At 71.4% G+C, this 461,373-nt stretch carries 313 protein-coding genes, 2 tRNA genes and 3 pseudogenes (2 of these 318 only partly in view); 160 read left to right on the top strand and 158 right to left on the bottom strand.

Going from position 1 to position 461,373, the window contains the following annotated elements; genetic code table 11:
* Positions 1-1,453 carry the 3' portion of a response regulator gene (locus WME95_RS23930; protein ID WP_437910741.1) on the top strand. The gene continues 404 nt to the left of window position 1, outside the view, so only the last 1,453 of its 1,857 coding nucleotides appear in the window; the start codon falls outside the window, past its left edge; its stop codon occupies positions 1,451-1,453.
* Between the two features lie 17 nt (positions 1,454-1,470).
* Here the strand turns inward: WME95_RS23930 and WME95_RS23925 are convergent, their stop codons facing one another.
* Together WME95_RS23925 and WME95_RS23920 are read right to left on the bottom strand one after the other, a co-directional pair.
* Positions 1,471-2,331: an SDR family NAD(P)-dependent oxidoreductase gene (locus tag WME95_RS23925; protein WP_437910740.1), complete on the bottom strand. Its 861-nt coding sequence runs from the start codon at positions 2,329-2,331 to the stop codon at positions 1,471-1,473.
* 299 nt (positions 2,332-2,630) lie between these two features.
* A complete protein-coding gene (locus tag WME95_RS23920) occupies positions 2,631-2,945 on the bottom strand; it encodes an Mpo1-like protein (protein WP_437555011.1) in 315 nt (104 codons plus the stop codon).
* A 129-nt stretch (positions 2,946-3,074) separates the two neighbouring features.
* Here WME95_RS23920 and WME95_RS23915 point away from each other — a divergent pair, with 129 nt between their 5' ends.
* A complete protein-coding gene (locus WME95_RS23915; protein ID WP_437910739.1) occupies positions 3,075-5,063 on the top strand; it encodes a sigma 54-interacting transcriptional regulator in 1,989 nt (662 codons plus the stop codon).
* A gap of 75 nt (positions 5,064-5,138) precedes the next feature.
* Here the strand turns inward: WME95_RS23915 and WME95_RS23910 are convergent, their stop codons facing one another.
* A complete protein-coding gene (locus WME95_RS23910; RefSeq protein ID WP_437910738.1) occupies positions 5,139-6,680 on the bottom strand; it encodes a Glu/Leu/Phe/Val family dehydrogenase in 1,542 nt (513 codons plus the stop codon).
* Between the two features lie 212 nt (positions 6,681-6,892).
* Positions 6,893-7,798: a hypothetical protein gene (locus WME95_RS23905; protein ID WP_437910737.1), complete on the bottom strand. Its 906-nt coding sequence runs from the start codon at positions 7,796-7,798 to the stop codon at positions 6,893-6,895.
* Positions 7,799-8,898: 1,100 nt separating this feature from the next.
* Between WME95_RS23905 and WME95_RS23900 the strand changes: the two genes are divergently transcribed.
* The 7 genes from WME95_RS23900 to WME95_RS23870 all read left to right on the top strand — a co-directional run bounded on the left by WME95_RS23900 (position 8,899) and on the right by WME95_RS23870 (position 19,390).
* Complete coding sequence (locus WME95_RS23900) at positions 8,899-11,310, top strand: right-handed parallel beta-helix repeat-containing protein (RefSeq protein ID WP_437910736.1); 2,412 nt, start codon at positions 8,899-8,901, stop codon at positions 11,308-11,310.
* Between the two features lie 771 nt (positions 11,311-12,081).
* Positions 12,082-13,803 carry an ABC transporter substrate-binding protein gene (locus tag WME95_RS23895; RefSeq protein ID WP_437555006.1) on the top strand — a complete coding sequence of 574 codons (1,722 nt, stop codon included), beginning with the start codon at positions 12,082-12,084 and terminating at the stop codon, positions 13,801-13,803.
* A 48-nt stretch (positions 13,804-13,851) separates the two neighbouring features.
* A complete protein-coding gene (locus tag WME95_RS23890; RefSeq protein ID WP_437555005.1) occupies positions 13,852-14,829 on the top strand; it encodes an ABC transporter permease in 978 nt (325 codons plus the stop codon).
* Between the two features lie 21 nt (positions 14,830-14,850).
* Positions 14,851-15,807 (top strand): ABC transporter permease, encoded by a 957-nt coding sequence (locus tag WME95_RS23885; protein ID WP_437555004.1) that lies wholly within the window; start codon positions 14,851-14,853, stop codon positions 15,805-15,807.
* A complete protein-coding gene (locus WME95_RS23880) occupies positions 15,797-16,756 on the top strand; it encodes an ABC transporter ATP-binding protein (protein WP_437910735.1) in 960 nt (319 codons plus the stop codon). Before WME95_RS23885 ends, WME95_RS23880 begins: the two co-directional genes overlap by 11 nt.
* 2 nt (positions 16,757-16,758) lie before the next feature.
* Entirely contained in the window at positions 16,759-17,817 is a 1,059-nt protein-coding gene (locus WME95_RS23875; protein ID WP_437910734.1) for an ABC transporter ATP-binding protein, read from the top strand.
* Between the two features lie 181 nt (positions 17,818-17,998).
* Positions 17,999-19,390, top strand: coding sequence for a GH1 family beta-glucosidase (locus WME95_RS23870; RefSeq protein WP_437555001.1), 1,392 nt, complete (start codon positions 17,999-18,001; stop codon positions 19,388-19,390).
* Between the two features lie 84 nt (positions 19,391-19,474).
* Here the strand turns inward: WME95_RS23870 and WME95_RS23865 are convergent, their stop codons facing one another.
* Both WME95_RS23865 and WME95_RS23860 read right to left on the bottom strand, forming a co-directional pair.
* On the bottom strand, positions 19,475-20,659 hold the full coding sequence (locus tag WME95_RS23865; RefSeq protein ID WP_437910733.1) for a GspE/PulE family protein: 1,185 nt from the start codon (positions 20,657-20,659) through the stop codon (positions 19,475-19,477).
* On the bottom strand, positions 20,656-21,729 hold the full coding sequence (locus tag WME95_RS23860) for a CAP domain-containing protein (RefSeq protein WP_437910732.1): 1,074 nt from the start codon (positions 21,727-21,729) through the stop codon (positions 20,656-20,658). The genes WME95_RS23865 and WME95_RS23860 overlap by 4 nt, the downstream gene beginning before the upstream one ends.
* Before the next feature lie 146 nt (positions 21,730-21,875).
* On the opposite strand from WME95_RS23860, the gene WME95_RS23855 reads away from it, so the two are divergent.
* The 5 genes from WME95_RS23855 to WME95_RS23835 all read left to right on the top strand — a co-directional run bounded on the left by WME95_RS23855 (position 21,876) and on the right by WME95_RS23835 (position 28,897).
* Entirely contained in the window at positions 21,876-22,859 is a 984-nt protein-coding gene (locus WME95_RS23855; protein ID WP_437910731.1) for a DMT family transporter, read from the top strand.
* A 51-nt stretch (positions 22,860-22,910) separates the two neighbouring features.
* Positions 22,911-23,924 carry a zinc-dependent alcohol dehydrogenase family protein gene (locus tag WME95_RS23850; RefSeq protein WP_437554997.1) on the top strand — a complete coding sequence of 338 codons (1,014 nt, stop codon included), beginning with the start codon at positions 22,911-22,913 and terminating at the stop codon, positions 23,922-23,924.
* 164 nt (positions 23,925-24,088) lie between these two features.
* Positions 24,089-25,195, top strand: coding sequence for a beta-N-acetylhexosaminidase (gene nagZ / locus WME95_RS23845; RefSeq protein ID WP_437910730.1), 1,107 nt, complete (start codon positions 24,089-24,091; stop codon positions 25,193-25,195).
* Entirely contained in the window at positions 25,192-26,475 is a 1,284-nt protein-coding gene (hutI, locus tag WME95_RS23840) for an imidazolonepropionase (RefSeq protein ID WP_437910729.1), read from the top strand. The genes nagZ and hutI overlap by 4 nt, the downstream gene beginning before the upstream one ends.
* A gap of 55 nt (positions 26,476-26,530) precedes the next feature.
* On the top strand, positions 26,531-28,897 hold the full coding sequence (locus WME95_RS23835; RefSeq protein WP_437910728.1) for a Tex family protein: 2,367 nt from the start codon (positions 26,531-26,533) through the stop codon (positions 28,895-28,897).
* A gap of 40 nt (positions 28,898-28,937) precedes the next feature.
* On the opposite strand, the gene WME95_RS23830 is transcribed toward WME95_RS23835, so the two are convergent.
* Entirely contained in the window at positions 28,938-29,813 is an 876-nt protein-coding gene (locus WME95_RS23830) for an alpha/beta fold hydrolase (RefSeq protein ID WP_437910727.1), read from the bottom strand.
* 837 nt (positions 29,814-30,650) lie between these two features.
* On the opposite strand from WME95_RS23830, the gene WME95_RS23825 reads away from it, so the two are divergent.
* Entirely contained in the window at positions 30,651-31,700 is a 1,050-nt protein-coding gene (locus tag WME95_RS23825; RefSeq protein ID WP_437910726.1) for a formin, read from the top strand.
* A gap of 250 nt (positions 31,701-31,950) precedes the next feature.
* Here the strand turns inward: WME95_RS23825 and WME95_RS23820 are convergent, their stop codons facing one another.
* The 7 genes from WME95_RS23820 to gatC all read right to left on the bottom strand — a co-directional run bounded on the left by WME95_RS23820 (position 31,951) and on the right by gatC (position 39,638).
* The gene (locus WME95_RS23820) at positions 31,951-33,243 is read right to left on the bottom strand and encodes a hemolysin family protein (protein ID WP_437910725.1); all 1,293 of its coding nucleotides are present in this window, start codon (positions 33,241-33,243) and stop codon (positions 31,951-31,953) included.
* A gap of 215 nt (positions 33,244-33,458) precedes the next feature.
* The gene (locus tag WME95_RS23815) at positions 33,459-34,595 is read right to left on the bottom strand and encodes a tRNA pseudouridine synthase B (protein ID WP_437910724.1); all 1,137 of its coding nucleotides are present in this window, start codon (positions 34,593-34,595) and stop codon (positions 33,459-33,461) included.
* 29 nt (positions 34,596-34,624) lie between these two features.
* Positions 34,625-35,890 (bottom strand): lysophospholipid acyltransferase family protein, encoded by a 1,266-nt coding sequence (locus tag WME95_RS23810; protein WP_437910723.1) that lies wholly within the window; start codon positions 35,888-35,890, stop codon positions 34,625-34,627.
* Between the two features lie 20 nt (positions 35,891-35,910).
* Positions 35,911-37,083, bottom strand: a complete 1,173-nt coding sequence (locus tag WME95_RS23805; protein WP_437910722.1) for an NAD-dependent epimerase/dehydratase family protein — start codon at positions 37,081-37,083, stop codon at positions 35,911-35,913.
* A 77-nt stretch (positions 37,084-37,160) separates the two neighbouring features.
* Positions 37,161-37,757, bottom strand: coding sequence for a GNAT family N-acetyltransferase (locus WME95_RS23800; RefSeq protein WP_437910721.1), 597 nt, complete (start codon positions 37,755-37,757; stop codon positions 37,161-37,163).
* 16 nt (positions 37,758-37,773) lie between these two features.
* Positions 37,774-39,321 carry an Asp-tRNA(Asn)/Glu-tRNA(Gln) amidotransferase subunit GatA gene (gatA, locus tag WME95_RS23795; protein WP_437910720.1) on the bottom strand — a complete coding sequence of 516 codons (1,548 nt, stop codon included), beginning with the start codon at positions 39,319-39,321 and terminating at the stop codon, positions 37,774-37,776.
* Positions 39,322-39,326: 5 nt separating this feature from the next.
* Positions 39,327-39,638 carry an Asp-tRNA(Asn)/Glu-tRNA(Gln) amidotransferase subunit GatC gene (gatC, locus tag WME95_RS23790; protein WP_012236913.1) on the bottom strand — a complete coding sequence of 104 codons (312 nt, stop codon included), beginning with the start codon at positions 39,636-39,638 and terminating at the stop codon, positions 39,327-39,329.
* A gap of 160 nt (positions 39,639-39,798) precedes the next feature.
* Here gatC and WME95_RS23785 point away from each other — a divergent pair, with 160 nt between their 5' ends.
* Together WME95_RS23785 and WME95_RS23780 are read left to right on the top strand one after the other, a co-directional pair.
* The gene (locus tag WME95_RS23785; RefSeq protein WP_437910719.1) at positions 39,799-42,624 is read left to right on the top strand and encodes a hypothetical protein; all 2,826 of its coding nucleotides are present in this window, start codon (positions 39,799-39,801) and stop codon (positions 42,622-42,624) included.
* A 329-nt stretch (positions 42,625-42,953) separates the two neighbouring features.
* Positions 42,954-45,299 (top strand): PEGA domain-containing protein, encoded by a 2,346-nt coding sequence (locus tag WME95_RS23780; RefSeq protein WP_437910718.1) that lies wholly within the window; start codon positions 42,954-42,956, stop codon positions 45,297-45,299.
* Positions 45,300-45,488: 189 nt separating this feature from the next.
* On the opposite strand, the gene WME95_RS23775 is transcribed toward WME95_RS23780, so the two are convergent.
* The 9 genes from WME95_RS23775 to WME95_RS23735 form a co-directional block, all read right to left on the bottom strand.
* Positions 45,489-46,478, bottom strand: a complete 990-nt coding sequence (locus WME95_RS23775; protein ID WP_437910717.1) for a hypothetical protein — start codon at positions 46,476-46,478, stop codon at positions 45,489-45,491.
* Positions 46,475-46,972 carry a hypothetical protein gene (locus WME95_RS23770; protein WP_272093088.1) on the bottom strand — a complete coding sequence of 166 codons (498 nt, stop codon included), beginning with the start codon at positions 46,970-46,972 and terminating at the stop codon, positions 46,475-46,477. The genes WME95_RS23775 and WME95_RS23770 overlap by 4 nt, the downstream gene beginning before the upstream one ends.
* 59 nt (positions 46,973-47,031) lie before the next feature.
* Positions 47,032-47,643, bottom strand: a complete 612-nt coding sequence (locus WME95_RS23765; protein WP_437910716.1) for a type IV pilin protein — start codon at positions 47,641-47,643, stop codon at positions 47,032-47,034.
* 76 nt (positions 47,644-47,719) lie between these two features.
* Entirely contained in the window at positions 47,720-48,322 is a 603-nt protein-coding gene (locus WME95_RS23760; RefSeq protein WP_437554981.1) for a type IV pilin protein, read from the bottom strand.
* Between the two features lie 149 nt (positions 48,323-48,471).
* Positions 48,472-49,128: a type IV pilin protein gene (locus tag WME95_RS23755; protein WP_437910715.1), complete on the bottom strand. Its 657-nt coding sequence runs from the start codon at positions 49,126-49,128 to the stop codon at positions 48,472-48,474.
* Between the two features lie 85 nt (positions 49,129-49,213).
* Positions 49,214-50,695, bottom strand: a complete 1,482-nt coding sequence (locus WME95_RS23750; protein ID WP_437555478.1) for a sigma-54-dependent transcriptional regulator — start codon at positions 50,693-50,695, stop codon at positions 49,214-49,216.
* 142 nt (positions 50,696-50,837) lie between these two features.
* Positions 50,838-51,230 carry a hypothetical protein gene (locus tag WME95_RS23745; RefSeq protein WP_437911014.1) on the bottom strand — a complete coding sequence of 131 codons (393 nt, stop codon included), beginning with the start codon at positions 51,228-51,230 and terminating at the stop codon, positions 50,838-50,840.
* Between the two features lie 109 nt (positions 51,231-51,339).
* Positions 51,340-52,806 (bottom strand): 30S ribosomal protein S12 methylthiotransferase RimO, encoded by a 1,467-nt coding sequence (gene rimO / locus WME95_RS23740; RefSeq protein ID WP_437910714.1) that lies wholly within the window; start codon positions 52,804-52,806, stop codon positions 51,340-51,342.
* On the bottom strand, positions 52,803-54,134 hold the full coding sequence (locus tag WME95_RS23735; protein WP_437910713.1) for a dihydroorotase: 1,332 nt from the start codon (positions 54,132-54,134) through the stop codon (positions 52,803-52,805). Before WME95_RS23735 ends, rimO begins: the two co-directional genes overlap by 4 nt.
* Before the next feature lie 162 nt (positions 54,135-54,296).
* Between WME95_RS23735 and WME95_RS23730 the strand changes: the two genes are divergently transcribed.
* From WME95_RS23730 to WME95_RS23690, 9 genes are all read left to right on the top strand, one after another.
* A tRNA-Leu gene (locus tag WME95_RS23730) sits at positions 54,297-54,383 on the top strand.
* A 200-nt stretch (positions 54,384-54,583) separates the two neighbouring features.
* Entirely contained in the window at positions 54,584-55,762 is a 1,179-nt protein-coding gene (locus WME95_RS23725; protein WP_437554977.1) for a hypothetical protein, read from the top strand.
* 66 nt (positions 55,763-55,828) lie between these two features.
* The gene (locus tag WME95_RS23720) at positions 55,829-56,905 is read left to right on the top strand and encodes a DUF4190 domain-containing protein (protein WP_437910712.1); all 1,077 of its coding nucleotides are present in this window, start codon (positions 55,829-55,831) and stop codon (positions 56,903-56,905) included.
* A 56-nt stretch (positions 56,906-56,961) separates the two neighbouring features.
* On the top strand, positions 56,962-57,270 hold the full coding sequence (locus tag WME95_RS23715) for a hypothetical protein (RefSeq protein WP_437910711.1): 309 nt from the start codon (positions 56,962-56,964) through the stop codon (positions 57,268-57,270).
* A 78-nt stretch (positions 57,271-57,348) separates the two neighbouring features.
* Positions 57,349-58,446, top strand: coding sequence for a tetratricopeptide repeat protein (locus WME95_RS23710; protein WP_437910710.1), 1,098 nt, complete (start codon positions 57,349-57,351; stop codon positions 58,444-58,446).
* Positions 58,446-59,462 (top strand): hypothetical protein, encoded by a 1,017-nt coding sequence (locus WME95_RS23705; RefSeq protein WP_437910709.1) that lies wholly within the window; start codon positions 58,446-58,448, stop codon positions 59,460-59,462. The genes WME95_RS23710 and WME95_RS23705 overlap by 1 nt, the downstream gene beginning before the upstream one ends.
* Before the next feature lie 248 nt (positions 59,463-59,710).
* On the top strand, positions 59,711-61,252 hold the full coding sequence (locus WME95_RS23700; protein WP_437910708.1) for a serine/threonine-protein kinase: 1,542 nt from the start codon (positions 59,711-59,713) through the stop codon (positions 61,250-61,252).
* A gap of 178 nt (positions 61,253-61,430) precedes the next feature.
* Positions 61,431-66,800 (top strand): hypothetical protein, encoded by a 5,370-nt coding sequence (locus tag WME95_RS23695; protein ID WP_437910707.1) that lies wholly within the window; start codon positions 61,431-61,433, stop codon positions 66,798-66,800.
* Positions 66,790-67,788 (top strand): S66 peptidase family protein, encoded by a 999-nt coding sequence (locus WME95_RS23690; RefSeq protein ID WP_437910706.1) that lies wholly within the window; start codon positions 66,790-66,792, stop codon positions 67,786-67,788. Before WME95_RS23695 ends, WME95_RS23690 begins: the two co-directional genes overlap by 11 nt.
* Before the next feature lie 52 nt (positions 67,789-67,840).
* Here WME95_RS23690 and WME95_RS23685 read toward each other — a convergent pair whose 3' ends face one another.
* Positions 67,841-68,767, bottom strand: a complete 927-nt coding sequence (locus WME95_RS23685; RefSeq protein WP_437554969.1) for a lysophospholipid acyltransferase family protein — start codon at positions 68,765-68,767, stop codon at positions 67,841-67,843.
* Between the two features lie 99 nt (positions 68,768-68,866).
* Here WME95_RS23685 and WME95_RS23680 point away from each other — a divergent pair, with 99 nt between their 5' ends.
* The 3 genes from WME95_RS23680 (at position 68,867) to WME95_RS23670 (ending at position 71,894) form a co-directional block, all read left to right on the top strand.
* Entirely contained in the window at positions 68,867-69,832 is a 966-nt protein-coding gene (locus WME95_RS23680) for an NAD-dependent epimerase/dehydratase family protein (RefSeq protein WP_012236892.1), read from the top strand.
* Between the two features lie 8 nt (positions 69,833-69,840).
* Positions 69,841-70,506, top strand: coding sequence for a class I SAM-dependent DNA methyltransferase (locus WME95_RS23675; protein ID WP_437910705.1), 666 nt, complete (start codon positions 69,841-69,843; stop codon positions 70,504-70,506).
* An 86-nt stretch (positions 70,507-70,592) separates the two neighbouring features.
* Entirely contained in the window at positions 70,593-71,894 is a 1,302-nt protein-coding gene (locus tag WME95_RS23670) for a hypothetical protein (RefSeq protein WP_437910704.1), read from the top strand.
* 255 nt (positions 71,895-72,149) lie between these two features.
* Here WME95_RS23670 and WME95_RS23665 read toward each other — a convergent pair whose 3' ends face one another.
* Entirely contained in the window at positions 72,150-73,166 is a 1,017-nt protein-coding gene (locus WME95_RS23665; protein ID WP_437910703.1) for a hypothetical protein, read from the bottom strand.
* Positions 73,167-73,196: 30 nt separating this feature from the next.
* On the bottom strand, positions 73,197-76,391 hold the full coding sequence (locus tag WME95_RS23660; protein ID WP_437910702.1) for a TonB-dependent receptor: 3,195 nt from the start codon (positions 76,389-76,391) through the stop codon (positions 73,197-73,199).
* Positions 76,392-76,657: 266 nt separating this feature from the next.
* Between WME95_RS23660 and WME95_RS23655 the strand changes: the two genes are divergently transcribed.
* From WME95_RS23655 to bioB, 8 genes are all read left to right on the top strand, one after another.
* A complete protein-coding gene (locus tag WME95_RS23655; protein WP_437910701.1) occupies positions 76,658-77,446 on the top strand; it encodes an energy transducer TonB in 789 nt (262 codons plus the stop codon).
* Between the two features lie 167 nt (positions 77,447-77,613).
* A complete protein-coding gene (locus WME95_RS23650) occupies positions 77,614-78,330 on the top strand; it encodes a MotA/TolQ/ExbB proton channel family protein (RefSeq protein ID WP_437910700.1) in 717 nt (238 codons plus the stop codon).
* A gap of 111 nt (positions 78,331-78,441) precedes the next feature.
* Positions 78,442-78,858 carry an ExbD/TolR family protein gene (locus WME95_RS23645; RefSeq protein WP_437554962.1) on the top strand — a complete coding sequence of 139 codons (417 nt, stop codon included), beginning with the start codon at positions 78,442-78,444 and terminating at the stop codon, positions 78,856-78,858.
* 5 nt (positions 78,859-78,863) lie between these two features.
* The gene (locus tag WME95_RS23640) at positions 78,864-79,310 is read left to right on the top strand and encodes an ExbD/TolR family protein (protein WP_437910699.1); all 447 of its coding nucleotides are present in this window, start codon (positions 78,864-78,866) and stop codon (positions 79,308-79,310) included.
* A 197-nt stretch (positions 79,311-79,507) separates the two neighbouring features.
* Entirely contained in the window at positions 79,508-80,893 is a 1,386-nt protein-coding gene (thiC, locus tag WME95_RS23635; protein WP_437911013.1) for a phosphomethylpyrimidine synthase ThiC, read from the top strand.
* Positions 80,890-81,588: a thiamine biosynthesis protein gene (locus WME95_RS23630; RefSeq protein ID WP_437910698.1), complete on the top strand. Its 699-nt coding sequence runs from the start codon at positions 80,890-80,892 to the stop codon at positions 81,586-81,588. Before thiC ends, WME95_RS23630 begins: the two co-directional genes overlap by 4 nt.
* 122 nt (positions 81,589-81,710) lie before the next feature.
* Entirely contained in the window at positions 81,711-82,763 is a 1,053-nt protein-coding gene (locus tag WME95_RS23625; RefSeq protein ID WP_437910697.1) for a type IV pilus twitching motility protein PilT, read from the top strand.
* A 131-nt stretch (positions 82,764-82,894) separates the two neighbouring features.
* Positions 82,895-83,938 carry a biotin synthase BioB gene (gene bioB / locus WME95_RS23620; protein WP_437910696.1) on the top strand — a complete coding sequence of 348 codons (1,044 nt, stop codon included), beginning with the start codon at positions 82,895-82,897 and terminating at the stop codon, positions 83,936-83,938.
* Here the strand turns inward: bioB and WME95_RS23615 are convergent.
* The 4 genes from WME95_RS23615 to WME95_RS23600 form a co-directional block, all read right to left on the bottom strand.
* Positions 83,880-85,634 (bottom strand): mechanosensitive ion channel family protein, encoded by a 1,755-nt coding sequence (locus WME95_RS23615; protein WP_437910695.1) that lies wholly within the window; start codon positions 85,632-85,634, stop codon positions 83,880-83,882. The genes bioB and WME95_RS23615 overlap by 59 nt on opposite strands.
* 203 nt (positions 85,635-85,837) lie before the next feature.
* On the bottom strand, positions 85,838-87,028 hold the full coding sequence (locus WME95_RS23610) for an HRDC domain-containing protein (protein WP_437911012.1): 1,191 nt from the start codon (positions 87,026-87,028) through the stop codon (positions 85,838-85,840).
* Between the two features lie 17 nt (positions 87,029-87,045).
* On the bottom strand, positions 87,046-88,035 hold the full coding sequence (locus WME95_RS23605) for a matrixin family metalloprotease (RefSeq protein ID WP_437910694.1): 990 nt from the start codon (positions 88,033-88,035) through the stop codon (positions 87,046-87,048).
* Entirely contained in the window at positions 88,022-88,720 is a 699-nt protein-coding gene (locus tag WME95_RS23600; protein ID WP_437910693.1) for a hypothetical protein, read from the bottom strand. Before WME95_RS23600 ends, WME95_RS23605 begins: the two co-directional genes overlap by 14 nt.
* A gap of 123 nt (positions 88,721-88,843) precedes the next feature.
* On the opposite strand from WME95_RS23600, the gene WME95_RS23595 reads away from it, so the two are divergent.
* The 5 genes from WME95_RS23595 (at position 88,844) to WME95_RS23575 (ending at position 93,802) form a co-directional block, all read left to right on the top strand.
* The gene (locus WME95_RS23595; RefSeq protein WP_437554954.1) at positions 88,844-89,626 is read left to right on the top strand and encodes a thiazole synthase; all 783 of its coding nucleotides are present in this window, start codon (positions 88,844-88,846) and stop codon (positions 89,624-89,626) included.
* Positions 89,627-89,927: 301 nt separating this feature from the next.
* A complete protein-coding gene (locus WME95_RS23590; protein WP_437910692.1) occupies positions 89,928-91,193 on the top strand; it encodes a glycosyltransferase in 1,266 nt (421 codons plus the stop codon).
* A gap of 262 nt (positions 91,194-91,455) precedes the next feature.
* Entirely contained in the window at positions 91,456-92,727 is a 1,272-nt protein-coding gene (locus WME95_RS23585; protein WP_437910691.1) for a glycosyltransferase family 4 protein, read from the top strand.
* Between the two features lie 107 nt (positions 92,728-92,834).
* Positions 92,835-93,140: a tetratricopeptide repeat protein gene (locus WME95_RS23580; protein WP_437910690.1), complete on the top strand. Its 306-nt coding sequence runs from the start codon at positions 92,835-92,837 to the stop codon at positions 93,138-93,140.
* Entirely contained in the window at positions 93,137-93,802 is a 666-nt protein-coding gene (locus tag WME95_RS23575) for a thiamine phosphate synthase (protein WP_437910689.1), read from the top strand. Before WME95_RS23580 ends, WME95_RS23575 begins: the two co-directional genes overlap by 4 nt.
* A gap of 32 nt (positions 93,803-93,834) precedes the next feature.
* Here the strand turns inward: WME95_RS23575 and WME95_RS23570 are convergent, their stop codons facing one another.
* Positions 93,835-94,428: a Uma2 family endonuclease gene (locus WME95_RS23570; protein ID WP_437910688.1), complete on the bottom strand. Its 594-nt coding sequence runs from the start codon at positions 94,426-94,428 to the stop codon at positions 93,835-93,837.
* Positions 94,429-94,523: 95 nt separating this feature from the next.
* Between WME95_RS23570 and WME95_RS23565 the strand changes: the two genes are divergently transcribed.
* Positions 94,524-98,435 carry a class I tRNA ligase family protein gene (locus WME95_RS23565; RefSeq protein ID WP_437910687.1) on the top strand — a complete coding sequence of 1,304 codons (3,912 nt, stop codon included), beginning with the start codon at positions 94,524-94,526 and terminating at the stop codon, positions 98,433-98,435.
* A gap of 66 nt (positions 98,436-98,501) precedes the next feature.
* Here WME95_RS23565 and WME95_RS23560 read toward each other — a convergent pair whose 3' ends face one another.
* A complete protein-coding gene (locus WME95_RS23560) occupies positions 98,502-99,587 on the bottom strand; it encodes an aldo/keto reductase (protein WP_437910686.1) in 1,086 nt (361 codons plus the stop codon).
* Between the two features lie 109 nt (positions 99,588-99,696).
* Here WME95_RS23560 and WME95_RS23555 point away from each other — a divergent pair, with 109 nt between their 5' ends.
* Both WME95_RS23555 and WME95_RS23550 read left to right on the top strand, forming a co-directional pair.
* Complete coding sequence (locus tag WME95_RS23555; RefSeq protein WP_437910685.1) at positions 99,697-100,566, top strand: helix-turn-helix domain-containing protein; 870 nt, start codon at positions 99,697-99,699, stop codon at positions 100,564-100,566.
* 323 nt (positions 100,567-100,889) lie between these two features.
* Positions 100,890-102,116 carry an AAA family ATPase gene (locus WME95_RS23550; RefSeq protein ID WP_437910684.1) on the top strand — a complete coding sequence of 409 codons (1,227 nt, stop codon included), beginning with the start codon at positions 100,890-100,892 and terminating at the stop codon, positions 102,114-102,116.
* A 16-nt stretch (positions 102,117-102,132) separates the two neighbouring features.
* On the opposite strand, the gene WME95_RS23545 is transcribed toward WME95_RS23550, so the two are convergent.
* On the bottom strand, positions 102,133-102,825 hold the full coding sequence (locus tag WME95_RS23545) for an HAD family hydrolase (RefSeq protein WP_437554943.1): 693 nt from the start codon (positions 102,823-102,825) through the stop codon (positions 102,133-102,135).
* 136 nt (positions 102,826-102,961) lie between these two features.
* Between WME95_RS23545 and WME95_RS23540 the strand changes: the two genes are divergently transcribed.
* Together WME95_RS23540 and WME95_RS23535 are read left to right on the top strand one after the other, a co-directional pair.
* A complete protein-coding gene (locus WME95_RS23540) occupies positions 102,962-104,971 on the top strand; it encodes an ImmA/IrrE family metallo-endopeptidase (RefSeq protein WP_437910683.1) in 2,010 nt (669 codons plus the stop codon).
* 33 nt (positions 104,972-105,004) lie between these two features.
* Complete coding sequence (locus tag WME95_RS23535; protein ID WP_437910682.1) at positions 105,005-107,488, top strand: hypothetical protein; 2,484 nt, start codon at positions 105,005-105,007, stop codon at positions 107,486-107,488.
* Positions 107,489-107,507: 19 nt separating this feature from the next.
* Here WME95_RS23535 and WME95_RS23530 read toward each other — a convergent pair whose 3' ends face one another.
* The gene (locus WME95_RS23530; RefSeq protein WP_437910681.1) at positions 107,508-108,062 is read right to left on the bottom strand and encodes an exonuclease domain-containing protein; all 555 of its coding nucleotides are present in this window, start codon (positions 108,060-108,062) and stop codon (positions 107,508-107,510) included.
* Positions 108,063-108,433: 371 nt separating this feature from the next.
* Here WME95_RS23530 and WME95_RS23525 point away from each other — a divergent pair, with 371 nt between their 5' ends.
* Complete coding sequence (locus WME95_RS23525; protein WP_437910680.1) at positions 108,434-109,438, top strand: serine/threonine-protein kinase; 1,005 nt, start codon at positions 108,434-108,436, stop codon at positions 109,436-109,438.
* A gap of 153 nt (positions 109,439-109,591) precedes the next feature.
* On the top strand, positions 109,592-110,158 hold the full coding sequence (locus WME95_RS23520; RefSeq protein ID WP_012236860.1) for a hemerythrin domain-containing protein: 567 nt from the start codon (positions 109,592-109,594) through the stop codon (positions 110,156-110,158).
* A gap of 10 nt (positions 110,159-110,168) precedes the next feature.
* On the opposite strand, the gene WME95_RS23515 is transcribed toward WME95_RS23520, so the two are convergent.
* Positions 110,169-110,552 carry a DUF2752 domain-containing protein gene (locus WME95_RS23515; protein WP_437910679.1) on the bottom strand — a complete coding sequence of 128 codons (384 nt, stop codon included), beginning with the start codon at positions 110,550-110,552 and terminating at the stop codon, positions 110,169-110,171.
* A 93-nt stretch (positions 110,553-110,645) separates the two neighbouring features.
* Positions 110,646-112,055, bottom strand: a complete 1,410-nt coding sequence (locus tag WME95_RS23510) for a zinc ribbon domain-containing protein (RefSeq protein ID WP_437910678.1) — start codon at positions 112,053-112,055, stop codon at positions 110,646-110,648.
* A 641-nt stretch (positions 112,056-112,696) separates the two neighbouring features.
* Between WME95_RS23510 and nuoE the strand changes: the two genes are divergently transcribed.
* The 8 genes from nuoE to WME95_RS23470 all read left to right on the top strand — a co-directional run bounded on the left by nuoE (position 112,697) and on the right by WME95_RS23470 (position 122,780).
* Positions 112,697-113,179, top strand: coding sequence for an NADH-quinone oxidoreductase subunit NuoE (nuoE, locus tag WME95_RS23505; protein ID WP_044965469.1), 483 nt, complete (start codon positions 112,697-112,699; stop codon positions 113,177-113,179).
* Between the two features lie 4 nt (positions 113,180-113,183).
* Complete coding sequence (gene nuoF / locus WME95_RS23500) at positions 113,184-114,536, top strand: NADH-quinone oxidoreductase subunit NuoF (protein WP_437554936.1); 1,353 nt, start codon at positions 113,184-113,186, stop codon at positions 114,534-114,536.
* Positions 114,533-115,171 carry an NADH-quinone oxidoreductase subunit J family protein gene (locus WME95_RS23495; RefSeq protein WP_437910677.1) on the top strand — a complete coding sequence of 213 codons (639 nt, stop codon included), beginning with the start codon at positions 114,533-114,535 and terminating at the stop codon, positions 115,169-115,171. Before nuoF ends, WME95_RS23495 begins: the two co-directional genes overlap by 4 nt.
* Positions 115,171-115,482 (top strand): NADH-quinone oxidoreductase subunit NuoK, encoded by a 312-nt coding sequence (nuoK, locus tag WME95_RS23490; RefSeq protein ID WP_437873556.1) that lies wholly within the window; start codon positions 115,171-115,173, stop codon positions 115,480-115,482. Before WME95_RS23495 ends, nuoK begins: the two co-directional genes overlap by 1 nt.
* Before the next feature lies 1 nt (position 115,483).
* The gene (gene nuoL, locus WME95_RS23485; RefSeq protein ID WP_437910676.1) at positions 115,484-118,048 is read left to right on the top strand and encodes an NADH-quinone oxidoreductase subunit L; all 2,565 of its coding nucleotides are present in this window, start codon (positions 115,484-115,486) and stop codon (positions 118,046-118,048) included.
* Entirely contained in the window at positions 118,045-120,057 is a 2,013-nt protein-coding gene (locus tag WME95_RS23480; RefSeq protein WP_437910675.1) for a complex I subunit 4 family protein, read from the top strand. The genes nuoL and WME95_RS23480 overlap by 4 nt, the downstream gene beginning before the upstream one ends.
* Positions 120,054-121,580: an NADH-quinone oxidoreductase subunit N gene (locus WME95_RS23475; protein WP_437910674.1), complete on the top strand. Its 1,527-nt coding sequence runs from the start codon at positions 120,054-120,056 to the stop codon at positions 121,578-121,580. The genes WME95_RS23480 and WME95_RS23475 overlap by 4 nt, the downstream gene beginning before the upstream one ends.
* 240 nt (positions 121,581-121,820) lie before the next feature.
* Positions 121,821-122,780 carry a hypothetical protein gene (locus WME95_RS23470; protein WP_437910673.1) on the top strand — a complete coding sequence of 320 codons (960 nt, stop codon included), beginning with the start codon at positions 121,821-121,823 and terminating at the stop codon, positions 122,778-122,780.
* Between the two features lie 36 nt (positions 122,781-122,816).
* Here the strand turns inward: WME95_RS23470 and WME95_RS23465 are convergent, their stop codons facing one another.
* Both WME95_RS23465 and hisC read right to left on the bottom strand, forming a co-directional pair.
* Positions 122,817-124,025 (bottom strand): tetratricopeptide repeat protein, encoded by a 1,209-nt coding sequence (locus WME95_RS23465; RefSeq protein ID WP_437910672.1) that lies wholly within the window; start codon positions 124,023-124,025, stop codon positions 122,817-122,819.
* On the bottom strand, positions 124,016-125,107 hold the full coding sequence (hisC, locus tag WME95_RS23460) for a histidinol-phosphate transaminase (protein ID WP_437910671.1): 1,092 nt from the start codon (positions 125,105-125,107) through the stop codon (positions 124,016-124,018). The genes WME95_RS23465 and hisC overlap by 10 nt, the downstream gene beginning before the upstream one ends.
* 316 nt (positions 125,108-125,423) lie before the next feature.
* Here hisC and WME95_RS23455 point away from each other — a divergent pair, with 316 nt between their 5' ends.
* Positions 125,424-126,362, top strand: coding sequence for a hypothetical protein (locus tag WME95_RS23455; protein WP_437910670.1), 939 nt, complete (start codon positions 125,424-125,426; stop codon positions 126,360-126,362).
* A gap of 15 nt (positions 126,363-126,377) precedes the next feature.
* Here WME95_RS23455 and WME95_RS23450 read toward each other — a convergent pair whose 3' ends face one another.
* From WME95_RS23450 to WME95_RS23410, 9 genes are all read right to left on the bottom strand, one after another.
* Complete coding sequence (locus WME95_RS23450) at positions 126,378-130,529, bottom strand: PAAR-like domain-containing protein (protein ID WP_437910669.1); 4,152 nt, start codon at positions 130,527-130,529, stop codon at positions 126,378-126,380.
* Between the two features lie 138 nt (positions 130,530-130,667).
* Entirely contained in the window at positions 130,668-131,432 is a 765-nt protein-coding gene (locus tag WME95_RS23445; protein ID WP_437910668.1) for a phosphoenolpyruvate--protein phosphotransferase, read from the bottom strand.
* Between the two features lie 243 nt (positions 131,433-131,675).
* Complete coding sequence (locus tag WME95_RS23440; protein WP_437910667.1) at positions 131,676-132,473, bottom strand: hypothetical protein; 798 nt, start codon at positions 132,471-132,473, stop codon at positions 131,676-131,678.
* Positions 132,470-133,726: an AAA family ATPase gene (locus WME95_RS23435; RefSeq protein ID WP_437910666.1), complete on the bottom strand. Its 1,257-nt coding sequence runs from the start codon at positions 133,724-133,726 to the stop codon at positions 132,470-132,472. Before WME95_RS23435 ends, WME95_RS23440 begins: the two co-directional genes overlap by 4 nt.
* Before the next feature lie 119 nt (positions 133,727-133,845).
* Positions 133,846-134,766, bottom strand: a complete 921-nt coding sequence (locus WME95_RS23430) for a hypothetical protein (protein ID WP_437911011.1) — start codon at positions 134,764-134,766, stop codon at positions 133,846-133,848.
* Positions 134,767-135,261: 495 nt separating this feature from the next.
* Complete coding sequence (locus WME95_RS23425) at positions 135,262-136,254, bottom strand: hypothetical protein (protein ID WP_437910665.1); 993 nt, start codon at positions 136,252-136,254, stop codon at positions 135,262-135,264.
* Entirely contained in the window at positions 136,251-137,264 is a 1,014-nt protein-coding gene (gene mvaD, locus WME95_RS23420) for a diphosphomevalonate decarboxylase (protein ID WP_437910664.1), read from the bottom strand. Before mvaD ends, WME95_RS23425 begins: the two co-directional genes overlap by 4 nt.
* Entirely contained in the window at positions 137,261-138,271 is a 1,011-nt protein-coding gene (gene mvk, locus WME95_RS23415; protein ID WP_437910663.1) for a mevalonate kinase, read from the bottom strand. Before mvk ends, mvaD begins: the two co-directional genes overlap by 4 nt.
* Positions 138,268-139,380, bottom strand: a complete 1,113-nt coding sequence (locus WME95_RS23410) for a polyprenyl synthetase family protein (protein WP_437910662.1) — start codon at positions 139,378-139,380, stop codon at positions 138,268-138,270. Before WME95_RS23410 ends, mvk begins: the two co-directional genes overlap by 4 nt.
* A 229-nt stretch (positions 139,381-139,609) precedes the next feature.
* On the opposite strand from WME95_RS23410, the gene WME95_RS23405 reads away from it, so the two are divergent.
* Positions 139,610-141,562 (top strand): DUF6345 domain-containing protein, encoded by a 1,953-nt coding sequence (locus WME95_RS23405; protein ID WP_437910661.1) that lies wholly within the window; start codon positions 139,610-139,612, stop codon positions 141,560-141,562.
* A gap of 180 nt (positions 141,563-141,742) precedes the next feature.
* Here the strand turns inward: WME95_RS23405 and WME95_RS23400 are convergent, their stop codons facing one another.
* The gene (locus tag WME95_RS23400; protein WP_437910660.1) at positions 141,743-144,475 is read right to left on the bottom strand and encodes a protein kinase domain-containing protein; all 2,733 of its coding nucleotides are present in this window, start codon (positions 144,473-144,475) and stop codon (positions 141,743-141,745) included.
* A gap of 146 nt (positions 144,476-144,621) precedes the next feature.
* Between WME95_RS23400 and WME95_RS23395 the strand changes: the two genes are divergently transcribed.
* The 3 genes from WME95_RS23395 to WME95_RS23385 all read left to right on the top strand — a co-directional run bounded on the left by WME95_RS23395 (position 144,622) and on the right by WME95_RS23385 (position 153,373).
* The gene (locus tag WME95_RS23395) at positions 144,622-145,176 is read left to right on the top strand and encodes a GNAT family N-acetyltransferase (RefSeq protein ID WP_437910659.1); all 555 of its coding nucleotides are present in this window, start codon (positions 144,622-144,624) and stop codon (positions 145,174-145,176) included.
* A 361-nt stretch (positions 145,177-145,537) separates the two neighbouring features.
* Positions 145,538-147,430 carry a phosphoenolpyruvate carboxykinase (GTP) gene (locus WME95_RS23390; protein ID WP_437911010.1) on the top strand — a complete coding sequence of 631 codons (1,893 nt, stop codon included), beginning with the start codon at positions 145,538-145,540 and terminating at the stop codon, positions 147,428-147,430.
* Between the two features lie 228 nt (positions 147,431-147,658).
* On the top strand, positions 147,659-153,373 hold the full coding sequence (locus WME95_RS23385) for a sensor histidine kinase (protein ID WP_437910658.1): 5,715 nt from the start codon (positions 147,659-147,661) through the stop codon (positions 153,371-153,373).
* Positions 153,374-153,392: 19 nt separating this feature from the next.
* On the opposite strand, the gene WME95_RS23380 is transcribed toward WME95_RS23385, so the two are convergent.
* The gene (locus WME95_RS23380) at positions 153,393-154,427 is read right to left on the bottom strand and encodes a cation diffusion facilitator family transporter (protein WP_437910657.1); all 1,035 of its coding nucleotides are present in this window, start codon (positions 154,425-154,427) and stop codon (positions 153,393-153,395) included.
* 325 nt (positions 154,428-154,752) lie between these two features.
* On the opposite strand from WME95_RS23380, the gene WME95_RS23375 reads away from it, so the two are divergent.
* The 3 genes from WME95_RS23375 (at position 154,753) to WME95_RS23365 (ending at position 162,192) form a co-directional block, all read left to right on the top strand.
* On the top strand, positions 154,753-155,262 hold the full coding sequence (locus WME95_RS23375; RefSeq protein ID WP_437910656.1) for a hypothetical protein: 510 nt from the start codon (positions 154,753-154,755) through the stop codon (positions 155,260-155,262).
* 28 nt (positions 155,263-155,290) lie between these two features.
* Positions 155,291-156,190: an STAS domain-containing protein gene (locus tag WME95_RS23370; protein ID WP_437910655.1), complete on the top strand. Its 900-nt coding sequence runs from the start codon at positions 155,291-155,293 to the stop codon at positions 156,188-156,190.
* Between the two features lie 308 nt (positions 156,191-156,498).
* Positions 156,499-162,192, top strand: coding sequence for a sensor histidine kinase (locus WME95_RS23365; protein WP_437910654.1), 5,694 nt, complete (start codon positions 156,499-156,501; stop codon positions 162,190-162,192).
* Positions 162,193-162,244: 52 nt separating this feature from the next.
* Here the strand turns inward: WME95_RS23365 and WME95_RS23360 are convergent, their stop codons facing one another.
* Positions 162,245-163,495 carry a zinc-dependent alcohol dehydrogenase gene (locus WME95_RS23360; RefSeq protein WP_437554912.1) on the bottom strand — a complete coding sequence of 417 codons (1,251 nt, stop codon included), beginning with the start codon at positions 163,493-163,495 and terminating at the stop codon, positions 162,245-162,247.
* Between the two features lie 417 nt (positions 163,496-163,912).
* Positions 163,913-164,689, bottom strand: a complete 777-nt coding sequence (locus WME95_RS23355) for a tetratricopeptide repeat protein (RefSeq protein ID WP_437910653.1) — start codon at positions 164,687-164,689, stop codon at positions 163,913-163,915.
* A 58-nt stretch (positions 164,690-164,747) separates the two neighbouring features.
* Between WME95_RS23355 and WME95_RS23350 the strand changes: the two genes are divergently transcribed.
* From WME95_RS23350 to WME95_RS23335, 4 genes are all read left to right on the top strand, one after another.
* Positions 164,748-166,031 carry a glycoside hydrolase family 1 protein gene (locus tag WME95_RS23350; RefSeq protein ID WP_437910652.1) on the top strand — a complete coding sequence of 428 codons (1,284 nt, stop codon included), beginning with the start codon at positions 164,748-164,750 and terminating at the stop codon, positions 166,029-166,031.
* A gap of 26 nt (positions 166,032-166,057) precedes the next feature.
* Complete coding sequence (locus WME95_RS23345; protein WP_437910651.1) at positions 166,058-167,887, top strand: radical SAM protein; 1,830 nt, start codon at positions 166,058-166,060, stop codon at positions 167,885-167,887.
* Between the two features lie 59 nt (positions 167,888-167,946).
* On the top strand, positions 167,947-168,765 hold the full coding sequence (locus WME95_RS23340) for a HugZ family protein (RefSeq protein WP_437910650.1): 819 nt from the start codon (positions 167,947-167,949) through the stop codon (positions 168,763-168,765).
* Between the two features lie 155 nt (positions 168,766-168,920).
* Entirely contained in the window at positions 168,921-169,865 is a 945-nt protein-coding gene (locus WME95_RS23335) for a hypothetical protein (RefSeq protein ID WP_437910649.1), read from the top strand.
* A gap of 53 nt (positions 169,866-169,918) precedes the next feature.
* On the opposite strand, the gene WME95_RS23330 is transcribed toward WME95_RS23335, so the two are convergent.
* Positions 169,919-171,211 (bottom strand): PAS domain S-box protein, encoded by a 1,293-nt coding sequence (locus WME95_RS23330; RefSeq protein WP_437910648.1) that lies wholly within the window; start codon positions 171,209-171,211, stop codon positions 169,919-169,921.
* Positions 171,212-171,528: 317 nt separating this feature from the next.
* On the opposite strand from WME95_RS23330, the gene WME95_RS23325 reads away from it, so the two are divergent.
* Both WME95_RS23325 and WME95_RS23320 read left to right on the top strand, forming a co-directional pair.
* Complete coding sequence (locus WME95_RS23325) at positions 171,529-172,689, top strand: lysylphosphatidylglycerol synthase domain-containing protein (protein WP_437910647.1); 1,161 nt, start codon at positions 171,529-171,531, stop codon at positions 172,687-172,689.
* A gap of 189 nt (positions 172,690-172,878) precedes the next feature.
* Positions 172,879-176,961, top strand: a complete 4,083-nt coding sequence (locus tag WME95_RS23320) for a chemotaxis protein CheB (protein ID WP_437910646.1) — start codon at positions 172,879-172,881, stop codon at positions 176,959-176,961.
* 50 nt (positions 176,962-177,011) lie between these two features.
* Here WME95_RS23320 and WME95_RS23315 read toward each other — a convergent pair whose 3' ends face one another.
* Positions 177,012-177,542 (bottom strand): hypothetical protein, encoded by a 531-nt coding sequence (locus WME95_RS23315; protein ID WP_437910645.1) that lies wholly within the window; start codon positions 177,540-177,542, stop codon positions 177,012-177,014.
* Between the two features lie 277 nt (positions 177,543-177,819).
* Positions 177,820-178,839, bottom strand: coding sequence for a lactonase family protein (locus tag WME95_RS23310; protein WP_437910644.1), 1,020 nt, complete (start codon positions 178,837-178,839; stop codon positions 177,820-177,822).
* Positions 178,840-179,148: 309 nt separating this feature from the next.
* Here WME95_RS23310 and WME95_RS23305 point away from each other — a divergent pair, with 309 nt between their 5' ends.
* Positions 179,149-179,709, top strand: a complete 561-nt coding sequence (locus tag WME95_RS23305) for a hypothetical protein (RefSeq protein WP_437910643.1) — start codon at positions 179,149-179,151, stop codon at positions 179,707-179,709.
* Between the two features lie 35 nt (positions 179,710-179,744).
* On the opposite strand, the gene WME95_RS23300 is transcribed toward WME95_RS23305, so the two are convergent.
* Positions 179,745-180,509 (bottom strand): CAP domain-containing protein, encoded by a 765-nt coding sequence (locus WME95_RS23300; protein ID WP_437910642.1) that lies wholly within the window; start codon positions 180,507-180,509, stop codon positions 179,745-179,747.
* A gap of 421 nt (positions 180,510-180,930) precedes the next feature.
* Here WME95_RS23300 and WME95_RS23295 point away from each other — a divergent pair.
* Positions 180,931-180,981 (top strand): annotated as a pseudogene (locus WME95_RS23295) (hypothetical protein); the annotation flags it as partial.
* A 30-nt stretch (positions 180,982-181,011) separates the two neighbouring features.
* Here the strand turns inward: WME95_RS23295 and WME95_RS23290 are convergent.
* Complete coding sequence (locus WME95_RS23290; RefSeq protein ID WP_437910641.1) at positions 181,012-182,193, bottom strand: extracellular catalytic domain type 1 short-chain-length polyhydroxyalkanoate depolymerase; 1,182 nt, start codon at positions 182,191-182,193, stop codon at positions 181,012-181,014.
* Positions 182,194-182,760: 567 nt separating this feature from the next.
* Between WME95_RS23290 and WME95_RS23285 the strand changes: the two genes are divergently transcribed.
* From WME95_RS23285 to WME95_RS23275, 3 genes are read left to right on the top strand one after another with little or no spacing between them, the layout of a single operon-like run.
* On the top strand, positions 182,761-184,287 hold the full coding sequence (locus WME95_RS23285) for a protein kinase domain-containing protein (RefSeq protein ID WP_437910640.1): 1,527 nt from the start codon (positions 182,761-182,763) through the stop codon (positions 184,285-184,287).
* Positions 184,277-185,287, top strand: a complete 1,011-nt coding sequence (locus WME95_RS23280; protein WP_437910639.1) for a hypothetical protein — start codon at positions 184,277-184,279, stop codon at positions 185,285-185,287. The genes WME95_RS23285 and WME95_RS23280 overlap by 11 nt, the downstream gene beginning before the upstream one ends.
* Positions 185,287-186,078 carry a hypothetical protein gene (locus WME95_RS23275; RefSeq protein WP_437910638.1) on the top strand — a complete coding sequence of 264 codons (792 nt, stop codon included), beginning with the start codon at positions 185,287-185,289 and terminating at the stop codon, positions 186,076-186,078. The genes WME95_RS23280 and WME95_RS23275 overlap by 1 nt, the downstream gene beginning before the upstream one ends.
* A gap of 115 nt (positions 186,079-186,193) precedes the next feature.
* Here WME95_RS23275 and WME95_RS23270 read toward each other — a convergent pair whose 3' ends face one another.
* The 4 genes from WME95_RS23270 to rph all read right to left on the bottom strand — a co-directional run bounded on the left by WME95_RS23270 (position 186,194) and on the right by rph (position 194,577).
* Positions 186,194-187,333: a hypothetical protein gene (locus WME95_RS23270; protein ID WP_437910637.1), complete on the bottom strand. Its 1,140-nt coding sequence runs from the start codon at positions 187,331-187,333 to the stop codon at positions 186,194-186,196.
* Between the two features lie 328 nt (positions 187,334-187,661).
* Positions 187,662-189,452, bottom strand: a complete 1,791-nt coding sequence (locus tag WME95_RS23265; protein WP_437910636.1) for a trypsin-like serine peptidase — start codon at positions 189,450-189,452, stop codon at positions 187,662-187,664.
* Between the two features lie 773 nt (positions 189,453-190,225).
* Positions 190,226-191,299, bottom strand: coding sequence for an alpha/beta hydrolase (locus WME95_RS23260; RefSeq protein ID WP_437910635.1), 1,074 nt, complete (start codon positions 191,297-191,299; stop codon positions 190,226-190,228).
* Positions 191,300-191,964: 665 nt separating this feature from the next.
* A complete protein-coding gene (rph, locus tag WME95_RS23255) occupies positions 191,965-194,577 on the bottom strand; it encodes a rifamycin-inactivating phosphotransferase (RefSeq protein ID WP_437910634.1) in 2,613 nt (870 codons plus the stop codon).
* 210 nt (positions 194,578-194,787) lie between these two features.
* On the opposite strand from rph, the gene WME95_RS23250 reads away from it, so the two are divergent.
* From WME95_RS23250 to WME95_RS23240, 3 genes are all read left to right on the top strand, one after another.
* On the top strand, positions 194,788-198,921 hold the full coding sequence (locus WME95_RS23250; protein ID WP_437910633.1) for a serine/threonine-protein kinase: 4,134 nt from the start codon (positions 194,788-194,790) through the stop codon (positions 198,919-198,921).
* A 231-nt stretch (positions 198,922-199,152) separates the two neighbouring features.
* A complete protein-coding gene (locus WME95_RS23245) occupies positions 199,153-200,502 on the top strand; it encodes a hypothetical protein (RefSeq protein ID WP_437910632.1) in 1,350 nt (449 codons plus the stop codon).
* 253 nt (positions 200,503-200,755) lie between these two features.
* Positions 200,756-202,141, top strand: a complete 1,386-nt coding sequence (locus tag WME95_RS23240; RefSeq protein WP_437910631.1) for a serine/threonine-protein kinase — start codon at positions 200,756-200,758, stop codon at positions 202,139-202,141.
* Positions 202,142-202,196: 55 nt separating this feature from the next.
* Here WME95_RS23240 and WME95_RS23235 read toward each other — a convergent pair whose 3' ends face one another.
* The 3 genes and pseudogenes from WME95_RS23235 to WME95_RS23225 form a co-directional block, all read right to left on the bottom strand.
* Entirely contained in the window at positions 202,197-202,994 is a 798-nt protein-coding gene (locus WME95_RS23235; RefSeq protein ID WP_437910630.1) for a hypothetical protein, read from the bottom strand.
* Between the two features lie 247 nt (positions 202,995-203,241).
* Positions 203,242-203,907: a dihydrofolate reductase family protein gene (locus WME95_RS23230; protein ID WP_437910629.1), complete on the bottom strand. Its 666-nt coding sequence runs from the start codon at positions 203,905-203,907 to the stop codon at positions 203,242-203,244.
* A gap of 144 nt (positions 203,908-204,051) precedes the next feature.
* Positions 204,052-204,189 (bottom strand): annotated as a pseudogene (locus tag WME95_RS23225) (hypothetical protein); the annotation flags it as partial.
* A gap of 304 nt (positions 204,190-204,493) precedes the next feature.
* Here WME95_RS23225 and WME95_RS23220 point away from each other — a divergent pair.
* The 3 genes from WME95_RS23220 to WME95_RS23210 all read left to right on the top strand — a co-directional run bounded on the left by WME95_RS23220 (position 204,494) and on the right by WME95_RS23210 (position 206,819).
* On the top strand, positions 204,494-205,792 hold the full coding sequence (locus tag WME95_RS23220) for a hypothetical protein (protein ID WP_437910628.1): 1,299 nt from the start codon (positions 204,494-204,496) through the stop codon (positions 205,790-205,792).
* A gap of 167 nt (positions 205,793-205,959) precedes the next feature.
* Positions 205,960-206,325, top strand: a complete 366-nt coding sequence (locus WME95_RS23215) for an ArsR/SmtB family transcription factor (RefSeq protein ID WP_437910627.1) — start codon at positions 205,960-205,962, stop codon at positions 206,323-206,325.
* Entirely contained in the window at positions 206,322-206,819 is a 498-nt protein-coding gene (locus tag WME95_RS23210; protein ID WP_437910626.1) for an SRPBCC family protein, read from the top strand. Before WME95_RS23215 ends, WME95_RS23210 begins: the two co-directional genes overlap by 4 nt.
* A gap of 33 nt (positions 206,820-206,852) precedes the next feature.
* On the opposite strand, the gene WME95_RS23205 is transcribed toward WME95_RS23210, so the two are convergent.
* Both WME95_RS23205 and WME95_RS23200 read right to left on the bottom strand, forming a co-directional pair.
* On the bottom strand, positions 206,853-207,665 hold the full coding sequence (locus WME95_RS23205; protein ID WP_437910625.1) for a phytanoyl-CoA dioxygenase family protein: 813 nt from the start codon (positions 207,663-207,665) through the stop codon (positions 206,853-206,855).
* A 271-nt stretch (positions 207,666-207,936) separates the two neighbouring features.
* A complete protein-coding gene (locus WME95_RS23200; protein WP_437910624.1) occupies positions 207,937-208,515 on the bottom strand; it encodes a superoxide dismutase in 579 nt (192 codons plus the stop codon).
* A 476-nt stretch (positions 208,516-208,991) separates the two neighbouring features.
* Between WME95_RS23200 and WME95_RS23195 the strand changes: the two genes are divergently transcribed.
* Positions 208,992-210,398, top strand: coding sequence for an MBL fold metallo-hydrolase RNA specificity domain-containing protein (locus WME95_RS23195; protein WP_437910623.1), 1,407 nt, complete (start codon positions 208,992-208,994; stop codon positions 210,396-210,398).
* 178 nt (positions 210,399-210,576) lie between these two features.
* On the opposite strand, the gene WME95_RS23190 is transcribed toward WME95_RS23195, so the two are convergent.
* Positions 210,577-211,830: an acyl-CoA dehydrogenase family protein gene (locus WME95_RS23190; protein ID WP_437910622.1), complete on the bottom strand. Its 1,254-nt coding sequence runs from the start codon at positions 211,828-211,830 to the stop codon at positions 210,577-210,579.
* Positions 211,831-212,117: 287 nt separating this feature from the next.
* On the opposite strand from WME95_RS23190, the gene WME95_RS23185 reads away from it, so the two are divergent.
* Positions 212,118-212,981, top strand: a complete 864-nt coding sequence (locus WME95_RS23185; protein ID WP_437910621.1) for a LysR family transcriptional regulator — start codon at positions 212,118-212,120, stop codon at positions 212,979-212,981.
* A gap of 99 nt (positions 212,982-213,080) precedes the next feature.
* On the opposite strand, the gene WME95_RS23180 is transcribed toward WME95_RS23185, so the two are convergent.
* Positions 213,081-214,313, bottom strand: a complete 1,233-nt coding sequence (locus tag WME95_RS23180) for a GNAT family N-acetyltransferase (RefSeq protein WP_437910620.1) — start codon at positions 214,311-214,313, stop codon at positions 213,081-213,083.
* Positions 214,314-214,405: 92 nt separating this feature from the next.
* Positions 214,406-215,776: a sigma 54-interacting transcriptional regulator gene (locus tag WME95_RS23175; RefSeq protein WP_437910619.1), complete on the bottom strand. Its 1,371-nt coding sequence runs from the start codon at positions 215,774-215,776 to the stop codon at positions 214,406-214,408.
* Positions 215,777-216,094: 318 nt separating this feature from the next.
* Between WME95_RS23175 and WME95_RS23170 the strand changes: the two genes are divergently transcribed.
* Together WME95_RS23170 and WME95_RS23165 are read left to right on the top strand one after the other, a co-directional pair.
* Complete coding sequence (locus WME95_RS23170) at positions 216,095-216,577, top strand: hypothetical protein (protein ID WP_437910618.1); 483 nt, start codon at positions 216,095-216,097, stop codon at positions 216,575-216,577.
* Positions 216,578-216,673: 96 nt separating this feature from the next.
* Complete coding sequence (locus WME95_RS23165) at positions 216,674-217,333, top strand: hypothetical protein (protein WP_437910617.1); 660 nt, start codon at positions 216,674-216,676, stop codon at positions 217,331-217,333.
* 210 nt (positions 217,334-217,543) lie between these two features.
* On the opposite strand, the gene WME95_RS23160 is transcribed toward WME95_RS23165, so the two are convergent.
* The gene (locus tag WME95_RS23160) at positions 217,544-219,331 is read right to left on the bottom strand and encodes a hypothetical protein (protein WP_437910616.1); all 1,788 of its coding nucleotides are present in this window, start codon (positions 219,329-219,331) and stop codon (positions 217,544-217,546) included.
* A gap of 666 nt (positions 219,332-219,997) precedes the next feature.
* Here WME95_RS23160 and WME95_RS23155 point away from each other — a divergent pair.
* Positions 219,998-220,318, top strand: coding sequence for a hypothetical protein (locus WME95_RS23155; protein WP_437910615.1), 321 nt, complete (start codon positions 219,998-220,000; stop codon positions 220,316-220,318).
* Between the two features lie 430 nt (positions 220,319-220,748).
* Here the strand turns inward: WME95_RS23155 and WME95_RS23150 are convergent, their stop codons facing one another.
* Positions 220,749-221,570 (bottom strand): alpha/beta hydrolase, encoded by an 822-nt coding sequence (locus tag WME95_RS23150; RefSeq protein WP_437910614.1) that lies wholly within the window; start codon positions 221,568-221,570, stop codon positions 220,749-220,751.
* Between the two features lie 535 nt (positions 221,571-222,105).
* Between WME95_RS23150 and WME95_RS23145 the strand changes: the two genes are divergently transcribed.
* Complete coding sequence (locus WME95_RS23145; protein ID WP_437910613.1) at positions 222,106-223,806, top strand: DUF1592 domain-containing protein; 1,701 nt, start codon at positions 222,106-222,108, stop codon at positions 223,804-223,806.
* Positions 223,803-225,179 carry a DUF1552 domain-containing protein gene (locus WME95_RS23140; RefSeq protein ID WP_437910612.1) on the top strand — a complete coding sequence of 459 codons (1,377 nt, stop codon included), beginning with the start codon at positions 223,803-223,805 and terminating at the stop codon, positions 225,177-225,179. Before WME95_RS23145 ends, WME95_RS23140 begins: the two co-directional genes overlap by 4 nt.
* Positions 225,180-225,253: 74 nt before the next feature.
* Here the strand turns inward: WME95_RS23140 and WME95_RS23135 are convergent, their stop codons facing one another.
* Positions 225,254-226,420, bottom strand: a complete 1,167-nt coding sequence (locus WME95_RS23135; RefSeq protein ID WP_437554863.1) for a S1C family serine protease — start codon at positions 226,418-226,420, stop codon at positions 225,254-225,256.
* 229 nt (positions 226,421-226,649) lie between these two features.
* Between WME95_RS23135 and serA the strand changes: the two genes are divergently transcribed.
* A complete protein-coding gene (gene serA, locus WME95_RS23130; RefSeq protein ID WP_437910611.1) occupies positions 226,650-227,909 on the top strand; it encodes a phosphoglycerate dehydrogenase in 1,260 nt (419 codons plus the stop codon).
* Positions 227,910-227,975: 66 nt separating this feature from the next.
* Positions 227,976-229,001 carry a LacI family DNA-binding transcriptional regulator gene (locus WME95_RS23125; protein WP_437910610.1) on the top strand — a complete coding sequence of 342 codons (1,026 nt, stop codon included), beginning with the start codon at positions 227,976-227,978 and terminating at the stop codon, positions 228,999-229,001.
* 207 nt (positions 229,002-229,208) lie between these two features.
* Here WME95_RS23125 and WME95_RS23120 read toward each other — a convergent pair whose 3' ends face one another.
* The 5 genes from WME95_RS23120 to WME95_RS23100 all read right to left on the bottom strand — a co-directional run bounded on the left by WME95_RS23120 (position 229,209) and on the right by WME95_RS23100 (position 236,810).
* Positions 229,209-230,444 carry an MFS transporter gene (locus tag WME95_RS23120; RefSeq protein ID WP_437554860.1) on the bottom strand — a complete coding sequence of 412 codons (1,236 nt, stop codon included), beginning with the start codon at positions 230,442-230,444 and terminating at the stop codon, positions 229,209-229,211.
* Between the two features lie 132 nt (positions 230,445-230,576).
* Positions 230,577-231,449 carry an alpha/beta fold hydrolase gene (locus WME95_RS23115; RefSeq protein WP_437910609.1) on the bottom strand — a complete coding sequence of 291 codons (873 nt, stop codon included), beginning with the start codon at positions 231,447-231,449 and terminating at the stop codon, positions 230,577-230,579.
* Between the two features lie 189 nt (positions 231,450-231,638).
* Positions 231,639-233,513, bottom strand: coding sequence for a protein kinase (locus WME95_RS23110; protein WP_437910608.1), 1,875 nt, complete (start codon positions 233,511-233,513; stop codon positions 231,639-231,641).
* Positions 233,514-233,571: 58 nt separating this feature from the next.
* Positions 233,572-235,146 (bottom strand): serine/threonine-protein kinase, encoded by a 1,575-nt coding sequence (locus WME95_RS23105; protein WP_437910607.1) that lies wholly within the window; start codon positions 235,144-235,146, stop codon positions 233,572-233,574.
* 257 nt (positions 235,147-235,403) lie between these two features.
* On the bottom strand, positions 235,404-236,810 hold the full coding sequence (locus WME95_RS23100; protein ID WP_437554856.1) for an FAD-binding oxidoreductase: 1,407 nt from the start codon (positions 236,808-236,810) through the stop codon (positions 235,404-235,406).
* A 179-nt stretch (positions 236,811-236,989) separates the two neighbouring features.
* On the opposite strand from WME95_RS23100, the gene WME95_RS23095 reads away from it, so the two are divergent.
* The 3 genes from WME95_RS23095 to WME95_RS23085 all read left to right on the top strand — a co-directional run bounded on the left by WME95_RS23095 (position 236,990) and on the right by WME95_RS23085 (position 240,242).
* Positions 236,990-237,931 carry an alpha/beta hydrolase gene (locus WME95_RS23095; RefSeq protein ID WP_437910606.1) on the top strand — a complete coding sequence of 314 codons (942 nt, stop codon included), beginning with the start codon at positions 236,990-236,992 and terminating at the stop codon, positions 237,929-237,931.
* Positions 237,932-238,506: 575 nt separating this feature from the next.
* Complete coding sequence (locus WME95_RS23090; RefSeq protein ID WP_437910605.1) at positions 238,507-238,944, top strand: hypothetical protein; 438 nt, start codon at positions 238,507-238,509, stop codon at positions 238,942-238,944.
* A gap of 473 nt (positions 238,945-239,417) precedes the next feature.
* The gene (locus WME95_RS23085; protein WP_437910604.1) at positions 239,418-240,242 is read left to right on the top strand and encodes a CBS domain-containing protein; all 825 of its coding nucleotides are present in this window, start codon (positions 239,418-239,420) and stop codon (positions 240,240-240,242) included.
* 23 nt (positions 240,243-240,265) lie between these two features.
* Here WME95_RS23085 and WME95_RS23080 read toward each other — a convergent pair whose 3' ends face one another.
* The 3 genes from WME95_RS23080 to WME95_RS23070 all read right to left on the bottom strand — a co-directional run bounded on the left by WME95_RS23080 (position 240,266) and on the right by WME95_RS23070 (position 245,211).
* Positions 240,266-242,086 (bottom strand): hypothetical protein, encoded by a 1,821-nt coding sequence (locus WME95_RS23080; protein WP_437910603.1) that lies wholly within the window; start codon positions 242,084-242,086, stop codon positions 240,266-240,268.
* Positions 242,087-242,212: 126 nt separating this feature from the next.
* Positions 242,213-243,316: an HmuY family protein gene (locus WME95_RS23075; RefSeq protein WP_437910602.1), complete on the bottom strand. Its 1,104-nt coding sequence runs from the start codon at positions 243,314-243,316 to the stop codon at positions 242,213-242,215.
* Positions 243,313-245,211, bottom strand: coding sequence for a TonB-dependent receptor plug domain-containing protein (locus tag WME95_RS23070; RefSeq protein ID WP_437910601.1), 1,899 nt, complete (start codon positions 245,209-245,211; stop codon positions 243,313-243,315). Before WME95_RS23070 ends, WME95_RS23075 begins: the two co-directional genes overlap by 4 nt.
* A 559-nt stretch (positions 245,212-245,770) precedes the next feature.
* Between WME95_RS23070 and WME95_RS23065 the strand changes: the two genes are divergently transcribed.
* Positions 245,771-245,845, top strand: a tRNA-Glu gene (locus WME95_RS23065).
* A gap of 84 nt (positions 245,846-245,929) precedes the next feature.
* Here the strand turns inward: WME95_RS23065 and WME95_RS23060 are convergent.
* Positions 245,930-246,565: a Uma2 family endonuclease gene (locus WME95_RS23060; RefSeq protein ID WP_437910600.1), complete on the bottom strand. Its 636-nt coding sequence runs from the start codon at positions 246,563-246,565 to the stop codon at positions 245,930-245,932.
* A gap of 445 nt (positions 246,566-247,010) precedes the next feature.
* Positions 247,011-247,151: a hypothetical protein gene (locus WME95_RS23055; RefSeq protein WP_437910599.1), complete on the bottom strand. Its 141-nt coding sequence runs from the start codon at positions 247,149-247,151 to the stop codon at positions 247,011-247,013.
* Positions 247,152-247,793: 642 nt separating this feature from the next.
* Here WME95_RS23055 and WME95_RS23050 point away from each other — a divergent pair.
* Positions 247,794-248,426, top strand: a complete 633-nt coding sequence (locus WME95_RS23050) for a hypothetical protein (RefSeq protein WP_437910598.1) — start codon at positions 247,794-247,796, stop codon at positions 248,424-248,426.
* Between the two features lie 14 nt (positions 248,427-248,440).
* On the opposite strand, the gene WME95_RS23045 is transcribed toward WME95_RS23050, so the two are convergent.
* The 3 genes from WME95_RS23045 to WME95_RS23035 form a co-directional block, all read right to left on the bottom strand.
* Complete coding sequence (locus tag WME95_RS23045; protein WP_437910597.1) at positions 248,441-248,743, bottom strand: hypothetical protein; 303 nt, start codon at positions 248,741-248,743, stop codon at positions 248,441-248,443.
* Between the two features lie 35 nt (positions 248,744-248,778).
* The gene (locus WME95_RS23040) at positions 248,779-249,627 is read right to left on the bottom strand and encodes a helix-turn-helix domain-containing protein (protein ID WP_437910596.1); all 849 of its coding nucleotides are present in this window, start codon (positions 249,625-249,627) and stop codon (positions 248,779-248,781) included.
* A gap of 426 nt (positions 249,628-250,053) precedes the next feature.
* Positions 250,054-250,329, bottom strand: a complete 276-nt coding sequence (locus WME95_RS23035) for a hypothetical protein (RefSeq protein ID WP_437910595.1) — start codon at positions 250,327-250,329, stop codon at positions 250,054-250,056.
* Between the two features lie 712 nt (positions 250,330-251,041).
* Between WME95_RS23035 and WME95_RS23030 the strand changes: the two genes are divergently transcribed.
* Entirely contained in the window at positions 251,042-251,533 is a 492-nt protein-coding gene (locus WME95_RS23030) for a nucleoside deaminase (RefSeq protein ID WP_437554846.1), read from the top strand.
* A gap of 81 nt (positions 251,534-251,614) precedes the next feature.
* On the opposite strand, the gene WME95_RS23025 is transcribed toward WME95_RS23030, so the two are convergent.
* The gene (locus WME95_RS23025) at positions 251,615-252,682 is read right to left on the bottom strand and encodes a hypothetical protein (RefSeq protein ID WP_437910594.1); all 1,068 of its coding nucleotides are present in this window, start codon (positions 252,680-252,682) and stop codon (positions 251,615-251,617) included.
* A gap of 198 nt (positions 252,683-252,880) precedes the next feature.
* On the opposite strand from WME95_RS23025, the gene WME95_RS23020 reads away from it, so the two are divergent.
* Positions 252,881-253,957 (top strand): ABC transporter substrate-binding protein, encoded by a 1,077-nt coding sequence (locus tag WME95_RS23020; protein WP_437554844.1) that lies wholly within the window; start codon positions 252,881-252,883, stop codon positions 253,955-253,957.
* Between the two features lie 27 nt (positions 253,958-253,984).
* Here WME95_RS23020 and WME95_RS23015 read toward each other — a convergent pair whose 3' ends face one another.
* Together WME95_RS23015 and WME95_RS23010 are read right to left on the bottom strand one after the other, a co-directional pair.
* Complete coding sequence (locus tag WME95_RS23015) at positions 253,985-254,236, bottom strand: hypothetical protein (RefSeq protein ID WP_437910593.1); 252 nt, start codon at positions 254,234-254,236, stop codon at positions 253,985-253,987.
* Between the two features lie 12 nt (positions 254,237-254,248).
* Positions 254,249-255,070, bottom strand: coding sequence for a polysaccharide deacetylase family protein (locus WME95_RS23010; protein ID WP_437910592.1), 822 nt, complete (start codon positions 255,068-255,070; stop codon positions 254,249-254,251).
* A gap of 328 nt (positions 255,071-255,398) precedes the next feature.
* Here WME95_RS23010 and WME95_RS23005 point away from each other — a divergent pair, with 328 nt between their 5' ends.
* From WME95_RS23005 to WME95_RS22990, 4 genes are all read left to right on the top strand, one after another.
* On the top strand, positions 255,399-256,559 hold the full coding sequence (locus WME95_RS23005) for an alpha/beta hydrolase family esterase (RefSeq protein WP_437910591.1): 1,161 nt from the start codon (positions 255,399-255,401) through the stop codon (positions 256,557-256,559).
* 411 nt (positions 256,560-256,970) lie between these two features.
* Positions 256,971-257,741, top strand: coding sequence for a response regulator transcription factor (locus WME95_RS23000; protein WP_437910590.1), 771 nt, complete (start codon positions 256,971-256,973; stop codon positions 257,739-257,741).
* 377 nt (positions 257,742-258,118) lie between these two features.
* On the top strand, positions 258,119-258,526 hold the full coding sequence (locus tag WME95_RS22995; protein WP_437910589.1) for a Kazal-type serine protease inhibitor family protein: 408 nt from the start codon (positions 258,119-258,121) through the stop codon (positions 258,524-258,526).
* Positions 258,527-258,893: 367 nt separating this feature from the next.
* Positions 258,894-260,657, top strand: a complete 1,764-nt coding sequence (locus WME95_RS22990) for a CotH kinase family protein (RefSeq protein ID WP_437910588.1) — start codon at positions 258,894-258,896, stop codon at positions 260,655-260,657.
* A 607-nt stretch (positions 260,658-261,264) separates the two neighbouring features.
* On the opposite strand, the gene WME95_RS22985 is transcribed toward WME95_RS22990, so the two are convergent.
* The 3 genes from WME95_RS22985 to WME95_RS22975 form a co-directional block, all read right to left on the bottom strand.
* Entirely contained in the window at positions 261,265-262,440 is a 1,176-nt protein-coding gene (locus WME95_RS22985) for a hypothetical protein (RefSeq protein ID WP_437910587.1), read from the bottom strand.
* A 106-nt stretch (positions 262,441-262,546) separates the two neighbouring features.
* Positions 262,547-262,936, bottom strand: a complete 390-nt coding sequence (locus WME95_RS22980; RefSeq protein ID WP_437910586.1) for a hypothetical protein — start codon at positions 262,934-262,936, stop codon at positions 262,547-262,549.
* Positions 262,937-263,598: 662 nt separating this feature from the next.
* Entirely contained in the window at positions 263,599-264,054 is a 456-nt protein-coding gene (locus tag WME95_RS22975; RefSeq protein WP_437910585.1) for a hypothetical protein, read from the bottom strand.
* Positions 264,055-264,099: 45 nt separating this feature from the next.
* Here WME95_RS22975 and WME95_RS22970 point away from each other — a divergent pair, with 45 nt between their 5' ends.
* The 3 genes from WME95_RS22970 to WME95_RS22960 all read left to right on the top strand — a co-directional run bounded on the left by WME95_RS22970 (position 264,100) and on the right by WME95_RS22960 (position 266,442).
* Positions 264,100-264,459 (top strand): SLOG family protein, encoded by a 360-nt coding sequence (locus WME95_RS22970; protein WP_437910584.1) that lies wholly within the window; start codon positions 264,100-264,102, stop codon positions 264,457-264,459.
* A 342-nt stretch (positions 264,460-264,801) separates the two neighbouring features.
* Positions 264,802-265,269, top strand: coding sequence for an HD domain-containing protein (locus tag WME95_RS22965; protein ID WP_437910583.1), 468 nt, complete (start codon positions 264,802-264,804; stop codon positions 265,267-265,269).
* 132 nt (positions 265,270-265,401) lie between these two features.
* Positions 265,402-266,442, top strand: a complete 1,041-nt coding sequence (locus WME95_RS22960) for a DUF4419 domain-containing protein (RefSeq protein ID WP_437910582.1) — start codon at positions 265,402-265,404, stop codon at positions 266,440-266,442.
* 179 nt (positions 266,443-266,621) lie between these two features.
* Here the strand turns inward: WME95_RS22960 and WME95_RS22955 are convergent, their stop codons facing one another.
* Positions 266,622-267,998 (bottom strand): DUF5939 domain-containing protein, encoded by a 1,377-nt coding sequence (locus WME95_RS22955; RefSeq protein ID WP_437910581.1) that lies wholly within the window; start codon positions 267,996-267,998, stop codon positions 266,622-266,624.
* A 128-nt stretch (positions 267,999-268,126) separates the two neighbouring features.
* Positions 268,127-270,874 (bottom strand): bifunctional acetate--CoA ligase family protein/GNAT family N-acetyltransferase, encoded by a 2,748-nt coding sequence (locus WME95_RS22950; RefSeq protein ID WP_437910580.1) that lies wholly within the window; start codon positions 270,872-270,874, stop codon positions 268,127-268,129.
* A 186-nt stretch (positions 270,875-271,060) separates the two neighbouring features.
* On the opposite strand from WME95_RS22950, the gene WME95_RS22945 reads away from it, so the two are divergent.
* Both WME95_RS22945 and uxuA read left to right on the top strand, forming a co-directional pair.
* Positions 271,061-272,665, top strand: a complete 1,605-nt coding sequence (locus WME95_RS22945; protein ID WP_437910579.1) for a pectinesterase family protein — start codon at positions 271,061-271,063, stop codon at positions 272,663-272,665.
* A gap of 70 nt (positions 272,666-272,735) precedes the next feature.
* The gene (uxuA, locus tag WME95_RS22940; RefSeq protein ID WP_437910578.1) at positions 272,736-273,809 is read left to right on the top strand and encodes a mannonate dehydratase; all 1,074 of its coding nucleotides are present in this window, start codon (positions 272,736-272,738) and stop codon (positions 273,807-273,809) included.
* 52 nt (positions 273,810-273,861) lie between these two features.
* Here uxuA and WME95_RS22935 read toward each other — a convergent pair whose 3' ends face one another.
* The gene (locus WME95_RS22935; RefSeq protein ID WP_437910577.1) at positions 273,862-277,524 is read right to left on the bottom strand and encodes a hydantoinase B/oxoprolinase family protein; all 3,663 of its coding nucleotides are present in this window, start codon (positions 277,522-277,524) and stop codon (positions 273,862-273,864) included.
* A gap of 312 nt (positions 277,525-277,836) precedes the next feature.
* Here WME95_RS22935 and WME95_RS22930 point away from each other — a divergent pair, with 312 nt between their 5' ends.
* Positions 277,837-278,646, top strand: a complete 810-nt coding sequence (locus WME95_RS22930) for a hypothetical protein (RefSeq protein WP_437910576.1) — start codon at positions 277,837-277,839, stop codon at positions 278,644-278,646.
* A gap of 176 nt (positions 278,647-278,822) precedes the next feature.
* Positions 278,823-280,370 carry a protein kinase domain-containing protein gene (locus tag WME95_RS22925; protein ID WP_437910575.1) on the top strand — a complete coding sequence of 516 codons (1,548 nt, stop codon included), beginning with the start codon at positions 278,823-278,825 and terminating at the stop codon, positions 280,368-280,370.
* A 5-nt stretch (positions 280,371-280,375) separates the two neighbouring features.
* Here the strand turns inward: WME95_RS22925 and WME95_RS22920 are convergent, their stop codons facing one another.
* On the bottom strand, positions 280,376-281,320 hold the full coding sequence (locus tag WME95_RS22920; RefSeq protein WP_437910574.1) for a LysR family transcriptional regulator: 945 nt from the start codon (positions 281,318-281,320) through the stop codon (positions 280,376-280,378).
* Positions 281,321-281,487: 167 nt separating this feature from the next.
* Between WME95_RS22920 and WME95_RS22915 the strand changes: the two genes are divergently transcribed.
* The gene (locus WME95_RS22915; protein ID WP_437910573.1) at positions 281,488-282,342 is read left to right on the top strand and encodes an SDR family oxidoreductase; all 855 of its coding nucleotides are present in this window, start codon (positions 281,488-281,490) and stop codon (positions 282,340-282,342) included.
* Positions 282,343-282,407: 65 nt separating this feature from the next.
* Here the strand turns inward: WME95_RS22915 and WME95_RS22910 are convergent, their stop codons facing one another.
* Both WME95_RS22910 and WME95_RS22905 read right to left on the bottom strand, forming a co-directional pair.
* Positions 282,408-283,352 carry a bifunctional methylenetetrahydrofolate dehydrogenase/methenyltetrahydrofolate cyclohydrolase gene (locus WME95_RS22910; RefSeq protein ID WP_437910572.1) on the bottom strand — a complete coding sequence of 315 codons (945 nt, stop codon included), beginning with the start codon at positions 283,350-283,352 and terminating at the stop codon, positions 282,408-282,410.
* 122 nt (positions 283,353-283,474) lie between these two features.
* Positions 283,475-284,272, bottom strand: a complete 798-nt coding sequence (locus WME95_RS22905) for a hypothetical protein (protein WP_437554813.1) — start codon at positions 284,270-284,272, stop codon at positions 283,475-283,477.
* A 423-nt stretch (positions 284,273-284,695) separates the two neighbouring features.
* Here WME95_RS22905 and WME95_RS22900 point away from each other — a divergent pair, with 423 nt between their 5' ends.
* Positions 284,696-289,636: an MG2 domain-containing protein gene (locus tag WME95_RS22900; protein ID WP_437910571.1), complete on the top strand. Its 4,941-nt coding sequence runs from the start codon at positions 284,696-284,698 to the stop codon at positions 289,634-289,636.
* A gap of 65 nt (positions 289,637-289,701) precedes the next feature.
* Here the strand turns inward: WME95_RS22900 and WME95_RS22895 are convergent, their stop codons facing one another.
* A complete protein-coding gene (locus WME95_RS22895; protein WP_437910570.1) occupies positions 289,702-291,309 on the bottom strand; it encodes an endo alpha-1,4 polygalactosaminidase in 1,608 nt (535 codons plus the stop codon).
* A gap of 275 nt (positions 291,310-291,584) precedes the next feature.
* Between WME95_RS22895 and WME95_RS22890 the strand changes: the two genes are divergently transcribed.
* Positions 291,585-293,069 carry a sigma 54-interacting transcriptional regulator gene (locus WME95_RS22890; protein ID WP_437910569.1) on the top strand — a complete coding sequence of 495 codons (1,485 nt, stop codon included), beginning with the start codon at positions 291,585-291,587 and terminating at the stop codon, positions 293,067-293,069.
* Here the strand turns inward: WME95_RS22890 and WME95_RS22885 are convergent.
* The 4 genes from WME95_RS22885 to WME95_RS22870 all read right to left on the bottom strand — a co-directional run bounded on the left by WME95_RS22885 (position 293,059) and on the right by WME95_RS22870 (position 299,450).
* Positions 293,059-293,247, bottom strand: coding sequence for a hypothetical protein (locus tag WME95_RS22885; RefSeq protein ID WP_437910568.1), 189 nt, complete (start codon positions 293,245-293,247; stop codon positions 293,059-293,061). The genes WME95_RS22890 and WME95_RS22885 overlap by 11 nt on opposite strands.
* 230 nt (positions 293,248-293,477) lie before the next feature.
* Complete coding sequence (locus tag WME95_RS22880) at positions 293,478-295,202, bottom strand: hypothetical protein (RefSeq protein ID WP_437910567.1); 1,725 nt, start codon at positions 295,200-295,202, stop codon at positions 293,478-293,480.
* Positions 295,203-295,210: 8 nt separating this feature from the next.
* Positions 295,211-298,657 (bottom strand): RHS repeat-associated core domain-containing protein, encoded by a 3,447-nt coding sequence (locus WME95_RS22875; RefSeq protein WP_437910566.1) that lies wholly within the window; start codon positions 298,655-298,657, stop codon positions 295,211-295,213.
* A gap of 643 nt (positions 298,658-299,300) precedes the next feature.
* Positions 299,301-299,450, bottom strand: coding sequence for a hypothetical protein (locus tag WME95_RS22870; RefSeq protein ID WP_437910565.1), 150 nt, complete (start codon positions 299,448-299,450; stop codon positions 299,301-299,303).
* Positions 299,451-299,829: 379 nt separating this feature from the next.
* Here WME95_RS22870 and WME95_RS22865 point away from each other — a divergent pair, with 379 nt between their 5' ends.
* Positions 299,830-300,573 carry a nuclear transport factor 2 family protein gene (locus tag WME95_RS22865; protein WP_437910564.1) on the top strand — a complete coding sequence of 248 codons (744 nt, stop codon included), beginning with the start codon at positions 299,830-299,832 and terminating at the stop codon, positions 300,571-300,573.
* Between the two features lie 56 nt (positions 300,574-300,629).
* On the opposite strand, the gene WME95_RS22860 is transcribed toward WME95_RS22865, so the two are convergent.
* The 4 genes from WME95_RS22860 to WME95_RS22845 all read right to left on the bottom strand — a co-directional run bounded on the left by WME95_RS22860 (position 300,630) and on the right by WME95_RS22845 (position 316,218).
* Positions 300,630-304,820: an ATP-binding protein gene (locus tag WME95_RS22860; protein WP_437910563.1), complete on the bottom strand. Its 4,191-nt coding sequence runs from the start codon at positions 304,818-304,820 to the stop codon at positions 300,630-300,632.
* Positions 304,821-304,963: 143 nt separating this feature from the next.
* Positions 304,964-305,365: a nuclear transport factor 2 family protein gene (locus WME95_RS22855; protein WP_437520054.1), complete on the bottom strand. Its 402-nt coding sequence runs from the start codon at positions 305,363-305,365 to the stop codon at positions 304,964-304,966.
* 112 nt (positions 305,366-305,477) lie between these two features.
* Complete coding sequence (locus WME95_RS22850; RefSeq protein ID WP_437910562.1) at positions 305,478-310,934, bottom strand: SDR family NAD(P)-dependent oxidoreductase; 5,457 nt, start codon at positions 310,932-310,934, stop codon at positions 305,478-305,480.
* On the bottom strand, positions 310,921-316,218 hold the full coding sequence (locus tag WME95_RS22845) for an amino acid adenylation domain-containing protein (protein ID WP_437910561.1): 5,298 nt from the start codon (positions 316,216-316,218) through the stop codon (positions 310,921-310,923). The genes WME95_RS22850 and WME95_RS22845 overlap by 14 nt, the downstream gene beginning before the upstream one ends.
* An 847-nt stretch (positions 316,219-317,065) precedes the next feature.
* Here WME95_RS22845 and WME95_RS22840 point away from each other — a divergent pair.
* Genes WME95_RS22840 through WME95_RS22830 form a run of 3 tightly spaced genes read left to right on the top strand, consistent with a single transcriptional unit; the run spans position 317,066 to position 318,606 of the window.
* On the top strand, positions 317,066-317,530 hold the full coding sequence (locus WME95_RS22840; protein WP_437910560.1) for a hypothetical protein: 465 nt from the start codon (positions 317,066-317,068) through the stop codon (positions 317,528-317,530).
* Positions 317,508-317,882, top strand: coding sequence for a hypothetical protein (locus tag WME95_RS22835; protein WP_437910559.1), 375 nt, complete (start codon positions 317,508-317,510; stop codon positions 317,880-317,882). Before WME95_RS22840 ends, WME95_RS22835 begins: the two co-directional genes overlap by 23 nt.
* Positions 317,854-318,606 carry an RCC1 domain-containing protein gene (locus WME95_RS22830; RefSeq protein WP_437910558.1) on the top strand — a complete coding sequence of 251 codons (753 nt, stop codon included), beginning with the start codon at positions 317,854-317,856 and terminating at the stop codon, positions 318,604-318,606. The genes WME95_RS22835 and WME95_RS22830 overlap by 29 nt, the downstream gene beginning before the upstream one ends.
* Positions 318,607-318,728: 122 nt before the next feature.
* On the opposite strand, the gene WME95_RS22825 is transcribed toward WME95_RS22830, so the two are convergent.
* Together WME95_RS22825 and WME95_RS22820 are read right to left on the bottom strand one after the other, a co-directional pair.
* The gene (locus tag WME95_RS22825) at positions 318,729-320,168 is read right to left on the bottom strand and encodes a serine hydrolase domain-containing protein (protein ID WP_437910557.1); all 1,440 of its coding nucleotides are present in this window, start codon (positions 320,166-320,168) and stop codon (positions 318,729-318,731) included.
* A gap of 357 nt (positions 320,169-320,525) precedes the next feature.
* On the bottom strand, positions 320,526-322,130 hold the full coding sequence (locus WME95_RS22820; protein ID WP_437910556.1) for a hypothetical protein: 1,605 nt from the start codon (positions 322,128-322,130) through the stop codon (positions 320,526-320,528).
* A 278-nt stretch (positions 322,131-322,408) separates the two neighbouring features.
* On the opposite strand from WME95_RS22820, the gene WME95_RS22815 reads away from it, so the two are divergent.
* The gene (locus tag WME95_RS22815; RefSeq protein ID WP_437910555.1) at positions 322,409-322,924 is read left to right on the top strand and encodes a hypothetical protein; all 516 of its coding nucleotides are present in this window, start codon (positions 322,409-322,411) and stop codon (positions 322,922-322,924) included.
* A gap of 99 nt (positions 322,925-323,023) precedes the next feature.
* Here WME95_RS22815 and WME95_RS22810 read toward each other — a convergent pair whose 3' ends face one another.
* The 4 genes from WME95_RS22810 to WME95_RS22795 are packed head-to-tail and all read right to left on the bottom strand — an operon-like array spanning position 323,024 to position 326,964.
* Positions 323,024-323,884, bottom strand: a complete 861-nt coding sequence (locus WME95_RS22810; protein WP_437910554.1) for a formylglycine-generating enzyme family protein — start codon at positions 323,882-323,884, stop codon at positions 323,024-323,026.
* Positions 323,884-324,753 carry a hypothetical protein gene (locus tag WME95_RS22805; protein ID WP_437910553.1) on the bottom strand — a complete coding sequence of 290 codons (870 nt, stop codon included), beginning with the start codon at positions 324,751-324,753 and terminating at the stop codon, positions 323,884-323,886. The genes WME95_RS22810 and WME95_RS22805 overlap by 1 nt, the downstream gene beginning before the upstream one ends.
* Positions 324,754-324,757: 4 nt before the next feature.
* Entirely contained in the window at positions 324,758-326,509 is a 1,752-nt protein-coding gene (locus WME95_RS22800) for a protein kinase domain-containing protein (RefSeq protein WP_437910552.1), read from the bottom strand.
* A 59-nt stretch (positions 326,510-326,568) separates the two neighbouring features.
* Positions 326,569-326,964 (bottom strand): VOC family protein, encoded by a 396-nt coding sequence (locus WME95_RS22795; protein ID WP_437910551.1) that lies wholly within the window; start codon positions 326,962-326,964, stop codon positions 326,569-326,571.
* Positions 326,965-327,335: 371 nt separating this feature from the next.
* Between WME95_RS22795 and WME95_RS22790 the strand changes: the two genes are divergently transcribed.
* The 3 genes from WME95_RS22790 (at position 327,336) to WME95_RS22780 (ending at position 329,332) form a co-directional block, all read left to right on the top strand.
* The gene (locus WME95_RS22790) at positions 327,336-327,869 is read left to right on the top strand and encodes a hypothetical protein (protein ID WP_437910550.1); all 534 of its coding nucleotides are present in this window, start codon (positions 327,336-327,338) and stop codon (positions 327,867-327,869) included.
* A gap of 566 nt (positions 327,870-328,435) precedes the next feature.
* Positions 328,436-328,762, top strand: a complete 327-nt coding sequence (locus tag WME95_RS22785; protein WP_437910549.1) for a DUF6968 family protein — start codon at positions 328,436-328,438, stop codon at positions 328,760-328,762.
* 294 nt (positions 328,763-329,056) lie between these two features.
* Positions 329,057-329,332 (top strand): hypothetical protein, encoded by a 276-nt coding sequence (locus WME95_RS22780; RefSeq protein WP_437910548.1) that lies wholly within the window; start codon positions 329,057-329,059, stop codon positions 329,330-329,332.
* A 434-nt stretch (positions 329,333-329,766) separates the two neighbouring features.
* On the opposite strand, the gene WME95_RS22775 is transcribed toward WME95_RS22780, so the two are convergent.
* A complete protein-coding gene (locus WME95_RS22775) occupies positions 329,767-331,014 on the bottom strand; it encodes a hypothetical protein (RefSeq protein ID WP_437910547.1) in 1,248 nt (415 codons plus the stop codon).
* A gap of 1,218 nt (positions 331,015-332,232) precedes the next feature.
* Between WME95_RS22775 and WME95_RS22770 the strand changes: the two genes are divergently transcribed.
* Both WME95_RS22770 and WME95_RS22765 read left to right on the top strand, forming a co-directional pair.
* Complete coding sequence (locus WME95_RS22770) at positions 332,233-333,165, top strand: helix-turn-helix transcriptional regulator (RefSeq protein ID WP_437910546.1); 933 nt, start codon at positions 332,233-332,235, stop codon at positions 333,163-333,165.
* A gap of 144 nt (positions 333,166-333,309) precedes the next feature.
* Entirely contained in the window at positions 333,310-333,699 is a 390-nt protein-coding gene (locus WME95_RS22765) for a nuclear transport factor 2 family protein (protein WP_437554711.1), read from the top strand.
* 133 nt (positions 333,700-333,832) lie between these two features.
* Here WME95_RS22765 and WME95_RS22760 read toward each other — a convergent pair whose 3' ends face one another.
* A complete protein-coding gene (locus WME95_RS22760; RefSeq protein WP_437910545.1) occupies positions 333,833-334,771 on the bottom strand; it encodes a hypothetical protein in 939 nt (312 codons plus the stop codon).
* 206 nt (positions 334,772-334,977) lie between these two features.
* On the opposite strand from WME95_RS22760, the gene WME95_RS22755 reads away from it, so the two are divergent.
* Complete coding sequence (locus WME95_RS22755; protein WP_437910544.1) at positions 334,978-335,370, top strand: hypothetical protein; 393 nt, start codon at positions 334,978-334,980, stop codon at positions 335,368-335,370.
* Between the two features lie 180 nt (positions 335,371-335,550).
* On the opposite strand, the gene WME95_RS22750 is transcribed toward WME95_RS22755, so the two are convergent.
* Entirely contained in the window at positions 335,551-335,937 is a 387-nt protein-coding gene (locus WME95_RS22750; protein ID WP_437910543.1) for a hypothetical protein, read from the bottom strand.
* Positions 335,938-336,112: 175 nt separating this feature from the next.
* On the opposite strand from WME95_RS22750, the gene WME95_RS22745 reads away from it, so the two are divergent.
* Both WME95_RS22745 and WME95_RS22740 read left to right on the top strand, forming a co-directional pair.
* Positions 336,113-336,508 (top strand): hypothetical protein, encoded by a 396-nt coding sequence (locus WME95_RS22745; RefSeq protein ID WP_437910542.1) that lies wholly within the window; start codon positions 336,113-336,115, stop codon positions 336,506-336,508.
* Positions 336,509-336,857: 349 nt separating this feature from the next.
* The gene (locus tag WME95_RS22740; RefSeq protein WP_437910541.1) at positions 336,858-337,919 is read left to right on the top strand and encodes a Vgb family protein; all 1,062 of its coding nucleotides are present in this window, start codon (positions 336,858-336,860) and stop codon (positions 337,917-337,919) included.
* Here the strand turns inward: WME95_RS22740 and WME95_RS22735 are convergent.
* The 5 genes from WME95_RS22735 to WME95_RS22715 all read right to left on the bottom strand — a co-directional run bounded on the left by WME95_RS22735 (position 337,822) and on the right by WME95_RS22715 (position 343,161).
* Positions 337,822-338,766 carry a formylglycine-generating enzyme family protein gene (locus WME95_RS22735; protein WP_437910540.1) on the bottom strand — a complete coding sequence of 315 codons (945 nt, stop codon included), beginning with the start codon at positions 338,764-338,766 and terminating at the stop codon, positions 337,822-337,824. The two genes, WME95_RS22740 and WME95_RS22735, sit on opposite strands and share 98 nt — an antisense overlap.
* Before the next feature lie 6 nt (positions 338,767-338,772).
* Positions 338,773-339,315 (bottom strand): hypothetical protein, encoded by a 543-nt coding sequence (locus tag WME95_RS22730; RefSeq protein ID WP_437910539.1) that lies wholly within the window; start codon positions 339,313-339,315, stop codon positions 338,773-338,775.
* Positions 339,316-339,326: 11 nt separating this feature from the next.
* Positions 339,327-341,519 (bottom strand): hypothetical protein, encoded by a 2,193-nt coding sequence (locus tag WME95_RS22725; RefSeq protein ID WP_437910538.1) that lies wholly within the window; start codon positions 341,517-341,519, stop codon positions 339,327-339,329.
* Positions 341,520-341,556: 37 nt separating this feature from the next.
* Positions 341,557-342,174, bottom strand: coding sequence for a 50S ribosomal protein L11 methyltransferase (locus tag WME95_RS22720; RefSeq protein WP_437910537.1), 618 nt, complete (start codon positions 342,172-342,174; stop codon positions 341,557-341,559).
* 132 nt (positions 342,175-342,306) lie between these two features.
* A complete protein-coding gene (locus WME95_RS22715; protein ID WP_437554695.1) occupies positions 342,307-343,161 on the bottom strand; it encodes a fibrinogen-like YCDxxxxGGGW domain-containing protein in 855 nt (284 codons plus the stop codon).
* A gap of 602 nt (positions 343,162-343,763) precedes the next feature.
* Between WME95_RS22715 and WME95_RS22710 the strand changes: the two genes are divergently transcribed.
* The 11 genes from WME95_RS22710 (at position 343,764) to WME95_RS22660 (ending at position 363,627) form a co-directional block, all read left to right on the top strand.
* Positions 343,764-345,083: a CmpA/NrtA family ABC transporter substrate-binding protein gene (locus WME95_RS22710; protein ID WP_437910536.1), complete on the top strand. Its 1,320-nt coding sequence runs from the start codon at positions 343,764-343,766 to the stop codon at positions 345,081-345,083.
* A gap of 93 nt (positions 345,084-345,176) precedes the next feature.
* Positions 345,177-345,974 (top strand): nitrate ABC transporter permease, encoded by a 798-nt coding sequence (ntrB, locus tag WME95_RS22705; protein ID WP_437554691.1) that lies wholly within the window; start codon positions 345,177-345,179, stop codon positions 345,972-345,974.
* Between the two features lie 5 nt (positions 345,975-345,979).
* Entirely contained in the window at positions 345,980-346,810 is an 831-nt protein-coding gene (locus tag WME95_RS22700) for an ABC transporter ATP-binding protein (RefSeq protein WP_437910535.1), read from the top strand.
* Positions 346,807-347,688, top strand: a complete 882-nt coding sequence (locus WME95_RS22695; protein ID WP_437910534.1) for an ABC transporter ATP-binding protein — start codon at positions 346,807-346,809, stop codon at positions 347,686-347,688. The genes WME95_RS22700 and WME95_RS22695 overlap by 4 nt, the downstream gene beginning before the upstream one ends.
* Positions 347,689-348,076: 388 nt before the next feature.
* Positions 348,077-349,813, top strand: a complete 1,737-nt coding sequence (locus WME95_RS22690; RefSeq protein WP_437910533.1) for a hypothetical protein — start codon at positions 348,077-348,079, stop codon at positions 349,811-349,813.
* A gap of 67 nt (positions 349,814-349,880) precedes the next feature.
* Positions 349,881-351,107 (top strand): vWA domain-containing protein, encoded by a 1,227-nt coding sequence (locus tag WME95_RS22685; protein ID WP_437910532.1) that lies wholly within the window; start codon positions 349,881-349,883, stop codon positions 351,105-351,107.
* A 340-nt stretch (positions 351,108-351,447) separates the two neighbouring features.
* Entirely contained in the window at positions 351,448-356,529 is a 5,082-nt protein-coding gene (locus WME95_RS22680) for an AAA family ATPase (protein WP_437910531.1), read from the top strand.
* A gap of 188 nt (positions 356,530-356,717) precedes the next feature.
* Positions 356,718-357,740, top strand: a complete 1,023-nt coding sequence (locus WME95_RS22675) for a sugar-binding protein (RefSeq protein ID WP_437910530.1) — start codon at positions 356,718-356,720, stop codon at positions 357,738-357,740.
* A gap of 72 nt (positions 357,741-357,812) precedes the next feature.
* Positions 357,813-359,336, top strand: a complete 1,524-nt coding sequence (locus tag WME95_RS22670) for a sugar ABC transporter ATP-binding protein (protein WP_437910529.1) — start codon at positions 357,813-357,815, stop codon at positions 359,334-359,336.
* 45 nt (positions 359,337-359,381) lie between these two features.
* The gene (locus WME95_RS22665; protein WP_437910528.1) at positions 359,382-360,518 is read left to right on the top strand and encodes an ABC transporter permease; all 1,137 of its coding nucleotides are present in this window, start codon (positions 359,382-359,384) and stop codon (positions 360,516-360,518) included.
* A gap of 481 nt (positions 360,519-360,999) precedes the next feature.
* Positions 361,000-363,627 carry a glycoside hydrolase family 15 protein gene (locus WME95_RS22660; RefSeq protein ID WP_437910527.1) on the top strand — a complete coding sequence of 876 codons (2,628 nt, stop codon included), beginning with the start codon at positions 361,000-361,002 and terminating at the stop codon, positions 363,625-363,627.
* Between the two features lie 34 nt (positions 363,628-363,661).
* On the opposite strand, the gene WME95_RS22655 is transcribed toward WME95_RS22660, so the two are convergent.
* The 3 genes from WME95_RS22655 to WME95_RS22645 all read right to left on the bottom strand — a co-directional run bounded on the left by WME95_RS22655 (position 363,662) and on the right by WME95_RS22645 (position 367,831).
* Positions 363,662-364,852 carry an ATP-binding protein gene (locus WME95_RS22655; protein ID WP_437910526.1) on the bottom strand — a complete coding sequence of 397 codons (1,191 nt, stop codon included), beginning with the start codon at positions 364,850-364,852 and terminating at the stop codon, positions 363,662-363,664.
* On the bottom strand, positions 364,849-366,195 hold the full coding sequence (locus WME95_RS22650; RefSeq protein WP_437910525.1) for a sensor histidine kinase: 1,347 nt from the start codon (positions 366,193-366,195) through the stop codon (positions 364,849-364,851). The genes WME95_RS22655 and WME95_RS22650 overlap by 4 nt, the downstream gene beginning before the upstream one ends.
* A 127-nt stretch (positions 366,196-366,322) precedes the next feature.
* Positions 366,323-367,831 (bottom strand): cobalamin B12-binding domain-containing protein, encoded by a 1,509-nt coding sequence (locus WME95_RS22645; protein WP_437910524.1) that lies wholly within the window; start codon positions 367,829-367,831, stop codon positions 366,323-366,325.
* Positions 367,832-368,058: 227 nt separating this feature from the next.
* Here WME95_RS22645 and pucL point away from each other — a divergent pair, with 227 nt between their 5' ends.
* Both pucL and WME95_RS22635 read left to right on the top strand, forming a co-directional pair.
* Entirely contained in the window at positions 368,059-368,904 is an 846-nt protein-coding gene (gene pucL / locus WME95_RS22640; protein WP_437910523.1) for a factor-independent urate hydroxylase, read from the top strand.
* Positions 368,905-368,963: 59 nt separating this feature from the next.
* Entirely contained in the window at positions 368,964-370,187 is a 1,224-nt protein-coding gene (locus WME95_RS22635; protein ID WP_437910522.1) for a PAS domain S-box protein, read from the top strand.
* 5 nt (positions 370,188-370,192) lie between these two features.
* Here WME95_RS22635 and WME95_RS22630 read toward each other — a convergent pair whose 3' ends face one another.
* The 3 genes from WME95_RS22630 to WME95_RS22620 form a co-directional block, all read right to left on the bottom strand.
* A complete protein-coding gene (locus WME95_RS22630; protein ID WP_437910521.1) occupies positions 370,193-371,533 on the bottom strand; it encodes a hypothetical protein in 1,341 nt (446 codons plus the stop codon).
* A 37-nt stretch (positions 371,534-371,570) separates the two neighbouring features.
* A complete protein-coding gene (locus WME95_RS22625) occupies positions 371,571-372,608 on the bottom strand; it encodes a hypothetical protein (RefSeq protein WP_437910520.1) in 1,038 nt (345 codons plus the stop codon).
* 325 nt (positions 372,609-372,933) lie between these two features.
* The gene (locus WME95_RS22620; protein ID WP_437910519.1) at positions 372,934-374,061 is read right to left on the bottom strand and encodes a hypothetical protein; all 1,128 of its coding nucleotides are present in this window, start codon (positions 374,059-374,061) and stop codon (positions 372,934-372,936) included.
* Positions 374,062-374,970: 909 nt separating this feature from the next.
* Here WME95_RS22620 and WME95_RS22615 point away from each other — a divergent pair.
* Together WME95_RS22615 and WME95_RS22610 are read left to right on the top strand one after the other, a co-directional pair.
* A complete protein-coding gene (locus WME95_RS22615) occupies positions 374,971-376,689 on the top strand; it encodes a DUF1592 domain-containing protein (protein WP_437910518.1) in 1,719 nt (572 codons plus the stop codon).
* A gap of 1 nt (position 376,690) precedes the next feature.
* Positions 376,691-378,076 (top strand): DUF1552 domain-containing protein, encoded by a 1,386-nt coding sequence (locus WME95_RS22610; protein ID WP_437910517.1) that lies wholly within the window; start codon positions 376,691-376,693, stop codon positions 378,074-378,076.
* Positions 378,077-378,284: 208 nt separating this feature from the next.
* Here WME95_RS22610 and WME95_RS22605 read toward each other — a convergent pair whose 3' ends face one another.
* Entirely contained in the window at positions 378,285-379,082 is a 798-nt protein-coding gene (locus WME95_RS22605) for a hypothetical protein (RefSeq protein WP_437910516.1), read from the bottom strand.
* Positions 379,083-379,334: 252 nt separating this feature from the next.
* On the opposite strand from WME95_RS22605, the gene WME95_RS22600 reads away from it, so the two are divergent.
* Positions 379,335-380,342, top strand: coding sequence for an NAD-dependent epimerase/dehydratase family protein (locus WME95_RS22600; RefSeq protein ID WP_437910515.1), 1,008 nt, complete (start codon positions 379,335-379,337; stop codon positions 380,340-380,342).
* Between the two features lie 150 nt (positions 380,343-380,492).
* Positions 380,493-382,241, top strand: coding sequence for an RICIN domain-containing protein (locus WME95_RS22595; protein ID WP_437910514.1), 1,749 nt, complete (start codon positions 380,493-380,495; stop codon positions 382,239-382,241).
* A 130-nt stretch (positions 382,242-382,371) separates the two neighbouring features.
* On the opposite strand, the gene WME95_RS22590 is transcribed toward WME95_RS22595, so the two are convergent.
* Positions 382,372-384,315, bottom strand: coding sequence for an MYXO-CTERM sorting domain-containing protein (locus WME95_RS22590; protein WP_437910513.1), 1,944 nt, complete (start codon positions 384,313-384,315; stop codon positions 382,372-382,374).
* A 264-nt stretch (positions 384,316-384,579) separates the two neighbouring features.
* On the bottom strand, positions 384,580-387,042 hold the full coding sequence (locus tag WME95_RS22585) for a heavy metal translocating P-type ATPase (RefSeq protein ID WP_437910512.1): 2,463 nt from the start codon (positions 387,040-387,042) through the stop codon (positions 384,580-384,582).
* Positions 387,043-387,233: 191 nt separating this feature from the next.
* On the opposite strand from WME95_RS22585, the gene WME95_RS22580 reads away from it, so the two are divergent.
* Positions 387,234-387,878 carry a cadmium resistance transporter gene (locus WME95_RS22580; RefSeq protein ID WP_437910511.1) on the top strand — a complete coding sequence of 215 codons (645 nt, stop codon included), beginning with the start codon at positions 387,234-387,236 and terminating at the stop codon, positions 387,876-387,878.
* Between the two features lie 274 nt (positions 387,879-388,152).
* Here the strand turns inward: WME95_RS22580 and WME95_RS22575 are convergent, their stop codons facing one another.
* Positions 388,153-389,163, bottom strand: a complete 1,011-nt coding sequence (locus tag WME95_RS22575; RefSeq protein ID WP_437910510.1) for a hypothetical protein — start codon at positions 389,161-389,163, stop codon at positions 388,153-388,155.
* A 68-nt stretch (positions 389,164-389,231) separates the two neighbouring features.
* Complete coding sequence (locus WME95_RS22570) at positions 389,232-390,647, bottom strand: protein kinase domain-containing protein (protein WP_437910509.1); 1,416 nt, start codon at positions 390,645-390,647, stop codon at positions 389,232-389,234.
* A 270-nt stretch (positions 390,648-390,917) separates the two neighbouring features.
* Between WME95_RS22570 and WME95_RS22565 the strand changes: the two genes are divergently transcribed.
* Positions 390,918-391,718, top strand: coding sequence for a hypothetical protein (locus tag WME95_RS22565; RefSeq protein WP_437910508.1), 801 nt, complete (start codon positions 390,918-390,920; stop codon positions 391,716-391,718).
* 83 nt (positions 391,719-391,801) lie between these two features.
* Here WME95_RS22565 and WME95_RS22560 read toward each other — a convergent pair whose 3' ends face one another.
* Both WME95_RS22560 and WME95_RS22555 read right to left on the bottom strand, forming a co-directional pair.
* A complete protein-coding gene (locus WME95_RS22560) occupies positions 391,802-393,205 on the bottom strand; it encodes a glycosyl hydrolase family 18 protein (protein ID WP_437910507.1) in 1,404 nt (467 codons plus the stop codon).
* A gap of 478 nt (positions 393,206-393,683) precedes the next feature.
* On the bottom strand, positions 393,684-395,081 hold the full coding sequence (locus WME95_RS22555) for a sigma 54-interacting transcriptional regulator (RefSeq protein ID WP_437554624.1): 1,398 nt from the start codon (positions 395,079-395,081) through the stop codon (positions 393,684-393,686).
* 462 nt (positions 395,082-395,543) lie between these two features.
* Here WME95_RS22555 and WME95_RS22550 point away from each other — a divergent pair, with 462 nt between their 5' ends.
* Positions 395,544-397,220, top strand: a complete 1,677-nt coding sequence (locus WME95_RS22550; protein ID WP_437910506.1) for a cellulose binding domain-containing protein — start codon at positions 395,544-395,546, stop codon at positions 397,218-397,220.
* 299 nt (positions 397,221-397,519) lie between these two features.
* Positions 397,520-398,476, top strand: coding sequence for a glycoside hydrolase family 11 protein (locus WME95_RS22545; protein WP_437910505.1), 957 nt, complete (start codon positions 397,520-397,522; stop codon positions 398,474-398,476).
* Between the two features lie 88 nt (positions 398,477-398,564).
* Here the strand turns inward: WME95_RS22545 and WME95_RS22540 are convergent, their stop codons facing one another.
* Positions 398,565-399,365, bottom strand: coding sequence for a DeoR/GlpR family DNA-binding transcription regulator (locus WME95_RS22540; RefSeq protein WP_437554619.1), 801 nt, complete (start codon positions 399,363-399,365; stop codon positions 398,565-398,567).
* A gap of 190 nt (positions 399,366-399,555) precedes the next feature.
* Here WME95_RS22540 and WME95_RS22535 point away from each other — a divergent pair, with 190 nt between their 5' ends.
* Positions 399,556-400,773, top strand: coding sequence for an MFS transporter (locus WME95_RS22535; RefSeq protein ID WP_437910504.1), 1,218 nt, complete (start codon positions 399,556-399,558; stop codon positions 400,771-400,773).
* A gap of 66 nt (positions 400,774-400,839) precedes the next feature.
* On the opposite strand, the gene WME95_RS22530 is transcribed toward WME95_RS22535, so the two are convergent.
* Positions 400,840-401,469, bottom strand: a complete 630-nt coding sequence (locus WME95_RS22530; RefSeq protein ID WP_437554615.1) for a class I SAM-dependent methyltransferase — start codon at positions 401,467-401,469, stop codon at positions 400,840-400,842.
* A 181-nt stretch (positions 401,470-401,650) separates the two neighbouring features.
* Here WME95_RS22530 and WME95_RS22525 point away from each other — a divergent pair, with 181 nt between their 5' ends.
* Positions 401,651-402,871, top strand: coding sequence for a sulfotransferase family protein (locus WME95_RS22525; RefSeq protein WP_437911009.1), 1,221 nt, complete (start codon positions 401,651-401,653; stop codon positions 402,869-402,871).
* 30 nt (positions 402,872-402,901) lie between these two features.
* On the opposite strand, the gene WME95_RS22520 is transcribed toward WME95_RS22525, so the two are convergent.
* Entirely contained in the window at positions 402,902-403,735 is an 834-nt protein-coding gene (locus WME95_RS22520) for an alpha/beta fold hydrolase (RefSeq protein ID WP_437910503.1), read from the bottom strand.
* A gap of 432 nt (positions 403,736-404,167) precedes the next feature.
* The gene (locus WME95_RS22515) at positions 404,168-406,483 is read right to left on the bottom strand and encodes an adenylate/guanylate cyclase domain-containing protein (RefSeq protein ID WP_437910502.1); all 2,316 of its coding nucleotides are present in this window, start codon (positions 406,481-406,483) and stop codon (positions 404,168-404,170) included.
* Positions 406,484-407,498: 1,015 nt separating this feature from the next.
* Here WME95_RS22515 and WME95_RS22510 point away from each other — a divergent pair.
* Positions 407,499-408,968, top strand: coding sequence for a protein kinase domain-containing protein (locus tag WME95_RS22510; RefSeq protein ID WP_437910501.1), 1,470 nt, complete (start codon positions 407,499-407,501; stop codon positions 408,966-408,968).
* A gap of 101 nt (positions 408,969-409,069) precedes the next feature.
* Here the strand turns inward: WME95_RS22510 and WME95_RS22505 are convergent, their stop codons facing one another.
* Positions 409,070-409,918, bottom strand: a complete 849-nt coding sequence (locus WME95_RS22505; protein WP_437910500.1) for a helix-turn-helix domain-containing protein — start codon at positions 409,916-409,918, stop codon at positions 409,070-409,072.
* Positions 409,919-410,110: 192 nt separating this feature from the next.
* Between WME95_RS22505 and WME95_RS22500 the strand changes: the two genes are divergently transcribed.
* On the top strand, positions 410,111-410,509 hold the full coding sequence (locus WME95_RS22500) for a hypothetical protein (protein WP_437910499.1): 399 nt from the start codon (positions 410,111-410,113) through the stop codon (positions 410,507-410,509).
* A 6-nt stretch (positions 410,510-410,515) separates the two neighbouring features.
* Here the strand turns inward: WME95_RS22500 and WME95_RS22495 are convergent, their stop codons facing one another.
* The 4 genes from WME95_RS22495 to WME95_RS22480 all read right to left on the bottom strand — a co-directional run bounded on the left by WME95_RS22495 (position 410,516) and on the right by WME95_RS22480 (position 414,233).
* Positions 410,516-411,223, bottom strand: coding sequence for a DUF4336 domain-containing protein (locus WME95_RS22495; protein ID WP_437910498.1), 708 nt, complete (start codon positions 411,221-411,223; stop codon positions 410,516-410,518).
* 66 nt (positions 411,224-411,289) lie between these two features.
* Complete coding sequence (gstA, locus tag WME95_RS22490; protein ID WP_437555457.1) at positions 411,290-411,895, bottom strand: glutathione transferase GstA; 606 nt, start codon at positions 411,893-411,895, stop codon at positions 411,290-411,292.
* Positions 411,896-411,939: 44 nt separating this feature from the next.
* Positions 411,940-412,695, bottom strand: coding sequence for a Uma2 family endonuclease (locus tag WME95_RS22485; protein WP_437911008.1), 756 nt, complete (start codon positions 412,693-412,695; stop codon positions 411,940-411,942).
* 272 nt (positions 412,696-412,967) lie between these two features.
* Entirely contained in the window at positions 412,968-414,233 is a 1,266-nt protein-coding gene (locus WME95_RS22480; protein WP_437910497.1) for a formylglycine-generating enzyme family protein, read from the bottom strand.
* 1,361 nt (positions 414,234-415,594) lie between these two features.
* On the opposite strand from WME95_RS22480, the gene WME95_RS22475 reads away from it, so the two are divergent.
* From WME95_RS22475 to WME95_RS22460, 4 genes are all read left to right on the top strand, one after another.
* On the top strand, positions 415,595-417,037 hold the full coding sequence (locus WME95_RS22475) for a DUF4041 domain-containing protein (RefSeq protein WP_437910496.1): 1,443 nt from the start codon (positions 415,595-415,597) through the stop codon (positions 417,035-417,037).
* A gap of 517 nt (positions 417,038-417,554) precedes the next feature.
* Positions 417,555-419,195 carry a hypothetical protein gene (locus WME95_RS22470; protein ID WP_437910495.1) on the top strand — a complete coding sequence of 547 codons (1,641 nt, stop codon included), beginning with the start codon at positions 417,555-417,557 and terminating at the stop codon, positions 419,193-419,195.
* A 68-nt stretch (positions 419,196-419,263) separates the two neighbouring features.
* On the top strand, positions 419,264-420,385 hold the full coding sequence (locus WME95_RS22465; protein WP_437910494.1) for an acyl-CoA dehydrogenase family protein: 1,122 nt from the start codon (positions 419,264-419,266) through the stop codon (positions 420,383-420,385).
* A gap of 180 nt (positions 420,386-420,565) precedes the next feature.
* The gene (locus tag WME95_RS22460) at positions 420,566-421,432 is read left to right on the top strand and encodes a hypothetical protein (protein WP_437910493.1); all 867 of its coding nucleotides are present in this window, start codon (positions 420,566-420,568) and stop codon (positions 421,430-421,432) included.
* 100 nt (positions 421,433-421,532) lie between these two features.
* On the opposite strand, the gene WME95_RS22455 is transcribed toward WME95_RS22460, so the two are convergent.
* A complete protein-coding gene (locus WME95_RS22455) occupies positions 421,533-427,553 on the bottom strand; it encodes an AAA family ATPase (protein WP_437910492.1) in 6,021 nt (2,006 codons plus the stop codon).
* 63 nt (positions 427,554-427,616) lie between these two features.
* On the bottom strand, positions 427,617-428,603 hold the full coding sequence (locus WME95_RS22450) for a response regulator (protein ID WP_437910491.1): 987 nt from the start codon (positions 428,601-428,603) through the stop codon (positions 427,617-427,619).
* A gap of 261 nt (positions 428,604-428,864) precedes the next feature.
* Between WME95_RS22450 and WME95_RS22445 the strand changes: the two genes are divergently transcribed.
* On the top strand, positions 428,865-429,452 hold the full coding sequence (locus tag WME95_RS22445) for an SBBP repeat-containing protein (protein ID WP_437910490.1): 588 nt from the start codon (positions 428,865-428,867) through the stop codon (positions 429,450-429,452).
* Between the two features lie 33 nt (positions 429,453-429,485).
* On the opposite strand, the gene WME95_RS22440 is transcribed toward WME95_RS22445, so the two are convergent.
* The gene (locus WME95_RS22440) at positions 429,486-435,506 is read right to left on the bottom strand and encodes an AAA family ATPase (protein ID WP_437910489.1); all 6,021 of its coding nucleotides are present in this window, start codon (positions 435,504-435,506) and stop codon (positions 429,486-429,488) included.
* Between the two features lie 62 nt (positions 435,507-435,568).
* Positions 435,569-436,555, bottom strand: a complete 987-nt coding sequence (locus tag WME95_RS22435) for a response regulator (protein WP_437554585.1) — start codon at positions 436,553-436,555, stop codon at positions 435,569-435,571.
* Between the two features lie 979 nt (positions 436,556-437,534).
* On the opposite strand from WME95_RS22435, the gene tkt reads away from it, so the two are divergent.
* The 3 genes from tkt to WME95_RS22420 all read left to right on the top strand — a co-directional run bounded on the left by tkt (position 437,535) and on the right by WME95_RS22420 (position 442,154).
* On the top strand, positions 437,535-439,523 hold the full coding sequence (gene tkt, locus WME95_RS22430) for a transketolase (protein ID WP_437554583.1): 1,989 nt from the start codon (positions 437,535-437,537) through the stop codon (positions 439,521-439,523).
* Between the two features lie 143 nt (positions 439,524-439,666).
* The gene (locus WME95_RS22425; protein WP_437910488.1) at positions 439,667-440,614 is read left to right on the top strand and encodes an AEC family transporter; all 948 of its coding nucleotides are present in this window, start codon (positions 439,667-439,669) and stop codon (positions 440,612-440,614) included.
* 136 nt (positions 440,615-440,750) lie between these two features.
* The gene (locus WME95_RS22420) at positions 440,751-442,154 is read left to right on the top strand and encodes a PAS domain-containing protein (RefSeq protein WP_437910487.1); all 1,404 of its coding nucleotides are present in this window, start codon (positions 440,751-440,753) and stop codon (positions 442,152-442,154) included.
* Here the strand turns inward: WME95_RS22420 and WME95_RS22415 are convergent.
* The 5 genes and pseudogenes from WME95_RS22415 to WME95_RS22395 form a co-directional block, all read right to left on the bottom strand.
* The gene (locus tag WME95_RS22415) at positions 442,105-443,661 is read right to left on the bottom strand and encodes an Hsp70 family protein (protein WP_437910486.1); all 1,557 of its coding nucleotides are present in this window, start codon (positions 443,659-443,661) and stop codon (positions 442,105-442,107) included. The genes WME95_RS22420 and WME95_RS22415 overlap by 50 nt on opposite strands.
* Positions 443,662-443,787: 126 nt before the next feature.
* On the bottom strand, positions 443,788-444,609 hold the full coding sequence (locus WME95_RS22410) for a hypothetical protein (protein ID WP_437910485.1): 822 nt from the start codon (positions 444,607-444,609) through the stop codon (positions 443,788-443,790).
* Between the two features lie 345 nt (positions 444,610-444,954).
* Positions 444,955-445,206, bottom strand: a pseudogene (locus WME95_RS22405) (NADH:flavin oxidoreductase/NADH oxidase); the annotation flags it as partial.
* A 115-nt stretch (positions 445,207-445,321) separates the two neighbouring features.
* Positions 445,322-445,723, bottom strand: coding sequence for a PEGA domain-containing protein (locus tag WME95_RS22400; RefSeq protein ID WP_437910484.1), 402 nt, complete (start codon positions 445,721-445,723; stop codon positions 445,322-445,324).
* A 148-nt stretch (positions 445,724-445,871) separates the two neighbouring features.
* Entirely contained in the window at positions 445,872-446,258 is a 387-nt protein-coding gene (locus tag WME95_RS22395) for a VOC family protein (RefSeq protein WP_437300988.1), read from the bottom strand.
* A gap of 284 nt (positions 446,259-446,542) precedes the next feature.
* Here WME95_RS22395 and WME95_RS22390 point away from each other — a divergent pair, with 284 nt between their 5' ends.
* Positions 446,543-448,375 carry a M2 family metallopeptidase gene (locus WME95_RS22390; RefSeq protein WP_437910483.1) on the top strand — a complete coding sequence of 611 codons (1,833 nt, stop codon included), beginning with the start codon at positions 446,543-446,545 and terminating at the stop codon, positions 448,373-448,375.
* 16 nt (positions 448,376-448,391) lie between these two features.
* Here the strand turns inward: WME95_RS22390 and WME95_RS22385 are convergent, their stop codons facing one another.
* The 6 genes from WME95_RS22385 to WME95_RS22360 form a co-directional block, all read right to left on the bottom strand.
* Positions 448,392-449,213, bottom strand: a complete 822-nt coding sequence (locus WME95_RS22385; protein ID WP_437910482.1) for a GNAT family N-acetyltransferase — start codon at positions 449,211-449,213, stop codon at positions 448,392-448,394.
* 287 nt (positions 449,214-449,500) lie between these two features.
* On the bottom strand, positions 449,501-450,070 hold the full coding sequence (locus WME95_RS22380) for a hypothetical protein (RefSeq protein WP_437910481.1): 570 nt from the start codon (positions 450,068-450,070) through the stop codon (positions 449,501-449,503).
* Between the two features lie 311 nt (positions 450,071-450,381).
* The gene (locus WME95_RS22375; protein WP_437910480.1) at positions 450,382-451,587 is read right to left on the bottom strand and encodes a ferritin-like domain-containing protein; all 1,206 of its coding nucleotides are present in this window, start codon (positions 451,585-451,587) and stop codon (positions 450,382-450,384) included.
* 71 nt (positions 451,588-451,658) lie between these two features.
* On the bottom strand, positions 451,659-452,951 hold the full coding sequence (locus WME95_RS22370) for a cytochrome P450 (protein ID WP_437910479.1): 1,293 nt from the start codon (positions 452,949-452,951) through the stop codon (positions 451,659-451,661).
* Between the two features lie 253 nt (positions 452,952-453,204).
* Positions 453,205-453,558, bottom strand: a complete 354-nt coding sequence (locus WME95_RS22365) for a hypothetical protein (RefSeq protein ID WP_437554560.1) — start codon at positions 453,556-453,558, stop codon at positions 453,205-453,207.
* A gap of 436 nt (positions 453,559-453,994) precedes the next feature.
* Positions 453,995-454,669 carry a DUF1349 domain-containing protein gene (locus WME95_RS22360; RefSeq protein WP_437910478.1) on the bottom strand — a complete coding sequence of 225 codons (675 nt, stop codon included), beginning with the start codon at positions 454,667-454,669 and terminating at the stop codon, positions 453,995-453,997.
* 106 nt (positions 454,670-454,775) lie between these two features.
* Between WME95_RS22360 and WME95_RS22355 the strand changes: the two genes are divergently transcribed.
* Entirely contained in the window at positions 454,776-455,258 is a 483-nt protein-coding gene (locus tag WME95_RS22355; protein WP_437910477.1) for a hypothetical protein, read from the top strand.
* 19 nt (positions 455,259-455,277) lie between these two features.
* Here the strand turns inward: WME95_RS22355 and WME95_RS22350 are convergent, their stop codons facing one another.
* Together WME95_RS22350 and WME95_RS22345 are read right to left on the bottom strand one after the other, a co-directional pair.
* Positions 455,278-459,903, bottom strand: coding sequence for a HEAT repeat domain-containing protein (locus WME95_RS22350; protein WP_437910476.1), 4,626 nt, complete (start codon positions 459,901-459,903; stop codon positions 455,278-455,280).
* 158 nt (positions 459,904-460,061) lie between these two features.
* A protein-coding gene (locus WME95_RS22345; protein ID WP_437910475.1) for a hypothetical protein crosses the window boundary here: on the bottom strand, positions 460,062-461,373 show its 3' portion. Its footprint extends 248 nt past the window's final position; 1,312 of the gene's 1,560 nt are visible here — the last part of the coding sequence; its start codon lies beyond the right edge, outside the window; it ends in the stop codon at positions 460,062-460,064.

Raw genomic sequence — 461,373 nt, 5'->3', positions numbered from 1 at the left:
TCATGACGAGGGGACCGAGCTCGTGCTCGACGTCGAGCCGGACGTGCCGGCGGCGGTGCGCGGCGACGCCGCGCGGCTGCGGCAGATCCTGCTGAACGTCGTGGCGACCGCGATCGGCGCGGCGCCCCGAGGCGAGGTGCTGGTGCGCGCCGCGCTGGACGCGGCCCGCAACGACGAGGCGAAAGGCAGGCTCGACGGTGCGCCCGAGCGAGCGCGCGCGCGGGTGCGCTTCGATGTGCGCCTAGCGGGCGCAGGGCGGGCGGACGGCGCGGCGGCGCTGGGGGCGGCGGGCGCGCCGGGCGGGGGAGCGCGGCTCGCGTCCGGGCGAGACCTCGGCGTGGCGTCCGGCATGGCCGTCGCGAAGCGCCTGGTCGTCGCGATGGGCGGCGAGCTCTGCGAGCCCGCGGACATCGACGCGCGCCGGCATGGGATCTCGTTCGCGCTGCCGTTCGAGCGGCGCGCGCGCGGCGCGGAGCGCGCGCTCATCCCGCGCATCGACCTGCCCGGGAAGCGGGTGCTCGTTGTCGACGACAGCGGCTCGGTGCGTCAGGTGGTGCGAAAGCTGAGCGAGGAGCTCGGGCTCGCGTGCCGCACCTCGGGCAGCGGCGCCGCCGCCCTGGCCGCGCTGCGCGAGGCGGCGGACGCCGGCGCCGCCTACGACATGGTGCTGATCGACCTCGAGCTGGCCGATCTCGACGGCCTGATGCTGCTCCAGCGCATCAAGGCGGACCGGGCGATCGCGCCCGTTCGCGTCGGCCTCATGACCTACGCCGGCCGGGAGGCGCCCAGCCGCGCCGAGGTCGACTCCGTGCTCATCAAGCCGATCCGGCGCGCGCAGCTGCACTCGAGCCTGCGGCTGCTCGCAGGGCTGCCGCCGGAGCACATGTCCGCCGGGGCGCGCGCGCACCCGCCGAAGTCGGCGCGGGCGACGGCCTCATCGAAGCCGCCGAGGCAGGACGAGGCGGACCGCGGGCGGCGGCCTCCCGGCGCGGCGTCGCGGTCCGGCGCGTACGAGGCCGCCCACCCCGACGGCGCGCCGCCGAGCGTGGAGCTCGCTCCGCCGACCCTGGTCACGCCCTCGCCCCCGTCGACGTCGAGGCGCGGCCAGCCCGCCTCCTCGCGGCCGCGGGGCGGGCTGCGCGCCGTCGAGCCCGACGTCGTCACCGAGGTGATCGAGCTCTTCCTCACGGAGGCCCCGACCCGGGTGGCCTCGATGCGCGAGGCCGCGGCGCAGGGCGCGCTCGGCGAGCTCGAGCGGCTCGCCTGGGCGCTCTACGAGAGCGCCGACGCGCTCGCGGCCTCGAGCTTGAAGGAGCTCTGCGCCCGGCTCGATCGCGAGGCGCGCGCGGGGACGCTCGAGAGCGCGACGGAGGCGGTGCGGGCCATCGGCCGGGAGGTCGAGCGCGTGCAGTCGTCGCTCGCCGCGGAGCTCAAGAAGCGGGGGTTCCGGTGAGCCGGGGGCCCTTCCGTTCAGGTGAAGCCGACGAGCCTCGAGCTCATCTCCCAGAGCCGCGAGGCCGCCTCTGCGTCGGTCGCCATTCCCTTGAGAGGCCTCGCCCTGGTCCGCTCGAAGAAGGCGGGGCTCCCGGCGGGCGCCGTCTCGGCCAGGATCGCGAGGAGGTTCGCGGCCGCCTGCGCCGGCGTCGCGCCCACGACGTCGATCAGCGCCTTGAGGACGCGCGAGGTCCCCTCGAACAGCCCTGAGCGCACGAGGCCAGGGTAGTAGCAGAGCACCTGGGCTCCTGTGCCCGAGAGCCTCTCCGCGAGGCGGCGCGCCGCGAGCACGAGCGCGAGCTTCGACCGCGCGGAGGCGGAGAGGAACGAATACGAGCGCTTCGACATGAGATCATCGAAGTCGAGCCGGATGCTGTCCACCGGCGCGACCATGTTGACCACGCGCGCGTCGCGCGCGGCCTTGAGCCGGTCGAGCAGCAGGTTCGACAGCAGGAAATGCGACAGGTAGTTCACCTGGAACGTCATCTCGAGGCCGTCGGCCGACTCCGCGCGTTCGCGCAGGAACACGCCCGCGTTGTTCACGAGCAGGTGAACGACCCCGCACCGGTCGGCCACCTGGCGGGCCGCCGCGCGCACGGACGCGAGCCGGCCGAGGTCACACTCGACGAGGTTGACCTCGCCGAGCACCTTCAGCGCGGCGAGCTTCCTCGCGCCGTCGGAGCCGGTACGGCGACAGAGCACGGTCACCCGGGCGCCCTGCCGCGCCAGCGCGGATGCCGTCGCGAGCCCGATCCCCGAGGTGCCCCCCGTGATCACGGCGACCTTCCCCCTCATGCTCCCCGCACTCCCCATCCCCGTCTCCTCGTCCTCGTCCATCTCATCGCCTGCGGCGGGCCGGTCCCGAAGCTCCGGGAGCTCGTCGGGACAGAGGCACGGCGGACGGACGTCGATGCGCCGGCGGGCGCGGTGCCTGCCGAGGACCCGGAATAGGAAGAGTCATCGCCCCCGCCCGCGACACAGGTACGACCATGCGTGCATCACGTCAAGAAAGCTTTGCGCAATGCAGCACAGTGGCAAAGAAAACCATGTTCCAGGTTTTCTGATGCAGGAAGCCGATCTGTCCGCGTCACAGCCGTGCCCGTGGACGGCGCCCGGGAAGCGCCTGGCGAGGAGCGTCAGGGGGCGGGCGTCTCCTCGAAGACGCGCAGGCCGTACTTCTCGAGACACCAGAGCACGCCGATGATCAGGCTCCGCTTGTCGTCCACGAACGACGGCTTCTTCCCCTCGAAGCAGTGGCCCGCGAACTGGAAGCCCCAGCCGGTCGCGAACATCGCGGCCGCGAGCGGGAGGCCGATGAGCGTCGCGCCCACGGGGAAGCTCGCGACGATGAGCGGTATGCCGACCTGGTGACACGCCTGGTTGCGTGGATCCTGGTGGTCTTCCTTGTACCGGCGGAGCACCTGTGTCCATTCGGCGTTGAGACGCAGCATCCGACCTCCTTACCATGCGGACGCCCCGCGCGCGCTTTCGTCGAAGACCGGGGGCGCCGCCGCTTCCCGGTTGCCGTTGGGAGGAATGAGGCGTAGTTGGGCAGTGTGAGCGGTTACAGGACCGGCCCCATGGCGACGACCGCGCCGCTGTCCATCAAGACAGGGGAGCTCCTCCAGGACGCGCGCTCGGAGAAGCGGCGTGTGCTCCTGCTCGTCTATCATCATGACGGCGTCGAGATGGCCCCGATGAGCCCCGGCGTCGGCGTCGTCGTCGGCAGGGAGGCCCCGGCCGACGTGGTGATCCGGGACAGGAGCATCTCGCGGCGGCACGCGCGCTTCACGCTCGTGGGCGGCGAGGTCGTGGTGGAGGACCTCGGCTCGCGCAACGGGACGCGCATTTCAGGGCAGCGGGTCGAGAGCGGCGTGGTCAAGGCCGGGGACGAGGTGCTGCTCGGCGGCATCGTCGCGTCGGTCCATGTGCTCTCCGGGGGCGAGATGCCCCCGTTCGGCCTGGAGGGCTCCGACGCGCTCCGCTTCGCGCTCCAGGCCGAGATCGTGCGGTCCAGGTTCTTCGGCCGCAAGTTCGCGCTCGTCGTGGTCCGCTCGCTCGGCGCGCAGGCGAGCCACCTCCGCCACTGGGGGCTCCGCGTGCGCGAGGCGCTGAGGCCCGTCGATCGCGTCGCCTTCTACAGCGCCGACACCCTCGAGATCCTGCTCCCCGAGGTCACCCCCGAGCTCGCCGAGGAGCTCGCGAAGGCGATCGTCGCGCGCCGCGAGGGCGAGCCCTTGCTGGTCGCGGGGGTCGCCGTGTCCCCCGACGCCGCGACGTCCATCGACAAGCTCATCGAGGTCAGCCACGAGGCGTCGCGGAGCGCCACCCCCGCCGAGCCCGTGCGCCTCGCGTCCCCGGAGGGCGCGCTGGTCTACGTCACGCCGAAGGTCGACAGCACCCGGCCGCCCGACGAGGCGGGCCCGCCGGGCGCGCCGCCGGAGAGCCAGTGGGAGGCCGACGGCCACCTCCTCGCGACCAAGAGCCCGCTCATGCGATCGCTCGTCGAGGTGGCGCTGCGGGCCGCGCGCTCCTCCATCCCCGTGCTCCTGCGCGGCGAGACCGGGACGGGCAAAGAGGTGCTCGCGAGGTTCATCCACGACGGCAGCCCGCGCCGCGGCGAGCCGCTCATCTGCGTGAATTGCGGGGCGATCCCGGCGCTGCTGGTCGAGAGCACCCTGTTCGGCCACGAGCGCGGCGCCTTCACCGGGGCGAGCCAGCAGCACAAGGGCGTGTTCGAGGCGGCCGCGGGCGGCACGGTCCTGCTCGACGAGATCGGCGAGCTGCCCGCGGCAGCGCAGGCCGCGCTCCTGCGCGTGCTCGAGACCAAGCGGGTGACGCGCGTCGGCGCGACCAAGGAGCTGGAGGTCGACGTCCGCGTGATCGCGGCGACGCACCGCGACCTCGACGCCATGTGCGACGCGGGCACGTTCCGGCTCGATCTGCTCTACCGGCTGAACGCGATGACGCTGAACATCCCGCCGCTCCGCGCGCGCCGCGACGACATCGCGACGCTCGCGGCGGGCTTCCTGGCGCAGGCGAACTCGGCGAACCTCAGCAGGGTCCAGTCGCTCGCGCCCGAGGCGCTGGCCCTCCTGAAGTGCTACTCGTGGCCAGGCAACGTGCGTGAGCTCCGGAACGCGATCGAGCGGGCCGTGGTGATCGCGGAGGGCGACGCGATCATGGCGCGCGATCTCCCGGAGCGCATCCGCCTGGCGGTGACCTCTCCCAGCTCGCCGCCCACGCCCTCTCGCGCCGTCGACGTCTCGCGCTCGTCCGAGCCCGGCGTCGCGCCGGCCCTCTCCCTGCGCGCGTCCGAGCCGCTGCCCTCGCGCCCGTCCGAGCCGCTCCCCCCGCGCGCGTCCGATCCGGGGCAGGGGGCGGCCCCCGCGGTCGGCCTCAAGACGCGCCTGGAGCAGATCGAGGCCGAGCTCCTGCTCGAGGCGCTGCGCGCGTCCGACTGGAACCAGACGGAGGCGGCGCGTCGCCTCGAGCTGCCGCTGCGAACGCTCCAGCACAAGATCAAGGTCTACGGCATCAAGAAGCTCGGGTACGGCGTCGCTCGCTAGGTCCGCCGCCGCCCGCCCGGAACCCGGCCAGAGGGACGGCCGGACTCCGGCGCCGCGCTCGTCGTTTTGCCGAGATCACTGAGAGAACCCTTCCAGCATGTAGTGCGCCTCGATCCGCTTGAGCGCGAGCACCATCGCGGCGAGCCGCATCGGCAGGCGCTTGCCCACGGCGAGCCCGGTCGAGTCGTGATCTTCCGAGCGGCGCGGCCGGTCCTCCGCGATGTCGCAGATCAGGCGGTAGTTGCTCTTGATGGCGCGCTCCAGCCGCGCGTTCACCTCGCCCTCGGTCCAGTGCTCCATGCGCTTGTTCTGGATCCACTCGTAATAGGAGACGGTCACGCCGCCCGCGTTGCCGATGATGTCGGGGATGACGCTGATGCCGCGCTCCGCGAGCACCTTGTCGCCCTCGGTCGTGGTCGGGCGGTTGGCGCCCTCGGCCACGAGCTTCGCCTTCAGCCGCTCGGCCACCTCGCCGGTGATGGCGTCGCCGAGCGCGGCCGGGATGCAGATGTCCGCGTCCACGCTCCAGAAATCGTCCCTCGCGATCGCCTGGGCGCCGCTGTAGCCGGCGACCGACCGCCGGAGGTTCTGCGGGTTCTCGTTGACGTGCGCCATCAGCGCGCCGACGTCGACGCCGTTCGGGTCGTAGATCGCGCCGTCGGCGTCCTGCACGGCCACGCACCGCGCGCCCATCCGGCACAGGATCTCGGCGGCGGCGGAGCCGACGTTGCCGAAGCCCTGCACGATGAAGCGCGCCCCCGCGAGGGGGGCGCCGCGCTGCGCGTACCACTCCTCGATGCAGTACGCGAGCCCCTGCCCGGTCGCCTTGACGCGCCCCTCGGAGCCGCCGATGCGCACGTCCTTGCCCGTGACGACGCCGCGGTGGTTCACCCGCTCGCGCTCGCCGTCGCTGTACTGGCGCAGGAGCCACGCCATCACCTCGGCGTTCGTGCCCACGTCCGGCGCGGGGATGTCCACGTTGGGCCCGATGAGCTGCTTCAGCCGGTACATGTACCGGAGCGAGATCGCCTCGAGCTCCTCCTTGCTGTGCTCGCGCGGGTCCATGCGAATACCCCCCTTGCCGCCGCCGAACGGGACATCGGCGATGGCCGTCTTCCAGGTCATCTCGGCGGCGAGCGCGTTGAACAGGTCGAGCGACACGGCCTTGTGGAAGCGCAGCCCGCCCTTGTAAGGCCCTCGCGCCTGGTTGTGCTGGACCCGATAGGCCTTGAAGCGCACGAACGCGCCGGGCTGGATGCGGTAAAGGCCCTGATCGGCGAGGCGGATCGTCCCGTCCTGCACGTGGATCGAGCCGCTCCGGAGCGCCTCGGGGCGGAGGATGAGCTTGCCGTTGAAGAGCGGGGTGATCGCGGCCCGGTTCGGGATCACCGACGCAGGGAGCCGCTCGTAGGCCGCGGCCGCCTCTCCGCGGAAGGGGACGAGGCGGTCCTGGAGCTGCGTGGTGATGTAGAAGATGTGCTCGTAGTCGGGCTGCTCGAGCTCCAGCCGGATGCGGGGAGCCAGGCCGATGAGGTCCGCGGCGGTGTGAAACACCACCATGGATTCGCCGAAGATGTTGGTCTCCGGCTCGCGCTCTAGGAGGGGGGCGTCTTCCATCGCCGTATGCTGCCTCGACCGCGCGGCGGGGGTCCAACGTTTCGCGGGCCCCGCGCTCGACGAGGGCGGCCGCTCTCCAGAGGCCGGTCGACGGACGGGCCGCCCGCCTCGCGGAGAGCTCGGGTGACTCTCCCCGCAGGTTCGGGCGGACCCTCGTACCGATTCACCACGGCGCGCGGCGGCAGCGTGGCCGTCGCGCCCGGGGAACGACGTCAGGGAAAGAGCGATCCAGGGAAACCACCCCCGCCGCAGCACCCAGCGCCGCCGAAGCCGCCGAGCGGCACGCCGAACCCGCCGGGGAAGCCGAAGCCGCCGTACGGATAGCCGCCCATGCCGAGCGGCCACCCGAAGCCGCCCATGCCCGGCAAGCCGCCGAGGCCGGGGATCCCGCCCATCTGCCCGACCGGGCCGCCGGGCATCTGCCCGACCTGGCCGACGGGGCCGCCGGGGCCCTGGAGCGGGCCGCCGCCCTTGATGGGGCCCTGTCCGATGTCGCCGGGGCCCTGGAGCGGGCCACCGGGGCCCTGGAGCGGGCCACCGGGGCCGCCGATGCCGCCCTTGATGGGACCCTGTCCGACGCCGCCGGGGCCCTGGAGCGGGCCGCCGCCCTTGATGGGGCCCTGTCCGATGTCGCCGGGGCCCTGGAGCGGGCCACCGGGGCCGCCGATGCCGCCCTTGAAGGGGCCCTGTCCGACGCCGCCGGGGCCCTGGAGCGGGCCACCGGGGCCGCCGATGCCGCCCTTGATGGGGCCCTGTCCGATGTCGCCGGGGCCCTGGAGCGGGCCACCGGGGCCGCCGAGGCCACCCTTGAAGGGGCCCTGTCCGACGCCGCCGGGGCCCTGGAGCGGGCCACCGGGGCCGCCGAGGCCGCCCTTGAAGGGGCCCTGGCCGATATCGGTCTTGCCCGGCGCCCCGGGCGCGCCGATCAGGCCGCCGCCCCGCGTCTCCTCGTCCGTCGCTTCCTCGTCCTCCAACGCCTGCTCACTCGACGCCACGTCGACGTCAGCCTGGTCCAACTCGGCCTCTTGCGGAGCCACCGCGTCGACTGCGCACCCGGTCATCAACACAGAAAAGAGCATCGCCGCGTGCGCCATCTTCATATCGATTGAGCGAACCATCCGTCCTCCTTCCATGCCCTGCTACGGCCCTCGGGCCCGCGCCGGCATGTTGAACGGCGTGGAGAGCAGGCTGCGTGCCTGACTCCTCGTGTGCAGAGCCTGCCGCGTCGGCGACGGCGAAAGTGCATTGTCTGAATCCGCGCCGGGTGAGCGTTCTGCCCCGTTTCATCGCGCCGGGGAGCCGCCGCGCCGGCGCGCGCCGGCGCCGCCTCGCAGCGCCGATGTGGGAGCCTTTCGAGCGCTGGAGAAAGGCAAATGTCGACGTCCATCGCAGGGCGCCCCCCGCGCGTCGCGCGCGGCGGGACGGCATGAGACGGGGGAGGACGACCCGACTTGCGGCTTTATCGCGCTCGGCAAGCCGCATTTCCGAAGACCTGGTGGATCCCCGCAATCAGGGGCTGCAGCGACTCGACATCTGCGCTCGTCGGCGGCGATGTTCTCATCGCTTGCGGCCATCTGGTCACGCCGTGCGCAGCCCACTTGGGCCGACAAGGGCCCTGTGCGGCGCTCCTCCTGCGGCAACCTCGCCGTCGTCGCGTGAGTGTGCCGCGCTCTGCGCCGCGCCGCGCGTCACCCCGTCGTCCGGAACGACGGCGCGGCCGCCGGCTTCAGCCGCGGACGGCGGGCTCGCGATGCAGCGGGAGCGGCCGCCTGCGCGGGGCGTCCCCGCGCCGCGTTCGCCCGGTTCAACGTGGTTGACAGAAGACGTCTGACCCACACGCTCGGCCGCGCGCGAGCCTCGTTGTCAGCGAGGTTCGCGCGCCCACGCCCGGGAGACCCGGCGCGGCGCAGCCGTCCGTGGCGCTGCAGCGAAGGGAAAGTCGGCGCGATCACGGCTCCTTTGCCTGGCAGGAGCGCATCTCCCGTTGTAGGATTCATTACGCTAAAGGAGCTCGCGCAGCGCCGCACAGGCGCACAGGCGCACAGGCGGCGTCCTCGTCACCCTGGCGCGGGCTCCTCGACGATCTCGGGCGCTCGGAGCGCCTGTTCATGGAGGCTACGCGCGGTCTCCGCGCTGCTGCGGGAGCTCTGGAGAGCTGTTCGCCCGAGGAGCGGGAGCCCGCGGCGCGCGAGGCAGCGCTTTCCAAGGAGGGGATTGCATGCGCTTCTGCGCGACGCGCGCGGGTTCATCTTGCCTGGCCGCCTGCATCGCGGCCCTCTTGCCGCTCGTCGCGGCGTGCAGCGACGCCTCGGGGAGCTCCGGCGCCCCGCTCGTATGCGAGGGCGTCGCGCCGCGCGCGCCGAGCTGCGCGCCTGGGCACGTCCTCGGCCCCGCGGACGCGTGCATGCCGGTGGGCATCCAGGGGTGCGCCGAGCTCTTCGTGGAGGACGACGGGCTCTGCCATCCATCGATGGAGAAGTGCCCTGCGGGGACGATCCCGAAGTTCGATGAGGGCTGTATTCCCGCTGGCATCCCCCGTTGCGCTCCGGAGCTCGCGGGCGACGACGGGCTCTGCAGGCCGGCCATGGCGAGGTGCCCGACAGGCACGTTCGCGACGCCGGAAGCGGGGTGTGTGCCGGTCGACGGCCCCGCCGGCTGCGGGCGCGGGCCGTGGGGGAGCGTCCCGCGCGTGTCCGGGAACGTCTATGTGGATCCGAGCTACTCCGGCGCGGACGGCGACGGATCCGAGGCGAGGCCGGTCACCACGATCGAGGCGGCGCTGGGGCTCGTCGACGACGGCGGGACGATCGCGCTCGCGGCGGGGACCTACGACGAGCCGGTCGTCATCACGAAGCCGCTCGAGATCGCCGGCCCGTGCGCCTCGCGCGTGCGGATCCGCGGGGTCAGCTCGGCCGTGCGTCCTCCCGCGATCGTGGCCGTGCTCGACGCAGGGGAGGTGACGCTCCGGGGGATCGAGATCGGCGGAGACGGCGCCGGCGTCGTGGCGACGGGCGCGAGCGCCGTGACGCTCGAGCGCGTTCACATCAAGGACGCCATGCATGCCGGCGTCCTGTCGGGCGATGGCGCCCGCCTCTCGGTCGCGCAGAGCTGGATCGAGGGGACGCGCGACGGCAGCGCAGGAACCGGCATCGGCGCCTTTGCGGATGCCGGCGGCGCGCTCCTCGTGAAGGAGAGCGCCGTGACGGGCAACCGCGCGGCGGGCGTGGCGGCGCTCCAGGCGGGCGCCACGGCGTCTGTGGTGGGCAGCCTCGTCGAGGGAACCGTGTCTTCTGGGCGCTACCCGGCGGACGGCCAGGGGATCGTCGTGCAGGACGGCGCCGAGGCGTCGATCGAGAGCACGGCTGTCGTTGGAAACCAGCTGTCCGGGATCCTCGTGGCGGCCAGCGCGTCCGCGACCCTCTCCGGCGTGCTCGTCGAGGGGACGGGCCCCGGGACCTCCGACCCGCCTTACGGCGTCGGCGTGTATGCGGCGAGGCAAGCGCGCGTCGCCATCGACTCGAGCGTGGTCCTCGGCAACACGGAGATCGGCGTCGCCGTCATCGGCGAGGGCAGCGCGGCGACGATGACGCGGAGCCTGGTGCAGGGCACGGTGGCGGCCCCGACCGGGTCGTTGCTCGGCGGATTCGGGGTCGCCGTCGCCCGCGGCGCGGCGATGCGCCTCCACGACAGCGCGGTCGTCCGGAACCGCGGCACCGGGGTTCACGTCGGCGACTCTTCCGCCGAGCTGATCGCCGGCGGCAACCTCATCGAAGGCACCATCGCCGAAGGCAGCTGGGGGGACGGCGCCGGGCTGACCGTGGCGGAGGGCCGGGTGACGCTCGTGTCGAACGCCATTCGCAGCAACGAGGGCACCGGCCTGCTCGTGGGATATGACGGGTCCGAGGCGACCGTGACAGGCAACCTCGTCGAGGGGCATGTCGCGCCGGACCGCCGCGCGCCGGTGGGGCAGGGGATCGTCATCTACAGAGGCGCCACCGCCGTGCTCGCGGGCAATGTCGTGAGCGGCAACCGCTCCGTCGGCGTCTTCGCCGGCACCGAGGTCCTCGGCAGCAAGGTCGAGATCATCGGGAACCTGATCGACGGCACCTCGGGCGGCGAATCAGACGACGATGACGACGATGACGACGATGACGACGACGGCGGCGACGACGACAGCACGGGCATCGGCGTCGCTGCGGCGGGGTACGAGATCCGGCTCGCTTCGTCCATCGTCCGCGGGAGCCGCACGGCCGGCGTTGTGCTGTTCGGCTCGGAGGCGGAGATCTCGCAGACGGTCGTCGACGGGGTGACGGGTGATCCCCGCGCCGCACAGGGCAGGCGGCGCGACGAGCTCGTCGCCGACGGCGTCCTCGCGCTCGCCGGATCCACCGTCGCGCTCGATGACGTGCGGGTGGAAGGCTGTGCGCGCGCCGGCATCCTGTACGACCGGAGCACGGGTCGCCTCTCCCGCGTTCGCGCCCTGGACAACCGCTTCGGGCTGGTCGTGCAGGGCTCGCCCGAGCCTCAGCTGAAGCTGGGTGAGGAGAGCGCGTTCCTCGACAGCTGCACCGCCGACGAGCTCTTCGGCAGCGAGCTCCGCGTGCCAGCGTCCGCTCCCCCGCTTCCATGAAACGCGCTCGCGGCCGCTCGTCTGGACCGCGCCCGCGCCCGCGCCCGCGCCTGTGCGCGAAACATTGATGACATCGAAGGGAGCCTTTCCTGATACGTGGTACTCACGGCCACGGCGGAGAGGACCAGCCCATCAGGCGTCGAATAGCGGCCCGCACACCAACGCTGAGCGCACCCGGCGCTCCGCCCGCGTCCGCCCCTGATGCGGCCTTCCTTACTCTGCCCGCCCAGGGGGGGTGTCCGCGCTCGCCCTGGGAGCGCACCCCCCTGTCCACCGGCGCGAAGTTGGAAATTTCTGGTCTTGTAATCGCCCGCGGACGTCTGTATAGACCTGCCCCGGACGCGCGTGGACGGCGGCGTACCTCAGGTGCCCGAACCGACGCAGTCTGTGACTGCTTACTTTCTTTCTGCGACCAAAGAAAATAACAGTGCAAGTGCTTAAGCCATCATTCCTCATGACGCGTGATGACACCATGAGCACCACATGAGACGGAGTTGCTGCTGCGAGACATGACGCACCACGACATCTCCCTTGGAAACGCGCCTGAGTAAGCGGCGCGAGAACTTGACAGCGACCTCGAATCCCCGTTGACACTGCTGTGCGAAAACGGCTACAGTGCCGACGCCTGGATGCTGGTATGGCGCACTGCGTCGCGGTGTCGAATTCCGGCGAGCCGCTCTGCTGCGTGGTGGCTTCCAGGGAGATTGAGGAGTGGGAGAGGGACGGTGGGCGCTCGGGCGTATCCACGAGGGCCCCGCGAGGAGCATTCTCATGAGGAACTGGTTGTTGCCGCGTCGGACGTTCGTGTTGTCGACGTTGCTGCTTTCGGTCGGTGTCACAGCGGGGTGCGGGAAGACCGAACCGACCAAGGAGTCCGCGGGCGGCGCGAGCACCGCGCCGGGTGCGGGCAAGCCCTCTCCGGCCGCCGACACCTTCCTGACCGTCTCGATCGAGCAGCAAGCGTCATGGGTGCGGAACTTCAATCCTCTGCTCGCATCAGGCAACGTTCGCTGGCCAACCGTCGCTGGCATCTACGAGCCGCTCCTCGTTTACAACACGATGAAGGGCGAGTTCACCCCCTGGCTCGCATCCAAGTACGAGTGGGGTAACGGGAACAAGACGCTCACCGTCACGACGCGGTCCGGCGTCAAGTGGTCCGATGGCCAGCCGTTCACGGCGAAGGACGTGGCCTTCACCTTCGGGCTCCTGAAGAAGCACGTCGCCCTCGACCTGCAAGGCGTCTGGAAGTGGCTGACCTCGGTCGAGGCCAAGAGCGACTCCACGGTCGAGTTCACGCTCACGCGGCCGTACGTCCCCGGGCTCGTCTTCCTCGGCCACCAGCCGATCGTGCCGGAGCACAAGTGGAAGGACGTGGCGGATCCGGTCACGTACACGAACGAGAACCCGGTCGCAACGGGGCCCTTCACCGAGGTGAAGACCTTCCAGAACCAGATCTACGAGCTCGGCCGGAACCCGAACTACTGGCAGCCGGGCAAGCCGGCGATCAAGGGGCTCCGCTTCCCGGCGTACCCGGGCAACGACCAGGCGAACCTGGCGCTCCTGAACGGCGAGGTCGACTGGGCCGGCAACTTCGTCCCGGAGATCGAGAAGGTCTACGTCGGCAAGGACCCGGCGAATCACCACTACTGGTTCCCGCTCGTCGGCAGCACGGTGTTCGTCTACACGAACACGACGAAGAAGCCCCTCGACGACGCGCGGGTGCGCAAGGCGATCAGCATGTCGCTCGACCGCGAGCAGATCGTCAAGGTCGCCATGAACAACTACACGCGGCCGGCGGACGCGACGGCGCTGAGCGACGCGCACGAGCGCTGGCGCAGCCAGAAGACGGTCGAGGCGGGCGACTGGGTCAAGTTCAACGTGGCCAAGGCGAACCAGATCCTCGACGAGGCGGGTTATGCCAAGGGGGCCGACGGCATCCGCGTGAAGGACGGGAAGCCGCTGCGCTTCGATCTCAACGTCGTCACGGGCTGGTCCGACTGGGTACGCGCGGCGCAGATCGTCACGCAGCAGGTGAAGCAGATCGGCGTCGAGGCCACGCTGAAGACGTACGACTTCAGCGCGTTCTTCGAGGCGCTCCAGAAGGGCACGTTCGACCTGTCGATGGGCTGGTCGAACGAGGAGCCGACGCCCTACAATTTCTACCGAGACCTCCTCGGCACCGCGACCGCGAAGCCGGTCGGCGAGACGTCGGCGCGCAACTGGCACCGCTTCGGCGCCAAGCAGGCCGACAGCCTCTTCGAGGCGTTCGAGGCCGCGACCGAGCCGGCGGAGCAGAAGAAGATCATCGAGCAGCTCCAGGAGATCTTCTCCGAGGCGGCGCCCTCGATCCCGCTGTTCCCCGGGCCGTCCTGGGGCGAGTACAACACACGCCGCTTCACCGGGTTCCCCAGCAAGGAGAACCCGTACGCGAAGCTGTCGCCCAACAACCCGCCCGAGTACCTCCTGGTCCTCACCGAGCTCAAGCCGAAGTGAAGTTGGGCGTGACCTGATCCGGAGCGCAGGTTAAAAGAGAGAGCTTCTGTGCGTTACCTTCTGCGACAGCTGGGCTTGTACTTCATCGCGGCGTGGGCCTCGCTCACCCTCAACTTCCTCATTCCGCGCGCCATGCCGGGCGATCCAGCCTCGGCCATGTTCGTGCGCTTCCGGGGGCAGCTGCAGCCGGAGGCGATCGAGGCGCTGCGGAAGGCGTTCGGGTTCACGGATGAGCCGCTCTACAAGCAGTACTTCACCTACCTGAGCCACATCCTGGTCGGCGATTTCGGCACATCGATCGCGCACTTCCCGGCGAAGGTGACGGAGGTCATCGCGACGGGGCTCGGCTGGACGCTGCTCCTGTCGGGCGCCGCCGTGATCGTCAGCTTCGGCCTGGGGACGCTGCTCGGGATCGTCGCGACGTGGAAGCGGGGCGGCTGGCTCGACTCGATCATGCCGCCGGTCCTGATGTTCCTCGGCGCGTTCCCCTACTTCTGGCTCGCGATGGTGTCGCTCTACCTCCTCGGGTTCGTGCTCGGGGCCTTCCCGCTGCGGCACGCCTACAGCGACACGCTCTCGCCCGATTGGAGCCTGGAGTTCATCGGGAGCGTGCTCTCGCACATGATCCTGCCCGCCCTGTCGATCGTCATCGCCACCATCGGCGGCTGGATGCTCGGCATGCGCAGCGCGATGGTCACCGTGCTGTCCGAGGAGTACATCACGATGGCCCAGGCCAAGGGGCTCTCGCAGTGGCGGGTCATGTTCACCTACGCCGCGAGGAACGCGCTCCTGCCCAATGTCACCGGCTTCGGCATGGCGCTCGGCTTCGTCCTCGCCGGCTCGCTGCTCACCGAGATCGTCTTCTCGTATCCGGGGCAAGGCTATCTGCTCATCCAGGCGGTTCGAAACCAGGATTACCCGCTCATGCAGGGGATCTTCCTTACCATCACGTTCGCCGTGCTGGGGGCGAACTTCCTGGTCGACGTGATCTACGTGTTTCTTGATCCCCGCGCCCGCGGGCGCTGACGGCTGGGTCCAGGAGAAGCGATGGCTGCGCAACAAGGCAACAGCGGGGGCGGCGGCTCCCGTGCGGCGGGGTGGCTCCGCCTGCTCCTCTCGAATCGCAAGGCGATGGTGGGCACGCTCATCGTGCTCTTCTTCCTGCTCCTCTCGCTGCTGGGCCCCTCGATCGTGGGGCAAGATCCGCACGCGTTCGTGGGCATGCCGCACGAGGCTCCCTCCGCCGAGCACCTGTTCGGCACGAACGGCCAGGGGCAGGACGTGCTCGCGCAGACGATCGTCGGCGCGCGGACCTCGCTGGCCGTCGGCTTCGCCACGGGCTTCGCGGTGATCGCGATCGGCGCGGCGATCGGCATGGCCGGGGGCTACTTCGGCGGCTGGATCGACAGCGTCCTCTCGCTGCTCACGAACGTGTTCCTGATCATCCCTGGCCTGCCGATGGCCGTCGTCATCGCGGCCTACCTGCCGGCCGGGCCGATGACGATCCTGTTCGTCCTCGTCCTCACGGGCTGGGCGTGGAACGCGCGTGTGCTCCGCTCGCAGGTGCTCGCGCTGCGCGACAAGGACTTCGTGTCCGCGGCCCTCGTGAGCGGCGAGAGCAGCGCGCGCATCATCTTCGTGGAGATCCTGCCGAACATGACGTCGCTCCTCATGTCCGGCTTCATCGGCGCGACGGTTTACGCCATCGGCGCCCAGGTCGGCCTCGAGTTCCTCGGGCTCGGCGACCTGAGCGCCATCACCTGGGGCACGAACCTCTACTGGGCGAGCAACAACGCCGCGCTCCTCACGGGCGCCTGGTGGACCATTGTCCCCACCGGCGTGTGCGTCGCGCTGGTCGGGTTCGCGCTCACGCTCATCAATTACGCGATCGACGAGATCTCGAATCCGCGGCTCCGCTCGGAGGGAGCCTGGTCGCGTCTCCTCAGGAGCCGCAAGGTCACGGCGGGTTCGTCAACGCCGGTGGTGAGGACTCATGGCGCCTAGTCCGCTTCTCTCGGTTCAGGATCTCCGGGTCGAGTTCATCACCCCGACGGGTCCGGTGTGTGCGGTCGACAACGTCTCCTTCGACATCGCCCCGGGCGAGGTGCTCGGCCTCGCGGGCGAGTCGGGGAGCGGCAAGTCGACGGTGGCGATGGCCATCATGCGGCTTCTCCGCCCGCCGGCGGTCATCACGGGCGGGCACGTGTACTTCGCCGGGCAGGACGTGCTGGCGATGAACGAGGAGCAGCTCCGCGCCTTCCGCTGGCGGAAGATGGCGCTGGTGTTCCAGAGCGCGATGACCGCGCTCAACCCGGTGCTGACGATCGGCGAGCAGATCGCGGATCCGATCATCGCGCACGACGGCGTGACGCCCGCTCAGGCGATGGAGCGCGCGGCGGCGCTGCTCAAGCTCGTGAACATCGACTCGTCGCGCCTGAACAGCTACCCGCACCAGCTGTCGGGCGGCATGCGGCAGCGCGTGGTGATCGCGATCGCGATGGCGCTCAAGCCGCCGTTCCTCATCATGGATGAGCCGACGACGGCGCTCGACGTGGTCGTGCAGCGGGAGATCCTGCAGCAGATCGCCGAGCTCAAGGAGCGCCTCGGCTTCTCGATCCTCTTCATCACGCACGACCTCTCGCTCATCGCCGAGTTCTCGACGCGCATCGCCATCCTCTACGCGGGCAAGCTCGCGGAGACCGCCCGCGCCAAGGACCTCTTCAGCGATCCGAAGCACCCGTACACGCAGGGGCTCCTCGGGTCGTTCCCCTCGGTCCGTGGGCCGCGCCGCAAGCTGCAGGGCATCCCGGGCTCGCCGCCCGACATGCGCAACCCGCCGGCCGGCTGCCGCTTCCACCCCCGGTGTCCGCAGGCCTTCGCGACCTGCCAGAACGAGCTGCCCGTCCTTCGTGAAATCGCGCCCGAGCACCGCGGCGCTTGCCACCTCTACTGACGATGACGATGACGCAACCTTCTGTCTCGCCTGTCCTCGACGTGGTGCGCCTGGGGAAGTACTTCCCCGTCGGCGGCGGGCTGCGATCGCAGCAGCTCCGGGCGCTGCACGACGCATCGTTCTCGCTGGCGGAGCGTGAGGTCATCGCGCTGGTCGGCGAGTCGGGCAGCGGCAAGAGCACGATCGCACGGCTCCTCGCGCGGCTGATGCCGCCGAGCAGCGGGCAGATCGTGTTCAAGGGTCGCGACGTGCTGAAGGAGGAGCCGACCCGCGCCTCGCTCGCTTACCGCGGGCAGGTGCAGATGATCTTCCAGGATCCGTTCGGCTCGCTCAACCCGGTGCACACCATCGGCTACCACCTCGAGCGGCCGCTCCTGCTCCACAACAAGGCGCCCACCCCGGCGATCCTCCGGGAGAAGGTGCACGCGCTCCTCAAGACGGTCGATCTGAACCCGCCCGCGGAGGTCGCGCTCAAGTTCCCGTACCAGCTGTCGGGCGGTCAGCGGCAGCGCGTCGCGATCGCCCGCGCCCTCGCGGTGGATCCCAGCGTGATCCTCGCGGACGAGCCGATCTCGATGCTCGACGTCTCGATCCGCATGGGCGTCCTGAACCTGATGGAGAAGCTCAAGGAGGAGCGCGGCATCTCCTACCTCTACATCACGCACGACATCGCGAGCGCGCGCTACGTCGCGGATCGCACGATGGTGATGTACGCAGGCCACATCGTGGAGGGCGCGCCGAGCGAGGAGCTGATGCAGCAGCCGGCGCACCCGTACACGAAGCTCCTGCTCTCGGCGGTCCCGGATCCGAACGGCTCGATCCGCGGCGATCTCCCCGCCCGCTCCGGGGCGCCGAAGCTCATCGACCCGCCGCCGGGCTGCCCCTTCGCGGACCGCTGCCCGAGCGTGATGAACACGTGCCGGGAGCAGACGCCGGGGCCTGTCGACGTCGGATCGGGGCACTGGGTCCGCTGCCATCTCTACGCGCCCGGCTCCGTCATCGCGCCCTCCGCGCTCTACGATCGCAAGGTGCCCGCCTCCGTCGAGGCCGGACCTCTCTAGAGCGGAGGTCACCCGCTTCGGGTACGGGCCCATCTCGACGTTTTCGGTGCTCAGCGCACCGGAGTGCGCTTCCGCGCCGAAAACGCCGATCTGGACCCGTCTCCTGTGCGGGTGACCTCCGCTCTGTGACGTTCGTACCAGGCTCCGCTGAAAACCGCTCTGAGGAGAACCACAGATCGACATGCCGTCTCTGAGATTTCCCGACAATTTCGTCTGGGGGACCGCGACGTCCTCCTATCAGATCGAGGGGGCTACGAACGAGGACGGCCGCAGCGAGTCCATCTGGGATCGCTTCGCGAAGACGCCCGGTCAGATCGTCGACGGGACCAACGGCGACGTCGCGTGCGACCACTACCACCGGTGGCCCGAGGACATCGCGCTGATGAAGAGCCTGGGCATGATGGCCTACAGGTTCTCGATCGCGTGGCCGCGCATCCTCCCGAACGGCCGGGGCGCGGTGAACCAGAAGGGGCTCGACTTCTACAGCCGGCTCGTGGACGGCCTGCTCGCGGCCGGGATCGAGCCGTACGCGACGCTCTTCCACTGGGACCTGCCGCAGGTGCTCCAGGACCAGGTCGGAGGCTGGCAGCACCGCTCGACGGCGGACGCGTTCGTGGAGTTCACCGACGCCATCTCGCGGAAGCTCGGCGATCGCGTGAAGAAGTGGATCACGCACAACGAGCCGTGGTGCACGGCGTTCCTCAGCTACGAGAAGGGGATCCACGCGCCGGGCGGGCGCGATTTCAAGAAGGCGCTGGCGGTGAGCCACCACCTCTTGCTCTCGCACGGCCTCGCGGTGCCCGTGGTGCGCCAGAACTGTCCCGGCGCCGAGGTGGGCATCACGCTGAACATGAACTACGCGATGCCCGCGTCCCCCAGCGCCGCCGACTACGACGCGTGCCGCCACTACGACGGGTATTTCAACCGCTGGTTCCTCGATCCGCTGTACGGCCGGCGTTATCCGGCGGACATGATCGAGGACTACATTGCGCTGGGCTACCTCCCGCCGGAGGGGCTGACCGTGTGCAAGCCGGGCGATCTCGAGATCATCGCCACGCAGTGCGACTTCCTCGGCCTCAACTACTACTCGCGGGCGGTCCTGCGGAGCAGCAAGGTGCCCGAGGAGCAGAACCTGCCGAGGACGGTGCACGTCGCGCCCCTCTCCGAGCAGACGGAGATGAACTGGGAGGTCTACCCGGAAGGGCTGCGGCGGCTGCTCCTCCGGCTGCACGTGGAGTACGGCGTGCCGAAGCTCTACGTGACGGAGAACGGCGCGGCCTACTCGACCGAGCCCGATAAGGACGGCCGCATCCCGGACACGCGGCGGCTCGAGTTCCTGCGCGATCACTTCGTCGCCGCGCGGCGCGCGATGGACGCGGGGGCGCCGCTGGCGGGGTACTTCGTGTGGTCGCTGATGGACAACTACGAGTGGGATCGCGGCTATTCGCAGCGGTTCGGCATCGTCTGGGTGGACTACGAGACGCAGCGGCGCATCCCGAAGGACAGCGCGCTCTGGTACAAGGGCGTCATCGCCGCCAACGCGGTCGACGACGGCTCCTCGCCGGCGACCTGACCGGCGGCGCGCCGCGGATCGCAGGGCGAACCGCGGCGCGTCTGGCAGAGACGCTCGGCAAGACCTCCTCCAGAGCGGGGAGCGTCACGTCACGCGGAGCACCTCGTCGAGGGAGGTGAGCCCCTCCTTCACCTTGGCGAGCCCGGCCTCGCGGAGCGGCACGAGGCCTACCCTGCGTGCGGCGTCCCGGTACGCGCGTTTCCCCGCCCGCGCCTTCACGAGATCCCGCAGGTCGTCGTCGAGTTCCAGCATCTCGAACAGGCCCATGCGACCCCGGTAGCCCGTCAAGTGGCATGTCTGGCACCCGACGCTGCGCTTCAGCTCGGCGCCCTTCTCGATGAGGACCTTGTCCTCCTCGCCCGTCACGGCGGCCTCGAGCTCGTACGCCTCCGCGCACTCCTCGCAGAGCTTGCGGACGAGCCGCTGCGCGACCACGGCGAGCAGGGCGTTCGCCACGATCCACGACTCCGCGCCGAGGTCCACGAGGCGCGCGACCGTGTCCACCGCGTCGGAGGTGTGCAGCGTCGACAGCACGAGGTGCCCCGTGAGGCTCGCCTGCAGCGCGATCTGCGCCGTCTCGGGATCGCGCATCTCGCCCACCATGATCACGTCCGGGTCCTGCCGGAGGATCGCGCGCAGGCCCGTCGCGAACGTGAAGCCCTGCCTCGGGTTGGTCTGCCCCTGCGTGATGTCGGCGAACTCGACCTCGATCGGATCTTCCAGCGTGACGATGCTCAGCTCGCTCGTCTTCATGACCTTGATCAGCGAGTAGAGCGTCGAGGTCTTGCCGGATCCGGTCGGCCCGCACACGACGATCAGCCCCGAGGGCCGGTCGGCGAGCCGCTCGAGCCGCGGCAGGTCCCCCTCGGCGAGCCCGAGCTTGTCGAGCGGGATCAGCTGGTGGCTCAGCAGCACGCGCAGCACGAGCGTCTCGCCGTGGATCGCGGGGAACGTCGAGGCGCGCAGGTGGATGAGCGGGTGGCCGTGGAGCTCCAGGCTGAACTGGCCGTCCTGCGGCAGGCGCCGCTCGGTCATGTCCATCCGCGCGAGCACCTTCACGCGCGAGGTGAGCGACGGCGCGATCTCGATCGGGATCTGCCCTTGCGCCACCATCACGCCGTCGACGCGGTAGCGCACGCGGATGCCGTCGCGCTTCGGCTCGACGTGGATGTCGCTCGCGCCCATCGAGACCGCGCGGCGGACCAGGTGATCGAGCACCTTGACCGCGTCGAGCTCCTCGGACGCCGTGGGGGGGCGGCTCTGGCTCATCGTGCGCCTCCCTTGCCGACGACGTCGATCGTGCGGAGCGAGACCATCTTCAGCTCGTCCGAGGGGGGGAACGTCGCCCAGACGCTGACGCCGTAGAGCCCGGGCCGCCCGCGGTCGTCCAGCGGGACCTGGATGTCGAATCGATTGCCGGTCACCTGGAGAGGAATAGGCGTCTTGAAGCCCTTCGGGAAGAACGTCGCGTAGGGGGGCGGGATCGGGTATCCGCCCATCTTGAGCAGCTTCTCCGGCTTGATCGGCTTCGCCGGCTCGACCCGCGAGATCCCGACGCCCGCGATCTTCGCCGGCGCGGCGAGCTCGCCGCTCACCCGGATCCGCTCGCCGATCTTCGCCCGCCTGGGCAGCGGCTGGTACGTCCCGTAGTCGTCGACGAACTCCTGCGCCAGGCAGGCGATGTCGAACCCCTTCGCCTTGGCCAGCCCGACCCCGAGCGACGTGTGCGACGCTGTGAGCACGTTGCGCCGGTGCCCGTCGGCCGGGGGCTTCTCGTTCATGAAGGCCTGGTGCACGCGCTCGAGGCTCTCCGCGGAGAAGCGCGGATCCGGATCGAGCTCGCGGGGGGTCGCGTCGGCGAAGCAGCCGGCGTTCTCCATCGGGAACCCGTCGCCGCCCGCGGCCGTGTAGCGCTCCTCCGGGACCGAGCCGTCGCTGCCCCAGTGGCCGGTGAAGCCGATCCGGACCATGTCCTCGGCGTGCCGCCGCCCTGCGCGCGCCGCGGTCTCGTCCCACCGGACGGGAGGCAGCTTGTGCGCCGCGCGATCGCGGTTCACGAGGCCGAGCACGTACCGCGCTGCCTCCGCGCGGGTCATCTGCTGGCTCGGCGCGGGCGGGGCCTGGGTGCCCTGGGCCTCGCCGCCGGCCTCCACGCCGGCGGGCTTGCCCTCCGAGGGGCGCGCGCTCTCCTCCGCCGCTCCCTCCCAGGCCGCCTTGCCCCCGGAGGGCCCCTCCGCCGGCTCGTTCGCGGCGCTCGCGCCGCACCCGAGCGCGTGGGCGCTCGCGGCGACGAGCCCGAGCCAGAGCGCCCCGGATCGGCGCTCCCGCTGACCATCCATCGCTCCTGTCCTGCTTCTCCTCGTGACTCCGATGATCGCGCGCATCGTTGCGACCGTAGCGCTTCGATGTCGCGCACGCACCCGGGAGCGCCGACGCCTCCGGGCGCACGGCGGCGTGTACGGCGGCGAGGTCGAGGTGGTAATCGATGCGCTACGTGAGCACGTCGTCATCGTCGCAGGGCGCGGTCGCCGCGCACCCGCCCGGGGCCTCCGCGATCGTCCTCGCCGCGGAGCGCGAGGAGCGCGCGGCGCACCCGACAGCGGGCGTCCTGTGGATGCTCCTGGCCCAATCGCTCTTCGCCGCGATGAACGTCCTCGCGCGGCTCTCTTCGGAGCACGCCCCGTGGCCCGAGGTGGCCGCGTCGCGAACGCTGGTGGGCGCGGCCACCGCGCTCGGCGTCGCGCTCGTCCGCCGTGCGCCGCTCTCCGTGGGTCGAGGCGACCGGCGGCTCGCGTGGGCGCGCTCGCTCTGCGGCACCGGGGCGATGCTCTGCGGCTTCTACACGCTCGGCACGCCGCAGATCGCGCTCGGCGACGCGGTCACGCTCGGCGCGACGAGCCCGATCTTCGTCGCGCTCCTCGCGCCGCGCCTGCTCGGCGAGCGGACGAGCCCGCGCCTCTGGCTCGCGACCCTGCTCGCCTTCGCGGGCGTCGGGCTGGTCGCCGCGCCGAGGCTCGCGATCGCGGGCGAGATCGCGCTCATCGCCACGCTCGGCGCCGTCTTCTCGGCGTTCGCGATGATCTGGCTGCGCAGGATCGGCGCAGGCGGGGAGCGCGCGAGCCCCGAGGCGATCGCGCTGCATTTCTCGCTCGTGGCGAGCGCCGCGATGGTCGCGCTCTCGATCCCGGTCTGGCGGACGCCCGACGCCTTCGGCGCGCTCCTCCTGATCGGGACGGGGCTCGCCGGCGGCCTCGCGCAGCTCGCGATGACGCGCGCCTACGCGCTCGACAGCGCGGCGCGCATCGGCGCGATCGGTTACGTCGGGGTCGTCCTGTCGCACGTGCTCGCCGCCGCCTGGCTCGGCGAGAGCCCGTCGGCGGACCAGCTGCTCGGGGCGGCGCTCGTGACGGCGGCCGGCCTGTGGCTCGCTGCCCAGGCGCTCCGCGACGCGCGGCGGCCAGCGCGTTGACCGGCCTCCACCCCGCGTGGGATAGCGGATCTCCGCTCAAGGAGGATCTGCATGAAAGCGTTCGCCATCCAGGGTTCGTTCGGTCTCGACGCGCTCCGCCCGATCGATCTTCCGGATCCTGAGCCGGGGCCTGGGCAGATCGTCCTCCAGATGAAGGCGGCGTCGCTCAACTTCCGCGACCTGCTCGTGGCGAAGGGGCTCTACAACCCGAAGTTCTCGCTGCCTCTCATCCCGCTCTCCGACGGGGTAGGGGAGGTCGTTGCCGTGGGGGACGGGGTGACGCGGGTGAAGGTCGGCGATCGCGTGAGCCCCATCTTCCACCAGCGATGGATCGACGGGGAGCTCTCCGCGGACAAGGCGCGGGGGGCGCTCGGCGGGGAGCTGCCGGGCGTGGCCGCGGAGCGGGTGCTGCTCGATGAGGAGGGGGTCGTCGCGGTCCCGCAGCACCTCACGGACGAGGAGGCCGCGTCGCTGCCGTGCGCCGCCGTGACCGCCTGGAACGCGCTCTTCGTGGCGAGCCACCTCAAGGCGGGCGACACGGTCCTCGTGCAGGGCACGGGCGGCGTCTCGATCTTCGCGCTGCAGTTCGCCCGGCTCGCGGGCGCCCGCGTCATCGTCACCTCGAGCAGCGACGAGAAGCTCGAGCGCGCGAGGTCGCTCGGGGCGTCCGAGACCATCAACTACCGCGCGAACCCCGACTGGGACGCGCCCGCGCGCTCGTTCACCCGCGGCGCGGGGGTGGATCACGTGATCGAGGTGGGCGGCGCGGGCACGCTCGCCCGTTCGCTCCGCGCGGTCCGGTTCGGCGGCCGCGTGAGCCTCATCGGCGTGCTCACGGGCGGCGCGCTGGGGGATGTCGGCCTGTTCCCCATCCTGATGAAGCAGATCACCGCGCAGGGCATCTTCGTCGGGTCGCGGGCGATGTTCGAGGACATGAACCGCGCGATCGCGGCGAGCGGGCTCCGGCCTGTCGTCGACCGCGTGGTCCCCTTCGCCGAGGTGCGCCAGGCGATCGAGTCCATGGCGAGCGGCGCGCACTTCGGGAAGATCGCGATCCGGTTCTGAGGGAGCCGGCCGCGGCGCGTCGCGTCCCTCCGGCGCCGCGGCCTCCCCTCCGGCGCACCGGCATCCCTCGGAAGTGGCCTCGTCGGCCCAAGTCGTTTACGAGTCGTCTACGAACGGATTCCGCGGCCGGCCACCCGCCTGCGCCGCGCGAGAGGTGGTGGACGATGCGGCTCGATCTGGAGCTCGAGGTCCTGTGTGGTCAGCTCATCGTGGGCGGCTTCGACGGCGCGGAGCCGCCGGCCCGGTACCTGAAGGCCCTCGCCGAGGGGCGGCGGGGCGGCGCGATCCTGTTCCGGCGCAACGTCCCTGACGTGGCCGCCACGGCGCGGCTCTGCCAGGCGCTTGCCGCGGCGGGCGGCCCCGATCGGCCCCCCTTCATCGGCATCGATCAGGAGGGGGGCCGCGTCACCCGCTTGCCCGCGCCGTTCCTGACGCTGCCGTCGATGCGCTCGCTCGGCGAGCTCGCGGACCTCCCGCTGCTGCGCCGCGCGGCGCGCGCCGTCGCGTCCGAGCTCCGGGCCGTCGGCATCAACCTGAACTTCGCCCCGGTGCTCGACGTCGACTCGAACCCGGCGAACCCGATCATCGGCGATCGCGCGTTCGGCCGCGACCCCGGCGCGGTCGCGCGGGGCGCCGTCGCGTTCCTGGAGGGGCTCCAGGAGGAGGGCGTGCTCGCCTGCGGCAAGCACTTCCCGGGGCACGGCGACACGGCGCTCGACAGCCACCTCGCGCTCCCCACCCTCTCGCACGCGCGCGGCCGCCTCGACGAGATCGAGCTGCCGCCGTTCCGCGCCGCCTGCCGGGCCGGGGTCGCGTCGCTCATGACGGCGCACATCGTCGTCGAGGCGCTGGATCCCGGCGTCCCGGCGACGCTGTCGCGCGCCATTTGCACCGACCTCCTGCGCGGCGAGATCGGCTTCGAGGGGGTGCTCTTCTCGGACGATCTCGAGATGGCCGCGATCGCGGCGCACCACGCCGTCGAGGAGGCCGCCGCCGCGGCGGTCTGGGCGGGCTGCGACGCGCTGCTCGTCTGCCACAGCGAGGACCTGCAGGACCGCGTGCACGAGGCGCTCGTGCGCAAGGCCGAGCGCGAGCCCCGCTTCCGCGAGCGCTGCGTCGAGGCGGCCGCGCGGTGCCTGGGCCTGCGCCGGCGGTGCCCGCCGCGGCCGGTCTCCTCGCCCGCGGCGTTCGCCGAGATCGCCGGCGGGCCCGCGTCCCGGGCGGTGATCGAGGACATCGAGCGGGCGCGCGCCGCGGGGGCGGCGACGTGACGGCGCCGCCGGGGGCCGCGCGAGCGGAGGCCGCGCAGCACCCTGAGCGCCCGTTCGCCATCACCGCGCGCCGGCTGGTCACCTGCGACGCGTCGCGCGCCTCGGCCGGCGATCCCCTCGGCGTCATCGAGGACGCCGCGATCGTCGTGCGAGGCGGCGCGATCGACGCGGTCGGCCCGCGGCGCGAGGTCCTGCGGCCCGAGGCCGGCGTGCCGATCGCGATCGAGGCCGCGGGGGTCGTCACGCCGGGGCTCGTCGACTGCCACACGCACGCGCCCTGGATCGGCTCGCGGGACGCCGAGTACGCGATCCGCATGGCCGGCGGCGACTACGAGGCGATCGCCGCGGCCGGCGGCGGCATCGTCGCGAGCATGCGCGCGGCGCGCGCCGCGACCGCCGGCGACCTCGCGGACACGCTCCGCGCCCGCCTCCGCCGGATGGCCGCGCTCGGCGTGACCGCCGTCGAGGCCAAGAGCGGCTACGGCCTCGACGAGGCGACGGAGCGCAAGCAGCTCGAGGCGGTCTCCGAGGCGGGGAGGGACGCGCGCCTGCCCCGCGTCGTTCCGACGTACCTCGCGCTGCACGCGTTGCCCCCGGAGGCCGGCGGCGACCGCGCGGCCTACGCGGGGACCGTCGCGCGCTCCTGGCTGCCCGCGATCGCCGCGGCCGGCCTCGCGCGCTACGTCGACGCGTACATCGACCGGAGCGCGTTCTCGGTGGACGAGGCGCGGCCGGTGCTCGAGCGGGCGCGCGCGCTGGGGCTCGGCGTGCGCGTGCACGTCGGGCAGTTCGCGGACGTGGGCGGCGCCGAGCTCGCGGCCGCGCTCGGCGCCGCGTCGGCCGACCACCTCGAGCACGTCGCGCCGGCGGGCATCGCGGCGCTCGCCCAGGCGGGCGTCGCCGCCGCGCTGCTGCCCGTGGCGAGCTTCACGCTGCGGCAGGAGCCGCCGCCCGTCGCCGCGCTCCGGGCCGCAGGCGTCCCGCTGATCGTGGGCAGCGACGCGAACCCCGGAACGGCGCCGACCGAGAGCCTTCCGCTCGCGCTCGCGCTCGCGGTGCGGCTCTACGGGCTCACGGTCGCCGAGGCCATCCTGGGCGCGACGCGCGAGGCGGCGGCCGCGCTCGGCCTCGGCGGCGTGTGCGGCGCCGTCCGTCCGGGGCTGCGCGCCGATCTCGCCCTGTGGGACCTGCCCCACGAGAACGCGATCGTGCAGCCCTGGGGCGCGCCGCGCGCGCGGGCCGTGCTGCGCGACGGCGAGGTCATCGCGGCGGCGGGCTGAGGTAGACAGCAAGTCAAGCCTGGACGCGCGTGCACCCTGCGCGTATGCCGCGCCCATGACTGAGACGCAGAGCCCTGTCGCTGTCCCGAGCCGCGCGGACAGCTCGTTCGATCCGGTCCCGCTCCTGGCCGAGGAGCTGAGCCTCCCGCGCCAGGGGGTCTCGGCGGTGGCCAAGCTGCTCGCCGAGGGGGCGACGGTGCCGTTCATCGCCCGTTACCGCAAGGAAGCGACCGGCGGGCTCGACGAGGTGCAGATCCGCGCCATCGAGGAGCGCCGCGCCTACCTCATCGAGCTCGAGGAGCGCCGCGCCACGGTGCTCACGGAGATCCAGAAGCAGGGCAAGCTCACCGACGCGCTCGCCTCGAAGATCCGCGCCTGCAGCACCAAGGCCGAGCTCGAGGACCTCTACCTCCCCTTCAAGCCGAAGCGCCGCACGCGCGCCATCATCGCGAAGGAGCGGGGCCTCGAGCCGCTCGCGGATCGCATGTGGTCGCAGCCGGGCGACGGCAGCCCCGAGGAGGAGGCCCGCGCGTTCGTCAGCGCCGAGAAGGAGGTCCCCGACGCGGCGGCCGCCCTCGCCGGCGCGCGCGACATCTGCGCCGAGCGCATCGCCGAGCACGCCGACGTGCGCAAGCTCGTCCGCGAGGCCTACGCCAAGGAAGGCGTCATCAAGGTCCAGAAGAACGAGGAGCACGCGGCCAAGCAGACGAAGTTCGACATGTACGGGAGCTTCGAGGAGCCCGTCGCGAACATCCCGTCGCACCGCTACCTCGCGATCCGCCGCGGCGAGGCCGAGGGCGTGCTCCGCGCCTCGATCGAGCTCGCGCCCGAGCCGCTCGTCCCGCCGATCCACGCCGCGGTGGGGCTGAAGCCGAAATCGCCGTGGGCCGGCGAGCTCACGAAGGCCGCGGACGACGCCGTGAAGCGGCTCCTGCTCCCCGCGGTCCAGAGCGACGTGCGCGTCGACCTCAAGATGCAGGCCGATCGCGCCGCGGTCGAGGTCTTCGCCCAGAACCTCCGCGAGCTCCTCCTCGCGGCGCCCTTCGGCACGCAGGCGGTGCTCGGCATCGACCCGGGCCAGCGCACCGGCTGCAAGTGCGCTGTCGTCGACGAGACGGGCAAGCTCCTCGAGCACACGACGATCTACCTGGTCGGGAGCAGCGACTCGCTCGAGCGCGCGCGCCAGGACCTGCGCCGCATCTGCCGCAAGTACCCACTCCGCGCCGTCGCCGTGGGCAACGGCACGCACGGCCGCGAGACCGAGGCGTTCGTGAAGGACGTGCTCGCGTCGGAGGGCCTGAAGGAGCTGTTCTGCGTCCCGGTGAGCGAGGCGGGCGCGAGCGTCTACTCGGCGAGCGAGGTCGCGCGCGAGGAGTTCCCGGACCTCGACCTCACGGTGCGCGGCGCGATCAGCATCGCCCGCAGGCTGCAGGACCCGCTCGCGGAGCTCGTGAAGGTCGACCCGAAGAGCATCGGCGTCGGCCAGTACCAGCACGACGTCTACCAGGGCCTGCTCGCGAGGAAGCTCGACGAGGTGATCGAGAGCTGCGTCAACCTGGTCGGCGTCGAGCTCAACACCGCCAGCGCCCCGCTGCTCGCCCGCGTCGCCGGCATCGGCCCGAGCCTCGCGAAGAAGATCGTCGCCCACCGCGACCTGAACGGCGCGTTCAAGAGCCGCAAGGCGCTGCTCGACGTGCCCGGCGTCGGCCCGCGGACGTTCGAGCAGGCGGCGGGCTTCGTGCGGGTCCGGGGCGGGGAGCACCCGCTCGACGCGAGCGCCGTGCACCCGGAGCGCTACGGCCTCGTCGAGCGCATCGCGGCGGATCTCGGCGTGCCGGTCGGGTCGCTCATCGGCGACACGGCGGCGATCGCGCGGATCAATGCGAAGAAGTACGAGGCCGGCGACGTCGGCTCGTTCACGCTGAACGACATCCTGAGCGAGCTGAAGAAGCCGGGCCGCGACCCGCGCGCCACGTTCGAGCCGCCGAAGTTCCGCGACGACGTGCGGACCATGGAGGATCTCAAGGAGGGCATGGAGCTCGAGGGCGTTGTGACCAACGTCACGGCGTTCGGCGCCTTCGTCGACATCGGCGTCCACCAGGACGGCCTCGTGCACGTCTCGCAGCTGGCGGACAGGTTCGTTAAGGACCCGAACGAGGTCGCGAAGGTGGGCGAGAAGATCAAGGTGCGTGTCCTCGAGGTCGACCTCGTGCGCAAGCGCATCTCGCTCACCGCGAAGAAGGGCGGCGCTCCCGCCGGCGCGCGTCCCCAGGCGGGCGGCCCGTCCGCCGGCGGCGACGCGCGCGGCCGCAACGATCGCGGCGACGGCCGCCGGCCGGCCCAGGGGCAGCAAGGGAAGGGGCAGGGGAGCTCGTCGGGCGGCTTCCGCAACAACCCGTTCGCGGACCTCCTGAGGAAGTGAGCGGTGGGCGCCCGCCTGGCCCCGGGCCAGGCGGGCCGCGCTAGAACCCGTGGTCGGCGAAGAAGCGCTCGATCCGGAGCGACACGAGCTCGGGGAACTCGACCGCGGTGGTGTGCGTCCCGCCGCGGACCACGAGGATCTCCGCCATCGGGATGCGGCGCGCCATCGACTGCGCCAGCGCCCGCGGGGTGAACGCATCGCGGTCGCCGGTGATGAGCAGCGTCGGGACGTCGATCTGCTCGAGCACGTGCTCGGCGTCGTGGGCGTCCAGCGCGCGGAGGTTGCTGAAGAGCCCGTGCATGTCGAGCCGGCCGAACGGCTGCACGAGCTCGGCGAACGCCTCGCTGTCGAGCGTCTTGCCGAGCAGCCCCATTCGCTTCAGCCAGAGCACCGCGTCCGGCGGGCCGATGGTGCTGCCCGTCATCCGGGCCGCCAGCGTGTGAGCGCGCGCCGCGAACGCCACGAACGGCGGAAACAGCCGCCCGAGCCCCGGCAGCGGCCCCATCGTCTCCAGCGGCCGGCGGTAGGTGCCGTTCAGCAGGACCAGGTTCGCGGCGAACCCCGGGAGCCTGCGGAACGCCTCCAGCGCCACCTGGACGCCCATGCTCCATCCCATCAGCGCGCCGTGCCGGATCCCCTCGACGTCGAGGATCGCCTCCAGGTCGCGGACATGGTTCGCGACCGCATAGGCGCCCGGAACGTCCGGTGACGGGCGCTTCGACGCGTACATCCCGCGGTAATCCCACGTGATGAACCGGTACTGGTCGGAGAGGTACTCGACCTGCGCCCGCCAGGCGAGGTACGGCCCGCCCAGCCCGTTGACCAGGACGACCGTCTTCGCCCCCTCGAACGGGGGCGGCGTCACGCGGTAAGTGATGTCGGTTCCATCGAAGCTCGTGACCCGCCGGGTCTCCATCCGGAGCGATGGCCGCCGCGGGGGCGACCCGCGCCGGCCCCCGCTGGAGGCAGGAGGGGGCGGCGCCTGCCGCCCGCCGCTGGAAGGCGGGGGGGACGCCTGCCGCCCGTCGCCAGAGGAAGCCGCGGGCGGCGCCTGCGGTCTGTTGCCGGTGGATGAAGCTGGCGGCGCCTGCGGTCCTTTGCCGGAAGGAGAGCGGAGCCGCGGCGGCCGACCCCCGCCGAACTTGAACGAGACCATGAACCCCCTGCTTCCTACCCGGTCCCTTCGCCGAGGGCCAGGCTGCCGGCGGTCGCCCGCAGGATGGGCGGGGGACGCCGGCGCAGACCCGGCGAGGGCGCAGCTGCAGGCCGGCGGAGGCTGCCGTGGGGCCGGGTGGCCCGTGTGGCCTGGCGATCGCCTGTCGAAACACATCCTGCGCCGCGATCGCCATCGCGTTGACATTCCAGGCGGCGCGCCGCTAACGTGCCCGGCGGGTTGTCCGCTCGCCCGGCGCTCCCGTCGTGTTGCTGATCTTTCCCTCCCCGCTCCCATGTCGGTCTGTTGGAGGCCGGCCCGTGTCGTCTTCTGTTGCCGCTCGCGCAGGGGCAGCTCCGGTTCGGGCCGTGGTGGGTCGATTCCCTCGGGCGAGCTGGAGTTTTCAGCGCGAAGTGGTGCAGCGATCCCGTCCTCGAGGAGCCGATGGCTGAAGAAAAGAAGAAGAGCAAAATCGATCTGAAGGCTCGGCTTGGCAAAACGGCGATAGGCGGGGCGCCAGGAGCGGCCGTCCCCCTTCCCGTGCCTGGTTCGCAGCCCGGATCGGGGCCGCCTCCCGACATGAACGCGGGCCCGGTCGGCATGCCCTCGCCGCATCCGAGCGCGCGGCCGCCGATGCCCTCCGTGGGGGGCATCGCGCCCCCGCCCGGGATCTCGCCAGGCATCCCGCTGCCTCCGTTCGCGCCGGCGCCGCGTCCTGTGATCCAGACGCCTCCGCCCAAGCCGACGGCCGCCGCGCAGACCATCAAGGTCGAGGTCGGCGAGGAGGTCGAGCAGGAGCGGCGGAAGGCCTCGAAGAAGACGGCGCTCTACGCCGGCCTCGCGGCGATCGTCGGCATCGGCGTGGGCTTCGCCATCGGCGGCGCGAAGGAGCGCGGCGATCGCGGCAAGCTCGCGGTCGAAGGCGCCGCGGCGCTCGCGAAGGACGTGAAGGCCGCGAACGAGAAGATGGTCGAGCTGAAGGAGAAGCTCGATGCGGGCCGGACGGCGCTCGAGGGGAAGAAGTTCCCCGCGCAGCTCGTGGCCGAGCTGGGCGGCATCAACGTCCCGTTCGATGCCACCAACCTGGAGGGCAAGCAGATCGGCGGCCTCCCGGGGCGGGTGATGCGCCAGGTCCTCGCCTACACCACGGCGGTCCAGGATCTCAACAAGACCAAGGACAGCCTCAAGAACGTCCTCTCGGCCGCGCAGGCGCCCGTCGAGAAATCGTGGAAGGAGCAGGAGGAGCCGGTCGTGAACTTCTCGGTGGTCTTCCGCCGGGACGGCGACAAGACGCTGGCCGAGCTCGTTCCCAACAAGGCGCCGTTCCCGTTCGGCAAGGACTGGCCGGCGAAGTACACGGTGAACCGCCTCGAGCGCACGCAGCAGGGCATGAAGGCTGCCGAGAAGGAGGCCACCCGCTGGACGAAGGGCGACATCGCCGGCGGCGATCTGCAGGCCCTCCCGGTCGATCCTCAGTCCGTCGCTGGCCTCACGAGCGAGCAGATGGTCTTCAGGCTCGCCAGCGCGATGGCGGACATCCGCAAGCTGCTCGAGGGCAACAAGGACAACCCTGTCGAAGAGACGCCCGGCCTCATCAAAGAGGGCGACGATCTCGCGAACGAGCTCCGCAAACTCTCCCTCGCCCGCTGAGCGGCACGCGCCCGCTTCGGATACGGGCCCACCTCGACGTTTTCGGTGCTCAGCGCACCGGAGTGCGCTTGCGCGCCGAAAACGCCGATCTGGGCCCGTCTCCTGTGCGGGCGCGCGCCGCTCGGCCGGCGCAGATCTGAGGCATCGCCGGCGCTGCGGGAGGCGTGCCTGGGTTCACTGTCTATTGGGGGAGCCGAGGGGAGGGGCCGCGATGGCCGCCCTCCGGCGGGCTGGGTCGGCGCGGGGCGATTTAGGCGGCGCCGCCGGCGCCCATGGCGCGGGGGCGGACGATCTCGACCTTGCCGATGTGGCGCTCGTCGCTGTCGCGCACGATGAAGCGCAGGCCGAACTTGCTCACGGCCGTGCCGACCTCGGGCACCTTGCCCACGTGCTGCGTGAGCATCCCGCCGAGAGATTCGTACTTCCCCTCACGGTCGAGCTCGGCGCCAAGATAGGCCGAGAGATCACTCATCGATACGGCTGCGTCGGCGACCAGACGGCCGTCGCCCAGATCCTGGATGGCAGCGCCGTCGTCCGTCTCGTCGTGCTCGTCCCGGATGTCTCCGACGATCTCCTCGAGCACGTCCTCCAAGGTGACAATCCCCGACATCCCGCCAAACTCGTCGACCACGATGGCGAGGTGCTGTCTCCGGCTCTTCATCTCCCGGAGCAGCGAAGAGAGAGGCTGCGACTCGGCGACGAAATTGGCAGGGCTCCGCGTGATCTCCCGGAGCGTCGTGTTCTTGAGCCGACGCTCCTCGAGGACCTTGAACAGGTCCTTCGCGTAGAGGAGACCAGCGATGTTGTCGGTCTGATCCTTGTAGACCGGATAACGTGAGTGCCCGCTCTCGGTGACGATCTCCAGCACCTTCTCCAGCGGAGTGGAGATCTCGATGGCCTCGACCTTGGATCGCGGCACCATCACGTCCCGCGCCGTGAGATCGGCGAACTCGAGCACATTGCGGATCATCTCCGCCGGCTCTCGCCCGAAGAGACCAGAACGCTCGACCTCATCGACGAGGATCTCGACCTCCGCCTCGGCAACCCTCGGGTCCGACGGCTGCTCACCATCCCGCGGCCCCAGCTTGGAGCCGATCCAGCCGAGCGGTACGGCGAGCGGCAGCATCGCGATTTCGAGAGGGCGCAAGAAGCGGACCGCCAACGATGCGGCCCGATCGGCGTGCTTGCGGCCCAGCGTGGAGCTGACCTCGTAAAGGGCTCCGCTGAGGACGATGGTGGTCGCCAGCCCGAGATAGAGCGCAGCGCCTGGGGCAACCCGCCGGAAGAAGAGGTCGAAGCAGGCGGCTGTCAGGCTGGTCGATACGACCCAGCCGAGCAGGTAGCGGGAACGGAGCTTGGCGTCTTCCTGACGAATCCGCTCGTAGGCGGCCTTCGTGGGGCCCGTCGCCTGCTCTATCAGCGCGCCGAGCCTCGTCGCGCTCAACGTCGTCAGTGCGGTGTCGGCGCCGACGAACAGCGAGCCAAGTACAGCGGAGAGAACTGCAGCGCCGAGCGCTGGCAATGGAACGAAATCGGGACTCAAACAGAGGCTCCTAACGGACGAATCGTAACGGAACAGGCGAGGGGAGCGCAACCGGACCGGGACGCGAAATCTCAGGAGATGACGGAACCACGCGTTCTTGCCGCTCTCGCCCGAAGGCGGACTCCCCAGCTCGACCGATCCTGCCGAGCGTTGCCAAGGACATGCGCCGTAGATCTGCCGAAGTCCAGGGAATTGCCGTGTGCTGTGGGTTTCTCTTATCTAGCAGCATTCCCACGCATGTCTGGCGCTTCGGAAAAACCGCGCAGGACGGAAAACCGTATCGGCGACGGTGCTGGATGGCCCTCACCGGCGTCCACATCGGCGACCTCCGAGGCGCCGAGCGCCACGACAACCCCGTCCGGATCGAGCCATACAGCGGCGCCAGGGTGCGCAGGAGCCATGGAGAAGTCGGATTCGGTGAGCGCTTGTCCCATGCGCGCGCGCCGGGCGCCGTGCTCGGTCAGGCGGGCGACCGGGAGGCTCGCGGCGGCTGCGTCGGCGAGCGGGCGCAGCGATGCGCGCAGCGCCTCGGCGTCGGCGTCGAGGGACACGGCCTGCTCCACGGTGAAGCTGCCGCTCGCCGTGCGGCGGAGCGCGGACAGGTGCGCGGGGACGTCGAGGTGCGCGCCCAGGTCGCGCGCCAGCGAGCGCACGTAGTAGCCCTTGCTCACCCCGAGATCGAGATCGAGGGTGGCCGGCGCGGCGCCCGTGGCCGGCGCAGCGCCCGCGGCAGGTGCACCAGGCTCGCCGCGCGAGGCGCCGGTCACCTCGAGCGACCGGACCTCGACGGCCCGCGCCGACAGCTCCACCGCCTGGCCGGCGCGCGCCAGGGCGTAGCTGCGCTGCCCGGCGACCTTGATGGCCGAGTAGGCCGGCGGCGCCTGCTCCCGCCGCGCGCGCTCCGCGTCGATCGCGGCGGCGATGCGCGGCGCCGCGCGCGCGAGCGCCTCGCCGCCGGGAGGCCCGCCGGCCCCGGCGAGGGCGCCGAGCTCCGCGTCGAGCCACGGCGGCAGGGGCTGCGTCGCGGTGATCTCCCCGTCCGCGTCGAGGGTGTCCGTCCCCACACCGAGGACGACGCGCGCCGTGTAGCGCTTGTCCTGCGCGGTCAGGTACGGGGCGAGCTTGGTGGCCTCGCCGACGAGCACCACGAGGACGCCGGACGCCATCGGGTCGAGCGTCCCCGCGTGCCCGATGCGCTTCACGCCCAGGGCGCGGCGCAGGCGGGCCACGACGTCGTGGCTCGTCGGCCCGCGCGGCTTGTCGATCACCAGCACGCCCTCCGGCCGCGCGCCCCTGCTCGTCGCTCGCTCGGGCTCGGCGGGCGGATCCCCTTCGTTTCTAATTTCAGACATGGAGTGAGGATTCGCCTCGGCAGATCGCTTCATCCGAACCAGATCGACTTCCGGGTGGCCAGGGTCTCGTCGATGAGGCCCTGGATCGTCGCGCGCACGCGCTCTGCGAGGCGCCGCACCAGGATCTGATCGTCCGCCGCCTCCGGGCCGTACGCGTCGAACCGCACCGGATCGGCCAGGCGGATCTTCCACTTGGTGGGCGCCGGAATGAGGCCCAGCGGCCCGAGCGCGGGGAAGGTCGGCGTGATGGGCAGGTACGGGATGCCGAGCGCGCGCGTGAGGTGCTCGACCCGATAGAACAGCGGGTTCGTCTCCTCGGCCCCCACGATGGCGCACGGGACGAGCGGCGTGCGCGTGCGCAGGCAGAGCCGGATGAAGCCGCCGCGACCGAACCGCTGGAGCTGGTAGCGGTCCTTGTAGAGCTTCCCGCTGCCCTTGACGCCCTCCGGGAACACCGCGATGAGCCGCTCGCCCGCGAGCAGCCGCTCGGCGTTCTCCTGGCAGGCCCGCACGGCCCCGAGCCGGTTCAGGATCGTGCCGGCGAACGGCAGGTAGTACACGAAATCGTCGGCCAGCCAGCGGAGCTCCCGCCGCGCCGGGTGCTCCCGCCGCACCGCGGCCCGCAGCATGAGCCCGTCGTAGGGGATGGGCCCGCCCGAATGGTTGGAAACCACGAGGCACCGCCCCTCGGCGGGAATGCGCTCGATGCCCTCGATATCTATCCTGAAATAAACCCTGTGCAGGAAGTCGAAGAGCGACCTGTACCGGGCCTCGTACTTGGGATCGAAGCCGAACTCGTCGACCTCCTCCGAGCGGCGGCGCAGGCCGGCGCGGCCCCACTGCCGCAGGTAGAAGTCGGTCGACAGGACGTCGCGCGCCGTCCCGGGCTCGGACAGCGGCGGCTCGCTGGCGAAGCCGGCCGACACGGCGGGCGCTCCGCCCAGGCGCGGGCTCCGCTCGGTCTCGGGCATGCCTCCCACCGCGCCGCTCGCGTCGGGCGATGGCCCCCCGGCGAGCATCCGCTTGAGCCGCGCCTCGAGCTCCCTGATCTGGCGCTGGAGCTCCTCGGCCGTCACCGGCACGACCGGGGCGTGCACCTCGGACGACTGCGTCTTCCGCCCGTCCGAGGGCTCCGTCGGGCCGATCGGCGCCAGGTACCGGGTCTCCTCGTCCTCGACGTCGACGCTCGGCACGACCTGCCTGGGCCCCGTCCGATCGGGGCGCCCGCGCGTCGACGGCGGCGATCCATTCCCTGCCCCTGCTTCCTCGAGCTCTCGATCGTGCTCCGTGCCCATCGCTCACCCCCCGAACCGCATCACGCAGGCGTCTCTTGCAGCAGGCGCACGTCCCGCAGCCGCTGCGCGCTCGTGTAATCGAGCAACGCCTCGCGCGTCGTGTAGACCGGCCGGAACCCCATGACCTGCGCCGCCTTCTCGCCGTCCGCCACGCAGAGATAGCGCAGGTACCGCAGGAAGCTGGGCGGGGCGATCGCCGCATGCGCAGCCCAGAGCGCAGAGGCGAGCGGCCCGGCGGCGCTGTGCAGCACCGGGACCGCCGTCCGGCCCGCGAGGCGCACGATCGTGGAGAGCGGCAGCACGCCGTCGCCCACGATGTTGAAGGTCCCGGGGAAATCGCTGTCGATGGCCAGCTTGAAGGCGGCGATGGCGTCGACCTCGTGGATGAACTGCCACAGCGGATCGAAGCCGAGCATCGTCATGACCAGGCGCCGCGCCAGGAACCGCGTGACGTAGTTCTGGACGGTCGGGCCGAGGATCGGCGCGGTCCGCAGGATGGTGACGGTCGTGCCCTTGGCCTTCGCGCCGAAGGCGTTGAGCTCCCGCTCGGCGGCCATCTTGTCCGCGAAGAAGCGCTCGTCCGGGTCCGCCCGGAGCGGGTGCTTCTCCGTGAGGAAATTGGGGTTGGTGGGGTGCGCGCCGTAGAGGATCGTCTGGCTCCAGAGGATCAGCTTGCGCAGGCTCGCCTGGCGCGCCCCGTGGAGCAGGTGCATCGTGCCGACCGACTCGAGCTCGTGGGCCCAGGCGGTCGCCGGGGTGGGCGACGACAGGAAGCAGAGGTGGACGAGCGTGTCCACCTGCTCCGCCGCGAGCACCTCGGCGACGCGCTCCTCGGACGCGGGCTCCGTCAGGTCGACCGTGTGCATGCGCAGCTTGGAGCCGCCCGTGTCCGGCCGCTTGATGTCGATGGCCACAACGCGCGCGATGCGCGGGTCTTCCTCGAGGATCCCGATCAGGTTGCGCCCGAGGAAGGACGCGGCGCCGGTGAGCGCGATGACCCGGCCCCTTGGGCCCGACGACGCGCGCCGGCTGGTCGGCGAGGCCTCCGCCGCTGCGGACGCCGGGGGCTCGCTGGCGCTGGCCGTGGCCGCGCCCGCGGTGGAGGCAGGCGCGGCGTGATCTGCGCCGGCGGTGGAGCTCCGCTCGGCGGCGTCGCGGGCCGCGGCTTCAGGGTGCTCGGAGGTGGGAGCCATGCGCCGGGCGCGACACTACCTGGTCGGCCGGCGCGCGCAAGCGAAGCGCGACCCCGCCGGGGCTCGCCGCGGCGCTGTCACAACACCCGACGCAGGACCGGATACGGCTCGAACGTGTGCACCTCGGCGAATCCGTTCCTCGTGAACGCGGAGACCGGGCCGGTCCACAGCTCCTCGTCGCTCACCGGCTCCTTCGAGCGGCGCGGCAGGGCCTCGAGGGCGCGCGCGCCCCAGGAGGGCGCGAGCTCCACCGCGCCCGCGACGAGCGCTGTCGCGACGCCTCGCCGCCGGTGGCCCGGGTGCACGACGGCGCAGCCGATCAGGAAGACGCCGGCGCGATCGCCCGCGAAGCACGGTAGTCCGCGGTAAAGGCGGCGCTCGTACGCCTTCGCCACGGCCGCCGCGGGCGCGACCTTGAGCCACCCGACGACGTGCGGCGCCTCCGGCGCGAGCGCCACGACGCCGCGCGCCTCGTCGCTGCCCGAGGCGAGCGCCTCGGCGAACTCCCGGCGGTTCTCGCCCTGGCCGTCCGAGCACCGCGCGAGCCACTCGTTGTTGGTGCCGCCGAAGTGGTAGTACCGGCAGTAGCAGGGTGTGCCGGCGGCCTCGAAGAGCGCCTCGAGCCCCGGGAGGTGCTCGGGGCCGGCCGCCGCCACGGTGATCGCGGAGCTCATCGGCGCGCTCCGCTCGTCATGCGATCGACGCGCGCAGCCCGCGCACCGGGGAGATCTGCTCCCATGCGTAGGCCGCCTGGCAGAGCCGCGCCTCCTCCAGCGCAGGGCCGATGAGCTGCAGGCCGACCGGCAGCGGAGGCCCGCCGTCCGGCGCCTGCGCGGTCGCGCACGGGACGCTGATCGCGGGCAGCCCCGCCATGCTGGCGGGCAGCGTGTAGACGTCGGCCAGGTACATCGACAGCGGATCGTCCACCCGCTCCCCCAGCCGGAACGCGACCGTCGGCGAGACCGGCGCCGCGATCAGGTCCACCTCGCGGAAAGCCTCGTCGAAATCGCGCCGGATCAGCGTCCTGACCTTCTGCGCGCGCAGGTAGTACGCGTCGTAGTAGCCCGCGGACAGCACGTACGTGCCGAGCAGGATCCGGCGCTTCACCTCCCGGCCGAACCCCTCACCGCGCGTCCGGCCGTAGAGGGCCTGGAGGTCCGCCTTCCCGCCGCGGTCGCCCTCCACGCGCAGCCCGAAGCGCACGCCGTCGAAGCGCGCCAGGTTGGACGACGCCTCGGCCGTCGCGACGATGTAGTAGGCCGCCACGGCGTACCGCGTGTGCGGCAGGCGCACGGGCTTGATCTCGCAGCCGAGCCCGCGCAGGCCCTCGATGGCCTCCCGCACCTTCGCCTCGACCCGCGCGTCGATGCCCTTCGCGAAGTACTCCTCGGGCACCCCGATGCGCAGCCCCGCGACGTCGCGGCCGCACGCGGCCTCGCAGGCGCCCACCGGGGCGTCGAGGCTCGTCGCGTCGCGCGGATCGCGGCCCGAGATCACCTCGAGCAGGCGCGCCGCGCCCTTCACGTCGTGCGCGAACGGCCCGATCTGGTCGAGGCTCGAGGCGAACGCGATGAGGCCATAGCGAGAGACGCGGCCGTACGTCGGCTTGATGCCGACGACGCCGGTGAGGCTCGCCGGCTGGCGGATGGAGCCCCCCGTGTCCGACCCGAGCGAGCCGGGCGTCATCCCCGCCGCCACGGCGACCGCGCTGCCGCCGGACGAGCCGCCGGGGATGCGCGACGGGTCCCACGGGTTCTTCACCGGGCCGAAGGCGCTGTTCTCGTTCGACGAGCCCATCGCGAACTCGTCCATGTTGCACTTGCCCGGCAGGATCGCGCCGGCCTCGCGCAGGCGGGCGACGACCGTCGCGTCGAACTGCGGGCGGAACCCGCGCGCCGGGTCGGGCGCCTTGGACGCGCCGTCCCCGCCCGCCGACGCCCGCGTGAGGATCTTCGAGCCGGCGGTCGTCGGGGCGCCCTCGGTGCAGAGCGCGTCCTTGAGGCCGATCGGCACGCCGGCGAGCGGGCCGAGCGCTTCGCCCCGCGCGCGCCGCGCGTCGAGCGCGCGCGCCGCCGCGACGGCCTGCTCCCCCTGCACGGTGAGGAAGGCGCCCAGCGCGCCGTCGCGCTGCTCGATGCGCGAGAGCGCGGCCCTGGCCACCTCCTCTGCGCTGACCTCGCCGCGCTGCACGAGCGCCGCGAGCTCCGGGATGGATCGATCGAGGATCGCTGTGTCCATCGGCGTCACCCCTCGTCCACGAACGCCGGAACGGCGAACCCGTCGTCCTCGACCCGCGGCGCCTCCCGCAGGGCCACCTCGCGCGGCAGGCTCGGCGCCTCCTCGTCGGCGCGCAGCGGCAGCCGCTCGATCTGCACGTGCGCGGTCGGCGGCACCGCCGAGACGTCGAGCTCCTCGAGCTGCCGGACGTAGCTGAGGATGTTGCCGAGATCACCGGTAAGGCGCTCGATTTCCTCGGCGGAGAGGTCGAGGTGGGCGAGGCGCGCTATCGTCAGCGCCTCGTCGCGGCGGAGAGGGGGCGAGTCAGCGTTCGACATGGGCGCGCCCGATGTAGCACCGCCGGTTCGGCGGACGCTAGCGCCGCGCGCCCCCGAACCTGGCCGCGGTACAAAAACGGTGATAACGGCTGCCGCGCGCGCGCCCAGTCGTCCTCGACCGCCCGGGCAGGAGCCCCGCCCCTCCGCGCGTTGTCCGCGAATGCAGTCCCCGAAAACGCCCTCCCTGCGCCGCGAGCGCATCGGCATCCTCGTCCTCTGCGCGTCCGCGGCCGTGGCGATGTCGCCCGCCGTCGGCGTAGGCGCTCGCGACCGCTCGACCGCGCTCGCCGCGGAGCTCGGAGAGCGGGGCATCGCCGCGGCGGCCGGCGACGTGCTGTGGGTGGATCCGCCGCGCGGGGGCCTCCGCCCGTTCGGCGTCGACTCGCGCGCGGTCGCGCGCGGCGTGCGCGCCGGCGGCGAGCGCGGGGAGCCCACCGACCTGTACCTCGTCGACGCGAGGCTCTCGCCGGAGGGCGTCCTGCTCGACGTCTCGGCGATCCACAACCTCACCGAGACGAGCGGCGCGGACGAGTCGAAGCCCGTGCTCCGCGGCGAGGCCCTCGCCTACGTCTCGCGCCCGCTGATCGAGGCCGCGTCGCCCACGGTGCACGTGCTCGATCTGGACGGGCTGGACGGGCAAGAGCTCTCGGGCGGCGCGGACTGGTCCCTCGTCGAGCGGCTCCAGCACGCCGTCACGAGCTGGCAGGCGACAGGCCGGCTGCGCGGGATCGGCCGGCGGACCTTCGCGATCGACCTCGCCCGGAGCGAGGAGAACGGCGCCGAGGAGCCGCACCCCGAGGAGCAGGGCGCCGAAGAGCCGCGCGCCGAGGAGCCGCGGAGCCGCCGCGGCCCGGACGCGGGCGACGTCGCCGTCGCGCTGGAGGACGACAGCGCGGTCGTCGTCCGCGCGGGCGGCCGCGAGGCCCGCCTGCCGGTGCGCGGCGTGGACGACGCGGCGCTGCCCGCGTGGATTCGCGCCGAGGCGTCCGAGGTCGCGCGGCCAGGGAACCTCGTCACCTGGGCGGTCGACCGGGTGCGCCTCGTGATCGGCGACGCCGCGATGCAGACGGTCAAGGCCGTGGCGTTCACGGCGCTGGATTTCGTCCTCCGCAACAAGGAGGCGGTGACGGGCGACACCGGCGCGGAGGACATCGCCTCGGACCTCGGCAAGAGCGCGCTCGATCCGCCCGTCCGCCAGACCCCGATCGATCCCGAGATCGGCTGGCCGCCGGCGCCGCTCGATCCCTGGGTGACGCCGCCGCTGCCGGGCGAGGGGCAGTGGAACCCTCAGGGGGGCGACGCCTTCGTGCGCCAGCTCGACGGGCTCCCGCCGGCGTTCATGACCACGTTCCTCCGGACGGATCGCTCGCGCAAGGCGACGCGCGTCTACATTGCGCTCTGGGACCCGCGCCAGGTGGAGCTCCACATGATGGCGGGCACGGTGGAGCCCAAGGGCGCGACGGGCGAGGCCGGGCCGGGGCTCATCCCGCGCACGCCCGAGGTCATGAAGCGCGTGGTCGCCGCGTCGAACGCCGGCTTCCAGGCGATGCACGGCGAGTTCGGCATGATGGCCGACGGGGTGATGTACCTGCCGCCGAAGCCCTACGCCGCGACGGTGGCCGTCCGGCGCGACGGCAGCACCGTCTTCGGGAGCTGGTCGGAGGACGAGACCGTCCCCGAATGGATGCTGTCGTTCCGCCAGAACATGACGGTCATGGTCGAGGACGAGAAATGGAATCCCTTCGGCCGGACGTGGTGGGGAGGCACGCCGCCCGGGTGGGCCGACAAGACGCACACGGTCAGGACCGGCATCTGCCTGACCCGGGAGCGCTTCGTCGCCTATTTCTATGGCGCCGACGTGAGCCCCGAGGCCCTGGCCCAGGCGATGATCCAGGCCCGGTGCTCCTACGGGATCGCGCTCGACATGAACGCGGGCCACAGCGGGCTCGAGTTCTATCGTGTGGCGCCGAGCGGCGAGCTGCCGCCGCTCGGGCGCCCGCTCCAGGGGGAATGGGAGACCGAGGGCGACGTCTCGGGGCTCTCGGGTTACCGGTTCCGCGGCCGCAGGCTCATCCGTGGCATGGGCCTGATGAACTTCCCCCGCTATATCCGGCGGGAGGCGCGCGACTTTTTCTACATGACGCTGCGGCACCTGTTGCCGGGGCCGGCCTTGGCGCCCCGCGCGGCGCCGGCCGAGGCGGGGGAGGGCGCCTGGCGCACCCAGGGGCTCCCGCAGCACGGCTTCCCCTACGCGCTCGCGATCACCGAGATCCGCCCCGATCCCGCGCGGCCCGATGTCCGGCTGCGGGTGCTCAAGGTGGACCCGCGGACCGTCACGGCCGCGCCGCTGGGCGAGCCCGGGGCGTCCCCGCCGGCCGGGGCGGGAGCGACCGTGGCGGTCTTCAGCGACGGCGCCGCGACGCCCGGCGCGGGGCAGGGCGAGGGGTCGAGCATCTGGCACTCGGCCGGGTCCTTCTCCGCCTCGCCGGCCTCCCCGGTGCGCGGCGCGGTCCGGATCGCGACGGGGGCGCTCGGCAGCGCGAGGGCCGTGGCCGCGCTGGGCGTCAACGACGAGGATGGGATGCTGATCTACGTCGAACGGGCCGCGGCCGGGCCGTCCAGCGCCCCGGACGCCGCGCTGGCGCCGGACGCGTCGGCGCCGCCTCCGGCGCTCGTCGACCCGCACCCGCGCGACGCCAAGCTGCTCCAGGATTTCCTGTCGGGGCTCGGCTGCTCCTCGCGGATCTACCTCTCTCGGCCGCTCTCGGTGGCCCTCGGCGGCGATACCGATCTCTCCGGCGCCGCCGTCCATCCGCCGTCAGGCCCGCGCGCCGTCCGGCTCACGCGCGCCGAGGCGCCTGGCGCTGGCCGGATGTTCGAATCCACACCGATCGTTCCGCACAGCGTCTGGTACCCGCTGCAGCAGAAGCGCGTTCGGTACTTCAAAAAGCCGAAGAAAGAGGAAACGGCAGGCGGCGATCACTGAGCGTCACGGCGCCTTGGCCCTTCCCTGACGTGCAGTAGGCGCTTGTGCGCTGGCGGCCCGACGGACTAATACACGTCGGCCGGTGCATCGATTGCGATCCTTCGGAGCTTGCGACATCTCGGCGCGGATCTGCGTGGGCTCGCCGGGCGGGGGCGCGCGCGCGATGTGCGGGTGGTGGAACGCGCGCAGCGTCGCATTGCGGAGCGCGGCGGACGTCGCGCGCGCAGCGGACGTCGCGCGCGTCGCGCGTCGCATCGCCGGCGGTGGAGCGCTGGATCCGCGCGAGATCGCGGCGCGCGCGGCGCCTCGCTGCCGCCGAGATCCTCCCGATGGCGCTCGCGAAGTCACCGGACCAGCGGTACGCTGCAGCGGATCAGGGGATTCTAGCGCGCTCCGAGCTCGCCCGCGACGAGCGCTTGTACATCGAGCTCACGCTCGTCGCGCGGACCATGCGCGATCGTTTCCGTTTCCGGGACGCCGCGGCGAACGGCGCCGCATATCCTGAGGAGTTCTCGACCATGGCGGACAACAAGGGCGGCAGCGATCTGGACGTATTCGAGGGGCTCGCGAAGAAGAAGTCGCCCGCCACGAGCACCGCCCTCGTACCTCCCTCGCCGCCTGCGCGGTCGCGCACCCTCGTCGGCGCGGCGGTGCCGCCGCCGCCGAACCACGCGGCGACGCTCCCCAGCGGCGTGCCGTCTCCGCTTCCGCCGCCCGTGACGCAGAAGGGGGCCGGCCCGTCGTCGCTCCCGCCGCCCGTGCTGTCGAAGGGGACGAGCCCGGGGTCGCTTCCGCCGCCGGTGCCGCCGAAGGGGACCGGTCCGGTGTCGCTCCCACCGCCGTCGCTTCCGCCGCCGTCGCTCCCGCCGCCGTCGCTCCCGCCGCCGGCCGTGACGCAGAAGGGGACCGGTCCGGCGTCGCTTCCGCCGCCCCTGTTGGCGAAGGGGACGAGCCCGGGGTCGCTTCCGCCGCCGATGCCTCCTTCGGTCAAGACGGGCTCCCTGCCGCCCGTGGTGCCGCCTCGGTCGCGCCAGCCGTCCCTGCCCGCGATCAGCGCCCCGGCCCTGCCGTCGAAGAGCCCGCTGCCGCCGCCGCCGGTCAGCGGGGCCTCGGGCTCGCTGCCTCCGGTGGTCCCTCCGCCGGTGCGCCTGCCGTCGGTGAAGCCGCCGCCGAAGGCGGGCGACGACGCGAAGCCTCGCTCGGCCAAGGGCACCGCGGTCGACATGAACTGGGACGACGACGAGGAGTCGACCCACGTCTACGACAAGCAGGGGAACGACTACAATCCTGGGCGCTCGAGCGCGCTGCCGGCGGCGGGCTCGCCGTCGATCCCGAAGGCGGCCGCGGCGCTGGTCGCGAGCTCTGGCGGCGCGGCGTCGGCCTCGCGGGTGCGCACCCCTGTCCCGGCGCCGCCGCCGATCCCGAGCGCCCCGCCCGCGCCGGCGATGCCGCCGGACCTCGGGCTCCGCGCGCTGTCGCGCAAGGACGAGCCGACGGAGATCCGCCCGCGCCACGTGGTGCAGCAGGGCGCCGGCAAGGCGGGCGTGCTCCTCGGCGGGCTCGCGCTGGTCGCCGTGCTCATCCTGGCGGTGGTCATGCTGGTCCCGAAGAAGGGCGCGCTGACGATCGACCTGAAGACCCCGAGCGGCGGCGCCGTCGACCGGGCCGAGATCTTCCTCGACGGCCAGAAGCGCTGCGACACCGTGCCTTGCGTCGTGCGCGATCTCGAGCCCGGCTCGAAGGTGGTCAAGATCCTCGCCCCCGACTTCCCGCCGCGCGACGCCGTCGAGATCGTCGAGGGCGGCAAGGACAAGGTCGTCGTGATCACGCTCGACGCGGCCGGCGCCGAGCGGTCTTCCACCAGCGCGTCGACCACGACCGGCGTGAAGGCGTCGGGCGCGCCCGGCGTGAAGGTCTTCATCGACGGCGAGGAGAAGGGCGTGCTCCCCGTCGAGGTCAGCGTGCCGCCGGGGGAGCACAAGCTCCGCTTCGACGGCGGCGAGCGCTTCGAGCCCCTGGAGCAGACGGTGGAGGTCGGTCAGGGCCAGATGAAGGACCTCGGCGCGGTCGCGCTCAAGGTGCTGAAGGGGCAGGTGACGCTGGAGCTCGCCACGTCGGGCGCCTCGGTCAAGCTGGTGAGCGCCAAGGGCACGGAGAAGAAGCTGCCCGATTCGGCCTGGAAGAAGCCGCCGGTCAAGGTGGATGTCACCGCGTCCGAGCGCTGGAAGATCGTGGCGACGAAGAGGGGGCACCAGGACTTCTCTCAGGCGATCTCGTTCGAGGACGGGCAGGCCGAGAAGACGATCCGGATCGCGCTCGAGGAGGCGCGCAGGTCCGAGCCGGCCGCCGCCGCGCCAGCGCCTGCGCCCGCGCCTGCTCCGGAGCCGGCCGCACCGAGGTCGGAGCCCGTGGCCGCCGCGCCGAAGGCGGAAGCGCCGGCGGAAGCGCCGGAGCCTGCGGCTGCTGCCGGCGGTGCGACGCTGAACATCAACTCGATCCCGGTCTCGAAGGTGGTCCTCGACGGGCGGCCGCTGGGGAGCACGCCCAAGGTGGGCGTCAGCGTCCCTGCGGGGTCGCACACGGTGATGTTCATCCATCCGGATCTCGGGAAGAAGTCGGTCACCGTCACGGTGAAGGCAGGCGAGACCAAGACCGCGGCCGTCAAGTTCGAATGAACACCTAAGCCGCCAGGGACGCCTGAGGGCCCGCCAGGGACGCCTGGAGAGCGGCCAGGGACGCCTGGACGAGCTGCCAGCGAGTCCAGGCGCTGCCGGACGCTGGCCGTGCTGGCTCCGGCGGTTCACTCGGCTCGCTCCGGGGACGTGCCGGCGTCCGGCGCGCGCCGCTTCAGGGCCCGAGGCAGCTCACTGCTCGCCCTCGACCCGCTCCGCCCAGGCCCGCCAGGTGGTCGCGCAGCGCGGCTCGTCCGCGTGCGCGCCGCCGGCGCAGTACGCCGGGTCGCGCGGGGGGCCCAGCACGAGGATCGCGGTGTTGCTGACGAACGGCAGATCGCGCCGCCAGAGCTCGCGGAACCCGTCGAGGCGCCGGCGGTACTTCTCTGCGTCGCGCGCGTCGAGGAGCTTGTCGAGCTGCGCGCGGATCTTCTGCTTGAGCTCCTCGTCGTCGGTGACGGCGAGCGTGCGCTGGAGGAACCGGATCTGCGCCTCTCGCTCGCCGGCGCGCCCCAGGATGCCCGCGCCGCCGAGCGCCTGCCAGCTGATGTTCGCGTCCCCGCCGCCGAGCTCCGCGGCGCGCGCGAGCATCCTGGCCCCATCGAGGCGCCACTGCGCCTTCTCCTCGGGATCGGTCAGGTACGTGGCCGGCGCGATGAAGGCGACGAACTGGCCGAGCGCGAGCCAGATCTCGCCGTCGAGAGGGCGGTTCTGGACCCCGCGCTCCATGATCTCGCGCGCCTTGATGACCTCGTGGCGCGGCGTCGCGCTCATCTGGAACGTGATGAGCGCGTCCGCGAACAGGTAGGGGTCGCGGAAGGTCGGGTCGAGCGCGTTGATGGCGTCGAGCAGCAGGGTGAGGTTCTCGAACCGGCGGCGCTCCATGGTGTGCATGCCCTGCGAGACGAGCACGTGCGACCAGAGCAGATCGGCCAGCGCGGCGCGGTAGCCGAGCGACAGGGTGACCACCTCGTCCGGGGGCGGCAGGACGTACACGTCGGAGGTCTCGGCGACCCGCCGCTCCAGGTCCGCGGCCGGCGCGCGCACGCTCCCGATGGCGACGGCGGCGGCGGCCGAGAGCGCGACCGTGACCAGCGCGTCGCGCGCGCCAGCGAGGCGGGCGAGGCGCGAGGGGGCCGCCGGAAGGGCCCCTGGCCCGGGCGCCGGAGGGTCGCCCATCATTCCACCTCGCGGTCCACGAACATGCCCGGCAGCACGCGGGCCGGCTCCCCGGGGATCCGCTCGCCGCGCACCTCGAACGTGGACAGCACGCCGTCGCCGTCGAGGTCGCCGTGCGCGGTCGCGGTGAAGCGCATGGCCTTCGACGCGTCGAGCTCGCTCGTGAACTGGAAGGAGAACGCGTGGGGCCCCTCGAAGCGGAAGTCGAGCGACCGCCACGTGAGGTGCTCCCACGACTCCGGCGGATCGACCGCGCGCACGCCGCGCGGCACCTGGGCCGGGGTCAGCGGGGCGGACGGGGGGAAGCTGATCTCCTGCGGCCGCGACTCGGCGTAGGCGACCGCGCTCGTCACCAGCCGGTCGAGCCCCTCGATGGGCTCGCTCAGCTTGGACGCGCTGAGGTTTCGGAAGAACGCGGGGACGGCGACGGCGAGGACGCTGCCGCCGACCGCGAAGGCCGCGCTGAGCTCCAGCGCGCTCCAGGAGCGCCAGGTCATGGGCTCTCTCTACCTCACCCCTCCACGATCGAACAAGCGCGAGGGAGGCACGGTTCGCGTCAGTCGGAGTCGATGTTCGTGTAGATCGCGGTGCTGGTCACGATCTCGCCGTCGTGCACCTCGCCGGTGCGGGCGATCGTGTACGTCTGCCCGTCGCCCCTCAGGTCGCCGACCGCGCCCACCTCGAACCCCTCCCCGCTGGGGAGGGGGGCGCCAGGCAGGCCCTGGCTGACGTAGCTCCCGCCGACCTGGTACGAGTACTGGAAGTAGATGGGCTGGCTGATCGAGAAGCCGAGGCACTGCCACCCTGCGAGCGTCGAGCCCGAGTTGAAGTCGAGGCCGGGCGCGCTGCTCGGCTGGTACTTCTTCCCCTCGACGGAGGAGAAGGCGAGCGGGACCGGCGTCGCCGAGGTGCAGAGGAGGTGGGTGTTCGCCGCGAGGAGGCCCGCGCCGGACAGGATCTCCGAGATGTCGCGCTCGCGCTCGTACTGGGTGATCGCGGTGCGGGTGATGGCGCCGACGGTCTGCTTCGCTTCAGCCGTCTTCGCCGTGACGAGGTAGTTGCGTACGCCGACGATCGCCAGCACGGCGAGCACGCCGGCGATCGCGATCACGATCATGACCTCGATGAGGGTGAAGCCTCGTCCACGGACCGATGTCGTGCTCGACATAACACGCCCCTTCCGCTCGCAGACGACGCCGGTGAACCAGGGCTGCCCGGCTCACGCGAGCCGGACAGCGAGGGGCTCACTCGAACTCTTGGGTGATGTAGACCTGCGTGGCCAGCGCCAGCTCTCCGCTGTTGATGGTGCCGCCGCGCGAGAAGCCGCTGAACGTGCCGTCGCCGTCGATATCGCCCACGGCGCTCGCATCGAAGCCGGTGGCACCGACTCCGGGTGAGCCCGGGACGTCGGCATCGTTCTCGCCGCGGTGATAGTCGTACTGATAGTAGATCGGCTGCGACATCGTGAACTTGAGGCACTGCCAACCCGCGGTCGGCGTGCCGCTGTCGGCGCCGGCGGCGAAGTCAGCCGTCGGATTCGGCTGGTACTTCCTGCCCGGAGGAACCGTCGCCGGAATCTGTACCGCGTCATCGCAGAGGTCGTGGCTCGCGGCCGCCGACGTACCGGAGAGCAGGATCTGCGAGGCGGCGTTCTCCCGCTCGTACGCGGCGGCGGCCGCGCGGGAGATCGCGCCCACGGTGTTCTTGGCCTCGGAGGTCTTCGCGCTCGCGAGGTACCGGCGCACGCCGTAGATCGCCAGCGCGGCGAGGACGCCGATGATGGCGACGACGATCATCAGCTCGACGAGCGTGAAGCCTCTCCTGTCGTATCGCTTGATTGCACGCATGAGTGTCGATCCTCCGTGATGCTTTCTTTAATTGGATGCTTTGCCGAGACTGACCATGATGTCGCCTGATGCGAGCTCGGCGGGCCCGCAGCGCGAAAATCTCTCCCACGGACAGGCGCTCTCGGCGCCGCGCCGGGGCGAACACTCCTCTACTCCGCGTCGTTCTCCCAGTAGATTTCGGCCATCGTGGATGCCGTCAGGAGCAATGCCAGCGTTCCATCCGCGTCCCTGTCGCCAGCCGCCTGGACGACATACCAGGGCCCGTTGGGCAGATAACTCGGATTCACCAGCGGGTTCCCGGGGATTCCCGCCCAGCTGAAGCCCCCGCTCGGCGTCACCGTGAAGGCGTTGCCGACGCCGGCCTTCGTCGCATACCCGAAGCGGACCGCGCCGTCCGTCGAGACGTTGAGCAGACGCCAGTTGGCCTGGCCGTCACCCGCGCCGCCCCAGGCGCGCTTCCGATCGCCGAGAGTCCCTGCAGGATACCATGATTCGAGCGTGGTCGAGACGTCGAGGTACACGAGCATCTCGGCCTTGTAGGACTCCTGCGCACCGCGGATGCCTTGAATGACCGCCTTCGGCTCAGCGATGCCCGCCGCGTTCATGTACCTGCGGTATCCGACCATGGCGAGCGCCGCGAGGACACCCACCATCGCGACGACGACGAGGAGCTCGACGAGCGTGAACGCTCGGCTCGCTGCGCTTCGCTGTCGCCGCCTGCTCCGCATGCGCCCTGACGCTTCAGCAGGTGACGTGCCAAGGAGCGCGCGGCGCGGCGTCGTCTTCGAGTTGCGCGAGAAGCTCATGAGTTGCCTCGGTTTTCCTTGAGGTGAGGAGGGCAGGGTGCCGGAGGTGTGGGGTTGTGTTCTTTTGCGGCGGTGACGAAAACCGTCACTGCAGGGCGCCCGGCGGTGACGATTCTCGTCGGGATCCTCCCTCCGGGTCGTCATCGCCCTCCCCATCGGCGGCAAGGGCGTGCTTGGCGAGGCGGTAGCGCAGCGACCGGAACGAGACGCCGAGCAGCTTCGCGGCCGCCTTGCGGACGCCGCCGGTGCGCTCGAGCGCCTGCAGGATGAGCCGGCGCTCGACCTCGCCGATCACCTCGTCGAGCGCGCACCCCTCGGGCGGGAGCTGCGCGAGCAGCGGCGCCGGGCTCGCGCTGAGGCCGGCGACGGCGCTCGGGAGGTCGCCGAGGCCGATCGTGGGCCCTCCGGCGAGCGCCACCGCGCGCTCCATCATGTTCTCGAGCTCGCGCACGTTGCCGGGGAAGCTGTAGGCGTCGAGCGCGCGCACCGCGTCCGTCGTCAGGCCGCGGACGTCCTTGCCGAGCTCGGCGGCGAAGCGGCGGAGGAAGCGCTCGGCGAGCCGCGAGATGTCCCCGGGGCGCTCGCGCAGCGGCGGCAGCTCGATGCGGATGACGTTCAGCCGATAATAGAGATCCTGCCGGAACCGGCCCTGGCGGACCTCGGCCTCCACGTCGCGGTTGGTCGCGGCCAGGACCCGGACGTCCACCGAGATCTCCGCGGCGGCGCCGACCGGGCGGACCTTCCGCTCCTGGAGCACGCGGAGGAGCTTCACCTGAAGTGCGGCCGGCAGCTCCCCGATCTCGTCGAGGAGCAGCGTCCCGCCGTCCGCCTCCCGGAACAGGCCCATCGAGCGCGCGCCGGCGCCCGTGAACGAGCCCTTCTCGTGGCCGAACAGCTCGCTCTCCATGAGCGCCTCCGGGAGCGCCCCGCAGTTGACGACCATGAACGGCCTGGCCGCGCGATCGCTCTGATCGTGGATCGCGCGGGCGACCCGCTCCTTGCCGGTCCCGCTCTCGCCCGTGAGCAGCACGGTGGTGCGCGTCGGCGCGATCTTGGCGATCAGCTCGGAGATCCGCTGCATCGCGGCGCTCGTGCCGAGCGGCTCGCGCGACGGGAGATCGAGCCGCTCGAGCTGCGCGCGCAGGCGCTGGTTCTCCGCGACGATCGAGCTCTTCTCGAGCGCCTTCGCGGCGAGCGCGGTGAGCTCCGCCGGCGAGAACGGCTTGGTCACGAAGTCGTACGCGCCGTGGCGCATCGCGTCGAGCGCGCTCTCCACCGTGGAGTGCGCGGTCATCACGATCACCTCGGTCGCGTTGCTCCGCGCCTTCGCGGCCGTGAGCACCTCGATCCCCGAGCCGTCGGGCATCACGAGGTCGGTGAGGACGAGCGGGAACGGCTGCGGGTTCTGGCGGATGGCCTCGATGGCGGCGCGCGCTCCGGGCGCGACAACGACCTCGTAGCCCTGGCGGTGGAATGCAATGTGGAGCACCTGGCGGAGGCCCGGCTCGTCATCGACGACCAGCACCCGGGTGGCGTTCTGCGGGATGCTCGGCGGGATCGACGCCATCACGCCAACACCCTATCACGATGCTCCGCTCACGCGTCGAGAGCGGCCATCGGGCGCGGCGCGCCGCGTCGTCACGTCACCGCGTCGTCACGTTGTCGTGTCGTCCCTATCCCACTTGGGCGCATGGAGCTTCGTCGCGCGCTCAGGGGCAGACGTCGTGCACGACGCCGAGCGGTGTGCGCTCCTCGACGACAAACGATTGCGCCTCGCTCTCCTCACCTCCGTTGCCCTCCAGCTCCTGCCATACGAGCAGGGTGTCGCAGACCTGGGCCTCGATCTCGAGGAAGTAACGGCCGTTCCCGTCGGTGTCGTCCTCGATCACGCCCCGCTGCGTCCGCTCGTTGAAGAGGCTGACGCGCGCGCCAGGGCTGCAGTTGCCCGAGATCTGCCACACCCCCTCGCGATCTGCGGCGGGCCGCATCGTGTCGGCTGGCTCGGGCGGGGGGAGCGGCAGCGTCGGGCTCAGGCACGCCGCACCGGCGAGCAGCGAGATCGCGAGGGCTACGGCGAGGTGAAGCGCAGCGCGGCGGAGCATCGGCACGGCTCGGCGTCATAGCACACCGTGTGCCGCGCCCCCTCCGCCGCGGAGCGCCCTGATGCAGCGGGATTTTCAGCGATCGCGCCGCGACCCGATCGCCGGACCGTCAATTCTGTTGGCGCTCGCGTCCATCGGTTTGCAGCACGCGCAGGGCGACGCGCCGCTTCGCCGTGACGGCGCCGAGATCCGCGGCCGGGGGGAGCCCGGCGCCGCGCCCGCTCTCCTCGTCGTCGAGCAGCTCGCCGACGAGATCGTAGTCGCTCGCCTGCGTGATCCGGACGCGGCACATCTCGCCCGGGCGGACCTCGCCGCCGGAGAGGTAGACCTGTCCGTCGATCTCGGGCGCCTGACCGGCGTGGCGGCCCATGAGCACGTACTCGTGCTCGTCGCTCGTCCCCTCGACGAGCACCTCGAGCTCGCGGCCGATCATGGCGGCGCTCTTCTTGTGCGCGATGCGGCGCTGCAGCGTCATGAGGCGGCGGTAGCGGCTCGCGGCCGTGCGCGCGGGGACCTTGCCCTCGAGCTCGTAGCTGCGGCTCGCCTCCTCGTCGGAGTAGCGGAACACGCCGACGCGCTCGAACTCGGCCCAGCGCACGAAGTCGCAGAGCTCCTCGAACTCGGCGTCGGTCTCGCCGGGGTGGCCGACGATGAACGCGGTGCGGAACGTGAGGTCGGGGACGCGCTCGCGCAGCGTGGAGACGACCCGGCGGAGGCGATCGCCGCCGTGGCCGCGCCGCATCCGCCGCAGCATCGCGTCGGCGGCGTGCTGGAGCGGCATGTCGACGTAGGGCACGACCCGCGGGTGGCCGGCGAGCAGCTCGACGAGGTCGTCGGTCATCGTCTCGGGGTACAGGTAGAACAGCCGCACCCAGCGCACGCCGGGCACGTCGGCGACCCGCTCGACGAGCTGCGCGAGCGTCGCGCGCGCGCCGTCCTCGGCGCGGCCCGCCGCGTCGCGGCCGTAGGCGATCGTGTCCTGCGAGATGAGGTTGATCTCGCGGACGCCCGCCGCCGCGAGCTGCTCCACCTCGCGCACCACGTCCGGGATGGGCCTGGAGCGCTGCGCGCCGCGCAGGTCCGGGATCACGCAGAACGAGCAGGTGCGGTTGCAGCCCTCGGCGATCTTGACGTAAGCGCTGCCGCCGGGGGTCGAGAGGGTGCGCGGATCACCGGCCTGGATCAGCCACTCCGCCGGGTTGCCGACGAGCATCCGCTCCGCGTCGCCCGCGAGCACCCGGCCGAGCTTGAGCATGTCGCTCGACCCGAGGAAGTGATCGACCTCGGGCATCTCGCTGGCGAGCTCCTCGGGGTGGCGCTGCGACAGGCAGCCGGCCACGACCAGGCGCTTGCAGCTGCCGTGCTCCTTGTGCTGCGCCATCTCGAAGATGGCGTCGATCGACTCCTTCTTCGCCTCGCCGATGAAGCCGCAGGTGTTGACGACGATCACCTCGGCCTCGGAGGCGTCGTCGACGTGCGCGTAGCCGGCCGCGCGGGCGACGCCGAGCATCACCTCGGAGTCGACGCGGTTCTTGGGGCACCCGAGGCTGACGAAATGGACCTTGCGCGAGCTCATGTCGCCGCTCCCTCGCCGTCGACGAAGACGACCCGCCCCGAGGCGAGCGTCATCTTGACGCGGCCCGTGAGCTGCCGGCCGAGGAACGGCGTGTTCTTGCTCTTCGAGCGGAGGCGCGCCGGGTCGAGCACGAAGCTCAGGTTCGGATCGACGAGGCAGAGCTCGGCGCGGGCGCCGGCCTTGATCGTGGGCGTCTCGAGCCGCGCGATGCGGGCGGGGGCGCGGGTGAGGGCGTCGACGAGCCGCCCGAGGGGGAGGGCGCCCTGCCGGACGAGGTCGAGCAGGACCGGGACGACGAGCTCGAGGCCGATGAGGCCGGGCGACGCCTCGGCGAACTCGCAGTCCTTCTCGAGCGTCGAGTGGGGCGCGTGGTCGGTCGCGACCGCGTCGATGGTGCCGTCCGCGAGCGCCTCGCGGAGCGCGTCGACGTCCGCCTGCTCGCGCAGGGGCGGGTTGACCTTGCACGCCGTGTCGTAGCCGAGCACGGCGGCGTCGGTGAGCGTCAGGTGGTGCGGCGTCACCTCGGCGGTCACGGCGATGCCGCGGGCCTTCGCCTCGCGGAGGATGCGGACCGCCCCGAGCGACGAGATGTGCGCGACGTGGTAGCGCGCGCCGGTGGCCTCGGCGAGCAGCACGTCGCGCGCGACGATGATGTCCTCGGCCACGCGCGGCCAGCCCCGGAGGCCGAGCCGCGTCGAGATCGCCCCCTCGTGCATCTGCGCCCCGTCGGTGAGCGCGTGGTCCTCGGCGTGCTGGATGATCGTGAGATCGAAGGTCTTCGCGTACTCGAGCGCGCGGCGCATGACGGAGCTCGACGTCACGCAGCGGCCGTCGTCGGAGACCGCCACGGCGCCGGCGTCCTTGAGATCGGCCATCTCGGTGAGCTCCGTGCCCTTCTGGCCCATCGTGATCGCGCCGATGGGGTGGAGCGCGGGCCCCCCGATCGCGCGGGCTCGCGCGATCATGGCCTCGGTGATGGAGCGGGTGTCGTTGACCGGCCGCGTGTTGGGCATCGCGCACACGTGAGCGAAGCCGCCGGCCGCCGCGGCCGCCAGCCCGGAGGCGATGTCTTCCTTGTACTCCTGCCCGGGCTCGCGCAGGTGGGCGTGGAGATCGACGAACGCGGGGAGGAGCAGGAGCCCATCGCCCTGGATGATCTCGGCCCGGTCGGCGCGGCGCAGCTCGTCGGTCGCTGCGCCGCGTCCGGCCCGGGTGATGACGCCGTCTTCCACGACGACGTCGATCACGTCGTCGAGCTGTTGTGCCGGGTCGACGGCGCGCACGCCGACGAAGAGAAGGAGGGGAGGAGGTGAGCCGATGGCCGCCATGGGAGCGCGCTCCCCTAGCACAGGCGCTCCTCGCCGTGCACCGGTGCGGCGTCGGCGGGGGAACCCAACCGGACGGAACCGCAGGGAGAAGAAAAACGCTCGGGGCGTGATACAGCGCTTGACGGAACGCGAGGGGGTGAGGTAGTGATGCCGTCCCCGCTCGCGAAGCTGGCGGAATTGGCAGACGCGCTGGATTCAGGTTCCAGTGGGGTAACTCCCGTGGAGGTTCAAGTCCTCTGCTTCGCACCAAGCGCTCTTCTTATCCTGCTTCCCTAGCCACGACTCTTGCCAAGGTCGTGGCTCTGTCCCTGCTCGCCGTCTCCAGCAGTTCCTGTGATCGCCGCTCCTCCCCCTCGGCGGGAGGAGCCGCGAGTGCAGCCCCTGGTCCGAGCGCCTCGGGGGCGGTCCTCGCTGCCGCCGCTGCGTCGAGCGCCCCGACCGAGCCCGCCGTGGCCACTGCGCCGGCCGAGCCTGAGCTGCCGCGCGGGACCGGCGTCCAGGAGTTCGTGCCCGTCGGCTCCCTGGAAGGGTGCAAGGCGAAGTCGGGTGATATCGCGACCTACATCCTGCGCGAGGGGATGGGGATCGCCGGGCGCGCCGACGGCTCGTTCGGGGCCGTGTGGCTCGTGGACCTCAAGGGAGGGGACGCGCAGATCGCGTTCGCTGGCTTCGATAGCGAGGCCCGGCAGGTCGCTCGCGCGAGGGCGATCTCGAGCACGCGAGACGCAGGGCTCCGGATCTTCTCCTCGGGAGACCAATGGGTGGTCACCTGGTTCGACGCGGAGGGGCTGGCGTACGCGCGGCCCCGCTGGGAGACGAACCCGCCGGTCGAGATCCAGCGTGTCGGCGCGATCGGGAGGGAGGTCAGCGACCATGTGGCCCTCGCGCCCGCTCCAGGTGGCGCCCTGGTCGCAGCGGCGCCCTTCGGACCGGACCGCCAGCGCCTCGGGGTGTTCCAGTTCGCGCCGGTGGATCCTGCGCAGCCGCAGCTCAAGGCGGTCGGGGTCACGCGAAGCGCCAAGAAGCCGCGCTGGCCGACGGTCGCTGCCGACGCGTCCGGTGGCTACCTCGTCGCCTGGCAGGACGAGGAGGACGGGAGCATCCGGGCCTCGCGGTTCGACGCCGCGGGCAGGGAAGGGAATGCTCACGTCGTTGCGCAGCGACAGGGCGGCGACCGACCGGCTGGCGCCGCTCAGGAGACACCGGACAGGGATCAGCGGCTCGGCCTTGTGGCCACGGGCAGCGCCGGCGCGCTGCTGGTCTGGAGCGAGGGAGCCACCTTGATCGCCCGCGCGCTGGACGCCGAGGCGCGGCCGCGCGGGGCGCCCTGGGTCGTTGGCAAGGGCAAGTGGCGCGCGCTCGCGCCGAGCGGCGACGGGGCCCTCGTGGCGTGGGTCGGCCACGACGGCAAGGTGGAGGGGCAAGCCCTCCTCGCGAAGCTGGCCGCCGACGGAGCGCCCTCTGCTCGAGGGATCCGGGTGTCGGATGGGGTGTTTCCCGTAAAGGATTCTCCCAGCGTGGCGCTCGCCGGTGAGCGGGTGGGCGTCGCATGGACGGAGCCCATGAGCACCGGTGTGAGCACGAAGCGCGCAGTCTTGCGTGTGCTCGATCGCACCTGCATCCCCTGAGCGCTCACGCGACGAGAGGGCCCGTGCGGCGGGCGTAGCGCGGCCTCCGGCGCTAGGATGAAGAGCGTGAGCCACGCATTCGGCCCGACTCAGCCACCGCCGAACCGCGATGCGAACGAGCCGCCTGCAGCGCTCAGGGACGCGCAGGCGGGCGCCCTGCCCTGCGAGAGCGAGCCGCCTGCCGGAGTGCCGCCCTGCGACACGGTCGCGGCCCGCGGGCGCGTCGCGCTCGCGCCGGATGCAGCGCAGCCGAGCCGCGCGCGGGCGGCTCGGCTGATCATCCAGGATCCCTACCTCACGCCGCCGCCCCCGCCGGAGCGACGGCAGCTCTCCACGCTGGCCGTGAGCTCGCTCGTCGCGGCGCTGTTCGGGCCGCTCGGGGCGATCGCCGCGATCGCCTTCGGATGGGCGGCTCGCCGCGAGATCGAGCAGGCCCCGGCCGTGCGCAGGGGGTACGCGCTCGCCAGCGTCGGGCTCGCGCTCGGCGTCCTGCTCACCCTCTGCTGGAGCTCCGCGATCGGCTTCGGCGTGTGGATGTGGAGCACCCATCACAGCGGAGAGACGGCCTCCGCCCTCCCGGAGGGGGAGGCCTCGCCGGAGCCGGCGAGCACGGCGTCGCCGTCGATGCCGCTGCCGGAGGCGCCTCCTCCGGCGGTGCAGCCGAGCGGCAGCGTCCCTCAGCACACGACCCACCGGCGCATCGGCGGGGTCTCCATCGTCGATATCGGCGTCGACGTGTCCGTGCTCAGCGAGGAGCTCGCCAAGCAGCGGGCGGAGGCATACGCCCAGGGCGAGAAGGTCCTCGTGATGACGACGAGCGATCCCTGCGAGCCGTGCCGCGGGGTCGACCGCTCGCTCGGCGATCCGCTGATGCAAACGGCCCTCCGGAGCGTGCGGCTCGTGCGCGTGGACATCGATCTCTTCAAGGAGGATCTCGATCAGATCAAGGTGCCGCGGCGGCTCTATCCGGGCTTCTTCCTGCTCTCGCCGGATCTTTCGCCGCAGGACGGGATCAACGGCGGCGAGTGGGACGACGACATCGCGCGCAACATCGCGCCCGTGCTGGGGGCGTTCGTGCGGGGCCAGTACACGACCCGCCGGCAGCCGTGGAACCCGCTGCCCGGCTCGGGCATGCGGCTCTGAGCCGGGTCGCGCGCGGCGACGAGCCCCTCGCGCGCCGGACAGGGTAAGCTCCGGCTGTGAAGCGCTTTGGCCAGCTCGCCCTCTTCGCCCTCTGCGTCGCGTTCAGCGTCTCGGCGGTCTACAACGTCGTCTCCGACAACGCCGACGTCGAACGGAGGGCGGCGCTCGTCGCGTGCGGCGAGGACGGCGCCGCGAGCGCGCCGGAGCGGCGCCGCGCGAGCGAGGGCTGCAGAGCGCAGATGACGCGGCTGGAGCGGACGCCGTTCGGCCAGACCTTCGAGTTCACCACGGCGAAGCGCGCCGTGGGCGTCAGGTGCGAGCGGGCGCTCGTGTTCGCCGGCGAGTACAGCTGCAAGCTCAGGTGATCGCCGGGGCGGCGGCCTTCACCCCGCCCGCCGCAAGACGCCGTTATCCGCGCGGAAGTTACGCTATGGTGGGCGGCCGTGACGAGCCCCACAGCGCGCTTGCCTCGCTCGATCCGCCCCGAGGCCGGGCGCATCGTCGTGTGCTTCGCCTCCGCGGTCGCAGCCGCCGCGGCGGTCGCCCACGGCGCGCCGCCGGCGCTGGCGGCGCAGGTGCCCGCGCCGGAGCCGCTCAGCGCGCCTGCGGTCGCGCCCGCCGCCCCGCCCGCGCAGCCGCCGCAGGACGTCGGGCCGAGCTCTCTTGCCCCGCCGCCGCAGGGCGTCGGGCCGAGCCCTCCGGCCCCGCCGCCGCTCTCGCGAGACGAGGAGGAGAAGCGGCTCCGCATCGAGCGAGCGACGGCGCTGCACGACGAGGCGCAGCGGCGCTACCAGCGCGGCGAGTACCGCGCGGCCATCGCGAAGCTGGAGGCCGCCGTGGCGCTCGATCCCGAGGGCAAAGAGCTCATCTACAACCTGGCGATGATCCACGAGCGGCTTGGCGAGATCGACGAGGCCGAGCGCTACTACCGCCGCTACCTCGACATGGAGGCGCTCCCGAAGGCGCGTGAGGAGGTGCATGCGGTCCTCAAGCGGCTCAAGGGCGCGAAGCGAGAGCTCGCCAGCGCGAAGCCGCCGCCGTCCGCGCCCGCGAAGGCCGCCTCGGTCTCCACGGCGCTGCCGTATTTGCCGCGCTTGCCGCGCCATCCCGTCGCGGTCGGCATCGCGACGCCGCGCGCGACCTGGCTCGGCGTCAGCGGGGGCATCGCCGCGGGGTCGCTCGTGGTCGGCGGCGTCTTCGCCGCGCTCGCCCTGGCGCGGGATCCCGGCGCCGGCGAGCGCACCGGGGCCGGCGTCTCCATCGCCGACCTGCAGGCCGACGCGAGCGCCGCCCACCGGTGCGCCGTCGCCGCAGACGTCGCCTTGCTGGTCGCCGGGCTCTCCGGGGCAGCGGCGCTCTACCTGTACCTGGCTCCGGGGGCTCCCGCGGCGAGCCCGGCCGCTCGCGGGGCCTCGGCCGTCGGTTCGCGCTCGCTGACGCCGGGGCAGGATCGCCGTCTCCCTCGCGGCGCCGGTGCAGGGGCGCAGGGGATCCGCCTGTCGCTGGGCGCCGAGGGGGCCCGGCTCCGGGTGCAGTTCTGATGCGCCCCAGCGCCGCGCGGCGCAGGCTGCTCCGCGGGCTCGCCGCGCTCGTGTCGCTCGGCGCCGGGTGCGAGGTCCTCGTCGACGGCACGCTGGGTCCGGTGCACTGCACGGACGAGGGCGCGCTCGGGCCGCCGGCGTGCCCCGAGGGCGCCGTTTGCAGGGACGGCGCCTGCGCCGAGCAGCAGCTGGAGCGCGCGCTGGGCGCGCGCTGCGCGCGGGACGAGGACTGCGGCGCGCTCGATTTCTGCCTCGATCCCGCGCTGTTCGACGTCGAGGGGCCGCGCGTCTGCTCGCGCGCCTGCTGCAGCTCGAGCGACTGCGGTCCTGCCCGGGATGCGGTCTGCTGGATCCCCGACGGCGGGGGGAGCGGCCTCTGTCGCGTCGGCCGGGAGGTCGGGCGGCCCGACGTGGGCGCGGGGCTCTCCGGCGCGCCTTGCGCCGCGCCCGGCGACTGCCGATCGGGCATCTGCGACGACGGCGCCTGCGTCGACGCCTGCTGCTCCGACACCGGCTGCGCGACGAACGGGGCGGCGTGCCGGCTCACGACGGGCCTCGTCTCGTCCGGTCCGGCCTGGGCGTGCCAGGCCGCCGCCTTGGGGGATGGAGGCTACTTCGAGCCGTGTGCTGGGGACGAGGACTGCGCGTCCGGGCTCTGCGCCGAGGTTGAAGGGAGCGGCCGCTGCACCATCCCGTGCTGTGGCTCGGAGATGTGCCCGGACACGCCCGGCGAGGTGAGGCAGCGCGTCGGCTGCGCCGAGCTCGCGATCGACGGACGCTCGACCGTCCGCGCGTGCATCACGCTGCTGTCCGGGGACAGCCACGCGGCCGTCGGCGTTCCGTGCACCACGCCCGAGGACTGTCGGAGTGGTATGTGCATCAAGGATCCTGAACAAACGCAGCGATTCTGTAGCGACGTCTGCTGCAGCGATGCGTCCTGCGGCGACGCCGCGTTCTTCGGGTGCCACCCGCGAGCGACAGGCGAGTCGTGGGCCTTGCGATGCGAGCCCAAGTAACGGACGATCCCCCCATCGCGGTGGTAGTTCGTGCAGCTGACGGCCAGTTCCCAGCCAGCGCCCCCGGGTCGCCCGGCGAGCCCAGCAGGGCCATGGCGCTGATTTGCCCGCGCTGCCACCACCTCGGGGCCGTCGCGCTGGAGGGGAGGAGCTCGTCCAGCCAGCTTCCGTCTCCCGCCGGCGAGCGTGGCTCCCAGGACGGCCAGAGCGCGAGGCTACCTCGTTGCCCCCACGACGGGCTGGCCCTCGTGAGCCGCGAGGTGCTCGGCGAGGCCGACGGAGATCCGTTCCTGGGGATCACGATCGCGGATCGGTTCGTGATCGTGGGCAAGCTCGGCGCCGGCTCGATGGGCACGGTGTACCGCGCGCGCCAGGAGGCGATGGGCCGCGACGTGGCCATCAAGATACTGCGGTCGGACAGGGCCTTCGACGCGCAGGCGAAGGCGCGCTTCACCCGCGAAGCGCGCGCGATGAGCCTCCTCAGGTCGCCGTACACGGTCACCGTGTTCGATTTCGGCGAGGTCGTGGACGACGCGACGGACGCGGCCTTCGGCCGTGGTCGCTCCGCGGAGCAGAGCTCGCCCGGGGAGGGGACGACGTCGAGCAGCGGCTCCCTCTACCTCGCGATGGAGCTGCTCGAGGGCGAGTCGCTCGGTCAGCGGCTCAAGCGCCTGCGGCGGCTGCGCGTGGGCGACGCCGCCCGCTTCGCGCGGCACGCGCTCCTGTCGCTGGCCGAGGCGCACGACAAGGGGATCATCCACAGGGACCTCAAGCCGGACAACCTGTTCCTGGCGAGGCCCCCCGCGGGCGAGCACGAGGAGATCTGCAAGGTGCTCGATTTCGGCATCGCGAAGGTGATGACCGGGACAGAGCGGCCGGTCGACGCCCTCGAGACCCAGGCAGGCACCGTCTTCGGGACGCCGCGGTACATGTCGCCGGAACAGGCGCAGGGCAGGCCGCTCGACGCGCGGAGCGACCTCTACTCGCTCGGCGTCCTGCTCTATCAGATGCTGGTCGGGAGGCCGCCGTTCATCGACGACGATGCGGTCGTCGTGATGGCGAGGCACATCACGTCGTCGCCCGTGCCGGCGAGCGAGGCCGCGCCGGACGCCAGGATCCCGCCGTCGCTCTCGCAGCTCCTGCAGCGCGCCCTCGCCAAGCGGCCCGAGGAGCGGCCGCGGAGCGCCCAGGCGTTCATCGCCGAGCTCGATCGCGCGATGGACGAGGCCAGGCCGAGCCTCGACCGCGAGCGCCTCGGCCCGGCTCAGCCCGCCGAGGTCGGCGCCACGAGCGAGCTGCTCGCGGTCGTGGGCGACGGCGAAGGCGCCGCGCAGGCGCCGAGCACGCTGCGTCGCGCGCCGCGGAGGCGCACGTCGCGCGTGGCCGTCGGCGCCGGCGCCCTGTCCCTGATCGTCATGGCGCTCGCCGTGCGCGAGCTCCGCCGGCCTGCTGCGGACGGCAGCGCGCGCAGCCTTCAGAAAGGGGTAGCGCTGGAAGCGAGGGCACTCGCGAGCGCGGTCTCGCGCGTCGACCCGCCGCCCGCCGTGCCGACGGCGCCGCCGCCGCCCGCCGAGCCGACGGCGCCGCCGCCCGCCGACGCGCCGATGGCGCCGCCGCCCGCCGCGCCGACGGCGCTGCCGCCCGCCGCGCCGACAGCGCCGGCGCTGCCGCCCGCCGCGCCGCCCGCGGGTGTTGCCAGCGCGGCGCCCGCGCCCACGGGCGTACCATCGGCGTCGACACCGAGGCGAAAGCCAGCGCAGCAGCGCAAGCCGTATGTGAAATTCGACTGATGACGGCACGCGCGCGGCACCGCTGCGCAAGGCCGACGTGGGCCCCCGAAGGCCCGCTCTTCCATGGAGTCCCGTCGCGCGAGAGGCAGCGGCGTCCGATCGCGAAGGACGCCGAGAGTCGCTGTACGAGCCGGAGGCTAACGTGTAACTTCGCCGCGCACCGATGGATCCCCGTGAGATGGAAACGCTCGTCCAGCGGCTCGTCACGAATCCGCATGACGGGGAAGCCCTGGCGTATGCTCACCGAGCCGGGGAGCAGGACCCACGCTCGTACGCCATGCTGCTCGAGCGCGTCGGCAGCTCCACCGCAGATCCATCGTACGCGGCGCACTGGCTGAGCGAGGCCGCGAACGTGTGGTCGACCACCATCGGCGACGCGCACCACGCCGCGCGGACGCTCATGATCGCCATCGACAAGGATCCGACGCAGCGGACCGCGGCGGAGCGGCTGGCGCAGCTCTACCGCGACAAGGGCGATCAGAAGGCGCTCGTCGCGCTCCTGGAGCGGCTCGTCAAGGCGCTCACGCCGCTGCTCTTCGAGCGGCCCGAGGTGCGCGCGCAGGTCTCGACCCTGCACGAGGAGCTCGGCCGGCTGTGGAGCGAGCCGCCGCTCTCGCGGCCGGAGCGCGCCCTCGAGAACTGGCGCCGCCTGGCGGAGCTCGATCCGCACAACGTCTATGCCATCTACGCGGCCCGCGAGATGCTGAAGGCCCAGCAGCAGTACGCCGAGGCGATCCCGTACTTCGCGATGGAGCAGGCGCTCGTCGACGACCCGGATCGGCGGCTCGCCCTGCTGCGCGACGAGGCCGACATCCGGCGCCGCGCCGGCGATCTCGCGGGCTCCACCGTGGCGCTGCGGAACGCGCGCGCGTTCGTGCCGCACGACGTGGGGCTCGTCCAGGCGCTCGGCGTCGCCATCGTCGACCGCATCGAGGCGGGCGAGCCGGTGCCGCAGCCAGAGCGCGACGAGGCCGCGGAGCTCTTCGTGGCGCTCGCGGAGACGTACGACGGGGAGTACGGCTACTCGTACTCGGTGTACGCCCTCCGCGCGGCGCCGGGGCACGATCGCGCGATGCAGCTCGCCGACCATTACGGGAAGCAGCTGGGCCGCATCGCGGAGCTCCGCCCGCGCTACCTCGCCTACCTCCAGGTCAACCCGAACGGGTTCATGGCCCCCGAGGCGCGCAAGCGGGCGTCCGTGCCGCCGCCCCCGCGGCTGCCGTCGGCGCCGCCGCCGCCCCTGGGCGTGGCTGCCGCGCCAGCGCACCGGTCGTCGGTGCCGCCCAGCGCGGGTGCCGCCCATGCGCACGCGTCCGTGCCACCCTCGGGCGTCCTCTCGTCGCCGGCTGCCGCCGGCCTGGTCGAGCCGGGGGTGGCCGCGTTCGCGCCGGCGTCTTCGTTCGCTCCCGCGCCGGGGTCGACGGCGCCGGACACGCTGGCTTCGCCCGTGGATGACGCGGCGCCGGCCTCCGGGGGGGCGTACGGCCTGGCCGGCGCCGCGCCGGCGCCCGATGCCTTCGGCGGCTCGGCCCCCTCGGAGGCGCTGCAGCCGCCGAGGGAGGAGCCGGCCGAGCTCCGCAAGCCGCTGACGCTCGCCAAGCTCCGCGAGGTGCTCAAGGGCGAGCCGGCCAACCCGGACGTGCTCGCGCAGGTCGAGGAGCAGCTGCGCCAGAAGCGGATGTTCGTCGAGCTGCGGGACGTCCTGCTCGCGGCGGCGCGCGTCCCCGAGGCGCCCGTCGAGCGCAGGAAGGCGCAGCTGCGCGACGTCGCCGGGCTGTGCGAGGCGCAGCTGCGCGACGTCGACTCGGCGGTCCAGGCCTGGAAGCTGCTCTCCGAGCTCGATCCCGGGGACGCGCAGGCCCAGGCCGAGCTGAGGCGGCTGCTCGAGCAGAGCTCGCGGTGGGATGACCTCGCCGCGCTCCTCGAGCACGACGCCGCCGCGACGCCCGACGTCGCGCAGAGGGTCGAGATCGAGAAGGCGCTCGTCGTGCTCCACGAGCAGAAGCGCCGCGACCCCATCGCGGCCGCGGAGGCGTGGGTGCGGATCGCGGGCCTCACGCCCGACGACGGCGCGGCGCTCCTGTCCGCCGTCAAGCTCTTCGAGCGCGGCGAGCGCTTCGATCTCGCGGCGCGGGTCCTCGCCGACGCGACGTCCTGGTTCAAGGGGAAGCTGAACCACGGGCCGCTCCTTCAGAAGCTCGGCGAGCTCCGGATGCGGCTCGATGAGCCGGGCGCCGCGGGCGACGCCTACGGCCAGGCCGCCGAGCTGCTGCGCCAACCGAGGCTGTGGGAGCTCGCGCAGAAGGCCTACGTCGCCGCGGGGCGGCTCGCCGAGGCGGCGAGGGCGCTCTGCGAGCGCGCGCTGCTCGCGGACCGCAAGGCGCGCCCGGCGCTCCTCGTCCAGGCCGCCGAGCTGCTCCTCAGCGCCGGGGACGTCGACGGCGCGCTCGACCGCGTCGAGCGCGCCGTCGAGATCGATCCGGCGACCGACGCTGCCCCCGCGATAGAGGATCTCTACCGGCGCGCCCATCGGTGGCCCGAGCTCGTGCGGTTCCTCCTGAGCCGGGCCGAGGTGCTCGGCGACAGGGCGGAGCGCGTCGCGGCGCGGCGAGCCGCGGCGGCCCTGCAGCGCGAGCTCGGCGATCGCGACGGGGAGCGCGCGACGCTCACGCTCCTGCTCGCCGACGGCGATGACGCCGAGGCCATCGAGCGGCTGGCCCAGGACGCAGGCGAGCGTGGCGATCACCAGCAGGGCGCGGAGCTCCTCCGCAAGCTCGGCGATCTGACGGACAGCGAGCCCGGCAAGATCTCGCTCGCCCTGCGCGAGGCGCGCATGCTCGCGGAGGGCCCCGGCGACCTCGAGGCCGCGATCGCGCGCTACGAGGCGGTCGTGGCGACGCTCGATCCGCAGAACCGGATCGCGCTGCAGGGGATCGCCGACCTGGAGGAGCGGCGCGGCAACCCGAGGGGGGTCGCGGGCGCGCTCGAGCGTGAGCTCGTGCTCGTGTACGGCCACGACCAGGTCGACATCGCGCAGCGGCTCGCGGCGCTGTACGAGGGCCCGCTCGACGATCCGCGCGGCGCCGTCCGGGCGCTCGAGATCGTCCACGCCGTCGAGCCGGACGACCTCGACGCGGTCGCCCGGCTCCTGCGGCTCGCCGAGCGGCTGAACGACTGGCCGAAGGTCGCGCGCCTGATGGCGATCCTGATCGAGATGGAGGGCGACGACGACGAGGCGTCGCAGATGACCCGGCGCCTCGCCGAGATCCTCGACCAGCAGCTGGGCAAGAGCGACGAGGCGCTGGCGCTCCTGGAGCGGCTCGCCGATCAGGGCGACGAGCCGTGCCGAGAGGTGTACGTCGCGCTCGGCGATCGGCACGGGTGGAAGGGGATCGTCGCGACCAAGCTGGTCGCCTGGAACGAGTCGGTCGCGCGCGCGGGGCGCGAGGTCGCCCTGCGCGGCGCCTTCGAGCGGTTCGTGGAGGTCGGTCGCCAGAAGGACGCCGCGCGCGTGGCGATGGAGCTCGCGCGCTCCCGCACCGCCGACGCCGGTCTCGCGGAGAAGCTCGAGGCGATCGCGGTGGAGCTCCAGGATCGCGAGGCCCTCACCGTCGCGCACGAGCTCCTCGCCAGAGATCTCTCCGGCGTGGCCCGGGCGGCCGAGCTCGTGCGGCAGGCCGAGGTCCGGGTCTCCGTCGGCGCCGATCCGCTGGAGTCGATCCACCACGGCGAGGGCGCGCTCGCGAGCGTGCCGACCGCCGAGGTCGAGCCGCTGCTCCAGCGGCTCGCGGCGCTGGCCGAGGCCCCGGGCCTCATCATCGACCTCTTCGAGCGCCAGGTGAGCCGGTGCCGCACGCCGGCCGATCGCCTCGCGGCGCTCGTCCGCGCCGCCCAGATCGCCTGCGAGCGCGGCGCCACCGACCGGGCGAGGAGCTTCTTCGAGCTGGCCCTCGGCGGCGGCGTCCAGGAAGAGACGATCGCCACGCTCGAGCAGGTGGCGCGGGACGACGACGAGCGGTCGCGGTCGACGGCGCTGCGCGCGATCCTCGCCGAGGCGCTCGCGGCCGGCGGCCAGGGCTCGCGCGACGGCGGCCGCACCCGGGCGGCGCTCCTGCGCCGCGCGGCCACGATCGCCTACAAGGATCTCGGCGACGTCGACCGCGCCTTCGGCTGGCTGGGCGGCGCGGTGCTCACGCAGGTCGACGACGCTTCGCTCGACGCGCTGGAGGCCCTCGGGCGTGAGGTGGGCGACCTGCCCCGCGTCGGCGCGACGCTGGACCGCGCGCTGGACGAGGTCTTTGACGGCCCGCTCGTGCGCAAGCTCCTGCAGCGTCGCGCCAGGCTGCGGCGCGACGTGCTCGGCGACCGGCAGGGCGCCGCGGCGGATCTGAAGAAGCTTCACGATCTGTCGCCCTCGGATCAGGACGTGATGAACGACCTGTCGGGTCTCCTGCTGGAGCTCGGCGATCACCGCGGCATGATCCAGCTCTACGAGGACCAGATCCTCCGCGGCCGCGATCCGGCGCAGCGGGCGGAGCTCGCGCGCAAGGTGGCGCGCCTCTGGGAGGAGGAGCTCGGCGAAGCGCGCGAGGCGGCGGACGCCTGGCGCCGCGTCCTCCGCATGAAGGCGGGCGATCCGGACGCGACCGCGGGCCTCGAGCGGGCCAAGACCGGCAAGCTCAAGCGCACCCCGCCGCCTCCTTCGCTGCCGACGCGCGCGCCGGGCCCGCCGCTGACCGAGCCGCCGCTCGCGCCCCGGGCGCCGGCGCTCGAGACGCTCGGCCTCGAGGCCGGCGCGGTGGCGGCGGCGAGCAACGGCTACGCGGCCTCCGAGGCGCACGAGGGCTCCGAGGCGCACGAGGGCTCCGAGGCGCACGAGGGCTCCGAGGCGCAGCCGGTTGCGGAGGCGCAGCCGGCGGCGGAGGCGCAGCCGGTTGAGGCGTACCCGGTGGCAGAGGCGTACCCGGCGGCAGAGGCGTACCCGGCGGCAGAGGCGTACCCGGCGGCAGAGGCGTACCCCGCGGCAGAGGCGTACCCCGCGGCAGAGGCGTACCCGGCGGCGGAGGCGTACCCGGCGGCGGAGGCGCTGTCGGCTCCCCAGGCGCAGCCGGCGGACGCCGCCGCCTCGCAAGCGCTGCCGGTCGAGCCGGAGCAGCAGGTCTGGGCCTACGGCGTCGCTGCGCACGCCGACGCGGGCAGCGGCGCTGCCCATGGCGATGTGGTTCTGCGCGAGGGGCAGAGGCTCCCTCTGGATAGCGCCACCCAGGTCCTCCACGTCGCTCCGGCTGCGTATTCCGATGCGCCAGCCGCTCCCGCGCAGTGGTCGGAGTTCGACGCGCACGCAGGGCCCCCGACGCTCGGCGACGTCGACAACGGCGACGCCCATCGAGCGCACGATGAGGCGCCCCTCTCGGCCCCTGTGCTGCCCGTCGCGCCCGCTGCCCCCACGGCGCCAGTCGTGCCGCCCTTGCCTGGCTCCGACGCGATCGACGTCGACACGGATGCGGAAGACGTGGAGTTGATCGACGACGACCCTGGTGCTCGCTAGCTCTCGCCCGCCGATCCTGCCCCCGGCGCTCCGGCCGGGCGATACCGTCGCGGTGATCGCCCCTTCCAGCCCGTTCGAGCACGTCCTCGCGCGGGTCGGCATCGGCTGGCTCGCCCAGCGCTACCGCGTCCTCTTCGACGCGGGCGAGGGGCCTCCGCCTCCGTTCGACGGCGACGGTGATGGCCGGCGCGGCGCCCCGCCATCGCTGTCGGCGCCCTCCCATCACGGGCTGTTCGCGCGGGCCGGGTACCTGGCCGGCAGCGACGCCCGGCGCAGCGACGAGCTCGCCCGCGCGCTCTCGCACCCCGACGTCAGGGCCATCTTCGCGGCCCGCGGCGGCTACGGTGCGAACCGGTTCGTCCACCGGCTCGACTGGAGCGCCCTCGCTGCGCACCCCCGCTGGATCGTCGGCTTCTCCGACGTCACGGCCCTCCACGTCGAGGCAGCGCGCGCGGGCGTGGCGTCGCTCCATGGCATCCATGTCACCGCGCTCGGGCGCGGCGACGCCCGCGCCCGCGCCGCGCTGATCCGCGCCCTCGAAGATCCGCTGGGTGAGCGCCGCTTCGACGGCCTCACCACGCTGCGTGCCGGGGTGGCCGAGGGGCCGCTCTTCGGCGGCAACCTGGCCCTGCTCCACGCCTGCGCCGCCGCGGGGCGGCTCCGGGTCCCGGAGGGGTGCGTCCTCCTGCTCGAGGACGTCACCGAGCGGCCCTACCGCATCGATCGCATGCTCGCGACGCTCGAGGTCGGCGGCCACCTCGCCCCGGCCGCGGCGGTGGTCCTCGGCGACTTCGATCAATGCGCACCAGGCCCCGACGGCATCACGGTGGACGAGGTCCTCCGCGACAGGCTGCTCCCGCTGGGCATCCCCGTCGTCGCCGGGCTGCCGATCGGCCACGGCCATCGCAACGAGCCCGCCATCCTCGGCGGCCTCGCGCGCGTCCTCGCGCACGGCCCCGACGCCGCGGTCACGCTGGCGGGCGCCTGAGCGCCCGCGCGGTCACGCGATCACGCGGTCACGCGATCACGCGGTCACGCGATCACCAGAAGACGCTCTTCCGCTCCTTCAGGCCGCGGTTCAGCATCGACTGGATCCGACCCTTCACGAGCGCCACCTTCTCCTGGATCACCGCGTCGTCGTCGTCGGGGTCGCCGTGGAACGTCATCGGCTCGCCGAAGTAGATCCGGTATCGGGTCGGCAGCGGCATCTGGCCGCCAGGGAGCAGGAGCTGTGGGATGATCGGGAACGTCGGCATGCCGAGCGCCTTCGAGACCGACTCGAGGTTGCCGAGCGAGATGTACTGTTCCTCGCCCCCGATGACCGCGATGGGCACGATCGGCGTGTCGGTCTCGAGCGCGAGCCGCATGAACCCGAGCCCGAAGTCGAGCAGCTGATAGCGGCTGGAGAACCCCTTCGAGATCCCCTTCGTCCCCTCCGGGAACACCAGGATCGCCGCGCCCATGTCGAGCAGCCGGCGCGCGTTCTCGGGGACGCCGACCACCTGGCCCACGCGCGAGAAGAAGGTCGCCACGAACGGCAGCGTCTGCGTCCACTTCTCGACCATGCTCCGCATCACGCGCGGCGGCTCCGCGTCCAGGAACAGCGAGGCCGCGATGAGCATGCCGTCGAACGGGAGCTGGCCCGAGTGGTTCGCGATGAGGAGCACACGGCCGGGCGGGACGCGCTCGATGCCGAACACCTCGGTCCGGAAATAGAAGCGATGAAAGAACGCGGCGACCCCGACCGCGTACTTCGCCCACTCCCGGTCGAGCCCGAACGGGTCGACCCCGTCCGCCGCGTGAGGCAGCGCGACCCGGCGCAGACGGTCCTCGAAGTCCTGACCGAGCAGCCGGATGGTCGCGTCGTCGATCGTGCCGCGCAGGCTGTCGACCCCGACGCGCGCCAGCGGCAGCGCGCTGTGGGTGACGAAGTGGCTCAGCCTGGCGAGCGTCGTTCTGCTGGCCATGAGCGGCGGACGATAGCAAAACTCGCGTGGGCCTGCACCGGCACGAAGGGCTTGACCATCGGCCTCCTCGAAGCGACCGTCGCTCCGATGAGCGAACGAATGCTCGGTCGAGGCCGCCGTCCCGCCGCGGACACCGATCCGTCCCTCCGGTCCATCCTCATCACCGGCATCTGTGGTCGCCTCGGGCGGCGCCTGGCGCGGCGCCTCCACCGCGAGCGGCGCGTGATCGGCGTCGACCGGCGCAGCTTCGAGGGGCGCCCCAAGGACATCGAGCATCACCAGATCGACATCCGCCGCAAGAAGACCCAGGACATCTTCCGGCAGGAGCAGCTCGCCGCGGTGGTCCACCTCGGGGTCATGCACGATCCGCGGGTGAGCCAGATGGAGCACCACAGCTGGAACCTCGCCGGGTTCCAGCGGCTGCTCGAGTTCGTCGCGCAGTACGACGTGCCCAAGCTCATCGTGCTGTCGAGCGCGAACGCCTACGGGCCGCGCCCCGACAACCCGCAGTTCATCACCGAGGACGCCCCGCTGCTCGGCGGCGCGTCGTTCAGCGAGATCCGCGACCTCATCGAGGTCGACATGCTGGCGCAGTCGTTCTTCTGGAAGCACCCCCAGACCGAGACGGTCATCCTCAGGCCGGTCCACATCCTCGGCTCCGTGCGGAACGCGCCGTCGAACTACCTCCGGCTCAACGTGATCCCGACCCTCCTCGGCTTCGACCCGATGGTGCAGGTCATTCACCAGGACGACGTGGTCTCCGCGATCCTCGCGGCGCTCCGCCCCGGCGTGCGCGGGATCTTCAACCTCGCCGGGCCCGCGCCGCTGCCGCTCTCGCGCGTCATCGAGATGACCGGCCGGGCGCGCGCGGCGATCCCCCACTTCGTCATGCAGACGATCATCCCGCGGCTCTGGCGGTTCAGGGCGACCTCGTTCCCGGCCCCCGAGCTCGATCACATCCGCTACGTGTGCATGGTCGACGATCGGCGGGCGCGCGACATCCTCGGCTACACGCACGAGCACGACATCCAGGAGACCGTCCAGGCGGTCGACGACATCACCTGAAAGGCGTCATGAAGCGAGCGACCCGGATCGAGCGGCTCGTCGACTACTACGAGGACTTCGCGCCCGACTACGTCTCCACCTGGAAAGACATCCAGCACTACGAGAAGCCCGTGCGCGCGTTCCTGCGCGAGGTGGTCGCTGACGGCGCCCGCGTGCTCGACGCGGGCTGCGGCCCGGGCCACCTCACGCGCGATCTCCCGCCGTCCGTGGAGGTCGTGGGCTTCGACATCGCCGAGGGGATGCTCGAGATCGCGCGCAAGAAGCGGCCCCACGGCGCCTATCACCGGCACGACTACCACCTCCCGATCCCCCGCTCCTGGGGGCGGTTCGACGTCGCCCTCGCGCTCGGCACCCTCGAGTTCTGCGACGATCTCTCGCTCGTGCTCAAGAACCTGGCCGGCGCGATGCGCCCCGGCGGCCGCCTGCTGGTGAGCATCGTCGAGCGCAGGCCGAACGTCCGGCTCCACGAGCGCCACGCGCGCCCGCTCTCCGACGCCGAGCTGACCGGCGTGAAGATGTATCTTTACACCTTCGCCGAGCAGACGGACGCCATCCTGGGTTCTGGCCTCCTCCCGCGCAGCTACCGGCTCCACCCCGGCTGGCGACACACCGAGTACGACGTCGACGTGCTCTACGCGCTCTGGGACCTCGAGGTCTCACGCGGCGGCCGGTGATCACCCTGGGCAGCGCGGCGAGCCTTTCCGCGCCGGGCTGTCCAGGGTATCTCGTGGAGAGTCGTGGAGAGGAGAGCCACGGTTCGATGGACGTGAAGCTCGGCGGCACCTTCCTGACCTGCGCGATGGGGCCGCTGCACCACGCCGGCGCGTGCATGCAGGCGAGGCGGGTGCCGGAGGGGCTCCGCGAGCTGGCGCCGGAGGGGCTCCTCGGAGGCTTCCAGCGCGGCGTCGATCAGGCCGCGAAGCTCGCGGGCGTGCGCCGGGAGGACGTCGAGCGCCTCCTCCCGATGGCCGACGTGCGCGAGGCCATCGAGCGGCTCGGCGACAGCCAGTCCGAGGCGCTCGTCGCCTGGGATGTCTACGCCGGGCGCATCGGCGGGCTGCTCGAGGGCGTCGCCGAGGTGACCGACCACGGTCGGGCCCCCGACGCCGGCATGTGGCTCGAGCGGCTGGCGAACAAGGTCCGGCGCGATCGCCCGTTCGCGGAGCCGCTCCAGGTGCTCGCCGAGGACATCGCGCAATGGCAGGCGATGATCGGCCGCTGCCGCAAGCTGCTCGACGAGAGCGGCGGCGGCGCGCTGGCCAAGGCGTATCGCCGGCGGAGGCTCCGCAGGATCGCGTCGATCGTCGTGTCGGCGCTCGTCATCGTCGCGGCGCTCTCGGTGATCGTGCGGCTCCGCGCCGCCCGCGCGCGCGTCGACGCGGTCCTGGAGCGCCCGGAGGTGTGCGCGGTCCGCGACATCGCGGAGGACGATCTCGGCCGCGCGGCGAGCGAGCAGCAGCGGCGCGTGGCCGCGCGGCTCGAGCAGTGCGCCGCGGTGGAGGCCCGCGAGGCGCACGAGCGCGAGGAGCGGCTGCGCGCCGAGGAGAGGGCCCGCGAGGAGCAGCGGCTGCGCGCGGAGCGCGACGAGAAGTGCGCCGCGCTCGCCGTGCGGTTCAAGGCGGGGGCGTTCTCGGACGACGACGGCAAGATCGCCGGCGTGGAGAAGGATCTGCTCCGGCGGATCGCGGGGCGGAGGCTCCTCGCCACCGACGTCGGGCCGGTCGGTCCGGCGCTGCCGTGCGAGGGCGCGCGCGGCGGCGACGAGCTGCGCGCGGCCTTCGCGGACGCCCTGGTCGCGTCGGTCTGGACGTGGGCGCCGGCCGCCGATCCCGGCCCGAAGCTCGGTGATTTGCTCGTGGCGCGGCGCGCGGAGCTGCCCCCCCGCGCGCAGACGATGCTGGGGGTCCGGACTGGATACGAGTCCAAGCGGGCCATCGTATCGGGCGATCCGGCGGCGCTCGGGCGGGCGTCGCGCCTGTGCGCGCTCACGGTGAAGCTCGAGATCGCGAGCGGGGCCGGCTGCGCGGCGCTGGCGAGGCTGGCCGCCAAGCCCGCGCCGTGAGCCGGCGGTCCGAGGGATCGCGGCGTGAGCTTCGCTGATCTCGGGGCCGCCGGTCGGGCGCGTCGTCGCGGACGCGCATCACCGCTCGCTCGACCATCGACCATCGACGGCGCTGCGCGGAGAACGGGGGCTCTTCGAGCCCGCCGCCTTCGGACGACCAGGGATGCGCCTGGGCGATGACGTTTTACGGGAGGTGAGGGGAGAGGGGCCGGAGGAGCGCAGGCGGGGCGATGGGCGCCCCGTCCGCCAGGTTGCCTACTTCAGGGCGGGGATGGAGTCCGCGTCGAGCACGCACAGGCCCGCGCCAGCGTCGCACTTCACCTTGAGCTCCGGGGAGATGCGAGGATCCACGCAGAGAGCTTCATCGACCTTGTCCGTGGGGATCGGAGCGCCTCCGGGCTCGGGATTCGGGGCGTAGACCCGACAATCGATCGCCGGCCAGACTCCGACGACCTTGTACGTCGCCGAGCAGCTCTCCTCCGAGTAGGTGACCTCTGCCTCGAATTGATTGCCGAGGTTGGCGGCTGTCACGTACACGCGCATGTTGCGCCACTCGAGCTTGTGCGATCCCAGCGCCACCGGCGGTACGCCGCCGCCTTCCCCACCGCCGCCCTCGCCCGCACCGCCACCGTCGCCGGCACCACCGGCTCCGCCAGCGCCGCCTTCCCCGGCGCCACCAGCACCACCGGCTCCGCCAGCGCCGCCTTCCCCGGCGCCACCGGCACCGCCAGCGCCGCCCTCGCCGGCACCACCGGCTCCGCCAGCGCCGCCCTCGCCGGCACCACCGGCACCGCCCTCGCCGGCGCCGCCCTCGCCGCCGGCGCCGCCCTCGCCGCCGGGCAGCAACACCACCTCGGCGGGATCGAACGTCGGAACCGTGCAGATCTCATTGTCATCCGGTTCGCGCGCCGTGAAGGCACCGATCGCGAACGGGTTCAGATCCGGGTTCGGGTCGATCGCGGCGCCGCCGCGGTACCAAGTGCCGAATTCCAGGGTCTGGATCGCGACGCGCTTCGGGTCCGCGTCGGGGAGCTGGTCGCCATTCTCGTCCCGATCGTACACCTGCATCCCGGCCAGCTCGACAGTCCCGTCCTTCCGAGCACAGGGGCCCTCGGCATCCCCGTCGATCCGGGTGAACTTCGCTGCGAACGGGGACGCAAGGGCGCCGCCGACCGTGCACTCGGGCTTGGGCTGCGAGCAGCCCGGAGACATCGCCGCGAGCGGTGAGAGCGCCGCGAGCCCTGCCATCCAAACAAGCCATCGCTTCTTCATCGCTTGCATCCTTTCCCGCGCGCGCCGCGCCTAGAACGTCACCCGCGCGCCGAACCGGAACTGCCGCGGTGTCTGGAACTGCGTCGGCTCGCCGTAGTTCGGGTTCACGGCCTTGGGATCGAGCGGCTCGCCGGTGTTGTGGTTCTTCACGCACGTCGTGCCGCTGCTCGGGTTCAGATCTTCCTTCGTTCCACCGACGCAGGGGTCGACGGACTCGGCCGTGTAGCGCTGGTCCACCTGGACGGTCTCCTGGAAGTTGAAGAGGTTGAAGACATCCATGGTGACGGTGAGCTCGCTGTCCTTCGCGAGCTTGACCGAATAGCCGATGTGACCGTCGATGTTGTGGATCCAGGGGAGGCGGCCGCCCTCGCCTCGAGGCAGGACGAACGTCTCGTCGGGGCCATACAGGTAGTGCGCTCCCCAGGTGTCGATGGGGGCGCCGGAGCGGGACCTGTACGTGAGGCCGAGGTCGAGGACCATTCCCTTCGGGAGCTCGATCGCCTTCGCGCCGTAGATCTTGATCTCGTGCGTGTTGTCGCCGGGCAGGGCCCCATCGCGGTTGACGAGGAGCGACGCGAGATCGAACTCCGTGTTGATGTTCGGATCGAGCTGGTCGGTCTCGGGCTTGAAGAGGCCCGGATAGTTGCCTCGCAGGTACGACAGCGTATAGCTCACCTGGGCGAGCCACAGGTCGGAGAAGGTCTTGTTGAAATAGAGGGTCAGCGCGTCGTAGTCGCGCCTCGCCTCCGGGAAGTCCTTGGCGATCCCCTTCCCGGGGTTGCCGAGGAAGTAGGTGTTCGCCTCGTCTCGGCTCATGTCCTCGATGACGTTGTTCATCCAGCGCTTCGTGTACATCGCGCCGACACGCCCGTTCGGGAGGATCTCGTATTCGCCGCCGAGCACGAGCTCGTCGGACGACTGGGGCTCGATGTCCGGATCCACCGGGGACTTGCCGCCGCCGAACGTGAACCAGTTCTTGTTCGGGTCGTGGTTCAAGGCCCCCGGGGCGCCGAAGGCCTCGTCGAGCGGAACCCGGTTGTCGTCACTCCGGCACTGCCCTGCGCCATAACCCGTCGCGTCCTCGGGATTTCCAGGGTTACAGCCGCTGGCACCCCCGCGGTGGAAGGAGCGGGTGTACCGCTCGTTGCCGAACGCACGATCCAGCATGTCGAGGGGGACGCTCTCGTAATACCGCGCGTAGTTCGCGAACACCTTCGACCGGCCCTCCTGCGTGATGTCGTAGACGACGCCCACGCGCGGAGACCACTGGTTCGCGAGCGCCAGCCCGAGCGCGCCGTCGCTCGCGTACAGGTACTGCGCGTCGTAGCGCACGCCGATGTTCAACGTCACCCGGTCGAGGATGCTCCAGCTGTCCTGTGCGAAGGCGCCGATCGTCGCGCCGAGCGACGACACCGTGAGCTTGTCCTGGATCACATAGTCCCTGGCGCCCGGGCCGGTCGACAGGCCGTCCGGGCCGGTCAGGAAGCCGAATTGTCGCTCGTCATGGGAGGCTTCCCACTCTCCCTCCTCCACGTAGGTGGTGCCGCCCGCGTACGCCTTGATGTGCTTGTAGGTCGTGATCTCTCCGTCGATGCCGGCCTTGACCACGTGGTGCCCGAGCCCCTCGAAGATGCTCGTCACCATCGCCTTCAGCTGGAAGCGGTTGAGCGCGGCGTCGTCGATGAAGTCGGGGCCGCCTTGCCAGTACTGGCGCACCGCGCAGGGCACCGCGGCGATCTCGCCGGTCTGCGTCCTCAGCGGCTTGCACATGGCCCGGGCCTCGGGCGAGAGCTTCTCGAAATCGTCGATCGAGTACGGGTTCGGGGAGTACCGCTGCCAGACCATGAGGGGCACGCCCGCCAGGCCCTCGCGCGTCCCGAGCTCCGAGCCGTCCGGGGGCAGCCGCGCGCTCCGCTGGTTGTGCCAGCCGAGGGTCGCGTCGAGGAGCAGGGTCTTGTTCTTGAACGCAGACGACCACTTCAGCGCGACGTCGGTGGACGACGCCACGTACTCGTGCGCCATCGCGCCGTACTCGCCGATGATGTTGGAGAGCTCGGTCACGCCCTGCTGCGGGTCGAACCCGAACGTGCCATTGCCGCCCGAGGTGGAGGGCGAGCCGTAGACGGAGAGCGCGACGCTGTGGTCCGGATCGATCTGGTAGGTCAGCTTCCCGAGGTACTGCAGCGTCTGCTCCTCGGCGCGGTAGAAGCGCTGCGTCCCCGGCAGCCGGTCGACGACGTTGAGCCCGGTCGCGCGATCCGTCACCGGCTCGAACGTGGTGGGGTCGTAGCGCGTGGCGAACAGGTTGCGCTCCATCGAGTAGCTCTTGAACGCGAGATCCGCGCCCGCGTAGAACCAGAGCTTGTCCTTCAGGATGGGGCCGCCGACCTCGAACCCGTAGTCGCGGATCGACGACAGGGTCTCGTCCGTCTGGATGGTCTCGCCCTGGCGACGGACCGCCTTGGGCGCGCCCTCGAGGATGCCGGGCGTGATGTTGAAGAAGACCGAGCCCTGGAACGCGTTGCCGCCGCTCTTCGTGACGACATCGAGGACGCCCCCGGTCGCGCGGCCGAACTCGGGCATGTACCCGCCGGCGATCACGTTGACCTCCTTGATGAACTCCATCGTGAGCGGCGTGCCGACGATCCCGTAGGCCGGGTCGTTCACCGACAGGCCGTCGATCACGTACTGGTTCTCGGGGGAGGAGGTGCCGGCGATGGACGTGCCGAACTCGTCGGCCTGCGCCCCGGGGACGGTCGCGGCGACCGACTCGAAGGAGCGGGTCGTTGCGCCCTTCCCCGTGGGGGGCGAGACGGCGATGCGCCGGGTGAAGTCCTGGGTGATGCTCTGGCTCACGCTGCTCGAGCCGACGTCGACCGTCGGCGCGCGGCCGACAACGACGATCTCCGCCGCCTTGAGCGCCTCCGGGAGCAGCTCGACGTTGACGCGGATGGTCGTCGCGGCGCGGACCGCGATCCCGCCGCGCGCGTACGGCTTGAACGCGTCCTTTTCGAAGCGCAGTGTGTAGTCGCCCGGCGGCAGGTTCGGGATACGGTACTGGCCAGTGCCGTCCGTGACGACCAGCTGCTCCCCTTGCAGCGCTGGCGATGTCGCCGTCACGACCACATCGGCGGCCGGCGCCCTGTTCGACGCGTCGACTACCCGCCCGAGGAGCACACCGCTGCCCGTCTGCGCGAACGCAGGGTACGCCGTCAACAAAGTCATCGCGAGCAGCAGCAACGCCGCCCACGGCCCCAACGGCGCACGTGAGCGCCCTCCGTGTTCCAGCCTCTTTTCGAGAAACTTCACGGAATTCCCTCCAGAAGTGTATGCCCCTCGAGTCCTTCCTTACCCTAGACAGGAATCGCGCCAGACAATAGACTTTTTTGTAGGACTCGCTCGCTTGTACACTCCGGGTAGGCGCCGCACGCTTCCATACGTCGCGGCTTCTCTACCTCGATCGGCTCGAGTCCTAGGAGTTACGACCCCTCATGTTCGACTCGGTACTCGGTCGCGCTACCGCCACCCAGGGGCGGCTAGGGACGGGGACAGCGCTCTCCATCGTCGCCCACGTGGCGATCGCGGGCGCCATCCTCTGGCAGGCCACGCGCCCCCGAACCGAGAAGCCGAAGGACGTCGAGGTCACATTTTTCGCCCCGGCGCCGCCGCCCCCTCCGCCGCCGCCACCGCCGCCTCCGGGCGGCGGCGCGAAGCGCCCGCCGAAGGTGGAGCGCATCGAGCAGCCGAAGCCCGTCAAGACGCCTGACACCATCTACGACATGCCGCAGAAGCCCAAGGCCAAGGCGCCTGAGCCAGCGCCAAAGCCGGAGCCGGTCAAGGAGGATGCGCCGGAGCAGCCGGGCGGCGTCGAGGGTGGAGTCCAGGGCGGCGTTCAGGGGGGCACCGTCGGCGGCGAGGTCGGCGGGCAGATGGGCGGTCAGCTGGGCGGCAAAGTCGGCGGCCAGGTGGGCAGCACGGCGCCGCCGCAGAACGTGGTGCTGGCGTTCGGCGCCGGGATGACCCGCCCTTCGAAGATCGCGGGGCGCGACCCGCAGTACACGCGCGAGGCGCTCGCCGCGCGCGTCGAGGGGCTCGCGATTGTCAAGTGCATCATCAAGCTGGACGGCTCGCTGAGCGGCTGCCGGATGGCCAAGTCGCTTCCTCACATGGATCGGGCGATCCTCGATGCGCTCGCGACGCATCGCTACACCCCCGTCATGTATCAGGGGCGTCCGGTCTCGGTGGACTACGTGTTCCCCATACGGCTCAAGCTCCCTTGACGTCCGGACGCGCAGGGGTGTTATTGAACCGCTGGAGCACGTAGTAGAGAAGGGTACGGGTAGGTCCGCGCTGCGGTGCTGTCGAGTCCGCTCGGTGTCCAGCAGAGGGGCTGTTCCAGCATAGCCAGAACCATCACGCCACATGGGGCGCCGGGAGGCGCGAGACGATGCAATTCACGTTGATCGAGCTGTGGGGCCACATGGGGCTCTTCGCGAAGCTGATTGTCTTCGCGCTGGCCATCATGTCCGTTGCGTCGCTGATCGTCCTGGGCGAGCGCATCGTCGTGTCGTTCCTGTCGCGCGCCGCCTCCCGCGCGTTCGCGGCGCGGGTCGGGCCGATGCTCGCCCGAGGCGAGCTCGAGGGGGCCTGGACCGCCGCGCAGCCGGGCGGGGAGAGCGGCTATCTCGGGCGCGTCATCGGCGCCGGGCTCGCCGCTTATGCCTCGAGCACGCCGTCGCGGCTGCCGGCGCAGGGGCACGAGCGCGACGGCGTGTTCGAGTCGGTCTCGCGGGCGCTCGAGCGGCAGGCGCAGCGCGAGGTGCTCAGCCTGAAGCGAGGTTATGGCCTGCTCGCTACGGTCGGATCCACGGCGCCGTTCGTCGGGCTGCTCGGGACGGTCATGGGCATCGTGACGGCGTTCCAGCAGATGGCGGCCGCTGGCTCCGGCGGCCTCGGCACCGTCTCGGCGGGTATCGCCGAGGCGCTCATCACGACCGCCTTCGGGCTGATCGTCGCGATCCCGGCTGTCATGGGCTACAACTATCTCCAGGGTTGGATCGAAGCCCGGGCGATCGACATCGCGGAGTCGTCGAACGAGCTCCTCGACGTCGTGGCGAAGCGGCTCGACGGGCGCCTCGCGCCGGCCGCCGAAGAGGCTGCTTGACAGGGGACCCGCGCGACACCGCGCGCGCCTCTCCGCGGAGCGCGGCGCCCGGCGCCTCACGCCCGCGGCGCGGCGGGCGGTGACGCGCCCAGCAGGGAAGCGAGCGTTCCGATGGGGATGGGTGTCGGCCCGCAGAGGGGCCCCAAGAGCGAGATCAACGTCACGCCGCTCGTCGACGTCGTCCTCGTCCTGCTCATCATCTTCATGGTCGTCACGCCGATGCTCCAGCGCGGCAAGGACGTGAAGCTGCCGCAGGCCGCGAAGGTGGACGAGGAGAAGAAGGAGGTGGACCCGCTGATCCTCTCCGTGACGCTGGAGAAGACGGTGTGGGTCGAGAACGACAGATACGATGACGCCGGGCTCGCCGAGCGGCTCTCGCGCGAGTTCGCGGCGCAGCCGGGGCGCAAGGTGCTCGTCAAGGGGGACCAGCGCCTCTCGTTCGGCGACGTCCGCAGGGTGATGGAGACGGCGCGCAAGTCGGGCGCGAAGAGCGTCTCGCTGGCGGTCGAGGAGCTGAAGGGGAGATAGCGGCGATGAGCGCGAAGAGGAAGTTCGTCATCAAGCCGGCGGTGCCCCTGAACTCCGACATCAACGTGACGCCGCTCGTCGACGTCGTGCTGGTGCTGCTCATCATCTTCATGGTCGTGACGCCGCTGCTCGAGAAGGACATCGGCGTGCGCGTGCCGGACACCGAGCAGGTCAAGCAGGACACCCCGCCGCCGCCCGACCAGCTCGTCGTCCGGGTGAGCGCGCAGGGCGAGCTGCGGGTGAACGACGAGCCGGTCGAGCGCGCCGAGCTCGTGGGCAAGCTCAGGCCGCTGCTCGAGCGCTACAGCAGGCCTCAGGACAGGATCGTCTTCGTCGTCGCCGACGACGGCGCCGTCTACGGCACCGTCGTGGAGGTGCTCGACGGCGCGAAGGCCGCCGGCGCCCAGACGCTCGGCATGATGACCGAGCTCCCCGAAGCGCCGCCTCCCTGACAGCGGCGCGCGCGTGGACAGCGGCGCGCGCGTGGACAGCGGCGCGCTCGCGGCGAGCGCTGGGCGAGCGCTGGGCGAGCGCTGGTGGAGGCGCGTTCTCTCGCCGACTCTAGGTCGGGCGGCCAGGCGCGACGCGGCGCTTGCGTCGCGCGCGGTCGCGACCTAAACCGCCCACCTCGAAAGCGAGGTCGTCGATGTTGCGGTCCGAATGGGTGAGCAAGCGCGCCGGGAGCCCGAACCAGAGCCAGATGCACTTCGCGAGGAAGGGCGTCGTCACGGAGGAGATGGAGTACGTCGCCCGCCGTGAGAAGCTCTCGCCCGAGCTCATCCGCAGCGAGGTCGCGCGCGGCCGGATGATCATCCCCGCGAACAAGAACCACCTGAACCTCGAGCCGATGTGCATCGGCATCGCGTCGCTCTGCAAGGTGAACGCGAACATCGGCAACAGCCAGACCACGAGCGACGTGAGCGGCGAGCTGGAGAAGCTGCGCTACGCCGTCAAGTACGGCGCAGACACGGTGATGGACCTGTCGACCGGGGGCGACATCGACGGCATCCGCCGCGCGATCATCGCGGACTCCCCTGTGCCGATCGGGACGGTGCCGATCTACCAGGCGCTCGAGGCGTGCAAGGGCACCGCCAAGATGACGGCCGCGGACCTCATCGACATGCTCGAGCACCAGGCGAAGCAGGGGGTCGATTACTTCACGATCCACGCGGGCGTGCTGCTCGAGCACCTGCCGCTCGTGAAGGGCCGGATCACCGGCATCGTCTCGCGCGGCGGCTCGATCATGGCGCAGTGGATGATCGAGCACCACAAGCAGAACCCGTTCTACACCCATTGGGACAAGGTGCTCGAGGTCTGCGCCAAGTACGACGTCACGATCTCGGCGGGCGACGGCCTCCGCCCCGGCTGCCTCCACGACGCCAGCGACGCGGCCCAGTTCGCCGAGCTGAAGACGCTCGGCGAGCTCACGAAGCGCGCCTGGGAGAAGGACGTGCAGGTGATGATCGAGGGCCCCGGGCACGTGCCGTTCGACCAGATCGCGATGAACGTGCAGAAGGAGATGGAGCTCTGTCACGAGGCGCCGTTCTACGTGCTCGGCCCGCTCGTCACCGACTTCGCGCCTGGTTATGACCACATCACGAGCTGCATCGGCGCCACGATGGCCGGCTTCGCGGGCGCCGCGATGCTCTGCTACGTGACGCCGAAGGAGCACCTCGGCCTGCCGAACCCCGAGGACGTCAAGCAGGGCCTCATCGCCTACAAGATCGCGGCCCACGCCGCGGACGTGGCGCGGAAGCGCCCGGGCGCGCGGGATCGCGACGACGCGCTGAGCCGCGCCCGCTACGCCTTCGACTGGAAGCAGCAGTTCGCGCTCTCGCTCGATCCGGAGACGGCCCAGGCGATGCACGACGAGACGCTCCCCCAGGAGTACTTCAAGACCTCGGAGTTCTGCTCGATGTGCGGGCCGAAGTTCTGCTCGATGCACATCAACCGGGTGGTCGACGAGTACAACGCGCGGCAGGAGCCCGAGAACGCGCCCACGAAGCGGTCGCTCTCGATCCTCGATCAGCCGTGAAGCAGGGGAGGGGCCGCGAGGGCGTCCGCCGCGCGCGGCGGAGGGGGCCTGTCGCGGCGCGCCTCGCGCTCGTCGCGCGCCTCGCGCTCGTCCTGCTCGCGCCCCTCGGCTGTCGCCGCGAGCAGGGGAGCGCCCCTCGCGACGCTGCGTCGCCCGCCTCGGCCGCCGCCTCGCCCTCCGTGGCGCCGCGCCCGCCGAGCCCTCGGCTCACCGATCCCCGCTGGCGCCTCGCCGCGGGGGACGACCCGCTGGACTGCGCCCGGCTGGCCGAGGCCGAGGGCGCCTCCGGCCTCCTCGCCGCGCTCGACGACGGCGGCGACATCGCGCTCACGGCCCTGCGGGCGCTGCCGTACGCCGATGACGCCGACCTGGCGCTCGGGCCGCTCGCCGAGCGCGCCCGCGCGGCGTCCGGGCCGTCGCTCCCGCCGCTGCTCGAGGCGCTCCTCGGGATCGCCGGGCGGCCGCCGCGCCCGCGCGAGCCGCTCGACCCGGACGGGGCGCGCGGCGCGGCCGCGGCCCTGGTCGAGCTGGCGGGCCGGCGCGACCTCCCCTCGGACCAGCGCGCGCTCGCGATCTCGGCGGCGCGCGCGCTGGCCGAGCGGGGGCTCGTCGATCCTCTCCGTATTCCGGCAGATCTGGATCCCGAGGGCTCCGTCGCGGGCGCCGCGGGAGGCCCGGCGGCGCCGCGTCCCTGACGTCCCGCGCGGCGGTCCCGGGCCGCGCGGCCGTCCCGCGCGGCGGCGCGGCGCCTGTGGGCTTTCGGTTCGTGCAGCCGCGCTTTGGGCCGGTCGGGTTCCAATTTGGTACCTTGCCCCCCGTGACGACGCCGTACACCTCCGAGGCCTTCCTCCATCAGCTCCTCGGCAAGGCGCTTGCCGCCCACGCCAGCGACATCCACCTCAAGGTCGGTCAGCCGCCGGGCGCGCGGGTGCGCGGCGACATGGTCTACTTCCGCGTCGACAGGATCCGGCCCGAGGACAGCGAGGCCGCCGCGCGGGTGCTGCTCGCCGGGCGCCCTTCGCGCGAGCTGCTCGCCACGCTCCAGGAGCTCGACGCCGCGTACGTCGTCCCGGGCCTCGGCCGGTTTCGCGTGAACATCTATCGCCAGCGCGGCTCGCTCGCGATCATCCTGCGGAGCATCCCGCTCAAGATCCCGACGTTCGAGGATCTGGGCGTGCCCTCGGCGGTCCGGGCGATGGTGGAGCACGATCACGGCCTCGTCCTCGTCGCGGGCACGGCCGGCAGCGGCAAGAGCACGACCCTCGCCGCGTTCGTCGGGCACATCAACGCGACCGTGCCGCGCCACATCGTCACCCTGGAGGATCCGATCGAGCACGTGCACGAGGACAACCGCTCCAGCGTGAGCCAGCGCGAGATCGGCGTCGACACCGCGGATTTCCCGACCGCGCTGCGCTCCGCGCTGCGGCAGGACCCGGACGTCGTGCTCATCAGCGCGCTCCGCGACGGCGAGTCGCTCGATCTCGCGCTCCACGCCGCGGAGACCGGGCACCTGGTGCTCGCGGCGGTCAGCTCGGCGGACGTCACGCGCGCGCTCGGGCGGCTGATCGCGCTCGGCAAGAGCCCGAGCGAGGTGCGCGACCGGCTGGCCGACTGTCTCCAGGGCATCGTCGCGCAGCGCCTGCTCCCTCGCCGCGACGGCGCGGGGGAGGTCCTCGCCGCCGAGGTGCTCGTCGGGACGGCCGCGGTGCGCGAGGCGATCCGCCGGCCGGAGGGGAGCCCGTCGCTGCGCGAGCTGATGGAGAAGGGGGTCACGCCGTACGGCATGCAGACCTTCGACGCGCACCTCAGGCAGCTCGTCGCCCAGGGGACCATCGCCAAGGAGACGGCGAAGGCGGTGACAGCGCTCTAGAGGCGGCAATCGGGCCAAGACCGCCAGAACAGAGCAGAATCTCGGACCGCGAAGCCGCCAAGCAGCCAGGAAATCCCTTCCTATCGCGCCTTGCTTGCGGCGGCGCCTCAAGCCCGGCTATGAGCGAGCCCATGCTCGAAGGGATCGAACGAGAGGCGGCGGAGCACAGGAATGGATGCAGCGGCCCGGCCGCCCCGCCGGCGGGCGCGCCCCGCCACGACTGGACCGTCCAGCAGGCGGTCGCCCTGCACGACCTCCCGCTCTTCGAGCTGATCGACCGCGCCCGCGCGGTCCACCGCGCGTTCCACGGCGAGCACGAGGTCCAGCTCTGCACCCTGCTCAGCGTCAAGACGGGCGGCTGCCCCGAGGACTGCGCCTACTGCCCGCAGTCGAGCCACTACGAGACCGAGGTCGGGCCGGAGCGCATGCTCGACGTCGGCGCGGTCCTCGCCGCCGCGGAGCGCGCCCGCGATGGCGGCTCGACGCGGTTCTGCATGGGCGCCGCGTGGCGCGAGGTGAAGGACGGCCCCGCCTTCGAGCGCGTCCTCGACATGGTGCGCGGCGTGAAGGCCCTCGGCCTCGAGGCGTGCTGCACGCTCGGCATGCTCACCGACGACCAGGCGCGCCGCCTGAAGGAGGCCGGCCTCGACGCCTACAACCACAACCTCGACACCTCGCGGAAGGCCTACAAATCCATCATCTCGACGCGCACGTACGACGAGCGGCTCGTCACCCTGCGCAACGTCCGGCGGGCGGGCATCACCGTCTGCTCGGGCGGCATCATCGGCATGGGCGAGTCGATCGCCGACCGCTGCGAGATGCTCGTCGAGCTCGCGCGCCTCGACCCCCACCCGGAGAGCGTGCCCATCAACGCCCTCGTGCGCTCGCCGGGGACGCCGCTCGAGAGCCTCCCCCCGGTCGATCCGATCGAGTTCGTCCGGATGATCGCGGTCGCGCGGGTCATGATGCCGCGCGCGATGGTGCGCCTGTCCGCGGGGCGGACGGAGCTCTCGCGCGAGACGCAGCTGCTCTGCATGTACGCGGGGGCGAACTCGATCTTCTACGGAGACAGGCTGCTCACCACGCCGAACCCCGGTGAGGACGAGGACCGCGCGCTCATCGAGAAGGCGGGGCTTCAGCCGATGGCGCCCGCCGCGGCGCGCGCTGCCCGTTAGCCGGACCTCCCGCCGCGGCCCCCTCCGGCTGCGGGAGCTCCCCTCCGCGCGGCGCGACGTGCAGCGTGTGCGTCGGGTACGCGAGCCTCGACCCGGCCATGTCGATGATCTGAAGGAAGGTGATCAACATCGCCTGCCGGAACTCCCGGAACTCCCCGAAGTCGGTCGTCTGGAACCAGGCCATCACCTCGACGTCGAGCGACGAGGGGCCGACGCCGATGAAGCGCACAACGACGTCCTCGGTCCAGATCTTCGGGTGCTCCCGCAGCGCGCGCTCGCACTCTTCCACGATGGCGCGGAGCTGCTCGGGCGACGTGTCGCGATCGAGCCCCAGCACGCAGGCGAGGCGGATCCTGTCGCGCGCCGTGAACGACTCGATCTGGAGATCGGCCAGCTTGCCGTTCGGGATCGTGACGACGGTCCGATCGAGCGTGCGGATCCGCGTCGAGCGGAGCCCGATGCTCTCGACGGTGCCGAGGAGCGCGTCCACCTTCACGAAGTCGCCGACCTGGAACGGCCGGTCGATGCCGATCGCGACCGAGCCGAAGAGGTTCTCCACCGTCTTCTGCGCGGCGAGGGCCAGCGCGACGCCGCCGATGCCGAGGCCGGCGATGAGGCTCGCCACCGGGTAGCCGAGCTCCGAGAGCACGGCGATCACGCCGATGATCACGATCGAGACCTTCGCGATCCGCCCCATGAGCGGCACGAGCGAGCGCGCCGCGGGGTTGTCGCGCGTCGCGGGGGCGGCGAGCAGGCGGCCGCCGACGGCGTCGATCGTGCGCAGGGCGAACCAGAACACGGCGACGAAGACGCCGGCGCGCAGCACCTTGTCGAGGAACTCCTCGGCCGGCAGGTAGAGCCCGAGCCACGGGAGCGCGGCCGTGATCACGAGGAGCGCCGCCGCGAACGTGAACGGACCGCGCGCCGCGAGGAGCACCGCGTTGAGCGTGGACTCCGTCTGCGCGATGACGCGGCGGAGCACGGCGCGGACGAGGTAGCTCAGCACCGCGCCGACGAGCCAGCCGACCAGCGCGAGGACCGGCAGCGCGAGCCACTGCCACCAGAGCAGCTCGCGCGGGCCGGGGCGCAGGAGCGCCGGCGGCAGGTGATCGCGGAGCCAGCGATCTTCGAGCCGCGCGTACCACTCGTCGACGCGCTCCACCGTGGCGCGCGAGAAGATCCAGCGCACGCCGTCGGGCGTCGTGCGCCGCACGAGGCGCACCGGCTGGGACCCCGTCCGCGTCGGGATCTTGCCGAGCTGCTCCACGCTGGCCCCGAGGTTGTCCTGCGTGTCCCCCTGCGGCTGCGGCGAGAGCGTCTCCACGTCCAGCCAGAGGTGCCGATCGAGCACCGCCTTGAGCTTCTGCGCGAGCTCCGCGCCGTTCGCCCTCGGCGGCACGTCCAGGTAGCGCGCGGCCTCGGCGTAGTCGCCCGCGCGGCACAGCTCGACGAAGCTGCGCATGGAGGCTCGAGGCGAGTCGGGCGCGACCGGGGTCGCCTCCGGCTCCGGGCCGACCTCGGCGCTCGCCGCGGGCGGCGACGACGGCGGGGGCGGCGGAGGGGACAGCTCTCCGGCGCTCGCTCCCAGAAGGGCGCACCCGAACACGAGCGCGAAGGCGAACGCGGCGCGGAGCCACATCGCCGGCGGCCAGAGGCGGAGCCTCCTCGGCGCCTTGGGGTGATCGGTCGAGGGCATGGGCCCTGCTATTCCATCGCCCGGCGGCTCTGTCGACCGGGCGGCGCGCGCGCCACGTGCGCTCGCTCGCAGCGGGCTCCACGTGTCGGAGATCGCGCAGGGGATCGCGGATGCGCGGAACCGACCTACGGAACCGAGGGAACCGACGCGCGGCCGACACGCGGAGCCGACGCGCGGCCGACACGCGGAGCCGACGCGCGGCGCTACCTCGCGGCGGCTGGCGGCTCGCCCGGCCGCGCCGCGGCCACGAGCGCCGCGAGCGCGCGGCCGTAACGCGCGAGCCGTCCCGCGCCGAGCCCCGGGATGCGCGCGATCGCGGCGGCGATCGCCTCGTCCCCGGCGTGGCCCTCCGCCAGCGCGATCTCCGCGATCTCCTGCGCGCAGTGACCGGGCAGCACGACCTGCTCGTCCACCTTCCGCGCCTTCGCCTCGGCCCTGCGCCACGCCGCGATCCGGGTCTCCACCGCGCGCCGCGCTGCGAGCTCCTTCCTGGGCGGGCGGGCTTGCTGAAAGAGGGCGCGCTCGTCCTCGGGCACGTCGCCGTCGCTGCGCCCCTGCTCGACCGCGCGGAGCCACGCCGCGACGCACCCGGCCGCGCGGCCCGCCGCGGCCCCGCGGATCGCGCGCACGTCGTCTGCGCTGGCAGGCCTCCGCTGCGCGAGCTCGAGCAGCACCTCGCTGGCGACGATCTTGAAAGAGGGCACGTCGGCCCCCTCGGCGGCCGCCTCGCGCGCCGCCACGAGCCGCCGCAGGATCGCCCGGCCCTGCGGATCGAGCGCCTGGGCCCCCTTGATGCGCGCGTAGGCGGGCCGCGGATCGCGCGGCGGCCCGAGGGCGGTCGCGAGCTTGTAGGCGCACTCCTCCTGGATCTCCTCGTCGATCCCGAGGGCGCGGCTGCGCTCCGCGAGCCGCGCGCGGAGCGAGAGCAGGTGGCGCACGTCGTCGGCCAGGTAGCGCAGCTCGGCCTCCTCGATCGGCCTGCGCCCCCAGTCGTGCTGCTGGAGCTGCTTGTCGACCTTCACGTCGAGCTCCGACAGGAGCAGCGCGGCGAGCCCTGTCGCCGCGCACCCCAGCATGCGCGCGGCGACCGAAGTGTCGTGCGCGCCAGCGAGCGGCGCGCCCGCCTCGGCGAGCATGCGCGCGTCGAAGGTGAGGTCGTGCAGCACCTTGGGCGGGCCCGCGGCCCCGAGGAGCCGCGCGAGCGGCGCGACAGGCACGCGGAGCGCGTCGACGACCCCGACCGCGATGTCGTCCCCCTCGCGAAAGGCGAGCTGGACGGTGCAGAGCCGCGGCCGGTACGCGAACAGCCCGTTGGCCTCCACGTCGACCGCGAGCGCTTCGGCGCGGCCGGCGCGCTCGACCAGCCGGGCGAGCTCGCCTTCGCGCTCGACCAGGACGGGAGGGCTCTGGCTCAGCAGGCCTCCTCCCGGCCCGCCCGCGCTGCCGCGCCGCGCCTCGCCCGCACGGCCACGCCGACCAGCGCGAGCGCGGCGAGGACGAGCCCTCCGCCGCGCCCGCCCTGGCCAGCGTTGCCGCGCGGGGCCGCGGCGCAGCCGTCCGACTCGTTCACCTCGGGCTGATCCGCGGCGCACAGGGCAGAGAAGCCGTGGCGCGGCGTGGGGTCGCAGCCCTTGATCGGCTCCCCGGGCGGGTACACCGCGCAGATCCCGTCGCGGTCGTCCTGGGAAAGGTCGCGGAGCGAAGAGCGGTAGTTGGCGAACATGGTCGCGTCGTGCTCGATCGAGTGCGAGAGCCCGAGGAAATGGCCGGCCTCGTGGGTGGCGATGCTCAGGAGGTCGAACGAGACGCCGTCGGCTCCCTGGGAGAGCGACAACGAGTTGATCTCCATGTCCGCGTCGTAGATCTCGCCGGTCTTGAGGTGGTAGGTGACGGTCGTGAGCGCGAGGGTGTTCCCGCTGTCGACGTACGGCCACCCGTCGTCCCGGAACATGACGATGTTCGCGTTCGCCTTGCGCTTGTTGTACTCGTGCGCGTCGCACGCGACCGGCCCCAGGTAGGTGACCTCCATGCGCGGGGTCTGCCCGTCGCCGCAGTCGGCCTCCGTCCACGCGGCGAACGCCTGCTCGAAGATCGCCTCCGCCTCCTGGAGCGACACCTGGACCGAGGCGTCCTCCTGGAGGGAGTAGCTCACGCACGGCGAAGGCCAGGCGAGCGGGGTGCCGCAGTCGTTGCCCTGCGGCGGCGTGCAGACCGCCGCGGTCTCCGCCTTCCCCGACGCTGTCTCCTCCGGCGGACAGACGCTCGTGCGGCAGAAGGCCAGGGCGTCCCCGGGGTAGGCGAGCGCCGCGGCGACGAGCGCGCTGCAGGCTGCGGCGATGGCGTGGGCGCGCGCGGGGCGGCGCGCGCCAGCGGGGCGCGGCGCGAGGTCACTTCTGCGCATGCTTCGCCTTCCATGCCTGGTTCACCGTGTCGATCGCCGCGTCGATCGCCGCGCCGACGAGCTGCTCGCGGGCCGAGATGGCGGGGCCCGGCCGGGGCAGGACGGTCCCGCTGTCGGGGCTCGCGGCCAGCCGCCGCACGGCGATGCGCCGCGCGCCGGCCCCGCCGGCGACCCTCGGCTTGTCCTCGCCGTCGACGACGGGGTAGTGGCCCTGGGCCATCCCGGAGACGACCAGGGCCGAGCCCACCTTGGAGACGAAGACCATCGCCTGCGCGCCGATCGCGAGCTGCGCGTCGCCCGACACGTGCTGTCCGACGTCCCCGACCACGCCCCCGAGCGTCCTGACCCAGACCTCGCCGTCGGGCTGTCCGGCCACGGTCCGGTCGATCGACAGGCGGGTGTAGGTGACGATCCTCCGGGCTCCGCCGAGCTCTTCCCACTGGCTGCGCTGCTCGATCGCCGTCGCGACCACGACGTACGAGGCCGCGGCGACGAGCTCGTCCAGCGAGAGCTGAATGGCCACGGCCGCATGCGCCGCGCGCGGACCGGACAGGAGCGCGCCGCGGCTCACCCCGGCGCGTTCCTGGCCGGCCTGCGCATGGCTGTCCGCTGTCGGCAGGGGCGTGAGCGTGAGCGCTGGAGGCAACGCGACGAGGAGGGCTATGCCAAGAGCTCTGGGAGACATGGGCGCAAAGATACCATGCTGCCGAGCGAGGCGCGCCGGAAGCGCCGGTTTTCGTCGACGCGCTGGACCCTGTGTCCCGGTCCGACTAGCAGATCGTCTGGGTCGAGACCCGAGGAGCCTGCGATGACGAGCGACGCGTTGACGATCGGCAAATACACGTTCACTTCCCGCCTCTTCGTGGGGACGGGCAAGTACAAGGACCTGGATGAGACCCGTCGCGCGCTCGAAGCGTCCGGCGCGGAGGTCGTCACGGTGGCCCTCCGCCGCGTCAATCTGAAGGAGCGGGGCGAGGGGTCGATGATGTCGCTGCTCCAGCAGGGACGCGTCACGATCCTGCCGAACACGGCCGGTTGCTATACCGTCGAGGACGCGGTCCGCACCTGCCGGCTCGCGCGCGAGCTCGGTCTGTCCGAGCTCGTGAAGCTCGAAGTCATCGGCGACGAACGGACGCTGTTCCCGGACAACGAGGCGACGCTCGAGGCGGCGCGGATCCTGGTGAAGGAGGGCTTCACGGTGCTGCCCTACTGCATGGATGACCCGATCGTCTGTCGTAAGCTGGAAGACATCGGGTGCGCGGCCGTGATGCCCCTGGCGGCGCCGATCGGCAGCGGGCTCGGCATCCGCAACCCGTACAACCTGATGATCATCCGAGAGACGGCGAAGGTGCCGGTGATCGTGGACGCGGGAGTCGGGACAGCGAGCGACGCCGCGGTGGCGATGGAGCTCGGGTGTGATGGGGTATTGATGAACACGGCCATCGCGGGCGCGCGGGACCCGATCTTGATGGCGCAGGCGATGAAGGACGCGGTGAGGGCCGGTCGGATGGCGTATCTCGCGGGGCGGATGCCGAAGAAGCTCTATGCGACGGCGTCATCGCCGGAGCAGGGCAAGATCGCCGCGCTGTAGCGCGGCGCTGCGGGTGTGGCCCCGCACCTCGATCCCCGCGCGCTCGCGTTCCCGGCATATTCCACCGATGCGGGAGGCGCTCGCGGGCGCGATGAGGGATGATGAACGAGCAAGTCCGACGTCCAGCACGGCGCTGCTGCGGCGCCGCCAAGTCAAGCGAACAGCATCCGCATGTCATGATACGCTCACTTACCTGAGCCAAAATGACACGGAACGCTCATCGCACGGTCGACACGCTGTCGTGGCGCGTCACGACGCTCTGACGACGACCGCGGCGACCTGACGGTCCGCTCAGGAGAATATGAGCAAGCCCAACGTCTGCATGGTCGTGAACAACCTCGAGGTCGGCGGGCTCGAGAAGGTGGTCCTGAGCCTCCTCGATCGCCTCGGCGATCACGGCTTCGACCTCTCGCTGATCTGCCTCGACGGCGAGGGACGGCTGTTCTCGGAGGTCAAGCTCCCCCGCTCGAAGTGCCTCGTGATCACGAAGGACCTCCGGCCGGTGCTGCCGGGCCTCAAGAGCGACCCAGAGGCGCTGCTGTGGATCCGGCGCTTCTTTCACCAGCGCTCGGTCGATATCGTCCACGTCCACAACCGTGCTCCGCTCATCTTCGCTGGCTTCGCGGCGCGCCTGCTCCGGAATCGGCCGCTGGTCGTCTACTCGGAGCACAACCAGATCAACCGGGCGAAGGGCTTCGATCGGCGCAAGTTCGGCTACTACGCCTACCTCGCCGACGAGATGGTCGCGGTGTCGCACGACCTCAGGCGCATCCTTGTCGACGACGTGAAGGTCCGCGCGCCGGTCCGCGTCATCCACAACGGCATCGACGGGACGCGCTTCGCCCGCGCCCGCGAGAGCGGCGCGGGCGCGCGCGTCCGCGCGGAGCTCGGCATCGGCGAGCGGGAGTTCGTGTTCGGGTGCGCCGTTGTGCACATCGAGCAGAAGGGGCTCCGTTACCTCCTCGAGGCGGCGCCCGAGGTGCTGCGGCGCGCGCCGGAGGCGCGCTTCATCATCGCCGGCGACGGCCCGCTCCGGCCGGAGCTGGAGCAGCAAGCCAGGGACGCGGGGCTCGGCGACCGGGTGATCTTCCCCGGGTATCGCTCGGACGTGCCGGAGCTCGTCTCCGCGTTCGACGCCTACGTGCTCCCGTCGCTCTGGGAGGGGCTGCCGCTCGCGCTGCTCGAGGCGCTCGCGCTCGGCAAGCCGATCGTGGCGAGCCGCGTCGGCGGCGTCCCCGAGATCGTCGAGCACGGCGTCGACGGGTTCCTCGTCCCGTCGAAGGACCCTGGCGCGCTGGTCGAGCACCTCTCGCGGGTCGCCCGTGACGGGGAGCTCCGCGAGCGAGCGCGCGCGCGCGGCCCAGCGAAGTTCACCGAGCAGTTCAGCCTGGAAGCGATGGTCGACGGGCATGTGCGCCTGTTCGACGAGCTCATCGCCAGGCGGCGCGGGGGCGACGCCCCGTCCCGGGCGCGCGCGTGGTCGACCCCCGCGGGGGCCTCCGGGCCGGCCGCTGGACGGGACGACGGCAACGGACGGGTTGGTCATCGGGTCGGTCTGGACGTGTAACGACATACGACACCAGGTGAGACTGAATCGAACCTGACCAGGGCGAATACGATGCTGAGCGAGGCAAAATGGGACACCGAACGATGCTGAGCGAGGCAAAATGGGGCGCTGGACGGGGCTGACCGAGGTTGGCGAGACAGAGTGAGATTGGCGGGATTGACGAGACTGAGCGAGACTGGCTAGACCGAATACGAGACCGAGCGTGAACGACGTCCTCTTTCGAGGCGCTCGCCCACTCGGAGAGGAGGAGCTCTTGCGGCGGATGCGCGTTTTGCTGATCACGAAGATCTTTCCGAACGCGGTTCACCCGGACGAGGCGCCGTACAATCGGCGGCAGTTCGCCGCGCTGTCGCGCTACTGCGACGTCCGGGTGCTCGCGACGATTCCGTGGTTCCCCGGCATGGCGCGCCTCTCGAAGTGGCCTATCGGCGCCAGCGCGCCGCGCGAGGAGGTCATCGACGGGCTGGCGGTCCGGCACCCGCGGTACCTCTATGTGCCGAGGGTCGCGCCCGCGCTGAACGGCCCGCTGTATGCGGCGTCGATGCTCCCGGAGCTCATCGGGCGCGGCCCGTTGCCCGACGTGATCGTCGGGGCTTTCGCCTACCCGGACGGCTTTGCCGCGGTCTGTCTGGGGCGACTGCTCGGGGTGCCGGCCGTGATCAAGACACACGGCTCGGACATCGACGTGATCCCGCGCGACCGGCGGCTGCGACGGCCGCTCGGCTGGGGGCTCACGCGCGCCGCCCGGGTGGTCGCGGTCAGCCGCAAGCTCGCGGACGGGGTCGAGGCGCTCGGCGTGCCGCGCGATCGCATCGACATCGTGATGAACGGCGTCGACGTGAAGACGTTCCAGCCCCGCAACCGCGCCGAGGCGCGCGCCGCGCTCGGCAAGTCGCCGAGCTCGCGGCTGATCGTCTTCGTCGGCCACCTGAGCCGCGACAAGGGCGTGCTCGATCTGATCGAGGCGTTCGAGCGGCTCGCGCCGGTCCACCCGGACATCGAGCTGGCGCTCGTGGGCAGCGGCGCCGAGGAGCAGGCGTGCAGGGCCGCCGCCGCCCGTCTGGGCGGCCGGCTGACGGTGACCGGCTACTTGCCGCACGATCAGGTGTCGCTGTGGCTCGGCGCGTGCGACGCCCTCGCGCTCCCGAGCAAGCACGAGGGGACGCCCAACGTCCTGCTCGAGGCGCTCGCGTCGGGGCGCCGCGTGGTCGCGACGAGCGTGGGGGGCATCCCAGACGTCCTGCGCAGCGCCGAGCTCGGCGAGCTCATCCCGCCGGGGAACCGGGGCGTACTGATGGATGCGCTGCTCCGCGCCGCCCGGGCCGACTACGACCCGGCGCGGGTCGCGGAGCTCGCCGGCCGGCGCGACTGGGATGACAGCGCGCGCGCCCTCCACGAGTCGCTCCTGCGCGCCTGCGGCGAGCCCCTGTCGAGCACCGGCGGTCAGGACACGGGCGACGCGCCCTTCGGCGCCCCGGCCTCGAAGGGCGGGCTCGAGAACGGCGCCGCCCGGACGGGCGCGTCCCTCAACTAGCCCCGTTTCCGGCCGGCCCGGCCGAGCGGGCCCGCGCGGCTCGGCCGGAGGAGCGGCGTCGCCGGGGCCGCGGCGTCCTCTTGACGCTCGCGCTCGTTCATCGGCGAATGCCGCTCGTGTTCACCGGCTTCCGCGCGGCCTTCGGCTCCATCGCGATCCTCGCCGCCGTCGCGCAGGCGCCTTACCAGTGCGCGAGCGAGGTCGACCCGGATCGCCGCGTGTACGAGGACCCGAGCGAGGCCCTGTACGCGCTGGCCGAGCGCTTCAAGGCGAGCGGCGATCGCCGCGCCCAGGTCGACACCTTGCGTTTCCTTGTCGAGCGGTATCCTGCCAGCCGCTTCGCCCGGATGGCCCGGCAGGATCTCGAGGGGCTCGGCGAGGCGGGCGCCCCGGCAGAGCGCCCCCCGGGATGACGGAGCGCGATGACGCGCCGCCGCCGGCGCGCTGGAGGACGGCCATGCTCACCCCGAGGTTGACCCTCATCACCCAGGCGGCGGACGTCCCGGAGCCGGTCTTGCTCGCGCGGCTCTCGGCGTTCGGCGCCCTGCCCCCCGAGGCCCGCGCCCGCGTGGCGGTGCAGCTCCGCGATCCCGAGCTCTCCGGCGCGGCGCTCCACGCGTTCGGCAGGCGCCTGCGCGACGCCACCGCCGCGCTCGGCGCCTCGTTCCTCGTCAACGATCGCCTGGATCTCGCGCTCCTCCTCGGCGCGGACGGCGTCCACCTCGGCCGCCGCTCGGTCGCGGTGGCCGACGCGCGCGCCCTGCTCGGGGCCGGCGCCTTCGTCTCCGTCGCGTGCCACGGCGTCGACGACGTTCTCCGGGCGGCCGAGGCCGGCGCGGACGCCGCCGTGCTCTCGCCGATCTTCGCGACGCCCGGCAAGGGCCCGCCGCTCGGCCTCGCGGCCCTGCGCGAGGCGCGGGCTCGCCTGGCCGCGGCCTCGCGTAACGTCGCGCTCCTCGCCCTCGGCGGCATCGATGCGGCCTCGGCGCCGGCCTGCCTCGAGGCGGGCGCGGACGGGGTGGCCGCCATCCGCGCCGATTTCGGCGGCGCGCTGCCGGCGCCGCGCGCGGGGTGAGCTGCGGCTCTGCCGCCCGGCCCGGCCGGCGATCACCGCGCCCAGAGGTCGGCGAGCGGCAGTTCGATCGCGTCGAACGGCTCGGGCCGCACGATCTCGTCGCCTTCGTACGTGTCGAGCAAGGACCACCGGCCGTCGTCGATCCGGTAGACCTCGAGCGTCTGCGCGACCGGGTTGATCAGCCAGGCGTGGCGGACCCCTTCGCGCCGGTAGATCCGCATCTTCTTGCCCCGGTCGACGCGCTCGGTGCGCGGGGAGATCACCTCGCAGACCCAGTCGGGCGCGATGTCGTAGTGCGCAGGCGCGTCCTCCGGGCCGAGCGGGTCGGGCATGCGCTCCCGACGCCAGCCGGCGAGATCGGGGACGACCTTGTCGGGCCGCGGTCCGAGGTGGAGCTCGGGCTCGTCGAGGATGACCCAGCCGCCAGGTCCGCCTCTACCGCGATCGAAGGGGCCCGTGAGACTTGAGCCCAGGAGCGACGCCGTCCGCGTGTGCGGCCGCCCGGGCCGAGGGAACGTGTACAGCTCCCCGTCGAGGATCTCGGCGACCATCTCGTCCGGCACGGCCTGGAACGCGGCCTCGACCTCGGGCGCATTGCCTGGAAATAGCGGGTGCTGCGCGCTCATCGGCAGATCCTAGCACCCCTGCCGTTCATCGCGCGCTCCGCGCCGGCCAGCGCTTCCCTCGACGCTGGCAATGGGCCTTGCTACTAGGCCCGGCCATGTCCGAAGCGTCCTCGAAGAAACCGACCGACGGCCCGCCCGAGCCCCTGTTCGACAGGGTGGCGACCGAGCTGAACTTCCCCGCCGACGAGGCGAAGATCCTCGCCTTCTGGAAGCAGCGCCGCATCTTCGAGAAGACGCTCCGCGCCGAGACCCGCGCCACCGGCCCCTCGCGGGGCACGTTCGTCTTCTACGAGGGCCCGCCGACCGCCAACGGCATGCCCCACAACGGCCACGTGCTCACGCGCGCCGTGAAGGACGTCTTTCCCCGGTACAAGACCATGCGCGGCTACGACGTGCCGCGGAAGGCCGGCTGGGACACGCACGGGCTGCCGGTCGAGGTCGAGGTCGAGAAGGAGCTGCGCATCCACGGCAAGGCCGATATCGAGCGGTACGGCGTCGAGCCGTTCATCTCGCGCTGCGTCGACTCCGTCTTCCGGTACACCGAGGCGTGGGAGAACCTGACCGACAAGATCGGCTTCTGGGTCGACCTCGACAGCGCCTACGTCACCTACCACCGGAGCTACGTCGAGAGCGTCTGGTGGGCGCTCTCCCAGCTGCACAGGAAGGGGCTGCTCTACCGCGGCCACCGCGTCTGCTGGTGGTGGCCCCAGGGCGGGACGGCGCTCAGCGCGGCCGAGGTCGGCTCGAACTACAAGACGGTCGACGACCCCAGCGTGTTCGTCGCGTTCCCGCTCGTCGACGAGCCGGACACCGCGCTTTGCGCCTGGACGACGACCCCGTGGACGTTGCCGTCGAACGGCTACGCCGCGGTCCGGCCCGAGTTCGATTACGTCGTCGTGGACGCGGGCGCGCCCGCGGGGGGCGCGGCGCCCGTGGCCGGCAAGCTCATCGTGGCCGCGGCGCTGCGCGAGGAGCTCGCCAAGAAGTTCAAGCGGGACCTGCCCGTCCTCCGTGAGCTCAAGGGGAGCGAGCTCGTCGGCAAGCGCTACCGCCCGCCGTTCGACGCCTTCACGAGGTCGCTCGAGGGCGCCTCCCTGCGCAGGAAGGACGGCAAGGCGGAGCCGCTCTACTGGGTCGTCCTCGGCGCGGATTTCGTCACGCTCGACTCCGGCACCGGCATCGTCCACGTCGCGCCCGCGTTCGGCGAGGACGACTTCAACGCGCACCGGCGGCGGATCGCGGAGCTCGCCGAGCCGGGCGCCGACGTCCCGATGCTCTGCGCGGTGCGGCCGGACGGCACGTTCGAGCCGGGGCTCACGGCGTTCTCGGGCCTCTGGGTGAAGGACGCCGATCCGCTGATCATCAAGGATCTCTCGGCCCGCGGGCTGCTCGTCCACGAGGAGAAGTACCGCCACGACTACCCGTTCTGCTGGCGCGCGGACGACGACCCGCTGATCCAGCTCGCGCGGCCGGCCTGGTACATCAGGACCCGGGACAACATCGACAAGGCGATCGCCAACAACCGCGCGGTCCACTGGCACCCGTCCCACATCCAGGAGGGCCGCTTCGGCGACTTCCTCGCCAACAACGTGGACTGGGCGCTCTCGCGCGAGCGGTACTGGGGGACGCCGCTCAACGTCTGGGTCTGCGCGAACGACGAGGAGCACCAGCTCGCCCCGGCCTCGGTCGCCGAGATCGAGGCGCTGAACCCGCGCGCCTTCGACCACTTCCGCGACGCCAAGAAGGCCGACCCCGGCCTGAACGATCATCTCATCGTCCACAAGCCGTGGATCGACAAGGTGACGTTCCCCTGTCCGTTTGCGGCTGGGGGCCCGCCCGGCGAGCCGGGCTCCGCCCCCAGGCCCCCGTGCGGCGGCGAGATGCGCCGCGTGACCGAGGTCATCGACGCCTGGTTCGACAGCGGGAGCATGCCGTTCGCGCAGTGGGGCTACCCGCACGCGGAGGGCTCGAAGGAGCTGTTCGATCGCGCGTTCCCGGCGGACTTCATCAGCGAGGCGATCGATCAGACGCGGGGCTGGTTCTACTCGCTGCTGATGGTCTCGACGCTGGTCTTCGACGAGGCGACGCAGGAGAAGCTCGGGCTGTCGCGGATCCGGAGCTACCCGCACCCGTACCAGACGTGCGTCGTGCTCGGGCACGTCTGCGACCGCGAGGGCAAGAAGGAGAGCAAGTCGAAGGGCAACTACACGCCGCCCGAGGTCATCCTGGAGCGCGTCCGGATGGAGTTCGCGGCGGCCGACGGCGGAGGCGCCGGGCTCGGCGCGGCGAAGGACGGCGTCGCGATCATCGCGCGCGAGGACTATGAGGGGCTCGATCTCACGGGCGACTCGGCGAAGGTGCGGGTCTACCGCGCCGATCGCGAGGGCGCGGCGCTGACGCTGGAGCTCAGGCCGGCGACGGGCAACAAGCGCCTCCCGCGCCGCATCGTCGCGCTCTCGCGCGGAGACCTCGATCGCCTGGGCCTCTCCCCGGCCGACAAGGCGCTCTCGGTGATGCCCAACGACGTGCCCAGGCTCCCGCAGGACCAGCGCGTCTTCATCGAGGATCCGGCGACGCCCGCGCCCGGGGCCGACGCGTTCCGCTGGTTCTTCTACGCGTCCTCCCCGCCGTGGACGAACACGCGCCACTCGCTCACGAACGTGCGCGCGTACCAGAAGGAGTTCGCGGTCAAGCTCCGGAACGTCTACTCGTTCTTCACCATCTACGCGAACATCGACGGCTTCTCGCCCGCGGAGGGGAACCCGGGCGCGACGGACACGTCGCCCGCGGCGCTCGCGGCGAGCGCCGGCTACAGGCCGGCGCGGGAGCGGTCGCTCCTCGACCGGTGGATCCTGTCGGAGCTCGCGCTCTCGACGCGGGAGGTGACGGCGCACCTCGACGAGTACCGGCTCTACGAGGCGGCGCAGCGGCTGGTCGACCTCGTGGACGCGCTCTCGAACTGGTACGTCCGCCGGAGCCGCGCGCGCTTCTGGGCCCCTTCGATCGGCGATACATTGGAGGTTGCGCCGGGGACCGTGCGGGCGGCCCAGGACAAGCGCGACGCGTACTTCACGCTGTACGAGGTGCTCGTCGCGCTCGCCAAGCTGAGCGCGCCGTTCACGCCGTTCCTCGCCGAGGCCATGTACCAGAACCTGGTGCGGCGGCCGTGGCCCGCGTCGCAGCCGGAGAGCGTCCACCTCGTGGCGTTCCCGGAGGCGGACGCCGCCGCGGTCGACGAGCCGCTCGCGATCGAGATGCGCGCGGTGCGCGAGCTCGTCTCGCTGGGCCTGCAGGTGCGCACGGCGAACAAGCTCAAGGTGCGGCAGCCGCTCTCGCGGGCCGACGTCGTGCTGTCGCAGCAGGGGCTCGCGGCGGCGCTCGCCGAGCACGTGCCGCTCATCGCCGAGGAGCTCAACGTCCACGAGGTGCGCTTCCTGAAGCCCGGCGAGGAGGGGAGCGCGGTCCGCTACGTGCTCAAGCCGAACTTCCGCGCGCTCGGGCCGAAGCTCGGCAAGAAGGTGCAGCTCGCGAAGCAGGTGCTGGCGAAGGCCGACGCGGCGGCGCTCCGCGCGGCGCTCGCGACCGAGGGCAAGATCGCGATCGCGCTCGACGGCGAGCAGGTCGAGCTCGGCCCTGAGGAGATCGACGTCGCGGTCGAGGCGGGCGAGGGGTTCGCGGCGGCCGGCGGCCGCGCGGGGGTCGTCGTGCTGCACACGGCGCTCACGGACGCGCTCCGCGACGAGGGGCTCGGCCGGGAGATCCTCTCGCGGGTGCAGGGGCTGCGCAAGGAGCTCGACCTCGGCTTCACCGAGCGGATCCGGCTCGCGCTCGACGGCGGCGAGCGGGCCCGCAAGGTCGCCGAGGCGGCGCGCGAGATGCTCATGCAGGAGGCGCTCGCCGCCGAGCTCGTGCTGGGCGCGGCGCCCGCGGCGTGGGGGCAGGCCGAGCGGCGCGAGGTCAACGTCGACGGCGAGGCGCTCGCGATAACGCTCTCGCGGACGGCGTGAGGGCGCCGGGGGGCGCTGCCGCGACGGAGACTCGGACGAGCGCCCCCACGGGCGCTCGGTGCGTGCTCAGTACCGCTCGCTGTCGTTCTTCGGCGCCATCGGCCATGCCGGCGCGCTCTCGCCGTTGATCGTCGTGCCGCCGTTCATGAACGTGCCGGCCACGCGCAGGAAGCCGGCGGGGAAGTCGAGCGTCGGCGCCGAGAGCGCGTCGAGCGCGGCCACCTGATCGGGCGCGAGCTTCACCTCCAGGGAAGCGAGGTTGTCGTCGAGCTGCGCCAGCGTGCGCGCGCCGATGATGGTGGACGTGACGCCCGGCCGGGCCACCACCCAGGCGAGCGCCACGCGCGCCGGCGTGGTGTCGAGATCCCTGGCGATCTCGACGAGCTTGTCGACGATGGCGTACGCCTTGTCGGTGAGCGCGGAGAGCACGAACGGGCCGCGATCGGTCTTGTGCTTGCCGGCATTTTCCCGCGTGTACTTGCCGGAGAGCACGCCGCTCTTGAGGGGCGACCAGGGCGTGACGCCGAGGCCCAGCTCGCGCGCCATGGGGATGAGCTCCCCCTCCACCGTGCGCTCGAGGAGCGAGTGCTCGATCTGCAGCGCGATGAACTGCGCCCACCCGCGGAAGCCCGCCAGGCCGTGCGCCTGCGCCACCTTCCAGGCCGGCGTGTCGGAGACGCCGACGTAGCGGACCTTGCCGGCCGCCACCAGATCGTGGAGGGCTCGCACGGTCTCCTCGATGGGCGTGTTCCTGTCCCAGACGTGCATCCAGTAGAGGTCGATGTAGTCGGTCTGCAGGCGGCGCAGCGACTGCTCGCACTGCGCGAAGATGGCCTTCCTCCCGGCGCCACCCCCGTTGGGGTCGCCGAGGTAGAGGTTGGCGGTGAACTTGGTGGCGATCACCGCCCGGTCGCGCTTGCTCGGATGGCGGCCGATGTGATCGCCGATGATCTTCTCGGAGTGGCCCTTGGTGTAGGCGTTGGCGGTGTCGATGAAGTTGCCGCCGCGCGAGAGGAAGCGATCGAGGATCGCCTCGGACTCCTTGACGCTGGATCCGAAGCCGTGGTCTTCGCCGAAGGTCATGGCGCCGAGGCACAGGGGGCTGACGCGCAGCCCGGAGCGGCCGAGGGTGACGTAGTGGTCGAGGTTCATCGTGGTCCTCCTGGGGGTTCGGGCTGAAGCGCCCTCGCTGGACCGCACCGTGCGCCCGTGCCGGCGTGCAATCTTGGAGGAAACGGCCGAGACGGGGCCGGGTGGGTTGATGGCTGTCCGACGCGAGCCCACGATGGCGAACGTGGTGGGATCGATCGAACAGGCGATCGCGCGGCGCGCCCCGCCTCCGGAGGCCGGCGCGCCGGCGTCGCGTGTGCTCCGCAATTTCGTCGTCGCCGTCCGCGCCAGCGCGCCGCCGGTCACGAACCTCGACCTGCTGCCCGATGGCACGACGTCGCTGGTCTTTCGCCTCCTCGACGCGGATCGCGCCGACATCGTCGTCCTCGGGCCCAAGACGCGCGCCGTGTACAAGCGCGTGCCGCGCTTCCTGCTCGCGGTGCAGGTGGTCTTTCGACCTGGCGGCGCGTACCCCTTCTTCGGTGTGCCGATGGACGAGCTCGCCGATCGCATCGTTCCGGCGCGCGATCTCTGGGGCCGACGCGCCGACGCACTGCTTGAGCAGCTGGTGGCGGTCGGGGCCGGCGTCACGCGGGACCCCGCGCGGGCTCGCCTGGAGGCGATCGAACGCGCCCTCGAGGGCCGCATGCTCGGTCCCGACGTGTTCGAGCCCGCATCGGCGGCCGTCGCGCGCGCCGCGCTCCGGAAGCTCTCGCTCGGAGGGATCACCGTGGAAGAGACGGCGAGCGCGCTCCACGTCAGCCCCCGGAACCTGCGGCGCGCCTTCGTTGCGACCGTCGGCGTTTCGCCGAAGCAGTACGCGCGCATCGCCCGCTTCCAGCGCGTCGTCTCGAACGCGCAGGTCGCCCGCGGGTCGTGGTCGGAGATCGCCCTCGCGAGCGGGTACTGCGATCAGCCGCACCTGGTCAGGGAGTTCCGTGAGCTCGCGGGGCTCTCGCCGGTGGCGTTCATGAAGCGACGCTCGACCGGCGAGATCAGCGGCTCAGGTGGAGCGCCGTAGGGAACGCTCCAACGGGGCTCCAGCGCGTTCGATGCGACCGCGCGGAACGCGGGCCTCCTGCGCGATTACGTGCCGGGCCTTACGATCCTGCGGGTGTGACCGCCTCGCATCGAGGGGCGGCGCTCCTTCCGCAAGGATCTTGTTGCGGACATCGCTGGCGAGGCGTTCGATGATCCTCGTCGGGTGGGGCGCATCGGAGACTTTCAGGACGGTACCGAGACCGAGGGCCGCGTATCGCCGGCCCGTGACGGGCGATGGTCTGCCCGGACGGCAGGCTCTCTCCGTGGGGGGTGCACGTCCTCGAACCGAGGCTCCGCGCGGCGATGATCACCCACGTCTACGTCAGCAACTACGGCAGCGTCGGGGCTGGGATCGAGCTCACGCTCGGGTCGCTGACCGCGCTCGTCGGTCCGCCGGGCTCGGGCAAGGGCTGCCTGCTCGACGCGGTGCGGTTCCTCGCCGAGTGCGCCAACGGGGCGTTCGATCTGGCGGCGGCGAACCGGCGCGGCGGCGCGCTGGAGGGCGCGCGCGGCGACGGCGCGCTCACCACGCTCGGGGTCGCGGTCTCCAGGACCGAGGGCCACGGGTTCTGGCTCGTGCAGCTCGCGCCGGGAGAGCGGGAGGGCGAGGCGCGCGTCAAGAGCGAGACGGCCGCGTGGTGGCAGCGCAGCGCGCTCACGCGGCTCGTCAAGCCTGGCCTGCGCGAGGTCTTCGACGCCGGAAGCGACGCGCCCGAGGTCTCCTTCGACCGGCTGAAGGGCAGCCCGAAGGGGTTCTCGCGCAAGGACAAGGGGCGCAGCGGCACGCTCGCGTACCGCGGCGTCGCCCCCATCGCCGTGAGCGGCACGAAGCTCGTCCTGCCGCTGCTCTCCGATGGACCGCTCACCCCGATGCTCGACGAGCTGCGCCGGGCGGTCCTCTACTCCCTCGCGCCGCGCACGCTGCGCTCGCCCCAGAAGCTCAGCGCTTCCCGGCGCCTCAAGGCGAGCGGCGACAACTGGGGCTCGGTCCTCCGCGCGCTCGCGAAGGAGCGATGGCAGGACCAGTTCCTCGCGGGGCTGTCCCAGGTGATCGGCGACGTCGACGGCGCCCGCGCGTCGTCGTCCGGCGGGTTCCTCGTCCCGGAGCTGCGCCACGGCGTCGACGGCGACGGGCGCGAGCGCTGGCGGGCCGCCGCGGACGAGCCGGACGCCACGCTGCGGCTCGCCGCCATGGTCACGGCGCTCTCGCAGGAGCCCCCGCTCGTGCTCGCCGGCTTCGAGCACCCCGACGCGGGCGTCGATCGCGCCGCGCTGCCTGCGCTCCTCGAGTACCTGCGCGGCGCGTCCGCCCAGCGCCAGCTCCTGCTCACGACCGAGAGCCCCGCGCTCCTCGACCTCCTGCCGCCCGACGCCGTCTACTCGGTGGAGCGCCGCGACGGCGCGACCGCCGCGTCGTCCATCGACGAGGCGCAGCGGAGGGCGCTCCGGGAGCGGCTCGGCGCCCCGGAGAGCCAGCGCTCGGTGGCCGCGCGCGCGGCGCGCGCCGCGCGCCCGCCCGGTGCCTCCTGAGCCCGCCCGAGCGTCGCTACGACGCGAGCCGCTCCCCCGGCGGCGCGAGCGGCGACGCGCCGTAGCGCGCGAGGAGATCCTCCGGATCGAGGTAGATCGCCGCGCACCCGGCCTCGAGGAGCTCCATTTCAGGGAAGCCTCCGCAGAGGAGCCCCACCGAGAGAAGGCCGAGCTTCGCCGCGGCCTCGGCGTCGGACGGCGCGTCGCCGACGAGCACGACCTCGCGAGGATCGACGCTGCCGAGCCGGTCGAGCGCCGCCTCGAGGACGTCGGGGCGCGGCTTCGACCTGTCGGCGTCGTCAGCCGATACCGTCCACGAGACCAGATCGCCCACCCGGGCGAGCTCGACGCTGGCGTCGAGCTCGCCGCGCGGCGTCGGCGAGGCGAGGACGATCCGGCGCCCGTCGCGCGCGACGCGCTGGAGCAGCTCGCGCACGCAGGGGAACGCCCGGGCGCCCGGGAGGAGCTCGCGCCCGTAGATCTGGTCGCGCAGGGAGGAGATCCCGGCGCCGATCCAGCCGAGCTCCTCGGGCGAGAGGAACGTCTGCAGCAGCTGGTCCGCGCCCTTGCCGACCTGGCCGCGCAGCTTCTCCCGCGGGACCTCGCGGCCGAACCGCCGGAAGGCCTGCTGCCAGGCGGCCGCGTGCAGATCGACGGTGTCGAGGATCGTGCCGTCGACACCGAAAATGACGGCGCTGACGCTGACCATGGCGCGACACGTGGCGCAGGGCGGGACGCACCGCCATCGGAGGGCTCCCGACGGCCCTATCGCGCCGCGGCGGCTGCGCTCGGCCGGAGTCGCGATAGACTGGCCGGGGAGGGCGAGCGGGCAGGGCGATGACGACATGAACAGGCGGCTGTCTGCACTCGCGATCCTCCTGGGCGGGCTGCTCGGCCCGGCCGGCGCTGCGGCGGCCGAGCCGGCGCTTGTCGCGGTCGATCTGGACGACGACGACGCCGACGGCGTGCCGGACGGCGAGCAGCCCCGCGCGCCGCCTGCCCCGGAGCTCCTGGCGCTGCGCGCGCCGCGCGGCGCGAGCCAGGCGCCCGCGGCGATCCCCGCCGGCCTGCGGCTCCTCATCGACGGCAGCCCGGTCAAGCCCGGCGCGGCGATCCCCGCGGGCGCCCGCCGCGTCGAGATCCAGGCGGTCCGCGCCGGGCGCAGCGAGATCGCGCTCTTCGGCGAGGCGCGGACGATCAGCGCGTTCGAGGTGCGCGCGATCGACGGCGCCGGGCGGCGCATCGACATGGCGCGCTCCCACGCCTCGCTGCAGCGCACGCCCCCGGACCGGCTCGGCGACGATCCGTTCGCGAACCTCGACGATCCCGACGCGATCCGGCTGCTCGTCATCGGCGCGCCGGAGGATCTGCCGCTCACGCTCGACGTCCACTCCGCGGCGCCGTCCGGCGGGGTGATCGATCGCCTCTCCGACGTGCCGCTCGGCCACGTGCGGTGCCCGGAGGACGTGCCGCCGGGCCTCGTGTGCGGATCGACGCGCCCCCTCCGGGTGGTCGCGGACGATATCGATCGCAGCCACCCGATGATCGTCGATCGCTCCGTGAAGGGCGAGGTCGGCGGGGCGCTCGTCGTCGCCCTGCCCGGCGGGCCGAAGGTCCAGATGATCCGCGTCGCCGGCCCGCGCGCCTCGCCGCTCGGGCCGCTCGGGCGCACGCGCGCGCGCCTCCGGATCGTCATGGTGCGCCCCCGCGCCGGCGGCCCGCCGCCGATGGGGGGCGACGACGCGGGCGCGCTCGCCATCGCGCGCGCGGAGGTCGAGCGGGCGAACGCCCTCTGGGGCGCGTGCGGCGTGAGCTTCGGCCCGCCCGAGGCGCTCGACGTCACCTTCGTCGATCCGCCGCGCCCGCACCTGCTCGCGATCGGCTGCGACCACGGCCTGCCGGCCAGCGGCGGCGCGATCCGGGTGCGCGTCGACGGCCACGAGGTCACCGCGGCGATCGCGCCCCGCGCGCGCCCCGACGCGGCGGCCCGGGCCGTCGCCGCGGCGATCGGCGCGGCGGGGTTCTCGGTGCGCCTCTCCGACAACCCGGTCATCGGCGCGGGCGCCTACGGGACCTCCGACGTGCTCGTGCGGCGGCCGGGCGGCGCGCTCGCGACCATCGAGCCGCCGGCGGCGGGCGCGCTGAGCACCGACGCGACGCTCACGGCGTGCATCGGCGCCGTGGACCTCGACGACGGCCTCCAGCACTTCAGCGACACGGACGCCATCGCCGGCACGGTCGAGGAGCGGGCGCTGCTCAAGGCGTTCGACGACGGCGACCCCTCGACCGTCGATGTCGTGATGGTCCCAAGCTTCGCGGGCGGCGGGCGGATCGGCGAGTCGTTCATCTTCGCCGACGGCGGGGCGATCCGGAACACGATCATCGAGGATCGCGCCGGCCTGCGCGCGGATCGCGCGTCGTTCGCGCTGGCGCACGAGCTCGGCCACGTGCTGCTCGACGAGCCGGGGCACCCGGACGATTTCGGGATCGACACGCCGACCCGGCTGATGGACGCCGACGCGGCCAACGCCTCCGCGTACGGGCCGCGCCGCCTGACCGTCGATGAGTGCGCGCGCGCGATCCGACAAAGCGGCGCGGCGGCGCCGCGCCTGGGCCGACAAAGCGGCGCGGCGGCGCCGCGCCTGGGCCGACAAAGCGGCGCGGCGGCGCCGCGCCCGGGCCAACAGAGCGGCGCGGCGGCGCCGCGCCTGGGCGGGCACCCGCCGCGCGGCGCGAAGGGCGCTCCGGCGGGGGCCGAGGCGGAGGCGCAGGGCGGCGCGCCCGGGTTCCGGCCGAGCGGCCCGGTGCCGCTGCTCGCGCCGTGGCCGCTCGCCCCGCTCGGTCGAGAGAGGTGAAACGCCGCTTCGCGCTGTGGTAGGAGCGGGCCCATGCGGGTCCCCCAGCGGAGCGGCCTCTTCAGCGGCGTCGCAGCCCTCGCGTGCGCCTCGGTCCTGCTCGAGATCTCGCTCGCGCGGATCTACGCGGCGCTGTTCGGCGAGATCCACGCGTTCCTCGCGCTCTCGCTGTCGCTCGTCGGCGCGGGCGTGGGCGGCGCGCTGCTCTACGTCGTGCCGTCGCTCGCCCGCCCGCCGGCGCTCTTCGCCCGCATGGCGACCCTCGCCGCGCTCGCGTCGGGCGCGACCCTCGCCGCGGTCATCCTGCTCGCGCACCGCGAGCCCCTGTCCGTCCCCGCGCCGGGGTCGCTCCCGTGGCTCGCGCTGTGCTATGCGGCCTCCACGGTCCCGTTCGCGCTCGCGGGCCTCGCGCTCGCGGCCGCGATCCGGCACGCGGCGCCGGAGATGCCCCGGCTCTACCTGCTCGATCTCGTCGGCGGCGCGCTCGGCGGGCTCGCCGCGGCCGGCGCGCTCCGCGCGGGCGCGCCCCGCGCCGCGCTCGCGGCGGCGATCTTCTTCGCGGTGGCGGGCATCTTCTTCTACCTCGGGTCGCGCTGCTGCGAGGGCGAGGAGCGGGCGCCCGGCGGCCTCGTCGCCACGTTCGTGCTCGGCTCCTTCGTGCTGCTCGCCGGCGACGTCGGCGCCCCGTGGCTCCGGCTCGCCGGCATCCGCCGGCCGTCGCCCGACCGGACCGAGCACGAGGCCTGGACCGAGCGCTCGCTGATCTCCGTCGATCGACCGAAGGCCGGCGCGGCGCTGATGCGGCTCGGCGGCGCCGCGGCGAGCCCGATCCTCGACGCGAAGACGACGCCCCCGCCGCAGCCCGAGGACATGGCGTACGCGCTGCACAAGGACCAGGGCCCCGCGCTCGTCGTCGGCGCCGGGGGCGGGCGCGACGTGCGCGCCGCGCTCAAGGCCGGGCAGAAGGACGTGGTCGCCGTCGAGGGCGACCGCGGCGTCCTCGAGGTGATGCGCGGGAGGTACGCCGCGTTCAGCGGCAACCTGTTCGATAAGCCCGAGGTCCACCTCGTGGTGGGCGACGGGCGGAGCTTCGCCCGGCGCACGCCGCTGCTCTTCAGGAACATCGTGATCCCGTCGGCCGACACGGTCGAAGCGTCGACGACCGGCGCGCTCGCGCTCTCGGAGAGCCGGCTCCACACGCTGGAGGGCGTCGGGGACTTCCTTTCGCGCCTCCTGCCCGAAGGCACGCTCGTCCTGACCCGCGCGGACGCGGACTTCGATCGGCTGCTCTCGCTCGTGACCGCGGCGCTGCGCCGCGCGGGCGTGGCCGCGCCGAAGGACCACCTCTTCGCGTGCAGCGCCGCGCAGAGGACCGCGCTGCTCGCCCGGCGCACGCCGCTCGCGCGCGAGGACGTCGACGCGCTCCGCCGCCACTGCCGCAAGCACAGGTTCTCGGAGGTCCTCGCCCCCGACCGCCCGGCGACCCCGGTCCGCAGCCTGCTCGTCGCGGCGGCCGCGCCCACGGCCCCCGCGGCGGCCGCGCGCGTCGCCGAGGGCGCGGCCGCGGAGGCCGATCTGACGCCGCCCACCGACGACAGGCCGTTCTTCGCGTACACCGTCCCGGCGCGCCGCCTGCCCGCGGTGCTCGGCGACGTCGGGGCCCTCCGCGCCGGGCACACCGCCCTCTTCGCGCTCGCGCTGCTGCTCGCCGTCGGCGCGGTCCTCTCCGCGCTCGGCGTGCTGCTCCCGGCGCTCGCCGCGCGCCGTCGGCGCGGGCGCCTTGCGCCGCAGGACGCGCCCGCGCCGACGGCGCGCGCGTCGACCGCGTCGTCGACGCCGCCCGCCCGAGCGCTCGCGTTCTTCGCGGCGATCGGCGCGGGGTTCGCCCTCGTGGAGCTCGCCGTGTTCCGGCACGCTCTCCTCCTGCTCGACCTGCCCGCGCACGAGCTCCCGGCCGTGCTCGTGATCCTCCTTGTCTCGGCCGGCGTGGGCGGCTACCTCACCGCCCGGGTGGCCCCGGGCGCCGCGACGGCGGTCTCCGCGAGGGTGGCGGAGGCGCTCGCCGTGGCCGCGGCGCTCTCGGCGGTGGGCCTCGTGCCGCTCGCGCGGTGGGGCCTCGGGCTCGGGGCCTTCCCGCGCGCGCTCCTCGCCATCGCGATCCTCGTGCCGTTCGGCGTGCTCGCGGGCTCGCTCGTGCCGCTCGGGGTCAAGATCGTGGACTCGGTCTCGTCGGCGCTGCTGCCGTGGTGCTGGGCGCTCTGCGCCTTCGCGGGCGCGACCGCGATGGCCCTCGGCGCCCTGTGCGCGCTGAACCTCGGCTACAGCGCCCTGCTGCTCGGCGCGGGCCTCGCTTACCTCCTCGCCGCGGCGACCGTGCCGCCCGCCGCGGCCGGGGCGACCGCCGCGGGAGACGACGAGCGAGCGGTGTCGCCCGGAGGCGCCGCCGCCGGCGAACCACCGCCCCGGAACGCCGCAGGGGCGCAGCCCGAGACCCTCGAGGCGGCGCCGATCGCCTGAGCGCCCGGCGCCGCCGGCGTCACCGCCGCGCGGCCAGCAGGAGGTGCGCGAGCAGGCCCGCGATGTTGTGGGCGTCGTCGACGCCGCGGTGGTGCGTGCCCGCGAGCGGCAGGCCGGCGCGCTCCAGGGCCTCGGCCATCCCCACCTCCCGCGACAGCGCGTGCGTCACCGCGAAGAGGCTCTTCACGTTGAGGTGGCTCGGCCCGAACGGGAGCGGCACGCCGCGCGACTGGCACTGCCGCTCGAACATGCGCCGGTCGTAGTCGCCGTAGCTCGCCCAGAGGCGATCCTGCGCCTTGAGCTCGCTCCGGAGCGTCGCGCACGCCTCCCTGAACGACACGCCCGCGTCGACATCCGCCTGCGTCAGCGTCGTGAGCCCCGTACAGAACGGGCTCACGCGCGAGCGCTCAGGGCGCACCAGGATCGAGCGCCGCTCCCGGCGCCGGCACGAGGAGACCTCCAGCGGGCACACGCCGATCTCGATGATCTCGTTCTCTTCGCCCGGCGGCGGGTCGCCGTCCCAGCAGGTCGATTCCACGTCGATCACGAGAATGAGATCAAGACGCTTCGCCACGTCGTCGCCCTCGGCATGTAGTGAGGAGTGCGCCGCGAAGGTAACGGGGATCGGGACGCAATTTCCTTCAGGATTTTCCTGACCGTCCGGAAACGCCTTGGGCGGTTCGCTTCGTCCGGGCAAAAACTGAGTAGAAACGGGACATAAGCCGGAGGTGCACCCACACGTCGTTGGTCGTTTCGGCACCCAATCCGCTTGCTTGGCGGGCCTGGTCCATGGACACTCGTCAGGTAATTTCTGACGAGGTTCTCTACGTGGATCCTGGCTCCCAACTGCGTTGCTCCTCCGGTTCGGCCAGGGAGAGGTCCGTGATCGCTGAGGCGCTGCCTGACCCTGCCGACGCGGGCCGCGGTCCAGCCGAGGAGCGACAGTTGCCGCCTCGTTCCGGGATCGTCCGCCACGCGGGCCGCGAGCGGGGGGCGCCGAAGGGGCTCCCGCCGGGGCGTGGGGCCGGGGCGGTAGGCGGGATCACCACGGGGGCCTCGGCGTGTGGGCGGCTGGCCGTCGACCCGCTCGTCGGTCGTACAGAGCACGGACTGCACATCGAGCGGCTCATCGCCGAGGGGGGGATGGGCGCGGTGTACGCGGCCCGCCGCGCCGCGACGGGAGAGCCGGTCGCCCTCAAGGCGCTCCGGCGCGTGCACGCGGGGGACTCCGGGATCGAGAGCCGGTTCGCCCGCGAGGTGCGGCTCGCCCGCCGCATCGACCACCCGAACGTTTGCCCCGTGCTCGGCGAGGGGCGCCTCGAGGACGGGCGGCCGTTCTTCGTGATGCCGCTCTTCGACGGCGTGACGCTGAGCGAGGAGGTCCGGCAGCGCGGCCCCTTGCCGATCGGCCGCGCGCTCGTCCTCGCCGACCAGATCCTCGCCGGCCTCGCGGCGATGCACGCGGCGAAGGTCGTCCACCGCGACCTCCAGCCCGGCAACATCCTGCTCGTCCCCGGGGCGCGGGGCGCCGGGGCAGGGGAGGGCGCGACGACGGTCAAGCTCATCGATCTCGGCTTCGCGCACGAGCCCGGCGTCGACACGGGCGACGGCGTGACGCCGGACAGCCCCGGGTCGCTCGTCGGCACGCTGCTCTTCATGTCGCCGGAGCAGGCGCTGCGGAGCCGCGCGATCACCGAGCGGAGCGACCTGTTCGCGGCCGCGCTGCTCATCTACTACGCCCTCTCGGGCAAGCTCCCGTTCCGGGGCCGGGGCGATCTCGACGTGCTCGTCGCGATCGTGCGGTCCGCGCCCGTGCCCCTCCGGCGGGAGCGCCGTGATGTCCCGCGCGTGCTCGACGAGGTGCTCTCGCGGGCCCTGTCCAAGCACCCCGACCACCGCTTCCCCAGCGCCTCGGCGATGCGCGACGCCCTCGCCGGCGTGCCGGTGTAGCCAAGGCAGCGCTCCGCGCGCCCCGGCGCCGGCCCGCTCCTTGCCACGACGGTGCCGCCTGCACCGCGCCGCCCGGCACCGCGATCCGGGGCTGTGCACGCGCTGCTCAAGCGCGGCGGCGCGGGGCGGTGAGCTTCACGCGAGGGGAACCCCATGGACGCACTCGATCTCTTGGAGCAGCAGCATCTCGAAGTCAGCGCCCTGATGGCGCGCATCGCCGCCGAGCCCAGCCCGGGCCTCCGGACGGCGATGGTCGCGCAGCTCTCCCGGATGATCGACGCGCACGTACGCATCGAGGAGACGTACCTCTATCCGGTGTGTGCCGAGCGGATGGCCGGCGACAGGAAGCCGCTCCACGACGCGTACGAGAAGCACGGCCTCGCGCGCTTCGCGGCGGACAACCTGCTGCGCACGCGCGTGACCGATGTGCGCTTCGAGGCGCGCCTCCGGCTTCTGCGGGACATTTTCGCCCACCACGCCGACGAGGAGGAGGACATCCTGTTCCCCAAGGCGAAGCGGGGCCTGACCGACGAGCAGCTCGACGTGATCGGCAGCGATCTGGAGCGTGCTTACGAGGTGCTGCTGCGCGTCGGCGTGCCCGCGGGCGCCCCGCTCGCGCGCTCGCAGCGCGGCTGGCCCCGGCGCGGCGCCCACGCCGTGCGCGCCCTGCGTCCGGTGTCGCGCCGGAGGGGCGAAGCCCTCCGCGTCCGCGGCTGCTAGCTGCTAGCTGCTAGACCAGCACGGGGCCGCCGAACGCGCCGAGGAAGCGCGCGATCCAGACGGCGAGCATCAGGACCGCCAGCGCGATGCCGAGCCGCGTGATCCACGCGCCCTTCATCCCTTCGGCGGCCGCGATGCGGCCGTCCTTCACGTAGATCGCCGCGTTGTACGCGAGCGCGGCGATCACGAGCGGCGCCATGACCGGGGAGAGAGGGTGGAGCCGCAGCGCGTCGGCCAGGTGGCCCTGCGCGAGGGCGAGCGTCGCGCGCGTGAGGCCGCAGCCGGGGCAGGGGTGGCGGGTGACGATCGCGAACGGGCAGAGCGGGGCGCCGCACGCGACGAGGAGCCCGAGCACCGCCGCCACGGTACCAAGGCGCGCAGCGCGGCCGCGCACGTGCGCCGCGCTCCATCGGGACAGGGCCGACGGAGCGGGCGAACGGGCTTCGGTCGAGCTGGACGGCGACACGGCGGAGGACCGCGGCGCGGATCAGGCGGCGTTCGGGTCCCAGACCTCGTTGAGGTCCTTCGCGAGGGCGTAGAGCGGCAGGAAGACGTAGAGCACGATGCCCTCGGCCTGCTGGTTGCGCGAGCCGGCCATCTGCTTGGCCCGGGTCACCTGCTCCGGCACCTTCACCCAGAGGAAGTAGTAGTTGAGGAACGGGATGAAGAGGTACCAGGGCTTGAACTCGGGGTCCTTCGTCGCCTGCTGGAGCTCGTTCAGCATCGCCCACATCTGCCAGAGGGCGTAGAGGAAGCAGACCATCCCGATCACGCACACCGTGACCGGGTTGCGGATCTCACCCTTCGCGCCCGGGGCCATCGAGCCGCCGCCGCCGTACACGCCCAGGTTGCTGGCCGCCTGGCCGAACTGGCCGGGCGCCGACATCTGAGCGCCGCCGGGCGACCCGCCGTAGCCGGGATCGCTCACGCCCGGAGGGCTGCCGTAGCTGCCGCCGGGCGACCCGCCGTAGCCTCCGCCCGGAGGGCTGCCATAGCCGCCAGCCGGCGACCCGCCATAGCCGCCGCCCGGAGGGCTGCCGTAGCTGCCGCCCGGGGGGCTGCCGTAGCCGCCGCCCATCGGGTCCTGGCCCGGAGGCGGCCCGTACCCGCTGGCGCCGTGCTGCGGAGGCTGCCCGTAGCCGGGAGGCGCGCCGCCAGGCGGCTGCCCGTAGCCGGGAGGCTGCCCGTAACCAGGCGGCTGTCCGTAACCGGGCGGCTGCCCGTAGCCGGGAGGCGCGCCGCCGAGGCCGCCCATCGGGTCCTGGCCCGGGGGCGGTCCGAAAGGATTCCCACCCGGGCCGCCCTGCGGGGGCTGCCCGTAGCCGCCGGGCGGAGGAAACGCGCCGCCGGGCGGAGGAAACGCGCCGGGCGGCGCGCCTGCGGCCCCGCCCATGCCGCCGGGCGGCTGGCCCGGGGCGCCGTACCCGGGCAGCTGGTCGATCGCCATGGTGCCGCCGAGCGGGTTCACGCCCTGGGGCTGCTGGCCGAACGGCGCATAGCCGCCCGACGGGCTCGCGGCCGCGCCGCCGAAGGCCGGGCCAGACGGCTGCTGTCCGCCGGGGGACGGCGAGCCGTAACCCATCCCGGGAGGCGGCGGGGCAGGGGGAGGCCCCGCCGAAGCGCCGAGCCCCGCCGGCGGGACGCCGACCACCGTGCCGGCGAGGCCCTGCGGCGGGCTCGGGATCGCGGCCATGCCCGGCGGCGCTCCGGCAGGAGGCGCCGGAGGCGGAGGCGCCCCCGGCGCGCGCGGTCCCGCCGCGCCCGCCCCGGAGGACGGCTGACTCATCAGCATGGTGCCCTTGAACTTCGGCGCGGCGGCGCTCTTCAGGTTGTAGCCGCACTTCGTGCACGTGGACGCCGTTTCCGAGTTTTGCGTCCCACAATTCGGACAGAACACGCACCACCTCCGGCGGGGGATTCGCTGTTACGGATGTCCGCGCCCCTGCGCGTCGTAATGGGCGCCGAGGGTAGTTGAAGCGCGTTCCGGTTCTCAAGTGAAAGACGAAGAACGCTGCGGACTTCTCGGCAGGCTACGCGGTCTTCGTCAGAAAACCCAGGGAGTACCGCGTGGCCACGTGCTCCAGGCGGGGGCGGGGACGGGAGGGGGGTCCAGGCGGGGGCCCGCGTCTACGACCACGACCACGACCACGACCACGACCACGACTAACTAGGAGAACGATCGAGGGCAGGGGCACCTCGGGGGGAGAGGTCCGGTTTCTGGGCAGCGGCAGGCTTTGTGTGGTCCGCTTTATGTTTCCCCCCCGGCGCGCCTTGACAGTGACCACCGTCGCTCACTAGCGTGCCCGCGCCTCGGGACGGCTCCGTACGACGGACAACCGAATGCCCGGCCGCCGGTGCGCGGGGCTGTCCGCCTCCGGCAGGCGCCTCCAGATCGGAGGCGCACGAGGGTGCGCCCGGTCTGCCGGGCGGACCCTCGTTGAAAGGGACCCGCGTTGCGGGGTCCCGACTGCATGTGGAAGCGGGCACGCCGCGAGCGCGGCGCGCCCAGGGAGCCAGCGGACCGTGCCAACAGCCGACATGACCGAACAATTTGCTCTGACCGCCGAGCGGCGAACCGAGTTCGAGAAGATCCTCGCGCGCTACCCGAACCGCCAGGCCGCGTGCATCCCCGTGCTCCACCTCTGCCAGGAACAGGAGGGGTGGGTCTCCGAGCGGGTGCTCCGCTGGGTCGCCGAGCAGCTCGGCCTCTCGGCGGCGCACGTCCAGGGGGTCGCGACCTTCTACACGCTCTTCAACAAGGAGCCCGTCGGCAAGCACCAGGTCTGGGTGTGCCGCACGCTGAGCTGCGCGCTCAACGGCGCGGATCAGGTGCTCCACCACTGCGAGAAGCGGCTCGGGATCCACGCCGGCGAGACCACGAAGGACGGGAAGATCACCCTGCGCACTGCAGAGTGCCTCGCCTCGTGCGGCACCGCCCCGATGATGCAGGTCGATCGCGACTACCACGAGGGCCTCACGCTCGAGAAGGTGGACGCGATCCTCGATCGGTTGACGAGGTGACGAGATGCTCCGGCTGACGCGCTATCTGACCAAGAACTACGACACGCCCGACGGCCACAAGCTCGCCGTCTACGAGAAGGGCGGCGGCTACCAGCAGGCGAAGCGCGCCCTCGGGATGACGCGCGAGGCGCTCGTCGAGGAGATGAAGGCGGCGAACATCCGCGGCCGCGGCGGCGCCGGCTTCGCGATGGGCGTGAAGTGGAGCTTCATGCCGTGGCCCCCGAAGCCCGAGCGGCCGCACTACCTCGTCATCAACGCGGACGAGGGCGAGCCCGGCACCTTCAAGGACCGCACCCTGATGGAGAAGAACCCTCACGCCGTCGTCGAGGGGTGCATCATCGGGTGCTTCGGGATCGGCGCCCACGCCGCGTACATCTACGTGCGCGACGAGCTGCACCTCTCGAAGGCGCGGCTCTGGGGGGCGATCGAGGAGGCGCGCGCGAAGGGCTACCTCGGCAAGCGCCCGTTCGGGATCGACTACCCCGTCGAGGTCTACGTCCACACCGGCGCCGGCGCGTACATCTGCGGTGAGGAGACGTCGCTCCTCAACTCGCTCGAGGGCAAGCGCGGCGAGCCGCGGCTCAAGCCGCCGTTCCCGGCCCAGTTCGGCGCGTTCGGGATGCCGACGACCGTGAACAACCTGGAGACGATCGCGGCCGTGCCCACGGCGCTCGAGCTCGGGGGGGAGAACTTCTCGAAGCTCTCCTCGCTGCACCACCTGAAGGACGGCGGCTGCCGGCTCTTCGGCGTGAGCGGCCACGTGAACAACCCCGGGATCTTCGAGGCGGCCGTCGGGGTCACGCTCCGCGACCTCATCTACGAGTACGGCGGCGGTGTGAAGCACGGCAAGCTCCTCGCCGTCATCCCGGGCGGCTCGTCGTGCCCGATCCTGCGCGCCGACGAGGTCGTCAACGCGCCGAGCGACAAGTCGCCGCTCCACCCGTGGCACGGCCAGAGCGTGCTCGACGTGCCGCTCGGCGTGGACACGTTCCGCGCGCTCGGGACGATGCTCGGGACCTGCTGCGCCATCGTGCTCAGCGACAAGGCGTGCCCCGTCCTCGCGATGCACAACCTGATGCGCTTCTACCGCCACGAGTCGTGCGGCCAGTGCACGCCGTGCCGCGAGGGCAGCGCCTGGATCCACCGGATCCTCGATCGCATCGTGCACGGCGAGGGGACGATCGAGGAGCTCGATCGGCTGCACGAGATCGCCGACAACATCATGGGCAACACCATCTGCGCCTTCGGCGAGGGCACGGCGATGCCCGCGCTCGGCTTCCTCCGGAAGTTCCGCAAGGAGTTCGAGGCGTACATCCAGACCAAGGGCCGCTCGTCGACAGGGGTGCTCACGCCGTGAAAATCTTCGAGTTCGCCTTCTTCGGGCTGGCGTCGCTGCTCGTCCTGCTCGGCGGCCTGGCCACGGTCGCGGCCAGGAACCCGATCCGCGGCGCGATGGGCCTGCTCACGTCGATCGTCGGCATCGCGGGGCTCTACCTGATGCTCTCGGCGGAGTTCCTCGCCGCGATCCAGATCCTCGTGTACGCGGGCGCGGTCGTCATCCTCTTCCTCTTCGTGATCATGCTCCTCGGCCCGTCGGCGACGTCGCCGCGCGACGCCCGCACCGCGGTGCCGCGCTACGTGGGCGCCGGCGTCCTCGGGGCGAGCAGCATCGGCGCGCTCGCCCTGGTCGCGAGCGCGTCGAAGCCCGGGGTCTTGGCCGTCCCGGCCGCCCCCGAGTCGCTCGGGACCATCGAGGCGCTCGGGCACGAGCTCTTCACGAAGGGGATCGTGCCGTTCGAGCTCTCGGGCGCGCTGCTCCTCGTCGCCGTGATCGGCGCCGTCGCCGTCGCCCGCGGCAAGCAGGTCGACCCGACGCTGCTGCCCGCCGGCGAAGGCCCGGACACCGCGTCGCCGGAGCCGGGTGATCAGGGGGCCGCGCAGCCGGGCGCCCTCGCGGGACACGCCACCCTGCCGGCGAAGGAGCCGCACTGATGATCTCCGTCCCCATCGAGTACTACCTCGTCGTCGCGGCGGTGCTGTTCGTGATCGGGTCGATCGGCTTCCTGCTGCGCAGGAACCTCATCGTCCTCCTGATGAGCATCGAGCTGATGCTCAACGCCGTGAACCTCACGCTCGTCGCGTACAACCGGGTGCACCCGCACGATCACGCCGGGCAGATCTTCACCTTCTTCGTCATCGCCATCGCGGCGGCGGAAGCCGCAGTCGGTCTCGCGATCGTGCTCGCGTTCTACCGCATCCGGAAGACGATGCGCTCGGACGACGCCGATCTCCTGAGGAGTTAGCGTGGAAGCCCTGAGAGTCTTATTCCCCGCGTCCGAGTTCGCGCTGCTCGCGGTCATCCTGGGCCTGCCGGCGCTCGGCGCGTTCGTGAACGGCCTCTTCGGCAAGCGCCTCGGCAAGGACGCGGTCCGGCTGATGGCGCTCGCCGCGCTCGGCGGCGCCTTCCTGGCGGCCGTCACGACGTTCCTGATGCTGCCGCACGAGGGCGGCAAGCTCACCTGGACGGCCTGGCGCTGGTTCTCGATCACCGGCCGGATGGGCCAGTCGATCCCGATCGACGTCGCCTTCAGCGTCGACGGCCTGAGCGGGACGATGATCCTCGTCGTCACCGGCGTCGGCTTCCTCATCCACCTCTACTCGTCCGCGTACATGCGCGAGGACCCGGGGTACTACAGGTTCTTCGCGTACCTGAACCTGTTCATCTTCTCGATGCTCGTGCTGATCATGGGCGACAACCTCGCCGTCCTCTTCGTGGGATGGGAGGGCGTCGGCATGTGCAGCTACCTGCTGATCGGGTTCTGGTTCAAGGACGACAAGAACGCGAGCGCCGGCAAGAAGGCGTTCGTCGTGAACCGCATCGGCGACTTCGGCCTCCTCGTGGCGATGGCGATGCTCGCCTACTACACGGGCACGCTGAACTTCGACGGCATCGCGGCGAACGCGGGCAACCTGCTCGCCGCGGTGAAGATCTGGCCGATCGGCAACATGTCGGTCGACACCGTGCCGGGCTTCCTGAGCTTCCTCGTCCCGTCGCAGCCGGTGCTCGTGTACGCGGGGACGCTCGCCGCGCTCGCGCTGTTCCTCGGCTGCGCCGGCAAGAGCGCGCAGATCCCGCTCTACGTCTGGCTGCCCGACGCGATGGCCGGCCCGACGCCGGTCTCCGCCCTGATCCACGCCGCGACGATGGTGACCGCGGGCGTCTACCTCGTGGCCCGGCTCTCGGCGGTGTTCGTGCTGTCGCCGTTCGCGATGGCGGTCGTCGCGGTGACCGGCGTGGCCACGGCGCTGTTCGCGGCCTCGATCGGGCTCTTCCAGAACGACCTGAAGAAGGTGCTCGCCTACTCCACGGTGAGCCAGCTCGGGTTCATGTTCATCGGCGTGGGCGTCGGCGCGTTCGCCGCCGGCTTCTTCCACGTCCTCACGCACGCCTTCTTCAAGGCCTGCCTCTTCCTCGGGGCCGGCTCGGTGATCCACGCGATGCACGCCCGCATCCACGACACCGACCAGTCCCAGGACATGCGCAACATGGGCGGCCTCAAGAACCACATGCCGCTGACGCGCTGGACCTTCCTCCTCGCGTGCCTCTCGATCGCGGGCTTCCCCGGGTTCGCCGGGTTCTGGTCGAAGGACGAGATCCTGTGGCGCGCCTTCTCCGGCCGGATCGAGTCCGTCTCGACGCGCGGGCAGCCGGTGTGGCAGTGGCCCGAGTGGCTCGGCCCGGCGATCTACTGGGTCGGCATCCTGGCCGCGACGATGACCGCGTTCTACATGTTCCGCGCGTACTTCCAGACGTTCCACGGCGAGTTCCGCGGCTGGACGATCGTGCGCGGCTGGAAGGACCCGCACCCGCACGGCCACCACGACGATCACCACGGGCACGCGCACGGCGAGAAGCTCGAGGGCCCGGAGCCGCACGAGTCGCCGCTGCCGATGACGATCCCGCTGATCGTGCTCGGGGCGCTGTCGGTCTTCGCCGGCTTCCTCATGGCGGAGCCGCTCGTGCACCTCACCCACAACCACGCGTTCGCGCCGCTCGCGCACCTGCTGGAGCCGGTCTTCTCGCTGACGGAGCGGGCGGTGAAGGTGCGCGAGGGGGTGGAGGGGCTGCTCTTCCCGATGATGCTGCCCGGCGTCGCGGCCTGCTTCACCGGCATCGGCCTCGCGATGCTCGTGTACTGGAACAAGCGCGGCGAGCCCGAGCGGCGCTTCGCCGAGAGCGTCCCGGGGCTCTACCGGCTCATCTACGACAAGTGGCGGATCGACGAGCTCTACAACGCCACCGTGGTGGGCATGGTCGACGCGATCGCCGACATCTTCACGATGGCCGACAAGTGGATCATCGACGGCATCATCGCGAAGCTCTCCGCGGCGCTCGTCGGGTTCTTCGGCACGGTGCTGCGCGCGCTCCAGACGGGCCGCGTGCAGGTCTACGCCGCGTCGATGGTCGTCGGCCTCGCTGGCGTCGGCTGGTTCCTCGTCAAGCCGCACGCGGACGCGAACGTCGACGACGCGGAGCTGCGCCGGTCCGGCGAGGTGAGGCTCTCGGCGGCGCCGGGGCTCGGCTACCGGTACCGCTGGGAGGCGCCCGGCCTGCCGGCGCGCGACTTCTCCGAGGCGGCCGACGTCACGGTGAAGCTCGAGCCCGGCGAGACCAAGGACGTCGTCCTCCGCGTGCGCAACGCGTTCGACCGCGAGGCGACCGAGACCTTCTCGTTCTCCAGGCCGGCGGGCCGCAAGACCCCCGCGGGCCCGACCACCATGCTGGGCTCGGACGTGCCCGCGCTGCCCCCGGGGGCGACCCCGGCGGAGCAGATCCATGACCTGATCCAGCCGAGAGGCCTGCAATGAGCGCGCTCGACCTCGTAACGCAGTACTGGCCGGCGCTCGCTGCCGGCGTCGTGGGGGCGATCCTCCCGCCGAGCGACGTGCAGGGCGCCGACGGCGCCCACGCCGGCGACGATCACCACGGCGGCCACGGCGACGACCACCATGGCGACGACCACCACGGCGAGGCCCACGCGGCCGCGGGGTACACCCCGTGGCAGCGGGCCGGCCTCGGGCTCATCGCGGCGCTCACGGTGCTCTTCGTGCAGTGGCTCTGGCCGTCCGGCGCCGCGGCGGAGGCGGCGGGAGCGACGGGAGCGACGGACGAGTGGCCGTCGCTGCTCAACGTGCTCATCGGGCTGCCCTTCGTGGGCGCCGCCGCGGTGCTGTTCGTGCCGCGGCAGCTGCTCTCGCTGCTCCGGGGCTTCACGCTGGCCGTGCTCGGCGCGGGCTTCCTCGCCTCGCTGTGGCTGCTCACCGTGCCGATGACCGTGGGCTGGCACTTCCAGTCGATCAAGGAGTGGATCCCGACGCTGGGCATCCGGTGGCACGTCGCCATCGACGGCATCAGCCTCTGGCTCGTCCTGCTGACGACGTTCATCGCGCCCATCGCGGCGTACGCGTCGTTCGGCTCGATCAAGAGCCGGATCAAGGAGCTCTGCTTCTGCCTCCTGTTCCTGCAGGGGGCGATGCTCGGCGCGTTCGTCGCGCTCGACCTGTTCCTGTTCTTCCTCTTCTGGGAGCTGATGCTGGTGCCGATGTTCGTGATGATCGGCATCTGGGGCGGCGTCGAGAAGATCAAGGCGGCGATCAAGCTCTTCGTCTACACGATGGCGGGCTCGATGCTGATGCTCGCGGGCATCGTGTACCTCGTGTGGGCGAACCAGAAGCTCACGGGCGCCTACACGTTCGACTACCTCGCGCTGTCGCGCGTGGTGCTGCCCCGGAGCGCGCAGATGCTCTGCTTCTGGGCGTTCTCGATCGCGTTCTTCATCAAGGTGCCGATGTGGCCGGTGCACACCTGGCTGCCGGACGCCCACGTGCAGGCGCCGACCGGCGGCTCGGTGATCCTGGCCGCGGTGATGCTGAAGATCGGGACGTACGCGTACCTGCGCTTCTCGATGGGCCTCTTTCCCGGCCCGGCCTCCAGCCTCGCGGCCAACCTGGCCGGCATCGCGATCCTCGGCGGGGTGATCTACGGCGCGCTCGTCGCCTGGAAGCAGTCCGACGTGAAGCGCCTCGTGGCGTACTCGTCGGTCGCCCACCTCGGCTACGTGATGCTCGGGCTCTTCGGCGTCACGCCGAGCGGGATCCAGGGCGCGGTGATCCAGATGGTGAACCACGGCGTCTCCACCGGCGCGCTCTTCCTCCTCGTCGGCGTGATCTACGACCGCCGGCACACCCGGGAGGTCTCGGAGTTCGGCGGCCTGGCCAAGGTGATGCCGGTCTACGCGACGCTCTTCCTGATCGTGACGTTCGCCTCCGTCGGCGTGCCCGGCACGAACGGGTTCATCGGCGAGTTCATGATCATCATGGGGACCTACGCCTCCGAGCGCCTCGGGACGTTCAGCGGGATCCACACGATCGGCGCCGCGGCGGGCGTCATCCTCGCCGCCGTCTACATGCTGAGCGTGGTGCAGAAGATGTTCTTCGGGCCGCTCACGAACCCGAAGAACAAGCACCTGCCCGACGTGACGCCCCGCGAGGGCCTCGCGCTCGCGCCCCTGATCCTCATGATCTTCGTGATCGGCCTGTTCCCTGCGATCTTCCTCGATCGGATGAAGGAGTCGGTCCTGTCTACTTACAACCAGTTCAAGGTCGTCTCCGGGCAGGCGATCCTCTTCGCGGACGAACGGAACGCGAAGCTCCTGCCCGAGGACACGTTCTCCCCCGCCTTCCTGAAGGGCGCCCCCTCGCTGGGCTCCGGTGAGGGCGCGGCGGGGGCGGGTGAAGACGAGCAGGCTCGGCGCGATCGGGGCGCGCGCCGAGGAGACGGCGCGCTCGCGGCGCGCGCGGGGGAGGCGGCGCGATGATCCTCGGACCGTACATCGCGGTATCGCCGCTCATCGTCGTCTCGCTCGGCGGCGCGCTGCTGATGCTCGCGGAGGCGTTCTCGCACCGCCGCGAGGAGTCGCACGATCGCCGCTCCGGCCCCTCGTCCGACATCGCGCTCGGGACCGCGATCACGCTCCTCGCCGGGGCGGTGTTCTCGGGCGCGGTCGGGTTCGTCGGCCCCGAGACGCTGGAGGGGTTCGACTCGCTCGCCCCCTACCTGGTCATGGACCGGTTCACGCTGTTCTTCTCCTTCGTGCTCTGCCTGGGCGGCGCGCTGGCGGCGCTGCTCGCCGGGGGGTACCTCCCGGAGCACCGGCTCGATCGCGGGGAGTTCTATCCGCTGCTGACCTTCTCGACGGTCGGGGCGATCATCCTCGCCGGCGCGGGGGATCTGCTGACGCTCTTCCTCGGCCTGGAGACGATGTCGCTCGGGGCGTACGCGCTGACCGGCTTCCGCCGGACGTCGCCGCGGAGCACCGAGGCGGCGATCAAGTACTTCCTGCTCGGCTCGTTCGCGGCGGCGCTGCTGCTGTACGGCGGCGCGCTGATCTACGGGGCGACGGGGCACACCGACCTCGCGGGGATCGGCGAGGTCATCGCGGGCGCGAAGGGGGCGGCGGCGCCGAACCCGGCGCTGCTGCTCATCGGGGCGACGCTGGTGCTCGTCGGGCTCGCGTTCAAGGTGAGCGCGGTGCCGTTCCACATGTGGACGCCGGACGCGTACGAGGGCGCCCCGACGCCGGCCACGACGTTCATGGCGGTGGCGGTGAAGGGCGCGGCGTTCGCGACGCTCCTGCGGGTGCTGCTCGGGGCGTTCGGTAGCCCGGCGCTCTCGTCGTGGGCCGCGGGCTGGCCGCCGGCCGTGGCGGTGATGGCGCTGCTCACGATGACGGTCGCGAACCTCATCGCGGGCCGGCAGGAGTCGGTGAAGCGGATGCTCGCGTACTCGAGCATCGCGCACGCCGGGTACCTGCTCGTGGGCGTGGCGGCGACGGTGCGGGCGAGCGAGGACGCGCAGGCGAGCGTGATGTTCTACCTGCTCGCCTACACGGTCTCGACGGTCGGCGCCTTCGGGACGCTCATCCTCTGCGGCAGCCGTGGGGCCGAGGCGGTGAGCTACGAGGACCTCTCCGGCATCGGCAAGCGGCACCCGGTGGCGGCGCTCGCGTTCTCGCTCTTCCTGCTGTCGCTGGCCGGCGTGCCGCCGACCGCGGGCTTCTTCGGCAAGCTCTACATCGTCAAGGCGGCGATGGGCGCCGAGCTGTACACGCTGTCCGTGGCGCTGCTCCTCAACAGCGTGCTGTCGGCCTACTATTACCTGCGGGTGCTCGTGTACATGTACATGCGCGAGCCGGCCCCCGGCGCTCCGATCGCGCGGCCGATGCGCTCGGGCTACGTCAACGCGGCCCTGGTGGTGTCCGCGGTGCTCGTGATGGTCCTCGGCATCTGGCCGACGACCTCGCTCGGGATCGCGGTCCGCGCGGTCCTCGCTTCTCGCTAGACCTCCTCGACCACTCACGTCTGTCGCTGGTTCCGCCGGGGGGCTCCTCTCCGAGGGCCCGCCGCTGTCATCCGCAGGGCACCGCGTCGCCAACTGATATGGCACCGGGCGGGGCGGCGCTCGCCGTGGGGGCCCGTTTTGGGCGATGAAACCGCGATGCTGCGCGGGGCGCGCGAGTTGCTAAAGTCGGCGCCGATGCGAACCGGCGAGAAGCTGCAGAGAAGAGCGGGGGATGGAAGGATGCGAGCGGCGTGCGTCGCGCTGCTCGGGGCCCTGGGGTGTCAGGGAGGGAACGCGAGCGGCGGCGCGACCGCGGGGAGCGCGACACCGGCGGGGAGCGCGGCGCCTGTGGCCGCAGGGAGCGCAGGGCCTGTGGCCGCAGGGAGCGCAGCGCCGGCGGCCGCAGGGAGCGCGAGCGCCGGCGCGGCGGCGAGCGCGCAGGCCGGGGCGGGTCAGGTGGACGCGATCTCGCTGACCTCCGAGGACGTCGTGAAGGTGATGAACCCGAAGCGACGGGCGCCGTACAGCGGGCCCACGGGGACGCTGCGAGGACGCGTCACCATCAAGGGCGACCCGCCGCCCGATACAGGGCTCAGCTTCCCGATCGGCAAGTGCGGCGAGGCCGCCGCGACCTACGGGCGGCTGTTCCGCGTGGGACAGCAGAACGGGGTCGCCGACGCGCTCGTCACCGTCGTCAACTACAGCGGCTACGTGCCGGAGCGCGAAGAGGCGGAGAAGGTGACCATCCACGGGTGCGCATTCTCGAAGCGGACCGTGGTCATGACCTACGGCCAGCGGCTCGAGGTCGCGAACCTCGATCCCCTGGAGCCGTACATGCCGAACCTCGAGGGCGCCCCCTTCATGGCGGTCCTCGTCGCCGTGCCCCAGGGCGATCCGGTGAAGTTCTACCCGCCGCAGCCAGGCTACTACCACCTCGTGGACAAGCTGCCGAAGCCGTTCCTCAAGGCCGAGGTCTTCGTGCTCAAGTTCGCGACCCACGACGTGACCGGGCTCGACGGCAAGTACGAGATCAAGGGCATCCCCGTGGGCAAGGTGCTCACCGCCGCCCTGCTGCCGGCCATCGATCAGGACGTGAAGCGGGAGATCGAGATCAAGGAGGGCGAGAACACGCTCGATTTCGAGCTCAACTTCGACCTCAAGAAGCACAAGGAGAAGCCGCACACCAAGCCCTCGCCTTGAGGTACACGGCGGGGGCACGCGGCATTGACGCGCCCATCAGGGGGCGCCGCCCGTGAGCTCTCGGTGGACGCGCCGCTCGACCTCCTGGGACAGCGCATCCCCGGCGACGAGCGCGGGGGGCGGCGGGCCGAGCCAGGTGAGCGCGGCGTCGCGGCCGACGCGACGGAAGAGCAGCTCGGCAAAGAGGAGCCGGGCGAGCCGCGAGGGGGCCACCGCGGGGCCGCCCGCCGCCGCGGACAGGTCGAGGGCGTCGCAGGCCCGCGTCAGCGCATCGAGATCACCGCTCAGATCGGCCGCCACCGCGAGCGCCACGAGCGCCTCGGCGCTCGCCGGATCGGCCGCCGAGACGAGCTCGGCCTGCTCGCGGGCCTCGCCGAGGCGGCCCAGCGCGGCCGCGCGCACCGCGACCTCGGCGGGCGTCAGCTCCGCGTCGCGCGCCAGGCGGCGGGCGCGGCGGAGCTCGCCCAGGACGAGCGCCTCGTCGACCTCGGCCAGCTGCCTCCCTGACGGCGTCGGCCGCCCCAGGACGGCTGCCCCCGGCGCAGCCAGCTCCCGCAGCCGCCGCGCAGCCTGCTCGGCCACCGCGTGATCGCCCGCCTCGACGGCCGCCGCGTGCAGCGCGCGCCACGCCTCCGTCGACCAGGGGCGCCGCACCACGAGCGCCCGCAAGGCGAGGCGCGCGTCGTCCGTGCGGCCCAGCCGCCGCAGGATCTCGGCCCGGAGCAGGGCGCCGTCGTCACGATCCGGATCGAGCACAATCGCCCGATCGATCCGCCCGAGCGCCGTCTCGAGCCGCCCCGCCGAGAGATCGCAGCGCGCCTGCTCGCGGTAGGCCGGCTCGTAGTCGGGCTCGATCGCGCGGGCACGCTCGAAGGCGGCCCCCGCGGCCTCCCCGCGCCCGAGCCGGCAGCGCACCGACCCGATACGCGTCCAGATGTCCGCGCTGTCGGGGTCTCCGTCCTCCGCCAGCTCGTACGCCTCCAGCGCCGTCGCGAGATCGCCGCGCGCCTCGGCCTCGGCGCCGATCGCATACAGCGCATAGGCGTGCGCCGCGATGGTACGACCCTCGATGATCTGGCCGTCGATCGAGCGCGCGACCCTGGGCGCGGCGCAGCCGGCAATGGAGGTCGACGCCGTCAACGCCATCAACGCCGCCAACGCCGTCCGCACCGCGGGCTCCGCGAACGTCGCGAGGAACACGCGCGGCGCGCGCCGCGCGGCGGAGACCGCCACGGCTACGCGCACGCGGCGATCTCGGCGAGGAGGCGATCGTTCTCCTCCGGGAGGCCGACGGTGATGCGGAGCCGGTGCGCGAGGCGCCCTCCCGCCGCGTGGAAGCTGCGCACGAGGACGCCGCGCGCGGCGAGCGCCTCGAAGACCTCGCCGGCAGGGCGGCGCGTGCCGATCCAGAGGAAATTGGCGTGGCTCGGCGCGACCGAGAGGCCGAGCTCGGCGAGCCCGGCCGCGAGGCGCTCGCGCTCGGCCGTCACGGCGGCGGCGGCGCGGCGGAGCTCGCCGCCGAGCTCCCGCAGGGCGAAGGCGGCCGCGCGCTGCGACGGGGTGGGCAGGTTGTAGGGCTGGCGGACCTTGTCGAGCTCGGCCACGAGCTCCCGGGCGCCGATGAGCCAGCCGATCCGCAGCGACGCGAGGCCGATCTTCGAGAGCGTCCTCAGCACGGCGACGTTCGGGTGCTTGCGCAGGAGGGCGAGCTGGTCGCGCGGGGCAAAGTCGATGTACGCCTCGTCGACGATCACGAGGGCGTCCCGCGCCGCGGCGACGACCGCCTCGAGGCGGTCCTCCGACATGAGCGCGCCCGTCGGGTTGTTCGGCGAGGCGATGAAGACGACGTTGGGGCGCGCGAAATCGACGGCGCGCCCGAGGCCCGCGACGTCGAGATCCCAGCCGGCGTCGAGCGGGACCTCGACGACGCGCATCCCGCGCGCGCGCGCGCTCAGCTTGTACATGACGAACGTGGGGCTGACCGTGACGACGCTCGCCGCGTCCGCGCCCTGCCGCGGGCGGCTGAGCGCGGTGAGCACGATCGAGATCACCTCGTCGGAGCCGACGCCGGCCAGGATCTCGTCAGGATCGGCGCCGCAGTGGGCGGCGATGGCCTCGCGGAGATCGAGGGCGCGCGCGTCGGGGTAGCGGCCCCAGTCGTCGGGCGCCGCGGCCCGCGCGAGGGCCGCCCGCGCCTCGGCCGAGAGCAGCGGCGGGCTCTCGTTGGCGTCGAGGCGCACAGGGAAGTGCCCCGCGACCGGGGTGTAGGCGTGGAGCTCGGCGAGCTCCGGACGAAGCAGCGCAGGGAGGAAATCGGGCAGCGGCATGGCTCGGTCCACGGTCGTCGCGGGCGCGGCGATGAGGGAGGAGGAGAGCGGTATACACCCCGCGCCGGACCGGGAACACCTCGACGTGCGCGTTTCCTGGGCGGCGGGGCGGCCGTGGTCCGCCGAGCGCTCCGGCGCTGCGGTCGCGGTTCGCCGAGCGCTCCGGCGACGTGGCGGTGGGCGCGAGGTCATCTTTGCCGTCGGTGGCGCCGCAGGTATAGAGCGTCCATCTCAGCTCAGCGCGCTCCGGAGATGTGCACGAAAGCGGGGGAGCACCGCCGATGGATCTCACGCGTTATCAGGACGAGGTGACCCCATGCCCGTGGTGAGCCCTGCGACCGTGCTCGTGCCGTCGCTGTCCTCTCCCATCCCTGAAGGCCTGAACCTGATCTTCTCCCCGGACTTCCCTCTGGAGGAGCGAGGTGGCGAGGCGGTCGCCGCGCCGCACGCCGCCGAGGCGCCGTGGTCGGTCGCGCGCGTCGGCAGAGCAGATGAAGCGCTCCGGGATGTAGCGCAGGAGATCGCGCGCCGGTTCGGCCCCGTCCCTGACGGCGCGTTTCCGGAGCGCGCGCCCGGGGACGTCCTCGGAGCGTACGCGTTCTCGTTCGTGCGTCCGTCGTTCGTGTCGCCCTTCGCAAGCCAGCGTGAGGGTGTCTTCTTCGGCGAGCGTGTCGTGCCGGTCTTCGGGCTCTGGAAGGACGTCGATGACGTGACGTGGGCGAGGGCCGCGGCGCAGCTCCGGATCCATCGCTACCGGGACGTGGATGACTTCATGATCGAGATCGACGCCAGGGGCGATGAGCGTGTCGTGGTCGCCCGGTGCCCGCGACGTGAGACGCTCGGGGCCGCCGTCGCGGAGGTCGTCGCGTCTGTGCGGAAGTCGCGGAGCTGGCGCGGCCGATGGTTCGGCGCGAAGCCGTTCGACTGGAACTGTGCGCTAAGGATTCCCCCGCTCGACCTGTGCGCAGTCCGTGTCCAGGAGGAGCTCATCGGCAAGCCGCTCGCGGGCGGGGACGGTTCCCCGATCGGCGACGCCCGCCATGCCGTCCGCTTTCGCCTCGGCTGGGACGCGCTCCCGCCGAGCGAGCCCGGGCCGATCACCCTCGGGCGCGGCGATATGTACGAGCGCCCCTTCGTCTGCAACGGCCCGTTCCTCGTCGTCGTCCTGGGCGCGTCGCCGCAGGACGAGGTGCGGCTCGCCGCCTGGATCGATGCGCCGGAGGCGCTGGAGGGCGCAACCCCCGACGCATCTTGAGCGGCGAGCCGCCGGTCACTGCCCGAACGTGTACCAGCGCGGCTTGATGTCCTTGATCAGGTGCCCGCCGCCGTTGACGTGCAGGTTGCCCGGGGCGTTGCCGGATCCGAGGCCGGTGGGCATCCCGCTGACCAGGCCGGAGGCGCCCGCGTTGCCCATCTGCCCAGCGGAGGCCACGCCCGGGACGCCCTTCGCTGTCGCGCCGGACGTCGTCGCTCCGGTCCGGTCCGCGACCGCCTGGGCGACGCTGCGGCCCATGAAGTTCGGCTTCGTCCCGCCGTTGCACGTGACGACGTCCACGCGCGTTCCTGGCATTTTCCCGTTGAACCCGGCGGCGTTCAGCTTGTCCGCGAGCTGGGCCCCCGAGATCTTCTTCCCCGCCCACTCGACGCTGCCCGGCCAGCCGTGGGTGTCGACGACGACATCCGTCTCCCCCTTGAGGCTGCCAGGCACGACCTGGTTCGGCTTGAGGATCGTCGCGCCCGGGTACTTCGCCGCGTACTGCGAGTAGTACGCGTTGTGGAGCTTGGGATCGTTCGAGGCCGTGATGATCGTGAGCAGCCCGAGCGGATCGATGAAGAGCGTCGGGTTCGGGACGAAGCCGATCTCCTGCAGCGAGCCCGAGAGGCCGATGGGATCCGGCGAGATGAACACGCGCAGATCGGGCGCGTAGTAGCGGTACCGGTTGTAGTGGAGGCCGGTGAGCTCGTCGGCGCGCTGCCCGGCGAAGCGGAGCGCGCCCGGCTCGCCGCGCTTGTGGGCGACCTCGCCCCAGGTGGTGAGATCGATCTCGGTGATCTCGCCGGCCGCGTCGAGGGTGAGCCATGGCGTCCCCGCGGCGTCGGTCGCCACGAGGCGGAAGCCCGCGCCGCCCTGCGACTCGAGCAGCGGCATGTGACCTGACGCGTCGAAGACGCGGCGCGTGACCTGCCCGCCCGAGGTGCGCTCCTCGACGATGCTGTCGCCATCCCAGCCGAACCACGTGCTCCCCTGGCCGACGATCTCGGCCACGCGGCGGCCGAGCGCGTCGTAGATGTACTGGATCTTCAGCCCGTCGCCGCGCACGGCCTCGGTCAGCCGATCGTTCTCGTCGAAGGCGTACCGCCACGTGCGCCGCGGATCGGGCGCGTCCCGGCCCGAGAGCCGGCCAAGCCGGTCCCAGGTCAGGACCTGATCGCCCGCCGCGCGCGGCCGTCCGCCGGCGCCGACCGACGCTTCACCCCGCGTGATCGCCGTGCCGTGCGGCGAGTAGGAGAACGCCTCCGTCGCGCCGAGCCCGCGGACGTCCGCGGGCCGCCCGTGCGCGTCGAGCTCGTAGCGGCGCTCGCCGCGCTCGCTGTCGATCACGGCGGCCAGCGCCCCGACCGGGTGCCAGCGGTAGGCGCGGGAGCGGACGACGTCGCCCGACGCGCCCTCCACCTGGATCTCCACCGGGAAGCCCTCGGCGTTGCGCCGGGTCAGGATGGCGCCGACGCCGCCGTCGCGCCGGCGGGCGCGCTCGCCGTCCTGCTCGTCGCGCTCGAAGACGAAGCGCTCGGCGGCGTCCGGATGGCCGACGCCCATCGCGGCGACCCGCCCGTACGCGTCGTGCTCCAGCGCCACGCGCCAGCCGGACGAGTACCGGCGCGCCACGAGCTGGCCGCCCTCGTCGTAGTCGTAGCTCGTGACGAACTTGAAGCCGCCGCACGTCTGGGTGTCCCGCAGGATCGCGCCGCGCTCGTCGTACGCGAGCTCCGTCGTGCAGGCGCCGTTCGTCGCGCGCGCGACGCGCCCCAGGGCGTCGTACTCGAAGCGCTCGACGAGGCCCGACGAGTACTCCCGCGAGACGACGTTGCCCGCGCCGTCGCGCGAGAGCCGCACGATCGACTCGTCGGGGCGGAGGATCGACACGAGCCGGTCCGCGCCGTCGTACTCGTAGCGGTACTGGAGCCCCGTGAACGTCGTCTCGCGGACGAGGTTGCCGGCCGCGTCGTACTCGAACGAGCGCCGCTCGCCCGCGGCGTTCTGCATCCAGCTCAGCCGGAGGAGCGCGTCGTAGCCCATGGTCCAGCGGGAGCCGTCCGGCAGCGCCTGCTCGACGAGCGCGCTGGCCACGTAGCGGTAGTGCGCGCGGCCGCCGCCGGGGTACGACGTCGCCGTGCACAGCCCGAGCCCGTCGAAGGCGTGCTCGGTGCGCTGCCCGCTCGGCCCCACGGCGCTGACGATGTTGCCCGAGGAGTCGTATTCGAGCGTGGTCGCCGCGCCGCCGGGCGACTCGATGCGCACGGGCATGCCCAGGAGATCATACACGTAGGTCCACACGCGCTCCCCCTGGGCGTAGCGGACGAGGTTGCCGTGCGCGTCGTACTCGAGCGTGTCGACGAGGCCGCTCGGGTACGTGATCTTCGTGTTCTTGCCGCGCGCGTCGTACTCGGCCGTCGTCTTGCCGCGCGCGTCCTCGATCTCGATGACGCGCCCCCGGCTGCGCCGCTCGGTGGAGCGGTGGCCGTTCGGGGCGATGGTGGTGACGCCCTGTTGCTCCTCGTCCGTCTGGTACCGGACCGTGCCGCCGCCGTCGCTGAGGGAGATCAGCCGTCCGGCGAGATCGTGGCGGCGTCGCTGCGTGGCCCCGGCGCCGTCGGTGACGGCGATGAGGCGCCCGACCCCGTCGTACGTGAACAGCATGGAGTAGCCGCGCGGGTCGACGTAGCGCTCGACGAGGCCGAGCGCGTTGCCCTGGTAGCGATGCACGTGGCCGAGGGCGTCCGTCACCGTCGTCTGGTGAGGCTCGGGCCCGTACGCGACGCGCGTGTGGAAGATGCCGCGGGGACCGCCGGCCACGTGCGCCTCGGGGGCGCCGAGCGCGGCGAGGAGGTCGCCGCCGGGCAGCTCACCCCAGGTCTCCACGCAGCGCCGCTCGCCGCCCGCGTCCTGGTACACGAAATGGAAGACGACCCCGTCGGCCCGCGTCTCGGAGCGCAGGTAGTGCTCGTCGTCGTAGCTGAACCGGGTCTCCGCGCCGCCCACGTCGATGACCCGGACGAGGTCTCCGCGCCCGTCGAGCTCGTAGGTCACGAGGCGCCGGCGGTGCTCCTTGCCGGCCTCGTCCGCGACGGCGACGGACCAGATGCGAAGGTTCCCGTCGCGGGAGACCTCCGCGCGGCGGCCGACCGAGTCGGTGATGGCCACGACCTCGTCCTGATCCCAGTCGATCGTGGCCGCGTTGCCGAAGGCGTCGCGCAGCTCGGCGAGCGCGTACGCCCGCGGATCCGCGGTGGGCCGGAGGACCCGCACGAGGTCGTCGCCGAGGTCGACGACGATCGCGTCTCCGTCGAGGTGCACCTTCCGGCCGTGGGGGAGGAGCAGCGCTTCACCGGCCCCGGGCAGCTGCATCTCGGTGCGGCGCTGCTGGTCGTCGACGAGGACGAGGTGATCGCCGTTGCGCTCGGCGCGCCAGGCGAGGCTGTGCGACCAGCCCCACCCGAGGCCGCAGCGGTGGCGCACGGCCGAGGTGCTGTAGGTGCGGATCCACTGGACCCAGAGGAACCCGGTGAGCGTGAAGTCGGCCGCCGGGATCGTGAACAGCGTCCCGGTCACGACGTCGATCGGATGGCCCGCGGCCGCCTGGCCCTCCGCGCCCGGCGGCGCAGGCGGGCTCGGCGGCGCGGCGCCGCTGTTGCTCCCGCCGCCGCCTCCGCCGCCGTTGCCGCCGCCTTGCGGGCCGCCGCCGCCCGGGCCCCCGGCGCCGCCGCCGCCGCCCCCACCGCCGCCGCCGCCCCCGCCAGCGCCGCTCGCGCTGGCGCCGGCGCCGACGGTGATGCTCTTGTTCATCTGGCCCATGCTGCCGGTGATGCCGGCCATGCCGAGCTCGATGATGACGTTCGGCGCGCCGAGCCAGGGGAAGCAAGGCCCGCCGGTGTTGAGGCTGACGACCTCCTTGAGCGTGCCAGGCTCGTTGCCGTGGCACGCCTTCATGCAGCCGCCGACGGTGAGGATCTTCGCGCCCTCGATCTTCGTGCGCATGCACGGGTCGATGATCCCCTCCGCGACCGTGCCCATGGTGGGGTAGGGGATCGGCAGCGGGCTGGGCGCGGCCGGGGTCAGACACACGCTCACCGCCATACCGGTCATCTGGTGACCGGATTTCTCGGTGATGGTGTCCATATGGAGGGCGGTGACCTTACCCATGGTGACTGGATGGTCCCACGGTCCCGCGATCGTGTGCAATCGCGGCCATCGTGAGCCCACCGTCCGACAGCCCGGGAAAGCTACATGGCGCGGACGGCCTCGCCGCGAGCGCGGCTGACGTGCGGGAGAGGGAGATGATCAGGCGGGAACGTCGGGCTCGTGCTTCTTCCTGGCGCTGGCGGCGCGGGCCCGCTCGGCGCGCCGCTCCTCTTCGGCCGCGTCCTCGTACGGCGACAGGAGGCGGTCGCGGAGGAGCGCGTGCGTCTCGTCCTTGTCGTCGTCGTACTCGGCGTGGACCTGGACCAGGAGCGTGCCGTAGGCCTCGTGCCACGCCTCCACCGCCAGGATCGCCGGGTCCGCGCTCTTCGCCTGGGTGACGCCGAGCTTCTGGCCGTAGAGCGCCGTCCAGCGCCGGAGGCGATCGACCTCGGCTGCGAGCCCGAGGCGCTCCACCGCCGCCTTCACGTCCTTGCCGTCGAGCGCCTTGATCATCGCGCTCATGCGCACCCACTGCTGGGAGTACACGAGCTTGACGAAGCCCGTGCCCGACGACAGCACCTCCGACCGCACAAGCGCGGCGTCGGCCCGGCGCGCGGCCTCGTCATCGCTCAGCGGCAGGATGTCGTCGTGGTCGAACGAGCGCTCGATGCCGTCGAGCTGGGCGCCGAAGGCGGAGATGCACCGGTCGGCGCCGCGATCGATCTCCGTCATGGTGGCGTCGGAGCTCCCGAGCGCCTCGACGGCCTCGGTGCGCGCGATGACGGACTGGACCGCAGCGTCGACCTTGGGGGCGAGCTTGATCTTCTTCGATTTCAGCGCCTCTCGGTGAGACGCGAGCCTTGTACCTGCGACGATGCACCCGCTCGGTGTGAGCCGGCGGGCGAGAAACGCGGCTTTTCCCATGATGGCGGGGGTATCACGGTCGCGCGGGTGCGGAAGAGGCGGGCAGGATTCCGGCCATGGGAGGCAGCTTTGCGACGTGGGCGTCGGCGACGCGGGGGCGGCGATCGGGAGCGCGTCGTCGACGCGGCGGCGGTGACACGGCGGGCGTCGTCGACGCGGCGGCGGTGACCCGGAGCGCGTCACCGACGCGGCGATGCGCCTGAGGACCTCCTCGTCGTCAGCGCCCCAGGTGCAGCGGCCGCATCATTCCCAGCCGCGTGTGCGCTCGAGCGCCGCGCGCAACGCGCCGCACCGGCCCATGCGGTCCACGCTCTCGGCGAATGATTTCCTCACGTCGTAGGCGAGCTGCGTGGGAAATCCGTTGGATGCGAGCTCCCTATTGTAGGCCTTCTTCAGGCACAGCGCCTGGTCGGGCGCCGGTAGCTCGTCGAACTCCTCGCGCTTTCCCTGCCACGCCTCGATGTCCCCGGCGTGGCGGCCCCCGTGCTCGCGGCGGCAGATCTCGCTCGCGCGTCGAATGTTCTGGTACAGCCAGGCCTCGATGCTCCGGAACGGGCAGACCAGAAGGAGATGCTCGATCTGCAGTGCGGGAGCGGGCGGCTCGGCGCCATCCTTGGCTCGCTGCCTGGTCCGAGGCGCATTGGCGCGACCGCGCTCGACCACGTGCGGCAGCTGCGTGACAACCTTCCGGTCGAATTTCGCGATGTTCTCGCAGGTGCCGCGCTCCGCCCACGGCTGATCCCCGTCGATATGAAAGAACACGAACGTGTCGGGCAACGAGAGCTTGCGCGCGATGTATCTCAGCAGCCGGACGCGTCGATCGTGCTCGATCGGGTTCTTTCCATCGGACTTCCAGACGTTGCCGCGCATCGCCTCCTCCTCCCTCGGCTCGCTCGGAAGAAAGTCGACACGATGGCGTCCATACCCGGGAACGACGAGCTCGAGCATCCGGCCGACGAGCTCCTCGACGGTTGGGCGACCGTCCTCGCCGCTGTCCTCCGTGAGAATGACGATCGAGAGGCGGGTATCCTCCGGGCTCACCACAGCCCCCGCGACTGGAGGATCTCGCTCACGTGCTCGACGCCGACCTCATAGGCGGCGAAGAACTCCGCGGCGTCCTCCTCGCTCATGTTCGCCCAGCCCCAGGCCGGCCTGCCGCCGCGCCGCTCGCCGCGACAGAGGACGAAGCTATCGTGGACCTGCTCGGGCGAGGTGATGGGGATATAGTCGAGAAGGAGTGGGTTCTGGCTCGTCAAGAACGCTTGACGCTGTCCGAGGGCCTCGACGCAGGCCGCGATCCAGTGGTGATGCAGGCCGTTCACGAGCTCGTCGGCGATGACGATGTCGTCGTTGCAGGCGAGGTAATAGAAGAAGGTGAGCAGGCGCTTCTGCCCATAGCTCAGGCGCGTGTGGGTGATGAACTCGCCGCCCTCCCACCAGAACCGGAACACGAGATCTCCGAGCGTCAGATATTCGTGAAGTTCACCCCGCGCGTTCCTTTCGGTCACGTCCACCTTCAGCTCGGCGGCGTCGAACCCCATGATTCCCTTGATGGTGGCAAGGAAGTCTAAATCAGAGTGCTTGAAGGTGTAGTCAGACCTTGACGGCTCATACATCGACCCCAGTTGTCGGAGGAGGGCATTCGGTAGGAGATCGGATTTGATTCCAGCGTACAGCACCCTCTCTCGCAGAACGAAGACCCTCCTGCGAGCATCGCTCGACCCGGTGAGCCACGTAAACAGCTCCAGTGACTCGTCGAAGCGTCTCGCCGAGCTCGCGTCACGAACCCTGTTGTAGGTGGGGGTTACGATGAATTCAGGATCCAGCAGCATGTAGGCCCAAAGGAATCCTGCGTTGAGACATGAGATCTCCCAACCTCCTTCGATCGGCTCGTGGTCTCCGACCGTGAGTCCACGCTCGACGTCGTACCGGATGCGGCGGCTAGCTCCGGGTGACGAATCCTCGATCGTGACGTCCGCAACAGGAAACCAGCGCTCCGGTAGGTCAATCCGGGGGCGGTCCTTTGTCCCTACAAAGCCCGTTTTCTCTTTGTTGCTGACCGCGACGGTCACCGTCGCTTCTTCTGGAACCGCGAGCTCGTACTCGACGGCGAACTCTTCTCTGGCCAGGCTGCTGAAATCCGACCTCACAACCATCGAGATCAGCTCGAGCAGCGTCGTCTTTCCGGTCCCGTTCTGGCCGAGCAGCACGTTGAGCCCGTCCGAGAACCGGAGCTCCGTGCCCGGCGCCACGCCCCGGAACTTCTCGATCCGCAGTCGCCTGAGCTTCAGCATCGCGCGCCGACGTTAGCCTGCCGCGCTGCGCCGTCAACCGCAGCGGCCCCAGCGCAGCGCGGCGCGCTCCCCCGAGTCGCCGAGCGATCGCGCCCGCGAGCGCCGCCGACCCGCGCCCCTCAACGCGCCACGAGGCGCATCGGGGGGCGGCTGTGCTGGATGTGCTCGGTCTCGAGCTCCTCGAGCTCGAACGCCCTGTCCATGTCCATGTCGAGCTCCGCGAGCTCACGCTGCGTGCTCTCGCCGTTGTCGAGATCGTCGAGCTCGCGCATGAACCTGTCGATCTCCACGCACGTCGCGGGCGAATCCACGGGCGTCATCGACTGCTCGTGCATGAGCTGGATGAGCTCCAGGATGGTGGCGAGCTTCTGCGACACGACCTCCAGCCCGTCGCGGGTCTGGCTCCAGCACTCGGCGCGCCGGTAGGCGATCGAGAGGCGCCGCTCGGACAGCCCGCGGGTCCGCCCCGCGGACGTGCTCCGGACCGCCTCGAGCGAGCGGATCGTGTCCATGAGCTCGCCGTGGTTGGTCATCGCGAGCGACTCCTGGCCGGCCTTGTGCGCGATCGCGAGGCGGATGTAGCTCATGATGAGGCGGCTCAGGCCGAAGCCCTCGTCGAGCAGGGGCGGGATCGATCCGCCGCGGCGCCGGATGTTCTCGCGGGTGCGATCGATGAGCCGGTCGAGGCGCGCGAGCTCCTGCTGGTGCCGGATGTCCATCTGCCGGATCAACGACTCGCGCGCCCGCGACCAGGCCGCCCGATCCACCTCGTCGAGCTGCGCGTCGATGCTGCGCCGGAAGAAGCCGCGCCAGGGGACGACGCACAGGATCACGAGCTCCGCCCCGAGCCCGAGCAGCAGGAGCAGCGGGCTCCAGCCGATGAAGCTCAGGAGGAGCGCGCTCCCCACGACGAGCAGGTTGTACGGGTGGACCAGCACCCGCCCCAGGTACGTGCTCGCGGTGCGCCTCCGCAGCGGTGCGACCTGGACGCCGAACGCTGCCAGCATGGCCCTCGACTCGGCCATGCTGGCGCCAAGCACATCCTCCAATCGGCAAAGCTCTCGATCGCACGTCGTCATGGAGCCCCCCTCCTCACCTGGTCCTCTGGTCCTCGTGCCACCTCACCCCGTTCACCACCCCCCGCGCCCGAGCCGCGACCGACGGTCGGCGGTCCGGCGCGCCTGCGCGCGCCCCCGCGCCGATGCATCAGCGCGCTGTGAACGCAGGTCACGCCCGCCGAGCCCGCGCCGGCAGCCTCCTGCCCGCGGAGCCCGCCTTGGAGGACGGGGCGCCCACCGCGCTCATCGGCCGTCCAGGCGGTATCACCATGAAAACTCAAGCTTTCACGGCGGCGCTGCAGCATCGCCGGCTCCACGAAGTCCATGCTTTCCCTGCTGTTCGCGTCCCGAAGGCCTCATGAAGGACCGCGGTGCGTCGCCCGAGCGCAGCGCCGCGGTCGATCCGGGAGCGAGCAGAGCGGGCTCCGTGCCAAGCGCTCCGGCACCGCGCGGCGCACGATCGGCGAGGGGACGCGCTCAGGCAGGGAGCGGAGGGGCTGCGTCCAGCACGTGGACGCCGGGGGCGCCGAGCGACATCGGCACGCGCTCGAGGCCGGCTTCACGCGCCGCGGCAAGCCATGCCGTCGAGGGCGGCGCGCCGCCGACGAAGAGGGAGACGTCGCCTCCGCCCGCGCCGCTCGGCGCGATCGCTGCGCCTTCGGCGGCCGCGGCAGGGCGGAGGCGCCTGAGCGCGGGGGTGACGATCGGCGCGCCCGAACGGTCGCCGAGCTCGGCGAGCGCGTCGACCTGCCGATCCAGCGCGGCCACGAGCGTGCAGGCGTCCGCGGCCTCGATCGCTGCGCGCGCCCCCTCGGCGGCCGCGCCGAGCAGCGCGCGGTGCGCCTCCGGCTCGCGGGCGGCGAGCGCGCGCACGCGCTCGAGCATGGCGCTCGTGCGCGCCGAGGCGTCGCTGGCGAAGACCTCGATCACGAGCCCGCCCGGCAGGGCGTGCGGCGCCACGTCGAGCTCGCCGCCCGGCCCGAGCCGGCAGCAGAGCACGCCGCCGTAGACGCTCGCCGCGACGTCCACGCCGCTGCCTCCGCCCTGCGCGCGCCGGTGCGCCGCGAGCGCGTCGAGGAAGAGCGCGCGCGGATCCCACGCGGGCGCGCCCTGGCCGCCCGGCGCCGCCCGCGCCTCCAAGACCGCCGCGGCGCGCGCGGCGAGCGTCGCGACGAGGATGGCGGCGCTCGATCCGAGGCCCAGCTTGCGGCTCGCCTCGCGGGGCGGCGCGCCCGGCGAGGCCAGAGGCGGCTCCGGCGCCGCCGAGCGGAGCGCGGACGCGTCGAACCACGCCGCCGCGTCGAGCGCGCCGGCGTCGATCGCGGCCTGGACCTCCTCGGTGACGAGCGCGGCGGGCCGCGCCGGGTCGGCGAGGACGTACCGATCGACGGCGGCCACGAGCGCGGGCGCGCCCTCGAGCACGGCGTAGGCGCCCGAGAGGACAAGCTTGCCAGGCGCCCGGACGATCACGCGCCCCCGGAACCGGAAGAGGGCGCGAGGCGGGCTCCGCCGCCGGGGACGGCCGTGATGGTGCGGAGGACGCCAGGGACGGCGAGCAGCGCCGCGCCCACGGCGGCCTGCGCCTCGGGCGTCGTGAAGACCTTCACGTGCGGGCCGGCGTCGATGGTGAAGAACGCCGGCGTCCCCTGGGCGCGGAGCCTCCGCACCGCGGCGATCACCTCGACGGTGGCGCCGGTCCAGTAGAGCAGGCCCGGCGAGGCGGCGATGCTCGAGGCGTGCATGCACAGGGCGCTCGCCTCGGCCGCGGCGCCGAGCGCGGCGAGGTCGCGCGCGAGGACCGCTGCGCGGACCGCGTCGAAGAGCGACGGCGCCGCGTCCACCCACGCGGGGAAGTACGGGCTCGTCATCGCGGTGTGCCGCATGCCGTCGCTGGAGCCCACGTCCTTCGGGCCCTCGCGCGTCACCGCGATCACGACCGCGAGCGGCCAGTGGTCCTCGGGCGCGAGCGGCGTCGCGGCGAGCGCCTCGTCCCCGGGGCGGCCGGCGCGGAGCTCGACGAAGCCGCCGAACGCGGAGCGCGCGGCCGAGACCGAGGTCTTCCTCGCGAGATCGCTCACCAGCGCAGGCGCGGTGGGCAGGCCCGCGGCGGCGCTCGCGGCGAGCGCGAGCGCGGCGAACGCCGACGCGCTCGAGGCGAGGCCCGCCGCGGTGGGGAAGTCGTTCCGGCTGACCACGCGGGCGCGCTCGCGCCGCCCCGAGGCGGCGCGGACCCGGTCGAGGAGGCCGGCGACCCGGCGCGTCGCCTCCGCGTCCGGCGGCAAGGCCGCGCCGCCGAGGTGGAGCTCGTCGCGGTCGAGCGACGCGTCGAAGGCGACCTCGGTCGTCGTCTCCATCCCGGCGAGCGTCACCGAGAGGCTCGGGACGGCGGGCAGGTTGTGGCCATCGGCCCGCTTGCCCCAGTACTTCGCGAGGGCGATGTTCGGATGGGCGATCGCGGTCGCCCGGCTCACGACGCTCATGCTTGCTCCTGTGGCTCCGTCCTCGTCACGCCCGCCTTCACCCGGGTGACGAAGCCGCTGTACCCCGCGTCGCGCCAGGCGGCGAGCACGCGGTCCGCGGCGCTGTTCGACGCCGCCGCCCCGCCGTCGCCCGGCGGAGGCGGCGGGAGCAGCGCGATGACCGAGCCGCCGCCGCCGGCGCCGGTGAGCTTGGCGCCGAGCGCGCCGGCCTCGCGCGCCAGCTTGCACAGGGCCTCGATCGCCTCGGTCGAGACGAACATGCCGGCGAGGAGCATCTGGTTCAGGTCCATCAGCCGGCCGAGCGCGACCGCGTCGCCCGCCTCGATCGCGAGGGCGGCGTTCTCGACGAGCGCGGTGATGCCCGCGATGGACGTCGCGGCCAGCGTGGGCTTGCGCTCGAAGAGCCTCGCCACGAGCTCGACCATGCTGCGCGTGGACGACGACACCCCGGTCGAGCCCACGCAGAGCCACAGGTCGTCGCGCGGGGCGACGGGGGTGGCGCCGTGCGCCCGGGTGAAGCGGAAGCAGCCGCCGCGGGCCGCGGCTGTGGTGTCGATGCCCGACGGGTTGCCGTGGAACACGCGCTCCCAGGCGGCGGCGGCGTCGGTCACGGCGGCGGCGTCGGCCGCGGTTTCGGCCGCGGTCCGCGCCGCGGCCGCGGGCGCGCGCGCGAGCGCGGCCACCGACCTGGCGATCGCGACCCCGAGCGCGGCCGAGCTGCCCAGGCCGCCGCCGGGCGGCAGATCGCTCTCGGCCTCGACGCGCACCGGGCCGACGTCGGGCAGCGCCCCGAGGAGCGCCGCGAACGCCCGCGCGACGTCTTCCTCGGCCGGCGCCGCGCGGAGCTCGCGCCCGCCCAGCCGGAGGGCGCTCGCGCCGGAGCAGCGGGTCGCCCGCGCGCGGGCGCCGCGCTCGATGCCGGCGGCGAGCGCGGGCGCCCCGTACACGACGGCGTGCTCGCCGAGCAGGATGACCTTGCCGGACGCCTCGCCGAGCGCCTCGGTCATGCGCCGGTCCACCGGAGCGCGCTCGCGGCCCCGCACAGGATCTGCCGCGCCGACGCGCTCACGGGCAGCGAGCGCGCGAGGACCTCGGCCTCGCCGCACAGGGCGGAGAGCCGCTCCTCGACCGCGCGCCGCGCGCCGCACGCCTCGAGCGCGAGCGTCGCGGCCGCCACGGCGTCGTCGCTCGCTTCCTTGCGGCCGAGCGCGCGCTCGACGGCGCTCCGGCCCGCGGGGTCGAGGCGCCCCTCGGCCGCGGCCAGCACGGCGGTGCGCTTGCCGGCGCGCAGGTCGTTGCCGACCGGCTTGCCGGTCGCGGCGGCGCTCCCGAAGGTGCCGAGGAGGTCGTCGCGCAGCTGGAAGGCGACGCCCACGGGCGCCGCGAACCGCTCGAGCGCCGCCACGGTCTCGGCCGGCGCGCCGGCCAGCGTGGCGCCGAGCGCGAGCGGGCCGCGCACCGTGTAGCTGCCGGTCTTGAGCGCGTGCATCTGCTCGACGTCCTCGGCCCGGCCGACGACGTCGAGGTGCTGCCCGATCACGACGTCCTCGTGCATCTTGCAGAACAGCCGGACGGCCGCGAGCGTCGTCGCCGGCGGCGCGTCCGCGCCCGCGAGCGTGCTCAGCGCGAAGCTCCAGGTGAGGTCGCCCGCGAGGATCGCGGACGAGGCCCCGAGGTGCGGATCGCCGAGCGTCTCGCTCAGCGCGACGTGGACGGTGCGGTCTCCGCGCCGGACGGTGTCGCCGTCGATCCAGTCGTCCTGGATGAGCAGGTACGTCTGGAGCAGCTCGAGCGCGACGCCGGCGTCGATCGCGGGGCCGAGCGGCGCGTCCGGCGCGACGCCCTGGTAGGCGGCGACGAGCAGCCCCGCGCGGAACCGCTTGCCGCCGCGCAGGGTGAGGCTCCGCGCCTCGGAGACCATGGCCTCGACCTCGCGGCCGTAGCGCTGCACGGAGGCCGCCTTGTCGCGCCAGCGCTGATCGAGCGCGGCGTCGACGCGGGGGCGGATCGAGGAGAGAAAGTCGAGGAACAGGCGCGCGCCGGGATCCGCTGTCCCTTCGAGCGTCCGATCGCCGGCGCCGGGCGCGCTCTCTCCGTCCTTCGTGTGCGCTGTCATGGAATGCGCGGCAGCCTAGGAGCCGGACGCGAGGCGGTCAATCTCGGCCGAGAGCGGCCGGAGCCCGGAGAGTCGCGCCGCGGAGCGGCGCGGCCGAGGTGGCTTGGGTCGTGCAATGCGAGGTGCTCGCGTCGCGGGCCGCGAGCGCCGCGCGGAGGCTCCCTGCGAGATCGCTCGTGCGGAGTTGCGCGCCGAGCCTCGCCGTGGCCGCAGGGAAAGGGGGACTTTGATGAAGAGATCACCGGATGGGGTGCTGGGCGTCTTTCTCCTCGTGGCCCTCGGCGTCGCCGGGTGCGGCGGCCGCGACGCCCGCGAGGCTCTCCCGGAGAGCGCCGATCGCGGCGTGTTCCGCGCGGCGTCACCTGCCGCGGGGTCGCCTGGCAGGGAGACGCGATTGCTGCCCGCATACCGCGTGATCGGCGGCGGCGCCGACGTCGCGCGGGCGTCGGCGCTCGCCGGCGCGCTCGGGCTCGCGGAGGATCCCGCGCGGGGGGGCGCCGCCGCGCTCGTGGCCGGCGGCGCGATCCGCTACCTCGACAGCGCGCGATTCCAGCGCTTGCCCACGAGGAAGGCCGACGCGCCGCCCGCGCCCGGGTTCCGCGACGAGCGCGGCTTCGAGACGTCGGCGGGCGATGACGCCCTGGATTTCGAGGCGCTCGCGGCGCTGCGCGTCCTGCCGGAGCCGGACGCGGCGGCGCGGGCGTGGGCCGCGCTGGACGCCGCGGGCTTGCCGGTCGGGAGCGAGTTGGCCGTCGGCCACTCGCTGCTCGAGGCGGTCGACGCGGAGGGCCGAACTGTGGCGCGGGCCGAGCTCGACACGCAGGTGAGCTTTCGCGACGAGCTCGAGGGGATCCGGCTGATCGGCCCCGGGGCCAAGGTCCGGGTGACGTTCGACGGCGAGGGCGCCGTGACGCACCTGATCTACGCGCGGCGCGAGCTCGCGCGAGGGGAGGACGTCGCGATCGTCTCCGCCGCCGAGGCCCCCGCGCTGTGCGCCGGCGCGCTGGGCGGCGGCGCGGTGATCGCGGCCGAGCCGGAGCTCGTCTATTACGCGCCGCCGCTGTCCCGCGAGGTACGGCGGATCCTGCCCCATTACGTGTGCAGCGCACGGCGGACGGTCGGCGGGGAGGTGATGGACGTCCGCAAGAGGATCGTGCCGGCCGTCATAGACGCTCCGAGGGCCGAGATCTCGGTGCGTGTGGACGGCGCGACCGCGCTCGCGGAGGCGAGCGTCACCGGCGGTGCTGCGCCATACACGTACAGGTGGGTATCGTCGGCGCGCTCGCTCGACGCGGTCGACGAAGGGCGCGAAGGCGGCGCGCGGGTGAAGGTGTCTGGCGTCTCTGGTCTTCGCGGGGAGACGGAGACGCTCTCGCTCTATGTCACGGACGCCGACGGTCTGGTCGCGACGGCGGCGCAGCGGCTCTCGTTCGGCCGCGCGTCGGCGGGGCTCGGCGCGGCGCGCCCGCCGCTCCCGCCGCCGGTCGACGATGGCCGCGCGGTGGTCGGCGCCGAGTGGGTCGGGCTCTGCGGCGGCCTGGATCACTCGGCGGCGAACGTCGATGGGCTGATGAAGAGCTTCCGGGAGGGGGGAATCGACTCTCGCTTCAACTGGGGCGATCAGCGCGCGTGGGAGGTCGATTTCAAGGATCCGGCGCTGGGCGGCCAGGACGCGTCGTTCGCGGATTCGGTGGATCTCACCTTCTACACGGGGCACGCGAACGGCGTCGGGTTCATGTTCTGCAGCGCGATGAACGACCGGGTCCTTCATTTCAACGACGCCCGGTGGGGCAACGCCAACCTGGAGTGGATGGTGGTGGCCGCCTGCGGCCCGCTCCAGGACGACGGCGGCGCGTGGCGCTACCGGTGGGCGGGCGCGTTCGATGGGCTGCACCTCTTGCTCGGCTATGCGACGGAGTCGTTCGACGACACGACCGAGGGATCGATGTTCGCGCGTTACCTGCTCGACGACGCCAGCCCGGCGCCGGTGCGGCAGGCGTGGGTGACGACGGCGATCGAGGTCCAGCCGGACGACGAGGTGATCTACGCGGTGATGGGGGCATACGGGCAGGGGTGGACGGTGCCCAACTACGATGACCATTTCTGGGGGAAGGGCCCGGTCGGGCCGGATCTGGCGGGGGCCGCGAGGATCGGGTTCTGGCGGATCTCCGGGCCGACCTAAGACTATGCGAGAGGTTCGTCGCGGAAAGCGAGGAACCGCCAAGAGTCGCCATAAGACGCCAAAAAATAATGAAAAATCTTGGCGTCTTATGGCGACTCTTGGCGTCTTATGGCGTCTTATGGCGTCCTCGCGGTGCCATCATTCCGGCAGGCTAAGCCGGCAAGCCGGCGTCAGCTCCCCTCAGTACCCGAGCCACTTCGCGTCGAGCTCGATCGAGCAGTGATCGACGAACCGAAACCCGACGCCACCCCCGTCCGCGGCCCCGATCGTGTACACCGACTCGTTCGCCTGCGGCCGATGGTCCGTCGCGCTGAACGAGATCGGCCCCGCCGTCATCCCGTCGAGCACCACGTTCTGGAAGCCCTCGAGCGCGGCCTTCAGGTCCTCTCCGGTCGGGTGCGTGCGGCCGGCGTCGATGGCCCGCTCGACGGCCTTGCGCCACATGAGCGCCGCGGCGTGGCCTTGGACGTAGGGCTGGTCCTGGTACAGCTCCAGCGGGTGGCCGTCCTTCTCCCGGTAGGCCCTGTGGATCCGCAGCATCTCCGCCATCCCGCTCGAGTGCTGGGTGTCGCCGTAGACGGGCACGGGGAACAGCCCATAAAAGATCCCCGCGCAGTCGGCCCCGCAGATCGCCAGTGTCCTCTCGCCGATGCCCCAGTTGTTCGCCATCACGCGCAGCTGCCAGCGGTTCTTCTCCGGCCCCGGGAACGCCTGCTGGATGAGCTTCTGCGCCGCGGCCGCGCCCTTCCCGACGAAGGACGAGGAGAGGACGCTGTTGCCGGCCCAGAACCAGCTCGCCGGCACATACGACGGGTCCGCTCGCTTCTTCTCGATCTCCCGCTTCACATAGCCGATCACCGCGTCGACGATGCGCCCCTCATCCTCGAGGGACGACGTCTGCGGGACGATGAGATCCTGGCCGAGCAGCATCCCGGGCAGCTCCTCCACGTAGGCCTTGCCCGCGGCGAGCGGATCGACGCAGTAAAGACACTTGTCTATCGTGTCGTGCACCATCGCGATGCGCCCGGGCGCGATCTTCCAGGCCGCCTTGATGCCGATGCGGATCGCTGTCGAGTAGTCCGTGGCCGGAAAGAAGATGTAGGGATATCCAGGGCTCGTCTTGTGCTCTGTCGCGGAGGCGCTCTGGCCCAGGGCGTTGAACTCGGCGTGGGACACGTCCGCCGAGATCGGCACCGGCGTGGCGAGCGAGCCGGCGTACGAGCCGGGAATGATGAGCTTCTTCTCCTCCGTGAGCCTCGGGGCCACGCGGGTCGTCGGCCCGGTGCCGAACACGAACAGCGTGGAGACCTCGCTCCACCCGGGCTGCCGCCGCCACGCCTCGATGACCTCCTCCGTCCTGGCGGGGTCGTACTGCGCGTCCCGCATGTCGACGTCGATGGGACAGCCCCGGAGACCTCCCTGACTGTCGTTGAGGTGACGCAGGTAGTCGTAGACCCCGTAGTTGTACGGCGGCGAGATGTCGGTGGCAGTCCCCGTGTCGCCGGTCGTGATCCGGACGCGGAGCACCCCGGTGCAGCGAGGGCCGGCGTCCGGCTCGACGAGCACGGCCGCGGCGGAGCCGGCAGCGGGTGGCTGCCCACCAGGGCGGCGCGTCGAGAACGCCGCGGCCGCGACCAGCACGGCCGCGCCGAGCGCCCCGATCCAGTAGCTGCGCTGCTGAGGCGCGGCGGCCGTGCGGAGGTTCGACTTCAGGCTCGTCGAGTCCGAGGCGGAGCGCCCTGGGCCCGGCGTCCCCGAGGTCCTCTGCCCGAGCTCCTCGTCGAGGGCGATCACGGGCTGAATGCGCCTCCCTTCTGCGCCCTCGAAATGGCTCACGCGAGAGGGGCGGGGCTCGACGGGCACGCTCGGGCGGTCCACGCCCTGCGCGCTCTGATCGAGGTACGCCTTGACCTGCCGCTGCATGCTCGCCCGGCGCTCCGCGAACACCCCCAGCATGCTCGCGCCGATCTCGTCGGACCCGACGTCCTCGCCCGCCGCGCGCAGGTAGTCCTCGAGCGCCGCGCGCATCTCCTGCGCGGTCGCGAACCGCTTCGCCGGATCGCGGTCGAGCGCCCGCGTCACGATGGCGTCGAGGGCCGGGGGGACGTCCGGCCGGAGGAGCGAGGGCCGCGGGATCTCGTCCACGGCCGCCAGCTTCCAGAGCGCGCTCACGGCGTCGCCCCCGAAGAGCCGCTCCCGCGTGAGGAGCTCCCAGAGCACGATCCCCGCGACGAAGATGTCGGCCCGCCGATCGGTCGACCCGCTGCCGACGGCCTGCTCCGGCGCCATGTACGACGTCTTGCCCTTCAGCTTCCCGGTCTCGGTGAGGTCGGTGTTGATCGACGCCTTGGCGATGCCGAAATCGAGCAGCTTCACCGCGCCGTCGTACGTGACGAAGATGTTGTGCGGGGAGACGTCGCGGTGGACGATGCCGAGCGGCGCGCCGTCGTAATCGCGGAGCTCGTGCGCGTAGTGGAGGCCGCTCAGGAGGTCGGCCACGATCCTCACCCAGACGCCGCGCGTGAAGCCCGCCGCGCCCGGCTCCCCCTCGGCCACCGCCCGCATGAGCGCGCTGAGCGGCTGGCCCTCCAGGTACTCCATCACGGTGAAGTAGCCGGCGTCGTCGTGGTCGACCTCGTAGGTCTGGACGATGTTGGGATGGTTGAGGCGGGCGGACAGCTTCGCCTCGTCCAGGAACATGGCGACGACCTTCTCGCCGTCCCCGCCCGCTCCGCCCACGCCGCGATGGCGCTTGACAACGACGAGCTTGTTGAAGGATCCCGGCCCGCGCGCGATCGCCAGGAACACGTCGCCCATCCCGCCCCGGCCGAGCTTCGCGATCAGCCGGTACTTGCCCATGATCGCCGCCTGGGTCGGCTCCGCGTCCGAGGTGTCTTGACCCGTGCCCACCATGTTACCGGCCGTCCTCAGGGGCGCGCCATGCTCCGAGCGGACTGGGTATATGAGCAAAGCCGGTTATCCTTGTCAACCGTCCCCGCGGGCGGGGCCACGGCAGGCTGCCGGGGTCTTGCGCGTCTTGCGCTAGCGCCCAGAGACCCATGCAAGAAAAGCATATTTACCATCGAGACGAGCTCCCCGACGCCTTCCGGTGGCAGGCCGTGTCGTTCATGCGGGCGGCGTGGCCGTCGATATTCACGGGTCCACTCCGGCTGCTCAAGCACACGTATCCGTCTGACATCGGCACGGCGCACTTCACGATCAGCGAGGAGGAGGTGCTGCTCAGCTACGCTTCGGTGATGCGCCTCTCGCTGCCCCACGCGGGGGAGGAGCACGTCGTCTATGGCCTGGGCAACGTCTTCACGTCCCCGCCCTACCGGGGCGAAGGCCACGGGAGGCAGGTCGTGGAGATGGCGACGCGCTTCCTCCAGGACAGCGACGCCGATGTCGCCGCGCTGTTCTGCAACCCAAGCCTCGAGCGCTTCTACGCGGGATGCGGCTGGGAGGCGCCGCCTGGCGCGATCACGCGCATCGGCACGCCGGAGCGCCACTCCGAGTACAAGGAGCTCAGGATGATGCTGTTCCTCTCGGAGAAGGGGCGTCGCGCCCGGGCGGCGTTCGCGCGGGAACCGCTGTACGTGGCGTGGCCATGGTGAGCACCGGCGCGTAGGCACGCACCGGGGGCATGGGCGGGCGGCGCGGCTGCCCGCGAGGCAGCCCTCGGGGCCAACCGCTGGACGGATTTCGGTCGGATTTCGGGCGGATCGACGACCCAGCGCGCGGCGCAGGGCTCGCCCCGCGGGCGCACCTGGTGCGCGCAGCGCTGCTGTAGCGATCGGGCTCAGGGAGAATCAGGGCAGCCTTCCGGCCGCATTTCGGCCAGAATTGCCGTCGAGGGCGGGCAGGGCCTGCGCTTTGCAGAGCGCGTTCGACCCAGAGAGCCAGGAGGGTACGCAAGTGTCCGTAGCAGCCAGCCAGAACAGCCAGAGCTCGTTCCACTCGGAGCCGCCGCCGCCGGTGTCGATCCCCGGCCTGCGGGCGAAGATCACGAACGAGAAGCTCAGGCAATGGATCGCCGAGGTCGTCGCGCTGTGCCAGCCGGACAACGTGCACGTGTGCGACGGCTCGAAGGAGGAGTACGACGCGCTGTGCGACCAGATGGTCAAGGCGGGCACGCTCATCCGTCTGAACCCGGAGAAGCGCCCGGACAGCTACCTCGCGCGCTCGGACCCGAGCGACGTCGCGCGGGTCGAGGACCGCACGTTCATCTGCAGCCGGCGAAAGCAGGACGCCGGCCCCACGAACAACTGGGCCGAGCCGCAGGAGATGAAGGCCACGCTGCGCCGGCTCTTCGCCGGGTCGATGCGGGGCCGCACGCTCTACGTCATCCCGTTCAGCATGGGCCCGATCGGCTCGCCTTACGCGCACATCGGCGTGGAGCTCAGCGACTCGCCGTACGTCGCCGCGAGCATGCGCATCATGACGCGCATGGGGCGCAAGGTGCTCGAGGCGCTCGGAGACGGCGATTTCGTCCCCTGCCTGCACTCGGTCGGCATGCCCCTCGCCCCGGGACAGGCCGACGTGCCGTGGCCGTGCAACGCGGAGCACAAGTACATCGTCCACTTCCCGGGAGAGCGGCTGATCTGGTCGTACGGGAGCGGCTATGGCGGCAATGCGCTGCTCGGCAAGAAGTGCTTCGCGCTGCGCATCGCCTCGGTCCTCGGCAGGGAGCAGGGGTGGCTCGCGGAGCACATGCTGATCCTGGGGGTCGAGTCGCCGAAGGGAGAGAAGACGTATGTGGCCGCGGCCTTCCCGAGCGCCTGCGGCAAGACGAACTTCGCCATGCTCATCCCGCCGAAGGCGTTCGCGGGCTGGAAGGTCACGACGGTGGGCGACGACATCGCCTGGATGAAGCCCGGGCGGGACGGGCAGCTCTATGCGATCAACCCCGAGGCGGGCTATTTCGGCGTGGCCCCAGGGACGTCGGACAAGTCGAACGCGAACGCGATGGCGACCATCCGGAAGGGGACGATCTTCACCAACGTGGGGCTCACGCCCGACGGCGACGTCTGGTGGGAAGGGATGACCGACGAGCCGCCGCCGGAGCTCATCGACTGGCAGGGGGAGCACTGGACCCCGGACTGCGGCCGCAAGGCGGCCCACCCGAACGCGCGCTTCACGACGCCTGCGTCGCAGTGTCCGTCGATCGATCCGCGCTGGGACGACCCGAACGGGGTGCCCATCAGCGCGATCGTCTTCGGCGGGCGGCGCGCGACGACGGTGCCCCTCGTGGTCCAGTCGTTCAACTGGAGCTTCGGCGTCTACACGGCAGCGACCATCGGCTCGGAGATGACGGCGGCGGCCGCCGGCAACATCGGCCAGGTGCGCCGCGACCCGATGGCGATGCTGCCCTTCTGCGGCTACCACATGGGCGATTACTTCAACCACTGGCTGCAGATGGGGCGCCAGATCGTCAATCCGCCCCGCATCTTCTCGGTGAACTGGTTCCGCAAGGACGACCAGGGCAACTTCCTCTGGCCGGGCTTCGGGGAGAACATGCGCGTCCTCAAGTGGATCGTCGACCGCGTGCACGGCCGCGGCTTCGCGGAGGAGAGCCCGCTCGGCTGGATGCCGCGCTACGAAGACATCGAGTGGCGGGGCATGGACCGCTTCTCGAAGGAGCAATTCTACCAGCTGATGGCCGTCGACCGCGAGGCGTGGAAGGTCGAGTTCGGCTCGCACGGGGAGCTCTTCGAGCGGCTCTACGACCGGCTGCCCAAGGAGATCCTGCTGATGCGCGAGCTGCTCCTGTCGCAGCTCTGGCGCTCGCCGGAGCGGTGGGAGCTCGCGCCCGAGCGCTACCTCGAGGAGCACGAAGGCGACGACGCGGTCGACGAGCCCGGCGCGTAGAGGCCTCCCCGGGTGAGGGCGCCCGCGCGGCGCGGCACACGGCGGCGCGGGCGGCTCCCCCGCGTCGGCGCCCAACGAGCACGAGGCGGGCGGCCGCTCACGCCGCTCGGCGGCATGACGAGGCGGGTCGCGCGGACTCGACCGCGCCCGAGTCGACAGCTGCCCCCATGTCCTGCTAGACCGCCAGGATCCAGCGCTCCACGGCGGGCCTTCCGCATGGGGCTCGCCATGGACGTGAGCGCTCCCTCCTACCTGGTCACCGCGACGCTTCACGAGGGCCAGCGGACCCGCCTGCTGCGCGCGGTCCGGAGCGCCGATGGCCGCCCGGTGGTCCTGAAGGTCCTCGACCCGAGGCGCAGCCGCCCGAAGGACGTCGAGCGGCTGAAGCACGAGTACGCGATCGGCAAGCTGCTGGACCACGAGGCCGTCGTGGCGCCGCTCGCCCTCGAGACGCACGAGGGGCTGCCGGCGCTGGTCCTGGAGGACTTCGGCGGCGAGCCGCTCGACCACCTCATCGGCGCGCCGATGGCCGTCGAGAGGTTCCTCGATCTCGCGGTCCGCATCGCGGCCTGCGTGGCGGCGATCCACGAGCGGGACATCCTCCACAAGGATCTCAAGCCGCAGAACATCCTTGTCAACACGGCCACCGGCCAGGTCAAGCTCGCCGACTTCGGCCTCGCGTCCCGCTCCTCCCGCGAGCTGCCGCCGGCAGGGCCTGCGCGGCTCGTCGAGGGGTCATTGCCGTACCTGTCTCCTGAGCAGACGGGGCGAATGAACCGGGGGATCGACGGCCGCGCCGACCTCTATGCGCTCGGCGTGACGTTCCACGAGATGCTCACCGGGCGGCTGCCGTTCGAGGCGAAGGACCCGCTGGAGTGGGTGCATTGCCACGTCGCGCGCCTCCCGCCGGCGCCCTCGACGCTGGTGCCCGAGCTGCCCGAGGTGCTCTCGACGCTGGTCCTGAAGCTCCTGGCCAAGATGCCCGAGGATCGCTATCAGACCGCCCGCGGCCTCAAGCACGACCTCGAGCGGTGCCTCTCGCAGCTGCGGGCCACTGGCCAGATCGCGCCGTTTCCCCTGGGCGAGCGCGACGTCTCCGGTCGCTTCCAGATCCCCCGGAAGCTCTACGGCCGCGAGAGCGACGCGGCCGCGCTGCTCTGCGCGTTTGACCGCGTGGTGGCCACGGGCTCCCCCGAGCTCGTCGTGGTCTCCGGCTACTCCGGCATCGGCAAGTCGTCGCTGGTGCACGAGCTCTACAGGCCGATCGTCCGGGAACGAGCGCTCTTCCTCTCGGGGAAGTTCGACCAGTACAGGCGCGACATCCCCTATTCCACGCTGGTCCAGGCGTTCCGGGAGCTCGTGCTCGAGATCCTCGCCGAGAGCGAGGAGCGGATCGCGGTCTTCCGGCGGCGATTGCTCGGCGCGCTCGGGAGCAACGGGCAGCTCATCGTGGACGTGATTCCCCACGTCGAGCTCGTCATCGGCCGGCAACCGCCTGTCCCCGAGCTCCCGCCGGCCGAGGCGCAGAACCGGTTCCGGGTCGTGTTGCGGCACTTCATCGGGGTGTTCGCCCGGAAGGAGCACCCCCTCGCGATCTTCCTCGACGATCTCCAGTGGACCGATTCGGCCAGCCTCGGGCTCCTTCGCGATCTGTTGACGCACCCCGAGACGCATCATCTCCTCGTCATCGGCGCGTACCGAGACAACGAGGTGAGCCCCTCGCACCCGCTCATGGTGGCGATCGAAGAGGTCCGGAAGGAGGGCGCGCGCATCTCCGACATCGCGCTGGGCCCGCTCTCCCGGGAGCACCTCACCGCGCTCGCCAGCGACGCGCTCCACTGCAGCCGCGAGGCCGCCGCGCCGCTCTCGGACCTCGTCCACGAGAAGACGGGCGGCAACCCCTTCTTCGCGATCCAGTTCCTCTCCGCGCTGCACGAGGAGCGGCTGATCGCGTTCGACGAGGACGCCGAGGCCTTCCGGTGGGATGTGGCGAGGATCCGCGGAAAGGGCTTCACCGACAACGTCGTCGACCTGATGGTCGGCAAGCTCGCGCGGCTCTCTCCGAGCGCGCAGAGGGCGCTGCAGCAGCTCGCCTGCCTGGGGAACACCGCGGAGGTCGCCCTCCTCGCGATGGTCCGCGGCCGCACGGAGCAGGACGCGCACGCGGACCTCCGGGAGGCCGTCTCCGCGGGGCTCGTCCAGCGCCTCCCCGGCTCGTACAAGTTCATCCATGATCGGGTGCAGGAGGCGGCCTATTCGCTCATCCCCGAAGGCGAGCGGGCTGAGGCGCACCTCGCGATAGGCAGGCTGCTCGCCGCGCGTACGGCGCCGGAGGAGCTCGAGGAGAAGATCTTCGAGATCGTCAATCAGCTCGACCGCGGCGCTCCGCTGATCACGTCACGGGAGGAGCGAGAGCGAGGCGCCAGGCTCAACCTCGTCGCCGGCAGGCGCGCCATGGCGTCGGCGGCCTTCGCCTCGGCGCTCACCTACCTCGTCGCCGGCGCGGCGTTCCTGGAGCCGGAAGACGACCGCTGGGAGCGGCAGTACGAGCTCGCCTTCGCGCTCGAGCTGCGCCGCGCAGAGTGCGAGTACCTGACGGGGGAGCTCGGCGCGGCGGAGGAGCGGCTCTCGACGCTCTCGCGCCGCGCAGGGAGCCTGGTCGACGCGGCGGCGGTCGCGTGTGTGCGGGTGGACCTCTACACGACGCTGGATCGGAGCGAGCTCGCCGTCGAGATCTGCCTCGAGGTCCTGGGGCGTCTCGGCGTCGCGTGGTCGCCTCACCCGACGCAGGACGAGGTTCAAAAGGAGTACGAGCGGATGTGGGCTCAGCTCGGGAGCCGGCCGATCGAGGCGCTCGTGGGCTTGCCGCCGATGACCGATCCGGTGATTCGCGCGATCATGGACATCCTCACCTGGGGCCAGGCGCCGGCCTTGTTCACCGACCAGAGGCTGCACAGCCTCGTCGTCGGTCGCATGGTGAATCTGAGCCTCGAGCACGGCAACAGCGACGGATCGTGCTTCGGCTATGTCCATGTCGGCGTGGTCCTCGGCTCGCGCTTCGGCGACTACCGCGCGGGCTACCGCTTCGGCAAGCTCGGCCTCGATCTGGTGGACAAACACGGGCTCGGCCGCTTCAAGGCCCGCGTCTACCTGGACTTCGGAGTGCTGGTCAATCCGTGGACGAGGCACGTGCGCACCAGCATCGAGCTCCTGCGGCGCGTCTTCGACATGGCGAGCGAGACCGGCGATCTCACCTTCGCAGCCTTCGCCCGCAACGCCTCTCTCGTGCTGCTGATCGCCAAGGCGGAGCCGCTCGGGGACGTGCAGCGCGAAGCCGAGAGCGCGCTCGCTTTCGTACGGAAGGCGAGGTTCGGCCTCATCATCGATTGTGTCATCGCGCAGCTGCAGCTCATCCGGTGCCTCCGCGGTTTGACGCCCAGCTTCTCCTCCTTCAATGACGTGAGCTTCGACGAGGCCAGGTTCGAGCAGCACCTGGAGAGCGATCCGCGGCTCTCGGTGGCCGCCACCTGGTACTGGATCTGCAGGCTCCAGGCGCACTTCCACGCCGGCGATTACGCTGCTGCCCTGGCCGTGGCGACGAAGGTAGAGCGGCTCCTCTGGGCGGTGCAGTCGTTCTTCTATGTGACCGACTACCATTTCTATGGCGCGCTCGCGCGGGCGGCGCGCTGCGAGGTGGCGCCCGCGTCGCCCGAGTCGAACGACGAGCGGCGCCGGCACCTCGCGGCGCTCGCCGCCCACCACGCGCAGCTCGAGGTCTGGGCTTCGAGCTGCCCCGAGAACTTCGGCGGCCGCGCCGCGCTGATCGGCGCCGAGATCGCGCGCCTCGAGGGCCGGGCGCTCGACGCCGAGCTCCTCTACGAAGCGGCGATCCGCGCTGCGCGCGAGAACGGCTTCGTCCACGGCGAGGCGCTCGCGTACGAGGTCGCGTCGAGGTTCTACCGGGCGCGGGGGTTCGATCTGGTCGCGGACACGTACCTGCGCGAGGCCCGCGCCTGCTACACCCGCTGGGGGGCGGACGGCAAGGTCAAGCAGATCGACCAGCAGAATCCCCGCCTCTGGGATACGAGGCCGCTCGCCCAGGCCGCCACCTTCGCGGCGCGGTCCGAGGAGCTCGACCTGCTCTCGGTGATCAAGGCATCACAGACAATCTCCGGCGAAATCGTCCTCGACCAGCTCCTGCGCACGCTGCTCACGTCCGTCCTCGAGCAGGGGGGCGCGCAGCGCGCTTGCCTCCTACTGTGTCAGGACTCGCGCCTCGCCATCGAAGCGGAGGCGACGCTCGACGAGCGGGGCGCCTCGACGGCGATCCGGCCGGGTCCGGCGGAGGGCTCTTCGCCCCGCATTCCCATGTCGCTCGTCCGCTACGTCCACTGGACGAAGGAGCGCGTCATCCTCCACGACGCGGCGGCCGACGCGGGCAAGTTCTCCGGAGACGAGTACTTCGCGCGGAATCGGCCCAGATCGCTCCTCTGCGTGCCCGTCCTGAGGCAGGCCGAGGTGGCGGTTTTGCTCTACCTCGAGAACAACCTGCTCGCGGGCGCGTTCACGCAGGAGAGGCTCACCGCGCTCTCGCTCCTCGCCACACAGGCGGCGATCTCGCTGGAGAACGCGCGGCTCCTCGCCAAGGAGCAATGCGCGCGGACCGCGGCCGAGGCGGCGGAGCGGCGCGCAGCCTTCCTGGCCGAAGCCGGGGAGATCATCTCCGCGTCGCTCGATCACGGAGAGGTGCTGTCCCGCCTCGCGCGGCTGTCGGTGCGATCGTTCTGCGACTGGTGCGTCATCGACTTTGCAGAAGGCGGGGAGACCCGGCGAGCTTTCTGGGCCCACAGCGACCCCGCGAAGGAGCCTTTGCTCGAGGAGCTGCGACGGCGATACCCTGCTGACCGGCACTCGCCCCACCCGTCGGCCCGTGCCTTTCGGGACGGGGGGCCCCTCCTGCTCCCCGAGATCTCCGACGAAATCATCCGGAGGCACGCCGAGGACGACGGGCACGCGAGGCTCATCCGCGAGCTCGGGACGCGGAGCTCCGTCATCGTGCCGCTCGTGGCGCGGGGACAGACGATCGGGATGCTGACCGTCGTCTCGTCCGCGCCGGAGCGCCGCTACGGGGACGCCGATCTCGCGCTCGTGCAGGAGGTGGCGCGCCGGGCCGCGATAGCGATCGACAACGCCCGGCTCTACAGCGCCGCGCAGGAGGCGGTGCGCATGCGGGACGAGTTCCTGACCGTGGCGACGCACGAGCTCAACACGCCGATGACGTCGCTCACGCTCACGCTCGAGGCCATGGAACGGGCCCTCCGATCGGGTCGAACCTGGGATCCGCAGGCCATGGGCCGGCAGGTCGACCGCGCGCTGCGGCAGGCGGCGCGCCTGACCCGCCTGAACAGCGAGCTGCTCGACGTCTCGCGGATCAACGCGGCTCGGCTGAGGCTCGATGTGGCGGAGGTCGACCTCGGGGAGGTCGTCCGCGACGTGCTCGCGCGGTTCAAGCTGGATCTGGCGCGCGCCGGGTGCTCGGTGTCGCTGCGGGAGTGCGGCCGGGTCGTGGGCCTCTGGGATGGTTCCCGCGTGGACCAGATCGTCTCGAACCTGCTCGCCAACGCGATCAAGTTCGGGGCGGGCAACCCTGTGGAGATCTCCCTCGGCGAGGAGGCGGGGACGGCGCGGCTCTCGGTGCGGGATCACGGGATCGGGATCGACCCGGCGCGCCAGGGGCAGATCTTCGAGCGGTTCGAGCGGGCCGTATCGGACAGGCACTACGGCGGGCTGGGGCTCGGCCTGTACATCAGCCGCAGGATCGCGGAGGCGCACGGCGGCTCGATCCACGTCGAGAGCGCGCTCGGCGCGGGAGCGACGTTCGTCGTCGAGCTGCCGCGGACCGGGCCGCCGCGCGGGGCCGAGCCGCGCGGCCTGCCGGGCTGAGCGGCGCTGCCGGGGGCCCTCACGCGGGCTCGTCGCGCTCGGGGTCGATGTGCACGAGCACCTCTGCGTCCGGCTCGATGGCGAGGATGGCGTCGCGCGCGCGGTCGCTGGTCGCGTGCGCGCGCGCGAGGGGGAGGTCGCCCGGGAGCTCGATGTGCACCTCCACGAACAGCGTGCGCCCGGCGATCCGCGTGCGCAGCCTGTGGTGGCCGAGGAGCTCGCCGCGCGCGCGCATGGCGTCGAGCGTGTCCGCGATGGCGCCGACGCGCTCCTCCGGGGCGCTCGTGTCGATGAGGTCGCGCACGCCGAGCCGGAGGAGGGTCCCCGCGGACGTGAGGATGTAGACGGCGACCGCGACCGAGAGGACGCCGTCGATGCGGGAGAAGCCTGTCGCGTAGGTGAGGGCGACGCCGGCGAGGACGGCGAGGTTCGCGGCGATGTCGGTGCGGTAGTGGACGGCGTCGGCCTGGATGGCGCTCGAGCCGGTGCGCGCGGCGACCCGGCCGAGGTAGGCCACGAGCGCCGCGGTGATGAGCGCGGCGGCGGCCATCGCGCCGAGCGTGACGGCGGCGAGGCGGAGCGGCTCGGGCGCGAGCAGCCGCCGGATCCCCTCGATGAGCAGGTAGACCCCCGAGCCGCCGATGAGCAGGCCCTGACCGGCGGTCGCGAGCGTCTCGATCTTCGCGTGGCCGAACGGGTGCGAGCGGTCGGGCGCGGCGTGGGCCAGCTGGATGGCGAGGGCGTTGGCCGAGGAGGCGAACAGGTCCGTGAGCGAGTCGACGGCGCTCGCGGTCACGGCCATCGACTGGCCGAGCTGGCCGGCGATGAGCTTGCCGAGGGCGAGGCCGCCGGCGGTCAGCGCCGCGATGCGCCCGGCGCGCAGCGCGGCGCGGGCGCGGTCGGCGGGGTCGAGGCGGCGCTCGGCGGAGGGAGCGGCGCCGCGATCGACGGCGCGGGCGGCGGGCGCAACGCCGGGGTCAGGGCGGGCGGCGGGGTCGGCGCGGGCGGACGGGTTGGGGCGGGCGGCGCGGGCGGCAGGACGTGGTCCGCTCATGGCCGGGAGGCTACCCCGCGACGCCCTTGCCCGTCATGCGCGTGGTGGTCAGGATCACCCGATCGGGTACACCGCCATGTCGCACGCGTCCCGACCGCGAGATCGTCGAACGGATGGCCCCGCGGCCCTGGCCGAGACGGCGGAGTACAAGCCGCTGAACGAGCTCATCGACTGCCTCGCTCATGGGCTGTCTCACAAGGACACCGGCAGCTCGCGCGCGGGCCCGAAGGCGCTTGCGACGGAGAGGTCGCTCTCGATAGGTATGCCGAGACGCCCCCTGCGGCGCTCCGGGGGACCTGGGTGGCAGGGGGGTGGGGGAGATCCGATGACCAAGACACTCAAGAGACCCATCGAGACCCGGACCGGCATCCGCGTCGTGCAGGACGGCGACGTCGTGGAGACGTTCAACGTCGTTGGCGAGCGCATCCACCGCATCGAGAAGCCTGGCCGCATCCCCGGGGTCTTCGTGGCGCGCTGGTATGGCACGCCGCTCGACGAGGAGATGAAGGAGATCATCGGCGGTCATTTCTACGAGGTCTTCCTGGAGTGCGGGGGCCCGCTGTGCCTCATCGACATACGCGACTGCAAGGCGAGCTGGGACGGCATCAACGACTGGCAGCGAGACGAGATCATGCCGAAGGCCTACGCGGCCGGGCTGAAGCGGGTCGCGACGCTCCTGCCCACGGCAGCCGCGGAAGGCGCGGAGCAGGTCGTCGAGAACCACGAGTTCGCCGCCAGCCGGTTCGCGGAGGACGACGCGCGCATCGCCGCGTTCTTCTCCGAGGAGGAGGCGCTGGCCTGGCTGCGCAGGGCCCACCCGCCGGGGGCGGCGTGAGCGCGGAGCCCGCGCGCGAGGCTCCGGCATGACCGAGCGCGACACGCCGGGGGAGGGCGCGGCGCTCGAGGCCTTGCGGGGCGTGCTCGACGCGATCCGCGACGGCGTCCTCGTCTACAGCGGAACGGGCGATGTCGCGTTCGCGAACGCGCGGATCCGGGAGCTGCTCGGGGACGGCCTCGCCGGGCCGGAGGCGCTGGCGATGCGCGGGGGGGCGCTGGCGAGCGGGCACCCGCTCGAGCCGCTCGGGCGGGCGTGGCCGGACGTGCTCGGCGGCGCGCGCAAGCGGTTCACCTGCCGCGCCGCGCGCGAGGACGGCCGCGCGGTCGACCTCGAGGTGCTCGCGCGCAAGGTGAGCGCCGCGGGTGAGGAGCTGATCCTCGTCGAGCTGCGCGATGTGACGCGAGAGAAGCAGGCCGAGCGGGCGCTCCTCGAGAGCAAGCGGCAGGCCGAGGGCGCGGTCCTCGTGCGCACCGAGGAGCTGCAGAGGAAGATTCGCCTCGTCGAGGAGCAGGAGCGGGCGCTGCTCGAGCTCTCCACGCCGGTGATCCAGGTCTGGGAAGGCGTGCTCGTCCTGCCGCTCGTCGGCACCATCGACCACCGGCGATCGTCGCTCATCCTGGAGAGCCTGCTCGGCAGCGTCGTGGAGACCTCGTCAGACCGCGTGATCCTCGACGTGACGGGCGTGTCGGTCACGGACGAGGTCGTCTCGAGCTACCTTCTCAAGGCCGTCCGGGCGGCGCGGCTGCTCGGCGCGGCGTGCTCGTTCGTGGGCATCTCGCCGGCCATGGCGCAGGCGCTCACGCAGCTCGGGCTCGACTGGTCGGGCGTTGAGACCTTCCGGGACCTGCGGGCGGGCCTGAAGGCCGCGATCGCTGACCGGCAGCGTGCCCCGGCCGCAGCGCGGCGCGCAGCGAAGCCCGCCTGATCGCCGCGGCGAGCGCTCGCGAAGGCAGCGGCCCGCATGCAGGTCCCTGCTCGTCGGGGCCCGCGACGTGCACCGCGGAACTGCCGGGCCTGACCCGTGGTACCTATCGATAGAGGGGGTGCCGGGGTGGCACGATCGTGGGAGGCCGTGACAGAGAATGCGGTCCCCGGCGGGCGTCATGGGCTCACGCCGGTCGTGTGGCAGCGTCGTCTCGGCGAGGCGCGCGGACTCGAGCGCTCCGGCGCCGACGGCAGCCCCAAGGGGCCGCCAGGCGTCCGGGCGCCAGCGCTTCACGGAGTGCCTTCCCCATGGGGATGAGCGCCCCCTCGCCATACACGATCGTCGAGACCCTCCACGAGGGCCTGAGGACCAGCTTGCTCCGCGCGGTCCGGCGCTCCGATGGCCGCTCGGTGATCTTGAAGATCATCGACCCGAAGCGCAGCCGCCCGCAGGACGTCGAGCGCCTGAAGAACGAGTACGCGATCGGCAAGATGCTGAATCACGAGGCCATCGTGAAGCCGCTGGCCCTCGAGACCTACGAGGGGTTGCCAGCGCTCGTCCTGGAGGATTTCGGCGGTGAGTCGCTCGATCACTTCATCGGCGCGCCGATGCCAGCCGAGCGGTTCCTCGAGCTCGCGGTCCGCATCGTGGCCGGCGTGGCGGCGCTCCACGAGCGGGGCATCCTCCACAAGGATCTCAAGCCCCAGAACATCCTCGTCAACGCGGCCACCGGCCAGGTCAAGCTCGCCGACTTCGGCCTCGCGTCCCGCCTCTCCCGCGAGCCGCCGCCGGCGGGGCCTCCCCGGCTCATCGAGGGCTCGTTGCCCTACCTGTCTCCGGAGCAGACAGGGCGCATGAACCGGGCGATCGACAGCCGCGCCGACCTCTATGCGCTCGGCGTCACCTTCTACGAGATGCTCACCGGGCGCCTGCCGTTCGAGGCGCGGGACCCACCGGAGTGGGTGCACTGCCATGTCGCCCGCGAGCCGCGGCCGCCCTCCGCGTTCGTCCCGGAGCTGCCCGAGATCCTCTCCGCGATCGTCCTGAAGCTCCTGGCCAAGATGGCGGAGGATCGCTACCAGACCGCGAGCAGCCTTCAGCATGACCTCGAGCGGTGCCTGGCCGAGCTCCGGGCCAATGGCAGGCTCGATCCGTTCCCCCTGGCCGAGCGCGACGTCTCAGGCCGCTTCCAGATCCCTCAGAGGCTCTATGGCCGCGAGGACGAGGTCGCCGCGCTGCTGTCCGCGTTCGAGCGCGTGGTCGGCACCGGAGCCCCGGAGATCGTCCTGGTCTCTGGTTATTCCGGGATCGGCAAGTCTGCGCTGGTGAGCGAGCTGCACAAGCCGATCGTCCGCGAGCGGGGATTCTTCCTCTCGGGGAAGTTCGACCAGCACAAGCGCGATATCCCGTACTCGACGATCGTCCAGGCCTTCCGGGAGCTGGCGCTCGAGCTCCTCGCCGAGAGCGAGGAGCGGCTCGCGGTCGTCCGGGAGCGGCTGCTCGCCGCCCTCGGGGTCAACGGACAGCTCATCGTGGACGTGATCCCGCAGGTCGAGCTCGTCATCGGGCGGCAGCCGCCGGTCGCCGCGCTGCCGCCGGCCGAGGCGCAGAGCCGGTTCCGCGTCGTGTTCCGGCGCTTCATCGGGGTATTCACCCGGAAGGAGCACCCCCTCGCGCTCTTTCTCGACGATCTCCAGTGGGCCGATCCCGCGAGCCTCAGGCTCCTCGACGACCTCATGACGCACCCCGAGACGCGGTGTCTGCTCGTCATCGGTGCCTACCGCGACAACGAGGTGACCCGCTCCCACCCGCTGACGCTGGCGCTCGATCAGATGAGGAAGGGGGGCGCGAGCGTCCGGGAGATCGTGCTTGGCCCGCTCTCCCGCGAGCACCTCGCCGCGCTCGTCAGCGACACGCTCCACTGCCGCCGCGAGGACGCCGCGCCGCTCTCGGATCTCGTCCACGAGAAGACGGCCGGCAATCCCTTCTTTGCGATCCAGTTTCTCATGGCGCTCCATGAGGAGCGCCTGATCGAGTTCGACGTCTACGCAGAGGCCTGGCGGTGGGACGTCACGAAGATCCGCGCCAAGGGCTTCACCGACAACGTGGTGGCCCTGATGGTCGGGAAGCTCATGCGGCTCCCTGCCAGCACCCAGGAGGTATTGAAGCAGCTCGCCTGTCTGGGACACGCCGCAGAGGTCGCGCTCCTGGCGATGGTCCATGGCCGCTCGGAGGGGGTGTTGCACGCGGTCCTCCGGGAGGCCGTCCGCGCAGGGCTCGTCGTCCGCACGGACGGCGCGTACAAGTTTCTCCACGACCGTGTCCAGGAGGCGGCCTATTCGCTCATCCCGGAGGACGAGCGCGCGGTGATGCACCTCGGGATCGGCCGTCTGCTCTCGTCGCGGACGCCGCCCGAGGAGATCGAAGAAAAGATCTTCGAGATCGTGAACCAGCTCAACCGCGGCGCCGCGCTGATCACGGCGCGGGAAGAGCGCGAGCGCGTGGCCGAGCTCAACCTCGTGGCGGGCGAGCGCGCCAGGAGAGCCACGGCCTACGCCTCGGCGCTGAGCTATCTCACGGTCGCCGCCGAGCTTCTCAGAGGTGAGGGCTGGGACACGCGGTACGAGCTCGCCTTCGCGATCGAGCTCCACCTGGCCGAGTGCGAGATCGTCACCGGCGCCCCGGCGGCGGAGGAGCGGCTCTCCGCGCTCTGGCGCCGCGCGCGGGACCTCGTCGAGGCGGCCGCCGTCGCGCGCAAGCGCGTTGAGCTCTTCACGACCCTGAACTGGAGCGACCGCGCTGTCGGCGCGTGCCTTGAATACCTCCGGCGCGTCGGCGTTGCGTGGTCGCCGCACCCGACGGACGAGGAGGTCCAGCGGGAATACGAGGGGCTATGGGAGCGGCTCGGGAGCCGCTCGATCGAGGAGCTCATCGACCTGCCCCCGATGACCGATCCGGCCTCGCGGGCGACCGTGGACGTCCTCACGTCGACCATAGCGCCAGCGCTCTTCACCGATGCCAACCTGCTCGCCCTCATCCTGGGTCGCGCCGTGAACCTCGGCATCGCGTATGGCAACAGCGACGCCTCGTCCTTCGCCTACGTCTACCTCAGCACGTGCCTCGGCCCGCGCTTCGGCGACTACCAGGCGGCGTACCGCTTCGGCAAGCTGGGCTTCGATCTGGTGGAGAAGCACGGGCTGCTCCGCTTCAAGGCCCGCGTCTACGCGACCTTCGCGTTCATGGTCCTGCCCTGGACGAGGCACCTGCACGCCAGCGTCGAGCTCATGCGGCGCGCCCGCGACGTGGCGCAGGAGACCGGCGACCTCGCGTATGTGGCCTATACCGGCAGCTCCCTGGTCTCGCTGCTGCTCTCGGGCGGCGATCCGCTCGACGAGGCGCAGCGCGAAGCCGAGAGAGAGCTCGAGTTCGCGCGGAGGGCGAGGTTCCATCTCATCGTCGACATCTACACCGGAAACCGGCGGCTCATCCGGACGCTCCGGGGCCTCTCGTCGGACTTCTCCACCTTCAACGACGCGGAGTTCGACGAGGGCCGGTTCGAGCAGCACGTCATGAGCGATCCCACCCTGACGGTCGCCGCCTGCTGGTACTGGATCCGGAAGCTGCAAGCGCGCTTCTACGCGGGCGACCACGCCTCCGCCATTGAGGCGGCGTCGAGGGCAGAGCAGCTCCTCCCGTCGTCGTCGGCGTTCTTCGAGGCGGCGGAGTACCATTTCTATGGCGCGCTCGCGCGGGCGGCTCACCACGACGCGGCGACCAGCGACGAGCGGCCCCGGCACCTCAATGCCATCGTCGCCCACCACCACCAGCTCGAGCGATGGGCGACGAATTGCCCCGAGAACTTCGGGAACCGAGCGGCGCTGGTCGCCGCCGAGATCGCGCGCATCGAGGGCCGGCTCCTCGACGCCGAGCGCCTCTACGAAGAGGCCATCCGCTCGGCGCGCGATAGCGGCTTCGTCCACAACGAGGCGGTCGCCTGCGAGGTCGCGTCTCGGTTCTACCGATCACACGGGTTCGACAGGTTCGCCGACACCTACCTCGGCGACGCGCGGACCTGCTATGCCCGCTGGGGCGCCCGCGGCAAGGTGACGCAGATCGACGGGCAGAACCCGCGCCTCCGCGAGCCGGGGCCCAGCCCGTTCACGGCCACCTTCGCGGCTCGGCCCGAGCAAATCGACCTGCTCTCGGTGACCAAGGCCTCACAGGCCATCTCGGGCGAGATCATCCTCGACAGGCTCCTGCGCACGCTGCTCGAGGTCGTGCTCGAGCAGGGCGGCGCGCAGAGGGCCTGCATCCTCCTGAGTCAGGACGGAAGGCTCTCGATCGAAGCGGAGGCCGCGATCGAGGAAGGAGGGGCGGTGGTGAGCGCCCTCCAGTCGGGGCCGGTGGATTCCTCGCAGCGCCTCCCCTCGTCGCTCGTCGACTACGTGTGGCGGACCGAGGAGCGTGTCATCCTGCACGACGCGGCCGCCGATGCGGGCAGGTTCTCCGGCGACGCCTACTTCGCGCGGAATCGGCCCAAATCGCTCCTCTGCATGCCCATCCTGAGGCGGGCCGAGGTGGTGGGCCTGCTCTTCCTCGAGAACAACCTCCTCGCGGGCGCGTTCACGCCGGAACGGCTCACCGCCCTCTCGCTCCTCGCCTCGCAGGCGGCGATCTCCCTGGAGAACGCGCGGCTCCTCTCGAAGGAGCAGTCCGCGCGGACCGCGGCAGAGATGGCCGTGCGGCGCGCGGCCTTCCTGGCCGAGGCCGGGGAGATCCTCTCCGGGTCGCTCGATGATGGGGAGACGCTGTCGCGGCTCGCTCGGCTGTCGGTGCGATCGTTCTGCGACTGGTGCATCATCGACGTCGTGGAAGGTGGAGCGACCCGGCCCGCGGCCTGGGCCCACAGAGATCCCGCGAAGGAGCCTTTGCTCGCGGAGTTACGGCGGCGATACCCTCCTGGCCGGGACTCGCCCCACCCGGCGGCCAGCGTCCTGAGGAGCTGTGAGCCGCTCCTGCTCCCCGAGATCACCGACGAAGTCATCCGGCGACACGCCCCGGACGACGGGCACGCGAGGCTCCTCCGCGAGCTCGGGGCACGTAGCTCCGTCGCCGTGCCGCTCGTGGCGCGGGGACAACCGCTCGGGGTGCTGAACGTCGTCTCGTCCGCGCCGGGGCGCCGCTACGGGGACGCCGATCTCGAGTTCGTCCAGGAAGTGGCGCGCCGGGCGGCGATGGCGATCGACAATTCGCGGCTCTACCGTGCTGCCCAGGAGGCCGTCCGGATGCGGGACGAGTTCCTGACCGTGGCGACGCACGAGCTCAACACGCCGATGACGTCTCTAACGCTCACGCTCGAGGCGATGGATCGGGGCATCCGGTCGGGTCGGCTCTGCGACCCGCAGGCCATGGGCAGGCAGGTCGACCGCGCGCTGCGGCAGGGAGCGCGCCTGACCCGCCTGAACAGCGAGCTCCTCGATGTCTCGCAGATCGACGCGGCTCGGCTGAGGCTCAGCGTCGCCGAGGTCGACCTCAGGGAGGTCACCCACGACGTAGTCGCGCGATTCAGGCTGGATCTGGAGCGCGCCGGGTGCTCGGTCTGGCTCCGGGACGGCGGCCGCATCGTGGGCCGCTGGGATCGCTCTCGCGTCGATCAGATCGTGACGAACCTCCTCGCCAATGCGATCAAGTTCGGCGCGGGCAAGCCCATCGAGGTCGTCCTCGGCGAGGAGGCCGGGATAGCGTGGCTCTCGGTCAGGGATCACGGGATCGGCGTCGATCCGGCGCGCCAGGAGTGGATCTTCGAGCGCTTCGAGCGCGCCGTGTCCCACCGGCACTACGGCGGGCTGGGGCTCGGCCTGTACATCAGCCGCAGGATCGCGGAGGCGCACGGCGGCTCGATCCGCGTCCAGAGCGCGCCCGGCGCCGGCGCCACGTTCATCGTGGAGCTGCCGCGCGCTGGGCCGCCGCGCACCGTCGATCCGAGCGCTCTGCCGAGCTGAGCGCCGCGTTCAGGGGGTGGGCGCGGCGCCTCCTTGCGCAGGCGGCGCCGGGCTACGCGACGGCGCGGTCCAGGTGGGCAGGCGCCCCCGCCCGCGACGGGCGGAGCTCGACCTTCACCCACCCGGCGTCTCGCCGGTCGAAGGCCTTGTAGGCGTCGATCGCCGACTCCAGGGGCGCTTTCTTGGTGAGGATCGTGGTGGGATCCACCTGGCCGGTCTGCACGAGGTCGACGAGCTTCGGGATGTACTTCCTGTGATTGCAGTTGCCCATCTGGAGGGTGAGGTTCTTGTTCATGGCCTCTCCGATGGGGAACGTGCGCGACGTCTGCGGATAGACGCCGATGACGGCGATGGTCCCCGCCTTGGCCACGCACCGGACGGCCCACTGCAGCACCTGCGACGGCCCGTCGCCGGCGCGGAAGGCGTCGCCGGTGGTCCGCGCGTTGGGGGCGATCTGCTTGACCTCGAGGTCGAACGCCTTGGCCTGCTGCTTTGCCTCCTTGTGGGCGGGGCCTTCGTGCGGGCGCTCGGCGTCGACGCCCACGGCGTCGATCGCCCGGTCCACGCCGATGCCGCCGGTGAGGCGCAGGATGGCCTCGATCGGGTCCTCGGCGGAGAAGTCGACGGTCTCGGCGCCCTGCTCGCGCGCCATCTCAAGGCGGTCGGGCACGCGATCGACGGCGAGGATGCGCCCCGCGCCCATGAGCTTGGCGCTCGCGATCGTGAACAGGCCGACGGGGCCGCAGCCGAAGATCGCGACCGTGTCGCCTGGCTTGATCTCGGCGAGCTCGGCGCCGAAGTACGCCGTCGGGAAGATGTCGGAGAGCAGGATGGCCTGGTCGTCGCTGACCCCGTTCGGCAGCTTGACGAGGCCGACGCCCGCGAAGGGGATGCGCGCGAGCTCGGCCTGCAGCCCGTCGAACGGGCCCGACATGGCGGGGCCGCCGAAGAACGCCGTGCCCGCGTGCTTGCCGTTCGGGTTCGCGTTGTCGCACTGCGCGTAGTACGCGGCGCGACAGTACGAGCAGTAGCCGCACGCGATCGTCGAGGGCACGACGACGCGATCGCCCTTCTTCAGGTTCCGCACGTCGGCGCCGAGCTCCTCGACGACGCCGACCGCCTCGTGGCCGAGGACCGTGCCCGGCACCATCCCCGGCATCGTGCCGCGGACGAAGTGGAGATCGGTCCCGCAGATGGCGCTCGCCGTGATCCGGAGGATCGCGTCGGTCGGCTCCTTGATCTTCGGCTCCTTGACGTCGTCCATCCGGATGTCGCCGACGCCGTGAAACACTACCGCCTTCATGGGTTCTCGCTTTCTCCCTCAAGGGGCGGCGCGCCGGCCGGCCGAGAGGCACAGGCCGCCGCGCTCTGCAGAGATGTCCGAGGTTCTAAACGCCGCGTGTCCGTGCCGATCCCGTGCCAGCCTGCGCGTGCAACCGCGGCGCGGAGGGCAGCAACCGAGGTGCCAGCGGGACATCGCCCGGAGATCCGGCTCCGGCGCGCTGCTCGCATCCGCGGCGCGCTGCTCCTCGGGCAGTGGGGCGATCGTGACAATCTGCCCCGTCCGAGGCCGCCCGCCGCAGGGGAGCCCGGTTATCCGGGCTCGCTGGCGTGGAAAGAGGGTCTCAGCCGCAGGCGGCCCACCTGGAAGGAGGTCAAGCGAGCCGCGCCGCTGGCCGCGCCCCGTGGCCGAACCGGCCGCCGGGCCGCCGTCGTGGCATCACCGCCCTTCGCGCCGCCGATCCGCCGCGTTCCCCCGCGCAGGCGCCGCGGCGTGCCGCGCGAGCGCGCGCCGGACCGGGCCGCGATCGGCGCCGCCGGCGCGCACGGGATCGGCCTCGCCGACCAGCACCGACAGCGCGCGCGCCTGCGTCGTCGCCGCGGCCGCGAGGGTGCGATCGCCGTTCCGCGCGGCGAGCGCCGAGAGCCGCCGCGCGACGCCGAGCGCCGCCGGCAGCGCGCCCGCCGCCACGTACGCGGCCGCGAGCTCCTGGAGCAGCTCGCCGTCGTCGCCCCGGAGCGCCGCCGCCGCTTCCAGATCGGCGATCGCCTCCTCGCGCCGCCCCTCGCGCGACCGCAGCGCCGCCCGGGCGCGGTGGCCCTCGACGAAGCCGCTCACGTGGTCCAGCCCCACGGTGTACGCGCGCTCCGCCTCGCGCGGATCGCCCGCCCGCTCGTACAGCGCGCCCAGCCCCAGGTACGCCGGGCCGTAGGTCGCGTCGAAGCGGACCGCCTCCAGGTACCGCCGCAGCGCCACATCGGCCTCGCCGGCCGCGGCGCGTGCCTCGGCCTGGCGCGTCAGCTCGGCGGCCTGGGCCGTCGCCCAGCCGACCCCGTCCGCCCGGGCCGGCGTGGCCCCGTGCAGCAGCGCCGCGGCGAGCGAGGCGGCGGCGAGGGCGCGCGCTCGCGCGCTGTTTCGGGGGCGCGCGCCCCCCGCCTCTACGCACCGCGCCGCGCACACAGGGCCGAGCGTACCGGCGCCCGGCCCCTCGAGCAATCGGACGGCTGCTCCGGAAGGCAGCCGCCCGGCGCGAGTTCGCGTAGGATGCGCGCTCATGGGTGAGGATCTGCGCTTCCCGGACGGGTTCCTGTTCGGCACTGCCGCCTCCGCCACACAGGTCGAGGGGCACTGCGCGCAGAGCGACTGGGCCGCGTTCGCGCGCGAGCCGGGGCGCGTCCGCGGCGGCGATACGCCGGACGACGCGTGCGACCAGCTGCACCGCTTCCGCGAGGACGTCGCGCTCCAGGCGCGGCTCTGTATGGGGGCGCACCGGCTCTCCATCGAGTGGGCCCGCGTCGAGCGGGAGCCGGGCGAGTTCGATCCGGCCACGTGGGACCACTACCGGGACGTGCTCGGCGCGCACCGGGACGCCGGGATCACCCCGATGGTCACCGTCCATCACGTCACCCTGCCGCGCTGGGTCGCGCAGCGGGGCGGCCTGCTCTCGCTGGAGCTGCCGGCGCTCCTCTCGCGCTTCGCCGAGCGCGCCGTCGAGGCGCTCGGCGACCTGTGCCAGCTCTGGGTCACCATCAACGAGCCCAACATGCTCGCCCTGCAGGCCCACCTGCTCGGCGTCTGGCCGCCGGCGCGGAGCTCGCCCGTCGAGGCGGTGCGCGCCCACCAGAACCTCTTCCGCGCCCATGCCGCCATGTACCGCGCCATGCACGAGGCCGCGGGCCGGCGCGGGCATTCCATCTCGGTCGGCGTCGCGCACCACCTGCGCGTCATCGAGCCGGAGCGGTTCGGGCGGCTCGCCGACCGCATGTGGGCGGCCCTCTTCGAGCGGCTGTTCAACGACGCGTTCGCGCGCGCCGTCTGCGACAGCGGCCTGCACGACTTCTTCGGCGTGAACTACTACAGCCGCGACCTTGTCCGCTTCTCGGCGGCGCACGCGCGCGCGGGGTTCCTCCGGCGGCTCGTCCCCGAGGGGGCGGAGGTCAGCGATCTCGGCTGGGAGATCTACCCGGAGGGGCTCGGCTACGTGCTCGACGCCTGGTGGCCCCGCGCCCGGGTCCCGATCTACATCACGGAGAACGGCATCGCCGACGCCGACGACGACCAGCGCCCGCGGTTCCTCGTGCGGCACCTCGCGGAGGTCGCGCGGGCCATCGAGCGCGGCGTCGACGTGCGCGGGTACATGCACTGGTCGCTGCTCGACGGCTTCGAGTGGGCCGAGGGGTACGCCCCGCGCTTCGGGCTTGTCGAGGTCGACCGCGTGACCCAGGAGCGCAGCCCGCGGCCCAGCGCCGAGCTCTACGCCCGGATCGCGCGCGCGCGCAGCATCGAGGCAGACGGCCCGGGCGGCGCGCAGCGGGAGCGCGGCGCCGCGCCCGCGTGACGGACGGCACCGGAAAGGCAGGATCGATGCGCATCGCGCTGCTCTACCCACCGCCCTGGAAGATCCCCGCGCCTAGGGAGGCGCCCGACACGAGCGGCGACGGCCCGCCGGCCGAGTACCGCGAGGGCGATCTCGACCCGGACTTCCACCAGACCCCGTACGGGCTCTTCTCGCTGGGCGCGCAGGCCATCCGCGCGGGCCACCAGGTGAAGGTGCTGAACCTCTCGTCGTACCCGTTCTCGCAGGTCGAGCGGGTCGTGCGCGAGCTCGGCGCGGACGTGTTCGGCCTGTCGTGCTGGACCGCCAACCGGCGCGGCGTGGCGCTCACCGCCCGGTGCATCCGGCGGCTCCACCCCGGGGCGCACATCGTCGTCGGCGGGCCGCACGCGACCCCGCTCGCGGCCGAGATGCTGCGGCACCACCCCGAGATCGACACGGTGACGCTCGGCGAGAGCGAGCACTCGTTCCTCGAGCTCCTCGATCGCCTCGAGGCCGGCCGGCCCGCGCTCGGCGTCCCCGGCACGGCGTACCGCGTCGACGGCCGGGTCGAGCTCGGCCCGCCCCGGCCCGCGATCGAGGAGCTCGACGCGCTCGCGTCGCCGCACGACCACTTCGCCACGCACATCGTGATGACCTCGCGCGGCTGCGCCTGGGCGTGCACGTTCTGCGGGGCCGAGGCGACCTGGGGCCGCGGCTTCCGGGGCCAGTCGGTGCCCTACGTGCTCGACTCCATCGAGGCCGCCGTGGCGAAGCTGCCGGTGAAGATGGTCCAGATCAAGGACGACACCTTCACGACGAACCGCAAGCGCGTCATCGAGATCTGCCGCGGCATCCGCGATCGGAAGATCTCTTTCCTGTGGAGCTGCGACACGCGCGTCGACGTCCTCGGCGAGGAGCTGCTCCGCGAGATGCGCCTCGCGGGCTGCCAGCGCCTGAGCCTCGGCGTCGAGTCGGGCTCGCCGTCCATCCTGAAGAACATCGACAAGAAGATCACCGTCAAGAAGATCATCGAGTCGACCGAGCTCGCGAAGAAGTACGGGATCCAGGTCCGCTATTACATGATGCTTGGCAACCGGGGCGAGACGGCGGAGACGTTCCGGGAGACGCTCGCGTTCCTGGAGGCGGCGAGGCCGCACCAGTACATCTTCTCGTGCCTGTCCATCTACCCCGGCACGCGCGATTTCGACGACGCCGAGGCGGCCGGCTGGCTTCAGCGCGACGTCTATTTCCGCGGCGACTTCCAGGAGCTCAAGACGCCGTTCGACGCCTCGGAGGAGGACACGGCGCTGATGAGCGCCTGGTTCGAGCAGAACAAGGGGCTGCGCGAGCTCTACCGCGAGGGGGTGGGGGAGCGCAGGGCGATCCTCGAGCTCCTCGGCGATCACCACGCGGCGCACCTGGAGCTCGGCGTCGCCTACCTCGACGCGGGGCAGCTCGACCTCGCGGAGCGGCACGCCGCGCGCGCGCTGGAGCTCGGCCACCCGCTGCCGGGGCTCGCGCTCAACGCGCTCGCGTGCGTCGCGGCGGGCCGGCGCGACTGGCAGGCGATGCAGGATCACTTCACGGCGGCCGCGAAGCGCGACCCGCAGCACGCCGTGCTCATCCGCAACGTGCAGGCGGCGCGCGCGTGGTTCGCGAAGGGCGGGCCGGGCAAGGGGCTCCCGCTGGATCTCGTGGCGCGCTGCGACTTCCAGCTCCTGGAGCGGACGGCGCAGCCGGCGCTCCCGGGGCCGCTCCCGGAGGACTTCGCGGTGTGGCCGCAGGCCGTGGCGCGGCCGGCGCCGCCGCGCGCGGCCGAGGCCGCCGCCCGCGACGCAGCGGCGCAGCGCGGGCGGCTCCGGGTGCTGCCGTCGTAGCGCCAGGCGGCGCGGCGCCCCGGTTCCTCCGGCCCTCCCGGCGTGCTACCCGCCCTTTCATGTCGACGAGCACAGACCACGGCCGCCCCGGCGCCGGCCCGGATCCGGCGGCGGACCCACCTCTCCAGGGCGCGAAGGCGCCGAGCCACGCGGAGCGCTGCCGCACGCTGGCGCAGCGGGCCCGCGCCGCCACGCTGTGCACGCTCGCGCGGGATCCCGCCGGCTATCCGTACGGCTCGCTCGTCGCCGTCACCGTGGACGCGCACGGGCGCCCGCTGCTGCTGCTCTCGGCGCTCGCCGAGCACACAGGCAACCTCAAGGTCCGCGCCGAGGCGTCGCTGCTCCTCGCCGAACCGGCCGAGGGCCTGGCCGACCCGCTCGCGCTCGGCCGGATGACCCTGATCGGCCCGTGCCGCCCCCTCGAAGGCGCGGAGGCGGCCGCCGCCCGGACGAGCTTCCTCGCGACGCACCCGCGCGCGTCGTACTACGTGGATTTCACGGACTTTTCTTTCTACCGCCTCGACCCGGTGTCGATCCGCTACGTCGGCGGCTTCGGCCGCATGTCCTGGGTCGAGGCCGACGCGTACGCGGCCGCCGAGCCCGATCCGCTCGCGGCCGACGCCGCGGGCATCCTCGAGCACATGAACACCGATCACGCCGACGCGGTCCTCGCGTACGCGAAGGTCCTCGCCGGGATCAAGGACGCCACCGGCGCCACGATGACCTCGGTCGATCGTTACGGCTTCGAGCTCGATGTCATCACGCCGGCGGGGCCGAAGGCGACGCGCCTCCCGTTCGGCGCGCCGGTCTCGGCGACGGACGAGGTGCGGAAGGCGATGGTGGCGCTGGTGCGCGAGGCGCGCGGCCGCACCGCCTAGCGGCGCGCCGCGCGGGCGCGCCCTGCCGCCTCCGGCGCGGGTTAGGCCGCCGTCCGCCATGGCGGCGCCAGCCCCGGAGCGCGCTCCTCTCTGCCAAGACGACGCTGATTCCGGCGCTCCGGCCCATGGCATGCGATCTGCCGAGATCGCGCAGCATGGGAGACGCCGACATCACGTTGCGCCACATCGCCCGACGGTTTCCTGACGACCTGGCGTGCGTCTTTGTCCCCGAGGACAGGTCGGTCGAGGTTCTCGGCTGGATCGACACCCAGGTCACAAAGCTCGAGCGGCGCCTCGACAAGGCGCTGCGCCTGCGCGTCGGCGCCGAGCTGCGCGTGCTGCACGTCGAGTTTTGCTTCGCGTTGCGCGACGACGTGCCCGACCAGATGTTCGAGTACCTCGGCTTCCTCTTCTCCGCGCTTCGGCGCGAGGCTCCCGGAGCGCCGGTACCGCCGATCGAGAGCGTCGCCGTGGTCCTCTCGGGTCGCAGGCGGCGTCTGCCCGCGACAGGGAAGCGCCGTACCTCCTGGCGGGGGCGGCGGTTCAGCGGCGCGCACTTTCGTGTCGACGCGGTCTACCAGCGCACGATGGCCGAGCTCCGGGCGCGAGGCAGCGTGTTCTGGCTCGTGTTCGCCCCGCTTACCAGGGACGCCACCGCCGCGGCGATGCGTGAGGTCGTCGCGGAGATCTCCGCGCGGGCGGCGACCGTCGAGGAACGGATCGAGCTATATACAGCGCTCCTGGTCATGGCCGCCATCGACCCCTGGGGGCACAACTTGCGGAAGGAGCTCGTCATGCTGATGGAGGACAGGGAGACGGAGAAGAAGCTGCTCCGGACCATACCGATCATCGAAGAAATGCTCGCCGAGGCCGAACAGGAGGGCGCGCAGGAGGCCGCGCGGGCGGGGGCGCAGAAGGCCATCGCCGAGCTCCTCGGCCGTCTCTTCGCACGGCGAGTCGGGCGCCAGCCGACCGCCGAGGAGGAGCGCTCGATCGTCGAGCGCGCACAGGCCATCGGGCCGGGCGAGGTCGAGGATGCCCTGCTCGATCTCGATAGCGATGCGCTGGTCCGCTGGCTCGCCGAGCCGATCCGCCGCTGACCCGAGCGCGATCCTGACGGCGACGCCTCGCCGGCCAGGATCTCCGCAGCCCGTCACCCGTCGCGGCGCCGCGGGCCGCTCGCTCTCCTCCCGCCGCCGCGGCGCGAGCGCCCCAGCGCGTGGTGGAGCCCGCTCTGGAGCGAGCTCAGCGTGACGATCTCCCGGAGGTCGATGCCGATACCCACCATCGTCTGCGCCACCTCGGGGCCGACGCCGGTGAGGATGACCTCCGCGCCGAGCAGCTTGACCGCCTGGGCCGCCCTGATCAGCGAGTCCGCGATCTCGGCGTCCACCACCGGCACGCCGGTGACGTCGAGGATGACCGTGGCCGCGCGCTGCGCCACCACCCCCTGGAGCAGGCGCTCCAGCAGCTGCTCGATGCGCACCCGGTCGAGCCGCCCGACGAGGGGCATCACCAGGATCCCCGCGTCGAGCGGGATGAGCGGCGTCGAGAGCTCCCGGATGGTCGCCTCCTGCGCGTCGATCATCTGCGCTTGAAGCGCCGCGCGCTCCGCCTCGGCCCGCCGGAGCTCGGTCACGTCGTACCCCTCGGCGATCAGCAGGACGCTCTGGCCCAGCGTGTCGAGGATCGGCTTCATCTTGAGGTCGAGCGTCGCCACGCGCCCGCCGGGCCCGTGGATCTTCACCTCGCACGAGGACGGCTCGCCCGAAGCTGCCCGGCGGACGCACTCCCTGATCCGCTCCCCTGCGCTCGCTCCGCCGACCCAGAACGGCGCCTGCCAGAGCGGCCCGCCGTGCGCTTCGCCCGGCCGCGCCCCGGTGAAATCGGCCATCGTCCGGTTGCGCTCGATCAGGTCCCCCTGCGGGGTGAGCAGGCCGATGAACATCGACGTCTCGTCGAAGATCGCCCGGAATTTCTGCTCGCTCTCGCGCAGCGCCTGCTCGCGCTTCAGCTGCTCCGTGAGGGGGCGCGAGAAGGCCGAGAAGAACTGCTCATCACCGCTCTGGACGAGGTGAGAGCTCACCTCGACGTCGATCAGGTGGCCGTCCTTGTGGCGGTGCCTCGCGAGGAAGCGGAGCGACCCCCTGGCCTTGATCTCCTCGATGACCATGACGACCTCGTGCGGCGGCCGCGGGTCGATCTGGCCGATGTTCATCGTCAGGAGCTCGCTCCGGTCGTAACCCACGATGCCGGCGAAGGATGGATTGCAGTCGAGGATCTCGCCGTTCATCCCGACGACGTGGAACCCCTCGCCGGCCGCCTGCAGGATCAGCCGCGTCCGTTCCTCCTGGCGCCCCAGCTGCTCATGGAGCCTGTCGATCTCCTTGCGCAATCCGGCGTTCTCCGCCCGGAGCCGCTCGATGCTGTCCTGATCCGTCTCCACGTTCGCTCTTCCTTCCATCCTTCCGACCGCCCCCCCTCCCACCCCGCCGAGGAGCCGCTCGCCCCTCCCGCGCGTCTCCAACGAACCAGGAAGATAGCCGATCCCGGCGTCACGCCGCGCGCTCGTCGGCTGCCCGGGCGCGCCGGGCGCGCTCGACCGGAGCGGACGAGCTCGACGCACTTCCGCGCGGTTCACGGCGTGCCGCGACGTGTCGCCGCGGCGTTGCGCCCATGACATCAGCGCGGGACGCGCCTGCGCGATACGAGCACTCGCCCTCGACCTCAGGCCCTCGGCCGGCGCCGGAGCGCGAACGTGCGATGACTCTCCTTGCCCCTGACGCTGCCCCTGACGCTGCCCGTGACGCCCACGATGAGCCTCTCCGCGGGGCGCGATCCCGCCCGGGCGCCGGCGCCGTCGCGCTGAGGTGGCTCGGGGTCGCCATCGCGGCGGCGGCGCTCTGGAGCACGCTGCGCGGCGCGGATCTCCCGGGCGTCGCGGCGCTCATCGCCTCCGCGTCCGCGCCGATGATGGCGCTCGCCCTCGTCCCCAACCTCGTCGCGCGGCTCTTCCAGGCCGAAGCGAGCCGGCGCGTCTTTGGCACGCGCACGCGCAACCCCGCGTCCGGCCGCCACGCGCCGTTCTCCCGGTATCTCGCGCTCACGCTGTCGACCGAGGCGCTCACGATGAGCGTCCCCGCCGGCGCCGCCCTCTCCGAGTCGGTCACGTTCTATCTGCTGCACCGGTGGTGCGGGATCCCGGGGCCGCAGGGCGTCGCCGGCATCGCGGCGCGCAGGGCGCTGATCGTCCTCGCGAACGCGGTGTATGTCGCGATCGCCCTCGCGCTCGGCTTTGGCCACCTGGAGCGCGCCTCGCGGCCCCTGATCGGCGGGCCGTGGCTCCCGTGGCTCGTGGTCCTCTCGGGGCTCGGCCTGCTCGCCGTGGCGCTCGCGCTCGGGGGCGCGCTCCTCTCGGGCACGGTCGCGTCGCGGATCTTCGCCTGGCTGAAGCGCCTGCCCGGCCAGCGCGTGAGGGCCTATGTCGAGGCGAGAGAGGCGGCCTTCTCCGCGACCGACCGGCACGCGGCCGCGCTCGGGGAGCGTCGCTCGGCGCTCGCGGCGGCGGCGCTGCTGCTGCTGGGGATGTGGCTCGCCGAGGGGGCGGAGACGTACTTCTTCCTCCGGCTCCTCGGGGTCGACGTCTCGCTCTCCGAGGTCCTCTCGTTCGAGGTCGTCCTCGCGCTCCTCCGCGCCGCCGCCTTCATGGTGCCTGCCGGGCTCGGCGTGCAGGACGCCGGCTATGTCGCCTTCCTGACCGCGCTCGGCGTGCCCGCCGCCGCCACGGTGGGCGCCGCCTTCGTCCTCATCAAGCGCGCCAAGGAGCTCGTGTGGATAGCGCTCGGCCTGCTCGTGTTCTTCGGCGGCCGGGCGGCCTTCCGCCCGGCGCCCGCCCCCATGGGGGGAGGCGAGGCGGCGAGATGACGAGACGGTGTGGTGAGGAGATGACAAGGCCGTCGCCGCGCCACAAGACCACCACATGGGGCGCGCAGCGAGGCAATTTGTCACACATCTGACGACCGCCTATCGCCGAAATTCCGGGGGTTTTGGCCCCGGTGAAGGCGCTCGCCAGCGGCCACAGCCCGGGCACGCTTGCTGCTGTCGAGGTCGGCTATGTCGACCGAGCGCGAGGTGCGCGACGCCACAAAGACAAGAACCCGCACAGTCCGGCCAGAAGTAGCGCCATACGTTGTAGGGATCGGCGCTTCGGCGGGGGGGCTCGAGGCGCTCGAGCACTTCTTCGCGAACATCCCGAAGGAGAGCGGGATGGCCTTCGTCGTGGTCCAGCACCTGTCGCCGGACTTCAAGAGCCTGATGGACGAGATCCTCGGGCGCCGCACCGAGCTGCCCATTCACCTCGTCGAGAACGGCATGCTGGTCGAGCCCGACCACGTCTACCTGATCCCGCCGAAGAAGGAGATGATCATCTCCGGAGGCCTCCTCCTCCTCAGCGAGAGGGATCGCGACCAGGAGCTCGCGCTGCCCATCGACGTGTTCTTTCGATCCCTCGCCCAGGACTGCGGCCCGCGGGCGATCGCCGTGGTCCTCTCCGGGGGCGGCAGCGATGGGTCACGGGGGATCCGCGCGGTCCACGACGCGGGCGGGCTGGTCGTCGTGCAGGACGTCGAAAGCGCGCAGTTCGATGGGATGCCGAAGACCGCGCGAGACGCCGGTGTGGCCGACTGCGTCCTGCCTCCCCAGGACATGCCGCGCGTCCTCCTCGATCACGTGAGGTCCAAGGGGCGCCGGCCGGAGCGGGACGCGGCCAGCGTCGATCAGGGGATGAGCGCGGTCTACAGGATGCTCGAGGAGCAGTTCGGCATCGACTTCACGCACTACAAACCGAGCACCGTCACCCGGCGCATCGAGCGGCGGATCCAGCTCGCGCACACGGACGATATCGAACAGTACGTCAAGCGCCTGAGGAGCAAGTCGAGCGAGCTCGACGTGCTCTACCGTGATCTCCTCATCGGCGTGACGCGCTTCTTCCGGAACGAGGAGGCGTTCGGCATCCTCGAGCGCTCGGTGCTCCCCGATCTCCTGCGAGCGGGGCCGCGCGACGCTCCGTTCCGCGTCTGGGTCGCCGGCTGCGCGACGGGTGAAGAGGTCTACTCGCTCGCCATCCTCCTCCACGAGCTCACCTCCCGGATCGGCCACCGCCCGTTCAAGGTCTTCGCGACCGACGTGCACCATGGATCGCTCGAGGTCGCGACGCGCGGGCTCTACGAGGAAGAGGCGGTGATGAACGTCTCGCCCGAGCGGCTCGAGCGGCATTTCATCCGGCGCGGACGCAGCTATCAGGTTGTCCCGGATCTCCGCCAGGCGGTGGTCTTCGCGCACCACAACGTGATCAAGGACGCGCCGTTCACGCGCGTCGACTTCATCAGCTGCCGCAACATGCTCATCTACCTTCAGCCGCCGGTGCAGCAGAAGGTCCTGAGCCTCTTTCACTTCGCGCTCAACCGCGGGGGCGTGGTCTTCCTCGGGCCCAGCGAGACGCCGGGGCAACTCGCGCACGACTTCGAGATCGTCGACAAGCAATGGCGGATCTACCGGAAGTACAGCGACCGGCGGATGCAGGTCGAACCCCGCTTCCAGCCGGTGTCGCCGAAGGCCCGGAGCGCCCCGCGCTCGGGGATCACCGCGCCCGTCACGCGCCACCCGCCGTCGCACCTGCTCGGGACCTACGACGCGCTGCTCGACGAGTTCATGCCTCCGAGCCTCCTCGTCACTGACACCGGGGAGCTCGTCCACGCGTTCGGCGGCGCGAGCCGGTTCCTCAAGGTCAAGGACGGCAGACAGGGGCTCGACGCCTTCGAGATGCTGGACTGCGACCTCAAGATGGTGCTGACAGGGGGCCTCCGGCGCGTCATCAAGGAGCGCACGGCGATCGTGTTCAAGGGGGTGCAAGCGGAGGGCGGCACCTACAAGATCACGATGCGCCGGGTCGAGAGCCGGCGAGGCACATTGCCCCACGTCCTCATCACCTTCGAGGCGATCGACGGGGCGCCGCGGCGGGCGGCGATGCCGGAGATCGAGATCGACCTGGACGACGTGTCGCGCGAGCAGCTCGGCGCGCTCGAGGCGGAGCTCGGGCACACGAAGCAGACCTTGCAGGCGATGACCGAGCAGCTCGAGGCGAGCAACGAGGAGCTGCAGGCCGCGAACGAAGAGCTCCTCGCTTCCAACGAGGAGCTGCAGAGCACGAACGAGGAGCTCCAGAGCGTCAACGAGGAGCTCTACTCGGTGAACGCGGAGTACCAGCGGAAGATCGCCGATCTCACCGAGCTCGGAAACGACATGGAGAACCTCCTGTCGAGCACGGACATCGGCACCATCTTCCTCGACAGGGAGCTCAAGATCAGGAAGTTCACGCCGCAGATCGCGGAGAGCTTCAACCTGCTCTTGCAGGACGTCGGCAGGCCGATCGAGACGTTCACGTATGCGGTCGATCACCCGGAGCTCACCGCGGATCTCAAGCGCGTGCTCGCGACGGGGGAGCGCGTGGAGCGCGAGCTGCGCGACCGGCATGGTCGCTCGTTCTTCCTTCGCATCCTCCCCTACCGCGCCAAGGGCACCATCGCGGGGGTCGTGCTCACGCTCATCGACGTGAGCGGCCTGAAAGCGGCGGAGGACGCGCTCTTCCACGAGCGCTATCTCCTGAACAGCCTGCTCCGCAGTGTGCCCGACGCGATCTACTTCAAGGACGCGCGCGGCCGGTTCATTCGCACGAACCACGCCATGGCGGAGCGACTCGGCCTCTCCGATCCAGGCGAGGCGGCGGGGAAGACCGGCTTCGAGCTGCCTGGGTACGAGGCGGCGCTCGCCGTTCACCAGGAGGACGAGGTGGTGCTGCGGACCGGCGAGGCGCAGCACTACAAGCTGGAGCAGCGCGTGCGGCAGGACGGCTTCGTGGAGTGGGACCTCGTCACGCGGCTCCCGCTCATCGATGCGGCGCGCCACATCGTGGGTATCATCGGGATCTTCCGGAGCGTCACCGCGCAGAAGCGATCGGAGGAGCAGATCAAGGACGCTGTGCGCAGGCGCGACGAGTTCCTCGCCATGCTGTCGCACGAGCTCCGCAACCCCCTTGGCGCGATCGTCCACGCCACGGCGCTGCTCAAGGAAGACTGCTCCGCGCCGGACGGCGCGTCCGGGCTCGACGAGAAGGTCGTCCAGATCCTCGAGCGTCAGTCCGCGCAGATGGCGCGCCTGCTCGACGATCTGCTGGAGGCGAGCCGCGTCACGCAGAACAAGATCGAGCTTCGAAAGCGCGTGCTCGATCTCGGCACGGTGGTGAAGGACGCCGCCGATGCGGTCAAGAACCTCATGGACACGCGCGGCGTCGATTTCTCGGTCGTGGTCGATCCCGAGCCGATCTGGGTCGAGGGCGACCCTGCGCGGCTCCAGCAGGTCCACGTGAACCTGCTCAACAACGCCGCGAAGTACACCTCGCGAGGGGGGCATGTCACCCTGGAGGCCAAGCGCCTGGACGGGCACGCGGTGGTCCGCGTGAAGGACGATGGCGTCGGGATCCCGAAGGACATGCTCGACACGGTGTTCGAGCTCTTCGTGCAATCGAGCCGCACCCTGGACCGATCGGCGGGAGGGCTCGGCGTGGGGCTCACCCTCGTCCGAGGCCTCGTTGAAAAGCATGGCGGCACCGTGAGCGCGCGGAGCGACGGGGAGGGCAAGGGGTGCGAGTTCGAGGTGCGGCTGCCGATCTCCGAGCCGTCATCCGAGGACGAGGCGACGCGGGGTTCGCTCCTCGCGAACTCCCCCAGGAGATCGCGGGTCGTCGTCGTGGAGGACAACGACGACGGCCGCGAGGCGCTCTGCGCGCTCCTGGCGCGCGCCGGGTTCGAGTGTCATTCGGCGTCTCACGGGATCTCGGGGATCGAGCTCATGGACGAGGTGCTCCCGCACGTGGCCATCGTGGACATCGGGCTGCCGGGGATCGACGGCCTCGAGTTCGCGCGCCGCGTCCGGGAGAAACCCCAGCACAAGGACGTCTATCTGATCGCGCTCACCGGCTACGGGCAGCAGGGCGACCGAGAGAGGGCGCGTGCAGCCGGGTTCGACGAGCACCTCGTGAAGCCCGTCGATCTCGGCACGCTCAAGCGGCTGCTCGCCGAAGGCGAGCCGGCGACGGGCGAGAGCGGCGCCGGAAGCGCTCGCCCGACGGGCCGTTCCTGAGCGCCATGCCTCCTCGCCCCGCGAACAAGCTCATCGACGCCGGCGGGCTGTCAGAGGCACTCGACGAGGCCGTCGTAGAGCGATCTGTCCGTTCCGGGGAGCGCGGCGTCGATCGCCCGACCCGACGGCGCCGCGAGCGCCTCGACGAGGTCGGTCACGGCGGTCCCCGGGGCGATGGGCATCTCGCAGAGGAAGATCCTCGCGTCTACCTCCACATCCCCCGTGGAAGGCACGATCTCCTCCATGCTCGCGGCGAGGATCCACACACAGCGGCCGATCGTCCCGGCGTGCTCCTCGACGGAGCAACGGAATCGAAGCGGCTCGTAGTTGCTGAAATCGCCTTCGCAGAACGTGTCGCCGCACACGACGTCGAAGTCGTCGTTCAGCTCGCGGAGCAGCCCATACCAGGCGTCGATCTCCTCCGAGCTCGTGAAGTACGACGCGGCGTCGACGAAGCTTTTCGCGCTCGTCGAGCCGGCCGGCGCCGCTGCGCCGTCGTGCTGCGGTGGGGTGCTCTCCGGTGGCTCCGGGGCGGCGCCTTGCGCGGTGGAGCAGGCGAGCGCGAGGACAGGGAGACTCATGGACATGGCATGACGAACCGGCATGGGTGCCTCCATCCGAGCGCGGCGCGTGGCGCCGGCTCGGGCTAACACGCCGCTTCCGGGCTTCGCGCTGCCCCGCAACGGCGGGGACCAGCGCGAGGTCGGACCTCGCGGCGTTTCGGTTGGCACGTATTGCGAACGGTATGCCGCGGTCTTTTTGCGGGATATTTGGTCCCTCTCCGCGCTCCGGGACCTGGCGGCCGCCACCCGCGCCGCCAGTTTCGCCAGCTGGGGGCCGTCGCGCGCGGCGCTCGGATCAGGGGAAGCTCAGGATCTCCACCCAGTGGGGACCGCGGCCCACCGGGGTCGACGTCGAGGAGGTGAGCCGGCCGCTCTCGCGGTCGATCGCGTGCACACGCACCGCATGCGAGAGCTGCCCGGCGGCGACGAGCCAGCGGCCGCCGGGGTCGATCTGGAAGCCGCGCGGCTGCTGTTCCGTGGGCGCGTGCGAGACCAGGCGCAGGCGGCCGCTCTGCGCATCGACGCTGAACCCGGCCAGCGTGCTGGAGGTGCGCTCCGACGTGTAGAGGAAGCGGCCGTCGGGCGTGAGGTGCAGATCGGCCGCCCAGGGCTTGCCAGAGAAGCCCTCGGGCAGCGTGGAGAGGCTCTGCACCGGCGCCAGCGTCCCGCGCTCGGCGTCGAAGGCCAGGACGTCGACGCGCGCGTCCAGCTCGTTGAGCAGGTAGACGAAGCGCCCGTCGGGAGCGAACGCGAGGTGGCGCGGGCCGGCCTGCGGACGCACGGGCAGCGCCGGCGGATCGTTCGGTGTGAGCTGGCCCGTGGCCGCGTCGAAGCGCCACTGGACCACCACATCCGAGCCGAGGGCGCTGACGAAGACGTAGCGGTTCGATGGATCCACCAGCGTGGCGTGCGCGTGGCGGCCGGTGAGCAACACCGCGGCAGGCGCGCCCACCGTGCCGTCGCTTCCGAGCGGGCTGATGCTGGTCATGTGACCGCCGTAGGAGGCGCCGAAGAGATGGCGCCCGCTGCGATCGGTGATGAGGTGCGACATCCTGTCGGGCAGCGGCGCCGCCGACAGCGGCCTCAGCCGCCCGCTCGCCGCGTCGAGCGCGAAGCTCTGCACCGCGTGGGGCTCGGTGCGCAGCGCGACGTAGAGGAAGCGCCGGTCCGGCGAGACCGCCAGCGGCCCGGCCTGGCCTTCGATGCCGACGGTCTGTACGGGCGCCAGCGACCCGTCGGCGGGGTCCAGGCGCAGCACCGAGAGCTCGGAGCTCTCGGCGTTGGAGACGTAGACGTAGGTGGCGGCTTGGGTCATCGCGGCGAAGAGGCTGGAGGCCAGCGCCAGTATCCACCATCGGGCCGGCGTCGCGCCACGGATCCTGCTCCGGGCGGCGCGCCTGCCCACGTCGCAGCGACGCGCGCCATCAGGCAAGCAGAGCCACAAGGGCGTGAGGCGCCGATGCGTGAGCGGTGACGGCAGAGGTGAAACCTCATGGACGAATCGCGGAAGGACCGGCACGATGCCTCGCCATGGGACGAAAGAAGGCGCATGCTGCGGCGATGAGCCGCTCGCCGCGGGCGTGATGGTCTGTCTCGGTGGTTGGGCGCGGAGGTGCAAGGTCCGATGCTGAAATGGCTGCTCGTCGGGCTCGTGGTGTTCCTGATCTACCGGTTCGCGATGAAGCGGCCGCGTTACGCTCGGCTGTTCTCGCCGGATCACCTGATCGAGCTCTCGCGCGGGCTCGGCCGCGCCAAGGACACCGCGCTCAAGCGCCCCGGGGGGGGCCCGCCCGCGGACCCGTTCGCCGAGGGCAATGCGTTCATCACGTCCGCCGATATCGCCGTGGTGTATACCGTCGCCGAGGCCAGCGAGGCCGGACGAGAGCACCACGTCTCGCTCTCACTTCGCGGCGGCGCCCTCGCTCGCGCCGCCGCGGGGTTCCTTGCCGCGGCGCTCTGTCGATTGCTCGGCCTGGGGGAGACGCAGCGCGTGCTCGCGGCCTCGAACAGCGGCGTTTACCACCTGATCTTCCAGGTCCCCGCCGCGGACGAGGCGCGATTCGCGGCGCGATCCGTCCCGAAGCTCGACGACGCGTCTGCGCGGAGGCTCGTCGGCGTGGCCATGGAGGATCGGGGGCCGCTGCTCGCGCGCCTCGGCAAGCTCGACGTCAAGGTCCCGAAATGATGCTCTTGCCGGAGCTGAAGGGGAACGAGAATCCTCTATTCGCAGTCGACGAACACGACGTCGTACGCGATGGTCGCCGAGATTCCGGAGACGCTCACGGAGTAGGTGTTGCCGGCTTCAGGGTCCCAGCCGTTCGGCACGATGCGGATGGCGTTCGTGGAGCCGTAGCGCCCCTGGAGCGGCTCCACGTCGACGGCCAGCGGGGCTCCGCCGCTCGTGATCGTGACCTCGGCCTCCTCGAGCTCGATGTCCTCGCTCTGGATCGACCAGCCGGTGTCGCTGAGTGAGCTCCAGCGGTCGCTGTAGGCCTGAATCGGGAACACCCCGGGCGGAGGCCAGGCCGTCCACTCCTTGCCGGCGCGCCCCGTCCCTCCGATGTTCTGCATGCAGGAGGCGCCGTTCTTGCCGGTAGAGCCGAGGCCGATCGGGCCGAGATCGTTCGCGAGGATGATGCGCCGGTGGCCAAAGGTCGTCTCGTTCCCGGGGTCGATCAGATAGCCCTGAACGCTCGCGACGCCGGGGCCACTCGAGATGTTGCTCGTCCTCGCGCCGTCCGCGCCTGTTTTCGAGTAGCACTTCCAGCTCTCCGGCGGCTCGTGCGAGAGCGAATTGTTCGCGTCCATCATGAGCGCGCAGGCCTGGGCCTGCGCGTCGCGGGTGGGCTCGGTCACGACCGGGGGCAGGTCCGCAAGCCAGCGGTACAGGTTGAAGAGCCGGAGCGCGTTCGCTCGACCCTCGGCAGAGATGTCTCCCGGGTCGCACCCGGGGTCCAGCGAGCCGCTCCACGTGCCCTCGCTCATGTCGGCGGTGTCGGCGTTGAAGCGCGCGCAGGTGCCTTCCGGCGAGCGATCGCCCGTCTCGGGTGTCGACCCTCCCGACCCTCCCGATGCCGTGCCTGCCGATCCGCCGCCCCCTTCTCCTGTGCTGACGGCTGACGAACCTCCCGTAGAGGTGCCGCCAGCTCCTCCGGCGCTCGAGGCGTCCGAGCCTGAGCCCGCGCCGCCGCTGCTCGCGGTCGTGCCACCCGTCCCGCCCGACCCGGCGGCTGGCGGTGAGCCGCCCGACGAACCTGACGCGCCAGGATCGGCATCTTCGCTGCTGCAGGACGCGGCCGCGATGAGGAGCGCGGTGGATGCGACGAGTCGAAAGCGAGTCAAAGCCGTCTTCATGGTAGGGGAATGAAATCCAAACGTTTCGGAGACGTCAAGCCCCGAGGGCAACTGCGGGTTGAAGACGGATGGAACGGTGTACTGCTGGGGGGAGAGCGACTACCACGAGCTCTGGCTGCCGCTGTTACCTCGGTCACGCAGCAGATCGGCGACGGCGGCGGACCACCGCGCCAAGGCCTGCCACGAGCAATCCGACGAGCGCGCCGCCGGGCAGCTGACCGCTGGAGGCCGCGTTGAAGCTGCACCCACCGTCGTCCGACGCGCTGTCGCCGCCTGTCGTCGTCGGATCGCTGTCTCCGGAGGCGGTGCTCCCACCCGCGTTGCTCGTCGAGCCGCCCGTGGTGGCTCCGCTGGTGCCTTGCGCCGCGCCTCCGGTGGTCGCTCCGCTGCTACCCGTGCTGCCGCTCGCGTCGCCACCCGTGCCTGAAGTGGCGCCGCTTGCGCTGCCACCTCCGGTCGATGTGTCGCTGCCGCCGGTGCCATCACCGCCGCCCGCGCCGTCCCCGGGGGGCGGAGGATCCATATCGAGCCCGAAGAAGCGCACGACGTCCTTCCACAAGCCGCGCCCCGAGAGATCGTGCGGGGCACCGTCCGCGTAGTTCGCCTCCAGGAGGAGCGTGCCCGCGGCGTTCGTGTAAGAGTACCGATGCCATGTATCTTGGGAGCCCATGAAGATGCTCGTCTTGCTGTCGGAATGACCGAAACCAAAGACGTCCGTCCACTGCGCGATCTGGGCTCGAAAGTTCGGCTCGTAGTTGAGGGTGGTGTCATCCGCTCCGTGCCAGATCTGAACGCGAGGCCGTGCGCCGGTGAAGCCCGGATCCGCCTTGCGCACGATGTCACCCCACTCGGGGGCGGTCCTGTCGGGAGGGGTCATCCAGCCATAGGCGTTGCCTCCCGTCCAAGCTCCGGCGGGGACACCGGCCAGCACCGAACCCCCAGCAAACACGTCCGGGTAGGCAGCGAGGAGCGCGTTCGTCATGCAAGCGCCGGAAGACGCCCCCGCAGCGAAGACTCGGGTCGCGTCGGCGTCGTGCCGTGAGACGGCGTACTGGACCATCTTGGTGATGGCCTCTCGCTCACCGCTGCGCGCGGGCGTCGCGTCAAAGCAGTCGCCGCCTGCCTGGGGCGTGATGATGAGGAAGCCGTGCTGATCCGCCAGACCCTGGAACCAGCCGTGAGCGTTCGCCGCGTTCCCGCTGCAGTAGTGCAGCGAGACCACGACCCCCGGCGATACGTCGACCTTGTCCGGGACGTAGAGGTCCATGGGCGTGTTCCCGCCGTAGTCGACCCGGGTCTGCCACGAAGCCGCCACTGACGGCGAAATCGCGAGCAACACGGTTGCAAGGGAAGCGGCGGCGGGCGCGACGAATCGAAGGGTGGTGGTCATTGGCTACCTCGCTATCACTATGTCAATAACAGCCGATGAGTAGAGCGGAAGTCGCGACTCGCCGACGTCCGATCGGTCGCTCCTGAGTCTGATGTGCATCGCCGCGACGCGGCTTCCATGCGTGAGGATATTCGTATCATGTTTTTGCAGGCAAGCCGAGGCGCGTAGTCGAGCCAAGCCCGATCGCTGGGCGAGGAGCTGTGTCGTTTCGTAGCAACTCGTGGGGGTGTGTCGTTTCGTAACAATCGGTGGAAGGATCGGCGGAAGAAATGGAAGGGCCCGTCAGCGCCGCGGCCATCGCTGAAGATCAGGTCGTCGTCGCTCTCCTCCCGGCGGGTCGCGACGGGTCAGGTAGCAGCGGCCGCGACAGGAGACAGGATAGGCCAATCTATAGGGTAGCGCTGCCCGGCTGAGGCCGGCGCAGCGGAAAATTGCATGAGCCTCTGACCGTGACGTGGCATAGTGGATGCCCTTCTTCCGCCCTGGCCTGCCATGTCGAGCCCTGACGAGACCACGATTGCCCCCGGGGATGTCCTCCTCGGCAAGTATCGCGTGGAGAGCGTCCTCGGACGAGGCGCCATGGGGCTCGTCGTCGCCGCGCGCCACCTCGCCCTCGACGAGCGCGTCGCGATCAAGGTGCTGTTGCCGAAGTACGTGCGGGATCCGGAGATCCTCCAGCGCTTTCTGAGGGAGGGGCGCGCCGCCGTGCGCGTCCGCAGCCAGCACGTCGTGCGCGTCGCCGACGTCGGCACGCTCGAGAGCGGCGCGCCGTACATGGTGATGGATCACCTCGAGGGGAGGGACCTCGCCGCCGTGCTCGCGGAGAGCGGGCGCCTCGCGGTGCCCGTGGCCGTCGAGCTGGTGCTCCAGGTCTGCGAGGCGCTCGCGGAGGCGCACGCGCAAGGCATCGTCCACCGGGACGTGAAGCCGAGCAACCTGTTCGTCACGCGGAACGCGGACGGCTCGCCGTGCGTCAAGGTGCTCGACTTCGGGATCTCCAAGATGACGCACGCGGAGGACCACGCGTTGACGCGGGTGGGGGGAGTGCTCGGCTCGCCCCTCTACATGTCCCCCGAGCAGCTCCGCTCCTCGAGCGACGTCGACGGCCGCGCGGACATCTATTCGCTGGGCGTCGTCCTCTTCGAGCTGCTCACGGGGAGAACGCCGTTCTTCGCGCACGAGCTCGCGCAGCTCGTCTACCTGGTCACGCAGGGGGAGCCGCAGCGGCCGCGCGCCCTCCGCCCGGACCTCCCGGAGCCGCTGGAGCACGTGATCCTCGCGGCGATCGCGCGCGATCGCGATCGCCGGTTCCCGACCGTCGCGGATCTCGCGCTCGCGCTGGTGCCGTTCGCTCCGCCGCACGCGCGCGCGGCGGCCGAGCGCCTCTTCGGCGCGCTGCGCGGCGCGCTCCCGGCCGGGGCCCTGCCGCCCGGCGCCGCTCGCACCGCCACGGCGGTCACTGCGGCCGGGGCGACGCTCCCCGCGTCGACCGTGCCCCTCGGCGGGGGAGCGCTCACCATGGCGCCGCTCGGTACGACGAACCGCAAGCCAGCGTCGCGCGAGAAGCGCGCCGCCGCGATCGGGCTTGGCCTTGCGCTCCTGAGCGGCGGCCTGCTGCTCTGGCGCCTGTCGGACCGGGCCCCGCCCGGCATCGAGCGCGAGACGGCGTCGTCGGCGGGCCCTCAGGGCGCGGTCCCGGAGCCGCGCCCCGAACAGCCGAGCGCCGGGCCGGAGCCGCGCCCCGAACAGCCGAGCGCCGGGCCGGAGCCGCGCGCCGCGCAGCCCAGCGCTGCGCTGGACGCGGCCGTCGAGCCGGCCGCCAGCGCCGTGCCGCCGTCCGGCGCCGCTCCCGGCGCGTCGGCCGAGGGGCCGCCGCCCGACGCGCGCGCCCCCGCCACGGGCGCCCCCGCCGCGCAGAAGCCCGCGAGGCCGGGCGGCTCGGCGCAGCCTGCGAAGCGCGGCGCGCCGCAGGGGAAGCGGCCCTCCAGCGCCGACCCGTTCTCGCGCGATGTCTTCTGATACGTTTGATACCTTCGCCGACACGATGACGCCGCCGCAGACGAAGAGCCGACCGAAGCGCGGGCGCGCCGCGCGTCTCTGCGCGATCGGCATCGGCCTGGCCGCGGCGATCGCGGGCGGGCGCGCCGCGAGGGCCGAGGACAAGGCGGGCGCCGTGGCGCTGTTCCGGGAGGCGGGGGCGCTCGTCGACGCTGGCCAGGCGTCGCGCGCCTGCCCCAAGTACGAGGAGAGCCTGCGCCTCTACGACAGCGTCAACACCCGCTATTTCCTCGCCGATTGCTACGAGCGCATCGGCAAGATGGCCTCCGCGTGGGCGCACTTCCTCGAGGTCGCCGCGCGGGTGCACGCGAGCGGCGATCGGGTGAAGGAGGCGAAGGCGCGCGAGCGCGCGGCGGCCGTCCAGCCGAAGGTCTCGCGCCTCTCGGTGGTCGTCGAGGCCGCGAGCACGCCGGGCCTCGAGGTGAAGCGCGACGGCACGCCGGTCGGCCCTGGCCAGTGGGGCGTGCCCATGCCGGTCGACGCGGGGATCCACGTGGTCCAGGCGAGCGCGCCGGGCAAGCGGGCGTGGACGGCGCAGGTCGAGGTGAAGCCGGGCGGCGTGACCTCGACCCTCGTCGTGCGCGCGCTGGAGGACGACCCCGCGGCGAGCGACGCGGGCGGCGCGGGCGGCGGGTGGGATGGCCGCCGCACGATCGCGCTCGTCACGGCAGGCGCGGGGGTCGTCGCCGTGGGCGTCGGGGCGGGGCTCGGCTTCGCGGCGAAGTCGAGGTTCGACGAGTCGCGCCCGTTCTGCAACGGCGATCGCTGCGATCAGCGCGGCATGGACATCCGCGGCGGCGCCGTGGCGCGCGCGAACGTCGCGACCGTGGTCTTCGGCGTCGGCCTCGCGGCCATCGCCGGCGGCGGCGTGCTGTGGCTCACCGCGAAGAGCTCGACCCAGGGCGCGTCGCTGGCGATCTCGCCCGCGGTCGGCGGCGCGCTCGTGCAAGGCAGCTTCTGATGCGCTCCCAGGTGCTCACGATCGCCCTCTGCGCGTCGGTGTCGCTGAGCGGATGCGGCCTCGTCCTCGGCATCTCGCCCGGCGAATACGACCCGGATCCGTTTGACCTCGATGACGGCGCCGGGGGAGCCGGCGGCCCGGACGAGGGGGCGGGCGGCGCCGGCGGTTCGGGCGGCTCGGACGCGGAGCCCGAGCTCCCTTCCTGCACCGCGCTCCTCGACGACCTGGAGGACGGCGACGGCGCGATCCTCCGGTGCAAGGACCGTGTCGGCAGCTGGTACACGTACAACGACGGCACCCGGGGCGGCGCGCAGACCCCTCTGCCCGGCCGCCCGTTCGTACCGGTCTCGCCCGGGCACGACCCGAGCGAGTACGCCGCTCACGTCGCGGGGAGCGGCTTCGTCTCGAGGGGGGCCGGCATGGGGTTCGACCTGAACTTCGCCCCGGGGGGAGCGAAGCTCACCTACGACGCTTCTGGCTACTCGGGCCTGACCTTCTGGGCCAAGGCGGCGGCGCCGACGCACATCTACGTGAACTTCCCCGACCGCAACACCGATCGCGAGGGCGGCGTGTGTGAAGGCACCGGCTGCGGCGACCACTTCGGCGAGGGGATCGACATCACGACCGAGTGGGCGCAGTACACGGTCATGTTCGAACTCCTCAGCACGGACGGCTGGGGCGTGCCCGCGCCCCCGGCGTTCGACGCTTCGCACGCTTACTCGATCGAGTTCCACACGGCGAAGTCGACCGTGTTCGACATGCTCGTGGACGACATCGCGTTCGTCCCGTGACGAACGCCCGCCCCCACCCTCGGTCACGAGAACGTTCGTGAGCCATGGTGGGGGCCTGGTCCGAGCCCGACCGAACGAGCCTGGTGAACCCCGCTGCCCTCGAGCAGGCGGCTGCCTATTCGTAGGTGACGTGCAGGACGTGGTTGCTGTTGGTGTGGACGAGGATGGCCGTGTCCGTCGCGGGATGGGTGTCCAGTTGAAGGGACGGGTTATAGCCCGCGGCGGTGGGCGTGACCGTGCCGGTGGTGCTCCACCCGCTCGTCCCCCGCTTGGCCAGCCAGGGCGCGCTGCCCTTTCTGTAGGCGATCTGCGGTTTGAAGGCGTCATCGATCACAAGGGATAGATAGGAACCCTGAACCGCCGTGTCGACGGTGCTCACCGTCCAGTTCCCGGTCAAGAAGCTCCACGAGGCGGACTTCAAATCATTGTTGCTCGTGTACACGATCTCGCGACGGAGCGACCTGGCGTCCATCGACACGTAGCCCCCGCCGTTCGCGTCGATCAGGGTGGTCGTCCAGGTGCCGAGAGAGGGCCCGACGAACCGGCTCACCTGCACCCCGACCGAGCTCTCGGCGAAGGCGACGAGCGGCGTCGCGCCATCGAGGGCGATCGCGTCGGAGGCCAGCCTGATCGGGTTCGTGTTCGCCTTGATCGTCCCGGTGAACCACGGATTTCCGCCGGTCTTCCCTGCGTATTTCAGGCTCCGGACGCCAGCGCTCGTCTCCGTGGTGTAGACGACGTGGACGATGTAATCCTGGAGCCCCGCGTCGTACCTGACCTCGATCGAGGGGGTACGGACCACATCGACGGAGTCGACCGTCTCGCAGTCCCACTGGCTGAGGACGCCGCAGTTGCCGGCGTTTCCGCCCACCCGCCGGGCGACCTTCAGACGATGCGTGTCGACGTCGACGTACGCGATGAACTCGGTGCCGTCCTCCTTGCCGATGGTCATCGAGAGGCCGTTGAGGAAGTTCACGGATTCATCGACCGTCTCTATCACCCAGGGCAGCCATCCGGAGGGGAAGCCGACGTTGGCCTCCCGGCGGGCGACCATGACGACATCGCCGGTGGTATCGCTGTAGGCGACGCTGTGCCACTTGCTCCAGGCGCCCCCTCCCCAGTCCTTCCACGCATAGCCCTGCGCCGTGTGTCCGACCGCGCTGGTGCCGGGGATCGGCCCCGTGGACCACGCCATCGCCTCGGAGCCCACCAGCAAGACGGCCGCCGCCATCGTGAACCGAAATCCTCTGAGCATGACCCGTCAACCTCCGATTGCATCACCGTGTAAGAAAGCCAGACGGAGCGCCGCCCCGTCGACACGGGCATTCGACACAGGTATTGGCAAGCTGCATGCCAATAAAGCGAACCTCTCTCGACATCCAAGCACGAAGGGGGCCACCGGGCGGGCCGCGAGCGCGTCGTCCTCTCGTTCGCGCTCTGGCGTCCGTGCGCATCGAGCGCGCCTGCCGGATCCGTGACATGTCACGCGACATGTCACATGACATGTCACGATATCGAGCCATCGAGATGGCGCCGTGGTGCCTGAAGCCGAGGAGGTGCAGGCGGGCGACGTCGGCGCCGGCTCACATCGCGGTGATCGCGATGTTGTCGACGAGGACCGGATCGCCGGTCGAGACGCGGATCTGCAGGTTGTTGTCGTCCGACGGCGGGGTGAACGTCGCCGAGCAGGTGGTGCTCCACGCGCTCGAGGGCGAGAAGCTCGTCCACATCACCTGGGCGCCGCCGCTCACGACGCGGAGCTCGGCCTGGGAAGACCCGCTCGCGGTGGTCCTGCGCGCGTCGAAGCAGATCTGGTACGGCCGCCCCGCGGCCAGCGCGAGCTGGCGGTTGCGCACCGGGTAGCCCGTCGCGCTCTGCGTCACGCGGACCGCCCAGTTGGGCGTGCCCATCACCCGTCCGTCGGGGACCACCTGCGCCCGGCTCCCATCGACGTCGTTGCGCCAGTTCGTGCGCTTGTCGAAGGTGTCGAAGTTCATGACGGCGGTGCTCTTCACCACGCTCGGCGCGGACACGAGGATGTCGGCGGTCCCGAACACGCCGAGCCCGAGCGTGAGCCCGTCGGACGGGGCGTTCACCTCGAACGTGTGCGTCTGCCAGCCCGATCCCACGGTGTTCGCCACGTACTCGCCCCCGAGCGACGTCGTGCCGCTCTTCAGCCCCACCCACAGCGAGCTCGCGTACTGGCTCGCCTGCGTGTAGGTCATGAGCGTGATCCGGTAGCTGCCCGCGGCCAGGTTCAGCTTGCCGTGCGAGAGCGCGTCGGCGTAGCCCGCGCCGGTCGTGCGGTTGATGCGCGCCCACCGGTTCGTCACGTCGAGGGTCGCGAGCGCGGTGAGGTCCCAGAGCGCGTTGCGGCGCTGGCTGTCGAAGCCGAGGTTGTACCAGTCGCGCCGCGCCTCGCCGCGCAGCCGCTCGAGGTCGCGCTGGATGTCGAACTCCCAGTCGAGCTCCTTGTCCGCCCAGCCGTAGTAGTTGGCCGGGGTGAGGCCGAGGCTCGTGACGAGCGAGACATTGACCGTGGGGCCCTGGGCCGCGGGGTCGAAGCTCGGGTTGACGTAACCCCAGTAGAGCAGATCGCGCATGGAGAGGGCGTTGCGTCCCCAGCACCCGCCGGAGCACGCCGTGGAGAGCGGGGCGATGATCATCTTGCCGTTCGCCGCGTTGAAGTGGGGCGAGCCGCTCATGCCTCCTTCTCCCCAGACGTTCATCTCGACGCCGGTGTTCGGCGCCGAGGCCGGGGTGAACCAGTGCCCCGCGCCGGTGACGCTCGTGACCTGGCCATTGGCGTACATGCGCGTGTCGAAGGGGAGGCTGCCGTTCTGCTGGTTGTTCGCCGAGATGCTGTAGATCTGCTGTCCGACGGCGGGCGGCGACACGTCGAAATCGACGTAGCCGTACTTGTCGCCGGGATTCTCGCCGGCGGCGTTCGGCCAGCAGAAGAAGAGCACGCCGTCCGTGTCGTTGAACGTCTGCTCCATCGCGTCGCACGTGAAGGCCTCCGTGTCCGACGCGGCCGTGCTGCCGTTCCGGTACGTGCGGAAGGTGATGCTCGTCGGCCCGCCCCCGCAGTGGGCCGCGCTGAAGAAGACGTTCGGGCCGATCATCACGCCGTTGCAGTAGCCGCCCAGCGACGCCTCGGCGAACTGGCTCACCGCGACGTCCGGGTTCGTTGTGTAGAGGCTGGCGGCGTTGACGATCCGCTGGTTCGGGCCGAGCGTCATCTCGGTGGCGAGCGCGCTCTCGGCCTCTCCGACCGGCTCGTCGTCGAGCTCATCGACGCCGGCTGTCGCGGCGCAGCCGGTGGTGACAAGGATTCCGAGGAGCGGTGCGGTGCGGAAGAAGTGCTTCGACATGGTCGTCTCCGTGGGCTCCTGCGCTCTCGCGCGGCGCCGCGGCGCTGGCTGGCGGACACGCAGCGACGCGCCTGGATCGCTGTGCGTTCGACGCCCGGCCAAGCAACCGATATGCCGTCCACGAACCGCGGAATCCGCGTTGCTGTCGGCGAGTTTGTCGCGCGGCCGTCGCACCGCGCCGCGCGGGTGTGGCCTGCGCGACCACAGGCCAGAGGCGCCCCGCCTCGATGCCCCTGGGGACCGCGCTTGTCGGAACCGCGAGGACGCCATAAGACGCCATGAGGCGCCACAAGACGCCATGAAAATATTATAAGTATCTTGGCGTCTTGTGGCGCCTCATGGCGTCTTGTGGCGTCCTTTCAGTTCGAACTTCTGCGCTTTTCAGGCAGTTTCAACCGTTTGTCGCTCCAGCGATGCCCCCGCGAGGCGTGCGCCCGCTGGCTCACTGGTCGCGGCTTCGAGCATCTCGAGCCCGGTGAGGTCGCTCAGCCTCCGGTTTCCGGTGACCCACAGGGCCTTGAGGACGTGATTGTCGGGGTTGAGACCGGTAAGGCTCAGGAGATCGGCGTTGTCGGAGACGGAGCGCTCCTCGTCGATCTTGACGTTCTCGAGGCCCTCGAGGTTCGTTACGGGAGCTCGCGCTGACCCGCGCGCAGGACGGCGCGCACGGCGTCGGTCGTGTCCAAGGACGCATTGAGGAGCCGCGGCGGATCCTTCGGTTTGCTCAAGGCATCCTCGTCCCAGCCGTGGCGCGCCGCCTGACGTTCCTCGGGTTATTTCCAGTTCTTGCGCTGGGGATTCTCCCAAGGCGCCTTGCACAACACGCAATTATCGCCGAAGAAATGGTCCCGCGCGCCCATGTCGTTGTAGATCCAGTAGCGCATCCATGCGACGATCGCGGGCCGCTCTTCGCCGCCGCCGTCGCTCTCGATGTATGCATGAGGCGCGCCCGTCAGCGTTGCCAGGAATGTGGGCACTTCGGACATGTCGTAGGTGGCCTGCTGGAGGGGCATGCCGACAGTATCCCGGGTGCCAGTCGTCTGCAGCATCGTGCCGTGGAGGTCGGCCGAGGCCCTGTGGCCGTGGATCGAGACGACAGTGGCCACCGCCTCGTGACCGCCGAGTTGCACGGCCGAGGTGCCGCCGACCGAGAAGCCCATCGAGACCGCGTGATCGACGTAGAGCTTGCCCTGATATTTGCCTGGCGCGTCGTTCTGCTCCAGGATCCAGTTGAGACCATCCTCCATCTTCTTGAGATTGCCTGCGTCGCCGGGGCCGCCGCTGAGGACGGGGCACCCGACGACCACGAAACCGTGAGAAGCAAAGTTCGTCAGCATGTTCGTGTGCACCGCCACCTGCTGGCCGATGCCGGGGCCGAAAACGATCGGAGCGTGCAAGAAGCCGTCCACACCCAAGGGTTCGGGCCTGAACACCGTATAGGCTCCGTTCGGCCCCACGTTCCGCTCCACGGTCGTCGCGAACGGACCCTTGGCAGAGTAATCCGTGATGGGTGGGAGCGCCGAACCACCGGCTCCGCCGGCTCCAGCGCCGCCGTCACCTGCTCCGCCCGCGCCTGCTCCGCCCGCGCCTGCTCCGCCCGCGCCTGCTCCGCCCGCGCCTGCTCCGCCCATTCCACTGGCGCTGGTGTCGGCACCGCTACTGGCCGCGCCACCCGACCCAGCGGTTCCGCCGGTCGACGCCCCGCTGGTGGTGGCTGACACGCTGGAGCTGCCCGCACCGGCAGCTTGTGCCGCGCCGCCGTTGTCTTCGCCGCACGCCAGCAGCGCGACGCTCGAGAGCAAGCAGAAGACATTGAAGCGCCTGACGGCTTTCTTTTTGTTGTACATGAGGCCTCTCTGGTTACGTCACGCCAGCGTCAAGCGCCTGCTTCAGGCCGACGATGACGAAGTTGGCAGACAGGTGGTTGCCAGGCGTTCCGCCTTGGAACCGTTGCAACGCTCCCCTGCATGCTGCTCATCTGGAGCGAGAGCCGACCGTCAGGGTCAACGCGCATGAAGAAGAAGGGCTCGATGCGCATGACGGTCTATGCAGGGTTAAGCGGAAGAAACTCCAGAAAGCCAATGTGAACGTTCACATTGCCGGCGTCAATCAAAAACCGCCGCGCGGCGATCCTCGATGATCCGATGGGTGCGCAGCGGCGACCGGCCTCGTGAGATGCAGCGGCGCTCCGGGCCGTACGGCGGACGTGGCTTCGGTGGGTAGGCTTTCGCGCGCGGCGGCGAGCAGGGACATGCGCTGGGGTGAGTGGACGCGCGGCGGACGCGTTTTGAGAGAATCGACGCGGCCCGGTCACGGCAGCTCGAGGCCGAGGTCCAGGATCGCCGATACCGGCGACCCCTGGAAGGTATCGTGCCGTGCCGCTGCGGCGTCGTTGTAAAAATGGACGTTTTGCACGGTCGGCGCCGCGATCCCGAGCCCGACGGCCCCGAACCGCGGCACCAGGAAGCGGTGCCCAGCGCGGCCCCGTCGAGGAGCGCGAGCGCCGCGGATCTCAGGTCAGGATCTCGACATACCCGTCCGTTCCATGCACGCGGATGCGTTGCCCATCCCGGATCCGCCTTGTCGCGTTGTCCACGCCGACGACCGCCGGCAAGCCGTATTCCCGGGCGATCACCGCGCCATGCGTCATCAGGCCCCCCACCTCGGTCACAAGGCCCTTGATGGACACGAACAAGGGCGTCCAGCTGGGATCGGTGAAGGTGGTGACCAGGATATCCCCCGCCTCCAGCGCCGCGTCGGCCATGTCCAGGAGGACGCGGGCTCGCCCCTCGACGACGCCGGAGGAGACCGCCAGGCCGACGAGGGCTCCGGCGGGGAGATCGGCTCGTTTGTGCGCACCGGCCACGATTTCCCCATCGGACGTGATGACGAGCGGCGGCGACAGCTTCTTGTGGAGCTCGTGTTCGGCCCTCCGCTGGCTGACGATCCGGTCGTCCACCTGATGCGTGCGCACGACCTCGCGGAGCTCGTCGAACGTGAGGTAGTAGATGTCCTTGGCGTCGTGGATCACGCCGGCCTGCACGAGCCGCTCGGCTTCTCGCAGCAAGGCCTGCTTGTAAATGAAGTAGCGATTGACGAGGCCGTACTTCGGATACTCGCGATAGCCGATGAAGCTCCGGAGCCGGTCGATCATCCGCTGGGCCTCGCTCGCCTTCTGCTCTCCGTCCGGCAGCTGCCTCAACCGGCCTTGCAGCGCTCGCGCCCGCCGCAATGCCTCCTGACGCCCCTGCTCGAACCTCCGCTCGCCGGCGCGAGGCTCGAAGTTCTTGATGTTGCTCAGGATCAAGGGGACCAGGGTCGCCGGCTCCTCGCTCCAGCGGGCCCTCGTGATGTCGATCTCCCCCACGCATCGCATCCCGTATTTGTCGAGGTAAGCTTGGATGGCGTCCCGGGCTTCCTTGCCACCATCGAGCGCGGCCAGCTCCTCCAGGAAGCCATCGTGCTTCACGTTCTGCAGATAAGCGACCACGTCCGGATAAGGACGGATCACGTCGGCGACGTCCAGCAACGCCAGGCCCATCTCCGACGTGATGTTGTTCGACACGGACTGGGAGAGCGTATCCGCGACGCTCTTCTCGCCGAGCCACGCCAGCATCTTCTCGTTGATCCACGAGGAAGCGTTCATGCCCGCCATGATCGCGCCCATGCTCCGCGGACCGAACATGGACTTGCTCAGCGCCTGGATGTCCTCCCGGATGAAGTCGAACAGCGCCGTTCCGGTCCTTGTCCTGATGTCGCGCTTCAGCTCCGCGAGCCCGGCCTGGGTGCGCTCGATCAGCTCGGCGACGATCGCCGGGTCGTCCTCGACCTGCGCGTCGAAGCGCCCCGGCGCCTGCTTGCCCTGGCCGGGGCGCGGGGCCGCCGGATCGTCGGGCAACGGCTCGATGAAGTCTCCCCGATCGAGGATCGTCGAGAGGGCGTCCCTGAGGAGCGGATGGGAGCGCCCCAGGAGAGTCAGAAGGGCGTCCCGGCTGGCCGGTGAGGCCAGCTGCTTCGTGGGATCGACGAACAACCTGCCGCCCGCCGCGAGCATGCGGCCACCCGAGGTCAGCTGGAACAAGGACAGCCCCAGGGGCCTCATCGCGTCGGTCATCATCTGTTGATGGCCGACGGAGATGTAGACGTGGTTGCCTCGATCACCGGCTTCGGGGATGGGGTACAGGGTCGTGATCGGCCGGCTCTGGACGATGTGGAATTCCTCCTCGACAAGGCACCACTCGATGTCCTGGGGATGGCCGAAATGCCCTTCGATCTGCCGGCCCAGGCGCTCGAGCCGCACGATCTGCCCGTCGGCCAGCACCTGCCCGTCCTGCCGCTCGGGCTCGATCGCCCGCTCTTCGGTGCCGCCCTCCTCCAGGGCACGCGTGGCCAGCGTCTTTCTGGCGATCGCCTTCTCGATGACCTGGCCGTTCCGCACCTTGTAGCGATCGGCGCTCGCCAGGCCGGCGACAAGGGCCTCCCCCAGGCCGAAGCCAGCCTCGATCGACGACACCTTCCGGTTCGACGTGACGGGATCGGCCGTGAAGACGATCCCGGCGGCCTGCGGGAAGACCATCTTCTGCACCACCACGGCCATGTGGACCTTGCGGTGATCGAAGCCGTGCTGGATCCGGTAGGTCACCGCCCGCTCCGTGAAGAGCGATGCCCAGCACCGGCGGACGTGCTGCAGGATCGCCTGCGTCCCGAGGACGTTCAGGTACGTATCCTGCTGGCCCGCGAAGGAAGCCCCCGGCAGATCCTCCGCCGTCGCGCTGGACCGTACGGCGTAGGCGTCGCCCGCGCCAAGCGTGGAAAGAGCCCGGGTGAGCGCCTCTCGCAAATCCTCGGGGATGACCGTCCCTTCGATGATCCGGCGCAGCTCGGCGCTGAGCTCCCGGATCCCGTCCCGGTCCTCCGCCGCGAGCGACGACAACCGATCGAGCAACCCGCCGATCGACGGCGCTTCTCCCATGATCCGCTGGAAGGCCCCGGTCGTGACGCAGAAGCCGGCGGGCACGCGGATGCCCTCGATCCTGGAGAGCTCTCCCAGGTTCGCGCCCTTCCCCCCGACCACGTTGGCCTTCGTTCGATCGACCTCCTGGAGAGCAAGCACATAGGTCCGCATCCGTTCACCTCCATCAGGGCGTCGGCAGCTCGTTCGCGTCGACGGATCGTCACGCCCCCTTCGTCGAAGGGCGCCACGATAACGCGAACCACGGATGGGCTCTACCGAACGAAACCCCACGATGGCGACCTCTTCAGGTCGGCGGCAGGCATCCATGCTTCCGGTGGCTCGACGCGCGCAGTAGCATCGCTCCGGAGCCAACCCCCGCAGATGCGCTGCACCCTCTGTCACCGCAGGATCGGTGTCGTCACGGGTTGTCCGCTGCACGGCGGCGCGGCCCCGAGCGCCGCGAAGGAAGAGGCCGGGGCGGGGGAGGTCGCGCCCCGGGTCCCAGGGTTCGATGGGCTCCGCCTCCTCGACGAGGGCGGCTTCGCCCGCGTGTTCGCGGCCTCGCGGCGCGAGGACGGCCTCGCGGTGGCGCTCAAGATCGCGCGCCACCGAGGCGATCCGCGGTTCTCGCGCGAGGCGGCGGCGCTCCGCAGGGTCGGTCCGCCGGCGGTGCCGCGGCTGCTCGGCGAGGGCGAGAGCGACGGAGGCTTTCCGTATCTGGTCCTCGAGCTCCTCGAGGGAGAGACGCTGGCGCGATGGATGGAGGCGCTCCCCGGGGCGGGCGCCGCGGCGCCGGTCGAGGCCGCGCGGCTCCTGGACGCGCTCGGCGCCGCCGTGGACAGGGGCCACGCGGCCGGCGTCGTGCACCGGGATCTGAAGCCGGAGAACGTGATGGTGCGGCGGAAGCAGGGGCCGGCGCCGGAGGTCGCGCTCCTCGACTTCGGGCTCGCGCGGCTGGGGGAGGGGAACGGCGCGACGGAGGAGGGGCGCGAGCCCACGCACACGGGGCTCCGGCTCGGCAGCGTGGTGTACATGGCCCCGGAGCAGTGCCTCGACGCGCGCGACATCGACGCGCGCGCGGACCTCTACTCGCTCGGGGTCCTCGCGTTCGAGCTGCTCACCGGGCGGCCGCCGTTCGTGGGAGATGCGTCGGCCGTCGTTCACGCGCACGTCTCCCGGCGCCCACCGCGGCCGTCGGAGATCGCGCCCGTCCCCCGGGGCGCCGACGACGTCCTGCTGCGCGCCCTGGCCAAGGCGCGCGAGGAGCGCTTCGGGTCGGCCCGCGCCTTCTCCGAGGCGCTCAGGGCAGCGCTCGAGGGCGTCATGGCCCCGCTGCCGCCCCAGGAGGCCGGTGAACCGCCCCAGAGGCCCGGTCACCCCCCCCGCCGCGCCGCTCCCGGCAGGCCCGCCCCGCCGCGGCGGGGCCCCGTGGCGCTCCTCGCCGTCCGCAGCGGCGCGCCGGTGGACCAGGTCGTCGGCGTCGCCTCCTCCTTCGGCGGGCGGCTCTCCCGGGTGCAAGACGGGCTCTACGTCATCGCTTTTCCCGGGGCACCGCGCCCGGGCGCCCGCGCCGCCCTCCAGGCGGCCCGCCGGCTCGCCGCCGCGCTGGACGAGGCGACGTCGGCGGTGGTGCACGTCGCTGAGCTCCAGGTGCGCGAGGGCGCCGCCGGGATGGTCTTCGCGGGGCCCGCGCTCTCGCAGCCCAGGAGCTTCTGGCCCCCCGGCGCGCCGGATCCGGTCGCGATCACCCCCGAGGCCGCCGCCCTCCTCCCGGAGGCCGCCCCGCTCGACGAACGCGCCGAAGCAGCCAGCGACGACAGCGCGAGCGCAGGCGTCGCCCCGGCGGCACCCCCGGCCGCCGAGCTTCCGCTCCGCGGGCGAGACGAGCTCGTCGCCGAGATCGCCGCGGACGCGCGCGCCGCGTGGCGCGACAGCGCGCCGCTCCTGCTCACGCTGCTCGGCGACGTCGGCCACGGCAAGACGCGCCTCTGGGAAGCGGTCGCCGCGGCGCTCTCGTCCGAGCCTGGCGCGCAGGCGATCGCCGTCGCGGCGAGGCCGCCCGCCGTCGCGGAGCCGGCAGGGCTCGTCCGCGCGCTGCTCCGCGCCGCCCTCTCCCTCGGCGGCGGCGCGCGCGCCGAGGCGATCCGCGCGGCGTGCGTCGCGCGGCTCGGCCCCGAGCTCGGCCTCGCGTCGTGGCCGGCGGTCGCCTTCGCGCTCGACGCCCTGCCCGAGGCCGAGCCCGCCGTCGCCGCGGTGCTCGCCGCGCCGGGCGCGCTCCGCCAGACGCTGGCCCGGGCCGCCGGCGAGGCGCTCCGGCGCGCGTCCGAGGAGCGCCCGCTCGCGCTGGTCGTCGACGACGCGCAGTGGGGCGATCAGGCCGGCCTCGACGCGATCGAGATCGCGACCCTCTCGGGCGCCCGCGCGCCGCTCGCGATCCTCGTGGCGGCGACCCCGGCGCTGGCCGAGATGCGCCCGCTCCACGGCGAGCGGGCGGCGCGCTCCGTCCAGCGGCGCCTCCCGCCGCTCGACCCGGGCGCCGCACGCGCGGTGCTCCTCGACCGGCTGCGCCCGGTCGAGTTCGTGCCGGATCCGGTCGTCGCGGGCCTGCTCGAGGCGGCGCAGGGGGTCCCGCTCTTCCTGGTCGAGCTCGCGTCCGCGCTCCGGCAGGCGGGCGCGATCCGGCAGGTCCGCGGCGGGCCGGGGTGGTACCTCGCCGGCGACGAGATCGCGCGGGGCGAGGCGGCGCCGGTCATGGACCGCCTCGCGCGGCGCGCGCTCGCGGGCCTGCCGCCGCCGCTCGCCGAGCTCGCGGCGGTGTGCGCCGTGGCGGGCGACGAGCTCGCGATCGACGAGATCGGGAGCCTCCTCGACGAGGCGGCGCGGGAGCGCGCCGTCGGCGCGTGCGGGGACCTGGATCCCGGCGTCGGCCTGTCGCGCCTCGCGCGCCGCGGCCTGCTGCGCGTCGTGGACGGCGTCGACGACGTCGACGCGCGCCGGCTCGCCTTCGCGCACCCGCTCCTCCGCGAGGCGATCGAGGCCGAGGCGCCGCCGGCGCTGCGGCGGCGGCTGCACGGGATCGCGCTCCGGCGCCTGCTCGCGGCGCCCGCGGAGCGAGGCGCCCACCTCGCGCGGATCGCGCGGCACGCGGCGGCGGCGGGCGCGCACGCCGAGGCGGCCGCGGCCTGCTTCGAGCTCGCCGAGGACGCGCGGCGGCGGCACCTCTACGTCGATGCGGAGCGGCACTACTCCGCGGCGCTCGACGCGCTGGCCGCGACCGAGGCTGCGCCCGCGGCGACCGTGCCCGCAGCTGCGCCCGCAGCTGCGCCGGGGAGCGCGATCCGCCGGGTCGCCGTCCTCGCGGGCCGCGGCAAGGTCCGCTACCGGATCCAGCGCTTCGACGACGCGGCCGGCGACCTCCGCGCGGCGCGGGCGCTCGCCGAGGCCGAAGGCGACCTCGCCGCCGTCGCGGATCTGCTCCTCGAAGAGGCCACCGTCCTCGACTGGTGCGACGATTACGCCGGCTCGCAGGCGCTCGTCGGCCGGGCGGTGCCCCTCGTGGTGCGGCTCGGGGACGCCGCGCAGCGGGTGCGCTGCGAGGTCGCGGTGGGGCGCGGGCACTTCCGCCGCCAGGAGCTCGAGGAGGCGATCGCGCGCCTCGCGCCCGCGATCCGGGACGCTGGCGCGCTGGGCGATCACGAGAGCTGCGTCATCGCCCTGCTCCTGCTCGCCCCCGCGCTGGTCTACGCCGGCCGCCTCGACGAGGCGGAGGCGCGGTTCCGCGAGGTCATCGAGCGCTGCGAGCGCGTGGGCGATCGCCTGCACCTCGGCATCGCGCTCATGAACCGCCTGACGCTCCGCCTGGTGCGCGAGGATCCGGAGGGCGCGCAGGGCGACCTGCGGACCGCCGTCGCCCTGGCCCGCGAGCTCGGCAACGCGTACCTGGAGCGCGGCCCGGCCCACAACCTGGCCGAGCTGCTCTACTGGAGCGGCGAGCTCGCCGAGGCGCTGCCCCTCGCCGTCCGCGCCTTCGAGCTCCAGCAGCGGTTCTTCCAGGCGACCCCGGTGCCCGACTACGCGCTGCTCGTCGCGCGGATCCTCGCCGCCCGCGGCGAGCTCGCCGCGGCCGCGCGCCACCTCGACTGGGCGCGGGAGCAGTGCGACCTCGGCGCCGCGCCGCCGGTCACGCGGGTGCTGCTCCGGCTCTGCGCGCAGCTCGCGCAGGGCGGCGGAGGGCAGGGCGGCGGAGGGCAAGGCGGGGGAGGGCAAGGCGAGGCGTGGGAGGCGCTCATCGCCGAGGCGCGGAGCGCGTCGTTGCTCAGCGAGCGCATCGAGATCCTCTGCTTCGCGGCGGCCGACGCGCTCCGCCGGGGCAGGCGCGAGGAGGCCCGCCGGTGGCTCGGCGAGGCGACGCAGAGCTCGTGGGGCGAGCGCTTCTGGAAGGGGCGGCTCGCCCACCTCTCCGCGCAGCTCGATCGGCTCGATCGGCTCGAGCCGCCCGACGACGCGCCTCCGTGAGCGCCGCTCGAGGGCGCCTGGGGTCGCCGGAGCGACAGCTGCCCACCGGCTGTCGCCGCGCAGGCGACAGCGGGCCCCGGCGGAGGCCTGAAGGGCGCGGGATCCGGGCCGGGTGGCGCTGGCGCGACGCGTGCTAATGCGTTCATCGCGGCCCATCGCGTCCCTCTTGCGATGTCTCGCGCGCTGCCGCGCGACGTCGCTCCGTGATCCCTTCTCGTGAAAGGCGCAACGATGAACCTGAGATCCGCTCGCCTCGCCTTCGCTGTCTCCTCCGCCCTGTGCCTCGCGACGAGCGTCGCGTCGGCGCTCGACACGGTCGTGCCCAGCGGCTCGATCCTGACCACCTCGGCGTCTCTCAAGATGATGGTGATCGGCAATCACCTCCGGCTCGAGGTCCTGGCCGGCAACCTGCTCACCACCAACGCGGCCAACCTTCACGAGCTCACCCAGCTGCCGCTCGCGAGCGAGTCGTTCGAGGAGGGCCCGCTGCACCTGGCCCTGCTCGATCCGCACGCGCGCGACGTGATGCAGGTCCTCGTCGAGTGCGCGCTCGCGCCGGATGAGAGCGTCGTCTGGACCACGACCGCTGCCGAGCTCTCGGCCGTCGACGCGGGCGCCACGGTCAGCTCCCCCGAGAGCGACCTCTCGTGGGCGGCGCCGCTCGGCGCGAAGCCGTCGCTCGCGCCCGTGGAGGTCGAGTGGCGGGGCGCCGCCGGGCTCTGCCCGAGCTGGGCTGACGGCGCGCCGTCGCTCGAATGCCAGGAGCTCGTCTCGGCGTGCCTGCTCGCGAGGAACAACGCGCGCGGCGCGCACGTCAACCTCTCGCTCCGCTGGGAGCCGCTCCTCGGGGAGGACTCGCCCGGTCAGCTGGCGAGCTCGCAAGCGATCAACCTGGTCCAGCGCACGTATCCGGTACAGGAGGGCGCGTTCTTCGGCAATCTGCTCGACCCCGCGAAGCTGAACCCCGCCGCCGAGGTGACGCTCGTGAAGACGTTCGAGAAGGGGCTGACGCTGGGTACGACGAAGATCGTCTACCGCGTCGAGCGGCCGTCGCTCGCGGATGTGAAGATCGTCTATCAAGATGCTTTCGCCTGCTCTCCTCCCGATCCGTTGCCGGGCGTCGTGTGGAACAACCAGCGGTTGCTGATGCAGTCGCGCATCTGCGCCATGCCCGGCGACCACGGCTGGGGTTGCGTCGCGCAGCCTGCCGGCTCGTGCGCCGGGGAGCCGGCCTCGAACGAGCCGCCCCCGCCCGTGTGCGACGGCGCGACCGAGATCGGGTCTTACCCCGCCTGCAATGGCGGCGACGCCACGTGGATGCACCCCGTGACGGTGTTCTTGAACGACCCCTGTCAGCTCTACTCGTGCAGCGGGCCGCCGCCGTGGACCGAGCAAGGTCCGTACATCTACCCCCCCGAAGATCCGTTCTGGTTTCCGGCGGGCGGCATGCTGCCCTACAATCGATACGGGTACCCGATCGATGACGTGTGGAACGAGCCGGGGGTGCTCGACCCGCGGGTGCTCGGCGAGCTCGGCGCTCCGGACGCGCTCGGCGGGCAGGGCCCGCTGCCCGACCCGTAGCCGCCGTCCCCTCGGGTGATGGGGCGATCGGGCGGCTGTTCGGCTTGCGATGCGCCCGCCGGGGGGGCGCAGCAGAGCCTCAGGGCCGATGGCGTCAAGCGTCGCCGAGGCCGTCACCGTCCACGTCTTGCTGCATCGGGTTCGGGGCGTACACGACAGTTGTCGTCGTGGTTCGGCAGATGCAGGCCTCGCGTCGTCACGGCGGAGCGGCGCGCTTGCATTCCGGGGTGAGCTCGGGCGATCTCGTCCCACCATGGCGGCGACCACGAGGCCTCACGACCCCACCGGCACCGTCGCCGACGAGGAGCCGGGGGCCGCGGACGACCTCGCCCCCGGCACCCTCGCCGGCGAGTTCCTGGTCGACGAGGCGCGGAGCCGCGGCGGCTTCGCGGTGGTCTACCTCGCCACGCAGCTCGGGACAGGCCGCCCCGCCGCGCTCAAGGTCCTCCGCCGCCGTCTCGCCGCAAGTACCCGGATTCTTGAAAGATTTCAGCAAGAAGCCGCGGCCCTCCGGCGCCTCGCCCACCCGCACATCGTCGAGATCCTCGGCGCCGGGGACCTGCCCGACGGCCGGCCGTACATCGCCATGGAGTGGATCGAGGGCCGGACGCTCCGGCAGGAGCTCCGCGCCCGCGGCGCGCTCTCCGCCGCGGAGGCGCTCGCCGTGATCGAGGAGGTCGGCGCGGCGCTCTCCGCCGCGCACGCGCTCGGGATCGTCCACCGCGACGTCAAGGCGCAGAACATCATGGCGATCCCGCGGGGCGGCTGGTTCACGACGCGCCTCGTCGACTTCGGGATCGCCAAGCTCCTCGAGCCCGAGCGGCTCGGCCGCGGGCCGATCTTCACGCAGAGCAGCGTGCTCGGGACGCCGGGCAGCATGGCGCCCGAGCAGATCGCCGGCCGCCCGGTCGACGCGCGGACCGACGTGTATGCGCTCGGCCTCCTCCTGTACGAGCTGCTCACGGGGCAGCCCGCGTTCCACGCCGACAACCTCGTCGAGCTCGAGGAGCTCCAGCTCTTCGCGCCGCCGCCGCGGGCGGGCGATCTCGTGGCGGTGCCGCCGGCCTTCGACGCCGCGATCGCGCGCTGCCTCGAGAAGTCGCCGGACGCGCGCTACCCGAGCGTCGCCGAGCTGCTCGCGGATCTCCATCTCCGCGCGGCGCCGCTCGCGGCGAGGGACGAGGCGCGCGTCCGCCCGGCGGCGGCGCTGCACGCCAGCGTGCAGATCGAGGGGGAGGGCGAGATCGACGAGGCGGCGTTCGACGACGCCGAGGAGGTCCTCGCGACGGTCCGGCGCGCCGCGGCGGACGCGGGGCTCGTCACGATCGTCGACGGCGGCGGGGTGCTGGTCGGGGCGACGGCGCTCCCGGTCGATCTCGAGGGCAGCCGCGCCGCCCGGGCCCGGCTTGTCGACGTCGTGCGCGGGCTGGAGACGACGATCGCGGCGAGGCCGGGGCCGAGCCCCGCGGTCCAGGTCGTGCTGGTGCTGCACGCCGCGCCCGCGAAAGTCGAGGGCGCGCCGGGCCAGCAGCGGTTCGCGGGCGGCGCGCTCCTGCGCCTCGACGAGTGGACGACGGGGCATTCCCGGGGCGGCCTCGTGATCACGCCCGCGGCGCGCGCGGGGATCGACGAGGGCTAGCTCCCTGGGCCGAGACGGTCGACCTCGGACACCACCCGACCCCGGGAGGGCGACTTCACTTCAAGACGAGCTTCCCTGCCGGCGTGATACACGATCTGTTGGGCTCGGGCGGCGTGTCGCCAGATTCACACTCCGCCGGCACCTTGTAGTCCTTGCCGACCGTCCCCTTCGGGTACCAGCACTCCGCGTCGAGGTAGCGTGTCAGGTAATGGTCCCCGTCGCTCGACGATGCCTCGTTCGTCTTCCAGTCCGTGCCCGTGTAGAGGATGATCGCGCCCTCCCCGCACATCCTCTCGGCCTCCTTGACGAGCTCCGGCTTCCAGATGGGAGCAGGCGTCGTGCCCTTCTCCGGCACCTTGTCGCACGCCGTGAGCTCGCGCGAGCCGTCGTCCTGGGCGCGGAGGTTCACCCGCTCTACCGTATCGAAGTTCAGGGCGCCGCTCACGCTGGTGGTCCAGTCCATGCCGGGGCGCTGCTGTCCGCCTTGCACGCGGAGCGAGGCAAAGCCGCAGCCCTGTTCTCCCGAGTCCTTCTTGCGGAGCGCCGTCAGCATCTCGGCGCATTTCTCACGCGCCTGCTCCACGGACATCTTCCCATCCACGGTGTCGGCCATCCACTGGTTGGCCAGCGCCAGCTTGGTCTTGTCCGCACAGCTCGCGGCCACGACGATCGCGTTGAAATACGCCTCGTTCGTGTCGAGGCTCTTCTTCGACGCGGCGGCCGTGTCGTTGTACCTCTTCGCGAACTCGTCGAGCTGAGCCTTCTCCTCGGGGGCGAGCGACGGGATGAACGCGCCGCAGCCGAGCGGCGCCGCGCACGACAGGAGCAGGATCGCCGTCAATGCCTTTGACATGGTTCCATTCATGGGGCGGTGCGATAGCGTCCAACGGATATGACGTCAACGCGAATGCGCGCCGCGTTCGACGTCGCGCCGGCGCGCGCCTCCGCAGGTCGCGCGCTGCCCTCCTGTGCGGCGGCGCCGCATCTCCGCCCACCTGCGCGGCGATGACCTTCTCGTCGGGCATCATCCCCGCCTCGGACTCCTTCGTTGCCTTGACGAACACGATGACTTTCACGGCGCTCTCCTCCCTGGACTCAAGCTACTTCGTCAGGACGACGTGGGTGGCGTGCTCCGAGGAGGCGTGCTCCGTGCATCGGTAGCCGAGGCTCACCGTATCGATGCCGGCGAGGAGGTGCTCGCCCCGGCCGAGGAGCACGGGGGAGATCACGAGGTGGAGCTCGTCGATGAGCCCCGCGGTGAGGTACTGCCGAACGGTGGCGACGCCGCCGCCGAGCCGGATATCCTTGCCCTGGGCCGCCTCCTTCGCGCGCTCCAGCGCGGCGTGGATACCCTCGGTCACGAAGTGGAAGGTCGTTCCGCCCTCCATGGTGAAGGACTCACGAGCGTGGTGCGTGAGCACGAAGACGGGCACGTGGTAGGGCGGGTTCTTGCCCCACCATCCCTGCCAACCGTCGTCGGGCCAGGGGCCTCGCTGCGGCCCGAACATGTTGCGGCCCATGATCCAGGCGCCGAGGTTCTCGAAGCCGCGCGCGGCGAAGTCGTCGTCGACGCCTGTCCGGCCGACCGTGTCGCCGATCAGCGAGGCAGCGAAGTCGGCGGACATCCTCTGGAACGTCTTCGTGCCGAGGACCCACTTGTGCAGCGCCATCCCTCCGACGCCCATCGGATTGGCCAGATTTTGGCCGGGACCGGCGCCATGGCCGTCGATCGAGATCGAAAACGCGTTTACCCGAAGCCTCGACATGCGCGCAACTCCTTCCGACGCAGGCGTCGCCTGCGACCCGTCTGACGACCGTTCGTCCGAAGTGGCGACGAACGAGCCGGGGCCGGATCGACACGCCGACGAATTTTTTTTCTCTCGCTGGCCGATCGTCACATGAAAGCGCTGTCAATTCAAAGGTTTAGGAGGTTCCGGGCGGGCGGACCGCCCCTGGAGCCGCTTCTCGTGGCGCTCGATTCGTGGCGCTCGGTTCCGATTGTCGCCCCAGCACGCGACGCGGCGGCTCTGGAGCAGGGCACAGGAGAACTGCTACGCTATCGGCAGGTCAGATCCTCTCCGCCGGCACCTGTGGGCTCGCGGGCGGGGCGGTCGCGTCCGGCAGTACGTGGATCCGGATCAAGCGTGACGGCGTCGACGTGGGCAGCAACGACGAGGGCTCTCTCTGCCGCTATGGATCTCTGTCGCTCGCGGCCGCGACACCTGGCGTCTACGTGATTCATGCGGGATGCGTCAATAACACAGCGTGTTCTGGCACCGTGGCGTGGCAATACTGACGAGGCGAACGCGTACTGACGAGGCGAGCGAATGGCGATCTGGAGGTTCAACGCACATGAGACGCAGGCTCAAGCTCGTCGCGATCGAGGCCGTCGGTGCGGTCGCGTTCCTGGTGCCGGCGCAGGCGCAGGCGTCGTCCGAGGGGTCGTTCAACCCAGGCTTCCTGCTGTCCGCCGGCAGCGGCGAATGCCCGGTCGGGGTCGGCATGGAGATCAGCGGCATGGTCTTCCCGAAGGGAGACCCGGGCTCGATCGGTTACGGTGGTTTCTTCCAGGCGCAGACGTATGCCGGCGACTATGGGCGGCTGGCGTTCGGGTTTCAGCTCGGAAACGTCGTCGGTGGAGAGCTCGGCTTCGCGGGTCTGACCCGCAGCGATCTCCACACGTCGACGTTCGCTCTGCACACGGGCGTCTTCGCCTCGGCCGCGGTGCTGGGGACGGGTCTGCGCGTGACGATCCCGATGAGCGGCTCCGATCACGGGCTCCCGGCCCACGGCGTCGAAGTGTCGTGGGTCTTGACCCTCAAGGTTCCGATCTACAGCGGCAGGGTCTTCAACTCGTTCGGCCGGCCGCTGCGAGACGAACAGGGCCCCATCACGGCCGCGGCGCGCGAAGCGAGCGGCTGGGCGGACGTCAGCGACCCCGCGCTGGTCGCGCACCTTTCGCCCCGGGAGCGGGGAGAGCTCGCCGCCCTGTGGGTCGAGGCCGCGCTCGCCGAGCACGCCTCGATCGCGACGTTCGCCGCGCTCGCGCTGGAGCTCCTGGCGCTCGGAGCACCTGCTGACTTGCTCGCGGCTTGCCAGCAGGCGGCGCAAGACGAGCTCGAACACGCGCGCCTCTCGTTCGGTCTCGCGAGCACGTACGCGGGGCGACCGCTCGGGCCGGGCAAGCTGCCGTTGCCGGCCACCGGGCTCTCGGGCGACGCCGCCGCCGTCGCGTACCTGAGCTTCACGGACGGCTGCATCGGTGAGACCTTCGCCGCGGCGCTCGCGCGGCGAGCGCAGCGCCGCGCGATCGATCCGGCCGTCGCGCGGGCGCTCGCGCGCATCGCGGCGGACGAAGCGCGGCATGCCGCGCTCGCCTGGCGCATCGTCGCGTGGTGCCTGACGCTCGATCCCGCGCGCGTCCGCGCCGCGCTCGGCGCTGCGCTGGCGGCGCCGGAGCTCGAAGCGCCCGCCGCCCCGCTCACGGATGTCCTGGGGCTGCCGATCGTGCCGGCGGCGCGCCACGGAGCGGTGCCCGTCGACGAGCAGAAGCCCCTGCGGCGCCGCGCCGAGCGGACCGCGCGGGCGCGCCTGAAGCGCATGCTGCGGGCGCCGCGCGAAGCGCGGGCCGAGGGAGGCCCCGTGCCCTGAGCGGGGCGCCCTGCGCGAGCCCCCGCGCCTGACACACAGGTGAGCCGCCGCGGAGCTGCGCCGTGCTCAGCCGCGCTCCACGCGGGCCGCCAAGGTCCGGCCGGGCGTGCAGCCCCGCGAGCCGTGGCGCTTGACCGAAATATGCACCGTGGTGTATATACATATTCATGCAACTGGATGTCTTCCAGGCCCTGGCCGATCCCACGCGCCGCCGCATCGTCGAGGCTCTCCTTTCTGGCGAGCAACAGGTGGCCGAGGTCGTGGAGAAGGCTGGCATCCACCAGTCGGGCGTGTCGCGGCACCTGCGCATCCTCTCGGACTCAGGCTTCGTCTCGATGCGACCCGATGGGCAGCGGCGCCTCTACTCCCTCCGTCCCGAGCCGTTCCGCGAGCTCGAGGACTGGCTCGGCCGCTACCGGCAGCTCTGGGAGGAGCGCCTCGATCGTTTCGGTGCCGCGCTCGAGAAGAAGCGCGCGCAAGCTCAGAACAACCCGGCCGTTCAAGGCGGCCCAACCACGAGGAAGCGACCATGAACAGCGCAGTCAAAACCCAGGCCCGATCCAAGGTCAGAGTCGAGCGCACCTATCGCGCCACGTTGCAGGAGGTCTGGGACCTCTGGACCACGCGAGAGGGCTTCGAGTCCTGGTGGGGGCCGCGAGACTTCCGGGCCGCCGTGGCGGAGCTCGACGCGAGGCCGGGCGGCGCCCTGCGCTACGAGATGATCGCCGCCACGCCCGAGATGGTCCGCGCCATGGCGGAGGTCGGCCGGCCGCCCTCACACGCCGTCACCTCCACCTTCGCCGAGCTCACGCCCATGACACGGCTCGTGCTCCGCAACGTGATCGACTTCCTGCCCGGCGTACCGCCCTACGAGAACGACATCGATGTCGAGCTCACGGAGATCGGCGACCGCGTGAAGATGGTGGTGCTGCTCGACACCCTGCATAGCCCCGAGTTCACCGAGATGCAGAAGGAGGGCTTCACCAGCCAGCTCAGCAAGCTGGACGAGAGGTTCGGGGCGGGGTGAGAGCTCCCGCGCCTGGACGAGCGGCGTCGCGCGTCAGTAGGCGAAGGCCTGGTAGACCTCGGTCTCCTCGGTCTCCTCGCGCGCGTCGAGCGATTCGACGATGGGATTGAAGCGGAGCATGCGCTTCGCCCGCTCCGACAGGTGGGAGAGGCTCTCGCGGGGCACCCGGATCGAGACCTCCGGGCGGAAGAGCCAGCGGCGGCTGTAGCCGATGACGACCATCGGCCGCGGCTCGCGCGAGCGGTTCGGGGTCCCGCGGTGGAGGCCGCGAACGTCGCGGACCATGACGTCGCCGAGCTCCATGGCGATCGGCTCGAGCGCGACCTCGCCCTGCTCGAGGCGCCGCATCCCCTCGGCCTTGGAGAGCATGTGCGTGCCGCGGGCGATCTCGATCGGGCCGTTCTCGGCGGTGACGTCGACCAGGGGGAAGTTGACGGCGAGCTGGAACGCGGGTGTCTCTCTCCCGGTCTCGGGGAAGAGCGGCGGCGTGTCGCGGTGGACGTCCTGGTAATCGGACCCGAGGAGCGGGGTGTCGGTCGCGAGCTGGACCATGGTCATGTCGGCCCCGACGAGGCGCTCCACCACGCCAAGGATCGTCTCGTCCTCGTAGATGCGCGGCTCCGCGAAGGGGGTCTTGAACGGGAGGGTCACGTAATAGCGACCCGGCCCCCGGTTCTTGAGGTGCCCCTCACGCGCGATGTGGGCATCGAGGAGCGGCGCGAAGGCCTCACGCCACGAGCGCAGCAGGCTCTTCGGAAGGAGGTTCTTTATCAGGCAGAACCCATCGCGCTGCGCTGCGCGGGCAAGCTCATCCATCTCGGCGCTCGTGTGGCGGGCGTGGCTCATGGCTCGGGCCGAGCTTGGTGGATCGAGCGGAGTCGTCAAGCTCGGCGCTCGCTCTCCGGCGGTTCATTCGCGTCCCACCGCCGCCGGAATCATCGTCTTTGGAGGAGAGTGCGGCGCTCCAGGCGCCAGGCCCACGCGCGCGGGACGGGCGAGTGATCTCAGCCTGACGAGGCCGACGCCCGCGCGGCCCCGCTCTGCATCAGCTCAGGCTGGTCGCTCTCATGCCTGGACGCAGAGCGGCCTCGACGCCGCTCTCGCGGGAGCGCGCCGGTCACAGCTTCGAGGCGGCGTGGTCCCAGTTCACCAGGTTCCACCATGCCTCGACGTACTTCGCCCGGGCATTGCGGTAGTCGATGTAATACGCGTGCTCCCACACGTCGCACGTGAGCAGCGGCGTCTTGCCCTCCGTGAGCGGGCACCCGGCGTTGCCCGTCTGCACGATCTCGAGCTTGCCTGAGCCATTCTTCACCAGCCAGGCCCAGCCCGAGCCGAACTGACCGATGGCCGCGGCGGTGAACTTCTCCTTGAACGACGACACGCTCCCGAACGCCTCGTCGATCGCCGCACGGAGCGCGGCGGTAGGCTCACCGCCGCCCTGCGGCTTCATGCTGTGCCAGTAGAACGTGTGATTCCACACCTGAGCTGCCTGGTTGAAGACCCCGCCGGACGTCGTGCGGACGAGATCCTCGAGGCTCTTGCCCGCGAGCGCCGGGTCCGCCGCCACGAGCTCGTTCAGCTTCGTGACGTAGGCGTTGTGGTGCTTGCCGTGGTGGAAGTCGAGCGTCTCGGCCGAGATGTGGGGGACCAGCGCGTCTTTGGAGTAGGGGAGCTCGGGAAGAGTGAAGGTCATGGTTCAGTTCCTCGTGTTGCGTGTCGGCGGCTACGCGCTCGTCGCAGCCCGTTGTGAGTAGCTCGGCGAAGACCTTCGGGTGGCGCTCCGGCCACGGATCGAACGTCCGCGCTTCGCGGCCAGACGGCCGCTCCACGTCGCCGGGTCCGGCGGCAGCATAGCAACCTCGGTGGGCGCGCGTGGCGCCTTGCCAATGAGTTGGCAGTTTTCCATCCATTTGGAGAGACGGCCTCCCGGCCAGCGGGCTCAGCGGCTCCGCAAACCTGCCAGAGCGGACGGCGCGCGGCGCCGCCGATGCCGCCGCGCGTGACGCGGCTCTCACGGAGATCGAGGAAGGCATCGATGCACGTCCGGCGATGCGAAGATCCCGCGACGCCCCCGGACGGCGCCCCGGAACGGCCGCGTTCGAGGAGCGAACCGTCGAGGGAGCTCGACGATCTGTCCGGTCTGTCGGTCCGGTTGCTATCATCGAGCCCGTGCACCTCGAGTTCATCGGCGCCGCCCAGACCGTCACCGGATCCATGCACCTCCTGAGGACGCGTGATGCGACCGTCCTGCTCGACTGCGGCCTCTACCAGGGCCGCCGCGCCGAGTCGTTCGAGCGCAACCGCCACCTCCCTCTCCCCATCCACGAGATCGACGCCGTCGTCCTCTCCCACGCGCACATCGATCACTCCGGCGCCCTGCCGATCCTCGTGAAGAACGGCTATGAGGGCCCCATCTATGCGACCCCGGCGACGCGCGATCTCGCGGCCGTGATGCTGCGCGACGCCGCCGCGATCCAGGTCTCCGACGCGCGCTACCTCAACCGCCGCGCCGAGAAGCAGGGGAGCGACGAGCCGCGCGTCGAGCCGCTCTACGAAGACGACGACGCGGTCGAGGCGATCTCCCGCTTGGTCGCCGCGCCCTACCACCACCCGATCGAGATCGCGCCGGGCGTGCGGCTCACCTTCCTCGACGCGGGCCACGTGCTCGGCAGCGCCGTCTCGCTGCTCGACGTCGTGGAGGGCGATGCCCACAGGCGCGTCGCCTACACGGGCGATCTCGGCCGCTACGAGCGCCCGATCCTGCGCGATCCCGAGGTCGCCGAGCGCGCGGACGTGCTCGTCTGCGAGAGCACCTACGGCGATCGCCTGCACGAGGGGACCGACGAGCTCGACGAGGATCTCGCGCGCGTCGTCCGGCGGACCTCCGAGCGGGGCGGCAAGCTCTACATTCCCACGTTCGCGCTCGAGCGCGCGCAGGAGGTGATCTTCGCGCTCAAGAAGCTCCGCCGGCACGGCCGCATCCCGCCGCTGCCGGTCTACGTCGACTCGCCGCTCACGGTGAAGCTCACCGACGTCTTCCGGCTCCACCCCGAGTGCTTCGACGTCGAGACGCGCGCGCTCCTCCGCGGCTCAGGATCGCCCTTCGATTTCGAGGATCTTCGCTACGTCGAGGACGTCGCGGGCTCGAAGGCGATCGACGCCGAGCCCGAGCCATCGATCGTCATCGCGGCCAGCGGCATGTGCGAGGCGGGGAGGATCCTCCACCACCTGAAGGCCGGGATCGAGGACCCGAAGAACACGATCCTCATCGTCGGTTATCAGGCGCAGCACACGCTCGGCCGGCGGCTCGTGGAGGGACGATCGCGGGTGAGGATCTTCGGCGTGGAGCGGGACCGTCGGGCCGAGGTCGTGGTCCTGAACGGCTTCAGCGCGCACGCCGATCAGGGCGACCTGCTCCGCTACGCGGACCGCTGCCGCGAGCGCGGCCCGCTCGGCAAGATCGCGCTCGTCCACGGCGAGCCGCGGGCGCAGGAGGTCCTCGCGAAGATGCTCCGCGCGCGCGGGCACGGCGAGGTCGTGATCCCGGCGCCCGGTGATCTCCTGGAGATCGCCTGACCGGTCGTGGCCGGTGATCGTGGCCGTGCTGCGCCCTGCGGCGTGAGCCGCGGGCGCGCCCAGGGCCGCGGTGTCGCCGGATCGCAACAACCTCCCTGCCGCCTTGTGGTGAGAGATTCACAGGCTCACGGGGACGCGCCGCGGTGCCGTGGCCGCTCGGCGCTGCAAGCCACGTACTTCAGTAGGCCCCCTTCGGCTCGAGGCCCAGCATGTGCTGGCCTACCATCGTGGACACGGCGTCCCAGTTGAGCGTGATGTGCTGCGCGATCGCGTTGCCGTCTCGCCACATGCGCTGGATGGGTTGACCGAGCGCCAGGCTGCTGCCACCGACGCACGAGAACAACGATTGAATGGCGGCGTGCGACAGCTTCGCCGCATAGGCGTGGCCTCGCCGGTTGCGGATGCGCTTCTCGACGCTCACGGACCTCCCCTGGGCCGCTGTCAGCTCCACCTCGGTGATGTCGCGGTCGAGGACGAGCCTCGCCGCGTCCACGGCGGCGGCGGCGTCGGCCAGACGCGACTGGACATGAGCGAACTGGCTCAGGAGCGCCCCCGCGCCGCCGATGCCGCCGCGCGTGAGGCGGTTCTCACAGAGATCGATGAAGGCGTCGATGGCGCCTTGGGCCGTGCCCAGGAGCGGGGCCACGAGGCAGACGGGGATCGCCGAGAGGAAGGAGATGCTGTAGATGCGGTTGGGGTTCACCGCGGCCCCGGGAGGCGCACCGGACGCGGCCTCCGCGAAGGTGAGCTTCCGATGACCCGGGACGAAGGTCGGCTTGTCGATGACCACGGTCTTGGACCCGGTGCCAGCTTGAGCCGCGACGTACCAGTCGTCCTCGATCGACCAGTCGGAGCGGGGCGCGAGCAAGAAGCCGGCGCTGGGGGCGGCGTCGCTCTCCTTCGGGAGCTGGACGCCCAGCATGGCCCATTGTGAGTTGTCGATGTTCGAGGCGAAGCGCCACTTGCCCTGGATCAGGTACCCGCCATCCACCGCCTGCGCTGAGGTGACGGGCGAGTAGGAGCCGCACAGGATGGCCCGGGGACTTTCCCTCCACACGTCGTCCTGCGCCTGCGCCGGGAACAATCCGAGCAGCCACTGGTGGATGGCCCCGAGCGAGCACGCCCAGGCGGACGAGGTGCAGCCCCGCCCGATCTCGCTGATCACGTCGAGCAGCGCGGTGAAGCCGTACTCATAGCCGCCGTAGCGAGCCGGCTGCATCAACCGGAAGAAGCCGGCGTGATGGAAGAGCTGGTTCGTTTCCTCCGAGACGCGGCGCTCGATCTCCGTCTGCTGGGCCCGCTCGCGGAGGCGAGGGACGAGCTCGCGCGCAGTGGAGACCAGGCTCTCGAGCGGCGGCGCGTCTGCGGCGGGGCTGATCCGACCGGGGGCCTTCATGCCCGCGGTTCTGATCGACGAGTGTTCGAGATTCATAGGTTATGCCTCGCGGGGCGAAGATTGGCCGGCTGGCGCGACCCGATCGGCGCGGCCAGGGGCGCGCGCTGCGCCCTCCGGGGCCTCGGGGGAACTGGCATCGCCGACGGCGGCGCCGCGCATCGGCGCGGATCGCCGCGAGGCGGGACGCCGCGCCGGCGCCGCCACGCTTAGGATCACGTCCGGAGTATGCGAAGATGCCCACGACGGCGCCAGATGGCGCCCTGGAACGGCCGCGTTCGAGGAGTGGAACGTTGAGGGAGCCCGATGATCTGTCCGGTCTGTCGATGTTCGTGCGCATCGTCGAGGAAGGCTCGCTCAGCGCGGCCGGCCGGGCGCTCGGGCTGCCCAAGGCGACCCTCAGCCGCAACCTCGCGCTGCTGGAGAAGCGGCTCGGCGCGCCGCTGCTGATCCGCTCCACGCGCGCGCTCAGCCTGACGGATACGGGCAGGCGCTTCTTCGACAAGGTCCAGCCCATCGTTCAAGAGGCGCAGCAGGCGACCGCCGAGGTCAAGAGTCTCCATGCGGCTCCCTCCGGGCTGCTGCGCGTCACCGCGCCCGTCGCCTATGGCCAGGCGGCGATCGCGCCCCGCCTGCTCTCGTTCATGAGGCGTTATCCGGCGGTCCGCATCGACCTGCATCTCCATGACGGGCGCGTCAACCTGGTCAACGGCGGCTACGACCTCGCCATCCGGATGGGGGCGATCGAGGACAGCGAGCTGATCAGCCACAAGCTGGCCGACGTCACCATGGTCATCGTCGCCTCGCCGAACTGGCTGGAGCAGCACGGCATGCCCCGGAGGCCCGCCGACCTCGCCCAGCACGCCGCCGTCGTCACGCGGCCGGATATCGTGCAGTGGAAAGTCGGCGGGGAGACCGTGCGCGTCCCCTGGCGCATGAGCACCGGCAACATGATCGTCACGCGGGACGCCGCGAGGGCCGGGCTGGGCATCGCTTTCGTGCCCGAGTTCCTCGTATTGCGTGACCTGGAACGAGGAACGCTGGTACGCCTGCTCCCCGACGTCGAGCTGCCGGTGATTCAAGCGACAGCGCTGTACACCCGCGCCGCCAGCCAATCGGTGGCGCTGCGCACCTTGCTCGACGACCTCCTGGCCAGCCGACCCATCGAGGTCGACGCCGCGCCGTCGTGACCCTGCCCGGGCGCGGGTGGTACCCCCCTCTGCTGCGACATGCGATGTCGGTACACCGGCCTTTGGTCAGGTGGGGTGGAGACGAACGGGCCGGCGGCCTCAGAACCGATCTGCCAGCGTGAGCTGCGGGTGCTGCGCCGGGAAGAGCACCGGGACGAGCCGGGCGGCGTCTCCGGTAAGCCGGAGCTTCCCCGCGTCGCACACCTCCAGCGGCGCGTCCGAGCCGAGGAGGAGCCGCGCCACCGCCCAGCCGCCGCGGATAGCGCTGCGCGTCCCCGCGGCGCTCCGCCCGCGGGCGACCTCGACGCGGCCGCGGTCGAGGCGGAGCGTCGCCGTCTCCTCGGGGCTGGCGAGGGTGAGCGCGCCGCGGTAGCCCGCGAGCTCGGACGCGGCGAGCCGGGCCGAGAGCTCCGGCGCCATCGCCGCGAGGCATCCGGGGAGGTCGACGACCCGGACCATCGCGGCGCCGCTTTCCGCATACCGCTGCTCGTGGCGGCTGTTCAGCGTCCGGAGCCGCGCGGCGAGCGCCGAGCGGTAGGGGAGCGTGTCGAAGCGGATCTCGGGGAGCGCCTTCCGCCGGCAGAGGGCCCCGAGCGCCGAGAGCGCCGCGTCCGGCGCGCCGGTCGCCTCGGCGCACACGAGCCGGCTCCTGCCCGCCTGGACGACGACATGCCCCTCGGGGCGCTCTCGATCCGCGCCCCAGCACCAGGCCTCGACGTCCTTGCGCATGCCGCTCCACGAGCGCAGAAAGGTCGGCCGCACCGCCGTGCCGGTGAGGCCGGCGTTCCACCGGTTGTGCAGCCGCACCAGCCCCGGCGTGGGCGCCGCGGGGATCCGGCGCAGGCCGCGCAGCCGAGGCAGCGTGGCCGGGAGGTCGGCGAGCTTCAGGCGCCACCGCGACTCGGGCCAGGCCGGCACATAGCCGAACCGGTGGTAGAAGTCGTCGATCCCGAACAGGATCGAGAGGTGATAGCCGCCGGCGCGCATGCGGTCGAGGCTGTGCGGAGCCGTGCGGGCCATGAGCCCTTTCCCGCGGTGGGCCGCCTCGGTGGCCACCGCGCCGATGCCGCCGCAGCGCACCTCCGCCCGACCGATCCGCATCCGGTAACCCCACACGCCCCAGTGGGTGACCATCGCGTCACCGAGGAACCCGATGACCGAGGCGTCCCAGTCATAGTGGCTGTGGTTCACGTACCAGGCGGCGCAGTCCGCGCGGAAGCTCGCGTAATTGCCAAAGGTGCGCGCCGCGATCTCGATCACCGCCGTCGCGTCGGCGACCGGAGCGGGGGACCGGACGGTGAGGGACGGAGTCTTCAGGAGCGTATCCGCCATCGGTAGGAGTGGTTCGCCCACGGCGTGGGATCGAGCATGGTCCCTCGTATCCGGACCCCGCCGGCCCTGTCCAAGTTTCTGACGCCGCGGCGCTACCCCTCCGGCTCGCGCTCCGGCCCCAGCCCGTGCCGGTGGAGCAGGCGGTACAGGTACCGCCGATCCAGCCCCGCGGCGGCCGCGGCCCGCGAGACCTTGCCGTCGTGGGCGCGGAGCAGCGCCTCGAAGTAGCGGCGCTCGAAGTCCGAGAGGACCCGGTCGCGCGCCTCGGCGTACGGCACGCTCGCGTCGACCGGCGGCGGCGCGCTCACCGGCGCGAGCTCGCTCACCGGCGGCGGCGCGCGGAACACGAGGTACTGCTCCACGTAGTTCCTGAGCTCGCGCACGTTGCCCGGCCACGCGGCGCGCGTCATGCGGGCGATCACCCTCGGGTCCCGCAGCGTCGCCGCCTCGTCCGGCGTCGCGTGGAGCGAGGCGAGGAGATCGTCGAGCAGCGCCGGGATGTCCTCCGGGCGCTGCCGGAGGGGCGGCATCGGGATCCGCACGACCGCGATCCGGAAATAGAGATCGGCGCGGAAGCGGCCCGCGTTCACCTCGGCGCGCAGGTCCCGGTGCGTGGCCGCGATGACGCGCACGTCGACCGACCTCGGCGTGTTCGTCCCGAGGCGGCGGATCTCGCGCGCCTCGAGCGCCCGCAGGAGCTTCGGCTGGAGGTCGAGCGGCAGCTCGCCGATCTCGTCGAGGAAGATGGTCCCGCCCGACGCCTCCTCGAAGGCGCCGATCCGCTGCTCGCCCGCGCCGGTGAACGCGCCCTTCACGTGGCCGAAGAGCTCGCTCTCGATGAGGTTCCCATGGATCGCGCCGCAGTCGACGACCACGAACGGCCTGTCCCGCCGCGCGCTCTGCTCGTGGATCGAGCGGGCCGCCTGGCTCTTTCCGGTGCCGGTCTCGCCCTCGAGCAGCACGGTGACGTCGCGCTCGGCGGACCGCGAGAGGAGCGCGAACACCGCCCGCATCGCCGCCGACGCGCCCGAGAGCGCGCCGAACCGCGCCTCCTCCCAGAGCGGCAGGCGGTTGTGCTCCGTGCCGAACTCGAAGCGGGCGACCGTCTTCCCGAGCCGGATGAGGCTGCCGGTGCGCAGCAAGGCCTCGATCACGTGCACCCCGTCGACGACCGTGCCGTTGTGGCTGCGGAGATCGCGGACGCGCGCCCCGGCGTCGTCGATGCGGATCTCGCAGTGAAACCGGGAGACGGTGGCGTCGACGACCACGAGGTCGTTGCCCTCGCTCGACCCGATCGAGCACCGATCGGCGGAGGAGTCCCAGACAGCACCCTTGGCCGGGCCCTCCACGAGCTCGACGCGGAACCGGCGGACCATGCCCGCGCTGTCGTCCGGGCGGGCGCCCGGGTGGGTCAGCGTATCGCCGCCGCTCTGGGCTGCTCTCTTCGGGGGTCCGCTCGCCATGGCGCCACGATACCACGGCGCCGTCGCCCCCCGCGCGGCGGCGCTGTCGCCGCCCAGGCCACGCCGGCGCAGCGGAGTGCGACTGGCGCGCGACAACCGCGCTCCGCGACCGGGCGATCCGCGCGGGACGCGGCTGGCACGCTCGATGCTCAACGGTGAACGAACGGTGACCGGTGAACGGTGAAACGTCAGCGGACCAGCGGTCCGCAGACAACGGTCCACGGTCAACGGTCCATGGACGACAACACCTCGAACGCGCGGTGATGGGGCGCATCACCGGCAGCGCGTCCACCAACAAGCGCCCGAATGGAGAATCTCATGAAGCCCATCCTCAAGCTCTCGATGCTCGCCGTCGCCTCCGCCCTCGCCACGGTCAGCGTGGCGCCGGACGCCTCGGCCAGGAACACCGCCGCATTCATCGGCCGCGCCAGGGACGCCGCCGAGGCCAGCTGCTTCAACGAGAGCTACGGGAGCCTCATCAACGACGGCTTCGTCGGCGGGCAGCGCTGCGGCAACTCGGTCATCATCCTCCCCCTCGTGATGGATCCCGGCCCCTTCAACAACTGGGCGAGGGTCACCGTGACCGCGAAGAAGCCGACTTGGACCACCACGATGAGCTGCGCCACGTTCGTCTTCGACAAGGCCACGGGCGGCGGCTGGTCCGGCGGGGGGGTCGACCTCGCGACGACGGGGTGGCTCGAGAACATCAAGCTGCCGGACACCCCTTATTATCCCGACACCTCGCCGTTTGCCGCCTGCACTGTCGGTCCGGGCGCGCAGGTGGTCCAGCTCGTTTACTGAGAGGGTCCGCGGCCGCCGTGGGAGCGCGACGCGCGCTCTCACGGCGTCGGCCCGCCTCGCCGTTCGACGGAGGGAGTCATTTCGACGGAGGGAGTCATGAAGAGGATCTGGCAGGTTCTGATCGCGCTCACGGCGGCCGGCGCCGTCGCGACGCTCGCCGTCGAGAGGCGGCGGGACGAGGCGGAGATGGCGCGCATGCGCGAGGACATGGGCGCGCTCTCGCGCGCCATCGAGGCGACGAAGAGCGGCCCGGCCCCTGCCGGCGCCGCGCCCCGCCCTGAGCGGTGGATCGAGGCCGCCGCGCAGCCCTCCCCGGCTCCGCCGGCGGAAGCGCCCGCGGCACCCGCGCCGGAGCCCCCGGGCGACGCGAGCGAGAGCGCCCCGACGGTCGAGCAGCGCGCGGCCGCGCTGGCCGCGGTGCGCGAGCGCCTGGAGGACACGTTCACGCAGCAGGGGACCGACGCTCGGTGGAGCGCCGAGGCGCGCGAGGCGGCCCGGGAGAAGCTGAGCGCGGCGCTCCCGGACACCTCGTCGCTCCGCTCGATCGAGTGCCGGAGCTCGATGTGCCGTGTCGAGACGGTGCACCAGGACTTCGAGCAATACGAGCAGTTCGTCCGGAGCGCCTTCATGAACCCGCAGGAGGCGCTCTGGAGAGGGGGATTCTTCACCTTGCCTGTCAACGACCCGCGGGAAGGCGAGCTCGTGACCGTGGCCTACGTCGGTCGCGAGGGCGCGCCCCTCCCAATATCCCTCTAGAGCGACGGTCACCCGCTTCGGATACGGGCCCACCTCGACGTTTTCGGTGCTCAGCGCACCGGAGTGCGCTTGCGCGCCGAAAACGCCGATCTGGGCCCGTCTCCTGTGCGGGTGACCGCCGCTCTGCTGCGGCTCTGCTGCGGCTCTGCTTGGTGGAGAGGGGGGGCGGAAGCCGCTGTTCTTGGCGTCCTTGGCGCTCCCCGGAAGAGATCAGAAGAACCCGATCGGGCCCGGCGACCAGGGCAACTTTATCGTCTCGCCGGCCGCGGGCGGCGGGACGCGGCGGAGCCTCCCGTCGCGCCACGCCAGGATGACGAGCCCCGGATCCTCGAGGGGCGCGCCCAGGTCGACCTCGAGCCGCACGGGCCTCCCGTCCGCGACCTCGGCGACCCGGATCGTGGCGCCGCACTGGCCGACCTCGTAGCCCGCGGCGATCGGGGAGGACGGCGCGCGGTAGAGGGTCTCGAACGCGCCGGTCAGCATCGTCCCGTCGATGCGCCCCAGGGAGAACGAGGACGGGCCTGTGCGCGTGAGGCGGTGCGTGCCCTTGTTCATCGAGAGGATCGACCAGCAGGAGAACGAATCGGGCGACTCCAGGGCGCGGATCGCCTGAGGGTAGATGGCTGCCATGGGATCCGAGGCGGCCGCGATGAAGACCCGCTTGCGGGGCGGCGCCTCGATCTCCGCGGTGCGGGCGATGTCCTCGAGCTTGCGCGCGATATCGATGCTCGACGAGGTGGCGGCGAGGAACAGGAGCGGCGCGATCCCGAGGTGCACGGCGGCGAGGAACCCGGCGCCGGCGCGGCGGGGCCAGGACGCGGCCCCGGGCGAGGAGGCGCGGCGCAGACCGCGCAGGACGACGACGGCGAGGAGCGGCGCGATCCCGAGGCCCGGCATCAGCAGCAGGCGCGACCCGGGGAAGCCCCCGAGGCTCGTGAAGAACGCGAGGAGCGCCCCGGGGACGAGCCAGCGCAGGGCGGCCCGCTCGCGCTCGGGGACCGCAGGGAGGCATGCGCGGTAGAGGAGGGCGACGCCCGCGGCCGCCGCGAGCCCGACCGCGATGAAGGGGAGCTTGGGGAGCGGGACGGAGAGATCCGCGGGCACGGCCACGAGGGCGCCGCCGATCAGGATGGGCAGCCGCTCCGCCGCGGCGGCCACGAAGGCGAGGGGGCTGCTGAGCGGGTCGATATACCCGCCGGTGTGCGCGGCGCCGCCGCCGAACGCCTTGTACGCGGCGAAGTACCCGAGGAGGCCGAGCACCGGGAGCACGCTGGCCGCCCGGGCGCGAAAGCCGTCCGCGCGGCCCGGCGGTACGGGACCGGCGAGCTGATAGGCGATCCAGTACGCCGCCCCGCCGAGCGCCGCCTCGCCGCCGAGGAGCCCGATCCCGAGCCCGAGCGGGCCGAGGTACAGCCCGGGCCGCCACCCTTCCTCGCGGTAGCGGAGATAGGCGAGGAGCCCGAGCACCACCGGGAGCGCCGCGAGCAGCAGGTGCTGGCACGCGATCCAGCCGACCGGGTGAACGTGGTTCCCGCTGATCGCGAAGATCAGCGTGGCGAGCGCCGCGGTCGCGCCCGGGAGCACCCGCAGGAACAGCCTGCCGACGGCGGCGACCAGGGCGACGTAGAGCCCGATCGAGACAAGGTGGTACCCGAGCGGGGCGTGGCCGAAGACCGCGCGCTCCAGCGTGAACAGCGCGCTCGCCAGGGGGCGGACAAGGTGGATCCTGAGCTCCGGATCGGTCCACCACGGCAGCCCGGAGATGGAGACGGCAGCCCGTGTCTCCTCCGGAACGCCGGGGAAGAAGTTGTAGAGATCGTACCAGGGAGGCGAGCCAGGGATCAGCTTCGCGAGGTAACAGAACAGGATGTAGTCATCGGCATAGAAGGCGATCGCCACCGTGGGCAGCCCCAGGGTGAGCGCGAGGAGCAAGACAGCCGTGAAGAAGCGAGGGTGGCTGAGCCACCGCGCCAAGCGATCGGAAGGATCCGGTTTCATTCGGGCCCACAACGTAGGGTAGGTCGCGCGCGCCGTGTAGATGGCCCCGAGCGCCCCGAGCGGCGCCGCTGCACCTCCGGCGCACTCCGCCTGGAGGCGCGGGCCGGAGGGGAATGTGATTTTTCTTACGTTTATGCGATGGCGAGGTCTCCCAAGGAGCTGCGCCGAACGAGCCCTGTTGCCGAGGCGCGCAGCGTGATCCGGACACATGATCCATCCGTTCTCCGCGCAAGATGGCCAGATCGCGCCGCTCGGTGACATACGTGCTTCGTTCGCGGCGAGCGCGACAGCGCGCATCGCGGCCGATGTTCCGGCTGGACCCGGGCCGAGCCAATGAGGCTCGTCAACCTGCCTCAGCCCTTCTCAGGCTGCTGCCTGGCTCCTCTGTTTGGGAATTTGCACGACAGCCGCCCTGTGCGCTTTCAGCGAGCGGCGACCGAGACGCACGACGCCGCGGTGTCCCGCGACGCTCCGGAGCTCTCCAGTTTGCTCTGCGCGCACCATCGTTTGACGGCGTCGGAGAGAAGATGGCGGCGTCGGAGAGGAGAAAGTCAACGCTATGAAATTTGTTGATCCTCGGAGTCTCATGACTACCTTTCGTGACCGTGATAAGTCGACAACGCGCCGCGATGATGCGTGCTGCGTGTCGACAAGGGGGGTTGATTTATGAACAAGATCATCGGTTACGGTGCTTCGCTTCTCCTGCTTGCCGCTACCGGCGGCCTCTTCTTCGGTGCATCGACGGCCGAGGCCGGCAACACCACCACCCCGCCCACTACGCCCCCCGCGACGGATCCCTGCGACGAGATCTGTCAGTGCGTACAGGATGTCGTGGACAGCATCGTGTTGCCGCCCGGCCAGGGTGGCACGCCGGGCGAGGCGCCGGGGCAAGGCCCTAAATTGGCTGACGTCAAGGCCGCCCTCGAGCAGTGTCTGGAGGACTTCTGCCCCGCTGAGAAGCCGTGTCCTCCTAAGCCTACGAAGTAGCCGATCCTGAGCCAGATGCGAGCGAGCCAGGCGGGGTGTGGCCGGCTGCCTTCGGAAAGGGCCGTCCGTAGCCAGCCTGCAACGTCCGGTGCTCGCCCGCGCTCTCGGTCTCGCGGTCGAGGCGAACGCGGCGCCAGGGCAGGGTCAACGTCGTCCCATAGATGATCGTTGGCCCGCCCTGCGCCCGGAACCAGTCGAGATCCTCTCCGTCCAGCGGAGAGGCGTAGTTGTACACGGTCATCTCATGCTCGCCGGCGTCGAGCGCCGAGGCGACGCACGTGTCCCCGCGCGACGGCAGGTCGAGGACGAAGGAGACCGACAGCGCGTCAGGGTCGACCTTTCAGCGCGAGCACCATATGGGCTCAAGCCCCTGGAAGACCGCGCACCCGGGCGGGCGAGGGCGAAACCCGTGGCTGTGTCCTGACGGCCGTCAGCGCATCTCGGCGGCGGCGCCGCGGATGAGCTGCAGGAGGTCGCGCCGCATCTCGCCGCTCACCGAGTGGCCGACGCCAGGGTAGCTCACCAGCCTCGCCTTGACGCCGCGCCCGTCGAGCGCCGCGATCGCGTCGCGCGTCGGGCCGATCGGGACGCGCCGGTCGTCCTCGCCGTGCAGCGCGACGATCGCCGGAGGCGCTGGAGCCGCCGCGCCTGGGCCGGGCAGCACCGCCGGGGGGACCCAGCCGCCCATGGGGAAGGCGGCGCCGACCACGCGCGGGTGGTGAAGAGCGAGCGCGAACGTGAGCGCGCCGCCCTGGGAAAAGCCGGTCACGATGGCCTTTCCCCGCGTCGGCCGCTCGGCGGCGACCCGCTCGATCGTGGCCGCGAGCGCGGCGGCCGCGCGCAAGATGCCCTGTCCCACCTCATCGCTCGCGAGCGCCTGCTGGAGCGGAAACCACGAGTAGCCGCCGCCGTACGGCGTGAGCCCGCGCGGCACGATGAGGCGCACCTTGACGTCGGCGCCCGACAGCAGACCCGTGAACGACTCGGGCCGGTCGCCGAGCCCGTGAATCGCGACGACGAGGGGGAGCGCCTCGTTCCGGTCCGCGCCGCCCGTGATCTCTTCGAGGTACTCGACCGCGGCGGTGGGGACCATCGCGCTCGCGGCTGGCGCGGCGGGAGGCGCCTGCTTCTCGGTGCCCGCAGCGCCGCCCCCGGGCGGGGCTGCCCGTCGCTCGCACGCGGCGAGCGAGACGAGCGACGCGAGCGCCAGCGCAGACCAGGCGTAGCAGCGGCGGAGGTGAGTGGGGCGCATCGAGGAGATGCTTGCTGGACCCGCCGCTCGGCAGCAACTGCGAACTCCCCGCGGCGGCGACTCCGCGCCCGCCTCGTCAGGAGTGACCAGCCATCGAGATCTCCTGCCATGGCCGGCATGCATGCGAGATCACACACACGCGCGCGACAGGTTGCGTGCCGTTGTATTTGTCTGCTCCAGGGCGATCGCCGCGCGTCTGCCCACCGACCAAGATTTTTTTGGGTTGTTAGTAAAGTGTATTTCCTACATAACTGGATCTGGCTGCTTGGCTTAGAGCGAAGACACCTCTTGTCGCCGGGCAGCCGATGGTAGGCGCGTCGCGTCGTTGCTCCGTGTCGCCCTGTTTCAGCAGGGCGCCTCGTCGCACCTGTCGCTGCGCCCACCCTCGGCTGCCTGGCGAGGTCCCGATTGGTTCGGAGCCTTTCTTCAGGAGAGGTCGGCGACCTCACTGGCTTATCGATTGACCACCTCGTCGCGGTGGCGGACGAGGTGAGTCTCCTGCGTACACAATCGATCTGCTCATCAGGAGAGCTCGATGATCTCACTGGCTTGTCGATTGACCGCCTTCCCGCGGTGGCGGCGGCTGCTCGGCGCGCAGCTGAGCGTGGCCGCGCTCCTGCTCTCGGGGTGTACGGGCGCCGTGGGTGATCCGCGGGAGGGCGACGGGGATGGCGTCATTCCCGGTGGGCCGACTGGGCCTGAGGTCGCCGAGCGCAGCATGTTTCCGCGGCTGACCCACGCGCAGTGGGAGAACACGGTGCGCGACCTCCTGCACCTCGACGACCGGCCCGGCCTCTCGGCGTCGTTCACGAGCGACCCGCTCGGCGGCGTGTTCGACAACAACGAGGCTGCGCTCCTTGTGACGCCGGGCCTCTGGGGCGATTACCAGCGCGCCGCCGAGGAGCTCGCGGCGATGGTGACCGCCGACCAGGGCAAGCTCGGTCGGATCGCGCCCGCGGACCTGCCGGACGGGCCGGAGGCGCGGGCGCAGGCGTTCGTCGAGCGGTTCGGCGAGCGGGCGTTCCGGCGGCCGCTCACGGTCGAGGAGCGGGACGCGTATGTCGCGCTGTTCCACCGCGGAGAGGAGCTCTTCGAGGGCGAAGACCCCTTCGCCGCGGGCGTCCGCGCGGCGCTCGAGGCGTTTCTGCAGTCCCCCCATTTCATCTACCGCGTCGAGATCGGCGCCGGGCCGGCGGAGGGCGGGCTCATCCCGCTCGGCGGACACGAGATCGCGACCAGGCTCGCCTATACCCTGTGGAACACGATGCCCTCCGACGCGCTCCTCGAGGCGGCGAAGGCGGGCGAGCTCTCGACCCGCGAGGCCGTCCGCGCCTACGCCGGGGGGATGCTCGACGACCCGCACGCCCGCGAGGTCGTCGGCGCGTTCCACCGGCAGCTCTACGATTACGAGCAGTACCACGACCTCAACAAGGATCAGGCGCTCTACCCCGAGTTCGTCCCCGAGATGGGCGACGACATGCAGCGCGAGGCGGAGCTCTTCGTGGATCACGTCGTCTTCGACGAGGAGGGCGGGCTCACCGACCTGCTCACCGCGCGCACCGCGTTCGTGAACGATCACCTCGCCGCGGTCTACGGCGTGGAGGGTGACTTCTCGGACGAGTTCAAGCGCGTGGAGCTCGACGAGGGGGAGCGCTCGGGGCTGCTCACGCGCCTCGGCTTCCTCGCGGCCAAGGCGACGGCGCGGCAGCCGGACTCGATCCACCGCGGCGTCTTCGTGAACCTCAGGATCCTCTGCGCCACGCTGCCGCCGCCGCCCGACGACGCGACCTCGCTGCCGCCGGGCGAGCTCGCGACCAACCGCGAGCGCGTCGAGGCGCACACGGGCAAGGGGACGTGCGGCGCGTCGTGCCACGGGCTGCTCATCAACCCCGCCGGGTTCGCCTTCGAGCACTACGACGCGATCGGCAAGTTCCGCGCGACCGACAACGGCGCGCCCGTCGACTCCGCGGACGTCTACACGCTCGGCGGCCAGCCGAGGAGCTACGCGGATGCGGTCGAGTTCAGCCAGCTCCTCGCCGAGAGCAGCGAGGCGCACGGGTGCTACGCGGAGCGCTGGCTCGAGTTCACCCACGGCCGCGGCGCGCGCGCGGAGGACCGGGCGCTCGTCGAGGAGCTCGGCGAGGCGTCGCGCGGCGGCGCCTCGACCAAGGAGCTCATCGTCCGGATCGTCTCCTCCACTCCCTTCCTCGCTCGCGTTCCTGCGGAGGCACCATGATCACCCGACGACGTGTGCTTCGAGGCCTGTTCGGCGTCACGGTGGCGCTCCCGTTCCTGGAGACGTTCGCGCCGCGCCGCGCCGCGGCCGGCGAGGGGGACGCGCCGCCCTTCGCGATCTTCATGCGCCAGGCCAACGGCGTCGCGCAGCAGGTCGGCGATGAGCCGGAGATGTTCTGGCCCAGCGCGCCGGGCCCGCTGACCGCGGAGTCGATGGCCGCGGACGCCGATCGGGCGGTCAGCGAGCTCAAGGACTACGCGAGCCGGCTGATCCTCGTGCGCGGCGTCCGCTTCGCGTTTCCGGGCAACGGCTGCGGCCACTCCGGCGGCGGCAACCAGTGCCTGACGGCCGCGCAGGTGTCGGAGGACCCGGCGGGCAACGAGTCGCTGGCGATGGGCGAGTCGATCGACAACCGCATCGCGACCGAGCTCAACCCGGCGGGCGTCGAGCCGCTGACGCTCTACGCAGGCAGGAAGTCCGGTTACATCAACGAGGTGCTCTCGTACCGCGGGCCGAAGCAGCTGCGCGCCGCCGAGCGCGACCCGTACAAGGCGTACCAGAAGCTCTTCGGGCTCGCCGAGGTGGACGCCGCGGCCGCGAAGGCGCTGGCCGCGCGCCGCGCCAGCGTGAACGACCTGGTCCGGGAGCAGATGCAGGCGCTGATGCGCCGGACGGACCTCAGCCAGGGCGACCGCGAGCGGCTGCAGCTCCACTTCGACAGCATCCGCGACCTCGAGGTCGGGCTCGCCTGCGCGCTCCCGCCGGAGCGGGTCGCGGAGATGGAGGCGATCTCCCCGGACGTCGGCAGATCCGAGAACGTGGAGACCGTCGCCCGCATGCAGATGGACATCATCGCGCTCGCGATGGCGTGCGGCGCGACGCGCGCGGCGACCCTGCAGGTCGGCGACGGCAACGACGGGACCGAGTACACGATCCACGGCGTGCTGCAGAAGAGCTACCACAAGATCTCTCACCGCATCGACGGCGACGGCGAGGTCGGCCCGCCGATCGAGGGCGCGCAGGAGCTGCACCACCAGATCGACCGCATCCACGCGCGGATCTTCAAGCACCTGCTCGACAGGCTGTCGTCCTACGATCTCGGCTCGGGGACGCTCCTCGACCGCGGCGTGGCCGTGTGGCTCAACGACAATGCCGACAAGTACCACTCCTACTCGAGGGTCCCGTACATCCTCGCCGGCGGCGCCGCGGGTTACCTGAAGACCGGCCAGTTCATCGACCAGCGGGTCACCAACAACAAGCTGCTCAACACGATCGGCGCGGCCGTCGGCTGCACGAACGGCCAGGGCGGCCCGCTCGATAACTTCGGCGACGAGAGCCTCGAAGGCGGGCTCATCGACGCGATCGTGACCTGAGAGAGGAGCTCGCCCGTAGCGGGCGAGCTCCGCCGACGCCTGGATAACTCGGGGATGGGGCGGGGAGGGGCGGGTCAGCCGAGGAGCTCGACCGCGACCTCGATGGTGGCCTTCTCTCCGTTGGGGCCGCGGAGCACGTCGACCTTCACCTTGTCGCCCGGCTTCTTGCCGTCGAGCGCCTGGTACAGCCCGTCGTAGTCCGTGACGGGCGTGCCGTCGATCCCCACGATCACGTCGCCCAGGACGATCCCGCGGTCGCCCTCGGAGAGGCCGCGCATGCCCGCCTTGTCGGCGGGGCCGCCCGGGACGACGGTCATGATGATGAGGCCGCGGATGCCGTTGCGACGCTCGAGGCGGCGGGACTGATCGAGCTGGATGCCGAGGCCGACCTGCTCGGCCTTCCCGGTCCGGATGATCTGCGGGACGATCCGCGCGATCGTCGTCGACGGCACGGCGAAGCCGATGCCGGCGGAGCTGCCGCTCTTCGAGAAGATCATCGTGTTCATCCCGATGAGGTGCCCGCTCGAGTCGAGCAGCGGGCCGCCCGAGTTGCCAGGGTTGATCGCGGCGTCCGTCTGGATCATGTCGCGGATGGTCACCTCGCCCACGCCCTGGACCTGGCGCCCGAGCGCGCTGATGATGCCGGTCGTCAGCGTGTGATCGAGGCCGAACGGGTTGCCGATCGCGATCGCCTTCTGCCCGACCTCGAGCGGCTCGCGCAGGGGCGCGACCTGGATCGGCTTCAGCATGTCCTTGGGGGCGTCGATCTTGATGACCGCGATGTCCTTGCGCGGCTCGACGCCGACGAGCTTCGCCGGGAACGTCTTCTCCCCCTGGAGCCGGACGACGAGCGACTGCGCGCCGGCCACGACGTGGTAGTTCGTGACGATGTGCCCGTCGGCGTCCCAGACGAAGCCGGAGCCCGAGCCCGCGGGCACCTCGACGGCGGTACCCCAGAAGCGGTCCACCACCAGCCGCTGCTGCGTCACGAACACCGTCGAGGGCGCGACGTCGCGGAACACGGCGATCGAGTTGCGCTCGTCCTCGATGAGCGCGCCCTTCGAGGGCGGGACGGGCGGCGGCGTCGTGTCGATCGTCGCCGACGTCGCCGGCGCGTCGGGGACCTTGGTCGCGTCGGGCGACGGGCCGCTGGGGCCGGGCTTCCCCTTACATCCGACGGAGGCGGCGAGCGCGGCGACGACGAGGACGGCAGGGAGTCGAGCGTGGCTGCGGTGGCGCATGCGGCGCAATCTAGCTTGCGATCGGCAAGGCGTCTCCCCTGCGGCGCGCCGTCGGCCTGCGCGGCGGCGCGGCAGTCTGCCGCGCGCAATGAATGCGCGGAACCCATGCGCGGAACCGCGCGCGGAACCGATGCGCAGGACGGTCGCGCTCCGGCATCGGCGCGCGTCGGCGCCGGAGCGGATCCTGGGATGCAAAAGGGCGAAGTTGCGGTAGAGGTGGCCCTGACGGATGAAGCCCATGACGCCCTCAGCAACGAAATTCCAGACGACCCCCCCTGTCGCGAAGGAGCCCGTCAAGGTGCTCCTGCTCGAGAACATCCACCAGAGCGCGCACGAGCTGTTCCGGTCGCGATCGTTCGAGATCGAGACGCGGAGCTCCGCGCTGAAGGAAGACGAGCTCATCGCCGCGCTCGCGGGCGTGGACATGCTCGGCATCCGAAGCAAGACGCACGTCACCGCGCGCGTGCTGGAGAAGGCGGACAAGCTGCTCTCGATCGGGTGCTTCTGCATCGGCACGAACCAGGTCGACCTCGACGCGGCGAACCGGCGCGGGGTGCCGGTGTTCAACGCGCCGTTCAGCAACACGCGCAGCGTCGCCGAGATGATCATCGGCGAGTCCATCATGCTGGCCCGGCAGCTCGGGGACAGGTCGCGCGAGGTGCACGCGGGCACATGGAAGAAGGTCTCGAAGGCCTGCTACGAGATCCGCGGCAAGACCATCGGCCTCATCGGCTACGGCCACATCGGCCAGCAGCTCGGCGTGCTCGCCGAGGCGATGGGGATGCGCGTGGTCTACTACGACATCGCCCAGAAGCTCCCGATGGGCAACAACCGCGCGCTGCCGACGCTGCAGGCGCTGCTCGCCGAGTCGGATTTCGTCTCGCTCCACGTGCCGGCCACGCCGGAGACGCACAACATGATCGGCGCCGCCGAGCTCGCGCACATGCGCAAGGGCGCGTACCTGCTCAACGCGAGCCGCGGCTCGGTCGTCGTGATCCCGGCGCTGGCCGAGGCGCTGAAGAGCGGCCACCTCGCGGGCGCCGCGATCGACGTCTACCCGGAGGAGCCGGAGTCGAACTCTGACGGCTTCCTGACCGAGCTGCAGAAGCTCCCGAACGTGATCCTGACGCCGCACATCGGCGGCTCGACCGAGGAGGCGCAGGAGGCGATCGGCCGCGAGGTGTCGCGCGCGCTGACGCAGTTCGTGACCACCGGGGCGACTACGGGCGCGGTGAACTTCCCGAACGTCGAGCTCCCGCCGCTCAAGGCCACGCATCGCATCCTCAACGTCCACCGCAACGTGCCTGGCGTGCTCCGCGACGTGAACCGCATCGTGTCGGACGTGAACGCCAACATCGACAGCCAGGTCCTGTCGACGGACGCCAACATCGGTTACCTCATCATGGACCTGTCGCAGGACGTGTCCGCCGAGGTGAGCCGGCGCATCGGGGCGCTGGAGACCAGCCTCCGCACCCGCGTGCTCTACTGAACGTGCGTCGGGCCAGGGCGCTGCCGCGCCCCGGCCGGAGTCCCCGGCCCCGAGAGGTGCCCCGCCTTGTCGCCACCGTTCACGATCCAGCCGGGGCCGCGGCCGCAGATCCGGATCGAGGAGGTCGCCAAGCGCGCTCGCGTCTCGCCCGCGACCGTCAGCCGCGTGGTGAACGGCAGGGGCAAGTACAGCGCGGAGACCCGGGAGCGCGTGCTGGCGGTGATCGACGAGCTCGGCTACGTGCCGAACACCGCCGCCAGGAGCCTCGCGCAGGGGAAGACGGGTGTCCTCGGCCTGCTCCTGCCGAACATCAGCACCGAGTTCATCTCCAGCCTCGTGCGGGCCATCGCCGCCTCGGCGGCCGAGGCGGGCTACGACGTGCTGCTCTCCGTGAGGCCGGAGGCGCCGGCGCGGCGCCTCGTCGGGCGGCACAACACGGACGGGGTTCTGATCTTCGGCCACTACGTCCACGAGGCCGATCTCCGGCAGCTGATCCACCAGAAGTGCCCGGCGGTGCTCATGTACCAGTCGTCGCCCGCGGACGCCCCGCTGCCCAGCGTGATCATCAAGAACGCCTCCGGCGCGCGCGCCATCGTGGGGCACCTGATCGAGGCGCACGCCCGGCGCCGGATCGCCTTCCTCCACGGCGTCCCCGAGAGCGAGGACTCGACGACGCGCGCGGAGGGGTACCGGGAGGCGCTGGCCGAGCACGGCATCGCCGTCGATCCGCGCCTGATGCGCCGCGGCTTCGACGCGCGGGAGGCGCGGGCCGCGACGCTCGCGTGGGTGCGCGAGGGGGTCGACCTCGACGCGATCTTCGCGTGGTGCGACCACGCTGCCGCGGGCGCGATGGAGGCGCTGCGCGCCGCGGGCAAGCGCGTGCCCGTGGAGGTCTCGGTCATCGGCTTCGACGACGCGCCGTCGGCGCGACACCTCGAGCCCGCGCTCACGACGGTGCGCGCGCCGACGGACGGGGTGGGCTACCGCGCGGTGCAGGCGCTGGTGGACCTCATCCAGACGGGCAAGGCCGAGCGGAGGATCGAGCTGCCGACAGAGCTGATCGTCCGGCGGTCGTGCGGCTGCGATCTCTGAACCCGGCGAGGATCCGCGATCGGTCGATCGAATTTCCGGAGAAATTCACAGGGAGGCGGGGAGACGGGGAGACGGAGAGTAAAATCCCATTGATCTCCCCGTCTCCCCGCCTCCCTGTGAATTTCTCGCTAAAATGCCAATAAAATGAGGGGATTTGGCAGGTTTCGACGTTGAGCGCCGCGATGGACCCCGCCGTGGAGACAGCGATTATTCATTCCAGACCGGGACGCTGACGCGCTCTCCGGCGCTGCGCCGCGCGGCCGGGTCGTCGCCCGCGAAGACGACGGTGAACACGACGAACGCGGCCCACAGCGCCGCGAGGTGGTAGATCATCGCGATGCCGCCCGCGGCCTGGTAAATGGCGCTCGACGCCGGAGGGCCGAGGAGCATCCCGGCGGCATAGAAGACGTTGTAGAGCGAGTTCGCGCGGCTGTAGTCCCGCGGCGCGGTGACGACGCCCTGGAGCGCCAGGCTGAGCGGCGATATCGACGCGAGCGTCGCCCCCGCGACGAACACGGCCACGCACATCGCGTCGTAACGATCGAGGTACACGAAGCCGAGGATCATCAGCGTGCCGATCGTGCCGAGCGCGCGCATGAGCAGCAGGTGGCCGCGGCGGTCGCCGATCCGGCCAAAGACGTTGGTGAAGAGGAGCATGCCCACCGCGAAGTAGGCGGGGATCTGGATCGTCTGGTCGCGCGTGACCCCCTTGGAAGCCATCAGGTAGAGCGGGAGGAACAGCACGACCGACGCCTGGAAATAGCCGTAGGCGAAGGTCGCGAAGCACGCGGTCTTGATGCGCCAGAGGATGGAGGCGGAGGACGCCGAGGGCTCCGCCCCGCTCGCCGCGCCGGCCTTCCCGTGGGCCTCGGACATGCCCGGCAGGTCGCGATCGAGGCGCGCGAGCACGAGGACGGCCGACATCAGCGAGATCACGCACGAGAGGAGGAACGCCGCGGGCATCGAGGAGAGCGCGACGATGTGCGGCGCGCAGAGCGGCCCGAGGACGTAGCCGAGCGCCATCGAGACGGCGTAGAGGCTCGTGACGAACGCCTTGTTGTCCTTGTCCGACCGGGCGAGCAGGATCGTCTCGCAGCTCACCCAGATGCCGACCGAGCAGGCCCCGTCGAGGAAACGCACCGCGGCGATGGCGGCGAAGGTCGGCAGGAAGGGGAAGGCGCCGACCGCCGCCGCGTACCCGACGAGCGCGAGCACCAGCGTGGTCTTCGCCGAGAACCGGCGGATGAGCGTGTCCATCGGCAGCGAGAGCAGGACGATGCCGAGCGCGAAGCACGACGCGAGCAGGCCGATGTCGGTCTTGGTGAACCCGCGCGCATCGAGGAAGACCGCCGTGAGCGAGATGGCGATGCCGTACGCGAGACCGAGGAGGAAGATCGAGCCAAAGACGAGCCAGATGTTGCGATCGGGGATGCGGCGGAGCATGAGCGCCCGCCAGGTTCGATCGGTCGCTCCGCCGTGTCAAACGGGTACGTGCGTCAGGAAACGTGCCTCGCCGGCGGTCGCGCCGCGCACGCCCGCGAGCGCCCCGCGCGCGATCGCGCTTCAGCGACGGCGTCAGCGCAGGAACTCGAGGAGGAGCTGATTGACCTTCTCGGGCCTGTCGTAGTGCACGAAGTGGCTCGCGTCGGGGATGCGGGCGACTCGGGCGTTCGGGACCAGCTTCGGATCAGGCGTAGCGAGCTCGGAGCCGAGATAGCGATCGTGCTCGCCCCAGATCACCTGCACCGGGATGTCGATGCGGGGCGGCTTGCTGGCCTCGCGAAGGCTGCCCGGGCGGAAGAGGGCCCGGTAGTAGTTGATCATCGCCGTGAGCGCGCCGGGCTGCGACCACGCCTTCACGTAATGGGCGAGATCCTCGTCGCTCACCGCGCCCGGGCGTCGCGGATCGTCCTTCACCGACGCGCGCAGCTGCGCGAAATCGTCCCTCTGCGCGGCGAGCTCCGGGAGCTTCGGGAGCTGGAAGAAGAACATGTACCAGCTCTTGCGGAGCTGCCGGGCCGTGCGGAACCCGGCGAACAGCCGCTCGGGGTGAGGGCAGTTGAGGATGACCAGCCGCTCGAGGAGCGCCGGATACCGCGCCGCGAACCCCCAGGCGACGCCGCCGCCCCAGTCGTGGCCGACCACCGCGGCGGCGCGCTCCGCGCCAGAAGCCTGGATGAGCGCGGCCACGTCGGCGGTGAGCTCGGCGATCGCGTACGCGGCGACGCCCTCGGGCTTGTCCGAGAGGTTGTAGCCGCGCATGTCGGGCGCGATCACGCGGTAACCCGCCTCGACCAGCGCGGGTATCTGGTGGCGCCACGAGTACCAGATCTCGGGAAACCCGTGGAGGAGCACGACGAGCGGCCCGTCGCCCGCCTCGACGTAGTGGAGGCGCACGCCGCCGTGCTCGGTGAACCGGTGCGAGAGCTTGGATTCGTCGAAGGTCATCGTGTCTCCTTGCGCTGATTCCGTCGAACGGCCGCCGGCGCTCTGCCGCGCGGTCACGGGTTGAGTCCCGGGATCCTACACGGTGCTCCGGGCGGTTCGACGTGCCAGGCGCCGCGGCGGACGCCCCTGTCGAGCGACGCCGCGGTTCTGTCATTGCAAGAAAATTGCGACTTCCGGGCGGCGCGTGGCTCACCCGTGGTGCCGTGTCATCGCGACGAGGGTGGCGACCAGGAAGATCACCAGCCCGAGCGCCCCCGCCGCCCCGAGGAGCAGCGTTCGCTGGAGCTTCGCGACGCGCTGGGCGGAGAGGATCTCCTGCTGGATGCCGTTGCAGATCTTCTTGGTCTCGCGCAGGAGCTGCCGCGCCGCCGTCGGATCTCTGGCGATGCGGCTCGCCTTCAGGCTCTCCGGGCGGCCTCGCACCATCGCGCGCAGGATCAGCACCATCAGCTCGTCTTGCCAGAATTTCTCGGGGATGGCGTTGCGGCGCTTCACGTAATGGTCGTTCTTCGCCAGGTGGCTCGGCGTGAGGGGCAAAGGCACGTCCTCCAGGGAGCCCACGAATTTGCCGAGCGCCTCCACGTCCTGTTGCTGTTCGGTCAAGATGAAATAGAAGAGCGCGCCGACCGCGTAGAGATCGTGCGCCTCGCCGAGCCGGCGCACCAGATCGAACTGCTGGTTGTTCGGATCGAGCGGCGGCTCGCCTCGGAAGCAGGCGATGAGCTCCCCGCTCGACGGATCTCGCTCGATCCGGATGATCTCGAGATCGTGATCGTGCCTCGGGTCGCGCTCATCGGCCAGGATGTCGGTGTCCATCAGGTCCGCCGCGAGGGGCTTCGGCACCCGGAACCGATCACCGTCGAGCGTGATCCGCTGCGCGATGCGGAACTTGCGGCGGCAGGCCTCGGGCGAGAGGAAGGGGTGCTTGATGCTCCCGCCGGCGACCTCGTCTTCGTACCAGCTGCGGGTGAGCTCGTCCTTGTCGGACAGGCCGAAATCGATGACCCGCACGTGGAATCGCGGGGAGCTGATCATGTCGTCGAGCGCCTCGCGGAGGTCGCTCGCGCCCTCGCGCTGGCGCTCGGCGGTCGTGGCGCTGGCGGGGGTGATCATCAGGTTGTCGGGGGCGAGGTCCTTGTGCACGATGGTCTTCTCGCCATGCAGCCAGGCGACCGACTCGGCGAGCTCCACCATCAACCGGACCTTCTCGAGCAGGATCGCCTTGTGGAAGAGCGTGTGGGACCGGTCTTGCCGCCACACGTCCTCGATCCAGGTGAACGCCCGCCTATGCCACGGATCGCCGCGCTGGGCGCGGGTGTCGAGCTCGACCCAGGGCTGGCCGTACCGTGCCCACAGGGCCTGCAGCTCGCTGCGGCGGCGCCCGACGAACTCGACGAGGCTCACCTCGAGGAGCTCCATCACGACCGCTTCGCGATCGACGAAGTTCAGGATCCTGCCCGATCTGGCGGTGGGGCCCTGCTGGCAGCAGCGCTTCGCGGGGTACTGGAGCAGCTCGAAGAACTGCCCGTTGATGTAACGGCCCGAGAGCTCGTATCCGCACTCCTTGCAGTGAAGCGATGGGTGGCTCTCCGTCGCGATGTCCTTGCGCCGGAGCAGCGTATTGCACCCCCTCGGGCAGGCGGGGTGGTAGATGGTGCTGCAGCCGCACAGCACCATCGGCTCTAGCTGGATGATGTCGAGCGTGCAGACCACGTTCACGCCGGCGTCGGTCGTCATCTCCTTCAGCAGCTTGATCTCCTGGCTGAACAGGCGCTCCTCGGAGAGCTGCGCGAAGTCGTGGAGCACCTTGATCGCGACGAACCGCACGTTCTGGCCGGCGCTCAGCTGCATCCCCTTGTAGACCTTCGCAAACTTGCCGCGGCCGAGCTCGATCGGCGAGCAGAGCCCCGTCGCGTCGCGGGTGGTGAGGAACTGGTAGCTGACGTTGGCCTGGACGGCGTTCAGCGCCGCGCCGGGCGCGCTCCTCGGCGTGGAGGAGGCTCCGGCGCCTTGCTCGCCGGGGATCGGTTGCGTCGACTCCGGCGTCTGCACCAGTGTCAGCATGGTCATCACCTCATGAGTCCAGGGTTCGATCGCCGCGCTCGCGCGCGTGAGCGGCGGCCTAGAAGACGTTGATGCACGCGAGGTGGGCCGTCCCGGTGGCCGGGTCGACCGCCGACAGGACCACGAGCTGCTTCGCGGCGCCGTCGGCCACGATCGCCGCCGCGAGCCACGGGATGTCGACGCGGAGGCGCGCTCCGCCGGCGGCCGCCTCGGCGCTGTCGCAGTGGAGCCGCTGTACCCGGGCGCGCCGGTGCCCCACGTCGAAGCGCACGTCCCGCGCGACCTCGGGGAGGAGGAGGCCCTCGCAGCGCGTCGAGGGGTTGCTGGCATCGTGATAGATGCTCGGTCGCGGCCCGCCGGGGGAGACGGCGCGCCGCTCGACCTCGATGAAGAGCGAGCCTGCGCGCGGCGACACGAGCAGCGGCGCGGGCAGGAGGTCCGGAGCGGCCGCGAAGAGGATGGGTGTCTGGAAGCGGTCTCGCTCGTCGACGGCCACCGACTGGAGCATGAGCCTCCGGCCCTCCGTCAGCGAGCGCGCCTCGCAGGTGCCAGCCCGCGGGGCGGCGAGCTCCAGCAGCCCGGCGGCTCGCGGGGCCTCGACCCCGCCCTCGGGCTGCGCCATCGCAGCTGCAGGCGGAGCGCCGCGCCCGGCGTGGACGAACCAGGGCGCCGCGCGGAGGGGCTCGGCCGCGCGCCCAGCGAGGCTCGCCCCGAGCGCCGAGAGCTGGCGGGCAGCTGCCTCTGGATGGACGAAGCGCCCGCCCGCCTCCCAGACGATCGCCTCGAGCTCGTCGGCCACGACGGCGGCGCTCTCCGGCCGAGCCGCTGGATCGCGCGCGAGCGTGTGCAGCACCAGCTCGTCCAGCCGCCGTGGCACGTCGGCCCGCAGCGAGCGCACGGGCGGGGCGGAGGCCTCGAGGACGGCCCGGATCGTGGCGATGTCGGTGTCGCGCCGGAAGAGCGGCTGGCCGGTCAGGAGCTCGTGAAGGATGACCCCCACGGAGAACAGATCGGATCTCCGGGTCAGCGGCGACGCCGAAGCCTGCTCGGGCGACATGTACGCGAGCTTGCCCTTGACCATCAGACAGCCCGTGGACTCCACCAGCCGGTGCTTGGCCCAGACGATCCCGAAATCGATGATCTTCACCGCGCCATCCGGGCAGCACATGATGTTCTGCGGGGTCACGTCGCGGTGGACCAGGTCGCGGTGATTGCCATGCTCATCGCGCAGCTCGTGCGCCGCGTGGAGTCCCCGGCACGCCTGGGCGAGGATGGCGGCCACGAGGTCCGGCGGCAGCACCCGCGCCGCGGTGTACAGCTGAGCTCGGAGCGAGGCCAACGTCACGCCGGGCAGGTACTCCATCACCATGTGGAGCGGCTGGTGCTCGTCGCCGAAATCGAGGATACGAACGACGTTGTTGTGGTTGATGCTCGCGAGGACGCGCATCTCCTCGAGGAACATCCTGGCGGCGTCCGGTATCTTCCCGGCCAGATCGGGCAGCATCACCTTCAACGCCACGTCACGGATGAAGCCGCCAGGGCCCTTCTGCCGCGCCAGGTAGACGGCGCCCATGCCCCCGGAGCTGAGCTCTCCGATCACTTCATAGCGACCGAACATGGGACGGAACGTCATGTGCCGCGCCGCTTCTTTCGTTGATAAACCGCCCGTCGTGGCCGGAAAGGCCATGTCCGTCGTCATGGCCGACTAGGTATGATTCGAATTCTATGGCCCTGGTAGTGGTATCGAGCGCAGGCGTGAAAAATCCGGGAAACGCCTTGCGTCCGGGGCAAAGGTGCCGGTTCGTCGCGCTTTTCTGGGATCAGGCGACGGCCGCTCGATTCGTCAGGTATCGCAGCGGGGCGCCGGGGGAGGGGCGGAGCGGGAGGCGCTCAGACGTCGATGATCTTGCCCGGGTTCATGAGGTTCAGCGGATCGAGCACCCGCTTGATGGACCGCATGATCGCGAGCTCCTCTACCGAGCGCGAGTAGGGCAGGTAATCCTTCTTGAGCAGGCCGATGCCGTGCTCGGCGGAGATGCTGCCGTGGTACTTCTTCACGAGCGAGAAGATGGCGTGATCCGCCTCGTGGGTGCGCTTCAGGAACTCCTCGCGCGTGAGGTCGTCGGGCTTCATCACGTTGATGTGGAGGTTGCCGTCGCCGATGTGGCCGAAGAGCGCGATCTCCCACCCTGGATAGCGGGCCTCGAAGAGGCTCTCGAGCTCGGAGCAGAAGCCCTCGAGCTCCTGGATGGGGAGGGACACGTCGTTCTTGTGCGGGAGCCCGGTCGCCGACAGGCTCTCGCTGATCCCTTCGCGGAGCGCCCAGAGCTCGGCGGCCTGCGCGCCGTGCTGCGCGAGCGTGCCGTCGGTGACCAGCCCGCGCTCGAACAGCGAGGTGATCCACGCCTCTAGCGCCTCGGGCTCGCCGCGCTCGACCTCGATGAGCACGTAGTAGTCCGACGGCGCGGAGAGCGGCACACGCACGTTCCTGTGGCGGCGCAGGCGCGCCTGGCACTTCTCGGTGAAGAACTCGTAGGCCATCACCACGAACGGCCCCGTCCGGGCCTCGCGGAACAGCGCGAGCACGCCGGCGAGGTCGGGCACCGCGAACAGGAACACGTTGAGCGCCTCGGGCACCCGCGTGAGCTTGAGCGTCGCCTCGGTGATGATGCCGAGCGTGCCCTCGCTGCCGATGAACAGCTGGCGCAGGTCGATCCCCGTGTTGTTCTTCTCGAGCGCGCCGTTCAGCTCGAGCACGGCGCCGCTCGCGGTGACGACGGTGAGCCCGAGCACCCACTGGCGCGTCAGGCCATAGCGGATGACCTTCACGCCGCCGGCGTTCGTGGCGATGTTGCCGCCGACCTGGCTCGACCCCTTCGAGGCGAAGTCGACAGGCCAGGTGAGGCCGTGCGGCGCGACGTGCTGGTGCACCGCCTCGGTCACCGCCCCTGCCTCGACGCGCACGGTCGCGCCGAGGACGTCGACCGGGCCCATCTTGCGCATCCGATCGAGCGACACGACGAGCTCGCCCCTGGCCGCCACGGCGCCGGCGGCGAGCCCCGTGCGACCGCCGGAGGGCACGATCGGGACGCGGTGCTCGGAGCAGAGGCGGAGCAGCCGCGAGACCTCGTCGGTCGACCGCGGCAGCGCGAGGGCCGAGGGCCTGGGCTCGTGGACCTTGGTCCAGTCGCGGCCGAAGGTCGCGAGATCGGCGGCGTCCGTCGAGAGGAAATCCGCGGGGAACTCACGCTGGACGGCCTCGAGGAAGGGGCCGGGGAGGCCAGTAAGTGGGGTCATGGTCGGCTCGGTACTGCGGCATCGCCGGGAGGGCAAGGGCAGGCGGTCTTCGCCCTTACCCGGGGGGCAGGCGCGCCGAGCGGGTCGCTTCGGCGGCGGGGCGGGAGTCCTCGTGGCGCAGGCGCCGCGAGAGCGTTGCCGCGCCACGACCGACAGGGCATCTTGACCGAGGAGCGCGCATGGACAGGGCAGACCGCGCGGCAAGGGTGGCAAGCATGGCGGTGCTCGCGCTGGTCGCGTGCGAGCGCGCTGCCAGCGAGGCGCCGCGTGGATCGGGCGCCGCCGGCGGGGGCGGCGCTGCCCCGGACCCGATCGCGGCGAGCAGCGGCGCGTCGGGCGCGAGCGAGCAAGGGAACGCGGGCGAGCAAGGGAACGCGGGAGGGCAGGGCGGCGGGGGCGGCGGCGGCGGCGAGCGCGGCGCGCTGAGCTGGGAGCCGGTCGAGACGGACTGGTGCTCGGCAGGGTGGATCGGCCTGGACGACCACACCTGCTTCCATGTGCCGGAGACCGCGCTCCGCGGCGCGCCGATCCTTTATGTGCTGCACGGGGCCATGGCGCCCGACTCGCTGCCCGTGGGCCTGCAGGCAACCGCCGCGGAGGCCGCCGAGGCGCTCGGCGCCGTCGCGGTGTTTCCGCGCGGAAGACCAGGACTCTGCACCTGGGATCCGTCCGTGGAGACCTACTCCTGCTGGCCGACGCGCCGCGAGACCGTCGACGCCGCGGCGCCCGCCCTGCTCGAAGAGTGGATGCGCGCAGAGGCGTTGATGGAGCGGATCCTCGGCGGGACGTTCGGCGGGCGTTATGTCATGGGCTTCTCCAACGGCGGCTATTTCGCGAGCTACGTGGCGCTGGAAGGCCTCGTCGCCGTCGACGGCGCAGCGCTCGTCGGCGCGGGGCGCATGGTCATCGAGGAGCACCTGTTCTCCGAGGAGAGGCCGCCGATCTTCATCGCCGTCGGTGAGCTCGAGCTCGCCTCCACCATCGCGAGCGCCGAGAACCTCGCCGACGTGCTGACCCAGCACGGCTGGGAGCACGAGCTCGTTGTGCACCCGGGGCGCGGCCACGAGATCCACGCCGACGACTTCTCGAGAGCCTGGGAGACCTGGATGGCCGCGCCCTGAGCGGCCCCGCGCCGCCGCCGCGCTCGCCCGGCGGAGGATGGGGCCGACTCGACTCGATAAGACCCCTGACGCGCGCAGCGCGGGATGCCCGGAGCGTCCTTTTTGAGCACTCTTGCGTACATGAGCGCAGGGGAGATGGGCCGAGCGGGGCGGCGTTGATCGCCTGAGGACGGCGAATGCACCTGCGGTGTTATCGCCCCTTGTCTCATGTTGTCAGCGCGGAGGCTCGACATCGTCGGAGACACCTCGTCGGCGCGCGCTGCGCCGAGAAATCCGCAGCGCGCGAAAGGCGTGTTATTGCCGGAGCCGCCGCGTTGCGCGAGGCGCTCCCGGCGGGCGCCGAGCGCGCCTGGAAGCGCCTTCTCTGCGCAGTGATCCGGCGCGGGGGGACACGGAGGATCACCGCGGGGTCGTGCGCTGTTTAGGAATGTCGGTTTGTCGTTGCCTCGCGCCCGCGGCGCGCGCCCTCGGGCGGCAGGCTCTGCACACCAGCTCTCGGGCATGAGCGCTGCTCTCTCCGCAACCCGACTGGCGCGACGGTCTTGCAGACGTCGCGGGCAGGGCAAGGAGGAGAAATGGTCGAGCTGTTGAATACCAGGTTGATGTGCGTCGCGATGGCGATGGCGGCGCTGGCCACCGGGTGCGCGGTGGGCGCGGGCGAGGCGGACGTCGACGAGAGTGATGCGGACGAGGCCGTGACGGTGGAGGAGGCCTCCCAGGCGCTGTGCGGCGACGCCAGCTGGGCGCGGAGCTGCGGGGCCTCCGGGGGCTTCGCCGATCCGAGCTGGGGCTGGCCCAACGGGAACTTGGGCTTCCCCAACGGGAACTGGGGCCTCCCGGGCTGCGGCAACGGGAGCTTCGTCGGCGGGAACCCCTGGGGTAACCCGGGCTGGAACAACTGGGGCAACTTCGGGAACTACAGGCCTTGCGGCTGGAACGGCCCCTGGGGCGGCTTCAGGCCGCCGTGCGGCAGGCCCGGCTGGGGCGGCGGCGGCGGCTGCGGCAGGTTCTAGCCCGCTGGCCCGGAGTCCATCCGCGGCGACGACGGCGAGCGCGGGCCCTGGACCGGCGCACGACAGGCCCTCGGAACACGAGGGGCCCCCTGCGCGCCCGGCGCCCGAGCCGCGGCTCGTCTGACGGATCGCCCGGGCCGAGCCGGGACACTGGCCTCCGGGAGCTCGCGGCAGGCGCGAAGCTCCTGGAGGTCAGGAGCCCCGGGGGTCTCCGGATCGGCGACGGCCGTGCGCCTGGCGGCCACGTTCCGGGGCCCCCACCTGTCGCATTTTAGGACATCGCCGCCTGGCACGCGCACCTGGGTCTGGCGGCTCAGCCGCTGCCCAGCCCGTTGCACACCTCGGCGCAGATCGCGCGCCGAGGCGCGGTGCCTGCGCTTGCGCCAGGCCTGGCGGCCCTCGTCCCATGGCGGATCGCTTCTTGCTCCCTCTGGAGCGCGCCGGATCGCCGGCGTCCTCGAGGAATGCTCGCCATGATGTCTTTTGCGACACCCGTCTCGCGTTACATGACCTGTGAAGTCATCGCGGCGTCCGACATGACGCCGCTGCCAGAGGTGCACCGCACGCTGGGCGAGCGCGCGATTTCCTGCGTTCCGATCCTGGACGCGGCGTCGCGCGCGATCGGCGTGCTGTCGCGCACCGACCTGCTCCGGCTCGGCAGGTTCGAGACGAAGACGAACAGCCGAGGAATGCTGCTCACCTTGCCCGATGTCCCGTCGCGGGCCGTGCTGCGCCCGGGCATCATCACCGTCGGGCGCGCGACGCTGGTCGGGCAGGCTGCGAGCGTGCTGCTGAAGCACCGTATCCATCGCGTGTTCGTCCGCGAGGACGAAGCCTTGACGGGCGTGTTCAGCACCAAGGATCTCCTGCTCTCCCTTGTCGAGGCGCGGGACCCGACGCCGATCGGCGGGCTCATGTCGGCGCCCGCGTACACGATCCCGCTCGACGCGCCGCTCGCGCTCGCCGCCGACCGGCTGACGACGGCGCAGGTGAGCGGGCTCGTGGTGGTGGATCCCGGCGGGTGGCCGGTGGGGATGTTCACCCAGACCGAGGCGCTGCTCGCGCACGGCGTGCTGTCCGATTCACCGGTCGAGGACGTGATGAGCCCGGCCATGGTCTGCCTCGACGTCCGGACGCCGCTCCACCGCGCCGCGGCCGCCGCGCACGCGGCGCAGGCGCGGCGCGTGCTCGTCGTGCAGGGGCGGCGGCTCCGCGGCGTGCTGACGGGGCTGGACTTCGCGCGCGCCGTCGCTGGGACGGGCGTGATCTCCATGGCCGCGAGGTCCAGGGCGGGATAACGCCGGCCGCGGCGAGCGCGGCCTCACCGCGCGGCGGCGCGGGTCGCCATCCGCTCGACGACCCCGTCGGCGTCGGCGGTCAGGCGCGCGGCGAGCGCGCGGGCGGCGGCGGGCGAGGCGGCCGCGACCCCCTCGACGGCGCCGAGCCGCGCGCGGCGCGGGAGGCGCGGGTCCGCGGCGAGGGCCTGGAGCTCCGCGATCACGCGCGTCGAGGCGGAGGCGGAGGAACGCGTGGCGGCGCGGCCCGCCGCGGTGAGGGCGCGCGCCCTCACGTACGCCGGCGCCCCGGGATCGCGGCCGACCGCGAGCAGCCGATCGGCGTCGGCGCCGGCCGCGCGGAGCAGCTCGTCGAAATCCGCGCCTCGGGCAGCGCTCTGGCCGCAGAAGTGCCCCGCGAGCAGCGCCGCGGCGTGCGGCGGGAGCGCGGCGGTGGAGGCGAGGCGGTCCGGCGCAAACGAGCGAGCACCCTCGCCCGGAGTCGGCGGCGCGATGGGCGCTCCGCTCGCCGGCGTGTCCGCGTCGGCCGGGAGCGGGACGGCCGCCCCGCCGCCCTGCTCGACGATCCCGCGGTAGAGCGCGCTCGCCCGCACGACCGCCGTCTGCTGCGGCGTCATCGTGCCCGAGAAGTCGCCCCCCGTCGGGAACATGAGATTCCCGAAATCCGGGCAGCGCTCCCTCCGTGACCTCATGTTGCTGCACTGCTCGGTGTCGTCCAGCGGGTCGCCGAAGTCCGCGTCGAACTCGGTCGTATGGAACAGCCCGGCGAGATGGCCGAGCTCATGGCGCAGGATGAAGCTGTCAACCGAGGGCTCCTCGTAGAGCGTGACCACGATGCCGCTCAGGTGGGTGCCGTGCTCGACCGCGACCGAGGGCACGGCGGGCGTCACGCCGGACGCCTGCACGATGCTCCCCCCGAACGCCGTCACCGCGATCACGTTGAGGGCCGGACGGCCGGGGGCGCCGGCCGTCTGCTCGAGCAGGCCGGGGAGGAGCTCGTCGTCGATGAACTCCCACTCCGAGCCCAGGTGGCGGACGTTGATGCTGCCCACGCCGAGGCCCACGTACCCCTCGTACGCGGCGAGCAGCGCGCGCCGCATGTACTGCTCGGAGACCGCTTCTCCGGCGATGAAGGCGTTGATGTCGATCTTCCCGCCGTGAAAGCGCCCGTCGAGCGTCCGGCGGTGCCACACCGAGAGGCGCACCGGCTCTACCAAAGGGCCGACTCCGCCGTTGCCGAGCTTGATCCAGTAGACGCCCGGCGCGAGCGGCGCGGATGCGTCCGCGCCGGTCTGGGGGACGGCCGCCGCGCCGATGCCCTGGTTGAAGAAGGCGGCCATCGTGCCTGGGATGGTGTAGTCGGCCGCCAGCAGCCTGCCGTCGGGGCCGCGGATGCTCTCGATCCCGATGGGCTCGAAGCTCGGCGATGACGCCATGATCTCGGCGACGGCCGTGAAGCCCAGGGTGCCCGGCTGGATGGTCACCGGGACGGCGCCGTCGATGTCGACGTTGTCGTGCTCTTCCTTGACGAGGGGCGGAATCGGCGGGGCCCCCCCCTCTCCGATGCTGCCGCCTAGACCGGCCCCGGAGGAGCCTTGCGGCGCGGAGCTCGCCGTGTCTCCGGAGCTCCAGGAGCCGCTGGAGCCGCCGGAGCCGTCGGGCGGCGGCTCGAACCCGTCGACCACCACCCTGCCGCCGCAGGCGCCCGCGACGAGGGCCGCGAGCGCGCCCGCGGCGAGGAGAGCGCCTCCGCGAACCTGCGTTGCCCGGCGCTCGCCGCCCGGCTTCCTCCCGTCCACGCGAGACGGATCGAGTGCGCTCGATGCCGGTGCAAGCGACGTTGACATAAGCATGCTCCTGCGTCGGTAAGGGCCCTCCCTCACCGCGCGCGCAGTATGCGCGGGCCCTCGCGCGGTGTCACGCGCTGCGCACGCTCGTGACCTCGGCGGGGTGTGCGATGGCGTGAGCGGCGCTCATTCCACTTGCTTGACGCGCATTCTCACCCGACCTGGAGATGCTTCCGTCGCGCCCTCGAAGCGCTCGATGACGATCACGAAGCGCGACACGCCGTCCGCGCCCTGGACGAGCCACGCGGCGTCCTTCGCCGGCGCGGGGGGCGTCGCGCCGGGCTCGATCCACCGCCCCGTGAAGGCGGTCGCGATGTGGTCGCCGCGGTACGGGACGGCGGGATCGGAGAGGGCCGCGTGGTCGGCCGCGTCGAACCGCGCCTGCTCCGACGCGGCGGTGCGCGCCTTGACCTCGGCGAGCTCCTCGGAGCCCGACGCATCTGCCTGGAGGTCGGCGGCGCGCGTGGTCCCGGGGCCGCCGAGCTCGCCGTTGACGCTGACGAGCGACCTTCGGAAGCAGACATTCCAATCCGTCGACGCGCGCGCCTCTTCCGGCGTGAGCATCAGCTGCCGGTTGCCCGCGAGGTCGAGGCAAGCGCTCGGCTCGGTCTCGGGCGCGTCGATGCCGCCCGCGGTCGCGTCGAGATCCTGGATGTCGACGGTCGGGCCGGGGCCGTCGGGGAGCACCTCGGCGTAGCGGAGCTGATAGAGCGCCGTGACCGGCGCCCCGTCCACCTCCCCGTAAAAGGAGACGATCTGGAGCTTCCAGTACCGGCCCTCGTGCTCGATCGCGTGGACGTGGTAGCGGCTGAAGGCGACGTGCTCCTCGCCGTCGTAGGCGTACCAGCGCGAGAAGGCGCCGCCGGAGTCGTCCGTGAGCAGGAAGGGGGTGCTCGGCAGCTCACCCGCTCTGTAGTCCTCGAGGCCGATCGGCAGCGCCCCGCCGTCGCCGGGGCCGCTGAGGCCGCTGTTGGTGAAGACGTCGTAGCCGGAGAGCGCGAGATCCCAGTCGGTGGACGCCGCGCCGTCGCCTTCCGGGAGCGCGATCTCCGGCGTGGCGAGACGAAGGAAGACGCGGCCGGTGGACGGCACGTCGACCTCGAGGAGCGCGCCGTCCTGCGTAGTCCCGGGGTCTCCGCTGGAGGTCCCCGGGTCTCCGCTGGAGGTCCCGCCGCCGCCGCACGCCGGGGTGAGCAGGAGAAGCGCTGCCGCGACCGATCCTCTTGTCATGAGTCCTCCCACGGTAGATCGGCGCGGACGCCGACGTAAAACGTGCGCCCCTCGAGGGGCCGGTGATCGCCGCGGCGCTCAGGGTCCTTTTGCGCGCCAAGCAGGTTCCTTACGCCGAGATACGCCTGCGACGAAGGCCAGAGCGGCCGCGCGAGCCGCGCGTCGAGCGTCGTGAACCCGGGGGCGTGCACGTCTTCCTCGGCGCGCGGGTCTCTCTCGACGAACGCGCTGGTGATGGTCCGGAGACGGGTGACGAGCTCGAGCCGGAGCGGCAGATCGGCGCGGAGCGAGGCCTGCGCCGTGTGCGGCGGTTTGCCGGAGAGCGGCTGTCCGGGATCGGCGGTGTCATCGCGTGTCCAGAGGTAGGCGTAGCCGGCCTCGACGCGGAGCCACGGTGTGGCCTGGAGCGTGGCCGAGAGATCGAGGCCCGCGGTGCGCGCCTCGGCGATGTTCGTGTAGGTGTACGTATCGACGCCGTCGGAGGAGCTGACGGGCTTCGGGTCGACGTCGATCAGGTTGTCGACCCAGTTCGAGAAGGCGCCCGCCCGCGCCGTGATCCCCTCTCGGGGGATCCATGTGACATCGCCGTTCACGCCCCAGGACGTCTCGGGGGCGAGCTCCGGGTTGCCCTCGAGGATGTAGCCGAGGCTCGAGTGGTCGAACGAGAAGCCGAGCTCCTTCGCGCTGGGGGCGCGGAACCCCCGCCCGCCGGAGACGCGCAGCGTGAGCGACGGTGAGGGCCGGTACGCGAGGGCGAGGCGTGGGGCGACGACGCCGCCGTAGCGGACGCGGAGCTCGCCGCGAATGCCGGGCATGAGGGTGAGCTCGTCGGTGAGCTTCCACCCGAGCTGGCCGTAGAGCGCGGCGCTGCCGAGCCGGGTGCTGGGCACCTCGTCGTTCGGCGGGATCTCCTCGGTGCCGGAGGTGGTCACGGTGGTGATCTTGAGCACCTGGTCGAGCGTCTCCACCTCGGCGCGCGCCCCGGCGACCCAGGTGCGCTGCCCGTCGGCGACGGTGGCGATCGCCTCGTAGCTCTGGAGGGTGCCCGAGCGCTCGCGCAGCTCCTCGTAGGGCGAGCCGCGCTGATCGCGGCCGCTCGATCGGAAGCCCCATTGTTGGCCGGCGGCGAGGCGCAGGCTGGAGCCACCGCCGAGGTCGAGCGTCTCGGCGAGGTGCAGGGTGATGCGGTCGGTCACCTCGGGGAGGTCGTAGAGGTAGACCCCCAGGACGGGCCGTTCTTTCTGCTCGACGCCGTCCTGCTCGTCGTGGATCCAGCGCGCACGGAGCCGCAGGTCGACGCCCCTTCCGAGCGCGGCGCCGGCCCGCAGGCCCAGGAGCGTCTGGGCGCGCTCGGGAAGGGCGGTGGGGGCGTCGGCGCCGGCCTCGGGATGGGCGAGATTTTTGGCGGGCTCGACGAGGGAGAGGTTGTCCTCCCGCTGGAACGAGGCGTCGGCGCTGACCCAGGCGCGCTCGCCCCGGTAGGCGCCCGATCCCTGGAGGACGAGCCCGGCGCGGCTCCGGCCTTCGAGGCGGGCGCGGCCGCTGAAGCCGGGGTGCTCGGGGGGCGCGGAGAGCACGTTGACGACGCCGCCGATGGCGCTGGTGCCGTAGAGCGAGCTGGTCGGCCCGGTGACGAGCTCGATGCGGGAGGCGTCGCCGAGCGGGAGGGACGAGAGGTCGATGGCGCCGCCGGCGTCGCCGATGACGCGCTCGCCGTCCTCGAGGACGAGGACGCGGTCGAGGTCGAAGCCCTGGATCTGGATGGCGCTCGGGTTGCCGAGCGCGCCGTAGGCGCTCGGGTTGACCTGGACGCCGAGCTCGCCGTCGAGCGCCTCACCGACGTTGGTGGCCCCGCGGCGCTCGGCCTCGTCGCGGGTGACGACGCGCGTGCGCACGGTGGCGCGCTGGCTGCTCTCGGGGGTGCGGGTACCGGTGACGACGACCTCGAGGGGAGGCGGCGCGGCGGGCGAGGGGGGAGACGATGGCGAGGGACGAGGCGAAGCGGGAGAGGAAGGCGAAGAAGCGGGAACAGGAAGAGGAGAAGGGGAAGGGGGCGCGGCCGAGGGCTGCGCGGAAGGGAGCTGCGCGAGCGCAGGGCGCGAGGACGCGGCTGGGACGAGCGCCGGGAGCGGGCAGAAGGCGAGCAGCGCGGCGCGCGTCAGGCGCCGGCGCCGGGGCACGGTCCTCCCTGGGACATCGGAACGGCAGGCTCGAGGCGCGGGGACGGCGGCATGGGGAGAGCTCGGCCTGTGCGGCGTTCGGTGGATCGGGTGAGGTGGGGTGGGGGATGGTCGCCCGGTTCAGGGCGGTCGTCCAGCGGTTCGGGGGGCGGGCGCCGCGGCTGCGGGGGGTCGCGGGGCGGGACCGGGCCCGACGGCGGAAACCCCAACGGGCGACGCGAGTTGGGCTTGCATTGCTCGACGACGGACGGTAGGGTCCCGCGCCGAATCGCCGGTCCCCATCGTCTAGCCCGGCCCAGGACTCAGCCCTTTCAAGGCTGCTACGCGGGTTCGAATCCCGCTGGGGACGCAATTCATTCATCATTTCAAGCGCTTGCGACGCGTTGAGCGTCGGCTGGAGGTTCAGGTAGATGCCGCACGAAGCGCGGCAACGCTACTGGGCCTCCGGGTCTCCGAGCGTTCCTTCTCCGGATTCAGGACCGAGCAGCTCCACCTCGCTCCAGAGCGCGTCGAGATCGAGCGAGAGTCCCTCCAGGCCGGGGATACTGCCGACGATCCCGTCGGCCGCCGAGCGCGCGTGCACGTAGCGGCGATCGGTTCCTAGCTCGAGGAGCTCGAGCGTCCTTTCCTGCGGGTCGATGATCCAATACCAGCGCACCCCGAAAGATGCGTACTCGTGGAGCTTCTCGACACGGTCGCGTCGAGCGTCCCGCGGGGTAGGAGAGACCACCTCGACCATGATGTCGGGCGGAGCGTGGAGCGTTCCGCGCCGAGGTGGCTTGCGGCTCCGAGGCATGTACGCAGAGGCGTCGGGCTTACGGCCAGAGACAGCGCTCACCGCGTACTTCGCTTCGGAGCCCAGCACGAGCCCGCCCTGCGGAATGAGCCAGCCCCCGAGCACCCTGATCACCCAGGCCACGATCACTTCGTGAACGGCGTCCGGCGCCTCTTCCTCCACGAGCCGCCCGTCGACGAGCTCGCCCGGTTCATCTTCAGGCAGACTGGTCCACTCGGCGAACGTGACCCTCCGCTCGACCGCGACCTCGGTGCGTGCGCTCTGGCTGATCACCTCGCCACGGTAGCACAGCGTTCCGCGTGCCGTCGTGTCGGCGTCGGAGCAGGGCGCCCCGACGTCGAGCTCGGGGGAGCTCGGCGCCCCAGTCCCCAGCGCTGGCACCCCCTCGGGCCTGTCTGCTGAAGGGAAGCGGATGGGCGAGGGCTTGTCCTGGGCCGAGCGGTTCCTTGGCCGGCCAAGGGGCTCAAGTAGACAACGGACAGGAAGGACCTTGTTGTGGCTGGGTTCGTCCACGGCGTGCCGGGTGCTACCAGCAACCGCGGGTGACACATTGCTTGTCCGGCGAGTTTACGAGGTCAGCACGAGAACGGCAATCGATACCCAGGCTCGGTCACGCTCGAAACGTGGCGTCCGTGTTTTTGACAACGAGATGGACGTCTCGTTGTCAATCACCGTGCGCTAGGTCGCGGTCGACCTGCGGTGCCGCTAGCATCCTCGTCTACCTACCGCGGCGGCGACGCTCCGCCGCGAGGTCGATGACGCCGCCTGCGTCCGCGCCCGTCGCGCCGAGCAGCCGCCCGATCGCCTCGTGGGCGATGCGCGCCGCCTCGACGTCGCCCGCAGCAAGCGCCTCCCTCATGCCTTCCGCCAGCTGGCCCAGCAGCGCCGACCGCGGGTCCGCCGGTTTCGTCCGCGATTCGTCCGGTCCACGAGGTTCCGCGCACTTAGCCGCCACCGTCTGCATCGTCACCTCGCCGCCAGCATGCGGAACCCTACGTGATTCTTGCGGATCTCGACGTGCTTCCAGGGTTCGAATCCCGCTGGGGAGCCGGGTGTCGTTAGCGCTGCTCGTCGCGCACGGGGGACCCGAGATCAAATGAGGTGAGGCTCCGGGGGGAGCGCGCATGGGGGCCATGTCACTGCGGGCTCCTACTGCGCCTCCCGGTCCTCGGCCGAGCTCGCGGGGGCGGGGGGTTAACACCCGCGGCGAAACGTGACAGAGTCCACCCTGCCGAGCCACCGAACACGAACCTTCGCCCTTCCAGCAACCGCGCACATGGAACCTCATGAACATCATCGCCGATCGGTCCGCTCAGCGAGCGCCTCAGGGGGCGCCCTCCTGGTCGCGGGCCTCCTTCTGTGTGGCTGCGATGCCGCTTCGTCTACCCCGGGGGAGGGAGACACCGGACCGCGATGTGCTCCCGGCTCACTGTCGCTCGAAGGATCCATGTCCGGACAGGCTGTGCGAGAGTCCTATGCGTGGAGCTCCCTGGCTGGACGCGTGGAGAGCCTGCGCTTCGATTTCGGCGCTGGTGGTGAGCTGCATCTGTTCGGACGGGAGATGCTGCGAGAGGGCGTCGAGCTGAGCGCCGCTGGGTTGATCCGGATGCCCTCCGAGGGGTCGAGCCCTGATACGTGGTTCCATGATGCCGGCGGCTCGACTGTGATCCGGGACGAAGCTGGCTACAGGTTCTCCATGGCATCGCTGGTCAAGCTTGGCGCGTGCCCCGGTGAGCCCATCGCCGGTGAGATCGTTTACGAGTTCGAAGCGGATGTGCTCTCGGGGCCAATCGAGGGAGCGCCGAACGGCGACGGCCAGAACTCGAGCGAGTTCTCGTATGGCCCGGATGCGCATGGCGGCCATGTCTATTTCGATCTTGGTGGAGTGCTCCATGTCGAGGTCGACGGGAACGAGATCGTCAGCGGTTATCTCGTGATCCCGGGAGAGCGCCTCGGCACCCCGACGGTCTACTGTGTCGGAGGCGGCTCCTACAGCAAACGTGAAGACTCCGCTTTCCCTTTCCCCCGGGACGCAGTGTACGTGATGACGGATCTGTCCCGGCTCGGCGCGGGGGCGAGCATGGCTCCAGCCGCTGGTTCTCTGCAGGGATGCTACGACTTCACGAATCCATGAGCTGAAAGCGAGGCTCAGCGGTCGCGGCGCGTGTCCTCAGGAGATGGGGACCGCCGGCGAGCTCGGGCTCTCCGGCGACTCCTTGCACCGCGCCCATCACCCGAGCTGCACCACCGCGACCTGTCGGGCTTCGCGCGGAGGACGATCGCCCCGAGATCCTCGGGTGTCGTGAGCTGCCCCTCGGCGATGAGCGTGGCGCTGATCTGCTGCGTCGGCGGGCTCGGCAGGTCGCCGATGCGGCCCGACGCGAACTGGACGTTCTGCGCGGCGATGGCGGCCGACACGTCGGCGGGCCAGAGCGCGAGCGCCGCGTTCAACGCACCGCGACGACCTCGTGCGTGAGCGGAATCTTCTACTCCGGGAGCGCGGCGTCGGCGGTCTGTTCCATCTCCGCAGCGCTGGTGGGTCTCGCAGCTTTCACGCGCTTGAAGGGCCGGATCCCGCCGGACGAGACGAGGCTGTACTCGGCGCCCCTCGCTGTCCCGGCTCTCGCCACGCGGCCGCGAGCGACGAGCGTGCGAAGCGTGACGTACACGCTCCCGTTCGGTAGCCCGCTGCGCGCGGCGATCTCCGTCGCCGTCCCTCGCACGAGGGATCGAACGGTTTCGAGCACCACAGCCTCCCGATCGCTCGTGGAGTCTCCCGTCGCGGTCATCGTGCCAGCCGTGGTTCGCTCCGCGCCGGATGCCGGTGCTGAGGTCCTCCTCGTGGACGGTGCCGCCGTCGAGGAGCTTGACGCTGCCGAGAGCGCGCCCTGCTTCCCGCTCCTCGTGGACGGTGCCGCCGTCGAGGAGCTTGACGCTGCCGAGAGCGCGCCCTGCTTCCCGCTCCTCGTGGACGGTGCCGCCGTCGAGGAGCTTGACGTTGCCGAGAGCGCGCCCTGCTTCCCGCTCCTCGTGGACGGTGCCGCCGTCGAGGAGCTCGACGCTGTCGAGAGCGCGCCCTGCTTCCCGCTCCTCGTAGGCCTCGCCACGCTCCTTTGGGCGTGCGCGGGCCCCTTCCGGGGGGGCTTCGGCCCCTTCCGGGGCTTCGGACGGCGCTCCGAGGAGGCGTTCGCCGCTGGCCGTCCCAGATCGGCCAGCATCGTCGTCACAGTCCGGTGCGCTGCGGCGCGGTGCTCCTCCTGAACTCGTTCGACCAGGCTCAGGATGTCCTTTATAAAGCGGTCCACCCGCTCCTTGATCGCGTCAGAGGCGTTCATGGGGGGCGCCGTAATAGCACGAACGCTCCGACAGTCGAGAGCTTGCAAGCAAGCTGGGCCGGTCTGGGCAACCGGTGGCGTCGCCTACGTGCGCAAGGAGCCGGATCCCGAAGGCCATCCGCGCGCGCCGCGCCGGCAAGTCTTCGGCACCCTCGAGCGCGCTCTCGGGTCAGGCCGCGCCGAGCGGACTCTCCAGGCGCGCGGGGACAAGCGTCCGGTCGAATGCCGCTGCCGCGCGCCTCCCGGCATCCGGTCACGCCATGGAGGTGAAGGGAGCGGGGAGGGCCTTCCGGGCATCCCCGGGGTGGCGGTCAGCATCGAGCGCACGCCATCGATGCGCCTCTTCACCTCGGCCGCCGTTCAGCGGACCTGGTGGTTTCTCCCCCGGAGGCTCGCTCCCCGCTGCGGCAATCCAGCGAGGCGACGTCATGGACACGCGTTCGGCGCGGCGGTGCAGTTGCCGAGCGCCGCGCACACATAGGAGCGCGCGCACGTCCTGGCGTCATCCGGGGAGTACGCCGCGACGTGCTGGGTCGACCTCCCGAAGGGACTGGTGACGCACATCGCGTACGTCCGCGCCGCCCCCGCCGGGGCTAGCTGAACCCCCTGGAGCACGGCCCTCGCGGCGGCGCATCCCAGCGCCTCCACTTCCGAGTCCGCGAAGACCACGAGCCCCGGGCCCGCGCAGCGCGTGTCCGACAATGCGGTGTTGAACGTATAGCGATTGGCCCCACGGCAATCGGTGAAGCTCGGTTCGCGCGTCTGGGTAGCGCCGCCGCGAACCCCGCTGGCATCGCTTCGTCCGTCCTCGGCCGAGCTGCCGCCGGCCGAAGGCGATCCGCTCGCGGGGGTCATGGTGAACAGCAAAAAGGCACTCCAGGCATGTAGCGCCGCTGGAAGCAATCTCATGGATCGTCTCTTGTCGTGACCGCCCGACCGAGCTCGTTCAGAAGTTGAGTGTTGGCAGGCAGCATGTTTGTTGGCATATCCCGTGCCACGCCGCAGGGCTCGCGTTTCGACGTCTTTCCCGCGGATGGAGGTCGCAACCAGGGGGCGCGTAGCCCTGTCCTCTTTGCTGATCACCGTGAGCATGACGCGTCCTTTTGCGCATTCGAGCAAGATCTTGATGTTGGCTCCGTCTTCCTTAGTCCCTAATTTCCGAGCTCGCAATGTCGTCCGGGCCGAAGGTGCCGGCAGTGACAGCGCCTTGAACGTCGCCATGGGAGTTCGTGGCGCGACGCCGGTGTCTGGCGCGGTCGAGGAGCTACCCCAGGATGCCGCAGGCGATCGACCTCTGCCGTTGACACCGCATGCGCAGTGCGAGAGGATGAGCCGACGCAGCGACCATGAGGGCATCCACAGGCCCAGGCGTGATCCCGCGCTCGAGCTCGGTGAACGGCGAGGTCGGTTTACCATGACCCATCCAGTAGACGACCCCCTGGACGCGGGCTTCATGCAGCTCGCCGTGGACGCCTCGAGCGACGCCCTGCGCGCCGGCAACATGCCGTTCGGCGCCGTGCTCGTGCAAGGCGGCCAGGTGATCCATGTGAGCTTCAACCAGCGGCGCACGGCGAACGCAGGGCAGGGGGACTGCACCGCGCATGCAGAGGTGGTGTTGATCCGCGAAGCAACGGCGGCGCACGGCCCGGAAGCGCTCGCGGGCGGCACCGTGTACGCCAGCGGGGAGCCTTGCGCCATGTGCTCGGGGGCGTTGTTCTGGGCGGGGGTGAGCCGCATCGTCTACGCCGCCAGCACGCCGGACATCATCGCGGTGCTCGGCGGGCCAGCGCTGCCGGTGCGCTGCCACGAGGTGCTGGCGCAGGCCTCGCCCGCCGTGCGCGTGGACGGGCCGATCCTGCGAGAGGCCGCCGTGGCGCTGCTGCGGAGCGCCGTGGAGCGGTCGTAGCCCGCTCCGCGCTCGACAGGCCATCATCCTGCCCGCTGTCCGCGCGGCGCCCCTGAGCGCATGCGCCTCGAGGTCATCCGCTCAGAATGCGATCGTGGAGTACGGGCAGCGCTTCTTGATCTCGTCCACATCGCACGCCTGAGGTGGCATGCAGTTGAACGAGGGCGGGCAGCTCGGGTCCTGCTCGCAGCCGCAGCCGCACTCGTTGGAGACGTGGGTCAGGCCTCCGGTGCAGGCGAAGTCGATGAGCGCGCACTCCTCCGGGCTGGTGCTCACGTACTGGCGCCACCACTCGCTCGACGGGTCGCATCCGCAATAACGCTCGGTGCACCTCACGCCCCCGCCGGCGGTGCAGGTGCAGGTGTTGCAGCCGTCGAGGGAGGGGAAGCTGTCGCCCTGCTCGTACCCCACGCCTCCGTAGGTGCAGGCCTCCAGACAGCCCTTCTCCGTGCATGCGACGCTGCCATCCCCGCCGCACGTGCAGGTGTTGCAGCCGTCGAGGGCCGGGAAGCTGTCGCCCGGCCTGTACTCCACGCCTCCATACGTGCAGCCCTCGGGGCAAGCCACGTCCGTGCACACGATTTCGCCGTCGGCGTTGCACGTGCAGCTGTTGCAGCCGTCGTCCGGTGGGACCGGCGCCCCCGCCGCGTAACCGATGCCGTCTCGTTCGCAGCCGTGACACCCGATCTTGGTACAGCCGACGCTCCCGGAGCCCGAGGGATCGCAGGTGCAGGTGTTGCACCCGTCGGACGCCGGGAACGACTCACCGGGCAGATAGGCGAGCCCTTCGTAGATGCAGCCGTCGGTGCACTCGATCAGCGTGCAGGCGACGTTCCCGTCCTCCATGCAGAAGCAGCTGTTGCACCCGTCCCCGGCAGGGAACGACTCGCCCTGCGCGTGCGTGACCCCTCCCCACGTGCACTCGGCGATGCACGCCATATCGGTGCAGGAGACGTTCCCGTCCTCCGAGCAGAAGCAGCTGTTGCACCCTTCCTTGTCACGAAATTCGTCGCCGGGGCTGTACTCGACGCCGTCGTACTCACAGGTCGTCCAGCCGAGCGGTCCGCAGCCCGCGAGCGCGCCGGAAAGGGCGATCGCGAGCGAGAACACGGGGCCGAGATGAAGCCACGTCGGTCGAAGGTCTGTCATTGGATTCGCTCCTGTGCCAAAGAGTGCCAGGGCCGCGCGTCGGGGGATCCCTAGAAAAGCGCGCGGTTTGATGCAAGACAGCGTTCTAGAAAAACTCGTGCCAGGAACGTCGAGGGCCACGCGTTCTGGCGCATACGCGAGTCCGTCGGCAAGAAGGAGGGCTTGTATTATAGCGGATGTTCGTCTAATATAACGGATATGACTCCTCCGCGTCCCCTTCCTCCTGGCCTGCTCCGCGCCGCGTGGCCTGCGGTCCTCCTGTTCGTCGTGCTGGTGTCGTGCGCCGCGGGGGGCTGCTCGCGCGACGACGCCTCGCGCGCCTCCGCCGCCGGATCGGAGGGCGAGTTCGAGACGCTCGAGCTCCGCTATCAGGGCAACAACGGCACCGTGTCGCCGATCGAGCTCGCCGAGGATCTCGGTTACCTCGCGCCGATCCGCCTGAATTTCATCGGCAGCACGGTGAGCGGCCCGCAGAGCGTGCAGGCCGTGGTCACCGGCGACACCGACTTCGGCGGCGCCTTCAACGGCGCCATCGTCAAGCTGATCGCGGCCAAGGCGCCCATCATCGCCGTCGCCGGCTACTACGGTGTCGACGAGCAACGCCAGAGCGGCTTCTACGTGCTGAACGACAGCCCTCTGCGCACGGCGCGCGATCTCCTGGACAAGACGATCTCCATGAACACGCTCGGCGCTCACAGCGAGTTCATGATCAAGGAGTTTCTGTCGCGTGGCCAGCTCGCGCCGGAGGAGGCCCGGCGCGTCACGCTGCTCGTCGTCCCCCCGGTGAACGGCGAGCAGCTGCTCCGCGAGAAGCAGGTCGACGTGGCGACGCTCGGCGACATCTACCGCGATCGCGCGCTCGAGCGCGGCGGCATTCGATCGCTGTTCTCGGACTATGAGCTCTACGGCAAGTTCACCGCGGGCAGCTACGTGATGAAGACGAGCTTCATCAAAGAAAACCCGAAGACCGCGCGGCGCTTCGTCGAGGCGACGGCCAAGGCCATCGAGTGGGCCCGGGACACCCCGCGCGAGACGGTGGTGGCGCGCTGCATCGCGCTGATGAAGAAGCGCGGCCGGAACGAGGAGGACTCGGCCATCAAGTTCTGGCGCAGCTACGGCGTCGCCGGCAAGGGGGGCCTGATCGCGGAGCGCGATTTCCAGGTCTGGATCGACTGGATGGTCAAGAGCGGCGAGCTCAAGCCGGGCGAGATCGCCCTGAGCCGCGTCTACACGAACGAGCTCAACCCCTACGCGAACGACCAGGCCGCGAAGTAGTCGTGGTCGGTCGCCCCCCTGGATGCGTCAGGGCAGCGCGCGGGGCTTCCAGAAACCTTCGAGCTTCTCCTCTCTCAGGGCTTGATCGAGGAAGCTGCGGTCGACCCAGGGCTCGAAGTCGAACGTCGTGCGGATCAGGCCCAGGCGCCTGGCGTCGGCGATGCTCGCCTTGTAGCGAGCGACCACGTACGCGTCCACGAGCGGGCTGTCCCTGTCGCGCGCCGACTCGCCACCTCGAGTCCTCTGGATCCAGGAGGAGCATCGGGGTGCCTCGTCCACGCCACAGGCCGCCTAGCGAGGCACCTCGCCGCGGATCACCTGCCGCACGGTCAGGACGGCGACGCGGCCCGCGTCGCGCTCCTCCGCGAGCCAGTCGAGGAGGGTGGAGAAGTCCTGTCTGGAGATGCTGTACGTGCCGCAGGCGTCACAGACGTGGTGGAAGATGAGCTGTATCCATCCGCCGTCCTGCTGCGCGCTGCGGATGAGAGCCTTGATCGTGGGGACGCCCTGGCTGCGGGTGAGCGATCCGGGCGCGCGGGTGGCGGTCGGGTCGGGGGGAGGGATGGACTCCGTCCGTGGGCACGAGATGCATGAGGCGAACGCGAGCCCGCCCGCGCGCCTTCCGCTGTCGTAACCGCAGGCGCGCACCAGCGCGGTGCTGACGCTGTCGTGAGCGCCCCAGGGGTAGGCGAAGTCGCTCACGGCGAAGCCAAGCGCGAGGAGGGCGCGGCGATCATCGCAGATCTGCCGGCGCTGCTCGCTGGCGCTGAGCCCGGGCAGCCGCATGTGATTGACGGTGTGACCGCCGATCTCATGGCCGTCGGACGCGAGCGCGCGGAGCTGCGCGACCGTCAGGTAGCCGGGGCGGCCGAGCACACCGCTGTTCACGAAGAACGTGGCATGCATCCTGTGCTGGGCGAGGATGGATCGCACGGAGAGCTGATCCGCCAGCGTGTCGTCGAATTCGATGGACACGACAAGGGCGCCCGGGTGACGCCCGGTCACGTGGACCGGGGAGAGGAGGACGGCGGCAAGGCACGCCACGACGAACGCCAGCGCCGCCTGCCGTCGGCGCGTGGCGGGGCGCCGCGCACAGCCGCTCTCCGTGGGCACGATCTCCACGGAACACGTCGCCGTATCATCGACCGTGCCCGGGCCTCCGGCGCCCTTCCGGGAAGACCAGCGCGCTCTGCGCCTTCCAGGAACGCCTGGAGATGCTCCCGGGACCGCGCGCGGCGGCGAGCGGCTGCGGCGCCGAGGCATAGGCCAGTATGCCCATGCCTCGAGCCGGCGACCTCGGATATGACAGCCGCGTGCATCGGGTGATGTGACCACGGACGGCGAGCCGGGAAGACGAGGGGCGGCGCTGTCTCGCGCTTCCGAGGACGTGGCCCGAGCACCGGATGGCGGTCTTGAACCCACCGGACAGAGGTGCTGACCAATGACGTACGGACGAACGAGTTTACCGAAGCTGATTCTGGTGCTGGGAGCGCTCGGCATCTCCCTCTGGGGCTGCGGTGGTGACAGCGATGGGACCACCAGCGCCGGCGGCGACGGCGGCGGCCCCGCCGCGGGCGCCAGCACGAGCAGCAGCTCGGGCAGCGGGAGCGTGTCGGCGGGCACGACGGGCTCGACCAGCAGCAGCACCGGCAGCGATGGCGCCAGCACGAGCGGCGCCGGCGGCGACGGCGGCGGAGGCGGCCCCGCCGCGGGCGCCAGCACGAGCAGCGCGGGTGGCGGCGCCAGCACGAGCAGCGCGGGTGGCGGCGCCAGCACGAGCGGCGCGGGCGGCGGCGAGCCCATCACCTGCCCGTCGACCGCGCTGAGGGCCGGCGACACGAACAAGACGATCACGGTCGGCGGCTCGAACCGCAGCTATGTCCTGCATGTCCCTGCCGCGTACGACGGCAGCAAGCCGGTGCCTCTCGTGGTGGACCTCCACCCCCTCGGCGGCTCTGGCCCGTCGGAGCGATCGGGCTCGCCGTATCCGGCGCAGACCGACCCGGAGGGCGTGATCATGGCCTTCCCGTCAGGGCTCGCCGGCCCCTCGGGCGGCGCCTGGAACGTGGGGCCCTGCTGCGTGAAGAACACCGACGACGTGGCCTTCGTCAAGGCGATGGTGGCCCAGATCCAGGAGACCGCCTGCATCGACCCCAAGCGCATCTACGCGGTCGGCTTCTCGATGGGAGGTGGAATGTCCCACTACCTCGCTTGCCACGCGGCCGATACGTTCGCCGCCGTGGCGCCCGCCGCCTTCGATCTCCTGCAGGAGAACATCGCCGATTGCAAGCCGTCGCGCCCCATCACCGTGATCTCGTTCCGCAGCACCGGGGATCCGATCGTGCCTTACGCCGGTGGATACTCCGCGGTGGTGAGCGGCATGCCCATCACGTTCCTCGGGGCGAAATCGACCCTCGAGAAGTGGGGCCAGATCAACAAGTGCACGGGCTCGCCATCGGCCGAAGACAGCAAGGGCTGCTCGACCTTCTCGAACTGCGAGGGCGGCGTCGAAGTGGCCCTCTGCACGAAGCAGGGAGGGGGCCACGACTACGGCAACGCCGCGGTCGGCTGGCCGGTCCTGAAGCGGCACACCATGCCGTAGCCTCTTCCTGACGCGCGCTCTGCGTGCTCGACGCGGCGCGTCCCCCCACTCCCGTGCACGGCGTCCCTCGATCGTCGCCGTCCTGCCCACACCCGCCTCCACGCTCGAGCGACTCCGCTGACATCGAGGTGCGACCCGCTGTGGGATGCGATGACGCTGCGCATCCCACAGCGCGGTCTGTCGGCCTGCAGCGCCATCAGAAGAATCTGCTGCCGATGCGCGAATACCGCGTGATCGTAGCTGCGGCGTGACACGCGAACTCGCGCGTTGGTGGCCGACGCCTTGATCGTTCGACGTGGCGAGTGATACTTTGGGAGCCTGCCTCCCGAGCGGTTTCGTCGTCCAGCGGGAGGCGTCAACGAGCTTCCCATGAAGGTCAGCGGAACCACAATCCTGACGCGGAAAACCTTGGTGAGCCGGAGATTCGGCTCGGAAGCGTGGCGCGGCCTCTTTCGTGACATGGCGCTGAGCCACCCGTGGTTCAGGCAGCCGATCACGGCCAGCAGCCTGGTTCCGCTGCCCGAGTTCCTCACGTTCCACGACGAGCTCGTGCGGCGCTTCTATCCGGACCGCAAGGACGCCCTCTTCGAGCTCGGGGCCGAGTCGGCGCGCTGGGCGCTCGTCGATGGCCCGCTGAAGCGCTTCGTCCGAGATCCGGGGATGTCCTCGCTGGTCACGGCCATTCCCACCCTCTGGCATCGTTACTTTTCCGAGACCGACAGCCGCTCCGAAGCGGCGCTGCGGGACGCCGGCGTCGAATTTCGAGTTCACGACCTCCCGGCCTGGCACCCGTATTTCGAGCATTTCGTGATCGGGTACACGAAGGAGATGCTGGAGCTCTATTGCGCCAACCCGATCTGGACCCATCGCCTCGCCGGGGGGCGCGGGACGACGTACAACTACCTGCTCGCCACCGATCCCGTTCCGAGCGCTCCTCCGAGCGGAGAGCGCGCCGGCGGCGGGTGCGCTCGGCCCGTCCGAGCACGAAGGGCGCTCACGGCGCGCGAGCTGGAGGTGCTGCGGCTCGTCGGGGTCGGCAAGACCAACCGCGAGATCGCCGTCGTCCTCGACATCTCCCAGAAGACCGTGCAGCACCACATCGCCCACGCCTACGACAAGCTCGGCATCTATAGCCGCGCCGGGGCGACGCTGTGGCTGGGCGAGCGGGGGCTCCTGGGCTGAGGGGCGACGCGAGCGCGCGCCCGCGCAGGCCGCGCTGCGGGGGCAGGTCGCGCCAGCCCTCGCTCACGTTGCGCAGCTTTCGCCCGATCCGGGCGGCCCCTGACGCCGCAGCCGGGCGTGCCCGCCGTGGAAACCGCGCCGCCCGACGTGTGGCCTGACTCCTGCCAAGGGGACTGTGCCCCCGCGGCGCTGCGACCGTCGGATCGAGGTCTCATCGCACGTAGGTCGGGTCGAGTTGACTCTCATGCTCGCCGACCGATCGACAGGGGGATGACAGGGATCACGCGCCGCGCAAGGCGCCCTTTCTCTCCAGGGGAAAGGCTCGTGCACGGTCATCGCTTTGCCGGGAGCGGCGAGGCGACATTGGAGGAAACATCATGAACGTTCAGGCTTGGTTCAAGGCCAGTCGCATGGCATCCGTCGTCTGGCTCGCGCTCGCCATGGCCCCGCTCGCCGGGGGCTGTCAGGTGGAGGTGGCCGACGATGCGCCCGAATCGATCGACTCCGAGTCGAGTGAGGTGAGGGGAGGCGGCGGGCACCAGGGCGGCGTCTGCGGCGGCCTCGCCGGGATCGCGTGCGAGCGCGGCTCCTTCTGTGACTACGACATCAAGGCGCAGTGCGGCGCGGGCGATCAGACGGGCGTCTGCGCGCCCATCCCGCAGGCGTGCACCCAGGTGTACAATCCCGTTTGCGGCTGCGACGGCAAGACGTACAGCAATGCATGCTTCGCGAACGCGGCAGGCGTCTCCGTCGCGTCGCCCGGCAAGTGCGGCGCGCCCTCGTGATCGCGCGCCGCGGGGGGCCTGACGTGCCGCGTCCCCCCGCGGCGTCGACTCGATAGCTCTCGCCGTCCTCCCGCGTCGATGTCGACTTACCTCGCTCTCCCAGGGGAGCGGAGAGGCCTGCGCGATCGCCGCGGGAGGGCGCGCGGCGCGCCTGCGCCGCCCTCCTCCAACGTGGAAATCTCCGCTGCATCATGGTTGGAAGAATCCACCGCGATCGATGCGGAAAGTTCCACCTCACGCCAGCCCTGCGCCTCGGTCCGATCTGGCCGATGACGGCATGCCGCACGCTTCTGGCGCGAGGTTTCGTCACACGATCGATCCAGAATTGACATAATATCGCCCCGAAACGCGAGCTGAGGAGCGATCGATGACCTTGAGAATTCTTCGTTGCCTGTTGCCTGTCGCCACGCTGGCGGCCGCGCCTCTCGTGGGCTGCGGCTCGTCCGACGACCCCGGCGCGACCGGGGCGGGCGCCGGCGCGAGCAGCAGCACCGGGGGGCAGGGCGCGGGAGGCGACGGCGCAGGGGGCGACGGCGGGGCGGGCGGCGTCCCCACGGAGCCGCCGGACTACGCCGCCGCGTTCCCGCAGGACCGGGTTCCCCGCATCGACATCACCATCACGCCCGAGCAGTGGCAGCAGATGGTCGACGACATGACGGACTTGGCCGGCGAGTTCGGCTCGCAGGGCGGTCCCTTCGCGCCGCCTCCGGAGTGGGTCACGGCCTGCGATGGCCTCGTGGCCGGCGACGCCTGCACGATAGACCTCTTCGGGGCCGCCACCGAGGGAGCGTGCACGGAGCTCCCCGGCGGCCTGACCTGCCAGCCGCCCCCGCAGGAGCCCGGGGAATTCGTGCCGCCGCCGGACTGGATCGCCGCCTGCGAGGGGCTGGCGGCGGACGCCGACTGCACGATCGACATCTTCGGGACCGCCACCGAGGGGGCGTGCACCGACGTCGAGGGCGAGCTGACCTGCATGCCGCCCGGCCCTGGGGGCGGCGATCCGGGGCTCATCAGCAGCGTCGAGCTGCTCCCGCGCACGCCGGTCTACGTCGAGTGCGACGTCGCCACCGAAGATCGGCAGTGGAAGCACGTCGGCATCCGCTTCAAGGGCAACTCGAGCCTGCTCCTGCCCTGGAACGCGGGCAACTGGAAGCTGCCGCTGCGCCTCAACTTCGACCGATTCGAGGACGAGTATCCCGAGACCAAGAACCAGCGCTTCTACGGGTTCGACTCGATGTCGTTCGCGAGCGGGTACCTGGATCCCTCGCTCCTGCGCGAGAAGATCGGCACCGACATCTTCGCCAAGGCGGGGATCCCTGCGCCCGCGACCGCGTTCTACCGGGTCTTCGTCGATCACGGGGAAGGGCCCGTCTATTTCGGGCTGTACACCGGCATCGAGCTCCCGTCGGACGAGTCGTTCCTCGACACCCATTTCGGCGGCCACAAGGGCAACCTCTACAAGCCCGATGGCACCGGCGCGCGGTGGGAGACGTGGGACCCCGACACCATCGTCAAGGAGAACAACGAGGACGACACCGATCTCTCGGACGCGCGGGCGCTGTTCGACGCGCTGCACGCCGACAGGATCGACGCCGCCGCGTGGCGCGCGGGGCTCGAGGCGCGCCTCGACGTCGACGGCTTCCTGCACTGGTTCGCGCTGAACGCGGTGATCGAGGACTGGGACGTGTACGGCCGCCTGCCGCACAACTACTATCTCTACGCGGACCCGAACAAGGGCGGGCAGTTCACGTGGATCCCCTGGGATCACACCTTCGCGTTCTCGGACGCCGACGCGGGCGTGACCATCGGGATGACGGCGCTGTCCCTCTCGATGGCCGAGGTGACCGAGCAATGGCCGCTCGTCCGGTTCCTGCTCGACGATCCGGTCTATCTCGAGGTCTACCGCGGCTACGTGGCGCAGGCCGCCACCAAGGAGTACGAGGCGGCCGCTTCCGAGGCGTGGTTCAAGGCGGCGCACGACCTGATCGCGCCGTATGTCGTCGGGCCGGAGGGCGAGATCGAGGGGCACACGCACCTCACGACGCCCGAGGACTTCGAGAACGGACTCGCCACGCTGATCGCCCACGCCAAGGGACGGACAGCGGAGGTCGCCCTCTACCTCGAGCAGTGAGGGTCGAGCCGTCTCCGCACAGGGCGAAAGAGTCCTGTGCCACGGATAGCCGACCTGTCCCCGCGATCGCGGGCGCTGCACTTCGTGGGTCGCGTGGCCGACCCGTCGGCGTAGCGCCGCGAGGCCGCGCGTCCGGCGCGCGGGCGCGGCTCGCCCGGCGGTCGCCTCGCTCGGCGGGGCGCTCGCCTCCGCGCCCCGCCCGTCGAGCCTCCGGAACTCCCGGCCGATCAGGGGGATCACGAGCACGAAGATCGCGATGTCGATCGCGGCGTTCGCCCAGAACACCCCGCTCACCCCGGCGATCCTGGGCAAGAGCCACATCAGGGAGAGATAGAACACGAGCTGCCTCAGCAGGGCGAGCGCGCTCGCGAGCTTCGCCCGCTCCACGGAGGGGAAGAGCGCGAGCGCCATGAAGACCCACGGCATGACGGGCAGGGCGAGGACGGAGATTTGGAAGTCGAGCAGCTGCTGCGCCGCGAAGTCGAACCCCGGCAGCATGGAGCCGAGGACGACCTCAGCGGGCGTCTCTATCGCTCATGGCACGGTCGGCGCATGGTCTGAAAGAACGAACCACGCCTCGGCCGTCGCCGATTCCGGCGTCGAGGCGTCATCTCGAAGGGCTGCGCGGCTTTCGCCGACGCGCCGGGCGCCGCCGCGAGGCTGCCCCGAGGCGCTTTTGGATCGCCGCCTGCGTCTCGCGAGGCAGCGTCGCGATGTACTCCGCGGACAACGCGCGGAGCATCGCGTCCGGCAGGGCGAGCACCGCCTGCGCCTCGGTGAGCCCGGCGAGCCGCTGCTCGGGGGCGAGCCCGGCGAGCCGCTGCTCGGGGGCGAGCCCGGCGAGCCGCTGCTCGGGGGCGAGCCCGGCGAGCCGCTGCTCGGGGGCGAGCCCGGCGAGCCGCTGCTCGGGGGCGAGCCCGGCGAGCCGTTGCTCGGGGGCGAGCCCGGCGAGCCGCTGCTCGGGGGCGAGCCCGGCGAGTAGCTGCTCGGGGGCGAGCCCGGCGAGCCGCTGCTTGGGCGGCACCCGTGCGACGAGGCGCTTGAGCACCTTCTCGAAGCTCTCGACCACCCGTTTTTCGTCCTTCATGTGCCGCTTCCTCTGCCCCGGGAGCGGACGTCGAAGCTGCTCGACATGCTCCAGGAGCGCCCAGAACACCGCGATCTCCGCAGGGGAGAGCGCCGGGATCCCGCCGGGGTCGGCGACCATCCCAGGCGTCACAGTGTACAGCAGATGGTCGCCCTCGCGAGCGTTCGCCGGCACCGTCTCCACCACCCGCAGCGGAAAGACGCAGAGCCGACCCTCGTGTGTGCCCGGTCCCGTGGGCGTGAGCGCGCAGCCGAGCGATCTGAGCGCCTCGACGAAGCGCGGGGTCAGGCGGGGCGCGAGCACGCGGAGGGCGACGGAGGCGGGGTCCTCAATCTCTGCAACGACGAGGTACTGCAGCGCGTAAGCGAGGAGCATGCGGGCGTCATCGCGTTCGAGCTCGTCGGTCGGCCCCTTGAAGTGCACCAAGGTGTGCTCGGCCAGCCCGCCCACGACGCTGGTGAGAAGGCTCGGCCTGGGCGGAGCGCCGCGCCGCCGGCGCCGAAGGATGACGAGGTCGACGCGGAGCGGCTCGCGCGCGAGCTGAAACTCCGAGATGCACTGATACCAGCCCGCGGGCAGCACGTGCTCGAGGAGCGCGACGAGTACCGGGTGCCATGCCGTGTACACGCGGACGCGACGGCGCCCCTGCGGGGAGCGCGTCCCGCTCTTCGTCGCCGTTCGCGCGGCTTTCGCCATGCGGAGCAGCGTTACCACGACCGCCGTCGACAGGCGAGCTCGTGGCGTGAAGCGGTGACGCCGGCGGCACAGCGCGGTCCCCCGACATTCATGGCTAACAGCACGATTACGTGACGCCCGGAGTCGTCGTTCCGGTAAAGGCATCCCAGGCCCGAATGTAAGCGCGCGCATCGGGTCCCAGATGAGAGACGACGCGCGCAACGGCGGCAGGGGCATCGACGCCGCGGGCGCAGATGGCCTCCAGGAGCCCCGTCGCGACCGCATCTGCCTCTGGGCCACTTCCTGACAGCGAACGCTCCACGAGCCGCGAAACCTCATCAAGCGTGGTGTCATCGAGGTCGGATTCAAGCTGGACAAGCGCACGACCGATGCGGCCGAAGACGACCGTCACAGGCGCCGAATCGGGCTCCCAGTAGGCAACGACCTCAGACACCGCTTCCCGCAGCTTCGGGTGGCAGGCGGCGAAATCCTGGTACGGGTTGAGCGAGTCGGCCATCAACGTTCTCCTGCTCTGAGAGGGCTCCCCTCGACGTTCAGGCGGTACGGGGCCGGGGAGAGCCTCGGTGACGAGGTCGTTGAGATTCCGATGGAGATATGTGCGGTCGGTCTTGGACCGTGGAGAGACATGAGCCCGTCGCTCGATGAAATGGCGTTCAGGGTGGCCCCGTCCAGCACCGTCGCCGCTGGGCTGTCGAGTGCGCCGCCCGGCCGTCGCACCCCTGTCCCATGAGCCGCCCCCATGGGGACGATACTACAGGGCTATGCCGCTTCTGTAAGGGCGATCTTCGTGTCGGCCGGGCGCGGTCGAGGCCGGTCCGACTGGCGCCGAGGCGGCCTACAGCGGTTGCGCACGACGGCCTGAACGCCGCTGGCGCGCACGAGCAAAATATTGGCTTCTGGAAGGAAGCGCGCCAGCGCCGATCTCCGCATCTTCTCCCCCGTCTCCGGGGCAGGACGCCCCGCGATGCCATCGAGAGAGGAACCCCCCATGTCGAAGCTCATCCGCGCCGCCGCTTTCGCCTCGTTCACTGCCCTCGCCGCCTGCGCCTCGGAGGCCGCGGGCCCGGGCGTGCCCGTGGAGGGCCCCACCGGCGCGCCGGCCGCGCGGCTCGCCGCGTTCACGTCGGACGCCGCCGGCTTTGATACGCGCTCGTATTACTACGACACCGGGCGCGAGGTCGTCGTGTTCGACGCCCAGTTCACGGGAGCGTACTCCCGCGCGAGCGGCGTCACCGCGAAGACGTGGCAGTCGACGCGCTCCTCGCCCTGCGGGTCGCCGGAAGGCAGCGGCACCTGGGTGAGCCGCGGCGACAGGCACACTGTCCGCAGCGCGACGGGCGCCGCGGCGTGCGCGCGGTGCATGAAGTGGGCCGCGATGAACGCCGCGCGCTGCGGCGGCAGGATCCAGTGGGCGCTGCCGACCTCGAGGTGCAGGACGCCCGGGCTCGCGTAGAGCAGCTGGTGGTTGCGGTGCGCGTGCACGTCGCCGCTGAACGGCAGCACATCGTCGGCGAGCCCGAACGCGGGCAGGTCGACCGCATCGACGTCGACCTGCCCGCGCGGATGGTTCGGCGGGCGGGTGCTGCGCCGGGAGGACCAGCCGGGGGTGTGCACATCCTGATGTTCCCGCTCCGCGCGCTTCGAGGGTAGGATGGCGGAATGACGCGTGTGATCGTCGCCGGCGCTGTGGCGTGGACCAACCTGGATGCGATCCGGCGCGAGCTGGCGAAGCTCCCGGCAGGGGCGACCGTGATCCACGGCGACTCGCCGGGCGCGGACGCCCTCGCCGGGCGCGTCGCAGCCGAGCTGGGGCTCGACGTGGAGCCGATGGCGAAGAACAAGGCGGACTATGCGAAGTACAAGCGTGGTGCCTGGAAGGGGCTCAACGAGCGGATGCTTGCGAGCGGGGTAGTGCGGGTGCTGGTGTTTCATCCGGCGGTCGACAAGAGCCGCGGGTCGGGACACCTCGTCGGGCTGGCGAAGGCGGCTGGTGTCGAGGTGAGCGTGTTCGTGGAGTGAGGGGCACGGAGGGCGCGGCTGGCAGGAGCGCAACGGAGGAGAGGTTCCGGGACATGACAGCAGCTTGGCGACAGCACCCGAGGCTTGAGGGCCGCTTCCACGTCGACCACCCGGACGACCTGCAAGTCCTGGTTCACGACGGCGGGCCGCGGCTCACCGATCGCCGTCCGGAGCTTGTCTGGGTGCGCGTCACCGCATGCCACGGCGATGTCTTCACCGCCCGGTTGCTGAACCAACCGCACCAGAGGTCGTCCAGACGCGTGAAGGGCAAGACGTCTCATGTTTCCCGCCTCCCGCGATGACGCGAGGTCGCTGCTCGCGACCCAGGGCGCTCCGCCTCACTTGCTGCTGCACGTCGAGCTCGTCGGGGAAGCGGCGGATCTGCTCATCGTCCTCTTCCGCGAGCAGGGCATTCCGATCGACGAGGACTTTGTGCGGGTTGGCGTGGTGCTCCATGACGCCGGCAAGATCGAGCACCCTCGAGAGCTCACGGGGCCTGGCAACGAGCACGAACCCGCAGGCGAGCGAATGCTCCTCGCGGCTTCCGTCACGCCGGCGCTCGCGAGGGTGTGTCTGTCGCACGCGCGCTGGCAGCAGATGGCCTCTACACTGGAGGAGCTCATCATCGCCCTGGCCGACAAGCTCTGGAAGGGAGTGCGCGCGCCGGATCTGGAGGAACGAGTGCTTCTGGAAGCCACGGCGCGCGGCGGCCGTGATCGCTGGGGCCTGTTCATCCCCTTCGACTCTTGCTTCGAGAGGATCGCTGAACGAGGGCACTTGCGACTGGAACGTAGCCGGCACACGCGCTGACTCCCGGATAGATCCGCCGGCGCCTCTCGCCGCGGCTCAGCCGAGCGTTCGGAGGGCACCGCGACCTGGGGCGACCATGATGGCAGACATCAGAGATGCCGCTGGCGATTCACGAGGAAGAAGGATGACGTCATGATCACATTTGCTGTCTCGGACGTAAAGCGTTGCGAAAGCGGACGACCCTCCATCACGCTCGAAGAGTCGCTTCAAATCCGGTCGGAGCGGGGTTTCGAAGCCGCCGCGTGCAACCTGCCCGGTCTGATTCAGTCGAGAGCCCACGGGTTCGTCGAGGCAGTTTACCTGGCCTTCTATTGGCACTACCCGCTCGTCTTGTCGCCGGACGACGTCTGGCTCTGTCTCGCGCAGGGGTTCGCGACGCATGTCAAGCTCCACGCCGAGGCGCTGCGCCGCCGGTTCGTGAGCCACGACGACAGGCTCACCATCTCCGTAAGTCGCGACGATTTCGTCAAGGGCTCTCCCTCGAATGACTGGCCGGCAATGTTCTCCGAGCTGTCTGGTCGCATCGGGGAGCATGTCGGCAAGACGAGGGAGCTCGTCGTGGCGGACTTCTCGACGACCGGTGCCATCGAACGAGCCGCGTCCGAGGTCGTGCTCTTCGACGCCATGCAGCGATATTTCGATTACTTGGCCGTCTCGCTCAGCGGCATCCCAGAGATCACGCTCCTCGGGACGGTGGACGACTGGCTGTCGATCCGGAGAAGAGCCGACATGTTCAGCGAGTTCGATCTGACTGGCTGGACGGCGACGCTGTTGCCCGTGCTGGACCGGATCGTGCGGACCGCGCGCGGCGACGTGGATCGCGCCTTCTGGCAGTCCTTCTACAAGCAAAAAAACCAGTCTGGTGGACCCTATGTGAACGGCTGGATCAACGTTCTCTTCCCCTATGTCGAGGGGCAGGGTGCTGGGACAAATAGGCGCGAACCGTCCCCGAACCTGTATGCCATGCGCTGGGAAGAAGGTCTGAGCGCCGAGGTCGGCGGTGGCCCGGCCATGCACGACTTTCCGAAGGGGCTTTCTTCCGCCCCTTTCACGTGGGAATACCTGGGAGCCAAGATTCCCATGGTCTTCATGGGCGGCTTCACGGGCGTCTCGCAGGACGCGACCACCGGGGCCGTCAGGCCGGCGATCGGCTGGGCGATCGGCGAGCGATGACGATGGGTGATGGCCTGGCACCATGAGCATCTACGTCACACGCTGGATCCTGCGGTTCCCTCGCCACGGTGACGCTCATACCGGATGCGGTTGGATCGATGTTCATGGGCAAGCCATTCCCGAGCATTGCGGCCCTGTGCGCTCGCCAGCGGGTCCGGTTCGTCGGAGACGCGCGCGGGTCAGCGCGCGGCCATGCCGGGAAAACCCGCCGAATGCACGGTGCGGGTCCCCTCGATCCCCTTCAGATCGACGTGCGAGGCGCGCGGCGGCGTCCAGCCCTCATTGGTGAGCAGGCCGACGAGCTCGGCGTCGGCGGCGAGCGGCGCGGAGACGGTGAGCTCGCCGCCTGCCGAGACGCCGAGCAGGCGCGCCGCCGTGTTCACGGTGCGGCCGAAGTAGTCGAGGCGCTGGTTCAGGTTGACGAGCAGCGCCGGGCCGCGGTGCATGCCCGCCCGGAGCACGAGGCGCTCGCCCTCGGGCCGGCCGGCGTTGTGGCCGAGCATCCCGCGCATGGCGGCGCTCAGCGCCGTCACCGCGGACCGCTCGTCCAGGAACGTGGCCATGACCGCGTCGCCGATGGTCTTGACCACCGCGCCGCCCCGAGCTTCGACGGCGCCGATCACAACGTCGAAGTGATCGCGCACCAGGTTGTACGCGGGGGCGTCGCCGATCCGCTCGTACAGCCGCGTGGAACCGCACAGATCGGTGAAGACGACGAGGACCGAACGGACCGTCAGCCGCTCCCGCGCCGACAGCACCATGCCGCCGAAGTAGCGCCGGTACTCCGGCACGTGGAGCAGCTCGAGCCCGCTGAGCCGCCGCGGCAGGCTGGCCGGATCGAGCTCGTCCTTCAGGTCATCGCGATGAACGATGAAGCCGCACTGCGGCCAGCCGACGTTGGTGAGCGCGATCGCGAGCGGGCCCGGCCGCACCGCGAGCTCCGTCACGTCGTAGTGGGGTCCCGCGAGCTGCGAGATCGCGACGGCCTGCACCTCGTCCGTGGGCTCACCCTCGACCCGGAGAATGCCCTTGGCGCGGGTCAAGGGGCAGAAGTAGCGATAGCGGCCCGCGGGGAGCACCTCGGTCGCCGCCGCGGTCTCGCCGAGCGCGGCGGTGATGCCATAGCGGGGCTGGAGGGCCGACGGCGGCTGGCAAACGGGGGGGAAGCCGAGGTCCTCGATGGACCGGCCGAGCGAGAACGTCACCTCGACGCGCGCCGCCATGTCGACGTCGAAGGAGTACGCGCACATCGGGCAGAACGAGACGGCGGCGGCCATGGCGAGGTCGTCGATCGCCTCGGCCAGCATGTTGCAATGGCCGCAGTGGACGTCCCAGTGCATGTCGAAGAGGCCAGTCTGGGTGCCGTGCAGCAGGACGCGGATGACCGCGTGCGCGTCGAGCGCGGTGTCCGCCGCGACCACGTGGGGGTTGATACGGTAGCGACGGATCAGCGGCGCGTCGTGGAGCCATCGCTCGACCGCGTCGATCTCGCCTGCGTTCACGGGGTGCTGCTGCCTGAGCCGCTCGAACAGGGTCTTCAGACGGTGGGTATCCATGGCTGCTCCCCGAGCATGCGCATGTCTCGTACGCGGCGGGAAGCGCCACGTGCGTGCCCGGCCGCGCCGCTCCCCCACGTTCCCACGAGGGCTCCAGCAGCGCGGCTGTCGCACAGGACCTATCGCGCCTACAGCGTCAGCTCGGCCCTCGCGGTCGAGTCCCCGATCTCGCGCGTCACCCGGAAGCCGAGCTTCTGCGCCACGCGCTGCATCTCCACGTTCTCGGCCAGGATGTCGGCGCTGATGCGGGAGAGCCCCTCGTCGCGGCCGATCTGGACGAGGAGGGCGAGCAGCCGGGAACCGAGCCCCTGCCTCTGGTGCTCGTCGCTGATCAGCAGGGCGAACTCCGCGTCGCGCGTGCCTGGCAGCTTGCTCAGCCGGCCGACGCCGATGATCTGCCGCTGCGCGCCGCCCGCGGGCGGCTTCTCGACGACGAGCGCCATCTCGCGGTCGTAGTCCGCGAAGCAGACGCGCGTCAGCCGCTCGTGCGCGGTGCGCAGGTCGAGCTGCATCGGGTAGAAATACCGGAGCCGCACGGTCCGCTCGGACAGCTTCTTGTGGAACTCGACCATCTGCGGCTCGTCCTCGGGGCGGATGGGCCGAATCGTGAACGACGCCTGCCCGTCCTTGCTCTTGAGCTCCGTCACATACTGCGTCGGATACTCGCGGATCGCCGACCTGGGGAGCGCGGACTCCGGCGTGTCGGGCGGGTGCAGGACGACGCGAGCGTCGAGGGCGATGGCCCCCTCCGCGTTCACGGAGAGCGGGTTGATGTCGATCTCGCTTATCCATCGCTGCTCGATCACGAGCTGCGAGAACCTCACGAGCAGGTGCTCGAGCATCGTGAGGTCCACCGGCTTGCGGCCGCGCACGCCCTGGAGCGCGCGGTAGATCCTCGTCTGCTCCATCATGCGCCGCGCCAGCGTCGCGTTGAGCGGCGGCAGGCCGAGCGAGCGGTCCTTGAAGATCTCGACGAGCTGCCCGCCGGCCCCGAACAGGAGCACCGGGCCGAACTGCGGATCGACCGAGCTGCCGAGGATGATCTCGTAGGCGTCCTTCAGCGAGATCATCGGCTGGACCGTCACGCCCTGGAAGTGCTGCGCGCCGGCCAGGCGCGAGACGCTCTCCTGGATCTCCTCGAACGCCCTGCGTACGGCGTCATCGTCGCGCAGACCGAGCTTCACGCCGCCCACGTCGGTCTTGTGGGTGATCGTCGCGCTGTACAGCTTGAGGACGGCCGGATACCCCATCTCCCTGGCCATGGCGATGGCCTCGTCCGCGCTCCTCGCGACGGCCGTCGGCACCGTCGGGATGCCGTACGCCGCCATGAGCTGCTTCGACTCCACCTCATCCAGGAGCGTCCGGCCCGACGCGCGGACGCCGGCGATGAGCTCCCTGGCCCTCTCGCGATCGACGTTCAGCGCCCGCTCGTCCGTGCTCGGCGTCTCGTACAGGGCGCGGAGGGCGTACGCGTAACGGAACATCGAGCAGAACGAGCGAGCGGCGGTGTCGGGGTACTCGAACGTCGGGACCCCGGCGCGGTTCAAGATGGCTTTGCCCGCCTCCACCTCCACGCCGCCCATCCAGCTGGCGAGGACGGGCTTGCCGTCGACGTGCGCGTGCTTGCGCAGCGCCTCGGCGGTCTGGGTCGGCTCGGTCATGTCCTGCGGCGTGAGGATGACGAGCACGCCGTCGTTGTTCGGGTCCTTCGCGCAGATCTCCAGGGCCTTCGCGTAGCGGTCTTCGCCGGCGTCGCCGAGCACGTCGACCGGGTTGTTGCGGCTCCACGCGGCGGGGAGGAAGCCGCTCAGCTCGCCAAGGGTCTCCGGCGAGAGCGGCGCCAGCTCGCCGCCGTTCGCGACGAGCGCGTCCGCCGCCAGCACGCCCGGGCCGCCGGCGTTGGTGACGATGCACAGCCGGTTGCCGCGGGGCCGGGGCTGCTTGGCCAGCGTCTCGGCCATGGAGAACAGGTCCGCGATGTCGTTCACGCGCAGCACGCCCACGCGCCGGAACGCCGCGTCGAGCACCTCGTCCGAGCCGGTGAGCGAGCCGGTGTGCGAGGCGGCCGCCTTCGCCGCCGCCTCGCTGCGGCCTGGCTTGATCACGATGATCGGCTTGGTGAGCGCCACCTCGCGGGCGGCCGACAGGAACGCTCGCGCGTCGCGCGGGTCGCCGATCGACTCCATGTAGATGAGGATGCTGCTCGTCTTGGGGTCGTTGCCGAGGTGGTCGATCAGGTCGCCCCAGCCGACGTCGAGCATCGAGCCGACGCTGACGAACGCGCTGAAGCCGACCTGCTCCTTGAGGCTCCAGTCGAGCACCGCGGTGCAGAGCGCGCCGGACTGGCTGATGAACGCGACCTTGCCCGGCCGCGCCTGCCCCTTCGCGAACGTCGCGTTGAGCCCGCCGATCGGGTTCATGACGCCCAGGCAGTTCGGGCCGATGATGCGCATCTTCCCGCGGGCGCGATCCATGATCTGCCGCTCGAGCTGGACGCCCGGGGGGCCCATCTCCTTGAACCCCGCCGAGATGATGATCGCGCCGGGGACGCCGGCGTCCACGCATTCGCCGATGAGGCCCGGCACGCTCCCGGCGGGCGTGACGAGGACCGCGAGATCCACCTTCGCCGGCACGGCCGCGATGCTCGGATAGGCCTTGATGCCGAGGACGCTCTGCCGCTTCGGGTTCACCGGATAGACGGTGCCGCCGAACGGGTTGCTGATCAGGTTCCAGAGGAGCGTGCGGCCGACGGCGCCGCTGTTCTCGGTCGCGCCGATGACCGCGACGTTCCGCGGCCTGAAGATGGGGTCGAGGCTCTGAGGCTCCTGACGAAGGACATCGTGGGCACGGTCGGTCATGGGTACGGAGTCAGCCATGAAGCTCCTCGAGGGTGGATGGGGCGAACGCACCAGGGGCCGTTGCGCCGGAACGACGATGGCCGTCGTGCCACACGGCCGGCCTTGGCGCATGGGGAGTCTCTGCGAACACAGCAGGGGGCACGTTCCGTGCCCTGAACGCAGATTGCCAGGCCGCGCAGCGCCTTGATACCCTGCGCCGGCGCCATGATCCGCTCTCGACTTTTTCTCTTCGGGCTCCTCGGTCTGTGTTCGATCGCCTGCGAGGGCGCCGGGACGGCGGACGACACAAGCGCCGAGGCGTCCAGCGGCGCCTCGACGGCCGGCGCCTCGACGGCCGGCGCTTCGACCAGCGGCGGATCGACCGGCGGCGGATCGACGAGCGGCGCGGCTTCGGGCGGCGGCGGGTCGACCAGCAGCGCGGCGTCGGGCGGCGCGGGAGAGGGCGGCGCCGGCGCGGCCGGCGGCGGCGGCGAGGGCACCGGCGCGAGCCAGGGCGGCGGCGGCGCGGGCCCGGTCGACCTCCCAGCCGGCGTGAGCGCGCTGTTCCCCGCGCCGGGCGCCCGGGGGCTGTGCCCGGATCCGCCGCTCCGCATCACGTTCCCCGGCGCTCCGAAGCTGGGCAGCGCGGGCGCCGTTCGCGTGTTCAACGCCGCCCGGCCGGGCGCGGCGGTCGCGACGGTCGACATGGCCTCGATGACCGTGAGCGCCACGATCGGCGGCAGGACGTTCAACGTACCTCGCCCGGTGTACGTGGACGGCAACGATGCTGTCGTGTCCTTGCCGTCGCGCGCGCTCGACTACGGCCAGTCCTACTACGTCACGGTCGACCCCGGCGCCATCGTCCCCCCGGGGGGCGGCTCGTTCGCTATCGCGGACGCGACGGCGTGGCGCTTCGACACGGCGGACGCAGGCCCGTCGAGCGTCTCGTCGCTCGATGTTGCGCTCGACGGCTCCGGCGACTTCTGCTCGGTGCAAGGCGCGCTCGACGCGGTCCCGGCGAACAACAGGGACAGCGTGCTCATCACCGTTCAGCGCGGGACCCACCACGGGGTCGTCTACTTCGAGGGCAAACACAAGATCACGCTGCGCGGGGCCGATCGCAAAGGCACGGTCCTCTCGGGTACGAACAACAACAACCTGAACCCGAGCACCAGGGGGCGCGCGCTCGTCGGCGCCGACAAGGTGAGCGACCTCATCATCGAGAACCTCACCATCCACAACCTGACGCCGCAGGGCGGCTCCCAGGCGGAGGCGCTGCGACTCCAGGACTGTGACAGGTGCGTCGTGCGTGACGCCGACATCCTGAGCCTCCAGGACACGCTGCTCTGGTCCGGGCGCCTCTACGCGGACAACTGCACGATCTCAGGCAACGTCGACTTCGTGTGGGGCACGGGCGCGGCGTATTTCAACCGGTGCGAGATCAAGACGGTCGGTCGATCCGGCTACATCGTGCAGGCGCGCAACGGCGACGCCGGCTACGGCTATGTCTTCGTCGACTCGCGCATCACGAGCGACGCGGGCATCACGGGGAACACGCTGGCGAGGATCGACGTGAGCCAGTATCCGGCGAGCCACGTCGCGTACGTCAACTGCACGCTCGGCAGCCACATCTCGCGGGCGGGGTGGACGATCACGGGCGGGTCTCCTCCGCGCACCCTCCGCTTCTGGGAGTACCAGAGCCGGGACGCGGATGGACGCCTCATCGACACCAGCGGGCGTGTCGCCGGATCGACGCAGATCTCCGCGCAGCAAGCGGCGATGATGCGCGATCCAGCGGTCGTGCTCGGCGGCTGGGTCCCTCCGAACTGAGCCGGCCGCGCGGCGCATCGAACCCTGAGCTCTGCGCGGGATGACCCGTGACGCTGGAAGGACCGGAACGATGAAGATGACCTTTCGCTGGTACGGCGAGAACGACCCCGTGAAGCTCGAGTACATCCGTCAGATCCCGGGCATCTACGGCATCGTCTCGGCTATTTACGATGTGCCGGTGGGCGAGGTGTGGCCGGTCGAGCGGCTGCAGGCGCTCAGGGCGCGCGTCGAGGGCGTCGGCCTCCGGTTCGAGGTGGTGGAGAGCGTGCCGGTGCACGAGGACATCAAGCTCGGCAAGCCGACCCGCGAGCGGCTGATCGACAACTTCTGCCAGAACATCCGCAACTGCGCGGCCGCCGGCGTGAAGGTGATCTGCTACAACTTCATGCCGGTCTTCGACTGGACCCGCACCGAGATGGCCAGAGAGCTGCCCGACGGCTCGCTGACCCTGGCCTTCGACGCCGCGGCGGTGGCCGAGATCGATCCGGAACAAGGCATCTCGCTGCCTGGCTGGGACGCGAGCTACAAGCCGGAGCAGCTCCGCGCCGTCCTCGACGAGTACAAGAACGTCCGCGAAGAGGCCCTGTGGGCGCACCTGGAGCACTTTCTCCGGCGCGTCATCCCGGTCGCCGAGGAGGTCGGCGTCCGGATGGCCATGCATCCGGACGACCCGCCCCGGCCGATCTTCGGCCTGCCGCGCATCGTCAAGAACCGCGACGACCTGATGCGCCTGGTGAAGACCGTCGACTCTCCGGCCAACGGCATCACGCTGTGCTCCGGCTCGCTGGGCGCCGATCTGTGCAACAACATCGTATCGCTGGTGCGCGAGTTCGGCGGCATGGGCCGCATTCCCTTCGGTCACCTGCGCAACGTGGCGGTCCAGGAGGATGGCACCTTCTTCGAATCTTCCCACCTGTCCTGTGAGGGGTCGCTCGACATGGCCGCCATCGTGAAGGCGTACCATGACGTCGGCTTCAACGGCTACGTGCGCCCGGACCACGGCCGCATGATCTGGGGTGAGACCGGCAAGCCGGGATATGGGCTGTACGACCGCGCGCTGGGCCTCGTGTACCTCAATGGGCTGTGGGAGGCGACGTGCAAGCTCTCGCCCGGGCCCGCTGCCAAGGCGCCTGCCCCTGGATGAGCGGGTGAGCGGGTAGGGGAGCAGGACGCCGCGACACCAGCGGAACGCGCCCTCACGCGGGCACCGGCGCTCCGTACCCGCCGCCCCCCGGCGTCTCGATCACGAACACATCGCCGCTCCCCATCTCGACCGATCCGATGTGCCCCAGCACCTCGACCGAGCCGTCCGCGCGCACCACCAGGTTGCGCCCGGGCGCGCCTGCCTGCCCGCCCGCCAGGCCGAACGCGGCCGTCGAGCGCCCGTTCGACAGGATCGACGCCGTCATCGGCTCCAGGAAGCGCACGGCGCGTGTGCCGCCGTTCCCGCCAGGATAGCGCCCGGCCCCGCCCGAGCCCTCGCGGATCTCGTAGCGATCCAGCCGCACCGGGAAGCGGTGCTCCAGCACCTCCGGATCCGTCAGGCGCGAGTTCGTCATGTGCGTCTGCACGACGCTCGTCCCGGCGAAGCCGCGCTCGGCGCGCGTGCCACCGCCGCTCCCGCCGAGCTCGATGCCCGCCCCCGAGCCGCCCGAGATCGTCTCGTAGTACTGGAGCCGCTCGTTGCCGAACGTGAAGTTGTTCATCGTCGGCTGGCTGCTCGCGAGTACGCCGAGGGCCCCGTACAGCGCGTTCGTGACGCAGGTCGACACCTCGACGTTGCCGGCCACCACCGCGGCCGGGGGGCGCGGGCTCAGCATCGAGCCCTCGGGGATGACGACCTCGATCGGCTTCAGGCAGCCCGCGTTGAGCGGGATCTCGTCGTCCACGAGCGTGCGGAAGACGTAGAGCACGGCGGCCATCGTCACAGCGCGGGGCGCGTTGAAGTTGTTCTCCATCTGCCCGGACGTGCCGGTGAAGTCCACGACCGCGGCGCGGCGCTCCCGGTCGATCCGGAGGACCACCTCGATCGTCGCGCCGTTGTCGAGCGGCAGCGAGAAGCGCCCGTCGTGGAGGAGCGCCGGGTCGAGCCGCGCGATCGCGAGGCGCACGCTCTCCTCGGCGTTGTCCTGCACGTGCTTCATGTAGGCCTGCACCGTCGGGAGGCCGAACTGCGCCACCATCGCGGCGAGCTCCTGCGCGCCCTTCTCGTTCGCCGCGATCTGCGCGCGCAGGTCGGCCAGGTTCTGCTGCGGGTTGCGCGCCGGGTACGGCCCTGCGCCGAGCAGCGCCAGGATCTCCGCCTCGCGGAGCCGGCCGGCCTCGACCAGCTTCACGTTGTCGAGGAGCACGCCCTCCTCCTCGATCGTCCTGGAGAACGGCGGCATCGAGCCCGGCGTGATGCCGCCGATGTCCGCGTGATGGCCGCGCGACGCCACGTAGAACAGCACGTGAGCGCCCGCCTCGTCCCACACCGGCGTGACCACGGTCACGTCCGGCAGGTGGGTGCCACCGCGGTACGGATCGTTGAGCGCGTAGACGTCCCCCGGCTTCATCCCCGGGTTCCGCGCGATCACGGTCTTGATCGACTCGCCCATCGAGCCGAGGTGCACCGGCATGTGCGGCGCGTTCGCGATCAGGCTGCCCTCCGCGTCGAACAGCGCGCACGAGAAGTCGAGCCGCTCCTTGATGTTGACCGAGTGGGCGGTGTTCTGGAGCCGCAGGCCCATCTGCTCGGCGATGTTCATGAACAGGTTGTTGAACACCTCCAGCATCACCGGGTCGACCTCGGTGCCCACCGCGCGCCGCGCCGGGCGCGGCGCCACCCGGGTGAGCACCATGTGGCCGAGCGCGGTGATCTCGGCCCGCCATCCCGGCTCGACGACGGTCGTCGCGTTGGCCTCGGCCACGATGGCCGGCCCGTCGATCACCGCGCCGCGCCCGAGCCGCTCGCGCCGGTACAGCGCCGCGTCGTGGAGCGCCCCCTCGGCGTACATCCGCGCCCGGGCGTCGGCCTCGGGGTGGTGCGGGCGCGCCTCCGCGGGCCGCTCCTCGGCGGCCTCGCCCGGCCCGATCGCCTCCACGGAGACGCTCTCCAGGACGAGCGCCTTGTCCGGCATCAGGAAGGCGAACCGCCTGCGGTAGGCCGCGTCGAAGGCGGCGCGGATCGCCTCCGCGCTGCCGTCGGGCACGACGAGGGCGGTGTCGGTGCCCTCGTAGCGCACGTGGACGCGCCGGACGAGCCGCACCCGCTCCGGCGAGAACCCTTGCCCCACGAGCTCGGCCTCCGCGTCGCGGCCGATGCGCGCGAGCGCCTCGCGCGCCGCGGAGAGCCCCGCCTCGTCGAGGCGCCGCTCCACGGCGGCCTCGCGGATCGCGCTCTGGTCCGAGAGGCCCATGCCGTAGGCGGACAGGACCCCGGCGAGCGGGTGGACGAAGACGCGGCGCATGCCGAGCGCGTCGGCCACGGCGCACGCGTGCTGGCCGCCGGCGCCGCCGAAGCATTGCAGGGTGTACTGGGTGACGTCGTGCCCGCGCGCCACCGAGATCTTCTTCACCGCGTTGGCCATGTTCGCGACGGCGATCTGCAGGAAGCCCTCGGCCAGCTGCTCGGGCGTGATCGGGCGCGACGTGTCGCGCTGCACCTCGGCCGCCACGGCCCGGAAGCGCTGCTCGACGACCTCGCGGTCGAGCGGCGCGTCGGCGCCCGGGCCGAACACGTGCGGGAAGAACTCCGGCTGGATCTTGCCGAGCATCACGTTCGCGTCGGTGACGGCCAGCCGCCCGCCGCGGCGGTAGCACGCCGGCCCCGGGTTCGCGCCGGCCGACTCCGGCCCCACGCGCAGCCGCGCGCCGTCGAAGCCGAGGAGCGAGCCGCCCCCCGCGGCCACGGTGTGGATGCTCATCATCGGCGCGCGCATCCGGACGCCGGCCACCTGCGTCTCGAAGGCGCGCTCGAGCTCGCCGGCGTAGTGCGACACGTCGGTCGAGGTGCCGCCCATGTCGAAGCCGATCACCTTCTCGTGCCCGCCCGCGAGCGCGGTGCGCACCATGCCGACGATGCCGCCCGCCGGGCCGCTCAGGATCGCGTCCTTGCCCTGGAAGCGGCCGGCCAGCGTCAGCCCGCCGCTCGACTGCATGAAGTAGAGCGGCACGCCGGGCATCTGGCTGGCCACCTGCTCGACGTAGCGGCGCAGGATGGGCGACAGGTACGCGTCGACCACCGTGGTGTCGCCGCGCGAGACGAGCTTCATCAGCGGGCTCACCTCGTGCGACGCGGAGACCTGGGTGAAGCCGACCTCGCGCGCGATCTCGGCCGCCCGCCGCTCGTGCGCGGCGAACCGGTAGCCGTGCATGAAGACGATCGCGCAGGCGCGGATGCCGGCCTCGAACGCCTCCGAGAGCGGGCCGCGCAGCGCCTCGCCGTCGAGCGGCTCGGCCACCTCGCCGCGCGCGCCGACGCGCTCGCGGGCCTCGATCACGCGCTCGTAGAGCAGGTCGTGCAGCGCGATGTGGCGATCGAACAGGCGAGGGCGGTTCTGGTAGCCGATGCGCAGCGCGTCGCGGAAGCCGCGCGTGGTGACCAGCACGGTGCGGTCCCCCTTGCGCTCGAGCAGCGCGTTCGTGGCCACCGTGGTGCCCATCTTCACGCACTCGACCTCGGCGGCAGAGATGAGCTGACCGGGCGCGAGGCCGAGCAGGCGGCGGATCCCCTCGACCGCCGCGTCGGCGTACTGCTCGGGGTTCTCCGACAGGAGCTTGGCGGTGGTGAGCGAGCCGTCGGGCCGCCGGGCCACGACGTCCGTGAACGTGCCTCCGCGATCGATCCAGAACTGCCACTTGTGCGAGGTCGAGGTCATGGAACCCGCTCCTTGCCGGCCGCCTCCTCCGCCGCGCTCCGCCCCGTCCTGCCAGCCGAAGGGCGGCAAGACTAAGTTTTCATTGAACAATCTTCAACCGTCGGGAGGGTCGCCCCGCCCATGCCGATGGAAGCTCGCAGCACCCCGCCGCGCGCAAGGGGGGCGCCGCGCCGTCGCCCCGCGCGGCCTGCCGCCTCGCCACGACCCCATGGCCGCGTACGCCCGCCCGGGAACCGGCGTTCAGCGCTGTACAACCGTTCGTGCGGCGTGATAAGCGCTCCATCAGCCCTCGAAACGAGAGGATCTGCTCGAATGTCCAGCAAGCAACCTCCTCCGCACGTCACCGCCGCCCACGCGGCGGGGCTGGCCGCGCTGCTCGGCGCGACGGACGCTGCCGCGGAGAACGAGCGCGCGGGGAGCGCGGAGCGGCACTTCGAGCGGTCACGAGGGGTGCGGTCAGCGCGATCTGGGCCGCGCGCGAAGCCCGCCGCTGGCCCCCACCCGCCGGGTGGCCCCTCGAACGCGGGCGGCGCGCGGGAGTACGTGTGCGCCGCGCCGACGCGCTCGCCGGTGCTGAACGCGTTCCTGAGCGAGCTCGGCACGGAGGGCGAAGCGCTCGTGCCGGCGCACGTCCACGTCTTCGACGAGCACACCCTCGCGCCGAGGCTCGTCGAGCTCGCGCGCCAGCGGGTGGTCTCCATGCTGCTCGCCGTGGGCAGGACCGAGGTCGCCCTGACCCTGGCGCAGATGCCGTCGATCACCAACGAGCGCGCCGCGCGGCTCTTCATGCGGCAGGCGGTCCACGTCGGCGGCGATCTCGGGGCGATCACGGGCGACTACGCGCGGCACTACCGGCGCTCGGGGGCGCCGGAGCGCGACGACCAGCGCGCGGGCTGCATCATGGCCGCGTTCGCGGGACGCCTGAGCGCCATGGCGGAGAAGCTCCTCGGCCCGCACGTGCGCGCCGAGCTGCGCGCCGCCCTGGAGGCGCTGACGGCGCAGGGCAGCCCTCCCGCGCGGCGGGCGCGCGCGAGCGATCTCCGCGCGCCGCAGGGCGCCGGGCGAGGCGCCCCCGCGGCGCGCGACGCCGCGAGCTCGGCGACACGGCCGAGGCGCAAGTAGGCGGCGCGCGGCGCCGCGAGCGCGGCGATCCGGTCGAGCCGCAAGCAAGCGGCGCGCGGTCCGGGTCGGATCCCTGTTGCCGTGGGGTCGTTCGTTTGCTTCGTTGGGCGCGAGGCGCCCCGGCTGCTCGACTCTGAGCCCCTGGGGCGCGCGTTCCCAGCGAGAGGCCGAGGCTCATGAATTCGCTCGCAGAAGGCAGCGTCGTCGCCGGAAGATACCGCCTCGAGCGGATGCTCGCGCGGGGCGGGATGGGGGCGATCTGGGTGGCCCGGCACCTCCAGCTCGACGCCACGGTCGCGGTCAAGCTCATGGCGCCCGAGTACGCCGCCTCGTCCGCCGCGCGGGCGCGCTTCGAGCGGGAGGCGAGGGCCGCGGCGCAGCTCAAGATACCGAACGTCGTGCACGTGCACGATTACGGTCTCGAGGGCGACACGCCTTTCCTCGTGATGGAGCTCCTCGACGGCGAGGATCTCGAGACGCGGCTCTCGCGGGAGGGGCGCCTCTCCACCGCGACCACGCTCGGCATCGTCACGCAGGTGTGCAAGGCCCTGCGTCGCGCGCACGAGGCGGGGATCGTCCACCGCGACCTCAAGCCCGCGAACCTCTTCCTCTCGCGGCAGGACGAGGACGAGCTCGTGAAGGTCCTCGACTTCGGGATCGCCAAGGCCCAGGGCACGCTGCTGGCCGGCAACGAGACGAAGACAGGCACGCTCGTCGGCTCGCCTTACTACATGAGCCCCGAGCAGGTGCGCCGCAGCAAGACCCTCGACTGGCGCAGCGATCTCTGGTCCGTCGGCGTGATCGCCTATCGCTGCCTCACCGGCCGTCTCCCGTTCCCGGGTGAAGAGATCGGCGAGGTGTTCGTGGCGATCTGCACGGAGGATGTCCCCCCCGCGTCCAGCGTCGTGCCGGAGCTCGGGCCCTCAGTGGATGGGTTCTTCTCGCGCGCGCTCGCGCGCGACCCGGCGCATCGGTTCCAGGGCGCGAGCGAGCTCGCCGAGGCGCTCGGCGCGGCGGCCTCCGCGGCGGGGTCGGAGACCCGACCTCTCCAGCCGTCGGTTCCCGCGGAGGGCCCGCCTCCGCTGCTCGCCGTCCGCGGCGGCACGATGGCCGCGAGCCCAGATGCGATCGGGGCGCGTCCAGACGCGTCAGGGACGGGTCCAGATGCAGCGAGAATGATGGGACCGAGCCCCGGCACGATGGGCGCCGCCTCCAGCGCGTCAATGCCCACGCTGCGGAACCAAGCAGGGTCCCCCTTCCACGGCTCTCCTAGCGGTGGCGCCTCGGAAAGCGCCACGCCGGCGTTCCAGGGGGCCATCAGCACATTGACGTCGGCAGGAAACACCCTCGCCCCGCGGAAAGCCGACAGCCGCCGCGCCTGGATCTCGCTCGCCCTGGGCGCGAGCGCGCTCGCCCTGGGGCTCGTCACGTACGCGGTCCTTCGCGCCCCCGCGCCGGACGGCGAACCGGCGTCGCGGCCCGACCCGGCGGCCTCGCCTGCCTCCACGCCCGCGCTGCCCGCAGCCGCGCCGTCGACAGCGTCACCGGAGCCTCCGCCGCCCTCCCACAGCGCGATGGCCGCGCCGGGCGCGACAGCAGCCTCCGAGGCGCCGACCAGCGCGCCCGTGCGCACGCCGCCGGCGGTGTCATCGTCCGCCAGAAAACGGGCGCCGCTGCCGCCGAGGCCCCGGATCCCTCGGGACGATCCTACCGAGCACATGTGACCTCCTCATGCGCTGCTCCGAGCAGCGCCCGCTCCGTCCTCCTGCCGGTTGCGCAGCGCAGGGCTCATGCGCTCACGCACGAGGTCGAGGAACACCTTCACCTTCGGCGACAGGTGTCGCGTGCCTGGATAAACGGCGTGGAGCGGCACGTCGGCCGGGCTCCACCCGTCGAGCACGCGCGAGAGGCGCCCCTCGCGCACGTCCAGCTCGCAGCGCATGGCCGGCAGCATCCCGATGCCCACGCCCGCGAGCACGATCCGGTGGAGCACCTCGAGGTTGTTCGCCGTCGCCCGCGGCGTCACGCGCACCTCCGCGCGCCGCGCGCCGCGGTGGAGCACCCACCGCGCGCCGGGCGCCTCCCCCGCGCGCGCCCCCGCGGACACGAGGACGTCGTGGCCCGCGAGGTCCTCCGGCGCGCGCGGGGCGCCGCGCCGCGCGATGTACCCGGGGGCCGCCACGAGGCAGCGCGGGAGCGCCCCGAGGCGGCGCGCGACGAGCGAGGTGTCGCTGGGCGCGCCGATCCGCAGCGCCGCGTCGAACCCCTCCGCGACCAGGTCGACGATGCGATCCGTACAGACCACCTCCACGCTCGCGTCGGGGTGATCGCGCAGGTACTCCGCGACCACGCCGCCGATCCACCCGAAATGCAGCGGCGCCGTGATCCGCAGGAGCCCGCGCGCCCCGTCCTGCATCTGCGTCACGGTCCGGTCCGCGTCGTCGACGTCGGCCACGATGCGCGCGCAGCGCTCATAGTACACGGCGCCGACGTCCGTGAGGCTGAGCTTGCGCGTGGTCCGCCGGAGCAGCTGCGCGCCGAGCCGCGCCTCGAGCTCGGACACCTTCCGGCTCACCGTCGACTTCGGCATCCCGAGCTCGCGCGCAGCCCGCGTGAAGCTGCCCGCCTGGACGACCCTGGTGAAGACCGCGATCTCGTTGAGGTCAGGCAACATCGAATTGTTCCAGCTATCGAACTGTTCTTCCTGCAGGTCAACACTAATCAAGGCCGTGGAACAGTCGTAGGTTCTCTCCCGGACGGGCGGCTCGGCGCGATGGAGACGCGACGGCTCACGCGCGGCGCGCAGGTTGATCCGAGGTGTCCACATGGAAGGAGACACGCATGTACTTGGTCACGGGTGCCACCGGGAACGTCGGGAAGGAAGTCGTCGATCAGCTCCTCTCCGCCGGAGAGAAGGTCCGAGTCTTCACGCGCGATGAGCGCAAGGTGGCCCACTGGGGAGCCAGGGTCGAGAAGGCCGTGGGAGACCTCGGCCGACAGGACACGATCGCGCCGGCGCTCGAGGGCGTGACGGCGGCGTTCCTGCTGCCGGTCGCGGACGCCGATGGCATCGATCACGTTCGAGGCTTCCTCGCAGCAGCGCAGGCGAGCGGCGCGCCCCGCATCGTCCTCCTGTCGAGCATCAGCGCCGGCGCGCCGACGGTGCAGCTAGCTCACCGACATGCCGAGCGGGAACACCTCGTCAAGGCGTCGGGGCTCCGCTGGACGTTCGTCCGCCCTGGCACGTTCATGTCGAACACCTTCCAGTGGGCCCGGTCCATACGCGCCGAGCGCACGGTCTACAACCCGCATGGGGACGGCAAGACCGCGCCCGTCGCGCCGCGCGACATCGCCGCGGTCGCCGCGCGCGCGATGCTCACCGGAGAGCTCCTGGGACAGGCGCTGGAGGTGACGGGCCCCGAGCTCCTCAGCACGCCGGATCAGGTGGAGATCCTCGCGCGTGTCCTCGGCACGCCGCTGCGGCGCGTGGACGTCTCGGTCGACGCCGCCAGGCGGAGGATGATCGAGGCCGGGGCCCCCCCGTCGCTCGCCGCGGCCGTCGGCGAGCTCATCGAGCGCATCCGCGCGGGCAACGGCGCCGTGCGGACCGACACCGTCGAACGCGTGACGGGGCGGACACCGACGACCTTCGAGGCCTGGGCGCGCGAGCACGCGCGGGCGTGGACCGGAGGCTGACGCTGGCGAGGACAGGCGATGTCGGCCCCGAGCGCCCGAGCGCGTCCATGCCCCGCGCGCGGGGTTCACCCGCCCGGGTGGGTGTTCTTGTACAGCCGCAGGCTGTTCCGGATCGCCATCGTCACCGTCATGGGGCCGACGCGGGGCACGAACACGCTCGCCTTGCTCTGGATATCGTCGCTGAAGTTCTTGAAGGTGGAGAAGTTGATGCAGAGGGCGCCCTCGCGGATCTCGGCGCCCTGCACGACCGGGAAGCTCCGCGACGGCACGCCGGTCACCACGATGTCCGCTTGCCGCAGCGCGCTCGCCCGGTCCACCGTCGTCTCGCGCACCTCGTGCATGTCGCCCGAGGAGCTGGGCACGAAGAGCAACGGACCATCGATGTCGAACGACGTCACGTGAGCTCCGTCGTGCGCCATCATGCTCGCGAGCGGCCTCCCGACGACCTCGCTCCGGTTGAAGATGCACACGCGCCGGCCCTCGAGCGGCCGCTCCGCCTCGCCGAAGAAGCCGGCCGCCTCGACCAGCTTGAGGATGGCCAGCGGCGTACACGGCAGGATCGCCTTCCTGGTCTTCGCCTCGTCCAGGAAGCGCTGGTTCTGGTACAGGCAACGTGCCCAGAACGTGTGGAGCCCCTCGATGTCCTTCGCGGGATCGACGCTGTCCCGCAAGTACACGTCCTGCTCCGTGCCGAAGATCGGGTAATACACCATCATCCCGTGCACGCGCGCGTCCTCGTTCGCCGCGCGGATGGCGTCCTCGGCGTCGAGCCGCGTCGCGTGGCGGATCTCGAAGCGGATCCCCACGTCCTCGCACGCCTTGCGCGTGTACTCCGCGTACGTGTACGACGGCCCGTGATCCGCCGCGAGCACACCGACCAGGACGAGCGGCTCGGGCAGCGCCGCGAGCTCCGCCCGGATCTCGCTGCGGAACGTCTCCGCCACCGCGGTCGGATCGAGGACGCTGGCCGTGCGCGTGCCAGGGCTCGGCGGAATGTGGTGAGGGTCCATCCTGGGGCGGAGACGAGCACGCGCGAGCATCGGTGTCAAGTTTCCGGCGGGGCGACTCTCTCTCAACTCCACCTCTCGGAGACTCCATCCTTTCGGAGAGCCGCCGTGCCTGGCTCACGAGCTCATCGCGAGGAGGACCGCCGCTCCTGGCCCGCGTCCACCACGGGCGCCGCCACGCGGTTGCTCTCGGCCTCGGCGGGGCTGCCGGCGCCGGGCACGCGGAGGAGCATACCGCCCTTGCCGCGCAGCTCATCGACGAAGTTCGCTCCGAACACCTCTTCGGGCGTGTCGCCGTCGCGTCCGCCCATGCCCGAGAGCCCCTCGAGGCTCGCGACGTTTCCGTCCCGGCGTCTGGGCGCCGGACGAGAGCGCAAGATATCGTCCCGGGTCACCTTCAGCGCCACCACGTCCTCGCGCATCACGTCGATCCAGGATGCGGGGAAGTCGGCCTCGGCGCCCGCGGGGCCGCGCACGCGGAGCCGCGAGATGTCGTTGCCAGGATCGTTCGCGCCGATGCCAACGAGCTGCGCCTCGGCCTCGTCGGCGGTCATCACCCGCGTGTCGGGGCCGAGCTCGACCGTATCGTCCGTGACCCCGAGCGCCTCCTCCAGCTCCTGCCTCCGCTCGGGCGGCTGCGGCACGAGCGAGGTATCGACGCGCCCCGGCGGCTGCGCCGTCGTCCGCCCCTCGTAGTACCGAGGCAGCGCCAGGAGCTCGTCCCGGCCGGGCCGTAAGCGGAGGTGCCCGTCCGCCGTGCCCTGCACGAGATCCATCGAGATCAGCAGCTCCTCGCTGGCCAGCGGAGAACGGAGCACCACGTGGGTCAGCACCCCCCGCTCCCGGTCGACCAGGACGCGGTCGAGCACGCCCGCATCGAGGCCGCCGTCGGCCATCACGGGCATCTCGAAGTCGATCTGCATCGTCCCCTCCTCTGCGGCGAAACGCCTTGCGCCCGGGCGAGAACCTGAGACGGTCGGATCCCGATGTCCAGGGGAGCACGGCGCGGACCCTCGTGACCGGTCGACCCCATCCCATGGGCCGGGCACGCCGCGCGACCTCACCATCGCGGGGGCTCGGCGGTCCTCGGCTCGTCGAGCCATCGAGTTGTCGAGTCATCGAGTCATCGAGGCGTCGCTATTCCCCCATGGGAACGGACACCCGCACGCGGTGGAGGCGCGGGTGGGCTAGAACCTTGGCACAAGGTGGCGCACATCCTGCGCGCGGTCCGCGTCTATTCCCGCGGATTCGCTGCTCGATGGCGGTGGTTCGTCTTGGTACGGTGGATGCAACCTACGCGCCGGCCGCTGGGGATGTGCCAGCGCCGATCGGGAGGATTTGGACTTATGCGTGTACGCTTCGATGCTCTCCGCCGACGCTGGAGCTCTCCCCACCTGCTCGCCGCGCTGGCGCTGGCGAGCGCGTTCGCGGCGGGGTGCTCCTCCGATGAGGCCCCGCCAACGTCGCTTGGTCGCCCGGATCAGCCGCGGAACGGCACGCTCGAGGTCGACGAAGCGAGGCTGCTGGGCGTGATCGACGGGAGCGATCTGCGCCTCCAGATCCCGGTGCGCAACCTGACCGCCGGCGCGACGAGCGGCCACCTGCGCGTCACGCTCGTCGATCTCGGCGCGGACAGGGAACAAGGCACGACCGAGGTCGACCTGGAGATCGCGGGCGGGACGGCGACCACCGCGGAGGCGCGCCTTCCGGCGCCGGCCGTGAGCGCGCAGCCGGGCCTCGCGCGGTACCTCGTCCGCGTCGACGACGGGTCGGACGAGGGGCTGCTCGTCACGCGGAGCCTCCTGCGCGTCATCCCGCCCTATGACGTGCAGCTCGAGGGGCCGGCGCGCGTGGTGCGCGGGCGCACCGCGAGCTACCGCGTGCGCGCGACCGACGCTTTCTCCCATCAGCCGGTGCCCAACGTGGAGGTCGAGCTCGCGGTGGGCGAGGGGGCGCGGCCGCTCCGCGGGACGACCGACGCGCTCGGCGCCGCGGTGTTCGAGGTGGAGCCCGGCGCGCTCGGCGCGCACCCCGTCTCCGCGCAGGCGCTCGGCTTCGGCGTCAACGCGGCCCTCACCGCGAACATCACCGTCGAGGGCCCCGGCCCGAAGCTGCTCCTCACCACCGACAAGCCGCTCTACAAGCCCGGCCAGACGATCCACCTGCGCGCGCTCGCGCTCGAGCGGGGGAACAACGCGCCGCTCGTCCGCGAGGCGATCACGTTCGAGGTGGAGGACGGCAAGGGCAACAAGATCTTCAAGAAGCCCATCGAGACCGACGCCTACGGCGTCGCCGCGACGACGTTCCGGATTGGCTCCATCGTGAACACCGGCGAGTTCAAGGTGCGCCTCGTGAGCGGGGAGACGACGACGGAGAAGGTCGTGACCGTGGGGCAGTACGCGCTGCCCAAGTTCGAGGTCGCCGTGAGGACCGACAGGCCCTGGTACACCGCGGGCGACACGCTGACCGGCACCATCGACGCGCGCTATTTCTTCGGCAAGAACGTCGCCGGCGGCAGCGTGACCATCGAGGCGGCGTCGCTGGACGTCGGTCAGACGACGTTCCAGCGCATCGTGGGCGAGCTCGACGCCGAGGGCCATTACGGCTTCAGCCTGACGCTTCCGCCGAGCCTCGCGGGCCTGCCGCTGGAGCAGGGCGACGCGGCCGTGACGCTGACCGTCACCGTCGCGGACACGGCGGGGCAGGAGGTCACGAAGGCGATCCCGGTCAAGGTCGCCGCCGACGCGGCCACGATCGTGCTCGTGCCCGAGGCGCGCGAGCTCGTCCCGGGGATCCCCAACACCCTCCTTCTCTTCGTCACCGACCCGCTCGGGGCGCCGCTCGCCGACACGGCGGCGGTCATCACCGCGCCGGACCGCACGCAGCTCACCGCGCGCACCGACGCCTTCGGCCAGGCCGCGGTGAGCTTCACCCCGCCGGTCGCCACGGCGGAGGGCGCGTTCGAGGTACGGGCGACGGTAGGAGAGCGGGCGGTCACGCGGAAGTTCTCGTTCGGCACGCAGACGGGCGGCGAGCACCTGCTCGTGCGCACCGATCGGGCCGTGTACGAGACCGGCGAGACGGTCGAGGTGACCATCGAGTCGAGCGAGGAGTCCGGCAGCGTCTATGTCGACTGGCTGAACGACGGTCAGGCCGTGGACATGCGCTCTCTCGAGCTCGAGGCCGGGCGCGCCCGTTTCACCATGCCCGTCGACGCCGGCCTGCTCGGCAGCAACCGGGTCGAGGCGTACCTTGTCGACGACGATGGCAATCTGGTCCGCTCCGGCCGCACCGTGTTCGCGCGGGGCGACTCCGCGCTGAGCGTCGAGGTCGAGGCCGACAAGCCCCTGTATGCGCCGGGGGAGACCGCGACGCTGCGGCTGTCGGTCAAGGACGACGCGGGGAACCCGAAGGTCGCCGCGCTCGGCGTCCAGGTGGTCGATCAGGCCGTCTTCGCGCTGGTCGACGCCCAGCCCGGGCTGCTCCGCACCTACTTCGAGCTGGAGGACGAGTTCGCGAAGCCGAGCTACGAGATCCACGGCCCCGCCGCGAACCTCCAGGACCTGCTGTTCAACGCGACCGCGAGCGAGGATCCCGAGCAGGCCGAGGCCGCGCAGGTGAAGACCCAGGCCTCGCTCGCCGCGCTCGCGGGCACGTCGCTCACCGGTCTCCAGGCGCGCACGTGGCCCGCCGTGCTGGCGAAGGTGCCGGAGGAGCTCGCTCCGTTCAACGAGCGCCAGAAGGGCGTGATGAAGCCCTGGCTCGCGGAGGCCACCGCGGCCGCCGCGCAGGAGCTGAAGGCGCTCGGCTGCGACAGCACCCAGTTCAGCTGCAACGGGCAGGGCGTGTACGTCGAGCTGCTCGGGAGCCGGGTCGCCGAGCGCCTGCGCGCCTTCGACGTGTGGGGCAACGCGTACCGGGTGGCCTCCAGCTGGAGCGGGTTCACGCTGCAATCGTCGGGGCCCGACGAGGTGGAGCAGAGCCCGGACGACGCGACGTTCGCGTTCACGTTCGGCGATCTCGGGGTCCCGGTGCCCCCGCAAGAGTGGAATGAAGGGGGCATCCCCGGCGACGCGGACGGCGGCTGGGCCAACGGCGCCGCGTCCGCATCGAGCGGCGGGACCGGAGCGGGCGGCGGCTCGGCCGGGGATCCCACCGCGGAGCCGGGCGGCGACGGCGGGCCGCGCGTCCGGCGCGAGTTCCCGGAGACCCTCTATGTCAACCCGAGCGTGATCACGAGCCCGGACGGCACGGCCACGTTGAGCATCCCGCTCGCGGACAGCATCACCGAGTGGCGGCTCTCGGCGCTGGCGAACTCCACGGACGGCAAGCTCGGCGGCATCCAGAGCGGGTTCAAGGTGTTCCAGGACTTCTTCGTCGACGTGAGCTTCCCGGCGACGCTCACGCGCGGCGATGAGGTCGAGTTCCCGATCGCCGTCTACAACTACCTGGAGACGCCGCAGACGGTCGATCTCAGCCTCGAGCCGGGGAGCTGGTACACGCCGCTCGGCTCGACGTCGACGACGGTGTCCCTCGCGGCGGGCGAGGTGCGCGGCGTCCGGTTCCCGGTGAAGGTGAACACGGTGGGCGTCAACTCGCTCACGGTCACCGCGCGGGGCAGCGCGGGCGCCGACGCCGTGGCCCGCACCGTGCGCGTGGTCCCGGACGGGAAGCCCTTCGCGGAGAGCGCGTCTGGCATGCTCGCGCCGGGCAGCGCCGATCACGCGCTGTCGTTCCCCGCGGACGCGGTCCCGGGCTCGAACCAGCTCTATCTCGAGATCTACCCCGCGTTCCTGTCGCAGGTCGTGAGCGGCATGGACAGCATGCTCCAGGTCCCGAATGGCTGCTTCGAGCAGACCACCTCGACGACCTGGCCCAACGTGCTCGTCACGCAGTACATGAAGCAGACAGGCCAGATCACCCCGGAGATCCAGATGAAGGCCGAGTCGCTGATCTCGGCCGGGTACCAGCGATTGCTCACGTTCGAGCACTCGGGCGGCGGCTTCTCGTGGTTCGGCGAGCAGGACGGGCATCCGTACCTGTCGGTCACCGCGTTCGGCGTCATGGAGTTCGCTGACATGATCAAGGTCCACACCGTGGACGAGGCGATGCTCGCCCGGACCGTCAACTGGCTCGCCGGGCAGCAGAAGGCGGACGGCACGTGGGAAGGCGACCAGACCGAGTTCTTCAGCTTCCACACGGGCACGCTGCGCAACAGCGCCTTCGTGCTCTGGGCGCTCGCGAGCGCGGGGTACACGGGGCCCGAGATCGGGACGGGGCTCGCCTACCTGGGCCGCTCGCTGAAGCCGGCGACCGACGACCTGTACACGCTGGCGATCGCCGCCAACGCGCTCGCCGTGGCCGACCCCTCCGGCGCGCTGACCGACAGCGTGCTCGACGCGCTGGACCAGCGCAAGACCGCGGAAGGAGACGCATTTTACTGGGATGACGGCGGCACGCAGACCTCGTTCTACGAGTCCGGGAACGACGCGAAGGTCACGACCACCGCGCTCGCGGCCCACGCGCTGCTCTCCGCGGGGGCCCACCGGCCGAGCGCCGACGGCGGCGTGAAGTTCCTGACCCAGTCGAAGGATCCGAACGGCAACTTCGGCTCCACCCAGGCGACGATCTGGAGCCTGCGCACGCTGCTCCTCGCCGCGAGCAAGGGGACGGAGGGCGCCACCGGGACGGTGACCGTCGCGGTCGACGGCGCGGCGGCGGGCACGGTCTCGCTGCGCGCGGACCAGGCCGACGTCATGACGACGGTCGACCTCACGCACCTCGCGACTGCGGGCGCGCACGATGTCACGCTCTCGTTCGCGGGGGAGGGGAAGCTCAGCTACAACCTGGTGAGCCGCCACAACCTGCCGTGGAGCGCGGTCCCGAGCGACGCGGGAGGCCCGCTCGCGGTCAGCGTGACGTACGACAAGACCCAGCTGTACGTGGACGACATCGTGACGGCGTCGCTGACCATCCAGAACAAGACGGACTCGGTGCAGAGCATGGCCCTCGTGACCGTGGGGCTGCCGCCCGGCTTCCAGCTCCTGACCGAGGATCTCCAGGAGTACATCGCGGCGGGCCAGCTCTCGAAGTTCGAGATCACGGGCAAGCAGCTGATCCTCTACGTGAAGGAGATCGCCGCGGAGCGCGCGGCCACCTTCGTTTACCGGCTGCAAGCGACCATGCCTGTCAGGGCGGAGGACGGCGGCGCCGAGGTGCACCCGTACTACCAGCCGGAGCAGCAGAGCTTCTCCGGAGCGCAGACCTTCGAGGTGGCGGGGGAGTGAGGGGCTGAGCGGGCGAGGGGCGCGCCCGCGGGGGCGCGGCCGGCGCCCCTGCGCCGGCGCGTGGATCAGGGGCAGGCGACGCGCCATGCGTCGAGGTCGAGCTTCTTGATCAAGGTGGAGAGCCCGAGCGGCTTCGTGGCGGCGCAGACGGCGTTTGCCTGCGAGGCGTCGACGTACTCCGCGTGGAACACCGCCTTGCCGGCGCGGATGAACGGGGTGAGCATCTCGCACTCGTCGTATTCGTGGCACTCCTCGTTCAGGGCCCAGTCGAAGCTCCCCACCAGGTCTTTCACCTGATCGAGATCGTTCTTCAGCCCGATCGACAGCCCGCGCGCGTGCGCCTCGGCGGCGAGGAAGCGGTTGTAGTCGAGCTGCGTCGCCGCCGTCAGCGGGAAGCCGGGGCTGTTGGTGTAGCCGTCGACGTTGTCGGGCTCCACGCCGTCGCAGCGCCGCTGCACCGCCAGGTCCAGCCGGGCCTTCATGACGTCGCGCACGCCGGCGTTGCGGGTGTCGAGCCACCGCTCGCCCGGCCAGCCGTCGAGCGGGTTGCCGAGCGCCGCGGCGGGGAACTTCGACGCGTCGTCGCGCCAGTCCTCGCTGCTCCCCGCGCTGAAGTAGCAGATCACCTTCTTCCCGGCCGCGCGCAGCGTGTCGATCTTCGCCTGCGGGGCGTCGAAGAGATCGATGTCGTACATGGCGACATCGAGGCTTGTGTCGATGGTGCCCGTGAGCTGCCATTGCCACGTCGTGCCCGGCGCGGGGACCCAGATGCCGCCGGTGGAGCCGCCGGTGCCTGTGGAGCCGCCGGAGCCGCCGCTACCGCCGGAGCCGCCGCTACCGCCGGCGCCGCCCGAGCCGCCAGCGCCACCGCTGCCGCCGGCGCCACCGCTGCCACCCGCCCCGCCGGCGCCACCGCTGCCACCCGCCCCGCCGGCGCCACCGCTGCCACCCGCCCCGCCGGCGCCACCGCTGCCGCCGGCGCCACCGCTGCCGCCGGTACCACCGCTGCCGCCGGTACCACCGCTGCCGCCGGCGCCGCCGGAGCCGCCACTCGTCGTGCCTGTGAGGACGAGCTTGTCGAGCATCGAGCTGTCGGCGGAGCTGCTCGTCGCGTACCGGATCTTGAGGGTACCGCCCGCCACGAACCGCCCGAGCGACCCCGGCAGGCCAAGGCTCGCGTTCGTCCAGGACCAGTCGCGCGCGAACGCGTTGTCGCCGACCGCGACCCACGCGCGGGCGGCCGCGTCCCACGCCTCGAAGGTCCAGCGCATCTCCGATCTCGCCGGGCCGCGGTAATTCACGCTCAGCGCGAGGGACGCGAGCTGCGCCGCCGAGGTGCCCGAGGGGAGCGTGTACTCGCACGTCGCGCTCGTGTTGGGCCCGAACTCGACGTACTTGCTCCACACGTCCTGCTGGCCCGTGAGTTCCCCCGTCGCGAGCGCGGCGGCCGTCTGCCCGGCGCCGATGCTACCCCGGCTCACCGTCAGCCTGGAGCAGGTCATCGTGAGGGCGCCGGTGACAGCATCGCCGCTCGCCGCCGAGGCGATCTCCGCGTCGGAGCTCGCATCTGCGCCGCACCCCGCGGCGGCGAGCGTCGCGGCCAGGCTCACGAGGGCATGGCGCAGGGCGCCGCCGATCGCGAGAGAGGACGCCGGTCGGATGGGATAAGTCATGCTCGTCTCCTGTCGTGTTGGTCGTTGGTGAAGCCAGGCGCACGTCGGCGCGATGCGTCTCCAGACGCTCCGGTCCCCGCGATGGCTCCGGGCGATGGTGGTTCCCGCAGGTTCCCGCAGCGTCTGCGCGCGCCGTAGAGGCGCTGGTCCGTGCGCGCCGCAGAGGCATTGCAAGGCGGGGACCAGCGCGCGATCCGCGTCTTCCGCGCGGCGGCGCGCGCCGCCGTTGCCGAGGGTTGTGCAAGCGTCGTACACTTGCGCAACCTTCGAACGGCATGGCGGAGCGAGACCCTCGTCGACAGGAAGCTTCTCCGCCGAGCGCGGAGCCGCCGCGTGCCGCGGTCGAGGTCGCGACGGAGCTCGACGCCGCGGAGAGCGCGCCCGGCGAGGGGACGCCGCAGGGTCAAGCCTCCCTGATCGTTCGCGCAGGTGATGGCGCGGCGCGGGTGATCGATCTCACCGACGGCGATGTGGTCGCGGTCGGCCGCGCGCCGGAGTCCACGGTCTGCGTCGACGACGCCCGCGTCTCGCGCAACCACGCGCGCGTCGCGCGGCGGGGCCAGACCGTCGCGCTCGTCGACCTCGGGAGCCGCAATGGCACGTCGGTGAACGGCGCCGTCGTGCGCGGGGCGGAGCGGGCCCTCGCCGGCGGCGACGTGATCCGCATCGGCCCGGCCGAGATCGTCGTCGCGATCGCGGCGCCGGCGCCCGTCGAGGCGGCGCCGCCGGGGGCCGCGCCGGAGGCGCTGGAGGGCCCGCCCTCCGGCGCCGGCGCCGGGTTCGTCGTCGCGGACGAGGCCATGGTGAAGGTCTTCCAGGTGGTGCAGCGCCTCGCGCGCGCGCAGACGACGGTGCTCGTGCTCGGCGAGACGGGCTCGGGGAAAGAGGTTGTCTCCGAGCAGCTCCACCGCGCCAGCCCGCGCGCCGGGGGTCCGTTCGTGAGGCTCAGCTGCGCGGCGCTGCCCGAGGCGCTACTAGAGAGCGAGCTCTTCGGGCACGAGAAGGCCGCCTTCACCGGGGCGGATCGCCGAAAAATCGGCTACTTCGAGGCGGCGCAGGGCGGCACGCTGCTGCTCGACGAGATCGGCGAGCTGCCCCTCGCCATGCAGGCCAAGCTGCTGCGCGTGCTCGAGAGCCGGCGCGTGGCCCGGATCGGCGGCACGCAGGAGATCGAGCTCGACGTGCGCGTCGTGTGCGCGACGCACCGGGACCTCCAGGCCGAGGTGGCGGCCGGGAGGTTCCGGCAGGATCTCTACTATCGCATCAGCACGTTCGTCCTCCGCGTCCCGCCGCTGCGCGAGCGGCGCGCCGAGATCGCGCTGCTCGCGCACCGCTTCGCGCAGCAGGTCGCCGGGCGCATGGGGGAGCGGGCGCCGCGCTTCGCGCCCGCGGCGATGCAGGCGCTCGAGGCCCACGCGTGGCCCGGCAACCTGCGCGAGCTGCGCAACGCGGTGGAGCACGCCGTCGTGCTGGCCGAGGGCGGCGTCATCGAGGTCGAGCACCTTCCGGCCTCGGTGGTGGAGGGCGCCGAGGGCGCCGCGCCCCCCTCGAGCGCGGGCGCGCCCCCGGCGAGCACGGGGGCGCCGCCGCCGTCCGCCGACGGCGGGACGATGCCGGCGCGCCTCGCCGAGCTGGAGAAGAAGAGCATCGAGGACGCGCTCGCCGCCGAGGGGAACAACCAGACGCGCGCGGCGAAGCGGCTCGGCATTTCGCGGCGCGCGCTGCTCTACAAGCTGGACAAGTACGACATCAGGCGGTGAGCCCCGGGGAGCGCGCATGGGCGCCGCGCCCGGGAGCCGGCGCGCTTCGGCGAGGGGGGATGCTGGTGGAGTCGCCGGTGGCGAGCCGGCGCGCGAGCTCGGCCAGGTCTCGCTCGAACGCCTCGGCGTGCTCCTTCCCGACACGCCGGGTGATGGCGACGTGGATCGTCAGGCTCATGCGCGGGTTGCCTGGTTCCGCGTGTCAGAAATCCCGCCAGAGAAAACGGTCGATGACGAGCGGTCGCTGGAAACAGTAGCGATGTTCATAGTTTCCGCCTGTCTCCCCGTCGAGGGCAGCTCCGATGTGGCCCAACGGGGCGCCCTCCGCCGCCGCGTCGTCAACGGGGCGGCGTTCATTCCACAGTCTGCGGCGGCAGGAACAGGATGCGCCACCGTGCCGGCGCTCGATCAGCGCGTGGCCTCGCTCCGCTCGATGCTCAGCTCAGGGTGGTTCGCCTGGATCCATGCGAGCGCCTGCTCGATCACCGCAGGTTCGTCCGCGTAGAGGATACAGGGGGACACGCAGAACTCGAGGTAGGCGGGCGTCGACCAGATCACCAGGTCGTCGCTCGTCCAGAACGACTGCGTCTGGTCGCTGAGCTCGGGTGCGCGCGGGACGCCGAGAGCCCGCGCCAGCGCCTCGCCCACGTCCTCGGAGAGGCTCGCGCGATGGCGGGCCGGCCACTCCGGGATCACGTCCGGAGCCTCGTGCCCCAGGGCGAACCGCTCCAGGAAGATGCGCCACGAATCGGCGAAGACGAAGCGCTCCACCACCCCGTCGTCGGCGAGGATCGCGCCGTCGGCGGCCATGAAGTACAGGCCCCTGGAGAAGGCGCCGATCGGCACCAACCCGTTGCGGGGCAGGACGCCGCCCTCGATCTCGAGCGCGGGGCCCAGCCAGGTGTGCTCTCCGTGGTCGCGGGAGACACAGAGGCCGCCCGCGTGCTGCTCGAACGCGAACAGTGGTTCGCTGGCCGCGACGCCGTGAGGTGCGAGCAGCTCCTCGAGGCGGGCGCGCGAGGCGGCGCGCTGCGGATCCCGGAGTACCCCCCGCGCGCGCAGGGCGTTTACCGCGCGGTCGGTGAGCACGCCCCGGAACCCCTCGGCAGCGAGCATCCATCGCGTGTGCGCGAGCCGGTCGCCCACCGGCGGGAGCTCGCGGCGCTCGAGCACACGCCCGCCGAAGTCGCGCTCCTGGACGAGGGAGACGCCTGACGCGGTGCGCTCGATGCGCAGTGCTCCCCGCTCCTCGGGCCGGTCCAGGCCGACGGGCACGAGCCCGCGGCTCGCCGGCGCGGGGGCTTCGCCCGGATCGCGAAGAGCCACGGTGATCTCGTCGCAGGCGATCGCCGCGACCGCCGGCGAGCCCGCGAGCGCTTCGACTGCCCGGGCGAGCCGCTCGACCGATCTGGCGAAGACGAGCGTCCGGTCCGGAGCGGCGCCCGAGGGGTGCCCGTCGAGGATGACAAGATCCTCGGCGTCCCAGACCGTGTGGTAGGCATCGCTCGCCACCGCCACAGGCCGGGCGCCGAGCGCCTCCGCGAGCCGGGCGCCAGCGCGCGGGCGGGCTTCGAGGCGCAGGTGGTGGAGGCCGCGCTGCGCGATGTCGAGGAAGCGCGCGAGCTTCTCGACCAGGATCACGGGGGACGTTGCGTAGGGCACCAGTGCGTTCCCTATCGAGAAATCTCGCACCGAGACGGTGCCGTCCTCAGCTACCAGCACATCGACCATTCTCCGTGAACGTTCCGCGCGGTCATGTGAGACATGTAGGTACGGGTCAAGCCCCGCGAACGCCGCGAAGGGGGCGCTGATCCCGATGGGCCAAAAGCCATCTCGGACCAGAACCCTCGTTATGTTGCGTTCCAGCAGCGCACCTGGACCCAGGAGGATCTCCCACCAGTCAGACGAGGGGGGACCGAACGACCCGCCGATGGCGAGTTCCAGCGGGTCTCGCGCACGGTCCGAGCCGGCAAAACCGCCGATCGCCGCCTCGGCGGCGAACAGAGCCTCATGGGCGGAAAACCCATGGAGACGCAGCAGCTTTTCCAGCCGATCGCGGCCGGCACGATGCGCCTCGCTACGGGTAATACCGCGACTGGCGAGCGTTTCGATGGCAAACCGGGAGATCTCCATGATGGTCCTCAGCGCGGCATTTGCACCCGCAGGCTGGCCGCATTACGCGGGTTCATGAGGCTCCGCGCACTCCTCGTCGGGGCGCGCCGGTCCATGGCCTCCTGCCAACCCGTGTTAGGCTCCTCGATCCCCGGGAGCGTACGGCGGGCGAGATTGACCAGGTCGTCCGATGGTGCGCCCTGGTTGGCCTGGTTCTGAAGGTTGCGGATGAGCACGCCGCAGTTCGGGCAAGCCTTGCGCGGCCCGCCCCCCTCCTGGATCGAACTGATCTCTTCGATTTCTCCGAGCGCGTTGCGGAGGTGCTGGTTGTTGGGGTCGCTGCCCGAACCGCAGGTTCCGCGCGGCAAGTTGTTCCGTCGCTCGTAGTCATAGAGGTGCTCGCTCAGCGCCGCCGGTTCGGAGCAGTTTGCCGGGGGGCGCGTCGCCTGGGGGAATTGCCAGTTCGTCGAGCCGTTCGCGGCCTGAACCGGCACCTGCGGCGCCATGTTGTTCCAGACTGTCGGGTGGATGTCCACCGGGTTGTCGGGATCGCGCAGCCCCATGCTCACTCCGCTCGCGTTCGGCAGCGGCGTGCGGCTGCCGTCCGGGTTGATCTGGGAGCGCCGGATGGTCGTGGTCATCGGCTGCAGGCCGTCGAGGTCCACCGTGTTGAGCGGCGAGTTGTCGGCGAAGCCGTAACGGCGGACGATCTCGACGGGATCCGGGCTGATGTAGCGGCCAATGTCGGGGTCGTAATAGCGATGTCTGTTGTAACAAAGGCCGGTCTCCTCGTCCGCGTACTGGCCAGGAAACCGCAGCGGCGTGAAGGCCTCTCCCTGCACCGCGCCGAACGCGCGCGCCCGCTGCTCGGCCGCGATCTGACCCGAGGACGTCACGAGAAGATCGGGGAATCCGTTCGGTGCACTCACGTAGAACTGGAGCGTGCCGCCGTCATCGATGTGCGCCAGCGGGGCGAAGCTCCCATCCGGAAAAACGTACGTTCGCGTCTCGGTTACCGGAACCCCCGGGGACGCGACGCGCATACGCTCCTCGTGAAGCAGGCGCTGATCGTCCCAAACGAAGCGGGTAAGGGCGAGGAGCTGTCCTTGGCTCGAGCGAACCCGCTTTGCAAGCCGCCGGCAGAACGCGTCGTAAATGAACTCCACGACGTGCCCGTCGGGCGCGACGACCGAGGCCAGGCGTCCGCGTCCATCCCAGGTGTACTTCCAGCGGCTCCCGTCGGAGAGGCGTTTTTCCACGAGGCGCGCGCGCTCATCGTAGGCGTAGGCCGTCTCCCCCCGCCGCAACAGGGCACCGCCGCCATCGTACGCGTGCTCGCCGGCCTCGGTGGCGTAGAGGTTGCCGACCTCGTCGAAGCCGAAGAGCTCCGCCCTCCCGTGGGCAGGGATCTTGGCGAGGAGCTGTCCCATAGGATCGTACCGGTATCCCGCCACGCCGAGGCGCGCGTCGACCAGCTCGCCGGTGCTGCTCCGCCACTGCGTCAGCCGGCCGAACAGATCGCGCCGGAAGTCGTGCGTGCGACCGTCCATCAGCTCCTCGCGGATCACGTGCCCTGCGAGGCTCCGCACGAAGCGATGAACCTGCCCGCGCTCGTTGTGCACCTCGAGGAGGTGGCCTTCGCGGTTGTAGCGGTACCGGATGGGCCCCGCACCGTCGTGCTGCACATCGCAGAGCACGTTGAGCCCGCCCCAGGTGAGCCTGCCGACGCGCCTGGCCGCATCGACGAGCCGCGCCAGCCGTCCCTCGGCGTCAAACTCGAACGTGGTGACTCCGCCCGCTGGATCGGAAACGGTGCGCAGCAGGCCGCGCGCGTCGTACGCGTAGCGCGTCACGGCGCTGAGCGCATCCATGGTTGCCACGACGCGGCCGAGGTCGTCGTAATAGATCGTCTTCTTCGCGCCGTTCGGCTCGACCACGGCCGTGCGGTTGCCGTGCGCGTCGTGCTCGAAGCGGGTCACTCCCCCGTTCGGGAGCGTTGCCACGCTCACGAGCCCACGCTCGTCGTAATCGTACATGACGATGGCGCCGCGCCGGTCCTCGACCGCGAGAAGATTGCCCAGATCGTCGCGTGTATACCGGAGCACGCTCCCATCCGCGCGCACGAGCTCGGTCAGCGCGCCGCGATCGTCGAAGGCATACTGCGTCCGGCGGCCGAGCGGATCGACGACCGCTCTGACCCGCCCTGCCGCGTCGCGTTCGAAGCGCGTCATCGCGCCCATGGCGTCCCGAAAAGCGACGATGTTCCCGAGGGAGTCATACTCGTGCAAGAGCACGCCCGCGCCCCATGTCGACTTGTCCACCTTGCCGTGCTTGTTGCCGAAAAAGCGCCGGACACGGAGCGAGTCCGCGACTTCGGAGTAGCCGTCTCCCGAGAACTCCAGCTTGCAATGGAATATGCCACGCGCTCGCGTCACGCCGTCCGCGAGAAACATAGGCACCCCGGCCGCTAGGCTTGGGTCCTCCTGAGCGGGGTATTCACCCCAGGTCTCGATGCAGCGTCCCTCACGGTCGTACCGGTATTGGACCACGAGCCCGCTGCGGTATGCGTGGGTGACGAGGCGGTGCTCCTCGTCATAGGCGTACCGGCACACATGTCCCTCGGCGTCCGTAGCCTCGACAAGATCCCCGCGCTCGTCATAGCGGTATGTGAAGAAGGCGTGCCAGCCGGAGGGGCTCGTGGTCGTGCGCACCTCGAAGGCCGCGATTCGGCCCGAGCGCTCTCGCCGGACGCGCACGAAGCGCTGAACGCAATCGCGGATCCACGCGAGGCCGGAGACATCGTAGCCCAGCTCGATGCAGTTCCCGTTGCGGTCGAGGAGCGCGGTCAGGCGGTAGCGCGACCCCAGCTGATGGCGCTCGTTGAACAACAGCGTGAGCCCGTCCTCGGTCGTGAGCGCGAATCCCCAGGCCGCGCGACGCAGCACAATCTGCCCCACCAGCGGCCGCGTTTCGCCCTCTTCCAGCAGCGGGGCCGTCACCACGGTGCCGTCGTCCTGCGTGATCCGCACGGCGCGTCTGGAGAGCTCGATTTCCCAGGCGAGCGAGTGGCTCCACCCGAAGCCAAGGCCCATGTCGCGATCGCGCGCAGAGGACGAGTAGCCCCGCTGCACTACGAGCGGCAGCGGACCGGGCAGGCCGAGGTCGAGTGTCGGCAGCGTGAAGACGCGGCCGGTGACCACGTCGACCGGATCTCCGGCGGAGGTGCCACCGGAGCCGCCGTGGACCGGGTTGGAGCAAGCACCGGCTCCCCGTCCATTTCCGCAGCCGTTGGCCCCCTTGCCGCCGCCGTCAGGGTTGTTGCCGCCGTGGTTACCGCTCCCGCCCTGACCGTCTCCATTCCCACTGCCGCCCCTGCCGCCCTTGCCCCCACCGCCGCCTCCGCCGCCCATGATCCAGACGCCAGGGTTCATTCCAGGGATCGCAGGGATGTTCGGGACCGGAGCCGTGCGCGCCATTCAGGCATGGTCCCCAGCGATTCTCACCCCTGTCATGATGAGAACTCGGGTGCCCAGACGCGACCCGGGAAGCCCGCGCGAGACGCTGGAGCATCATCGAACGGGACTCCTGCCAGAGTGGATCCTTTCAGGTGCAGCGCGCGTTGTCACGGGAGACTCAGGCGATGACGTGCTACCCGCCCCGGCGGCGGGGGGTCGAGGTCGTGGGTGGTCGCCAGCGCCGGACCCGGGGCCGGCGGGAGCCCTCCTGCTCGGAACGTCAGCGGCACTCGCTACAAGAAGCTCGTCGGCGATGGCCCCGAAGAGCTCGTAGAACTGCTCGTCCTGGAGCCGCGACCCGCTGCGGAAGAGCCCTCGCTTGAACAGCGACCAGATGACCGCGGCCGGCAGCAGCGCGCAGCTCCCAGCGGTCGTAGCGCCCTATGACATCGACATGGTCGGCGACTACGCTCCCGGCCAGCTCGTCCGGCGAGCCCATTGCCAGCGCCATTCCCGGCCGGGTCGCCTCGCGGATGTAGTCGAGGCGGCGCGGGGGGCGGCGTAGGCGTCAGGGGTGCGGGCATGACTCGGTCATGCATGGAAGAGCTCTTCGCCGGAGACTTCACCCACGGCGCAAGATGCACCGCACCCCGTCCAGCCTAGCTCACCCCTCCGATGCCGCCGGCAGCCCGAGCAATCGACCGATCGCCTCGTGAACGACCCGGGCCGCCGCCTCGTCCCCGAGGGCGACGGCGCGGCTCAGCGTGCCGGCGAGCGAGGCGACCACGGCCGCCCGAGGCGACGGCCCGGTCACGGCGAGCTCTCCAGGCCCGAGGCTTGACGCTTGGGCCCGGGTTGAGCCCATGCCTCCCAAGGGGGCTCGATCCGTCATCACGCCCTCCCAAAATCCCGGGGCATCCGACGGATCGCGACGGTTTGCCCCCGCGGAATCGTCCCGCCAGAGACACCGGTCGATGACGAGCGATCGCCGGAAATAGTAGCGATTTTGATAGCTTCCGCTTGTTTCGCCGCCGAGGGCGGCTCCGGTGTGGCCCAACGCGGCGGTCGCGGCGGTCGCGGTGGAGCGCCGATCTCCCGCTGTTCTGCGCGGCGGTCTGCGGCGTCGGTCTGCAAGGCGCGTTCGTGCAGCAGTATCGCTTCGCGATCCTCGAGGGGCAGCCCTCCTGAAGCGGATGTCGATCGCGCAGCTGCAGGGCGTGGGGCTGCTGTTCCTGCTCGTGGGGTTTCTGGTCAGCTGGGTTCCGGGGTTCGAGCGGGCACCTGGTCGGCTGGCGCTGGTCGGGGTCGTGTGGTGTTACGTGTTCGTGACCGCGACGACCCTTGTCGCGCGCAGCCGCCCGGGCTCCGAGCGCTTTCGCGCGCAGCGCGTCGCGCGTCGCGCGTCGCCTCCGGGGTGCTGTATGCTCGGCCGAGATCAAGCTCGGATCGGTACGGGAGCAGCGGAGCGCATGGAGTCCTCGGAGAGAAAGCCGGCAAGTCCAGAAGATTCGGTTCGCCAGATGCTCGTCGAGTTCGCGCGCGCCTTCGAGCGAGGCGACGTGGACGCGTTATGCGACATGTTCGTACGTGACGATGCCCTGATCTTCTACGGCACACACGACAAGCTGCACTTCACGCGCTGGGCCGAGATCGAGGCCTCGTTCCGGCGGCAGAGCGAGATCCTGAAGGACCTCGTGTGCAGGATCACCGGCGATGTCCAGGTGCGTCTGCTGGCCGGGGGAGCGGCCGCCTGCGCCGGGACGGCCGGCTTCGGTATCCACGCCACCATGGGCGGCGTGCGCTTCGACCTGCCCGCGCTCCGACTGACCTGCACGGTGGAGCGCCACGGGGATCACTGGCGGTTCGTGCAGCTCCACCTCTCCGTGTCGGACAGGCCGTTCCTCGACAGCGTGGGCCACGTGCTCGAGAGCGCCTGAGAGCGCGTGAACGCCGCGCCGCCACACCACGCCGGTGCGGCGGCGCGGCCCGCGCCTCACGTGGGGACGTCGCTCGACTCCGCCAGATCCCGGAGCGCCCTCTCGCTCCGGCGCAGCGCCTCCTCGGTCCGCTGGACCTTCAGCGCCTCCTGCTCCAGCTCGCCGCGGAGCACGGTGTTCTGCAGCGACAGCGCGGCCAGGAACTCGAGGAGCGGCAGCCGGCGCAGGATGAACGCGCCGTGGACCAGCCGGTTCTCCAGGTAGAGGAGGCCGCCCACCTCGCCGGGGTTCTTCATGAGCGGCATGCACAGCACCGACTTCGGCCGCTCGCGCACGAGGTACTCGTCCCCGGCGAAGGCGCCGCTCGCCCCGACGTCGCTGAGCACCACCCGCTCCCGCGTCCGCTCGACATAGTTGACGATCGACGCCGGGACGCGGGTCGCGAGCGGCGCCGTGCTCCGCTCGTACACGCGGATGCTGATGCCGTCGCGGTCCACCACGGCCTCGGCGGCGAGCCGCAGGCCGTCCCCGGTGAGCAGGAGACAGCACCGCTCCGCCCCCTCGTGCTCGACGACGAGCCGCATGAGCGACTCCATCATCTCCTTCGGCGTCATGTCGCTCGAGAGCGACCGCGAGACCTTCACCGCGGTCTGCGCGTCGATGGCCTCCGCCGCCATCGTCATGACGCCGCGGCTCGTCGCGCGGCGCTGCTCCTGGTTCAGGACGAGCGCATGCCGCTGCTCGAGCTGCCTCACCTTCTCGCTCGCGCCCCAGCGCGAGTACGACGCCACCGCCTCCCGCAGGTAGAGCCCCGGCAGGCCGCTGTAGCCGCGATCCAGGTAGAACCGGGCGGCGAGCTCGCTCGCGAGCGCCTCCTGGTGGATGAACCGGGACTCGCGGAAGGCCACGATCGCCTTGTCGTAGAGCGCCGCGGCCTCGTCGTGCCTGCCGTCGACGCGCGCGCGCTCCGCCGCTACGAGCGCGTGTTTGCCGGCGAAGTTGTCGGGGCAACTCTCGGCCCAGACGCGCAGCTGCTCCTCGTGGCCGGCGAGCGACCGCCGGAGCCTGGCCTGCTCCTCGGCCGGGGCCCCGAAGAAGCGGGCCGCCCGGGCGAGGGCACAGTAATAGTGGCACTCGGCCGCGAACAGCGACCCGCTACCCCCCGCGATGTTGCGCTCCGACGCCTCCGCGGCAAGGGCCGCCCCCTCGTCGTTGCACGCAAGGAGGTGCTGCGCGGTCTTCATGATATAAAAGACGAGCCGCACGCTCGGGAAGCTCTCCTTCTCGAGGCGGGCCTCGAACGCCTGCTCGTCGAAGTCGTCCCCGCTCATCGTGCCGAGGTGGCGCGTGGCGCCCCTCAGCGCCTGGACCAGGCGCAGCATGCTCGTCACGGCGTCCACGGCGAACGTGATCTTCGCCTTCGTCGCGTAGTCGAGCGCGCTCACCGCGACCTTGTACGTCTCCTCGATCGGGTCGCCCCGCACGAGCACGTTCAAGGTGAGCTGGATGTTGCTGAAGCTCCCCCACGTCAGGTTCCCGACCTCGTTCGCGGCCTGGATGCTCGCGAGCTGGCAGGCGATCCCGGTGTCGATGTGGCGCGTCCAGACCGAGATCAGGCAGCCATAGAGGTTGGCCACCTCGGGCTTGTAGACGAGCGCGTTCATCTTCTCGGTCAGCTCGTATCCCACCCTGCCGATCCGGTCGCCGTCCTGGTACGCGTTGAGCCTCACGCACAGCGCCTTGCCGAGGCTCGTGTACCCGATGCCGGTCGACTCCGCGTTGCCGTGGAGCAGGCTGAGCCGGACCATCTGACAGACCAGGAGGTCGTTGAGGTTCGGATCGGTGTAGAACGACGAGGCGTACATCACCGCCATCACGCCCATCGCCGCGACCATCGGCGGCGCCGTCATCCTCGGCTGGCCCAGGATCTCGTCGGCCGTGCGATCGCGCAGCGCGTCGCGCAGCGCCGTGATCTCCGCGGTCACCTCCTCGTCGGCCGGCTGCCTCCGGAGCTTGATGCCGAGCAGCGCGAGGCACTCCAGCCCGACGCCGATGCACGCGTCGTGCTCCGACCGGGCCATGTGGTTCTGCATCAGGACGCGGTAGGCGGCCGCCTTGTCGAGCTGCGTGCGCGCGCGCTCGAGGAGCACCGAGCAGAGGCCGACGGACCGATCGAACTCCCCGTTCACGCTCGCGCTCTCGGCGAGATCGAGGTGCAGCGCGAAGGCGAGCAGATCGTCGGCTCCCGCCCAGTCGTCCTCCCCGATCAGCGCGCAGCCCGCGGCGAAGTAGGCCACCGCGGAGCCGTGGGCGCCGGACGCCCTCGCTTTCCTGCCGGCGCGGAGGTTCAGCTCGGCCGTCCTGCGCCGCTCGCCCGGATCGGTGATGAGGGAGGCGCCGATGTTCAGCTGGTTCGTGATCTCGAACAGCCGGTCCTCCAGCGCCTCCTCCGGCGTCTGGACGAGCAGCAGGCGCCCGATGCGCAGGTGCGTCGAGGCGTGGTTGCCCTCGCGGATGAGCAGGTACGCGGCCTGCTGCACGCGGTCGTGGAGGAACTTGTACGTGCCGCCCCGGCGCGCCACGAGCCCCTCGCGGATGGCCGGGGTGATGGCGGCGTGCGTCGCCTGCGTGGACTCGCCGTACATGGCCGAGAGGACCTCGGCGTCGAAGCGGGCGCCGAGGCAGGCGGCGAGGGAAAGGACCCGCTGCGTCTCGCCGTCGAGCCGCCTGAGGCGAGTCAGCACCAGATCGACGACGTTGTCAGTCAGGTTCTGCGCGGCGATGGCCTCGATGTTCCAGCACCAGACGGCGCTCACGGGGTCGACCCAGACCAGCTTCTGGCGATAGAGCTCCGTCAGGAACTGGCCCACGAAGAACGGGTTGCCGCCCGTCCTCTGGACGAGGAGCCTGGTGAGCTGAGCCCCCTGCTCGTCCTCGCAGCGGAAGGTGTCCATGACGAGCTCGAGGACGTTCTCGTGCGGGAGCGGGTCGAGGCTGAGCGTCGAGACGCGCGCGCCCGTGGCGTGGATCTGCCGGAGCACCTCCATGAGCGGGTGCGACGGGCTCACCTCGTTGTCGCGGTACGCCCCGATCACGAGCAGGTGCCGCTTCTCGGGCACCGCGACGATGTCGCGGATGAGCCTCAGGCTGGCGGGATCCGCCCACTGCAGGTCGTCCACGAACAGCACGAGCGGGTGCCGCTTGCGCGCGACCACGCCGAGGAACGCATGGAACACGCGGACGAAGCGGCTGCGCGCCTCGTTCGGCGCGAGCGGCGGCACCGGCGGCTGCTCGCCGAGGATCAGCGAGAGCTGCGGGATGATGTCGATGATGACCCGCCCCTCCTCGCCGAGCGCGTCGCTCAACCGGTGCTTCCACCCCGCGAGCGACTGCGGGCTCTCCGTCAGGATCTGCCGGACGAGCTCCCCGAACGCCTGGGCGATCGTGCGGTAGGGGATGTCGCGCTGGAGCTGATCGAACTTCCCGGAGATGAACGCCCCGCGCTCGCGGACGATGGGCGCCTGCACCTCCTTCACGAGCGAGGTCTTCCCGACGCCCGAGTACCCGGCGACGAGCACGAGCTCGGCCGTGCCCGTGGCGACCACACGCTCGAACGCCTCGAGCAGGATCGCGCGCTCGCGCCTCCTGCCGTAAATCTTCGTCGGGAGCTGCAGCCGGTCCGGGATGTCGGCCGTCCCGAGCGGGAACGAGTCGATCATCCCGAGCTCCTCCAGCTCGGTCTGGCACATGAGGAGATCCGACCAGAGCCCGCGGGCGGTCTGATAACGCTCCTCCGGAGACTTCGCGAGGAGCCTCATCACGATCTCGGAGACGATCCGGGGCACGTCATGCACCAGCTCCGCGAGCGGCACAGGGGCCCTCGCGATGTGGGCGTGCGCCCACGCGGGCGCGTCCTCGGCGTCGAGCGGCAGCTTGCCGGAGAGCAGCTCGTACAGCGTGACGCCGAGCGAGTAGAGATCGGCGCGCTCGTCGATCGGCCAGTCGACGCGGCCCGTCCGCTCCGGCGCGATGTAGGGCAGCGACTCCGGGTTGATCTTCGTCTCGTCGGAGAGGCCGAGATCGCCGCGCACCACGGCCAGCCCACCGTCGAGCGACACCTCCCCGCTCTCCGGGTGCACGGAGAGGTTCGCGGGGCGGATGTCCAGGTGAAGGGTGCCTGACTTATGAAATTTCGATAGCGCCGATGCGATCTGCACCGCGTATGCGAGGAACGGACGAAGATCCATGGGAGCCCTGGAGATCGTCGACAGGACGATCCTGAGTTGACGGTACTAGAAGCAAGATCCCTGTCAATCTTTCCTCCGGCCTCGCCGGCCCGACGCCGGCCGCCGGAGCGCCTCGACATCGACCCGCTCCGCGCGGACGTCGATCACGACGCGTCAGGGATCCTCGTCGTGTGGAGCACGAGCGCTCTCCACTCACCGCCCTGGAGCTCCCAGACCGCGGTGAAGGCGATGGTGTTATCGAACTTGACACCACCCTTGATCTCGGCGCGTGAGCGGTAGACTCCGGTCACGATAGCGACGTCTCCGCCGGCGATACGCACGTCGCACTGCCGGAGCTCCTGCGTGTACGTCAACATGCTGTCGACGAGCTTCAGGTACTCGTCCTTACCGCGTTGCACTCCGCTGTAATCGACGTACCTCCAGCCCTCGGCCAGGTGGCGGTCGAGGAAGCCGTAGTCCTTGACGGCCCCCCCCACCGCCTTCGTCCACGCCTTGAGGAGCGCGACGTGCTCGTCTCTCGCCTGCTCCGCGGTGATCTTCGACATTCTCCACCTCCGCCGCGCGCCCTGGCCGTGCTCGGTCCCGCGCGACCGCGCGGGGGCGTCGCCGTCGCCGCTCCACACCCATGCTAGAGAGACCGGCGGCCGGCCGTCAACATCAGCCCTGATGTCCAGCGGCCTCGAGCGCGGCGCGCAGATGATCGGCCATGATCTGCACGTTCGGCGGCAAATTCATGGTGATGTGATTGCCAGGGACCTCGTGGACAGTGAGCTGGCCCTGGATCAAATCGCGCCATCCTTGAGCCGGGTTGCTCACGGTCATCGCGTCGCGCTCGCTCGCCTGGAAGTAGAGCACGTCACCCGGGTAGGGGCGGGGGGCGTAGCGTAGCATCGCCTGCAGGTTGGCGGTGACGATCGTGCGGAACGTGGCGAGCTCCTGGAGCGCCAGCTTCGGGAACATCCGGGAGACACCCTTCTTGCGCTGGAGCACGTGGAGCAGCTGCTCGTCCGGGGAGAGGTGCCGGATCTCCTCCGCGGGGACGGGGAGACCCGCATCGCCGCTGATCAGGTAGGCGAGGCGCTCGGGGGTGTCGAGATCCTCGGGGAACACCGCCGTGGGCGCGGGCGTGTCGATCATCATGAGAAGCGCGACGCGCTCGCCCCCGGAGATGAGCTGGTGCGCCATCTCGAAGGCGACGACCCCGCCGAAGGACGACCCGCCGAGCACGTAGGGGCCCTCCGGCTGGATGTGCCGCCGTACCGCCTCGAGGTAGCGCGCGGCCATCTCCTCGACGCGGGTCAAGGGCGGCGCCTTGCCCTCGATGCCCTGCGCCTGCAGCCCGTACACGGGCTGCGCCGGGTCCAGGCAGGTGGCGAGATCGTGGTAGAAGTAAACGTGCCCTCCGACCGGGTGCATCAGGAAGAGGGGCCGCCCGGTGCCGGGCTTGATCCGCACGAGCGAGGGGGGCAAGAGGCGCGCGGGAGAGCGCCGCGACATCGAGGTGGATGAGGGCGAGTCGGACTGCGCGATGAGCTCGGCCAGGGCCGCGACGGTCGGCGCGTTGAGCAGGCTGTGGCCGGGGAGATCCATGTTCACGACGTTGCGCAGCCGGGAGATGAGCTGGACGGCGAGCAGCGAGTCGCCGCCGAGCGCGAAGAAGTCGTCGTGCACGCCGATCCGCTCGATGCCGAACAGCTTCTCCCAGGTCTCGGCGACGGCGCGCTCCAGCGGATCGCGCGGCGCCACGTAGGCCGTGCCGAGGTCGGGCCGCGGGTGGACCGACCTCGGGATGCCCTCGGAGTCGGCTTCCCGCGACGCCGGCGCGCTCGAGCTCGGCGCGCTCGAGCTGGCCGAGGCGCGCTGCCTCGCCTGCGCTTCCCGCTTCAGGACGAGGACGTGGGGCGTGGGGCTCGTGAGGATGCGCATCCAGGCGTCGAGCGCCTCGTCGCGCGAGAGACCCTCCTCCGCCGAGGCCGCGCCGCCCTCGCCCGACTCGGCCGCAGGTTCGAGCTCCTTGCCGCGCGAGGCGTCCTGCCGCTGCCACGGGTCCCACTCGATCGCGATCGTGAGCGGGCCGTCCCCGGCCGCCCGCCGCTGCGCGAAGGCGCCGAGGAAGGCGGTCGCGGCGCACTGGCCCGCGAGGCCCGGCCCGCGGGAGCCCGTGGTCCGCGCGGCGCACAGCGCGACGAAATCGGGCCGGAGCCCCCGGAGCGCCTCGTCGAGGACGAGCGCGCCGTCGACCTTCGGCGCGAGGAGCGCCTCGCCCTCCTCGCGCGTCATGCGCTGGAGGGGCACGGCGCGGCGGGCGCCCGCCGCGTGGATCACGCCGTCGATCCGCCCGAAGCGCTGGAGCGCCTCGGCCACCGCGCGCTGCATGTCGTCGAGCCGCGAGACGTCGGCCGTCACGAGGAGCACCTCGGCGCCCAGCCGCTCCATCTCGAGCACCGCGCCGATCTTGCGGCGTAACGCGTCGGAGGCGCCCGCGCCGGCGAGGTCGCCCCAGGCCTCCCGGGGCGGGAGCGCCGTCCGGCCCGTGAGCACGAGCTTCGCGCGCGCGACCTTCGCGAGGTGCTCCGCCATGGCGGAGCCGACGACCCCGAGCCCGCCGGCGATCAGGTAGACGCCGCCCTCCCGCAGGCGCGGCGGCAGGCCCTCGGCGCGGTCCATGCGCGCGGGCTCGAAGATCCGGACCCAGCGCTCCCCGCTCCGGTAGGCGATGACGGGCTCGGTCTGCTCCAGCGTGACCTCGGCGAGGAGCTGGTCGATGAGCCTCGCCTCCTGGAGCGTCCGCGGCTCCGGCAGGTCGATGTCGACGCTGATGCACGAGATGTTCGGGTACGCCCTGGGGATGGCCTCGCACGGGCCGAGCAGCGTGGCCTTCTCGGGGCAGAGCACCGCCGGGTCGGTCACCTTCTGCATGTGGCTCGTCACGACCCCGAGCCGCACGTCGTCGCGGAGCCCCGCGTCGCTGATGCCCTGGGCCAGCGCGACGAGGCTGGCGAACCCGAGCCGCTGGGCGTCCGCGAGGCGGGCGGCGTCGAGCGGCGCGCGCGCGGGCTTCGTCACGCCCCACAGGAACATGATGCGCGAGGGGGAGACGCCCGCGGCGCGGAGCGCGCGGAAGAGGGACGCGTGGTCCTCGCGGCTTGCGGGGGCGACGGTGAACTCGCCCTCGCCCGTCGCGGCGAAGCCCTCGCCCGGCCGCACGGTGATGACCTTGTAGCCGTCCCGGCGGAGCCGCATCTCCATGCGGGCGCCCAGCCCGTAGCTGTCGGCGAAGACGACGCAGCACTGGGCCCTCGGCGGCCGGGCCGACGCCTTCATCGACCCCGACAGCACCGAGCGCTTCCAGGCCTGGAGGTGGATCAGGCCGGCCGGCTCCGGCGCGCTGCGCGCCGGCCGGCGCGCGGCGGTCGTGGCGGCGGGCGCGGGCGGGTCGATCCAGTACCGCTTCCGCTCGAACGGGTAGGTCGGCAGGGACACGCGCCGGCGGGGCTCGTGGGTGTAGAAGCCCGACCAGTCGAGGCGGACGCCGGAGAGCCAGAGCTGGCCCAGCGTCTCCAGCAGGAACCCGATGTCGGACTGGCGGTGGTGGACGTGCCGGATCGACGAGAGCAGCACCCGGCGGGCGCCCCGCGCGGGGTGATGTTTGGCCAGAGTCGCGAGCACCCGGCCCGGGCCGACCTCGAGCAGGGCGCGGGTCGGATCGGCGAGCACCTCGCCGAGCCCCGCCATGAAGCGCACCGGCTCGCGCACGTGCCTCGCCCAGTACGCGGGGTCCTGCGCGTCGGCCGCGGACAGCCAGGTGCCGGTGACGTTCGACGCGATCGGGATCTTCGGGGCGCTCGGGCGCGCGCGGGCCACGATCGCGGTGAACGCGGCGAGCATCGGCTCCATCATCCGGGAGTGGAACGCGTGCGAGGTCTGGAGTCGGGTGCACTCCAGCTCGCGCTCGGCGAAGAGCCGGTCGGAGAGCGCCTCGATCGCGTCCTCGGGCCCGGCCACGACGCAGGCGGACGGCCCGTTGACGGCCGCGAGCGAGAGCGCGCCGCCGCCCTCGTCGAGCAGCTGCTGCACCTCGGCCTCGGGCAGCGGGACCGCGAGCATCGCGCCCGGCGGCATCTCCTGCATCAGCTTGCCCCGCCGGGCGACGATCCGGAGCGCGTCCTCCAGCGAGAAGACGCCCGCGAGGCAGGCCGCGACGTACTCGCCGAGGCTGTGGCCGATCATCGCCGCGGGCCGGATGCCCCACTCCATCCAGAGCGTGGCCAGCGCGTACTCGATCACGAAAATCGCGGGCTGGGCGAAGCGCGTCTGCTTGAGCATCTCCGCCGCCGCCGCCTCCCGGCCCGGGGGCGGGTAGATCACCTCGCGGAGATCGAGCCCGAGCTCCGGCTGGAGCATGGCCGCGCAGAGATCGACGCCGGCGCAGAACGTGGGCTCCAGCTCGTACAGCTCGCGCGCCATGCCGGTGTACTGCGTGCCCTGCCCCGGGAACATGAAGACGACCGGGCGGTCGACGGCCTCCTCGACGTGCGCGAGGACCCGCCGCTCCCCGAGCGTCGACAGGAGGCTCACCGCCTCCTCCGCGTCGTTGCAGACGAGCATGCGCCGGTGCGGGAACGTCTTGCGGCCGACCTGGAGCGTGAACGTGACGTCGGGCAGGCTGACGTCCGGGTGCGCCTTGAGATACCCGACGAGGTTCTCGGTGATCGTGTCGAGCGCGGTCCTCGTGCGGGCGGAGAGCAGGAGGAGCTGCCAGGACCGCCCGCCGGGCGCCGCCGCCGCGTGGGGCGCCTCCTCGAGGATGGCGTGGGCGTTGGTGCCGCCGATGCCGAACGAGCTCACGCCGGCGCGGCGGGGCCCGTCGCCGGGATCCCAGTCCGCGAGCGCCGCGTTGACGTAGAAGGGGCTGTTCGCGAAGTCGATCTCGGGGTTCGGCGTGTTGAAGTGCAAGGTGGGCGGGAGCTGCCGGTGGCGGAGCGCCTGGACGACCTTGAGCAGGCCGGTGATGCCGGACGCGACGTCGAGGTGTCCGACGTTCGGCTTGGCCGAGCCGAGCGCGCACCAGCCCTTGCGCTGGCTGCGGGAGCGGGCGTGGAACGCCCTGGTCAGGGCCGCGACCTCGATGGGATCCCCGAGGCGCGTGCCCGTGCCGTGGGCCTCCACGTACGAGATCGTCTCCGGATCCGTGTTCGCCATCGCCAGCGCCTGCGCGATGGCCTGCACCTGCCCCTCCACGCCCGGCGCGGTGAACCCGATCTTGGCCGATCCGTCGTTGTTGACGGCCGAGCCCCGGATCACCGCCTCGATGTGATCGCCGCTGTCGAGGGCGTCCTCGAGCCTGCGCAGCACGACAACGCCCGCGCCGTTCCCGGCGACCGTCCCCTGCGCCTCGGCGTCGAACGTGCGGCAGCGCCCGTCGGGCGAGAGGATCATGCCGTGCCGGTAGAGGTAACCCGACCGCGTGGGGACGTTGATCGCCACGCCGCCGGCCAGCGCGATGTCGCACTGGTACGTGAGCAGCGCCTGACAGGCCATGTGGACGGCGACGAGCGAGGTCGAACAGGCGCTCTGCACCGCGACGCTCGGCCCCCGGAGGTTCAGCTTGTAGGACGTCCGCGTGGCCAGGAAGTCCTTGTCGTTGGCGATGTACATCTGGTAGTCCATCGCCTTCCTGAGCTCGTGATTCGGGTAAAGGTTGCTCAGGAAATACGTGTCGTGGCCGCTCGCGCCCGCGTAGACGCCGATGGTGCCTTTGAACGCCTCGGGGTTGTAGCCGGCGTGCTCCAGCGCCTCCCAGACGCACTCCAGGAAGAAGCGGTGCTGGGGGTCCAGGATCTCGGCCTCTCTCGGGGTCATCCCGAAGAAGGCGGCGTCGAACCACTCCACGTCTTCGAGCACGGCCCGCGCGCGGACGTAGCTCGGGTCCGAGGCCACCTCCGGGGGCACGCCCGCCGCGGCGAGGTCCTGATCCGAGAGCGCGACGATCGACTCGACTCCATCGCGCAGGTTCTGCCAGAAGGCGTCGACGCTCCTCGCGCCCGGGAAGCGGCCCGCCATCCCGATGATCGCGATCTGGTCCTCGGGGACGGGTTGATCAAGCGGATCCATTCTGTCTGCTCTTGGCTGCTTGCTTCTTTCGTTTCAGGATCTCTCGCTGCTTCAGCGCCCGCGCGTCGGCCGCCGAGAGCTCGCTCCCACGGCCGCTGCTGCTCGCGAGGAACGCGGCGAGGTCGGTGACCGTCGGGCGCGCGAAGATGTCGACGAGGGAGAGATCGCTCCCGAACGACTCCCGGACGCGCTCGTGGAGGCGTACCAGGAGCAACGAGTGGCCGCCCAGATCGAAGAAGTTGTCGTGCACGCTCACGCGCTCGATGCCGAGGACGTCCTGCCATATCGCGATGAGCCGCTCCTCGAGCGAGCTCCGCGGCGCCACCATCGGCGCGCTCTCGGGGCGGAGCTCGCCGGGGGCCGGCAGGGCGCGGCGGTCCACCTCGCCGTTGCCCGCGAGGGGCAGCGCGTCGAGCAGCACGATGGCCGAAGGGTGCATGTAATCGGGCAGCCGCCGCTGCGCGTGATCGCGGATCGTGCGCTCGAGCCCGCCCGTCGGATCCGCCGTGAATGGGCGCGCGCGGGCCCCGGCTTGCCTGGGCGGCGCCGCGGCCCTGCTGCCGTGAGGGACGACGTACGCCACGAGGCGCCGGTCGCCCGAGCGCGCCGGCTGCGCCACCACGACCGCCTCGCGCACGCCCGGGTGCTCCCCGAGGACCACCTCGATCTCGCCGAGCTCGATCTGGTAACCGCGGACCTTGACCTGCTGATCCATGCGGCCGAGGAACTCGAGCTGCCCATCTGGCATCAGGCGGACGCGATCGCCGGTACGGTACAGCCGCCCTTCCGGCCCGCCGCCGATGGGATCGGGGATGAACCGCTCCGCGGTCAGCTCCGGCAGATCGAGGTAGCCGCGCGCGAGGCCCTCTCCGCCGATGCACAGCTCCCCGGGGACGCCGGCCGGGACCTCGTTGAGCTCCTGGTCGAGCACGTGCACCCTCGTCCCGGAGATCGGGCGCCCGATGGGCACCGCGTGGCCGACCGGGCGTTCCACCGTGGCGCAGCAGGCGAACGTCGCGGCCTCCGTGGGTCCGTAGCCGCTGATCATCCGGCACCCCGGGAGCTCGGCGAGGACCCGATTGACGTGCTGCGGGGACAGGACATCCCCCCCGGCGACGATCTGGCGCAGGCCGCGCAGCGCCGTGATCCGCTCGTCCACGAGGAGGTGGAAGACGTCGGCGGTGAGCCACACCGTGGTCACCCCGTGCTGGCGGATAACGCGATCCAGGTCGTCGAGCGACGCGGGCACGGGGGGCATGACGACCAGCCGTCCTCCGTTGAGGAGCGCGCCCCAGATCTCGAACTGCGATGTGTCGAACGAGATCGACGCGAGCTGCAGGAAGACCTCGTCCGGCGCGAAGCTCGCGTAGGTCGTGCCCTTGACGAGCCGGGCCACGCCCCGGTGGGGCACGGCCACGCCCTTGGGCCGGCCGGTGGAGCCCGACGTGTACATGACGTAGGCGAGCTGGTCCGGCGTCGCCGGCGCCGAGGGGTTGTCGTCGCGCGCCCGGCCGATCTCCTCGCGGTCCGCGTCCAGGCAGAGGACGCGCGCGCGGCACCCCGGCAGCGCCTCGCCGACGCGGGCCTGGGTCAGCATCACGCGGGCGCGAGCCTGCTCCATCATGAACGCGAGGCGATCGGTGGGGTAGGTCGGATCCAGGGGCACGAAGGCGAGGCCCGCCTTCAGCACGCCGAGGAGCGCGACGATCATCTCGACCGACCGGTACATGCACACGGCCACGCGATCTTCGGGCGCGAGGGCTTCGGGCGCGAGGGCTTCGGGCGCGAGGGCTTCGGGCGCGAGGGCTTCGGGCGCGAGGGCTTCGGGCGCGAGGGCTTCGGGCGCGAGGGCCCCCTCGTCGGGGCAGGGCGCGGCCCCGGACCCCGGCGCCTCGCGGACGCGGAGGCCGAGCAGGGTGTGCGCGAGCTGGTTGGCCCGCCGGTTCAGCTCGCGGTAGGTGAGCGACGTGACGTTCCCCGCGCCGTCGTCGAAGACGACCGCGACGGCCTCGGGAGAACGCTCGACCTGGGCCTCGAAGAGGCGGTGAATGCACACGTCCGACCCGGGGCCGGCCGGGGCGGTGCCCCACGCGCGGAGCGCGCTCCGCTCCTCGGGCGTGAGGAGCGGGAGCGCCGAGAGGGGCAGGTCGACGTCGCGCGACGCGCCCTCGAGCAGGGTCTCGTAGTGGCCCGCCATCCGCTCGATGGTGCGCGCGTCGAACAGCGCGGCGCTGTACTCGATGCGCCCGATGATGCCGTCCTCGCGCTCGTCGAGCTCCAGCGTGAGATCGAACTTGGACGCGCCCGTGTCCACGTCGAGCTGACCCAGGGTCCAGCCCGGATCGATCGCCGGCACGGGCGGCTCCAGGATGAAGGCGACCTGGAACAGCGGGTTCTGGCCGGGGACCCGCTTCGACTGGAGCGCCTGCACGACGCTGGCGAACGGCACGTCCTGGTGCGAGAGCGCGGCCTGGCTCACCGCCCGCACGCGCCCGAGCAGCTGCCGGAACGTGGGGTCTCCGCGCAGGTCGGTGCGCAGCACGAGCGTGTTCAGGAAGAAGCCGAGGAGGTCCTCGGTCTCCGGCGGATGGCGGCACGACGCGGACGTGCCCACGACGATCTCGTCCTGCCGCGCGTACCGGCAGAGCATCGCCTTGAAGGCCGAGAGCAGGACCACGAAGAGCGTGACGCCCTGCTCCCGGGCCAGCGCCTTCAGCCGGAGGGTGAGCTCCCTGGACAGGGCGACGCAGTGGCGCGCCCCCGCGAGGTTCGGGGCGGCCGGACGTGGCCTGTCGGTCGGCAGCTCCAGGGTGGGGAGGTCGGCGAGCTGCCGTCTCCAGTAGTCGAGCTGCGGCTGGTGGGCGCCGCTCAGCTGCTGTTCCCGCTGCCAGACCGCGTAATCGGCGTAGTGGATCGCGCGCTCGGGCAGCGGCGACGGCCTGCCCGCGGCGAACGCCTGGTAGAGCGCGTGGAGCTCCCTCGGGAGCACATCGAAGATGGAGACTCCATCCATCAGGATGTGGTGCACCACGACGAACAGCACGTGTTCGGCCTCGTCGAGCCGGACCAGCGTGGCCCGGAGCAGCGGGCCGCGGGCGAGATCGAACGGGCGCCGGGCCTCGTCGGTGGCGAGCGCGACGGCGCGCTCCCACCGCGTTTCGGCCGACAGCGCCGGCAGCGCCGTCAGGTCGACGACGGGCAGGTCGAGCGGCGCCGGGGGCTGGATCTGCTGCACGGGCTCGCCGCGGACGACGGCGACGACGCTCCGGAGGATCTCGTGGCGCCTGAGGAGCTCGTCGAGGGCGCGCCCCAGGGCCGGGACGTCGAGGGGCCCGCGGAGGCGCAGGGAGAACGGCTCGTTGTAGAACAGCGCGCCCGGGTGGAGCGCGGCATGGAGCCAGATCTGCCGCTGCCCGTGCGAGAGGGGGATGGGCCGGTCCCGCGGCGCAGGCGGGATGGCCGCGGCGGCCGGGCGCTGCTTCGGCCGGGGGAGCGACGCCACGAGGTCGGCCAGCGCGGCGACCGTGGGGGCGTCGCACAGGCTCTGCAGGGAGAGATCGACGCCGAGCGCGCGGCGCAGGCGGGACAGCACCCGCGCGGCGAGCAGCGAGTGCGCCCCGAGGTCGAAGACGTCGTCGTGGACGCCGATGCGCTCGATCCCGAGCGCATCGGCCCACGCCGCGGCGATCGCCGCCTCGATCTGGTTGCGCGGCGCGAGGGGCTCGCCGTCGCCGCGATCGGGCCGGGCGGCGTCCGGCGGCGGCAGGGCCGCGCGGTCCACCTTCCCGCTGGGGCCGAGCGGCAGCGCGTCGAGCCGCACGAACGTCGACGGGATCATGACCTCGGGGAGGCTCTCGCGGAGGAAGCTGCGCAGCGCGGGCACGACGGCCCGGGGGGCGGCCGGGGGCGCGTCCGGCGCGTCCGGGCGCGCGACGACGTAGGCGACGAGGCGGCCCTCGCTGGCGACGGCCACCGCCGCGCGGACGGCGGGGTGGCGCCCAAGCGCGGCCTCGACCTCGCCGAGCTCGACGCGGTGGCCGCGGATCTTCACCTGCTGGTCGACGCGCCCGAGGAAGGCGAGATCGCCGCCGGGCAGGCGGCGCACCACGTCGCCCGTCCGGTAGAGCCGGGCCTCCGGGAGGGCGCTGAACGGATCGGGGACGAACCGGGCCGCCGTGAGCTCGGGCTGACCCAGGTAACCCCGGGCCAGGCCGGGCCCGCCGAGGTAGAGCTCGCCGGACTCGCCGTCCGGGACCGGACGCATGGCGGCGTCGAGCACGAAGCAGCGCGTGTTCCTGATCGGTCGGCCGATGGAGAGCGGCTCGCCGGGGTCCCGATCCGGGTCGAGCCCGTCGGCCATCGTGGCGCATACGGTGGACTCGGTGGGACCGTAGGCGTTGATGAACGTGCGCCCCTCTGCCCAGCGCGCGGCGAGGTCGGCCGGGCAGGATTCGCCGGCGACGATGAGGGTCCGGAGCGCGGGCAGCGAGCGCTCGGCGCCTTCGGGGAAGGCGGCGAGCGCGGAGGGGGGGAAGGTCGCGATCGCCACCTCCTCCGCGCGCATCCGATCGAGGAGCGCGCGCCCGGGGATCATCTCGAACTTCGTCCCCATCACCAGGGTGCCTCCCCGGGCGAGCGTCATCGCAATCTCCCAGACCGACGCGTCGAAGCTGAGGGACGCGAACTGGAGCACGCGGCAGCCCGGCCCCACGTCGAACCGCTCGGCCAGGGCGCGGGCGAGGTTGGTGAGGCCCCGGTGGACGAGCTGGGCGCCCTTGGGCCTGCCCGTCGAGCCCGACGTGTAGATGACGTAGGCGAGGTCGTCGGGACCCGTGGTGTCCGGCGGGTCCTCGTCGCTGAAGCCCGCGGTCACGCCGCGATCGCCGTCGAGGAGGACCACGCGCGCCGCGTGGCGCGGCAGCGACGGGAGCAGCCGCGCCTGGGTGAGCAGGACGGGCGCCTTGGCGTCCTCGAGCATGAAGGCGACCCTCTCCCGCGGGTACGAGGGGTCGACGGGGACATAGGCGCCGCCGGCCTTGAGCACCGCGAGCAGCCCGACGAGCGCCTCCAGGGAGCGTTCGGCGCAGAGCGCGACGAGGACGTCGCGGCCGACGCCCAGGCTCCTCAGGTGGTGCGCGAGCTGGTTCGCGCGGCGATTCAGCTCCTGATAGGTGAGCCGGTCAGGGCCGAAGGATGCGGCCACGACGCCGGGCGTGCGCCCGGCCTGGAGCTCGAACGAGCGGTGAATGCTGGCGTCCTCGGAGCTGAAGTCGTGATAGGTCATGTCGTGTGTGGTGGTAGGAGTCTCTTCAGGGGCAGAACATCAGCCGCCGTGTGCGAGCCCGAGCAGCGACGCGAGGGCGTCACGCATCTCGTTCAGAACCGTCCCAGGAGCACCGGAGTGAGCTCCAGGGCGGCAGCCGGTGACACGGGCGCGCCCCCGACGTTTCAGGGGCGCGGTCGGCACGGATACCATGCTGCATCACGCTGGTACTCACGCTTCGATGGGCGAGTCCATCGACGCCGTGGCAGGGTGACGGTCCACAATTCAAGGCTATTCGCAGCGCAGCCGATTACACACAACCGCGGAATGAAAATCAAGCGGGACGTACGGCTTTTTTCGGCGTGGAGGGGCATGTGGTCGCGGCGCTGCGTCATGAGGCGATCGCTCCCGGCCGGCAGTCCTGTCCCGCGCCCGCGTGGCCCGCGACGACCGCGCCGGGCTCGCACACCGCGACGGAGCCCGCCGCGAACGAGGCGTCGGGAGCACTCGTAATCAGGTGGTGATCGACGATGTCCCGATTGCCGATCGTACGGGTTTCATGAATCGAACATCGCCGATCTTCAGAGGTCGCCGAGAGGGGCTGTCGAGCGTCCGCCCCGGCCCCGACCGCGCCGAGACATCCCTCGCGCGGAGCCCTGCCGCGGGGCGCTACGAGGGCGGACGAAGACGCCGCTGATGTCCCACTGGCTCCGTCGTGAGACGGAACCGTGAAGGCGAGCGCGAGCGAAGCCGACGCGGGGCGGTGGGACGTCGGAGCGCGTTATAGTAGCGACGAATCGGGGGAACCGAGCCATGGGACCCCGTGGAGCGAGGGGCGCGCAGGGACACGGAGCCGTAAGAGGGAAAGATGGAAGAGACATCGGGCTTGGTACCCATCTCGACGCGACTCAAACGGATAGCAGGGCTGGCGCGGCAACTCCGCGAACAGCCGCTCACGACGCTTGCTCATCGCATCGACCTGGAATGGCTACGTGAGGCACACCGAAGGACGCGCAAAGATGGCGCGATGGGCGTGGACGGACAGAGCGCGGACGACTATGCGGCACACCTGGAGGACAATCTCCGGTCGCTTCTCGAACGCGCGAACTCGCACGGCTTTCGTCCCGGCCGGTCAGCGCAACAAGCGCTGGACGAGCTGCACCGAGAGGCGATGAGGATGGCTGGCGGTTGGGTCATCGAAATCGACATACGGAAGTATTGGATTCGATCGATCGAAGCGATTCGGCAAGTAGGGTCTGACGCTGCACCCGGACAAGACCCGGCTTCTGCCGTTCGAGCGGCCGGACCGGATGATGCGCCGACGCGACGCTGACGAGGGGTCGTACAAGCCGGCCACCTTCGACTTCCTCGGCTTCACCATCCACTGGGGCAAGAGCCTCGCGGGCAAGTGGGCAGTGAAGACGCGAACGGCATCGGATCGCTTCCAACGGGCATTGAAGGGTATCTCGCAGTGGTGCAAGGCCCATCGCCATGAACCACTCCTGCCCCGCTGGCGCCCGCCGCCCAACGCCGCGCCGGCGCTGGTGGCCCACGAGGAGGGGCACAGGGACCTGGCGATCGCGGCGGGAGCGGCGGTGGCGGAGGCGCTGGAGACAACGCCTCCGGCGGCGTCGGCCGAGTCAGATCGGCGCGGGCGTGTACCACTCGTGCGCACGGCTCGGTGACACCGGCAGGGTGCTGTGCTGGGGCCGGGGCGGCTACCTCGGTGACGGAACGATCAGCGGCAGCTCGACGCCCCGGGAGGTGCCCGGGATCTCGGCGGCGACGTGGCTCGCCGTGGGCGGGGGCGAGTCTTTCGGCACGAACCTGGCCGCCTCCTGCGCCATCCTTCAGGACGGGAGCGCGCGGTGCTGGGGGGACAACGGCCAGGGTCAGCTCGGCGATGGCACCAATGCGGTCAGGCGGTCGCCGGTGACGGTCATGGGCCTCTCGGGGGCCATCGAGATCACCGTGGGTGGGGCGCACGCCTGCGCGCTGCTGAACGATGGTACCGCCCGCTGCTGGGGCGCGAACGGCAACGGGCAGCTCGGCGACGGCACCCGCATCGAGCGGCTGACGCCGGTGCCGGTGATGGGCCTGTCCACCGTCGCCCACCTGAGCGCCGGAGAGCGTCACACCTGCGCGGAGCTCCTCGACGGCACGGTGATGTGCTGGGGAGAGGACTCCTCCGGAGAGCTGGGGCGCGGCGCGACCTCGCCCATGCCGAGCCCCAGGCCGGCCCTCGTCTCCGGGCTCGTCGGGGTGAGCGCGCTCGGGGCGAGCAGCCAGAGCACCTGCGCCTACAGCGCTGACCGGGTGACGCGCTGCTGGGGCAACAACCAGTACGGCCAGCTCGGGATCGGCGCCGACACCACGAGCCGTCCCGTGCCCACGGCGGTGGCCTGGTAGCCTATTGGGGGAGCGCCCCGGAGAGGGAGAGCGTCATGGCCTCCCTCCTCCGGCGGACGAAGACGCCGCGAACCGTGACCGGTTTTCGATCCGCTTCGACAGCGGCCGCAGCCGGCTCCTTCCTAGGCGACGTCGGGCCGTGTCATCAGCGGCGAGCGCAGGTGCAGCTCCAGGTCGGAGGTGGTCAGGGGCAGCGTGACCCAGGTGGCCGTCGCGGTCCCCGCGTCGGCGTCGACCGCCACCCGGACCCGGTGCGGGCTGGTGATGATGTAGAGCTCGGCGACGAACGTCCTGCCCTGCCAGGCGCCAGACGCGACGACGGGCCGGCCGAGCGGCGAGCTCTCCCGCCAGGCACCGTGGCCCACCTCGAGGTTGAGGAGCGACCCGAGTCGCAGGAGCCACCCGGCGTGGGTCGGATCGACGACCACCGTGATTCCGTCGGGCAGGGCCGAGTTCTCGGCGGAGGCGTCGAGCCTCGCCGTGACGGAACGCTGCGGGCCGGCCGAACCCCGTACCTGCGCGAGGGACAGCCCCCTCAGCCGGTCGGCGAGGAGCTCGTCGTCGTGCGAGCCGTCCGGATGGCCGACGCCGGGGAGCAGGCACTCCCATACGGCGTCGAGCACGTCTTGAGCGTGCTGGACCTCCTGTTGGGCGCCGGTCACGGCGACTACCAGGTCGTGCGATGGGACGACCACGCAGTGCTGGCCGAATGCGCCCTTACCGTGATAGCCGTGGCGCGACATCCAGAACTGGTAGCCGTAGCCGCAGAGGAAGTCGGGGCCGTCGTCTCCCTCCGCCTGGTGCCGGCCGTCGATCTGCCGGCTGGTCGCGAGCTCCACCCACTCGCGTGGGACGAGTTGCTGCCCGTTCCGAAGACCGTCGCGCAGCAGCAGCTCGCCGAAGGCGGCGACGGCTTCGGTCCGCAGGTGCAGACCGTGGAACCCGAAGGCGGCACCGCTCGCGACGCGGTCCCACTCGGCGTCCTGGATTCCCATCGGCTTGAAGAGGCGCTCGTCGAGCAGCTCCGGGAGCCCGACGCCGGTGACCCGCTCCACCATCCGGGCCAGGACGTAGGTGGTGGAGTTGTCGTAGGTGTGCCGCGTTCCCTCGGGTGCGTCGAACGGCACGCGCAAGAAGCCCTTCACGAGGTCGTGGGGTTCCAGCCCCCAGGCCTCGGTGATGCTGTCCGTGTCGTGCCCGGCCGTCATGGACAGCAGGTGGTGAACGGTGATGCGGCGCCCCTGCTCGGAGACATCGGAGGGGACGTGGTCGGGCAGGACGTCCACCACCCGGTCGCCCAAGGCGAGCAGCCCGTCGGCGATCGCGAGCCCCACGGCGATCGACGTGAACGACTTGGTCAGCGAGTAAAGAAGGTGCGGGCGCTCGGCCGAGTACGGCGCCCACCACCCTTCGGCGACGACGTGCCCGCAGTGCACGACCATGACGGAGTGGCACTCGACGGAACGGTCCTCGAGGCGGTCCAGCATCGCGGCGATAGAACGGGACGACACCCCCGAGGCGGCCGGGGTCGAACGTGGCAGCAGCGCACGCTGAGACGACATCCCGACACCGTAGCCACAGGTGGGCGCCATGCTCGAGGATTTGTTGAACGCCTTCACCACCGGGCCTGTGCACCCCGGCGCGGTGACGTTCCTTCAGAAATTCGACTCAGGCGCCGCCTCGCCGTGTCGAACGCTGCCGGAGCCGGCGCGTGCTGCTTGAGCAGCCCGATGAGCGCGTCGGTCACCTTCAAGATCCGGCTCCACATCACGGCCTGCATCGAACGATGGTAATCGTGAGAGGAATCGAGGGCGACCGGCGCATTGACGAGAGTGCCGGAGCTCTTATTCATTCGCCTCCTGTGCCGCTTGAACCCAACTCGTCCTCCAGCGTGATTTTTTGCCCAGCCGCGCGTTCGTCTAGAATCCCTTCTTCCGGAGGACGAACTGTCCGCCATCCGTCGGCGGAGCGTAGCTCTTTCCCGAAAAATCGAAGGCCGTTTCCCACGCCCCGCTGACCCAGACGCCGCCTTTCGTATCGACGGCGACGTGCGTCAGGCCGTTCGGGTTGCCGGTCGCGAACTCGACACTCTCGCCCTTCGCTCCGTCTGCCGCGAAGCGCGTGAGGCGCCCTCCTTTTGCATCTTCTTCCGTGCCGAGCCAGCCGAAGCGACCGGCCACGTAGCTTTGACCATCGCCGCCGAGGGCCAGCGCGTTGCCGTAATAGTCTGGTCCGCCGAGCCGGCTCGCCCAATGAACTGTCTCACCGTCCTCGAAATCATAGAGGATCGACTCCGATCTTTCCTCGTCGAAGGTGTCCGTATGATCGAGGAAGGTCGATGTCGACGTTTGTGAGGCGAGGAGGAGGAGGCGCCCAGAGGCGGTCGACTTCAGGTCTTTCACATAGTCGAAGCTCGCCCCGCCAAAGCGGAGCGCGCGCAGAGGATCGCCGCTCTCCGGGTCGAGCCAGGCGAGCCAGCCGTTGTAAACAGCTGGATCGTCCTGCCCTCCAGCCTTTTTGAGCTCTGTCTCTCCGATCGTGAGTGTTCCAGTAAACGCGCCGCCGGCGAGGATCTCGCCGTCACGATTGAACGTGAGGGCAATCGTGTATCCCTGGCGGATGTCGTGCTCGAACGTCGTGCTCCAGATCGCTTCGAGGGTCGACCCGGAGAACTTCATGATCTGAGGTTTTTGTACGGATGCGTCGTCGTTGTACACGCCGAGGCCAACGACGAGGTCGCCGTCCGCGTCGACCGCGATCGCGCTCAGAGGAGAGCTGCCTTCGAGAGTGACGCCGGCCGCAAGGGCGATCGAAAAATCGGGGTTCACCTTGACCAGATAAAACCCGTCCTCGACGGCCGTGAGAGTGAGCTCGCCGAAGGTCATGTCCATGTAGAGCTGACCGACGAGGAAGATCGAGCCTTCCGCGTCGATCGCCATCAACTCTGGCTCAGCGGCTCCGGGCAGCGCGAGCGCGTGGAGGACTTCTCCGGTCGCCGAGTACTCCGCAAGAAAGGGTTCGCCGATCGACTCGGGGAGGAGCTCCGCGGGAGCTCGAGCTCCGACCGTGATGACTGAGCCGTTCTTGGTCGCTGCGAGCGGTTGACCGAGGCCAAAGGCGTTGCGCCGCGGGAAGCTCAGAAGGAATTCCTCGCCGGCCCCATCGGGGTCGGGCTGCGCTCCGCCGCTCCCGGTCGCGCCGCCGCTTGCCGCGCCACCCGCGCCAGCTCCGCCATTCGCTCCACCCGACGCCGTTCCACCGGCGCCCGCGCCCCCGGCTGACGCATCTCCGCCGGACGCGCTCTCCGCGCTCGCCGCCAGTCCGACCGTCGTCCCGCACGCGAGGAGAACGAGGGGCAACGCGAGAGCGATGAAGCGGCGTACTTGCGCCATCGGCATCTGACCAAGGCCGCCTTTGGCACACTCTGACACGCGTCCAAGGTCGCGATCTCCTCGGCCGAGGCCGAGGACCAGAGCGAATTCAGCGTTTTTCCGGAGACTTCGAAGAGGCGAGGAGTGGGGCATCGTCCCTCGTCGGAGCATACTTCGTGCCGCTTTGATGCCTCGCCGTCGAGTGGCGAATGGGAGTCTTCCTGCAGGGGAATTTTTCGGTCGCCTCCGGGGTTCCCCCCCCTACGTCAGGGAAGATGTCGCCGAGGGAGCACGCGCTGCGAGCTCTCGCAAGCTCCCCAGCTCGCCTTCAGCAGGTGGATATCGCTCTCCCTTGCGTCCCTTGCGCTCTTGCGGTGTCCTCTCCATGGGATCACGTCGTTGATGGCGGGGGATCGCATCGGAGGACGAGCATGGAGAGCTTTTCGCGGTGGACGATGGGCGTGTGTGGGCTCGGGCTGGTCGTGGCCCTGACGGGAGCCGCCGGCTGCCTCGGCACGGCCGATGGGGAGGACGCAGCGCTGGCCGAGCCGAGCGCGGCGGGAGCGCAAGCGCTGACCGGGTGGCAGTGCGCGGCGTGCGTCAGCGGCGAAACCACGCACTCCGTGTCGCTGAGCCAGGGCAGCGCGCTCGGCTGCGCGAACGGCGAGGCCTACCGCTGCGAGCTCATCCCCTGGGCCACGCGGGCGTCCTTCGCGCATTGCGGCGCCTCCGTCGCCTGTCCGCCCGGCTGGTACGTGAGCGGCTCGCAGAGCGGGCCGAGCTACTGCGCCGGGATCTACGATCGGATCTCGTGCGGTGCGGTGCCGTATCCGAGCGGGTCTTACGCGACGTGCGACCCGATCTGCTACCCTGGCTTCACCGAGACGGCGGTGAATGCCGGCGTGCCGAGCTGTGATTACCAGGACAAGCGCACCTGCGTGAAGTGAGCGGCGGCGCCACCTCCCGTCGCGAGCCAGATCCCTCCGGCGAGCGCGCACGGGCCTCGGGGACGGCATCGGTCTCGCCCGTCGCCAACGGCCTCCGCGCTACCCGCTGCAGCAGCGGAACCCGATCGTATGATCGGTGTCGGCGCGCTCGCGCTCGTCGCGCGCGTCGCACCGGAGCTCGTCGAGCGTTCCCTCGCTGTCGAACGCCCCGCCCCGGGTCCTGCAGAGGTCTCCGGAGCCGACGTCGTCGGAGCACGCGTCTTCCCACTCGCGGACGTTTCCGCTCATGTGCTGCAGGCCGAGATAGCCGCCCTCGCACGCCAGGCTGGTGTCGTCGCCGACCGGCACCGTCTCGGTGCTGTCACCGTTGCAGTGGAGAGCGTCGAACTCGCCGGTGGAGTGAGCGAGCGCGCCGTGCTTGCTGCACGCGTCGAACCACTCGCCCTGCGCCATGTCACCGCGGAACGGCAGCGGGCCGCCGTGGCGCTCGCCGCAGAGGCGCTTGCCCTGGCTCTTGCAGAAGGCGAGCGCGTCGCACCAGTCGACGCAGGTGGCGGGGTGCTCGTCCTCCTTGCGGCGCGCCGTGCACACGAGCGGCGCGTCGGGCCCGGCGTCGTCGAAATCGAAGGTGCTGTTGAACGAGCAGAACGGCGCCTGCGCCGCGACGTCCGGCTGCGTGGCGAGGAAGGCGCGGTAGGCGGCGTTCGACACCTCCGTCCGATCGATGCAGAACGAGCTCTCGATCGTCACCATGCCGGCGGGGCACTGGCAGACCCCCTCGGTGCACGCGGCCGTCGTGCAGTCGGCGCTGGCGTCGCAGGGCTGGCCGTACAGGCACGAGGCGTTGCCGGCCCCGGGCTCGCAGGTGAGGCCGTGCAGCGGGCGCAGGAGCGAGCACGCCGAGAGGAGCGCCGCCGCGAGGGCGGCGGCGGCGCCGCGGGCGCGGCCCGACGCGCGCATCAGAAGGCCCCCGCGACGCCCGCGGCGTTGCCGGCGATGAACGGCCAGAGCGCCGTCGCGCCGGCCTTCGGGGGCTGCGCCGCGGTCGGCCGGGTCATGTAGAGCCACGCAGCGGCCCCCAGGGCGACGACGCCTACGCCGAGGCCGATGTCAGCAACCGCGTGCTGGACCCGGATGGCGCGCACCTCGCCCTCCGCGCAGCGCGGGGCGCACGTGGCGCGCAGGTCGGCCTCGGCGTTCAGCGAGAGGGCGCCGGCGACGGCGAACACCGCGAGCCCAGCGACGCCGACGGCGCCGGAGGCCCACACGAGCCCCGGGACCGAGGGCTCCGCGGGCGGCGCGGCGCGCGGGCGAGGCGAGGGGGGCGCGCCGGCCGAAGGTGCGCCGAGGGTCACGGTGAGCAGGCGGTTCTTCTCGCCCTCGCGGATCAGCACGCGCTCCTCGACGGCGGGGCCCGTCGCGGGCTCGAAGCGGAAGGTGTGCGGGCCCGGGTCGACCGGCAGCGCCTTGCCGTCGAGCGCCGCGGCGAGGGGGCGCCCGTCCACGAGCACGCGCACGTCGAGGCGCTCTCGCCCGTGCGCGTCCTTCGCGGCGACGACCACGGAGGGCAGGCTCTGCTCGACCGCGGCGAGCCACGGCCCGCAGTCGGCGACGGCGGCCGCCGGGCACGTCGGCTGCGAGCAGACGACCAGCGCGGCGCGCGCCTCGATCAGCCGGCCGTCGTGGCGGAGGCCCTGCGCGCGCTCGTAGGCGTCGGCGCACGCCTGCTTGTCGGGCGCGGCGTCGGCGCGGGCGCCGGTGAGCGAGAGCGCCGCGGCGGCGGCGAGGGAGAGCGCGAGCCGGGCGCGGGCGGGACACGGAGGGTTCATCGGTTCACAGGCACTCAGGCTTGAGCCGGCGTATGCCGGCCTTGTCCACGGTATAGGGCGGGGAGCAGCGCTGGGCGTCAGCGCGGGTCGCGCGTGCCGCGGGGGCAGGCGCGCGCGCGCCGGCTGCAGGGCGCGCCGGGCGCTGTGCGGGCGCTGGCGCGACGGCGCTCGCCGGGTCGGCCGCGGGGGCGCTCGCCGGGTCAGGCGCGGCGGTGCTCGATGGGGCAGCCGCGGCGGTGCTCGATGGGGCAGCCGCGGCGGTGCTCGAGGGGTCAGGCGCGGCGCTCGTCGGGGCAGTCGCGGCGGTGCTCGATGGGCTCGCTGCGACGGCGCTCGCCGCGCTCGCCGTCGAGGCGCCGGCCGGCTGCGCCGCGGGCGCCGCGTGGACCGCGCGCGCGGCGTCCTCCGGGCCGGGAGGGGCGCGGCGCCACGACTGCGTCGCGAGCGCGGCCGCGCCGCCGAGGAGCAGCGCGCCGAGCAGCGCGAGCAGCGGGCGCGCGCGCTTCCTCGCCGTGGGGGGCGGACCATCGGGCCGCGCGCCGTCGGTCGCAGGCAGTCCCAGCGAGATCCCGCTGGACGTCACCGATCCGGGCGTGGGCTCGGCCGCCGGCGTCCCCTGATCGAGGGCCCTCGACGGGATCGAGGGCGCGGTCTCTGCCAGCCCGCGCGCCGGGCCGCCCGGCGGCGTGGGCTCGCCTTCGTCTTTTGCCCCGTCGCCGGGCGCGCCCGACCCACCCCGCGCGGTCGCCCCCGAGCTGGCCGTCGCCGGGCCGCCCGGGATCCCCGCCGACGCGCTCTCGATGGCGGCGACGCGCGCCGCCCGCCGCGCGAGCGCGTCGCCGGCGAGCGCCTCCACCCACTCGCCCACGGCGCGCGGCGACGCGAGCGGGACGGCGTCCTCGATGGCGACCGCGAGCTCGCGGGCGGTCGGGTAGCGGCCCTCCGGGTTCCGCTCGAGGGCACGGAGGACGATGGCGTCGAGCGCAGGCGGCACGTGCGCCGCGAGCGAGCTAGGGGGCAGGATCGGCTCCTCGAGCACGGCCCGGATGAGGTCGCCCTCGTCGCCGCCGTCGAAGAGCCGGCGGCCTGCGAGCGCCTCCCAGAGGACCGCGCCCGCCGCGAACACGTCGGTCCGCCGGGTCACGTCGGCGCAGAGGAGCTGCTCTGGCGCCATGTACGCGAGCTTGCCCTTGATCTGCCCGCCGCGGGTGGTGCTGAGCCGCCCGCGCGCCTTGGCGATGCCGAAGTCGAGCAGCCGCGCCGTCCCGTCGACGCCGACGAGCACGTTCTCGGGCGAGACGTCCCGGTGCACGATGCCGAGCGGCTCGCCCGACTCGCTGCGCGCCTCGTGGGCCGCGTGCAGGCCGTGGAGCGCGCCGCACGCGATGCTCGCGACGATGGGCACCGGCGCCGGCGCGCCGCCCGCGCGCGCCGCCCGGAGCAGCCGCGCCAGCGACTCGCCCCGCACGTACTCCATGACCAGGAACGCCTCGTCCTCGGCGACGAGGAGGTCGACCATGGCGACGACGTTGGGGTGCTGGATGCGCGCGACGATGCGGGCCTCGTCGCGCAGGCTCTCGGCGATCTCGGGCGCCTCGGCGAGCGCGGGGTGCAGCCGCTTGATGGCCACGGTGCGCGAGAAGCCCGCGTCGCCGACGAGCCGGCCGAGGTGCACGGACGCCATCCCGCCGGACGCGATCGGGCTGTACAGCAGATACCGCCCGATGGGCTTGGGCTGCGACGGCTCCGGCGACATGCCGGCGGGATGATACACGAGCGCGCCCGGCGCCGCCTGGGAGGCGCCGGCAGTGTGCCTCAGCTCGGGAGGGGCGTGCTCGGTTCGACGAAGCAGAGGCGGTAGCCGTCGGGGTCGGTGACGACGATCTCCCGTGTGTGCCACGGCTGGTCGCGCGGCCCGTCGACGGCGGCGCCGGCCGCCGCGGCGCGCGCGGCGATGGTCTCGATGCCGCGGTCGCCGGCGGCGCTGAAGCAGACGATGACGCCGAGGCCGCGCTGCCCGGCGAGCGAGACCCCCGGCGGCGTCGCGACGAGGAAGAGATCGGCATAGCGTGCCCAGCGCAGGTGGATGAACACCGGGTCCTGGTGGACGCGGGTGAAGCCGAGGAGCTCGTAGAACGAGGCGGAGCGCTCCGCGTCGGCGACGAGGAGCTTGACGTAGGCGGGCATCACGTAGGGGTCGTCGCCGGGCATGGTCGCTGGGCGCGAAGGTGCGCTGCGCCGCGCCGGAAGGCAAGGCGCGAGCGCCGGACGGGGCAGCGGCCGCCCGCGAGCCCGGCGGTCCGCTGGGCAGCGCGAGAGATCGAGAGAGCGGAACGGGTTCTGGGATGGAAGGTCAATTCTCTCCGCTGCTCGCGCGCATGTTCGCTGACAAGACGCTCTCTCTCGAAGCGGTGCTCTCTTACCGCGGAACCGTGTGCGCACGGGCGAATGCCCGGAACGGAGCGACTCATGTCCTTTCGGATGCGCTCGCCGAGTTTCTATTTGACGCCCAGAGCACACTCGGAAGAATAACGAGTGCATCCGCACCGTGTGTCGCCGCCGCTCGGCGAGGAGCCTGCACCATGTCGATGCGCTTCCACGGCAAGCTTGGCCTTTTCTGCGCTTGTTCCCTCGTCGTCGCTCCCGCGCCGGCGCTGGCGCTCGAGTTCAGCGGCGGCGTGAGCGTCGGTGGGATCCAGGTCGGGACCGAGCCCGAGCTCGCCGTGAGCCCCTTCATCGGGTGGCTGTGGCGCAGGACGGGCGACTTCCGGATCGAAGTCCACAACGTGCTCAGCGTCGTCCCAGGGGCAGGCGTCGGGGTCTACGATCGGACGGCGGTCACCTTCGGGTACACCACGAAGACCGGCAACGTCAGCCTCGGGCCGTCGCTGTCGATCTACATGATGCAGGTGTGCGGCGCCGTGATCTGCGATCGCGTGATGGGGGTCGCTCCGGGCGGCCGCGCTCAGTCCGACTGGTACTTCGCCGGGCGCCTGGGGGCGTCGACGAGCGTCAACGTGGACTGGGCCGGCGGGAGCAGCCGTGTCCTTCCCGGCGGCATGGTCCTGATGGTCACGGCTGGGCCTATCTGGAGGTTCGGGGGAGAGTCGAAATGAAGAGGCGGATCGTTCTTCTGGTGCTCGGTCTCACGGGGTGCAACTTCGACATGGGAGAGTGCTACGTCCGGGGTCATGGAACGGAGGGGGCCGGCGGGGGCATCATCACCCCTACCGGCGGGGTCGGAGGCTTCGGGTATGTTCCGCTGGAGCCGCAGAATCACACCGGCTACGACGAGGACCCGTGCAGCGGCGGCTCACAGCTCGCCGAGTGCACGGTGACGTGGAAGGCTGGCTCGACTCAGTGCAAGAACTGGGGAGAGGCCGGTGCCTGCACCTCGCTCTACCAGGGCCAGCATGCGAGCCTGGACGAAGCCAAGGAGCGATGTGAGTATGCCAACGGGGTCCACCTCGGCTCGGGCGCGCAGTCATGCGGCCCGTGCCGATGGGTGACGAACTCAAGCTCGATTAGTAGCTCTTGTCGGCAGCATTGCGTCGATGTAGCGGAGGCGTGCGAAGCGGACTGTCGCAAGCTTCCTGAGAGCGACAAGCCAGCTCGTCGGAGGTGCTGGGAAAAGTGTAATAACGAATATGCTGAGTGCATCAAAAAGTGCAAGGACTGAACAATGAGTTCTACTGCGGCCATCAGGGCGCTGGTGCGCACCCTCGAAATGACGCTGCCCGGTTCGAGCGACGTCCATGCCATCGTTGTTCGCATCGGGCTTCCAGAGCCCGATCCCCTTCCGGGAGGAGACTTCCGAGTGCTACTTGAGATCAGTGGGTTCGAGGAGCCGTACTCTCGCCACTTTTATGGTGTCGATGAACTCCAGGCATTTCTCGCGGCATGCTGGATCGTACCGCCGATCCTCACCACGCTTGCTCCCGCCGGGGCGAGATTAAGATGGCTTGGCGAAGACGACCTCGGGTTCGGGACTTCTTCTGCTACCCCCTGAACGAGCGCCGAGCTTTGCAAGGCGAAACTTGAGCGAGTGGACGCGCTCGTGGACACCCGCGCTCAGCGCCGCGCTCTCGGGGCGGTGCTTGAGCTCGGCCAGATGGCCGGCGAGGTGTTCAGCGTCGCCGGGATGAGTCCCGCGAGCACGAGACCGGGGCGAGGTCACCGTCCGCTTGGTCGAGCACGCCGCGGGTGGCAACCGCGGGATTGAGCGAAATGCTGGCGAGCATGTAGCGCGCCGGCGTCGCGCTACATGGTGCCGAGTCAGTCGCTGCCTCAAGGACTGCGAAAGATGAATATATTAGAGATCGTCTCCACCTTCACGCCGTCCGATGGAAGCGCGCCACGGACCATAACGATCCGCATTGGCGATCTACGCGAGGACCCCGACGGACTCTGGTCTGTGTCCGTGGACGTGCTCGGCTTTAAGACCGATGATCACGTACGTCTCAAGGGCGCTGACTGGCTGAACACCATCGAGAGTGCGGCTGGGTTTATTCGGCAGCTCGCTGGAGGCAAGGTCAGGGATGACGGCGGCACCATGACCCCGCTCCTCCTTCCGCCTTGACGTCTGCGCCGCGAGAGTCCGAGCTCGCTTCGCGCGGCCTTCGGTGTCGAGGCGCCCCTGGACCGCAGCGGCCGTGCCAGAGTCCGCTTGCCCCTTCCTGCAGGCGTCTGGATGTCCTGGTCCGCGTTGGCGCTCCCTCGGCCCAGCTGGAGAACTCGCGACAGCAGGCCTCAATCCGTCGCACAGGGCGAGCCCGCTCAAGCGACCGCCGCCGCCGCCCTGGCCCGGCGTGCCCCAGGTGCCGTCGGCTGCTGCACGACGACGTCGTCCATGGCGTAGAAGCGCTCGTTGGTCTTTGGCTCCACCGCTCGCGATCCTCGGCGCAGATCTCGAGGAGTTGCTCGACATCGTACTTCGCAGCGCGATCGTCGCCCTCGGCGCGCAGCGCACCCGATCAGCTTGAAAGCCCGAGGGCTTTCTCATGAAGGCACAGATCAGGGCGAGAGCTTTAGAAGGAAGACATCCCGCATCTGGGCGGAGATCGGGCCGTCTCCGAAATCGACCGTGCCCTCGAATCCGCCGAGGACGAAGACGTTGCCCCCGGGGTCTGTGTCGATATCCCATCCGAACTGCGCTCCGGCGCCGCTGAAGCGTCGGCTCCAGAGCGCGTCCCCGAGGGGATCGAGCTTGGCGACGAAAGCCTCTTCCACCGCGCCGTCGCCGCTGCCGATAGGCCCGTTGCCGAAGTCGATCGTGCCGTCGAAGCAGCCCGTCAGCACGGTGCTGCCCTGATCGTCCACCGCGAGCTGGTGATGGACCACGCTCATGCCGTCGCCGAATTGCCTGCTCCAGATGTGCTGTCCATCGGGATCGAGCTTCGCGACGGCGATACCAGAGCTCGCGGTGAGAGCGCCTCCGCCGAAGTCCACCGTGCCGTCGAGCGCCGCGAGGACGTGCAGATCCCCCTTCTCATCCGTATCGATGTCGAGGCCGGTCTGATTGAGCGCACCGCCGAAACGCTTGCTCCAGCGCGGGGTGCCGTCGGGGTCGAGCTTCGCCACGAAGATGTCTCGGTCCCCCGCGCTGACGAGGGGGCCACCGCCGAGATCAATGGTTCCGCCGAAATCGCCCATGACGAGCACATTGCCCTGCCTGTCCAGTGCGACGCCCCTGCAGGCCTGGTAGTCGTGATCTCCGAAGAGCTTCCCCCAGAGCACCTCGCCGGTGGGATTGAGCTTCAGCACGAAGGCATCGACGCCGCCGGCGCTCACGATCGGCTCGTCGCCGATGGGAATGGATCCCCTCGCGCCGCCGGTGACGACCGCGTTCCCGGCCCGGTCGACCGCGATGTGGGGCGCGAGCTGAACGGCATCGTTACCGAAGCGCCTCGCCCAGAGGAGGCGGCCATCGGGGTCAACCTTCGCGACCAGGACATCCTGACCCTCCGTCGCGCCTGCCATGGGACCCGCGCCGAGGTCGATGGTGCCACGGGCCAGGCCTGCGGCGAGCAGATTGCCCTGCGCGTCGGCGGCGAGGGTCGAGTACTTTGCGATGCCGCTCGCCGTGTTCGGCAAGGCGACGTTCCAGAGGCAGGTACCCGACGCGTCGAGCTTGGCGACGAAGGCGCCGAGTTCCAGGGCGTCGAGGGGCCCTGACCCTGCGCTCAAGGGGCCGCAGCCGAGATCGGTCGATTCGTAGATCTCGGCCGACAAGAAGACGTTCCCTTTTGAATCTGCCGCCACGGCGCGGGGACTCTCCGCTCCGGAACCCGCGATCGTCTTGCTCCAGGGTCGATCGTCCGGCGTGCCTGTTCCTCCGGTTCCTGTGGTCGTTCCCGCGCCTCCGGTGCCCGTGGTGGTTCCCGCGCCTCCGGTGCCCGTGGTGGTTCCCGCGCCTCCGGTGCCCGTGGCCGTCTCCGCGCCTCCGGTGCTGGTCGCGCCGCCGTCGCCGCCTGTTCCTCCGCTGGGCTGATCCGGAATGACGACCGAGGAGCATGCCGTGAGGCATGCTGCGGCGAGCAGCGCAGCACTGCGTCCGCGCGATCCGCCGTTCTGAAAAGCCACCCATCGAGTGCTGTTCATCCAATGCCTCCGTTGTGAATCCGTGTCGATCGCCCGAACGCTCGACGGCAACATCAGCATGACCGTAGCGCACGCGCCACCGTCGCGACGTAGGCCCTGCGCCTCGGACCGACCGCGGTAACAGCGTCCCGGCGCGCATCACCTTCGCCCGGAGGTGGTACTACCGCCACCCAGGCGACACGGGGTGGCCGACGTCGGTCGCGCCCATCACCCGCGCCGATCTGCCGGCGACACTTCAGGTCGGCATGATCGCCAACACGGGCGTGCGGTCCCCCGACTACGTCTCCATCTTCGATCGCATCACCTTCGAGCCGGTCGGCGCGGGTTGCGATAGCTGACATGACGTGGCCGGCGCGCCTCCACGGTCGTTCGGCCCGCGAACCTTCCCGTGACCGAGGCTGCTTTTCACCCGGAGCGGGGACCCATGAGGATAGGCCCCGGCGGAGCGGGATGGCACGATTACGCGGATTTGCGCGGGTTTCGAGGGGGGCAAGGCAGATGTCTACTCGCCGACAGTCCGCGCCAGGTGCTCTTCGCGACCCTGACGCAGACCATCACCGCCGCCCACGCGGCGGGCAACCTCACGACCGCGCAGATCGCCGCTCGCACCCTCTCGGAGCTCCTGAGCGCCCCGCCGGCGATGCCGCGGGCAGCGCCTGTCGTCGACCTCGCTAGCACCAACGAGGAGGCAGCCTTCACTCCACAGCCTGCGGGCGCGCCGAAGGCGATATCGCGCTCTGGCGGCGAGAGATCGCCCAGGAGGGGGAGGTTAGCGCGCGCGCCCTTCGCCCTCGCGGGCGCACGACCGTGGCGGCCCGCGCGCGCAGGTGCCACACTCGCGCGCGGCCGGCCACACGCCTGTCGCTGCGCCCACACGCCGTGTCGCAGAACGTCAGCCTGCAGCTGCTCCACCTCGCGCAGCGCGTCCGCGCGCGCGACGCGCACGTCGCGCGCGCGCCCGACCCCGCCCTGCAGGCCCTCAGCCCCGCGGCGCCGCTGCGGGCGCTCGTCGCGGAGCGCGCACGCGTCGGTGGGCTCGGCGCCGTCTTCGCGCTGGGCGACGGGCTCGACGCGCTGACCTTCTCGCCGACGCTCTACCTGCTCGAGAGCGCCGCGAGCGTGGCGCAGCTCGCGCATCGCTGGAGCGCGCTCGAGCGCGCCTGGGGCGTGCGCCACCAGACGCGGTTCGCGCTCGACGGCGCCGGCGCGCTGCAGCTCGCGGCGCAGCCGTACGCCGGCGCGCTCGCCCCCGCGAGCCAGACCGTGATGATCACCGGGGTGCTCGCCGCGTTGCTGCGCCGGATGGGCCACGGCGAGCTCGTCGTCGCGGCGCGCGCCGCGCGCGGACCGTGGCGCGAGCTCGCCTGCGACGCCCATTGGCTCGGGCCCGCGTCGCTTGCCGAGCCGCCGGTCGCGCTCCGCCTCGCGTGGTCGCGCCGGACCGCGCCGGCGCCGTCCGCGCGCCAGACGTTGCACCCACCGAGCGCCGCGGACGACCCGGTCGCCGCCACGCTCGCGGCGATCGCGCGCGAGCTGCACGCGCCGTGGACGCCGCAGGGCCTCGCGCACGCCACGCGCCAGTCGGTCCGCACGCTGCAGCGCCGGCTCGCGGCACACGGCACCACTGCCTCGGCGCTCGCGCGCCGCGTGCGCATGCGCGACGCCACCGTCGCGATCGCCGGCTCGCTTCGGCCGCTCACCGAGATCGCGCACGCGTACGGGTTCAGCGACGCGGCCCACCTGGCGCGCGAGTTCCGCGCCGCGTCGGGCATGCCGCCGAGCGCGTACCGCGCGGTCGCGCGCACGCGCTAGCACGCGCCCACGGCGCGGTGCGCGCGCGCGATGCGGCCGACGATTGGCGCGCAGATTCAAGCCCGCCGCGCGCCCCGCTGCGAGGGTGAGCACGCACCGGCGAGCGACCATGCTCCCCGGTGCAGAAAGGCACGCCCCCTCCGTATGAACCCCGAACGCAACAAGCGGATGCTGCTCGAGCTGTACGACGCCGTGGTCGGCAGGCACTGGGACGCCGTCCGCGCGCTGTTGACCGCCGACTTCGTCGACCACAACCCCGACGCGCGCGCCGCGCCCGGGATGAACGGCTGCGAGGCCTTCATCGCCTATTTCCGCGACGGCGAGACGCCGCTTCACGGCGCGCAGGTCGAGATCCAGCGCATGATCGCCGACGCCGAGTACGCCGTGGTGCACTACAAGCTCGTGAACCCGCGGCGGCCGCGCGGCGTCGCGGTGGTCGACATCTTCCGCGTCGCCGACGGGCGCTTCTGCGAGCACTGGGACGTGCTGCAGGACATCCCGGCCGACGCGCCGAACCCCCGCGCCATGTTCTGAGCGCGCCGCCGCGCACCCACCGCGACGCGCGCCTACCCCTCGCCGAGTTGACAGCCGGTCACCCATCGGCGCACGACACGCCACGCCGTGCGCAGCGCGCTGGGGCGGGGTATTGCCGGGGCGCCCAAAGCAATCACTCGGCGGCCACCCACGCGCCGTCGCGAAAGGTCAAGGGCGGGCTCTGAACAAGACCGTCGGGGCTGCTTGAAAGGCGCGTGCCCTCCGCTGCCAGAGCTTCGCGCCAGTCCGGGTCCTCGTCGTCGATACAGCACAGCTGCTCGTTGAAGAGTTGCACGATGGGATTTCCGCGGGCGCGTCGCGTGAGCTCGAGGCCGAGCCACGGTAGCAACAAGAGCGAGGATGCGGAGAGCTGCGGGCCTGTCAGGTCGCGCAGCGACGGGCTCGTCGACCGCCGCATCTCGGTGTCCTCGACGGCGATGGCGACGCTGCGCCAGATCCGGAGGGCTTCCTCGTATTTCTCGCGAGGAAAGCTGAAGCGCAGGTCTCCTTCCTCGCGATCGCGCAAGACGCCATAGAGCTCGGGCGCGACGTGCACCGCGGTGTGCTGCTCGGGGAGCAGACTGCGATGCACGACTTCGGGTGGCCATACCTCCGGCGCGGTCGACGCGCGCCACGGGGATCCAGCGATCCATTGGGCTTTCTCCAGTGGCCTGGCGAAGCGCCGCGTAGACGTGACGCCGAGGCTCACGGTCCGCGAACTGACGAGGCAGGGGCCGCTCGTGGTGCGCTGCTCCGTCAAGCGCACCTCCAAGCCAAACCAAACTTCACCCGGGAGCTCGAGCACGGTGAATTCGCGCGGCTCGACGGCAAAAGTCCGTCCCTCGAACTGCGCGTCCTCGCCAAGCCCTGCTGTGAGCGCGAACGGATACGCCGACCACGCGGCGCCGTCCAACGTCTCCAGCGTCGCGGGGCCGACCCGCAAGTCGAAACGTCCACCGGCTTCGACCACCCGCACGGGACCGCGCGCGCGCAAGGCGTGGATCCCGACGCCCAGGATGAGCTCCGTGCCCACGATGTCGACCAAGCGCGCCGGCTTCAAGAATTCGAACATGGTCCAGCCTGGTACCACAGTTGTCCGCGTAGCATTGCCGTCGCAGCGCGCCGCCTCGGCCCGCTGCGTTCGAAAAGGGGAACATGCTATGCACATGCAACTAGCTCGCGCTTGTTTTCGGCTGCTGTCGGTCGCTTCGGTCGTCGCCCTCCTGGGGTGCAGCGTCGAGGTCGAGAGCCCGGAGCTACACCACGACCAACCCCAGGGTGTACCTCGCGTCCACCAGCAACAACCGACGCTGCTTCCTGACGCAGGTCATCAACTACGAGGGCGGCGACAACTTCGCCAGCGCGTCGGACTACATCGGCGTGGAGAAAGACGGCAACTCTTGGTACCTCCACGGGCAGGGGAAGGTCGCCGGCTACGCGAGCTGCGTACAGGTGACGGACTACCTCGGCGAGGCTTACCACGGCATCCAGGCAGGGTCGGTGAACCTCGGCCCCGCGGTGACCGGCAAGACGTGCTGGCTCAAGGGGATCGGCGGCATTCTCCGCGGCGGCGTCTCCACCGGCGTGGTCGTCCAGTACGACGCCACCCAGTCCAGGTGGGAGATGAACGTCTCCACGAACACGCAGGGCTTCGTGGAGTGCAGCATCTGATCGGCCGAGGCCCGGCGCCGGCGATCCTCTCGAGGACCGTCGCGCGCTCGGCTTCGTTGGCCGCTTGCGCTCAGGCGGTCGCCTCCTTGCGCTTCCGCGCCGGGAGCGCACGGCCGCCACGAGGAGTCTGAATTTCAAATGGATGCCACCCCCACCGGGCGACGGCGGAGCTCCTCTGAATCAGTGGTCCGTCGACGCGAAGATGCGCAGCCCTTGCGGCGTGCGCAGCAGGTTGTAGCTCTCGCGCCAGGTCGATAGCACGCCGCCTGACGCGTCCAGCAGGTCCCACGACACGGTGGCGAGCAGCGCCTCGTCCCCCATCGTGACCACCTGGAGCCCGCGGTGGCGGCAGGCCGTGCAGCCGTCGCCGCGGTACTGGTCGACGATGCGCTGGAAGTAGGCCCCGACGGCCTCCGCGCTCGTCAGCAGGTCGTGCAGGCCGGCGGCGTGCATCGCGAGGTACGGCACGTGGTAGCGGCGGGCGATCAGCGGCCCGTCGAAGTGCGCGAACGCGGCGACGAAGTCGTCGAAGAAGGCGGTGGCCTCGGCGTGGTGGACGTCGGTCATCGGCAGGGCTCCGGGGCGGGCAACCCGCCATCGTGGCGGGCGCGGGGGACGACGACACTGCGGCCGCCATGGATACCACACGCCCGACCGCCCGCTCCTCGACTGCGGCCTGCGGTCACGACCGCGGTCACGACCCGACGCCTCGCGCGTTGGGGCGAATGGACAGGAGGTACCGATGGACGAGCCCTGTGGACGCGATCTGGCGAACAACGCGGTGGTTCCCGAGCGGCTGGCGGAGCTGTTCCGACACGTGGCCGACAACCTGGAAGCCCACGCGCGCTGGGTGGGCAGCGCAACGCCCGAGGCCCGCCTCGAACACGACGCGATGCGCCGGGTGGCCGCCGGCTACCGCGAGATCGGCGAGGCGGCGGGCCGCGCCGCGGAGACGATGCGGGCTGCGGGCGATTTGCCCGCCGCCCCCCACGACCTCGCGCGCTTCGACCGCGGCGCCTTCGAGGCGTGGATGCGCCGCAAGATCGAGCTTCAGCGCGGTTTTGCGGCGCTGCTGCTCGAGCACGCCGAAGCCTCCGAGCGCGTCCTGCGCTCCATGGCGGTCGACGATCGCGGGTGACGGCCGCACGCTGCGTCAGACCATCAGCGCATCGAGCTGCCAGCAGCGCTCGCGTGCGGAGCCCCGCGCAGGTCGTCCTCTCGGGCTGCGAGACGGGCCGAGGGCCCCGGCCTGGCGCAGGCGTTCGTGGTGGCAGGCCCGGGAGCCGTGAAATCCTGAAGCTGCGGCGCACCCTGCGGCGAAGGGAGGCGGAGGTCGGCGACCTCCACCTCCTTTTTTTGTACCTTTGATAGATCGGCCGCCACACGGCGTAATCCATTCACGAGGCGACGCGAACGGGCGCTGGGCCCGAACATGGAGGCCGCCCGTTACCCGGTGGGAACAAGGGTATGGCGACCCCTCGACTCTCATGACGCCCCTTGATCGGAGGACTACTATGACTGCTCGAAGACGTTTGTTTGGATGTCGAACCCTCGGTACCTTGCTCCTCTTGGTGACGGCGACGACCGGACGGCACGCGCTGGCGGCCGATCTGCTGGTCAGCAGCGAAGAGACCCACTCCGTGCTGCGCTACGACGAGACAGGGGCGTTCGTCGGCACGTTCGCGAGCGGCAACGGGATGAACCGTCCCGAGGGACTGGCCTTCGACGATGACGGGCGCCTCCACGTCGCGAGTTATGGATCCGACATCGTTCAACGGTTCGACGGTACGACGGGCGCCTTCCTCGATGTGGTCGTCTCGAACGCGACGGGCGGGATCTCCCAGCCGGTGGGGTTGAGCTTCGGTCCGGACGGCAACCTGTACATCGCTGACCGCGCGACGGCGAGCATCCTTCGGTTCGACGCGACGGGGACGTTCCTCGGCGTGTTCGCGCAAGGGGGCCTGGCGGCGCCCGATGCGCTGCTCTTCGGGCCTGGCAACAACATGGTTGTGGCCAGCCGCCTGACGCACCAGGTGATGTGGTTCGACGGTACGACGGGGGCCTCCAAAGGCGTCGTCGCCATGGGAGGGGGCCTCGACACGCCCGAGATGATGCTGTTCGACCCCGAGGGGCACCTGCTCGTCGTGAGCCGCGGCACGGATCAGATCCTGCGCTACGATGGCACGACGGGGGCGTTTCTTGGCGTGTTCGCCTCGGGGCAGGGGCTCTCGGAGCCGTTCGGCATGGTGAAGGGCGGCGACGGCCTCGTCTATGTGACCAACGTCGGGACCAACGACGTGAGCCGCTTCGAGTTGGCGACCGGCGCCTTCGTCGACACGTTCGTCGCATCGGGCAGCGGCGGGCTGAACGGGCCGACGTTTCTCACGCGTCCGGTGTCAGGGACGGCATTCCCAGCCGATCCGGTCTGGCGCTCGGCCGGCGCGGCGCAGCTTACTTCGTCGCCTGGGCCGCCGGCTCGACGACGCAGCGGATGCCGAGGAACCCGCAGCGGTACGTCGCCTCGAAGCCGCCCGGCCGCGCGGTCCTGACGAGCGGCGCGATGCCGTCGCGCCAGCTGCCGCCGCGGGCGATGCGCATCTTGCCCTTGCCGTCGTTGGCGTTGGTCGTCCACTCGAAGACGTTGCCCGCCAGGTCCTGGATGCCCTGCGGGCTCGCGCCGGCCGGGAAGCTCCCCACGTCGCACGCGGTTTTGCGCGCGGTGCCGCCGCCGGACCAGCAGAGCTGATCCTTCGGCGCCTCCTCGCCCCACGGATACGGCCGCGCCTCCTCGCCGCCGCGGGCCGCCCACTCCCACTCGTCGTCGCGCGGCAACCGCTTGCCCTGCGCCGCGCAGTAGGCCTGTGCCTGCGAGAAGTCGACGCAGACCATCGGCTGCTTCTCCTTGCCGGCCACGCCGTAGGTCGACGCCTCCTTGGCGCAATTGGCCAACGTATCCGTGCACTTGCCATCCTTGACACACGCCGCGAAGGCCTCCGCGGTGACCTCGGTCCTGTCGACGCAGAGGTCATCCACGGTGGCCTTCACCTTGAGCGGGCCCATCACGAAGCTGCCGCCCGGGACCCGGGCCATGCCGTCGGGACAGCCGTTCGATGGCTTCGCCGCCTCGGCGGGCGCGGCGGTCGGCTCGGCGCCGGCCTGCCCGGCGCCCGCCTGCGCCGAGGCCACCGCCGGGTCGGGCTGGGGCGGCGCCGGGGCGAGCGCCGTCCCAGCAGTCGAGGCGGGGTTCGTGGCGGTGGGCTGCGCGGCGGGCGCCTGATCGGCGGGCGGGCCGCCGGGAGTCGCGGGGGCGGCGCCGCACGCGGCGACGAGGACGCCGCTCGCAGCGGCAAGGAGGAACAGCGAGGAGATGGCGCGGAGCGTGGTGTGGGATCGCATGGTGTCTCAGGAGGCGGTCACGGTCGGCGCCGGCTCGTCTTCCAGCCATTGCTCCTGGATGACGATCGCCGGCAACAAGGTGAACGGCCCGTCGTAGCCCGGGCCGAACGTCAGGATCTGGATCACCCGCCGATCGCCGCGGCGGATCGGGAACATCACCTCGCCCCCGCGCGGGAGCTCGCTGCCGCCGCGGGGCGGGTCGATCCAGAAGGCCACGCCCTCGGTCTTTCCGCCGAGCAGCGAGATGGCCGAGACGGTGAGCTCCGGGCAGCGGATGCGCAGCCACTCCCTCGCCCTGTACGCGCGGCAGCCTGCGGCCGCGGGGCCGGCGCGGGAGAGGCGGACGCGGGGCGCCGCCTTCCACTCGGCGGCCGTGGGCTGCTTGGACGGCTCGGGCGGGAAGGGCGCGGCGTCGAGGGGCAGCTCGTCGCTGGCGTCGGCCGTCGCGCTCGCCGCGGCCCTGGGCGCGCCGCCTGGCTGCGCGCCAGGCGCCCCGGACGCCGCGGCCAGGACGGAGGCCACGCCGGCGCCCATCAAGGCGAGCAGCACGGAGCGCGGCCTCATAACGTCTCCAGGAACGCCACGAGCGCCGCCCTGTCCTCGGGCGACAGGTGGCTTGTCTTGCCCATCCAGTCGGCGTTCTGCTCGATGAGCTCCGCCAGCGTGCCGGCGCGCCCGTCGTGAAGGTAGGGCGGCCGGCCTCCGACGAAGCGCAGCGACGGCGTCTTGTACTCGGGGCGCGGATCCTCGTCGTAGCCCGGCGGCGGCGGCCGCTTCGGCATCGGGTACGCCGTGCGATCGGTGTAATCGCTCGTGGGGACGTGGCAGCGGGAGCACTTCGCCTCGTCGCTGTGGAAGATCTCCCGGCCGCGCTTCACGCGCTCGTCCGGCGCCCTTTCGGCGCGCGGCGGCGTGACGAGGCCCCGGCGGAGGAACATCGCGAGATAGGTCGCCCGCGCCGCGAGGCTGGCCGGCGTATGGTCGATCGGCAGCCCGCCCCAGCGGTGCAGCCCCATGCCTGTCTGCAGCCTGCCGACGAGGTCCTCGCTCTCGCCGTGCCAGCCGTACGGCCCGGCCGCGCCCACGTTGCCGGCGAGCATCGGGGTGCGCCGAGGAACTCCTCGCTTCCTGGCGACCTCGGGGATGTTCTCCGGCCGCCCGACGAAGTTCGCGTGCTCGCCGTCGGCCGTGCTGAAGGTGGCCTCGCGCCAGACGTACCCGTCGTCGCGCCCGTCGGGGTGGCATCCCGCGCAGCCGAGGTTGCCGCTCACCGTGGCGTCGAGCGCGTTGTAGAAGAGCCGGCGGCCCTTCGCGACCTCCGGCCCGAGCGGATCGTCGGCGAGGTGCACGAGCGCCGACGGCCCTTCCGCCGCGCCCGCGGCGGCGGACGCCGGCGCGGGGCTGGCCGAGCCCGCCGGGCCCGCCGATCCCACGGGCGCGACGGTCGGGCCCGCCGCCGCGTCGTGCAGCCGGAGCGCCGCCACGTCGCCGGTCGAGCGGCAGAAGACCCACGCCGTCGCCTCGTCCGCGGAGAGCGCGAGGCCGGTCGGCGCGCCGCACGTGCCGGCCACGCGGATGTGCGGATCGTAGCGGCCGCCGACCGGGTAGCTCCTTACGATCGCGAGCGTCGGATCCACCGCTGTCGCGTCCACCTCGAGCACGAGATCGTCGCCCTCGCCCGCGACGAGCAGCGTGCGCGCGCGCTTGCGGTACGCCATGGCGCGCGGCTGGGTGACGGGCGTGACGCCCGCGCCGGGCAGGGTGATCACGCTCTCCGGGGTGATCACCTGCTCGGCGAACGCCGATCGGAGCACCGGCAGGTTGCCGTGGTGCGGCGGGGCGAGCGGCTCGTCCCGGCCGGTGATCAGCACGTCCACCGTCGCGGCGCCGAACCACGCCGCGTGGCCCATGGCGCCGAGCGCGTGCCGCGCCGCGAACAGGCGCCGCCCGTCCTCGGAGAGCGAGAGCGCATACCCCAGCGACGCGGCGAGCCGCTCGCCCGACGGCGCGCGCAGCGGCGAGGCGGGCAGGGCGACGCGCCGGACCTTCGGCGCCCCGCCGAGATCGTCGATCCTCGTGAGATCGGCGCCGACGAGGTGGCTCACGTACGCGGCGCTGCCGTCGGGCAGCACCGCCACGCCCCGCGGCTCGCGCGCCACGTCGACGGTCCACCGCGTCTGCCCGGCCTCGAGGTCGACGGCCGAGACCTTGTGGGTCCACGCCGAGGTCACGATCGCGGTCTTCTCGTCGGGCGTGACCGCGATGCCCCACGCGTCGGCGGGCAGCGGCACGCGGCCCACCTCGACGAGGCCGGCCGCAGGATCCGGCCGGAAGATCAGCAGCAGCCCCGGATCGCGGACGGTGGCGAGCACGCGCGCGTCGTGCTCGCCGCGCCCGCCGAGCGCGAGCACCTGCGCGGGCCTGCCTGGCGCGGGGACCCCTGCGCCGGGCCGGGCGGGGTCGAGCGGCAGCGGCACGACGCGCACGACGCCGTGGTCCTCGTCGGCCACATAGAGCGCGTCCTCGCGCGCGGCGCGGGACAGGGCGCCGCCCTCGCGGACCGGCGCGCGCAGCGGCGCGGCCGTGGACGGGGGCAGGGGAGCGGTCGGAGCGCCCGCGCCGCTGGCCGAGGAGCTCGCGCTGCCGGCCGGGCCAGGGCCCGCGTCCGTGCCGGCCGTGGGGCTGCGGGAGCAGGCGCTCGCGGCGAGCGCGAGGAGCGCGGCGAGGTGGCGTGTCGCGGGGAGGGTCGCCAAGGGGTCGCCGGATGTTCGCGCGCCCTCGCGCCCCGGGTCAACGGCCGGTCGCGGCTCCGGCCTCGGCGCGCGGCTCGGCGTCGCGCCAGACGAGCGCGCGCCACGCGCCCCGCTCGAAGATCTCCGGTCGACGGTCGGCGAGGAGCGGCGCATAACGCGCCACGATCTCCGGAACGTCGGTGGACACGAGCCCCGAGAGGATCAACGTCCCGCGGGGAGCCAGGCGCGCCACGATCCGAGGGGCGAGCGCCGTGAGGACGTCCCGAAGGATGTTGGCCACGACGATGTCGAACGTCCCGTCCGGCCACGTCGCCGAGAAGCTCACGCGCGCTTCCACCGCGCTCCGCCGAGCGTTGTCCGCCGCGATCGCGTTCGCGGCGGCGTCGATGTCGACGCCGATCGCCTCGCCGCCGAGCTTCGCGGCGCCGATCGAGAGGATCCCCGTCCCGCTCCCCACGTCGAAGAGGCGAAAGCCGCTGCGTGGCGCGAACGACGCGAGCGCCTGGAGGCACATCCGCGTGCTCTCGTGCCGGCCGTCGCCGAACGCGTGGCTCGGGCCGAGGACGATGGTGCGGTCGTCGACCTCCGCGCCCCGCGGATCGGTGATCACGCGAAAGCGCGGTGGCACGTCAACGAAGGTCGAACGGTCGCTCATGCGTCGTCGAAGTCTGCCACCGCGGCAGCCCGGGTGTCATCCGCGCGATGGCCCTCGGGGGCGCCGGGCGGCCGGGGTTCGCGACGCGCCGGCCCGGCCCAGCGGCGAGCGATCTGGCCCGGGCGGGCGCGATCACCAGCGGGTCCAGCGGGAGATCCGCTGCAAGCGCGTATACCCGCTCCCGTCGTCGGAGAGCCCGTATGCCGTCGCGTCGGGAGTGCTCATGTGCGGGCCCCAGCCCTCGTCCTCGATCGGCTCATCGTCGTCCGCGCCGAGGTTGTAGACGAAGCAGTGCCCGTAGTGCTGCGTGACGCCCGCATAGGCGCCCGCGCAATTGCCGTCGTCCTTGGTGTCTGCGTCGAAATCCGGCGACGACCACCCCGTGGCGAATTGCCACGAAAAGAGGTGCTCATCCCCGCTGACCCGTATCGGCGTGAGGAGGTGCATGTCCCCGGTGTCGATGCCCTCGGCGGTCGCCCGCATCACCTCGGCGACGGTCCCCGCGATGTCCTCGATCTCGTCGCGGTATTCCCGGCCGGCGATGTACAGCGACGGCTGGTAAAGGTTGTCGCCGAGCGACGGCGTCCCCTTGGTGGCGAGCCGATCGGCATACAGGATCTTCCAGAACGGGAGCGTCGCGCCGTCCGCTGACCCGACGCTGTTGTAGACGAGCGCCCAGCGATCGCCGTCCACAGGCTCACCGCAGTAGACCTCGGCCTGCTCCTCTGGGCCGGGCCCGTCGGGATCGAGCGCGTAGACGCCGCTCGGGGCGCTCTCGGGGACGGCGCCGCACCGGTCGTAGACGCACCCTTCGCTCGCCTCTTCGGCGCAGTCTTGCCCGCCGGCGCCCCCGCCACCCCCACCCCCACCGCCGGCGCCCCCGCCCGCCTCCAGGTGGTAGGGCCCATCGAGCCCGGCGAGGGACGTACACCCGCACGCCAGGAGGCACGCCGCCGCCCCCACCCACGTCGCGGACCCGCTCGTCATCGTCGCTCCCATGACCTGCTGCCTGCCGAATCACACCCGCCGGATCGGCGTGGCGCTCCTCCTGCGCCGCGCGGACGCTACAGCCTCACCCCAGGCCTGGCAAGCAACCGGTCCGTTCGCGAAGCTCCCCGACCGCTCGCTCGGGCGCGCCGCTGCCCCGCAGTCATTGAGACGGAAGACGAAGGCGGCGTGGCGAACGCAACGAACATGACGGAACGGACGTAACGAACGCAACGCGCGTAACGAACGCAACGCGCGTGACGAACGCAACGCGCGTGACGAACGCAACGAGCGTGACGAACGTGAAGTGAATGAAGAAAAAATATCCTACAGAAACTTCATAGAAACAGGCGCCCATGCATCGTCCTTGGCAAATCCTGGGCCCGTGTATGGCTGAGGCCATCCAGGGCGCACACCCGCGGCGAGAGCGCGCTCACCCCGCCGATCTCGCCGCGGAGCTGGCCTAGCTCATTCTCGAACGAACAGGCGATTTCACGGACGGCGCCTCCGGAGCGCAGCCCGTCCAGTCTGCCCCGACCGGCGGGCGTGTCCCTCTCCATGCGCCCGAGGCTCCACGGTCATCCCAGCAAAGGATCTTTGGAATGAAGAGACGAGAACCTGCGAGTGAGGCCCCGAGCGCCACGCCCCTCCACCGCCGGCGTTTCCTCGGCGGTGCGCTCGCGCTCGGGGGAGCCGCGCTCCTCCCCGCCTGCGAATCGCGGTCCGAAGCGTCGGCGAAGCCGGCGGCGAACGCCGCGCCGCTCATCCCGGACGCCGCCAAGCCCGAGGTGTCCGATCTGCGCTTCGGCATCATCGCGCTGACCGACTGCTCTCCTCTCGTGATCGCCCACGAGAAGGGGTTCTTCAAGAAGTACGGCATCAACGCGACCATCGTGAAGGGCGCGAGCTGGGCCGCGATCCGCGACTCGCTCACGAACGGGGATCTCCAGGCGACGCACATGCTCTTCGGCATGCCGCTCGCCTCGACGATGGGGCTCCTCGGATCGCCGAAGATGCCCATGGTCATCCCGTGGCTGCTCAACCGCAACGGCCAGGCGATCACGATGAAGAGCGACCTCCGGGGCAAGGTGGCCGGCGATCCCAAGGCGCTCAAGCCGTTCATCGAGGAGGCGAAGGCGAAGGGGGCGCCCATGACCTTCGCGATGACGTTCCCGCCTGGAACGCACGCCATGTGGACCCGTTATTACCTGGGCGCGGGCGGCGTCCACCCGGACAAGGACGTCGCGCTCGTGACCATCCCGCCCGCCCAGATGGTCGCCAACATGAAGGTGGGCAAGATGGACGGCTTCTGCGTCGGCGAGCCGTGGAACGCCAGGGCGATCTCCGACCAGATCGGCTACACGGCCGTCACAACGCAGGAGCTCTGGAGGGACCACCCCGAGAAGGTGTGCGCGTTCACCGCGGAGTTCGCCGACAAGAACCCGAAGACGGTGAAGGCGGTGATCAAGGCGCTCCACGAGGCGAGCGTCTGGCTGGACAAACTCGACAACCGCCCCGAGCAGGCGGACGTCGTGTCGAGGCCCACGTACATCAACTGTCCGCCGGAGCTCATCCTCGGCCGGCTGCAGGGGCGCTACGACTACGGCGACGGGCGCACCAAAGAGGACAAGGACTACATGATCTTCAGCGAGCGGGGCTGCAACTACCCGCAGCCGAAGTACGCGCTCTGGTGGCTCAGCCAGTTCCGCCGGTGGGGCATGGTGGAGGGGAAGCCGGACTACGAGGGCGTCGTCAAGCAGGTCATGCGCCCCGATCTCTACGAGGAGGCGATGAAGGAGCTCGGGGTCGCGCACGGCGGCCGGAGCGACGCGCCCGAGACGCTGTTCGACGGCGTGACGTTCGATCCGAAGGACCCGGAGAAGTACGCGACGTCGTTCCCGGTCCACGCCCTGAAGGGATGAACCCACATCGCCATCGCCGCGCCGGCGGGAGGCGCGGCGGCGGAAGCGGAAGCGGAATCGGAAGCGGAATCGGAAGCGGAAGAGGAGTGCTGCATGAGCGAGGCGAAGGCGATCTCTCCGAGGATTCGAGTCGACCACATGATCCTGCCCCTCTTCGGGGTGGCGTGCGTGATCGGGCTGTGGGCCGCCGCGAGCAGCCTGTGGACCCAGGCGCTGCCCTCTCCGCTCAAGACATGGGAGGTGAGCAGGCCTTACATCTTCGAGCCGTTCGAGAAGCGGGGAGAGCTTGACCAGGGCATCCTCCGCTTCACCTGGTACTCGCTCCAGCGGGTCGCCAAGGGCTACACGCTGGCGATCCTCCTCGGGACGCCGATCGGCTTCTTCCTGGGCGCGTCGAGGCTGTTCAGGTCGAGCTTCGATCCCATCATCCAGATCCTCCGCCCGGTCTCGCCGCTCGCGTGGCTCCCGCTCGGCCTCGTGCTCTTCCAGAAGCCCGACCCTGCCGGCGTCTTCACCATCGCGATGTGCTCGATGTGGCCGACGGTCCTGAACACCGCGCTCGGGGTGCGATCGATCCCGCAGGACTACATGAACGTCGCCAGGGTGCTCCGGCTGTCGCGCATGAAGACGCTGTTCAAGGTGCAGCTCCCCGCGGCGCTCCCCTACATGTTCACGGGCTTCCGGCTCAGCCTGGGCATCGCCTGGCTGGTCATCGTCGCCGTGGAGATGTTGACCGGCTCGCCCGGGGTCGGCGGCTTCCTCTGGCAGGAGTACAACAGCCTCATCTACGAGCACATCATCCTGTGCATCATCACCATCGGGGTCGTCGGCTTCCTTTTGGACGCCCTGATGAGCCTCGTCGAGCGCCGGCTCAAGCTGGCGGGAGCGTGACGTCCATGCCGCTTGTCGAGCTCTGCAACGTCGGGAAGAGTTATGGTGGCGGGGCCACCCGCACCGAGGTGCTCAGGGACATCCACCTGGAGATCGAGAAGGGAGAGTTCGTCGCCGTGGTCGGCTATTCGGGCGCCGGCAAGACGACGCTCATGTCCCTCATCGCCGGGCTCCTCAGGCCGGACACCGGGGAGGTCAAGCTGAACGGGAAGGTCGTCGAGGGGCCGGGCCCCGACCGCGGCGTCATCTTCCAGAACTATTCTCTCCTGCCCTGGCTCACGGTCTACGAGAACGTCTACCTGGCCGTGGACCAGATCTTCGGCTCCTGGCCCGCAGAGAAGAAGCGGGAGCACACCGAGCGCTACATCGCCATGGTGAAGCTCACCGAGGCCCGCGAAAAGAAGCCGGCGCAGCTCTCCGGCGGCATGCGCCAGCGGGTCTCGGTGGCGCGGGCGCTCGCCATGGATCCGGAGGTCCTCTTGATGGACGAGCCGTTCGGCGCGCTGGACGCGCTCACGCGCGCGACGCTCCAGGACGAGATCGCGCGGATCTGGCGCGCCACCCGGAAGACCGTGCTCCTCATCACGAACGACGTCGACGAGGGCATCCTCCTCGCCGACCGGATCATCCCGCTCAGCAAGGGCCCCCGGGCCACGCTGGGGCCAGGGATCACCGTCGATCTCGAGCGCCCTCGGGATCGCAAGGCCCTCAACCACGATCCGCGCTTCAAGGAGATCCGCGGCGCGGTGATCAGCTACCTGCTCGGCCCGGGCGCCGGGCCCAGGGCGGGCGAGAGCGCGCCCGATGCAGCGCGGAGCGCGGAGGCGGTCGCATGAAGAAGTACCTCGAGATCTGGAACGTCACGAAGACCTTTCCCACGCCGAAGGGCCCGTCGATCGTCGTCAGGAACTTCGATCTGAACCTGAGGAAGGGAGAGTTCCTGTCCCTCATCGGCCACTCCGGGTGCGGCAAGTCCACCGTGCTGTCGATGGTCGCGGGCCTCTCCGAGATCACGAGCGGCGGTATCGTCCTCGCGGGCAGGCAGATCCAGGGCCCTGGCCCGGACCGCGGGGTCGTGTTTCAGTCGCCCTGCCTCCTGCACTGGATGACGGCGCTCGAGAACGTCCTGCTCGGGGTCGAGCAGGTCCACCGGCAGAAGAGCAGGAAGGACTGCATCGAGATCGCGACGCACTACCTCGAGCTCGTCGGGCTCGCGGAGTCCATGCACAAGAAGCCGCGCGAGCTGTCGTCGGGGATGCAGCAGCGGGTCGGGCTGGCGCGCGCCTTCGCCCTGTCGCCCAAGATGCTCCTCCTGGACGAGCCCTTCGGCATGCTCGACTCGCTCACCCGGTTCGAGCTCCAGGAGGTGCTCATGAACCTGTGGGCAGAGGACCAGAAGACGGCGCTGATGGTCACGCACGACGTCGACGAGGCCCTGTTCCTGTCGGACCGCATCGCGATGATGACGAACGGCCCGGGGGCGCGGGTCGGCGAGATCCTGGAGGTCCCGTTCCCGCACCCGCGGGACCGTCAGGAGGTGCTGGAGGACCCGATGTACTATCCTCTCCGAGAGCGGCTGATCACCTTCCTCGAGGCCCAGGCCCACAGGGAGAAGCCCGCCGAGGAGAGCGCCCGAGAGTCCGTCCCGGAAGGCGCCGTGAAGACGGGGCGCTTCTGGAACGCGCTCTGGAAGGGGACGAGGACATCCGCGTAGAGCGGGGGAGAAGGGAGCGGACGGCCGTCGCCGGGGCTGCCCCCATGAACGTGCCTCTCCCAACAGCCTGCATGTGCTCTCCTCTCGAGGACCGTACAGCCTACAGCGTCGCTTCCTCCGTCGAGGGCTCTTTGCGACGAACCTCACCAAAGCGCGGATTGCGGTCTCGCTGACCGTTCTGGGCAGAGCTCATCACGGCCGGGCGAGCGCGAGCTCTGCGCTGCGCGCACAGGTGCGCGCAGCGCTCACGAGGCTCACCACCTCCGACAAAAATGGAGGGAGCGGGGCATGCCCTGAAACAAAAGCCATACGGACAAGCTGGAGTTGCGCGAATGTATCCTTTCTCCGCCTGCGTCGGTTGCGGCAAGCGATCAAGCGAGGAAAGTGCATGCGCGTATCTCGAATCTTCGCGGCTGTCGGCATCGTATGGCTCTCTTCTGCCTGCGGCTCGTCCGAGGGCACCGGCTCGGGAGGTGAAGGTGGCGTCGCCACCAACTCAGGGCCCTCCAGCGGCGCGGCCGGGGGCAGCTCCTCCGCCGGTGGCTCCGGAGGGGCCAACGCTGGCGGCGGCGGGACGACTGGAACGGGCGGCGGCGAGGCGACCGGAACGGGCGGCGCCAGCGCGACGGCCAGCTCTGGAGAAGGCGGCGCGGGCACAGGCGTTGGTGGCGCGGGTGCCGGCGGTGCCGGTGCCGCCGGCGGCGCGGGCGGTACGGACGGCGTCGGCGGCGCGGGCGGCCCTGACACGGGGGTCGAGGTGCCGACCTGCGAGCCCTTCGGGTCCACGTGCGCGCGCTCCGGAGATTGCTGTTCCGGCATCTGCGACAGCGCGACGAGCACCTGCGCCTCGCCGCTCAGCGTCTGCCTCGGGACAGGCGCCGCTTGCGAGGAATCCTCGGAGTGCTGTACCCTCAACTGCGCTTCGGGCAGGTGCAGCGCGACCGCCTGCCTCCCCGACGGATCCGACTGCACGGCAGGCGGCGGCGCGTGCTGCAGCGGCATGTGCGTCGGCGGGACGTGCAGCGACGTCAACGGCGCCACCGCGTGCCAGACGGGTGGCAACCCGTGCACCGAGGACACCCAGTGTTGCTCCCAGCTCTGCGGGCGAGACAACCGCTGCGTCCTCTACTCCTCGTTCTGTGTGCAGCGCAACGACGTCTGCAAGGGCGACAGCGACTGCTGTACCGGCGTGTGCGTGAAGCGGAACGCATCCGATCCCGCGGGCTACTGCGGCGCGGAGCCGTCGACGTCGAGCCGCTGCAACAGCGGCGGCATCGACGGCGCGGTCTGCGACAGCTGCGGCTTCTGCTGCAGCCGCGTCTGCGCGCCGTACGGCCCCACCGGGATCGCAATCTGCCAGCCGCCGAGCGGCTGCCGCGTGAACGGCGCCCTGTGCCGGCGCAACGAGGACTGCTGCGGCGGCGACCCCACGGCCGCTCTGCCGGGCGCCGGCAATGTCGTCTGCGACAAGTCGGGGGATCCGGACGGGGAGATCGGCCGCTGCCGCAACCCCAACGGCTGCACGCCCCAGGGCGGCGTCTGTCACTTCAAGGACAGCTATTGCTCGGATACGTCCACCAGCGCTCCCAACAACTGCTGCAACTACCTGGGGAACGCCAGCAACTGCCGCCTCGACGCCCTCGGCGTGCCTCGGTGCAATGCGCTCACGGCCTGCCGCCAGGCAGGCGAGGACTGCGCCTCCGCCGACGACTGCTGCGACGGCGCTCCCTGCGTGCGGAACAGCGAAACGGGGAAGCTCCAGTGTTACGACACGCCCGGAGGGACGACGCCCCAGTGTGTCACGGCGGGCGGACCCTGCACGAACAACGGCGACTGCTGCGTCGGAACGACGTGCGAGTACGAGCCGGGCTCCGTTTCGGGCACGTGCACGACGCCGGACTCCCCGACAGGCGCGACCGGGAGCTCGAGCGCGACCGGGAGCTCGAGCGCGACCGGCGGAACGGGCGGCGCTGGCGGCGCTGGCGGCGGCGGTGGCTCGGACGGGGCGGGCGGCACCCCGCCGCGATGCGCCGAGTACGGGCAGCTCTGCGGCGCGACGTCCGACTGCTGCAACGCCGGAACCGTGCAGTGTTACAACGGCATCTGCCGCATCCCTCCGGGCTGACGCCGCGCGCGGGCGCGTTGACTCGTGTCGATGCACTCGTGATTCACTCGTGTCGAGGAGAATGGCTATGATCGACAAGAACCGCGGGATCTACGCCCGCTCCTTGTTCCTGACGTCGCTCGGGTGCCTGGGCTGGGCGCTCGCGTCGGGATGTTCGGTATCGGACGGCGGAACCGGCGCGGGCAGCGGCGGCTCCGGAGACGGCGGCGCCGGCGGAATGGACTTCGGTGGAACGGGCGGGGATCCCTCCCTCGGAGGCGGTTTCATCGCGACCGGGCCGGGCGCCAGCTCCGGCGGGGGGGAGGGCGGCGGCGACTGCGGCGGCCAGCAGGTCGAAGCTCAGCCGCGGCAGGTTCACCTCGTGATCGTGCTCGATCGCTCCGACAGCATGACCAAAGCGTGGGAAGGGAGCGACCGCTGGACGATGATGAAGGGCGCCCTCGGCACCGCGCTCGACGTGATCCAGGACAGGATGTCCGTCGGGCTTCAGCTCTTTCCCTCCGACGAGCACTGCGGCATGCCGGCGGGGGAGGACCTGAGCGTGGCCGTGGCGCCGGGCTCGACCTCGGTCCCCGCCATCAAGACCCTCCTGGATGGCACGGACCCCGGCGGCGCGACGCCGACAGCGGACGCCCTCGCGCGCGCCCTCGGGTACCTCACCGTGGGAGCCGGCGGCACCCTCGAGGGCGACAGGTACGTCCTCCTGGCGACCGACGGCGGTCCCAACTGCAACCAGGATCCGGCCATGACCTGCGAGGCCGCGACCTGCACGACGAACATGGATGGGGACTGCCCTTCGGGCGTGCCGAACTGCTGCGTCGCCGGCTTGACGGACGTGTGCCTGGACGACGTGCGCACGGTGCAGCGGGTGAAGGACCTGCGCGCGGCCGGTATCAAGACCTTCGTCGTCGGCATCCCCGGCGCGACGGCCTATGCCGCTGTGCTGGACCAGCTCGCCGTCGAGGGCGACACGGCCACGTCGGAGACCTCGCCCCGTTATTTCGAGGTGGTGGACGCGGCGAGCCTCGGCGATACGCTGACCAGCATCACGAGGGATCTCGTGAGGACCTGCGAGCTCTCGCTGGAGACCGAGCCGCCGGACCGCGCGAAGGTGAACGTCTTCATCGACGATGAGGTGCTGCCGAAGCCGGGCGACGACGGCTGGGACTACGACGATTCGACGACCCCGCCCACCATCGTGATCAAGGGCGCCACGTGTGAGCAAGTGAAGTCCATGGGGGCGGAGAGCGTCCGTGTCGAGTTCGGTTGTCCCACCGTCGAGGTGCCGCAATGACCTGCGCCTGGGACGCGCCCTCCCGGCGCGCCGCGTGATCGACCTCCTCCAGCCCTCCGAGAGCCAGCCCACATCGCATGAAGCGCCGCGCTAGCGCGCCGCACTGCCGCGCTCGGTGACGGGCGCGAACGCCAGCCTCCGTCCAAGTTGGATGTCTAGCGCACAAATACTGAAAAATATCACCCTGGACGAATCAATGCTCCGATTTCGGTCGTGACTCGGGGGCACCGATCTAGACATAATCCGCCCATGGTGCGCTTGTGCGAGAACACCGTCCGTCCTGTCTGCTCGACGCGAGCAGCAGCGGCGGCGGGCCAGCCCAGCGCCCCGGCGAGGTGAGATGCTCTCCGCGACCTGTTCCGTGAGCCAGCCGATCTACGTCGACTCGAGCATCGAGGTGTTCGAAGGAACCTGGGGTGACGAGCGCAAGCCTGCTGTCTTCAAGGTCCTGAAGAGCGAGTTCCCGAGCGCGCGTGAGCTCGCGGCGCTCCGGCACGAGTACAACGTGCTCTGCGCGCTCGACGTCGAGGGCGTCGTCAAGGCGTATGGGCTCGAGAAGCACAGGAACGGCCTCGCGCTCGTGCTCGAGCGGCCGAGCAGGACGACGCTCCACGACCTCCTGCGCAACGGCCGGCTGGAGATCAAGGCGGCGCTGACGATCGCCCGCTCGGCGGCCCGGGTCCTCGACGAGTTCCACCGCCGCAAGGTGATTCACAAGGACATCAAGCCGCACAACCTCCTCGTCGACCCGGACACGCTCGAGGTCCATTTCGTCGGCTTCGGCATCGCGACGCTCCTCCCGCAGGAGACGCAGCAGGCGATAAGCCCCGAGGCGCTCGAGGGGACGCTCGCGTACATGTCGCCGGAGCAGACCGGCCGGATGAACCGCGTGATCGACCGCCGCACCGACCTCTACTCGTTCGGCGTGACCCTCTATCAGATGCTCACCGGCGTGCTGCCGTTCACCGGCAGCGACCCGCTCGATCTCATCCATGGCCACATCGCGCGGACGCCGGTGCCGCCGCCCGAGCAAGTCCCGGGCGTGCCCGACGCGGTGTCCCGGATCGTGATGAAGCTCCTCGAGAAGAACGCGGAGGACCGGTACCAGAGCGCCTTCGGGCTCTTCGCCGACCTCGACGCGTGCCTCCGCCAGCTCTCGAGCTCCGGCGCCGTGGCGCCCTTCGCGCTCGGCCTGCGCGACATCCCCGACACGCTGCGCATCCCGCAGAAACTCTACGGCCGCGCCGAGGAGGAGCGCGCGCTGCTCGCCGCCTTCGAGCGCGCCGCCGGCGGGGAGGGCGAGCTCCTGCTCGTGTCGGGGTACTCGGGCATGGGCAAGTCGGCCCTGGTGAACGAGATGCACAGGGCCATCGCCCAGCGAGGCGGCTACTTCACCGCGGGCAAGTTCGAGCAGCTGAACCGCGGGGCGCCGTACGCCTCGCTCGCGCGCGCCTTCCGGGAGCTCCTCCGGCACATCCTCACCGAGCGGCCGGAGCAGCTCGCGCGCTGGAGCGCGGCGCTCGCCAGCGCGGTCGGGAGCACCGGCCAGCTCCTCGTCGACCTCATCCCGGAGCTCGAGTGGATCATCGGCCAGCAGCCCCCGGTCCAGCAGCTGCCGCCGGCCGAGGCGCAGGGCCGCTTCCACGCGATCTTCAAGGCGTTCGTGCGCGTCTTCGCGACCGCCGAGCACCCCCTCGTCCTCTTCCTGGACGACCTGCAGTGGGCCGACCCCGCCTCGCTCAAGCTGCTCCAGGTCCTGGCCGCCGATCCGGAGCGCGGCCACCTGCTCCTCCTCGGCGCCTTCCGCGACAACGAGGTGTACGCGGCCCACCCGCTCCGCGTCGCGCTCGACGAGATCGAGAAGGCGGGCGCGCCGCTCCGCGAGCTCACGCTGCGGCCGCTCGCCCTCGCCGACGTGATCGCGCTGCTCTCGGACGCGCTCTCCGCGGCCCGCGCCGACGTCGAGCCGCTCGCCCGCGTTGTGTTCGACCGGACCCAGAGCAACCCGTTCTTCGTGCGGCAGTTCCTGGGCTCGCTCCACGCGGAGGGCCTGCTCCGCTTCGAGAAGGGCGCCTGGACGTGGGATCTCGACGGCATCCGGCGGCGCACGGTCACCGACAACGTCGTCGATTTCATGGCGCGCAAGATCGAGGAGCTCGAGCCCGAGCTCGTCCGCGTCCTCCGCCTCGCGGCCTGCATCGGGCACGAGTTCGACCTGCGCACCCTCGCGGTCATCAGCGAGCGGCCGGCGCACGAGACCGTGGCCGCGCTGTGGAAGATCCTGCAAGAGGGCCTGATCGCGCCGGTGGACGCCGACTACCGCCTCGCGCACGCGAGCGACGACGAGGCGCAGGCCGGCGTCGACTGGCGCGTCACCTACCGATTCCTGCACGATCGCGTCCAGCACGCGGCGTACTCGCTCATCAGCGAGGATCACAAGCGCGAGGTCCACCTCAGGATCGCGCGGCTCATGCTCGCCAGCTGCGAGGGGGCCGCGCGGGACGAGGCGCTCTTCGACATCGTCAACCACATCAACATCGCGGCGCCCATCGTGACCTCGCCCGCGGAGCAGGCCACGGCCGCCGAGCTGAACCTCGCCGCCGGCAGGAAGGCCAAGGCCGCCACCGCCTACGAGGCGGCGGCGGGCTATTTCCGCGCGGGGCTCGGGTTTCTGCCCCACGGCGGCTTCGACGACCACTACGAGCTCGCGCTCGCGCTCCACAGGGAGCGCGCCGAGGTCGAGTCGCTGTGCGGCGCCTTCGAGGAGGCCGAGCGGCTCTGTGCCGCGGCGCTCGCGCGCGCCCGGACGGCCATGGACAAGGTCGCTGTCCTCCTCGTCCAGGCGAACCAGTACCTGCTCCAGTGGCGCAATCACGAGGCGACCCTCGTCCAGAAGGCCGGCCTCCGGCTCCTCGGCTGTCCGATCCCCGAGGCCCGGGAGGAGGTCGCCGCGCTCCTCGAGCAGGAGCTCCGGGCGGTGCCCGTCCTCCTCGGCGCGCGCAGCATCGAGGAGCTCGCCCGCGCCCCGAGGACGACGAACCCCGAGCACCCCGTGACGCTGGAGCTGCTCGTGAACCTGTTCTTCGGGGCCTACAACTCGAGCGACCAGACGCTCGCGAACCTCGCCATCGTGAAGATGGTGACGCTCTCGCTGCAGCACGGGAACAGCGATATGTCCGCGTTCGGATACGTCGCGTACGGCATGGTGGTCGGCCCGCTGCTCGGCGAGTACGAGACGGCGTACCGGTTCGGCAAGATGGCCGTCGAGCTCGCAGACCAGCTCGACAACCTCGTGCTCCGGGCCAAGACCTACCACATCTTCTCCGCGGACGTGCACAGCTGGACGCAGCCCCTGCGGAAGGCAGATCCCTATTACGACCGGGTCTACGACCTCGGGCTCCAGGCCGGCGACTGGACGGCCATGGGGTACATGATCAGCCAGAGCGGCTCGGACCGGCTCACCTACGGGATGAACCTTACGGAGCTCTCGCAGCTCACCGAGACGCACCTCGCGTTCCTGCGGCGCGCCCGCAGCCATGACATCATCGATATCCTCCTCGCGGGCGTGATCCAGCCCCTCCGGTGCCTGCAAGGGCTGACGAGGGGGCGGCTCAGCTTCGACGACGACGGGTTCGACGAGGCGTCCTACGCGGCGAAGCACGGCGGCTCGCCCTACCACATGGGGTGGCTGCTTTACGCCAAGATCCGGAATGCCTACCTGTTCGGCGACAGGGCGAGCTTCGCCGATCTGATGCCGAAGCTCGCCGTGATCGAGGGCGCCTTGCCGACGCACGCCAAGGTGCCCGAGGCGACGTTCTACGCGGGCCTCATGCGGATCGCCGCGTGGGAGAGCGCCGAGGGCGCGGCGCGGTGGGAGCACGAGGAGCACCTCTCGCGGCTGCTCGGGCGGATGAAGCGCTGGGCCGACGTCGGGCCGGACAACGTGCTTCACAAATACCTGCTCCTGCTCGCCGAGCAGGCCCGCGTCGAGGGGCGGAGGGCCGAGGCGATGGACCTCTACGAGCGGGGCATCGAGGCCGCGCGGCAGGCCGACTACATCAACAACCAGGCGCTCGGCAACGAGCTTTACGGCAGGTTCTGGCTCGCCCAGGGCAGGGTCGAGTTCGCGCACATCCACCTGCGCAGGGCGGTTTACCTGTACGAGCGCTGGGGGGCGACCGAGAAGGCCAGGGCGCTGCGCGAGGAGCTCGCGCCGGCCGACCCCTCGGCCCTGGGCGAGCCTCTTCCGCTCTCGCCGACCGGCACCGCGCTCCAGGGCCTCGTCGCAGGGGAGAGCTTCGATCTCGCCACGGTCCTCAGCACCGCCCAGGCCATCTCGAGCGCGATCGTGCTCGACAAGGTGATCGAGCAGGTCTTGCGCAGCGTGATCAAGAGCGCCGGGGCGAGCCGGGGGTTCCTCATCCTCTCGCGCGGCGAGGTGCTGACGGTCGAGGCGATGATCGCGGTCGGCCCCGATACGGTGAGCCTGGGCCTCTCGATGCCCCTGGAGGCGCGCCTCGATCTGGCCCGCTCGGTCGTGCATTACGTCGCGCGCTCGCGCGAGGCGCTCGTGATCGGGCGCGCGGACGACGACCCGCGCCTCGCCGGCGATCCGCACGTGATCGCGCGCCGGCCGAAATCGATCCTGGGCTTGCCGCTCCTGCACCAGGGCCGGCTGAGCGGGGTATTGTACCTGGAGAACCACCTCGCGGAGCACGCGTTCACCGCCGATCGCATCGAGCTCCTGCGGCTCCTGTCCTCGCAGGCGGCGGTGGCGGTCGAGAACGCGCTGCTTTACTCGGACCTCTCGGCCGTGAGCGCCGAGCTCCGTGAGGCCAACGAGCGGCTGGAGCAGGAGGTGAAGGAGCGGACGGAGGAGCTGTCGCTGGCCAACGTGCGCCTCTCCGCGCAGAGCGCCGAGCTCCGGGACGCCAACCTGCGCCTGCTGCACGAGCTCGGCGAGCGCGAGCGCGCCGAGGCGGCCCGGGCCGAGCTGCAAGAGGAGGTGATCCGGTTCCAGCGGGCGAAGATCTCCGAGCTGTCGACCCCGCTCGTGCCCATCACGAACGACGTCATGGTCATGCCGCTCATCGGCACGCTGGACGAGGAGCGCGCGCACGACGTGCTCGAGACCCTGCTCGACGGCGCGACGAGGAGCGGCACCCGCACCGTCATCATCGACGTCACGGGGATCAAGGGGGTCGATCAGCGCGTGGCGAACGCCCTGCTCAAGGCGGCGAACGCCCTCCGGCTGCTCGGGGTCCAGGCGGTGCTGACGGGCATCCGCGGCGAGGTCGCGCAGGCGCTCCTCCGGCTCGACATCGACATGTCGCGCATCGTGATCCGCGGGACGCTGCAGAGCGGGATCGCCTACGCCGTCGGCCGATCGGGCGGCATGAGCGCGCCGGGCACGCGGCCCTAGGGGGGCGAGACGCGCGCGGCGATCCGCGCGTCGAATCGTGTAGACACGTCCGGAGCGGATCGCGCATCATGAGCCGGCCAGTTGACCGGGGGTTCCTGCGTTAGTCGTGGCCCGCGCGGCGGCACGGGGCGTATGGGCCCGTCGCGCGAGTCGGCTCTTGTCGGGTGGACGGGTGGAGGGGAGAGCGCATGTTGAAGAGCATCGGTCGGTTCATCGTCGGGGTCTGCATGGCGGCGGGGCTCACGGCCCTGGGCTGCGACAACGGCGGCGCGCCGGCGGCGGGGGGCAAGCCGAAGCTCGCCTACATCACGAACGGCGTCGCCCCGTTCTGGACCATCGCCGAGAAGGGCGTCATCGACGGCGCGAAGGAGCACAACGTCGAGGTGAGCGTCGTGATGCCGAGCGACGTGAACGACCAGCTGCACCGGGTCGAGGATCTCCTGATCCGCGGCGTCGACGGCATCGCGATCAGCCCGATCGACGCGGAGAACCAGGTCCCGCTGCTCAACAAGGCGGCCGCGAAGACGAAGCTCATCACGCAGGACTCGGACGCTCCGAAGAGCGATCGCATCGTGTACATCGGCATCGACAACTATGTCGCTGGCCGGATGGCGGGGCAGCTCGTGGAGGAGGCGATCCCCGGCGGCGGCAAGGTGGCCATCCTGGTCGGGCGGCTCGAGGGCGACAACGCCCGCAAGCGCCGTCAAGGCGTGCTCGACGAGCTGCTCGATCGCCAGGACAACAGCGCCGGGAACGACCCGCTCAACCAGGAGCTGAAGGGGGCGAAATACACCATCGTCGCGACCCTGACCGACCAGATCGACGCCGCCAAGGCGAAGAGCAACGCCGAAGACATGATGTCGGCGCACCCGGACCTCGTGGGCCTGATCGGCCTGAACGCGTACCACACGCCGGCCCTGCTCGAGGCGGTGAAGCAGGCGGGGAAGATGAGCTCGATCCAGGTCGTCGGCTTCGACGAGCAGGACGCGACGCTGCGCGCGATCCAGGACGGCGAGGTGGTCGGCACGGTGGTGCAGAACCCGTACATGTACGGCAAGGAGTCGGTGCGCGTGCTCGCGGCGCTCGTGCGGGGGGATAACTCCGTCGTGCCTCAGGACAAGTTCATCTCCCTGCCGGCCCGGCAGATCCGCAAGGGCAACCTGGACGAGTTCTGGGCCGATCTGAAGCAGAAGGCGGGCAAGCAACCGTGAACCCGGCGCCGGGCAGCGCGGCGCCCGCGCGGCGCGCACCCCGGGCAGGCGACGCTCGACGCGCTGACGCGAATGACTGCCTCCTCGCCTGAACCGGACGCGACGCCGCTGCTCGAGGCGCGCGGCCTGACCAAGCGCTTCCCCGGCGTGCTCGCGCTCAGCGGCGTGCACCTCGCGCTCGGCCGAGGCGAGGTGCTCGGCATCGTCGGCGAGAACGGCGCTGGCAAGAGCACCCTCATGAAGATCCTCGCCGGAGTCGAGGCGCCCGACGCAGGCGAGATGCGCTTCGACGGGCGGCCTGTCGCGCTCGGCTCCGTCAGGGAGGCGCTCTCCCGCGGGATCGCGCTCATCCACCAGGAGCTCAACCTGGCGGACAACCTCGATGTCGCGGCCAACATCTATCTCGGCCGGGAGCCGCGGCGGGGCGGCTTCATCGACGAGGGCAGGATGGAGCGCGAGGCGCGGGCGATCATGGCGCGGGTCGGCCTCGCGTGCTCGCCGCGCGCGCTCGTCGGCGGCCTGTCGCTCGGGCAGCGGCACCTGGTCGAGATCGCGAAGGCGCTCTCCGCGAACGCGCGGGTGCTCATCATGGATGAGCCCACGTCGTGCCTGTGCCCGCACGAGGCGGAGGCGCTCTTCCAGGTGGTGAGGGAGCTCCGCGCGGGCGGGATCAGCGTCGTGTACATCTCTCACCGCCTCGGCGAGGTGAGGGCGCTCTGCGATCGCGTGCTCGTGCTGCGCGACGGCGAGAACGCGGGCGAGCTCTCGCGAGAGGAGATGAGCCACGAGCGCATCGTGCGATTGATGGTGGGCCGCGATCTCTCGCAGTTCTATCCGCACGTCCCGAACCCGCCCGGCGAGCCGGTGCTCGAGGTCTGCGGCCTCCGGACGTCGAGGCACCCCGAGCGAGCGCTCTCCTTCACGGTGCGCAGCGGGGAGATCGTCGGCGTGGCCGGGCTCCTCGGCGCGGGGCGCACGTCGCTGCTCCGGACGCTGTTCGGCGTCACGCCGGCGGCCGGAGGCGCCGTCCGCGTGGCCGGGCGGGCGATCACGCCGCGCGCCCCGCGAGACGCCATCGCCGCCGGGATAGGCCTGGTCCCGGAGGACCGCCAGCAACAGGGCATCATCCTGGAGATGGCGATCCGGGCGAACGTGAGCCTCCCGAGCCTCGACAGGGCGCAGCGCTACGGCGTCCTCGACCGCGCGGGCGAGCGCCGGATGTCGGCGCAGATGATCCGGGAGCTCGGCGTGCGGACGCCGACCGACGTGCAGCCGGTGCAGCACCTGTCCGGCGGCAACCAGCAGAAGGTCGTCATCGCAAAGTGGCTCTCGATGTCGCCGCGCGTGCTGCTCCTGGACGAGCCGACGCGCGGCATTGACGTCGGCGCCAAGCACGAGATATACCAGCTGATGGAGCGATTGGCAGCGAGCGGCATGGCCACCCTGTTCGTCTCCAGCGACATGGAAGAGGTGATAGGCATGTCCGACCGTGCGCTGGTGATGCACGAGGGGCGCATCGCCGGTGAGCTCGGCCGCGCCGAGCTGAGTGAGGAGGCGATCATGCAGCTCGCGACCGGCAGCGACGCCGCGGCGTGACGCGGCGTGACGCGGGGTGACCACTAGCCATCGAGGCCAGAGAGCATGTCTGTGACGACGACACATGACCTCCCGGCGCGCGGCGCCGCGCCGGCTGCGCTGCTCGTGCCCACCACGCGGCGGAAGGTGCTCGGCGTCTTCTGGCTCCTCCTCGCGGTGTCGCTCGGAACCGCGCTCCTGAACGGGAGGTTCCTCCTCGCGGAGAACCTCGAGAACCTGATCCGGAGGACAGCGCTGTTCGGCATCCTCAGCGTCGGGGCGGGCTTCGTGATCATCACGGGCGGTATCGACCTGTCGATCGGCTCGGTCGTGGCGCTCGCCGGCTGCATGCTGCCGTGGCTCCTCTCGGTGCAGCACTGGCCGGCCTCGCTTGCGGTGCCCGTGCTGCTCGGCATCTCCCTCTGCATCGGGCTCGCGCACGGGCTGCTCATCACGAAGCTCCGGCTCCAGCCGTTCGTTGTGACGCTCTGCGGGCTCCTGCTCTACCGGGGCACCGCGCGCGGGATCTCCGGCGATCAGACGCAGGGGTTCGGCGTCGGGTTCGAGTCGCTGCGCTACCTGTCGGTCGGCAGCCCGCTCTCGGTCCCCGTGCCGTTCCTCTCGTGGATCTCCGAGGGGCGCTTCAGCCCGTACGCGGTGCACCCGTTCACCGGCGTGAAGACGCGGCTCGCGCTGATCACGTGGATCGACATCCCGATGCCGTTCCTCTTGTTCCTCGCGATCGCTGTGGCGGCGTCGATCTTCCTGAACCGCACCGTCTATGGCCGCTATCTGATGGCGCTGGGCCGCAACGAGCAGGCGGCCCGCTACAGCGGGGTCGATACCGACAGGATGACGATCCTCGCGTATGTCCTCTGCTCGGTGCTCGCCTGCTTCGGGGGCATGCTGTTCGCGCTGGAGGTCAACTCGGCCCAGCCTGTCGATTTCGGCAATTTCTACGAGCTGTATGCGATCGCCGCGGCCGTGCTGGGCGGCTTCAGCTTGCGCGGCGGCGAGGGCGCGGTGGTGGGCGTCATCCTGGGCACCGCCCTCATGCAGGTGCTGCGCAACGCCATCAACATGCTGGGCGTCCCGACCCAGATCGAGTTCGCGGTCATCGGCGCCGTCATCCTGATCGGCGTCATCGCGGACGAGGTGGTCAGGCGCTACGCGGCGGCGAGGCGCAAGGTGGTTGGCGCGTGAGCGGATGAGCTCGCGGCGGCGCGGTCGACGCCGCGCTCCGTCGAGCCCGCGATGGGCGCCGCGCTGTCTGCGTCGATCGCCCTGCCGCGTGATGGTTTCGGTGCTGGTGGATCCGCGCCGGCACGGCGGCCGGCACGGCGCATAGAGCGCAGCGTCGCTGTCCTTGCCAGGAGCTCGGCATGGCGGCGCGCAGGTGCGCTCAAGCGCGCGAAGATCGCGTGCTACGCTACAGCATTGCTGGCGTCCCACGCGGAGCCGGGGCGACGTGAGCGCAGGGGGCCCGGGCCGCGATCCGCACGCAGCACGTAAAAACATCAACCAAGTCGCTGGCTTACGGTAGCCGTGGAGCGGTCTTCACGCGACGGCCACCCGATGGAAAGGGAATGGCGTGATGCTGAAGCGCATTTCTTGTGGCACTGCAAGTATTTGCCTGACACTCGGGCTCGCGGGCTGCGCGCTCGACACGGATGCAGAGGAGCCGATGGCCGGGGAGTCCGCGGTCCCGTTCCCGTTCGGCTCCGCCGGCAGGGCCCCGTCGAAGGCAGAGGCCCTGAAGGCGCTCGGCGCCGGCATTGCGGCCAAGGGGGTCGGGGTACCCTCTGTGTGGGGACCTGCGGAGAAGTCCTTCCTCGGCACCTCGACGACCGCGGCCTCGAGGGTCTACTTCACCGGTCATCGCGGCATCGTGTCCGAGGTGTTCTATCCGGTGCTCGACACCGTGAACACTGTCGATCTGCAGTTCCTGGTGGGGGACACGGCGAGGACCTTCGTCGACGAGGAGAAGCAGCAGAGCTTCACCGTGACCCAGCCGGACAAGCGGTCCATGCGCTGGCAGGCGACGACCACGAACAGCGCGCACAACTGGCGGATCACCAGGACGGTCTTCACCGATCCAGGGCGCAACGCGTTGATCCAGCGGGTCCGGTTCGACGCCCTGGGCGGCAGGAACGTCACCCAGTTCAACCTCTACCTGCTCCACAACCCGGCGATGGACAACTCCGGGGCCGGCGACACGTCGAGGACGGTGGAGGCAGGGGGGCGCACGCTGCTCGTCGCCTCGGAGAACAGCCGCGCCTCGGCGCTCGCCGCGTCGCGCCCATGGAAGGTGGTGAGCGGCGCGCCGATGGTGTCGAGCGGCTTCGTCGGCGAGTCGGACGGCTGGACCGACCTCCTCGGCGGGAACGTCGACAGGACGATGACCTGGCGAAACGACCTGGCGAGCGGCGGCAACGTGGCGCAGATGGGCTGGATCGACCTCGGGACCAGCGCCGTCACCAGCGTCTCGTTCGACGTGGTGCTCGGCTTCGGCGCGACCGAGGCCGAGGCGGCCTCCACCGCGAACGCGACGCTCGGCAGCAACCTGAGCACGCTGCAAACCACCTACGACAACGGGTGGAAGACGTACGCGGCCGGGCTCAGCAGCCAGAGCGCCACCGCCGACGACCAGTATTACCTCGCGGCGATGTCGCTCAAGGCGATCCAGGACAAGTCGAACGGCGCCATGATCGCGGGGATGGGCACGCCCTGGGGCGAGACCAACGGCGACGGCAACAACGGCGGCTACCACCTGGTCTGGGCGCGCGATCTGTTCAAGTTCGCCAGCGCGCTGGTGACGGCCGGCGACACCGCGACAGGGACCTCGGTCGTCAACTACCTGTTCAACACACTGCAGCAGTCGAGCGACTGCGGCGCCGCCGAGTACGACGCGCCGGGCTGCCCGCAGGGCTACAGCCGCGTCGGCCGCTTCCCGCAGAACGCCTGGGTCAGCGGCTGGCAGTACTGGCAAGGCACGCAGATGGATGAGCAGGCGATGCCGATCATCCTCGCGTGGCGGCTCGGACCTTCCGTCTACAACCCGCTGTGGAAGAAGATCAAGAGGACGGCCGACTACATCGTCAACACCGGCCCATGGACCCAGCAGGAGCGGTGGGAGGAGAACGCCGGGTACTCCCCGTCGACCATCGCGGCGGAGATCGCGGGCCTCGTCTGCGCCGCGACGATCGCCCGTGCGAACGGCGACACCACGAGCGCGGCGCGCTACATGGCCGCCGCCGACACCTGGCAGCAGGGCGTCGACCGCTGGACGTTCACGACCACGGGGTACCACGGCGACGGCCGGTATTACATCCGCATCAACCCCTCTGCGCGGGGCAACACGGGCAGCGGGCCGCAGGTGTACAACCCGGTGTCCGGGCCGGACGCGGCGGTCAGCTTCACGATCGGCAACGGCGGCGGCACGCACGATCAGCGGTACATCGTCGATGGCGGGTTCCTCGAGCTCGTGCGGATGGGGGTGAAGCGGGCCGACGATCCCTCGATCGTCGCGACGCTGCCCGAGTACGACGCCATCCTGAAGCGGACCATCGCCGGCAAGGGCGACGCGTGGTTCCGCTACAACTACGATGGATACGGGGAGAAGAACGACGGCGGCAACTTCGACGGCAACGGCGGTCGGGGCCGGCTGTGGCCCATCTTCACGGCCGAGCGCGGCATGTTCAAGATCGCCAGCACGGGTGTCGGCGCCGACGGCAACCCCTACCTGACCGCGGTGAAGGCGTTCTCGACGCCGCAGGGCTTCATCCCAGAGCAGGTATGGGGCGAGACGACGGACGTCACCGGCTGGTCCGTCCAGAAGCCGGCGAACGTCGCGGCGGGCACCCCGACGCGGTCGATGAGCCCCCTGAACTGGGCGATGGGCGAGTACATCAGCCTGGTGGCGTCGATCCGGGCGGGCAGGGTCGTCGATGTCCCCTCGGTGGTCTGCGGCCGCTACAACGCGTGTGTGGTGCCGCCCGGCTCCGGCGAGGCAGGCGTCACGGTCAACGTCACCGCGGCCACCGTGGTCGGCCAGCACATGTACGTCACCGGCAACACCGCGGCGCTCGGCAGCTGGAACACCGATCTCGGCGTCCCTGTCGATCCGCGCGGTTACCCCGTGTGGACGAACCGCGTCAACCTGCCGGCCAGCAGCGCGCTCGAGTACAAGTACTATCGCAAGAACGCCGACGGCACCGTGACCTGGGAGAACCTCCCGGGCGGCGGCAACCGCACGATGAGCACGCCCGCGTCCGGCGGGGCGCTCACGCTCAACGACACCGTGAGCTGGTAAGTGGTCATCAGCTAAGCGCGGCGCGCGGGCGAGCCTACGCCGCGGGGCGCTCGGGCTCGCAGGCGCGCCCAGCCTTCGTCGGGACCGTGAAGAACACCCGCGTTCCCCGGCCGAGCTCGCTCTCCACGCGGATCGCGCCGCCGTGGCGCTCGACGAGGTTCTTGCAGATCGACAGGCCGAGCCCCGTGCTCTTCTCGCCGCCGGTCGACCGGGTGCTCGTCCTCCGGAATTTGCGGAACAGGCCGCTGATCTCGTCCGGGCGAATTCCCAGGCCCTGATCCTCGATCATCACCTCGATCGCCTGACCGAGCCTCCGCGCGCGCACCGTCACCGTCGTGCCCGGATGAGAGAACTTGAACGCGTTGCTGAGCAGGTTGCTCAGGACCTGCTCGATCCGCGCGACGTCGCAGCAGACGAGCGGGAGATCCGCGGGCACGTCGACGTCCACCGCGATCCCCTTCCGGCCGGCGCCGTGCTCGTTCAGCGAGACCGCCGCCAGGAGGATGCCTCTCAGGTCGGCCTCCTGCAGGCGAAGCCCGCCGCTTTCGTGCTCCAGCGTCGTGATGTCGAGCAGGTTCTCGAGCAGCTGCAGCGCGAACTCGGCGTTGTCCTGGATCTTCACGGCGTAGCGCTGCGTGTCCTCGGGCCCCGCGCCGACGCCGGCCAGCTGCATCTTCGAGAACCACTGGATCGCCGCGATCGGATTGCGCAGATCGTGCGCGGCGACGCCCATGAGCTCATGGGTCCTCTGGGCCACCTCGGCGAGCTGCTGGTTCTCGAGGTGGAGCGCGTCGGCGCTCGTCTTGAGGCTCGAGAGGAGCCGCTGGCAGCGGCTGATGCGCTCGTGCTGCGCGAACGCGTCGCTCACGACGCCGGCGAGCTCCGGCGGATCCCAGGGCTTGGAGATGAACCGGTACACGCCGCCCTCGTTGATGGCCTGGATGGCGGCGCTCGTGTCCGCGTAGGCGGTCATGAGGAGGCGGATGGTCTCCGGGAATTCGCCCTTGAGCCTCGCGTAGAACTCCGTGCCCGTCGTGCCCGGCATCCGCTGGTCGCTCAGGACGACAGGGATGGGCCGCTCGCGCAAGATCGCGTGGCCCTCCTCGGCGCTCTCCGCGATGAGGACATCGTAGTCGCGCCGGAGCTCGCGGCGGAGCGCCTTCAAGGTCTCGCGCTCGTCGTCGACGATGAGCAGCGCGCGCCGCTCGCCGGAGGCGCGCGTCATCGGTCGGGCTCCTTCGGCAGCGTGATCGTGAAGGTGCTGCCCACCCCGGGGGTCGATCGGACGGTGAGCGTGCCGCCGTGCTGATCGACGATGATCTTGTGCGAGATGGTGAGGCCCAGCCCCGTGCCTTGCCCGACAGGCTTGGTCGTGAAGAACGGATCGAAGATCCGACCGAGGACATCAGGGGTTATCCCGGCGCCGTTGTCCTCGAACTCCAGGGCGACCCGGCGCGCTTCGTCGCGCTCGCGGATCACGATGCGGCCGTTCCCCCGGCCCCGGCACTCGACCGCCTGGGCCGCGTTGATGAGGAGGTTCAGGAACACCTGGCTGAGCTCCGCCGGCTTGCAGCGCAGCATGGGCAGCTCGGCCCACTCGACCGTCACCTGGACGCCGCCGTCCTTCAGCGCCGGGCCCGCGATCGCGAGGGTGCTCTCCAGGCACTCCTTCAGGTCGCTGCGCTCCTCCTCCGCCCGGTCGAGCCGCGTGAAGGTCCTGAGGTCCTCGACGATCTTCTGCACGCGCGCGAGGCCGCCCAGCGTGCCTTTCACGAGATCCCCCGTATCCTCGCGCAGAAAGTCGGGCTCGACCTCGGCGCGGAGCGCCTCGGCGAGGCCCTTCGCGTCGTCCGAGCCTGCGCTGACGGCGGCCCGCTCGAGCGCCTCGTAGGCGGCGAACAGCCGATCGAGCGACTCTGCCAGGGTGTGCACGTTGCTGCGGACGAAGGCGAGCGGGTTGTTGATCTCGTGGGCCACGCCGGCGGCGAGCTTGCCGAGCGCGTTCATCTTCTCGGAGTGGACGAGCATCGATTGCGTGGCGCGCAGCTGCTCGAGCGACCGCTCGAGCTCCTTCTGCTCGGACACGAGCCGCCGCTGGAGGCTCGTGATCCGCGAGTTGAGCGCGGACACCTCGGCGACGACGCGCTCGAGCTCGATGACGTCGAACTCGGCGAGGAGCAGCAGGTCGTGGCCGAGCCGCCAGACCTCTCCCCGGAGGCTGTGCGCGATGGACCGGCGATCCCCGAAGTGCAGCATGCCGCGGTAGATCGGCTCCCCGACGCCGTGCCCGGCCGCGGCGAGCTGCGCGAAGCTCGGGCTGACGAGGCGTGCCTCGGCGCGATTCGGCTCGCCCGCCCCCCCGAGCAGCCGGCGCATGCCGTGGTTGGTGAGCCTCGGCGCGCCGTCCGGCGCGAACACGCCGATCGCGAGCGCGGTCGAGGCCATGAGGAAAGCGGCGGCGAGCTCCGCGACAGGACCGCTGAGCTCGTGTCCCGGCGCCGGGGCCGCCAGCGGCGCTCCTTCGTTTTCTCCTGCGCTTTGCGTCCTGCGCGGTTCCATCGGGATCATCGGGATCATCCGAATCAGAGCGTCTCCTTCGCTCGCGGCGGAGGCGATCTGTCTTTGGCAGGCCGGCGCGGAGCTCGCTATGCGAAACGCACCCGGCGGGGCCGGCGCTCGAAGGCGCGGAGCGGGGTCATGCGCTCCGCGCCGCGAGGAGCTGCTCCGCCGTGCGGACGGCCCGCTCTGCGCTCGGCGCCGAGCCGTCGGCCCCGAGCTGCTTCCAGAGGTCGTCGACGACGCGGAACGGCTGGCCGCCGACCAGGACGACGACGCCCTTGCACCGATCGTCGCGGCGCGCCGCGGTGATCAGCTGGCGGACGCTCGACAGCTGATCGCTGAGCGCGGCCGAGACCGCGAGGACGTCGGCCTTCCGCTGGACGACCTCCTGGATCACGTGCTCGGCGGGCGTGCTGGCCCCGAGATAGAAGGTGTCCCACCCCGCCATCTCGAAGTAATCGGCGACGAAGCGCGCGCCGATCTCGTGGAGGTTCCCGTCCACGGCGGTGGCCACGAGGCGACGGCCGGCGCGATCGGCGCTGACGACGAGCGGATAGAGCTGCCCCAGGATCATCTGCGTGACCGCCGTGCAGTAGTGCTCCCCGGCGATGCTGAGCTGACGGAGCTGCCAGCGCCGGCCCAGCTCGTACTGGCACGGCTCCAGCACGTGAGCATAGATGTCCTTGATCGGCGCGCCAGCGTCGAGCGCCTCCCGGATGGCGCGCACCGCTCGCCTCCGGTCCCGCTCGATCAGCGCGTCGAGGTAGCTGCACGCGACGGCGCCGAGCCGCGCCTCCGGGCGGACGAAGCTGGGATTCTCGGCGTGCATCGAGGTGAGCCGCTCGAGCGCCGCCGCCAGGTACCGCCGCGGCGCCTCGGCGAGGCGCTCCGGCAGCGTGAGCGCGAGGACGTCGCCGAGCGCGCGGAGGTAGCCCACGAGCTCGGCGGGGTCGAGGCCGTGCTGCACCAGCAGCGTCTGCGCCCACTCCGCATAGGCGCTGAAGAGCTCCGGCGACCCGTGGTCGACCGCCGCGGCGAGCTGCGCGACGTGGCGCCTGGCGTCGTCGAGGCAGAGGGCGCGCTTCGCGCCGGCGGCGAGCGCGTCCGCAGGGCGCCGCATGAAGCTGAGCGCGACGCTCATCGGCGCGATGCGCGCCGCCGAGCGCTCGATGGCCTCCGCCGCCGAGCCGGCCTCGCCGGCGGCGCACGGGGGCTCGGGGATGGCCGCCAGCGCGGCCGGCGTCACGAGGGGCGAGGCGCAGAGGCGCTCCCGGCCCGCGGCCAGCGCGTCCTGCGCCAGCGAGGAGAGCGCCGGATCGAGCTGCTCGCCGATGCTCTCGCTCAGCGCGTCGAGCGCGGCGCCGAGCGCGCGCCGGGGCACCCCGAGCGCCTCGAGGAACACCGCCGTGAACGCGCAGTACTCGCAGAGCTGCTGGGCGCCCGCCGCGCGGAGCGCCGCCGCGAGGGCGTCGATGTGCGCCGCGAGGTCCACGTGGCAGCGCGAGAGCGCCTCGCGCTCGCCGCGCGCTCCGAAGGCGCGCGGCGCGACGGACGCGGCCTCGAGGCGGGCGAGCGCGGCGTCCCTCAACGATTCACGGCGAGCGACGAGCTCGTCGGCCGCCCTGTCACGCTCTGTGGTCACCATGCCCGCGTATGTGGTGACGCGCCCTCGTCGCCGCACGCGCGATATCGCACGGGCCCGCCCGACGGCGCTGCGGTGCCCGGCCGCGCGGCCGCCGCCGGAGCGTCGTCGCGCGCCGCGGGTCGAGGGCGAGGGGACCCGCCAGGCTTGAGCCGGCGTCGCGCTTCAAGCTACCGTCTCTCCCGCGTCATCAAAAGAGCGTCGTCGCCCGGCGCGGGAGCTGAAGAACGATGTCAATCTCGTTGGTGCGGAACGCCTACGGCAAATCGAGGGTGCGGCTCGTGAAGGTCCGCCGCGCGGGCGCGCGGCACGAGCTGACCGACGTCCAGGTCGATGTCCAGCTGGAGGGCGAGTTCGACGACGCTTACACGAAGGGTGACAACAGCAAGGTGCTGCCCACGGACACGATGAAGAACACCGTGTACGCGCTCGCCAAGGGCCACCCGGTCGAGCCGATCGAGGACTTCGGCGTCCTGCTCGCCGAACACTTCCTCGGGAAGCCGCACACCCTGCGGGCGAGGGTCGCTATCGCGGAGAACGTCTGGTCTCGCATCGACGCGGGCGGCGCGCCGCACCCTCACGCCTTCCTCCGCGCGGCAGGGGAGCGGCGGACCGCGGAGATCTCCGCGGCTCCCGGCGGTGTCGAGATCACGTCCGGCGTCGCGGATCTCCTCGTCCTCAAGACCACCGGCTCGGCGTTCTCGGGCTTCCCGCGCGACGAGTACACGACGCTCAAGGAGACCGGGGACCGCATCCTCTCGACGCTCATGGTGGCTCGCTGGCGCGCGGCCGGCCGCGACCCGGCGCCCACGGCGACGTGGGAGCGCGCCCGCCGCGCCCTGATCGAGACGTTCGCAGAGCGACACAGCCTCTCGGTGCAGCACACCATTCATGACCTGGGGGAGGCGGTGCTCGCCGCCTGTCCTGCCATCGACGAGGTGAGCCTCTCGCTCCCCAACAAGCACTGCCTGCTCGTCGATCTCGCACCCTTCGGGCTCACCAACGACAACGAGATCTTCGTGCCGGTCGACGAGCCGCACGGGCTCATCGAGGCCACGATGAAGCGAGGGAGCTGAGCGTCGGGCGCGGCCGTTTTCCTCGACATGCCGAGGACGTGCCCGGTAGAGTGCGGTGCATGGACCAGGTGGCCGGCCCGGACGAGCTCGAGATCGCGACGAGCTACATGAACGCGGTCCTCAACGGACCGTTCATCGCCGTGGAGTGCACCGGCGACGTCGGGTCTCTCGAGATCGCCGCGTGGAGCGCCGGGGCGGAGCGGCTGCTGGGTTATACCGGGGAAGAAGTGATTGGCCGCCGCCTCGCGGACACGGCGCTTCGCAGCGCCGACGCCGACCTCTGGCGACGCCTCTGCGACGGCCTCTCCGACGGGCAGGGCGGCGCGCCGCTCTCCGCCGAGCACCGGCGGAAGGACGGGCGCGTCGTCGCGTGTGCGTGGGTGCACGAGCCGATGCGCGGCGCCGACGGCCAGGTGGTGCGCAGGCTCTTCATCGGGCAGGACGTGACCGACCGCGGCCGCCTGGTGGACGCGTCGCGGGACGACTCGATCATCCTGCGATCCATCCTCGATCACGTCCCGATCGCCGCGTGCAAGTATGATCGCGATGGGGTCTTCACCCATCATGACGGCAAGGGGCTCGAGAACTCGGGCGTGAAGCCTGGGGCGCTCATCGGCAAGAACGTCTTCGACCTCTACGGGTCCAGCCCGGAGGCCGCGGACGGGATGCGGCGCGTGCTGGCGGGAGAGGTGGTGGAGAACCAGGTCGAGACCCACGGCATCACCTGGCGGTCCTGGCTGCTCCCCGTCTTCGACGAGGGCGGCGCGCCGAACGGCGCGGTCTCCGTGACGTTCGACATCACGGACATGAAGCGCAAGGAGGTCGAGCTCCAGGCGAGGCTCGACATGATCCAGGCCCAGCAGCAGGTGATTCGCGCGCTGTCGACGCCCATCATCGAGGTCTGGGATCGCGTGCTGACGCTCCCGATGGTCGGCGTCGTCGACAGCGTGAGGACCTCCGAGGTGATGGACAGCCTCCTCGACGCGATCTCGACCAAGGGGGCGCGCTTCGCGATACTCGATCTGACCGGGGTCGACGCCGTCGACACGAAGACGGCGAGCTACCTCATCGAGATGGTCCGCGCGATACGGCTCCTCGGCGCGGAGGGCGTGATCACGGGTATCCGCTCGAACGTGGCGCAGACGATGATCGCGCTCGGGGTCGATCTCTCGGGGATCATCACGATGGGCAACCTCCGCGCCGGCCTCAAGCTCTGCATCCAGCGGATGAACCGCGCCGACGCCGCCGCGGCCGACGGCGCGCGGCGGGCCGAGGCACGCTGATCGGGCTATGGCTCTCTCGTCAGCGGCGGCGAGACGTCGAGGTCCGCCATCCTTCCCTCTCGCTCCAGCCGCCAGATGTCCTCGTCGGTGACGAACTCCTGCGCGAGGAGCTCTCGCGCCCGCTTGATCTTGGCGAGGAGGACGGGCTCCATGACCGGTGTGCTCGACTCCTTGGTCGGCGCGGGCGGCGGCTTCATCAGCGAGAACGTCCCGCGCGCCGCGTGCCCCTCCGCCGTCTCCCCCTCGAGCATGTACGTGACGGTGAAGACATCCGGTTCACGCGCCGTGTCGAGCCTCACCTCCACATCGACCCCTTGCCCGGGTGGGATCTCGACAAGGCCGAGCGAGGCCTTGTCGAGCGGTGAGGCGCCCTTCGCCCCCGCGAAGTGCCGCATCGCCGTGACCGTATCGATCCGGACCGGCGCGTCGCGGTGATGCCAGAGGCGGAAGGTCTGCCGGACCACGCCGTCGGCGTCCTGCCGGGGAAAGCGGGGCGTCGGCGTCGCCGCGATGGTCACGACCCCCCGCTCCGCGAGGTCCTGAAACATCATGTTCGGGATCTGGAGCAGGGCGCGGCCGGTGAGCTTCTCGCCCGCTTCGCCCTGGACCTCCACCCGGATCAGAAACTCGGAGACGAGCGCGGTTTGCGGGCGGCGCTCGTAGCTGTGGGTCACGAACGGCGCCTTCGTCTTCTCCGAGCCGCCGTCGTCGAACACCCAGGCATAACTCGCGGGCTTGAACGGCCTCGCGTCGGGGTCGTCCTTGAGCCCGACGTCGACGATCTGCGCCGTGAGCTCGAATTCACCGGGGGTGCTCGGCAGGAGCCTGTGGGTGATGACGACGATCCGCTCCGGCTTGCAGGCGTTGACCTTGTATCTCGGGACCTCGATCTGAGTCACCGCGTTGTTACGCCCGAACACGGAGATGGTGGGCATCTCGTACGACCCGTCCATCTCGGGCCAGATGCGGAGCGGCACCCGCGATCCGGCGCGCGTGCCGATGACGCCGTGGAGGTATTCATCTGTCCCGTTCGTGGTATGCGATCGCACGGTGATGAGGTTCTCCTCGCCGGCGCACACTTCCGGCTTCTCGACCTCGATCTCGTCGATGATGGGCGCCGGGTCCTCCGCGGGCGCCCTCGCCACGGCGGCGCTCGCCGCGGCGGCGCTCGCCGCGCGTCCGGCGCGCGGCGAGGCCTCCGGCGCGCTCGCCTTCGGCGCTGCCTGCACGGGCTCGGGCGCCTTGGCAGGGCGGACCGACCAGACCAGGACCCACAGCGCGGCGGCGAGCACCACCACACCGACCCATTGCGCCTTTGACCGATGCTCGCCGATCCTGGTCGTCATGGCCGGAGCTCCTCACGTTACTGTGCTCGAACGTCCGTCAGTACCAGCACCCGTAGACGTTGCCTCCGGAGTTCCACTGGACGTTGTGGTTCGTATCGGCGGACCAGACGGTCGCGCCGGCCTGCGTCCCCCAGGGGTGCCCGCTCCAGCCGCCGATGCGGTCGGGGCTGATGGACACGGCGACGGTCTTCGGGTCGTCTCGGACTCCTCTCCACACGCTGCCGCTGCCGGTGTTGCATGCGTGCGAGGCCATGCAGTTCGCGACCTGATTGGCGGCCTTTTCGCAGACGTCCGAGAGGCAGACGATCGATGTGCCGATCGAACCCCAGAACCCCAGGCTGTTCTCGCAGCTGTCCATCACCCCGCCGTGAAGGGCGTTGGCCGCGCTGGTGAGCTTGGCGTGGCTGTACGTGTACGGCGGGATGGCGCCCTGGCCGTCGAGGTGGTGCGCGTAGGCCAGGAATGACGAGCAAACCATACCGTTGTTCCACGCCGGCCCGCCGGTGGGCGTGCCCTCGGTGTCACGGTACTGGAAGAACGAGTAGCGCACCCGGCCGCCGCGAACGCTCAGCCGAGCGATCTCGACCCCTTCGTCGATGCTCGAGCGCTCGGCGTAGTAGGGCACCTCCCACCAGATGGTTTCGCCGATCGACGCGGCCCGCTTGGGGTCGCCGACCTGGTAGGTCAGCGCGGCCGGGCCGCTCCCGCCGCTCCCGTAGAGGAAGCGGTAGATCCCACCCTGGTTGACCTGCGCGAGCCCGGGATAACCATCGAGCAGATCGCTCGATACGATGGGCGTGCTGCACACCTCAGGCCAGGAGTTCTCGCGCGGCTGCTTCATGGTGGCATGCGTCACCCACCGTCCGGGTCCGTGTGACAGCATCGAGTGCGTCCGGAACTCGCCGACGGCGTTAAGGACGTCTCCGATCGGCCCCGAGCCGGCGCTGAACACCGCCGCGCCGTTCGGCGCGTTCCAGCCGGCGCTGGAGTACCCGCACGCCTGCTCGGCGGCGGCAGCGGCGGAGGCGAGGCACGACGATACGATGGCGAGCGGCAGGACGAACGCTGGTTTCACGGGCGCACCTCCGATCGAGAGCATGGCTGTCGGGACACGGGGCAGCGAAGCGGGCGCGTGGAGCGTCCTGGGCTCTGACGGACGAACGCCGCGAGCGGCCCGAGCCGGAGGGGGCGCTCGCTCTGGATGCGGAAGGATGACGCTCCGGGGGCGGCGCGTGCGGGTGCCCCACCCCCGGCAGATAGTGTGGTCTAAGGAAACCGTGGGCAAGCAGAAAATGGAGGCGCGATTGCCTTCTACCGCCGTGATCGAGCCCCTCAGGCGGGGGGGCCTGGCTGATGCACAGGGTGATGCACAGGACGGACCGGCGGGACCCGAGGACGCCTCATCGGTTGACGGGAGGCGGCGATCCCGGTCCCGGGGCTCCGAGCACCTCGACCGCCCCCTCCGACGACAACAAGATCTGCGGGTTGGCCTGCGCCGGCGAGATCACGTTGAGCACGCCCCTCGCGCGCACGCGCAGGCCTTGTTTGATGAACTTGTTGCGCGCGTCCACCGGGGCGCCGGGGTGCGCCGCCCAGCCCCGCGCGAGTTTGTCGCGGATCGCCTTGAAGAGCTCCGGATCGCTGAAATTGACGAGCGTATACTCGCGCTCCACCCGATCCCTGTCGACGACGCGCAGCGCCCAGATGTCGAATTTTATCTGCGGGCTCCTCGGGAAGAGCACGAGATCGCCCTCCAGCTCGATCGGCTGGCCATGACCTGCCTGCACGCGCTCCAGCACCTCGATCGGCCTCGAGACGGCCGGATCGAGCCGGAGGTGGATCGGGCGATCGGGGTGCTCGGCGATCACGTAATGCAGCCGGATCTTGTCATTGCGCCACAGATCTCGGACGTGCTCCGGGCGGGTCACGAAGACCGGCACCACCTTGTCTGCGAGCTCGACAACGAGGACCTTGCCCTCGGCGTCGACGCCGTGCACACGACCCACGAGCGCGCGCCCCCCGAGGAGCGCCGCGTGCGTGGTCGTGTCGTGTGCATACGACGGCGCGTCCACGCCGGAGGAAAACCGCGTGAGCACCTCGATGCGGCGCACGCGGACGTGGCGCTGAGGTCCCTTCTTCTCGAGGCTGCCGAACACGCGCAGCCGGTCATGCCGCTGGAGCCCGGCGAGCTCCCGCGCGACCTCCGACGACCCCGGGATCATCGGAAAGTCAGCGTAACGGAAGAAATCGTTCGGGAGCCGGTAGGTGAATACGAAGAGACCGGACGCAGCCGCCGCGCCGTGCATCCATCCATCGAGCCCGTCGCCGGCGAGCGCCGCGGCGATGCCGGCATCATCGTCCGGGTCAATCACGGCCGACGGATCGCGCGCGGCCGGCGTCGCGTGATGGATCGGAGTCGCGCGCGCGGGCAGCGCGGCCGGAGCCCGTGTCGGCGGGGGATGACAGCCGGACGGAACGACCAGGAGGGCGAGGAGCCAGCCGAACACCGCGACCACGCGTTGATCCATACGCAAGCATAGCAGGTTCGGAGTCGAACCTGCACGGAGGCCGTGGAGGGCCTGAGCGGCGCTGCCGCGCGCTCCGGTCGAATCGCGCCCGCAAGGCGATCCACACGAACGTTGGACGCTCATGTGGACGCCTGGAGCTGCCTCTCGCGGTGGAGCTGGAGATCAGGCTTTCCCGGATGCTGCGATGGCGCGGGTCGGCCGTCCAGCGTGGATGAAACACGATGTGGAGCGTGAAGGGCTCGACCTCGAAGGGGACCGGTCGGGTCGTGAGCGGGAGCCCCGAGGCGCGGACGATGCGCGCGGGCGGCTCGGCGCCGTCGTGGCGCTCGCGGCGGCGCTCGTGATCTGGGCCGGCGTTGGCAGCCCATCGGCGACGAGGCCGTGGGACAGCGGAGCCTGGAGCGCCTGCGCGAGCTCGTCCGCGCCCACCCGAGCCTGCGCGTCGTCGACGGGCACGAGGCGCCCAGGTGATCTGCGATGTCCCCCGCGCCGTGACGCCTCGAGGCGCGCGGCGCGCGTGACGCCGCTGGTAAAAATTGGAGAGCTTTCGGCGGTTCGTGATCAATACGCGCCGGTGCGGGAATTCTTCCAATGACTACTCGTGTGCGCGGCGCGGGTGGCCTGGAGAGGTGCGACGGAGTCGCGCTCTCGCCTCTCTGCTCAAGCCTCATTTTGCCCGGTTCTGCTGGGCTGACGCGGCGCGTGCCGCGTCAACCGCCGGCCAGTCGATCCATAATATGACGGGAGTGGAGTCTTCGGGCAGTATCAGACTTCGCCGGCGGATGGTCCGTTGTTGACCGCTGTCCGGCCATTGAACGTGGGCGTCTTGCTCTGTGGATTGCTGGGAGCAACGCTTGACGTCTGGCGAGGCTTCACCGTAGGTTGTGACCGACGGTAGGAGGTCACGGTATGGCTGACTTGGGATATCGTCGCTGGCGAGCCGGTCACGCGCTCCTGGCGACGCTCGCGCTGACGGCCGCGGCCGGGTGCGGCAACGGGCAGATCGGAGCGGCGGACACCGGCTCCGGCTCCGGGGAGGACGGCTCGACGTCCGGACAAGGAGGCGATCCTCCGGTGTGCGGCGCCGAGCGGATCCTCGCACCACAGCGGCGTTTGACGCGCTTCGAATACAACAACACGGTCCGAGATCTCCTCGGAACGTCCCTCACCCCTGCCGATCAATTCCCCCCGGATGAGGTCGCCGGCGGCTTCAACAACAACGCGACGGTGCTGACCGTGTCTGCGCTTCACGCGGAGAAGTACCTCCTCGCTGCCGAGGCGCTCGCGACGGAGGCCGTCGGGGGCGATCTGTCGAAGCTCGTGCCGTGTGATCCGGCCGCGGTCGAGGGGCAAGTCGCCCAGGAGGAGGCGTGCGCGCGGCAATTCGTCCAGGACTTCGGCCGTCGCGCGTACCGTCGACCGCTCGAGGCGTCGGAGGTCGACCGGCTGATGCGCGCCTACGCCGCGGGACGCACGGACGGGTCGTTCCGTGAGGGCATCGAGGTCGTCCTCCGGGCCGCGCTGCAATCGCCGAAGTTCCTGTTCCGCCTGGAGCTGCGTCACGATCTCGATGCCTCCTCGTCGCGGGTGCGCCTCGACCCGTACGAGATGGCGTCGCGCCTGTCGTACCTCGTCTGGGCGTCGGGCCCCGACGACGAGCTGCTCGATGCCGCCGAGGCGGGCCTGCTCGATACCCGCGAGCAGCTCGCCGAGCGGACCCGCCAGATGCTGGAGCACCCGCGGGCGCGCCGGGCCGTCACGGAGTTCTACAAGCAATGGCTCAACCTCGGGAAGCTCGAGACCATCGTCAAGGAGGAGAGCCAGTTCCCCGGGTACGACGACGAGCTCGTCGCGGGGATCCGCGCCGAGACTCCCGCGTTCGTCGAGCACGTGCTGTGGTCCGGGGACCACAAGCTCTCGAGCCTGCTCACGCTGCCCGTCGGCTTTGCCACCGAGTCCGTCGCCGAGCTCTACGGCGTGACGGTCCCGCCCGGCTCGACCACACCCCAGCTCGTGGAGCTGCCGCCGGACCAGCGCTCGGGGGTGCTCACGCAGCCCGCGTTCCTGGCCGTCCACGCGCACCCCGATCAGACCTCTCCGGTGCTGCGCGGCAAGGCCATCCGTTCGAAGTTCATGTGCCAGGACCCGCCGCCTCCTCCTGACGACGTCGACCTCACGCCGCCCACCGGCGAGGAGGGCGTCACAGCGCGTGAACGGTTCAACCAGCACGCCTCCAATGCCAGGTGCGCCGGCTGCCATCAGCTGATGGATCCGATCGGCTTCGCGTTCGAGAACTTCGACGCCGTGGGCGCGTACCGCACCGAGGAGGGCGGGCAGGTCATCGACGTCTCCGGGGAGATGGTCCTGTCCGATGACATGGACGGCCCGTTCGTCGGCGTCCGCCAGCTGGCGGAGAAGCTCGCCGGGAGCGCGCAGGTCCGCGAGTGCCTCGCGACGCAATGGTTCCGCTACACGGCGGGGCGCTTCGAGAACATCGACGACGAGTGCTCGCTCGACGGGCTGCGCGCAGGGTTCCACGGCTCCGAGGGGGATCTCGTGGAGCTCATCGTGGCGACGACGCAGACCGACGCGTTCCTGTACCGCAGCGCGATCGCAGAGGAGGAGTGACATGAAACCGCGAATGATCTCTCGACGGCGGATGCTCCAGGGCGCGCTGGCGGCGACGGCGACGATCCCGCTGCTGAACTCCGAGCTGGCCCGCGGGCAAGAGACCACGGCGCCCAAGCGCTTCGTGGTGTTCTACACGCCGAACGGCACCATGGAGTCGAAATGGATGCCCACGGGCACCGAGAACAACTTCACGCTGAGCCCGCTGCTCCAGCCGCTCTCGCCGTTCAAGTCGAAGATTATCCCGATGCGCGGCGTCAACATGAACGTCGTTGTCAACTCGAACATCGGCTCCGAGCACGCTCGGGGCATCGGGGGGCTGCTGACGGGGCGGGCGCTGCTCAAGGGCAACTTCAAGAGCTTCATGTCCACCAACGCCGGCTGGTCGTCGGGGATCTCGCTCGATCAGCACATCGCGAACAAGCTTCAGCCGAGCACGCTGTTCAAGACCCTGGAGCTCGGCGTCCAGGTCCGTGACGCGGAGGTGCGCGGTCGGCTCAGCTACGCCGGGCCGGACCAGCCGATCCCCCCCCGCGAGGACCCTTACGACACGTTCCAGCAGCTCTTCGGGGCCACGGTGCCCGACCCGGGCCAGGACCCGGGCGGCGCTACCGCGCTGGATCGGCTCCGCGCGCAGCGGCGGACCGTGTTCGATCTCCTCCGCGAGGACATCGCCGACGTGCGGCCTCGCATCGGCAAGGAAGATCGCATCAAGCTCGACTCGCACCTGCAGTCGATCCGGGACATCGAGGCGCGCCTGGCCGGCGGCGGCTCTTCGAACGGCGGCGGCGGCACCCCGACCACGGGCAGCTGCCAGGCCCCGGCGCTGGGCGACCGCATCGACCTCTCGAAGGACGACAACATGCCCGCCATCGGCAAGCTCCAGATGGACATGATGGCCGCGGCGCTCGCGTGCGACCTCACGCGGGTCGCCACGATCCAGTGGTCGTACGCCGAGAGCGAGCACCTTTACCCGTTCCTCGGTCTCACGCAGAATCACCATGCCATCTCCCACGAGTGGAACGCGGCGGGTGACGAGAAGTACATGAAGATCCACACGTGGTTCGCGGAGCAGCTCGCCTACCTGCTCGGGAAGCTCGACTCGTACGCGGAAGGGGATCGCACGCTCCTCGACAACACCGTCGTCCTGTGGGTCACCGAGATCGGCGAGTCGAGGCAGCACGCGCTCACGAACATCCCGTTCTTGCTCGCCGGCAGCGGGGGCGGGGTCTTCAAGACCGGCCGCTTCGTGGACTATCTGGCGAACGGCGGCTCTGCCCGCCAGCACAACGATCTTCTCGTCACGATCGCGAACGCGATGGGGACCGACGACAAGACGTTCGGCGACCCGAATTACAGCACCGGCGCGCTTCCGTCGCTCACCTGAGTCCCGCCCACCAGAAGTCCGGCCATCAATGGATGGATGGCCGGACTTCTAGCCTTCGTCCTGCGCGCGGGAGAGCGCGGGCGCGGGGAGCGTCAGGCGGCGTTCATTGCCCGGCCGTCACGGCGCGGAACCGGGTGGTGGGCGGCTCCGTTGCTGTCTCAGCAGCAGGTGGTGATCGGGTGCTGAGGCGCGCGCAGGATCCGTGTCGTCACGGGCCGCCGAGCGCGCCCGGGCAGGCGCCCGAGAAGGCCTGGAGCGCGCCGGTGAGATCGGGGAAGACGACCACCTCGCGCGCAGGCTCGCCGGGGTCGTAGCGCAGCCAGAGCAGCGGCCACGCGTAGGCGCGCACCGCCTGCGCCACGATCCGGCCGCCCGCGGCGAACGCGCCGAGCGTGGCCACCGCGCTCTCGATCGTGCCGGCAAAATGGTGCCCATGAAAATCCGGCTCGACCGCCCGGTCGCCGCCGCCTCGGTAGGCGGTGCGCACCGCCCGGGGGCGGAGGTCGAGGCAGCGCAGCGGCTCGGGGGGATCCGCGGCGCCCAGCGCGCGCTTCAGGGCGCTGTCGAACGAGAACAGCGCCGGCACGAAGGACATCTCGCGCGGCGCGTAGAGCTCGCGCACCTCGATCGGGCGGTCCTGCACGTGGCGGATGCGCGCCCGCCGCAGATGGCCGTCGCCCATGCAGGACGCGCAGACGACGGGGCTCGCGCTGGCGCCGGCGCACGCGGCGCAGGGCCGGAGGCCGAGATGCTCGACCAGGCGCCGGTGGGCACGCGCCTCGAAGGCCTCGGGGAGCGGCGGCTCTCCCGGCGCGATCTGCAGCGCGTCCTCCACGCTGAGGTCGACGACCTCGGTCCAGCCTTCACGGCGCACGATCGACGCGAGCACCACCAGCGCTGCCACGCGGCGCTCCTCGGCCGGCGCGCCGGGCGGCAGCGCGAGCCCCTCGGCGCGGGCACGCTCGAGGGTTGGCAGGTACCGGGCCACGGGGTCGGACGGATCCACGCTGGCAAGGCTAGTACGTCGTCGCCCAAGGACGAATTTGCGGCGGCGAACCGTCGTGAACGGTAGGGATTTCCGACGCGCGGAGCTAGCCGAGCCCGGCCCGGCGGACACGAGCTCCCCGAAGCCCGGGTCCCGCGCGACGCGCGATGTGCGACGCGCGGCGCATGGCCCGCGCAGGTCTTGCATTTTTGCCGGTATATGTTGCGTTTCTGGGCTTTGTCTTGCGTGATTGCAAGACTCATCCTGGCCCCCATGAACAACGCACCGCTTGTCCCGAACTCCTCGTCTCGCCTCCACGTGGTGCTCGGCGCCGGCCAGATCGGCCCGCGTGTCGCCGCTCTCTTGCTGGCGCAGGGCCATCGTGTGCGCCTGGTGCAGCGCACCCGCCGCGCTCCGGAGCGGCCGGGGCTCACGTCGGTGTGCGGCGACATCACCGATCTCGCCTTTGCCGAGGAGGCCACGCGCGGAGCCAGCGTGGTCTACGATTGCATGAACCCGCCCTACCACCTCTGGGCCACGCAGCTCCTGCCCATCGCGCGCGGCGCGGTGCATGGCGCGAGCAAGGCGGGCGCGAAGCTCGTGGCCCTCGACTGCCTGTACATGTACGGCGTGCCCGACGGGGCCATGCGGGAGGACTCGCCGCGCCGCCCTTGCAGCAAGAAGGGCGCGCTGCGCGTCGAGCTCGAGGAGATGCGCCTCGCGGCCCAGCGCCGCGGCGACGCGCGCGTGGCCATCGGGCGCGCCAGCGACTTCTTCGGCGCCGACGTGCCGCTGTCTGCCTGGGGCGACCGTTTCTACGCGCGCGCGCTCGCCGGAAAAGCCGTGGAGTGCATGGGTGATCCCGAGATGCCTCACTCGTATACCTACGTGGAGGACGTGGCGCGGGGCCTCGTGACGCTGGGCGAGCGGGAGGACGCCATGGGCCATGTCTGGCACCTGCCGACGGCGCCTGCCGAGAGCACGCGGGCGCTCGCGCAGCGCCTCGGGCGCGCCCTTGGCGTCGAGGTCGAGGTGGCGCGGCTCCAGCGCATCCTGCTGCGCGCGGTGGGCCTGTTCTCGCCCTTCATGCGGGAGGCGGCCGAGATGGCGTACCAGTGGGACGTGCCCTATGTCATCGACGATACGCGCTTCCGCGAGACCTTCGGCTGGTCGGCGACCCCCGTCGAGCGGCAGGTCGCCGACATCGCCGCCTGGGCCCGCGACAGGTACAAGATCGCCGCCCCGCGCGGAGCGGCGGTGATCCCCGCGGCGCGGGCCTGATCGGGCCACGAGCGCGCTGCCGCGATCTCCGCGGCGCGCAGGCTGGCAGATCGCACGGGAGCGGATCAAATCACCCAGGCCGCTGTGCGCGAGAAGGACTTGACTCGTCCGGTTGAAGGCACCGAGATCTCGCTCTTTCTGGAGGGCGTCATGCGTCTCGGTTCCTTGTCTCCGGTGATGGGCCTGCTGGTCGTGGGGCTCGGCGTCGCCTCCTGCGCTTTCGGCTCCGAAGCGCCCCCTCAGGGCTCATCGGAGGGCGGCGGCGCTTCCGGGGTCGGCGCGTCGGTCGGCTCGTCGTCCGGTGGCGGCGGGGCGCCCGGCGCGTCGGTCGGCTCGTCGTCCGGTGGCGGCGGGGCGCCCGGCGCGTCGGTCGGCTCGTCGTCCGGCGGCGGCGGGGCGCCCGTCACCTCGAGCGTTTCGGCGGGCGGGGCGCCCGGCACCTCCGGCGCATCTGTCGGCTCGTCGTCCGGCGGCGGCGGGGCGCCTGGCGAGGGTGGGGGACCGGAGCTGCCGCCGGCGGTCGGCCCCCTGGTCAACGGGATCCAGTGGGCCGACACCTCGGGCAAACCCATCCAGGCGCACGGGGGAGGGGTGATCCGGGTGGGCGACCATTACTACTGGTTCGGGGAGAACCGGAACCCGGACGGGACGTTCTATGCCGTCTCCTGCTACCGCTCGACCGATCTGCGGCGCTGGGAGTTCAGGAACCATGTCTTGACGATGGACTCGGACAAGGACCTCGATCCGGCCAACATCGAGCGCCCGAAGGTGGTCTACAACGCGTCCACGAATAGATTCGTGATGTGGATGCACTGGGAGAACGGGGTGAACTACGGCGAGGCCCGCGCCGCGGTCGCGAGCTCGAGCACCGTGGACGGCGACTACACGTATCACGGCAGCTTCCGGCCGCTCGCCGGCAGCGGGGTGACCGATCACGGCAAGCCCGGGTACATGTCTCGCGACTGCGGGCTCTTCGTCGACGACGACGCCAAGGGCTATTTCATCTCCGCCACGAACGAGAACTACGATCTCAACCTCTACGAGCTGGCCCCCGACTACCTGTCCATCGCCCGCCTCTCCGCCACGCTCTTCCCCGGCGGGCACCGGGAGGCGCCGGCGCTGTTCAAGCGGAACGGGACCTATTTCCTGCTGACCTCAGGCGCCACGGGCTGGTCGCCCAACCAGGCGAAATACGCGACGTCCCGCGCTCTCGACAGGGGCTGGTCGGCGATGACCAACGTCGGTGACGGCACGACCTACCACTCCCAGTCGACCTACGTGCTGCCGGTCCAGGGCAGCGCCGGGACGGCCTACCTGTACATGGGAGACCGGTGGGCAGGGGCCTGGAGCGGACCGGTCAACAACTCGACGTACGTCTGGCAGCCGATCTCCTTCCCGTCGGACACCACCATGAGCATGCGCTGGAACAACACGCTGACCATCGACACGTCGGCGGGCGCCGTCGCCGGAGCGACGAACAATTTCAAGCTCGTCAACAAGAAGAGCGGCAAGGTGATGGATGTCGCCGGCGCGTCGGGCGAGGACGGGGCGGACGTCGTCCAGAACGCGGACAGGGGAGGAGACAGCCAGAAGTGGAGCTTCAACTACAATGGATCAGGCTACTTCCGGTTGACCAACGTCAAGAGCGGCAAGGTGCTCGATGTCCCTGACGAGTCGACGAGCGACGGGGTCGCGCTGGTGCAATGGGAGAACCACGACGGCGACAACCAGGCGTGGCTGTTCATCGATCTGGGCGGCGGTGATTTCCAGATCAGGAACAAGAAGAGCGGCAAGCTGATCGGGGTCTACCAGGGCTCCACAGCGGACGCCGCCGCGATCGAGCAGCGGGCGGGCGGCAGCGGCGAGGAGCAGCGATGGCAGATCGTCGTCGCCGAGTGATGGGTGAGTGATGGGTGGATGACGGGCGGGGCGCCCGCGAGGGCAGGGCCGCTGCGAGGCCGGCGCCGCTGAGCGCGGCGGCCCGGCCTGATCGAGGTCGACCGGGCCGGAAGGGAGGCTCGCGGCGCCGCTACGACCGCGCGCGCCGCCGCCGCCCGAGCACGAGGCCCGCGACCGCCGCCGCGAGCGCGGCGGCGCTGCCCGCGGAGCCCGCCGGGCCAGAGGTGCTGCACCCGGCCGCGGCCGGCGCGAAGCCGCCGTCCGTGTCCGCGTCGGCCGAAGCCGGCAGCGCGTCGGGCTCGTGCAGGTCCCGAGCCCACATCGGCTCATCGAGCACCTCGTCCACGGCGAACGAGGTAGACAGCACCTCTCGCTCGCCGCCCAGGCCCTCTTCCGGCGCGAACTCCGCGCTCCCCGGCGCGGCGAGCTGCGCGACGGCGCCCTGCGGGCTCGAGACCTGGAAGATCGTGTTGCCGATGGTCACATACCAGCTCCCGTCGAGCCAGCGACCGTGCCCGAGAGACGAGCCGATGGTCTCGGGCGCGCCCCCCGCCCGGCCCAGATAGCGCTTGCCGCCGTTCAGGAAGAGGACCTCGCCGGTGTCGCTGATGCCGTCGTGGCCGACCCGGAGCTTCACCTGATCGAACTGGCTCGACGTCGTGAAATCGCTGATCTGATGCTGCTCGCCGTCGGGGGTCCGCAGCCAGACCTGGTTGACGGCGCCGTCGCTCCTCAGGAAGGCGGCGTGGCCCGCGTGAACCAGCAGCCCGGCCGAGGTGCCGGTGATCGAGTCGCCCAGGAACACCTCCTCTCCCTCCGCCGTGTACAGGTAGCTCGAGCTCGTCATGCCGTCCCACCACCGGCCGGCGACATTCGTCCCGTCGGTGATCGGCCGCTGCAGGTTGCCCTCGTGATCGCCGAGGCGCACCCCGCTCGGCCCGACGATGGCGGAATCCTCGTAGGTGCCGAAATAGACGCCGCCGGAAGGCGTGATGTCGGCCTGGAACGGCGACCTGCTCCCGTCGATGCGCCAGAGGGTCCTGCTCGTCCCCGCCGACAGCGAGGTCGCGACGGCCCAGTCGTCGCTGTACGTCGTCCACACGATGTTGTCGCCGTTCACCGCGTCGAGGCGCGCCGCGCTCGTGATGGTGCGCCGGGCGCCGTTGACCCAGGCGAGGATGTGGCCCGTCGTCGACTGGTGCACGGACCCGGACGGCGTGAGCGCCCCGTAGACCTCGCTGAACGGCAGACCTCCTTGCGGGATGGTCGCGACCCACGTCACCTGCTGCGTGGCGCGGTCGAAGATCCCGAGGCGCTGGTACAGGTCCCGGAAGAGGATCCGCGTGGCGTCGAAATCGAGGATCGTGCCGGGCGCGCGCTGGACGGCGGTGAGCCTCGGGCTCCTGTCGACGTAGATGGGGCCGATGGTCCTCGTGACGGTGGGGCCCACGCCGTCGCTGGCCTCGAGCGTGAGCGTATACGCTCTGCCCGACGGGAGCTGGTAGCCGTACCAGGCCTGCTCTTCCTTGAGGTAGAGGTACCCCGGTACGGGCTGCGGGTTGCCCGGCAAAAGGGTGACCTGTCCTTCGGCGCTGTGGAACGTCGCCCGGAGGCTCTTGCACGTGTACGGCGGCGTCGGGACGCACTTCGCGGCGAAGCGCCAGCCGTCGGTGAGGGTGTCGTGCGTGACCGCGTTCCATCCGAGCGTCGGCGGCGCGTACCGGTGCACGGTGCCCTGCGCGCTCGCCACCTCGCCAAGCGTGCTGTACGCGTGGACCGTCACGACGTGGGGCCCATAGGCGAGCTCGCCCACCAGCTCGCCGAGGTCGAACGCTCCCTGGAAATGACCCCCTTCCGTCGGCGTGAGCTCGATGGTGAGCCCTTCGAACTCCGCCTCGACATAGTAGATGTCCTCGGGGGACGACGCCGTTGCGTGCACCGGGATCGTGCTGCTCTCGATGATCGCATTGGTCGGCTCGATGAGCCCGACGGTGACGGCGGCATCGGCGGCGTGGGCCGAAAGGGACAGGGCAAAGGCAATGGCTGTGCCAAGTTGCTGGCGATAAGCTCTCATGGATCCTCCGTATTTTGAACGCTTCGGTGCAGTTGCGGCTCCAATCATTCACTCACCGGGTAGCCGCCCTGCGAGCGGGCGTGAAGCGGAGCGACGCGCTGGCGCCCGGGCCGAGCGCTCCGCTGGCGCAATGAGCCGGCTGCTCGGGATAACAGCGCGACGAGCGCGCTGCTCGTCGGCTTCTTGCTTTACCGCGTCGGGCTGCAAAGGCGACAGGAACGCGCCGCTTTTGCTGTGTCCGCCAGCGCGCCCGTGTGTGCCGGTCTACGGCCGACCGAACGCGCGTAGCCGGAGGGAGTTGGTGAGCACCGACACGCTCGACAGCGACATCGCCGCGCTCGCGAGGACGGGCGACAGGAGCCATCCGGTGAACGGGTAGAGCAGGCCCGCCGCGATCGGGATGCCGATCACGTTGTAGATGAACGCCCAGAACAGGTTCTGCCGGATCGTCCGCAGGGTGGCGCGGGCGAGCCCGAGCGCCACGGGCAGGCCCGCGATCCCGCCGCGCATCAGCGCCACGTCCGCGGACGCGACGGCGATGTCCGTGCCGGTGCCCACGGCGATCCCCACGTCCGCGCCGGCGAGCGCGGGCGCGTCGTTGATGCCGTCGCCGACCATGGCCACCCTGCGGCCGGCGGCCCGCTGCTCGCGGACGATCCTCGCCTTGTCCTCGGGCCTCACCTCCGCGAACACGGCGCGGATGCCGAGCTCGTCGGCGACGGCGCGCGCGGCGCCCGCCCGATCGCCGGTCACCATCGCCACCTCGACGCCGAGCTCGGCCATGGCCGCGACGGCGCGGCGCGCCTCCTCGGTGGGCCGATCGGCGACCGCCACGAGGCCCGCGAGCCGCCCGTCGACGGCCACGAACGACGGCGTGCGGCCCAGCGCGGCCAGGCGATCGGCCTCGGCCTCCAGCGCGGCCGGGTCGACGCCCGCCCGCTGGAGCCACGCCGTGGTCCCGATGCGGACGAGGCGCCCCGAGACGCGCGCCTCGATGCCATGGCCGATCTCCGCGCGGAACGCCGAGGCCGGCGCCATGCCGACCCCGCGGCCGCGGGCGCCCTCGACGATCGCCCGCGCGACCGGGTGCTCGCTCTCGCGCTCGGCGGCCGCCACGAGGCCGAGGAGCGCCGCCTCGCCGTCGCCCGCGAGGTCCACGACGTCCGTGAGCTCGGGCCGACCCGAGGTCAGGGTCCCGGTCTTGTCGAGCAGCACCGTGTCGACGCGGCTCGCCGCCTCGAGCGCCGCGCCGCCCTTGACGAGGACGCCGAGCTCCGCGCCGCGCCCTGTCCCGACGGCCACGGCGGCCGGCGTGGCCAGCCCGAGCGCGCACGGGCAGGCGATCACGAGCACGGCGACGAACCGCTCGACCGCCGTGGCGAGCCCCGCGGCGGTCGGGTCGATCGCGATCCACGCGGCAAAGGCGAGCGACGCGACGCCGAGGACGACGGGCACGAAGACGCCGCTCACCACGTCGGCGAGGCGCGCGATCGGCGCGCGGGACCCCTGCGCCTGCTCGACGGCCTCGACGATGCGCGCGAGCGCCGTGTCCGCGCCGGTCTTCGTGACGCGGAAGACGAGGGCGCCGCTCTGGTTGAGCGTCCCGCCGAGCACGGCCGAGCCCGCCGTCTTGTCGACGGGCATGCTCTCGCCGGTGAGCATCGCCTCGTCGACCGCGGACGCGCCGTCGACCACCTCGCCGTCGGTCGCGATGCGCTCGCCGGGCCGCACCCGCACGAGGTCGCCCGGGGCGAGCGACGAGGCGGGCACCTCGTCCTCGGCGTCGCCGCGGACGCGCCGCGCGGTCTTCGGCTGGAGCGCCACGAGCCCGCGCACCGCGTCGGCGAGCCGCTTCCGCGCGCGCGTCTCGAGGAGCTTGCCGAGCAGCACGAAGGTGACGATCGCGGCCGCGGCCTCGAAGTAGACGGGCGGCGCGTGGCCGTGCTCGGCGTGCGGGAAGAGGCCGGGGGCCGCGACCGCGGCGGTCGAGTAGAGCCAGGCGGCGCCGGTCCCGAGGCTCACGAGGGTGTTCATGTCCGCGGCGCGGTGCCGGAGCGCGCTCCAGGCGAGGCGAAAGAACCGGCGCCCCGGCCCGAAGACCACGATCGTCGCGAGCGCGAGCGAGAGCCAGCGCGCGGAGGCGCCTTCGAGCGCCGGGATCGCGCCGTGGGACATGGCCACGGCGAGCAGCGGCGCGGTGAGCAGCGCGGCGATCGCGACGTCGCGCCGGAGCGTCCGCTGCTCCTTCTGTTCGGCCGCGTCCATGGCGGCGGCGCGCTCGGCCGCGCTCGGCTGCGGGCGCTGCGGTGGGGCGTCCGCCCTCGCCGCCGGGCGCTCGGGCGCCGTGGAGTCCGCGCGGGCGCCGGTGCTCGGCGGGCTTGCGGGGACGCCGTCGGCCTGCAGGGCTGCAGGAAGGCCGGTGATCGGCGCGGCTTCAGGGACGCTGGCCGCCGGGGGCACCTCGGGCACCTCGTACCCCGCCTCCACGATGGCGCTGGCGAGCGCGGCCGGCGTTGTCGCCTGCGCGTCGTAGGTGATCGTCGCGCGCCGGGTCACCAGGTTCACGGCCGCATCCTGGACGCCGGGCGCCGCGCGCAGCGCCTTCTCGACGCGGCGCACGCACGCCGCGCAGGTCATGCCCTGCACCGGAAGCTCCGTCCGGGCGCCCTGCGCGGCGGGCGCGGCCTTCGCGCTGGTCGGCTGCACGGGCTGGGGAATCGTCGCCATGGCTTCTCCTTACACGAGCTCGCGGCTCGTCTCCTGTCGCCTGTGCAGACGCGCCGTCGCTCCGGTGATTACGGTCTACCCCGGCAGGCCCGGGTGAGCTCCGGCGTCGGCCGGTTCGGAGCGGCGCCCGCGGCGCCGGCGCCCCCCGAGCAGACGCGAGCCGCGGGGGGTGGTACGTCCGCGGGCGCGCCATGGAGCAGATCCTTCCGATTCTCGGGGTGAGCGTGGTCGTGTTCGTGTCCACGAACATCGATGACATCCTCCTTCTCTCGGCCTTCTTCGCGGATCCAGGCTTTACCCCCGCTCAGGTGGTGGCCGGCCAGTTCCTCGGCAACGCGGCGCTCGTGATCGCGAGCGTCGCGTGTGCGCTGCTCGCGGTCCGCGTGCCGGACGGATGGATCGGCCTGCTCGGCCTGGCTCCCCTGGCGCTCGGCCTGAGAGGCCTCTGGGCGCTCTGGCGGGGCTCCAGGGCCAGGGAAGCAGGCGTGGCGAGCGGAGCGGACGAAGCAGACGCAGCGGAGAGCGCGCGCGAGCCCCATGGCAGCGCGTCACGCTTCAAGGTGATCGCCGTGGCGAGCGTGACCGTCGCGAACGGCGGGGACAACCTCGGCGTTTATATCCCGCTGTTCTCCAGCTCCCCTGCGCACATCCCGCTTCATGCGGCCGTGTTCGCGGTCATGACCGGCGCCTGGTGCGCGCTCGGGCATCGCCTTGTCAACCACCCGATCCTGGGCACGCGCATCCGGCGTTCCGGCCGTGCGGCGCTGCCGTTCGTCTTGATCGGCCTCGGGCTGTGGATCCTGTCCGACGCCCTCGTGCTTGTCCGTGCGGGGTAGCGCCCCAGGGGCGCCGTGAGCTCACCTTGGTGAGAGGCGCCAGTTCCACCCACGCGGAGTCCGGCCGGGGATCCAGAGAGAGAATTCAACGCAAAGGCACAAAGGTGCAAAGGCGCAAGAACGAACAAACTTTGTGCAGGTTTGCGCCTTTGCGCTCTTGGCGTCTTTGCGTCAAATCTCTCTTGGTTCGCGAGACAGATCCCTGGCAGGACTGCTCCACGGGGCCGAACCGTTGCGCCGGCTCATGGGCCCGCGGCGGCGCGCGCGAGCCGCGTCACCAGCGGCCACGCACCACGACGCCGCCTCCGGCCTGGCCCGCCGTCAGCTCCCAGCTCACCTCAGGCGCCGGCTGGCGGCGCGGGGATGGCTCCAGCAGGAAGAGCAGCGCCGACGCGCCGGCGAGCGCCACGCCGGCGCCGAAGCCGACCGTGCTCACCAGCCCAAGCTGCTTCGCGCGGTTGCCAGCGTCGAGCCCGTCGGGCTTGCATCGCGCCCGGTCGGGGCTCACGTCCCTGCAGTTGTCGGCCGCGACGCCGCTCGCGTCGAGCGCCATCCACCCGGTCACCGATCCGACGATCAGCCCGGCCACGCCGAGCCCGCCCGTCACATAGGTGACCACCCGCAGGCCGCTGGGCCCCTGAGCCGGCACCGGCGCTGGCGCCGGCGCCGGCGGTTTGGCGGGCGGCGGCTTGGCGCCCGCCGGGGGCTTCACCTCGAGCACGATCGCCTTCGACTCCGACCGGTCGATCGTGAATCGCGTCTCGGTCGCGGGCCCTCCCGGCGCCTGCGTCGTCACGACGTGCTCTCCGGGATCGACGGGGAGCGCGACGCCGAGCGAGGGTTGCTCCAGCGTCATGCCGTCGCACTGCACGCGCGTCCCCGCCGGCGCGCCCGGAGGCAGCGACAGCGTGAGCTGCGGCACGAGCGGCGCGAGCGCGCTGCGCTGCCCGAGCGCGATCTTGCGTCGCGCCGACTGCTTGTCCCGCTCGGCCTCACTCATGCGATCGACCATCGCGAGATAGTCGTTGTAGCGAGCGACCGCGGTCGCGATACGCCCCCATTTGGCCTCGCACTCGGCGAGCGTGAATAGCCGCCCCGGGCGCGGATCGAGACGCTGGCTTTCGGCGAGGGCAGGGCAGCCGGTCTCGTACCGGCCAGCCAGCATGTCGGCGCGCCCGCGGTCGAAGTGGGACTCCGCGACGGCGAGCGCCTGCGCGCTGGCCGGCGCGGCGACGGCGACGCCCAGCACGCCAAGGCAGGTGGACCGGAACCAGGAGAAGCGCATGCGTGAGCCGCCAAATACCATCGTTCCCGCTCGCTCCTGGCAAAGGAGTGTCCGCCCTGCCATCGTGCTCAGTCCGGCTTGTACAGCAGCTCAGGGCTCGGCTCCGCGGCCGACCGGGCTGGCGCGAGCCTGCGCCGTGAGCCGAGCGCTGGCGGCGGCGGCGCGCTCGCTGCCCCCGTCGCGGGGGCGAGCGCGCGGCTGCCCTTGCCCAGCGGCACGGAGGCCTCGGGAGCGGGCGTCGCGACGTCCGGCGCCGTGGCTGTCGCCGAGGCGTCGGGGAGAGGCGGCGTCGGATGGACTTCAGGGGGCGCGGAGGCGGGCGAGCGCGCGTCCCCCGCGGTCTGCGCGGGCTCCGCGCTCCTGCCGGCGGTGAGCGCGCCGCGGCTCAGTGAGGCGAAGGCGAAGGCGCCGCCGCCGAGGAGGACGAGCGCCGCGACGGTGATCGCGGCTCGGCTCCGTTGCTTCGTGGGGGGCAGCGCGGTCACCACGGCCGCGGTCGGGAGCTGGACGTCGCTCTGCAGCGACAAGGAGCGGGAGCTCAGGGGTGCATGTCCACTCGGCGTCTCCGCGGGGAGCAGGCGCGATGATCGCACCGGCGCGGCGGGCAGGTCGAAGACCTCGGCGAGCGCCTCGATCGCGGCCGAAGCGGTGGCGAAGCGCGCCTCGGGGGCGCGGGCCGTCACCTTGGCGAACCACGCGTCGAAGGCCGGAGGCAGCTTCACCCCCTCGGCGTCCGCGCGCGTGGACGCGAGCTCCTGCGGGCCGTTCACGGCGAGGGTCGCGAAAGCGAGCGCACTGTCGTACTTCCGCCTGTCGTTCAACCAGTACGCCTTGCCGACGAGGAGCGTGTACGCGATCATGCCGAGGGCGAAGATGTCGGCAGCCCGCGAGACCGACTCGCCGCTGAATTGCTCGGGCGCCATGTAGAGCGGCGTGCCGAGGACCGCGGTCGCCGCCGAGTCCGCCGCCGTCTCGACGACGAGCTTGGCAATGCCGAAGTCGAGCACCTTGATCCGGGGCGCCCCGTCGTCGGTCTCGGCCAGGAAGAGGTTGGCAGGCTTGAGGTCGCGGTGGACGACCCCGGCGGCGTGTGTCTTGTCGAGGGCGATGGCGGTCTGGCGCAGGAAGGTGACGGCCTCTTCCGGCGGCAGGCGCCCGGCGTGGCGGAGGCGCTCGTCGAGCAGCGTGCCGCGGAGCAGCTCCATCACGAGGAACGGCTTGCCGGTCTCGGCGTCGATCCCGGCGTCGAACACCTCCACGATGTGGTCGCTCTCGATGCGCGCGGCGACGCGCGCCTCCAGCTTGAACCGGGCCTGGAAATCGGGGTTGCCGGCGAGGTGCGAGTGCATCACTTTGAGCGCCCGCCGGCGCTCCGTCTCGATGTGCAGAACCTCGTAGACCGCGCCCATCGCGCCGCTGGCGATTCCGCGCACCACGCGGTACCTGCCAGCAAACAGCATCCCGTCGTCCAGACTCAGCGACATGGGTTCCACCAGCAGGCGAACTTATACACCAGCGTACGCGACGCCTGCACTCAGGAACTGACGGATCGAAGCGTATTTTTCAGTGTTCCAGTAAAGATCTAGGGCACGCTCCGTCGGTCTGCGCCATCGCGCGGCGGAATGGCCGGTGGTCGCTCGCTGACTGATCGGTTACAGCCGAATGACTCGATGGGGGCATCATTCCATTTCGGCGGCCACCCTGATATCCTCCGCGACCAAAACATCTCGAAATTTCACATGAAAATGAAGACGATGCTGGCTTTCGTTCGGTGCGCCGGCGGATGTGCCATGGCGCTGCTCGGGCTCGGATGCGCGCAGCTCTTCGGCTTCGACAAGATCTACGAGCCCGAGGACCAGAGCTCCGGAGGCGGTGGCGCAGCGGGCTCAGCGGCCGGGAGTGGCGGCGGTGCGGGGGATCCATGCGAGATCCTCGCGGTGCTGCCCGGGGAGACCCTCGCCCTGTCGATGATCGACGACATGGAAGACGGAGATACCCGGATCTCCGGAGGGAACGGGGCGAACCCTTGGGCAGGGTTCTGGTTCGAGGACAACGACGAGTCACCGGAAGGAAGGCAGGATCCTGCGAACCCCGCGGACCTCGTGAGCACCCTCGACCCTCCGCGCGGCGCCAGCGCCAGGGCCGTGCACACGAGCGCCGATGACGGCTTCATCCTCTGGGGAGCCGGCGTCGGCTTCCATCTGGACGACGAGGCCTACTACGACGCGTCCGAGTACCGTGGCCTCACGTTCTGGGCCCGCGCCGAGGAGGCCTCCACCAGGAAAATGAAGGTGATGTTCATCGATCAGCAGACCTATCACCTGGGGGGCATCTGCAACGAGGCCGAGGACGGATGCAACAATCACTTTCACAAGCCCGTCTTTCTGGAGAGCGACTGGAAGCACTTCAAGATCCCGGTGGAGTGCCTCAAGCAGGAGCCCTACGGTAAACAGCTGCTGGCGCCCGCCCTGGAGCGGCTCTGGGCCATCGAGTTCTTCTTCGACAAGGAGCAGGCGTTCGACATCTGGATCGACGATGTCGCCTTCTACCGATAGGCGCAGATCTCCTTCGATCGAGGGGAGCGCGCGCTGTCCGCGATCGGCGGGCGGAATCGCCGCGCGCTCCACGCGATCCCGCTTCAGTCCGTGACGAGCGGTCCCACGCCGTTGGCGAACTGCCACCCCTTGCTCTCGTCGACGTGGATCTCCCAGTCGAACACGCCGCGGAGCGCCGGGTGGTTGCTCTCGACTTGATTCCACGTGGGGATCGCCTCGTCGATCGACATGTAGTATTGCCGGTCCGCGAGCCCGAACCCCACGACGACGTGCGTCGGACCGAGCAGCGAGACCCACTCGTTCACGCTGTTCACGATGTAAGACTGCTCGGCGAGGTCGGGGCCATCGTAGTACTGCGGGGCCGCGTAGTCCATGGCGCCGGCGTCCACCATCTCCTTGCAAAACGTCTTGTCGCGGCTGTTCCAGGGGGCCGGAGGCGCGGTGATGACGAAGCCGGGGATGCGCCGCTTCAGCTCCTGGCTGATCCAGATCATCTCGGAGGTGTCGGGGGCCTGATCGGCCTCGAAGGTGTTCCAGTCGAGGCCGTCGAACCCACCCAGGCTGTCGTAGATCCCGATCACGCTATTGACGAACTTCTCCGACTTCGCGCGCGTCGGGAAGCTCATACCATTTTTTTCGCCGCCGACGGTGAGGATGATCCTGCGATCCTGGGTCGTCCGTGCGTACTCGATGTCGTCCTTCAGGTTCGTCGCTGCTCCCTTGCCATCACCCGGCGGCTCCCAGTAGACGGCGCCCGTGGTGCCGGGCGATCCTCCGAAGGGCTTCGCGGCAAAGAGATAGATCACGTTGTAGTTGCTGTTGATGTCCCGGATGCGGACGGGCGCGTCCGTCCAGTTGGGGTAGTAGCCAGCGACGACCTTTGCGGGGAGCCCACGGGCCGTGCGGGGCCTGCCGTCGTCGCCGGGGCTGCCGCCGCAGGAGTACGGCTCCCAGAAGTACGTGCTGACGGTCGGGATGTAGCCGGGATTGTCGTACTTGGCGATGTAGGCCGACCCCTCGTAATTCACGATGTCCCCCGCGACATACGGCTGATCCTTTTGCCATTGCGGATAGCTGCACGAGCCCTCGGTGGGCTCGGAGCTGGAGCCCTCGGTGGGCTCGGAGCTGGAGCCCTCGGTGGGCTCGGAGCTGGAGCCCTCGGTGGGCTCGGAGCTGGAGCCCTCGGTGGGCTCGGAGCTGTCGCTGCAGCCGGAGTACGGCTCCCAGAAGTACGTGCTGACGGTCGGGATGTAGCCGGGATTGTCGTACTTGGCGATGTAGGCCGACCCCTCGTAATTCACGATGTCCCCCGCGGCATACGGCTGATCCTTCTGCCACTCCGGAAAGTCTGCGCACGCGGCGGATTCGTTCTGATCCACCTCGAGCTCCTCCGGCGAGCTGGAAGCAAGGCATCCGAGCCCGCTCGCGGTGAAGGCGACGAGGAGAAGTGAAAGCTTGGGAGCAATCTTGGAAAGATGGAGAGACATGGTGGCCTTTCTTCGACGAGAGATGAACGATCGCCGATGGTGGTCTCGCCGAACGCAGCATTGCCATGCTGCGATCCGGCGCCGCTGGGCCGTGACGCGCCGCTGGGCTCGACCTCGATCACCACCCGTTGATGGGGACATCGTGGTACCGAGCGCGGCCGGGTCGTCGTGGCCCGATGCAACTGCGCTGCTGCTTCAGGGAAGAGCAAGCGATGTACCAGTCGTGATCATGGCCCCGACGATGGGCGCGCGGCGTCGGGGCAGCCCGTCGCTGACCTCTTCCTGGAGCCGAAGCGCGGCGATCGCGCCCGGCGAGCCGGGGGCGCGCGTGGGCGATCGGGGAGATCGCACCGCGATCGCCTCGATCGCGAGCGTGGGAACTCCTGGATCGCCCCCGGCGATCCGGCGCTCTCGGGCGCCTGGAGCTAGCCCGCGGCCTGTCGCGCGCCTCTCGTCCCGCGCGCCGGCGCCGCGGGCGTCAGGTGGAGCGCCGGGCGCGCAGGATCTGGAAGTACCGCCGCGCGATGCCCGACGCGGCCGCCGCGTTGCTGACGTTGCCCCCGTGCTGCGCGAGGACGCGCTGCACATAGCGCCGCTCGAAGTGATCGACGATCCGCTCCCGCGCGCGCGGCAGGGGCAGGTTCAGCGCGAGGATCTCCTCGACGATGTCGCCGGATGTCCCGGGCTCTGCGCCGCCGCGCGTGGAGGGCGGCGCCGGCGCGCCCGGGGAGGCCAGTCCGGCCCGGGTGATCTCGATCGGCGCGGCGTCTCCGAGCGCCACGCGCCGCGCCACGGCGTTGTAGAGCTCGCGCACGTTGCCCGGCCAGTCGTAGTCTTCCAGCCGCTCGCCGAACCCCTGCGGGAAGAGCGCGCCCCGGCCCGCGAGCTGCCGAAAGAAGTGGTGCGCGAGCACCGTGACGTCGCCCCGCCGCTTGCGCAGCGGCGGCAGCTCGATCCGGGCCACCGCGAGCCGGAAGAACAGATCGTCCCGGAACCGACCCGCCTGGATCTCCCGCTCGAGATCGCGCCGCGTCGCCGCGAGCACCCGGATGTCCACGCGGATCCAGCGGTTCGAGCCGACGCGCTGCACCTCCGACCGCTGGATCGCGCGCAGCAGCTTGGCCTGCAGGCTGAGGTCGAGATCGCCGATCTCGTCGAGCAGCAGGGTGCCGCCGTGCGCCTCCTCGAAGACGCCGCGGCGTGCCTCGTTCGCGCCGGTGAAGGCGCCGCGCTCGTGCCCGAAGAGCGCCGACTCCACGAGCGTCGGCGGCACCGCGGTGCAGTCGAAGACCACGAACGGCCCGGCCGCCCGCGGCCCCTGCTCGTGGAGCGCCTCCGCGAGCACCTCCTTGCCGGTCCCCGTCTCGCCCTCGATGACGACGGGGACGCTCGAGGCCGCGATGCGCTCGCACAGCGGATAGAGCCGCCGCATCTCCTCGCTGGCGCCGAGGAGCCTGCCGAACTGCACGGCGGGCGACAGCTCGGCCGCCTGCATGACGCCGAGCGCCTCGACGCGGAGCACGGTCTCGCCGATCCGGACGAGCTCGCTGCCCTGGAGGTACGCGTCGCCGACGCGGATCCCCTGGACGAAGGTGCCGTTCGTCGATCCGAGGTCGGTGACGCGGAGCCGGGCGCCCGCGAGCTCGAAGGCGGCGTGGCGGCGCGAAACGAGCCGATCGGTGAGGGAGATGTCGCAGGCGGGGCTCGTGCCGGCGAGGACGCGCGAGGGCAGGCCCGGCGCCACCGTGAACCGTCGGCCCTCGTCCGGGCCCGCCATGACGGAGAGGGCGAAGCTCTCGGCCGCGGCCGCGGCGGGGCGCACCGGCCCGGGCAGGAGTTCGGTGGAGGCGGCATCGTCGTCGCTCAGCGGAGGCATGCTGCCATCTCAGCAGGCCTCCGCGCCGACGTCACGCGAGGCCCATCGCACCCCAAGGATCGCCGGGATCCGAAGGATCGCCGGGATCGCCCTCGTACGCACTCCCGGCAATGCTCCGTTGAGCCTGTCGCTTCGAAGCCCGATTCGGGGCTGCTCAGCGCTGGCACGCACCGTGCTTGAACGTCCTTGAAGGCGGCCGTCGCGCCCAGACCGGGCCGGCGGATCGGCCCGCGAGACGATCCGCACGCTCCACGGAGCGCAGGAGCGCGGCGGCAGGAGTCCTCCGCAGGTGCAGTCTCGGATCGACGACCACAGCGGGCGCCGCTCGACGCGAGGCTCGGAGTCGACCGCGGCTCGGCGATGTCGCGCGATGCGGGCGTGAAAGGAGCACGATTGACAATCATGAACTCGAGATATCTACATGCTGTCGAGCAGATGAGACGGACTGGCCGGCGCACACGTGTGACGCTCCTCGAAGGGATGGCCGATTTCTTGCGGGCTCGTGCCCTCCGCCTCGCGTGCTTGGGCATCTTCGTCGCGCTCTCGACTTGCGGTCACTCGAGCGGTAGTTCCGCCGGGACGAGCGACTTTACCGTTCAGTACCGCAACTATGACGCCGCCGCGCCGAACGACACCATCATCGAGGCCGGGATAACAATCCGCAACAACACCGCTGCCCCGATACCGCTGAGCAGCATCGTCCTGCGCTACTGGTTCACGAAGAACGGCGCGACGACGGTGACCCCGGCGTGCTGGTGGTGGAGCTCGGACTGCAGCCGAATCACGCTGACGACCGGGACGGTGTCCTATACAGGCGCCGATCGTTACGTGCAGATCGGCTTCACCAGCGCCGCCGGGAGCTTGGCTGCGGGGGCGACGATCCAGCCGATCGACCTCGGGATCGAGTTCGACACGAACGTTGCCGAGACCGACGATTACTCGTATGGAAACCAGACGGCCTTCTCCAACTTTGGCCGTATCACCGTGCACGACGCCGGCTCCGCGCCCACGGGCGGCCTGCGGAGCGGTACGCCGCCGAGCGGCAGCGTGTCGCCGCCTCCGGCGCCGATCTCCCTGACGGCCACGGCGTCGAGCGCGAGCGCGATCTCCCTGAGCTGGGCGGCGAGCAGCGGTGCGACGAGCTATGACGTCTACCGATCGACCACGTCGGGTTTCACGCCTGGCACGGGAAACCAGATCGCCAGCGGCGTGACCTCTACCGGCTATGACAGCACCGGCCTGGCCGCGTCGACCACCTACTATTACAAAGTCACGGCCCTGAATGCGGGCGGCGCGTCTGCCGCATCCAATGAGGCGAGCGCGACGACCCGGGCCGGCAGCGCGGTCACGGCCGAGTTCTTCGACGACTTCAGCTACAACGGGACCAGCGACGCCAACTTCAAGAGCTGGTGGTCGCTGCGGAGCTGGTCGGGGGCGCCAGGGGTGAGCGACGCGGCGTGGCTGGAATCCAACGTTTCGCTGGTCGCTGACCCGCAGAGCTCCACGAACAAGCTGATGCGCCTCGAGGCGAGCACGAGCGGCACCGGAGCGACCACCTCGCAGGCCGAGGTGATCACCCGTGCCCAGAAGTTCCGCTTCGGCACCTACGCTGCCAGGGTCAAGTTCAACGACACCCCCCTGTCCGGCGCGCGTTTTTACGCCGACAAGCCCGTCGAGACCTTCTTCACCTTGACCGAGTGGGCCGTCGGCGACCCGGACTACTCGGAGCAGGATTTCGAGTACATGCCCAACGGCGGTTGGGGCCAGGACAACACGAGCACGATGTGGCTGACGTCGTGGGAGACGTCGGACGTGAACCTCTCGAGCTTGGTCTCCGCGAACTTCAACGGCTTTCACACGCTCGTTCTCCAGGTTACCAGCACGTCCATCAGCTATACCATCGATGGGGTGCATCGCGCGACGCACGGCTCCATGTACGCTCCAGAGGTGGATCAATTCATCTTTTTCAACCTCTGGTACGATGAGCTCGATGCGGCAAAGGGCAGCTCGCGGACGTACCACGAGGATGTCGACTGGGTGTACTTCGCCGAGGACGCGATCCTGTCGTCCGCCGAGGTCGACGCGAAGATAGCCAACTTCCGCTCTTCGTCGATTTCCCGACGAGACACGGTGCCTTAGAGCGGAGAGCACTCTCTTCGGACACAGACCTCGGCGTGCGACATATCACCGCGCCACGATGGATGCTTCGTGGAGGGCACGCCGTCGACCTTCAGCCCTCCCGCGTCGAGCAGCGCATGGCACGGGATGTTCGCGCGGGTCTGGAAACTTCTGCCCGATGCGGCGACCCGACGACGAGCTGCCCTTCCAGCGGTTCGCCTCCCTTGATCATCCTGTGCATCCCCTGGCATGCTCCAACCATGAAGGTTCTCGCTCCGTCGCGTTGGTCGCTGGGTACTTTTGCCGCTTGCCTCGCTGCCGTGGCTTTCACGGGCTGTTCCGGCTCCGGGGAGGGGAAGGAAGACGACGGGAGCGGCGGATCGATCGCAGGATCCACCAGCGGGAGCGGAGGCGGTGGTCAACCGGGCGCCGGGGGCGCGGGCGCTACTTCCGGAGGCGTCACGGGGAGCGGCGGCGCGAGCAGCAGCAGCAGCAGCGGGCTCCCTGGTGCGGGCGGAGCGACGGGTGGAGGTGGCTCCCCCGGCGACGGCGGCGGCGGGTCCACCGGCGAGGGCGGGTCCACGGGCAGCGGCGCGAACACCTGCCCGCCGGCGACCCCCCTGACCGGAGGCAGGGAGTATTGCTCGAACAGCAAAGGCAATGCGGGCAATGGTTACGGTTATGAGCTCTGGGCGGAGGGAAGCGGGACGGGCTGCATGACCGTGCACGGCGTCGACGCCGCGTTCAGCGCAAAATGGAACAACGTCGAGGATTTCCTGGCGCGCGTCGGGCTCGACTTCAACCAGACCCGGAAGCACGCCCAGATCGGCACCTTCTCGGCGGAGTTCGCGCATACCAAGACGGAGGAGAACGGCGGCTTGACGTACATCGGTATCTACGGCTGGACGGTCAACCCGCTGCGCGAGTTCTACATCCTCGACGACTGGGGGAGCGTGAAGCCGGCAGGGTTTTCTTCCGACGGGACGCCGCGCGACGAGGTTGGCACGCTCACCGCCGATGGCGAGACCTACGACGTGTGGAAGAAGACCCGCGTGAACAAGCCGGCCATCACGGGGAATAGCGAGACGTTCGATCAGTATTTCAGCATCCGGCGGACGGCTCGCACGTGCGGCACCATCTCCGTTTCCGAACACTTCACCAAGTGGGAAGCGCTCGGCCTTCCCCTGGGGAACCTGCACGAGGTCAAGCTGCTGGTCGAGTCCCAGAACAACAGCGGGACAGTCAAGTTCACGACGGCGAAGGTCGTCGTGAAATGAGCGAGGGCGTCCAGGCACCTCGAGATCGGCATGGCCAGCGCGAGCCTGCGCCTCCTGGACGTCGTGGCAGGCTCTCTGACCGGCTGGTTCAGGCGGGCTCGGCCTCGAGGTCCTGCGTGACGGTGACGCCGGCAGCCCGGTAGGGCGCGAGCGCCTCCTTCGACACGCCGCGCTCGGTGAAGAGCCACGTGAGCTCGCTCAGCGGCGCGACCACGTACGGCGACACGGTGCCCAGCTTGTCCGCGGTCACCAGCGCGACGACCTCGGCCGAGGCCTCCACCATCGCCCGCTTCACGTACGACTCGTCGAGATCCAGCGTGGTGACGCCGAACGTGGGATCGAGCGTGCACACCCCCAGGTAGCAGAGGTCCGCCCGGATCTGGCGCACCCCCGCGATGGTCACCCCGTCGGCGGCGGCCAGCGGGTCCTTGCGCACGCGCCCGCCCAGCAGGACCACCTCCACCCGCGGGTGCTCCGAGAGCGCGATGGCGACAGGAGGGCTGTTGGTCACGACCGTCGCCTCGAGATCGCGCGGGAGGTGGCGCGCCACGGCCACGTTGGTCGTCCCGCTGTCGATGAACACGACCTGACCCCGCTTGATCAAGGTCGCCGCGGCCCGCGCGAGCTCCTCCTTGGCCTTCGGCCGCTCCCGCTCGCGCGCAGGGAAGCTCGGGTTCACCCGCGAGACCGGCAGGCCGCCGCCGTGAACCCGCTGCAAGAGCCCCTCGTTCGCCATCTCGCGCAGATCGCGCCGGATCGTGTCCTCCGAGACCCCGAAGGCACGGCTCAGCTCTGCCGCCACCACCTTCCCGTCACGTTCCAGTACCGCGAGAATATGCTGGCGCCGCTCGGCCACCATCAGGCCGGAGGTGTCTGCGTTGTTTTGCACGGTTGTTCCTGTTTGTGCACGAAGTTGCTTGCTCCGGTCCGAACCGGCCCCAAGATCTTTCCCTGATGTTCACGAAAATGCACGAACCTTCCGGGGAGCCTCCAACTTTGACCGCCGTCCTCTGGACGGCCTTCCCCGGGCCGCGGCTGTGCGCCAGCGGCTCGCCTGGTCCTGCGCGGGGGGTGCTGTGATGGGCGCCTCCCTCTCGCTCGTCGACGACGTCGCGCGCGCTCGCCGCGCCGTCTCGATCATGTTCGTGGCGAACGGCATCGCCTTCGCGTCCTGGGCCGCGCGTGTCCCTGCGGTCCGCGAGCGGCTCGGGCTGCGCGACGGCCTGCTCGGCCTCGCCCTCCTCGGCCTCGCCTGCGGCGCGATGCTCGCCTTCCGCGCCGCCGGGCCGCTCGTCGCCCGCTTCGGGAGCCGGCGCATCACCCGGGTCTCGGCCCTGCTCCTGTGCGCGGCGCTGCCCCTGCCCGCGCTCGCCCCTTCCTTCGCCGCGCTCGTCGCGGCCCTCCTGCTGCTCGGCGTGTGCAACGGCCTCATGGACGTCGCGATGAACGCGCAGGCCGTCGAGGTCGAGCGGCGCTCCGGTCGGCCCATCCTCGCCTCGGTCCACGGCATGTTCAGCCTCGGCGGGCTGATCGGGGCGGCCCTTGGCGCGCTCGCGGCCGACCGGGCGCTGTCGCCCGCGGCGCACCTCGCCGCCGTCGCCGCCGTCATCGCCGCGGCCGTCGCGCGCGAGGGCGGGGCGCTCTCGGCCGACGCGCGCCCCGAGCCCGCGACCGCGGCCGGCCCCGGGGCCGCACGCTCGACAGGGCTCCTCCTGCTCGGTCTCGTTGCCTTCTGCTCGTCCGTGGGTGAGGGCGCGATGGCCAACTGGTCGGCCGTCTACCTCCGCGACGAGCTCCACACCACCGCGGCCTTCGCGGCGACCGGCTACGCCGCGTTCTCGCTGGCGATGCTCCTCGGGCGGTTCTCCGGGGACGGGCTGACGCAGCGCTTCGGCGCCGATCGGGTCGTGCGCGCGGCCGGGGTCGTCGTCGCGGGCGGGCTCGGCGCGGCGCTGCTCGCCAACGCCCCCATCGCCATGCTGCTGGGGTTCGGGTGCGTGGGCGCCGGACTGTCCGTCGTGGTGCCGCTGGTCTTCCGCGCCGGGGCGAGCGCCCCCGGCGTCGCGCCCGGCAAGGCGCTGGCGACGCTCGCCACCCTGTCGTACGGCGGCTTTCTCGTCGGCCCTCCGGCCATCGGCCTTGTCTCCGACCGCCTCACCTTGCGCGGCGGCCTCGCCCTCGTCGTGGCGCTGGCCCTCGTGATCGTCGCGCTGGGCCCGGCGGTCATCCGCGGGCCCGCGCCCCGCGCCTCCACCGCCCGCACGCCCGCGCGCCCGCAGGTGATCAGGGCGCACTGACCGCGGGTACCGGCGGGTCTCCGCCCGCTTCGGGGCGATGGATTGCAAGCTGCTCTCGCCGGCGGTTCAGCGCTTGCGCCACACCGTCGCCAGCCACGGTTGCTGCTCGCGCGGCCGGCCCGCCGGTCGATAGTAGTGCTCGATCTCCTCGAACCCGGCGGCGGTCACGTGCTCTCGCCACCGCTCGAGCGACCAATAACAGCCGTACCGGTCGCCCGACCACCCCTCCCGATCGTCGCCGCGCGGGTTCGAGCTGAAGAGGACGCCGCGCGGGCGGAGCGCGGCGTGGAGCTCGCGGAGCACGCGCGGCAGCTCCTTGCTCGGCACGTGGAACAGCGACGCGTTGGCGAAGATCCCGTCGAAGCGCCCGGCCTCGAGGTCGAGGCGCAGGAAGTCCTGGTGGAGCACCTCGCAGCCCGCGTGCCGCCGCGCCATTTCGACGAACCGCGCGGACCCGTCGAGGCCGACCGGGTTGTGCCCCGCGGCCCGGAACGCCGCGAGATCGCGCCCGGGGCCGCAGCCGAGATCGAGGATCGTGAACGGGCCTGCCCCCTCCAGGGCCGCGAGCAGCGCGGCGCGGTTCTGCGAGACGTCGTGATCGCGCGTGCCCTCCCAGAACGACAGGGCGTGATCGTCGTAGTGAGCCAGCGTTTTCTCGGTGAGCGCGGAGTGCCGGGGGGCGCTGTCGTCGTGCATGGCGGCAGTGTGGGCCCGGAGCGCCCGGCCGAAAAGGATCGGATGCGCTCGTGGTGCAGCCGCCGCGTGGCCCGCGTGCGCCCGCCCGTTCGGCGCTATCCCTCCGTGCCGCGCGCGCCTACCCTGAGGGCGGCGCATGCACGGACCCACCCGATCGACCCCTCATCCGTACCGCGTGTCGATGCCGTTTCGCGCGCTCAACGCGGTGGGGGCGCGGATGGGGCGCTCGGCCCTGCGCGCGCTCGCTCCCCTGGACGTCGATGTCCTGTTCGAGCGCGCCCGGCGGCACACGGGCCTGACCGATCCCGGCGAGGGCTGGTTCTGGGAGGGGCTGCGGGTCCTCTCCGCCTCGCTCGAGGACGAGGCCGATCTGGCCCTGCTCGGGAGGCTCGGCTTCGGCGACGAGATCGAGCGGCAGATCGCGAATCGCCTGCTGCTGCGGGAGGACGTGCGGCGCGAGCCGCGGATCACCGAGCAGCGCACGCCGCGCCCGGTCTTCATCGTCGGCTATCCGCGGACCGGCACGACGCTGCTGCACAACCTGATGATCCTGCACCCGGACGCGCACGCGCCGCGCTTCTGGCGGCTCCAGGCGCCGTCGCCGCCGGTCCATCCCGAGGACGAGGCCCGCGACCCCCGGCGCGCGGCGGCGAGGCGCCGCGTCCGCTTCGCGCACGCCGTCTGTCCGATCTTTGCCACCATCCACGAGCTCTCGGCGGACGGCCCGGAAGAGTGCGTGTTCCTGATGCAGAACACCCTTCTCCCCTGTGTCCGCGCCGAGACGCCGTCGTACCGGAGGTGGGCGCTCGCGCAGGACCTCGTCCCGGACTACCAGCATCACCGCCGCCAGCTGCAGGTCTTGCAATGGGGGCGCCCCGAGGGGCGCTGGGTGCTCAAGTCTCCCTTCCACCTGCCGGCGATCACCGCGCTCCTGCAGGTGTATCCGGACGCGTGCATCGTGATGACGCACCGCGATCCGCTCCGGGTCGTCCCGTCGTTCTGCAGCCTCGCCGCGGCCGCGCGCGCGATGCACCAGCGGCGGGTCGAGCCGCGCGCTGTCGGCCCGGGGGCCCTCGAGCTGCTCGGCGCCATGATGGACCGCTTCCTCGAGGCCCGCGCGCGGCTCGACCCGGCGCGGTTCTTCGACGCGAGCTACGAGGAGCTGACCGAGGATCCCGCCGGGCTGGTGCGGCGCATCCACGAGCGCTTCGGCCTCGGGTTCGACGGCGCTGTCGCCGCGCGGATCGAGGCGTGGATGCGCGAGCACCCGCAGCACCGCCGCGGGGTCCATCGCTACGCCCTCGACGACTTCGGGCTCACCGAGCGGGAGGTGCTGGACCGGTTCGGCGGCTACCGGGAGCGGTTCGGCGAGCTCGCCGCGGGGAAGCGAGGGCGGAGCTGAGCCGGAGAGCGGGAGCGCCGTATCCCGGGCTCAGGCGGCGTCCAGCCAGGCCTCGAGCTCGGCGGCGAACGCTGCGGGCGCGTCGAGCATCAGCCAGTGGCTGGTCTCCGGCAGCACGACGGCCGTCAGCGCGGGCCTCAGCGCGTGCAGGCTCTGCGGCCATGCGTTCGAGGGGGCGAGGATGGCGTGGGCGCGGGCGCCCGGAGCGGCGAGGTAGCGGTCCAGCGCGTTCACCGCCTCGAACTCCAGCAAGTGCCGGGACATGCCGAGCATCCGGTCGTGCGGCGTGGCGGCGACGCGCGCCAGCACCGTCTCCCGGGTCGCGGGCGTGCTGCCGGCGAGCGCCTCGCTGAAGGTGGCAACGGCGGTGTCACGCCAGCCGTCCGCCGCGAGGGCGGCGAGGTAGGGCGGGAAGTGCTGCGCCTGGACCTCCGCCGGGATCTGCGTGAAATCCCGGGGCGGGTCTGCGAGCAGGAGGCGCGCGACCCGCTCCGGATGCTCGGCCGCGACGGCGAGCGCCACGAGCGCGCCATAGCTGTGGCCGACGAGCGCCACGCGGGGGAGCGCCAGGACGTCGAGGACCGCGAGCACGTCGGTCGCGCACGCGGAGGGAGCGTAGTCCGCGTCGGGCGGGGGCTCCGACGCGCCGTGCCCCCGGAGGTCGATGGCCACCGCGCGCCGCCGGCCGGCGACGTGCGCGAGCGGCGCCTCCCAGAAGCCGGCGTGGCCGACCATGCCGTGCACGAGCACGACCGGCAGCGCCTCGCTCGAGGGGCCCGCGCCCGCGGCGGTAGGAGCGCCCGTGGCCGGATGATCGACGATGTGGAGCGCGCCCGCAGGGCCCGCGACGGTCAGGGAACGCATGTGCGTCTGCTACCTCGGTGTGGGGGGCCGCGTGAAGGGGCCGTGTTGCGCTGCGAGGGCGGAGCGTAGGCGAGGCGCCTGTTCGAAGCAAAGGTGCTCTCCCAGGAGGGCGTCGCCGTGGGGTACACGCAGGTCGATGTCCTCGGATGCGAGGAGAACCGGTCGCCGAGCCGATACGGCCGCTTCAGGAGGACGGGTTCGAGGTGAACGACATGCCTGTTGACGAACAGGCTCCCGCAGAGCGCCCCAGAGATCGCCTTCTCGCTCTTTTCCACGAGCCCCTGAGTAGGCCTGTCGTCCGCTCCCCGGCACCAGGGGAGAGCGCGAGTTCGTCCCAGGTCTCACGCGACGGGCCCCCTCTCCAGGGGCCGGGCGGCTCGGCAGCACCTCCCGCACACCCGGACGCGAGCCTGCCTGTACGGCGGCGAGCCGCTACGCCTCGGCGCGGTGCAGCTTCTGAACGAACGCCGCGAGCCCCGGCGGCGACGACGTGAAGTGGATGCGCACGACGTCCTCGGCGCGCGCGTCGAGCTCGATCACCTTCGCATGCAGCTCCCCGCCGAGCTGCTCGCCTAGCGCGCCGGACGGGTGGATCTGGAGGTTCGTGAAGGGCGCGGGCCGGGGATGGATCCGCAGCACGGCGCCGAAGGGCGAGAGCCCGAGGATGAAGGCGGACTGCGGCTCGCCCTCCACCCGCTTGCCCGCGAGGCGCGCACAGACGACCGGCAGCGGCGACGAGAGCGAGAGGATCTCGACCCGCCGCTCGGGCAGGTAGAGCCGCTCGGGGTTGTCGAGGCCCAGCACCTCGTGGACCAGCACGCGGTTCGAGAACCCCTTGACGGCCAGCGCGTGGCTCTGACCGAGCAGGAGCCCCACGCCGGCGGCGCGGCGCGTGGTGTCCGCGATGAGGATCTGGCGGCCCACCGTGCACGACTCGATGCGGGACGTCAGGTTCACCTGCGCGCCGACAACGCCGTATTTCGTGCGCGCCTCGGAGCCGATGTTGCCGACGACGACGGGGCCGGTGTTGAGCGCGATGCCCATCTGCAGCGTCGGCAGGCCCTCGGCGCTGTTCTTCTCGTTCACCGCGTCCATCGCGATCTGCATCTCCAGCGCGCAGGCGACGGCGCGGCGGGTGTCGTCGCCCGCCGGGAACGGGGCGCCGAAGAGCGCGAGGATCGCGTCGCCGATGAACTCGATGATCGTGCCGCCGCGCGCGACGATGATGCGCGCCATCTCGCCGAGGTAGCCGTTCAGCAGCCGCATGACGACGTCGGGCGGCATGCTCTCGGTCATCGTCGTGAAGCTGCGGAGGTCCGTCATCATGATGGTCACCTCGCGCTCCTCGCCGCCGAGGAGCTGGGCCTCGGGCGAGGAGAGCAGGCGGTTCACCACGTCGTCGCTCAGGTAGCGGCCGAACGTCTTGCGGATGAACTCGCTCTTGACCGACAGCTCCGCCGCGAGCTGCGAGAGCTGCTCGCGCGAGCGCTTCAGCGTGAGCTGCGTGTCGAGCCGCCCGAGCAGGATGTCGAAGTCGATCGGCTTCGTCACATGGTCGTTGGCACCGAGCTTGAGCGACTCGACGACGTCCTCGCTCGCGCCGCGCGTCGTCACCATGATCACGGGGAGCTCGGCCTGCGACCGGCTCTGGCGCAGCGCGGAGAGCACGCCGAGGCCGCTGATGCCGGGCATGTTCACGTCGAGCAGCACGGCGTCGAAGCGCTCGCGCGCGGCGAGCCCGAGCGCGCGGGGTCCGTCCTCGGCGGAAGCGGTGAGGTAGCCGTTGTTCTGCAGCACCCGGCAGAGGACGTCGCGGTTGCCTCGGCTGTCGTCGACCACGAGGATGGTGCCACGCCCGCTGCCCTCGATCTCGGCGTGGACCGCGGGCTCCTCGTGCGGGGAGGGGATGCTGACCTTCACGCTGGAGGGCGCGTCCTCGTCGCCGTTCTCCATCGCCTGCACGATGGTGAGCAGCTTGCGCGACGCGAGCTCGATGTTGCGGATGTCCTCGATGTGCTGCGGGGCGACCTTGCCCTGCAGCGACGCCACGAGCAGGCGCGTGTAGCCGAGGATCTGGTTGATGGGCGTGTACGGGTCGTGGCCCCCGCCGTGCGGCTCGTGGAGCCGCTGCGGCTCGCGCCCCGCGGTCGACCTGGCCGGCGGCGCGGGCTGATGCGCGGGCAGCCCGCCGGTCGCCGTGCGCCTGGCCGGCGACGACGCCGGCGCGTGGCCACGGCCGGCGTCGTCGTGGCGCGACCCCTCCGGGACACGCGAGCTCGGCGGCTCGGGCGGCTGGGTCGCGGGCGGGGCGGGGGAGCCCTCGGGCGGGTCCCACCGGTCGAACGGATCCTGCAAGGTGTAGCCGCTGCGCGCCGCGGCCGCGGCCGCGGCGGTCGGCCGCTCTCGCCAGCCGCGCGCCTCCTGCGACGCATAGACGCCGTGCGGAGAGAGCGGGACGCTCGGCCGATCTCGCCGCACGCGCGCGTCGGCCGGGAAGTGGCTGCCGCGCGCCGGCGGCGGCGCGTGCTGCTGAGGAGGCGGGAGGGTGCTGCCCCCGCGGTTCGATGCGGGCGCCGGCGGCAGGGCGCTGCCGCTGCCGGCGCTGGTGCGTGTCGGAGGCGGCGCCGACGGCAGGGCGCTGCTGCTGCTGGCGCGCGACGGGATCGTCTCCGGCGGGGTCCCTCGCGACGGCACGGGGCTGACCGTTGCCTTTTTGTGCGCGTCCTTGTCGGAGGGGGATCGGCTCATGGTTCCGGCGATTCTACGCCTGCGCGCGTAGACGCAACCATGGATGACACCCGCGCTTCATTTTTTATCGCACCCCTACGCCTCTGCTTCAGCCTCGGCGCGGCTGGATTTCCTCCGCCGGCGTACGCGGGAGCTCCGCGGGTGTCCAGGCCGTCCTCGGCTGGGTGAACTCTTTCAGTGAGCCGGCATCCAGAAGACGAGAGGCTTCAATCCTCCTCTAGAAGACAACCCGCCTGTCGCGGCGCGTGATCCGGGGAAGCGCGAGCGCCCCGCGCGGGTGGAGCTCCGGACAGGCCCGCCCTCCGATGTCGGACGATGCCGACACCCCAATGGGTCTCGCCCCGTCCTCGAGATTCCCGCCCTGGATGAAGGATGAAGAATGAAGACACGAGCGCCGCCCTCCATGCTGCCCGAACGGTGGTTGTGGAGGTAAAATGAAAGACTTTTTTCGAAGTCAAGAGGTGTTGAGCCTCGCGCCCCGGGGGGCTCATCTGGCGCGGCGAGGTGAGCCCATGGATGAAGCCGCAGCGGATCGCGAGCCATGGCCGTACGACACGCACGCTTGTTCCCGGGCTCCCCACCTGTTCATCAGGTAACCTACCTTCAACTCCGTTGTTCAGCGTCACCGCCCGCGACGACGGGTGCTTTCGATCGGCCGGATGAGCGTGGCGCTCGGCATGCGCTCATGCGCCGACACCGGCGCACGGCGGATATCCGTCCATGTGGCCGTATCGCACAGGAGCGCTCCGTGGCCCCTGCGCTCCTGGGGGATGTAAGAGATGTAAGAGACAGGTTGGCTTCAATGTGCGCGGGTGCGCGACACGCGCGCAGACGTGACTGACGCGACTGACGCGACTGACGCGACTGACGCGACTCACGTGGCGGAGAGCACTTTGTTTCTCTTGCAGAGGCAATGAAGGCGTCGTAGTGATCTATTTACGCCATTCGGGCGAGTTTTCGGCTGGAGCTGACGGAACCACCGGCTCGGGCCTGTGCGAGAAGGAGTAGCAGAGGTATGCCCCTGCACACCGGACAGATGGTGACGCCTTCGCTGAGGCTCGTGCGCATCCTCCGGCGCGGCGGGATGGGGAGCATCTGGGTCGCGGATAGGCTTCCGCTGAAGGCTCAGGTGGCCGTGAAGTTCATGTCGCCCGAGTACGCGGACGACCCGGGCTACGTCGAGCGGTTCCGGCGAGAGGCGGTCGCCGCGGCGCAGATCACGAGCCCGCACGTCGCGCAGGTCCTCGATCACGGCTTGACCGCGGAGGGCATGCCGTACATCGCGATGGAGCTCCTCCGCGGCGACGACCTGAGGACCCGTATCAGCCGCCAGGGCCGGCTGCCGCTCGGCGAGGTGGCGCGTATCGTGACGCAGACGGCCAAGGCGCTCGGGCAGGCGCACCGCCTCGGCATCGTCCACCGCGACATCAAGCCGGACAACCTGTTCCTGACCCAGGTGGACGGGGAGAGCTTCGTCAAGGTGCTTGACTTCGGTATCGCCAAGCGGGTCCGGGACCTGCGGGTCACCTCGACGGGGAACGTGGTCGGGACGCCGCTGTACATGAGCCCAGAGCAGCTCGTCAGCCCGAGGGATCTCGATTTCCGTGCGGATCTCTGGTCGCTCGGCGTCGTCGCCTACCATGCCATGACGGGGCGGACCCCGTTCTCCGGAGAGACGCTCGCGGCGCTCACGCTCGCCGTGCACAGGGGGCGGTTCACGCCCCCCAGCGCGCACCGGATCGACGTGCCAGCCGCCGTCGACGAATGGATGGCGAAGGCCCTGCAGCAGGATCCGAGCGCGCGCTTCGGGTCGGCGAAGGAGATGGCAGAGGCGCTGGAGCGTGCGCTGTCGTCACGCAAGTGGGGCACCGAGACGCCGGCTCCGGCGGCCGGGGACGCGGCTGTGGAGAGCGTGGTCGAGGCCCCGCCCGTGAGCTCGCAGGACGGCGTGGTTACCCGGCGCAACCCTGTCATGACGTCCCCGTCGATACCGGTCGTGGAGGCGGATCTCTGCGAGGACGACGGCGGCGATGGCACGACGGCGGTCCTGGGCTCGGCGTCGAGCCGCAAGAAGCGCAAGAGGCCATCCGCGCGGCTCGCGGCGGCCGCCGCGATCGGCGCCGTGCTGGCCGGCGCCAGCCTGTTCTTCGGCGTCCGGTTCACCGCGCCCGCTGCCGACAGCGCCGCGCTCGCCGCCGTCGCTCCCCGCGCCGGGCTGGCGAGCTCGACCGAGTCGACGCTCCTCGCCAGCGTCGTGGAGGCACCCCGGCCGCTGCTCGCGCCGGAGCTCCAGGAGCCCGTCCAGGCCGCTGCGGCGCAGCCCGAGAGCGCGCCCAGCAGCGAGGCCTCGCGGTCGACCTCGAAGAAGAAGCCCTCCGTGCGGCCCACGCGATCCCCCGGGCGGACCAAGACCATCCCGTCCACTGGGCGGCAGACCCGGCGCATCAAGCCTTTTCCCCGCAACGACATCGCGATGCACCGGTAGCGCTCCCGGCGCTGCTCATCGCGACGCGCGGGCAGCGCTCCTAGCGCTTCTCAGGGGAGCGGGCCGTGCACGGCTCGTCGACGCGTGCGCGGCGCGCGCCCTCAGAGCGGGATCCGAGGGGATCCCTCGGCGGACGGCCCTTGTCCTCGGCGTCGCGCCGTCGCGCGCAGCGCCTCCGCGGTCGCCTGGTCTGCGGGGAAGAACGACTCGACCGCGAGCTCGGACAGGGTGACGTCGATCGGCGTGCCGAAGACCATCGTCGTGCTGAGGAAGCTCAGGATACCGTCCTCCGTCCTGAGCCTGAGCGGCACCGCGACGGCGACCGGGTCGGGCTCGCGGGCGGGCTCGGGGCGCCTCGATCCTTCCGGCGATGGATAGCGGATGAGCTCTTCGAGGAGCGTCACGAGGGCGGGATCGGAGCTCACGTCGATCTGACGGCGCAGGCGGGCGAGGAGGTGCGCGCGCCACTCGGGCGAGTTCTCGATGCGCGGCGCGAGGCCGCCTGGGTGCAGGCTCAGGCGCAGCACGTTGATCGGGGGCCGGAGGAGGGCGGCGTCGGCGCCAGCCAGGAATGGGCCGATCGCGCCGTTCGCGGCGACGAGGGTCCAGTGCCGATCGATGGCGACCGCCGGATAGGGCTCGTGGCCGGCGAGCACCAGATCGACCGCCCTGCGCGCCGCCGCGAGCGCCGGATCGCCGAGGCTGCGCTCCGGATAGAGCGGCGCGTACCCCGCCGCCACGAGGAGCTGGTTGCGGTCGCGCAAGGGCACATCGAGGCGCTCGGCCAGGTGGATCACCATGTCGCGGCTCGGCTGCGCGCGGCCGGTCTCGAGGAAGCTCAGGTGGCGTGTCGAGATGTCGGCCTCGCAGGCGAGGTCGAGCTGGCTCATTCGACGGCGCTGGCGCCACTCGCGCAGGAGACCCCCGATCGGCGGGTGTGAGCTCGTCATCGCGCGTCGACCCTAGCACGCGGGAAAATGACGCCCATTACCTCGGAGGTAATCGATCCCATGCCGCGGGCGCCCCAAGGTGAGCGGTGTCAGGGGCGCTGCGGACAGCCGGCGCGCCACGCGCGTTCGATGTCGAGCACGTCCCGCCCATCGAGGGGCGATGAGCCCCGACCGCAACGAAAGGAGCCCACCATGTCGTTCGTGATCTCTCCTCGCTTCCTGCGCCGCGTCCTCCTCGCCGACGCGGCCCTCAGCGGCGCTACAGGCCTCCTCATGCTCGCCGCCGCGGCGCCCCTCGCCGGCCTGACCGGCCTTCCCGAGGCGCTGTTCCGCTGGGCTGGCGCGAGCCTGCTCCCGTTCGCGGCGCTCGTCGCGTGGCTCGGCACGCGCGAGCGTCCGGCGCGGGGGGCCGTCGTCGCCGTCGTCGTCGCGAACGCGCTCTGGGTCGTCGACAGCGTGCTCCTCCTCGCGCTCGGCTGGTTCGAGCCGACGGCGATCGGTTATGCGTTCGTCGCGGCGCAGGCGCTCGCCGTCGCGCTCTTCGCGGAGGCGCAGGTCATCGGGCTGCGCCGCGCGCAGGCGGCCGCCTGAGCGCCCTCATCTCGCCGGCAGGAGCCGGCCAGCCCCGGCGCCCATCCACGCGAGCGCGCGGCGCGTCCGGTCCTTCGCCTCGCCTTCGATGACGTCGCCGTGGGCGACGACGACGCGCTCGAAGTCCCACGCGAGGACGTCGGCGACGCTGCGCGCCGCCGCGCCCCGGTCCCTCATGAGCACGCGCCACACGTGGTCCTGGGCGGTCTTCCTCCACACGCCGCCCACCCAGAGGAAGACCTTCATGGCGAAGCTGCGGGCCTCATGCACGTTGAAGAGGAGATCCGTCACGATGAGCGTCCGCGACCGCGCGTGCAGGAACACGTGCTCCGCGATGTACGGCACGCCCTCGACGAGGCGTACGCCGAGATCGTCGCCGATCTCCGGCGCCACGCCGGATCGGGGCAGCGGGGTGAAGCGGAGGCCGGAGAGCTTCTTTTCGAGCCCGGGCGCCCCGAGCACGCTCGCGCGCGGCCAGCGCTCGGTCGCGGCCCTCAGGAAGACGTGGTGGAGGCAGCTCGGCGCGACGAGGGCGCGCACCTCGCCGAGCGCGTCGATCTCCCGGGCGGTGTCGTCATCGAACGCCAGCGGCGAGTGGATGACGATGCCGCCGTCGGCCCGCCTCACGACCGTCGTGCGCGCCGGCAGATCGCCGAACGGCAGCCGGAAGTCCCTCTCGTACGCCCACACCTCCTCGGCGATCGCCCGCAGCATGCCGTCATGCAAAGCCGCGCGTGATCGTGGTGTCAAGGCGCGTATCCGCAGGCACTCGAAGGAGGCCTACCGCCTCCGCTCGGCCTCGATGGCGGCCTGCACCGCAGGGCGGGCGCCGACGCGCTCCCTGTAGCGGCCGAGGACGGGCCATCCGCCGAGATCGACGCCCGCGAACCTCGTCCACGTCGTCACGGTATAGAGGTACGCGTCCGCCACCGTGAACCGCTCGCCGAGGAGGTACGTCGCGCCCTCGAGGCGGTGCGCCACGTAGGCGAAGCGCCGGCCGAGCAGCGCCCTCGCCGCGTTCTTCTGCTCGTCCGGCGCCCGCGGCTTGAAGAGCGGCGAGAACTGCTTGTGCAGCTCGGTGCTGATGAAGCTCAGCCACTCCTGCAGCCGGTAGCGGTCCAGGGTGCCGGCTGGGGGCGCGAGCCCGGACTCGGGCCTCCGATCGGCGATGTACTGGACGATCACCGGCCCCTCGGTGAGCACCTCGCCGCCCTCGATCTCGAGCGCGGGCACGTAGCCCTTGGGGTTGATCAAGGTGAAGTCGGCGCCCGACCGGGTCTTCTTCGTGCCGAGGTGGACCTGCTCGAGCTCGAACTGGAGGCCGGCCTCGCGCAGCGCGATGTGCGGAGAGAGCGAGCAGGCGCCAGGGCTGAAATAGAGCTTCATCATCCGCTTCACAGGAGGAGCGAGAGGAGCGCGGGCGCCGAGCGCTACTTCAGCGTGTCGGGATCGACGCCGAGCTCCCGGAGCCTCGCTGCCAGCCGCATTGCCTGCTGCTCTGCGGACTCGGCGCGCTGCTCTGCGGACTCGGCGCGCTGCTCTGCGGACTCGGCGCGCTGCTCAGCGGACTCGGCCCGTCTCGCGAGCTCCTTGCCAGCAGGCACGAGCTCTCCCTCGGGGGTGAAGAAGCGGAGCTGTCCCTCCTCGACGCCAAGGAAGAGCTCGAGCTGAGCGCTCCAGAGGCGTCCGGACGCATCGGGGGAGAGCGGCTCGTACTGCCCGTCGACGAGGTGGAAGCCCGAGAGCTCGAGCGTCTCCGGATGGAACCAGAAGTAGTCCGGCGTCCGGAAGACGTCCTGGTAGATCTGCTTCTTGATGCCACGATCGGTGCCCTCGGTGCTCTCCGAGAGCACCTCCACGATCACGTTCGGGTACCGGCCGTCTTCTTCCCAGACGACCCAGCTCTTGCGTGGCCTCCGCTCGGTGCCGAGCACGACGAAGAAATCCGGGCCCCGGAAGTGCTCGGTCTTGAGCTGCCTGGGGCTGAAGTAGATGGTCAGGTTCCCCGCGGCGAAGAAGTCGGCCCGGTCCTTCCAGAAGAGGTCCAGGCTCTCGAGCAGCAGGATCATCTGGACGAGGTGCTGGTAGCTCTCCATCGGGGGCTCGTTGCTGTACAGATCGCCCGGCGGAGCGACGACGCTGGGGTCGACGATCTCCGCCGGCATCGCGAAGGCGAGGGACGTCATGTCGGAAGCCTGCCGGAGGATCCACCTCGCAGCAAGGTCCGCGGCGCACCTCGCCGTGTCCGCGTAGCCGCTCGACAGCTTGCGGATCCCGGGTGCGCTCATTTCGAAATCCGCCCTTCTGTGGCGTCGCCGCCAGGGTGCCTCGTGTTCGTCCTGCCCGGCCAGCGCAGCGTCCGTCGCTGTCGCACGCCGGCGCGTGGTGGCACCGCGCGCTCGAGCTCAGCTCGCTCGCGTCCGGTCGCGCGAGGGCCGCCCTCGGCGACGGCTCGGCGCTACGGCGTGCGCGCACAGCGCACGCCGACGCCGTAGTCGCCGCGGTAGTTCGCCGGATCGTAGGAGACCGCCGAGCGATTCGACGACAGGAGGTATGGCATCAACCCCGTGTGGAAGCCGCCGCCAGGCAGCACCCGGTTCGTGGCGCCCGTGAGGTTTGCGCAGTCCTCGCAGGGGCTCACGTAGTTCGCGTAGACGTCGAGGTTCCACTCCCACACGCTGCCCGAGAGATCCCACTGTCCATAGCGCCCGACGCCGAGCGGCGTGCTCCCGACGTCCGGCACATTCACGACGCCCGTACAACTGCCCCGCCTTCCGCTCGGATAGTAGCAATCGTAGATCGCATACTCGTTGCCAGAGCCGGGATCCATCGAGCCCCAGGGATACATGCGCTGCTCGTCTCCGCCGGCGGTCGCGTATTTCCATTCGGCCTCTGTCGGCAGAAAGCCGCCGTCCCAGATGCAGAAGGCGTGGGCCTCGTACCAGTTCATGAACGTGAGCGGCAGCATCTCGTTGTCGTCGGCGTTCGCCGTCCAGGTGCCGTACACGGTGGGGGTCAGGTTCTTCGTCCACGTGGCGGCCGCGCCCTGGCCCGTCGGAATGTACCTGTCCCAGCTCGAGTTCCACCCGGACTCGAAGCTTTCGCGCTTCGCGCCATCGGCCACGCCCTGGCCGTCGTTCAAATGCGTGTGTTTGCCGCTGCCCGCCGCCGGCGGGGAGCCGCCGGCGACCAGGTAATCGACGTACTGCCGGAAGCGGCCGACGGTCATCTCGTATTTGTCCAGGCGAAACGAGCTCACCGTCGCGGGATCTCTCGTGTTGGTCGCCCCGCTGCCGCTGTTGCTGTACGTTCGATAGAAGGTGCCGCCCGTGACCAGCAGGCTGGTGCAGCAGCTCTCATTGCCGTCCGGGCCGCACGTCGAGAGCCCAGGTCCGCCGGGCGCGCAGCTCGGCGGCTCGTCGACGCTCGGGCCACCGCCGGATCCACCGCTTCCGGCCGAGGCCGAGCCGCCGCCCTGACCGCTCGTGCTGTTGCCGCCGCTGGATGTGCCCGCGCCTCCGCTGCTGCTGCTGCTCGTGGTACCGCCGCTGTTCGTCGCCCCTCCGCTGCTCGTGGCGCCCCCGCCGCCCGCGTCACCCGAGCTCGATCCATCGGCGTCGTCGCTGCCGCACGCCGCGGCGCCGAGAGCGAGAGCGAGAGCGAGCGCGGCGCACCACGCACCATGCTGCTGCCGCGCGCGTTCACGGAGCGCGGCGGCTCCCACGTAGGAGGCCGATGCGTGCGCCGTGCGGCGAGCCGCCGCATTGCATCTGAGCTGCGTTGTCTGTCGCCTGGGGGCCATGTGTGGAAAGTACTCCACTCGAGCTATCATGTCTCCACAGAAATCGGAGACACCGACGCTCAGGAAGTGTCGTTGTAAATTTGCTCTCTTGTGCGTCGCCCCCACCATTCACCGACGCACCGATCGGAGGCCAGCGCGCCTCCCGTTGCTCGAGTTCATCGCTCGAGGCGTGCAGCTGGGATCATTTTATCGCGTGGGCGCACACGGCTCGTCGCCGAGCTTCGGGCGGAGCGCACGGGGCCGGGTAGAGCGGAGACAGCGCTGACGGCGCGCAGGTGAGCTGGCGGCGGACGCTGCGCGATCGGCGCGACGGACGTGGGCGTGGTGCGATTCCAGCGAGGTTGGGGGCGCGGCGCCAACGCGGGAGGAAGCGGGGGCGCGGGTGGGGTTGCGTCGCGTCCGGCGAAGGAGGACGCATGCGAGGCTCGGCCGTCAGGCGAGCGAGCTGCCCGGGAGAGTTGAAACTCCGACCGGAGGGTCGCAGACATCCGTGGAGCTGGACAGTTTAGGTGATGTTGTAGCGTTCGCGCGTCGCCGGCGCTTTCTCTGGCCTTCGCTTCGTGGTGGGCGCCGGCCGAGCTCGAAGGCGGCCGCGAGGTGGTCGAGGTCAGGGGTCGAGGCGAGGGGCATTGGCGAAGCGGAGAGCCGCCGGGCCAAGCTGCGCCTCTGGCACGAGGCTCGCTTCTACCGAATGCGGTAGCATGGCGAGCATGCACACCGCGGATGTTATCGTCGAGAGTGGCGATGCCACTGGACTGAATACATTTCTTGAAGAGCGACTTCAGGAGTTCAATGCTTCAGTGGCCGGCTTCGCCTGTCGTATCCCGACGCATACTCATCGAAGACGCGAACGGGCTCATCATTGCGGCTATGAGCGGGCATACGTGGGGCGGATATTGCGACATCGTCCCGTTGTGAGTGCATGAGGCTCACCACGGGCGGGGCCTCGGTACAGTACGCGTCCGGGCGGTTCGCCTTGTCAGCTCGTCAGCCCGAGCGAGGATGCCGGCGCTCCATCGGACAAGAAACCACTCCAGCGTGTACCACGCCCCGCTCCGCTGTCTGTCTTTCTCGGACAAGGCATGCGAATGTGGTCCGCCAGGGGCGAGAATCACACGATTGTGGGTGCGCTGCGCGCCTCCGCATCCCTGGACTGAGGTTGCCGGCCAACGAGCCTCGAGAGGCGCTTCTACTCGCAGGGCTGGATCGCTAGACTCTGCGGTGGGGCATGGAGAGCCGCATGTGGGGCTTCCACGAGCCATATCTTCGGAGGTGTCGTCAACATGGAAGCGCTGCTGGGACTTCTCCTCGTTGCCGCCGTCGTCGGCCTGGTTCTGGTCGTTCTTCGACTCCGCGCATTGTCAGCAACACACTCCGCCCTGCTGGATCGGTTCCGTCCAGTCGTCGACGCTGATGCGGAACGGCAGCGCGTGCTGGCGCAGATGGCGACGGAGCGTGCGCAGGCGCAGGCGGAGATTAGCAACACCCGAACCGAATTAAACCAGGCCGTCCACGGCCTGCAGGTTCAGCGGCAGCAAGGGGAAATCGAGCTCGCCGGCCTCCAGGCCGAGATTGGCCGGCGGCGCGCCGAACTCGCCGCGCTTGATGAAGCCGCCGATCTTCAGTCCTTCGGGTTCTACAGGTCTCGCTACACCTTCTCGACCTCGGAGCGCTACCAGGCTCGGTTGGAGAAGATCCGTGACCTTCAGAAGGATATGCTGAAGAGCAAGAAGGCCGCGGTGGCACGGACGGAGTGGACCGTCAACGGCAGCGTTGCAGAGGGGCGTAAGCAAAACAATCAGACTCTCAAGTTGATGCTGCGTGCATTTAACGGTGAATGCGACGCCGCTGTGGCCAAGGTCAACTACAAGAACGTCAACGTGATGGAGGCGCGTATCGCCAAGGCATGGGAGGCGATCAATGGCCTCGCGAGCGTGCAGCAATGTGAGATCACCAAAGCGTACCTCGACCTGAAGCTTCAAGAGCTCTACCTGTCGCACGAGTACGAGGAGAAGGTGCAGGCTGAGAAAGAGGAGCAGCGACGCATCAAGGAGCAGATGCGAGAGGAAGAGATCGCGATCCGTGAGATGGAGAAGGCGAAGCAGGAGGCCGAGAGGGAAGAGCAGCGGTACGCCGAAGCGCTCAGAAAGGCGGAAGAGGAGGTCCAGAGGGCAGCCGGTGCGAAGCAGCAGAAGCTCCTGAGCCAGATCGAAGAGCTTCAGCAGCGGCTCGCGGAGGCGAAGGTGATTAAAGAGCGAGCAATCTCACAGGCTCAAATGACGCGCAGCGGTAATGTTTACATTATTTCCAATATTGGGTCCTTCGGTGAACATGTCTATAAGATTGGTATGACGCGACGGTTGCAGCCGATGGACCGAATCAAGGAGCTTGGGGACGCCTCCGTTCCCTTCGAGTTCGACGTTCACGCGATGATTAGGTCGGATGATGCTCCTGCCCTGGAGAGCGCGCTCCATCGCGAGTTTCATCATCGGCGAGTCAATCTTGTGAACGAGCGAAAGGAGTTTTTTAGGATCGATCTTGAGGAGCTCACGCTCATCGTTCGAAAACTTCATGGTGAGATCGAATTTATTAGCATTCCCGAGGCCAAGGAGTATCGGCAGACGGCCGCCAAACGGGATGCGCAGGAAGCTGCCAAGGCGACCGGTGTCCCACCGACACCCTCGCCATCTCAAGTCGAGCAGGTTGCGGCCCACGCGGTATACTAACGGTATGCCGAGCCATGGCTACTTGAGGCCAGAGGCGCCCTCGGCAGCATGTGGTTGTCGATAAGCGAGTGCACCGTCTCGGCGGCCATCGCGTCCAGGAGCATCGTTGGACGGCCGGGAACCGGTGGCTTCAGGCTGCATCGGCGCCGTTGAAAGGAGGCTGCAGCCTCCAGCGGATGGAGGCGCGCGCCGCCGCCCGAGAGCCATGCCTTCGTCCGATACCCTCGCCACACGTCGCAGATTTCTCGCGCCATCGAACCCATGCTAATCCAGGGCGACTCTCCGTGGCCGCGAGGGCAGGGGGCCGAGGCGCCGGCCGCGCAGTCTCCCCACCTGAAGGCCCGCAGGTCCCAGCGGCGCGACGATTGCTTGACCGCTGCTCTCACGTGGATGCGCGCGCGGGCAGCGCGACGCACGCCGCGATCTACCTGGAGACATCACGATGACCGAGCGCGCGTTTCCCCTCGTCCCTTCGCCTCTTTCGCCGGCGCCTGCGACGCCGAGCCTCCATCGTCCCATGGCCCCGGATGCGCTGCCCCGGCGCGGCGCCGCGGCGCTCCTCGTGACGGCGAGCGTGCTCTGGTCGAGCGCGGCGGCGCACGCGGCAGAGCCAGACTTCAACCACGATGGGTATGCCGATCTCGTCGTGTCGGCTCACGCCGAAGACGTGAGCGCCGCGCAGGACGCAGGCGTGGTCCACGTGATCTATGGATCGAGCCAGGGTGTCTCCGCGACCGGCGCCGGGGGCACCGGACGCACCGATCAGTCGTTCGCTGCCGGCTCGCTCGGGATCGCAGGCGTCGCGCCGGAGGCGTGGGACAACTTCGGCAAGGTGGTCGCCTGGGGCGATTTCAACGCCGACGGGTGGACCGACCTGGCGATCGGTGTCCCGTCCCGGAATGTCGATGGACTGTTCGCGGCAGGAGCGGTGGCGATCATCTACGGCCTCCCGGCCCAAGGCTTCCTCGCGGCAGGGCTCCGGCCGGGCGGCATGGATGGCAACGCGAAAGCGCAGCTCATCACCCAGGACTCCACCGGCGTGGCCGGGACCGCGGAGAAGGCAGACAGGTTCGGCGCCGCGCTCGCGTCGGGCGACTTCAACGGCGATGGCATCGACGACCTCGCCGTCGGCGCGCCGGGGGAAGACTACCCAACTGGCGGCGTCAACATCATCTATGGCTCGGCCACGCCCCAGGGGCTGGGGTACGGGAAGGCGGGCACCCTCCGGCGCTGCCTTGCGCCCCAGGGGAGCATCTGTCCCTCGAACACCATCTTCCTGGCAGGCTCGACGCTCGCCGCCGCCGATTTCGACGGCGATGGTTACGACGACCTCGCGATCGGGAGCGACTGGTACTCGCGAGGCCTCGTCACGCTCCTCTACGGTACAGCGTCCGGCTTCGCGGCGAGGGACCTCTACATCCTCCGACAGGGCCACGAGCTGCCGGGGCCGTCCAACGAAGGCGACGAGTTCGGCGCCGCGCTCGCCGCCGGAGACTTCGACGCCGACGGGTTCGCGGATCTCGCCGTCGGCGCGCCCGAGGACTTCGTGCCGGTGCTCGGCGGATACGACGCACCTCAGGGATCCGTGAGCGTGGTCTATGGCACGAGCGACGGGCTGTCGACCCTCGGCAGCCAGCGCTTCTTCCCGTCCTTCCTGGGGAACCCCGGGAACGAGCTGATCGGGTTCGGTAGCGCGCTCGCCACCGGCAACCTCGACGGGCAGCACGGGGACGATCTGGTGATCGGCGCGCCGTACGAGTCGGGAGCAGGGTACTCGGGGAATGGCGCGGCGTATATCCTCTACGGCATCTCCGGCGGGCTATCCATCCTCTCCCGCAGGCACTGGACTCAGGAGAGCTCCCTGGGGGCCTTCCTCTTCGCTCCGATATGCGACGAGTTCTACGGGAACGGCGATCACTTCGGCGAGGTGCTCCGCGCGGGCGACTACAACAACGATGGAAGGGCGGATCTCGCGGTCTCCGCGCCAGGAAAAAGCCTGACAGCCGACGTCGGCCACGAAGGCATGGTCTTCGCGCTCACCAGCGGCGGCACCTCCTTCGACAGCGATCCGCGCAACTTCTCCTCCGCGCGGTCGCTCCGGCAGGGGAGCGATGGCGTGAACGACCTCGGAGAGGCGAACGACCGTTTCGGGCAATGACACCTGTCGGCGCCGCGCCGGGTCGGGTCGCTGGGTCGCGTCGCCGCCGCGGCCTACACTCCCTTCGCATGTCCCCCGGATCGCCCACGCCGCCCGCCACGTCCGGCTCCGCCGCGCTGATCGAGCGCGCCCGCCGGCTCGCGACGCTCGTGCTCGCCCCCTCGGCGAACGCCACGGATCAGGCCGCGGCGGTTCCCCGAGAGCACATCCGCGCCCTCGCGGGCGCAGGTCTCCTCGGGATCGCGACGCCAGCGTGCCACGGCGGCCACGGCGCCCCGCCGCGGGTGGCGCGCGAGGTCCTGGAGATCCTCGCCGGCGCCTGCGGTGTGACGGCGTTCGTCCACATGCAGCACGCCGCCGCGTGCCCGCTCATCGCGCGCGGCGACAACGAGGCGCTCAAGGAGCGCGCCCTGCCTCGTTTCGCCTCCGGAGAGCGCTTTTGCACCGTGGGCTTCTCGCACGTCCGCCGCCCGGGCCCACCGATGGTCAGGGTCGAGCCCGACGGCGACCGGTTCCGCTTCGACGGCACCGTGCCCTGGTTGACCGGCCATGGGATCGCCGACGATGCGGTCATCGCCGGCGCGCTCCCCGACGGACGCTTGATGTACGTCCTGACACCGCTGCAGGCGGGGGATTCCATCGAGGCATCGCCGCCGCTCCGCCTGAGCGCGATGAACGCTTCGGCCACGGTGTCGCTGACGCTGCGCGAGCTCCGCGTCGGCCCCGAGCAGGTGATCGCCACGCTGACGCGCGAGCAGCAGGCCGCCCGCGACGTGGCGGGATTGCTCACGCCGTCGGCGCTCTCCCTGGGCGTCGCCGGCGCCGCCACGGCCCTGCTCGCGGATCTGGCGGAGCGCCGCGGCAGCGCGCGCCTGGCGGGCGCCGCGCGGGCGTTCGAGGACGAGAGGGAGGCCGCCCGCGCCGAGGTCGATGCATGGGCGGACCGGCCGGAGGAGGATGGCCATGCTGAGCACGCGGTCCGCGTCCGCGCCTGGTGCATCGATCTGGGCGTCAGGGCCGCGCACGCCGCGGTCGCTGCGACCGGCGGCAGCGCCAACCTCGTCGACCACGCCGCGCAGCGCCTCTTCCGTGAGGCGATGCTCTATTCGCTCACGGCCCAGACGCGCGACCTGCAGATCGCGACGGTGGAGCAGCTGATCGAACGGTCCACCCGCCCCAGGTTGGGATAACGACCGTGTCGATGGTGCGATGACGGTCGGCGAGGTGGGGATGCGGCGTCACCGAGGGCCTCCTCAAAAACGTTGCAGTCTCTCCCGAGGCGCTCCATGGCTGAGCCTGGATGACGGGTCAGAGCAGGAGCGCGCCCCCGCCCGCCCTCGCCGGGCGTCCTCGGCGCCCCTGGAGGCCGCATGAACCGCCCGACGCCCCCCGTTCCCTGGTCCCCGCCCCTCTGGCTGACGCCCGACAGGATCGTGCTCGCCGCGGTCGTCGCGTTCGCGGCGGCGGCGGCGCTGCCCGCGGTCCAGGGGATCCCGACAGCGCGCTACAAGATCGAGGTCCAGCCGGGTGCCGTCGCGGTGGTGGCCCTCTCGACGGCGTTGCTCAGCTTGATCCTGGTCCGCTTCGCGCTGCGCGCGACGACCGCCCGAGTCGCGTCGCTGCGGTGCGTCTGGGGCGGCGCGCTCGCTGGTGCGCTCAACGCCGGCCTGTCGCTCGCGGGCATGGGCGTCATCAGGCACGGAGATATGGGCAGCGCCCTCTGGGAGCTCGTTGGGGGCTCCCTGTTCGGCAGCATCTTCGGGGGGCCGCTCGGCTTCGTCTTTGGGGCCTCGTACGCCGTCGTCGTCGTGAGCGCCGTGCGCGCGCGGCTGGATCCTTCGCACGACGGCCCCGATCGGGTGCTCACGACCGTGGGCGTGTGGCTCTTCCTCGGGGGAGCGTGCGCGGAGCTCGCCCGACAGGGGGTACCCGTGGCGGTGTCGCCGTCGCGCCTTGCCGTCCTCGGGCTTGGGCTGGCCGCGCTCGGCGCGGCGCGGCGGTACGCCCGACGGGCATGGCTGGCGCGCGTGGCCGCAGGCGTCGAGCCCGCGTGGCAGCTCGACGTGCTCCGCGGTGAAGAGCAGGGGGCGGGGCTCCTGCCGCTCATCCGGCCCGATGGGCGGCTCCAGGACGGCGTGCTGCTGTACAGGGCGCCTGGGCACGATCGGTACCGCAGCGTCGCGCCGAGCACGCCGGCTGCGCTCACCACCCTTCCTGAGGCTCGCTCAACAGGCTGAGGGCGACCCGACCCAGGTTGGCGACCGGACCCAAGGTCAGGGCGACCCGGCGGCTCTCTCCCGCCATTCCTGGCATCGTCCCCACGACCTGGGCCGCTCGCTACGTCGATCCCTGCGGCTCCGCGCGGCCGTCGGCGCCGCCCGCGCCGCCTGGGCCGTACGCACCGACGAAGTCCCGCAGCCTCCGGGTCTGGTAGCTGCGTGCCAGCGTCGTGAGCTGCTCGATCCAAGGTCTGAGCCGTGGATCGTGCTGCGCCATCCGCTCCGCCTCCTCCACGATCTTGTGGACGAGCCCCTTCTTCGCGAGCGCCGACAGGAGCGCCAGCTCTTCGGCCGGAGGCGGTGCGAGGTGGCCGCCGCCTTCGGGCTGCTTCCCCGGCGCATCGTGAGCGGGGGCTTCATCGCGGCGAAGCCACTCGATGCCCAGCAAGCGCGATATCTTGTCCAGGAGCGCGCTCGCCACGACGGGCTTGGGCAAGAAGTCGTCGCAGCCGGCGCTGGCGCATCGCTGCCGCTCGGCCTCGGATACGCTCGCCGACGAGGCCAGGATGGCGACTTGCCGGAGCTCTGGCATGAGCCTGAGGCGACGCGCGGTCTCGTGGCCATCCATGTCCTTCATGTACACGTCCAGCAGGATGAGCGCCGGCGCGCGCTGCGCGGCCACGCGCAGCGCCTCCTTACCGCCGTCCGCCTCGCACAGATCGAAGCCGAGCGGGCCGAGGAGCCCGCGTACCACCGCGCGATTGTCGGAATTGTCGTCCACGATGAGTATCGTGCGGCGCTCCCCCGGATAACCGATGATCGTGTCCCACCCCCTGGCTTCGCCTGGGCTCGTCGCGAGCTGCGCCTCGGCGAGCGGGAGCGTCACGGTGAAGACACTGCCCTCGCCGACCTCGCTTTGCACCTCGATCGCACCACCCATCTGTTGCACGAGCTTCTTCGTGATGGCGAGGCCGAGCCCTGTGCCCTCGCTCTTCGCGCTCTGCTCCCCCACCTGCTCGAAGGGCTCGAAGATGCGCGACAGGTGCTCAGGGGCGATCCCAGGACCCGTATCCTCGACCCGGAACCGCACCATCCGCCCTGCAGCGACGGTCTCCTCCAGCACCTCGACATGGAGGCACACGCGTCCCAGCTCGGTGAACTTGATGGCATTGCCCAGGAGGTTCAAGAGCACCTGCATCAGCCGCTTCTCGTCGGCACGGACGGCCTGGAGCGCAGGACCGCGCAGCTCATGGGAGAACGTGATCCCCTTCGCTTCGGCGCGCATCCGGCACAGATCGACCACCGTCCGCACGAGCGCAGGCAACCGGAACTCCGTCAGCACGGAGTCCATCTTGCCCGCCTCGATCTTGGCCAGGTGCAGCAGGTCATTGATGAGCGAGAGCAGGTGTTTGCTCGACTTCTGGATGACCCGCAGGCCCTCCCGCCACGCCAGCGGGACGTCGGGCGTTCGCTCCAGGATCTGGGCATACCCCATGATCCCGTTGAGCGGCGTTCGCAGCTCGTGGCTCATGCTGGAGAGAAAGTCGCTCTTGGCCTGGCTGGCGCGCTCCGCCGCTTCCTTGGCGATGCGGAGCTCGACGGTGCGCTCCTTGATCTTGGCCTCCAGGTCCCGGTAGAGGAGCGCGTTCTCCACGGCGATGGCGGCCTGCGCGGCGACCACCGACAGGAGCTCCACCCGCTGCTCGGGGAACGCCGCAGGCACCTCGCGATGCTCGAGGTAGAGCACGCCCACGAGGCGCCCTCGATGCGACAGGGGGAGCGCCAGGAGCGAGAGCACCGGGTGCGCGGCCAGGTACGGATCGGCCGCGAAGCGCGCGTCCGACCTGGCGTCGTCCACCACGACCGGCTCGTTCGTGCGCGCCACGTAATGCGCGACCGTCCTCGCCACCTCGCAGCTCTGCGAGAGCGGCTCGGACAGGCCCGTCTCGATGCGGCTCCCCTCCACCGAGAGCCGCGCCACGACCGAGAGCTCTTCGCCCTCGCCGAGCAGCAGGACGCCGCGCTGCGCGCCGGCGCTCTCCAGCACGAGCTCCATCAGCCGGCCGACGACCCGCTCCGGGTCGAGCTCGCTCGACAGCGCCTGCGCCGCGCGCACCGCGGTGTTCACGTCGAGCTGAGCGCCGCCGGTGACCCCCGTGGTGGTCAGCGTGGCGACGCCCGTCGTGCGGCGGCGATCGGCCGCCGCGAGCTGGGCAGGCGCACGGAGCAGGGCCGGCCATCTCGCCTCCAGGTGGGCCACCACGGCGTGCGCCTCCCAGCGAGCATACGCGTCCCTGGCCTCGCGCAGGTACACCGCTGCGATACGGCGCCTGCCCGCCTCGAGGTGAAACTCGGCGCAGAGCTGAGCCGCCAGGGCTTCGATGTGAAAGAATCGCTGCTCGCGCGCGAGCTCGATGGCCTCGTCGTACCTGGCCATGGCTTCGTCGGTCTTGCCCTGCACGCGGGCGTGCTCGGCCTCGAGCAGGCGCAGCTTGTGGAGGAAATTGTCCGCGCTCCCCTCGGCGAAGTACCTCAGCCGCGCGAGGCCTTGCTCGATCTCCTCGCGGAGCCCCGCCCGCTCCGCCGCGTCCGCGGCCTCCGGCCAGCACCTCGCGGCCGCGAGCGCGAGCCAGAGCGGGATGTCCGTGACCGGGGGGAAGCCGAAGATGGACACGCGGAACTGCTCGGCCTCCCGTGCCCGCGAGAGGGCCATCGGGTACGCGCCGGCGACGAGGAACAGGTGCGCCTCCAGGATGCGCGCCAGCTCGGCTGCCATCCCGTCTCCGTCAGCCAGGAGGGAGCGCGATCCTCGTGAGAGCGGCTCGCCCGACAGGAGCCTCCGTGCGCCGTCGGCGGTCGTCAAGAGGTCGCACCACGACGCGATCGCCTCGAAATAGTGCGTCCCGAGCGCGGTCCCCGCGCGCTGCATCAACCCCCAGCGCGCCGCCCTGTGCGCCTCGAGCTGCCCGAGCGGCTGGCCGCGCCACACTCGGTAATAGAACAGGTCGCCTTCCAGCCCCCAGCTCGCCCCCTGGAACGAGCCGACCTTCAGGCCGGTCGCGCAGGTTCGCTCGAAGATGGGCCCCATTTCATCCGCAGGGCGGGAGTAGGCCGTGTACTGCCCCTGGAAGGACAGACACTCTGCCAGAAAGGGCGACGCGACGCGCTCGGCCGCGCGCACGCCGGGGCCGACCCAGCACGCGGCGCGACGGTACATGCCCGTGCTGAGCGACCACACGTTCGCGAAGCAAACGATGATGAAGGGAGAGACCGGCGTGAGCGCGCGCCGCTCTCGCACCCTCAGCACGGCGCGGGCGATGACGAGCCCGGACAGCATCGGCTGACCGCCGATCGCCGCGCACACCATGAGGTGCATCGTCAGCGCATCGATGAGCACCTGCTCCGGGGAGGGATCGAGCGGCATCCGTTCGAACGCGTCCGGGTCGCGCTCGAACCACCGATCCAGCTCGGCGGACTCCTCGACGAGCGCGGCGCGGCGCGCCTCGTCCGCGCCCGGAAATGCGATGTCCTGCTCCGTGAGCGCGGCGAGCCCGAGCTCGACCCCTCGCGCGAACTGGCCCGCCGCCTGGGCGCTGCGGACGCGCATCTCGTGCGCCGAGAGCCTGGTGAGCGCCGGCAGCGGCCTGGCGAGCAGCCGCGCGCACCGCGCCTCGACGTCGTCGAACTCCCGCAGCAGAAAGGCCCCCTCGATCTGCTCGAGCGCGAGCTCCGCGCACAGCGGCGCGTCCTTGCGCCAGGCGTCATCGCCCAGCAAGTCCTGCGCGGTCTCGGCGAGGCTCAGGAGGAGCCGGTACGAGCTCGCCGCCTTCGCGGCGCGCGCGGCCTCGAGGTTCAGCCGCGCCAGCGCCTCGCGCTCGCCTGCAGAGTCCATCCGCGCCGAGCCCAGGTTGAGGTGCCGCACGAGCTCCAGGAGCTCTTGCGGTGTGCCCCCCTGCGTCCGATGCCGCGCCCACAGCCGCCGGCCGATCTCCAGGTGCGCCAGGACGCGCTGCGCCGGCGGGGCCCGCTCGTAGCTCGCCTGCTGCACGCGGTCGTGCAAGAAGCGGTATTCAGCGTCGAGCGCTCCTCCTGCGGTCCCGGTTCCGATTCCGGTTCCGGCCTCTCCCAGCGCCTGCGCGGTCCGATAGGCTCCATCGGCCGGCACCACCAGCTCCTCCCGCAGGGCGGGCCACAGCGCGCCGGTCACCCGGGCGCGCTCCCATCCGCTGAGCCGCTCGAGGTCGTGGAGGTGGAAGGCGTGCCCAGCGCACGCCGCGAGCCCCAGGAGCTGCTGTGTCGCTTCGGGCATCTCGAGCAGCTTGTCCGTCAGGAGGGCGACGACGTTGTCGGTCACCTGCGCCTGCTCGATCTCCTTCTGGCCCCAGCGCCACGCGCCGCTCTCCGGGTCCCGCGCCAACTTGCTCTGCCGGTGCAGCGACAGCAGCAGCTGCTCCATGAAGAACGGGTTTCCTCGCGTCTTTTGCCACAGCACCCGTGACAGCGGCTCCACGCGCGCCGCCTCGCTGTTCAGCGCCCGCGCTGCCCATGCCTGCACGTGCTCCGCCGACAGGGGGTGCACCGACATCCTCGACACCCTCGCCCCGCTCTCCTCGACCGACGCCACGAGCCTCCACAGCGGGTGCTCGGGGGGCGCCTCGTTGTCGCGGTACGCGGCGATCACGAGGAGCTCTCTTCGCTCTGCGTCGGTCAGCAGCGTCCTCAGGATCTCCAGCGTGGCGCTGTCGGCCCACTGCATGTCGTCGAGGAACATCACGAGCGGCGCGTTCGGCGTCGTGACCGCCCGCACGAAGTTCAGCCAGGTCAGCCTCTGGCGGGCGAGCACCTGCTCGCCCTGCACCGGCGGCACCGGCGCGAGCTTGCCCATGATCAGGTCGAGCTCCGGCACCACGTCGGCGATGAGCCGGGCGTTGTCCCCCACGTCGGCCCTGATCCGCTCCTGCCACGCCGTGAGCGTCGGCTTCGGGCTCGCCAGCCACTGCTGCATCAGCGCCCCGAACGCCTGCGCCATGGCCGCGTAGGGCGTCGACCGCGCGAGCTGGTCGTGCTTGCCCGAGATCAGGAGCCCGCGCCCCGCGCGCGCGATGTCCCGGTAGACGGTGCGCACGAGCGCCGTCTTGCCGATTCCGGACGGGCCGCCGATGAGCACGAGCTCCGCCGCGCCCTCGGCGGCGCGGGCGAAGGCTGCGCCCAGGAGATCGCGCTCCTGCTCTCGCCCGACGAGGACGTCGGGCAGCAGCAGCCTCTGCGAGAAATCCTTGTCCCCGAGCGCGAAGCGCTCCACCGCGCCGCGCTCGCGCCACGTGCGCAGCGCTCGCTCCAGGTCTTCCGCTGCCCCCTTGGCCGTCTGATACCGCCGGTCAGGGTTCTTCGCGAGGAGCCTGGACACGATCGCCGCGATGCCCGGAGGCACGTCGGGTGCGATCTCGTCGAGGGACGGCGGCTCCTTGGCCAGGTGCGCGTGCACGAGCGAGAGCGGGTCGCGCTCGGTGAACGGCAGCCGCCCCGAGAGCGCCTCGAAGAGCGTCACGCCGAGCGAGTAGAGGTCGGTGCGGGGATCGAGCGCTCGCGCCGTGCGGCCCGTCTGCTCGGGCGACATGTACGCCAGTGTCCCCTCGAGCCCTTCGGGGATGCTCGCCGCCGTCGCCTCCAGCGGCAGCGACGAGGCGATGCCGAAGTCGAGCAGCTTGACCTGCGTATACGCCGCGTCGACCAGCACGTTCTGTGGTTTGATGTCCTTGTGTGTCACGCCTGCCGCGTGCACGGCCTCGAGGGCTCGAGCGAGGAGCGCTCCCAGCCTCAGCCCAGCTTCCACCGGCAGGCGCCCGCGCTCGGCGAGCTCGAGATCCAGCGACCGGAAGCCGGGGTCCTCGATCACCAGCGCGGCCGTGCCGCCCAGCGGCAGGAGCTCCCGCGCCCGTGCCACCCCCGACACATCTCTCAGCTGTGTCAGGATGTGATGCTCATGCAGGATGCGCCCCGTCACGCGCGAGCTCGGCGCGGCCGCCACGGGGAGCTTGAGCACCACCCTGTCGCCGGAGCGACGATGGACCGCGCGGCACACGCGGGTCTCGGCCCCTTCGTGCATCACCTCCCCTACAACGTAGTCTCTCAGATCCATCCCGGTTCAGCTCCTCCTCGGGTCCGGCGGAGACGCCGGGCAACAACGGAATTCTGCGGTACTTCAGCGCTCGGGCCTGTGCTGGCGGCGGTCGCGTGTCCGCAGCGCGTGCTCCACGCCCGACTGGAGGGTGGCCTTCGTCACGAGCTGATCGAGGTGCAGGTCGAGCGCCACGAGCGTTTGCGCTGCCTCTGCGCGGATGCCCGTGACGACCGTCCGCGTGCCGAGCAGCGAGAGCCCCATCGCGGCTTGCACGAGCATGCGCGCAACCGTCTCATCGACTGCTTGTACGCCGGTGATGTCGATGATGAGATAGTCCGCCCCGCGCTCGCTCGCCCCGCGCAGCGCTGTCTCGACCGCTTGTTCGGCGCGCTCGACGTCCACCGTGCCGATGAGGGGCATCACGAGGACGCCATCGATCATCGGAATGAGCGGAGCGGACAGCTCGAGGAGCCGCTCCCGCTGGGCCGCGATGATCTGCTCTTGCAGCGCCGCCCTGGCCGCCTCGGCGCGCTCGCTCTGCATCAGCTGCTGCGAGAGCCGCTCGTTCGCGTCGCGCAGCATTTGCACGGCCTGCGCCAGCGCCTCCTCCGCCTTGGCGCGCTCCCGGATCTCCTCCGAGAGCCTCGTATTCCGCTCCTCGAGAGCCCGCGTTGCGCGCCGGAGCGAGATCTGGGTGTGCACCCGCGCCAGGAGCTCGGTCTTCTCGAACGGCTTTGTCACATAGTCGACGGCGCCCACGCGGAAGCCCTGGAGCCTGAACCTCGCTTCAGCGAGCGCCGTCATGAAGATGACGGGGATGCCCTGCGTCGCCGGATCGGCCTTGAGCCGCCGGCACGTCTCGAACCCGCTGAGGCCGGGCATCAGCGCGTCGAGCAAGACGAGGTCCGGCTGGGCCCGGCTGACCAGCTCGATCGCCTCTTCACCGTCGCGCGCGACCGCGACCTCCAGGCCATCCGACATGAGCGCGTGCGACAGCACGGCCAGGTTGTCCGCGCTGTCGTCCACGATGAGGACGAGGCCAGAGAGCGGAGTTTCTTGTTCTTGCATGGGTCTCTACCGGCTCAGCACGATCGCGCGAGCCTCGTGCGCCCGGTCGGCGTGCCCGAATGGACGGCGGGCGAGCAAATGCGTACAACGTGAGCTGGCGACCCCATCACAGGAAACATTCCGTCTTCTCTTTCCGTTCGTACCACGGGCTGTTCAGCCGTAACATACCTTTTGTAGGCGGAAGCGGAGGGGGGTGCAGGGTGCGGTGGAGAGGGTAGGCTGAGCCACACAGGTCATCCATTCCATCTACGTACGCATGAGATGGGCGCTTTCCGCCTGGTTCCGAGGTCGCATGTCGGCTCGCCTCACGTGCTTTCCTTCGCGAGGAGGCCTCCGCTTTTTTCGGCTCTGACGCTCCATCCCCATCTCCAGGCGCTGGAGCTCCTCACGCTCGAGCGTCGTGAGCGCTCCCGGCAGCTGGCCGGTGCTCCGGCCGTCCGCCGTCGCCAGACGTACCGCCTCCGCCTTGAGAGCTGCGAGCCGGGGTCGCAGCTGAGCTGCTATTCGGGGCTACCGGGGACGCAAGGCGTGGGGCGCTGCACCGCCGGGGCTCGGACCTGCCTCCCAGACGGATCTGGCTATGGCCCGTGCACCGGCGAGATCACGCCGTCAGCTGAAGGCTGCGCCTCGGAGACCGACGAGGATTGCGATGGTACGGGGCAATGCTCGCTTCCGCCGCTTTGGTCCGCCGCGCTGGGCGGCGCTGGCGCTGACGCCGCCTACGGCGTCGCAACGGACGCCGCGGGCAACCTCTATGTGACGGGCGCGTTCGAGGGGACGGTCGATTTCGGGGCGGGGCCGCTCACCGCCACGGGCCGGGACGGCTTCGTCGCGGTCTTGGCCCCCTGACGCACGCGAGCGCGCCGAGCACCATTCCGCGTTCTACGTCGGTTCCTGCGGATCCGCGCGGCCATTGCCGCCGTGCGCGCCGCCTGGGCCGTACGCACCGACGAAGTCCCGCAGCTTCCGGGTCTGATAGCGGCGGGCGAGCGTCATGAGCTGATCGATCCAAGGCCTGAACCGCGGGTCGTGCTGCCTTATGCGCTCCGCCTCTTCCAGGATCCTGTGGATGAGCCCCTTCTTCGCGAGCGCCGACAACATCTCCAGCTCTTCTGCCGGAGGCGGCGCGAGGTGTCCGCCGTCGGGGAGCTCCTCCGCCGGCGCGTCCCGAGCAGGCGCCTCTTCACGCCTGAGCCACTCGATGCCCAGCAAGCGCGATATCTTGTCCAGGAGCGCGCTCGCCACGACGGGCTTGGGTAGGAAGTCATCGCAGCCGGCGAGGGCGCACTTCTGCTGCTCGGCCTCCGAGACGCTCGCCGAGGAGACCACGATCGCCACCTGCCGGAGCTCGGGCATGCGCCGGAGACGGCGCGCGGCCTCGTAACCATCCATGTCCCGCATGTACACGTCCATCAGGATGAGCGCCGGCGCGCGCTGCGCGGCCACGCGCAGCGCCGCCTCACCCCCGTCCGCTTCGCACAGGTCGAAGCCGAGCGGGCCCAGGAGCCCGCGTACCACCGCGCGGTTGTCGGGGTTGTCGTCCGCGATGAGTATCGTGCGGCGCTCCCCCTGATAACCGATGATCGTGTCCCACCCCCTGGCTTCGCCTGGGCTCGTCGCGAGCTGCGCCTCGGCGAGCGGGAGCGTCACGGTAAAGACGCTGCCCTCACCGACCTCGCTCTGCACCTCGACCGCCCCACCCATCTGCTGCACGAGCTTCTTCGTGATGGCGAGGCCGAGCCCTGTGCCCTCGCTCTTCACGCTCTGCTCCCCCACCTGCTCGAAGGGCTCGAAGATGCGCGACAGGTGCTCGGGGGCGATCCCAGGACCCGTGTCCTCGATGCGGAAGCGCACCATCCGCCCCGCAGGGACGCTCTCCTCCAGCACCTCGACACTCAGGGAGACGCCCCCGCGCTCGGTGAACTTGATGGCATTGCCGAGGAGGTTCAAGAGCACCTGCATCAGCCGCTTCTCGTCGGCACGGACGGCCTGAAGCGCGGGGCCGCGCAGCTCGTGCGAGAACGTGATCCCCCTGGCCTCGGCGCGCACCCGGCACAGATCGACCACCGTCCGCACGAGCGCAGGCAACCGGAACTCCGTCAGCACGGAGTCCACCTTGCCCGCCTCGATCTTGGCCAGATGCAAGAGGTCGTTGATGAGCGAGAGCAGATGCTCGCTCGACCTCTGGATGACGTGCAGGCCCTCCCGCCACGCCTGCGGGAGTTCGGGCGTTCGCTCCAGGATCTGGCAATACCCCATGATCCCGTTGAGCGGCGTTCGCAGCTCGTGGCTCATGCTGGAGAGAAAATCGCTCTTGGCCTGGCTGGCGCGCTCCGCCGCTTCCTTGGCGATGCGGAGCTCGACGGTGCGCTCCTTGATCTTGGCCTCCAGGTCCCGGTAGAGGAGCGCGTTCTCCACGGCGATGGCGGCCTGCGCGGCGACCACCGACAGGAGCTCGACCCGCCGCTCGGGGAACGCCGCAGGCGCCTCCCGGTGCTCGAGGTAGAGCACGCCAAGGAGGCGCCCTCGATGCGACAGGGGAAGCGCCAGGAGCGAGAGCACCGGGTGCGCGGCCAGGTACGGATCGGCCGCGAAGCGCGCGTCCGACCTGGCGTCGTCCACCACGACCGGCTCGTTCGTGCGCGCCACGTAGTGCGCGACCGTCCTCGCCACCTCGCTGCTCTGCGAGAGCGGCTCGGACAGGCCCGTCTCGATGCGGCTCCCCTCCACCGAGAGCCGCGCCACGACCGAGAGCTCTTCGCCTTCGCCGAGCAGCAGGACGCCGCGCTGCGCGCCGGCGCTCTCCAGCACGAGCTCCATCAGCCGGCCGACGACCCGCTCCGGGTCGAGCTCGCTCGACAGCGCCTGCGCCGCGCGCACCGCGGTGTTCACGTCGAGCTGCGTGCCGCCCTCGGCGCCCGTCGTGGTCAGCGTGGCGACGCCCGTCGTGCGGCGGCGATCGGCCGCCGCGGGCTGGGCAGGCGCGCGGAGCAGGGCCGGCCATCTCGCCTCGAGATGGGCCACCACCGCGTGCGCGTCCCAGCGGACATAGGCGTCCCTGGCTTCGCGCAGGTACAGCGCTGCGATACGGCTCCTGCCCGCCTCGATGTGGAACTCGGCGCAGAGCTGGGCAGCGAGGGCTTCGATGTGGAAAAAACGCTGCTGGCGAGCCAGCTCGATGGCCTCGTCGTACCTGGCCATGGCCTCGTCGGTCTTGCCCTGCAGGCGGGCGTGCTCGGCCTCGAGCAGGCGCAGCTTGTGCAGGAAGTTGTCTGCGCACCCCTCGGCGAAGTACCTCAGACGCTCGAGGCCGTGCTCGATATGCTCGCGGAGCCTCGCCTGCTCTTCCGGATCCGTGGTCTCGTTCCAGCGCTTCGCCGCTGCAAGCGCGAGCCAGAGCGGGATGTCTGTCACAGGGGGAAAGCCGAAGAGGATCTGTCGGAACTGAGCGGCCTCCCGGGCGCGCGAGAGCGCGTGCGAAAACGCGCCGGCGACGAGGAACAGGTGCGCCTCGAGGACGCGAGCATGCGCGGCCGTCATCCCGTCTCCCTCGGCCAGGAGGGAGCGCGACCCTCGCGAAAGCGGCTCATCGGAGAGGAGCAACGCCGCGTTGCCGCTGGACATCAGCAGGCCACACCATGACGCGAACATCTCGTAATAGTGTTTTCCGAGAGCGTCTCCTGCGCGCTGCATCAGGCCCCAATGAGCCGTCCGGTGCGCCTCGATCTGTCCGACCGGCTGACCACGCCATACGCGGTAGAAGCTCAAGTCGTCCACCAGCCCCCAGCTCGTGCCCTGGAACGAGCCGAGCTTCAGGCCCGTTGTGACGCTTCTTTCGAGGACGGGCCCCATTTCATCGGCGGGGAGGGAGTAGCCCATGTACATCGCCTGGTAACACAGACACTCTGCCAGCAAGGGGGACGCGACACGCTCCGCCGCGCGCACGCCAGGCCAGACCCAGGATGCGGATCGGCGGTACATCCCCGTGGTGATCGACCACGCGTTCGCGAAGCAAACGATGTTGAAAGGAGAAATGGGCGTGATCATGCCCCGCTGTCGCACCCTTTGGACGCCGCGGACCATCGCGAGCGTGGACAGCATCGGCTGACCGCCGATCCCAGCACACACCATCAGCTGCATCATCAGCGCGTCGATGAGCACTTGCTCCACCGACGGATCGGAGGGCATCCGATCGAACGCGTCCGGGTCGCCCTCGAACCATCGATCCAGCTCGACGGACTCCTCGAGCAAGGCGGTGAGGCGCGCCTCGTCCGTGTCGGGAAGAACGATACCCTGCTCCGCAAGCGCCGTGAGCCCGTGCTCTACCCCTCGCGTGAACTCACCTGCCACCTGGCAGGCGCGGACGCGGAGCTCCTGTACCGAAAGCCTGATCGGCGCCGGAAGAGGGGTCGCGAGCAGCCGTACGGACCGCGTCTCGACGTCATCGAACTCCCGCAGCAGAAAGGCCGCCTCGAGCCGCTCCAGCGCGAGCTGCGCGGTCAGCTCGGGCTCCGTCTGCCACGCGCCGTCGCCCAGCAAGGCCTGCGCGGTCTCCGCGAGGCTCGCCAAGAGCCGGTGCGAGCTCGCCGCCTTCGCGGCGCGCGCGGCTTCGAGGTTGAGCCGCGCCAGCGCCACGCGTTCCTCTACGGAGCTCGCCCGCGAAGAGCCCAGGTTCAGGTGCCGCACCAGCTCCAGGAGCTGCTGCGGTGTGCCGCCCTCCGTCCGATGGAGCGCCCAGAGCCGCCGGCCGATCTCCATGTGGGCGAGCGCCCGCTGCTCCGGCGCGACCCGCTCGTAGCTCGCCTGCTGCACGCGGTCGTGCAAGAAGCGGTATTCAGCGTCGAGCGCTCCTTCTGCGGTTCCGGTTCCGATTCCGGTTCCGGCCTCTCCCAGCGCCTGCGCGGTCCGGTAGGCTCCATCGGCCGGCACCACCAGCTCCTCCCGCAGGGCGGGCCACAGCGCGCCGGTCACCGGGGCGCGCTCCCATCCGCTGAGCCGCTCGAGGTCGTGGAGGTGGAAGGCGTGCCCCGCGCACGCCGCGAGCCCCAGGAGCTGCTGTGTCGCTTCGGGCATCTCGAGCAGCTTGTCCGTCAAGAGGGCCACGACGTTGTCCGTGACCTGCGCCTGCTCCAGCTCCTTCTGGTCCCAGCGCCATGCGCCGCTCTCCAGATCCCTGACCACCTTGCCCTGGCGGTGCAGGGAGAGCAGCAGCTGCTCGACAAAAAAGGGGTTTCCTCGCGTCTTTTGCCACAGCACCCGTGACAGCGGCGCCACCCGCGCCGCCTCGCTGCGCAGCGTCCGCGCCGCCCACGCCTGCACCTGCTCTTCCGACAGGGGGCTCACCGTCATTGTCGACACCGTCGCGCCGCTCTTCTCCACCGCCTCCACGAGCTTCCAGAGCGAGTGCTCGGGCGGCGTCTCGTTGTCGCGGTACGCGGCGATCACGAGGAGGTCTCGTCGCTCTGCGTCGGTCAGCAGCGTCCTCAGGATCTCCAGCGTGGCGCTGTCGGCCCACTGCATGTCGTCGAGGAACATCACGAGCGGCGCGTTCGGCGTCGCCACCGCACGCACGAAATTCAGCCACGTCAGCTTCTGGCGGGCGAGCACCAGATCGCCCTGCACCGGCGGCACCGGCGCGAGCTTGCCCATCACCAGGTCAAGCTCGGGGACCACGTCGGCGATGAGCCGGGCGTTGTCCCCCACCTCGGCCCTGATCCGCTCCTGCCATGCCGCGAGCACCGGCTTCGGGCTCGCCAGCCACTGCTGCATCAGCGCCCCGAACGCCTGCGCCATGGCCGCGTACGGCATGGACCGCGCCATCGGGTCGTGCTTGCCCGAGATCAAGAGCCCGCGCCCCGCTTGCGCGATATCCTGGTACACCGTGCGCACGAGCGCCGTCTTGCCGATGCCGGACGGGCCGCCGATGAGCACGAGCTCCACGGTGCCCGCGGCGGCGCGGGCGAAGGCGGCGCCCAGGAGATCGCGCTCCCGCTCTCGCCCGACGAGCACGTCTGGCAGCCGCAGCCTCGGCGAGAAATCCTTGTCCCCGAGCGCGAAGCGCTCCACCGTGCCGCGCTCGAGCCACATGCGAAGGGCTCGCTCCAGGTCCTCGGCTGCCCCCTTGGCCGTCTGATACCGCCGGTCAGGGTTCTTCGCCAGGAGCCTTGACGCGATCGCCGCGACGCCCGGAGGCACGTCGGGGGCGACCTCGTCGAGGCTCGGCGGCTCCTTCGCGAGGTGCGCGTGCACGAGCGAGAGCGGGTCGCGCTCGGTGAACGGCAGCCGCCCCGAGAGCGCCTCGAAGAGCGTCACTCCGAGCGAGTAGAGGTCGGTGCGCGCGTCGAGCGCGCGCGCCGTGCGGCCCGTCTGCTCCGGCGACATGTACGCCAGCGTCCCCTCGATCCCTTCGGGGATGCTCGCCGCCGTCGCCTCCAGCGGCAGCGACGAGGCGATGCCGAAGTCGAGCAGCTTGACCTGCGTATACGCCGCGTCGACCAGCACGTTCTGTGGCTTGATGTCCTTGTGTGTCACGCCTGCCGCGTGCACGGCCTCGAGGACCCGGGCGAGGAGCGCTCCCAGCCGGAGCCCCGCCTCCACCGGCAGGCGCCCGCGCTCGGCCAGCACGCCATCCAGCGACCGGAAACCCGGGTCTTCGAGCACCAGCGCGACCGTCCCGCCCCGCTGCAAGAGCTCCCGCGCCCGCGCTATCCCTGATACCTCCCCGAGCTGTTTCAGGAGGTGGTGCTCATGCACGATGCGCCCCGTCACGCGCGAGCTCGGCGCGGCCGCCACGGGAAACTTGAGCACCACCCTATCGCCCGAGGGACGATGGACCGCGCGGCACACGCGGGTCTCGGCCCCTTCGTGCATCACCTCCCCCACAGCGTAGTCTCTCAGATCCATCCCGGTTCAGCTCCTCTTCGGGTCCGGCGGAGACGCCGGGCAAGAACGGAATCCTCTCGTGTTCAGAGCTCGCGCCTCGGCTGGCCACGACCGCGCGTGCGCAGCGCATGCTCGACGCCCGACTGGAGGGTGGCCTTCGTCACGAGGCGATCGCGGTGCAGGTCGAGCCCCACGAACGTGTGCGCCACCTCGGCGCGGATTCCGGTCACGACCGTCCGCGTGCCGAGCAGCGAGAGCCCCATCGCGGCTTGCACGAGCATGCGCGCGACAGTCGCGTCTACCGCTTTGACGCCGGTGATGTCGATGATGAGATGGTCCGCCCCGCGCTCGCTCGCCCCGCGCAGCGCTGTCTCGACCGCTTGCCTGGCGCGCTCGACGTCCACCGTGCCGACGAGGGGCATCACGAGGATGCCATCGATGATCGGAATCAGCGGCGCGGAGAGCTCGAGGAGCCGCTCCCGCTGGGCCGCGATGACCTGCTCCTGCAGCGCCGCTCTGGCCGCCTCGGCGCGCTCGCTCTGCGCGAGTTGCTGCGAGAGCTGCGTGTTCGCGTCGCGCAGCATCTGTACGGCCTCCGCCAGCGCCTCCTCGGCCCTGGCGCGCTCCCGGATCTCCTGCGAGAGCCTCGCATTCCGCTCCTCGAGAGCCCGCGTTGCGCGCCGGAGCGAGATCTGGGTGTGCACCCGCGCCAGGAGCTCGGTCTTCTCGAACGGCTTGGTCACGTAGTCGACGGCTCCCAGGCGAAAGCCCTGGATCCGGAACTTCGCTTCAGCGAGCGCTGTCATGAAGATGACGGGAATGCTCTGCGTCGCCGGATCGGCCTTGATTCGCCGGCACGCCTCGAACCCGCTGAGACCGGGCATCAGCGCGTCGAGCAAGATGAGATCGGGCTGGGCTCGGCTGGCCAGCTCGATCGCCTCCTCACCGTCGCACGCGACGGCGACCTCCAATCCATCCGACATGAGCGCGCTCGACAGGACGTTCAGGTTGTCTGCGCTGTCGTCCACGATGAGGATGAGCCCAGAGGGCGGAGTTTCTTTCTCTTGCATAGGTTTCTGCAGGTCTCAGTACACCCCAACCAGCCTTCCGCTCCCGGTCGGCATGTCCAACGGGACGGCGAGCGAGCGGACGCATGCACTGTGCGCTGTGTGGCCCTGCCACAGCGAAGGATCCCCCCGGACTCCCTCGTCTCGTACCACGGGACGGGCGGAATTAGCACGTGTTTTGTGGGCGCAAGAGGAGGGGGGCCCCACCTCGATCCAGGCGGGCCATGTCGGCTCTCCGGCGAAGCCCAGGCCGGCATGGCCGTGCGCCGATCGGTCGTTGAGCCTCCGCCGCTTCCGTGGACACCGCTGGAGGTATCAGCAGGCAGGGATTGCGACGGAGAACGAGGAGGGGGACACGCCCGGGTTCACGGCGCAGGCGGCATGGCTGGTGAAGGCGCTCCTTCTCATCCTTGTCCTTCAACTGCCGGGTACCCAGGGCGTCCTTCCGCCTGAAGGCCACTTGGCGGTTTCTCTCTTTCCGCGATGAACCTCCCGCAGCCACTCGGAGGATGGCGGAGAGGCAAAGGATGTCGCCGTCCACCCAGAGGACAATGCCGTGGTCATGGGCCGCAGCCTGGGAAATCCGGATCTCGGCGGTGGGTCAATCCCCGCCGGAACGAGCCTTGTGGTGAAGGTGAACCCGGCGTGGGGGCGAAGGCCGCCTTGGCGCCATCGCGTCCGCCTGCACCTCAGGGCGGCGGCGAACGGCGGCATGTCGGCCCGGCGCCCGTCTCCCGGCGAGCGCCGCGCGAGCAGCTGCCGGGGCTCCGCGAGCGCAGCGGGCCGCGCGGCGGGCGTCCGCCATGGCGCAACCAATGGGCGGACCGGCCCGATCTCCGCCCCGCGGCCCCGGCGCATCCCACGAAACCCTGGACAGTCGAGCGGGCACCGAGGCGCGCTCGCAGCGGTCCAGGCGTCGGCGGCGGGTGAGGGGCCTCGCGAAGGGGCGCGCTTCGCGACGAAGTAGGTTAGAGTGCGCCCCATGCCTGATTTCGCCAAGCTCGCCGCCGCGGCCTCGATCGCCCGCGGCCTCGCCATGGATGCCGTCCACGCCTGCTCATCCGGTCACCTCGGCCTACCGCTAGGGGCCGCCGAGATCGGTGCAGCGCTCTACGGCGACATCCTCCGCCACGATCCGAGCGAACCGCACTGGTTGAACCGCGATCGCTTCGTCCTGTCCGCCGGTCACGGCAGCATGTTCCTCTACGCCTGGCTGCACCTCTCGGGCTATCCGGTGTCCCTCGACGACGTCCGCCGCTTCCGGCAGTGGGAGTCGAAGACGCCCGGCCACCCGGAGTACCATTACACCGAGGGCGTCGAGGCGACGACGGGCCCGCTCGGCCAGGGCGTGGGCAACGCGGTCGGGCACGCCGTGGCCGCCAAGATGCTCGCCGCGCGTTACAACACGCCCGAGCACACGATCTTCGATCTCAATGTCTACTGCCTCGCCGGCGACGGCTGCCTCCAGGAGGGCGTGGCCGCCGAGGCGGCCTCCTTCGCGGGGCACTTCAAGCTCGACAACCTGATCCTCATCTACGACGCCAACGACGTCACCCTCGACGCGATGGCCATCAAGACCCAGAGCGAGGACACGGCCAAGCGCTTCGAGGCCTACGGCTTCGAGGTGCTCCACATCGAGCAGGGCAACGATCTGGAGGCCGTCCACCGGGTGCTCGGCCAGGCGCGGGCGTCGAAGAGCGGAAAGCCGAAGTTCGTCGTCGCCCACACCGTCATCGGCAAGGGGATCCCGGAGGTCGCCGGCACGCAGAAGGCGCATGGCGAGGGCGGCGCCAAGTTCGTGGATCAGGCCCGCAAGAACCTGGGGCTGCCCGCGGAGCACTTCTACGTCAGCGAGGAGGTGAAGCAGTTCTTCGCGACGCGCAAGGAAGAGCTCGCCAAGGTGCGCGGGGCGTGGGAGGCGACCTTCCAGGCCTGGCGCGCGAAGAACCCGGAGCTCGCCCGCCAGCTCGACGACGGCCTCGCGAAGAAGCTCCCGGCGGACCTCGACGCGCGCGTCCCCGCCTTCGCCGCCGGCACCAAGGTCGCCACGCGCAAGGCCGGCGAGACCGTGCTGCAGGCGGTCGCCGAGGCGGTGCCCGCGCTCATCGGGTCGAGCGCCGACCTCTACGGCTCGACGTTCAACTACATCGCGTCGAGCACCGACTTCGATCCGGAGCACCCCGGCGGCCGGAACATCCGCGCCGGCATCCGCGAGCACGGCATGGGCGCGATCATGAACGGCATCGCGTACCACGGCGGCCTGCGGCCGAGCGGCGCGACGTTCCTCGTGTTCGCGGACTACCTGCGGCCGAGCGTCCGCCTGGCCGCGCTGTCGCACCTGCCGGTCATCTACATCTTCACGCACGACTCGGTGGGCGTGGGCGAGGACGGGCCGACGCACCAGCCCGTCGAGACCGTCGCGGGGCTGCGCGTCATCGTCGATCTGGACGTCATCCGGCCGGCGGACGCCGAGGAGACGGCCGGCGCCTGGATCTCCGCGCTGGAGCGCAACGACGGCCCGACGGTCCTCGCGCTCACGCGCCAGGCCGTCCCGCTGCTCCCGGGCGACGCCGCCGCCAAGCGCGAGGGCGTCCGGCGCGGCGCCTACGTCCTGGTCAAGGAGACGGCGGCGCTCGAGACCATCCTGATCGCGACGGGCAGCGAGGTGCAGCACGCGGTCGAGGCCGCGAAGCGGATCGGGCCCGGCGTCCGCGTCGTCTCGATGCCGTGTGTGGAGCGGTTCGCGCGCCAGGATCACGCCTACCGCGAGGCCGTGCTGCCCGCCGCGTGCACGCGGCGCGTGTCCATCGAGGCGGGCGTCACCTTCGGCTGGCACCGGTGGGTCGGCACCAAGGGGATCGCCCTCGGCATCGACCGCTTCGGCACGAGCGCCCCCGGCGACATCGTGATGGACCGGCTGGGCATGAATGCCCAGGCGGTGGTGCAGGCCGTGCAGGACCTCGTGCCCTGACCACCTGAAGAAGCGCGGGGGCGCCGGGAAGCAACCTTCCTCGGCGCTCCTGGCGCGGTCTCGACCTCCCGCCCCGCTGCCGGACGGCCGCATGACCAGCGAGAGCGCTGGACGCCGCCCGCCGCCGAGCTAAAAGCGGGCCCGTGCCGTCGGGCGACCTGATCTCGCAGCTGTTGGCCCTCTTCGCGGTGCTCGGGGTCGGCGTGCTGCTGCGCGCGCTGGGCCGCGCCGGTCAGGCGGACGCCGCCGTGCTGCACCGGCTGGTCATCGACGTCACCACGCCCGCGCTGATCGTCAGCGTGCTCCGCCGCTCGGGCATCGGTCACGGCGCGTGGGGCGCGGTCGCCGCGTCGACGGTCGCGCTCTTCACGTGCGCCCTCGCGGGGGTCGCCGTGGCGCGGGCGCTCGGGCTCCCGCGCGCCGCGCAGGGCGCCGCCGGCCTCGTCGGCAGCTTCTCCAACACCGGCTTCCTCGGCGTGCCCGTCGTGCTGGCCCTCTACGGCGACGCGGGCGGCGCGGCGGGGACGGCGATCCTCGTCGACAGCATCGTCACGGCGTTCCTCCTGTGGACCTTCGGCGTCGCGCTCGCCGCGCGCATGGGCGGGGGCGGGGGCGGGGGCGGCGGGGATGGGCGGGGCCTGCTCGCGGTGCTCCTGCACCCGAACGTGCTGTCGATCGCCGTCGGGCTCACGCTCCACGCGGCGCCGATCCCGCTGCCGGTGTGGCTGGAACAGGCGCTCGGCGCGCTCGGGAGCGCGACCCCGACGCTCGTGTTCCTCGCGCTGGGCCTTAGCCTCGACCTCGGTTCGCTCCGCGGCCGCGTGCGCCCGCTCGCGGCGGTCGCCGCCGTGAAGCTGCTCCTGTCGCCCGCGGTCGCGCTCGGCGCCGCGGTCGCGCTCGGCCTGAAGCGGCCCTCCTCCGAGGTGGCGGTGCTTCAGTCCGCCATGCCGACGTCCATGGTGTCCGTGATCGTCGCCGCGCGGTACGGCTGCGACGGCCAGTTCGCCGCGGCCACCGCGGTCGTGACCACGCTCGGCGCGCTGGCGACCCTGCCGATCCTGGTCGAGGCGCTGCGCCGGATCGTCCCGTAGCGCGCTCTCCGCTCCCCCGCACACGAACGCGACCCAACGCGGCCTGACGTGACCCAGAAGCGCAGGTCCCGCGCAGGTGTGAGCGCCGCAACGCGACCAATCGCTGAAAGCCGAGCTCCGCAAATCGGCGTTGGCAATGCTGGACGGAATATGTAAGTGTCCAGCGTGTAATAATGCATGGATACGACCTGAGCGCGATGGCCACTCGCGAGCTGAAAGGGCAGATCCGATGAGCCTGGGGGGCATGGACATCGAGGGACTGCAGGCTGAGCTGGAGCGGCTCCGCTGCGAGGTCAAGGCGCTGGAGCAGCGCGCCCAGGCCGCGGAGGCGCAGGCGGCGCTGTACCAGGGCGTCTTCGAGCACCTGCCGGTCCCGTCGGCGCTCTACGGCGCCGACGGCGTACTCGTGGACATCAACCGACGGAACCGCGAGATACTGGCCGTGCCGTCGAAGGAGGCCATGGTCGGCAAGCACAATATGTACGAGGACCCTGTCGCCTTGGCGGGCGGATACACTGCCCACTTCGATCAGGTGATCCGGAGCGGCGGAGGCGTGATCATGGCGCCGACCGCGTACAACACGGCCGACGCCGGCCTCGATCGCACCGAGGACCGCACCGTCTGGACCGAGACCAGGATGTCGGCGGCCGACGTGGGCGGCGCGCGCTACGTGATCGGGATCAACCTCGACGTGACCGACAGGATGCGCGCCCAACAGGCGTACCAGGACAGCGCGGCATTCGTCACCGCAATCGTGGAGCACGCGCCCAGCGCCGTCTACGTCAAGGATCTGAACGGCCGCTATGCGCTCGTCAACAGGCACTTCGAGCGGCTCATGGGCCTCTCCCGGGACGCGGTGCTCGGGCGCGCCGATCGCGATGTCATGCCCTCGGAGCTCGCCGAGGCTTTTGCGCAGTCGGAGCGGCAGGTCATCGCGACGGAGGCGCCGCTCGTCAAGGAGGAGCAGCTCCTGATCGAGGGCCGCGTCCATTCCTTCGTGACCACGAGGTTCCCGCTGCTGGATTCACGAGGCACGCTGCATGCGGTGTGCGGCATCTCCGTGGAGGTCACCGAAAGCCGAGCGGCCGAGGCCGAGGCTCAGCGGCTTCAGGACGAGATCATCCACCTGCAGGAGGCCAGGCTGCGCGCCCTCTCCACGCCGCTGCTGCCGATCGCGCGCGGCGTGGTGGTGATGCCGCTCATCGGCAACATCGATGCGCCGCGGGCTCAGCAGGTGCTCGAGATCCTGCTGGCGGGCATCGTCGCCCACCAGGCCTCGATGGTGATCCTCGACGTTACGGGCGTGCCGACCATCGACACCCAGGTCGCGAGCGCGCTGGTGCGGACGGCGCGCGCGGTGAACCTGCTCGGCGCGCAGGTGCTCCTGACGGGGATCCAGCCCGCCATCGCGCGGACGCTCGTCGAGCTCGGGGCGGATCTGGGCGGGCTCCTGGTGCGGTCCACGCTCGATTCGGGCATCGCGTATGCCCTCACGCCCCGACCTGGTAGACGCGCCGGTACCCTGCCTCCACATCCGTGATCGTCACCTCGACGATCCCGTGCGAGGTGATCGCGTACTGCTCTTCGATCAGCGGCCCCTCGTTGCCCATGCGCTCGACGGTCACCCCGCCGAGCTCGGCGGCGCGGTCGCGGAGCCGCCGGTCGAAGGGGAACACGACCTCGTTGAACGCCGTGATGTCGCCGTGGGGCACGCCGAGCCGGTCGAGCGCGGCGCACTCGACGAACCGGTAGCGGCCGACGTTGTGCGCCGCCCGGTACACGCGCCGCGAGACCACCGGCGCCTCGTGGCTCGACGGGATGCGCGCCTCCCGGTCGAAGATCGGGTCGAAGACCACCTCGTCCCCGCCGCTGCCCTCCCGGAACACCCCGAAGTGGCGCGAGAGCCGGTCGGAGAGCTCGAAGCCCGCGTCCTCGTCGACGGCGATGGCCAGGCCGATCGCGATGGCCGCCGAGGGGTAGGGGGAGCGATGGACGCGGCGCCCGAAGCGCTCGCGCAGCGTCCGCGTGACGATGGGCAGCGAGCTCGCGCCGCCGACGACGTAGATCCCCGCGATGTCGGCGAGCGCCTCGCCCGCGCCGGCGTCGAGGCGCGCGATCACCGGCTGCATCGCCGCGATGGTCGACTCCACGAGGGGAACGCACCGGTCGTAGTAGTCGGCGGTCGCGATCGTCACCTCGCGGGCGGGCGAGAGGTCGCCCAGGCAGGCCTCCAGGTCGATCACGATGCGCCGGGAGTTCGGGTTCAGCCGCTCCTTCACCTCGCGGCACTGGTCCGCGAGCGCCGCGAGCGCGCGCGCCGGCAGGCCCTCGCGCTCGATCTTCTCGATCTTGCCGGCGTCGAGCGCCATCGAGGCCAGCGCGGCGTCGAAGTCGTCGCCGCCGAGGTGGTTCAGGCCCGCGGTCGTCACGGCGTCGTGGCTGCGCCCGGTCATGTGGACGAGCGACGCGTCGAACGTCCCGCCGCCGAGGTCGTAGACGACGATGTGCTCGCGCTTCGACGTGATGGTGCTGCGGTGGCGGTGCGTGTACTCGAAGCCGGCGGCCGACGGCTCGTTCAGGAGCGCGATCACCTCGAAGCCGGCGCGGCGGAAGGCGTCGAGCGTCACGAACCGCTGCGACCCGTGCGCGTTGGCCGGGGTCGCCACGACCGAGATGAGGCGCCCGTCGTCGTCCTTCTTGGGCCGGTTCGACCGGTTCAGCACGGCGTCGCGGAGCGACCGCAGGAACAGGGTCAGGAGATCGAGCACCCGGAGCTTCGTCCCGCCGATCTCGACCTCGACGTCGGGCGACGCGCGCGGGCCGGAGAGCACCCGCTTGAACGACCGGAGCACGGTCCACTCGGGGTCCGAGGCGACCGCGAGGGCGTCGAAGCCGAACCGGAGCTCCCCCCGCCGCTCGGCGGCCACGGAGGGGTAGAAATCCACGGTGTCTCCCGCCGCGTCCTGGAAGCTGACGACAGGGTAGTTCCCGCGATCGCAGCACGCGACCACGGTCCGCGTGGTTCCGAAATCGATCCCGAGGCGCAAGGTAGGGTCTCCTCCGGCCCCATGCTGCCACATCCGGCCGCCCGCGGTGAAACTCTGCGAGGCCGGCGATCGCGGCGCCGACGCGGGCAGCGCGTGCGGGCGCAGGCCCTGAGATCCCCATGAATCTCAGCTCATCGGCTCGCCTTCCTCCGCGTCGGCCCAGAGCACCTCGCGATCGTACGCCCATCCGCTCGCGGACAGCTCCAGGCGGACCAGCGCGAGCTCCGCTTCATGGCCGCCGACGCAGCCGTCGAGCGCGTGACGCCGGTCCACGACAGCTGCCAGCCGCCGCGGGCCGTCGCTCCACCGCGCGGCAGGTGCTCCCCGCTGCAGCTCGTCTCGGACGTGCCCTGGTGTGCGGCCGCCGAGGCGTTCCTCGATGAGCTGCTCGGCTTCTCCGCCGAAGAGCACGCGTGGGAGCGTGAACTCGTGGCTGCCGAGCCCCTCGAACACGGCGAGGATGTCCAGCACCCCGAAAGCGCCTGCCAGGACCTCGAGGCGCGCGGCGCCGGCGGCCCTCCACAGATCCCGGTGTACGAGCGTCGCGAGATCGATGTCGCCTGGCTGCGGCGGCGCCTCTCCGCGCGCGCGCTGGACGAGCGCCGCCCATCCGGCCTCGAAAGGGGCGCTGTCGAGCGCGCAGCCGCGCAGGTGATCGAGGCGCATCTGCTCTGCTGACCCTGTGTGCTCGGCCCTCTCGCGCGCCCGCTCCTCGACGGCGCCTGGGGGCACGACGCCATCCGCCACGGCCCACGTGAGCGCTCGCCGCGCGGGAACGTAGACGTATCGGCGCTCTCCTCGCTCGAAGAGGATCAGGTTGCGGCGCTGGTACTGCCAGAACCACTGGCTCACCCCGAGGACAGACCACGAATCGAAGAGCCCTGGAGGGTCGATGCGCACCGTATCGAGCTCGCTCGTCTTCCAGTGGCGCTCCTGGGACCCGAGCATCAACGCGGTCAGCGGCGTGTCGGAGGTGATGACATCGCCGGCAGCGTGGGGGAGTGAGCCGTCACGTCGGGGCTCCCCGTGAGGGGCCGGCGTCCTGTAGCAGGAGTGGCTGACCCGCGAGGGGGCAGGTCTCGATGGCTCGACCGCGCGCCCTCGAAGCGCTTCCCACAACCATCGACGGACGCTCCATCGATCCCGCATCGGTCGAAGATAGCTGCGGACGAGTGGACGGCCAACGTCCCCTGTTCAGCGCTTGAGCCAGTGACCGTACGGCGGCGGGAGGACGCGGCTCGGCTGCTCCACTCCCAGCTTCTTGGCCGCGTGATAGGCCCAGTGCGGGTCGTCCCGCTGGAGAGGCTCGATCTGCCCGTCCTCCCACAGGCCGGCGTCTCCGGGGCTGATGCGGCCTTCCGGGGACACCGCCGTCGCCTCGGCGATCGCCAGGCCGACTCCGCCCCTCGCCATCGAGCCCAGATGAACAAGGTGCCAGTCGGTGGCGTACCCGTTCCTGGAGGAGTACTGGCACATGGGAGAGACGACCACGCGGTTGCGCAGCGTGACGTCCTTCAAGCGAAAGGGCTCAAATAACCTGGTCATGGAGACCTCCTCGTCAAGTCGGCGCAGCTTTGCACTCCCCAGCGTGCGCGCGCCAGCCGGTGCGCCCTCTGGTCGGACAGCGCGCTCTCCTCCGCTCCTCGCGGGACGCCTGACGCTACTTCTTCGTCTCGCCCTGCTTGTCGTCCGTCGCGCCGCCGCTCGCTTCCACCAGGGAAGGTGGCGGGTCCGACTGGACCGTCTTCGCGTCGCCGGGCTCGAGCGTCACCATCATGGTCCGGTTGCCGCGCTCCGGGTCCACGAACGTCACCTCGTGCGAGCCGGGCGCGACCTTGCGCCCGGAGATCGGCGTCGTCCCGATGGGCTTGCCGTCCAGCAGGATCTCGGTCGGCTGCGCGGCGATCACGTCGAGCATCGGCGCGTCGTCGAGCGGAGGCTCCGGCTCCGGCTCGGGCTCGGCGGCGATCGGCGCGGGTTGTGAGGGCTCCGGCGGCGGCTTCGGGGCGCCGCCGCAGCCGGCGATGGCGAGGGTGACGAGGAAGGTGGAGGTGCGAAGCATCGACGCAAAGCTAGACAGGAAACGCGCGGGAGGAAATGGTGAGGTTGACCTTCCCGCGCAGCGCTCCGCCGCGGCGCGCTCGCTGCGGCCCAGGCAGGGCGCGCAGGCCCACCGGCGGGATCCCCACCGAGGCGGCGCAGGCTCTCCGTCATCCGCCGCCGCTGCCGTAAGGACGGGTGATGATCTCGAGGAAGTGCCCGGCGGGATCGGGGAAGTAGACGCCACGCCCGCCGTCATGGTGGTTGATCTCCCCGGGGTGCTGCGCTCTGGGATCGGCCCAGTACGGGATCTGGCGTTCGCGGATTCGACCGAAGATCTCGTCGAACTCGGCCTCGCTGACGAGGAAGGCGAGGTGCTGAGAGCGGATCTCGCCAGGGGTGTCGATGAAGTCGAGCGTGACGTCGTTGTCGAGCCGCACCGTCAAGAAGTGCCCGAACGGCACCGGCGCCGAGAGGCCCAGGATCTCGGTCAAAAAGGTAGCGGACGTCGTCTTGTCCCGCGCCGGGACGATGGTGTGATTGAGCTGGACGGCCATGCTCGCCTCCTCCCTTTCGTGGGCGGTTGCCCATCTCCGGGCGGATCTTGAGCGATCTCGCGACGAAGGGCCACCTCCAGGCTGGCGCGACGACCTGGATCGAGCGGACTTTGCCGCCTCTTGGCGCTCGTCGCCGAGCGCCCGAGAGGATTGCTGGAGCCGGCGAGCGGCCTTAGGAGCCCCACCAGGATCGCGGCGCCGAAGCGCACCCCGCGCCCTCTGCGCGTCCGGGGTGGAGAGACGGTCTTACGCCGGAGCTGTCCGCGATCGAGGAGCGGCGAGAAATGGTGCGCATTCCGATGTTCGTCGTCGCGTTGCCCTGCAGCATGCTCGCGCTCACGGCGGCCTGCTCCGATCCCGCCCCGCCCACGCCGCCGCAGCCCGTCACCGACCCGGCGGCGGAGGAGGCCGCGCGGTTCATCGATGCGGCCGAGGCGGAGCTGCACGAGCTCAGCACCTACAACAACCGCGCGGCGTGGGTGGCGGCGACGTACATCACCGTCGACACCGAGATCCTCGCGGCCGCGGCGAGCGCGAAGCTGCTCGGGGTGCAGGCCGATTACGCGAAGCGGGCCGCCCGCTTCCTCGACCTAGATCTGCCCTATGACGTCCGCCGCCGGCTCGAGCTCCTGCGAACGTCCCTCACGCTCTACGCACCCGCCGATCCCGCGAAAACGAAGGAGGTCGCGACCATCGCGTCGAGGCTGGAGGCGATGTACGGAGCGGGCAAGTACTGCCCCGCGAGCGGCGAGTGCCTCAATCTCGAGGACCTGAGCAGGACCCTCGCGAAGAGCCGCGACCCCGAGGAGCTGAAGCGGGCGTGGGTCGGCTGGCACACGGTCTCTGCCCCCATGCGGGGCGATTTCACGCGGCTCGTCCAGCTGGCGAACGAGGGCGCCCGCGAGCTCGCGTTCAAGGACACAGGCGACGCGTGGCGCTCGAAATTCGAGATGCGGCCCGGCGTGCTGTCGCGGGAGGTCGATCGCCTCTGGGGGCAGGTCAAGCCGCTCTACGACGCGCTCCACTGCTACGCGCGGGGCCGGCTCGCCGCGAAGTACGGCGAGGACGTCGTGCCCGGCAAGGGCCCGATCCGGGCGGATCTGCTCGGCAACATGTGGGCGCAGGACTGGAGCAACATCTACGATCTCATGGAGCCCGAGGGCGCCGCGCCGATCTACGATCTCGACGCCGCGCTGCAGGCGAAGGGGTACACGCCGATCGAGATGGTGAAGACGGGCGAGCGCTTCTTCGTCTCGCTCGGGTTCGAGCCGCTCCCGGCCACCTTCTGGGAGCGGTCGCTCTTCGTCAAGCCGGCGGATCGCGACGTCGTCTGCCACGCGAGCGCGTGGAACATCGACGACGAGGAGGATCTGCGCATCAAGATGTGCATCGAGATCACGGCCGGCGACTTCCAGACGATCCACCACGAGCTCGGCCACAGCTTCTACCAGCGGGCGTACAACCACCTGCCGCTCCTGTACCGCGACAGCCCCAACCCCGCGTTTCACGAGGCCATCGGCGACACGATCGGGCTCTCGGTCAGTCCGGAGTACCTCCAGCGGATCGGGCTCGTGGACCAGCTGCCCCCCGCCTCCAGCGACCTCTCGCTCCTCCTCCGCGAGGCCCTCGGCAAGATCGCCTTCCTGCCGTTCGCCGTCTCGGTCGACCGGTGGCGATGGGGGGTGTTCTCGGGGGACATCCAGCCGGCGGGGTACAACAAGGCCTATTGGGAGATCCGGAGGAGGTACCAGGGTGTCGTGCCGCCGGTGCCTCGCTCCGAGTCGGACTTCGATCCTGGCGCGAAGTACCATGTGGCGGCGAGCGTCCCGTATATCCGGTACTTCTTCGCCCATATCCTCCAGTTCCAGTTCCACCGCGCGCTCTGCGACGCAGCGGGGTACAAGGGGCCGCTCCACCGCTGCACGATCTACGGCAGCGACAAGGCCGGCGAGCGCCTCCGGCGGATGCTGGAGATGGGGCGGAGCCGCCCGTGGCCGGAGGCGCTCGAGGTGGTGACGGGATCGCGGCGGATGGATGCGGCGCCGATGCTCGCCTACTTCGGGCCGCTCAAGGACTGGCTCGACCAGCAGAACCGCGGCAAGACGTGCGGGTGGTAGGCGGGGGCGCGCGGGATCAGGCCTGGGTCGGCGGCAGGTAGTCCGGCGGCGGCGTGTAAAAGGCGAAGCGCGTGACCGCGTGGTAGCCCATCACGTCGTACACGGGCCGCCCCAGGTCCGTCGCGTGGAGGACGGTCTTCTGGGCGCCGGTGGCGCTCAGCGCGTCGTCGAGACAGCAGCGCATCACCGCCTCGGCGTAGCCTTTGCGCCGGTGCTCGGCCGCGGTGGCCACGAAGCCCACGTACCGGATCCCCGCCACCATGAACGTCGCCGCGCAGCACACCGGCTGGTCGCCCACGTAGCCGACCCGCCCGAACGCCCGGTCGTCCCACAGCGCCTCGTGGGCCAGGGCGGCGCGCCCGGTGGGGAGCGGGAGGCCGTAGGCGATGGAGTTGAGATCGGCGACGGCCGCGCGCGTCTCGGCGTCGCCCACGCGCCTGAGCTCCAGGCCGGCGATCTCCCGCCGCGGGGTGGGGAGCGCGTCGGCCACCATGCCCATGATCGACACCGCAGGTTGGAAGCCGAGCCCGGCCAGGAGCTCGGCGGCCGCTTCCGCGTCACCGCCGGGCGCCCAGCTGTCGGACAGCGCGAAGAACCAGGGAACGCCGCCGGTCCGGGCGAGCTCGGCGCCGATGCGCGCGCGGCGCTCCAGATCCGTGAGGTTGCCGGCCGGCGAGGAGAGCGTGGCGATGTTGAGCAGCGCCATGCCCGTGCCCGAGAGGATGACGGAGACACCGTCCGCGTGCTCGATCCGGTGGCCGGGGAGGCAGCGGCTGAAGTGGATCCAGGCGGCCAGGAACTGCGCGTTGCACTCTGCAATCTCGGTCGGGTCGGACATGGGAGACCTCCTCTGGACCGAGATATACCGGGCCGGGCGCCCGGCGATCGACCTTTCGCCGTCGAGCGTGCGGGCCTCTCGGCGCTGCCGTGGCTGTCGGCTCGGCAGCGGCGGGGCGCTCTGGCCGCGCAGGATGATCCGATCGACACTGGCGGATCAGGGCGCCGGATGTGACGAAACCAACGCGAAGGCGCCAGTCCCAAAAGGACGCGGACCGGAGAGCGGAGGTGCGCCGACGGGCGCGAGGGGGCCGAGGTCAGCGCCGCTCGTCCCCCCCTCGGGCTGCTTCACGGCTCGACCGACCCCAGCGTGTGGCAGTTGTTGCACGAGAAGTCGCCACTGTTGGTCGTGGGGTCGTACTGGACGCGCTGGAGCAGGCTGGCCATCTCGGGCACGACCTTCTCGAACATGAAGGTGCTCCACTCCGCGCGCTCGGGGTGCTCCGGGTCTTGCACGTACTCGAGGAACCCCTCCTCGGTGTCGGGTAGCACGGCGATCACCGGGCTCGGCATGGCGTAGGCGCGCGTGGGCCCGTCGGCGCCGTGGCACGTCGCGCAGTCCATGGTCTCGAACGCCGGGTCGTACGCCACGAACACCTCCTTCATTCGCGGCAGGACGTCGCTGTTCATGTAGGCGACGCGCTGCTCGAAGTTCATGTCCTTCCACGCGGTCGGCTCCGGATCGCTGGAGTCCTCCGCGCCGCCGCACGCGGCGACGAACAGGCACGCTGCCATCGATACGCGCCTCACGACCGCGCTCCTCGTCTGGCGATCGGAGCGCGGCGGCGCGTGATCCGGCTGCTCTTGCGCTACCTTGGCGTCGTTGGTGGCCGGTACCGCGGTCATCATGGATCGCATGTCGTATCTCCTCTCCTGGGTCGTGCTGGTTCGAAGCGGGTCGTCCGGACGGCACTGACCGGATGCGCCCTGGTTCTACCGTCACGACGAACGGGCGGGCCCGAGATCGACACGCTCAGCGATGTTTTTTTGCTGCCGCCATCTGTCGACAACTGCTTGAAACTGCTGGGTCATCAGCGCGCCATTGCGGCGAGGCTCAACGTCGACTGACGTCGCCCGACGCCGACTGATGTCCACTGACGTCGGCTGATATCGGCTGATCTCGACGGACGCGGATCGGGGCAGGGGTATGGATGCTTTCTTGAATCCTCTCACGAGGGCGACGCCGCGGCGCCGGGGCTGGCGTCGGGCGAGGGAGCGGAGAGGGGCGCGGACAACAGCGCATCTGCGCACGGCGCGATCACGTCGCGCACGGCTTCCAGGTGGCAGCGCGCCCGCTCCGCCTCGGTGAGCCGGCCGTGGTCACGCCATGCGGCGGCGTCGATCCCGGCGCGCTCGCCGAGGTGCGCGCCCCGCAGGGCGAGCGCCTCGTCGAACGCGCGCGCCACGGCCGCGCGCACCGGCTCGCCGCCGCGCGCCACGGCCCAGCGCACGAACGCCCACGCGAGCTCGGCGTGAGAGGCCTCGTCGGCCGCGATCCTGTCGAGGCCACGGCGCGCCTCGGGGTCGCGCGCGCGGTCCCGCTGCGCGCTTGCGAGGAGCGCGGCGAGCGTCTCGCCCACGCAGCCCTCGCGCACCGCGCTGGCCGCGGCGCCGGCGAGCGTGGGCGCGCCGAGCGCGCCGTCCATGGCCATCGGCCCCGGGCCGAGCGGCCGGCCGGCGTAGCGGCTCGCGAGCGTGAAGCACGTCCTCGCGTGCTGCAGCTCGTCCGACAGGGCGCGGTGCGTGGCGTCGATCAGGGCGGGCGGCGCGCCGAGGGCGAGCAGATCGAGCGTGAAGCGCGCGAAGGACGCGATCGAGGCGTGCTCCAGGCGCGCGTCGGCGAGCCACGCCTCCGCGAGGGCGGCGCGCGTCGCGGGATCGAGCGCGGTCACGTCGTCCGTCGCAGGATCGAGCGCCCAGTCGGCGCGCGCCTCGACGCCGGCCAGGCGCGGCTCGCCGCCCACGAGGAACGGGCGGCCGCAGGCGCCGATGCCCGGGTCGTCGACGTCGTAGCAGCACTGGCCGTCCTCCAGCCGGCCATTCTCGTAGCTCACGCAGGACACGGGGTTCGGATGGTAGTCGCTCGGGCAGGCCTCGGCGCTCCCTCCAGCGCCGCCGGCCCCGCCGCCCCCGTCGCCGGCGTTTTGCTGGATCTCTTCCAGCGAGAAGCACCTCGTCTGGACGCTGCTCTGCCCGCCGGCGCCGCCCTGCCCGCCGACGCCACCCTGACCGCCGGCGCCGCCCTGACCGCCCGCGCCCGTACCTGTCTCCGCGCCCTCCACGGCGCCATCGAGGCAGCCGACAGCCAGCGACAGGCCGGTGAACATGCCGGCTCCCACGATGTGCATGATGCGCGCGCGAAGATCTCTGGTCATGGTGCCTTGCCTCCTGCGATGTGCCGTCCTCGGCACGGGATCGGGATGTTTCCTGATCCCCCGGGACGCGGTTACGCCGCGCCGAGCGTCACCGGCACGGCCATGGGCTTTCGGAAGAACAGGCTGGGCGCGTAGCTCGGCCGCGCCGCGGCGGCGAGGCGCAGGCCGGGGAACGCGGCGCGCAGCGCCTGCACGGCGCACCTCACCTCGATGCGCGCGAGGGGAGCGCCGATGCACGTGTGGACCCCCCAGCCGAAGCCGAGGTGCCGCCCGCGCGGGGTGGCGACGGGGCGGGTCACGTCGAACCGCTCCGGGCTCGGGAAGACCGTGGGGTCGTGGTTGGCGGCCCCGAAGAAGGCGAACGCGGTGGCGCCCGCGGGGATCTCGACGCCGCCGACGACCGCGGGCGCCGTCGCGCGCCGCGGCTCCATCTGCACGGGCGCGTCGATCCGGAGCGTCTCCTCGATCGCCGCCTGGAGCAGCGCCGCGTCGCCGCCGATGGCGTCCCAGAGCGCGGGCGCCTCGAGCAGGCGGAGCACGAGCGAGCCGATCAGGCTCGCGACGGTCTCGTAGCCGGCGAAGAACAGGACGATGATATGGGAGATCATCTCGTCGACCGACAGCGGCGCCTCGCCGTCGACGCGGGCGCCGATCAGGGCGGTGATGAGGTCGTCGGCGGGCTCGGCGCGGCGCCGCTCGATGAGGGCGGTCAGGTAGCGCTCGTAGGAGACGAACCGCCGCGCCGCCTCCACCTTGCGCGCCGTGTCGGCCGTCGGATCGTAGAGCGTGAACCGCTCGTCCTGGCAGGCCCTGAGCAGGGGCGCGTCCTCGAGCGGTATCCCGACCAGGGCGGCGCTCATCTGCAAGGGGAGCGGGAAGGCGAGCGCCTGCATCAGATCCACAGGGCCGCTGCCGGGGTCCATGGCGCTCACCAGCTCGTTTGCGGCCCGGGCGATCGCCGGCTCGAGCGACGCGACCCTCGCTGGCGTGAACCCCTTGGAGAACAGCGCCCGCGCGCGCGTGTGCCCGGGAGGGTCGTTGTTGAAGAGCGCCGGCGGCAGCTCGTACACGCCCTGCTTGAGCTCGGCGATCACCTCCGGCGGCAGATCCGGCGGCAGGTCGAGGATGTGCGCGGAAGAGAACAGGACCGGCTCGCGGAGCACCTGCGTGAGCTCGGCGTGGCCCGTGACGAGGTAGGCGGAGAACGCCTCGCTGTAAGCGACCGGCGCCTCCCGGTGGGCCACCTGATAGAACGCGCGCGCGGGGTCGTCCGCAAAACCCGGCGAGAAGGGCTGGAACAGCGCGCCGACCCGGCGCGCGCTCTCGCCGGCCGGCGGCCCCTGAGGGGTGTTCTCTTCAAGCATCGGCCCCGAGACTACCGGGTCCGGCGAGCGAGGGAAACGGCCAGGAAGATCAGCAGAGCGCCCGCCCGCGGAGGGCGCCCGGCGCGCAGGCGCAGAGGAGGACCGCGGTGCGCGGAGGGGCCAGCGTGCACCACGCGAGGTGTTCGCGGCGTCGAGGGGGCCACGACCGCCCTCGGCGCCGCCTCGATCTCGACCAGGCGGTCACGCTCCGCCGAGCCGCCCTGCCGCGCGCCGCCGCCTGATGGGATGGGACCTAGAGGTCCTGGATGTAATCACATCCGATGCTCCTGCCGAGAGAGTGGCAGTGGATGGCGGTCTCCGGCGCCAGGTCCGGGCGATGGATGTTGGGAGTCCGGTAACAGGTGGACTGGTCATTGCCGACGATCAGATATGCCCACCGCCTCCCCGTCGGGGTGGGGCCCGACATCGTGCAATCGAGCCTGGTCCCCGCCACGAAGCCGTTCACGATCGCTTGCTCGGTCTCGCCGGCTTCTTCGCTGTCGATCGACGGATCCATGGATCCCACGCACGCAGCGCCGGAGACGCAGACGAGCCCTGTCACCAGCGCCATGCCGAGCCAGTTCTGGAGATTGCGACGATTGCTCATACTTCCCCTCTTTCTACGACGGAGACTCGTTGCGGTGGAGCCCCGGTGGTCACCGTCCGCGAGCCTCGTCGGATTCACGAGCAAGAGCTATGCTCGGGGCGTCTGTCACCCGACGCTACAGCGTCACTGGCGTCTCTTCAGACATCGAAACATCTCCGCTCGCGGGGCAAAGTCGCGCGACAGGGAGACGGAGAACGTCACGAGAGACAGGGAAACGGCCGACATCGAAGATCGACACGATCGCCAGGGACACCGAGCCTGGCGACAGGACATGGAGAACGCCGCCAGGGACACGAAATCGAGCGACTTGGATGTGGAGATCCTGGCCAGGGACAAGCCTGTCCCTGGCGCCGTCGTCACGCCGGATCCTGCGCGCTCACGGGCGCCGCGGGGGCGCGCGCAGGACGAGGCCGCGCGCCGTCGCGCGGCCCGCGCTTCACAGCACGTGCGGGAGCGGCAAGGCGAGCCCGGTGAGCGGCGGCATCTGACCGGCGCGCGCCAGCGCATCGCCGTACACGCCGTCTCCGCTGCGGAGGTCGCCGAGGCGGCGCGGCGCGAAGCGGATGTCGTCGAAGACCGCGGTGCAGCCGTCGCCTGCGGGCGACTGGGCCGAGAAGCCGACGGCGAGCTCCGCCGTGCTGCCCAGCGAGAAGCTGCGGACGAGGTGCCATGTCGTCCCGTCGGTGGAGGCGTGGAACGCGCACACCCGCCCGAGCCGCGAGACGCGCAGCCAGACGTGATCCGCGTCGACCTCGAAGGATCGGCGGTCGTCCGACAGGCCGCGGGTCACCACGGAGACGACCGTCGGGGCGCCCTCCGGCGAGAGCTCGAAGCAGAGCTTCGCCCACGAGCGCTCGTGCGCCCAGAGGAGCAGCACGCCGGCGTCGCGCGCCGCCGAGAAGCCCACCGTCACCCGCGCGCTGGCGAGGAAGTCGCCGTGCGGCGTCCCGAGCAAGCGCGGCGCGTTCAGCGCGCCCCGGGTGCGCTCCGGATCGAGGAACAGGTCGGTCTCGCCGCCTGCTGTGACGGTCAGGCTCGACGCTTTCCCGGCGCTCCAGCTCCTGGGCGGTACCTCCCAGCGGAGCGGTGTGGGCCACGGCGCTAGGTGCACAGGTTCACTCACCTCGTCTCCCTCCCCTGCATCGCGTCGATGGTACCGGAGTGTGCTCCTGCGTTGTCGTGGAATCGTTTCGGTGTGTATGGAGGATCTCGCTTCTATGCGAATTACCGTCCTTCTGATCTCCTGCTGCTCGGTTGGAATCCTGGCAGGGTGCTTCACCTCGCGGAAGGGACCGCCGGAGTTCCTGCTCGGCGCGAGGGCGGTGCGGACATCACCTGATGGCGATGGTGACCGGGACGAGAACGCCGGCACCGGGGTTAGCGGCACCGGTTATGTGGACGCCGCGGCCGCCCTCGTCGGTGCGGCCGGGTCGACCGTCGCAAACCGCGCGTTGTACGACACTTGCTACGCGGCGTGTCCAACAGGGACGGCGTGCGACGCAGCTACGGGGATGTGTGTGCGGCAGCCGTGCGGGGGGAAATGCCCGGCCGACTACCGCTGCAAGGTCGTCGAGGGGAAGGAGGCCTGCGTCCTCGGCGAGCCCGACCGCGGCGTGGTGTCGCCGCCGGCCGCGCCCGGGGCAGGGGAGCTCGGGCCGGGAGCGGCGCCCGTGGATGCGCCGGGGCCGCGGGTCAACTGAGGAGCGGCGCCCCGCTCGATCACCGCCCCTCGATCCGCCTCATCACCTCTGCATAGACCTCGCGCCGGTCCGGCCGAGCGCGGCCCAGCGCGTCCTTGAGCGCGGGGATCGCCGGCGCGCCCACGTGCCCGAGCCCCTCCGCGGCCGCGCGGCGGACGACCGCGTGCGGGTGCAGGAGCAGGCCCACGATCGCGGGGAGCGCCGGCGGCCACGGCGCAAAGCAGAGGATCCGGATCGCCGAGCGGACCACGTCCGGCAGCGGATCCGAGAGGAGCGCGCACGTCGCGCGCAGGTAGGCGGCGCGATCGACCGCGTCGCGGAGCAGCCGGTGCGCGTGGAGCCGCACCCGGGGGCGCCGATCGCCGAGCAGCTCCACGAGCAGCGCCGCGAGCTCCCCGTCGGGCGCCCCGGCCAGCGCCGAGAGCGCCCGGCGCGCCTGCTCCGCGTCTCCTGCGCGCGCGAGCCGCACGAGCTCCTGCCGCGCTGGACCTCGGTCGCTCGCCTCGGGCGCCTGTGGCTCCGGGCGCGCGCGCAGCGCCTCCAGCGCCCGCGCTTCCTCGGCCGCGCGTCCCCCTCCGGGCGGCCGGAGCGGGCCGTCGTCGAGCGAGAGGCGCCCGGCCAGATCGGCGCGCCCCTCGGCGCGGAGGCGCTCCACCACGGCCTCCAGCTCCGGCGTCCGGAGCAGCCGCTCGCCCGCGACCAGATCGAGGTAGCCCCACGCCCCCTGCCGGAGGTGATCGAGCAGGCGAGCCGCCCGCGCGTCGGGCGCGACGCGGCGGATCGCCTGGGCCGCCGCCGCGCGCGTCGCCGGCGCGCCCGACTCCCACCACGAGAGCAGCTGCGGGAACAGGCGCTCCGCTTGCGGCGGCGTCAGCAGGTCCACCAGGCGCGCCGCGCGCTCCCGGCGCGCCTCGTCGGCCGGGTCGCCCCGGAGCTCTTCCTCGGAGAGATGGAGCAGCGAGGGCGCCAGGCAGGGCAGCCCCGGGGGGTCCACGCCGTCCATGTCGCCGCGCAGGTAGGCCTCCAGCGCGGCGGCGCGGGCGTCGGGCTCCGGCCACGAGAGGAGCGCGACGGCGGCCTTGCTCCGGAGCTCGGGCGCGGGCGCGGCCAGCATCGACAGCAGGCGCTCGCGGAGCGCGGCCGAGCGCGGCTGGTCGAGATCGGACGGCCGGGGCACCCGAGCGCCGGCGCTCGGCGCGGCCGCCTGCTCGGCGAGGGTCCAGGGCGGCGCGCCGATCGGCTGGAGCGACTCCATCCAGTCGAGCAGCGCCGGCCGCGCCGGCTCGGCCGCGGCCGGGAACACCTCGATCAGCGCGGCCAGCTGCGCGCGCGAGCCGAGGCCGCCGCGCGGCCGCTCCCGGAGCGCCGCGAGCGCCGCCGGCTCCAGCGCCGCGGCCCGGAGCGCCGCCCGCCACGCGGCCGCGCCCTCGGGATCCTCGCCATCGCCCGCCTCGGCCGTCGCCCCGAACGCCTCGCGCAGGATCGCCGGCTCGGCCGTCCATGGATCGGCGGCGGCGCGCGCCATCGCGAGCGCCTGATCGACGTCGGCGCGCCCGAGGATCGCCCCGCATCGCCGCAGTAGCGCGAGCGGCGATCGGCGCGCCCCCGGCGCCGGCGCGAGCCCGCGCACGCGCGCCGCGACGCCGAGCGCCTCGGCGCGCGCGAGCTCGGGCGCCGCCTTCTCGAGCAGCGGGAGCAGCCCGTCGCGCAGATCGGCCGACGCCGCGGCGAACCCGTCGAGCAGCACCGCGGCGTGCCGGGCGTACAGGCGCGCCTCGACGGGCGACCACGGGGCGGTGGACGCGCGGACGATCAGCCGGAGCGCCGCGTCGCGCAGCGCCGGCTCGTCCGCTGCCAGGCGGAGCCACTCCGGCGCGAGCTTCCGCAGGGCGGCGAGCCACCGGTGCGTCAGCGCCGCCTGCCGCTCGAGCAGGCGCCGCGCCGTCGCGTCGTCCCAGCCGTCGCGGGCGAGCGCGGCAGCGAGCGCGTCCGCGGCGCCTGCGAGCGCGTCCGAGGCGCCTGGGGGAGGCGCGGCGCCCGGCCGCCCTCGCTCGCGGGCAGAGAGCCCGTGCGCCTCGAGCTCCACGGCGAGCTCGTCGGCGGTCCCGGAGGCGAGGGCGATCTCGCCATCGAGCACCCGCTCGAGCAGCCGCGCCGCCGCGGCCGATCCCTGGCGGAGCCCGCTCCGGATCGCCTGGGCCGACAGCTTGCCGCTCAGGGCGTCGAGCAGCCGGTCGCGGGCGCGCTCGTCCTCCGCGGCCCCCGCGGCGGCGAGGATCGTCGCCTCGCAGGCCGGCCCGACGATCGCCCGCAGCGCGGCCTCGAGCGCCGCGCGCAGCCCCGGGTTGTCGTGGCGCCCGAGCCAGAAGACGAGCTTCGGCACGGCCTCGGGCCCGCCCGCCCGCGCCAGGGCCTCGGCCGCCGTCTTCTTGATGCTCATGTTCGGGTGATCGAGGCACGCGGCGATGGCGGGGCAGGCCCAGCGCGCCTCCATGCCCCCGAGCGCGCGCAGCGCCTGCCTCGCCGCCTGCACGTCGCCCGCGCCCGTGAGGAGCGTCAGGCTGGCCGAGAGCGCCTCGGCGCCGTCCTCGGCGAGCAGCGCGATCACGCGCTTGCGCACGCGGGGATCGCGGTGGCGGAGCAAGCGCGGGACGCGCGAACGGGCGGCCTGACCGCGCGCCGAGCGCAGCAGGTCGACGAGGAGCGCGCGCTCGCCCGCGGACACGCCGGGTCGGTCGAGGAGATCGAGGGCGAGGCTCGCGAGCAGCGCGTCGCCGGCCGCGCTCTCGCTCGCGACGTCGAGGAGGCAGACAGGCCGGATCTTCCGGCGCTGGTGGAGCCGCCGCCCGAGGCCGCGGATCGCCTCCGCGACGTCGTCCGGGATCGCCGGCTCCGCGGGCCGCGCGGGGCCCCGGTCGAGGTCGCGATCGGGCGGCTCGGCTGGCCCGCCGGGGGCCCACGCCGCGGCGTGGTCCGCCGCGATCCGGAGCAGCAGATCGGCGATCGCCGGGAGGGCGCTCGCGTCGCCCGCGCGCGCGAGCGCCCTGAGCGCGTCCGCTGGCGTGCACCGCTTCACCGCGCGCTGGAGCACCGCGAGCTCCGCCGCCTCGGCCCCGGCGAGGTCGGCGGCGATCTCGGCGGGCAGGTCCCGGGGGTTCAGGCGGGCGACGAGCGCGCGCCGGTCCGCCGGATCCTCCGTCAGGTGCCAGAGCAGCGCTGCGGCGCGGTGGCGCTCGCCTCGGAGGTGCGGCGCCATGGCCGCGCCTGCGCCGCCCTGGCCGAGCGCGGCCCGGAGCGCCTCCGCCGTGCGTGGGCCGCCGATCGCGGCGAGCGCCTCCAGGGCCGCGGCGGGCGCGCGCGGCAGGGCGGCGAGCACGTCGTCCTCCGCGGCCGCGTGGCGCAGGGCGCCCAGCGCGCGCAGCAGGGGCGCGGGCGAGGGCGCGTCGCGGAGCTTCTCGGCGAGCGCGTCGCCGAGCGGGAGATCCGCCGCGCCCTGCCGCGCCATGGCGACGATGATCTCGGCGCGGCGCGGCCAGCTCGCGTCGCCGCCCGGCGCCGCGGCGAGCGCCGACAGGAGCGCGCGCCGGCAGGTGAAGGCGATCGCCGCGACGTCCTCCGCGGCGATCGTGGGATCGGCGAGGGCGAGATCGAGCAGGGCCGCCGCGTGCTCCGGGGCGGGGAAGTGCCCGCGCCGGTGCAGCGCGCGCAGGCAGGCGATCGCGCTCGGGCCGAGCAGCAGCGGATCGCCCGCCGCGACGCTCAGGATGGCGCCGACGTCCTCGCGGGTCGCGTGCTCGCCGAGCAGCGTGAGCGCCCGCTGCCGGAGCCGCGGCGGCGCGTCCTCGCGGGAGACGAACGCGCGGAGCGCGGCGCCCTCGCCGTGGCGCACCGCCGTCTCCAGCGCGGCGGCGGCCACCTCGGGGGCGCCGTCGAGGAGCTGCTCCAGGCGCGCGCCCGGGAGCGGCGCGCCGGCGAGGACGGCCCAGGGCGCGGCGAGCTCGCGCAGCGCGCCTGCGACGATCGCGGGCGCCGCCGCGTCGAGCAGCGCGGCGAGCACCGCGCGCGCCTGATCGGGCGCGAGCAGCGCCGCGTGCAGGCATCGCCGGGTGAGGTCGAGCGCCGCGGCCGCGAGGACCGGATCGCGGCGCGCCGCGAGCTCGGGGAGGAGCGCCTCGGGCGCGGGGATCTCGGCCGGATCGAGCGCGTGGAGCGCCTGGTAGAGGAGCTCGCCGGCGGGCTCGTCGCGGAGGGCCTCCGGCCGCGTGAGGATCTCGGTCCGGAGCCACGCGACGCGGACGGCGGCGGGGAGCGAGGCCTCGCGCCACGCCGGGAGGCGCTGATCCGGGAGGGAGGGCCACAGCTCGCGGTAGAGCCCGGCGAGGAGCAGCGCGATCTCCGGCGTCCTGTCCAGCGTGCGCAGCGTGCGCGGGAGCAGCGCCGCGAGCTCTCGCCGCCCAGCGCTGCCCTCGCGCCGGGCGGCCTGGGCCATCCGCGTGAGCCCGAGGTACCGCACGCGCTCGTCCTCGTGCTTGACGAGCTGGCGGAGCATCTCCTTGCTGCAGAGCGCCTCGTCGACGTGCTCGGCGAGCCACCGCACGTCCGCGCCGCGGAGCGCCGCGGCGAACGTCTCGTCCAGGTGCACCATGGCGGCGCCATCGTAGACCGGCGCGCGGCGGCGCGGCGCCGGCAAAGCGATGGCCCAGCGCCTCGTCACCGAGGCCGTCGGCGCGCGCTCACCGCGATGGCCAGCGCCTGGTCACCGATGCCGTCGGCGCGCGCTCACTCCGATCACTTCACTCCGAGTTACTCCGACGGCCTGCTCCCCGTCACGGCAGCGCGCGACAGATTCAGCAGCGCCTTCGCGCGCGAGTACGCGATGTACGGGTTGTCCGTGGAGCCGCCAAGATCGTCGGCGTCTTCCCCTGGGCCCTGCGCTCTCACCGGGAGCCACAGGTAGTCGGGGTGCATCAACTTGCCGTTGATGCCGTTGACGAGGGCGGGGTTCCTGATCCACTCGCCGCCGATCACCGCCAGCCGATCGTCGAGCTCGAGCACGTAGTGGAGCTCCACGTTCATGACCGGGATGTTGCGCTGCGCGGGGGGCTGGAGGAGCTGCTCGGGGCTCACCTCGTCCGAGACCATCCCGTAGCGCCCGCTGACCCGGACGAAGCGCCTCGCGTACGGGTTGAACCGGTAATTGTAGCAATCCGCCCCCTGGAACCCGCCGTTACAGACGAGCCGTGCTGCCTCCTGCGCGCTCACCTCCGCCATCGCGTCGATGTTGAACGACGTGACCGGGTAGCTCCACACCTCGCGGTGCCAGGTGTAGTCGACGACGAACGCGCGCCGCGCCCGAGCGCTCGACGTCGAGCTGATGGAGCTTGCGCCCAGCCCGAGGAGGCCGGTCATGGCGATGTGCATCGTCCCGGGGTTCAGGTCGCGGCACGCCGGATCGACGGGCCTTCCGTACTGATCGCGCTGGACGAGGTCCTCTCGCGCCTCGCAGCGTCGCCCGGACACCGTGGCCGAGTCGCTGTGGTACAGCTCGGTCATGAGCGCCTCGATATCGGCGGTGCGGAACAGGATGCACCCCGTCTCCACCGAAGCGCAGGTGGTCACCTTCCCACCCGAGAGCTTCACGCGGATGTCGCGCTGCGGCGGCCCGCCGTCCTCGGCGACGACGTAGGCCGCCCAGCCGTTGCAGTGTCCCCACCAGTACTCCGGGGTCACCCCTTGATACAGGCCGTGGTTCTTCAGCTCCCAGTACGTCGTCGGCCCCGCGACGCGCGTCGCCCGGGGAGCGCGCAGCCCGTCAGCCCGGCCCATCCCCAAGGTGATTGTGCCCGCGGGCGCATGGAGGGACCGGCCCTGTCCCGCGTAGAACAGGAGATCGTACTTCTCGGCCGGCGAGAGATTGTCTGGATCGGACGTCAGATCGCCGTAGTCCTTGACCGCGGAGTTCCACCGGTCCGCGATGCCGTTCCTGTTTTGCGGCCACCACTGCGAGGCGAAGGGGCCCGTGGACTGGCCCTGGAGCAGGCTCGAGTTCAGCGCCGCGTACGACCCCCTGAGCTCCGGATGCAGGCTCGTGGGCAGGTTCGCGCCGTCGATGGCC

This window comes from Sorangium sp. So ce327, assembly GCF_051530205.1.
GTDB lineage: Bacteria > Myxococcota_A > Polyangia > Polyangiales > Polyangiaceae > Sorangium > Sorangium cellulosum_B.
Note: the sequence above shows the minus strand (reverse complement) of the source record. Positions and strands in the feature narration are given on the sequence as shown.

What these genes read in the sequence shown, in the direction of transcription:
- WME95_RS23925 (WP_437910740.1), bottom strand. Translation starts at nt 2,331, where the DNA reads ATGGACGAGGACGAGGAGACGGGGATGGGGAGTGCGGGGAGCATGAGG.
- WME95_RS23920 (WP_437555011.1), bottom strand. Translation starts at nt 2,945, where the DNA reads ATGCTGCGTCTCAACGCCGAATGGACACAGGTGCTCCGCCGGTACAAG.
- WME95_RS23915 (WP_437910739.1), top strand. Translation starts at nt 3,075, where the DNA reads ATGGCGACGACCGCGCCGCTGTCCATCAAGACAGGGGAGCTCCTCCAG.
- WME95_RS23910 (WP_437910738.1), bottom strand. Translation starts at nt 6,680, where the DNA reads ATGGAAGACGCCCCCCTCCTAGAGCGCGAGCCGGAGACCAACATCTTC.
- WME95_RS23905 (WP_437910737.1), bottom strand. Translation starts at nt 7,798, where the DNA reads ATGGTTCGCTCAATCGATATGAAGATGGCGCACGCGGCGATGCTCTTT.
- WME95_RS23900 (WP_437910736.1), top strand. Translation starts at nt 8,899, where the DNA reads ATGCGCTTCTGCGCGACGCGCGCGGGTTCATCTTGCCTGGCCGCCTGC.
- WME95_RS23895 (WP_437555006.1), top strand. Translation starts at nt 12,082, where the DNA reads ATGAGGAACTGGTTGTTGCCGCGTCGGACGTTCGTGTTGTCGACGTTG.
- WME95_RS23885 (WP_437555004.1), top strand. Translation starts at nt 14,851, where the DNA reads ATGGCTGCGCAACAAGGCAACAGCGGGGGCGGCGGCTCCCGTGCGGCG.
- WME95_RS23880 (WP_437910735.1), top strand. Translation starts at nt 15,797, where the DNA reads ATGGCGCCTAGTCCGCTTCTCTCGGTTCAGGATCTCCGGGTCGAGTTC.
- WME95_RS23875 (WP_437910734.1), top strand. Translation starts at nt 16,759, where the DNA reads ATGACGATGACGCAACCTTCTGTCTCGCCTGTCCTCGACGTGGTGCGC.
- WME95_RS23870 (WP_437555001.1), top strand. Translation starts at nt 17,999, where the DNA reads ATGCCGTCTCTGAGATTTCCCGACAATTTCGTCTGGGGGACCGCGACG.
- WME95_RS23865 (WP_437910733.1), bottom strand. Translation starts at nt 20,659, where the DNA reads ATGAGCCAGAGCCGCCCCCCCACGGCGTCCGAGGAGCTCGACGCGGTC.
- WME95_RS23860 (WP_437910732.1), bottom strand. Translation starts at nt 21,729, where the DNA reads ATGGATGGTCAGCGGGAGCGCCGATCCGGGGCGCTCTGGCTCGGGCTC.
- WME95_RS23855 (WP_437910731.1), top strand. Translation starts at nt 21,876, where the DNA reads ATGCGCTACGTGAGCACGTCGTCATCGTCGCAGGGCGCGGTCGCCGCG.
- WME95_RS23850 (WP_437554997.1), top strand. Translation starts at nt 22,911, where the DNA reads ATGAAAGCGTTCGCCATCCAGGGTTCGTTCGGTCTCGACGCGCTCCGC.
- nagZ (WP_437910730.1), top strand. Translation starts at nt 24,089, where the DNA reads ATGCGGCTCGATCTGGAGCTCGAGGTCCTGTGTGGTCAGCTCATCGTG.
- WME95_RS23835 (WP_437910728.1), top strand. Translation starts at nt 26,531, where the DNA reads ATGACTGAGACGCAGAGCCCTGTCGCTGTCCCGAGCCGCGCGGACAGC.
- WME95_RS23830 (WP_437910727.1), bottom strand. Translation starts at nt 29,813, where the DNA reads ATGGAGACCCGGCGGGTCACGAGCTTCGATGGAACCGACATCACTTAC.
- WME95_RS23825 (WP_437910726.1), top strand. Translation starts at nt 30,651, where the DNA reads ATGCCCTCGCCGCATCCGAGCGCGCGGCCGCCGATGCCCTCCGTGGGG.
- WME95_RS23815 (WP_437910724.1), bottom strand. Translation starts at nt 34,595, where the DNA reads ATGTCTGAAATTAGAAACGAAGGGGATCCGCCCGCCGAGCCCGAGCGA.
- WME95_RS23810 (WP_437910723.1), bottom strand. Translation starts at nt 35,890, where the DNA reads ATGGGCACGGAGCACGATCGAGAGCTCGAGGAAGCAGGGGCAGGGAAT.
- WME95_RS23805 (WP_437910722.1), bottom strand. Translation starts at nt 37,083, where the DNA reads ATGGCTCCCACCTCCGAGCACCCTGAAGCCGCGGCCCGCGACGCCGCC.
- WME95_RS23800 (WP_437910721.1), bottom strand. Translation starts at nt 37,757, where the DNA reads ATGAGCTCCGCGATCACCGTGGCGGCGGCCGGCCCCGAGCACCTCCCG.
- gatA (WP_437910720.1), bottom strand. Translation starts at nt 39,321, where the DNA reads ATGGACACAGCGATCCTCGATCGATCCATCCCGGAGCTCGCGGCGCTC.
- gatC (WP_012236913.1), bottom strand. Translation starts at nt 39,638, where the DNA reads ATGTCGAACGCTGACTCGCCCCCTCTCCGCCGCGACGAGGCGCTGACG.
- WME95_RS23785 (WP_437910719.1), top strand. Translation starts at nt 39,799, where the DNA reads ATGCAGTCCCCGAAAACGCCCTCCCTGCGCCGCGAGCGCATCGGCATC.
- WME95_RS23780 (WP_437910718.1), top strand. Translation starts at nt 42,954, where the DNA reads ATGGCGCTCGCGAAGTCACCGGACCAGCGGTACGCTGCAGCGGATCAG.
- WME95_RS23775 (WP_437910717.1), bottom strand. Translation starts at nt 46,478, where the DNA reads ATGATGGGCGACCCTCCGGCGCCCGGGCCAGGGGCCCTTCCGGCGGCC.
- WME95_RS23770 (WP_272093088.1), bottom strand. Translation starts at nt 46,972, where the DNA reads ATGACCTGGCGCTCCTGGAGCGCGCTGGAGCTCAGCGCGGCCTTCGCG.
- WME95_RS23765 (WP_437910716.1), bottom strand. Translation starts at nt 47,643, where the DNA reads ATGTCGAGCACGACATCGGTCCGTGGACGAGGCTTCACCCTCATCGAG.
- WME95_RS23760 (WP_437554981.1), bottom strand. Translation starts at nt 48,322, where the DNA reads ATGCGTGCAATCAAGCGATACGACAGGAGAGGCTTCACGCTCGTCGAG.
- WME95_RS23755 (WP_437910715.1), bottom strand. Translation starts at nt 49,128, where the DNA reads ATGAGCTTCTCGCGCAACTCGAAGACGACGCCGCGCCGCGCGCTCCTT.
- WME95_RS23750 (WP_437555478.1), bottom strand. Translation starts at nt 50,695, where the DNA reads ATGGCGTCGATCCCGCCGAGCATCCCGCAGAACGCCACCCGGGTGCTG.
- WME95_RS23745 (WP_437911014.1), bottom strand. Translation starts at nt 51,230, where the DNA reads ATGCTCCGCCGCGCTGCGCTTCACCTCGCCGTAGCCCTCGCGATCTCG.
- rimO (WP_437910714.1), bottom strand. Translation starts at nt 52,806, where the DNA reads ATGAGCTCGCGCAAGGTCCATTTCGTCAGCCTCGGGTGCCCCAAGAAC.
- WME95_RS23735 (WP_437910713.1), bottom strand. Translation starts at nt 54,134, where the DNA reads ATGGCGGCCATCGGCTCACCTCCTCCCCTCCTTCTCTTCGTCGGCGTG.
- WME95_RS23705 (WP_437910709.1), top strand. Translation starts at nt 58,446, where the DNA reads ATGCGCCCCAGCGCCGCGCGGCGCAGGCTGCTCCGCGGGCTCGCCGCG.
- WME95_RS23695 (WP_437910707.1), top strand. Translation starts at nt 61,431, where the DNA reads ATGGAAACGCTCGTCCAGCGGCTCGTCACGAATCCGCATGACGGGGAA.
- WME95_RS23685 (WP_437554969.1), bottom strand. Translation starts at nt 68,767, where the DNA reads ATGGCCAGCAGAACGACGCTCGCCAGGCTGAGCCACTTCGTCACCCAC.
- WME95_RS23680 (WP_012236892.1), top strand. Translation starts at nt 68,867, where the DNA reads ATGCTCGGTCGAGGCCGCCGTCCCGCCGCGGACACCGATCCGTCCCTC.
- WME95_RS23675 (WP_437910705.1), top strand. Translation starts at nt 69,841, where the DNA reads ATGAAGCGAGCGACCCGGATCGAGCGGCTCGTCGACTACTACGAGGAC.
- WME95_RS23670 (WP_437910704.1), top strand. Translation starts at nt 70,593, where the DNA reads ATGGACGTGAAGCTCGGCGGCACCTTCCTGACCTGCGCGATGGGGCCG.
- WME95_RS23665 (WP_437910703.1), bottom strand. Translation starts at nt 73,166, where the DNA reads ATGAAGAAGCGATGGCTTGTTTGGATGGCAGGGCTCGCGGCGCTCTCA.
- WME95_RS23660 (WP_437910702.1), bottom strand. Translation starts at nt 76,391, where the DNA reads ATGACTTTGTTGACGGCGTACCCTGCGTTCGCGCAGACGGGCAGCGGT.
- WME95_RS23655 (WP_437910701.1), top strand. Translation starts at nt 76,658, where the DNA reads ATGTTCGACTCGGTACTCGGTCGCGCTACCGCCACCCAGGGGCGGCTA.
- WME95_RS23650 (WP_437910700.1), top strand. Translation starts at nt 77,614, where the DNA reads ATGCAATTCACGTTGATCGAGCTGTGGGGCCACATGGGGCTCTTCGCG.
- WME95_RS23645 (WP_437554962.1), top strand. Translation starts at nt 78,442, where the DNA reads ATGGGGATGGGTGTCGGCCCGCAGAGGGGCCCCAAGAGCGAGATCAAC.
- WME95_RS23640 (WP_437910699.1), top strand. Translation starts at nt 78,864, where the DNA reads ATGAGCGCGAAGAGGAAGTTCGTCATCAAGCCGGCGGTGCCCCTGAAC.
- bioB (WP_437910696.1), top strand. Translation starts at nt 82,895, where the DNA reads ATGCTCGAAGGGATCGAACGAGAGGCGGCGGAGCACAGGAATGGATGC.
- WME95_RS23615 (WP_437910695.1), bottom strand. Translation starts at nt 85,634, where the DNA reads ATGCCCTCGACCGATCACCCCAAGGCGCCGAGGAGGCTCCGCCTCTGG.
- WME95_RS23605 (WP_437910694.1), bottom strand. Translation starts at nt 88,035, where the DNA reads ATGCGCAGAAGTGACCTCGCGCCGCGCCCCGCTGGCGCGCGCCGCCCC.
- WME95_RS23600 (WP_437910693.1), bottom strand. Translation starts at nt 88,720, where the DNA reads ATGTCTCCCAGAGCTCTTGGCATAGCCCTCCTCGTCGCGTTGCCTCCA.
- WME95_RS23595 (WP_437554954.1), top strand. Translation starts at nt 88,844, where the DNA reads ATGACGAGCGACGCGTTGACGATCGGCAAATACACGTTCACTTCCCGC.
- WME95_RS23590 (WP_437910692.1), top strand. Translation starts at nt 89,928, where the DNA reads ATGAGCAAGCCCAACGTCTGCATGGTCGTGAACAACCTCGAGGTCGGC.
- WME95_RS23585 (WP_437910691.1), top strand. Translation starts at nt 91,456, where the DNA reads ATGCGCGTTTTGCTGATCACGAAGATCTTTCCGAACGCGGTTCACCCG.
- WME95_RS23580 (WP_437910690.1), top strand. Translation starts at nt 92,835, where the DNA reads ATGCCGCTCGTGTTCACCGGCTTCCGCGCGGCCTTCGGCTCCATCGCG.
- WME95_RS23575 (WP_437910689.1), top strand. Translation starts at nt 93,137, where the DNA reads ATGACGGAGCGCGATGACGCGCCGCCGCCGGCGCGCTGGAGGACGGCC.
- WME95_RS23570 (WP_437910688.1), bottom strand. Translation starts at nt 94,428, where the DNA reads ATGAGCGCGCAGCACCCGCTATTTCCAGGCAATGCGCCCGAGGTCGAG.
- WME95_RS23565 (WP_437910687.1), top strand. Translation starts at nt 94,524, where the DNA reads ATGTCCGAAGCGTCCTCGAAGAAACCGACCGACGGCCCGCCCGAGCCC.
- WME95_RS23560 (WP_437910686.1), bottom strand. Translation starts at nt 99,587, where the DNA reads ATGAACCTCGACCACTACGTCACCCTCGGCCGCTCCGGGCTGCGCGTC.
- WME95_RS23555 (WP_437910685.1), top strand. Translation starts at nt 99,697, where the DNA reads ATGGCTGTCCGACGCGAGCCCACGATGGCGAACGTGGTGGGATCGATC.
- WME95_RS23550 (WP_437910684.1), top strand. Translation starts at nt 100,890, where the DNA reads ATGATCACCCACGTCTACGTCAGCAACTACGGCAGCGTCGGGGCTGGG.
- WME95_RS23545 (WP_437554943.1), bottom strand. Translation starts at nt 102,825, where the DNA reads ATGGTCAGCGTCAGCGCCGTCATTTTCGGTGTCGACGGCACGATCCTC.
- WME95_RS23540 (WP_437910683.1), top strand. Translation starts at nt 102,962, where the DNA reads ATGAACAGGCGGCTGTCTGCACTCGCGATCCTCCTGGGCGGGCTGCTC.
- WME95_RS23535 (WP_437910682.1), top strand. Translation starts at nt 105,005, where the DNA reads ATGCGGGTCCCCCAGCGGAGCGGCCTCTTCAGCGGCGTCGCAGCCCTC.
- WME95_RS23520 (WP_012236860.1), top strand. Translation starts at nt 109,592, where the DNA reads ATGGACGCACTCGATCTCTTGGAGCAGCAGCATCTCGAAGTCAGCGCC.
- nuoE (WP_044965469.1), top strand. Translation starts at nt 112,697, where the DNA reads ATGACCGAACAATTTGCTCTGACCGCCGAGCGGCGAACCGAGTTCGAG.
- nuoF (WP_437554936.1), top strand. Translation starts at nt 113,184, where the DNA reads ATGCTCCGGCTGACGCGCTATCTGACCAAGAACTACGACACGCCCGAC.
- nuoK (WP_437873556.1), top strand. Translation starts at nt 115,171, where the DNA reads ATGATCTCCGTCCCCATCGAGTACTACCTCGTCGTCGCGGCGGTGCTG.
- WME95_RS23480 (WP_437910675.1), top strand. Translation starts at nt 118,045, where the DNA reads ATGAGCGCGCTCGACCTCGTAACGCAGTACTGGCCGGCGCTCGCTGCC.
- WME95_RS23475 (WP_437910674.1), top strand. Translation starts at nt 120,054, where the DNA reads ATGATCCTCGGACCGTACATCGCGGTATCGCCGCTCATCGTCGTCTCG.
- WME95_RS23470 (WP_437910673.1), top strand. Translation starts at nt 121,821, where the DNA reads ATGCGAGCGGCGTGCGTCGCGCTGCTCGGGGCCCTGGGGTGTCAGGGA.
- hisC (WP_437910671.1), bottom strand. Translation starts at nt 125,107, where the DNA reads ATGCCGCTGCCCGATTTCCTCCCTGCGCTGCTTCGTCCGGAGCTCGCC.
- WME95_RS23455 (WP_437910670.1), top strand. Translation starts at nt 125,424, where the DNA reads ATGCCCGTGGTGAGCCCTGCGACCGTGCTCGTGCCGTCGCTGTCCTCT.
- WME95_RS23450 (WP_437910669.1), bottom strand. Translation starts at nt 130,529, where the DNA reads ATGGGTAAGGTCACCGCCCTCCATATGGACACCATCACCGAGAAATCC.
- WME95_RS23445 (WP_437910668.1), bottom strand. Translation starts at nt 131,432, where the DNA reads ATGGGAAAAGCCGCGTTTCTCGCCCGCCGGCTCACACCGAGCGGGTGC.
- WME95_RS23435 (WP_437910666.1), bottom strand. Translation starts at nt 133,726, where the DNA reads ATGCTGAAGCTCAGGCGACTGCGGATCGAGAAGTTCCGGGGCGTGGCG.
- mvaD (WP_437910664.1), bottom strand. Translation starts at nt 137,264, where the DNA reads ATGAGCGTCGTGAGCCGGGCGACCGCGATCGCCCATCCGAACATCGCC.
- mvk (WP_437910663.1), bottom strand. Translation starts at nt 138,271, where the DNA reads ATGACCGAGGCGCTCGGCGAGGCGTCCGGCAAGGTCATCCTGCTCGGC.
- WME95_RS23410 (WP_437910662.1), bottom strand. Translation starts at nt 139,380, where the DNA reads ATGACAGCGCACACGAAGGACGGAGAGAGCGCGCCCGGCGCCGGCGAT.
- WME95_RS23405 (WP_437910661.1), top strand. Translation starts at nt 139,610, where the DNA reads ATGAAGAGATCACCGGATGGGGTGCTGGGCGTCTTTCTCCTCGTGGCC.
- WME95_RS23400 (WP_437910660.1), bottom strand. Translation starts at nt 144,475, where the DNA reads ATGGTGGGCACGGGTCAAGACACCTCGGACGCGGAGCCGACCCAGGCG.
- WME95_RS23395 (WP_437910659.1), top strand. Translation starts at nt 144,622, where the DNA reads ATGCAAGAAAAGCATATTTACCATCGAGACGAGCTCCCCGACGCCTTC.
- WME95_RS23385 (WP_437910658.1), top strand. Translation starts at nt 147,659, where the DNA reads ATGGACGTGAGCGCTCCCTCCTACCTGGTCACCGCGACGCTTCACGAG.
- WME95_RS23380 (WP_437910657.1), bottom strand. Translation starts at nt 154,427, where the DNA reads ATGAGCGGACCACGTCCTGCCGCCCGCGCCGCCCGCCCCAACCCGTCC.
- WME95_RS23375 (WP_437910656.1), top strand. Translation starts at nt 154,753, where the DNA reads ATGACCAAGACACTCAAGAGACCCATCGAGACCCGGACCGGCATCCGC.
- WME95_RS23370 (WP_437910655.1), top strand. Translation starts at nt 155,291, where the DNA reads ATGACCGAGCGCGACACGCCGGGGGAGGGCGCGGCGCTCGAGGCCTTG.
- WME95_RS23365 (WP_437910654.1), top strand. Translation starts at nt 156,499, where the DNA reads ATGGGGATGAGCGCCCCCTCGCCATACACGATCGTCGAGACCCTCCAC.
- WME95_RS23360 (WP_437554912.1), bottom strand. Translation starts at nt 163,495, where the DNA reads ATGAAGGCGGTAGTGTTTCACGGCGTCGGCGACATCCGGATGGACGAC.
- WME95_RS23350 (WP_437910652.1), top strand. Translation starts at nt 164,748, where the DNA reads ATGGGTGAGGATCTGCGCTTCCCGGACGGGTTCCTGTTCGGCACTGCC.
- WME95_RS23345 (WP_437910651.1), top strand. Translation starts at nt 166,058, where the DNA reads ATGCGCATCGCGCTGCTCTACCCACCGCCCTGGAAGATCCCCGCGCCT.
- WME95_RS23340 (WP_437910650.1), top strand. Translation starts at nt 167,947, where the DNA reads ATGTCGACGAGCACAGACCACGGCCGCCCCGGCGCCGGCCCGGATCCG.
- WME95_RS23335 (WP_437910649.1), top strand. Translation starts at nt 168,921, where the DNA reads ATGGGAGACGCCGACATCACGTTGCGCCACATCGCCCGACGGTTTCCT.
- WME95_RS23325 (WP_437910647.1), top strand. Translation starts at nt 171,529, where the DNA reads ATGACTCTCCTTGCCCCTGACGCTGCCCCTGACGCTGCCCGTGACGCC.
- WME95_RS23320 (WP_437910646.1), top strand. Translation starts at nt 172,879, where the DNA reads ATGTCGACCGAGCGCGAGGTGCGCGACGCCACAAAGACAAGAACCCGC.
- WME95_RS23315 (WP_437910645.1), bottom strand. Translation starts at nt 177,542, where the DNA reads ATGAGTCTCCCTGTCCTCGCGCTCGCCTGCTCCACCGCGCAAGGCGCC.
- WME95_RS23310 (WP_437910644.1), bottom strand. Translation starts at nt 178,839, where the DNA reads ATGACCCAAGCCGCCACCTACGTCTACGTCTCCAACGCCGAGAGCTCC.
- WME95_RS23305 (WP_437910643.1), top strand. Translation starts at nt 179,149, where the DNA reads ATGCTGAAATGGCTGCTCGTCGGGCTCGTGGTGTTCCTGATCTACCGG.
- WME95_RS23300 (WP_437910642.1), bottom strand. Translation starts at nt 180,509, where the DNA reads ATGAGCGAGGGCACGTGGAGCGGCTCGCTGGACCCCGGGTGCGACCCG.
- WME95_RS23285 (WP_437910640.1), top strand. Translation starts at nt 182,761, where the DNA reads ATGTCGAGCCCTGACGAGACCACGATTGCCCCCGGGGATGTCCTCCTC.
- WME95_RS23280 (WP_437910639.1), top strand. Translation starts at nt 184,277, where the DNA reads ATGTCTTCTGATACGTTTGATACCTTCGCCGACACGATGACGCCGCCG.
- WME95_RS23275 (WP_437910638.1), top strand. Translation starts at nt 185,287, where the DNA reads ATGCGCTCCCAGGTGCTCACGATCGCCCTCTGCGCGTCGGTGTCGCTG.
- WME95_RS23270 (WP_437910637.1), bottom strand. Translation starts at nt 187,333, where the DNA reads ATGCTCAGAGGATTTCGGTTCACGATGGCGGCGGCCGTCTTGCTGGTG.
- WME95_RS23265 (WP_437910636.1), bottom strand. Translation starts at nt 189,452, where the DNA reads ATGTCGAAGCACTTCTTCCGCACCGCACCGCTCCTCGGAATCCTTGTC.
- WME95_RS23260 (WP_437910635.1), bottom strand. Translation starts at nt 191,299, where the DNA reads ATGTACAACAAAAAGAAAGCCGTCAGGCGCTTCAATGTCTTCTGCTTG.
- rph (WP_437910634.1), bottom strand. Translation starts at nt 194,577, where the DNA reads ATGCGGACCTATGTGCTTGCTCTCCAGGAGGTCGATCGAACGAAGGCC.
- WME95_RS23250 (WP_437910633.1), top strand. Translation starts at nt 194,788, where the DNA reads ATGCGCTGCACCCTCTGTCACCGCAGGATCGGTGTCGTCACGGGTTGT.
- WME95_RS23245 (WP_437910632.1), top strand. Translation starts at nt 199,153, where the DNA reads ATGAACCTGAGATCCGCTCGCCTCGCCTTCGCTGTCTCCTCCGCCCTG.
- WME95_RS23240 (WP_437910631.1), top strand. Translation starts at nt 200,756, where the DNA reads ATGGCGGCGACCACGAGGCCTCACGACCCCACCGGCACCGTCGCCGAC.
- WME95_RS23235 (WP_437910630.1), bottom strand. Translation starts at nt 202,994, where the DNA reads ATGTCAAAGGCATTGACGGCGATCCTGCTCCTGTCGTGCGCGGCGCCG.
- WME95_RS23230 (WP_437910629.1), bottom strand. Translation starts at nt 203,907, where the DNA reads ATGTCGAGGCTTCGGGTAAACGCGTTTTCGATCTCGATCGACGGCCAT.
- WME95_RS23220 (WP_437910628.1), top strand. Translation starts at nt 204,494, where the DNA reads ATGAGACGCAGGCTCAAGCTCGTCGCGATCGAGGCCGTCGGTGCGGTC.
- WME95_RS23215 (WP_437910627.1), top strand. Translation starts at nt 205,960, where the DNA reads ATGCAACTGGATGTCTTCCAGGCCCTGGCCGATCCCACGCGCCGCCGC.
- WME95_RS23210 (WP_437910626.1), top strand. Translation starts at nt 206,322, where the DNA reads ATGAACAGCGCAGTCAAAACCCAGGCCCGATCCAAGGTCAGAGTCGAG.
- WME95_RS23205 (WP_437910625.1), bottom strand. Translation starts at nt 207,665, where the DNA reads ATGAGCCACGCCCGCCACACGAGCGCCGAGATGGATGAGCTTGCCCGC.
- WME95_RS23200 (WP_437910624.1), bottom strand. Translation starts at nt 208,515, where the DNA reads ATGACCTTCACTCTTCCCGAGCTCCCCTACTCCAAAGACGCGCTGGTC.
- WME95_RS23190 (WP_437910622.1), bottom strand. Translation starts at nt 211,830, where the DNA reads ATGAATCTCGAACACTCGTCGATCAGAACCGCGGGCATGAAGGCCCCC.
- WME95_RS23185 (WP_437910621.1), top strand. Translation starts at nt 212,118, where the DNA reads ATGTTCGTGCGCATCGTCGAGGAAGGCTCGCTCAGCGCGGCCGGCCGG.
- WME95_RS23180 (WP_437910620.1), bottom strand. Translation starts at nt 214,313, where the DNA reads ATGGCGGATACGCTCCTGAAGACTCCGTCCCTCACCGTCCGGTCCCCC.
- WME95_RS23175 (WP_437910619.1), bottom strand. Translation starts at nt 215,776, where the DNA reads ATGGCGAGCGGACCCCCGAAGAGAGCAGCCCAGAGCGGCGGCGATACG.
- WME95_RS23170 (WP_437910618.1), top strand. Translation starts at nt 216,095, where the DNA reads ATGAAGCCCATCCTCAAGCTCTCGATGCTCGCCGTCGCCTCCGCCCTC.
- WME95_RS23165 (WP_437910617.1), top strand. Translation starts at nt 216,674, where the DNA reads ATGAAGAGGATCTGGCAGGTTCTGATCGCGCTCACGGCGGCCGGCGCC.
- WME95_RS23160 (WP_437910616.1), bottom strand. Translation starts at nt 219,331, where the DNA reads ATGAAACCGGATCCTTCCGATCGCTTGGCGCGGTGGCTCAGCCACCCT.
- WME95_RS23155 (WP_437910615.1), top strand. Translation starts at nt 219,998, where the DNA reads ATGAACAAGATCATCGGTTACGGTGCTTCGCTTCTCCTGCTTGCCGCT.
- WME95_RS23150 (WP_437910614.1), bottom strand. Translation starts at nt 221,570, where the DNA reads ATGCGCCCCACTCACCTCCGCCGCTGCTACGCCTGGTCTGCGCTGGCG.
- WME95_RS23145 (WP_437910613.1), top strand. Translation starts at nt 222,106, where the DNA reads ATGATCTCACTGGCTTGTCGATTGACCGCCTTCCCGCGGTGGCGGCGG.
- WME95_RS23140 (WP_437910612.1), top strand. Translation starts at nt 223,803, where the DNA reads ATGATCACCCGACGACGTGTGCTTCGAGGCCTGTTCGGCGTCACGGTG.
- WME95_RS23135 (WP_437554863.1), bottom strand. Translation starts at nt 226,420, where the DNA reads ATGCGCCACCGCAGCCACGCTCGACTCCCTGCCGTCCTCGTCGTCGCC.
- serA (WP_437910611.1), top strand. Translation starts at nt 226,650, where the DNA reads ATGAAGCCCATGACGCCCTCAGCAACGAAATTCCAGACGACCCCCCCT.
- WME95_RS23120 (WP_437554860.1), bottom strand. Translation starts at nt 230,444, where the DNA reads ATGCTCCGCCGCATCCCCGATCGCAACATCTGGCTCGTCTTTGGCTCG.
- WME95_RS23115 (WP_437910609.1), bottom strand. Translation starts at nt 231,449, where the DNA reads ATGACCTTCGACGAATCCAAGCTCTCGCACCGGTTCACCGAGCACGGC.
- WME95_RS23110 (WP_437910608.1), bottom strand. Translation starts at nt 233,513, where the DNA reads ATGCTGACACTGGTGCAGACGCCGGAGTCGACGCAACCGATCCCCGGC.
- WME95_RS23105 (WP_437910607.1), bottom strand. Translation starts at nt 235,146, where the DNA reads ATGACGTTCCGTCCCATGTTCGGTCGCTATGAAGTGATCGGAGAGCTC.
- WME95_RS23100 (WP_437554856.1), bottom strand. Translation starts at nt 236,810, where the DNA reads ATGACCCCACTTACTGGCCTCCCCGGCCCCTTCCTCGAGGCCGTCCAG.
- WME95_RS23095 (WP_437910606.1), top strand. Translation starts at nt 236,990, where the DNA reads ATGGACAGGGCAGACCGCGCGGCAAGGGTGGCAAGCATGGCGGTGCTC.
- WME95_RS23090 (WP_437910605.1), top strand. Translation starts at nt 238,507, where the DNA reads ATGGTCGAGCTGTTGAATACCAGGTTGATGTGCGTCGCGATGGCGATG.
- WME95_RS23085 (WP_437910604.1), top strand. Translation starts at nt 239,418, where the DNA reads ATGATGTCTTTTGCGACACCCGTCTCGCGTTACATGACCTGTGAAGTC.
- WME95_RS23080 (WP_437910603.1), bottom strand. Translation starts at nt 242,086, where the DNA reads ATGTCAACGTCGCTTGCACCGGCATCGAGCGCACTCGATCCGTCTCGC.
- WME95_RS23075 (WP_437910602.1), bottom strand. Translation starts at nt 243,316, where the DNA reads ATGACAAGAGGATCGGTCGCGGCAGCGCTTCTCCTGCTCACCCCGGCG.
- WME95_RS23055 (WP_437910599.1), bottom strand. Translation starts at nt 247,151, where the DNA reads ATGAGGGAGGCGCTTGCTGCGGGCGACGTCGAGGCGGCGCGCATCGCC.
- WME95_RS23040 (WP_437910596.1), bottom strand. Translation starts at nt 249,627, where the DNA reads ATGAACGCCTCTGACGCGATCAAGGAGCGGGTGGACCGCTTTATAAAG.
- WME95_RS23030 (WP_437554846.1), top strand. Translation starts at nt 251,042, where the DNA reads ATGACCCATCCAGTAGACGACCCCCTGGACGCGGGCTTCATGCAGCTC.
- WME95_RS23025 (WP_437910594.1), bottom strand. Translation starts at nt 252,682, where the DNA reads ATGACAGACCTTCGACCGACGTGGCTTCATCTCGGCCCCGTGTTCTCG.
- WME95_RS23020 (WP_437554844.1), top strand. Translation starts at nt 252,881, where the DNA reads ATGACTCCTCCGCGTCCCCTTCCTCCTGGCCTGCTCCGCGCCGCGTGG.
- WME95_RS23005 (WP_437910591.1), top strand. Translation starts at nt 255,399, where the DNA reads ATGACGTACGGACGAACGAGTTTACCGAAGCTGATTCTGGTGCTGGGA.
- WME95_RS22995 (WP_437910589.1), top strand. Translation starts at nt 258,119, where the DNA reads ATGAACGTTCAGGCTTGGTTCAAGGCCAGTCGCATGGCATCCGTCGTC.
- WME95_RS22990 (WP_437910588.1), top strand. Translation starts at nt 258,894, where the DNA reads ATGACCTTGAGAATTCTTCGTTGCCTGTTGCCTGTCGCCACGCTGGCG.
- WME95_RS22985 (WP_437910587.1), bottom strand. Translation starts at nt 262,440, where the DNA reads ATGGCGAAAGCCGCGCGAACGGCGACGAAGAGCGGGACGCGCTCCCCG.
- WME95_RS22980 (WP_437910586.1), bottom strand. Translation starts at nt 262,936, where the DNA reads ATGGCCGACTCGCTCAACCCGTACCAGGATTTCGCCGCCTGCCACCCG.
- WME95_RS22970 (WP_437910584.1), top strand. Translation starts at nt 264,100, where the DNA reads ATGACGCGTGTGATCGTCGCCGGCGCTGTGGCGTGGACCAACCTGGAT.
- WME95_RS22960 (WP_437910582.1), top strand. Translation starts at nt 265,402, where the DNA reads ATGATCACATTTGCTGTCTCGGACGTAAAGCGTTGCGAAAGCGGACGA.
- WME95_RS22955 (WP_437910581.1), bottom strand. Translation starts at nt 267,998, where the DNA reads ATGGATACCCACCGTCTGAAGACCCTGTTCGAGCGGCTCAGGCAGCAG.
- WME95_RS22950 (WP_437910580.1), bottom strand. Translation starts at nt 270,874, where the DNA reads ATGGCTGACTCCGTACCCATGACCGACCGTGCCCACGATGTCCTTCGT.
- WME95_RS22945 (WP_437910579.1), top strand. Translation starts at nt 271,061, where the DNA reads ATGATCCGCTCTCGACTTTTTCTCTTCGGGCTCCTCGGTCTGTGTTCG.
- uxuA (WP_437910578.1), top strand. Translation starts at nt 272,736, where the DNA reads ATGAAGATGACCTTTCGCTGGTACGGCGAGAACGACCCCGTGAAGCTC.
- WME95_RS22935 (WP_437910577.1), bottom strand. Translation starts at nt 277,524, where the DNA reads ATGACCTCGACCTCGCACAAGTGGCAGTTCTGGATCGATCGCGGAGGC.
- WME95_RS22930 (WP_437910576.1), top strand. Translation starts at nt 277,837, where the DNA reads ATGTCCAGCAAGCAACCTCCTCCGCACGTCACCGCCGCCCACGCGGCG.
- WME95_RS22925 (WP_437910575.1), top strand. Translation starts at nt 278,823, where the DNA reads ATGAATTCGCTCGCAGAAGGCAGCGTCGTCGCCGGAAGATACCGCCTC.
- WME95_RS22920 (WP_437910574.1), bottom strand. Translation starts at nt 281,320, where the DNA reads ATGTTGCCTGACCTCAACGAGATCGCGGTCTTCACCAGGGTCGTCCAG.
- WME95_RS22915 (WP_437910573.1), top strand. Translation starts at nt 281,488, where the DNA reads ATGTACTTGGTCACGGGTGCCACCGGGAACGTCGGGAAGGAAGTCGTC.
- WME95_RS22910 (WP_437910572.1), bottom strand. Translation starts at nt 283,352, where the DNA reads ATGGACCCTCACCACATTCCGCCGAGCCCTGGCACGCGCACGGCCAGC.
- WME95_RS22905 (WP_437554813.1), bottom strand. Translation starts at nt 284,272, where the DNA reads ATGCAGATCGACTTCGAGATGCCCGTGATGGCCGACGGCGGCCTCGAT.
- WME95_RS22900 (WP_437910571.1), top strand. Translation starts at nt 284,696, where the DNA reads ATGCGTGTACGCTTCGATGCTCTCCGCCGACGCTGGAGCTCTCCCCAC.
- WME95_RS22895 (WP_437910570.1), bottom strand. Translation starts at nt 291,309, where the DNA reads ATGACTTATCCCATCCGACCGGCGTCCTCTCTCGCGATCGGCGGCGCC.
- WME95_RS22890 (WP_437910569.1), top strand. Translation starts at nt 291,585, where the DNA reads ATGGCGGAGCGAGACCCTCGTCGACAGGAAGCTTCTCCGCCGAGCGCG.
- WME95_RS22885 (WP_437910568.1), bottom strand. Translation starts at nt 293,247, where the DNA reads ATGAGCCTGACGATCCACGTCGCCATCACCCGGCGTGTCGGGAAGGAG.
- WME95_RS22880 (WP_437910567.1), bottom strand. Translation starts at nt 295,202, where the DNA reads ATGGAGATCTCCCGGTTTGCCATCGAAACGCTCGCCAGTCGCGGTATT.
- WME95_RS22875 (WP_437910566.1), bottom strand. Translation starts at nt 298,657, where the DNA reads ATGGCGCGCACGGCTCCGGTCCCGAACATCCCTGCGATCCCTGGAATG.
- WME95_RS22865 (WP_437910564.1), top strand. Translation starts at nt 299,830, where the DNA reads ATGTCGATCGCGCAGCTGCAGGGCGTGGGGCTGCTGTTCCTGCTCGTG.
- WME95_RS22860 (WP_437910563.1), bottom strand. Translation starts at nt 304,820, where the DNA reads ATGGATCTTCGTCCGTTCCTCGCATACGCGGTGCAGATCGCATCGGCG.
- WME95_RS22855 (WP_437520054.1), bottom strand. Translation starts at nt 305,365, where the DNA reads ATGTCGAAGATCACCGCGGAGCAGGCGAGAGACGAGCACGTCGCGCTC.
- WME95_RS22850 (WP_437910562.1), bottom strand. Translation starts at nt 310,934, where the DNA reads ATGGATCCGCTTGATCAACCCGTCCCCGAGGACCAGATCGCGATCATC.
- WME95_RS22845 (WP_437910561.1), bottom strand. Translation starts at nt 316,218, where the DNA reads ATGACCTATCACGACTTCAGCTCCGAGGACGCCAGCATTCACCGCTCG.
- WME95_RS22840 (WP_437910560.1), top strand. Translation starts at nt 317,066, where the DNA reads ATGGAAGAGACATCGGGCTTGGTACCCATCTCGACGCGACTCAAACGG.
- WME95_RS22835 (WP_437910559.1), top strand. Translation starts at nt 317,508, where the DNA reads ATGATGCGCCGACGCGACGCTGACGAGGGGTCGTACAAGCCGGCCACC.
- WME95_RS22825 (WP_437910557.1), bottom strand. Translation starts at nt 320,168, where the DNA reads ATGTCGTCTCAGCGTGCGCTGCTGCCACGTTCGACCCCGGCCGCCTCG.
- WME95_RS22820 (WP_437910556.1), bottom strand. Translation starts at nt 322,130, where the DNA reads ATGCCCCACTCCTCGCCTCTTCGAAGTCTCCGGAAAAACGCTGAATTC.
- WME95_RS22815 (WP_437910555.1), top strand. Translation starts at nt 322,409, where the DNA reads ATGGAGAGCTTTTCGCGGTGGACGATGGGCGTGTGTGGGCTCGGGCTG.
- WME95_RS22810 (WP_437910554.1), bottom strand. Translation starts at nt 323,884, where the DNA reads ATGCGCGCGTCGGGCCGCGCCCGCGGCGCCGCCGCCGCCCTCGCGGCG.
- WME95_RS22805 (WP_437910553.1), bottom strand. Translation starts at nt 324,753, where the DNA reads ATGAACCCTCCGTGTCCCGCCCGCGCCCGGCTCGCGCTCTCCCTCGCC.
- WME95_RS22800 (WP_437910552.1), bottom strand. Translation starts at nt 326,509, where the DNA reads ATGTCGCCGGAGCCGTCGCAGCCCAAGCCCATCGGGCGGTATCTGCTG.
- WME95_RS22795 (WP_437910551.1), bottom strand. Translation starts at nt 326,964, where the DNA reads ATGCCCGGCGACGACCCCTACGTGATGCCCGCCTACGTCAAGCTCCTC.
- WME95_RS22790 (WP_437910550.1), top strand. Translation starts at nt 327,336, where the DNA reads ATGTCGATGCGCTTCCACGGCAAGCTTGGCCTTTTCTGCGCTTGTTCC.
- WME95_RS22785 (WP_437910549.1), top strand. Translation starts at nt 328,436, where the DNA reads ATGAGTTCTACTGCGGCCATCAGGGCGCTGGTGCGCACCCTCGAAATG.
- WME95_RS22780 (WP_437910548.1), top strand. Translation starts at nt 329,057, where the DNA reads ATGAATATATTAGAGATCGTCTCCACCTTCACGCCGTCCGATGGAAGC.
- WME95_RS22765 (WP_437554711.1), top strand. Translation starts at nt 333,310, where the DNA reads ATGAACCCCGAACGCAACAAGCGGATGCTGCTCGAGCTGTACGACGCC.
- WME95_RS22760 (WP_437910545.1), bottom strand. Translation starts at nt 334,771, where the DNA reads ATGTTCGAATTCTTGAAGCCGGCGCGCTTGGTCGACATCGTGGGCACG.
- WME95_RS22750 (WP_437910543.1), bottom strand. Translation starts at nt 335,937, where the DNA reads ATGACCGACGTCCACCACGCCGAGGCCACCGCCTTCTTCGACGACTTC.
- WME95_RS22745 (WP_437910542.1), top strand. Translation starts at nt 336,113, where the DNA reads ATGGACGAGCCCTGTGGACGCGATCTGGCGAACAACGCGGTGGTTCCC.
- WME95_RS22740 (WP_437910541.1), top strand. Translation starts at nt 336,858, where the DNA reads ATGACGCCCCTTGATCGGAGGACTACTATGACTGCTCGAAGACGTTTG.
- WME95_RS22735 (WP_437910540.1), bottom strand. Translation starts at nt 338,766, where the DNA reads ATGCGATCCCACACCACGCTCCGCGCCATCTCCTCGCTGTTCCTCCTT.
- WME95_RS22720 (WP_437910537.1), bottom strand. Translation starts at nt 342,174, where the DNA reads ATGAGCGACCGTTCGACCTTCGTTGACGTGCCACCGCGCTTTCGCGTG.
- WME95_RS22715 (WP_437554695.1), bottom strand. Translation starts at nt 343,161, where the DNA reads ATGACGAGCGGGTCCGCGACGTGGGTGGGGGCGGCGGCGTGCCTCCTG.
- WME95_RS22710 (WP_437910536.1), top strand. Translation starts at nt 343,764, where the DNA reads ATGAAGAGACGAGAACCTGCGAGTGAGGCCCCGAGCGCCACGCCCCTC.
- ntrB (WP_437554691.1), top strand. Translation starts at nt 345,177, where the DNA reads ATGAGCGAGGCGAAGGCGATCTCTCCGAGGATTCGAGTCGACCACATG.
- WME95_RS22700 (WP_437910535.1), top strand. Translation starts at nt 345,980, where the DNA reads ATGCCGCTTGTCGAGCTCTGCAACGTCGGGAAGAGTTATGGTGGCGGG.
- WME95_RS22695 (WP_437910534.1), top strand. Translation starts at nt 346,807, where the DNA reads ATGAAGAAGTACCTCGAGATCTGGAACGTCACGAAGACCTTTCCCACG.
- WME95_RS22690 (WP_437910533.1), top strand. Translation starts at nt 348,077, where the DNA reads ATGCGCGTATCTCGAATCTTCGCGGCTGTCGGCATCGTATGGCTCTCT.
- WME95_RS22685 (WP_437910532.1), top strand. Translation starts at nt 349,881, where the DNA reads ATGATCGACAAGAACCGCGGGATCTACGCCCGCTCCTTGTTCCTGACG.
- WME95_RS22680 (WP_437910531.1), top strand. Translation starts at nt 351,448, where the DNA reads ATGCTCTCCGCGACCTGTTCCGTGAGCCAGCCGATCTACGTCGACTCG.
- WME95_RS22675 (WP_437910530.1), top strand. Translation starts at nt 356,718, where the DNA reads ATGTTGAAGAGCATCGGTCGGTTCATCGTCGGGGTCTGCATGGCGGCG.
- WME95_RS22670 (WP_437910529.1), top strand. Translation starts at nt 357,813, where the DNA reads ATGACTGCCTCCTCGCCTGAACCGGACGCGACGCCGCTGCTCGAGGCG.
- WME95_RS22665 (WP_437910528.1), top strand. Translation starts at nt 359,382, where the DNA reads ATGTCTGTGACGACGACACATGACCTCCCGGCGCGCGGCGCCGCGCCG.
- WME95_RS22660 (WP_437910527.1), top strand. Translation starts at nt 361,000, where the DNA reads ATGGCCGGGGAGTCCGCGGTCCCGTTCCCGTTCGGCTCCGCCGGCAGG.
- WME95_RS22655 (WP_437910526.1), bottom strand. Translation starts at nt 364,852, where the DNA reads ATGACGCGCGCCTCCGGCGAGCGGCGCGCGCTGCTCATCGTCGACGAC.
- WME95_RS22650 (WP_437910525.1), bottom strand. Translation starts at nt 366,195, where the DNA reads ATGATCCCGATGGAACCGCGCAGGACGCAAAGCGCAGGAGAAAACGAA.
- WME95_RS22645 (WP_437910524.1), bottom strand. Translation starts at nt 367,831, where the DNA reads ATGGTGACCACAGAGCGTGACAGGGCGGCCGACGAGCTCGTCGCTCGC.
- pucL (WP_437910523.1), top strand. Translation starts at nt 368,059, where the DNA reads ATGTCAATCTCGTTGGTGCGGAACGCCTACGGCAAATCGAGGGTGCGG.
- WME95_RS22635 (WP_437910522.1), top strand. Translation starts at nt 368,964, where the DNA reads ATGGACCAGGTGGCCGGCCCGGACGAGCTCGAGATCGCGACGAGCTAC.
- WME95_RS22630 (WP_437910521.1), bottom strand. Translation starts at nt 371,533, where the DNA reads ATGACGACCAGGATCGGCGAGCATCGGTCAAAGGCGCAATGGGTCGGT.
- WME95_RS22620 (WP_437910519.1), bottom strand. Translation starts at nt 374,061, where the DNA reads ATGGATCAACGCGTGGTCGCGGTGTTCGGCTGGCTCCTCGCCCTCCTG.
- WME95_RS22615 (WP_437910518.1), top strand. Translation starts at nt 374,971, where the DNA reads ATGGCTGACTTGGGATATCGTCGCTGGCGAGCCGGTCACGCGCTCCTG.
- WME95_RS22610 (WP_437910517.1), top strand. Translation starts at nt 376,691, where the DNA reads ATGAAACCGCGAATGATCTCTCGACGGCGGATGCTCCAGGGCGCGCTG.
- WME95_RS22600 (WP_437910515.1), top strand. Translation starts at nt 379,335, where the DNA reads ATGAACAACGCACCGCTTGTCCCGAACTCCTCGTCTCGCCTCCACGTG.
- WME95_RS22595 (WP_437910514.1), top strand. Translation starts at nt 380,493, where the DNA reads ATGCGTCTCGGTTCCTTGTCTCCGGTGATGGGCCTGCTGGTCGTGGGG.
- WME95_RS22590 (WP_437910513.1), bottom strand. Translation starts at nt 384,315, where the DNA reads ATGAGAGCTTATCGCCAGCAACTTGGCACAGCCATTGCCTTTGCCCTG.
- WME95_RS22585 (WP_437910512.1), bottom strand. Translation starts at nt 387,042, where the DNA reads ATGGCGACGATTCCCCAGCCCGTGCAGCCGACCAGCGCGAAGGCCGCG.
- WME95_RS22580 (WP_437910511.1), top strand. Translation starts at nt 387,234, where the DNA reads ATGGAGCAGATCCTTCCGATTCTCGGGGTGAGCGTGGTCGTGTTCGTG.
- WME95_RS22575 (WP_437910510.1), bottom strand. Translation starts at nt 389,163, where the DNA reads ATGCGCTTCTCCTGGTTCCGGTCCACCTGCCTTGGCGTGCTGGGCGTC.
- WME95_RS22570 (WP_437910509.1), bottom strand. Translation starts at nt 390,647, where the DNA reads ATGTCGCTGAGTCTGGACGACGGGATGCTGTTTGCTGGCAGGTACCGC.
- WME95_RS22565 (WP_437910508.1), top strand. Translation starts at nt 390,918, where the DNA reads ATGCTGGCTTTCGTTCGGTGCGCCGGCGGATGTGCCATGGCGCTGCTC.
- WME95_RS22560 (WP_437910507.1), bottom strand. Translation starts at nt 393,205, where the DNA reads ATGTCTCTCCATCTTTCCAAGATTGCTCCCAAGCTTTCACTTCTCCTC.
- WME95_RS22555 (WP_437554624.1), bottom strand. Translation starts at nt 395,081, where the DNA reads ATGCCTCCGCTGAGCGACGACGATGCCGCCTCCACCGAACTCCTGCCC.
- WME95_RS22535 (WP_437910504.1), top strand. Translation starts at nt 399,556, where the DNA reads ATGGGCGCCTCCCTCTCGCTCGTCGACGACGTCGCGCGCGCTCGCCGC.
- WME95_RS22530 (WP_437554615.1), bottom strand. Translation starts at nt 401,469, where the DNA reads ATGCACGACGACAGCGCCCCCCGGCACTCCGCGCTCACCGAGAAAACG.
- WME95_RS22525 (WP_437911009.1), top strand. Translation starts at nt 401,651, where the DNA reads ATGCCGTTTCGCGCGCTCAACGCGGTGGGGGCGCGGATGGGGCGCTCG.
- WME95_RS22520 (WP_437910503.1), bottom strand. Translation starts at nt 403,735, where the DNA reads ATGCGTTCCCTGACCGTCGCGGGCCCTGCGGGCGCGCTCCACATCGTC.
- WME95_RS22515 (WP_437910502.1), bottom strand. Translation starts at nt 406,483, where the DNA reads ATGAGCCGATCCCCCTCCGACAAGGACGCGCACAAAAAGGCAACGGTC.
- WME95_RS22510 (WP_437910501.1), top strand. Translation starts at nt 407,499, where the DNA reads ATGCCCCTGCACACCGGACAGATGGTGACGCCTTCGCTGAGGCTCGTG.
- WME95_RS22505 (WP_437910500.1), bottom strand. Translation starts at nt 409,918, where the DNA reads ATGACGAGCTCACACCCGCCGATCGGGGGTCTCCTGCGCGAGTGGCGC.
- WME95_RS22500 (WP_437910499.1), top strand. Translation starts at nt 410,111, where the DNA reads ATGTCGTTCGTGATCTCTCCTCGCTTCCTGCGCCGCGTCCTCCTCGCC.
- WME95_RS22495 (WP_437910498.1), bottom strand. Translation starts at nt 411,223, where the DNA reads ATGCTGCGGGCGATCGCCGAGGAGGTGTGGGCGTACGAGAGGGACTTC.
- gstA (WP_437555457.1), bottom strand. Translation starts at nt 411,895, where the DNA reads ATGAAGCTCTATTTCAGCCCTGGCGCCTGCTCGCTCTCTCCGCACATC.
- WME95_RS22485 (WP_437911008.1), bottom strand. Translation starts at nt 412,695, where the DNA reads ATGACGTCCCTCGCCTTCGCGATGCCGGCGGAGATCGTCGACCCCAGC.
- WME95_RS22475 (WP_437910496.1), top strand. Translation starts at nt 415,595, where the DNA reads ATGGAAGCGCTGCTGGGACTTCTCCTCGTTGCCGCCGTCGTCGGCCTG.
- WME95_RS22470 (WP_437910495.1), top strand. Translation starts at nt 417,555, where the DNA reads ATGGCCCCGGATGCGCTGCCCCGGCGCGGCGCCGCGGCGCTCCTCGTG.
- WME95_RS22465 (WP_437910494.1), top strand. Translation starts at nt 419,264, where the DNA reads ATGTCCCCCGGATCGCCCACGCCGCCCGCCACGTCCGGCTCCGCCGCG.
- WME95_RS22460 (WP_437910493.1), top strand. Translation starts at nt 420,566, where the DNA reads ATGAACCGCCCGACGCCCCCCGTTCCCTGGTCCCCGCCCCTCTGGCTG.
- WME95_RS22455 (WP_437910492.1), bottom strand. Translation starts at nt 427,553, where the DNA reads ATGGATCTGAGAGACTACGTTGTAGGGGAGGTGATGCACGAAGGGGCC.
- WME95_RS22450 (WP_437910491.1), bottom strand. Translation starts at nt 428,603, where the DNA reads ATGCAAGAACAAGAAACTCCGCTCTCTGGCCTCGTCCTCATCGTGGAC.
- WME95_RS22445 (WP_437910490.1), top strand. Translation starts at nt 428,865, where the DNA reads ATGGGCGCTTTCCGCCTGGTTCCGAGGTCGCATGTCGGCTCGCCTCAC.
- WME95_RS22440 (WP_437910489.1), bottom strand. Translation starts at nt 435,506, where the DNA reads ATGGATCTGAGAGACTACGCTGTGGGGGAGGTGATGCACGAAGGGGCC.
- WME95_RS22435 (WP_437554585.1), bottom strand. Translation starts at nt 436,555, where the DNA reads ATGCAAGAGAAAGAAACTCCGCCCTCTGGGCTCATCCTCATCGTGGAC.
- tkt (WP_437554583.1), top strand. Translation starts at nt 437,535, where the DNA reads ATGCCTGATTTCGCCAAGCTCGCCGCCGCGGCCTCGATCGCCCGCGGC.
- WME95_RS22420 (WP_437910487.1), top strand. Translation starts at nt 440,751, where the DNA reads ATGCTGGACGGAATATGTAAGTGTCCAGCGTGTAATAATGCATGGATA.
- WME95_RS22410 (WP_437910485.1), bottom strand. Translation starts at nt 444,609, where the DNA reads ATGCTCGGGTCCCAGGAGCGCCACTGGAAGACGAGCGAGCTCGATACG.
- WME95_RS22400 (WP_437910484.1), bottom strand. Translation starts at nt 445,723, where the DNA reads ATGCTTCGCACCTCCACCTTCCTCGTCACCCTCGCCATCGCCGGCTGC.
- WME95_RS22395 (WP_437300988.1), bottom strand. Translation starts at nt 446,258, where the DNA reads ATGGCCGTCCAGCTCAATCACACCATCGTCCCGGCGCGGGACAAGACG.
- WME95_RS22390 (WP_437910483.1), top strand. Translation starts at nt 446,543, where the DNA reads ATGGTGCGCATTCCGATGTTCGTCGTCGCGTTGCCCTGCAGCATGCTC.
- WME95_RS22385 (WP_437910482.1), bottom strand. Translation starts at nt 449,213, where the DNA reads ATGTCCGACCCGACCGAGATTGCAGAGTGCAACGCGCAGTTCCTGGCC.
- WME95_RS22380 (WP_437910481.1), bottom strand. Translation starts at nt 450,070, where the DNA reads ATGCGATCCATGATGACCGCGGTACCGGCCACCAACGACGCCAAGGTA.
- WME95_RS22375 (WP_437910480.1), bottom strand. Translation starts at nt 451,587, where the DNA reads ATGACCAGAGATCTTCGCGCGCGCATCATGCACATCGTGGGAGCCGGC.
- WME95_RS22370 (WP_437910479.1), bottom strand. Translation starts at nt 452,951, where the DNA reads ATGCTTGAAGAGAACACCCCTCAGGGGCCGCCGGCCGGCGAGAGCGCG.
- WME95_RS22365 (WP_437554560.1), bottom strand. Translation starts at nt 453,558, where the DNA reads ATGAGCAATCGTCGCAATCTCCAGAACTGGCTCGGCATGGCGCTGGTG.
- WME95_RS22355 (WP_437910477.1), top strand. Translation starts at nt 454,776, where the DNA reads ATGCGAATTACCGTCCTTCTGATCTCCTGCTGCTCGGTTGGAATCCTG.
- WME95_RS22350 (WP_437910476.1), bottom strand. Translation starts at nt 459,903, where the DNA reads ATGGTGCACCTGGACGAGACGTTCGCCGCGGCGCTCCGCGGCGCGGAC.